At 63.2% G+C, this 355,995-nt stretch carries 313 protein-coding genes, 3 tRNA genes, 1 other RNA gene, 4 pseudogenes and 1 riboswitch; of the genes and pseudogenes, 173 read left to right on the forward strand and 148 right to left on the reverse strand.

What is annotated here, in order from left to right:
• Window positions 1-980: 980 nt before the first annotated feature.
• From FQ705_RS29340 to pyrF, 11 genes are all read left to right on the forward strand, one after another.
• Entirely contained in the window at window positions 981-1,982 is a 1,002-nt protein-coding gene (locus FQ705_RS29340; RefSeq protein ID WP_144147655.1) for an IclR family transcriptional regulator, read from the forward strand.
• A complete protein-coding gene (locus FQ705_RS29345) occupies window positions 1,979-3,034 on the forward strand; it encodes a 2-dehydro-3-deoxygalactonokinase (RefSeq protein WP_144147658.1) in 1,056 nt (351 codons plus the stop codon). The genes FQ705_RS29340 and FQ705_RS29345 overlap by 4 nt, the downstream gene beginning before the upstream one ends.
• A gap of 33 nt (window positions 3,035-3,067) precedes the next feature.
• Complete coding sequence (locus tag FQ705_RS29350; protein WP_144147661.1) at window positions 3,068-3,748, forward strand: 2-dehydro-3-deoxy-6-phosphogalactonate aldolase; 681 nt, start codon at window positions 3,068-3,070, stop codon at window positions 3,746-3,748.
• Window positions 3,745-4,521 (forward strand): SDR family oxidoreductase, encoded by a 777-nt coding sequence (locus tag FQ705_RS29355; RefSeq protein ID WP_144147664.1) that lies wholly within the window; start codon window positions 3,745-3,747, stop codon window positions 4,519-4,521. The genes FQ705_RS29350 and FQ705_RS29355 overlap by 4 nt, the downstream gene beginning before the upstream one ends.
• Window positions 4,522-4,743: 222 nt before the next feature.
• Complete coding sequence (locus FQ705_RS29360; protein WP_144147667.1) at window positions 4,744-5,742, forward strand: arabinose ABC transporter substrate-binding protein; 999 nt, start codon at window positions 4,744-4,746, stop codon at window positions 5,740-5,742.
• Window positions 5,743-5,955: 213 nt separating this feature from the next.
• Window positions 5,956-7,494 carry an L-arabinose ABC transporter ATP-binding protein AraG gene (araG, locus tag FQ705_RS29365; RefSeq protein WP_144147670.1) on the forward strand — a complete coding sequence of 513 codons (1,539 nt, stop codon included), beginning with the start codon at window positions 5,956-5,958 and terminating at the stop codon, window positions 7,492-7,494.
• Window positions 7,495-7,548: 54 nt separating this feature from the next.
• Entirely contained in the window at window positions 7,549-8,565 is a 1,017-nt protein-coding gene (gene araH / locus FQ705_RS29370; RefSeq protein WP_144147672.1) for an L-arabinose ABC transporter permease AraH, read from the forward strand.
• Between the two features lie 50 nt (window positions 8,566-8,615).
• Window positions 8,616-9,416, forward strand: a complete 801-nt coding sequence (locus FQ705_RS29375; RefSeq protein WP_144147675.1) for an SDR family NAD(P)-dependent oxidoreductase — start codon at window positions 8,616-8,618, stop codon at window positions 9,414-9,416.
• Entirely contained in the window at window positions 9,413-10,315 is a 903-nt protein-coding gene (locus tag FQ705_RS29380; protein ID WP_144147677.1) for an SMP-30/gluconolactonase/LRE family protein, read from the forward strand. Before FQ705_RS29375 ends, FQ705_RS29380 begins: the two co-directional genes overlap by 4 nt.
• Window positions 10,316-10,517: 202 nt before the next feature.
• Entirely contained in the window at window positions 10,518-11,579 is a 1,062-nt protein-coding gene (locus FQ705_RS29385) for an aldose 1-epimerase (protein WP_144147680.1), read from the forward strand.
• A gap of 79 nt (window positions 11,580-11,658) precedes the next feature.
• Complete coding sequence (pyrF, locus tag FQ705_RS29390; RefSeq protein WP_144147682.1) at window positions 11,659-12,474, forward strand: orotidine-5'-phosphate decarboxylase; 816 nt, start codon at window positions 11,659-11,661, stop codon at window positions 12,472-12,474.
• A 94-nt stretch (window positions 12,475-12,568) separates the two neighbouring features.
• Here the strand turns inward: pyrF and FQ705_RS29395 are convergent, their stop codons facing one another.
• From FQ705_RS29395 to thiL, 4 genes are all read right to left on the reverse strand, one after another.
• Window positions 12,569-13,111 carry a cupin domain-containing protein gene (locus tag FQ705_RS29395; protein ID WP_144147685.1) on the reverse strand — a complete coding sequence of 181 codons (543 nt, stop codon included), beginning with the start codon at window positions 13,109-13,111 and terminating at the stop codon, window positions 12,569-12,571.
• Between the two features lie 24 nt (window positions 13,112-13,135).
• Window positions 13,136-13,636 (reverse strand): CinA family protein, encoded by a 501-nt coding sequence (locus FQ705_RS29400; RefSeq protein WP_144147688.1) that lies wholly within the window; start codon window positions 13,634-13,636, stop codon window positions 13,136-13,138.
• A gap of 66 nt (window positions 13,637-13,702) precedes the next feature.
• Window positions 13,703-14,284 (reverse strand): phosphatidylglycerophosphatase A, encoded by a 582-nt coding sequence (locus FQ705_RS29405; protein ID WP_186308066.1) that lies wholly within the window; start codon window positions 14,282-14,284, stop codon window positions 13,703-13,705.
• Window positions 14,274-15,272: a thiamine-phosphate kinase gene (gene thiL / locus FQ705_RS29410; RefSeq protein ID WP_144147691.1), complete on the reverse strand. Its 999-nt coding sequence runs from the start codon at window positions 15,270-15,272 to the stop codon at window positions 14,274-14,276. Before thiL ends, FQ705_RS29405 begins: the two co-directional genes overlap by 11 nt.
• A gap of 207 nt (window positions 15,273-15,479) precedes the next feature.
• Here thiL and FQ705_RS29415 point away from each other — a divergent pair, with 207 nt between their 5' ends.
• The 3 genes from FQ705_RS29415 to FQ705_RS29425 all read left to right on the forward strand — a co-directional run bounded on the left by FQ705_RS29415 (window position 15,480) and on the right by FQ705_RS29425 (window position 19,180).
• Window positions 15,480-17,819, forward strand: coding sequence for an NADP-dependent malic enzyme (locus FQ705_RS29415; RefSeq protein WP_144147694.1), 2,340 nt, complete (start codon window positions 15,480-15,482; stop codon window positions 17,817-17,819).
• Between the two features lie 379 nt (window positions 17,820-18,198).
• Window positions 18,199-18,603 (forward strand): ribonuclease, encoded by a 405-nt coding sequence (locus FQ705_RS29420; RefSeq protein WP_144147697.1) that lies wholly within the window; start codon window positions 18,199-18,201, stop codon window positions 18,601-18,603.
• Between the two features lie 16 nt (window positions 18,604-18,619).
• Complete coding sequence (locus FQ705_RS29425; protein WP_144147700.1) at window positions 18,620-19,180, forward strand: barstar family protein; 561 nt, start codon at window positions 18,620-18,622, stop codon at window positions 19,178-19,180.
• A 96-nt stretch (window positions 19,181-19,276) separates the two neighbouring features.
• Here the strand turns inward: FQ705_RS29425 and FQ705_RS29430 are convergent, their stop codons facing one another.
• The 3 genes from FQ705_RS29430 to speE form a co-directional block, all read right to left on the reverse strand.
• A complete protein-coding gene (locus FQ705_RS29430) occupies window positions 19,277-20,017 on the reverse strand; it encodes a 16S rRNA (uracil(1498)-N(3))-methyltransferase (RefSeq protein ID WP_144147703.1) in 741 nt (246 codons plus the stop codon).
• A gap of 19 nt (window positions 20,018-20,036) precedes the next feature.
• Window positions 20,037-20,450 carry a VOC family protein gene (locus tag FQ705_RS29435; RefSeq protein WP_144147706.1) on the reverse strand — a complete coding sequence of 138 codons (414 nt, stop codon included), beginning with the start codon at window positions 20,448-20,450 and terminating at the stop codon, window positions 20,037-20,039.
• 114 nt (window positions 20,451-20,564) lie between these two features.
• Window positions 20,565-21,437: a polyamine aminopropyltransferase gene (gene speE / locus FQ705_RS29440; protein WP_144147709.1), complete on the reverse strand. Its 873-nt coding sequence runs from the start codon at window positions 21,435-21,437 to the stop codon at window positions 20,565-20,567.
• Window positions 21,438-21,714: 277 nt separating this feature from the next.
• Between speE and tkt the strand changes: the two genes are divergently transcribed.
• Window positions 21,715-23,736 (forward strand): transketolase, encoded by a 2,022-nt coding sequence (gene tkt / locus FQ705_RS29445; RefSeq protein WP_144147712.1) that lies wholly within the window; start codon window positions 21,715-21,717, stop codon window positions 23,734-23,736.
• A 96-nt stretch (window positions 23,737-23,832) separates the two neighbouring features.
• Window positions 23,833-24,843 (forward strand): type I glyceraldehyde-3-phosphate dehydrogenase, encoded by a 1,011-nt coding sequence (gene gap / locus FQ705_RS29450; RefSeq protein WP_144147715.1) that lies wholly within the window; start codon window positions 23,833-23,835, stop codon window positions 24,841-24,843.
• 90 nt (window positions 24,844-24,933) lie between these two features.
• On the opposite strand, the gene FQ705_RS29455 is transcribed toward gap, so the two are convergent.
• Complete coding sequence (locus FQ705_RS29455) at window positions 24,934-25,626, reverse strand: FadR/GntR family transcriptional regulator (RefSeq protein WP_144147718.1); 693 nt, start codon at window positions 25,624-25,626, stop codon at window positions 24,934-24,936.
• Between the two features lie 227 nt (window positions 25,627-25,853).
• On the opposite strand from FQ705_RS29455, the gene FQ705_RS29460 reads away from it, so the two are divergent.
• The 3 genes from FQ705_RS29460 to FQ705_RS29470 all read left to right on the forward strand — a co-directional run bounded on the left by FQ705_RS29460 (window position 25,854) and on the right by FQ705_RS29470 (window position 28,896).
• The gene (locus tag FQ705_RS29460; RefSeq protein WP_144147721.1) at window positions 25,854-27,182 is read left to right on the forward strand and encodes a C4-dicarboxylate transporter DctA; all 1,329 of its coding nucleotides are present in this window, start codon (window positions 25,854-25,856) and stop codon (window positions 27,180-27,182) included.
• A 177-nt stretch (window positions 27,183-27,359) separates the two neighbouring features.
• Window positions 27,360-28,370 carry an allantoicase gene (gene alc / locus FQ705_RS29465; RefSeq protein WP_144147724.1) on the forward strand — a complete coding sequence of 337 codons (1,011 nt, stop codon included), beginning with the start codon at window positions 27,360-27,362 and terminating at the stop codon, window positions 28,368-28,370.
• Between the two features lie 13 nt (window positions 28,371-28,383).
• Entirely contained in the window at window positions 28,384-28,896 is a 513-nt protein-coding gene (locus FQ705_RS29470; protein ID WP_144147727.1) for an ureidoglycolate lyase, read from the forward strand.
• A 161-nt stretch (window positions 28,897-29,057) separates the two neighbouring features.
• Here FQ705_RS29470 and fur read toward each other — a convergent pair whose 3' ends face one another.
• Complete coding sequence (gene fur, locus FQ705_RS29475; protein WP_095418232.1) at window positions 29,058-29,486, reverse strand: ferric iron uptake transcriptional regulator; 429 nt, start codon at window positions 29,484-29,486, stop codon at window positions 29,058-29,060.
• A gap of 158 nt (window positions 29,487-29,644) precedes the next feature.
• On the opposite strand from fur, the gene FQ705_RS29480 reads away from it, so the two are divergent.
• From FQ705_RS29480 to FQ705_RS29495, 4 genes are all read left to right on the forward strand, one after another.
• Window positions 29,645-30,475, forward strand: coding sequence for an outer membrane protein assembly factor BamE (locus FQ705_RS29480; RefSeq protein WP_144148316.1), 831 nt, complete (start codon window positions 29,645-29,647; stop codon window positions 30,473-30,475).
• A 164-nt stretch (window positions 30,476-30,639) separates the two neighbouring features.
• A complete protein-coding gene (gene dapB, locus FQ705_RS29485; protein ID WP_144147732.1) occupies window positions 30,640-31,437 on the forward strand; it encodes a 4-hydroxy-tetrahydrodipicolinate reductase in 798 nt (265 codons plus the stop codon).
• 74 nt (window positions 31,438-31,511) lie between these two features.
• Window positions 31,512-32,222 (forward strand): MotA/TolQ/ExbB proton channel family protein, encoded by a 711-nt coding sequence (locus FQ705_RS29490; protein WP_144147734.1) that lies wholly within the window; start codon window positions 31,512-31,514, stop codon window positions 32,220-32,222.
• 42 nt (window positions 32,223-32,264) lie between these two features.
• Complete coding sequence (locus FQ705_RS29495; protein WP_144147737.1) at window positions 32,265-32,714, forward strand: ExbD/TolR family protein; 450 nt, start codon at window positions 32,265-32,267, stop codon at window positions 32,712-32,714.
• A gap of 134 nt (window positions 32,715-32,848) precedes the next feature.
• Here the strand turns inward: FQ705_RS29495 and FQ705_RS29500 are convergent, their stop codons facing one another.
• Entirely contained in the window at window positions 32,849-35,212 is a 2,364-nt protein-coding gene (locus FQ705_RS29500; RefSeq protein WP_409934752.1) for a YadA family autotransporter adhesin, read from the reverse strand.
• A gap of 300 nt (window positions 35,213-35,512) precedes the next feature.
• Window positions 35,513-35,848, reverse strand: a pseudogene (locus FQ705_RS35030) (ESPR domain-containing protein); the annotation flags it as partial.
• A gap of 328 nt (window positions 35,849-36,176) precedes the next feature.
• Here FQ705_RS35030 and leuS point away from each other — a divergent pair.
• From leuS to FQ705_RS29525, 5 genes are all read left to right on the forward strand, one after another.
• Window positions 36,177-38,768 (forward strand): leucine--tRNA ligase, encoded by a 2,592-nt coding sequence (leuS, locus tag FQ705_RS29505; protein ID WP_144147743.1) that lies wholly within the window; start codon window positions 36,177-36,179, stop codon window positions 38,766-38,768.
• A gap of 91 nt (window positions 38,769-38,859) precedes the next feature.
• Window positions 38,860-39,411: an LPS assembly lipoprotein LptE gene (gene lptE, locus FQ705_RS29510; RefSeq protein ID WP_144147746.1), complete on the forward strand. Its 552-nt coding sequence runs from the start codon at window positions 38,860-38,862 to the stop codon at window positions 39,409-39,411.
• A 36-nt stretch (window positions 39,412-39,447) separates the two neighbouring features.
• A complete protein-coding gene (gene holA / locus FQ705_RS29515) occupies window positions 39,448-40,566 on the forward strand; it encodes a DNA polymerase III subunit delta (protein ID WP_144147749.1) in 1,119 nt (372 codons plus the stop codon).
• A 233-nt stretch (window positions 40,567-40,799) separates the two neighbouring features.
• A complete protein-coding gene (locus FQ705_RS29520; protein WP_144147752.1) occupies window positions 40,800-42,071 on the forward strand; it encodes a glutamate-5-semialdehyde dehydrogenase in 1,272 nt (423 codons plus the stop codon).
• Window positions 42,072-42,199: 128 nt separating this feature from the next.
• The gene (locus FQ705_RS29525; protein WP_144147755.1) at window positions 42,200-42,616 is read left to right on the forward strand and encodes a CopD family protein; all 417 of its coding nucleotides are present in this window, start codon (window positions 42,200-42,202) and stop codon (window positions 42,614-42,616) included.
• Between the two features lie 46 nt (window positions 42,617-42,662).
• On the opposite strand, the gene FQ705_RS29530 is transcribed toward FQ705_RS29525, so the two are convergent.
• Window positions 42,663-43,103 (reverse strand): nuclear transport factor 2 family protein, encoded by a 441-nt coding sequence (locus FQ705_RS29530; RefSeq protein ID WP_144147759.1) that lies wholly within the window; start codon window positions 43,101-43,103, stop codon window positions 42,663-42,665.
• 168 nt (window positions 43,104-43,271) lie between these two features.
• Window positions 43,272-43,697 carry a nuclear transport factor 2 family protein gene (locus FQ705_RS29535; protein WP_144147762.1) on the reverse strand — a complete coding sequence of 142 codons (426 nt, stop codon included), beginning with the start codon at window positions 43,695-43,697 and terminating at the stop codon, window positions 43,272-43,274.
• A 688-nt stretch (window positions 43,698-44,385) separates the two neighbouring features.
• On the opposite strand from FQ705_RS29535, the pseudogene FQ705_RS29540 reads away from it, so the two are divergent.
• The 3 genes and pseudogenes from FQ705_RS29540 to FQ705_RS29550 form a co-directional block, all read left to right on the forward strand.
• Window positions 44,386-45,357, forward strand: a pseudogene (locus FQ705_RS29540) (ESPR-type extended signal peptide-containing protein); the annotation flags it as partial.
• 437 nt (window positions 45,358-45,794) lie between these two features.
• On the forward strand, window positions 45,795-55,697 hold the full coding sequence (locus FQ705_RS29545) for a YadA-like family protein (RefSeq protein ID WP_144147768.1): 9,903 nt from the start codon (window positions 45,795-45,797) through the stop codon (window positions 55,695-55,697).
• A gap of 140 nt (window positions 55,698-55,837) precedes the next feature.
• A complete protein-coding gene (locus FQ705_RS29550) occupies window positions 55,838-56,548 on the forward strand; it encodes an OmpA family protein (RefSeq protein ID WP_260854664.1) in 711 nt (236 codons plus the stop codon).
• A 70-nt stretch (window positions 56,549-56,618) separates the two neighbouring features.
• On the opposite strand, the gene FQ705_RS29555 is transcribed toward FQ705_RS29550, so the two are convergent.
• Complete coding sequence (locus FQ705_RS29555; protein WP_144147773.1) at window positions 56,619-57,464, reverse strand: MurR/RpiR family transcriptional regulator; 846 nt, start codon at window positions 57,462-57,464, stop codon at window positions 56,619-56,621.
• Window positions 57,465-57,757: 293 nt separating this feature from the next.
• Here FQ705_RS29555 and edd point away from each other — a divergent pair, with 293 nt between their 5' ends.
• The 6 genes from edd (at window position 57,758) to FQ705_RS29585 (ending at window position 66,563) form a co-directional block, all read left to right on the forward strand.
• Window positions 57,758-59,689, forward strand: a complete 1,932-nt coding sequence (gene edd, locus FQ705_RS29560; protein ID WP_144147776.1) for a phosphogluconate dehydratase — start codon at window positions 57,758-57,760, stop codon at window positions 59,687-59,689.
• Between the two features lie 2 nt (window positions 59,690-59,691).
• The gene (eda, locus tag FQ705_RS29565) at window positions 59,692-60,333 is read left to right on the forward strand and encodes a bifunctional 4-hydroxy-2-oxoglutarate aldolase/2-dehydro-3-deoxy-phosphogluconate aldolase (RefSeq protein WP_144147779.1); all 642 of its coding nucleotides are present in this window, start codon (window positions 59,692-59,694) and stop codon (window positions 60,331-60,333) included.
• A 257-nt stretch (window positions 60,334-60,590) separates the two neighbouring features.
• The gene (locus tag FQ705_RS29570; RefSeq protein WP_144147781.1) at window positions 60,591-61,988 is read left to right on the forward strand and encodes a GntP family permease; all 1,398 of its coding nucleotides are present in this window, start codon (window positions 60,591-60,593) and stop codon (window positions 61,986-61,988) included.
• Window positions 61,989-61,998: 10 nt separating this feature from the next.
• Complete coding sequence (locus tag FQ705_RS29575) at window positions 61,999-62,493, forward strand: gluconokinase (protein ID WP_144147784.1); 495 nt, start codon at window positions 61,999-62,001, stop codon at window positions 62,491-62,493.
• A 341-nt stretch (window positions 62,494-62,834) separates the two neighbouring features.
• Complete coding sequence (locus tag FQ705_RS29580) at window positions 62,835-64,631, forward strand: ShlB/FhaC/HecB family hemolysin secretion/activation protein (protein WP_144147786.1); 1,797 nt, start codon at window positions 62,835-62,837, stop codon at window positions 64,629-64,631.
• 18 nt (window positions 64,632-64,649) lie between these two features.
• Complete coding sequence (locus tag FQ705_RS29585; RefSeq protein WP_144147789.1) at window positions 64,650-66,563, forward strand: filamentous hemagglutinin N-terminal domain-containing protein; 1,914 nt, start codon at window positions 64,650-64,652, stop codon at window positions 66,561-66,563.
• A 105-nt stretch (window positions 66,564-66,668) separates the two neighbouring features.
• On the opposite strand, the gene purB is transcribed toward FQ705_RS29585, so the two are convergent.
• Complete coding sequence (gene purB / locus FQ705_RS29590) at window positions 66,669-68,057, reverse strand: adenylosuccinate lyase (protein WP_144147792.1); 1,389 nt, start codon at window positions 68,055-68,057, stop codon at window positions 66,669-66,671.
• Window positions 68,058-68,216: 159 nt separating this feature from the next.
• Between purB and FQ705_RS29595 the strand changes: the two genes are divergently transcribed.
• The 6 genes from FQ705_RS29595 (at window position 68,217) to FQ705_RS29620 (ending at window position 74,002) form a co-directional block, all read left to right on the forward strand.
• Complete coding sequence (locus FQ705_RS29595) at window positions 68,217-69,173, forward strand: LysR family transcriptional regulator (protein WP_144147795.1); 957 nt, start codon at window positions 68,217-68,219, stop codon at window positions 69,171-69,173.
• A gap of 138 nt (window positions 69,174-69,311) precedes the next feature.
• The gene (locus tag FQ705_RS29600) at window positions 69,312-70,625 is read left to right on the forward strand and encodes a Glu/Leu/Phe/Val family dehydrogenase (RefSeq protein WP_144147798.1); all 1,314 of its coding nucleotides are present in this window, start codon (window positions 69,312-69,314) and stop codon (window positions 70,623-70,625) included.
• Window positions 70,626-70,886: 261 nt separating this feature from the next.
• Window positions 70,887-71,780 carry a glutamate/aspartate ABC transporter substrate-binding protein gene (locus tag FQ705_RS29605; protein ID WP_144147801.1) on the forward strand — a complete coding sequence of 298 codons (894 nt, stop codon included), beginning with the start codon at window positions 70,887-70,889 and terminating at the stop codon, window positions 71,778-71,780.
• A gap of 82 nt (window positions 71,781-71,862) precedes the next feature.
• Window positions 71,863-72,603 (forward strand): amino acid ABC transporter permease, encoded by a 741-nt coding sequence (locus FQ705_RS29610; protein ID WP_144147804.1) that lies wholly within the window; start codon window positions 71,863-71,865, stop codon window positions 72,601-72,603.
• Window positions 72,603-73,280: a glutamate/aspartate ABC transporter permease GltK gene (gene gltK, locus FQ705_RS29615; protein WP_144147807.1), complete on the forward strand. Its 678-nt coding sequence runs from the start codon at window positions 72,603-72,605 to the stop codon at window positions 73,278-73,280. Before FQ705_RS29610 ends, gltK begins: the two co-directional genes overlap by 1 nt.
• Window positions 73,277-74,002, forward strand: coding sequence for an amino acid ABC transporter ATP-binding protein (locus tag FQ705_RS29620; RefSeq protein WP_144147810.1), 726 nt, complete (start codon window positions 73,277-73,279; stop codon window positions 74,000-74,002). Before gltK ends, FQ705_RS29620 begins: the two co-directional genes overlap by 4 nt.
• Before the next feature lie 175 nt (window positions 74,003-74,177).
• Here FQ705_RS29620 and FQ705_RS29625 read toward each other — a convergent pair whose 3' ends face one another.
• The gene (locus tag FQ705_RS29625) at window positions 74,178-75,113 is read right to left on the reverse strand and encodes a class II glutamine amidotransferase (RefSeq protein ID WP_144147813.1); all 936 of its coding nucleotides are present in this window, start codon (window positions 75,111-75,113) and stop codon (window positions 74,178-74,180) included.
• Window positions 75,114-75,280: 167 nt separating this feature from the next.
• Between FQ705_RS29625 and pyrC the strand changes: the two genes are divergently transcribed.
• The 3 genes from pyrC (at window position 75,281) to rnpB (ending at window position 77,711) form a co-directional block, all read left to right on the forward strand.
• Complete coding sequence (gene pyrC, locus FQ705_RS29630; RefSeq protein WP_144147816.1) at window positions 75,281-76,342, forward strand: dihydroorotase; 1,062 nt, start codon at window positions 75,281-75,283, stop codon at window positions 76,340-76,342.
• A gap of 20 nt (window positions 76,343-76,362) precedes the next feature.
• Entirely contained in the window at window positions 76,363-77,190 is an 828-nt protein-coding gene (locus FQ705_RS29635; protein ID WP_144147819.1) for a DUF3025 domain-containing protein, read from the forward strand.
• A 107-nt stretch (window positions 77,191-77,297) separates the two neighbouring features.
• Window positions 77,298-77,711, forward strand: an RNA gene (gene rnpB, locus FQ705_RS29640) — RNase P RNA component class A.
• Between the two features lie 80 nt (window positions 77,712-77,791).
• Here rnpB and FQ705_RS29645 read toward each other — a convergent pair.
• Window positions 77,792-78,214 (reverse strand): OsmC family protein, encoded by a 423-nt coding sequence (locus tag FQ705_RS29645; protein WP_074282226.1) that lies wholly within the window; start codon window positions 78,212-78,214, stop codon window positions 77,792-77,794.
• A 661-nt stretch (window positions 78,215-78,875) separates the two neighbouring features.
• Between FQ705_RS29645 and rplM the strand changes: the two genes are divergently transcribed.
• The 3 genes from rplM to erpA all read left to right on the forward strand — a co-directional run bounded on the left by rplM (window position 78,876) and on the right by erpA (window position 80,344).
• Window positions 78,876-79,304 (forward strand): 50S ribosomal protein L13, encoded by a 429-nt coding sequence (rplM, locus tag FQ705_RS29650; RefSeq protein WP_144148318.1) that lies wholly within the window; start codon window positions 78,876-78,878, stop codon window positions 79,302-79,304.
• Between the two features lie 11 nt (window positions 79,305-79,315).
• Complete coding sequence (rpsI, locus tag FQ705_RS29655) at window positions 79,316-79,708, forward strand: 30S ribosomal protein S9 (protein ID WP_007180423.1); 393 nt, start codon at window positions 79,316-79,318, stop codon at window positions 79,706-79,708.
• Between the two features lie 270 nt (window positions 79,709-79,978).
• Window positions 79,979-80,344 (forward strand): iron-sulfur cluster insertion protein ErpA, encoded by a 366-nt coding sequence (gene erpA, locus FQ705_RS29660; protein WP_029968241.1) that lies wholly within the window; start codon window positions 79,979-79,981, stop codon window positions 80,342-80,344.
• Between the two features lie 97 nt (window positions 80,345-80,441).
• Here the strand turns inward: erpA and FQ705_RS29665 are convergent, their stop codons facing one another.
• Window positions 80,442-81,572: an anhydro-N-acetylmuramic acid kinase gene (locus tag FQ705_RS29665; protein WP_144147822.1), complete on the reverse strand. Its 1,131-nt coding sequence runs from the start codon at window positions 81,570-81,572 to the stop codon at window positions 80,442-80,444.
• Between the two features lie 250 nt (window positions 81,573-81,822).
• On the opposite strand from FQ705_RS29665, the gene tyrS reads away from it, so the two are divergent.
• The 3 genes from tyrS to FQ705_RS29680 all read left to right on the forward strand — a co-directional run bounded on the left by tyrS (window position 81,823) and on the right by FQ705_RS29680 (window position 84,356).
• Complete coding sequence (gene tyrS, locus FQ705_RS29670) at window positions 81,823-83,073, forward strand: tyrosine--tRNA ligase (protein WP_144147827.1); 1,251 nt, start codon at window positions 81,823-81,825, stop codon at window positions 83,071-83,073.
• A 31-nt stretch (window positions 83,074-83,104) separates the two neighbouring features.
• Window positions 83,105-83,563: a D-aminoacyl-tRNA deacylase gene (dtd, locus tag FQ705_RS29675; RefSeq protein ID WP_144147830.1), complete on the forward strand. Its 459-nt coding sequence runs from the start codon at window positions 83,105-83,107 to the stop codon at window positions 83,561-83,563.
• 118 nt (window positions 83,564-83,681) lie between these two features.
• The gene (locus FQ705_RS29680; protein WP_144147833.1) at window positions 83,682-84,356 is read left to right on the forward strand and encodes a histidine phosphatase family protein; all 675 of its coding nucleotides are present in this window, start codon (window positions 83,682-83,684) and stop codon (window positions 84,354-84,356) included.
• Window positions 84,357-84,499: 143 nt separating this feature from the next.
• Here the strand turns inward: FQ705_RS29680 and FQ705_RS29685 are convergent, their stop codons facing one another.
• From FQ705_RS29685 to ruvC, 4 genes are all read right to left on the reverse strand, one after another.
• On the reverse strand, window positions 84,500-85,441 hold the full coding sequence (locus FQ705_RS29685; protein WP_186308068.1) for an oxygenase MpaB family protein: 942 nt from the start codon (window positions 85,439-85,441) through the stop codon (window positions 84,500-84,502).
• Window positions 85,442-85,484: 43 nt separating this feature from the next.
• Complete coding sequence (ruvB, locus tag FQ705_RS29690; RefSeq protein ID WP_144147836.1) at window positions 85,485-86,549, reverse strand: Holliday junction branch migration DNA helicase RuvB; 1,065 nt, start codon at window positions 86,547-86,549, stop codon at window positions 85,485-85,487.
• Window positions 86,550-86,669: 120 nt separating this feature from the next.
• A complete protein-coding gene (ruvA, locus tag FQ705_RS29695; protein WP_144147839.1) occupies window positions 86,670-87,251 on the reverse strand; it encodes a Holliday junction branch migration protein RuvA in 582 nt (193 codons plus the stop codon).
• A gap of 93 nt (window positions 87,252-87,344) precedes the next feature.
• On the reverse strand, window positions 87,345-87,887 hold the full coding sequence (ruvC, locus tag FQ705_RS29700; RefSeq protein WP_144147842.1) for a crossover junction endodeoxyribonuclease RuvC: 543 nt from the start codon (window positions 87,885-87,887) through the stop codon (window positions 87,345-87,347).
• A gap of 129 nt (window positions 87,888-88,016) precedes the next feature.
• Between ruvC and FQ705_RS29705 the strand changes: the two genes are divergently transcribed.
• Window positions 88,017-88,256: a hypothetical protein gene (locus tag FQ705_RS29705; RefSeq protein ID WP_144147845.1), complete on the forward strand. Its 240-nt coding sequence runs from the start codon at window positions 88,017-88,019 to the stop codon at window positions 88,254-88,256.
• A 129-nt stretch (window positions 88,257-88,385) separates the two neighbouring features.
• On the opposite strand, the gene purH is transcribed toward FQ705_RS29705, so the two are convergent.
• The 5 genes from purH to FQ705_RS29730 form a co-directional block, all read right to left on the reverse strand.
• Complete coding sequence (gene purH / locus FQ705_RS29710) at window positions 88,386-89,951, reverse strand: bifunctional phosphoribosylaminoimidazolecarboxamide formyltransferase/IMP cyclohydrolase (protein ID WP_144147848.1); 1,566 nt, start codon at window positions 89,949-89,951, stop codon at window positions 88,386-88,388.
• A 57-nt stretch (window positions 89,952-90,008) separates the two neighbouring features.
• Window positions 90,009-90,242 (reverse strand): Fis family transcriptional regulator, encoded by a 234-nt coding sequence (locus FQ705_RS29715; RefSeq protein WP_007180440.1) that lies wholly within the window; start codon window positions 90,240-90,242, stop codon window positions 90,009-90,011.
• Window positions 90,239-91,303 carry a tRNA dihydrouridine synthase DusB gene (dusB, locus tag FQ705_RS29720; RefSeq protein ID WP_144147851.1) on the reverse strand — a complete coding sequence of 355 codons (1,065 nt, stop codon included), beginning with the start codon at window positions 91,301-91,303 and terminating at the stop codon, window positions 90,239-90,241. The genes FQ705_RS29715 and dusB overlap by 4 nt, the downstream gene beginning before the upstream one ends.
• A gap of 184 nt (window positions 91,304-91,487) precedes the next feature.
• Entirely contained in the window at window positions 91,488-92,726 is a 1,239-nt protein-coding gene (locus tag FQ705_RS29725; RefSeq protein WP_144147854.1) for a UbiH/UbiF/VisC/COQ6 family ubiquinone biosynthesis hydroxylase, read from the reverse strand.
• A 21-nt stretch (window positions 92,727-92,747) separates the two neighbouring features.
• Complete coding sequence (locus FQ705_RS29730) at window positions 92,748-94,154, reverse strand: aminopeptidase P N-terminal domain-containing protein (RefSeq protein ID WP_144147857.1); 1,407 nt, start codon at window positions 94,152-94,154, stop codon at window positions 92,748-92,750.
• A gap of 187 nt (window positions 94,155-94,341) precedes the next feature.
• Here FQ705_RS29730 and FQ705_RS29735 point away from each other — a divergent pair, with 187 nt between their 5' ends.
• A complete protein-coding gene (locus FQ705_RS29735) occupies window positions 94,342-94,962 on the forward strand; it encodes a glutathione S-transferase N-terminal domain-containing protein (RefSeq protein ID WP_144147860.1) in 621 nt (206 codons plus the stop codon).
• An 88-nt stretch (window positions 94,963-95,050) separates the two neighbouring features.
• On the opposite strand, the gene lnt is transcribed toward FQ705_RS29735, so the two are convergent.
• The 7 genes from lnt to FQ705_RS29770 form a co-directional block, all read right to left on the reverse strand.
• Window positions 95,051-96,736 carry an apolipoprotein N-acyltransferase gene (gene lnt / locus FQ705_RS29740; protein ID WP_144147863.1) on the reverse strand — a complete coding sequence of 562 codons (1,686 nt, stop codon included), beginning with the start codon at window positions 96,734-96,736 and terminating at the stop codon, window positions 95,051-95,053.
• A gap of 72 nt (window positions 96,737-96,808) precedes the next feature.
• On the reverse strand, window positions 96,809-97,702 hold the full coding sequence (locus tag FQ705_RS29745) for an HlyC/CorC family transporter (RefSeq protein WP_144147866.1): 894 nt from the start codon (window positions 97,700-97,702) through the stop codon (window positions 96,809-96,811).
• 232 nt (window positions 97,703-97,934) lie between these two features.
• Window positions 97,935-98,600: a gamma-glutamylcyclotransferase gene (locus tag FQ705_RS29750; RefSeq protein WP_144147869.1), complete on the reverse strand. Its 666-nt coding sequence runs from the start codon at window positions 98,598-98,600 to the stop codon at window positions 97,935-97,937.
• 16 nt (window positions 98,601-98,616) lie between these two features.
• On the reverse strand, window positions 98,617-99,078 hold the full coding sequence (gene ybeY / locus FQ705_RS29755) for an rRNA maturation RNase YbeY (protein WP_144147872.1): 462 nt from the start codon (window positions 99,076-99,078) through the stop codon (window positions 98,617-98,619).
• A 51-nt stretch (window positions 99,079-99,129) separates the two neighbouring features.
• Window positions 99,130-100,209, reverse strand: coding sequence for a PhoH family protein (locus tag FQ705_RS29760; protein ID WP_144147875.1), 1,080 nt, complete (start codon window positions 100,207-100,209; stop codon window positions 99,130-99,132).
• Between the two features lie 46 nt (window positions 100,210-100,255).
• A complete protein-coding gene (gene miaB / locus FQ705_RS29765) occupies window positions 100,256-101,626 on the reverse strand; it encodes a tRNA (N6-isopentenyl adenosine(37)-C2)-methylthiotransferase MiaB (RefSeq protein WP_144147878.1) in 1,371 nt (456 codons plus the stop codon).
• Between the two features lie 108 nt (window positions 101,627-101,734).
• Entirely contained in the window at window positions 101,735-102,718 is a 984-nt protein-coding gene (locus tag FQ705_RS29770) for a LysR family transcriptional regulator (RefSeq protein ID WP_144147881.1), read from the reverse strand.
• 123 nt (window positions 102,719-102,841) lie between these two features.
• On the opposite strand from FQ705_RS29770, the gene FQ705_RS29775 reads away from it, so the two are divergent.
• From FQ705_RS29775 to ribB, 4 genes are all read left to right on the forward strand, one after another.
• A complete protein-coding gene (locus tag FQ705_RS29775) occupies window positions 102,842-103,240 on the forward strand; it encodes a VOC family protein (protein ID WP_144147884.1) in 399 nt (132 codons plus the stop codon).
• Window positions 103,241-103,255: 15 nt separating this feature from the next.
• A complete protein-coding gene (locus FQ705_RS29780; RefSeq protein ID WP_144147886.1) occupies window positions 103,256-104,443 on the forward strand; it encodes an MFS transporter in 1,188 nt (395 codons plus the stop codon).
• 175 nt (window positions 104,444-104,618) lie between these two features.
• Window positions 104,619-105,335, forward strand: coding sequence for a helix-turn-helix domain-containing protein (locus tag FQ705_RS29785; protein ID WP_144147888.1), 717 nt, complete (start codon window positions 104,619-104,621; stop codon window positions 105,333-105,335).
• Window positions 105,336-105,454: 119 nt separating this feature from the next.
• A riboswitch (FMN riboswitch) is annotated at window positions 105,455-105,638 on the forward strand.
• A 146-nt stretch (window positions 105,639-105,784) separates the two neighbouring features.
• Window positions 105,785-106,504 carry a 3,4-dihydroxy-2-butanone-4-phosphate synthase gene (ribB, locus tag FQ705_RS29790; protein ID WP_186308069.1) on the forward strand — a complete coding sequence of 240 codons (720 nt, stop codon included), beginning with the start codon at window positions 105,785-105,787 and terminating at the stop codon, window positions 106,502-106,504.
• A 98-nt stretch (window positions 106,505-106,602) separates the two neighbouring features.
• Here ribB and FQ705_RS29795 read toward each other — a convergent pair whose 3' ends face one another.
• The 4 genes from FQ705_RS29795 to glpD all read right to left on the reverse strand — a co-directional run bounded on the left by FQ705_RS29795 (window position 106,603) and on the right by glpD (window position 111,414).
• The gene (locus tag FQ705_RS29795; RefSeq protein ID WP_144147892.1) at window positions 106,603-107,289 is read right to left on the reverse strand and encodes an HAD family hydrolase; all 687 of its coding nucleotides are present in this window, start codon (window positions 107,287-107,289) and stop codon (window positions 106,603-106,605) included.
• A 97-nt stretch (window positions 107,290-107,386) separates the two neighbouring features.
• Window positions 107,387-108,100 carry an MIP/aquaporin family protein gene (locus FQ705_RS29800; protein WP_144147894.1) on the reverse strand — a complete coding sequence of 238 codons (714 nt, stop codon included), beginning with the start codon at window positions 108,098-108,100 and terminating at the stop codon, window positions 107,387-107,389.
• Between the two features lie 88 nt (window positions 108,101-108,188).
• Window positions 108,189-109,688: a glycerol kinase GlpK gene (glpK, locus tag FQ705_RS29805; RefSeq protein WP_144147896.1), complete on the reverse strand. Its 1,500-nt coding sequence runs from the start codon at window positions 109,686-109,688 to the stop codon at window positions 108,189-108,191.
• A gap of 196 nt (window positions 109,689-109,884) precedes the next feature.
• Window positions 109,885-111,414, reverse strand: coding sequence for a glycerol-3-phosphate dehydrogenase (gene glpD, locus FQ705_RS29810; RefSeq protein WP_144147898.1), 1,530 nt, complete (start codon window positions 111,412-111,414; stop codon window positions 109,885-109,887).
• A 216-nt stretch (window positions 111,415-111,630) separates the two neighbouring features.
• Between glpD and FQ705_RS29815 the strand changes: the two genes are divergently transcribed.
• Window positions 111,631-112,005, forward strand: coding sequence for a hypothetical protein (locus tag FQ705_RS29815; RefSeq protein WP_144147900.1), 375 nt, complete (start codon window positions 111,631-111,633; stop codon window positions 112,003-112,005).
• Window positions 112,006-112,011: 6 nt separating this feature from the next.
• On the opposite strand, the gene FQ705_RS29820 is transcribed toward FQ705_RS29815, so the two are convergent.
• The 3 genes from FQ705_RS29820 to FQ705_RS29830 form a co-directional block, all read right to left on the reverse strand.
• Window positions 112,012-112,650, reverse strand: a complete 639-nt coding sequence (locus FQ705_RS29820; protein WP_144147902.1) for a TetR/AcrR family transcriptional regulator — start codon at window positions 112,648-112,650, stop codon at window positions 112,012-112,014.
• Between the two features lie 189 nt (window positions 112,651-112,839).
• The gene (locus FQ705_RS29825; RefSeq protein WP_186308071.1) at window positions 112,840-113,037 is read right to left on the reverse strand and encodes a hypothetical protein; all 198 of its coding nucleotides are present in this window, start codon (window positions 113,035-113,037) and stop codon (window positions 112,840-112,842) included.
• Between the two features lie 322 nt (window positions 113,038-113,359).
• Window positions 113,360-114,139, reverse strand: a complete 780-nt coding sequence (locus tag FQ705_RS29830; RefSeq protein ID WP_144147907.1) for a DeoR/GlpR family DNA-binding transcription regulator — start codon at window positions 114,137-114,139, stop codon at window positions 113,360-113,362.
• A gap of 328 nt (window positions 114,140-114,467) precedes the next feature.
• On the opposite strand from FQ705_RS29830, the gene ggt reads away from it, so the two are divergent.
• From ggt to FQ705_RS29850, 4 genes are all read left to right on the forward strand, one after another.
• Entirely contained in the window at window positions 114,468-116,105 is a 1,638-nt protein-coding gene (gene ggt / locus FQ705_RS29835) for a gamma-glutamyltransferase (RefSeq protein WP_144147909.1), read from the forward strand.
• A 148-nt stretch (window positions 116,106-116,253) separates the two neighbouring features.
• Window positions 116,254-117,624, forward strand: coding sequence for an MFS transporter (locus FQ705_RS29840; RefSeq protein WP_144147910.1), 1,371 nt, complete (start codon window positions 116,254-116,256; stop codon window positions 117,622-117,624).
• Between the two features lie 345 nt (window positions 117,625-117,969).
• The gene (locus tag FQ705_RS29845) at window positions 117,970-118,797 is read left to right on the forward strand and encodes a ferritin-like domain-containing protein (RefSeq protein WP_144147928.1); all 828 of its coding nucleotides are present in this window, start codon (window positions 117,970-117,972) and stop codon (window positions 118,795-118,797) included.
• A gap of 109 nt (window positions 118,798-118,906) precedes the next feature.
• On the forward strand, window positions 118,907-119,431 hold the full coding sequence (locus FQ705_RS29850) for a hypothetical protein (RefSeq protein WP_144147930.1): 525 nt from the start codon (window positions 118,907-118,909) through the stop codon (window positions 119,429-119,431).
• A gap of 112 nt (window positions 119,432-119,543) precedes the next feature.
• Here FQ705_RS29850 and FQ705_RS29855 read toward each other — a convergent pair whose 3' ends face one another.
• From FQ705_RS29855 to FQ705_RS29870, 4 genes are all read right to left on the reverse strand, one after another.
• Window positions 119,544-121,118: a DEAD/DEAH box helicase gene (locus FQ705_RS29855; protein ID WP_144147932.1), complete on the reverse strand. Its 1,575-nt coding sequence runs from the start codon at window positions 121,116-121,118 to the stop codon at window positions 119,544-119,546.
• Between the two features lie 213 nt (window positions 121,119-121,331).
• Window positions 121,332-121,952 carry a PAQR family membrane homeostasis protein TrhA gene (gene trhA / locus FQ705_RS29860; RefSeq protein ID WP_144147934.1) on the reverse strand — a complete coding sequence of 207 codons (621 nt, stop codon included), beginning with the start codon at window positions 121,950-121,952 and terminating at the stop codon, window positions 121,332-121,334.
• A 120-nt stretch (window positions 121,953-122,072) separates the two neighbouring features.
• Window positions 122,073-123,371, reverse strand: a complete 1,299-nt coding sequence (locus tag FQ705_RS29865; RefSeq protein WP_144147936.1) for a c-type cytochrome — start codon at window positions 123,369-123,371, stop codon at window positions 122,073-122,075.
• Between the two features lie 21 nt (window positions 123,372-123,392).
• On the reverse strand, window positions 123,393-124,124 hold the full coding sequence (locus FQ705_RS29870) for a c-type cytochrome (protein ID WP_144147938.1): 732 nt from the start codon (window positions 124,122-124,124) through the stop codon (window positions 123,393-123,395).
• 376 nt (window positions 124,125-124,500) lie between these two features.
• Here FQ705_RS29870 and copC point away from each other — a divergent pair, with 376 nt between their 5' ends.
• Window positions 124,501-124,878: a copper homeostasis periplasmic binding protein CopC gene (gene copC, locus FQ705_RS29875; RefSeq protein ID WP_144147940.1), complete on the forward strand. Its 378-nt coding sequence runs from the start codon at window positions 124,501-124,503 to the stop codon at window positions 124,876-124,878.
• Window positions 124,875-125,807, forward strand: coding sequence for a CopD family protein (locus FQ705_RS29880; RefSeq protein WP_144147942.1), 933 nt, complete (start codon window positions 124,875-124,877; stop codon window positions 125,805-125,807). Before copC ends, FQ705_RS29880 begins: the two co-directional genes overlap by 4 nt.
• Before the next feature lie 169 nt (window positions 125,808-125,976).
• Here the strand turns inward: FQ705_RS29880 and FQ705_RS29885 are convergent, their stop codons facing one another.
• From FQ705_RS29885 to dgoD, 4 genes are all read right to left on the reverse strand, one after another.
• A complete protein-coding gene (locus FQ705_RS29885; RefSeq protein ID WP_144147944.1) occupies window positions 125,977-126,216 on the reverse strand; it encodes a YodC family protein in 240 nt (79 codons plus the stop codon).
• 14 nt (window positions 126,217-126,230) lie between these two features.
• Window positions 126,231-126,533 (reverse strand): hypothetical protein, encoded by a 303-nt coding sequence (locus FQ705_RS29890; RefSeq protein WP_144147946.1) that lies wholly within the window; start codon window positions 126,531-126,533, stop codon window positions 126,231-126,233.
• A gap of 269 nt (window positions 126,534-126,802) precedes the next feature.
• Complete coding sequence (locus FQ705_RS29895; protein ID WP_144147948.1) at window positions 126,803-128,092, reverse strand: MFS transporter; 1,290 nt, start codon at window positions 128,090-128,092, stop codon at window positions 126,803-126,805.
• A 141-nt stretch (window positions 128,093-128,233) separates the two neighbouring features.
• Complete coding sequence (dgoD, locus tag FQ705_RS29900; protein ID WP_144147950.1) at window positions 128,234-129,382, reverse strand: galactonate dehydratase; 1,149 nt, start codon at window positions 129,380-129,382, stop codon at window positions 128,234-128,236.
• 121 nt (window positions 129,383-129,503) lie between these two features.
• On the opposite strand from dgoD, the gene FQ705_RS29905 reads away from it, so the two are divergent.
• Window positions 129,504-130,253 carry a FadR/GntR family transcriptional regulator gene (locus FQ705_RS29905; protein ID WP_260854665.1) on the forward strand — a complete coding sequence of 250 codons (750 nt, stop codon included), beginning with the start codon at window positions 129,504-129,506 and terminating at the stop codon, window positions 130,251-130,253.
• Between the two features lie 39 nt (window positions 130,254-130,292).
• On the opposite strand, the gene FQ705_RS29910 is transcribed toward FQ705_RS29905, so the two are convergent.
• On the reverse strand, window positions 130,293-131,831 hold the full coding sequence (locus tag FQ705_RS29910; protein ID WP_144147952.1) for a DHA2 family efflux MFS transporter permease subunit: 1,539 nt from the start codon (window positions 131,829-131,831) through the stop codon (window positions 130,293-130,295).
• Window positions 131,832-131,977: 146 nt separating this feature from the next.
• On the opposite strand from FQ705_RS29910, the gene FQ705_RS29915 reads away from it, so the two are divergent.
• The 5 genes from FQ705_RS29915 to FQ705_RS29935 all read left to right on the forward strand — a co-directional run bounded on the left by FQ705_RS29915 (window position 131,978) and on the right by FQ705_RS29935 (window position 138,264).
• Window positions 131,978-132,421, forward strand: a complete 444-nt coding sequence (locus tag FQ705_RS29915; RefSeq protein ID WP_144147954.1) for a MarR family winged helix-turn-helix transcriptional regulator — start codon at window positions 131,978-131,980, stop codon at window positions 132,419-132,421.
• A gap of 97 nt (window positions 132,422-132,518) precedes the next feature.
• On the forward strand, window positions 132,519-133,382 hold the full coding sequence (locus tag FQ705_RS29920; RefSeq protein ID WP_144147956.1) for a LysR substrate-binding domain-containing protein: 864 nt from the start codon (window positions 132,519-132,521) through the stop codon (window positions 133,380-133,382).
• A 170-nt stretch (window positions 133,383-133,552) separates the two neighbouring features.
• Complete coding sequence (locus tag FQ705_RS29925) at window positions 133,553-135,682, forward strand: LamG-like jellyroll fold domain-containing protein (RefSeq protein WP_144147958.1); 2,130 nt, start codon at window positions 133,553-133,555, stop codon at window positions 135,680-135,682.
• A 13-nt stretch (window positions 135,683-135,695) separates the two neighbouring features.
• Window positions 135,696-136,076, forward strand: a complete 381-nt coding sequence (locus tag FQ705_RS34715; RefSeq protein ID WP_260854666.1) for a hypothetical protein — start codon at window positions 135,696-135,698, stop codon at window positions 136,074-136,076.
• Between the two features lie 55 nt (window positions 136,077-136,131).
• Complete coding sequence (locus FQ705_RS29935) at window positions 136,132-138,264, forward strand: phosphocholine-specific phospholipase C (protein ID WP_144147960.1); 2,133 nt, start codon at window positions 136,132-136,134, stop codon at window positions 138,262-138,264.
• A gap of 189 nt (window positions 138,265-138,453) precedes the next feature.
• On the opposite strand, the gene FQ705_RS29940 is transcribed toward FQ705_RS29935, so the two are convergent.
• The 6 genes from FQ705_RS29940 to FQ705_RS29965 all read right to left on the reverse strand — a co-directional run bounded on the left by FQ705_RS29940 (window position 138,454) and on the right by FQ705_RS29965 (window position 145,598).
• On the reverse strand, window positions 138,454-138,807 hold the full coding sequence (locus FQ705_RS29940; protein WP_144147962.1) for a hypothetical protein: 354 nt from the start codon (window positions 138,805-138,807) through the stop codon (window positions 138,454-138,456).
• A 131-nt stretch (window positions 138,808-138,938) separates the two neighbouring features.
• On the reverse strand, window positions 138,939-141,020 hold the full coding sequence (locus FQ705_RS29945; RefSeq protein ID WP_222105684.1) for a PAS domain-containing sensor histidine kinase: 2,082 nt from the start codon (window positions 141,018-141,020) through the stop codon (window positions 138,939-138,941).
• Window positions 141,021-141,223: 203 nt separating this feature from the next.
• Window positions 141,224-141,300: transfer RNA gene (locus tag FQ705_RS29950), tRNA-Met, on the reverse strand.
• 86 nt (window positions 141,301-141,386) lie between these two features.
• A complete protein-coding gene (locus FQ705_RS29955; protein WP_144147966.1) occupies window positions 141,387-143,045 on the reverse strand; it encodes an MFS transporter in 1,659 nt (552 codons plus the stop codon).
• 228 nt (window positions 143,046-143,273) lie between these two features.
• Window positions 143,274-144,812: a sensor histidine kinase gene (locus tag FQ705_RS29960; protein WP_144147968.1), complete on the reverse strand. Its 1,539-nt coding sequence runs from the start codon at window positions 144,810-144,812 to the stop codon at window positions 143,274-143,276.
• Window positions 144,813-144,821: 9 nt separating this feature from the next.
• Entirely contained in the window at window positions 144,822-145,598 is a 777-nt protein-coding gene (locus FQ705_RS29965) for a response regulator transcription factor (RefSeq protein ID WP_144147970.1), read from the reverse strand.
• 231 nt (window positions 145,599-145,829) lie between these two features.
• On the opposite strand from FQ705_RS29965, the gene recA reads away from it, so the two are divergent.
• The 8 genes from recA (at window position 145,830) to FQ705_RS30005 (ending at window position 154,262) form a co-directional block, all read left to right on the forward strand.
• Window positions 145,830-146,906, forward strand: a complete 1,077-nt coding sequence (gene recA, locus FQ705_RS29970) for a recombinase RecA (RefSeq protein ID WP_144147972.1) — start codon at window positions 145,830-145,832, stop codon at window positions 146,904-146,906.
• Between the two features lie 6 nt (window positions 146,907-146,912).
• Complete coding sequence (gene recX / locus FQ705_RS29975) at window positions 146,913-147,617, forward strand: recombination regulator RecX (protein WP_144147974.1); 705 nt, start codon at window positions 146,913-146,915, stop codon at window positions 147,615-147,617.
• Between the two features lie 176 nt (window positions 147,618-147,793).
• The gene (locus FQ705_RS29980; RefSeq protein WP_144147976.1) at window positions 147,794-148,534 is read left to right on the forward strand and encodes a DUF2889 domain-containing protein; all 741 of its coding nucleotides are present in this window, start codon (window positions 147,794-147,796) and stop codon (window positions 148,532-148,534) included.
• Window positions 148,531-149,700 carry an ADP-forming succinate--CoA ligase subunit beta gene (gene sucC / locus FQ705_RS29985; RefSeq protein ID WP_144147977.1) on the forward strand — a complete coding sequence of 390 codons (1,170 nt, stop codon included), beginning with the start codon at window positions 148,531-148,533 and terminating at the stop codon, window positions 149,698-149,700. Before FQ705_RS29980 ends, sucC begins: the two co-directional genes overlap by 4 nt.
• 146 nt (window positions 149,701-149,846) lie before the next feature.
• Window positions 149,847-150,728: a succinate--CoA ligase subunit alpha gene (gene sucD, locus FQ705_RS29990; RefSeq protein WP_144147979.1), complete on the forward strand. Its 882-nt coding sequence runs from the start codon at window positions 149,847-149,849 to the stop codon at window positions 150,726-150,728.
• A gap of 144 nt (window positions 150,729-150,872) precedes the next feature.
• Window positions 150,873-151,577, forward strand: coding sequence for a TerC family protein (locus tag FQ705_RS29995; protein ID WP_144147981.1), 705 nt, complete (start codon window positions 150,873-150,875; stop codon window positions 151,575-151,577).
• A 139-nt stretch (window positions 151,578-151,716) separates the two neighbouring features.
• Window positions 151,717-152,340, forward strand: a complete 624-nt coding sequence (locus tag FQ705_RS30000; protein ID WP_144147983.1) for a pilin — start codon at window positions 151,717-151,719, stop codon at window positions 152,338-152,340.
• 137 nt (window positions 152,341-152,477) lie between these two features.
• On the forward strand, window positions 152,478-154,262 hold the full coding sequence (locus FQ705_RS30005; RefSeq protein ID WP_144147985.1) for a PglL family O-oligosaccharyltransferase: 1,785 nt from the start codon (window positions 152,478-152,480) through the stop codon (window positions 154,260-154,262).
• Window positions 154,263-154,320: 58 nt separating this feature from the next.
• Here FQ705_RS30005 and moaC read toward each other — a convergent pair whose 3' ends face one another.
• On the reverse strand, window positions 154,321-154,797 hold the full coding sequence (gene moaC / locus FQ705_RS30010; RefSeq protein ID WP_144147987.1) for a cyclic pyranopterin monophosphate synthase MoaC: 477 nt from the start codon (window positions 154,795-154,797) through the stop codon (window positions 154,321-154,323).
• Window positions 154,798-154,918: 121 nt separating this feature from the next.
• Between moaC and FQ705_RS30015 the strand changes: the two genes are divergently transcribed.
• A complete protein-coding gene (locus FQ705_RS30015) occupies window positions 154,919-156,628 on the forward strand; it encodes a M48 family metalloprotease (RefSeq protein ID WP_144147989.1) in 1,710 nt (569 codons plus the stop codon).
• 61 nt (window positions 156,629-156,689) lie between these two features.
• Here FQ705_RS30015 and FQ705_RS30020 read toward each other — a convergent pair whose 3' ends face one another.
• From FQ705_RS30020 to FQ705_RS30045, 6 genes are all read right to left on the reverse strand, one after another.
• Entirely contained in the window at window positions 156,690-157,265 is a 576-nt protein-coding gene (locus FQ705_RS30020) for a DUF2946 family protein (protein WP_144147991.1), read from the reverse strand.
• Window positions 157,258-158,382 carry a hydrolase gene (locus FQ705_RS30025; RefSeq protein WP_409934750.1) on the reverse strand — a complete coding sequence of 375 codons (1,125 nt, stop codon included), beginning with the start codon at window positions 158,380-158,382 and terminating at the stop codon, window positions 157,258-157,260. The genes FQ705_RS30020 and FQ705_RS30025 overlap by 8 nt, the downstream gene beginning before the upstream one ends.
• A gap of 39 nt (window positions 158,383-158,421) precedes the next feature.
• Complete coding sequence (locus FQ705_RS30030) at window positions 158,422-158,868, reverse strand: nuclear transport factor 2 family protein (protein ID WP_144147993.1); 447 nt, start codon at window positions 158,866-158,868, stop codon at window positions 158,422-158,424.
• A gap of 168 nt (window positions 158,869-159,036) precedes the next feature.
• Entirely contained in the window at window positions 159,037-160,062 is a 1,026-nt protein-coding gene (gene waaF / locus FQ705_RS30035; protein ID WP_144147995.1) for a lipopolysaccharide heptosyltransferase II, read from the reverse strand.
• Window positions 160,063-160,279: 217 nt separating this feature from the next.
• Window positions 160,280-160,474, reverse strand: coding sequence for a zinc-finger domain-containing protein (locus FQ705_RS30040; protein WP_144147997.1), 195 nt, complete (start codon window positions 160,472-160,474; stop codon window positions 160,280-160,282).
• A 76-nt stretch (window positions 160,475-160,550) separates the two neighbouring features.
• A complete protein-coding gene (locus FQ705_RS30045) occupies window positions 160,551-161,474 on the reverse strand; it encodes a branched-chain amino acid transaminase (RefSeq protein WP_144147999.1) in 924 nt (307 codons plus the stop codon).
• A gap of 257 nt (window positions 161,475-161,731) precedes the next feature.
• Here FQ705_RS30045 and FQ705_RS30050 point away from each other — a divergent pair, with 257 nt between their 5' ends.
• From FQ705_RS30050 to FQ705_RS30090, 9 genes are all read left to right on the forward strand, one after another.
• Window positions 161,732-162,478 (forward strand): AzlC family ABC transporter permease, encoded by a 747-nt coding sequence (locus tag FQ705_RS30050; RefSeq protein ID WP_144148001.1) that lies wholly within the window; start codon window positions 161,732-161,734, stop codon window positions 162,476-162,478.
• Window positions 162,475-162,798 carry an AzlD domain-containing protein gene (locus FQ705_RS30055; RefSeq protein ID WP_144148003.1) on the forward strand — a complete coding sequence of 108 codons (324 nt, stop codon included), beginning with the start codon at window positions 162,475-162,477 and terminating at the stop codon, window positions 162,796-162,798. Before FQ705_RS30050 ends, FQ705_RS30055 begins: the two co-directional genes overlap by 4 nt.
• A gap of 270 nt (window positions 162,799-163,068) precedes the next feature.
• A complete protein-coding gene (locus FQ705_RS30060) occupies window positions 163,069-164,262 on the forward strand; it encodes a phosphoglycerate kinase (RefSeq protein WP_144148005.1) in 1,194 nt (397 codons plus the stop codon).
• A 457-nt stretch (window positions 164,263-164,719) separates the two neighbouring features.
• Window positions 164,720-166,156, forward strand: a complete 1,437-nt coding sequence (gene pyk, locus FQ705_RS30065; protein WP_144148328.1) for a pyruvate kinase — start codon at window positions 164,720-164,722, stop codon at window positions 166,154-166,156.
• Between the two features lie 214 nt (window positions 166,157-166,370).
• Window positions 166,371-167,435: a class II fructose-bisphosphate aldolase gene (fba, locus tag FQ705_RS30070; RefSeq protein WP_144148007.1), complete on the forward strand. Its 1,065-nt coding sequence runs from the start codon at window positions 166,371-166,373 to the stop codon at window positions 167,433-167,435.
• Window positions 167,436-167,579: 144 nt separating this feature from the next.
• Window positions 167,580-168,470, forward strand: a complete 891-nt coding sequence (locus tag FQ705_RS30075; protein WP_144148009.1) for a phosphoribosylaminoimidazolesuccinocarboxamide synthase — start codon at window positions 167,580-167,582, stop codon at window positions 168,468-168,470.
• A gap of 51 nt (window positions 168,471-168,521) precedes the next feature.
• On the forward strand, window positions 168,522-169,040 hold the full coding sequence (purE, locus tag FQ705_RS30080; protein ID WP_144148011.1) for a 5-(carboxyamino)imidazole ribonucleotide mutase: 519 nt from the start codon (window positions 168,522-168,524) through the stop codon (window positions 169,038-169,040).
• Between the two features lie 158 nt (window positions 169,041-169,198).
• On the forward strand, window positions 169,199-170,395 hold the full coding sequence (locus tag FQ705_RS30085; protein WP_144148013.1) for a 5-(carboxyamino)imidazole ribonucleotide synthase: 1,197 nt from the start codon (window positions 169,199-169,201) through the stop codon (window positions 170,393-170,395).
• Window positions 170,396-170,404: 9 nt separating this feature from the next.
• On the forward strand, window positions 170,405-171,454 hold the full coding sequence (locus FQ705_RS30090) for an L-threonylcarbamoyladenylate synthase (protein WP_144148015.1): 1,050 nt from the start codon (window positions 170,405-170,407) through the stop codon (window positions 171,452-171,454).
• A gap of 89 nt (window positions 171,455-171,543) precedes the next feature.
• Here the strand turns inward: FQ705_RS30090 and FQ705_RS30095 are convergent, their stop codons facing one another.
• From FQ705_RS30095 to dacB, 3 genes are all read right to left on the reverse strand, one after another.
• Complete coding sequence (locus FQ705_RS30095) at window positions 171,544-172,791, reverse strand: SGNH/GDSL hydrolase family protein (protein WP_144148017.1); 1,248 nt, start codon at window positions 172,789-172,791, stop codon at window positions 171,544-171,546.
• 94 nt (window positions 172,792-172,885) lie between these two features.
• The gene (locus FQ705_RS30100; RefSeq protein ID WP_260854667.1) at window positions 172,886-173,824 is read right to left on the reverse strand and encodes a sterol desaturase family protein; all 939 of its coding nucleotides are present in this window, start codon (window positions 173,822-173,824) and stop codon (window positions 172,886-172,888) included.
• Window positions 173,825-174,018: 194 nt separating this feature from the next.
• The gene (gene dacB, locus FQ705_RS30105; RefSeq protein ID WP_144148021.1) at window positions 174,019-175,701 is read right to left on the reverse strand and encodes a D-alanyl-D-alanine carboxypeptidase/D-alanyl-D-alanine-endopeptidase; all 1,683 of its coding nucleotides are present in this window, start codon (window positions 175,699-175,701) and stop codon (window positions 174,019-174,021) included.
• Window positions 175,702-175,960: 259 nt separating this feature from the next.
• On the opposite strand from dacB, the gene FQ705_RS30110 reads away from it, so the two are divergent.
• The 6 genes from FQ705_RS30110 (at window position 175,961) to FQ705_RS30135 (ending at window position 181,767) form a co-directional block, all read left to right on the forward strand.
• Window positions 175,961-176,623, forward strand: coding sequence for a response regulator (locus FQ705_RS30110; protein ID WP_116139256.1), 663 nt, complete (start codon window positions 175,961-175,963; stop codon window positions 176,621-176,623).
• A gap of 4 nt (window positions 176,624-176,627) precedes the next feature.
• Complete coding sequence (locus FQ705_RS30115; protein WP_144148023.1) at window positions 176,628-177,929, forward strand: ATP-binding protein; 1,302 nt, start codon at window positions 176,628-176,630, stop codon at window positions 177,927-177,929.
• Window positions 177,930-178,086: 157 nt separating this feature from the next.
• A complete protein-coding gene (locus FQ705_RS30120) occupies window positions 178,087-179,607 on the forward strand; it encodes a DegQ family serine endoprotease (RefSeq protein ID WP_144148025.1) in 1,521 nt (506 codons plus the stop codon).
• Between the two features lie 297 nt (window positions 179,608-179,904).
• Window positions 179,905-180,402 (forward strand): carboxypeptidase regulatory-like domain-containing protein, encoded by a 498-nt coding sequence (locus FQ705_RS30125; RefSeq protein WP_144148027.1) that lies wholly within the window; start codon window positions 179,905-179,907, stop codon window positions 180,400-180,402.
• A gap of 177 nt (window positions 180,403-180,579) precedes the next feature.
• Entirely contained in the window at window positions 180,580-180,972 is a 393-nt protein-coding gene (locus tag FQ705_RS30130) for a DUF427 domain-containing protein (protein WP_144148029.1), read from the forward strand.
• Window positions 180,973-181,005: 33 nt separating this feature from the next.
• A complete protein-coding gene (locus FQ705_RS30135; protein WP_144148030.1) occupies window positions 181,006-181,767 on the forward strand; it encodes a CoxG family protein in 762 nt (253 codons plus the stop codon).
• A 136-nt stretch (window positions 181,768-181,903) separates the two neighbouring features.
• Here FQ705_RS30135 and FQ705_RS30140 read toward each other — a convergent pair whose 3' ends face one another.
• The gene (locus FQ705_RS30140; RefSeq protein WP_144148032.1) at window positions 181,904-182,887 is read right to left on the reverse strand and encodes a helix-turn-helix domain-containing protein; all 984 of its coding nucleotides are present in this window, start codon (window positions 182,885-182,887) and stop codon (window positions 181,904-181,906) included.
• Window positions 182,888-183,066: 179 nt separating this feature from the next.
• On the opposite strand from FQ705_RS30140, the gene FQ705_RS30145 reads away from it, so the two are divergent.
• The gene (locus FQ705_RS30145; RefSeq protein ID WP_144148034.1) at window positions 183,067-183,708 is read left to right on the forward strand and encodes a cysteine hydrolase family protein; all 642 of its coding nucleotides are present in this window, start codon (window positions 183,067-183,069) and stop codon (window positions 183,706-183,708) included.
• A 90-nt stretch (window positions 183,709-183,798) separates the two neighbouring features.
• On the opposite strand, the gene FQ705_RS30150 is transcribed toward FQ705_RS30145, so the two are convergent.
• Complete coding sequence (locus tag FQ705_RS30150; protein ID WP_144148036.1) at window positions 183,799-184,446, reverse strand: TetR family transcriptional regulator; 648 nt, start codon at window positions 184,444-184,446, stop codon at window positions 183,799-183,801.
• Between the two features lie 427 nt (window positions 184,447-184,873).
• Here FQ705_RS30150 and FQ705_RS30155 point away from each other — a divergent pair, with 427 nt between their 5' ends.
• The 3 genes from FQ705_RS30155 to FQ705_RS30165 are packed head-to-tail and all read left to right on the forward strand — an operon-like array spanning window position 184,874 to window position 190,865.
• Window positions 184,874-186,106 (forward strand): efflux RND transporter periplasmic adaptor subunit, encoded by a 1,233-nt coding sequence (locus tag FQ705_RS30155; RefSeq protein WP_144148038.1) that lies wholly within the window; start codon window positions 184,874-184,876, stop codon window positions 186,104-186,106.
• 18 nt (window positions 186,107-186,124) lie between these two features.
• Complete coding sequence (locus FQ705_RS30160) at window positions 186,125-189,334, forward strand: efflux RND transporter permease subunit (RefSeq protein ID WP_144148040.1); 3,210 nt, start codon at window positions 186,125-186,127, stop codon at window positions 189,332-189,334.
• Between the two features lies 1 nt (window position 189,335).
• Entirely contained in the window at window positions 189,336-190,865 is a 1,530-nt protein-coding gene (locus tag FQ705_RS30165) for an efflux transporter outer membrane subunit (RefSeq protein WP_144148042.1), read from the forward strand.
• Window positions 190,866-191,003: 138 nt separating this feature from the next.
• On the opposite strand, the gene FQ705_RS30170 is transcribed toward FQ705_RS30165, so the two are convergent.
• Window positions 191,004-192,413 carry a nucleobase:cation symporter-2 family protein gene (locus FQ705_RS30170; protein WP_144148044.1) on the reverse strand — a complete coding sequence of 470 codons (1,410 nt, stop codon included), beginning with the start codon at window positions 192,411-192,413 and terminating at the stop codon, window positions 191,004-191,006.
• Window positions 192,414-192,839: 426 nt separating this feature from the next.
• Here FQ705_RS30170 and FQ705_RS30180 point away from each other — a divergent pair, with 426 nt between their 5' ends.
• The 3 genes from FQ705_RS30180 (at window position 192,840) to fghA (ending at window position 196,509) form a co-directional block, all read left to right on the forward strand.
• A complete protein-coding gene (locus tag FQ705_RS30180) occupies window positions 192,840-194,282 on the forward strand; it encodes a xylulokinase (protein ID WP_144148046.1) in 1,443 nt (480 codons plus the stop codon).
• A 244-nt stretch (window positions 194,283-194,526) separates the two neighbouring features.
• Window positions 194,527-195,633 (forward strand): S-(hydroxymethyl)glutathione dehydrogenase/class III alcohol dehydrogenase, encoded by a 1,107-nt coding sequence (locus tag FQ705_RS30185; RefSeq protein WP_042321278.1) that lies wholly within the window; start codon window positions 194,527-194,529, stop codon window positions 195,631-195,633.
• 24 nt (window positions 195,634-195,657) lie between these two features.
• Complete coding sequence (fghA, locus tag FQ705_RS30190; RefSeq protein WP_144148048.1) at window positions 195,658-196,509, forward strand: S-formylglutathione hydrolase; 852 nt, start codon at window positions 195,658-195,660, stop codon at window positions 196,507-196,509.
• Between the two features lie 76 nt (window positions 196,510-196,585).
• On the opposite strand, the gene FQ705_RS30195 is transcribed toward fghA, so the two are convergent.
• The 4 genes from FQ705_RS30195 to FQ705_RS30210 form a co-directional block, all read right to left on the reverse strand.
• A complete protein-coding gene (locus tag FQ705_RS30195; RefSeq protein ID WP_144148050.1) occupies window positions 196,586-197,368 on the reverse strand; it encodes a metal ABC transporter permease in 783 nt (260 codons plus the stop codon).
• Window positions 197,361-198,314 (reverse strand): ABC transporter ATP-binding protein, encoded by a 954-nt coding sequence (locus FQ705_RS30200; RefSeq protein ID WP_144148051.1) that lies wholly within the window; start codon window positions 198,312-198,314, stop codon window positions 197,361-197,363. Before FQ705_RS30200 ends, FQ705_RS30195 begins: the two co-directional genes overlap by 8 nt.
• A complete protein-coding gene (locus tag FQ705_RS30205) occupies window positions 198,311-199,285 on the reverse strand; it encodes a metal ABC transporter solute-binding protein (protein WP_144148053.1) in 975 nt (324 codons plus the stop codon). The genes FQ705_RS30200 and FQ705_RS30205 overlap by 4 nt, the downstream gene beginning before the upstream one ends.
• 73 nt (window positions 199,286-199,358) lie before the next feature.
• Entirely contained in the window at window positions 199,359-199,838 is a 480-nt protein-coding gene (locus FQ705_RS30210; RefSeq protein ID WP_144148056.1) for a Fur family transcriptional regulator, read from the reverse strand.
• A gap of 289 nt (window positions 199,839-200,127) precedes the next feature.
• Here FQ705_RS30210 and FQ705_RS30215 point away from each other — a divergent pair, with 289 nt between their 5' ends.
• The 8 genes from FQ705_RS30215 to FQ705_RS30245 all read left to right on the forward strand — a co-directional run bounded on the left by FQ705_RS30215 (window position 200,128) and on the right by FQ705_RS30245 (window position 206,622).
• Window positions 200,128-200,910, forward strand: coding sequence for an L-iditol 2-dehydrogenase (locus tag FQ705_RS30215; protein ID WP_144148058.1), 783 nt, complete (start codon window positions 200,128-200,130; stop codon window positions 200,908-200,910).
• An 85-nt stretch (window positions 200,911-200,995) separates the two neighbouring features.
• On the forward strand, window positions 200,996-202,318 hold the full coding sequence (locus FQ705_RS30220; RefSeq protein WP_144148060.1) for an ABC transporter substrate-binding protein: 1,323 nt from the start codon (window positions 200,996-200,998) through the stop codon (window positions 202,316-202,318).
• 12 nt (window positions 202,319-202,330) lie between these two features.
• Window positions 202,331-202,483 carry a hypothetical protein gene (locus tag FQ705_RS34235; RefSeq protein WP_186308073.1) on the forward strand — a complete coding sequence of 51 codons (153 nt, stop codon included), beginning with the start codon at window positions 202,331-202,333 and terminating at the stop codon, window positions 202,481-202,483.
• A gap of 37 nt (window positions 202,484-202,520) precedes the next feature.
• Window positions 202,521-203,456, forward strand: coding sequence for a carbohydrate ABC transporter permease (locus FQ705_RS30225; protein WP_144148062.1), 936 nt, complete (start codon window positions 202,521-202,523; stop codon window positions 203,454-203,456).
• 38 nt (window positions 203,457-203,494) lie between these two features.
• Entirely contained in the window at window positions 203,495-204,328 is an 834-nt protein-coding gene (locus FQ705_RS30230) for a carbohydrate ABC transporter permease (RefSeq protein ID WP_260854670.1), read from the forward strand.
• The gene (locus FQ705_RS30235; protein WP_144148066.1) at window positions 204,325-205,035 is read left to right on the forward strand and encodes an HAD family hydrolase; all 711 of its coding nucleotides are present in this window, start codon (window positions 204,325-204,327) and stop codon (window positions 205,033-205,035) included. The genes FQ705_RS30230 and FQ705_RS30235 overlap by 4 nt, the downstream gene beginning before the upstream one ends.
• 110 nt (window positions 205,036-205,145) lie before the next feature.
• Entirely contained in the window at window positions 205,146-206,255 is a 1,110-nt protein-coding gene (locus FQ705_RS30240; RefSeq protein WP_144148068.1) for an ABC transporter ATP-binding protein, read from the forward strand.
• 70 nt (window positions 206,256-206,325) lie between these two features.
• Complete coding sequence (locus FQ705_RS30245; protein ID WP_144148069.1) at window positions 206,326-206,622, forward strand: DUF1330 domain-containing protein; 297 nt, start codon at window positions 206,326-206,328, stop codon at window positions 206,620-206,622.
• A 12-nt stretch (window positions 206,623-206,634) separates the two neighbouring features.
• On the opposite strand, the gene FQ705_RS30250 is transcribed toward FQ705_RS30245, so the two are convergent.
• The 3 genes from FQ705_RS30250 to dalD all read right to left on the reverse strand — a co-directional run bounded on the left by FQ705_RS30250 (window position 206,635) and on the right by dalD (window position 210,673).
• Window positions 206,635-207,582 (reverse strand): sugar-binding transcriptional regulator, encoded by a 948-nt coding sequence (locus FQ705_RS30250; RefSeq protein WP_144148071.1) that lies wholly within the window; start codon window positions 207,580-207,582, stop codon window positions 206,635-206,637.
• 78 nt (window positions 207,583-207,660) lie between these two features.
• Window positions 207,661-209,142, reverse strand: coding sequence for a xylulokinase (gene xylB, locus FQ705_RS30255; protein WP_144148073.1), 1,482 nt, complete (start codon window positions 209,140-209,142; stop codon window positions 207,661-207,663).
• 118 nt (window positions 209,143-209,260) lie between these two features.
• Complete coding sequence (gene dalD / locus FQ705_RS30260; protein ID WP_144148075.1) at window positions 209,261-210,673, reverse strand: D-arabinitol 4-dehydrogenase; 1,413 nt, start codon at window positions 210,671-210,673, stop codon at window positions 209,261-209,263.
• Between the two features lie 383 nt (window positions 210,674-211,056).
• On the opposite strand from dalD, the gene FQ705_RS30265 reads away from it, so the two are divergent.
• Window positions 211,057-212,037 carry an AraC family transcriptional regulator gene (locus tag FQ705_RS30265; protein ID WP_144148077.1) on the forward strand — a complete coding sequence of 327 codons (981 nt, stop codon included), beginning with the start codon at window positions 211,057-211,059 and terminating at the stop codon, window positions 212,035-212,037.
• Window positions 212,038-212,052: 15 nt separating this feature from the next.
• Here the strand turns inward: FQ705_RS30265 and FQ705_RS30270 are convergent, their stop codons facing one another.
• Window positions 212,053-212,754, reverse strand: coding sequence for a response regulator (locus FQ705_RS30270; RefSeq protein ID WP_144148079.1), 702 nt, complete (start codon window positions 212,752-212,754; stop codon window positions 212,053-212,055).
• A 288-nt stretch (window positions 212,755-213,042) separates the two neighbouring features.
• Here FQ705_RS30270 and FQ705_RS30275 point away from each other — a divergent pair, with 288 nt between their 5' ends.
• The gene (locus FQ705_RS30275; RefSeq protein ID WP_144148081.1) at window positions 213,043-213,747 is read left to right on the forward strand and encodes a lytic polysaccharide monooxygenase; all 705 of its coding nucleotides are present in this window, start codon (window positions 213,043-213,045) and stop codon (window positions 213,745-213,747) included.
• 481 nt (window positions 213,748-214,228) lie between these two features.
• Complete coding sequence (locus FQ705_RS30280; protein WP_186308075.1) at window positions 214,229-216,094, forward strand: hypothetical protein; 1,866 nt, start codon at window positions 214,229-214,231, stop codon at window positions 216,092-216,094.
• A gap of 47 nt (window positions 216,095-216,141) precedes the next feature.
• Here FQ705_RS30280 and kynA read toward each other — a convergent pair whose 3' ends face one another.
• The 3 genes from kynA to kynB are packed head-to-tail and all read right to left on the reverse strand — an operon-like array spanning window position 216,142 to window position 219,044.
• Complete coding sequence (kynA, locus tag FQ705_RS30285) at window positions 216,142-217,089, reverse strand: tryptophan 2,3-dioxygenase (RefSeq protein ID WP_144148085.1); 948 nt, start codon at window positions 217,087-217,089, stop codon at window positions 216,142-216,144.
• A 12-nt stretch (window positions 217,090-217,101) separates the two neighbouring features.
• Window positions 217,102-218,352, reverse strand: coding sequence for a kynureninase (gene kynU / locus FQ705_RS30290; RefSeq protein WP_144148087.1), 1,251 nt, complete (start codon window positions 218,350-218,352; stop codon window positions 217,102-217,104).
• Between the two features lie 53 nt (window positions 218,353-218,405).
• Window positions 218,406-219,044 carry an arylformamidase gene (gene kynB, locus FQ705_RS30295; protein WP_144148089.1) on the reverse strand — a complete coding sequence of 213 codons (639 nt, stop codon included), beginning with the start codon at window positions 219,042-219,044 and terminating at the stop codon, window positions 218,406-218,408.
• 130 nt (window positions 219,045-219,174) lie between these two features.
• Here kynB and FQ705_RS30300 point away from each other — a divergent pair, with 130 nt between their 5' ends.
• A complete protein-coding gene (locus FQ705_RS30300) occupies window positions 219,175-219,690 on the forward strand; it encodes an Lrp/AsnC family transcriptional regulator (RefSeq protein ID WP_144148091.1) in 516 nt (171 codons plus the stop codon).
• A 41-nt stretch (window positions 219,691-219,731) separates the two neighbouring features.
• Here FQ705_RS30300 and FQ705_RS30305 read toward each other — a convergent pair whose 3' ends face one another.
• Window positions 219,732-220,241, reverse strand: a complete 510-nt coding sequence (locus FQ705_RS30305) for a flavin reductase family protein (protein ID WP_144148093.1) — start codon at window positions 220,239-220,241, stop codon at window positions 219,732-219,734.
• A gap of 253 nt (window positions 220,242-220,494) precedes the next feature.
• On the opposite strand from FQ705_RS30305, the gene msrA reads away from it, so the two are divergent.
• Entirely contained in the window at window positions 220,495-221,037 is a 543-nt protein-coding gene (gene msrA, locus FQ705_RS30310) for a peptide-methionine (S)-S-oxide reductase MsrA (RefSeq protein WP_144148095.1), read from the forward strand.
• Window positions 221,038-221,089: 52 nt separating this feature from the next.
• On the opposite strand, the gene FQ705_RS30315 is transcribed toward msrA, so the two are convergent.
• The 3 genes from FQ705_RS30315 to pdxH all read right to left on the reverse strand — a co-directional run bounded on the left by FQ705_RS30315 (window position 221,090) and on the right by pdxH (window position 224,355).
• Complete coding sequence (locus FQ705_RS30315; RefSeq protein WP_144148097.1) at window positions 221,090-222,286, reverse strand: DUF72 domain-containing protein; 1,197 nt, start codon at window positions 222,284-222,286, stop codon at window positions 221,090-221,092.
• A 71-nt stretch (window positions 222,287-222,357) separates the two neighbouring features.
• Window positions 222,358-223,572 (reverse strand): SAM-dependent methyltransferase, encoded by a 1,215-nt coding sequence (locus FQ705_RS30320; protein WP_144148099.1) that lies wholly within the window; start codon window positions 223,570-223,572, stop codon window positions 222,358-222,360.
• A 141-nt stretch (window positions 223,573-223,713) separates the two neighbouring features.
• Entirely contained in the window at window positions 223,714-224,355 is a 642-nt protein-coding gene (pdxH, locus tag FQ705_RS30325) for a pyridoxamine 5'-phosphate oxidase (RefSeq protein ID WP_144148101.1), read from the reverse strand.
• Window positions 224,356-224,583: 228 nt separating this feature from the next.
• Here pdxH and tcdA point away from each other — a divergent pair, with 228 nt between their 5' ends.
• A complete protein-coding gene (gene tcdA / locus FQ705_RS30330) occupies window positions 224,584-225,429 on the forward strand; it encodes a tRNA cyclic N6-threonylcarbamoyladenosine(37) synthase TcdA (protein ID WP_144148103.1) in 846 nt (281 codons plus the stop codon).
• A gap of 52 nt (window positions 225,430-225,481) precedes the next feature.
• Here the strand turns inward: tcdA and trxA are convergent, their stop codons facing one another.
• Together trxA and FQ705_RS30340 are read right to left on the reverse strand one after the other, a co-directional pair.
• Entirely contained in the window at window positions 225,482-226,330 is an 849-nt protein-coding gene (gene trxA / locus FQ705_RS30335) for a thioredoxin (RefSeq protein ID WP_144148105.1), read from the reverse strand.
• Window positions 226,331-226,458: 128 nt separating this feature from the next.
• On the reverse strand, window positions 226,459-227,334 hold the full coding sequence (locus FQ705_RS30340) for a pirin family protein (RefSeq protein WP_144148107.1): 876 nt from the start codon (window positions 227,332-227,334) through the stop codon (window positions 226,459-226,461).
• A 180-nt stretch (window positions 227,335-227,514) separates the two neighbouring features.
• Between FQ705_RS30340 and FQ705_RS30345 the strand changes: the two genes are divergently transcribed.
• The gene (locus FQ705_RS30345; protein ID WP_144148109.1) at window positions 227,515-228,405 is read left to right on the forward strand and encodes an EamA family transporter; all 891 of its coding nucleotides are present in this window, start codon (window positions 227,515-227,517) and stop codon (window positions 228,403-228,405) included.
• 86 nt (window positions 228,406-228,491) lie between these two features.
• Here the strand turns inward: FQ705_RS30345 and FQ705_RS30350 are convergent, their stop codons facing one another.
• Together FQ705_RS30350 and tsaE are read right to left on the reverse strand one after the other, a co-directional pair.
• Window positions 228,492-230,081, reverse strand: coding sequence for an N-acetylmuramoyl-L-alanine amidase (locus FQ705_RS30350; RefSeq protein ID WP_144148111.1), 1,590 nt, complete (start codon window positions 230,079-230,081; stop codon window positions 228,492-228,494).
• On the reverse strand, window positions 230,063-230,623 hold the full coding sequence (tsaE, locus tag FQ705_RS30355) for a tRNA (adenosine(37)-N6)-threonylcarbamoyltransferase complex ATPase subunit type 1 TsaE (RefSeq protein ID WP_144148113.1): 561 nt from the start codon (window positions 230,621-230,623) through the stop codon (window positions 230,063-230,065). Before tsaE ends, FQ705_RS30350 begins: the two co-directional genes overlap by 19 nt.
• A 17-nt stretch (window positions 230,624-230,640) precedes the next feature.
• Here tsaE and queG point away from each other — a divergent pair, with 17 nt between their 5' ends.
• From queG to xerD, 3 genes are all read left to right on the forward strand, one after another.
• Window positions 230,641-231,879, forward strand: a complete 1,239-nt coding sequence (gene queG / locus FQ705_RS30360; RefSeq protein WP_144148115.1) for a tRNA epoxyqueuosine(34) reductase QueG — start codon at window positions 230,641-230,643, stop codon at window positions 231,877-231,879.
• 89 nt (window positions 231,880-231,968) lie between these two features.
• The gene (locus tag FQ705_RS30365) at window positions 231,969-232,439 is read left to right on the forward strand and encodes a methylated-DNA--[protein]-cysteine S-methyltransferase (protein ID WP_144148117.1); all 471 of its coding nucleotides are present in this window, start codon (window positions 231,969-231,971) and stop codon (window positions 232,437-232,439) included.
• Complete coding sequence (gene xerD, locus FQ705_RS30370; protein WP_144148119.1) at window positions 232,436-233,374, forward strand: site-specific tyrosine recombinase XerD; 939 nt, start codon at window positions 232,436-232,438, stop codon at window positions 233,372-233,374. Before FQ705_RS30365 ends, xerD begins: the two co-directional genes overlap by 4 nt.
• A gap of 24 nt (window positions 233,375-233,398) precedes the next feature.
• Here the strand turns inward: xerD and FQ705_RS30375 are convergent, their stop codons facing one another.
• A complete protein-coding gene (locus tag FQ705_RS30375; protein WP_144148121.1) occupies window positions 233,399-234,961 on the reverse strand; it encodes a class I adenylate-forming enzyme family protein in 1,563 nt (520 codons plus the stop codon).
• Between the two features lie 136 nt (window positions 234,962-235,097).
• Between FQ705_RS30375 and ybaK the strand changes: the two genes are divergently transcribed.
• The gene (ybaK, locus tag FQ705_RS30380; protein WP_144148123.1) at window positions 235,098-235,589 is read left to right on the forward strand and encodes a Cys-tRNA(Pro) deacylase; all 492 of its coding nucleotides are present in this window, start codon (window positions 235,098-235,100) and stop codon (window positions 235,587-235,589) included.
• A gap of 126 nt (window positions 235,590-235,715) precedes the next feature.
• Window positions 235,716-236,360, forward strand: coding sequence for a glycerol-3-phosphate 1-O-acyltransferase PlsY (plsY, locus tag FQ705_RS30385; protein ID WP_144148125.1), 645 nt, complete (start codon window positions 235,716-235,718; stop codon window positions 236,358-236,360).
• Between the two features lie 155 nt (window positions 236,361-236,515).
• On the opposite strand, the gene FQ705_RS30390 is transcribed toward plsY, so the two are convergent.
• Window positions 236,516-237,001 (reverse strand): YajQ family cyclic di-GMP-binding protein, encoded by a 486-nt coding sequence (locus FQ705_RS30390; RefSeq protein WP_144148127.1) that lies wholly within the window; start codon window positions 236,999-237,001, stop codon window positions 236,516-236,518.
• 197 nt (window positions 237,002-237,198) lie between these two features.
• On the opposite strand from FQ705_RS30390, the gene murB reads away from it, so the two are divergent.
• Window positions 237,199-238,263: a UDP-N-acetylmuramate dehydrogenase gene (gene murB, locus FQ705_RS30395; protein ID WP_144148129.1), complete on the forward strand. Its 1,065-nt coding sequence runs from the start codon at window positions 237,199-237,201 to the stop codon at window positions 238,261-238,263.
• Window positions 238,264-238,405: 142 nt separating this feature from the next.
• Here the strand turns inward: murB and FQ705_RS30400 are convergent, their stop codons facing one another.
• Both FQ705_RS30400 and argF read right to left on the reverse strand, forming a co-directional pair.
• Entirely contained in the window at window positions 238,406-239,632 is a 1,227-nt protein-coding gene (locus FQ705_RS30400; protein ID WP_144148131.1) for an argininosuccinate synthase, read from the reverse strand.
• A gap of 237 nt (window positions 239,633-239,869) precedes the next feature.
• A complete protein-coding gene (argF, locus tag FQ705_RS30405) occupies window positions 239,870-240,799 on the reverse strand; it encodes an ornithine carbamoyltransferase (RefSeq protein ID WP_144148133.1) in 930 nt (309 codons plus the stop codon).
• Between the two features lie 432 nt (window positions 240,800-241,231).
• On the opposite strand from argF, the gene FQ705_RS30410 reads away from it, so the two are divergent.
• On the forward strand, window positions 241,232-241,576 hold the full coding sequence (locus FQ705_RS30410; protein ID WP_144148135.1) for a DUF3579 domain-containing protein: 345 nt from the start codon (window positions 241,232-241,234) through the stop codon (window positions 241,574-241,576).
• A 177-nt stretch (window positions 241,577-241,753) separates the two neighbouring features.
• Here FQ705_RS30410 and rpsT read toward each other — a convergent pair whose 3' ends face one another.
• Window positions 241,754-242,032 (reverse strand): 30S ribosomal protein S20, encoded by a 279-nt coding sequence (gene rpsT / locus FQ705_RS30415; RefSeq protein ID WP_144148137.1) that lies wholly within the window; start codon window positions 242,030-242,032, stop codon window positions 241,754-241,756.
• A gap of 477 nt (window positions 242,033-242,509) precedes the next feature.
• Between rpsT and murJ the strand changes: the two genes are divergently transcribed.
• Both murJ and FQ705_RS30425 read left to right on the forward strand, forming a co-directional pair.
• Window positions 242,510-244,060 carry a murein biosynthesis integral membrane protein MurJ gene (murJ, locus tag FQ705_RS30420; protein ID WP_144148139.1) on the forward strand — a complete coding sequence of 517 codons (1,551 nt, stop codon included), beginning with the start codon at window positions 242,510-242,512 and terminating at the stop codon, window positions 244,058-244,060.
• A 5-nt stretch (window positions 244,061-244,065) separates the two neighbouring features.
• A complete protein-coding gene (locus tag FQ705_RS30425) occupies window positions 244,066-244,908 on the forward strand; it encodes a SirB1 family protein (RefSeq protein WP_144148141.1) in 843 nt (280 codons plus the stop codon).
• 112 nt (window positions 244,909-245,020) lie between these two features.
• Here FQ705_RS30425 and FQ705_RS30430 read toward each other — a convergent pair whose 3' ends face one another.
• The 5 genes from FQ705_RS30430 to lpxK form a co-directional block, all read right to left on the reverse strand.
• Window positions 245,021-245,779: a 3-hydroxyacyl-CoA dehydrogenase gene (locus FQ705_RS30430; RefSeq protein WP_144148143.1), complete on the reverse strand. Its 759-nt coding sequence runs from the start codon at window positions 245,777-245,779 to the stop codon at window positions 245,021-245,023.
• Window positions 245,780-246,042: 263 nt separating this feature from the next.
• The gene (gene adk, locus FQ705_RS30435) at window positions 246,043-246,708 is read right to left on the reverse strand and encodes an adenylate kinase (RefSeq protein WP_144148145.1); all 666 of its coding nucleotides are present in this window, start codon (window positions 246,706-246,708) and stop codon (window positions 246,043-246,045) included.
• A gap of 214 nt (window positions 246,709-246,922) precedes the next feature.
• Window positions 246,923-247,720: a 3-deoxy-manno-octulosonate cytidylyltransferase gene (gene kdsB, locus FQ705_RS30440; protein ID WP_144148147.1), complete on the reverse strand. Its 798-nt coding sequence runs from the start codon at window positions 247,718-247,720 to the stop codon at window positions 246,923-246,925.
• Between the two features lie 237 nt (window positions 247,721-247,957).
• Window positions 247,958-248,161 carry a Trm112 family protein gene (locus FQ705_RS30445; protein ID WP_006050060.1) on the reverse strand — a complete coding sequence of 68 codons (204 nt, stop codon included), beginning with the start codon at window positions 248,159-248,161 and terminating at the stop codon, window positions 247,958-247,960.
• Entirely contained in the window at window positions 248,142-249,158 is a 1,017-nt protein-coding gene (lpxK, locus tag FQ705_RS30450; RefSeq protein ID WP_144148149.1) for a tetraacyldisaccharide 4'-kinase, read from the reverse strand. Before lpxK ends, FQ705_RS30445 begins: the two co-directional genes overlap by 20 nt.
• Window positions 249,159-249,780: 622 nt before the next feature.
• Between lpxK and xseA the strand changes: the two genes are divergently transcribed.
• The 3 genes from xseA (at window position 249,781) to FQ705_RS30465 (ending at window position 255,004) form a co-directional block, all read left to right on the forward strand.
• The gene (gene xseA / locus FQ705_RS30455; RefSeq protein ID WP_144148151.1) at window positions 249,781-251,160 is read left to right on the forward strand and encodes an exodeoxyribonuclease VII large subunit; all 1,380 of its coding nucleotides are present in this window, start codon (window positions 249,781-249,783) and stop codon (window positions 251,158-251,160) included.
• A 220-nt stretch (window positions 251,161-251,380) separates the two neighbouring features.
• Complete coding sequence (gene sodB / locus FQ705_RS30460) at window positions 251,381-251,959, forward strand: superoxide dismutase [Fe] (protein WP_144148153.1); 579 nt, start codon at window positions 251,381-251,383, stop codon at window positions 251,957-251,959.
• Between the two features lie 564 nt (window positions 251,960-252,523).
• Complete coding sequence (locus FQ705_RS30465) at window positions 252,524-255,004, forward strand: tetratricopeptide repeat protein (protein WP_144148155.1); 2,481 nt, start codon at window positions 252,524-252,526, stop codon at window positions 255,002-255,004.
• 137 nt (window positions 255,005-255,141) lie between these two features.
• Here FQ705_RS30465 and FQ705_RS30470 read toward each other — a convergent pair whose 3' ends face one another.
• Window positions 255,142-255,405 (reverse strand): hypothetical protein, encoded by a 264-nt coding sequence (locus FQ705_RS30470; RefSeq protein ID WP_144148157.1) that lies wholly within the window; start codon window positions 255,403-255,405, stop codon window positions 255,142-255,144.
• Window positions 255,406-255,726: 321 nt separating this feature from the next.
• On the opposite strand from FQ705_RS30470, the gene FQ705_RS30475 reads away from it, so the two are divergent.
• Together FQ705_RS30475 and FQ705_RS30480 are read left to right on the forward strand one after the other, a co-directional pair.
• A complete protein-coding gene (locus tag FQ705_RS30475) occupies window positions 255,727-256,299 on the forward strand; it encodes a glycine zipper family protein (protein ID WP_144148159.1) in 573 nt (190 codons plus the stop codon).
• Between the two features lie 284 nt (window positions 256,300-256,583).
• Window positions 256,584-258,347, forward strand: coding sequence for a PQQ-binding-like beta-propeller repeat protein (locus FQ705_RS30480; protein WP_144148161.1), 1,764 nt, complete (start codon window positions 256,584-256,586; stop codon window positions 258,345-258,347).
• A gap of 228 nt (window positions 258,348-258,575) precedes the next feature.
• Here FQ705_RS30480 and FQ705_RS30485 read toward each other — a convergent pair whose 3' ends face one another.
• Window positions 258,576-260,084, reverse strand: coding sequence for an NYN domain-containing protein (locus FQ705_RS30485; RefSeq protein WP_144148163.1), 1,509 nt, complete (start codon window positions 260,082-260,084; stop codon window positions 258,576-258,578).
• Between the two features lie 199 nt (window positions 260,085-260,283).
• Window positions 260,284-260,931 carry an ATP-dependent Clp endopeptidase proteolytic subunit ClpP gene (clpP, locus tag FQ705_RS30490; RefSeq protein WP_144148165.1) on the reverse strand — a complete coding sequence of 216 codons (648 nt, stop codon included), beginning with the start codon at window positions 260,929-260,931 and terminating at the stop codon, window positions 260,284-260,286.
• 272 nt (window positions 260,932-261,203) lie between these two features.
• On the opposite strand from clpP, the gene FQ705_RS30495 reads away from it, so the two are divergent.
• Window positions 261,204-262,199, forward strand: a complete 996-nt coding sequence (locus FQ705_RS30495) for a sigma-70 family RNA polymerase sigma factor (protein WP_144148167.1) — start codon at window positions 261,204-261,206, stop codon at window positions 262,197-262,199.
• Here FQ705_RS30495 and FQ705_RS30500 read toward each other — a convergent pair.
• The 3 genes from FQ705_RS30500 to FQ705_RS30510 form a co-directional block, all read right to left on the reverse strand.
• Window positions 262,155-263,429 carry an EAL domain-containing protein gene (locus FQ705_RS30500; protein WP_144148330.1) on the reverse strand — a complete coding sequence of 425 codons (1,275 nt, stop codon included), beginning with the start codon at window positions 263,427-263,429 and terminating at the stop codon, window positions 262,155-262,157. The two genes, FQ705_RS30495 and FQ705_RS30500, sit on opposite strands and share 45 nt — an antisense overlap.
• Window positions 263,430-263,668: 239 nt before the next feature.
• Window positions 263,669-265,129: a multidrug transporter subunit MdtD gene (gene mdtD / locus FQ705_RS30505; RefSeq protein WP_144148169.1), complete on the reverse strand. Its 1,461-nt coding sequence runs from the start codon at window positions 265,127-265,129 to the stop codon at window positions 263,669-263,671.
• 170 nt (window positions 265,130-265,299) lie between these two features.
• On the reverse strand, window positions 265,300-266,718 hold the full coding sequence (locus FQ705_RS30510; RefSeq protein ID WP_144148171.1) for a PLP-dependent aminotransferase family protein: 1,419 nt from the start codon (window positions 266,716-266,718) through the stop codon (window positions 265,300-265,302).
• A gap of 159 nt (window positions 266,719-266,877) precedes the next feature.
• Between FQ705_RS30510 and FQ705_RS30515 the strand changes: the two genes are divergently transcribed.
• Window positions 266,878-267,183 (forward strand): DUF2917 domain-containing protein, encoded by a 306-nt coding sequence (locus FQ705_RS30515; protein WP_144148173.1) that lies wholly within the window; start codon window positions 266,878-266,880, stop codon window positions 267,181-267,183.
• Window positions 267,184-267,203: 20 nt separating this feature from the next.
• Here FQ705_RS30515 and FQ705_RS30520 read toward each other — a convergent pair whose 3' ends face one another.
• Complete coding sequence (locus FQ705_RS30520; RefSeq protein ID WP_144148175.1) at window positions 267,204-268,445, reverse strand: citrate/2-methylcitrate synthase; 1,242 nt, start codon at window positions 268,443-268,445, stop codon at window positions 267,204-267,206.
• Window positions 268,446-268,561: 116 nt separating this feature from the next.
• Here FQ705_RS30520 and FQ705_RS30525 point away from each other — a divergent pair, with 116 nt between their 5' ends.
• Window positions 268,562-269,953 carry a CoA transferase gene (locus tag FQ705_RS30525; protein WP_144148177.1) on the forward strand — a complete coding sequence of 464 codons (1,392 nt, stop codon included), beginning with the start codon at window positions 268,562-268,564 and terminating at the stop codon, window positions 269,951-269,953.
• Between the two features lie 35 nt (window positions 269,954-269,988).
• Here FQ705_RS30525 and FQ705_RS30530 read toward each other — a convergent pair whose 3' ends face one another.
• Complete coding sequence (locus FQ705_RS30530) at window positions 269,989-270,735, reverse strand: GntR family transcriptional regulator (RefSeq protein ID WP_144148179.1); 747 nt, start codon at window positions 270,733-270,735, stop codon at window positions 269,989-269,991.
• A gap of 209 nt (window positions 270,736-270,944) precedes the next feature.
• Between FQ705_RS30530 and FQ705_RS30535 the strand changes: the two genes are divergently transcribed.
• Window positions 270,945-271,790: an aldo/keto reductase gene (locus tag FQ705_RS30535; protein WP_144148181.1), complete on the forward strand. Its 846-nt coding sequence runs from the start codon at window positions 270,945-270,947 to the stop codon at window positions 271,788-271,790.
• An 18-nt stretch (window positions 271,791-271,808) separates the two neighbouring features.
• Here the strand turns inward: FQ705_RS30535 and FQ705_RS30540 are convergent, their stop codons facing one another.
• The 12 genes from FQ705_RS30540 to FQ705_RS30595 all read right to left on the reverse strand — a co-directional run bounded on the left by FQ705_RS30540 (window position 271,809) and on the right by FQ705_RS30595 (window position 285,564).
• Window positions 271,809-272,300 (reverse strand): hypothetical protein, encoded by a 492-nt coding sequence (locus FQ705_RS30540; RefSeq protein ID WP_144148183.1) that lies wholly within the window; start codon window positions 272,298-272,300, stop codon window positions 271,809-271,811.
• Between the two features lie 210 nt (window positions 272,301-272,510).
• Window positions 272,511-273,359: a hypothetical protein gene (locus tag FQ705_RS30545; RefSeq protein ID WP_144148185.1), complete on the reverse strand. Its 849-nt coding sequence runs from the start codon at window positions 273,357-273,359 to the stop codon at window positions 272,511-272,513.
• A 316-nt stretch (window positions 273,360-273,675) separates the two neighbouring features.
• Entirely contained in the window at window positions 273,676-275,787 is a 2,112-nt protein-coding gene (locus FQ705_RS30550) for an ABC transporter ATP-binding protein (RefSeq protein WP_144148187.1), read from the reverse strand.
• Window positions 275,784-276,662 (reverse strand): ABC transporter permease, encoded by an 879-nt coding sequence (locus FQ705_RS30555; RefSeq protein ID WP_144148189.1) that lies wholly within the window; start codon window positions 276,660-276,662, stop codon window positions 275,784-275,786. Before FQ705_RS30555 ends, FQ705_RS30550 begins: the two co-directional genes overlap by 4 nt.
• Window positions 276,659-277,669: an ABC transporter permease gene (locus tag FQ705_RS30560; RefSeq protein WP_144148192.1), complete on the reverse strand. Its 1,011-nt coding sequence runs from the start codon at window positions 277,667-277,669 to the stop codon at window positions 276,659-276,661. Before FQ705_RS30560 ends, FQ705_RS30555 begins: the two co-directional genes overlap by 4 nt.
• A gap of 30 nt (window positions 277,670-277,699) precedes the next feature.
• Window positions 277,700-279,364, reverse strand: a complete 1,665-nt coding sequence (locus tag FQ705_RS30565) for an ABC transporter substrate-binding protein (protein WP_144148194.1) — start codon at window positions 279,362-279,364, stop codon at window positions 277,700-277,702.
• A gap of 153 nt (window positions 279,365-279,517) precedes the next feature.
• Window positions 279,518-280,540 (reverse strand): HoxN/HupN/NixA family nickel/cobalt transporter, encoded by a 1,023-nt coding sequence (locus FQ705_RS30570; protein WP_144148196.1) that lies wholly within the window; start codon window positions 280,538-280,540, stop codon window positions 279,518-279,520.
• A 19-nt stretch (window positions 280,541-280,559) separates the two neighbouring features.
• Window positions 280,560-281,075 carry a cupin domain-containing protein gene (locus FQ705_RS30575; RefSeq protein ID WP_144148198.1) on the reverse strand — a complete coding sequence of 172 codons (516 nt, stop codon included), beginning with the start codon at window positions 281,073-281,075 and terminating at the stop codon, window positions 280,560-280,562.
• Window positions 281,076-281,274: 199 nt separating this feature from the next.
• Window positions 281,275-283,380 (reverse strand): elongation factor G, encoded by a 2,106-nt coding sequence (fusA, locus tag FQ705_RS30580; RefSeq protein WP_144148200.1) that lies wholly within the window; start codon window positions 283,378-283,380, stop codon window positions 281,275-281,277.
• A gap of 320 nt (window positions 283,381-283,700) precedes the next feature.
• Window positions 283,701-284,207 (reverse strand): DUF192 domain-containing protein, encoded by a 507-nt coding sequence (locus FQ705_RS30585; protein WP_144148202.1) that lies wholly within the window; start codon window positions 284,205-284,207, stop codon window positions 283,701-283,703.
• A gap of 145 nt (window positions 284,208-284,352) precedes the next feature.
• The gene (locus tag FQ705_RS30590) at window positions 284,353-284,550 is read right to left on the reverse strand and encodes a hypothetical protein (RefSeq protein WP_144148204.1); all 198 of its coding nucleotides are present in this window, start codon (window positions 284,548-284,550) and stop codon (window positions 284,353-284,355) included.
• A gap of 444 nt (window positions 284,551-284,994) precedes the next feature.
• Entirely contained in the window at window positions 284,995-285,564 is a 570-nt protein-coding gene (locus tag FQ705_RS30595) for a pseudouridine synthase (protein ID WP_144148206.1), read from the reverse strand.
• Window positions 285,565-285,914: 350 nt separating this feature from the next.
• Between FQ705_RS30595 and icd the strand changes: the two genes are divergently transcribed.
• On the forward strand, window positions 285,915-287,171 hold the full coding sequence (gene icd, locus FQ705_RS30600; protein WP_144148208.1) for an NADP-dependent isocitrate dehydrogenase: 1,257 nt from the start codon (window positions 285,915-285,917) through the stop codon (window positions 287,169-287,171).
• A gap of 212 nt (window positions 287,172-287,383) precedes the next feature.
• Here the strand turns inward: icd and FQ705_RS30605 are convergent, their stop codons facing one another.
• Entirely contained in the window at window positions 287,384-287,590 is a 207-nt protein-coding gene (locus FQ705_RS30605) for a cold-shock protein (protein ID WP_007180614.1), read from the reverse strand.
• A 550-nt stretch (window positions 287,591-288,140) separates the two neighbouring features.
• Between FQ705_RS30605 and clpS the strand changes: the two genes are divergently transcribed.
• On the forward strand, window positions 288,141-288,455 hold the full coding sequence (clpS, locus tag FQ705_RS30610) for an ATP-dependent Clp protease adapter ClpS (protein WP_074765375.1): 315 nt from the start codon (window positions 288,141-288,143) through the stop codon (window positions 288,453-288,455).
• A complete protein-coding gene (gene clpA / locus FQ705_RS30615) occupies window positions 288,452-290,749 on the forward strand; it encodes an ATP-dependent Clp protease ATP-binding subunit ClpA (RefSeq protein WP_144148211.1) in 2,298 nt (765 codons plus the stop codon). The genes clpS and clpA overlap by 4 nt, the downstream gene beginning before the upstream one ends.
• A gap of 125 nt (window positions 290,750-290,874) precedes the next feature.
• Here the strand turns inward: clpA and dut are convergent, their stop codons facing one another.
• From dut to FQ705_RS30645, 6 genes are all read right to left on the reverse strand, one after another.
• Window positions 290,875-291,321 carry a dUTP diphosphatase gene (gene dut, locus FQ705_RS30620; RefSeq protein WP_144148213.1) on the reverse strand — a complete coding sequence of 149 codons (447 nt, stop codon included), beginning with the start codon at window positions 291,319-291,321 and terminating at the stop codon, window positions 290,875-290,877.
• Between the two features lie 26 nt (window positions 291,322-291,347).
• The gene (locus FQ705_RS30625; protein WP_144148215.1) at window positions 291,348-292,352 is read right to left on the reverse strand and encodes an LLM class flavin-dependent oxidoreductase; all 1,005 of its coding nucleotides are present in this window, start codon (window positions 292,350-292,352) and stop codon (window positions 291,348-291,350) included.
• An 81-nt stretch (window positions 292,353-292,433) separates the two neighbouring features.
• Entirely contained in the window at window positions 292,434-293,648 is a 1,215-nt protein-coding gene (gene coaBC / locus FQ705_RS30630) for a bifunctional phosphopantothenoylcysteine decarboxylase/phosphopantothenate--cysteine ligase CoaBC (RefSeq protein WP_144148217.1), read from the reverse strand.
• A 102-nt stretch (window positions 293,649-293,750) separates the two neighbouring features.
• Window positions 293,751-294,269: a signal peptidase II gene (gene lspA, locus FQ705_RS30635; protein ID WP_144148219.1), complete on the reverse strand. Its 519-nt coding sequence runs from the start codon at window positions 294,267-294,269 to the stop codon at window positions 293,751-293,753.
• Window positions 294,269-297,106: an isoleucine--tRNA ligase gene (ileS, locus tag FQ705_RS30640; protein ID WP_144148221.1), complete on the reverse strand. Its 2,838-nt coding sequence runs from the start codon at window positions 297,104-297,106 to the stop codon at window positions 294,269-294,271. Before ileS ends, lspA begins: the two co-directional genes overlap by 1 nt.
• A 166-nt stretch (window positions 297,107-297,272) precedes the next feature.
• A complete protein-coding gene (locus tag FQ705_RS30645) occupies window positions 297,273-298,268 on the reverse strand; it encodes a bifunctional riboflavin kinase/FAD synthetase (protein WP_144148332.1) in 996 nt (331 codons plus the stop codon).
• A gap of 116 nt (window positions 298,269-298,384) precedes the next feature.
• Here FQ705_RS30645 and purN point away from each other — a divergent pair, with 116 nt between their 5' ends.
• From purN to nadC, 6 genes are all read left to right on the forward strand, one after another.
• On the forward strand, window positions 298,385-299,038 hold the full coding sequence (gene purN, locus FQ705_RS30650) for a phosphoribosylglycinamide formyltransferase (RefSeq protein ID WP_144148223.1): 654 nt from the start codon (window positions 298,385-298,387) through the stop codon (window positions 299,036-299,038).
• Entirely contained in the window at window positions 299,035-300,294 is a 1,260-nt protein-coding gene (locus FQ705_RS30655; RefSeq protein ID WP_144148225.1) for an RsmB/NOP family class I SAM-dependent RNA methyltransferase, read from the forward strand. Before purN ends, FQ705_RS30655 begins: the two co-directional genes overlap by 4 nt.
• 78 nt (window positions 300,295-300,372) lie before the next feature.
• Window positions 300,373-301,728, forward strand: coding sequence for a mechanosensitive ion channel family protein (locus FQ705_RS30660; protein ID WP_144148227.1), 1,356 nt, complete (start codon window positions 300,373-300,375; stop codon window positions 301,726-301,728).
• A 202-nt stretch (window positions 301,729-301,930) separates the two neighbouring features.
• Window positions 301,931-303,127: a fatty acid desaturase gene (locus tag FQ705_RS30665; RefSeq protein ID WP_144148229.1), complete on the forward strand. Its 1,197-nt coding sequence runs from the start codon at window positions 301,931-301,933 to the stop codon at window positions 303,125-303,127.
• 130 nt (window positions 303,128-303,257) lie between these two features.
• Window positions 303,258-304,397, forward strand: a complete 1,140-nt coding sequence (nadA, locus tag FQ705_RS30670) for a quinolinate synthase NadA (protein WP_144148231.1) — start codon at window positions 303,258-303,260, stop codon at window positions 304,395-304,397.
• On the forward strand, window positions 304,397-305,296 hold the full coding sequence (gene nadC, locus FQ705_RS30675; RefSeq protein ID WP_144148233.1) for a carboxylating nicotinate-nucleotide diphosphorylase: 900 nt from the start codon (window positions 304,397-304,399) through the stop codon (window positions 305,294-305,296). The genes nadA and nadC overlap by 1 nt, the downstream gene beginning before the upstream one ends.
• Window positions 305,297-305,388: 92 nt before the next feature.
• Here nadC and nadB read toward each other — a convergent pair whose 3' ends face one another.
• The 4 genes from nadB to radC all read right to left on the reverse strand — a co-directional run bounded on the left by nadB (window position 305,389) and on the right by radC (window position 308,668).
• On the reverse strand, window positions 305,389-306,987 hold the full coding sequence (gene nadB / locus FQ705_RS30680; RefSeq protein WP_144148235.1) for an L-aspartate oxidase: 1,599 nt from the start codon (window positions 306,985-306,987) through the stop codon (window positions 305,389-305,391).
• A 265-nt stretch (window positions 306,988-307,252) separates the two neighbouring features.
• Window positions 307,253-307,420 (reverse strand): 50S ribosomal protein L33, encoded by a 168-nt coding sequence (gene rpmG, locus FQ705_RS30685; RefSeq protein WP_006050116.1) that lies wholly within the window; start codon window positions 307,418-307,420, stop codon window positions 307,253-307,255.
• Window positions 307,421-307,430: 10 nt separating this feature from the next.
• Window positions 307,431-307,664 carry a 50S ribosomal protein L28 gene (rpmB, locus tag FQ705_RS30690; RefSeq protein ID WP_035548063.1) on the reverse strand — a complete coding sequence of 78 codons (234 nt, stop codon included), beginning with the start codon at window positions 307,662-307,664 and terminating at the stop codon, window positions 307,431-307,433.
• Window positions 307,665-307,903: 239 nt separating this feature from the next.
• Entirely contained in the window at window positions 307,904-308,668 is a 765-nt protein-coding gene (radC, locus tag FQ705_RS30695) for a RadC family protein (RefSeq protein ID WP_144148334.1), read from the reverse strand.
• Window positions 308,669-308,868: 200 nt separating this feature from the next.
• On the opposite strand from radC, the gene FQ705_RS30700 reads away from it, so the two are divergent.
• From FQ705_RS30700 to FQ705_RS30730, 7 genes are all read left to right on the forward strand, one after another.
• Complete coding sequence (locus tag FQ705_RS30700) at window positions 308,869-309,324, forward strand: peptidylprolyl isomerase (protein ID WP_144148237.1); 456 nt, start codon at window positions 308,869-308,871, stop codon at window positions 309,322-309,324.
• 2 nt (window positions 309,325-309,326) lie between these two features.
• Window positions 309,327-310,286 carry a 4-hydroxy-3-methylbut-2-enyl diphosphate reductase gene (gene ispH / locus FQ705_RS30705; RefSeq protein ID WP_144148239.1) on the forward strand — a complete coding sequence of 320 codons (960 nt, stop codon included), beginning with the start codon at window positions 309,327-309,329 and terminating at the stop codon, window positions 310,284-310,286.
• A gap of 540 nt (window positions 310,287-310,826) precedes the next feature.
• Entirely contained in the window at window positions 310,827-312,029 is a 1,203-nt protein-coding gene (locus tag FQ705_RS30710; protein WP_144148241.1) for a branched-chain amino acid ABC transporter substrate-binding protein, read from the forward strand.
• 229 nt (window positions 312,030-312,258) lie between these two features.
• The gene (locus FQ705_RS30715) at window positions 312,259-313,209 is read left to right on the forward strand and encodes a branched-chain amino acid ABC transporter permease (RefSeq protein ID WP_144148243.1); all 951 of its coding nucleotides are present in this window, start codon (window positions 312,259-312,261) and stop codon (window positions 313,207-313,209) included.
• An 18-nt stretch (window positions 313,210-313,227) separates the two neighbouring features.
• Complete coding sequence (locus FQ705_RS30720) at window positions 313,228-314,397, forward strand: branched-chain amino acid ABC transporter permease (protein ID WP_144148245.1); 1,170 nt, start codon at window positions 313,228-313,230, stop codon at window positions 314,395-314,397.
• 18 nt (window positions 314,398-314,415) lie between these two features.
• On the forward strand, window positions 314,416-315,189 hold the full coding sequence (locus tag FQ705_RS30725; RefSeq protein WP_144148247.1) for an ABC transporter ATP-binding protein: 774 nt from the start codon (window positions 314,416-314,418) through the stop codon (window positions 315,187-315,189).
• 17 nt (window positions 315,190-315,206) lie between these two features.
• On the forward strand, window positions 315,207-315,911 hold the full coding sequence (locus FQ705_RS30730; protein ID WP_144148336.1) for an ABC transporter ATP-binding protein: 705 nt from the start codon (window positions 315,207-315,209) through the stop codon (window positions 315,909-315,911).
• 71 nt (window positions 315,912-315,982) lie between these two features.
• Here the strand turns inward: FQ705_RS30730 and FQ705_RS30735 are convergent, their stop codons facing one another.
• Both FQ705_RS30735 and FQ705_RS30740 read right to left on the reverse strand, forming a co-directional pair.
• Window positions 315,983-316,453 (reverse strand): GNAT family acetyltransferase, encoded by a 471-nt coding sequence (locus tag FQ705_RS30735; RefSeq protein ID WP_144148249.1) that lies wholly within the window; start codon window positions 316,451-316,453, stop codon window positions 315,983-315,985.
• Between the two features lie 30 nt (window positions 316,454-316,483).
• Complete coding sequence (locus FQ705_RS30740; RefSeq protein ID WP_144148251.1) at window positions 316,484-317,668, reverse strand: acetylornithine transaminase; 1,185 nt, start codon at window positions 317,666-317,668, stop codon at window positions 316,484-316,486.
• Between the two features lie 249 nt (window positions 317,669-317,917).
• Between FQ705_RS30740 and FQ705_RS34240 the strand changes: the two genes are divergently transcribed.
• Window positions 317,918-318,055, forward strand: coding sequence for a hypothetical protein (locus tag FQ705_RS34240; RefSeq protein ID WP_186308079.1), 138 nt, complete (start codon window positions 317,918-317,920; stop codon window positions 318,053-318,055).
• Here the strand turns inward: FQ705_RS34240 and FQ705_RS30745 are convergent.
• Window positions 318,052-319,083 carry a CDP-6-deoxy-delta-3,4-glucoseen reductase gene (locus FQ705_RS30745; RefSeq protein WP_144148253.1) on the reverse strand — a complete coding sequence of 344 codons (1,032 nt, stop codon included), beginning with the start codon at window positions 319,081-319,083 and terminating at the stop codon, window positions 318,052-318,054. The two genes, FQ705_RS34240 and FQ705_RS30745, sit on opposite strands and share 4 nt — an antisense overlap.
• A gap of 95 nt (window positions 319,084-319,178) precedes the next feature.
• On the opposite strand from FQ705_RS30745, the gene FQ705_RS30750 reads away from it, so the two are divergent.
• Window positions 319,179-320,204: an NAD-binding protein gene (locus FQ705_RS30750; protein ID WP_144148255.1), complete on the forward strand. Its 1,026-nt coding sequence runs from the start codon at window positions 319,179-319,181 to the stop codon at window positions 320,202-320,204.
• Between the two features lie 109 nt (window positions 320,205-320,313).
• On the opposite strand, the gene FQ705_RS30755 is transcribed toward FQ705_RS30750, so the two are convergent.
• Both FQ705_RS30755 and FQ705_RS30760 read right to left on the reverse strand, forming a co-directional pair.
• Entirely contained in the window at window positions 320,314-320,502 is a 189-nt protein-coding gene (locus tag FQ705_RS30755; protein ID WP_144148257.1) for a hypothetical protein, read from the reverse strand.
• A gap of 167 nt (window positions 320,503-320,669) precedes the next feature.
• Window positions 320,670-321,380: a pseudouridine synthase gene (locus FQ705_RS30760; protein WP_144148259.1), complete on the reverse strand. Its 711-nt coding sequence runs from the start codon at window positions 321,378-321,380 to the stop codon at window positions 320,670-320,672.
• Window positions 321,381-321,748: 368 nt separating this feature from the next.
• Here FQ705_RS30760 and FQ705_RS30765 point away from each other — a divergent pair, with 368 nt between their 5' ends.
• The 8 genes from FQ705_RS30765 (at window position 321,749) to FQ705_RS30800 (ending at window position 331,238) form a co-directional block, all read left to right on the forward strand.
• Window positions 321,749-322,723 carry a MurR/RpiR family transcriptional regulator gene (locus tag FQ705_RS30765; protein WP_144148261.1) on the forward strand — a complete coding sequence of 325 codons (975 nt, stop codon included), beginning with the start codon at window positions 321,749-321,751 and terminating at the stop codon, window positions 322,721-322,723.
• Window positions 322,720-323,715: an isoaspartyl peptidase/L-asparaginase family protein gene (locus FQ705_RS30770; protein WP_144148263.1), complete on the forward strand. Its 996-nt coding sequence runs from the start codon at window positions 322,720-322,722 to the stop codon at window positions 323,713-323,715. Before FQ705_RS30765 ends, FQ705_RS30770 begins: the two co-directional genes overlap by 4 nt.
• Window positions 323,716-323,784: 69 nt before the next feature.
• Window positions 323,785-325,707, forward strand: coding sequence for a dipeptide ABC transporter ATP-binding protein (locus FQ705_RS30775; RefSeq protein ID WP_144148265.1), 1,923 nt, complete (start codon window positions 323,785-323,787; stop codon window positions 325,705-325,707).
• A gap of 95 nt (window positions 325,708-325,802) precedes the next feature.
• Window positions 325,803-327,365 carry a glutathione ABC transporter substrate-binding protein GsiB gene (gene gsiB, locus FQ705_RS30780; RefSeq protein WP_144148267.1) on the forward strand — a complete coding sequence of 521 codons (1,563 nt, stop codon included), beginning with the start codon at window positions 325,803-325,805 and terminating at the stop codon, window positions 327,363-327,365.
• Window positions 327,366-327,489: 124 nt separating this feature from the next.
• Window positions 327,490-328,410, forward strand: coding sequence for a glutathione ABC transporter permease GsiC (gene gsiC / locus FQ705_RS30785; RefSeq protein WP_144148269.1), 921 nt, complete (start codon window positions 327,490-327,492; stop codon window positions 328,408-328,410).
• A gap of 7 nt (window positions 328,411-328,417) precedes the next feature.
• Window positions 328,418-329,323 carry a glutathione ABC transporter permease GsiD gene (gsiD, locus tag FQ705_RS30790; protein ID WP_144148271.1) on the forward strand — a complete coding sequence of 302 codons (906 nt, stop codon included), beginning with the start codon at window positions 328,418-328,420 and terminating at the stop codon, window positions 329,321-329,323.
• Between the two features lie 2 nt (window positions 329,324-329,325).
• Window positions 329,326-330,405 carry a P1 family peptidase gene (locus FQ705_RS30795; RefSeq protein ID WP_409934751.1) on the forward strand — a complete coding sequence of 360 codons (1,080 nt, stop codon included), beginning with the start codon at window positions 329,326-329,328 and terminating at the stop codon, window positions 330,403-330,405.
• Window positions 330,405-331,238, forward strand: a complete 834-nt coding sequence (locus FQ705_RS30800) for a M55 family metallopeptidase (RefSeq protein WP_144148275.1) — start codon at window positions 330,405-330,407, stop codon at window positions 331,236-331,238. Before FQ705_RS30795 ends, FQ705_RS30800 begins: the two co-directional genes overlap by 1 nt.
• 74 nt (window positions 331,239-331,312) lie before the next feature.
• On the opposite strand, the gene FQ705_RS30805 is transcribed toward FQ705_RS30800, so the two are convergent.
• On the reverse strand, window positions 331,313-332,311 hold the full coding sequence (locus tag FQ705_RS30805) for an alpha/beta fold hydrolase (protein WP_144148277.1): 999 nt from the start codon (window positions 332,309-332,311) through the stop codon (window positions 331,313-331,315).
• A 211-nt stretch (window positions 332,312-332,522) separates the two neighbouring features.
• Here FQ705_RS30805 and FQ705_RS30810 point away from each other — a divergent pair, with 211 nt between their 5' ends.
• Entirely contained in the window at window positions 332,523-333,908 is a 1,386-nt protein-coding gene (locus FQ705_RS30810) for an amino acid permease (RefSeq protein ID WP_144148278.1), read from the forward strand.
• A 194-nt stretch (window positions 333,909-334,102) separates the two neighbouring features.
• Here the strand turns inward: FQ705_RS30810 and FQ705_RS30815 are convergent.
• Both FQ705_RS30815 and hemN read right to left on the reverse strand, forming a co-directional pair.
• Window positions 334,103-334,187 (reverse strand) — tRNA-Leu (locus FQ705_RS30815).
• 106 nt (window positions 334,188-334,293) lie between these two features.
• On the reverse strand, window positions 334,294-335,679 hold the full coding sequence (gene hemN, locus FQ705_RS30820; protein ID WP_144148280.1) for an oxygen-independent coproporphyrinogen III oxidase: 1,386 nt from the start codon (window positions 335,677-335,679) through the stop codon (window positions 334,294-334,296).
• A 223-nt stretch (window positions 335,680-335,902) separates the two neighbouring features.
• Between hemN and FQ705_RS30825 the strand changes: the two genes are divergently transcribed.
• The 3 genes from FQ705_RS30825 to FQ705_RS30835 all read left to right on the forward strand — a co-directional run bounded on the left by FQ705_RS30825 (window position 335,903) and on the right by FQ705_RS30835 (window position 337,876).
• The gene (locus FQ705_RS30825) at window positions 335,903-336,220 is read left to right on the forward strand and encodes a YkgJ family cysteine cluster protein (protein ID WP_260854668.1); all 318 of its coding nucleotides are present in this window, start codon (window positions 335,903-335,905) and stop codon (window positions 336,218-336,220) included.
• Between the two features lie 145 nt (window positions 336,221-336,365).
• On the forward strand, window positions 336,366-336,959 hold the full coding sequence (locus tag FQ705_RS30830; RefSeq protein ID WP_144148282.1) for a DUF1439 domain-containing protein: 594 nt from the start codon (window positions 336,366-336,368) through the stop codon (window positions 336,957-336,959).
• A gap of 80 nt (window positions 336,960-337,039) precedes the next feature.
• The gene (locus FQ705_RS30835; protein WP_144148284.1) at window positions 337,040-337,876 is read left to right on the forward strand and encodes an undecaprenyl-diphosphate phosphatase; all 837 of its coding nucleotides are present in this window, start codon (window positions 337,040-337,042) and stop codon (window positions 337,874-337,876) included.
• Window positions 337,877-337,984: 108 nt separating this feature from the next.
• Here FQ705_RS30835 and trmB read toward each other — a convergent pair whose 3' ends face one another.
• Entirely contained in the window at window positions 337,985-338,770 is a 786-nt protein-coding gene (gene trmB, locus FQ705_RS30840; protein ID WP_144148286.1) for a tRNA (guanosine(46)-N7)-methyltransferase TrmB, read from the reverse strand.
• 630 nt (window positions 338,771-339,400) lie between these two features.
• On the opposite strand from trmB, the gene FQ705_RS30845 reads away from it, so the two are divergent.
• Entirely contained in the window at window positions 339,401-340,804 is a 1,404-nt protein-coding gene (locus FQ705_RS30845; RefSeq protein WP_260854672.1) for an NAD(P)/FAD-dependent oxidoreductase, read from the forward strand.
• Window positions 340,805-340,814: 10 nt separating this feature from the next.
• Here the strand turns inward: FQ705_RS30845 and FQ705_RS30850 are convergent.
• The 4 genes from FQ705_RS30850 to FQ705_RS30865 form a co-directional block, all read right to left on the reverse strand.
• Window positions 340,815-340,888 (reverse strand) — tRNA-Gly (locus tag FQ705_RS30850).
• Between the two features lie 84 nt (window positions 340,889-340,972).
• Window positions 340,973-341,536 (reverse strand): YggT family protein, encoded by a 564-nt coding sequence (locus tag FQ705_RS30855; protein ID WP_144148289.1) that lies wholly within the window; start codon window positions 341,534-341,536, stop codon window positions 340,973-340,975.
• A 222-nt stretch (window positions 341,537-341,758) separates the two neighbouring features.
• The gene (locus tag FQ705_RS30860; RefSeq protein ID WP_144148291.1) at window positions 341,759-342,079 is read right to left on the reverse strand and encodes an EthD family reductase; all 321 of its coding nucleotides are present in this window, start codon (window positions 342,077-342,079) and stop codon (window positions 341,759-341,761) included.
• A 77-nt stretch (window positions 342,080-342,156) separates the two neighbouring features.
• Window positions 342,157-343,092 (reverse strand): Rossmann-like and DUF2520 domain-containing protein, encoded by a 936-nt coding sequence (locus tag FQ705_RS30865; protein WP_144148293.1) that lies wholly within the window; start codon window positions 343,090-343,092, stop codon window positions 342,157-342,159.
• A gap of 240 nt (window positions 343,093-343,332) precedes the next feature.
• Here FQ705_RS30865 and FQ705_RS34245 point away from each other — a divergent pair, with 240 nt between their 5' ends.
• The 3 genes from FQ705_RS34245 (at window position 343,333) to FQ705_RS30875 (ending at window position 345,409) form a co-directional block, all read left to right on the forward strand.
• The gene (locus FQ705_RS34245; protein WP_186308081.1) at window positions 343,333-343,494 is read left to right on the forward strand and encodes a hypothetical protein; all 162 of its coding nucleotides are present in this window, start codon (window positions 343,333-343,335) and stop codon (window positions 343,492-343,494) included.
• A gap of 383 nt (window positions 343,495-343,877) precedes the next feature.
• Window positions 343,878-344,189 carry a hypothetical protein gene (locus tag FQ705_RS30870; protein WP_144148295.1) on the forward strand — a complete coding sequence of 104 codons (312 nt, stop codon included), beginning with the start codon at window positions 343,878-343,880 and terminating at the stop codon, window positions 344,187-344,189.
• 254 nt (window positions 344,190-344,443) lie between these two features.
• Entirely contained in the window at window positions 344,444-345,409 is a 966-nt protein-coding gene (locus tag FQ705_RS30875; RefSeq protein WP_144148297.1) for a threo-3-hydroxy-L-aspartate ammonia-lyase, read from the forward strand.
• Between the two features lie 59 nt (window positions 345,410-345,468).
• On the opposite strand, the gene FQ705_RS30880 is transcribed toward FQ705_RS30875, so the two are convergent.
• Both FQ705_RS30880 and FQ705_RS30885 read right to left on the reverse strand, forming a co-directional pair.
• Window positions 345,469-346,146, reverse strand: coding sequence for a LysE family translocator (locus tag FQ705_RS30880; RefSeq protein ID WP_144148299.1), 678 nt, complete (start codon window positions 346,144-346,146; stop codon window positions 345,469-345,471).
• A gap of 52 nt (window positions 346,147-346,198) precedes the next feature.
• A complete protein-coding gene (locus FQ705_RS30885) occupies window positions 346,199-347,767 on the reverse strand; it encodes a UbiD family decarboxylase (RefSeq protein WP_144148300.1) in 1,569 nt (522 codons plus the stop codon).
• Window positions 347,768-348,374: 607 nt separating this feature from the next.
• Here FQ705_RS30885 and FQ705_RS30890 point away from each other — a divergent pair.
• Complete coding sequence (locus FQ705_RS30890; protein WP_144148302.1) at window positions 348,375-349,562, forward strand: lytic transglycosylase domain-containing protein; 1,188 nt, start codon at window positions 348,375-348,377, stop codon at window positions 349,560-349,562.
• Between the two features lie 104 nt (window positions 349,563-349,666).
• Here FQ705_RS30890 and FQ705_RS30895 read toward each other — a convergent pair whose 3' ends face one another.
• The 4 genes from FQ705_RS30895 to ribBA form a co-directional block, all read right to left on the reverse strand.
• Window positions 349,667-350,863, reverse strand: coding sequence for a pyridoxal phosphate-dependent aminotransferase (locus tag FQ705_RS30895; RefSeq protein WP_144148304.1), 1,197 nt, complete (start codon window positions 350,861-350,863; stop codon window positions 349,667-349,669).
• A gap of 202 nt (window positions 350,864-351,065) precedes the next feature.
• Complete coding sequence (gene nusB, locus FQ705_RS30900) at window positions 351,066-351,500, reverse strand: transcription antitermination factor NusB (protein ID WP_144148306.1); 435 nt, start codon at window positions 351,498-351,500, stop codon at window positions 351,066-351,068.
• Window positions 351,497-352,003 carry a 6,7-dimethyl-8-ribityllumazine synthase gene (gene ribH, locus FQ705_RS30905; RefSeq protein ID WP_144148308.1) on the reverse strand — a complete coding sequence of 169 codons (507 nt, stop codon included), beginning with the start codon at window positions 352,001-352,003 and terminating at the stop codon, window positions 351,497-351,499. The genes nusB and ribH overlap by 4 nt, the downstream gene beginning before the upstream one ends.
• Window positions 352,004-352,052: 49 nt before the next feature.
• Complete coding sequence (gene ribBA / locus FQ705_RS30910; RefSeq protein ID WP_144148310.1) at window positions 352,053-353,186, reverse strand: bifunctional 3,4-dihydroxy-2-butanone-4-phosphate synthase/GTP cyclohydrolase II; 1,134 nt, start codon at window positions 353,184-353,186, stop codon at window positions 352,053-352,055.
• A gap of 1,111 nt (window positions 353,187-354,297) precedes the next feature.
• Between ribBA and FQ705_RS30915 the strand changes: the two are divergent.
• The 3 genes and pseudogenes from FQ705_RS30915 to FQ705_RS30925 all read left to right on the forward strand — a co-directional run.
• A pseudogene (locus FQ705_RS30915) lies at window positions 354,298-355,493 on the forward strand (IS3 family transposase).
• Window positions 355,494-355,530: 37 nt separating this feature from the next.
• Window positions 355,531-355,818, forward strand: a complete 288-nt coding sequence (locus tag FQ705_RS30920) for a hypothetical protein (protein WP_144148312.1) — start codon at window positions 355,531-355,533, stop codon at window positions 355,816-355,818.
• Window positions 355,819-355,821: 3 nt separating this feature from the next.
• Window positions 355,822-355,995 (forward strand): annotated as a pseudogene (locus tag FQ705_RS30925) (IS5/IS1182 family transposase); the annotation flags it as partial.

Here is a 355,995-nt window from a genome sequence, read left to right on the forward strand (position 1 = left end):
ACAAATTCCAGACGTAGGTTCACGGTATCTCTCGGGTTCCATGACATGGCCAGCTCCGGAAAAAACGTTTCCGAAGTGTTACCCATGTCCCGATACACCTGTTACCTATGTCCCAGTTCCATACACCGCCGCAAAGAAAGTAAGCAAAGAAAGCGGGCTCACACCGCCAGCCCATAAGCGGGTCCCCCGCACAGCCACGATAGTGGCTCATCTGGAATCCGTGCCCTCGCGCACTCCGCGCTCGTGGCACAGCAGTCATTCTTCCGGCGGCGCTGCGCGCGCCCCCCCGCCAGTTCTCAAACAGTCGGTTGTCCGGCGTCTCGCCGAGGCGAAGCCGACGTCCCCACATGCAAAACTCAACCGCTGTTTTTCGACCGACCGCTCCGCCGCGCGTAGCGCGAGGCGGGATGGATGACGGCTTTGTCACCGACGTCGAATGTGCGAGAACACGGATTCCAGATGCACCACTGTCTCTTCCGAGCCAGGGGGCCCGCTTCCTGGCTGGCGGTGTGAGCCCGCTTTCTTTGCTTACTTTCTTTGCGGCGGCAAAGAAAGTGAGTGCCCCCCCGCACAGGGGGAACGCTAATGGACCACCGTGACCTCAAGGAAAGGCCAAAGCCTGCCTGCAACCACCCATCTGCACCCGCATCAACAAAAAATCCCATTATATGAATCCAGCACTCACATATTGGAGATTTACAAAAAACCACCCTACAATCCAACCCAACACGCAACGCGTCTCAGAAAAAAGCCCCAACAAAGGCCACCCTGAAGACCCCAAAGCGACAGCAAGAAAAAAACCGGAGACAAGCCAAACCATGCCAGAAGCCCAACGGCAGCAAGCCCGCGCCACCGCGAGCACCCGCACGAGCGACGGCCAAAGCCAACGCCAAGGCAAGCAAAGCCAACGCCCGAGCCAGCAAGGCCCCCTCTCCGGCCCCGCGCTGTAAGCGCAAAAAACCACCGAACAGCGAATCGCCATGAACAAAGCGATGCCTACTCACGCCGCGAGCGCGTCCGAAGCCGACCTGACGTCGGCCGCCGACCACGCCAACGGTGCCGCCCCGCGCCCAGCGGCCGCATCGACTGCATCGATCGCATCCAAGGCATCTAAAGCGCCGCGCGTCAGCGCCCAGCCCGCCATGCCCGATGGAATCGCCGTCCCCAGCACGCTGCTCGACATCACCCCGCAGCAGGCCGGCACGCAAACGCTCCTGCGCGGTCTGGCGATCCTCGAGGCGGCCGCCGCCGGCGTGCGCGATCTGCGCACCTTCGGCGCCGCGCTCGGCACGACCCGCAGCACCACGCATCGCCTGGTCAGCAGCCTCGTCCAGGCGCGCTATCTGCGCCAGGTTCAGGGCGGCTATCTGCTCGGCCCGAAGCTGATCGAACTCGGCACCATCGCGCTTGAGCAGATGCCACTCACCGCGGTCGCGCGTCAGCACCTCGAATCGCTTGCCGAGCAGACCCTCGATACGATTCACCTCGGCGTGCGCGATGGTGACGACGTCCTCTACATCGACAAGATCCCCGGTACACGTGGCCTCGAAATGCGTTCGCGCGTCGGCCACCGCATGCCGCTGGCGTCGACGGGAATCGGCAAGGCGATGATGCTCGACCTCACGCCGGATGTCTGGCAATCGCTGTTCGACGCGTCGCGTCGCGCGCTCGCCGGTGTCACCTTCAAACCGGACAACCGCCCGGACGCGCAGACCTTCATGCAGCGCATGACCAACTACGCCGCCGGCGGCTACACCTTCGACCTCGAAGAAAACGAGGCTTCGATCCGTTGCGTCGCGGCGCCCGTGCGCGATGCGTCGGGCGCGGTGGTCGCGGCGCTGTCGGTGGCGAGCACGATTCCCTATATGTCCCTCGAGCGCATGGATGAACTGATTCCGATCGTGCAGCGCGAAGCGCGCGCGATCTCGGAAGAATTGGGCTGGCGCGCCCCTCAACCCGCAACCCGCAGGATCAAACGATGACGCAAGCGGGTTCTCCCACTTCGGCCAGCAGCCAGTTCGCAGCAGGCGCAGCCGAAGCCCATTCCGCGCAAGCGGCATTGATCGCGCTCGACTGGGGCACGACCTCGCTGCGTGCCTACCTGTTCGACGCAGACGGCCAGGTGCTGGACACGCGCGCTTCGACGGCGGGCATCATGAATTTGCCGCGCCCCGCCGACCAGGGCGGTTTCGACGCGGCTTTCGAAGAGACGTGCGGCGCGTGGCTGAACGACACACCCGGCTTGCCAGTGATCGCAGCCGGCATGGTCGGCAGCGCGCAAGGCTGGATCGAAGCCCCTTACGTCGATGCCCCGGCGAATGCCGATGCGCTGGTCGCCGGCATCGTCCGTGTCGACACGGCGAGCGGCGTGACGCTGCACATCGTGCCGGGGGTCCTGCAACGCGGCGACCTGCCCAACGTGATGCGCGGTGAAGAGACGCAGATTTTCGGCGCGCTCGGCGAAGACGTGACTGCAGCGGACAGCGGCAAGCGCGCGCTGATCGGCTTGCCCGGCACGCACGCCAAATGGGCGGCGGTGCAAGCGGGACGCATCGAGCGTTTTCATACCTTCATGACCGGCGAGGTATTCGCGGCATTGCGCGAACACACGATTCTCGGTCGCACGATGATCACGCCGGATCGTCCGGATGGCGAAGCCTTCCTGCGGGGCGTGAAGATCGCGCGAGATAGAGGCCAGGCCGGCGTGCTCGCCACCATCTTCAGTTCGCGCACGCTCGGCCTGACCGGCCAACTGACGCGCGAGCAGCAGCCCGATTATCTGTCCGGTCTGCTGATCGGCCATGAACTGGCGGGCCTCGAAGCCGTGCTCGCGCAACAGCAGAACTCGCTTGCCGGACAGAGCCTGCGCCTGATCGGCAATGAAGCGCTGTGCGAGCGTTACCGCGTCGCGCTCGCGCAATTCGGCTGCACCCAGGCGGAACTGGTCAAGCACGCCACCGAACGCGGTCTTTGGCGCGTCGCCTCGCAGGCGGGGCTCGTCAATCCGGCCGCACAAGCGGCCCGCGCGGGCTAACCGGCGCCGCCGCTCACGAAACAAGGAACCGACATGCAACCTCACATCAATCTGCCCGCACCGTATATGCCGCACGCTGGTCTGATCGCAGCGTTCGAGGCGTGTCCGCTGATCGCCATCATGCGCGGCGTCACGCCGGCTGACGCGGCCGACCATGGCCAGGCGTTGTACGAAGCCGGCTTTCGCATCATCGAAGTGCCGCTGAATTCGCCGCAACCGTTCGATAGCATCACCGCGATCCGCAAGGCTTTGCCGGGCGACGCGCTGGTCGGCGCGGGCACGGTGCTGCATGCGAGCTTCGTGAATGAAGTGAAGTCGGCCGGCGGCGAGCTGATCGTGATGCCGCACAGCGACCCGGAAGTCATTGCCGCTGCCAAAGCGCTGGGCATGGCCTGCGCGCCTGGCGTCGCGACGCCGACGGAAGCCTTCATCGCGTTGAAGAACGGCGCCGACGTGCTGAAGATGTTCCCCGCCGAGCAACTCGGTTGCCAGGTGGTGAAAGCATGGCGCGCGGTGATCGCGGCGCAGGTGCCGCTCGTCCCGGTCGGCGGCATCACGCCGGACAACATGGGACCTTTCCTGAGCGCGGGCGCGAACGGCTTCGGCTTGGGTTCGGCGCTGTACAAGCCGGGTCAGAGCGCAGCCGTCACGGCGTCGCACGCGAAGGCGTACGTCAACGGTTTGCGTATCGCGCGCGCAGGTGCGAAGAAATGAATCGGCTCGCCGGCAAAGCGGCCTTGATCACGGGCGCCGGGCGCGGCATCGGCGCCGCGATCGCGCTGGCGTTCGCACGCGAAGGCGCGGCGGTCGTGCTGGCGGAGCTGGACATCGACACCGCGCAGCAGACAGCGGAGCGCATCGAGTCGCAAACCGGCGCGCGCGTGCTGGCGGTGCGCACGGACGTGACGCAGTCGGCGTCGGTGCAGCAGGCGGTGAGCGAAGCGCACCAGGCGTTCGGCACGCTCGACGTGCTGGTGAACAACGCCGGCATCAACGTGTTCTGCGATCCGCTGACCATGAGCGACGACGACTGGCGGCGCTGCTTCGCGGTCGATCTCGACGGCGTGTGGAACGGTTGTCGCGCGGTGTTGCCGGGCATGGTCGAACGTGGCGCGGGCAGCATCATCAATATCGCGTCGACGCATTCGTTCAAGATCATTCCGGGCTGTTTCCCGTACCCGGTGGCCAAGCACGGTGTGATCGGCCTGACGCGCGCGCTCGGCATCGAATACGCGCCGCGCAATGTGCGCGTCAACGCGATCGCGCCGGGTTATATCGAAACGCAGCTGACGCACGACTGGTGGAACGAACAGGCCGATCCAGCCGCCGCGCAGCAGGCGACGCTGGATCTGCAGCCGATGAAACGCATCGGTCGGCCGGAAGAAGTGGCGATGACGGCGGTGTTTCTGGCTTCAGACGAGGCCCCGTTCATCAACGCGAGTTGCATCACCGTGGATGGCGGCCGCTCGGCGTTGTACCACGACTGAAAACACAGTGAACGCAACGCCAGGCGACACGGCGAGCAGCGAAAGTAGCAAAAGAACCGCAGCAAAAGAACCGCAGCAAAAAAGCCGCGAACGAGCAGCAAAAAAGCAGCAAGCAAAGCAGCAAAGTTTTACCGGACGACGCGCTGGCCGCGTGTGTCACACCCGGTACAAGAAGACGCGGCCGATACCTTCTCGTTATCAATTAGTCAGGAGACACGCATCATGAAACGTAGAATTTTCCTCACGCTGGCAGCAGCGGCGACGGGTGTGCTCTTCAACGCACCGGTCGCTCAAGCCGCCGACCCGGTCAAGATCGGCTTCCTCGTGAAGCAGCCGGAAGAACCGTGGTTCCAGGACGAATGGAAGTTCGCCGAAATGGCCGCCAAGGAAAAGGGCTTTACGCTGGTGAAAATCGGCGCACCGTCCGGCGAGAAGGTGATGAGCGCAATCGACAACCTGTCGGCACAGAAGGCGCAAGGCTTCGTGATCTGCACGCCCGACGTCAAGCTCGGACCGGGCATCGTCGCGAAGGCGAAGGCCGACGGCCTGAAGATGATGACGGTCGACGACCGTCTGGTCGACGGTTCGGGCAAGCCGATCGCTTCGGTGCCGCATATGGGCATCTCGGCGTACAACATCGGCAAGCAGGTTGGCGATGGCCTGGCAGCGGAAATCAAGAAGCGCGGCTGGGACATGAAGGATGTCGGCGCGATCGACGTGACCTACGAACAGTTGCCGACGGCGCATGACCGCACCAGCGGCGCCACCGACGCACTGGTTGCAGCCGGCTTCCCGAAGGCGAACATCGTGATGGCGCCGCAAGCGAAGACCGACACGGAAAACGCCTTCAACGCCGCCAACATCGCGCTGACGAAGAACCCGCAGTACAAGCACTGGGTCGCTTACGCGCTGAACGACGAAGGCGTGCTCGGCGCAGTGCGCGCAGCGGAAGGCCGCGGCTTCAAGGCGGACAACATGATCGGTATCGGCATTGGCGGTTCGGAATCGGCGATGAACGAGTTCAAGAAGCCGACCCCGACGGGCTTCTACGGCACGGTCATCATCAGCCCGAAGCGCCATGGCGAAGAAACCTCGACGCTGATGTACGACTGGATCACGCAAGGCAAGGAACCGCCGATGCTCACGCTGACGACCGGCATGCTGGCCACGCGTGACAACGTCGCTGACGTGCGCGAAAAGATGGGCCTCGCGTCGAAGTAAGACGGTGTAGTAGCGCAGTACCCATGCAGTGAACTGCCGGTGCGTCGTTTCTCCAAGGATTGGGCGCGCCGGCAGCAGTAGTACAGGATGAGTAGTTGAGACAAGCCATGCCTTTTGCCCTCGAAGAATGACGAGACGCGCTGGGGCAGGGCTCACATGAATGGGACTTGAGTCAGCGTTAAAACGCCAGCTCAGGTCGACATAGGAGGCGAAGTGTCAGCGACGCTACGTTTTGACAATATCGGCAAAGTCTTTCCAGGCGTGCGCGCGCTCGACGGTGTGTCCTTCGACGTCAACGTCGGCCAGGTGCACGGCCTGATGGGCGAAAACGGCGCGGGGAAATCGACCCTGCTGAAGATTCTCGGCGGTGAATATCAGCCCGACTCGGGCCGCGTAATGATCGACGGTAACGAAGTGCGCTTCACGAGCGCCGCGTCGTCGATTGCGGCCGGGATCGCGGTGATTCACCAGGAACTGCAATACGTGCCCGATCTGACGGTCACGGAAAACCTGCTGCTCGGCCAGTTGCCCAACTCGCTGGGCTGGGTCAACAAGCGCGAGGCCAAGCGCTTCGTGCACGAACGTCTCGAAGCGATGGGCGTCTCGCTCGATCCGAACGCAAAGCTGCGCAAGCTCTCGATCGCGCAACGGCAGATGGTCGAAATCTGCAAGGCGCTGATGCGCAACGCGCGCGTGATCGCACTCGACGAACCGACCAGCTCGCTGTCGCACAGCGAGACGGAAGTGCTGTTCAAGCTGGTGCGCGATCTGCGCGCCGACAACCGCGCGATGATCTACATCTCGCACCGCATGGACGAGATTTACGAACTGTGCGACGCCTGCACGATCTTCCGCGACGGCCGCAAGATCGCCTCGCATCCGACGCTCGAAGGCGTGTCGCGCGACACCATCGTCAGCGAGATGGTGGGGCGTGAGATTTCGGATATCTACAACTATTCGGCGCGGCCGCTCGGTGACGTGCGCTTCTCGGCGAAAGCGATCGAAGGCCATGCGCTCGCGCAACCGGCCAGCTTCGAAGTACGGCGCGGCGAGATTCTCGGCTTCTTCGGTCTGGTCGGTGCGGGCCGCAGCGAATTGATGCACCTGGTGTACGGCGCCGATCGACGCAAGGGCGGCGAGTTGATGCTGGACGGCAAGCCGATCAAGGTGCGCAGCGCGGGCGAAGCGATCCGCCACGGCATCGTGCTGTGCCCGGAAGACCGCAAGGAAGAGGGCATCGTCGCGATGGCGAGCGTGTCGGAGAACATCAACATCAGTTGCCGCCGTCACTATCTGCGCGCGGGGATGTTCCTCGATCGCAAGAAGGAAGCGGAAACCGCCGACCGTTTCATCAAGCTGTTGAAGATCAAGACGCCGAACCGTCGCCAGAAGATTCGCTTCCTCTCGGGCGGCAATCAGCAGAAGGCGATTTTGTCGCGCTGGTTGGCGGAGCCGGATCTGAAAGTGGTGATTCTCGACGAGCCGACTCGCGGGATCGACGTCGGCGCGAAACATGAAATCTATAACGTGATCTATCAGCTTGCCGAACGCGGCTGCGCGATCGTGATGATTTCGTCGGAGTTGCCGGAAGTGCTCGGCGTGTCCGACCGGATTGTCGTGATGCGCCAGGGCCGGATTTCCGGCGAGCTGGCGCGTAAGGATGCATCGGAACAATCGGTGTTGAGCCTCGCACTGCCGCAAAGCTCGACCGCCTTGCCCGGAACGGAAACCGCTGCCCAACAGGCGGCCTGAACATCATTCGGACACCAGTCCGGCAACCCGTGGGGAACGGGAGGAGTATTCAACATGCAAGCTAGAGAAAACCTCGCGCAACAGGCCGCCAAAGGCGCCGCCGATGCGTTGATTCCGCAGTCCAACGACAAGACGAAGTGGTGGCAACAGATCACGGAGTACAGCCTGATCGTGATCTTCGTCGTGATGTTCGTCACGATGTCGCTGACTGTCGACCACTTCTTCTCGATCGAGAACATGCTTGGCCTCGCGCTGTCGATCTCGCAGATCGGCATGGTCTCGTGCACGATGATGTTCTGCCTCGCCTCGCGCGACTTCGACTTGTCGGTCGGCTCGACGGTCGCGTTCGCCGGCGTGCTGTGCGCAATGGTGCTCAACGCCACGGGTAACACCTTCATCGCCATCATCGCGGCGGTGGCGGCGGGCAGCGTGATTGGTTTCATCAACGGCGCGGTGATCGCGTATCTGCGCATCAACGCGCTGATCACGACGCTGGCGACGATGGAAATCGTTCGCGGCTTCGGCTTTATCGTCTCGCACGGTCAAGCGGTGGGCGTGTCGTCGGATACGTTTATCGCGCTGGGCGGCTTGAGCTTCTTCGGCGTGTCGCTGCCGATCTGGGTCACGCTGCTGTGCTTCATCGTGTTTGGTGTGATGCTCAACAAGACCGTGTACGGCCGCAATACGCTGGCGATCGGCGGCAATCCGGAAGCGTCGCGTCTGGCCGGTATCAACGTGGAACGCACGCGGGTCTACATCTTCCTGGTTCAGGGCGCCGTGACCGCGCTGGCCGGGGTGATTCTGGCCTCGCGTATCACCTCGGGTCAGCCGAATGCCGCGGAAGGTTTCGAGCTGAACGTGATTTCGGCGTGCGTGCTTGGCGGTGTGTCGCTGCTCGGCGGACGCGCGACGATTTCCGGCGTCGTGATCGGTGTGCTGATCATGGGCACGGTCGAGAACGTGATGAACCTGATGAACATCGACGCGTTCTATCAGTACCTCGTGCGTGGCGCGATCCTGCTCGCCGCCGTGCTGCTCGACCAGTTGAAGAACCGCGGTTCGCGCGACTAACCCGCGCGTAACGCCGCGCTTTACTCACCCGCTTTAAAAGGAATCGAACGATGTCGTCTCCGGCCAATGCAAACGCCCGTCTCGCGGATACCGCGTTCGCGCGCTATCCGAGTCTCGTCGACCGCACGGTCCTGATCACGGGCGGCGCGACCGGCATCGGCGCATCGTTCGTCGAGCATTTCGCGGCGCAAGGCGCGCGTGTCGCGTTCTTCGATATCGACGCGAGCGCCGGTGAAGCGCTCGCCGACGAACTCGGCGATTCGAAGCACAAGCCGCTTTTTCTGACGTGCGATCTGACCGACGTCGACGCGTTGCAAAAAGCCATCGCCGACGTGAAGGCCGCACTCGGCCCGATCCAGGTGCTGGTGAACAACGCGGCGAACGACAAGCGTCACACGATTGGCGAAGTGACGCGCGAATCGTTCGATGCGGGCATCGCCGTGAACATCCGTCATCAATTCTTCGCTGCGCAAGCGGTGATGGAAGACATGAAGGCGGCGCACAGCGGCTCGATCATCAACCTCGGCTCGATTAGCTGGATGCTGAAAAACGGCGGCTATCCGGTCTACGTGATGTCGAAGTCGGCGGTGCAAGGTTTGACGAACGGGCTCGCGCGCGACCTCGGGCACTTCAACATCCGCGTGAATACGCTGGTGCCGGGCTGGGTGATGACGGACAAGCAGAAGCGTTTGTGGCTCGACGACGCGGGCCGTCGTTCGATCAAGGAAGGGCAGTGCATCGACGCGGAGCTGGAACCCGCCGACCTCGCCCGCATGGCACTGTTTCTCGCCGCCGACGACAGCAGGATGATCACCGCCCAGGACATCATCGTCGACGGAGGCTGGGCGTGAGTGCGAGTCCGCGCGCGCAACATGCGGCGCTACTGCTCGATACGAAATGCACGCTCGGCGAAGGCGCGACCTGGTGCGCGGCGACAGGCCGCTTCTACTGGACCGATATCCAGAACGCGCGGTTGTGGCGTTATGGCCCGAGCGACGGGCGCAGCACGTTCTGGCGCATGCCCGAGCGGCTTGCCACCTTCGCATTGTGTGCGAATCCGCATTACCTGTTGCTCGGCCTCGCCACGCATCTCGCGTTTTTCGACCTGGCCACTGGTGAGATCCGGCGGATCGTCGACGTCGAACCCGGTATGAATACGCGCGTGAACGACGGTCGTTGTGACCGTCAAGGTCGCTTCGTATTCGGGACCAAGGACGAAAGCTCACCGGTGAAGCCGGTCGGCGGGTTTTATCGTCTGAATCATGATTTGTCGCTGGAGCGTTTGCCGCTGCCGGCGCCGGCTATTTCGAACAGCATCGCGTTCAGTCCCGATGGCGCGACGATGTACTACTGCGATTCGCCGACCCGCGACATCCGCGTGTGTGACTACCGGCCCGACGGCAGCATCGCCAACGACCGCCTGTTCACGACGCTGACAGATGCAACGGGCGAGCCCGACGGCTCGACCGTCGACCGTGACGGCGGGCTGTGGAACGCGCAATGGGGCGGCCGACGCGTGGTGCGGTATGGCCCCGATGGCGTGGAAACGGCGCGTGTCGAGGTGCCGACCGCACAGCCCAGCTGCGTCGCATTCGGCGGCGCGCAATTGGGGACGCTGTACATCACCAGCGCGCGCACCGACCTCGACGCGGCCGCGCTCGCCGACGATACGCGCGCGGGCGGCGTGTTCATCGCCACGCCGGGATACCGTGGTTTGCCCGAACCCGTGTTCCAAGGCGCGCCCGTATAGCGCAGAATGACGCAGCCCCGTTCTCCGTGCAGCGGAGAACGGCGGCGACTCCGAACGTGAATCAGCAGGTGATGTCGCAATTCCAGTGGCAGCAGATCGGCAGCATGCAGTTCGGACCCAGAGGCGGCCATGTCAAGAAAGTCGCCCTACAGCACCCGTCAGTAATGACGGCAACGTCCCAAGCCTCTCGATGGAGCCAGATATGACTGTTGCGAATCTCGTTTCCGCCTCTCCCCAAACTTCACAGAGCCGACGCTCGCGACTTGCGGCGGCGGCCAATCCGGTGCTGCCGGGCCCGAGCACGTCGGCGGTGGCGGTCGGCGAAACCAGCGGCGGCGACGTCGCGTGTATCACGCTGGCCAACACGCAATTGCGCCTCGACGTCGCGCCGACGCTCGGCGGCGGCGTCACCCGTTTCGACTACCGCAACGACGGCGCGCTCACGCCGATCTTCCGCCGCTGCCGTCATGTCGCGGCCGACACGCAACCGAACCAGCTCGCTTGTTATCCCTTGTTGCCGTATTCGAATCGGATTGGCGGCGGCCATTTCAATGTATCGGGACGGCGTGTCGACGTACCGTGCAATCGCGCCGACGAACCGCTGCCGATTCACGGCGACGGCTGGCAATCCGCCTGGCAGGTGGCCGACTCGGACCGTGAAAACGTGCGCCTGACGCTCGACCGGCGCGATGGCAAACCGTACGCCTATCGCGCGACGCAAACCTATACGCTGGACGGCCCCACGCTCGTCGTCGCGCTCGACATCGAGAACACGGGCCGCGAAGCGCTGCCTTTCGGCTTGGGCGTGCATCCGTTTTTCGTGCGCGATGCCGACACTGAACTCTCGGCTGCCGCCGGCGGCCTGTGGCTTTCCGGTGACGACTGGCTGCCGGTGCGTCATGTGCCGGCGCCGCCGGCGTGGCAATTCGGCGTGGCGTATCCGTTGCCGGACACCCTCGTCAATCACGCTTTTACCGGCTGGAGCGGGCAGGCGGCGGTAGTGTGGCCGAAGCGCCGCCTGTCGCTGAATATCGCCGCGGACACCGATTACTACGTGCTGTACACGCCGCCTGGTGAAGACTTCTTCTGCTTCGAACCGGTGGATCATCCGATCAACGCGATGAATCTGGCCGGCGGCGCGGGCGAAAACGGCATGACCTTGCTGGGGCGCGGCGAGCGCCTGACGCGCACCTTCCGCTTCACCGTCGAGCGCACCGGTTTGCGTTCGATGCCGGGCGCGCGCGGTTCGAAGCGGCGCCAGTAGCGAGGCTGGCGCGGCCTGTCGTGCAGGACGGGTAAAATACGCGCCACTTTCCGATTACCGGCTCGCCGCGAGACCCACCATGTCCAATTTCATCCAGACACTCAACGACGCCTGGCAGCGCACCAACTCGCTGCTGTGCGTCGGCCTCGACCCCGAGCCCAGCAAATTCCCGGGCGCGCTCGCGGGCCGTCCCGAAGCGATTTTCGATTTTTGCCGCACCATCGTCGACGCGACCGCGCCGTACGCGTCGTCGTTCAAGCCGCAGATCGCCTACTTCGCGGCGCACCGCGCGGAAGATCAGCTGGAGCAGTTGATCGCGCACATTCACGCGCATCATCCGGGGCTGCCGGTGATTCTGGATGCGAAGCGCGGCGACATCGGCAGTACCGCCGAGCAATACGCACGCGAGGCGTTCGAGCGCTACCAGGCCGATTCGGTGACGGTGAATCCGTATATGGGTTTCGATTCGATCCAGCCGTATCTGGAGCACGAAGGTAAGGGCGTGATCGTGCTGTGCCGTACGTCGAATCCGGGTGGCTCGGATCTGCAGTTCCTGGAAACCGCTGGGCGTCCGTTGTATCAGGTCGTCGCGCAACTGGCGGCGGATAAGTGGAATGCGAGCGGCCAACTGGCGTTGGTGGTCGGCGCGACGTTCCCGAAGGAAATCGAAGCGGTGCGGGGGATCGTCGGCGATATGCCGTTGCTGATTCCGGGCATCGGCGCGCAAGGCGGCGACGTACAGGCGACCGTCAACGCGGGTCGTACCGCGAATGGTACGGGTATGTTGATCAACTCGTCGCGCGCGATCATCTACGCAGGTAAGGATGATGATTTCGCGGAAGCCGCGGCGAAGGCCGCGATGGAAACGCGAGACCGGATCAACGCGTTTCGCTGAGGATTGGCGGCTGTCGATCAGCCGCGTAGTGATGAGCGGCCGGAGCGGGCCTGTCGAGCCGCAGCCAGGTTAGCCGGCAGGGCCCAGAGCCAGGCTAGCCAGCAGGGCCCAACCGCGTGATGAACGCCGCATGCAGCGGATGTTGCGCCTCCAGCGCACCGACATCCGCTAATTCAAACTCGCTGAATTCGAAGCCCGGTGCGACGGTGCAGCCTACCAGCGCAAACGTCGCCGGATCGGCGCACTCCGCTGCAAACCACCAACCCGCCGGCACTACCGCTTGAAAGACCGCGTCGGGATGCGTCAGCGCATTGCCCAGCTTGTGCGTGATCAGCGTCCCGCTTTCGTCGAGCACATGCACGTTCAGCGGTTCGCCTGCGTAAAAATGCCAGACCTCGTCGGACTGGATTCGGTGCCATGCCGAATGCGCGCCATCGCACAGCAGGTAATAGATCGCCGTCGATGCCGAACGCGTTTGCGCTAAGCCATCGGCGCGCGTGACACGCTGTTCCGACCGGTACGTCTCGTTGAAAAATCCGCCTTCGGGATGCGGCTTCAGATCGAAGCGGCGGATCAGTTCGTCCCGGGCTGCGGTCGCGGTTCCGCTTGATGTTGAAGTAACGAGCGAATCAGGCATCGGCGTGCGGCCCTCGAATGGAAATCAGTGTTCACGCTCATCGAGCAGGGCGAGCACGCCGCGCAACGCGTGCGCCGCCGCCTGCGCGCGGATTTTCTCGCGATCGCCCTTGAATACCTTCGTTTCGACCGACGTATGCAACCGGTTGCTCCAGCCGAACGACACCATGCCGACCGGTTTCGTTTCGGTGCCGCCGCCCGGACCGGCGACGCCGGTGATCGACAGCGACACCTGCGCGCGGCTGTTGCGCAGCGCGCCTTCGGCCATCGCACGCGCCACCTGTTCGCTGACCGCGCCGTGCTTCTCGATCAGATCGGCCGGCACGCCGATCATCTCGCTCTTTGCCTGATTCGAATACGTGACGAAGCCGCGTTCGAACCAGCCGCTGCTGCCGGAGATATCGGTGATCGCGGTGGCCACCATGCCGCCCGTGCAGGACTCGGCGGTGACGAGCATCAGACGTTCGTCGCGCAGGCGGTTGCTCACGCGAATCGCGAGCTGATGAACCACGGTATCGGTAGGCATGGCGTCAATCCGGAAAACGGTGGCCGGCAGGGAAGTCCCGGCGGCGCGGCGGCCACCGGGCAGCGATTAAACCGACATGCGCCAGAGCGCAATGACGAGCAGCGTGAAAAACGCGGCGACCAGGTCATCGAACATGATGCCAAAGCCACCTTTCAGACGGCGGTCGAAATAACCGATGGGCGGCGGTTTCACCATGTCGAAGAAGCGGAACACGATGAACGCCCAAAACTGGCCGGTCAGCGTGACCGGCGTGACCATCACCAGCACGAGCCAGAATGCGACGATTTCGTCCCACACGACCGGCGAGGGATCGTCGGTGCCGAGTTTCTTCGCGGTAAAGCCGCAAATCGCAATGCCGCCGACAAAGCCCACGGCGATCAGCAAGCCCCATTCGATCACGGTCAGATACCGGCTCAGCACCGCGAACGACGCCCACGCGAACAGCGTGCCCATGGTGCCGGGCGCAACCGGCGACAAGCCGCTGCCGAAACCCAGCGACAGAATGTGCAGCGGATGCGACAGCATGAAACGCGCGGTTGCGCGGCGCGGCTGGGAGCGTGGTGGGCGCGGATCGGGGGCTTGTGGCGCCAGGGGCGGCTCGCCGCGGATGAGATCGTCGGCCGGGCCGAGCGGAGGATCAGTCTGCATGGAAGTGGTCGAAGCCTTGCAACGTCAGGATGAGCGGCGCGCCGGCGGCGTCGCGCCAGCCGATCGCCGGGCGGTCGGCCGCCGTTTGAAGTGCGCTTATTGTACCGATGCGGGTGACCGGTACATTCACCTCGCGACCGGCTTTTTCGACGGCGGCGCGGGCCGTGGCGGGCGCTGTGAAGCAGAGCTCGTAGTCGTCGCCGCCGGCCAGCGTGCAGCGTTGCTGAATGTCGGGCGACAGACGGCGTAACGCGGCGGAACGTGGAATCGCGTCGATATCGACAGTGGCTTGCATCGTCGAGCGCTCGAGAATGTGCAGCAGGTCGCCGGCGAGGCCGTCCGACAGATCGAGCGCCGCGTGGGCGATGCCGCGCAGCGCGAGTCCGAGCGCTACACGCGGTTCCGGCCGTTCGAGGGCGCGGCGAAACGTCGCAGTGTCGGCGGCATCGGCCGACCACTCGGCGCGCTGGAGGCCAAGGCCCGCGCGTGCATCGCCGAGCGTGCCGGAAATCCAGATATCGTCGCCTGGCTGGGCGGCGTCGCGCCGCAACGCCGCGCGCGGCGGCACGCTGCCGAATACCGTAATGCACAGATTCAACGGGCCGCCCGTCGTATCGCCGCCGATCAGCTCGCATCCATGGCGCTCGGCCAGCGCGAAAAGTCCGTTGCTGAAGGCGGCAAGCCAGGCTTCGTCGGCTTTGGGCAGGGAGAAGGCCAGCGTGAATGCCTGCGGCTGGGCGCCCATTGCAGCGAGGTCCGACAGGTTGACCGCGAGCGCCTTATGACCCAGCGCTTCAGGATCGACATCCGCGAAGAAGTGGCGGCCTTCTACCAGCATATCCGTCGATATCGCCAGCATTTCGCCCGCTCGCGGCGCGAGCAATGCGCAATCGTCACCGATGCCGAGCGCGCCGTTTGCGGCATCGGAGGATTGCGCCGACGCGCGGCGGGCAAAGAAGCGGTCGATCAGCGAGAACTCGGAGAGCATGGTGGCGATGGGTCAGCGGATAAGTGCCGCGAACTGCGGCTAACGGCGCGCATTGTACAAAGTTGCCGGCGGCACTTTCCTCGATCCGCCAATGATCCGGTTTCGGGCCGCGTACGCGCCGAAGCACGTCCCGTCAGCCTTTCACTCTGTTTCAGTCGCGGCAGTTGTACCCGTATTGAAGGAATAAGGTCAGCAATTGGGGCTACAATGCCGTCGAACATCTATTCTAATCCGCACTTCGAAGCCCGCCTTATGTCGACTCCCGTCAATAGCAAACTCCGCGAAGCCGCCCTCGATTATCACGAGTTCCCCACCCCGGGGAAAATCGCGATCGCTCCCACCAAGCAGATGATCAACCAGCGCGACCTCGCGTTGGCGTACTCGCCTGGCGTTGCGTTCGCGTGTGAGGAAATCGTCGAAAACCCGCTCAACGCCGCGCGTTTCACCGCTCGCAGCAACCTGGTGGGCGTGGTCACGAACGGCACCGCGGTGCTGGGTCTGGGCAACATCGGGCCGCTCGCCTCGAAGCCGGTCATGGAAGGCAAGGCCGTCCTGTTCAAGAAGTTCGCCGGCATCGACGTGTTCGATATCGAGTTGAACGAGTCCGATCCGCACAAGCTGGTCGAGGTGATCTGCGCGCTCGAACCGACTTTTGGCGGCATCAACCTGGAAGACATCAAGGCGCCGGATTGCTTCATCGTCGAACGCGAATGCCGCAAGCGCATGAAGATTCCGGTGTTCCACGACGACCAGCACGGCACGGCCATCGTCGTCGCAGCGGCGATCACCAATGGTCTGAAAGTGGTCGGCAAGGACATCAAGAACGTCAAGCTGGTGTCGTCGGGGGCGGGCGCTGCGGCGCTGGCCTGTCTGGACCTGCTGGTCGACATCGGCCTGCCGCTTGAAAACATCACCGTGACCGATCTGGCCGGCGTGGTCTACAAAGGCCGCGTCGAACTGATGGACCCGGACAAGGAGCGCTTCGCGCGTGAAACCGATGCTCGCACGCTCGCTGAAGCGATCGGTGGTGCGGATATTTTCCTGGGTCTGTCGGCTGGCGGGGTGCTCAAGCAGGACATGGTCAAGCAGATGGCCGACAAGCCGCTGATTCTCGCGCTTGCCAATCCGACGCCGGAAATCCTGCCGGAACTGGCGCTGGAAGTGCGTCCGGACGCCGTGTTGTGCACGGGCCGCACCGACTATCCGAACCAGGTGAACAACGTGCTGGTGTTCCCGTTCCTGTTCCGCGGCGCGCTGGATGCGGGCGCGACGACGGTCACGCGGGAAATGGAAATCGCGGCGGTCAACGCGATCGCCGAACTGGCGCGCCAGGAACAGAGCGACATCGTCGCTACGGCGTATGGCATTCAGGATCTGTCGTTCGGTCCGGAATACCTGATTCCGAAGCCGTTCGACCCGCGTTTGATCGTCAAGGTCGCGCCGGCCGTGGCGAAGGCCGCGATGGATTCGGGCGTCGCCGAGCGTCCGATCGAAGACATGGACGCGTACGAACAGCATCTGCAGCAGTTCGTGTATCACAGCGGCACGACCATGAAGCCGATCTTCCAGGTGGCGCGTAGCATCGAGCCGGAAAAGAAGCGCATCGTGTTCGCGGAAGGCGAAGAAGAGCGCGTGCTGCGCGCGATGCAGATCATCGTCGACGAAAAGCTGGCCAAGCCGATCCTGATCGGCCGTCCGGCCGTGATCGAACAGCGCATTGCGCGTTACGGTCTGCGTCTGGTCTCGGGGCAGGACTACACGGTCGTGAACACCGACCACGACGAGCGCTACCGCGATTTCTGGCAGGAATACTACAAGATGATGTCCCGCAAGGGCATCACGCCGCAAATGGCGAAGCTGGAGATGCGCCGCCGCACCACGCTGATCGGCGCGATGCTGGTGAAGAAGGGCGAAGCCGACGGCATGATCTGCGGCACGGTCAGCACCACGCATCGCCACCTGCACTTCATCGATCAGGTGATCGGCAAGAAGGCAGGCTGCAACGTCTACGCGGCGATGAATGGCCTCGTGTTGCCGAATCGCCAGATTTTCCTGGTCGACACGCACGTGAACGTCGATCCGACGCCGGAGCAGCTGGCCGAAATTACGATCATGGCGGCGGAAGAAGTGCGCCGTTTCGGCATCGAGCCGAAGGTCGCCTTGCTGTCGCACTCGAACTTCGGTTCGAGCAACGCGCCGACGGCGCAGAAGATGCGCGACACGCTGGAACTGCTGCGTCAGCGCGCGCCGGATCTGCAAGTCGACGGCGAAATGCACGGCGACGTCGCACTCGACGCGAATCTGCGCCGCGAAGTGCTGCCCGACTCGACGCTCGAAGGCGATGCGAACCTGCTGGTCCTGCCGAACATCGACGCGGCCAACATCTCGTACAACCTGCTGAAGACCGCTGCGGGCAACAACATCGCGATCGGCCCGATGCTGCTTGGCGCAGCTCAGCCGGTGCACGTGCTGACTGCGTCGGCGACGGTGCGCCGGATCGTCAACATGACCGCCCTGCTGGTGGCGGACGTGATCGCCGCCCGCTAAAGCCCGCTTCGGGTGACGTGCGGCGGCGCATCGAGCGTGCGCCGGGCGAAAAAAAAGGCGTGCCCGCAACGGGCACGCCTGCGGGTGGACAGGGGATTGCCACCCTAAAGATTGCATCGGCACGCACTCTACTTTCAAGACTTCAGCGACCTCACGCCCGTGCGCTTGTTTGGTCTTTCGTAAGCTTGATTGGGATAATTTTAGCTCGACTAAGCGATATATTCTGTCAAAAGTCGTCAAAGCCGCTGCTGGGGCCCTTTTCGGTCCGATCGGAGGGCTGGGGACGCCCGGAGAACGTTGATTCTCAACGCTAATAGCGATACCCTTACGACTTTCATGGTCGTCAAACTCGTGATCTAACAGCGGGGAACCCTGATACATGGCACGCAAGTGGCTGCGCTTGAAAGGCGTGCTGATCGGTGCTTTGACGCTGTGCGCAGTCTCCGGCTCCGTGCCTGGCGCGTTTGCGCGCGACTCCACGGTAGACGTGCCGGTGCAGGGCACGATCGCGTTGCCGACGTTGCCACGCGAAGCGGTCAATACATTGAACTTGATTGCCGCCGGCGGGCCTTACCCGTATGAGAAGGACGGCGTCGTATTCGGCAATCGCGAACGGTTGCTGCCGCCGCATCGGCGCGGCTACTACCACGAATACACCGTTCCCACGCCTCGCTCACGTAATCGCGGGGCGCGTCGCATCGTCTGCGGTGGTCCGCTACAGCGAACCGACAATTGTTATTACTCGGACGACCACTACACCAGTTTTAATCGTATTGTTGAATGACATCGGGATGAACGGCATGAGCGACAACGTCTACGCGCACGACTCCGGAGTCGCGACGGATCTTTTCGCGGCCGGCGACGGCAATTTGTTCCAACGCGTCATGCAGATGCGCGCCGGCGATCAGGGCCGCGAGAACCAGAGCGAAGCAGGCACTGTGGTTTCATCGAACGAGGAGCCCATGAGTCTTTTCAAGACCGTACGACCGAACATCGTACAGTCGATCCGCGCGTTTCGCGTGCAGGATCTAGCTGACGAAGCCAACCAACTCGGCCAGCATTTTCTGTATGCGTACTGTGCGAACGCTCAGTCCAAGCAGGAAGTGCTCGAGACGATCGCCACCTCGTTCCTGTTTCCGAAGCATTTCGGCAAAAATTACGACGCGCTTTACGATTGTCTGACCGATCTGGTTCATAAAGCTGGCGCGCAGCCCGGTTTCGTGATCGTGCTGGAACAATTGCCGGTCGCGCAGAAATTCGATAAGGAAGGGCGCGAAACGCTGCTCGACGTGTTCCGCGAAGCCGCCGAGTTCTGGGCCGAGCGCAAGGTCGCGTTCCGGGTGTTTTACTCGTTCGCCTGATCCGTTTGCCCAATGCAGCGCTTGCTGCAGCATGAAAAAGCCCGCCGATCGGCGGGCTTTTTCTTTGGATGACCGATTTGGCAGCCGATGCCTGCTTTACCAGGCGCCCCAGCGAGCAGCCAGCGCCGACAGCACCGCGATGCCCGCAGTTTCGGTGCGCAAGACACGCGGCCCGAGGCCGACTGCGGTGAAACCGTGATCGGTCGCCGCGGCTTCTTCGGCGGCGGAAAAGCCACCTTCCGGGCCGACCAGCACCGTCACGCGGCCTTGCGGCGGATTGGCCGGCAGGGCCGAAAAGCTGATGCTCGCGCGCGGCGACAGCAAAATCCGCAACTCGCCTTCTTCCGGCGCGCGCGGGAGGGCGCCGAGCCAGGTGGCGATTTCGCGCACCGGCATGACTTCGGGCAAGCGATTACGCCCGCACTGTTCGCACGATGCCCGAACAATCCCCTGCCAATGCGCATGCCGCCGTAGCGCTCGCTCGCCGCTCAGTCGCACGACGCTGCGCGTAGTGGTCAGCGGCACGAAGCAGGACGCGCCGAGTTCGACGGCCTTTTCGATCAGCCAGTCCATCTTGTCGCCGCCCGCAATGCCTTGCGCAAGCGTGAGCTGATACGGCGCTTCGACTTCGATGTCACGGAATTCGCGGATTTTGACTTGCGCCGAACGGCGTTCGACTTCGACGAGTTCGGCGCTGTATTCGCCGCCTTCGCCATTGAACAGCACGATCGAATCGCCCGGCTGCAGACGCAGCACGAGAATGTGGCGTACGACGTCATCGGGAAGCTGCATGATGTCGTCGGGTTGGAGCGGCGTACCGACGAAGAAGCGAGGCATCAGAAAAATACTCATTGGTTCAGGAAAGGTGGCGAGCGAGCGCCCAACGGTAGCCGTCCAGATCTTCGACCTGGGCGAACCGGTCGCCCCAGAACTGATCTTGTGGCTCGCTCAGCGATTTTGCCCCGGCGGCGAGCGCCCGGGTATAAACCGCGTCGACATCGTCGACATAGACATAGAACGATTGAGGCGCAATCGCGCCCGCGCTTTTCGGTGTTTTCGCCGCCGAGCCGAACGCGCCTTCCGGCGCGAACATCACGATCAACTGGCCCTGATAGATCATCTCGACATGCATGACGACACCGTCGTCCTGGACACTGTCGCGCACCGCGAAGCCGAAAGCCGCTTCGAAGAACGCGCTCGTGGCACGGGCGTCGCGCACCGTCAGATAAGGGGTCAACCAGGGCACACCGGCTGGGCGGGAGGCGGTCATGGGATTCTCCGGATCTTTGAGGTGGGCAGGATGCGTGCTGCGAGTCCAGCCGGACGGTCGTCTATCGATATGCCGATAGCGCGGTCCGACCGAACCGTGCATTGTGCCCACGCGTTAGCGGGATAGCTTTAAGAATTGACTTAGTTTATCGCGCACTGACGGGGATGCCGAGAGCAGTGCGGCGTGCATCGCCGGATCGTAGTGTTTCAGCGAATGGATTCGACGCGCGGCCAGGCGCTCGGCGAGCGTGGTTTCAGAAAGCGCAGCGGGGTCGAGCGTGTCGCTGGCGGTCGCCATCATCCAGAGCGAGCCGTACAGCGGCACGAACGCACTGATCGTGCGGACGATGGCGAACGCCTCGCGCAAGTCGTCGAGCAGGCCGGCGACGCGTTGCGCGTGGAAATGGGGCGAGCCGAGATGCACGGAGAGTGCGGCGAGCGGACTCATCACGCGTTTGAGCTGGGCGTAGAAGGACGGCGTGTAAAAACTCGCGGCGGGCGAGTCGGGCGGCGTGAGGTCGAATACCACCAGATCGAACTGCCCTGGCGCGGCCGCTGCCACGTAATGCGCGGCGTCACCGATGACGAGTTCGACGCGCGGGTCGTCTAAAGCACCGCCGTGGACCTCGGGCAAATGCTCGCGCGTCAGCCGGACGACCTGTTCATCGAGTTCCGCCACCACGATCCGCGCAATGTCGGGATGTTTGAGCAATTGCCGCGCGGCGCCGCCGTCCCCGCCGCCCAGCACCAGTGCCGCTCGCGGCGACGGATGCGTCAGCGCGGCCGGATGCACCATGCATTCGTGATAGATGAACTCGTCGCCGGTGGACGTCATCGGGCGTCCGTCGAGCGTGAAGAGGCGGCCGAGCTGCGGCGTGTCCCAGACCTCGATCCGCTGATAAGGCGAATCGACGAGCGCGAGCCGCTGCGCCTGCGGAAATCCGTAGACGGCGTCGAGGCTCGGGTGGAACAACAGCGGTGCACTCACGACAGGCGGGCTCCGGCTGGAGCGTGGTGGTTCAGGTTGCTCAATTGTAAAGGCCGAAGCGCGGCGCGGTCCGGCGGCCCGCTCGCGTCGCAGGACGACGCGCCTTTCCGAACCGGCCCCGCCATCAACGTCTGCTAGAATGTCACGCTTTCAGCCTTGTCCGTTTGCTCTGCCCGTTTCGCGTCTGCTGGCGCCGCATCGTGCGCCGGGGCAAGTGGCCGCCGAGCATCCGGGACTCAAGCGCACTCCGCTTTCTGACTCTGTCTTCGGACTCGACATGACGACCCCGTCTCCCGCACCCACCTCCCTGATGGCCAACGCAATCCGTGCGCTGGCCATGGACGCCGTTCAAAAAGCAAATTCCGGCCACCCCGGCATGCCGATGGGCATGGCCGAAATCGGCGTGGCTTTGTGGTCGCGTCATCTGCGCCACAACCCGAAGAATCCGCAATGGTTCGATCGCGACCGTTTTGTGCTGTCGAACGGTCACGGCTCGATGCTGCTGTACTCGCTGCTGCATCTCACCGGCTACGATCTGCCGATCGAAGAGCTGAAGAACTTCCGCCAGATGCATTCGAAGACGCCGGGTCACCCGGAATACGGCATCACGCCGGGCGTCGAAACAACCACCGGGCCGCTCGGCCAGGGTCTGGCAAACGCGGTCGGCATGGCGCTCGCCGAGTCGCTGCTCGCGACCGAATTCAACAAGCCTGACGCATCGATCGTCGACCACCACACGTACGTGTTCGTCGGCGACGGTTGCCTGATGGAAGGCATCTCGCACGAAGCCTGCTCGCTCGCCGGCGTGCTGAAGCTGAACAAGCTGATCGCGTTCTACGACGACAACGGCATCTCGATCGACGGCGAAGTGGTCAACTGGTTCCACGACGATACGCCCAAGCGCTTCGAAGCCTATGGCTGGAACGTGGTCCCGAACGTGGTCGGCCACGACGTCGACGCAGTCGATGCGGCGATCAAGCAAGCCAAGCTGTCCGACAAGCCGACGCTGATCTGCTGCAAGACCGTGATCGGCGAAGGCGCGCCGACCAAGGCCGGCAGCCACGATTCGCACGGCGCGCCGCTCGGCGACAAGGAAATCGCGGCAACGCGCGAAGCGATCGGCTGGAAGTGGGAGCCGTTCGTCATTCCGCAGGAAGTCTATGCAGCGTGGGACGCGAAGGAAGCGGGCGCGCGCATCGAATCGGATTGGGACAAGTCGTTCGCCGCCTACCAGGCCAAGTACCCGACGGAAGCCGCCGAGTTCACGCGCCGCATGGCCAAGCAATTGCCGGCCGACTGGGCAGAGAAGGCGCAGGCGATCATCGCCGGCGCGAACGAACGCGCGGAAACCATCGCGACGCGTAAGGCTTCGCAACAGGCTATCGAAGGTTTGTCGACCGTGCTGCCGGAACTGCTCGGCGGCTCCGCCGACCTGACCGGTTCGAACCTGACCAACTGGAAGGCCGCCAAGCCCGTGCGGGTGAACGCTGAAGGCAAGGCCGCCGGCAACTACGTCAACTACGGCGTGCGCGAATTCGGCATGAGCGCCGCGATCAACGGCGTCGCGCTGCATGGCGGCTTCAAGGCCTTCGGCGGCACGTTCCTGACGTTCTCGGACTACAGCCGCAACGCGCTGCGCGTCGCCGCGCTGATGCACGCACCGTCGATCTTCGTGTTCACGCACGACTCGATCGGTCTCGGCGAAGACGGTCCGACCCATCAGTCGATCGAACAGGTATCGAGCCTGCGTCTGATCCCGAATCTGCAAGTGTGGCGCCCGGCCGATACGGTGGAAACGGCGGTGTCCTGGACCCACGCGGTCGAGCATCACGGTCCGTCGGTCCTGATCTTCAGCCGTCAGAACCTGCTGTTCTCGGAGCGCACGGACGCGCAGATCGCCAACATCGCGAAGGGCGGTTACGTGCTGCGCGACTGGAACGACGAGATCCCCGCGCGCAAGATCATCCTGATCGCCACGGGTTCGGAAGTCGAACTGGCGCTCAACGCAGTCGAGCCGCTGGCACGCGAAGGCATTGGCGCCCGCGTCGTGTCGATGCCGTCCACCACGGTGTTCGACAAGCAGGACGCCGAGTACCGCGAGCGCGTGTTGCCGCAGGGCGTGCGCCGCGTTGCGATCGAAGCGGGCGTGACGGATTTCTGGCGCAAGTACGTGGGTCTGGAAGGCGGCGTGGTCGGGATCGACACGTTTGGCGAATCGGCCCCGGCTGGCGTGTTGTTCAAGCATTTCGGCTTCACCGTCGAGCACGTGGTAGAGACGGCCAAAGCCGCACTCGGCTGATCCTGGTCAGGCGTTGCCGGTCCGCGTGCGAACGCACGGCAACGTCGTCAGTCAGACGGATAGAGACGTATTTTTTTAGCCATCAGGAGATAGACCATGACGATTCGCGTCGCAATCAACGGCTACGGCCGGATCGGCCGCAACACGCTGCGCGCCTTCTATGAAAACGGCAAGAAGCACGATATCGAAATCGTCGCCATCAACGATCTCGGCGATGCCAAGACCAATGCTCACCTGACGCAGTACGACACCGCGCACGGCAAGTTCCCGGGCGAAGTGTCGGTAGATGGCGACTACCTGGTCGTCAACGGCGACAAGATTCGCGTGCTCGCGAACCGCAACCCGGCTGAACTGCCGTGGGGCGAGCTGAACGTCGACGTCGTGCTGGAATGCACGGGCTTTTTCACGACCAAGGAAAAGGCGAGCGCGCACATCAAGGGTGGCGCGAAGAAGGTCATCATCTCGGCGCCGGGCGGTAAGGATGTCGACGCGACGATCGTCTACGGCGTGAACCATCACGTGCTGAAGGCATCGGACACGGTGATCTCGAACGCATCGTGCACGACCAACTGCCTGGCACCGCTCGTCAAGCCGCTGAACGACAAGATCGGCCTCGTGAACGGCCTGATGACGACGATCCACGCGTACACGAACGACCAGGTTCTGACGGACGTGTACCACGAAGACCTGCGCCGCGCGCGCTCGGCGACGCACAGCCAGATCCCGACCAAGACCGGCGCTGCGTCGGCGGTCGGCCTGGTGCTGCCGGAACTGAACGGCAAGCTGGACGGCTACGCGATTCGCGTCCCGACGATCAACGTGTCGGTGGTCGACCTGTCGTTCATCGCCGCGCGCGACACGACGGTCGAAGAAGTCAACGCGATCATGAAGGAAGCGTCGGAAGGCTCGCTGAAGGGCATCCTCGGTTACAACGAGGCACCGCTGGTGTCGATCGACTTCAACCACAACCCGGCTTCGTCGACGTTCGACTCGACGCTGACCAAGGTGTCGGGCCGTCTGGTGAAGGTGTCGAGCTGGTACGACAACGAGTGGGGCTTCTCGAACCGCATGCTGGACACGGCCGTGGCATTGGCCAACGCGAAGTAAGGTATTGCGCTTCGTGTCTTGCCTCGCAACGCCGGCTTCGAGCCGGTGGCGGGGGCAAAGGCAAAAAAGCCGCTCTTCGGAGCGGCTTTTTTATGCTTGCGGCGTCGGGAAATAAACGCCGGCGCGCTGCGCGGCGTTGGAGATGTGCGTCTCGATCGCCTTGCCAGCTGCCGATGAGTCGCGTGCCTTCAGGGCGTCCAGGATCGCGCGATGCTCCGTGTACGTGGACAGCACCAACTCGCGCCGGTAAAACGGCATGCGCTGACTTTCCTTCATGACCTCCGCGCTGCTGCTCAGGATCGACTCGATTGCCGCGTTGCCGGCAATGCTCACGATCCGCATGTGGAAGTCGTAGTCGAGGCGAGCGGCTTCGTCGAGTTCGTCGCAGGCGAGCGCCGTTTGCATAGCCGTGATGTTCTCTTCGAACCAGGCGAGGTCGGAATCGCTCACCGCCAACGCCGCCATGCGCGCGATAAAGCCTTCCAGCGCGAAGCGCATCTGATACGTGTCGGGCAGCGACGATTGCTCCGCGAAGCGCCACGGTTGCGCGCTTGCCGCTTGCGCACTTTCCACATAAACGCCTTTGCCGGGGCGAATCAGCAGTAGACCGAGCGCTTCCAGCGTGGAGAGTGCCTCGCGCAACGACGCGCGGCTGATAGACAGTTCTTCCGAGAGCTGACGCTGCGCCGGCAACAGGCTACCCACCGGATAGACGCCCGCCTCGATCCGCTCGCGGATGATCGCGATGGCGGCGTCGGTCACGGTATGCGGGACGTTTTTCATTGTGGCTCACTTGAAGGTCCGGTCTGACCAGCATTCTAATACGCGGTCCGAACTGTCGTGCAGCTTGCTATTTACCGCCATTGATCCGATCTGAAACAGCGGGAAAAACAACGGGTAAACACTGTTCTATGAATCCTTGACGTCAGTATATCGGCTTCCTACTATTCTCCATAACAGCACTGGTCGGACCAGTCTGAACAGATGTTTTTAGAAACCAGGAGGAAGCCGTGTTGAAATTTTTCAATTCGCTGTTTGGCCGGGTCGTCATAGCGTTGGTGGCGGGCATCGTGATCGGCGCGATATTTCCGCATTTCGCCCAATCGCTGCGCCCGCTCGGCGACGGCTTTCTCAAGCTGATCAAAATGGTGATCGGCCCGATTGTGTTCTGTGTCGTGGTGAGCGGCATGGCGCACGCCGGCGATCTGCGCAAAGTGGGACGCGTCGGTTTGAAGGCGGTGGTCTATTTCGAGGCGATGACGACCATCGCGCTCGTGATCGGCGCTGTGCTGGCATACGCCACGCGGCCGGGCGTCGGCATGAACATCGACCTGCATTCGCTCGATCCCGCCTCGCTCGCGACATATACCGAAAACGCCAAGAGCCTGAAGGACACGGCGGGCTTTCTGCTGAAGATCATCCCCGACACGGCGATCAACGCGTTCGCGACCGGCGACATCCTGCAAATCCTTGTGTTCTCGGTGTTGTTCGGCTCGGCGCTGTCCTTGCTCGGCAAGAAGGCCGAGCGCGTAAGCAGTTTGATCGACGAACTGTCGCAAGTGTTTTTTCGTGTGATGGGTTTCATCATCAAGTTGGCGCCGCTCGGCGTGCTCGGCGCGATCGCGTTCACCACCGGCACGTACGGCGTCGAGTCGCTCAAGCAACTCGGCATGCTGGTACTCGTGTTCTACGCGAGCTGCATCGTGTTCGTGGTGGTCGTGCTGGGCGTCGTCATGCGGCTTGCCGGCTTCAGCATCTTCAAGCTGATTCGCTATCTGCGCGAGGAACTGTCGATCGTGCTCGGCACCGCTTCGTCCGATGCCGTGCTGCCGCAGATCATGCGCAAGCTCGAATGGATGGGCGTGAAGGATTCGACCGTCGGCCTCGTCATTCCGACCGGTTACTCCTTCAATCTCGATGGCTTTTCGATCTATCTCACGCTTGCGGTGATTTTCATCGCGCAGGCCACCAATACGCCGCTGTCGCTGCATGACCTGATCGTGGTGGTGCTGGTGTCGCTGGTGACGTCGAAGGGCGCGCACGGCATTCCAGGCTCGGCGATCGTGATTCTGGCCGCCACCCTGTCCGCGATTCCGGCGATTCCCGTGCTTGGCCTCGTGCTGATCCTGCCGGTCGACTGGTTCGTCGGCATTGCGCGCGCGTTGACTAACCTGATCGGCAATTGCGTGGCGACGGTGGTGGTCGCCGTGTGGGAAAACGATATCGACCGGGCGCGTGCGCATCGCGTGCTGAATCGCGATGCGGCGCTGCGTTTCGTGCCGGCCGGCGAGGACTCGAATAGGGAACCGGCTGCTGGGAGCCATGCCCCGGCTGTTTGATAAACGGCGATTCACGGCGATGGTCTCGGCGCGCTTCGCGCCAGACCGAGCGCTACTGACCGACCCGCGCCCGTCGAACCGGCGCCCCATGATTGCGCGCCAACGGCGCGCGTTCCCTGTGCCGGCGGATCGCATGAACCGCCGGCCCTTCAACCTCTTCGCTGCCTGACCGAGACTATGGCCAATCCGATCGTCGACCCAAACGCTCCCGTTTTCACGCGTCGTTACATGAATCTCGCCGATCCGCGTCTGGGCGCAAAAGCGCTCTATGCCAGCGACGAATTCTTCGCGCCGAAGGAACGCATGCTGGAACCGCAACCGGCGGTGTTCATCCCCGGCAAATACGACGACCACGGTAAGTGGATGGACGGTTGGGAAACCCGTCGCAAGCGCACCACCGGCCACGACTCTTGCGTGATCCGGCTGGCGCGGCCAGGCGTCGTGTACGGCGTCGATCTGGATACGAGTCATTTCACCGGCAATTTTCCGCCGGCGGCATCGATCGATGCCTGTTACGTGGACGGCGACGTACCGCCCGACAACGCCGACTGGCAAACGCTGGTGCCGGCCACCACGCTGCAGGGCAACCAGCATCACTACGTCGGCGTGAACGACGCGCGCGCCTTCACGCACCTGCGCGTGAACCTGTTCCCCGACGGCGGTCTCGCGCGCCTGCGTGTGTACGGCCAGCCGAAACGCGACTGGGAGCGCGTCGAGCGCGGCACGCTGCTCGATCTCGCCGCTATTGAAAACGGTGCGTATCTGGTTGCCGCGAACAACCAGCATTTCGGACCCGCCTCGCAGATGCTGATGCCAGACCGCGGCGTCGACATGGGCGACGGCTGGGAAACGCGCCGCCGCCGTGAACCGGGCAACGACTGGGCGATCGTCGCGCTCGCGCGGCCGGGCGTGATCCGCAAAATCGAAGTGGACACGGCGCACTTCAAGGGCAATTTCCCCGACCGCTGCTCGCTGCAAGCCGCCTCGGTGACGGGTGGCACGGACGATTCGCTCGTCACGCAGGCGATGTTCTGGCCGCTGCTGCTCGACGAGCAGAAACTGCAAATGGATCACGTGCACGCGTTCACGGACGGCGTCGCATCGCTCGGCCCGGTGACGCATGTGCGTTTCAATATCTTTCCCGACGGCGGCGTGTCGCGCCTGCGTTTGTGGGGCGAACTCGCCTGACGGAGTGGCGTCGGTGAAGACATTGCAGATAGAACGTCTGACGCGAGCGGCGTTCGCGCCGTTCGGCGACGTGATCGAGCTCGACGGTGCGCGCCATTTCCCGATCAACGGCGGCACGACCGAGCGCTTTCACGACCTCGCGACGGTCGATGTGGCGGAGCAGAGTGGCCGTCCGTTGATCAACCTGTTTCGTGCGCAACCGCGTGCATGGCCGGTCGAACTCGCGCTGATGGAGCGGCATCCGCTCGGCAGTCAGGCTTTCATTCCCTTAACCGCGTGCCGTTATCTGGTGGTGGTCGCGCCGGCCGGCGACTTCGACCCGGCGGCCATGCGCGCCTTCTGGACCGAGACGTGGCAAGGGGTGAACTATGCGAAGGGCGTCTGGCATCATCCGCTGCTGGCGCTCGATCAGGTGTGCGATTTCATCGTGGTGGACCGCGGCGGCGCGCAACCCAATTGCGATGAATTGCCATTGACCGAAGCCTGGCGGCTTGCTGTCGAACCGCTGGCCGAACTGACGGAGTAGGCGCGAGGCAGAAGCGCGGCAACCTCGCCGCAACAGCATGGCAACCGCGCGGCATCCTCCCCGCAACCTCGCCGCAAACGCCAAAAGGCCCGGTCGATTCGCATCGGCCGGGCCTTTTCCTGCCTACCTGGCCGCGCACCCCGGCGCGGCCAGACATCGCGTCAATGCTTGCGATGCGGGCAATTTTCCTTGATGCAGGCACCGTACAGCGCGAGCGCGTGTTCCTGCAGCTTGAAGCCGCGTTCCTTCGCAATGGACTGCTGACGGCTTTCGATTTCCGAGTCGAAAAATTCTTCGACGAGCCCGCAATCGAGGCACACGAGGTGGTCGTGGTGCGACCCTTCGTTCAGTTCGAACACCGCTTTACCCGACTCGAAGTTGCTGCGCGACAGCAGGCCGGCCTGCTCGAACTGCGTCAGCACGCGATACACGGTTGCCAGGCCGATATCGAGTTCTTCGTGCAACAGGTTGCGGTACACATCTTCGGCCGTCAGGTGACGCACCGGGCTGTGCTGGAAAATCTCAAGGATTTTGAGGCGCGGAAGGGTCGCCTTGAGCCCGATATTCTTGAGATCGGTTGGATTGGTCATGACAAGGGATCCCTAGAGTACAATGCTGGGCTCTCATAGTAATGTGTTTTTGCCGTTCTGGTCATCTTCGATGGAATGAAACTCGCGCGGCTCGTCAACGGGCCCGCACGGTGAGTGAAATGATTTCAAAATCTCAATTGATCTACCGGGGGAGCCGCATGCGGGGTACCTTGATCGCTGTTGCGACTGTCGCGGTTCTTGCCGGATGTTCCACTTACGACAGCCTGACACAGCGCGTTGCCCAAAGCATCACGCCGTACCGGATTACGGTGGTGCAAGGCAATTTCGTCTCAGCGGAGGCCGCTGCGCAAATGCAGGTCGGCATGACGCGGGCGCAAGTGAAGCAGTTGCTGGGCACACCGCTTCTGACCGACATGTTCCATGCGGACCGCTGGGACTACGTGTTCTATTTCAAGCGCGGCTCGACTAGCGTCGTGCAGCAGCGCGATTTCGTGGTGATGTTCACGGGCGACCTTGTCGCGAGCTGGACGGGCGGTGCCGACTTGCCGTCCAACCTGGAGTTGCTGGCAGAAATCGACGGCGACAAGCTGGGCAAGAAGAAGGCCGCGGCGTTGCTGTCGGCGAGCAGCGCGAGTGCTGCGAGCGCGCCGGCTGCTGCCGCATCGGCCACGCAGGCCGCCGCAGCACCCGCAGCCGCAAGCGCGGCCGCCGTGCCGTCGACGGACGCCAACGCAGAAGCGGCGCAAGCCGCCAACCGCGCGACCAATGCGGTGCCTTCGTCCACCGGTTCGCGGCCGAGCGTGCCGTCGGCGCCGACCGCCAATGGCGGTGGCATTCCCTCGCAAGGCCCGACCTCGGCGGGGCAGCCGCAGTTCCAGTTCCATCGTCCGCCGCCGCCGCAAAATCCGAATACGGACAACAGCAATCCGGTCGGCCCGACGGGTCCGCAGAGCAGCAACGGCGGCCCGACGCATAACGCGCCGCTGACTTCGTCGTCGTCCTCGTCGACTTCGGGAACGGGCGGCTAATCGCGCTGTCCGTGTATTAAGACGTGTCGTCGCGCGGGCTTGCCAGCCTTGCGCGGCGCGCGTCGGATTCTCCGCTTTTCCGTCATGTGCGGCGCACGGGTGTGCTGCCCGCCGCCGCTTTTACCCGCTTCAGCCGGGTTGTGCCTTCTCGAACCCTCGTAGCCATGAAAATTGCCATTGCTGGCGCATCGGGCCGTATGGGCCGCATGCTCATCGAAACCGTCCTTAACGATGCTGACGCCACGCTGTCCGGCGCGCTCGACCGTGCGGGCTCCCCGCAACTCGGTCAGGATGCCGGCGCGTTTCTCGGCAAACAGACGGGCGTCCTGCTTACCGACGACGTCGAACGTGTGTTCGCCGAATCCGACTATCTGATCGACTTCACGCGCCCCGAGGGCACGCTGATGCATCTGGAAGCGGCGCAGCGTCACAACGTGAAAATGGTGATCGGCACGACCGGCTTCGACAACGAACAGAAGGCGCTGCTGCGCGCCGCGGCGGACAAGGTCGCTATCATGTTCTCGTCGAACATGAGCGTCGGCGTGAATGTCACGCTGAAGCTGCTGGAGTACGCGGCCAGGCATTTCGCGAACGGCTACGACATCGAAATCATCGAGGCGCATCACCGTCACAAGGTCGATGCGCCGTCCGGCACGGCATTGACGATGGGCGAGGTGATCGCTCACGCGCTCGGCCGCAATCTCGACGACTGCGCGGTCTATAGCCGCGAAGGCGTCACCGGCGAGCGTGATCCGTCCACGATCGGGTTTTCGGCGATTCGCGGTGGCGACATCGTCGGCGATCACACGGTGATGTTCGCGGGGATCGGCGAGCGTATCGAAATCACGCACAAATCGGCGAGCCGTCTGTCGTATGCGCAAGGCGCGCTTCGTGCTGTGCGTTTCCTCGAAGGCCACCCAACCGGTTTCTTCGACATGCAGGACGTGCTCGGCCTGCGTTGAGCCAGTCTCGAGCGCTAGCTGCGGCGGCACGCCCTAGTTAGCGCCCCTGAAACCATTACTCGCGGCGAGGTCAGATGGCAGGCGGCAGCGGCATCATCCATTACCTGGAAACCAGTGACGCGATCACGCACGGCGTCGCCTATGTGCTGCTGGCCATGTCGATTGCGAGCTGGTGCTTTCTGATCGTCAAAAGCTGGATGCTGACGCGCGCGAAGCGGCAGGCCGCGCGCGCGCTCACGCAGTTCTGGCAGGCGCCGACGTTGTCCGAAGGCGTCGCGACTTTGCGGCGCGTCGATCGCGAGCGCGTCTTTCTGCCGCTCGCCGAAGCGGCGCTGCACGCTGCCGAAGTCGAGATTCCGGGCGCGTTGCTGGCGCGCGTCGAGCGTAGTGAGCGGGTTTTGCGCGCGCTGCGGCAAGCGCTGAACGCGTCGCAGCGACGGCTCGAATTCGGCCAGGTGCTGCTGGCGTCGGTGGGCAGTACGGCGCCGTTCGTCGGCTTGCTCGGTACCGTTTGGGGCATTTATCACGCGCTCGGCAGCATTGCCGCGAGCGGGCAGGCGCAGATCGAGAACGTCGCGGGGCCGGTCGGCGAGGCGCTCATCATGACCGCCTTTGGCCTCGTGGTCGCGATTCCAGCGGTGCTCGCGTACAACGTGCTCGGCCGACTCGTGCGGCAGCTATCGGAAGAACTCGACGGTTTTGCGCACGATCTGCACGCTTATGTGTGCGCACCGGCGGATCAGCCGCAGGCTGCCGCGCGGCACCAGCAGGCTTCGACCCACTAAACGCGCATCGCGCGGGCCGGCAGACGGAGAGACGGAGGCGACATGGCATTCGGCGGACTCGAGAAAAAGCAGGCGGCCGCACCGATGGCCGAGATCAACATGACGCCATTGATCGACGTGATGCTGGTGCTGCTGGTGATTTTCATCATCACCGCACCTTTGTTCAGCCACGCGATCCGGCTCGATTTGCCGAAAGTGGCGTCGGCGCCAGCGCGCCAGACGCCGCAAACCGTCGCTCTTTCCATCGATGCGGCCGGCAAGCTTTACTGGAACAACGACGCGGTCACGTTCGACCAATTGCGCGCGCGACTTGCGCAGGCGGGTAAGGAGTCGGATCAGGCGGAAATCCATTTGCGGGCGGCGCGCGACACGCGCTACGACGTGATCGCACAGGTGATGAGCGCCGCGCAGCAGGCGGGCGTCGAGCGCTTGGGGTTCGTGACGGACCAGCCGCAGCAAGGCGCTTCGGGGGCTGCGCGGACGACGCCTTAGCCGTTTGCCCGCTGTGTCTGCCTGACGGAAAAAAAGCGCGGCGAGATGTCTCCAGCCCGTCGCGCTCGCACCTCATCTCGCGTTATCACAACAAAACCAGCGAAACTCCTGGCGAGCTCCGCCGCCTTCGTCGATCAGAACTCGTAGCCGACTTGTGCACGGACACCCATGTCGCCCGTCGAAGTCGTCGAGACCGCACCATTGACCAGCCACTTGCTGTTACGCGAGCGGTAGGTTGCACCGACACCCAACGCCGCGCCGCTCTTGTACGAACCCGCGCCGGCGGCCACCACCGTTTTGCCGGGAGCTGACGGCGTCATGTTTGGCATCGCCATGGCTGCTGCAACGCCGGCGTAGGCGTTCTTCGCGACTTCGTTGACCGAATGCTGGACCGTGTTGATCTGCTGATCGGTATAGGCCTTGGCCGACATGCCGGCCGGAAGGTTGCCGACCGCGCTCGTCAACGCGTCGTTCATCTGGCCGAGGTTGACTGCATCGGTTGCTTGCGTGCCGGCGGCGACGTTGGTGATCTGGCGCTCCTGGCCCGAGGAGCCCATCGATACCGAGTTGTCACGCTCGGCCATCGAATTCGCACCGATCGCAACCGAGTTGTCGCCCGTTGCCTTGGCGTGATGACCCATTGCCGAGCTGTTGTTGCCCGATGCGAGCGAATCGGCGCCGGTTGCGGTGCTGTTGCTGCCTGAGGCGGACGAGTTTGCGCCCGCTGCCGTGCTGTTGTCTCCTGAGGCCATTGAGTTTGTGCCGTTGGCGGTGCTGTTGTTGCCCGAGGCGGTCGAATTCGAGCCGCTTGCGGTGCTATCCGTGCCGGAAGCCATGGAGTTTGCGCCGGTCGCGGTGCTGCTATCGCCTGAAGCGATCGAATTCGTGCCCGACGCGGTGCTGTTATCACCCGACGCGGTGCCGTTGCTGGCGCCGCTGACTTCGATGTTCGCGACCCGGCCGTCGATGGTGGTCATCTGGGTGTTGATGCTGGCAATTTGCTGTTGCAGGTTGTCTTGCATGGCGAACAGCTGGCTGCCGTTGATCGCGTCTACGCTCGAACCGTTCACTGCACCGTTGGCGACGCCCGTCAGGACGCGTGGGCCCTGCGTGCCGCTGAAGTCCACCAGTTGACCTGCGGCGCCTGCCCCGACCGTAATGAAACCGTTGGACGCATTCTGCTGAACCAGTCCGAGGCCCCCAGTGCTGACCTGCGTGCTGATGTTGCTGATCTGCGTCGAGAGGCTGGCGATCGCGTCGCCGGTGTTGTGCACGGTCTGACCGTCGATCAGGTAGCTCGGCGCGGAAATCGAGCCGTCAGCGTTGACGCTCGAACCGCCACCGATCGCGTCGGCAACCGAAGCGCTTACGCCGTAGAGTTGCGAGCCATTGAGCGCGTCCTTGCTGGATGCGCCGACGGCGCCAGCTGCGACACCGGTGAGAACGCGAGCGCCGGCCGTGCCGGTGAAGTCGACGGTTGCGCCGCCGAGCCTTTGGGCCACGGTGATGTTGGCGGTCGCAGCGTCTTGCTGGACGAGGCCGACGTCGCCGGAGTTCAACTGTTGGGTCAGGTTGGTGACGCTGGTTTCCACGGTAGCGACGCGACCGTCCAGATGGTTGACGTTGGTGTTCAGGTTCGAAATGTCGGATGCGCTTTGCGTGAGGCGCGTGTCGAGGCTGGTGATGGCGGATTCGCCTGCGAGGATGCGGTCGTTTGTGGCGGAGAGTTGGGAGCCGTTGACGGCGTCGGTGCTTGTTGCGTTCACCGAGCCCGCCTTCACGTTCGTGATGGTCGTGCCTGCTGCGCCGCCTGCCAGCGTTACCTTGTCTTTGGTCGTGCTGTCGTAGGCGACAAAGGCGTTCGTCACGTTGCCAGAAGTGTCGGTGCTCAGGCCCGCTGCCTTCAGCTGTGCCACGTTCACTGCATCCGTGTTGGCCGTGCCTGCTGCCACGTTCACCAGCTTCTTGCCCTTCACGTCCGCGTTGCCGCCTTGCGCCGCGCTGAACTGCACCGCGTTGCCGGCTGCCACCGCTGCCGCGTCCGCCGTCGTCTGCGCCGTCGATGCGGCCGTCTTCGCTGCGTCCGCCGTGCCTTGGGCCGTTGTCACGTTGGCGTTGGTTGTGAACAGCTGCGATCCGTTGACTGCGTCCATGCTCGATGCCGACAGCGTACCCGCCTTCACGTTCGTGATGGTCGTGCCTGCTGCGCCGCCTGCCAGCGTTACCTTGTCTTTGGTCGTGCTGTCATACGCCACGAACGCGTTCGTCACGTTGCCCGACGTATCCGTCGTCAAGCCAGCATTCTTCAACTGCTTGACGTTCACCGCGTCCGTGTCCTGCGTGCCCGCCGCCACATTTACAATCTGCCGCTGCAACGTCGAACTACCAACTGATACTGCGTTCCCACGGTCTGCGACTGAATATGCGCCGAGCGCCACACTGGAGCCGCCAACCGCGCTCGCCGAGGTGCCGAGTGCCAAGCTATCGTAGGCCGCCACGCTCGCCCCCATACCTAACGCGACGGCTCGTCGCGGAGCGCCAGACGCGTTTGCCCCAGCGCCTATCGCGATATTGGTGAAGTTTGCATTTGCACCGTCGCCGATCGCAATCGATCCGCCTCCGGATGATGTACTGTTTGCGCCAACCGCGACGCCGTTCGCCCCCCCTGCGGTCTGCACTTGCGAGCCAGTACCTGAAGCGAAACTATTCGCCCCAATTGCAACTGCAGTAGAGTCGCTAACGCTACCGCCATCAAGGGCGCCTGCCCTCGCTTCCATTACGTTGCCAGCCCCCGCCACCAATATTGCGACCACGAGCGCTTTGCTGCTCTTACTCTTCCTCCCCCTCGCCACTTCCGGCGCGGCCACATAGGTTTCAGAAACTGCATTCCAAATGCTTTTAAACGACTTGTTCATGATTTGATCCTGATAGCGAAATTTCTGTGCAGTGCGCCGTCTGCGACGAAAAATGGCGGGGGGTGCACTTTGCAACCGCCCTTCAAAGTGAGTGTGTTCAGCAACACTCAGCGCGACAGAAACAAGTCTATGGATCGCCCCTTTAGGAGCACATCGGAGGATTCTGAAAGTATCTCGATAAACGGGAGGGCCAAGTGTGGAAGGGCTTAAGAGCCACATTGGATATATCAAAAACGGATTTCTGCCACCGCAATAGCTTCCACGCCCCGTCAGCCCAAAGAGTAGGGCTCGACAGACCGCTTAGACCCCTCCTTTGGCCACATCGGCTTTGGACGAGACGCAGCGACACCGAAACAGCGACCCGGCAACGCCCCTGCCGCCGTATCGCCACCCGATCGACCTCGCCACCGTCCTAGGCGGCGCCACCCCCGTCCGCGGACGGTATAATCAGCCCTTTCCCCCGCAGAAGGGGAAACGAAGCCATTTCATCCAGCAGAGCACCAGGCGGCAGGTGCGAAAGCACCGAACCCAGCGATCCCATCACACCATGCACGAAAAATACGTTCCCTCCGACGTCGAATCCGCCGCGCAAGGGCAATGGCGCGCCAGCGACGCGTACAAGTCGACGGAAACCACCGACAAGCCCAAGTTCTATTGCGTCTCGATGCTGCCGTACCCGTCGGGCAAGCTGCACATGGGCCACGTGCGCAACTACACGATCAACGACGTGATGTACCGCTATCTGCGGATGAACGGCTACAACGTGCTGATGCCGATGGGTTGGGACGCGTTCGGCATGCCGGCGGAAAACGCCGCGATGGCCAACAACGTGCCGCCCGCGAAGTGGACCTACGACAACATCGCTTACATGAAGAAGCAGATGCAGTCGATGGGCCTCGCGATCGACTGGTCGCGCGAAATCGCGACCTGCAGCCCGGACTACTACAAGTGGAACCAGTGGCTGTTCCTGAAGATGCTCGAAAAGGGCATCGCGTACAAGAAAACCGGCACCGTCAACTGGGACCCGATCGATCAGACCGTGCTCGCCAACGAGCAGGTGATCGACGGCCGTGGCTGGCGCTCGGGCGCGCTGGTCGAAAAGCGCGAAATCCCGATGTACTACATGCGCATCACGCAGTACGCCGATGAACTGCTGAACGACCTCGAAGGCCTCGGCTGGCCCGAGCGCGTCAAGATCATGCAGCAGAACTGGATCGGCAAGAGCTTCGGCGTGAACTTCGGTTTCCCGTACGAAATCGACGGCGAGCAGAAGCTGCTGCGCGTGTTCACCACGCGCGCCGACACGATCATGGGCGTGACCTTCTGCGCAATCGCCGCCGAGCATCCGCTCGCCACGCGTCTCGCGCAAGACAAGCCGGAACTGCAGGCCTTCATCGAAGAATGCAAGCGCGGCGGCGTCGCTGAAGCCGATGTCGCGACGATGGAAAAGAAGGGCATGGGCACCGGCTTCACCGTCACGCATCCGTTGACGCAGGAGCAGGTCGAAGTGTGGATCGGCAACTACGTGCTGATGAGCTACGGCGAAGGCGCCGTGATGGGCGTGCCGGCGCACGACGAGCGTGACTTCGCGTTCGTGAAGAAATACGGCTTGCCGATCAAGCAGGTGGTGGCGGTCGAAGGCAAGGAATTCTCGACTGAAGCCTGGCAAGAATGGTACGGCGAGAAGACCGGCACGCTGATCAACAGCGGCAAGTACGATGGCCTCGGCTACGAACAGGCGGTCGATCAGATCGCCGCCGACCTGAAAGAACTCGGCCTCGGCGACAAGCAGATCACGTGGCGCCTGCGTGACTGGGGCGTGTCGCGTCAGCGTTACTGGGGCACGCCGATTCCGATCATCCACTGCCCGACTTGCGGCGACGTGCCGGTGCCGGAAAAAGATCTGCCGGTGGTGCTGCCGGAAGACCTCGTGCCGGACGGCACGGGCAATCCGCTCGCCAAGTCCGAAGCGTTCGTGAACTGTGCCTGCCCGACCTGCGGCGGCGCGGCAAAGCGCGAAACCGACACGATGGACACTTTCGTCGATTCGTCGTGGTACTTCTACCGCTACGCGTCGCCGGATGCGAAGACCATGGTCGACGAGCGCACCGACTACTGGGCGCCGATGGATCAGTACATCGGCGGGATCGAGCACGCGATTCTTCACCTCTTGTACTCGCGTTTCTGGGCCAAGGTGATGCGTGATCTGGGCCTCGTGAATTTCGGCGAGCCGGCCAAGAACCTGCTCACGCAGGGCATGGTGCTCAACGAGACGTACTACCGCGAAAGCGATGCAGGCAAGAAGACCTGGTACAACCCGTCCGACGTCACCGTGTCGTTCGACGACAAGGGCCGTCCGGTCGGCGCGATCCTGAATACCGACGGCCAGCCGGTGGTGCTCGGCGGCGTCGAGAAAATGTCGAAGTCGAAGAACAACGGCGTCGACCCGCAATTGCTGATCGATCAGCACGGCGCGGACACGGCGCGTCTGTTCGTGATGTTCGCCGCACCGCCCGAGCAGTCGCTCGAATGGTCCGGTTCGGGCGTGGAAGGCGCGAGCCGCTTCCTGCGTCGCGTGTGGAATTTCAGCCAGGCGAACGAAGCCGCGTTGCGCTCGACAGGCAAGCTCGACGCTGCGCAATTCGGCGAGGCCGACAAGGTGCTGCGCCGCGAAATCTACAGCGTGCTGAAGCAGGCTGACTTCGACTATCAGCGTCTGCAGTACAACACGGTGGTGTCGGCGGCGATGAAGATGCTCAACGCGCTCGACAGCGCGAAGGGCGCGCAGCCGGCCGTGCTGCGCGAAACGTACAGCGTGATGCTGCGCGTGCTGTACCCGGTGGTGCCGCATCTGACGTTCCAGTTGTGGGAAGAACTCGGTTACGCCGTCGAATCCGGCTCGCTCCTCGATGCTGCCTGGCCGAAGGTCGACGAGCAGGCGCTGGAACAGGCCGAGATCGAGCTCGTGCTGCAGGTGAACGGCAAGGTGCGCGGCGCGATCACGGTGGCGAAAGATGCGTCGCGTGAATCGATCGAACAGCTTGCGGCCGCTCACGAGATGGTCGCGAAGTTCAGCGAAGGCAAGGCACCGAAGAAGATCGTCGTGGTGCCGGGCCGCCTCGTGAACGTGGTCGTTTGACCGGCCACGAGACAATGTCAGCAGACGGGTTCGGTCGCGTACGGCCAAGCCCGCCTTTCGCTGCGGAATCTACTGCGAACCAGGAGCCAATGTGACTCGCAGATCGTTATTGACGCTGGTCTTGAGCGTGCTGATGTTGTCCGCTTGCGGCTTCCAGCTGCGCGGCCAGCAGGACTACGCATTCAAACGCCTCTATATTTCCGGCGGTTCCCCGGCGGCAAACGCGCGTCTGACGCGTCTCGTGCAAGGCGGCAGCGACACGGTAATCGTCAGTTCGCAGTCGAATGCCGACGCGACGCTGCAGATTTCTGAAGGCCGCGGCCTGAGCACGTTGACGCTGAATTCGCTGGGTGTCGTCGAGGAATACCAGATGAACCTGTCGATGAACTACTCGCTGACGGCCAAGGACGGCACCGTGCTGATCCCGCCGAGCGCCATCGCCCTGAACCGCGCGATGACGTATAGCGACCAGTACTCGCAGGCGAAATTCTCCGAAGCCGACATCCTGTTCAACGACATGGAAAACGACGCGATCGATCAACTCACGCGCCGTCTGTCGATTGTGCGCTCGATGCATCCCGCGCCGGGTCAGGGCGCGCCGGCGATCTGGCCGCGTGCGCCGTTGCCGCCGCCGCCGCTGTGATCGGCGTGCTTCGTTCAACTTCGTCGATCGGTAGCCATGCAACTGCGACTTGACGCGCTCGAAGCGCATCTCGCCAAGGGACTCGCCGGACTGTACGTCGTGTACGGCGACGAGCATCTGCTCGCGCAGGAAGCGTGCGACCGCATTCGGGCGACCGCGCGTGCGGCTGGTTTCACCGATCGTTCGGTGTTCACCGTCGAGCGCGGGTTCGACTGGAGTTCGCTGCTCGGTGCGAGCCAGTCGATGTCGCTGTTCGGCGACCGTCAACTGGTCGAGTTGCGCATTCCCTCCGGCAAGCCCGGCAAGGAAGGCGCCGAGACGCTGAAAGCGCTCGCCGCCGCCGTCAATGACGACGTGCTGACCATGGTCACTTTGCCGCGGCTCGATGCGGCCACGCAGAAGTCGGCGTGGTTCACGGCGTTGTCCGACGCGGGTGTCGCGTTGAAGATCGATCCGGTGGAGCGTGCACAGTTGCCGAACTGGGTCGGTCAGCGGCTGGCGGCGCAAGGTCAACGCGTGGCTGCCGGCGAAGAAGGGCGGCGCGCACTGGCGTTTATCGCCGAGCGCGTGGAAGGCAATCTGCTCGCCGCGCATCAGGAGATTCAGAAGCTCGGGCTGTTGTATCCCGCTGGTTCGTTGAGCTTCGAACAGGTTCAGGACGCCGTGCTCAACGTCGCTCGTTACGATGTTTTCAAACTCAACGAAGCCATGCTCGCGGGCGATGTCGGTCGTTTGTCACGCATGCTGGACGGCTTGCGCGGTGAGGGCGAGGCGTCGGTGCTGGTGCTGTGGGCGGTCGTCGAAGAAGTGCGCACGCTGTTGCGGATCAAGCGCGGCGTCGCGGCTGGAAAGCAACTTGCGATGCTGGTGCGCGAGAACCGCGTGTGGGGTCCGCGTGAACGGTTGATTGGACCGGCGTTGTCGCGTGTTACGGAAGGCGCGTTGGAAAAGGCGCTGGCGTTGGCGGCGAAGCTCGATCGGCAGGTGAAGGGCTTGTCGGGCGGAACGCCGGGCAATCATCGCAACGATCCGCCGCCTGATCCGTGGGACGGCCTTTTCGAACTGGCGATGACGGTGGCGTCGCCGAAAACGGCACCGGTGCCGCCCCCACGACCTCGACCGGGACCAGCTGCGCCCGTGCGCCGGCCAGTTTGATCGGCTTGCGGCAGGCGCTTGGGGGCGGCTCGAGTCGACCCTTGGGTGCTTGCCCTACGCAGCGCCGGAATCATCGTCAGGCGTTCGCGCAATGCGCACCGGCGACTCGATTGCCCGGATCTCACCGACCGGCGGCGCAAGCAAAGCACCCCGACCCGACTTACAATCGCTTGATATTTCGCTAATCTGCCTGTCCGCCGCACCGTGGCGTGCGCGGCACCACGAGAATCACCATGGATATCGACCAGTACATGACCGACCTCGGCCGCCGCGCCCGTCACGCTTCGCGTGCGATGGCCCGGGCGTCGACGGCGGCGAAGAACGCGGCGCTGGCAGCCGTGGCCCACGCGATCGAACGCGATGCCGCGATGCTGAAAGAAGCCAATGCGCGCGATGTCGCGAAGGCGCGTGACAAAGGGCATGACGCGGCATTTATCGACCGTCTCACGCTGTCGGATAAAGCGCTGAAGACGATGGTCGAAGGATTGCGGCAAGTTGCCGCGCTGGCCGATCCGATTGGCGAGATCAGCAATCTGAAGTTTCGGCCGAGTGGCATTCAGGTCGGGCAGATGCGCGTGCCGCTGGGCGTGATCGGGATCATCTACGAATCGCGTCCTAACGTGACGATCGATGCCGCTGCGCTGTGTTTGAAGTCCGGCAACGCGACGATTCTGCGCGGTGGCTCCGAGGCGCTCGAATGCAATACGGCGTTGGCAAAGCTCATCGGCGAGGGGCTCGAAGCGGCCGGTCTGCCGCAAGACGCCGTGCAAGTGGTCGGCACGGCCGATCGCGCTGCGGTCGGCAAGCTGATCACGATGACCGAATACGTCGACGTGATCGTGCCGCGCGGCGGCAAGAGCCTGATCGCGCGTTTGATCGAAGAAGGCCGTGTGCCGATGATCAAACACCTCGACGGTATCTGCCATGTGTATGTCGACGATCGCGCGGATATCGCGAAGGCGCTGACCGTCTGCGATAACGCGAAGACGCACCGCTACGGCACTTGCAACACGATGGAAACGCTGCTGGTCGCGCGTAGGATTGCGGCTGAAGTGCTGCCGGCGCTGGGCAAGCTGTATCGCGACAAGGACGTCGAGTTGCGCGTGGATGCGACGTCGCGGGCGGTGCTGTCGGACGCGGGCGTGAGTCCGCTCGTCGACGCTACCGAAGAAGACTGGCGCACCGAATATCTCGCGCCGGTGTTGGCGATCAAGGTGGTCGACAACCTCGACGCGGCGATCGAGCACATCAACGAATACAGCTCGCGTCACACCGATGCGATCGTCACTGAAGATCACGATCGCGCCATGCGCTTCCTGCGTGAAGTGGATTCGGCGAGTGTGATGGTGAATGCATCGACGCGTTTCGCCGATGGTTTCGAGTTCGGTCTGGGCGCGGAAATCGGCATTTCGAACGACAAGCTGCACGCGCGCGGACCGGTCGGGCTGGACGGGCTGACTTCGCTGAAATACGTCGTGCTGGGTCACGGCGAAGGTCGTCAATAAGCGGCTTGATGTCTTTGCCGCGAGCAATGCTTCGAAACGCGGCTGCGCAATGCAGCCGCGCTCGCACTGACCGCCGCTTTCGTCTGATCCGCGCACACTAACGAACCCCACAACAACAGGTGCCCCCGATGCTTTGGGTCAAAACGTTTCACATCGTCCTGGTTGCTTCCTGGTTCGCCGGCCTGTTTTATTTGCCGCGCATCTTCGTCAATCTGGCGATGGAAACGGAGCCTGCGGCGACGGCGCGTTTGTTGACGATGGCACGCAAGCTGTTTCGCTTCATGACTTTCATCGCGGTGCCGGCTTTGGCGTGCGGTCTGTGGTTGTGGCTCGTGATCGGAATTGGCAGCGGGCAGGGATGGATTCACGCCAAGGTCGGCGTGGTGGTGCTGCTGGTGATTTATCACGGGTACTGCGGCGTGCTGCTGCGGACTTTCGAGCGCGGCGAGAATCGTCGCTCGGATAAGTGGTATCGGATGTTCAATGAATTGCCCGTTCTGGGCATGCTGGCCGCGGTCGCGCTGGTGGTGATCAAGCCGTTCTGAGGTCTTGCGAGCAATGGCGCGTCGCGCTGCGATGCGCCATGTGCTGCTAGACGTCGTGGACCGAGCCGAGCGTCGTGTGAGATGACGCGACACGCCATGTGTCGCCGCGTCGCACGTACAGGTTGGTGAAGGCGTAATCGATCGTCTTCAAACCCGACGCCGGCGTGTAGTGGTTGACGCCGGTCACCATCGCGACATTTCCCAATACACGTACTTTCAGGTTGCCGAGCGTTTGCACGGAACCGGGCGGCAGCGCGGGCGCGAAGAGCACGTCGGCTTTGCTGCGGCGCGCGCCGTTGGGCATCGTTTCGATAAACGAGTTGTCGAGCAGTTCGTCGAGCGTGACGCGGTCACCGTGGGCGACCGCGTCGACCCACATCTGTTCGATCGAGACGAGGGTGGCTTCGACTTGGACTTCAGTGTGCAGGCCGACGGCGAGTACGCAGGTTGAGAGGCCCATGGTGGCCAGGAAGGCTAAGCGTTTCATGATCGTTTCCTCATTGGATGGATTGATGGCTTGTGCGGATGCGCGAGCAAGAATCCTGTGGAGATGAGGCTCTGATATGTCGCGCGCGCGGCACGGGGTTTGGCCCGTGCGCTTCGGTGTCTTGCATGGCGGTGAGGCTTTCTTTTTAGCCTCGTATGACGACGCCCGTTACTTGCGGGTCATTTGTGCTGAAACGGCACGCCAGCTGTTTTCTCTGCGGACGAAGACGTCGGTGAACGAGTAGTCGCTTGGCTGGGCGTTTGCGCCGGGATTGAAGTGGTTGATGCCGGTGACGATGGCTGTGTCGCCGTTTACGCGGACTTCGAGGTTCATCAGGGTCTGCGTCGAGCCCGGCGGAGGGGGCGGCGCAAGAAGGACGTCGCTCTTGCTGCGGCGTGCGCCGCTTGGCGTGGTGTCGATGAAGGAATCGTCGAGGATTTTGTCGAGCGTGACGCGATCGGTGTTCGATGAGGCTGTAATCCAGGTTTGTTCGATTGTCTTCAGGGCGCCTTCGTCGTGGTCGGCGGCTTGTGCCGGGAATACTGCTGAAAGTGCTAACGAAGCGACTGCAACAAGTCGGAGGACGTGTTTCATGGCGATTCCTTTGGTAGGTTATTGACGTGCTTATACGTGGTTTCGGTTTTAATTCGGTTTGGTTGGGATGGAGTAAACGGGTTTTTGGAATTGGTTTGGAGAATAATTTGGATAATGTTCGTGGTTAATTAAGTGCCGTTCGAATATAAATAATTTTAAGAGCATTTTTCCGAATTTGACTTGGGAAAAGTCTTATTTTTCGGCGGGCGAGATTAGGAGTATTCCTAAAATGGTGAAGCACGCTTAGGCCAGCTCTTCGCTTGCCGTTCGTCGACAGAACCTTCGGTGGAGGCGACGCGTCCTTTCTTACTTTTTTGACCATGCAAAGCATAGGCTGCGAAGCTCACGCATCCGTGCTTTTGTATCTGCCCTGCTTGATCTGTGATGGTTGACCGGCTGCGCCTGTAGCCGTCGAGTCTCGGTGATTTTGCCAGATCTAAGAAATCGACTGACCCGAAGCGGGCGATTTCAGTGGAATCCGGTCTTCTTTAAGAATCCTCCTATTAAGCCGCGATGCGTACAAATCTATATTCGGATTATCAGCCGAAGGGTTAATGAGATAGTTCGGAAGTTCTCATTCGTACGACCACTCTTTTCATTCCTTCGGTAACCGACTGACACGCGTACAGCGCCCATCTGGCCCGACGCGGAACAGAACCAGTTATCACACTTTCAATAGGATGAAATCGTGAACAAGTCGTATAAAACCATTTGGAATGAAACTACAGGGACGTATGTGGCCGCGCCGGAAGTGGCGAAGGGGCGGGGGAAGAAGAATAAGAGCAGCAAAGCGCTCGTGGTCGCAATATTGGTGGCGGGTGCTGGCAACGTAATGGAAGCGAGGGCAGGCGCCCTTGATGGCGGTAGCGTTAGCGACCCTACTGCAGTTGCAATTGGGGCGAAAAGTTACGCTTCAGGTACTAGCTCGCAATTGCAGACCGCAGGGGGGGCGAACGGCGTCGCCATTGGCGCAAACAGTACATCATCCGGAGGCGGATCGATTGCGATCGGCGACGGTGCAAATGCAAACTTTACCAATATCGCGATAGGCGCTGGGGCAAACGCGTCGGGCGATCCGCGACGAGCCGTCGCGTTAGGTATGGGGGCGAGCGTGGCGGGCTACGATAGCTTGGCACTCGGCACCTCGGCGAGCGCGGTTGGCGGCTCCAGTGTGGCGCTCGGCGCATATTCAGTCGCAGACCGTGGGAACGCAGTATCAGTTGGTAGTTCGACGTTGCAGCGGCAGATTGTAAATGTGGCGGCGGGCACGCAGGACACGGACGCGGTGAACGTCAAGCAGTTGAAGAACGCAGGCCTGACGACGGATACGTCGGGCAACGTGACGAACGCGTTCGTGGCCTACGACAGCACGACCAAAGACAAGGTAACGCTGGCAGGCGGCGCAGCAGGCACGACCATCACGAATGTGAAGGCGGGTACGCTGTCGGCCGCGAGCACGGACGCAGTCAACGGTTCCCAACTGTTCACGACCAACGCCAACGTGACAAACCTGAGCACAACGGTCAGCAATATCACGAACGGCAACGCCGGCATCAAGTATTTCCACGTTAACTCAAGCGGTGCTGATTCATCGGCAACCGGTCTCAATGCACTCGCTATCGGTGTAGGAACTCAGGCGTCGCTCCAAAGCGGCATTGCTATCGGTTCGTCGGTTAGCGGCGTGAACACGCTTGCGTCGGCTGCGTTTGCCACGGCGTTAGGCGCTTCTGCACAAGCGAAGGCGTTTGAGTCGCAGGCTTTTGGGGTGTCTGCGACTGCGTTGAACTCGCAGGATATATCGTTGGGTACAGCCAGCGCGGCGCGCGGGACAGGCGACGGCGCAATTTGCGACTCGACCAACCCTACTAACTGCTCCGATTTCAGCGCGGTCGATCCTTTCAATCTAAGACTACCGCATACGGTGCGGCACTTGCAGTTGGGTCGTCAGCCAAGGCGGATGGTGCTGCCGCAACTGCGATCGGTAATCATGCTTCTGCAACTGGAATCAATACCCTTGCGATTGGAACCCAAGCGTCATCGACTGCCACGGGAAGTGTTGCCCTAGGTGCCGGTTCGGTTGCTGACCGAGCAAACTCGTTGTCTGTCGGTTCTTCGACGGCGCAGCGCCAGCTGGTGAACTTGGCAGCGGGCACGCAGGACACGGACGCGGTGAACGTCAAGCAGTTGAAGAATGCTGGCCTGAGCACGGACACGTCAGGCAACGTGACGAACGCGTTCGTGGCGTACGACAGCACGACGAAGGACAAGGTCACGCTGGCAGGTGGCGCAGCAGGCACGACCATCACGAACGTGAAGGCGGGTACGCTGTCGGCATCGAGCACCGACGCAGTCAACGGTTCCCAACTGTTCACGACCAACGCCAACGTGACAACCGCCCAAGGCGCGGCAGACGCAGCGAAGACTGCCGCATCGACGGCGCAGACGACGGCGGACGCGGCAGCGGTGGCAGCCGGCAACGCGGTGCAGTTCAGCGCGGCGCAAGGCGGCAACGCGGACGTGAAGGGCAAGAAGCTGGTGAACGTGGCAGCAGGCACGGCCAACACGGATGCAGTGAACGTGGCACAGCTGAAGGCAGCGGGCCTGAGCACCGACACCTCGGGCAACGTAACAAACGCATTCGTGGCGTACGACAGCACGACCAAAGACAAGGTAACGCTGGCAGGCGGCGCAGCGGGCACGACCATCACGAACGTGAAGGCGGGCACGCTGTCGGCATCGAGCACCGATGCAATCAACGGTTCACAGCTGTTCGCAACGAACAGCAACGTGACGAACCTGAGCACGACGGTCAACAATATCGCCGGTGGCGGCGGCGTCAAATATTTCCACGTCAATTCAACGGGTAACGACTCGAGCGCGAGCGGAATCGACTCGATCGCTATCGGTTCGGCCGCGAAGACCAGTAGCACGTACGTCGGCGACATTGCGATCGGTATGAACAGCAGCGCGGCTTCCGGTTCGTCGATTGCGTTGGGCAAAGATGCTTACGCAGTATCAAGCGGCGGCATGGGTATGGCCCTCGGTGCAGGTAGCACATCGTCGGGTAAGAGCGCCGTTGCGGTTGGCGGAGGGGCCCTTGCATCGGGCGTCAGTTCTGCGGCGATGGGCGCAGGTGCCGTCGCTTCGGGTGGTAATTCCGCAGCGATCGGCTTGAACGCGCTCGCGTCTGGTAATGAAGCTGTAGCGCTTGGTCATCTTGCGTCTGCATCGACGTGGGGCGCAGTGGCGCTGGGCGACAAGACAGCGGTGACGGGCACCTACTCTACCGCAGTAGGTAATCTGGCGAGCGCTACGGGCTCCAGTTCGGTAGCGCTGGGCAATGGTTCGCTGGCGGATCGCGATAATACGGTCTCGGTTGGCAGCGCGACCACACAGCGCCAGATCGTGAACGTGGCGGCGGGCACGCAGGACACGGATGCGGTGAACGTCAAGCAGTTGAAGAATGCCGGCCTGACGACAGATACGTCAGGCAACGTGACGAACGCGTTCGTGGCGTACGACAGCACGACGAAGGACAAGGTAACGCTGGCAGGCGGCGCAGCAGGCACGACCATCACTAACGTGAAGGCGGGCACGCTGTCGGCATCGAGCACCGACGCAGTCAACGGTTCCCAACTGTTCACGACCAACGCCAACGTGACAACCGCCCAAGGCACGGCAGACGCAGCGAAGACGGCGGCATCGACGGCGCAGACGACGGCGGACGCGGCAGCGGTGGCAGCCGGCAACGCGGTGCAGTTCAGCGCGGCGCAAGGCGGCAACGCCGATGTGAAGGGCAAGAAGCTGGTGAACGTGGCAGCAGGCACGGCCAGCACGGACGCAGTGAACGTGGCACAGCTGAAGGCAGCGGGCCTGAGCACGGACACCTCGGGCAACGTAACAAACGCATTCGTCGCGTACGACAGCACGACGAAAGACAAGGTAACACTGGCAGGCGGCGCAGCAGGCACGACCATCACGAACGTGAAGGCAGCCACGCTGTCGGCATCGAGCACTGACGCAGTCAACGGTTCCCAACTGTTCGCAACCAACGAAAAGGTCGAGCAGAACGCCGAAGACATCGCCCAAAACACCAGCGACATCGCAAAGAACGCCGACGACATCGCTCAAAACACCAGCGATATCACCACCATCAACAACACCATTAAAAATGGCGTCGGCCTGGTCCAGCAAGACCCGACCACCAAAGAAATCACCGTCGCGAAAAACACCGACGGCACCGTAGTAAACGTCGCCGGCACCGCGGGCAATCGCACCATCACTGGCCTCAACGCAGGCCTTAATGACTCGGACGCGTTGGCAGTTTCGCAACTGAAGTCCGCGGGCTTCTCGCTCGACGCAACCGGCGCCGTGACCAACCAGGCGGTTACTTACGCCGCAGGATCGCTCGCATCCGGTTCGCCTGCAATCAAACTCGACGCCGGCCAAGGCGATAGCGAGTATTTCGTCGACGGCGACCGTCGCAAGGGTCTGCTGCCGAAGGGCACGGTCATCAGCAACGTCGCGAGCGGCGTGCAGGATACCGATGCGGCTAACGTCGGCCAGATCTACGACATCGTCAACCAGCTCGGTTCGGGCGGCGACGGCCTGCAGGCAACGCTGCTCAAGGGCGGCATGCTGAAGGCGAGCGCCGGCGGTTCCGGCGTCGACACGACGGGTCTGACCACGTCGTACAAGACAGCAGCGTATTACTCGCAGGTCGCGGGTATGGGCGACAGCATCGGCTCGACCCCGCCGTCGGACGTGGCGCGCGCTGAAGGTGCGGCATCGATCGCGATTGGTTCGAACGCATACGGCAAGGGCTCGAAGTCGACGGCAGTTGGCGTGCAGTCTTACGCATCGGGTACTGACTCGGTCGCATTGGGCTCGGGTTCGGTGGCGAACCTCGACAACACGATCTCCGTCGGCAGCGACGGCACCGGTTCGTACACGGCATATGACGCCAAGGGCAAGGCGTACACGATCCAGAATCAGGCGAACACGCGTCGTCTGGTGAACATGGCCGCGGGTCAGAATGACACGGACGCAGTGAACGTTTCGCAACTCAAGGGCGTGACGACCGCGCTCGGCGGTGGTTCGAGTGTGAACGCGGACGGTTCGGTGAAGGCGCCGACCTACACGGTCAACGGTGCGGATTACAACAACGTCGGCGAAGCGATCGCAGCGGCCGCTTCGACCGGCGGTGGCACGGATCCGAACGCGGTAGCCTATGACGGCGAATCGAAGGACGTGGTCACGCTCGGCGGCGCAGAAGGCACGGCAATCAAGAACGTGAAGGCAGGCGAACTGTCGGCTGACAGCATGGACGCGGTGAATGGTTCGCAACTGTTCGCCACGAACGCAAACGTCGATCAGAACACGGCTGACATCGCGAAGAACGTAGGTGACATCGCAGCGAACACGTCGGACATCACCAAGAACACCGGCGACATCGCAGCTAACACGTCGGACATCGCCAAAAACACCGGCGACATCACCGACCTCAACACGACGGTGACGAACCTGAGCGGCGAGATGGGCGATGCGGTCAAGTACGACGCGTCGACACATGATGTGGTCACGCTCGGCGGCGCCGAAGGCACAACGCTGAAAAACGTGAAGGCAGGCGAACTGTCGGCTGACAGCATGGACGCAGTGAACGGTTCGCAACTGTTCGCGACGAACACGAAGGTCGATCAGAACACCTCGGACATCGCCAAAAACACCGGCGACATCTCGAACGTGGACGCACGTGTAACCAACGTCGAAGGCTCGGTGACGGGCATCACCAACCAGATCAGCAACGGTGAAATCGGCCTCGTCCAGCAGGACGCGACGACGAAGACGATTACGGTGGCGAAGGATCTGGACGGCACGATGATGAACGTGGCGGGTACGGCGGGTGACCGCACGATCAGCGGCGTGAAGGCAGCGACGCTGTCCGCCGACAGCAACGAAGCGGTGAACGGTTCGCAACTGTTCGCCACGAACGCAAACGTCGATCAGAACACGGCTGACATCGCAGCGAATACGTCGGACATTACCAAGAACACCGGCGACATCGCAGCCAACGCCTCGGACATCGCCAAAAACACCGGCGACATCACCAACCTCAACACGACGGTGACGAACCTGAGTGGCGAGATGGGCGATGCGGTCAAGTACGACGCGTCGGCACACGATGTGGTCACGCTCGGCGGCGTCGAAGGTACGACGCTGAAAAACGTGAAGGCAGGCGAACTGTCGGCTGACAGCATGGACGCAGTGAACGGTTCGCAACTGTTCGCGACGAACTCGAAGGTTGACCAGAACACGTCGGACATCACCAGGAACACCGGCGACATCGCAGCCAACACCTCGGACATCGCCAAGAACACCGGCGACATCACCAACCTCAACACGACGGTAACAAACCTGAGCGGCGAGATGGGCGATGCGGTCAAGTACGACGCGTCGGCACATGATGTGGTCACGCTCGGCGGCGTCGAAGGTACGACGCTGAAAAACGTGAAGGCAGGCGAACTGTCGGCTGACAGCATGGACGCAGTGAACGGTTCGCAACTGTTCGCGACGAACTCGAAAGTCGACCAGAACACCTCAGACATCGCCAAAAACACCGGCGACATCTCGAACGTGGACGCACGTGTAACCAACGTCGAAGGCTCGGTGACGGACATCACCAACCAGATCAGCAACGGTGAAATCGGCCTCGTCCAGCAGGACGCGACGACGAAGACGATTACGGTGGCGAAGGATCTGGACGGCACGATGATGAACGTGGCGGGTACGGCGGGTGACCGCACGATCAGCGGCGTGAAGGCAGCGACGCTGTCCGCCGACAGCAACGAAGCGGTGAACGGTTCGCAACTGTTCGCCACGAACGCAAACGTCGATCAGAACACGGCTGACATCGCGAAGAACGCAGGTGACATCGCAGCGAACACGTCGGACATCACCAAGAACACCGGCGACATCGCAGCCAACGCCTCGGACATCGCCAAGAACACCGGCGACATCACCACCCTCAACACGACGGTGACGAACCTGAGCGGCGAGATGAGCGATGCAGTCAAGTACGACTCGGCAGCACACGACAAGGTGACGCTGGACGGCGCGAACGGCACGACGATCGCCAACGTGAAGGCGGGTGTAGCCGACACGGACGCAGTCAACGTCGCGCAGTTGAAGACCGTGGATGCGCGAATCGATACGATCGATCAGAACATGGGCAACATCGGCAACATGGTTGCTTACGACGACGCATCGAAGGGTGCAATCACGCTCGGCGGCACCGAAGGTACCGCGCTGAAGAACGTGAAGGCAGGCGAACTGTCGGCCGACAGCATGGACGCAGTGAACGGTTCGCAACTGTTCGCGACGAACACGAAGGTCGACCAGAACACCTCGGACATCGCGAAAAACGCAGGCGACATCACCAACCTCAATACGACGGTGACCAGCCTGAGTGGCGAGATGGGCGACTTCGTGAAGTACGACTCGTCGGCGCACGATGCAGTCACGCTCGGCGGTGAAGCCGGCACGACCATCAGCAACGTGAAGGCAGGCGTCGCTGACATGGACGCGGTGAACGTCGCGCAATTGAAGGCGGCTGGATTGAACACCGATGCATCGGGCAACGTGACCAACGCGTTCGTCGCTTACGACGATATCTCGAAGGGTAAGGTCACGCTCGAAGGCGCCAACGGCACGACCATCACGAACGTGAAGGCCGGCGCGCTGACCGCCAAGAGCACGGACGCAGTGAACGGTTCGCAGTTGTACACAACCAATCAGGCGATCGGCCAGAACACCACCGACATCGCGTCGCTGAGCGGCAAGATGGCGGACGTGGTCAAGTACGACAGCTCGGTGCACGACAAGGTCACCCTGGCTGGCACGGCAGGCACGACCATCACGAACCTGAAGGCGGCCGCGCTGTCGTCGACCAGCAAGGACGCGGTCAACGGTTCGCAGTTGTACGCAACCAACCAGACCGTGACGCAGAACACCGGCGACATCACCAAGGTCAACGCGCGTGTCACGAATCTCGACAACGCAATGAACGACGTCGTGAAGTACGACACGTCGGCTCACGATCTGGTGACGCTCGGCGGCACGACCGGTACGACGATCACCAACGTCAAGGCTGGCGAGTTGTCGGAAACGAGCACGGATGCGGTCAACGGTTCGCAACTGTTCGCGACGAACAGCAAGCTCGACCAGAACGCGGCTGACATCGCGCAGAACGCCGACGACATCGCAAAGAGCGCCGACGACATCGCGAAGAACACCGGCGACATCACCAACCTCAACACGACGGTGACGAACCTGAGTGGCGAGATGGGCGACTTCGTGAAGTACGACTCGTCGGCGCATGATTCGGTGACTTTCGACGGCAAGGACGGCACGACGCTGTCGAACGTCAAGGCGGGTCTCGCGGACACGGACGCAATGAACGTTGCGCAACTCAAGTCGGCAGGCTTCTCGCTCGACGACAAGGGCATGGTCCAGAACAAGGCCGTGACCTACGACGTTGGTTCGATCGAAGCGGGTGCCCCGTCGATCACGCTGAGCGCCGGTGAAGGTGACAGCAAGTACTTCGTCGACGGCGACCGCCGTAAGGGTCTGCTGCCGAAGGGTACGGTCATCAGCAACGTCGCGAACGGCGTGCAGGATACCGATGCGGCTAACGTCGGTCAGGTCTATGACATCATGAACCAGACCAGCGACAACAGCGTTCAGGCTACGCGCATGCTGAAGGCAAGCGCAGGCGGCTCGGGCATCGACACGACGGGATTGACCACCGCATATAAGACCGCGGCGTACTACTCGCAAGTCGCGGGTATGGGCGACAGCACGGGTTCGACCGCGCCGTCGGACGTGTCGCGCGCTGAAGGTGCCGCATCCATCGCGATCGGTTCGAACGCGTATGGCAAGGGTTCGAAGTCGGCGGCAGTTGGCGTGCAGTCGTACGCATCGGGTACGGATTCGGTGGCGCTGGGCTCGGGTTCGGTGGCGAATCTGGACAACACCATTTCGGTGGGCAGCGACGGTACGGGTTCGTACACGGCATACGACGCCAAGGGTAAGGCGTACACCATCGAGAATCAGGCGAACACGCGTCGTCTGGTGAACATGGCGGCTGGTCAGAGCGACACCGATGCAGTCAACGTGTCGCAACTGAAGGGCGTGACGGCTGCGCTCGGCGGTGGTTCGAGTGTGAACGCGGACGGTTCGGTGAAGGCGCCGACCTACACGGTCAACGGCACGACTTACGGTAACGTCGGCGACGCCATCGCGGCGGCAGCATCGACTGGTGGTAGCGGCGGTGATACCGATCCGAACGCAGTGGCCTATGACGACGCATCGAAGGGTCTGGTGACGCTCAAGGGCGCAGAAGGCACGACGATCGCCAACGTGAAGGCCGGCGAGCTGTCGGCGGCAAGCACGGACGCAGTGAACGGTTCGCAGCTGTTCGCCACGAACGGCAAGGTCGACCAGAACGCGGCGGACATCGCGGCCAACACGTCGGACATCGCCAAAAACACTGGCGACATCGCGGCCAACACCTCGGACATCGCCAAAAACACCGGCGACATCTCCAACGTCGACGCCCGTGTCACCAACGTCGAAGGCTCGGTGACCAACATCACCAACCAGCTGAACAACGGCGAAGTCGGCCTCGTCCAGCAAGATGCAGCGACGAAGACGATCACCGTGGCCAAGGATCTGGACGGCACGATGATGAACGTGGCAGGTACGGCGGGCGACCGCACGATCAGCGGCGTGAAGGCAGCGACGCTGTCGGCGACCAGCACGGAAGCAGTGAACGGCTCGCAGCTGTTCGCTACCAACGCGAAGGTCGACCAGAGCGCGGCAGACATCACGAAGAACACCGGCGACATCGCGGCTAACACCTCGGACATCGCGCAGAACACGAGCGACGTTGCGAAGAACACCTCGGATATCGCAGCCAACACGTCGGACATCGCGAAGAACACGGGTGACATCACCACGATCAACACGCAGATTTCGACGATGACCGGTGAAATGGCTGACGCGGTGAAGTACGACTCGGCAGCTCACGACGCCGTGACGCTGGGCGGCACGAACGGCACGACCATCAGCAACGTGAAGGCCGGTGTGGCCGACATGGACGCAGTGAACGTCGCGCAGTTGAAGGCCGCTGGCCTGAACACCGACGCTTCGGGCAACGTGACCAACGCGTTTGTCGCCTACGACGACGCAACGAAGGGCAAGGTCACGCTCGGCGGCGGCAACCTGGGTACGACGATCGCGAACGTGAAGATCGCTACGCTGTCGGCAACCAGCACGGACGCAGTGAACGGCTCGCAACTGTTCGCCACGAACACGAATGTCGATCAGAACACTGCAGACATCGCGGCCAACACGTCGGATATCGCCAAAAACACCGGCGACATCACGAATCTGGACCAGCGTGTGACGACCAACGAAGGCAACATCACGAATCTGGATCAGCGCGTGACAGATAACTCGGCGTCCATCAGCAGCATCGATGGCCGCGTGACCAACGTTGAAGGCTCGGTGACCAACATCACCAACCAGATCAACAACGGTGAAATCGGTCTCGTGCAGCAGGACAAGGATTCGCACGACCTGACGGTTGCCAAGGGTCTGGACGGCACGCATGTCGACTTCACGGGTACCGCCGGTGTGCGTGAGTTGATCGGTGTGGCGAACGGCACGACCGACGCGTCGGCAGTCAACCTGAGCCAGCTCAAGCCGGCAGTCGATGCACTGGGCGGCGATGCCAAGGTCAACGCCGACGGTTCGGTCACCGGTCCGACGTACCACGTGCAGGGCGGTACGCAGAGCACGGTGGGCGGTGCGCTCGATACGCTCGACGCCAACCTGTCCTCGCTGCAATCGCAGATGGGCAGCGCAGGTGTCGGCATGGTGACGCAAGACGCGGTGTCGCATGACATTCTCGTCGCGGCGAACACCAACGGCACGCGGGTCAACATGGCCGGCACCGCGGGCAACCGCGTGGTGACGGGCGTGGCGGCCGGTGCGGTCAACGCGTCGAGCGTCGATGCTGTCAACGGTTCGCAGCTGTATGCGACCGCGGCCAGCACGGCGGCGGCTCTGGGTGGCGGCTCGACCGTCAACGCCGATGGCACGATCACCGCTCCGACGTACACCGTCGGCGGCACGACCGTGAACAACATGGGCGACGCGATCAGCAACATCGATAACCGTACGACGCAAAACTCGTCGGAGATCGCCAGCATGCAGACGACGATCAACAACTTCGGTGGATCGGTGACGAACGCGGTGCAGTACGACTCGTCCGTGCACGACAAGATCACCCTGGGCGGCTCGACCGATGCAGCGAAGGTGAAGCTGACCAACCTGCAGGACGCGGATCTGTCCGCAACCAGCACCGACGCAGTCACCGGCTCGCAGTTGTGGAACACCAACCAGCAGGTTGCGGATCTGAACCAGCAGGTGAAGAACCAGGCGTCGAGCGGCAGCGGCAACATCGCGATCAACACGGACGGTGGTGCGGCTTCGGCATCGGGTGACAACTCGATGGCGATGGGCGGTGGTGCACAGGCAAGCGGTGCGAACTCGGTGGCAATCGGTAGCGGCTCCGTCGCGGATCAGGACAACACCGTGTCGATCGGCTCGGAAGGCAACGAACGTCGTCTCACGAACGTCGCGGACGGCAAGGCCGGCACCGACGCAGTGAACATGCGTCAGTTCCAGTCGGGCATGACCGAGTTGTCGCGTAACGCTTACAGCGGTGTCGCGGCAGCCACGGCGTTGACCATGATTCCGGATGTCGACCTGGGCAAGACCATTGCCGTCGGTGTCGGCACGGCGAACTACAAGGGCTATCAAGCTACGGCGCTCGGCGCATCGGCTCGTATCACGCAGAATCTGAAGGTGAAGATTGGCGCGGGTATCAGCTCCGGTGGCACGACGGTCGGTGCGGGTGCGTCCTACCAGTGGTAAGCGGCTTGACGGACGGGGCGTGAGTCTGGTCCGTCAACTGAATCTGTTCTGACTTATCTGAAAGCGGGCCCTTGTCGGCAGACCTTGCCGCAAGGGCCGCACTTCACTCGAATCAATTCCCGACAATGAACCTGACCCTGATGAGATATCTTCGCGCGCCGCTGTTGGGCGCGTTTGTGGGCTTCCTCGCTGCGTGTACCACGCAGTCGGGCCCGACCTACACGCTTCGCGCAGTTAGCGTGCCGAATCAAACCTCGTCCGTTTACCGCGTGAGTTGCGATGGACTCTTCGAAAGCTCGAAAAGCTGCGTGCGAGTAGCCGAGGAAACCTGTAAAGCGCAGCCCGTCACGTGGCTTGAATCGATCGACCGTGTGAGCGGTTCGGCGCCGATGAAAGACCCGCGCGAGTTGACCTTCATGTGCGGTCAATCCGTTGCGCAGCAACCCGCGCAGCAACCCGTTTCCCAGCCGGCTCAGCAGCCGCAAGCGCGCCAGGCTGTCCCGCAACGTCAAGTGTTGCTGCAAGGCGATGCGAACTTCGCCACCGACAGCGCAACGCTGAGTCCGTCTGCGAAGACCAGCCTCGACCGCTTCCTCAATGCGAACCAGAGCGTTGTTCTTCGTCGCGTAACGGTGATGGGTTATACCGACAACACCGGTTCCGACGACCATAACCTGAAGCTGTCACAAGCTCGCGCGCAAACCGTCGCACAGTACTTGCGCGACGGCGGCCTGCGCGCCGGGCAATTTATCGCGCAAGGTCAAGGCAGCGCCGATCCGGTCGCGTCCAACGCGAGCGCGGAAGGCCGCGCACGTAATCGCCGAGTCGAAGCGCGGGTGCTGGCTGAATAACCTGCAACGCGTCGTTCTAATTGTTTGACCCGAGGCCTGCCATCGCGCAGGCCTTTTTATCTGGGCTCACTCAACCCGCGTCGTCCGTCCGCAGTCGACCGATCACGCCCTTCGCCTGACCCAACCTCTCCACCAACTCGGGCCCACGCTTGAGCGCCACGCCCACCGCCAGAATGTCGCCGATCGCCAGATGCGACATGCGCGACGTCATCGGCGAAAACACATCGGTCTCTTCCACCACGTTCGAGAACAGGCAAATCGTCGCGACACGCGCGAGCGGCGAACTGCCATGCGTAATCGCAATCACTTTGGCGCCGCGTGCAAGCGCTGATCGAGCCGCTTCGATGATGTCGCGCGTACGTCCGGTATTGGACACCGCCACCACCACATCGCCGGGCTCCAGCAGCGCCGCCGACATGCAATACGTATGCGGATCGGAATACGCGACGCTCGGCATGCCAAGCCGGAAAAACTTGTGCTGGATATCCTGCGCGGCGATGCCCGAGCCGCCCGCCCCATAAAACTCGATGCGCGCCGCATTCGCCAGCAGCTCGACGGCCGCTTCGACGCTATCCGGCGACAGGTTGTTGCGCACTTCGATCAGCGTGCCGATGGTACGGTCGAACACCTTCGCGATGAGTCCGGGCGCGCCTTCATCGGGCCGCACGTCGCGATAGACGGTGGGCACCCCCGACGCAATCCCCTGCGCGAGGCGGATCTTGAACTCGCGAAACCCCGAAAAGCCGAGCGCATGGCAAAACCGCGCGATGGTCGGTTGACTCACGCCCGCGCGGGCGGCCACTTCCGTCATCGACAGATCGAGTACCTCACGCGGCGCTTCGATTATGTAATCGGCCAGCTTGCGCTCGGACGGACGCAACTGGTCGCGCATTTCTTCCACTTGAGACAGCATCATCGGAAAACTCGCACTATGCTGAAGAATGCGTGGACTATATCTGATCGTTAAAGAAGGTACAAAAACTACATTTTACGCCTAGGTGTAATCCCTAATTCAAAGACTAAATTCGGCAGATGGCCGCCGGATAAGCCGATTCGGCGACCCGGGCGTGCCGCGCTGCAACAAGGAACGTCATTGCGATCGTGTAGTTTTTCTACTAACATTGCGTCAGTCGCCTCATCCGACACACCCCTGCGATACCTACCTGGCCACGCGCCTGCGCGCGAAAAGCCAGCGACGAAGGAGCTCCGATGGTTTCCCCGCATTCGCAATTATTGAAGGTCACGCAACGCGTGGTCGAACGCAGCAAGCCCAGCCGCGAGGCCTACCTGGCCCGCATCCAGCAGGCTCAAGGCCAGTTTCCGGCGCGCGGCGCGCTGTCCTGCGCCAACCTGGCGCACGGCTTCGCCGGCCTAGAAGGCAACGACAAACTCGTCATCAAGCAGATCCGCGAGCCGAACATCGGTATCGTCTCCTCGTACAACGAGATGCTATCGGCCCACGCGCCGTACAAAAACTACCCGGACATCATCAAGCAGGCCGCGCGTGAAAACGGCGGCGTGGCGCAATTCGCGGGCGGCGTGCCGGCCATGTGCGACGGCATCACGCAAGGCAACGCGGGCATGGAACTGTCGTTGTTCTCGCGCGAAGTCATCGCGATGAGCACGGCGGTCGCGCTCACGCACAACATGTTCGACGCGGCGCTGTGCCTGGGCATCTGCGACAAGATCGTGCCGGGTCTGCTGATCGGTGCGCTGCAATTCGGCCATCTGCCGACCATCTTCGTGCCGGCCGGCCCGATGGGCAGCGGCCTGTCGAACGACGACAAAGCCAAGACGCGGCAACTCTTCGCGACCGGCAAATGCGGCCGCGACGCGCTGCTCGAAGCGGAAGCCGCCGCATACCACAGCCACGGCACCTGCACCTTCTACGGCACTGCCAACAGCAATCAGATGCTGATGGAGATCATGGGCCTGCATCTGCCGAGTTCGGCTTTCGTGCACCCGCATACGCCGCTGCGCGACGCATTGACCGCGCAAGCCGCGCGCCGCGTGCTCGACCTGACCGTGGATCGCGGCAACTACATGCCGATCGGCCACATCGTCGACGAGAAGGCGATCGTCAACGGCATCGTCGCGTTGCTGGCGACCGGCGGCTCGACCAATCACACGCTGCACCTGGTGGCGATTGCTCGCGCGGCGGGCATCGTGATCGACTGGGACGACTTCGACACGCTGTCGCAAGCCGTGCCGCTGCTGGCCAAGATCTATCCGAACGGCAAGGCGGACGTGAATCACTTCCACGCCGCCGGCGGCGTCGCGTTCCTGGTGCGCAATCTGCTGGAAGGCGGCTTGCTGCACGAAGACGTGAACACAGTGGCGGGCAAGGGCCTGCATCACTACACGGAAGAGCCGAAGCTGATCGACGGCAAGCTGCAATGGGTGCCGGGCACTGCAACGAGCGAAGACACGTCCGTGCTGCGCGACATCAAGGAGCCGTTCCAGGCGGACGGCGGTTTGCGTCTGATGCAGGGCAAGCTGGGCCGTGGCGTGATCAAGATCTCGGCAGTGGCGTCGCAGCATCGCAAGGTGAAGGCGCCGGCGATCGTGTTCGATTCGCAGGAAGCCGTGCAGGCCGCCTTCGACAAGGGTGAACTGACGCGCGACTTCGTCGCCGTGGTGCGCTTCCAGGGCGCGCGGGCAAACGGCATGCCCGAACTGCATCGTTTGACGCCGCTGCTCGGTGTGTTGCAGGATCAAGGTTTCCACGTTGCGCTCGTCACCGACGGTCGTATGTCGGGTGCATCGGGCAAGGTGCCGGCGGTGATCCATGTGTCGCCGGAAGCGCTGTTGCAAGGGCCGATCGGCAAGGTGCGCAGCGGCGATATGCTGGTGATCGACGCCGAAGCCGGCGTGCTTGACATCGAGATCGACGCGGCTGAATGGGATGCGCGACCGAATGCCGTGCCGCAGCATCAGGCAGAAAACGAAGTCGGCTTTGGCCGCGAACTGTTCGGTGTGTTTCGCGCAGCGGCCGCGCCGGCAGAGCAGGGCGCCTCGGTGTTCGGCGCGATGGTGGGCGAACAGACGGCGCAGCATGGCCACGAGGCCAGGGCACATACCGGCCAACACACTGATCAACACGCCAGCGCCAGCGCGGCGCTGCAGAAACAAGGAGTCTGACTATGACGGCGAAAACAGTAAGCGAAATCGTGCGCCTCGGCCCGGTGATCCCGGTGCTCGCATTCGACTCGGCTGAGCAGGGCAAACACGTGTCGCGCGCGCTGCATGCGGGTGGCGTCAAGGTGCTGGAAATTACGTTGCGCACCGCAGCAGGACTGGAAGCGATCGAGCGCGCCAGCAATCTGGCGGACGACATCGTGGTCGGTGTCGGCACGATTACGAAGCCCGAGCACTGCGCGCAGGCGAAGAAAGCGGGCGCGCAGTTCGGCGTTTCGCCGGGCCTCACGAAAGACATGCACAAGGCCGCGCAGGACGCCGGCTTGCCGTTGCTGCCGGGCGTGATGACGCCGAGCGACATCATCGCCGCACTCGAACTCGGCTACGAGATCGTGAAGTTTTTCCCGGCGCAGCAAGCCGGTGGCGTGCCGATGCTGCAAGCGTTCCATGGTCCGTTTCCGACGCTGAAGTTCTGCCCGACCGGCGGCATCACCGCTGAAACGGCCACGCATTTCCTGTCGCTGCCGAACGTGGTGTGCGTCGGCGGATCGTGGCTCACGCCGAAATCCGCGCTGGCCGCGCAGAACTGGGACGAAGTCACGCGTCTCGCGCGTGCCGCCAGCCAGTTGGCCGCCCCGGCTCATTAAGTTGCGACACCACGTACGTTAGCCTTCAGATAACACGGGCCGACGCACAGGAGCCTCGTCGAATCAGCCGCTCTGGCTGTTCCGGCGAGGCTCATTTTGTATCCGCGTGGCGGATTGGCGCGCGCATAAAGTCAACAGACAGTAAAATTCCAGCGTCCGCGCGGTTAGCCCGGTTTCAGGCACCGCACGGGTTGCCGTGAGACAAGGTGCCGACCGTTTTCGCATCTGGAATCTAATAACGCAAAAGGAGGAGCTTCATGGAAGCTGTCCACGGCAGCATGCTGCTGGTCTATGGCGTGATCGCCATCGCATTGCTGATCCTGCTGATCACGCGCTACAAGGTTTATCCGTTCCTCGTTCTCATCATCGTGTCGCTGCTACTGGGTCTCGCATCCGGCATGCCGATGGCGACCATCGTCAAATCGTTCGAAACCGGTAACGGCAACACGCTGGGGCACATTGCCATCGTGGTCGGCCTCGGCACCATGCTCGGCAAGATGATGGCCGAGTCGGGCGGCGCCGAGCGCATCGCCACCACGCTGATCGACCGGTTCGGCGAGAAGAACATTCATTGGGCGATGATGGTCGTGGCGATCATCGTGGGCTTGCCGGTGTTCTTCGAAGTCGGCTTCGTGCTGCTGATTCCGATCGCCTTCAACGTCGCCAAACGCACCAATAAATCGCTGCTGCTGGTCGGCCTGCCGATGGTCGCGGGTCTGTCCGTCGTGCACGGTCTGATTCCGCCGCATCCGGCCGCGATGCTCGCCGTGCAGGCCTATCACGCCGACATCGGCAAGACGATTGCGTATGGCCTGATCGTCGGCATTCCGACGGCGATTGTTGCCGGTCCGCTGTTTGCGTTGACGATCAGCCGCTACATCAAGCTGCCGAAGGACAACGCCCTGGCGTCGCAATTCCTCGGCGCAGGTGACGGCAAGGACGCGGACCCCAAAAACGGCGTGCAAAACACGGCGCCCAGGCGCGAACTGCCGAGCTTCGGCATTACGCTCTTCACGGTGCTGTTGCCGGTGATCCTGATGCTGATCGGCAGTTGGGCCGATCTCGTCACGTCGCCTAAGACATTGCCGAACGATCTGCTGCATTTCGTCGGCAACTCGGACGTCGCGCTACTGATCGCGGTGCTGGTGAGCTTCTGGACTTTCGGTGCAAGCCGCGGTTTCAATCGCGAGCAGATCCAGAAATTTTGCGGCGAATGTCTCGCGCCGATCGCGGGCATTACGCTGATCGTCGGCGCAGGCGGCGGATTTGGCCGCGTGCTGATGGATAGCGGGATTTCGAAGGAAATCGTCAACGCGGCGACGTCGGCGCATCTTTCACCGCTGCTGTTCGGCTGGATGGTCGCGGCTCTAATCCGTCTCGCGACGGGTTCGGCTACGGTCGCCATGACCACGGCTTGTGGCATCGTCGCGCCGATCGCGGCGGCGGGCGCGGTGCAGGTCCAGCCGGAGTTGCTGGTGCTCGCCACGGGCGCGGGCTCGCTGATTTTCTCGCACGTGAATGACGGCGGTTTCTGGCTGATCAAGGAGTACTTCGGGATGACGGTGGGGCAGACCTTCAAGACATGGTCGCTCCTCGAAACCATCATCTCGCTGATGGCTTTGGGTTTGACCTTCGCACTCGCGGCGGTCGTGTAAGGAGTTTTTGATGATTCTGATCGCAATGGGCGTGTCGGGCGCCGGCAAGACACGCATCGGCGAAATGCTGGCGGAACGCCTGCACTGCGCCTTCACCGACGGCGACGCATTTCACAGCGCCGCCAACAAAGAGAAAATGCACCACGGCATTCCGCTGACGGACGAAGACCGTTGGCCGTGGCTGCAAACCATCCGCGTGGCGATCGTGGAAAAGCAGACAGCGGGCGAGACGGCGGTGTTCACGTGCTCGTCGCTGAAGCGTTCGTATCGCGACGTGCTGCGAGACGGCGACCGGGACGTGTGCTTCGTTTATCTGAAGGGCACACGCGAGGTGCTGGAAGAGCGCTTGACCACGCGCACCGGTCATTTCTTCGATCCGTCGCTGCTGCAAAGCCAGCTCGATACGCTCGAAGAGCCGGGTTCGGATGAAGCGATCACGGTGAGTATCGAGTTGACGCCGGAAGAGATCGTCGAGGAAGTGTTGAAGCAGGTTAAGGAGCGCTAAAACCTCGATAGTCGTTAGTTCGTTTCACTTCCAGATAGCTGAACCGTTGTCGTTGTCAGTCCGGCTCGCTCCCAGTAGCGAGGCGGACTATCCCGTGTTTTACCGCTCGTCAGAAATCGGACCACCGGCTTGCACAGCCGGCTCGGTTCAACGATCGCACGATCGCACCGTTCCCCTCTCGCTCCTCGCATCAACGCGGTTCGTCACTCACATCTGCTTAAGAATCGCTCCCGCGATTAAGACGGTTCTGAATTTCATAAGCCTTTTCAAACCTTACAGTTCGTCGCTGAGTTTGCGCCGTCCGGCGCAGCATTTTGATTCGTGGACGAGATGTGCAGGTTGTGAAGAATTCCCCCCAATCTATCGCTTCGACCGGCCAGCCGCGCTGCGCGCGGCCAACCGGTGCAATCGGTGCGCGTGCGGCATTACGTGGCGCTCAGACGCTGACGTCGATGGCCTATGCGAGCGCGTTGCTCGCCAGTACGGCCGGCTCGGCTCTGGCATTCGAGCCGGTTGACCCGGCCAGTCGCGCGATCCTGGACCAACAGCAGAAATCGCTGCTCGATCAGGCGCGCGAACAACGCGAAGGTCTGAGTGCACGTGAGCCTGATGCATCGGCCAGGGCGCCACGGACCTCGGCTGCGCAAACGCAGGACGCGCTCGACGGTCAAGCCTGTATGCCGGTCGAGCGTGTCGGCTTCGCCGGCGCCGCGTTGCTGCCAGAGGGACTGAAACAGCAGATTGCAGCCGACGCAAGCGGTCGTTGCCTCGATAACGCCGCGCTCGCACGCATCCTCGATAAGGTCAACGACTGGTACGTCGACCACGGTTACGTTACGAGCCATGCATGGCTGCCGAAACGCGAAAGCGGTAGCCGCGTGCTGGTGGTCGAGGCTGCCGAAGGGCGGCTGTCGCGCGTCTATTTTGCAGACGGCGACGGCGCGACCCGTGCCGACAGCGCGGCACGCACGGCGTTTGCCGGCACGGCCGGCGAGCCGTTGAACTTGCGCGATGTCGAGCAAGGCGTGGATCAGATCGACCGGCTGGTGCCCGGCGGCGTGAAGGCGGCGGTGCGCGCTGCGCCGCAGGCAGGGTATTCGGATGTCGTGCTTGCCGGGCAACCAATCCGTGCATTCAACTTCGCCGTGAGCGCGGATAACAGCGGTCAGCGCTCAACCGGCCGCGACATGCTTGGCGCGGGCGTCACGATCAACAATGTAGTCGGTCTCGCCGAACAGGTCGGTGCGTCGGTATCCAGTACGCCGGCGCTGCACGGCGATCGCTTTCGGCGGACGTATAACGCCTTCGCCACGCTGCCCCTGGGCTACTGGACCTTTAGCTACGCGGCTGCGGCCGGCAGTTACGCGGTGCCGGTAAACGCGCTGGGCGTCACCATGCGCTATCACGGTAGCAGTTTGCAGAACCGTTTCACGATCGCGCGCACGCTAGAGCGCGACGCGTCACGCAAAGTGGACGCGTTCGTATCGTTGTCCAATTACGTCGGCAAGACGTACCTCGAAGCGTTCCAGCTTCAGAACGGTTCCGAGCGCACCAGCACTGCGCAGGCCGGGATCAACTTTGCAACGCGCGTCGGACGCAGGAGCTATTTCACGTTCAGCCCGGCGGTGACCCAGGGACTGCCGTTCGCGACGCGCGACATGAGCGAGGGCGGCGGTCCGTCGTCCGGTTTCACGAAGCTGTCGGCAAGTGCCAGTTTCTACACGCAGGCCACGCAAACCGTGGCGCTGTTGTCGTCAGCCTACGTCCAGGTAGCGCCCAAGGCCATCTACAGCAGCGAGCGGGTGCTGGTGGGCAGCGACACCTCGGTGCGCGGCTTTCGCGATCAGTATCTGTACGGCAACACCGGCGCGTATTTGCGCAACGAGGTGAACTGGACGGTACCTCTACCGGCGCTCGGCACACGCGTGACGATGATGGCCGGCGTCGACGCCGGGCGCGTCGTGCCGGTCGCGGGCGAACCCAACTCAGGCGGCAACGTGGTCGGTGCGGCTATCGGCGCATCCGCGTCGTGGAAAGGCGTTGCCGCGTCCTTTTCGGTCGGCACGCCGCTGTTTGCTCCCAAGCGGCTCAATGCCGATCCGATTGTCCTCAACCTTCGGTTGAGTTCTTCTTTCTAACCACAAGGTTATTTCCAGATGAAGCAATATCGTCTCCGCATGACGAGCCTCGCCGTGCTCGCAACACTCGGCGCAACCGGCAGTGCGATGGCTGCGGGCATCGTCGCCTCGGGCGGTCAGACTCAGGTCGGCACGCCGGGCAATACGCCGGTTGTGAATATCGCCGGCGCCGATGCGGCGGGAATTTCGCACAACACGTTCAGCAGCTTCGACGTGGACAGGAACGGCGTGGTCTTCAATAACCTGACCGCAGCGGGCGTGAGCCAGCTCGCCGGTCAACTCGCCGCCAACGCGAACCTGAATGGCACCGCCGCGAAGGTGATCGTTGCCGACGTCAATTCGGCGACGGCCTCGAAGCTGAATGGCGCGATGGAAGTGGCGGGCGCACCCGCGCATCTGATGATTGCGAACGCGGCGGGCATTTCGGTGAATGGCGCCACGACCATCAACGCACCGGTGCTGACGTTGGCGGCCGCGAACTTCAACCCGAGCGCGGCCAGCCCGCTGGGCGTGATGGTCGACACGAGCCGCGCGACGCCGGCCACGATCGATATCAACGGCGACGGTCTGGATGTCGGCGCGGGTCAGTTGAACCTGCTGTCGCGCGCAACCTTGGTGAACGCCGCGGTGAAGGGCTGGACGATCAACTCGCAGAACGGCACGCAGTTCGACGGCGACGCGAGCGGCAACTTCACCGGCAAGCTGACGGCAAACGCGCCGCATGCACCGGCCGTTGCGCTGGATGTCTCGGAACTGGGCGGCATGTATGCGAACAAGATTGTGCTCGAGGGTTCGGAGCATGGTCTGGGGGTCAATAGCGCAGGCATTATTCAGGCCGGTAAAGGTGGTCTGGCGATCCAGATGTATGGCAATCCGGGCACCGTGAACATGACTGGGGGCTTCATTGGAGGCGCTGGTGCAAGCTACCGGGTGGATTCGGCGGAAATGGCGAATACGCCGGATTCGCTGCGCCCGGAACAGTATCGTGGCCTCGACGAAGCGCAGATCTTTGCCCTCGAGAAACAGGAGTCAGAGGCGCTTGCGGCCAAGTCGAATGCCCGCGCCGGCTACTCGCCCGCCGCCGACGCCGGGCTGAGCGACAGCGAGAAGGTCAAGCTCGTGGCCGATATGGCTGCGCAGGCGCAGCAGCAATTGGCCGATATGCATCAACCGGCGGCTGGCCATCCGAATTCGGGCCCCGACGCGGATGAGCAAGCCGCACGCGAGGCACAAATGGACGCCGACCGCAAAGCGGCTGACGCCGCCTACGTGGCCGATCTGGAGCGTAAAGCCCAGGAGCAGGCCGCGCGCGACGCGCAGTTGGAAATCGATCGCCAGGCTTGGGAGGCCGAGCAGCAACGCACCGCTCAGGAGAAAGCTGCAGCGCAAGCTCAGGCGGAAGCCGCCTATCAGGCCTGGTTGGTTGAGGGGCAACATAAAGCCGAAGAGCAGGCGGCGAGTGAGAAAGCCGACCGGGAAGCGCAGCAAGCCGCACAGCAGGCCGAGCAGGAGCGAGTTGCGCAAGAGCAGGCTGCCCGCCAGGCACAGATGCAAGCCGATGCCAACGCCGCCGCAGCCGACATGCAACGCGTTGCTAGCGAGCGCACCGCGCATGTGACGCAAATGGACGCCGCATTCAGGGCGCTCAACGAAGAGCAGCAACGCCAGGCGGTCGAGCGTGCCGCGCGTCAGGCCAACGGTATCCCGGACGAGGCAGCATGGATCGCGGACCAGCAAGCCACGGCTGCAGGTATCGCGAAAATCCAGCAATTGGAAGCGCAGTATCGGGCTGCCTATAACGTTGTCCTCGATGACCGCAACGCCGTTGCGCAAGGTTTCGTTCCGACGTCGATTGCGTCGCAAGACGTCCAGCGGATCAGCTATGCGGCCCAGGCTCAACCCGCCACGCTGTCGGTGCGTTACGGGTATTGAGGTGATGCGCGATAGGGCGCATAGCAGTTGAACGTGCCCCGTACGCAAAGCAACAAAAAAGGGCTCGCGCAAGCGAGCCCTTTTCCGTTCTACAACCGCTCAGCCTCAAGCAATCCGCTTGGCCAACTCCACCGCCTTACCAATATACGAACCCGGCGTCATCTCCAGCAAACGGTCTTTCGCGTCTTGCGGAATCGCCAGACCGTTCACGAACGTCTGCAGCGCCTCACGCGTAATGCCCTTGCCGCGCGTCAGTTCCTTCAACTGCTCGTACGGGTTCTCGATGCCGTAACGGCGCATCACCGTTTGCACCGGTTCGGCCAGCACTTCCCAGCAGTTGTCGAGGTCTTCGTTCAGACGCTGCGCATTCACTTCGAGCTTATCCAGACCACGGATCAGCGAGTCGTACGCAAGCAGCGAGTAACCGAACGCGACGCCGATATTGCGCAGCACCGTCGAGTCGGTCAGGTCACGCTGCCAGCGCGACACCGGCAACTTCTCCGACAGATGACGCAGCGTTGCGTTGGCGAGCCCCAGATTGCCTTCCGAGTTTTCGAAGTCGATCGGGTTGACCTTGTGCGGCATCGTCGACGAACCGATTTCGCCGGCCTTCGTGCGCTGCTTGAAGTAACCCACCGAGATGTAGCCCCACACGTCGCGATCCAGATCCAGCAGGATCGTGTTGGCGCGCGCCACGGCGTCGAACAGTTCGGCCATGTAGTCGTGCGGTTCGATCTGGATCGTGTACGGATTGAACGACAGCTTCAGGCGTTGCTCGACCACTTCGCGCGAGAATGCTTCCCAGTCGAATTCCGGATACGCCGACAAATGCGCATTGAAGTTGCCGACCGCGCCGTTCATCTTGCCGAGCAGTTCGACCTTCGCGATCCGCTCGATAGCGCGTTCCAGACGCGCGGCGACGTTGGCGAGTTCCTTGCCGAGTGTGGTCGGACTGGCCGGCTGGCCGTGCGTGCGCGACAGCATCGGCTGGGTCGCGTGCTCGTGAGCCAGCTTGACCAGGCGCTGGTGCACCGAACGCAGCGCCGGCAGGATCACGTGTTCACGGGCGCCAGCCAGCATCAGACCGTGCGACGTGTTGTTGATGTCTTCCGAGGTGCAGGCGAAGTGGATGAACTCGCTCGCGCGCTCCAGTTCTTCCTGACCCTTCACCGATTCCTTCAGCCAGTACTCGACCGCTTTCACGTCGTGATTCGTCACGCGTTCGATGTCCTTGATGCGTGCGGCGTCGTGCGCGGTGAAGCGCTCGGCCAGTTGCAGCAGGAATTGTTCGGACGCTTCGGAAAAACGCGGCACTTCGGCGAAACCGGCGCGCGACAGAGCGATCAGCCAATGGATTTCAACCGTCACGCGATTGCGCATGAAAGCGGCTTCCGAGAGCCAGTCGCGCAGGGCTTCGGTTTTGGCGGCGTAGCGGCCGTCGAGCGGGGACAGCGCGTTCAGGGCGAAGAGGGTGTCGGGGCGGGTGTCGGACATGATGGGGACGTGACGCAAGGGTGAAAACGCGGAGGAAACTGCCGGAACCTCGAATTTTACCACCGGACGCCGTTTGGCCCGATTTCACCCGGCGCTCGCCCGACTCTCCACACCCACTAGAATGCTGAGTTCCTCTCACCCGTCGGCAGCAGGCCCCGCATGGAACTGAAATGGCTCGAAGACTTCGTTTCGCTCGCGGAAACGCGTAGTTTCAGCCGCTCGGCGGAATTGCGCCACGTGACGCAGCCGGCGTTTTCGCGGCGGATTCAGGCGCTCGAGGCCTGGCTCGGCACGGAACTGATCGACCGCTCGGTGTATCCGACGCGGCTCACGGCGGCCGGCCAGGTGTTCAACGAGCAGGCGCTGGCGATGCTGTCGCAGTTCCACGAGGCCCGCGCGCTGCTGCGTGGTCACACGGCGACGCCGCAGGCGACGATCGAATTCGCGGTGCCGCACACGCTGTCGCTGACGTACTTCCCGCGCTGGCTACAACGCATCGAAGCGCAGATGGGTCCGATCCATACCCGGCTGCGCGCGCTGAACGTGCACGACGCGGCGCTCGCGCTGGTGGAGGGCGGCTGCGATCTGATGATGGGCTATCACCATCCCAGCCACCCGGTTGCGCTCGATCCGGGCCGCTACGACATGCTGACGCTCGGCAACGAGCCGATCAGCCCGTTCTCGGCGCCGGGCCGCGCCGGCCGCGCACGTCATACGTTGCCGGGCACGATCGGGACGCCTACGCCCTATCTTTCGTACACGCCCAACGCTTATCTGGGCCGCATGACCGAGGTGATCCTCGCCAACGCGCCGGAGCGTCTCTATCTGGACCGGCTCTACGAAACCGACATGGCCGAAGGACTCAAGGCGATGGCGCTGGCCGGCCACGGCATCGCCTTCCTGCCGCACAGCGCCGTGGAAGAGCCGGTCGCCGACGGCAAGCTGATCCGCCTTGATCGCGCCTCGCGCGGCACGCCCGAAGGGCAGCTCACGCTCACCATGGAGATTCGCCTCTACCGCGACAAGCTCGCGGCCAAGAGCGACGATGCACGGCAGGTTCTCGTGCGGCAGTTGTGGGACGTGGTCTCGGAAGAACTGGCTCAGGGCACGGCCTGAAATCCTGTCTCGCGTCGACACGAAACTGCGGCTTCTTGATGGTTATGCAAAAAAAACATAATCGGATAATGAAACGGCATTGGATTTCAAAACGGCGTTTTTCGACAATGTTGCTATTCGATCAACGCCGGAGCGTTCATGTCTTCCCAGCAGCAAGTCGCACAATCCGCATCAACGTTGCAGTCGGTTCCCTCCTATCTGAATAGCGAAGACCTCGGCCCGTGGGGTAACTACCTGCGCCAGGTCGACCGCGTCGCGCCGTACCTCGGCTCGCTGTCCCGCTGGCTCGAAACCCTGAAGCGCCCGAAGCGCATTCTGATCGTCGACGTGCCTATCGAACTCGATAACGGCACGGTCGCGCACTTCGAAGGCTATCGCGTGCAGCACAACGTGTCGCGCGGTCCGGGCAAGGGCGGTGTGCGTTACCACCAGGACGTGACGTTGTCGGAAGTGATGGCGCTGTCCGCGTGGATGTCGGTGAAGAACGCTGCAGTGAACGTGCCGTACGGCGGCGCGAAGGGCGGTATCCGCGTCGATCCGCGCACGCTGTCGCGTGGCGAACTGGAGCGCATGACGCGCCGCTACACGAGTGAAATCGGCATCATCATCGGACCGAATACCGATATCCCCGCGCCGGACGTGAACACGAACGAGCAGATCATGGCGTGGATGATGGACACGTACTCGATGAACCAGGGCCAAACGGCCACGGGCGTCGTGACCGGCAAGCCGATCACGCTCGGCGGTTCGCTGGGCCGTCGTGAAGCGACCGGCCGTGGCGTGTTCGTGGTGGCCTCCGAAGCCGCGCGCCGTATCGGCGTCGAGATCGAAGGCGCACGTATCGCGGTGCAGGGCTTCGGCAACGTGGGCGGTATTGCCGCACGTCTGTTCCAGGAAGCGGGCTCGAAGCTGGTCGCGGTGCAGGATCACACGGGCGCGATCTACAAGTCGACCGGTATCGACGCCGGCGCCTTGCTCGAGTACGTCGCGAAGAACGGCGGCGTGGGTGGTTTCCCTGAAGCCGACTCCATCACCGGCGAGGAATTCTGGACGGTCGAATCGGACATCCTGATTCCGGCCGCGCTGGAAAACCAGATCACCGAAAAGAACGCTTCGAAGATCAAGACGAAGATCGTCGTGGAAGGCGCCAACGGCCCGACCACCACGGCAGCGGACGACATCCTGCACGACCGCGGCATCCTCGTGATTCCGGACGTGGTGGCCAACGCCGGCGGCGTGACCGTGTCGTACTTCGAATGGGTGCAGGACTTTTCGAGCTTCTTCTGGACCGAAGACGAGATCAACCAGCGTCTGGAGCGCGTCATGCGCGAAGCGTTTGCCGCTGTGTGGCAAGTGTCGAGCGAGCAGAAAGTTTCCGTGCGGACGGCAGCGTTTATCGTCGCCTGTAAGCGGATTCTCGAAGCGCGCGAACTGCGCGGTCTGTATCCCTGATTCATCTGTTTGAAACAGCAGGGCGGTGTTCGATTGCCCTGCTTCAGCACTTGCTTGAGCGCTGTTCACAAGACGGCGTGCTGGACCCGGCGGGCGACATCGTATCGATGTCGCCCGCCTTTGCATGCGCGCGACGTTCGGCCGCCCGGTAAATGTGTGGTGAAACTGTCGCGGCGTGCACGCAACAACATGGTTTATAGCGATACTTTCAAAATAATTACTTTGCTAAACTGGCGCCGGTTCTTGCCAAGGAGATCACACATGAAGATTAAAAAAGCTGCGCTGCTGCTCGCGACTCTCGGACTGTTTACGGTTGGCGCGCACGCGCAAGACGCAGGTACGCTGAAAAAGATCAAGGACACGGGCGTCATTTCGCTGGGTCATCGCGAATCGTCGATTCCGTTTTCGTATTACGACGACAAGCAGAACGTTATCGGCTACTCGCAGGAATTCGCCCTGAAAGTGGTGGAGGCGGTGAAGCAGAAGCTGAACATGCCGAATCTGAAGGTAAAGCTCACGCCGGTCACGTCGCAAAACCGTATTCCGCTGGTGCAGAACGGTACCGTCGACATGGAATGCGGCTCGACCACCAACAATGCTGAACGTCAGCAACAGGCTGCTTTCTCGAACACGATCTTCGTGATCGGTACGCGCCTGATGACCAAGAAAGACTCCGGCATCAAGGATTGGGCCGACCTGAAGGGCAAGACGGTCGTCACCACCGCCGGCACCACCTCCGAGCGCCTGCTTCGCAAGATGAATCAGGACAAGAGCATGGGCATGAACATCATCAGCGCGAAGGACCACGGCGAGTCGTTCCTGACGCTCTCCACCGGCCGCGCCGCTGCCTTCATGATGGACGACGCGCTGCTCGCGGGCGAACGCGCCAAGTCGAACAACCCGACCGACTTCGTGATCGTCGGTGCGCCGCAATCGCATGAAGCGTACGGCTGCATGATTCGCAAGAACGATCCGGAATTCAAGAAGGTCGTAGACGACGCCATCGCCAAGGTCGAAACCTCGGGCGAAGCCGACGCGATCTACAAGAAGTGGTTCGAATCGCCGATTCCGCCGAAGGGCCTGAACCTGAACTTCCCGGAAAGCGACGACATGAAGACGCTCTTCAAGAGCCCGAATGACAAGGCAATCGATTAAACCTTAGCTGTTTTTTTGAAACGCTGAACGAAACGGAAGGGGCCGCGCGCTTCTTCCGTTTCTTTTTGCTGGAGTCTTGGTCATGTCATATCACTGGAACTGGGGCATTCTGCTGAGTCCGGTCTCCACCGGCGAGCCGACCACCTATCTGGGCTGGCTGCTGTCGGGCTTCTGGGTGACGATTACCGTGTCGTTGTCAGCATGGGTGATCGCGCTGATCGTCGGTTCGCTGTTCGGTGTTCTGCGTACGGTGCCGAATAAATGGGCGTCGGGCGCCGGCACGCTTTACGTCGCGATTTTCCGCAATATTCCGCTGATCGTGCAGTTCTTCATCTGGTATCTGGTGATACCGGAGTTGTTGCCCGCATCGATCGGCAACTGGTTCAAGCAACTGCCGCCGGGCGCGCAGTTCTTTTCGTCGTCGATCATCTGTCTCGGGCTGTTCACCGCCGCGCGCGTGTGCGAGCAGGTGCGCTCGGGCATCAACGCATTGCCGACGGGGCAGCGCGCCGCGGGTCTGGCGATGGGCTTCACGCAATGGCAGACGTATCGCTATGTGCTGCTGCCGGTCGCGTACCGGATCATCGTGCCGCCGCTCACGTCCGAGTTTCTGAATATCTTCAAGAACTCGGCCGTTGCGTCGACGATCGGCCTGCTCGATCTGTCCGCGCAGGCGCGCCAACTGGTCGACTACACGTCGCAAACGTATGAGTCGTTCATCGCCGTCACGCTGGCGTACATGCTGATCAACCTGGTCGTAATGCAGCTGATGCGCTGGGTCGAAGCCAAGAGCCGGTTGCCCGGCTACATCGGAGGCAAGTGATGCATCATTTCGACTGGAGCGGTATTCCGGGCGCACTGCCTACGCTGTGGACCGGCGCCATCGTCACCTTCCAGATCACGCTGATCGCGATCGTGTTCGGCATTGTCTGGGGCACCATTCTCGCGATGCTGCGGCTATCGTCGTTCAAGCCTTTCGAGTGGTTCGCGAAAGCCTACGTGACGCTTTTCCGCTCGATCCCGCTGGTCATGGTCCTGTTGTGGTTCTTCCTGATCGTGCCGCAGGTGCTGCAGAACGTGCTCGGTTTGTCGCCGGATATCGACATTCGTCTCGCGTCGGCGATGGTCGCGTTCTCGCTGTTCGAGGCCGCGTACTATTCGGAAATCATCCGCGCCGGTATTCAGGCCGTACCGCGCGGGCAAGTGAACGCGTCGTTCGCGCTCGGCATGACGTACGCGCAGTCCATGCGTCTCGTGGTGCTGCCGCAGGCGTTTCGCGCGATGGTGCCGCTGCTGCTCACGCAGGGCATCGTGCTGTTTCAGGATACGTCGCTCGTCTACGTGATCAGCCTCGCCGACTTCTTCCGCACCGCCACGAATATTGGCGACCGTGACGGTACGAATGTCGAAATGGTACTGTTCGCGGGCGCGTGTTATTTCGTGGTCTGCGTGATCGCGTCGAGCCTCGTCAAAGGTCTTCAGAAAAAGGTCGCAAGATGATCTCTATTAAGAATGTTTCGAAGTGGTACGGTCAGTTTCAAGTGCTGACCGACTGCACGACGGAAGTCAAAAAAGGTGAAGTGGTGGTGGTGTGCGGGCCGTCGGGTTCGGGCAAATCCACGCTGATCAAAACCGTCAACGGTCTCGAGCCGTTCCAGAAGGGCGAGATCATCATCAACGGTCAATCGCTGACCGACAAGAAAACCAATCTGTCGAAGCTGCGTTCGAAGGTCGGCATGGTGTTCCAGCATTTCGAACTGTTCCCGCATCTGTCGATCGTCGAGAACCTGACGCTCGCGCAGATCAAGGTGCTCGGCCGCTCGAAAGACGAAGCCACCGCGAAGGGGCACAAGCTGCTCGATCGCGTGGGCTTGCGCGCCCATGCGGACAAATTTCCGGGGCAGTTGTCGGGCGGTCAGCAGCAGCGCGTGGCGATTGCGCGCGCGTTGTCGATGGACCCGATCGCCATGTTATTCGATGAGCCGACTTCAGCGCTCGATCCGGAAATGATCAACGAAGTGCTCGACGTGATGGTCGAACTCGCGCAGGAAGGCATGACCATGATGTGCGTCACGCACGAAATGGGCTTCGCGAAGAAGGTCGCGCACCGCGTGATCTTCATGGACAAGGGCTTGATCGTGGAAGACGACCGCAAGGAAGACTTCTTCGCCAATCCGAAGTCGGATCGCGCGAAGGATTTTCTGGCGAAGATCCTGCACTGAACGGGGTTGCCGGGCTGCGTGGTCTGCCCGGCTCGATGTGGTGCAAAAAAAGCCGCTCGATGGAGCGGCTTTTTTGTTGCTGACGAGGCGAACCCGGCGAGGTTTGCGAAGTCTGGGCGGTGCGACTGACGCGCCCTGGTGCACGAGGCGAAGTCGGCTCGTTGCGAGCTGCAGGTCAGGATTCGAACGCAGCGGCGTCGTCGGCGGCTTCGAGATCGACTTCGGCCGCGGTTTCAACTTCGACTTCGGACGAAGCCGCAATCGTCGTGGCCGACGCCGACGCATCCAGCGCGGGGTTGCGCAGCTTTTCGAGCACCGACGGCGGCACCGGCACGTTGACACGGCCGATCACTTCGCCATGCTGGAACATCATCAGATCGCCCGGTTCGAAGGCGGTCCAGATTTCATTGTCGGTCAGCGGTTTGGTCGCGATCACCGCGACGCGATCTTCCGGCGTGGTGTATTTGGCGAAGTCGATCGACACGTCCGCATCGACCAGATGCGCGGTGGAAAACGGCCAACGCCGCACGATGTAGTGCAGATGCGTCGAGCAATGCGCAAACAGCGCCTGGCCATTCGACATCAGAAAATTGAACACGCCGAATTGCGTGATTTCACGCGTGAGCGTTTCGAGCGCGGCGAACAGCTCGTCGAGCGGCGGTTGCTGCACGCCGGGAAACGCTTTGCGCAAACCTTCGAGCAGCGCGCAGAACGCGAGCTCGCTATCGGTCGTGCCGACCGGCTGATACACGCCCGAGAGCACCGGCGAATAATCTTTCAGATCGCCGTTGTGCGCGAAGATCCAGTGACGCCCCCACAGTTCGCGCATGAACGGATGGCAGTTTTCCAGCAGGATGTGCCCTTGCGTCGCCTTACGGATATGCGCGATCGTGTTCTTCGATTTGATCGGATAGCGCTTGACCATTTCGGCGATCGGCGAGGTAGCCGACGATTGATGGTCGATGAACAGGCGGCAGGCTTTATCTTCGAAGAAGGCGATGCCCCAGCCGTCGGCATGGTGGTCGGTGACGCCGCCGCGCGCTGCGAAGCCGGTGAACGAGAAGGTGACGTCCGTCGGCGCGGCGCAGTTCATTCCAAGAAGTTGGCACATGTTGCGGGTAAGCCTGTGAACGGGGCGAGCCGTTACAATGATGATTTTCCAAGCATATCACCGAGCCAGAAGCGCCAAATAGCAAAATTGACGTGTGTTTAGGCCGCAACATGGCGGTTTGAACGCATCGATTGGCTTTTGTCGACGAATCTCGTTCCCCACTCGCCATGACCGCATCCAACGCTTCTATCGATTCCATCACGCTCGCCCGTCCGGACGACTGGCACCTGCACGTTCGCGACGGCGCCATGCTGGCCGCCGTCCTGCCGGACACCGCGCGCCAGTTCGGCCGCGCGATCATCATGCCGAATCTGAAGCCGCCGGTCACGACGACCGAAATGGCCGCGGCGTATCGCGAGCGGATCATCGCCGCCATTCCGGCCGGCGCGAAGTTCGAACCGCTGATGACGCTGTACCTCACCGACAACACGCCGCCCGACGAAATCCGCCGCGCGCGCGAAAGCGGCTTCGTGCATGGCGTGAAGCTGTATCCGGCGGGCGCGACGACCAACTCGGACGCGGGCGTGACCGACATCATGAAGTGCGCGAAAACGCTCGAAGTGATGCAGGAAGTCGGCATGCCGCTGCTCATTCATGGCGAGGTGACGGATTCGTCGATCGATCTGTTCGATCGTGAGAAGGTGTTCATCGATCGTGTGATGACGCCTTTGCGCGCAGCGTTTCCAGCGCTGAAGGTGGTGTTCGAACACATCACCACGAAAGACGCGGTCGACTATATCCGCGAAGCGGGCGTGGCGCCGGGCCTGCTGGGCGCGACGATCACCGCGCACCATCTGCTGTACAACCGCAACGCAATTTTCCAGGGCGGCATTCGTCCGCATTACTACTGTTTGCCGGTGTTGAAGCGCGAGACGCATCGCGTGGCGCTGGTCGAAGCAGCGACCTCGGGCAATTCGCGTTTCTTCCTCGGCACCGATAGCGCGCCGCATCCGAAGGGTTTGAAGGAGCACGCGTGCGGCTGCGCGGGTTGCTACACGGCGTTGCACGCGCTCGAGTTGTACACGGAAGCATTCGACAAAGCCAACGCGCTCGACAAACTCGAAGGCTTCGCGAGTTTCTTCGGCGCCGATTTTTACGGTCTGCCGCGCAACGTTGAGAAGGTCACGCTGCGTCGCGAAGAATGGGTGCTGCCCGCCGAGTTGCCGGTTGGCGATACGCCAGTCGTGCCGCTGCGCGGCGGCGAGTCGATTGGCTGGCGACTCGTCTGACGCTGTCGGGTTTGTCTTCGATGCAGGTGATCGACTTGCTGCGCCCGGGTTTCGCCGATATCGACTGGTCGAAGCCCTGGTTCGCGCAGTTTGCCGCTCGTGGCGAGCGCTGGCAGCAAGCCGCGCTGACGAGTTACGCGGCGTTGCTGGCGGAAATGAATGCCGACGCGGCCGACATGCGGCAGACCACCGGACGTGGCCAACGCCTCGCGTTCATCGCGCAGGACGATTTGCCGGCCGGCGCAGCCTATGAGGCGCATATCGCGGCGACCGGCGGCGTGCCGACGCGCCACAATCTGCACGACTTCTTCAATGGCTCGATGTGGTTTGCGTTTCCGCGGATCAAGGCGGCGTTGAATACGCGCCAGTCTTCCGCAATCGACGTGTTCGGCGTCGGCCCAACTCGCGGCGGTGTGCGCGATACGCTAACGCTGTTCGACGAAAACGCGTTGCTGTTCGCTTGCGCCGATCCGGCTTTGAGTTCGGCGCTGCGTGGCTTCGACTGGCAGACGCTGCTGGTGGCGAGGCGCGACGCGTGGGGTACGAGTTGCGAAGTGCGCTGCTTCGGCCACGCACTGCTCGAGAAACTGATCGTGCCGTTCAAGGCCTGCACCGGGCATGCGTGGATCGTCGACGTGCCGCCGGCCTACTTTGGATGGGATGCGCCAACGCGAGACGCATGGCTGGACGAATCCGTCAGCACGGCGTTGCTGAACACCGAAGCGCTGACGAGCCGCCTGTTCGCGCCGTTGCCGGTGCTGGGCATTCCGGGTTGGTGGCCGGAGAACGAATCGCCCGCCTTTTACGACGACGTTTCCGTGTTTCGCACCGGGCGGCGCGCGCGCTGAGTGCACTCGGGCGGGCATCGGATACGGCGCTGCTTTCCCTGGTCGTTTGGCTAATTCCGCGGCTTGGCCGGGTTGTCGCTCCCGCAGATGTTAAAATGCGGCCCAGCAAAGCAGGCCAGGCAGTCGCGGCCTTGGCGGCTTCGGCCAAAGAGGGCGAGGAAAGTCCGGACTCCACAGGGCAGGGTGATGGCTAACGGCCATCCGTGGTGACACGCGGAACAGGGCAACAGAAAGCAAACCGCCGATGGCCCGGCGCAAGTCGGGATCAGGTAAGGGTGAAACGGTGCGGTAAGAGCGCACCGCGGCTGCTGCAAGGCAGACCGGCACGGTAACCTCCACCCGGAGCAATTCCAAGTAGGCAGGCTAGCATCTTCGAGATGCAGGACGGGGCCCCCGTCACGTCTGCGGGTAGGAAGCTTGAGCGCGTCAGTAATGGCGCGTCTAGAGGAATGACTGCTACGCGCGTCACGTTTTCGGACGTGGCGGGTGCACAGAATCCGGCTTATCGGCCTGCTTTGCCACTCGATATAAAAAAATGCCGGCGTCCGTGAGGACGTCGGCATTTTTCTTTGCTGCGCGCTAACTCCGTTGCGAAGATTCTTCAGCCCGCGACGATCTCGAACGAGTGCGTCAATTCAGCGGTTTTCGCGATCATGATCGACGCCGAGCAGTACTTGTCGTGCGACAGGTTGATCGCGCGCTCCACGGTGGCCGGGTTCAGATTCTTGCCGGTCACGGTGAAGTGGAAGTGAATTTTGGTGAACACCTTCGGATCTTCGCTGGCGCGCTCGGCCTTCAGCGTCACCGAGCAACCGGCGATTTCCTGACGGCTCTTCTTCAGGATCATCACGACGTCGTAGGCAGTGCAGCCGCCCGTGCCGAGCAGAACCATTTCCATCGGACGCGGCGCGAGATTGCGGCCGCCGCCTTCGGGCGCGCCGTCCATCGTCACCAGATGGCCGCTGCCCGTTTCGGCTGCGAACGCCATGCCGTCTTGCCCCATCCAGCTTACTTTGCATTCCATGCTGTACTCCACCGCGCTTCTGTATCGAGACGGGCATTGTAGCCCGGCGTCTTCGCGTTCGCCCGAGGCGACGTCGGGCGGGAATTATGCGTTTTGGTGCCTTGCGTGTTGCGCTGCGGCATGTTCGGCCAATTCGGGAATGTCCGGATGAGTTTAGGGGTTTTACTCTAGACGCCGTCTGCAACGAATCGAGCCAAAAAAGCTGTTTGCGGTTGATTTAAAAGGGAATTCGCGATCTGCGACCTGCTCGATGAGTCTTTCGCATTATGAAATCTCATTTCGCAATGCAAATGTTCTTGCGTCGCACAAGGTCGACTCATATAATTGCTTCTGTCTCCTCCACCTCCTCCTTTGGTGGATTAAACCCGAACCACTAGTTCGGGTTTTTTTTCGCCCATCGTCCTGATGTCGATGGCGCGTCACTTGCGTTTTACGTGTGTGCAGAGCTCCCAGAAAGACGCTTTCTCGCGTTGTAGCCGTCGCCGTTTGCGTACCCGTTCCAGTACGTTTTGACTTGACGTCCCAAATTCCTTTATAATTCAGGGCTTTTCCGCATCCGCGCCCGCGGAGGAAGAACCAGGGAGAGCCTGCACGCGCCTCGATGCGCACACTACAAGCAGGAAAAAATACATTGGGCGCAGCATTTTTTTTTGGATCGATCATGAAGACGTTTTCCGCAAAAGCCCATGAGGTTACGCGTGAATGGTACGTGATTGACGCGACGGATAAGGTTCTCGGGCGTGTCGCCAGCGAAGTGGCACACCGTCTTCGCGGCAAGCACAAGCCTGAATTCACTCCGCACGTCGACACCGGTGATTTCATCATCGTTATCAACGCCGGCAAGCTTCGCGTCACGGGCAACAAGGCTACTGACAAGAAGTACTATCGCCACTCGGGTTACCCGGGCGGTATCTATGAAACGACGTTCAGCAAGATGCAGGAACGCTTCCCGGGCCGCGCGCTCGAAAAAGCGGTCAAGGGCATGCTGCCGAAGGGCCCGTTGGGCTACGCGATGATCAAGAAGCTCAAGGTCTACGCTGAAGCAACGCATCCGCATTCGGCGCAACAGCCGAAAGCGCTCGAGATCTAAGGGGAGCCCACATGATCGGTAACTGGAATTACGGCACGGGCCGCCGCAAGAGCGCCGTCGCACGCGTCTTCATCAAGGCAGGCAAGGGCGAGATCATTGTGAACGGCAAGCCTATCGCCGATTACTTCTCGCGCGAAACGTCGTTGATGATCGTGCGTCAACCGCTGGAACTCACGAACCACGGCGTCACGTTCGACATCAAAGTCAACGTGAACGGTGGCGGTGAAACGGGTCAAGCCGGTGCGGTTCGCCACGGCATCACCCGCGCGCTGATGGACTATGACGCAACGCTGAAGCCGGAACTGTCGAAGGCTGGCTTCGTGACGCGTGATGCACGTGAAGTCGAGCGTAAGAAGGTCGGCTTCCACAAGGCACGTCGCCGGAAGCAATTCTCGAAGCGTTAATCGCTTTGGGTGCGATCCAGCTTTCGGGCTGGAACGCTGCAAAAGCCGCCAACGCTTTCGCGAAGGCGGCTTTTTTTATGGTTTTGCGGCTCCGCAAGGTAGTCACGAACTGCGTTGCCGACCTAGGGCTTCGACCCGCTCAGGTAAGCTGGTAGCCGCAACTCGGCGTTGTTGATTGATTACCAACAAGAACCCATTGATTTTGTGGGCATCAGCACGATATTGAGATCAGCCCTACAATAGCGGTTAGAAGCTTTTTGGAGAGTTCGAATGAACGCAGTCACCGATACACCCGTGACCGAGATGCCCGCCCCCTTCGTTTTTACCGACGCAGCGGCTGACAAGGTCAAGCAACTGATCGAAGAAGAAGGCAATGCGGACCTCAAACTGCGCGTTTTCGTGCAGGGCGGCGGCTGCTCGGGCTTTCAGTACGGTTTTACGTTCGACGAAGCCGTCAACGAAGACGACACCGTCATGAACAAGAGCGGCGTCCAGCTGCTGATCGATTCGATGAGCTACCAGTACCTGGTCGGCGCTGAGATCGACTACAAGGACGACATCAACGGCGCGCAGTTCGTCATCAAGAACCCGAATGCATCCACCACGTGTGGTTGCGGCTCGTCGTTCTCGGTCTGATCGCCGGTTAGCAAAGGTTGAAAAAAAACGGGGCTTCGGCCCCGTTTTTTATTGCCTGCGCTGTATTCTCCGCACGAAATCAGCGCTTACGCGCCATTCAACGCGGATAGATCGCTCCGAGCACACGTTCGGCAGCCGCACCGGTGACCGCAGGCAGGTTGCCCGGCAGCCTCGCTACGCAGCGCATCGCCAACCAGGCGAACGCCAATGGCTCGACCTGGCTCGGCGGCACGCCTAGCGCGTCGGTCGTCATCACGGGTACGCCGCTGACGCCGCTGTCCTCCAGCGCCTGCTGCAGCGCCTTCAGAATCTCCGGGTTGCGTGCGCCGCCGCCGCACACATACACCGCTCTGGCGTCCGATGCATGCCGTTCGATCTCGCGCGCTACCGTCACCGCCGTCAGTGCGACGAGCGTCGCCTGGACGTCGGCGGGGGAGAGCGCGGCGAACGGCTGGAGCTTCGCATCGAGCCATTGCCCATTGAACAGATCGCGGCCGGTGCTTTTCGGCGGTTGTTGAGTGAAAAACGGCTCGTCCAGCAACGCGTTCAGCAGCGTGCGGTCCACCTGGCCGCCGGCCGCGAAATGACCGTTTTCGTCGAAAGGCTTGCCGAGATGGCGCTGCGCCCACTCGTCGAGCAACGCGTTAGCCGGTCCACAGTCGAAACCGCGCACGCTGCCCGTGGCGTTCAGGATCGTGATGTTGCTGATGCCGCCAAGATTGCACACCACCCGGGTTTCGTCCTTCGCGCCGAACACCGTGGCGTGGAACGCGGGCACCAGCGGCGCGCCTTGACCGCCGGCCGCGACGTCGCGGCTGCGGAAATCGGCGACCACGTCGATGTGCATCATCTCCGCGAGCAGGGCGGGGTTGTTGATCTGCCGCGTATAACCCTTTTCCGGCCGATGTCGCACGGTTTGCCCATGCACGCCGATCGCGCGGACTTCCGCGGCAGGGACGCGGCTCTCGCGCAGCAATTCGTGGCAGCAGACGGTATAGCGGGTGGCGAGTGCATTGGCGGCCAGCGCCTCGCGCTCGATCTCGTTGTCGCCCGGTTGCTGTAGTGCGAACAGCGCGTCGCGCAGGCCCTCCGCGAAGCCGACGAATGCCTCAGCCAGTACTTCGGGCGGCTTGCCCTTGGCAAACCTGACGGCGACGCCGTCCACGCCGTCCATGCTCGTGCCCGACATCAATCCAAAATAGACGCCGTCTGCGGGGTCTTGCGCCACGTTGCTGCTCCTCTCGAGGGTTCGTTGCGAACCGTTGTAGCAGATTTTCGAGCGAATCGCGGCCGAATATAAAGCGCCGCGATGCCGGCAACGAGGTCGCCCTCGCGCAAATCGTGCGTCAGCAGGTGGCCAGTTCGCAGCACCGTTCGCAGAAATCGTGCACCCGTAGCGGCTTTGCGGCCGCGTCAGTGGGCTCGGCGGCGCGCATCTATGGGACAATCTCTTTTTTTCGCGACTTCAAGTTTCCAGCATGAGCACCGAGTCCACCAAGCCTAACGCCGCTGCCGCCCTCCCGATCACCGACGAGGTTCGCCACGCGCTCGACATCACCAAACGCGGTGTCGACGAACTGCTGATCGAAGACGAATTCGCGCAAAAACTCGCGAAGAGCGCAGCGACCGGCAAGCCGCTGCGTATCAAGCTCGGTCTCGATCCGACCGCGCCGGACATCCACATCGGCCATACGGTCGTGTTGAACAAGATGCGCCAGTTGCAGGATCTCGGTCACACCGTGATTTTCCTGATCGGCGATTTCACCTCGCTGATCGGCGACCCGTCGGGGCGTAACGCCACGCGTCCGCCGCTCACGCGCGAGCAGATCGAGTCGAACGCCAAGACGTATTTCGATCAGGCCGCGCTCGTGCTCGACCGCGACAAGACCGAGATCCGCTACAACAGCGAATGGTCGATGCCGCTCGGCGCCGACGGCATGATCAAGCTCGCCTCGCGCTACACCGTGGCGCGCATTCTCGAGCGCGAAGATTTCACCAGGCGTTTCCAGGGCGGCGTGCCGATTTCGATCCACGAACTCCTGTATCCGTTGATGCAAGGCTACGACTCGGTGGCGCTCAATGCCGATCTCGAACTCGGCGGCACGGACCAGAAGTTCAACCTGCTGGTGGGCCGCGAGTTGCAGAAGCAGTACGGCCAGGAGCAGCAGTGCATCTTGACGATGCCGCTGCTCGAAGGTCTCGACGGCGTCGAGAAGATGTCGAAGTCGAAGCACAACTACATCGGCATCAGCGAAAAGCCGACCGACATGTTCGGCAAGCTGATGAGCATTTCCGACGTGCTGATGTGGCGTTACTTCGAGTTGCTGTCGTTCCGTCCGATGGACGAGATCGCCGGCTTCAGGAAAGAGATCGAAGCGGGCCGCAATCCGCGCGATTTCAAAGTGATGCTGGGTCAGGAAATCGTCGCGCGATTCCACTCGCAAGCGGATGCCGAGCGCGCGCTGGAAGACTTCAACCACCGCGCCAAGGGCGGTGTGCCGGACGATATTCCGACCGTCACGCTCGCGGGCGCACCGCTCGCGATCGGCCAGTTGCTCAAGCAGGCCAACCTCGTGCCGTCGACCAGCGAAGCGTCGCGCAACATCGAGCAGGGCGGCGTGAAGATCGATGGCGCGACGGTGTCCGACAAGGGCCTGAAGATCGAAGCCGGCGAATACGTCGTGCAGGTCGGCAAGCGCCGTTTTGCGCGCGTCACGCTGACCGCGTGATGCGCTGCACGTTGCATCCGGCGTTCAGCCGATGATCGCGCTGATCCAGCGTGTACGGCACGCGCAAGTGCGCGTGGCCGACCGCGTGACCGGCGCGATCGAAGCGGGTCTGCTTGCGCTCGTTTGCGCTGAGCGTGGCGACACCGAGGCCGCCGCCGACCGGCTGCTGGCCAAGGTGCTCGGCTACCGCGTCTTCAGCGACGCGGCCGGCAAGATGAACCTCTCCGTGCAGAATCTCGATGGCGCCGGACGCGCAGGCGGTTTGCTGCTCGTCTCGCAGTTCACGCTGGCCGCGGATACGAATAGCGGTTTGCGTCCGAGTTTTACGCCAGCAGCGCCGCCCGATGAAGGCAGGCGTCTATTCGACTACTTCGTGTCGGCGGCTCGCGGAAAGCATCCCATTGTCGAAACCGGCGAGTTCGGTGCCGACATGCAGGTCTCGCTCGTCAACGACGGTCCCGTCACGTTCTGGTTGCAGACGAACGCCTGAGTTTCAGCTGCAATCTTCTTCGTTGCCATGCGCGTCCCCGCGCGCACATCTACCCACCAGCCGCTTTTTGCGACAATAGCGGCTCGGCACAACCGGCGACTGGCGCCCACTCCATTCCATGACCACGCAGATTCTGTTTATCCGCCACGGCGAAACCGACTGGAACCGCATCAAGCGCATTCAAGGCCACATCGATATTCCACTTGCGACGACCGGACTCGAGCAGGCGCAACGCCTCGCCCGCCGCATGGCCGACGAAGCGAAGCAGGGCGCGCGCCTCGATGCCATTTATTCGAGCGATTTGCAACGCGCGCAGCAAACCGCCCAGCCGATCGCCGATGCGCTCGGCTTGCCGTTGCAACTCCGCGAAGGTCTGCGCGAGCGCTCCTACGGGGCGTTCCAGGGCCACGACAGCGATGAAATCGCGCTGCGTTTTCCCGATGAATACGCGCACTGGCAAACCCGCGATCCGGGCTTCGCACCGCCGGATGGCGAGTCGCAACGCGCGCTTTACCATCGCGTGCTGCATGCGATCGAGCCGCTCGTCGCCGCACATCCCGGTGGACGTATCGCGTGCGTCGCGCATGGCGGCGTGCTCGACTGCGTGCGGCGCTTTGCCTGCGATCTCCCGCTCGATGCGCCGCGCAACTACCCGTTGCTGAACACGAGCGTGAACGTAGTGGATTTCGACAATGGCCGCGCGAGCGTAGTGTCGTGGGCTGACGTGTCGCATCTCGAGGCGCCGAGCGACGACGATAGTTTCAAGAGGAGCGTGCCGGAGCCGGGCCGTTGATCGGTGTGCCGCGGTTGGTCGCGGTCAGTTTCGGCTACTGATATCGGGGCAGTCGCGTTTGCACGCCGTTGGTCTCGTGCTTTCTGCGTTACACGACACGGCTAACGAACGGCGGTGCCGAAGAGCGCCGTCGTGTGCGTGCGTTACTCCGGTTTGCCCGCAGTGGCGACACGGCGACGTGCCCGCTTGGACACGCCATTCACCAACGCCCAACGGATGACTGGCGCCACCAGCCGCACACCGGGTCTTGCGACCGCGCGGCGCAACACAGCGTAGCGCTCGAATCCCAGCATCCCCTGCGCCCAGTCCGGCAGAAGATCGACGCCCGCGTTGAGCATCAGCATGCCGGCGGGCCGCATTGCGACGCTCGGCGCCGGCGCATTCATCAGAATCCTCACGACTTCACGCGTACGCTCGCTGGCCACGAGCTCGGGCTGCATGGCACGGAGATAGGCGTCGATCTCGTCGCACGAACGCGGAATATTCGCCGCCCCCAGCATCTGGGCGATGCGCGCGGTTTCCGCGAAGTATTGGTCTTGCGCGGCCACGGGCAGCAACGGATTCACGTACCGCAAGTGCGCGGTCATGAAACTCGACACCTCGGCAACGTGTACCCAGGTCAGTAGCGCAGGGTCGCTCGCACGATACGGGCGGCCATCCGGCCCGACACCGGTCACGCCCAGGTGAATCCGTTTGACGCGTTCCACCAGCGTCAGCGCGTCTTGCCGGCTGCCATAGGTCGTGCCGGCGATAAAGGTCGCCGTGCGGCGCAGGCGCCCGAGAATATCGGTGCGAAAGGTGGAGTGGTCCCACACGCCGGCCAGTGCCAACGGATGCAAGGCCTGAAGCAGGAGAGCGCTGATGCCGCCGGTCATCATCGAGGTGAAATCGGCGTGGACTTTCCAGCACATGGAGTCGGGGCCGAACAGTCCGGGGTCGCCCGGCGGGGACGAATAATCGAGCATCGGCCCGCTACCGCTGGTCAGATGCGTGACACCGGCGGCCAGCTTCGCGCGGAGTCTGCCCGTGAGCATTTGCGAGAGGCCGCCGCGCGACCATCTGGGCTGCCTGGCCTGGTCGGACATGCCTAAATCGACCTCGCGCTCAAGGGACGGCTCATGGCGCGGCTCAGGATGCGGCCGAGTTCCACAGACCGGGCAGCACGCTCGACGAATCCGGCACGGCGAGACCGAAATGCCGATAGGTGAGTTGCGTGGCGACGCGGCCACGCGGCGTGCGCTGCAGGAAGCCCTGCTGGATCAGATACGGCTCGAGCACGTCTTCGATCGTGTCGCGTTCCTCGCCGATGGCCGCCGCCAGATTGTCGACACCGACCGGGCCGCCGTCGAACTTGTAGAGGATCGCTTCGAGCAACTTGCGGTCCATCAGATCGAAGCCCACTGCGTCTACATCGAGCATTTTGAGCGCGGCATCGGCCACTTCCGCGGTGATGTTGCCGTCGGCTTTCACTTCCGCGAAATCGCGTACGCGACGCAGCAGCCGGTTGGCGATACGCGGCGTGCCGCGGGCGCGCTTGGCGATCTCGAACGCGCCGTCCGGATGAATCTGCGCATGAAGCAGCGACGCCGAACGCGTGACGATGCGCGCCAGCTCCTCGGCGTTGTAAAACTCCAGCCGTGCCACGATCCCGAAGCGGTCGCGCAGCGGATTGGTCAGCATGCCCGCACGAGTGGTCGCGCCGACCAGCGTGAACGGCTGCAGGTCCAGCTTGACGCTGCGCGCAGCCGGTCCTTCGCCGATCATGATGTCGATCTGATAGTCCTCCAACGCCGGGTACAGAATTTCCTCGACGACCGGCGAAAGCCGGTGGATTTCGTCGATGAACAGGACGTCGTTGGCTTCGAGATTGGTGAGCAGCGCGGCGAGGTCGCCCGCGCGTTCGAGCACCGGCCCGGAGGTTTGCCGCAGATTGACACCCATTTCCCGCGCGATGATGTGCGCGAGCGTGGTCTTGCCAAGACCCGGCGGCCCGAACAGCAGCACATGATCGAGCGATTCGGAGCGACGCTTGGCGGCCTCGATGAAAATTTCCAGCTGGCCGCGCACTTTTTCCTGCCCGACATATTCTTCGAGCTGGCGCGGGCGCAACGCGCGCTCGAACGCTTCTTCGTTCGGCGAGACGGGCGTGGGCGCGATGATGCGCTCGGCGGCGAGTTTGTCGGTTTCGATCATGAGGTCATTGTACCGCGCCAGGGTCGTGGCGAAACTCGGCCGAATGGCCAGGGTGTGCGGCTTGCCGGCGTGTGCGAAGCTTCACACATCGCATGCAAGGCAAACCCCGAGGCATCCATTTCAGCCCTTAGACAGCGCCTTCAACGCGAGCTTGATGCCCTCGGAAACGCCGGTGCCGGCCGGCACGTTCTTGACGGCCGCCAACGCTTCTTTTTCGGAGTAACCCAATGCGAGCAGTGCGTTCAGGATATCGGAGGCGTGGTCGGAGGCCGATGCCGCGCCCGCCATCGCGCCCAGGTCGGCGCCCAGCTTGCCCTTCAGTTCGAGGAGCAGCCGCTCCGCCGTCTTCTTGCCGATGCCCGGCACGCGCGTGAGGCGCGCGGCGTCCTGCATCGTCACGGTTTGCGACAGTTCGTGCACGCTCATGCCCGACAGCACCGCGAGCGCCATGCGTGCGCCGATGCCCGAGATCTTGAGCAACTCGCGGAAGGTCGCGCGTTCGTCGGTGGTGCCGAAGCCGTAGAGAAGATGCGCGTCTTCACGCACGATCATCTGCGTGAGGAGCACGACGCGTTCACCGGTCGAAGGCAGGTTGTAGAACGTGCTCATCGGCACATCGACTTCGTAGCCGACGCCGTTGCAGTCGATGAGCAGATGCGGCGGGTTTTTTTCCAGCAGAACGCCGGCAATGCGACCGATCATGGCGAATTCAATCTCGAGAGAAAGGGCGAGTGTAGCGCAGCGCCGCAGTGGCGAGTGACGCTCGAACGTGACCTGTATTGCGTGATACGCGGACTAGCCGACCAGACGTCCACGCCTCACGCGCAAACCCTTCTTCGCCAGCGCCGGCGCAATGCCGCCCAGCGTGCTCAGCGTCGCGCCGCTGTGCGCGTGGCAGATCGCCATGCCGAGCGCGTCGGCGGCGTCGGTGCCGGGTACGCCGGAGAGGTTGAGCAGCCGTACCACCATCTGCTGCATCTGCTCCTTGGTCGCGCGGCCGTAGCCCACCACGGCCTGCTTCAACTGCAACGCCGTGTATTCCGCGACCGGCACACCGCCCGCCACCAGCCCGCAGATCGCCGCGCCGCGTGCCTGGCCGAGCAGCAAGGTGGACTGCGGGTTGACGTTGACGAAGACCTTTTCGATCGCCGACTGATCTGGCGAATGCTGGCGGATCAGCGTGGAGATGCCTTCGAAGATGGTGCCGAGACGCGACGGCAAATCGGCGTCCGCGGTTTTGATGACGCCGCTCGCCACGTAGCTGAGCGTGTGGCCGGTCTGGTCGATCACGCCGAAGCCGGTCACGCGCAGGCCGGGGTCGATGCCGAGAATTCTCATGAGGTGCCGCACAGGCGGTAGAAATCAGGTGCTTGCGATACTACAACACGCGCGCCGCATGGCGGTCGGCGTGTGGGGGTGTCGGCGGAATAAAAACTGCTGCGTGGTTCGCTGAGGAGGCAATCGCAGATGGAGCGCTATCGGAACATCAGCGGCGACTCGGGCGTCGAGGCTTATGAAATCGGCGACGACTTCGTCAAGCTTCGTTTCAGGACGGGCGGCGTGTATTGGTACACGGAGGCGAGCGTCGGCGCTCGCCACCTGGCCGCGCTCAAGCGTCTTGCGCGACGAGGGCAGGGCCTCAGCACGTACATCAGCCAACACACGGAAGTGAGCGCAGGTTACGCGAGGAAAGACTCGGAAGACTGAGTGGCGGCGCGTGGAGGCGCCCGACAAAAGAAAACGGCCCGGCGGAAATTCCACCGGGCCGTCTCATACAAATACTGCGTCGGCAGCGAGCCGCTTCGCCACGAAGACGAAGCTACCGCTTAGCGCGCCTCAATGCCGGAAGTGACGCACACCCGTCAGCACCATCGCGATGTTGTGCTCATCCGCTGCGCTGACCACTTCGTCGTCGCGCATCGAGCCGCCCGGCTGAATCACGCAGGTCGCGCCTGCCGCCACCACCACGTCGAGGCCGTCGCGGAACGGGAAGAAGGCATCCGACGCCACCGCCGAACCCGTCAGCGTCAAACCGGCGTTCTGCGCCTTGATGCTCGCGATGCGCGCCGAGTCCACGCGGCTCATCTGGCCCGCACCGACGCCGAGCGTCATGCCGTTGCCGCAGAACACGATCGCGTTCGATTTCACGTACTTCGCCACGCGCCATGCGAACAGCAGATCGTCCATTTCCTTCGGCGTCGGGTGGCGCTTCGTGACCACGCGTAATTCGCGCGGCTGCACATTCTTCGAGTCGAGCGATTGCACCAGCAGCCCGCCGCCGACACGCTTCAGATCGAACGCGTTATGGCCTTCACCCAACGCGATTTCCAGCAGACGCACGTTCTGCTTTGCCGCGAACACCTGGCGCGCCGCTGCACTGAACGACGGCGCGATCAGCACTTCGACGAACTGCTTGGCCACGGCTTGCGCCGCCGCTTCGTCCACTTCGCGATTGAAGGCGATGATGCCGCCAAACGCGGAAGTCGGATCGGTCTGGAATGCCTTCGCATACGCTTCGTTGGCGTCCGCGCCAATCGCCACGCCGCACGGATTCGCATGCTTCACGATCACGCAGGCCGGCACGTCGAACGTCTTCACGCATTCCCACGCTGCATCGGAATCGGCGATGTTGTTGTACGACAGTTCCTTGCCCTGCAACTGGTTGTAGTTCGCCAGTGCGCCGGCCGGCACCACGAGGTCACGGTAGAACGCCGCGCTCTGATGCGGGTTTTCGCCGTAACGCAGGTCCTGCACCTTGTCGAACGCGAGGTTGAACGTTGCCGGGTAAGCGTTGCGCGACGCGTGCTTCAGTTCGTCGGTCAGGCTCGTCAGATAGTTCGTGATCGCGCCGTCGTACTGCGCGGTGTGCGCGAACACCTTGGTGGCCAGACGGAAATTCGTCTTGTACGACACCGCGTTGCTGTTCGCGCGCATTTCATCGAGCACGACCGTGTAATCCGCCGGATCGACCACCACCGTGACGTCGCGATGATTCTTCGCGGCCGAACGCAGCATCGTCGGGCCGCCGATGTCGATGTTCTCGATCGCGTCTTCCAGCGAGCATTCTTCTTTCGACACGGTCTGCACGAACGGGTACAGATTGACGACCAGCAGGTCGATGGTCGGAATGTCGTGCTTCTCAAGCGCGGCCATGTGTTCCGGCAGATCGCGGCGCGCCAGAATGCCGCCGTGCACCTTCGGATGCAGCGTTTTCACGCGCCCGTCCAGCATTTCCGGGAAGCCCGTGTAATCGGCAACCTCAGTGACGGAGAGACCCGCGTCCGCGAGCAGTTTCGCGGTGCCGCCGGTCGACAGGATCTTGACGCCGAGGTCGGACAGCGACTTGGCGAAGTCGACGATGCCGGACTTGTCGGAAACGGAGATGAGCGCTTGCTTGATCATGATGAAGACGAAAAGCCGAAGGGAAACGTGGCAGGGGCGCCAAGAAACTACAACGGGCTACAACAAACCGTGCTGTTGCAGCTTCTTGCGCAGCGTATTGCGGTTGATGCCGAGATACTCGGCGGCCAGCGACTGGTTGCCGCCAGCCTGCTCGAGCACCACTTCGAGCAGGGGTTTTTCTACGCATGAAATAACCATGTCGTAGACATCATGCGGATTGGAGCCGTCGAGATCCTGGAAATACATACCCAGGCTGTCGCGGACAGATTGTTCGATATTGTTCTTGCTCATGCTGCTAGTCGGTCGGTTTGGTCCGGCTCGCCGTTCTTGTTGAGCGTTTCGTCGACGTAGACGAGGCGGTCGGAGATCGCCTTTTGTGCGTCGAAGAACTCGTTGACGGCGAGGAGTTGTTCGCGCGTGGTGTCCAGCGTATTCATGCGATGCCGGAACACGTTGGCGCCAGAAAGGCCGCGAGTGTACCAGCCGATGTGTTTGCGCGCAGTGCGCACACCGGTGAATTCGCCGTAGAACTCGTAGTGGTCTTCGAGATGCTCGTTCATCACCTGCTGGATTTCGTCGATGCGCGGCGGCGGCAGCAACTCACCCGTTTGCAGGAAATACTCGATCTCGCGGAACAGCCACGGACGACCCTGCGCGGCACGGCCGATCATGATGGCGTCGGCGCCGGTCGCAGCCAGCACCGCGCGCGCTTTGTGCGGCGAGGTAATGTCGCCATTGGCGACCACCGGAATGCGCACGGCGGCTTTCACGGCAGCGATCGTCTCGTATTCGGCGTCGCCGTGATACAGATCGGCGCGCGTGCGGCCGTGCACGGTGAGCATGGCAATGCCCGCGTTTTCAGCGAGATGCGCGACGCTCAACGCATTCCTGTTGTCGCGGTTCCAGCCGGTACGGATTTTCAGCGTGACGGGCACCGCGTCGGGGCCGATGCCCACGGCGCCCACCACCGCCTCGACAATGCGTTGCACCAGCGGCTCGTTCTGCAGCAGCGCCGAACCGGCCGCCACGTTGCACACTTTCTTGGCCGGGCAACCCATGTTGATGTCGATGATCTGCGCGCCGTTCGCCACGTTGTAGCGGGCCGCTTCGGCCATCATGACCGGATCGGCGCCGGCGATCTGCACGGAGATCGGTTCGACCTCGCCCGTGTGATTGGCGCGGCGCATGGTCTTCTCGCTTTTCCACAACTGCGCGTTCGACGCCACCATTTCCGACACCGCATAGCCCGCGCCCAGCCGTTTGCAGAGCTGGCGGAAGGGCCGGTCGGTGACGCCGGCCATAGGCGCGACGAACAGGTTGTTACGCAGATTGTGGGGGCCGAGAGTGGGCATGACGTGGACGCGCGCGCAGCCGATTGGTCAATTTCTGTCAATCGGAGCATTCGCGAAATGCGAGGGAAAACCGCCATTTTAGCGTTAACAGATAGCCGACACCCGACATGTGTCTGTCGTAACCCATTAAATCTTCTATGAAAGTGCGCCGATTCATAGAACTCGCACCACTCGGGCGATCTGCCTAACGACGCTGTCCGAACATCATCTGACGTGCCAAGGCGGTCTTGACCGGCGGCACGAACTCCAGCGCGGTGAGCGCAAGGCCGCGCACGATGGCGAGCGGCGCGAAGTCGACGGTGAACAGACGTGCAAGCGTGTCGGTGGCGCCGATCGTCAGGCGACGATCGAGCGCGCGGCGTTGTGCGAAGGCGGCCAGCGCGAGCGGCGTCGGGCCTTCGGCGGAGAGGGCGTCGGCGAGAGAGTGCGCGTCGCGCAAGCCGAGGTTCAGCCCTTGGCCCGCCACCGGATGCAGCGTCTGCGCCGCATTGCCGATCGCGACGATGCGGCCGTTCACGAGCGTCTCCACCGCATTCAGCCCCAGCGGGAACGACGCTCGCCCCGAGATGCGCGTGAAGCGGCCCATGCGGTCGCCAAATGCCGCGCCGAGTTCGCGCAGGAAATCGTCGTCGGAAAGTTGCGCGCGGCGCGCGGCTTCCTCGGGCGCGCAGCACCAGACCAGCGCGTACTCCGCGCCGCGTACGCCGCCCATCGGCAACAGGGCGATCGGGCCTTGCGACGTGAAGCGCTCCCAGGCCACGTGCGGGCGCGGCGCGGAGACGGTGACCGTGCCGACCAGCGCGGTTTGTCCGTAGTCGCGGGTGCCGTTTTCCGCCGGGTCTTTGTCCGCTTTCTTACCTTGCTTCTGATCGCCGAACAGCCCACCCTCGGCATTCACCAGAATCCGCGTGCGCAGAGTGCGCGTGACGCCCGCGGTTTCGATCGGCAGCGTGACGCCGTCGGGTTCCTGAGTGGGCGCCGCCGCCGAAGTCGAGTGGAACCGGTGCACCTTGCTGCCGTGGACCGCCTCGGCCAGTCCGTGCACGATCGAGCCGTAGCGCAGCACGTAACCCAGCGCCGGCAAACCGTGCTCAGCGTGATCGATCAGCGTGCGGCCAAAGTGACCGCGCTGCGAAACATGAATGCGCTGGATCGCGGTGGCCTCGGCGGGCCAGCGCAGCGGCTCCAGAATCATCCGGCTGCCGTGCGAGACGGCGATCGCGCGCGGATCGGCGATCGAGTCTTCCGGCTCGCGCGCGTCGACCAGCGCGATCTTCAGCGCCTCGGTCGCGCTGCGGCGCGCGAGCCAGCCGGCGAGCGCCAGCCCGACCGGCCCGGCGCCGACGATCGTCACGTCGAAATCGACGGGCTGGGCGTGCGAGGCGTGCTTCAGAATCACCGTCGACGGGGAAACATCGTTCATTGCGGGTTAAGTCCTTGCGGGTTACTTCCGTGATGCGTGGGCCGCGCGGGCTTCCTGCATCAGCGCTTCGATTTCGTCGGCGGCCACCGGCACGTCGCGCGTCATCAGCTCGCAGCCGCCGGGCGTGACGATCGCGTCGTCCTCGATACGGATGCCGATGTTCCAGTAGCGCTCGGGCACGCCGTCGGTCGGACGGATGTAGAGACCCGGCTCGATGGTCAGCGTCATCGACGCCTGCAGCGTGCGCCACGGCAGCGCGCCGGCTTCGTCGCGCGGCGCGCCGCGTTCGCGGTAGTCGCCGACGTCGTGCACGTCCATGCCGAGCCAGTGACCCGTGCGGTGCATATAGAAAGGCGCGTAGGCGCGCTCGGCAATCACATCGTCGACCGAGGCGAACTTGCTCCGGTCGACGATGCCCGTGTCGAGCAAGCCTTGCGACAGCACGCGCACGGCGGCCTGATGCGGATCGTCGAAGGTGGCGCCAGCGCGGGTCGCCGCGACGGCGGCCTGCTGCGCGGCCAGCACGATGTCGTACAGCTCGCGTTGCGGCGGCGTGAAGCGGCCGCTGGCCGGGAACGTGCGGGTGATGTCGGACGCATAACCGTCGAGCTCGCAGGCCGCGTCGATCAGGATCAGGTCGCCGTCCTGCACGATCGCGTTGCCCGCCGGGTAATGCAGCACGCAGGCGTTGGCGCCCGTGGCGACGATCGACGTGTAGGCCGGCGCCTGCGCGCCATACTTGCGGAACGTGTAGAGCAGTTCGGCTTCGAGTTCGTACTCGCGCACGCCGGGATGACAAGCGGCCATGGCGCGGCGGTGTGCCTCGGCGGAGATCTGCCCGGCGCGGCGCATGATGGCGAGTTCGTGGTCGTCCTTGACGAGCCGCATCTCGTCGAGCAACGGGATCAGGTCGCCGGCGGCGGTGGGCGCGGCGACGCCGCCACGGCTCTGCGCGCGCACCGTGTCGAGCCAGCCGCGCACCTGCTCGTCGAGCTGGGCCGAGCTGCCGAGCGCGTAGTGCAGCGAGGGCTTGTCGGCGAGCAGCTTCGGCAATTGTGCGTCGACCTCGTCGATGGGAAACGCGGCGTCGAAACCGAACCTCGCGCGTGCGCCGTCCGGCCCGAAACGGAAGCCTTCCCACGTTTCGCGCTCGACGTTCTTCGCGCGGCAGAACAGCACCGAGGCCGGTTCGCCGGGCGCGGCGCTTGCGTCGAGCACCAGCAAGGCCTCCGGCTCGGTGAAGCCGGTCAGATAGTAGAAGTAGCTGTCGTGCCGGTAGGGATAATCGGCGTCCCGGTTGCGCACCGCTTCAGGCGCGGTGGGGACAATCGCGACGCCGCCGCCCGCGGCGCGCAGCGCGGCGAGTACGCGCTCGCGGCGCGTGCGGTAGACGTCGATGGCGAGGGTAGGTTCGGTCGGCTGGTTCATCGTGCGATTGTAGCGCCCAACGCAAAGCGCCATTTTGCCCCGATCCGGCGAACAAGGTGACGAGCGGGCAAGGGCGGTCATGTTGCAATCCATCCACAGCGAGTCTCCATGCGGCTCTCGAGCGGACGCCATGCACTCGCGAACGGGGCGGACCACTTATACTTTCGCCGGATTCAGGAAAAGGCAGATGGTCATGATGAAACTCATCGGTTCGCTCGCCAGCCCCTACGTGCGTAAAGCGCGGATCGTGCTGGCCGACAAGAGGATCGACTACGAGCTGGTGCCCGAAAATGTTTGGGCGCCGGATACCCAGATTCACACCTTCAATCCGCTCGGCAAGGTGCCGTGTCTCGTGATGGAAGACGGCGAAGCGGTGTTCGACTCGCGCGTGATCTGTGAGTACGTGGATACGCTCTCGCCGGTCGGCAAGCTGATTCCGCAGTCGGGCCGCGAGCGGGTCGAGGTGCGTTGCTGGGAAGCGCTCGCCGATGGCGTGCTGGACGCAGCCGTGCTGATTCGGCTCGAAAGCACCCAGCGCTCGCCCGAGCAACGCGTGGACGCGTGGGTCGCGCGGCAGCAACTCAAGATCGACGAAGCGTTGGTGGCGATGGCGCAGGGACTGGGCAGCAAGCCATGGTGCGCGGGTAATCACTACACGCTCGCGGATATCGCCGTGGGCTGCGCGCTCGGCTATCTGGATTTCCGCTCGCCCGAATTGAACTGGCGCGAGGCGCATCCGAATCTGGACAAGCATTTCCAGAAGCTGTCGCTGCGTCAGTCGTTCATCGACACGGCGCCCGCGAACTGAGTCGACGCAAACGCCGGGTAAAAAATGCGCCTGCTATGTCAGGCGCATTTTTTTATCTATCGAAACCTGCCACTGACGGCACGGACGCTTACTTTGCGCCGTTGCGCCGCCGCGTGATGCCCGGCCCGAACGCGAATCCAAAAGCCAGCAGCAGCGCTGAAATCGCCAGCACGGTGTTGTTGCCGCTCGTCACGTAGGGCGTGCTGCCGGCGGTGCCTTGCACCGTGACGTCGAGCGAGCCGATCGTATAGGGCTTCAGGCGGCCGAGCACCTTGCCGTTCGCGTCGATGGCGGCGGTCATGCCGGTGTTGGTCGCGCGCAGCATCGGCCGGCCGGTTTCGAGCGAGCGCATGCGCGCGATCTGCAGATGCTGGTCGAGCGCGATCGTGTCGCCGAACCAGGCCAGGTTGGTCGAATTGACCAGCACGCCGGCAGGCGTATCGCTTTCGCGAATGGTCCGTGCAATCTCTTCGCCGAAAATGTCTTCGTAGCAGATGTCCACGGCCACCGGCTGGTTGTGCACCATGAACGGCTTCTGCACGGGCGGCCCGCGGAAGAAGTCGCCCAGCGGAATGCTCATCAGATTGACGAACCAGTGGAAGCCCCACGGCACGAACTCGCCGAACGGCACGAGGTGGTGTTTGTCGTAGCGGTACACGTCGCGCGAGCCGGGTGTGACGCCGAACAGGCTGTTCGTGTAGTCGATCACCTGGCCTTCGGGGGTGATCGTGCCGCCGATCGCGCCGAACAGGATCGCGCTGCCGGTCGAGTCCGCGAAGTTGCGCACCGCCGAGGCAAACGGCGCGGGCAACTGCTGCGCGAGCACGGGAATCGCGGTTTCCGGCGTGACGATCAGATCGGCCGGCTTCGAGGTAATCATCTGCTGATACTGGTCGATCGCGGCACGCATGCCGGATTCCTCGAACTTCATTTCCTGTTTGACGTTGCCTTGTAGCAGACGCACCGTGAGCGGCGCATTGGCCGGCACGGTCCATTGCACGAGCGGCAGCAACAGCCCGGCTGCGATCAGCGCGACAGCGAATGCGCCGGGCACGGCGATGCGCGCGCCACGCGGTCGTTCGCCGGCATTTGCCGGTTCACGCGACGACAGCAGCGGCAACAGCGCCTGCACGATCAGCGCCGCAGCGAGCGCGAGCGCCCAGCCGACGCCGTACACGCCCGCCACCGGCGCGAAGCCGGCGAACGGGCCGTCCACTTGCGCGTAACCGCTGGCGAGCCACGGAAAACCCGTGAACACCGTGCCGCGCAACCATTCGCCGATCGCCCAGGCGCTCGCAAAAGCGAGCGCACCGTGCCACGTCGGCGAGAACGGCGCGCGCTCGTCGGAAGCGCCGTTGCGCGCGTGACCCGCGCAGAACGACCAGACGCCGGCAGCCAGTGCGGGATACACCGCCAGATACAGCGAGAACAGCACTACCGCCGCGCCTGCGAGCGGCGCGGCCATGCCGCCGTAGTAATGCATGCTGACGTACAGCCACCACACGCCGCTGACGAAGTTGCCGAAGCCGAAAGCGCCGCCCGTCAGCGCGGCGCTTTTCCAGCCGGTGCTGCGCGTGAGCCACGCAAAGAAGAACACGAAGATCGCGAGTTCGAGCCAGCCGCCATGCGGCGTGGGCGCGAACGAGAGCGTGTTGGCCGCGCCGGCAATCAGGGCGACGAGGTAATGCCAGCGGGGCAAGGTGCGGCTGCGCGAGCCTTCTGCGGCAGAAGCACTCACGCCGCGGCGCGAACGGGAGGAAATCGGGTCGGCCATTGTTGCGCGGTCGGCGTGAGGAGTTGATGAAGCGAGGAAAGAACCAGCGACGATCCCTGGCAAATAGCCGGATCAGGTCTGCACGTGCTGTGCTTCGCGCTCGCGCTGACCAGCCAGCGGATCGCGGCGCACCAGCAGCATGTGAATCTGGCGGGCGTCGCCGCGCAGAATCTCGAAGATCAGATCGTCGAGACGGACCTTTTCGCCGCGATGCGGCACCCGTCCGAAATGATGCGTGACGAGTCCGCCGATCGTGTCGACTTCGTCGTCCGGGTAGTGCGTGCCGAAGGCTTCGTTGAACTGCTCGATCTCGGTCAGCGCGCGCACGCGGAAACGGCCGTCCGGCGAGGCGATGATGTTGCCGCTTTCCTCGTCGAAATCGTATTCGTCTTCAATGTCGCCGACGATCTGTTCCAGCACGTCTTCGATCGTGATCAGACCGGCCACGCCGCCGTATTCGTCGACCACCACCGCGAGGTGATTGCGATTCACGCGGAAGTCGTGCAGCAGCACATTCAGACGCTTCGATTCGGGGATGAACACGGCGGGCCGCAGCATGCCGCGCACGTCGAATTCTTCTTCGGCGTAGTAGCGCAGCAGGTCTTTGGCGAGCAGCACGCCGATGATGTTGTCGCGATTGCCTTCGAACACCGGGTAGCGCGAGTGCGCTTTTTCCAGCACGTAGGGAATGAATTCGGCGGGACTGTCCGCGATGTTGATCGCGTCCATTTGCGCGCGCGGCACCATGATGTCGCGGGCACTGAGTTCGGACACCTGGAACACGCCTTCGATCATCGACAGCGAGTCGGCGTCGATCAGGTTGCGCTCGTGCGCGTCCTGCAGGATTTCCAGAAGCTCGGCGCGCGAGTCGGGCTCGGGCGAGATAAAGTCGGTCAGACGCTCGAGGAGGGAGCGCTTTTCTTGCGGTTTGTCGATTTGGCGTCGACTGGGATACGTTTCGTTCATGGTAGTGCGCCCGGCGAGACTGGGCGCGCTGTTGCAGAGCATTAAGGATACACCAGGCACATGGCAGGACCGTGTCCCGCCGGGCTGGGCGATGGGTGAAGCAGGGGTCAAACGGCTCTGCCGCGCGGGCAAAGCGTGGGTCAATCCTAACTGATTACGCGGCGAAGCGGGCTGTGAAGCAAAAAAGCCTGGTGACGGCTCATTCGCGGCGGCGTAGGGTCGACAAGCCCGCTTACTCGCAGCCTTGCGCGCGGCACCGTTCGAGCAGCGCTTCCAGCGCGCGGTCCGGCATGCCGCTTTCGCGCAGCGCATGCACGGTGCGGCTGACGTAGTCGAGCGTCGTGCCGTAACGGCCGCTCGCACAGCCGAACACCGCCTTGACGATGTCGTCGCGCAACTTGCCGGTGTAGCTGGGCACGTCGCGGCGCATCACGAAGGCTAGCGCATCGACGCGCCGGCCGTCGGCGAGCACGCAGGGCAGCCACGCCGGACGATACGAGCCCATCGCCATTTCACGGCGCCAGAGCGCTTCGAGATGCGGCATCGCACCTTCGGCCGACATGCGGAAGGCGATGCCGGTGCACGAGCCGCCGCGATCGAGCGCGAGCACGAGCCCCGGCTGTTCGGGCGTACCGCGATTCACGCGCGACCACAGATACAGCCCGCGGTGGTAACCATGCACTTTGGAGCGGGTCGCTTCGACGGTCGGCAGACCGGGGTTCCAGATCAGCGAACCATAGCCGAATAGCCACAGGTCGCTCTTGCGGTCCCAGTCGCGCAACGTGCAATCGAGCGACGCCCGCAGTTCCTCGTCCGTCAACAGCCGCGAATCGCCGAGCGCCGGCGGATAATCGGGGCAGGGCGGGCGGGAATTGGCTGCGGGGGAAGAGGTGCTCACGGGAATCGGCCGGCGACTATTGGTAAGGATCGGGAAAGCCGAGCTTGCCGAGGATTTCCGTTTCGATCGCTTCCATTTCCTCGGCTTCTTCCTCGACTTCGTGGTCGTAGCCCTGGGCGTGGAGCGTGCCGTGCACCAGCAGATGCGCGTAATGCGCAAGGAGCGGTTTGCCCTGCTCGGCGGCTTCCTTCTCGACCACCGGGCAGCACAGGATCAGATCGCCCGTGACCGGATCGTCTTCCGATTCGGCGTAGGCGAAGGTCAGCACGTTGGTCGAATAATCCTTGCCGCGGTAAGTGCGGTTCAGCGTGCGGCCTTCTTCGGCATCGACGAAACGCACGGTCAGCTCACCGTCCGCAAACAACGCCGCCTTGATCCAGCCGGCCACCGTGGCGCGCGGCAGCAGCGCCTTGTGTTCCGCAAAGGCCTTGGCAGCGGGGAATTGCAGATTCAACGTCAGTTTCGGGGCGCGGCTCATGCGGTTTCGTCGTGTTGCGTTCGTTGCGTGTGGTGCACGGGATGCCTGCGCTCAGCGTGAATCCGCCGGACCGGCGGTTTTCTGCGAATGCGCATCGTACGCCTCCACAATTCGCGCGACCAGCGGATGCCGCACCACGTCCGCGCTCGTAAAGCGCGTGAGCGCAATGCCGCGCACGTCCGTGAGCACCTGCTGCGCCTCGATCAGCCCGCTCTTGTGGCCGCGCGGCAAGTCGACCTGAGTCGTGTCGCCGGTGACCACCGCTTTCGAGCCGAAGCCGATCCGCGTGAGGAACATCTTCATCTGTTCGGGCGTGGTGTTCTGCGCTTCGTCGAGGATGATGAACGCGTGGTTCAGCGTGCGCCCGCGCATGTACGCGAGCGGCGCGATTTCGATCATCTGCCGCTCGAACATCTTGGCGGTTTTGTCGAAGCCGAGCAGGTCGTACAGCGCGTCGTACAAAGGCCGCAGATACGGATCGACCTTCTGCGCCAGATCGCCCGGCAGAAAGCCGAGGCGTTCGCCGGCTTCGACTGCCGGGCGCGTCAGCACGATGCGTTTGACCTGATCGCGCTCCAGCGCATCCACGGCGCAGGCCACCGCCAGGTACGTCTTACCGGTGCCGGCCGGACCGATGCCGAAGGTCACGTCGTGCGAGACGATCTGTTTCAGATACTCACGCTGCGCCGGCGTGCGGCCGCGCAGATCGGCGCGCCGCGTGTACAGTTTCGGGCCGAGCTCGTCGAGGTCTTCCGCGCCGGTGTCGGCGGGCTGGTCGAACGGATGATCGGGATTGCCCGGGAACCGCGGGTCGGCTGCTTCGTCGCCCGCGCCGTTACCGAGGCCGTTCGGCCGATGCCGCGCCGGGTGACGCACTTCGACGAGCGCGAGCTGGATGTCGTCCATCGACAGCGGAGCGCGCGCCTTGTCGTAGAAGTTTTCGAGTGCGGTGAGCGCGAGTTTCGCGCCACGCCCGCGAATCGTGATGCGGTGGCCGCGGCGCTGCAGCGTCACGTCGAGCGCCTGCTCGATCTGCCGCAGATTTTCGTCGAGCGGTCCGCAGAGGTTGGCGAGCCGCGCGTTGTCGTCGTGCGGAGCGGTGAATTCCAGGTGCTGCTGAGCGGTCTTCAAGGCGGTGGGTCGATCCTGTCGGTTTCGAGGCGCGGGTTGGCGTCGCTTAATGGGTGTTGGCGGCGTCGTCATGCACCAGCACGAGCTCGCCACGTAGCGAATGTGGGTACGCATGGACGATTTTCACGTCCACCATCTGGCCGATCAGGCGCGCGTGCGAGGCGACCGGCACCGGGAAATTCACCACCCGGTTGTTCTGCGTGCGGCCCGCGAGTTCGTTCGGGTCCTTGCGCGCCGGGCGCTCGACCAGAATGCGCTCGACCTTGCCGACCATCGAATCGCTGATGCGCTGCACGTTTTCTTCGATGGTGGCCTGCAGATGTTGCAGCCGTTTGAGCTTCACTTCGCGCGGCGTGTCGTCGTGCAGATTCGCGGCCGGCGTGCCGGGACGCGGGCTGTAGATGAACGAGAAGCTGGTGTCGTACTGCATCTCGTGCACGAGCGCCATCATCTTGTCGAAGTCTTCTTCGGTCTCGCCGGGGAAGCCGACGATCATGTCGGTGGACAGCGACAGGTCCGGACGGATCGCGCGCAGCTTGCGGATCACCGACTTGTATTCGAGCACCGTGTAGCCGCGCTTCATCGCCATCAGGATACGGTCCGAGCCGTGCTGTACCGGCAGATGCAGATGGCTGACGAGCTTCGGCACCTTGGCGTAGGTGTCGATCAGGCGCTGCGTGAATTCCTTCGGATGCGAGGTGGTGTAGCGAATCCGTTCGATGCCCGGAATATCCGCGACGTACTCGATCAACTGAGCGAAGTCGACGATATCGGTCGAGCCGAGCGTGATGCCCGCACGATAAGCGTTCACGTTCTGGCCGAGCAACGTGACTTCACGCACGCCCTGGTCGGCGAGTCCGGCGATTTCGGTGAGCACGTCGTCCATCGGGCGCGACACTTCCTCGCCCCGTGTGTACGGCACGACGCAGTAGCTGCAGTATTTGCTGCAGCCTTCCATGATCGACACGAACGCGCTCGGACCGTCGACGCGCGCCGGCGGCAGGTGGTCGAACTTTTCGATTTCCGGAAACGAGATGTCCACCTGCGCGCGGCCGCTTTCGCGGCGCTTGTCGATCATTTGCGGCAGACGGTGCAGCGTTTGCGGACCGAACACCAGATCGACGTACGGCGCGCGCGCCACGATCGCCGCGCCTTCCTGGCTCGCCACGCAGCCGCCCACGCCGATGATCAGATTCGGATTCGCTTCCTTCAGCTCGCGCACGCGGCCGAGGTCGGAGAAGACCTTTTCCTGGGCTTTTTCGCGCACCGAACAGGTGTTGAACAGAATGACGTCCGCGTCTTCCGGCGTGTCGGTCTTGACGAGTCCTTCGGCCGCGCCGAGTACGTCGACCATCTTGTCGGAGTCGTACTCGTTCATCTGGCAGCCAAAGGTCTTTACATAAACTTTCTTGGTCATCGAATTTCGCCGGTCGCAGTGGTTAACCTGGGGGCGTCTTTAAAAGGTGAAGTGGGGCGCAACGTGCGGGCGAGGGCCGCGAGGCAAAAACGGCTGCGTAACTCGATATTATAGCCCTTCACCGGAGACGGCTTCAGCGCCCGCGGCGCGGCGCGGCCGCTCCGGCGGCAAGCCCAGCAGGCCTTCCAGTTCGTCCGATACCTGCGCGAAGCGCTCGCTCAGGAAGTCCAGCAGCACGCGCACGCGCGGCGCCATGAAGCGGTTGCGGTGGTACAGCGCGTGCAGCGGCGCGTCCGGATAGCGCCATTCGGGCAGCAGAATCTTCAGACCGTCGGAGCGTAAATCCGCTTCCACGTCCCACATCGATTTGATCGCAATGCCGTAGCCGCGCAGCGCCCATTCGCGGGCCACGGCGCCGTCGTTGGTTTCGCGGGCTGTTTCGAACGGCACGCTGTAGTGCTGCACTTCGTCGCCGCGCGTGAAGCGCCACTCGTTTGCCATCCCGGATGCGGTGCCCAGCACGATGCAGTCGAAATTGGCCAGGTCTTGCGGGTCTTTCGGCTCGCCCTTGCGCGCGATGTATTCCGGCGACGCGCACAGCACCCGTCGATTCGGCGCCAGCTTGCGAGCCACCAGCGAACTGTCCTGCGGCACGCCGAAGCGGATCGCCAGATCGATGTCCTCCTGCACGAGATTGGCGAGCGAGTCCGACAACGTCAACGCGAAAGTCACGTCCGGATACAGCAGATTGAACTCGTCGAGCCAGTGCATCAGCAGATTGCGGCCGAAATCCGAGGTCGCCGACACGCGCACCTTGCCGCGTACCACGCCCTGGCCGGCCTGCAGGGCGGCTTCGGCGTCGTCCAGCGATTGCAGCGCCTGGCGGCAGCAGTTCAGGTACAGACGGCCTTCGTCGGTGAGCCGCAACTGACGGGTGGTGCGCTCGAACAGGCGCGCCTTCAGACCCGCTTCGAGCTTGGCGAGGCGCGCACTCGCGGCGGCCGGCGTCAAACCCATCTTGCGGCCCGCCGCCGACAGGCTGCCTTGCTGCGCCGCTTCGACGAAGAGGCGGATGTCACCGAGGTTGTCCATTGCGTGGCTTTCAAAAGAATTTTGAAAATGCTTCAAATGCTACGCCCATTCTCAAAACAACGCTCAGCGCCGACAATCACATCCTCGAAAACCCTAATGCCTTGCGCAGAGCCGCCTAACATCATGCAACTCGATCACGCGACGATCGTCACCGCTGAGCTCGACACCGCGCGACGTTTTTTCGTCGACGTCGTCGGATTGGTCGAGGGCGCGCGTCCGCCGTTTTCGGTCGATGGCTACTGGTTGTATGCGAACGGCCGTCCCGTGATCCACCTGATCGAGGCGACCGTGCCGGCCGAGGTGGGGCGGGCGGCGCCGCGTATCGACCACATTGCCTTCCGTCTGGAGAGCGCCGCCGAATGGCAGGCGCTGCTCGCGCGGTTGCACGCGGCCGACGTCGAATACCAGACCGCGCAAGTCCCGCCGAGGTGGCCGCAACAAGCCGAGGTGCAGGCGTTCGTGGCGCTTGCACCAGGCGTCGTCGTCGAATTCGTGACGGCGCTGCATCACACTCATTTCTAGGATCTGGAGAAAAAAATGCCCATTCCATTACTGGCGCTAGCGATTAGCGCATTCGCGATCGGTACGACCGAATTCGTCATCATGGGCCTGCTGCCCGAAGTCGCGCACGATCTGGCCGTGTCGATTCCGTCGGCGGGCTTGCTGGTGAGCGGTTATGCGCTCGGCGTCGCGGTCGGCGCGCCGCTGTTGGCGGTGGTGACCAGCAAGATGCCGCGCAAGCTCGCGTTGCAGCTGCTGATGGGTGTGTTCATCGTCGGCAATACGCTGTGTGCGATTGCGTCGAGCTATTCCGTGCTGATGATCGCGCGGGTGGTGACGTCGTTCGCGCATGGGTCGTTCTTCGGCATCGGCGCCGTGGTGGCGGCTTCGCTCGTACCGTCCGAAAAACGCGCCAGTGCGATTGCGCTGATGTTCACCGGCCTGACGCTCGCGAACGTGCTCGGCGTGCCGTTCGGTACTTTCGTCGGGCAGGAGTTCGGCTGGCGCGCGGCGTTCTGGATCGTCAGTGCGTTTGGCGTGCTGTCGCTGCTGGGCGTCACGGCGCTGGTGCCGAATCGCCACGATTCCGGTCCGGTCGGCCTCGGCCATGAAGTACGCGTGCTGAAAGACCCGCAAGTCTGGACCGCGCTCGCGATGACGGTGCTCGGCTTCGGCGGCGTGTTCGTCGTGTTCACGTATATCGCGCCGATTCTGGAGCAGGTAAGCGGTTTCTCGCCGCGCGGCGTGACGCTGATTCTGGTGCTGTTCGGCGTGGGTCTGACGATCGGCAACACCGTGGGTGGCAAACTCGCGGACCGCGCGCTGATGCCCTCGCTGATGGGCATTCTGGTCGCGCTGGCCGTGGTGATGGCGATCTTCGCGCACACCAGTCACTCGCAGGTGGCGGCGGCGATCACGATTTTCGTGTGGGGCATCGCGGCGTTCGCGACGGTGCCGCCGTTGCAGATGCGCGTGGTCGAGAAAGCCGCAGCCGCGCCGAATCTGGCTTCGACGCTCAACATTGGCGCGTTCAACGTCGGCAATGCGGGCGGCGCGTGGCTGGGCGGTCTGGTGATCAATCACGGCTACGCGCTCGATACCCTGCCGTGGGTTGCCGCCGCGGTCAGCGTGGTGGCCTTGCTGCTGACGTGGTTCGCGTCCCGCAGGGATGCGCCGCGCGCGCCGGGTAGCGTGCAACGCGTGGGTGCGCAGGAAGGCGTCTGACGTGCGCGGCGGCCGTCTGCCTCCATATGAAAAATTCGCACAAGCTTTGCGAGAATCGTCCTCCGCAATGCTGATAACAGTGTGAAGATAACTTCGTTGGGCGCGGCCGGACGCGATGCTATCTTGCTTCCACTAACCGCTTGCCCGCCTTCCGGCGGCGCTCCTGGAGGCAATCATGCATTCCCCGCTTGCGCTGGTTCGCGACGCCACGGCCGATGCCGGGACGGCGCCGCGTGTCGCAGAACCCTTCGATGCACTCGAACATCTGGTCGGCGTGAATCTCGCCCGTCTGCGCGCCGAGCGGCAATTGTCGCTCGATGCTTTGGCCCGCGCTTCCGGCGTTTCGCGTGCGATGCTCGCGCAGATCGAATCGGCGCGTAGCGTGCCGTCCATCAAGGTGCTGTGCAAGGTGGCGGCGGCGTTGAAGGTGTCGGTGGCGGCGTTTTTGCGGCGTCATGCGACCAATGGTTTCGAACACTTGCCGGCGGAGCGTTCGTCGCGCGTCGTCAGTTCGAATGGGCGTTACTCGGCGCGGCCGCTGTATCCCGACGCCGAGCCGGGCGCCATCGAGTTTCACGAATTGCGGATCGCGGCCTTGCACACCGAAGCCGGTACGCGCCGCGCGCCGGGCACGACGGTGAATCTGGTAGTCAGCGAAGGCACGCTCGAAGTCAGCGTGCACGACCAGCGTCAACTGCTCGCCACGGGCGACGCCATCGTGTTCGACGCCGACCAGCCGCATAGTTTGCGCAATCCCGGCGACACCGAAGCGCGTGCGTTTCGCGTGACCTTGAAGGCAGAGACGCCGCCGCGCTGGGACGTGCCCGCGCTCAACGAAACCGCGGAGCGCGAGACGCTGCGTGAAGCGCCGCGCGAGCCCGCGCCGGTTTGAAGATTGATCCACAGACGGGCGCGTTTCAGGTTTAGAGACGCCGGTCTGAACCGCAGGCGTCGCGCTGCAGATTCGGCGCGACTGTTGTATGCTTTGCCGGCCGGTCAATCCGGCAATCAGTGCGTCTTCAGGGCGGGGCGAAATTCCCCACCGGCGGTATGCCGGCAACGCGAAAGCGTGAGCCGGTGAGCCCGCGAGCGCCCGTGTCGTGCGGTCTTTCGAGTTCGAAAGGTCGAAGCGGGGTCAGCAGATCTGGTGAGAAGCCAGAGCCGACGGTTAGAGTCCGGATGGAAGAAGATGTGCAGATAGTCATGTTCGTTTCCGTAGCGCCGCGGCTTGTCCCAGCGGTGCGCGAGCGTCGCTTTGCGCGGCGTTCAGCGGCGCGTCTTTGTCTGTTTGCAATGCCCTGAAACGTTTTTCGCCCAACTTTTGCGATGAGCGTTTCAACTATGTCCTTTGCTACTTTTCCTGCTCCGTCGACGATTGCAGACGATGCCGTCCTCGACCTTCCGCTGCTCGCCACCGAAGCCGTTCCGCCGCGTATCGCCGCCGCCTTGCAGGCGATGCGCGATGGCCGCGCCGTCGTCCTGCAAGACGACCACGACCGCGAGAACGAAGCCGATCTGATCGTCTCGGCCGAGCGTCTTTCCGTTGAAACCATGGCCTTGCTGATCCGCGAATGCAGCGGCATCGTCTGTCTGTGCCTCGCCGACGAGAAGGTTCGTGCGCTCGAATTGCCGCCGATGGTGCTCAGCAACGAGAGCCGATACGGCACCGCGTTCACGGTGTCGATCGAAGCACGTGAGGGCGTCACCACCGGCGTGTCCGCGCTCGATCGTGTGACGACGATTCGCGCGGCCATCGCCGACAAGGCCAAGCCGACCGACATCGTCAGCCCGGGACACGTGTTCCCGCTGCGCGCGACGCCCGGTGGCGTGCTGGCGCGCCGTGGCCACACCGAAGGCACCGTCGACCTGGCGATTCTCGCGGGTCTGCAGCCGGCCGGCGTGCTGTGCGAACTGATGAACGCCGACGGTACGATGACGCGCGGCGCGGATGTCGAGCGCTTCGCTGCGCAACACAATCTGCCGATACTGACGATCGCCGAACTGGTGGAGTTCCGTCAGGCGCTGGCGCAGGCGCGCGAATGCGTGGCGGCCGAGGCCTGATCGACGCGTCACGCCGTTAGAGCGGCTGCGAAGCGCAAAGGCCGACTGTGAAAACATTCACAGTCGGCCTTTTTTCATTGCAGCAGCTTGTCAGGCGACTACGACTGCACGTCGCCGAACTCGCCGCGTACACCCGCTTCGACCAGCGCAGGCAATTCGTCCATATGCTTCATGATCCGCGTCATGCCCATGTTGCGCAGCGCGTCCGCGTAACCCTCGGGGATATGGCTCGCGCCGACGAACGCGATCGTCTTCATACCGGCTGCGCGCGCCGCATTCAGGCCCGCGATGCTGTCTTCCACCACGATGCAGCGCGCCGGGTCCACGCCGAGTGACTTCGCCGCGAACAGATACACGTCCGGATAAGGCTTCGGCCGCTCCACCTGTTCGGCGCTGAAAATCCGCTCGCCGAAAATCTGCTGCAGACCCGCGCGGCGCACCGACGCATTGACCCGCGCCGTACGGCTGTTCGACACCACCGCCGCGGGCAGCGTCACGCGTTGCAAGGCTTCGCGCACGCCGTTGATCGGGCTGAGCGAGGCCGCGAGTTCGAGCTCGACATTGTGTTCGATGGTGTCGAAGAAATTCGCCGGCAAGGTGATGTCGAAAGACTTCTCGATGCCTTCGAGAAAGCGCGAGGTCTGCTGACCGAACGCCGTTTTGACGACCGGCTCGAAGTCGAGGCCGGGGAAAGTCGCGCTCAGGGTTTCGAGCATCACGCGGTCAGCGATGATTTCGCTGTCGACGAGCACGCCGTCGCAGTCACAGATGAGGTGGTCGATCATGCCTTGGAACGGAAAGCGGAGCGCGCATGAGCCAGCGAGTTGCAAGCTCGTGCGCGCAGATTGAAAGCATCATGATACGTGCTTTGCGGCCCGCCTTTCAGTGCGCGTGCAAAACCAGAAACAGACCTGCCGCCGCCGCGCCGCCGAGCAGCGGACCGAGGACCGGAATCCACGAATACTTCCAGTCGCTGTCGCGCTTGCCGGGAATCGGCAGCAGCGCATGCACCAGACGCGGCGAGAGATCGCGCGCCGGGCTCATCGCGTAACCGGTCGGGCCGCCGAGCGAGATGCCGATGCCGAGCACCAGCAGGCCGACCGGCAGCGCATCGAGCGCGCCCAGTCCGACTTGCGGCGAAGCCAGATACAACACGCCGAGAATCAGCACGAAAGTGGCGATCATTTCCGTGAACAGATTGTGCGGCACGCTGCGAATCGCGGGCGACGTGCAGAACACGCCGAGCTTCACGTCCGCGTCGCCTTCTTTCGCGAAGTGCTGGCGATAGGCCATCCACACCAGCAGGGCGCCCGCCATGCCGCCGAGCATTTGTGCCGCGACGTAGCCCGGCACTTTCGCCCAGGCGAATTTGCCGGCGAGTGCGAGACTGATCGTCACGACCGGATTCAGGTGTGCACCGCTGAACGATGCGGTGACGTAGACCGCGATGAACACCGCCATCGCCCAGCCCATCACGATGACGATCAGGTCCGCGCCCTTGCCTTTGGTCCGTGCGAGCAGAACGTTGGCCACGGCGCCGTCGCCGAGCAGCACCACGAGGGCGGTGCCGATGAATTCCGCAATGTAAGGAGACATTGTTGGGTATCCGAAATATAGTTATTGGGGAAGCCGCGTGAACAGCGGCTTCGTTTTATATCGAAAGTTGATTGACGCAGACTGACGCTCAGGGCGTATCGGCCCAGGCTTTGGCGGCGCGGATCGCGCGTTGCCAGCCGTCGAGGCATCCCTTCACGTCGGCATGCGGCAGCGCGGGCGTGAAGCGGCGGTCGAGCTTCCACTGGCTTTGCAGTTCGTCGACGTCTTTCCAGTAGCCGACAGCCAGGCCGGCCAGATAGGCCGCGCCCAGCGCGGTGGTTTCCGCGACCTTCGGGCGCACGGCATCCACGCCGAGAATGTCGGCCTGGAATTGCATCAGCAGATTGTTCGCGCAGGCGCCGCCGTCCACGCGCAATTCGCCGATGCGAATGCCGGAGTCGGCTTCCATCGCCTTGAGCACATCCAGCGATTGATAGGCGATCGAGTCGAGCGCCGCGCGGGCGATATGCGCCGAACTCGTGCCGCGCGTCACGCCGAACAGCGTGCCACGCGCACGCGCATTCCAGTGCGGCGCACCGAGGCCGGCGAAGGCGGGCACCAGATACACGCCGTCGGAATGCGACACGCTGCGCGCCAGGGTTTCGATTTCAGCCGCATTCTTGATGATGCCGAGTCCATCGCGCAGCCACTGCACCACCGCGCCGCCGATGAAAATGCTGCCTTCGAGCGCGTAGTTGATCTGGTCGCCGATCTGCCAGGCGATCGTGGTGACGAGGTTGTTCTTCGATTCGATCGGCTTGTCGCCGGTGTTCATCACGAGGAAGCAGCCCGTGCCGTAGGTGTTCTTCACCATGCCCGATTCCGTGCACATCTGGCCGAACAGGGCGGCGTGCTGGTCGCCGGCAATGCCCGCGAGCGGAATCTTCGAGGCGAATACGGTGGTCTTGGTCGGCCCATACACTTCCGACGAAGCCCGTACTTCCGGCAGCATGTTGCGCGGAATGTCGAGCGCTTCGAGCAGTTCGTCGTCCCACTTCAGCGTGTGGATGTTGAACAGCATGGTGCGCGACGCATTGGTCACGTCGGTGACGTGCAGGCCGCCCTTGGTGAAATTCCACACCAGCCAGCTGTCCACCGTGCCGAAGGCGAGACGTCCTTGCCTGGCCTTTTCGCGCGCGCCTTCGACGTTGTCGAGAATCCAGCGGATCTTGGTCGCCGAGAAATACGAGTCGATCGGCAGACCGGTTTTCGCGCGCACTTTTTCTTCGAGACCCTGCTCCTTGAGCTGGTCGCAGAAGTCGGCGGTGCGGCGGTCCTGCCAGACGATCGCGTTATAGATCGGGTGACCGGTTTCGCGATCCCACACGATGGTGGTCTCGCGTTGATTGGTGATGCCGATCGCGGCAATCGAGGTGCCGTTCATGCCGGCACGCGTCACGGCCTCGGCGGCGACGCCCGCCTGCGTCGACCAGATTTCCTGCGGGTCGTGTTCGACCCAGCCCGGACGCGGATAGATCTGCTGGAATTCCTTCTGAGCGGTCGACACGACGTTGCCGAGCCGGTCGAACAGCATCGCGCGCGAGCTGGTGGTGCCTTGGTCAAGCGCGAGGATGTACTGATCCTGCATTGTCTCTTCTCCATGTGTTTTATGAATCGCCGGACGGCTGACCGGCGACGGGAACGGCTTGTTGTTTTAAGCGGGCAGCAACAGCGAGTGATGATGCGTCCCAGCCTGATCCAGCCGAGCGGTGAAACGATCAGGTTGACGGGGGTGGCGCGGCAACCGGTGTGCCGCGCACGCTAGCGGCTCGCCGGCCGCGCGCTCATGCGCTTTGCCGGACGACGTCGCGTGCAAACCAGGCGTCGATCTCGCGCGTGATGGAGTCGAGCGTGCCGGGTTCGACATGCAAGCCGAGTTTCGAGCGGCGCCAGAGCACATCTTGCGCGCTGCGCGCCCATTCCGTGTCGCGCAGATAAGCCAGTTCGGCTTCGTAAAGACCCGGCGCGAAAGCGTGGCCGAGATCCGCGGTCGAACGTGCGGCGCCGAGCACGTGCTTCACGCGCGTGCCGTAGGCGCGGGCGAGGCGGTGCGCCAGATCGGCCGGCAACCACGGGTACTGTTGCTTGAGTCCGGTCAGGAAACGGTTGAAGTTGGCGTTCGGGATATCGCCACCCGGCAACGGCGCGCCGGCGGTCCATGCGGACGCGTCGTTATGCAGCGCACGCGTCAGCTTGTCGACGGCTTCTTCCGCGAGCTTGCGGAAGGTGGTGATCTTGCCGCCGAACACGGAGAGCAGAGGCGCTTCGCCAGCGGGGGCGTCGAGTTCGAGCGAGTAATCGCGCGTGACGGCCGAGGGATTGTCCGCGCCTTCTTCCTCGAGCAGCGGACGCACGCCCGAATAGGTCCAGCGCACGTCGGCGGGCGAGATCTTCTGCTTGAAGTAGCGGTTGATGGAGTCGCACAGGTACTGCGTTTCTTCAGCGGTGATTGCGACTTTGGCCGGGTCGCCGCGGTATTCGATATCCGTGGTGCCGATCAGCGTGTAATCGTGTTCGTACGGGATCGCGAAGATGATCCGCTTGTCCGGATTCTGGAAGATGTACGCGTGATCGTGTTCGAACAGGCGCCGTGTGACGATGTGGCTGCCTTTCACGAGCCGCACGCTATGCGACGCCGCGCGGCCCAGCGCGCCTTGCAGCAGTTCGCCGACCCACGGGCCCGCGGCGTTGGCGATCGCGGCGGCGCGCACGTCGAGGATCGTGCCATCGGCGCGCTTGAGTTGCGCGCGCCATTCGCCGCCCGCGCGTACCGCGCTCAGCAGCCTGGTGCGGGTGAGAATTTTCGCGCCGTGTTCCCCGGCGTCCAGCGCGTTCAGCACGACCAGACGCGCGTCGTTGACCCAGCCGTCCGAGTACACGAAACCGCGTTTGATCGAATCGACGAGCGGCGCGCCCGCCGGATGGTTGCGCATGACGATGCCGCGCGAGCCCGGCAGCATGTCGCGTTTGGCCAGATGGTCGTACAGGAACAGGCCGGCGCGAATCATCCACGCCGGGCGCAGATCGGGCATGTGCGGCATCACGAAGCGCAGCGGCCACATGATGTGCGGCGCGGCGCGCAGCAGCGTTTCACGTTCCTGCAGCGCTTTGCGCACCAGACCGAACTCGCGGTATTCCAGGTAGCGCAGGCCGCCGTGAATCAGCTTGGTGCTCGCCGACGAGGTATGCGCCGCCAGATCGTCCTGTTCGCACAGCAGCACCGACAGGCCGCGGCCCGCCGCATCGCGTGCGATGCCTGCGCCGTTGATCCCGCCGCCCACCACGAGCAAATCGTACTTCGAGCCTTGCGTCACCGGCTGTGTCCCCTGGATCGAATCGAATCGAGAAAGCGGTTGAATGTCCTATCGAACCGATAGTGTTCGTTTGCGAACTTTAATGAACATATTCGAAAAAGTAAAGTTCGGTTCGTTTGGGCAATCCTCTAACGCACTCGATCAAATGGCCTGCGAGGTGGCGCAACGCACGGTCACGGACGATACTCACGGCAGCAGCCATTTCGAGGTGAATTCATGCGTGGAATTTTGATGATCGGCGCCGTGACGCTGCTCGCGGGATGCGTCGGCTCGCCGAGCCTGACCGGTACGATGGGCGCGCCGTCGTTCGCGTCCTTGCAGCAGATGTGCAGCACGCAGGCAGTCGATTACGGCAGCGATGCCGAGGGCGTTTATGCGACGCTGTTCGACGCCTATGTGGCGAGCCGGCGCGGCAAGCTGTCGAAGGACGATTACTGCGCGTTCCAGACGTCGATCGCGCAGCGCTATACCGCTCAGGGCGTGAGCGGCGATCCGCAAGTGCGTAATCAGTGGGTCGCGTACTTCATCGATCAGCGGGCGAAGGCGATCAGCTGGCGCGCGGCCGTCGATCCGACCTTGCGGGCCGGCTAGGACAGGCTAACCGACGCGCTCGGCAGGCGATGCCAGCGCGCCGCGCCACAACATGCGGCGAATCTGGGCGAACACGGCCTCGCGTGTCGGCGTGCTGTCTGCGGCGGTCTGCTGCGCCTGTGGCATGGGCAACTGGTTTGCGAGCGCCAGCATGGTAAAGCCGTGCAGACTCGCCCAATACGCGTAGCCGATCAAGCGCGGATCGCCCTCCAGAATGCCGGCCGCGACGAGCCTCTCGAAGTGCTCGGCGAGCATGCGCCACGCACGTTGCGACGCGGCGGCGAGTTCGGGGTACGCGCCGTCCTGTTGAGTCAGATCGAACATCAGCCGATACGCGTGTGGCTCGTCGAGGGCGAACGCTACGTACGCGTCGCTCAACACGGCGCGATCGGTTTCGGCTAAATCGTTCACGGCGGCTTCGAGCCGCGCCGCGAAACGATTGAATGCCGCGGCGCGTACCATCGCGAGAATGTCGTCCTTGTCGCGGAAGTAGCGGTATGGCGTCATCGCGCTGCAGCCCAGTTCCTTTGCCAACTCCCGCATCGTCACGCCTTGCGCGCCGCGCGTTGCGAACGCGTTTTCGGCCACACGCCGCATGGTTTCGCGGAATTGCTGGATGTCGTCGGCAGAGAGGATTTTGGGCATGCGCGAGGGCTAAAAGTCCGTCGCGTTAATTTACTGCGTAAATGACTCGGGCACAACGAAGCAGGACCGGATCACCGTCCTGATTCGATACGGGAGGAATGCGAGGCGGCCTCCGGGAGGCGGTCCTCGTCATACAGATGAATGATCGGGCCGACGCGGCCCGATCCTGGCAACCGGATTGCAACGACACTAGGAAAGACGTTTGATGGCCCGCAATGCGTTGTCGCCGGTTTCGGTCACGCGCCATTGTTCATTGCCCGACGCGAGCCGTTCGAGTTGCACCAACTGGCGTTCCAGCAGGGCGTCGAGTTCTTCGCGCTCCATGTCGACTTGATTCGGAGCGTCCTTGACGAGTAACAACGTGGCGAATTCATGCGGACTCAGCATCGTTCTCTCCATGTCAAGCAAACGCGGACAGCCTTGCCGGCAACTGGCCCAAAGCCAGTGAAAGTCCGCTAGAGGATCAGGCGGGGAATACGGCTCACACGACAGGTTCCTGCAACCGGCACTACGCGCAATGCGGAACGGACGCCGGGGAACTGGAGTGTAGTCAACCGCACGTTAAACACCAAATGGGCCCCAGTAAATTTTCCCTTTGACAAATCGGCCCCGGAGAGGCGGTTTGGAGTCGCGGCCAGATCCTTGATTTCACTCGAAGTTTTGCGTGCGGTGCAGCATGGCTCAGCGCGGCTCGACGAAGTTCGGGCGTTTATTCGGCGACATACACCTGGCAGTTGGCGGCGGTGAGCGTCTCGGTCATTTCAGCGGGCGGAGCGACATCGGTAAAGAGCGCGTCGATCTGATCGAGATGGCCCTGGCGAACCAGCGCCGGGCGGCCGAATTTCGAACTGTCGGCGGCAAGAAACACGGTCCGCGCGTGCTCGATGATCGCCTCGGCCACGCGCACTTCGCGCGTGTCGAAGTCGCGCAGCGTGCCGTCCGTTTCGATCGCCGACGTGCCGATGATCGCGAAGTCCACCTTGAACTGACGGATGAAATCGATCGCCAGTTCGCCGACGATGCCTTTGTCCCACGGCCGCACGATGCCGCCTGTCACCAGCACCTCGCAATCCGGATAGCCGCTCATCATGCTGGCGACGTTCAGATTGTTGGTGATGACGCGCAATCCGCGATGCCGGTTGAGCGCGCGGGCGACTTCCTCGGTGGTCGTGCCGAGGTTGATGAACAGCGACGCCTGATCGGGGATGTGAGTGGCCACTAGCGCCGCGATGCGCCGTTTCTCGTCATGGAACATACGCTGACGCGCCGTGTACGAGACGTTTTCGGAGCTGGTCGGCAGACTGGCGCCGCCGTGATAGCGGCGCAGCAGGTTCATGTCGGCGAGCCAGTTGACGTCGCGGCGGATGGTCTGCGGCGTCACCTCGAAGTGGGCCGCGAGGTCGTCCACGGTCACGAAGCCGTCGCGTTGCACCCACTCGAGCAATTCCTGTTGCCGGGCGTTGAGAGTCAGGCGGGGGTCTCGGGTCATGGGTCTCGGGTGGTGGGTTTTTATCGGCGCCGGCCGCCATGGGCGCGCCGGGTTGAGGCAGCGAGCACGCAAGGCCTGGGCAAGGTGAGCGTATTGTAAGACCATCGCGTGTCGGGTCCGCCAACTCGCGCGACTTGCATACGATTCAGGACGACCGTGCTTCGATCTATTCAGGTGCGTCGCGCATTTATTCATTTAATAAATGAATTTGTTTTTTGGGCCGGATCACGATGCAATCCCGGGTTCCGCGATTGACATTCGTCTTACCCGTTTCCTATGGTTTCCGGCAGCTTCCGCCCGCCGGGCCGCGCTTTCGAGAGTGTTCGACATGACTGGCTTCAACTGGCAAAACCCCTATCCGACGCCGCGTCTTCCTGTATTCGCGCGCAATATCGTCTCGACCTCGCATCCGCTGGCCGCGCAAGCCGGCCTGCGCATGTTGTGGAAGGGCGGCAATGCCGTCGACGCGGCGATCGCGGCGGCGGCCGCCATCACGGTCGTGGAGCCGGTGTCGTGCGGCTTGGGCGGCGACGCTTTCGCACTGGTGTGGGACGGCAGGAAGCTGCACGGTTTGAACGCGTCGGGCGTGTCGCCGGCGGCGTGGAATGTGGATTACTTCAAGCGCAAGTACGGCGAGGAAAACGGCATCGCGAAGCAGCCCAAGCGCGGCTGGGATGCGGTGACGGTGCCCGGCGTGATTGCCGGTTGGGAAGCGTTGCATCAGAAATTCGGCACGCTGCCGTTCGCCGATCTGATGGAACCGGCGATCGAAATCGCCGAGCGCGGTCACGCGGTGGCGAGCATCGTCGCCTATAAGTGGGCGGCCGCCGTCCCCGAGTTGAAAGACCTGCCGGGCTTCGCGCAAACCTTCATGCCGCGCGGCCGCGCGCCCGAAGTGAGCGAACTGGTGCGCTTTCCGGGTCACGCGAAGACGCTGCGCAAGCTCGCCGAGCAAGGCCCGCGTGCGTATTACGAAGGCGAGATCGCCGAGCAGATCGCCGCGTTTGCGCGCGAGGGCGGCGGCGCGCTGACGGCGGAAGACCTGCGCAACTATCGCGCGGATTGGGTCGAGCCGATCGGCAAGGATTATCGCGGCTACACCGTCCACGAAATTCCGCCGAACGGGCAGGGCATCGCGGCGCTGATCGCGTTGGGCATCCTCGAAAAATTCGACGTGAAGGAACTGACCGTCGACAACGTCGAGTCGCAGCACCTGCAGATCGAGGCGATGAAGCTGGCGTTCGCCGATGTCTACCAATACGTGGCCGATCCTCGGTCGATGGACGTCACGCCCGAGCAGATGCTCGACGACGCCTACCTCACGTCGCGCGCCAGGCTGATCGATCATAAGCGCGCCACGCAGTTCGACTTCGGCATGCCGAAGGCCGGCGGCACGATCTACATGTCGGTGGCGGACGAGCGCGGCATGATGGTCAGCTTCATCCAGTCGAATTACATGGGCTTCGGCTCGGGCATCGTGGTGCCGGACAGCGGCATCGCCATGCAGAACCGCGGCTGCGGCTTCTCGATGGACCCGAAATCGCCGAACGTGGTGGAAGGCGGCAAGCGGCCGTTCCACACCATCATTCCGTCGTTCCTCACGCAGCAGGTGAACGGCCAGCAGGAAGCGGTGATGAGCTTCGGCGTGATGGGCGGCGACATGCAGCCGCAAGGGCATCTGCAATCCATCGTACGGATGCTCGACTACGGTCAGCAGCCGCAGGCGGCATGCGACGCACCGCGCTGGAAGGTCAATCGCGACTTCACCATCGACATCGAATCGACGCTCGATCCGAAGACCGCCGAAGCCCTGCAGAAGCTCGGCCACACGATCAAGTCGGTGGACGATCCGTATATGGACTTCGGCTCGGGCCAGTACATCTGGAAGCTCGATCGCAACGATCCGGAGCGCGGCTACGTGGCGGCAAGCGACAGCCGCCGCGACGGGCTGGCCGCCGGTTTCTAAGCCCGCATCGACAAGGCGCCGCTTCAATGCGGCGCCTGGTTGCTTTTTGCGCGCGATGGATTGGCGCATTTCCCCGCGCGCTACGGTCTCCATCGACGCCGCAGCAACCCACACAAGTATCAGCACTTCGAGCAAGGCAGGAGACATCATGCAGACCCCCGCGTCGCCCTCGGCGATCGCTTCCCCTCATTCCCCGGCCGCGCCGCTTTCCAAAGCGATGGTGCGGCGGATCGTGTTTTCGTCGTCGGTCGGCAATGCGCTCGAGTGGTTCGATTTCCTGGTCTACGGCTACTTCGCGAGCATCATCGCCAAACAGTTTTTCCCGATGCAGGACGAGTGGCTCTCGACGCTGCTCGCCATCGCCACCTTCGGCATCTCGTTCCTGATGCGTCCGCTCGGCGCGATCGTGCTGGGCGTCTATGGCGATCGTCAAGGCCGCAAGGCCGCGTTGACACTCGCCATCGCGCTGATGATGGTCGGCACCTTCACGATGGCCGTGATGCCGCCGTATGTGTCGATCGGTCTCGCCGCGCCCGTGCTGATCCTCGTCGCGCGTCTCGTGCAGGGCTTTGCGGTGGGCGGCGAGTTCGGCAGCGCGACGGCCTTCATGGTCGAACATAGCGCGTCGCGTCGCGGCTATTACGCAAGCTGGCAGTTCGCGAGTCAGGGGCTCGCCGCGATCACCGCGGCCGCTTTCGGCTCGCTCCTGACTGCGTGGATGCCGCCCGAGCAGCTCAATAGCTGGGGCTGGCGCCTGCCGTTCGTGTTCGGCTTGCTGGTCGGGCCGGTGGGGTTCTATATCCGCTCACATCTGGACGAAACGCCGGAATTCCTCGCGCTGCGCGAGGCGCGCGAAACGGCGGCGCGAGACCAGCAGGCGGCCGGCGACGAGCAGCAGGACGCTTCGTTTGCCAGCCAATGGGTCAACCTGCTGCTCGCGGTCGGCATCGTTGCGCAGTCCACGGTCGGCGTGTATGTGCTGCAGCTTTACATGCCGATGTATGCGGTCAAACAGTTGCATATGCCGGCGGCGGCGGCATTCGGCGTGGTGGTGCTCAACGGCGGGTTGCAGTTCCTGTTGTCGCCGGTCATGGGCGCGTTGTCCGATCGCATCGGACGGATTCGCATCATGCTGACCACGTCGATTCTGATGGGCGTGTTGATCTATCCGATGTTCGCGTTGCTGCAGTCGCATCCGACCGTCGGCTGGCTGTTGTTGTTGCAAGGCACGGCCGGAATTTTCAAGGCCGCTTACTCCGGACCCATGCCTGCGCTGATGTCCGAGATCTTCCCGACGCGCGTTCGCTCGACCGGTCTTTCGATCGCTTACAGCATCGGCGTGACGATCTTCGGCGGCTTTGCGCCGACGATTGTCGAGACCTTCATTCACCTGACCGGCGACAAGCTCGCGCCGAGTTACTACGTGCTGATCGCCGCCGTGCTGTCGGGTCTGTCGCTGATCGTCGTGGCCGCGCGCATGCGTCGCGTCCGGCCGACGCAAGGCGTTCAGCCTGCCTGAAGCCGCCGTGCCCAGGCTTGATAAGTGCGGCCGGCGGCCTTGCCGGATCGGCCTCACACAAGCGCTCCAGTCGTTGAAGCCAGCTCGTCGAGCTGGCTTTTTTTATGGCGTGCGCCGCGCGTATTCGTCGGACCGAAGGGTTCGACTAGGTGCGAATTGGAACTGAGACGCTGCGGCATGGTCTGTGCTGGGTTATCTGCAGAGTTGTGAAACTGCGGCTAAGATGCAAAGTACAAGGGGTTAACTCTAATCAAGGTGCTGTATCTGACACGGCGTACCGCCCGGCGATAACGGGCGGTCGCGAGCTTGCTCCACGAGTCGATACAGCTTTCGGAGCAAGACACGATGCATACCGAGTTGAACCATGTCATGCCCTGGCGGATCGAGGATATCGACCTCACCCGCATTGACCGGCAAAAGGCCGTCGCCAACGAAGATCTGCTGCTCCTCTTGTGCGCGGCTTCGTTTATCGAAAGCGGCACCGATCTTTACACCAGTAACCTCAGCACGTTTTTCGACGGCGATCCAGAAGTGTCGGCGTGGCTCAACGGCGAATGGGAACCGGAAGAAATGCAGCACGGCCGGGCGCTCAAGACGTATATCGCTTACGTATGGCCCGAGTTCGACTGGGACACTGCGTTCAGCAACTTCATGGAAGAGTATTCGCTGACCTGTTCGGTGGAAGATTTCGAAAAGACCCGCGCGCTGGAAATGGTGGCGCGCTGCGTGGTGGAAACGGGTACGGCCACGTTGTATCGCGCGATCGGCGAGTGCTCGGACGAACCGGTACTCAAGCAGATCACCGACAACATCCGCACCGACGAAGTCCGTCACTACAAGCACTTTTTCAAGTTCTTCAAGAAGTACAACAAGATCGAAGGCAACGGCCGTCTTGCCGTGCTCGGCGCATTGATGCGTCGTGTCATGGAGATCAAGAACGAAGACTCGGAGATTGCGTTGCGCCACGTGTTCGCGATTCGTTATCCGGAGCGCGTGCATGACTCGGCCTATAACCGCGAACGCGCGGCGCGTATCAATGCGTTGGTGCGGCGCAATCTGTCGGCCGACATGTGCGTGAAGATGCTGCTCAAGCCGCTCGACTTGCCGGCGCGGATTCAGCCTGGCGTGCATTACCCGCTCGCCAAGATCACGCAGCACGTGTTCTTCCGGTAGATCGGCGGTATGACGCGATGACCGTGACTGGCCCGCAGAGGTAGGCATGCGGGCCATTTGCTTTTCAAGGCATGATGGCCACTTGCTGACTCGTTATCGGACCGATGCCATGAGCGATTCCCCCGCACCCGAACGTCCGCTCGAACAGATCGTGTTCGACGAGTGGCCCGATGCCGTGCGCGCGCTGTTCGACGGCACGTCGCTCGCGAGCAAGGCGCGCTTCACCGCGTCGCTGCTGACGGTCGATACGAACGGCCATGTGCGTACGTCATTGCTGGGCGTCGGCGAGTTGTATGCGCCCGATTCGCGCACGCTATGCCTCGCGTTATGGCCGCAAGCGCGGGCGGCGCGTGCTGTCGCGCGCGAGGGGCGAGCGGCGCTGACCTTTGTCTGTGAGGCGGCGTTCTATCAGGTGCAGTTGCGCGTCGCTCCACTCGCAAGCGCGGCGGGCGATGACAGCGGGCTGGTCTATCTGGTCGGATCGATCGACACCGCAGAAGCGCAGAGCGTGCGTTATGCGCGTCTGACAAGCGGCGTGACGTTTGAACTGGAAGAGGAGAGAGAGACGGTGCTCGACCGCTGGGAACGGCAGATCGAGCACCTGAAGCAAGCTGCTGCTTCGGCTAGCCGCTAGCCCTTCAGCGAAGAAGGGCGCCGCTAGCGAGACGATAAGACTTAAGACTCAGCGGCGTTCGCGCTGGACGTCGCGCGAGACACCGTGTTGCTTCAGGCAGGCTACGTGGCGATTAACGTCCGCGTTGACCGGTGCGCGTGGGTTGACCACCGCGCGGTCCGTCGTTACGCGGCTTCGCAGCGCCGCCGCCCAGCAACGCACCCGGATTGCCGCCTTGCGGCCGGGCGCCCTGCGGCTTGCGCGGCGCATGCTGCGCACCGCTGCCTTCGTGCGCAACAGCGCGCGGCTGGCCATCCTGACGTTGGCCGTCACGGCGCGGCTGCCCACCGTTGCCGGCCGGCTTCGTGCCTTGCGGCTTCGGCTGCTGCTGACCGTTCGCCGCACGTTGCGGCTGTCGCTGAGGCTGTCGTTGCGCGGGCTTCGCGGAAGCCGCGCCATCACGCTTCGGCGCGCCCTGACCTTGACGCGGCGAACGTCCGCCGCCGCCACCGCCGCCGCCGCCACCTTGGCCGCGACGCAGAATCGGCTCAGGCTTGGCCGTCGGGTCCGGCTCGAAACCGGCGATCACTTCCTGCGGCACCTGACGCTTGATCAGCTTCTCGATGTCCTTCAGCAACTGCAGTTCGTCGACGCACACCAGCGACACCGCTTCGCCCGTCGCGCCAGCACGACCCGTGCGGCCGATGCGGTGCACGTAGTCTTCCGGCACGTTCGGCAGATCGTAGTTGACTACGTGCGGCAGTTGATCGATATCGATACCGCGTGCGGCGATGTCGGTCGCGACCAGCACCTGCAGCGTGCCGTCCTTGAACTCGGCCAGCGCGCGCGTGCGGGCCGACTGGCTCTTGTTGCCGTGAATCGCCAGCGCGCTGATGTCGTCTTTGGTCAACTGCTCGGCCAGACGATTCGCGCCGTGCTTGGTACGCGTGAACACCAGCACCTGGAACCAGTTGTGTTCCTTGATCAGGTGCGTGAGCAGTTCGCGTTTCTTGTCGCGATCCACCGGGTGAATCTTTTGCGCGACGCTTTCCGCCGTGGTGTTGCGACGCGCCACTTCGATCAGCGCCGGCGAGTCGAGCAGGTTGTCAGCGAGCGTTTTGATCTCGTCCGAGAACGTGGCCGAGAACAGCAGGTTCTGACGCTTCGGCGGCAGCTTGGCGAGCACGCGCTTGATGTCGTGGATGAAGCCCATGTCGAGCATCCGGTCGGCTTCGTCGAGTACGAGAATCTCGAGATGCGACAGATCGATGGTCTTCTGCTGCATGTGGTCGAGCAAACGACCCGGCGTCGCGACGACGATATCCACGCCGCTGCGCAACGCGCCGATTTGCGGATTAATGCCGACGCCGCCGAACATCACCGTCGACTTCAGCTTCAGATACTTACCGTAGGCACGCACGCTTTCTTCGACCTGCGCGGCCAGCTCACGCGTCGGCGTGAGGATCAGCGCGCGCACGGCGCGCTTGCCCGAACCCGTGGTGACGGCGGGCATGGAATTCAGACGTTGCAGGATCGGCAACGTGAAACCGGCGGTCTTGCCGGTGCCCGTCTGCGCGCCGGCCAGCAGGTCGCCGCCGTTGAGCACGGCGGGAATCGCCTGCGTCTGGATCGGAGTCGGGGTGGTGTAACCGAGTTCGTGTACAGCGCGGACCAACGGTTCGGACAAGCCGAGGGAATCAAAAGACATAAAAGCTCTTTGCAATGCAGTTTCGCGAGCGGCAACCATGGGCTGAGCAGGCATGAATGCGGCATGAACACGCCCGCATGGCGTGCTCGAGGCCCAAGCCTGGTTCCATTCGCAGAGAAATCGGCGGCACGCGGGACACGCATGCCGAATGCTTCAACGCGCTATCAAGACACGTTGACTGGCCTTAAGTTGCATTTCGCCGCCGTGGGCGTGTCACGCGACGTAGCGCGCAACACTGACGAATTGACACAGACTGCCCGCCAGTACGAACAGGTGCCAGATACCATGTCCGTGCCGGATGCGCTCGTCGTTGATGAAGAAGTAGATGCCGGCGCTGTAGATGATCCCGCCGGCCACGAGCCAGGCGGTTCCCGCTGCTGGTAAAGCTTGCACCAGCGGGCGGACGGCAACGAGCGCGAGCCATCCCATCAGGACATACAGCACCATCGAAACGCTGCGGGTGCGTCGCCCGAGCGTCAGTTCCTGCACGATGCCGAGAGCGGCAAGCCCCCAGCTTACGCCGAATAGCGACCAGCCCCACGGTCCGCGCAACGTAACAAGTGTGAACGGAGTGTAACTGCCGGCGATCAGCAGGTAGATCGCCGAATGGTCGCATTTTTGCAGAACCGCTTTGACACGCGGGTTGCGCACGCTGTGGTAAAGCGTCGAGATAGCATACAGCACGAACAGCATCGCACCGTAAACGCTGAAACTGACCACCTTGTACGCGTCGCCGTCGAGCGCGCCCATCGTCACGAGCGCAGCCAGACCTACCACCGACAGCACGGCGCCGACGAGGTGGGTCACGCTGTTGAAACGCTCACCGACATGCACGGCTCATTCCTCCTACGCGGTTTCATCGGACCAAAAGAGCCCACATGATACCGGTCCTGCAAAAACGAAGGGCGCGGCCGCGTAATCCGCAGGCCGCGCCCCAGGTGCTACGAACGCTGCCTAGTCGAGCGGCGCTGAACGCAGATCGGACACTTGCTGCGGCGACACCGCCGTGCCGTGGTTGCCCCACGACATCCGGATGTACGTCACGACAGCGGCCACTTCCGTGTTCGACAGCGCCTGCGCGAACGGCGGCATGCCGTACGGATGCGGGTTGCCATCCGTGCTCGGCGGATAACCGCCGTTCAGCACCATACGGATCGGGTTGACCGCCGACGGCATCTGGATCGACTGGTTATTCGCCAGCGGCGGGAACGACGGCGGCATGCCGAGGCCGTTTGTCGCGTGACACTTCGCGCAGTTGTCACCGTAGATCTTCTGACCTTGCTTCAACAGTTCGCCGCCGAACTTTTCCGACGTTTCCAGTTGCAGCGCTTCCGGTGCTTCGCTCTTTTGCGGAATCGTCTTCAGATACGTGGCCATCGCGTTGATGTCCGTGTCCGACATGTACTGCAGGCTGTTGTGAACCACTTCAGCCATCGGACCGAACACGGCGCCGCGGTTCGACACGCCGTTCTTCAGCAGATCGGCGATGTCTTTGGTTTCCCAGTCGCCGAGGCCGGCTTCCTTGTTCGACGTCAGCGACGGCGCATACCAGTTCTGCAGCGGGATCAGGCCGCCGGCGAACGCCGCCGAGCTGACCGGGCCGCCCATTGCGTTGATCGAGGTGTGGCACATGCCGCAGTGGCCGAGGCCTTCGATCAGGTAAGCACCGCGGTTCCATTCGACCGATTTGGTCGGGTCCGCCTTGTACTCGCCTTCACGGAAAAACAGCGTGCGCCAGCCGATCAGCATATTGCGCTGGTTGAACGGGAATTTCAGTTCGTGCGGACGGCTCGCCACGTTGACCGGCGCGACCGAGCGTAGGTACGCGTAGATCGCGTCCGAGTCGGCGCGCGTGACCTTCGTGTAGCTGGTGAACGGGAAGCCCGGATACAGCAGGCTGCCGTCTTTCGACCGACCGGTATGCATGGCGCGGTAGAAGTCGTCCTGCGTCCATTTGCCGATGCCGTACTGGTCGTCAGGCGTGATGTTCGGCGTGAACATCGTGCCGAACGGCGTGGCCATCGGCAGGCCGCCGGCGAACTGCTTGCCGCCGCGCACCGTGTGGCAGGCGATACAGTCGCCGGCCCGGGCGAGATACTCGCCCTTCTTGATCAGGTCGGCCTGGTCGGCGGGTGTGGCCGCCATTGCCGAGCCGTTGTGCAGGTTGTCGCCGCCCGACCACAGGACGGGAACGAGTGCGGCAGCCGCGACGATGACGACTGCCGAGAGGGCGAACAAAGACTTGCGTTTCATTTGAGTGTCTCTCCCGGTGCCTTATTGCGGTTCGCTGCCGCAGGCAAGCGGAGTCTTCATCGAGCGGGCCGGAGCCGGCACGGGGTTTTGTGGAGCCTTCTGCGTGGCGAGCCACGAAGCGACGGCGTTCACATCTTCGTCGGTCAGGCGTGTGGCGATGGTGTGCATGCAATCAGGCGCGATCGCATGACGCGAACCCGAGCGCCATGCGCCGAGCTGCGCGCTGATGTAGTCGGAATGCAGCCCCACCAGACCCGGGATCGCCGGTTCCATACCCGTCAGGGCCTTGCCGTGGCATGCCGCGCAAGCCGGAATCTGTTTGCCCGCGTCGCCGTTCAGCACGATCTGCTGGCCGCGATCGAGCGTGGTCTGCGACACGGTCGGCTTGGCCGGTGCCGGATAGGGCGGCCGCTGTTGCGAGAAATACGTGGCGATCTGATGAAGGTAGTCGTCGGAGAGATACGTGACGAGGTAGTTCATGGGCGGGTACTTGCGGCGCCCTTCGCGGAAGTTCTGTAGCTGGTTGTACAGATAGTCGGCAGGCTTGCCCGCCAGACGCGGGAAGTAGTCGTTGTCCGTACCCTGGCCGTGGGAGCCGTGACAGGCCGTGCAGCCTTGCACGCGGGCTTCCATCGTGTCGGGCGCTTTCGGCTGGGTCTGCGCTTTCGCAGCGCTATAAACGCCTGCGGCGCCAATCAGGAGAACGGCTAGCAGCGGGCGGAAAATGCGTCTTGAAGACACGCGTAACTCCATCAAATTCGGGGGACCTGACCGAACTTCGAGCGGTTCGGTGTGAAGGGCAGCCGGCGCCGCGGCGACGCGGAATTCTATCATCGAAGGGTAATGATGACTATTTGCCACATTAGAGAAGCTTCCTGGTGTAACAGCCATGCGACAGTTTGACGCGGATCGCGTTTCAATTGACATGCCTGCTATCCCGAATTGTCTTCCCGATCAACGCACTAAGCCGGTCTCCGGCCATCGGCTCCACAAAGCGGGTTGAACCGAAGCCCGTGTCGACCATCGAAGCGTACACTTCCGGGCTCGCCGGTGCGCTGCGGGGTGTTTTTGCCTCTGCGCGCCGGGTTGCACGCCCATCGTTTTCCTGTTCATCCGCTATCGGTCTTACATGACGCTATTCCATTTTTCCCGTCCGGCGCTGCGCGCGTTGGTGCTCGGCGCTGCGACGCTGCTGGCGACCTCCACCGCGTTCGCCCATGCGCATCTGATATCGAGCGAGCCGGCTGCGAACGCCGAAGTCGCCGCGCCCGCCGAAGTGACGATCCATTTCACCGAGCCGCTCGAGCCGGCTTTCAGCAAGATCACGCTGGCCGACGTGGCCGGTAAGGCCGACGTGCCAGCTGTCTCGCAGGTCGATCAGAACGACGCCAAGGTCATGCGCCTGCCGCTGCCGCAGTTGAACGCGGGCCGCTATGCGGTGCATTGGACCGCGGTGGCCACGGACGGCCACCGCACCCAGGGCGACTTCGCGTTCAACGTCAAATGAGCTTCGACGGACTCTGGATCGGGCAGGTCGCCATGGCCGCGCTCATGAACGTCGCGTTTGCGTTTGCCGTCGGATCGGCGCTGCTCGGTGCGTGGCTCGCCAACGACGCCCAGCAGAAAATTTCGCCGGCGCGCCCCGCCTGGTTGCGTGCGCAACGCGCCATGCTGACGGCCACCGTCGTGCTGGTGCTCGCGGACCTCGGCTGGCTGCTGTACCAGGCGGCGTCGATGGGCGGCGTCGCCTTGCCGGCCGCGATCGGCCTGGTGCCGACCGTGCTCACGCAAACCCACGTCGGCTACGGCTGGAGCGTGGCGTTTGCCGGCGCGCTGGTGTTGCTCGGCACGGCCATGACCGCCTCGACGGGCATGCTGCGCAATGCGCTGCTGTGGCTGGCGGTGATCGCCGTTGCCGCCGGCAAGGCGTCGCTCGGTCATGCCGCCGATGCCGGCGTGGCCTCGGCCGCGATCGGCATGCAAACGTTGCACGTGCTCGTCACGAGCGTGTGGGGCGGTCTGGCGATGGCGGCGGGCCTTTCGGTGCTACCGGCGCTCGGCACTTCGACCGCGCGCGGCATGTTGATCCGCACGGCGACGCAGGTGTCCAACGTGTCGGTGGTGGCGGTCGGGCTGGTGCTGCTGTCGGGCATCTTCAATGCCGTGCGCGGCTCGGGCGGCTCGTTCGAGGCGATCCAGTCGAGTACGTGGGGCCACGTGCTGATGCTCAAGCTCGCACTCGTCGCGATGGCGCTCGTGCTCGGCGGACTGAACCGCGTGTCGGCGCTGCCGCGCCTGCGCCGCACGGCTTCGACGGTGGACGCGCATACCTTCGTCAACGTGATCTATCTCGAAGCGCTGGCGATGATCGGCGTGTTCGTCGCGGCGGCCGCGCTGTCGCATAGCGTGCCGGCGTTTGCGGCACTGGGCGGCTGAAGCCGAAGCCGAAGCCGAAGCCGAAGCCGAAGCCGAAGCCGAAGCGGGCGGTCCGCGTTGCCTTATCTCTGCAACACCACGTCCGCTTCATAAAAAAACGCCGCACAGCAAAAGCGTGCGGCGCAAACACACGGTCGCCTGGCGGTGGCCAGCAATCCGTTACTGCTCTTCAGGCGGCAAGCGCGTGGCTTGCCCGCTCCAGGGTCTCCTCCGGAAACATCTCCTGCTGTAATTCGCCTGCGTCGCTGATCCACTGACAGATCAGCCAGTTGCCCGGCGCGAACAGCACTGGTCCGCTCCAGCTTGCCGTCATTGGGCGTCCGCCGGATTTAAGCCGCAGCACTTCGCCTGCGCGAAACGCCACTTTCGGCACCCGCGTCGGCCGTACCAGACGTTTGATCAATCGCATGGCCGGGCCGTCGCTTATTCGAAGCCGAGCCGGTGCCCGAGAATCGGCGCACAGAAGAGGGCAATCGCGCAGCCTGCAGCCTTGCCTTCGAGTTCGGCGCCAGCGGCACGCGAGCCGTACATATGCGTCAGCAGATCGAACAGTTGCGGCAGGCAGTACACCACGGCCGCAGCGATGAAGCATTTCTCGATCACCGAGATGCGCCAGCCGCGTTCGAACGCCAGGAACGCGCCGACGATGCGCAGCACGCCGAATGCCACCAGCGCGCCGACGGCGGCCTGTTCGCGAATCAAATAGTCAGGAAGGAATTCGCCCATGATGTTCCCCGATGCTCGTGTTGTTTCCATCATTTGAGCAAGGAGTGGGCCAAGTGTATGTCTGGTGCCGAACAAACGGCGTGAGAGCCTTTCTGGGAAAGGCTTTGGGCTAAATATCGAGGCATCCAGAAAGGGCCGGAAAACGGCTGTTCGAGGCCGTTTGGTCCGGAGTGTTACGTTACTGCGACGGCCTGCGCGTCACGTCCCCGTAACGCGCAGGGCGCGTCTCATCGACGGGACCTCATCGACGGGACGTGGTGCGGTCGGTTCTAGCGAATCCGCTCGATCTTGCCCACGAGGAACAGATAGGACAGCGCGCCCACCACCCCCACCGCACTCATGAACACCAGCGCCGGACGGAAGTCGTTATTCCTGACGATCAGCCCGATCACCACCGGCACGCAGATCGACGACAGGTTGCCCATCAGGTTGAACATGCCGCCGGTGAGGCCGAGCAATTCCTTCTTCGCCATCGACGACACCAGCACCCACGTGATCGACGAAAAGCCGCTACCGAAGAACGCGATCGCCATGAACAGGATCACCATGGCAGGCGTCTCGACATAGTTCGCGCCGACGATCGCCGTGGACAACAGCAGGCCCGTCACGATCGGCACCTTGCGCGCGACGGTGGCCGATACGCCGCGCCGGATCATCCAGTCCGACAGCAAGCCCGACGCGAGGATTCCGACGAACGCCGCCAGAAACGGCACGGCCGCCATGAAGCCGGCCTTCAGGAAGTCCATGTGCCGGTATTTCACGAGGTAGGTCGGGAACCAGGTGAGGAAGAACCACAGTGTCGAAGTGACCGCGATCTGCCCGATATACACGCCCCAGAGCTTGCGGTTTCCGAGCACCGCGCGCCAGTCGGCGGCGGTGTAGCGGGTGCGGGCGCGGCGATTGTCGGCCAGATCGATCAGTCCGCCGCCCGCACGGATCGTCTCGAGCTCGGCTTCGTTGACGTCGCCCGCCTCGGACGGCTCCCGATACACCGTGTACCAGACGAGCCCCCAGCCGATGCCGATCGCGCCGGTCAGAAAGAACACGCCTTGCCAGCCGAAGTGCTGTTGCGTGAGCACCAGGACCGGCGTCAGGAACGCGAGCCCGACGTACTGGCCGGACGTATAGCTGGCGATCGCGCGAGCCCTTTCGTTATCGGGAAACCACGTCGTGACGACGCGGTTGAGCGTCGGATAGGCGGGCGCTTCGAGTGCGCCGAGCAGCACACGCAGCGACAGCAGCACGGCGAACGCGCTGGCGAAGCCTTGCAGAATGGTCGCCAGCGACCACAGTCCGATGACCAGCGCCAGCAACAAACGCGGCCGCGTGCGGTCCACCAGCATGCCGCCGGGAATCTGCAGCAACGCATAGGACCAGCCGAACGCGGAAAACACCAGGCCCATTTCGGCCGGATCGAGTTGCAGGTCCTGCGCGATCGCGGTGGCGGCGATCGACAGATTGCTGCGGTCCAGATACGTGATGACCACGGTGATGAACAGCATGGCGAGCAGGCGGTGGCGCTTGCCGGTCGCTCGCGACTGGATGTGGGTTGTCTCCATCGAGGTGGTCCTCTGGTTGGTTCTTCTACCGGCGCCACGGGCCGTTGAAATACAGAAACGAAGGCACGCACACGCACACGCAAACTCGCTGCGGGCGCGCAAAACAAAAACGCCGCCCGCAGGCGGCGTTCGTTCATGCAATTACCATTCCGCGACGCTGCCGTCCTCGTGACGCCAGACCGGATTGCGCCAGCGGTGACCGACCTTCGCCATCTCGCGCACCTTCTCCTCGTTGACCTCGATGCCGAGACCCGGGCCTTGCGGAATCGACACGAAGCCGTCTTCGTATTTGAAGACTTCCGGGTTCTTGATGTAGTCGAGCAGGTCGTTGCCCTGGTTGTAGTGAATCCCCAGGCTCTGTTCCTGGATGAACGCGTTGTAGCTCACCGCGTCGATCTGCAGGCAGGTTGCCAGCGCGATCGGTCCGAGCGGGCAGTGCAGCGCGAGCGCGACGTCGTAGGCTTCGGCCATCGACGCGATCTTGCGGCATTCGGTAATCCCGCCTGCATGCGACGCGTCCGGCTGAATGATGTCGACGTAGCCGCCCGACAGGATGTGCTTGAAGTCCCAGCGTGAATACAGACGCTCGCCCAGGGCGATCGGCGTATTGGTCTGGTTGACGATGTCGCGCAGCGCCTCGGCGTTTTCCGACAACACCGGCTCTTCGATGAAGAGCAGCTTGTACGGGTCGAGTTCCTTCGCCAGCACCTTTGCCATCGGCTTATGCACGCGGCCGTGGAAGTCCACGCCGATGCCGATGTTCGGGCCGACCGCCTCGCGCACCGCCGCGACGTTGTTGATGACGCCTTGCACCTTGTCGAAGGTGTCGATGATCTGCAGCTCTTCCGAGCCGTTCATCTTGATCGCCTTGAAACCGCGCTCGACCACGGCGCGCGCGTTGTTGGCGACGTCGCTCGGGCGGTCGCCGCCGATCCACGAATACACCTTGATCTTGTCGCGCACCTGGCCGCCCAGCAGCGCATGAATCGGCACGCCGTGATGCTTGCCCTTGATGTCCCACAACGCCTGGTCGACGCCGGCGATCGCGCTCATCGTGATCGGGCCACCGCGGTAGAAGCCCGCGCGGTACATCACCTGCCAATGGTCTTCGATCAGCAGCGGGTCCTTGCCGATCAGGTAATCGGACAGCTCTTCCACCGCCGCGGCCACCGTGTGCGCGCGGCCTTCGACCACCGGCTCGCCCCAGCCGACGATGCCTTCGTCGGTTTCGATCTTCAGGAAGCACCAGCGCGGCGGAACGATAAAGGTTTCGAGCTTGGTGATTTTCATGGTGTGCGTCTCCTTGGCTTCGGTGCCGGCGAAATAATCGAGGATTCACATGCTACAACAAAAGCGCCTTTAAGTACTATTAATAGTACTATTGGCCAAATGGTGATTCAGACAACCTGCGATGCCGGATAATCGCGCTCGTTCCGGCCCCGTTCCGATATCAAAAGCGCCGCAAGGCCGCTGGGAGAAAGTTATTCAGCACGATCTGCATGGGCGCGTCGCCCATCTGCTCGCGACCGCGATCCTGCGCGGCGACTACGCGCCCGAGTCGATCCTGCCGCGCGAAGCGGAGTTGATGGACACGTTCGGCGTGAGCCGCACGGTGTTGCGCGAAGCGCTGCGCACCTTGACCTCGAAAGGGCTGATCGAGTCGCGGCCGCGCGTCGGCACGCGTGTACGGCCGAGAACCGCGTGGAATCTGCTGGATGTGGATGTGCTCGACTGGTACTCACGCGTCGCCGAGCCGATGGCGTTCGCGCTCAAGCTGCAGGAAATGCGCGAGATGATCGAGCCGTACGCGGCCGGATTGGCGGCGGCTTCGCACACGACCGAGACGTTCGACGCTCTAGCCACGGCTCACGCCGCGATGGTGGCGGCGCGCAATGTCGACGAATGGGTGCGGGCCGATCTGCAGTTTCATGTGAGCGTGCTGAGCGCTTGCAGTAACGAATTGCTGATTCCTCTCGGCACGCTGATCGAGCGTACGCTCGAAGCGCAATTGCGCCTGAATGCGAAACGCGCGGACGTTTTCAACGCGTCGCTGGGCGAGCATACGGCGGTGTTCGAAGCGATTCGCGACCGCGACGCCGACGCGGCGCGCGCGGGCATGGCCGGTCTGCTGGGCGTGACGCGCGGACGGATCGAAGGCTAGCCGGTGCGGCGGTTCGGCGCCGCGCCGGACGCCGTCCTTTCAATCCATCGCCGCATGCGCCACCGATGCATCCGGCGCGTTGTGCGTCGGTCGGATCAGCAACAGCAGCGGAATCACCAGCAGCGTCGCCATGAACATCAGTTTGAAGTCGTTCAGGTAGGCGATCATCGACGCCTGCTGCGTGATCGACACGTTCAGCGCCGCCATGTCGTAAGTCGAGCCGCTGCTCAGCATCGGCTGGATCGCCGGATTGAAGGGCGTGACGTTCGCCGCGAGGTCCGCGTGTGAAACCTGTGTGTTGCGCGTCATCAGCGTCTGTACGATCGAAATGCCGATACTGCTGCCGATGTTGCGCATCAGGCTATAGGTCGCGGTGCCGTCGGCGCGCAATTCGGGGGTGAGCGTGGAGAAGGTCAGCGCGCTCAACGGCACGAATACGAGGCCCAGCCCGAAGCCCTGGATCACGCCCGGCCACACGATGTCCGATGCCGACAGCACCATCGTGTATTGCATCATCTGCCAGAGCGCGAACGCTGAAATCAGGAAGCCGGCAAGCAGCAGCAGCCGCGCATCGATGCGCTTCAACAGGCGCCCGGCAATTAGCATCGCGATCATGGTGCCCGCGCCGCTCGGGGCGGTGACTAAACCCGTGGTCGCAACCGGATAGTTCATCAGGTTTTGCAGCATCGGCGGCAGCAGTGCGCGTGTCGCATACATCACCGCGCCGATCACGAAGATGAAGAACGTGCCGGTGGCGAAGTTCGGGTCTTTCAGCAACTCGTATTTGAAGAACGATTTCTTGCCGACCGTGGCCGTATGCACGAGAAAGAACGCGAAGCTGATCGCCGCGATCAGCGCTTCGATGACGATTTCGTGCGAGCCGAACCAGTCGAGTTGTTCGCCGCGATCGAGCATCGCCTGCAAGCCGCCGATCGCCAGACCCAGCGTGGCGAAGCCGAATGCATCGAACTTCGCGTCGTGTTTGGGTTCATGCGACGGCAGGAAGGTCGCCACGCCGAACAGCGCAAACGCGCCGATCGGCACGTTGATGAAAAACACCCAGCGCCAGTTGTAGCTATCGGTTAGCCAGCCGCCGAGCGTCGGTCCGAGAATCGGCCCGACCATCACGCCCATGCCCCACACCGCCATCGCTTGCCCCTGCTTTTCGCGCGGGTTGATGTCGAGCAGGATGGACTGCGACAGCGGCACCAGCGAGGCGCCGAAAACTCCTTGCAGCAAACGCGAAGCGACGATCTGCGTGAGCGTCTCCGACAAACCGCACAGCGCCGACGACACCGTGAAGCCGCCGATCGCCACGATCAGCAGGCGCTTCACGCTCAGCCGGTCGGACAGCCAGCCGGTGAGCGGCGTGGCAATCGCGGCGGCGACGATGTACGAGGTCAGTACCCACGTGATTTCGTCCTGCGACGCCGACAGCGTGCCTTGCATATGCGGCAGCGCCACGTTGGCGATCGTGCTGTCGAGCGTCTGGATCAGCGTCGCCAGCATGATCGAGACCGTGATCATCGGCCGGTTGAGGGGCGCGGCGGCGGTTGCCGGCGGGGAAACGGAGGACATGAGTGGACGGGGCCGTGAATATACTAAGCATGCTTAGTATATCGGGTGCGGTCGCCGGCGCCATCCGGAATTATGCGGAGCCTGAATTACAGGCTTCTCCTGTCATGTCTGACGCTGAAAAGCCGCGCGCTTCGTATAATTCGCGCATGAAAACCCAACTCGAAGAGCGCTTCGGCTTTCTGATTTCCGACGTCGGCCGCCTGACGGGCAAGCGTTTCGACGATCTCGCGAAGTCGTCGGTCGATCTGACGCGCGCGCAATGCCGGGCGCTCGCCTATCTGGCCCACTACGGCGACACCAATCAGGCGCGCCTCGCCGACCTGCTCGAGGTCGCGCCGATTTCCGCCGGGCGTTTGCTGGATCGCATGGAAGAGGGCGGCTGGATCGAGCGCACGGCAAACCCAGAGGACCGGCGCGAGCGCCTGGTGCGCATGACGCCGAAGGCGGAGCGCACGCTCGGCAAGGCGCGCAAGGTGGGCGACGAAGTCGCGCTCGAGGCGCTGAACGGTTTCTCCGACGACGATGCGCAACAGTTGATCAAGCTGCTGCAGCGAGTGCGCGCAAATCTGAGCCAACTGGTGGACCGCTGACGCCATCGCCCACGCTTCGGCTTACAAAAGCAAAAGCTGTTTGTAACGAAATTGCCACGTCGCGGTAATAAATTGGAAGTTTTCCTCGTGCCCTTCCATGCTCGCTCCGCTCCTGGTCGCCTTTTACGAAACCGTCCGGCAGGGTAGCGTCACCGCCGCCGCAAAGCGTCTCGAAGTCAGTCAGCCGACCATCACGGCGCGCATCCAGCAACTCGAAAAGCAGTACGGCGTCGAGCTGTTTCACCGGCGCGGCAGCCGCTTCGACCTGACCGATGCGGGCGCGGCGCTCATGCCGCTGATCGACCGCATGCAGCAAACCGAAAGCGACATCGATTTCACGTTGCGCAACGAACGCGAACTGGCGGCCGGCAATCTGCGGGTCGGCGCGACCGGACCGTATTACATCCTGCCGGCCATCGCGGCGTTTCACCGGCAGTTTCCGGCGGTCAGGATTCACGTCGAGATCGGCAATTCGCAGCAGATTCTCGATGCCTTGCTCGACTTCCGTGTCGATCTGGCGGTGTCGTCGCAGCGCGTGGACGATCCGCGCCTGGCACGCCGTACGATCGCCGACGATCCGCTGGTCGTCGTCGCGCATTGCCAGCATCCGCTGGCCGCGCAAAAGGTGGTGCATCTGGCCGATGTCGCCGCCCATACACTGCTGCTGCGCGAGCCCGGTTCGCGCACGCGCGAGGCGACGGAGACCGCGCTCAGGCACATCGGCGCCGAACCCGCGATGCTGATCGAAATCGGCAGCCGCGAGGCAATCTACGAAGCGATCCGTCACAACATGGGTTGCACGCTGATGCCGCTGGGCGAGGCGCCGGCGCATCCGGATCTGCGGCAACTGCCGCTCGCCGCCGACGCGCCGATCCTGCAGGAATATCTCTACCACCTGCAGGCGCGCGCCGGTTCGCGTTTGATCACCTCGTTCATGGCCAACCTCGACGTGCCTGCCTAGTTGACTTCAACGGCGCGCTCGCACGCACCGGCAAATACCGCCCCTAAAAATGCTGATGCCGGTATCGGCCAGCTTGCGCAGAACGACACACCTGCGTCGCCCGCAGTCCCTATCGTTGCATCGATTCGCCGGGTGGTCCGGCGCACATCGGCATCGGAGAGGGGACACGCATGAGACGGCACAGCATCGTGCAATGGGCATGTGGACTGGCGCTGCTCAGCGCGCTCGGCGCGACGGCGGCCTTGAGCGGCTGCGGCGGCGGATCGCAATCGAACGGCAACGGCGCGGGCGGTGCGGCCGACACGCAAGGCGGCACGCCGGCCAGCACGCCGGCGGCGGTCACTACGCCCGCAACCAGAAAAATGTTGCTGGTCGAATTGGACGGCGTGACTTACAACGCGTTGAGCGCGGGCATCGCCGGCGGCAAATTGCCGAATCTCGCCAGGCTGAGCGCGGCGCCTGCGTATAGCGGCGGCGTCAACGGCACCCTGTCGCAGCAACCGAATCTCGATACGCCGGGTTGGGCGAGCATCCTGACGGGCACCTGGGCCGACCGTCACCAGATCAACTCCGACGCGCCGAATCAGGCGTCGCACAGCAGCACCGTGTTCCAGATGCTCAAGACCGCGGGCTTCGGCACGATGGGCGCGGCCGTCGACTCGAACGGCCTCGCTGCCTTGCTGACGCCGGATCAGAACGCCGGCAACCTCGACACGCTGGTCAACTGCGCATCGGTCGATGCCTGCGTCACGCAGAACGGCGTAAGCATGATCGACAACGGCTATTCGCTGGTGGTCACGCAGTATCACTCGGCACAGGACGCGGCGCTCAACGCCGGGTTGTCGTCGACGAACTATGCGAGCACGCTGACGCAGTTGGATAGCGCGCTCGGCACGCTGGTTGCGGAAACTGCCAAACGCACCACCGGCAACAACGAAAACTGGCTGGTCGTGGTGACGAGCAGTCATGGCCTGAACGCAGCCGGCGGCACCGACGGCTTGCCCTTGCCGCTCGAATCGACCAGTTTCATCGCGCTGAATCAGACGCCGAATGCGCGTCTGGGCAACACCGCCGCGCCCACTACTATGGCCGCGCTCTACACCCGCGCCAGCATCGCCGATATCACGCCGACGCTGCTTGCCTACCAGGGTGCGCTGCCGGCCGCCGCGTCGTATGCGCTCGACGGCGGCCAGCTGATCGGCGCGGCGCCGGTGTCGCAACTGCTCGGCACGACCGGCAGCGACAACGCCAGCCTCGTGCTCTCGTGGACTGCGCCGTCCAGCGGCGCGATCAGCGTGTTGCGCAACGGCACGCTGATCGCGAGCCTGCCGGCCGGCACGTCGACCTATACCGACAGCCAGCTTGGCCTGACGGCCACGGGCGTCTATTCGTTCAACTACACCGTGGCGGCAGGCAGCGCGCCGCTCGCGACGATCACGCAGGTCGTCTACGTGCAACCGCCGCCGCCTCCGCCGCCCCCGCCGCCGCCTCCGCCGCCCCCGCCGCCGCTCGCCACCACACTGACCACCGGCCTGAGCAGCTACTACCCGTTCGGCGCATTGCCGCCGGTCGACCGCCTGAGCGCCAGCACGATGGGCCCCTGGGCCACCGACGCCGACGGCGGCTCGCTGGTCACCGATCCGTTCGGCGGCAAGGGCTTGCAGATCGACACGCATACGGTCGACAGCAATGGTTTCGACGGCTACAAGCTCGCGCAGACCAACGACGTCACCACGCACGCGCAGTTCACCATCGGCTTCTGGTTCTACACGTCATGCGCGAATCTGACCGGCAACGGCACGCCGATCTTCTCGAACAAGAACTACTACTCGGGCGGCAATGCCGGCATCGCGATCGGCCTGTTCCCGGGATCGAGCGCGAGTTGCAACATCCGCTTCAATCTCGGCGACGGCAGCACGCGCAACGACATCAACAGCCTGAACGTCAGTGCGAACAAGTGGACCTATCTCGCGCTCTCCATCGATACGGCAGCGAAGAAGATCAACGCGTACGTGTTCGATCCGGTGCTCGGCGAGCAGAAGGTGCTGGGCCAGACCTTGAGCGTGAACATCGCCAAGTTGCCGGGTCTGGGCGTGTTCGGTCTGAACGAGGACGGCACCGGCCACTACTACATGAACGCCTGTAGCGACACGCCGCCGTACACCGTCGGCCAGTGCGCCGCGACGCCTCCCGATGTGCAGGCGTTCAGCGACCTCGCGCTGTGGACCCGCATCGTCACCGAGGCGGAGTTGCAGACGGTGTTCGGCTCGGGGCAGCCGCTGTCCACGCTCACTCACTAACCGGAGTCCCGCGATGAACCCGACACGTTCTTTCCCGAACGCGCAGCCGATGCCGATGCGCGAACCGAGCGAACCCCATGAACCACGCGCGCCGCACGGCGGGCACGGCGGCCGCGAATCGCCCGCAGCCAGCTCGCGCAACGGGCTGCGGCGCACGCATGGCCTGCTGGCGACAGCCGCCGTGTGCGTGCTGAGTTGCGTCGCACTGGCCGGCTGTGACGGCGGCTCGGGCGGCGGCAACAGCACCACGACCGCGAACAACGCGGCGGCCGGCGCGGGCGGCGCGAGTGCGGCGGTGCCGATCGTCGCCGCGCCTGCCTCCGGTGCATGCGCCGCAGCGGGCGCGAGCGCCGCGCAGCCGTTGCAGAACACGCAACTCGTCTGCGCGCCGTGACGCGTCCCGACGTGACGAACACCGCACCGATTTTGACGACTCCAACACGCCCAACATGACCTCACTGGACCGCCGTACTTTCCTGCGCAGCGCCGCGGGCGCTGCCGCGCTCGGCCTGTTTCCGCCCGCGATTCGCCGGGCGCTCGCGATTCCCGCGAACAACACCACCGGCACGATCAACGACGTTCAGCACGTCGTCATTTTCATGCAGGAGAACCGTTCGTTCGACCATTACTTCGGCACGCTGCCGGGCGTGCGCGGCTTTAGCGACCGCTTCACGATTCCGCAGCCCGGCGGCACCACCGTGTTCCAGCAAAGCGACGGCACGCGCACGGTGCTGCCGTTCTATCTCGACAGCACGAAAGGCAACGCGCTGCTGGCCGGCGGCCCGCACTCGTGGAGCGATGCGCATCAGGCCTGGGACAGCGGACGCATGACGCAATGGCCGAAAGCGAAGGGCGATGTGTCGATGGGTTATCTGAACCAGTCCGACCTGCCGTTTCACGTCGCGCTGGCGAATGCGTTCACGATCTGCGACGCGTACCACTGTTCGCTGCATGGCGGCACTAACTCGAACCGCATTTTCCTGTGGACGGGTACCAACGGCGCGAGCGCGGGCTCCAACCCGGTGGTCAACAACGACGGCTGGGACGGCCTCGGCGCTTCCGCCACCGGCCTCACGTGGACGACGTATCCCGAACGTCTGCAGGCCGCGGGCGTGAGCTGGAAGGTCTACCAGAACATGCCGGACAACTACACCGACAACTCGCTCGCCGGCTTCGCGACTTATCGCAAGGTCAACGAGACGCTGCCGGGTTCGCCGCTGCTGCCGTACACGCAATCGCTCGAAGCGGTGGCGCCGCTCTACAAAGGCATCGGCAACACCATGCCCGACGGCGGCTTCCTGCAAGCGCTGAAAGACGACATCGCCGCGGGACAGATGCCGCAGGTGAGCTGGATCGTCTCGCCGCAGGCGTACTGCGAGCATCCGGGCGCGTCGACACCGGGGCAGGGCGGCTACTACCTGTCGTTGCTGCTGGACACGCTGACCGCAAACCCGGACGTGTGGAGCAAGACCGTGCTGTTTGTCAATTACGACGAGAACGATTGCTTCTTCGACCACATGCCGCCGCCCGACGCGCCCACCAAAAATGCGGACGGCAGCTTCGCCGGCAAATCCACCGTGGATGCGCAGTACGAATACTTCACGAAGACCAACCCGCCGGGCGACTCGTCGCCGACCGTGCCGGACGGCCAGACCTTCGGGCCGGGGCCGCGTGTGCCGATGTTCGTCGTGTCGCCGTGGAGCACCGGCGGCTGGGTCAACTCGCAGGTGTTCGACCATACGTCGGTGCTGCGCTTTCTCGAGCAGCGTTTCGGCGTGACCGAAACCAATATCAGCCCGTGGCGGCGCGCGGTGTGCGGCGATCTCACGTCGGCCTTCAATTTCCGCAATCCGAACGACGCGCCGGTGGCCGCGTTGCCCGCGCCGACCAAAGCCCAGGCGGATGCGCAGAACGTGCAGCAAAGCGCGCTCGGCGCGGTGCCGGTGCCGTCGGCGGCCAGCCAGCAGATGCCGCAGCAGGTGCTGATGTCGCGGCCGTCGCGTGCATTGCCTTATCTGCTGCATGTGAGCGCCAATGCCGACGCGCAGGACGGCCTGATCTGGCTCGTCTTCAGCAATACCGGCACGGTCGGCGCGGTGTTCCATGTGTACGACCAGTTGCATCTCGATCGCGTGCCGCGCCGCTACACCGTCGAAGCCGGCAAGGAAGTGTCGGATTCGTGGAGCGCGCTCGCCGACGACCTGGGCAACTACAGCCTCTGGGTGCTCGGGCCGAACGGTTTTCATCGCGCGTTCCAGGGCAACGTGGCGAGCGTGAAGACGGGGCCGAATCCGGAGGTGCGAGTCTGCTATGACGTCGTCAACAACGCTGTCTATCTGACCATCATGAACACGGGCAATGCCGCCGCCAGCGTGACGGTCACCTCGAACGCATATCGCAGCGACGGCCCGTGGACCTACGCGGTGCCGGCGGGGATGCAGGTCGAGCCGTACTGGTCGGTCGCCGCTGCCGGCGGCTGGTATGACTTCACGCTGACCATGACGGGCGGCTTCACGCGGCGCTTCGCCGGCCGTGTCGAAACCGGCAAGGACAGCGTCAGCGATCCGGCGATGGGTGTCTAGCCAGCCCGGCTGATCGAAGCAGGATCGAAGCAGCAGCAACGCGCGAATAGCGCGAGGAGTGGCACTTCAGGGAGTCGGCGTGGGCTGACTCCTTTTTTTTATCGCTGGCGCGGATTGACAAAGGCGTGGCGCCCCGCGCTTCGGGCGATCGCGTTTTCCCGCCTGTCAGCGAGGCGCGGCAGCCAGCGACTACTTCGACTCGGGAGTCGCCACCGTGCCGGACGGCGGCACCAGTTCGAAGCAGGCCGGCGCAGCGATAGGCGTCTTCGACCTGGCGTCCGGCTGCTGCGGGTCGATGCATTTGAACGCGCTCTGGTCGCGCTGGACGAAAATCGTGTCGGCCGGCCCCGCCGCGCCGTGCGCACCGTTCACGACGGCGACGATCTTGTAGCCATCCTGCAGCAAGGTGGACAGGGTAGTGGGCGTGGTGCGCCACTGACTGTCGGGCGGCGTCTGGGCCTGCGCGGTGAGCGCGGCGGTCGCGCCCAGAAAGGCCGTCGAAGCGAGGGCCGCAAACAGCGCGGGAGTGCGGAATGTCGTCAAAAAACCTCCTTGAAGTGACGATGCCGGGCGAGCCGGAAAGCCGGTGGCCGTCCAGTGTGGCCCATGTCGCAGGCTTGCCTTTCAAGACCGCTCGCCGCGTGCAGAAGTTCACGGCGGCAGGTTTTTTCCACTCATCGTTCGACCGGTACTTCCGACAACACCTTGCGTACGAGTTGCGCCAGCGTATCCGGCTGATACGGTTTGTGCAGCAAGGTTACGTCGGGCGCGAGAATACCGTTGCGGGAGATGATGTCGCGCGTGTGCCCGGAGGTGAACAGCACGCGAATCGCGGGACTCTGTTCGCGTGCCCAGACGGCAAGATCGGCGCTCTTGACGGTCCCCGGCATCACCACATCCGAGAAGATCAGGTCGACGGCCGCTCCGCTCCTGAGAACCTGCAACGCGCTATCGCCGTCCGAGGCTTCGAGCACGAGGTAGCCGAGTTCCTGAAGCAATTCGACCGAGGTCTTGCGGACGTCCGCGTCGTCCTCTACCACCAGAATCGTCTCGTGGCCGCCGACGTGCACGGTGTGGGCGCTGCCGGCGGAGGTCGCTTCCCTGCCGTCGCTGCGCGGGAAGTGCATGCGAACCGTCGTGCCGAGGCCCACCGCGCTGACGATCTCGAGATGACCCCCGCTCTGTCGGACGAAGCCGAACACCATGCTCAAGCCGAGACCGGTCCCGCGTCCGTATTCCTTGGTCGTGAAAAACGGCTCGCAGGCGCGTTCGAGCACGTCGGCCGACATGCCGGTGCCGTCGTCCTGTACGGAAATGCGCAGGTAATCGCCGGGTGCCAGGCCGGCGCCGGCGACATCGACCGCGCCGAGCACCACATTTTCGGCGACGACGTGCAGTTTGCCGTCGCCGCTCATTGCGTCGCGCGAGTTGATGGCCAGATTCAGCACGGCATTTTCCAGCTGGTTCTGGTCGACCTGGATCAGCCACGGATTGGCTGGCAGCGACATCTGGACCGAGATGGTTTCGCCCAGTGCACGTTGCAGAAGATCGGCGAGCCCGTCGAAAATCCGCCGCGGATTCATGACCGTGGGCGACAGCGGTTGCTTGCGCGCGAACGCCAGCAACTGCGAAGAAAGTTTCGCGCCGCGCTGCACGGCAGCCGTAGCGGCGACGACGCGCTTCTGAATGTTGTCGTTGCCGGGTTCCTGGAGGGCGAGCAATTGCAGGTTGCCGGAGATGATCTGCAACACGTTGTTGAAGTCGTGCGCCACGCCGCCGGTGAGCGCGCCGATGGCCTCCATCTTTTGCGATTGGCGCAGCTGCTCTTCGGCGGCGATACGGGCGGCCACGGCGTCGGCCACGCGCTGTTCGAGATTGCGGGTCAACTGCACGAGCGCCTCTTCCGCGACCTTGCGTTCGTGGATATCCACCAGCACGCCTGGAAACCGGTACGGCTCGCCGTTTTCGTCGAGGTCGCAACGGCCGCTGGCGAGAATCCAGCGGTATTCGCCGTCCTCCGGATGCCGGATTCGATATTCGGTGTTGTACGGCACGCCCTCGGCGACGGTCTTCGCGATGCGTTTGTTGACGCGGTCCAGGTCGTCGGGATGGATGATCCTCGTCGCGACTTCGATGGGCAGGCCGCGTTCGGACAGGGTGACGGGGTAAGAGAAAGTTCGCGCGAAGCGCTCGTCGCCCGACACCAGGTTTGCCTTGATGTCCCACACGAACGAGCCGAGCATCGCGCCGGAATTGAGTGCGAGTTGCAGTCGTTCATTGGCGGCGCGAAAGTCCGCTTCGGCCTGCTGCTTGCGCCGTTCCACGGTGACCCGCGCCGTGGTCTCGATCACGATGGCGATGACGCCCGCGGGCGAGCCGTCGTCCTCCACGACCGGGCTGTAATAGAGGTCCATCCAGACGTCTTCGGGCTCGCCGGTTCGAAACAGGACGAGCTCCTTGTCGCGGAACGACAGGGTGCCGCCCGCGAGACACGTGTCGACGACCTGCCGGTTGAACGAGGCCACTTCGGGCCAGCCTTCTTCGACGGGCGAGCCGAGCAGAGCGGGATGGCGGCCGCCGGCGAACACGGAATAGGCGTCGTTATAGACCATATGGCCGGCGCGTCCCCACAGCATGACGAGCGGCACCGGCGAGGCGAGCAGCATCTGAACGGCGGCCCGCAAGCTGTTCGACCATGCAGGCAGTGGCCCTAACGAGGTGGACGACCAGTCGAACTCGCGAACACGATTGGCCATCTCGCCGCGCCATCCGGCGCATCCGTAGTCATCGTTCAAGACCTGCATGCTCGCTGCCTTTCAGAATTGTGCTCAGCCAGTGTGATGCGCGGCTCGAAGGGCGTCAATTGGGCGAAGGCGGAGGTTGAGTGCGGAGGGGAGGTGACGCTTGCGGAAACAAAAAAGCCGCTGAACCTTGCGGATCAGCGGCTTTTTCTTGCAACTGGTGGCGAATCAGGGACTCGAACCCCGGACCTGCGGATTATGATTCCGTCGCTCTAACCAACTGAGCTAATTCGCCGAAAGAAGCGAGATTATGCGGATAGCGCCGGAGGCTGTCAACCCCCGGCGCGCAACTTTTTTAAGTTGCCGCGGGCATCAGGCGTGTCAGTCCTGCGCGTAGATGTCCGAGTCCTTGGTCTCCTTGACGAACAGCATGCCGATCACGAAGGTCGCAACTGCGATCACGATCGGATACCACAACCCCGAGTAAATGTTGCCCTTCGCCGCGACGATCGCGAAGGCCGTCGCCGGAAGGAAGCCGCCGAACCAGCCATTGCCGATGTGATACGGCAGCGACATCGAGGTGTAGCGGATGCGCGTCGGGAACATCTCCACCAGCATCGCCGCGATCGGACCGTAGACCATCGTCACGTAGATCATGAGGATCGTCAGGATCACCACGCTCATCGGCCAGTTGATCTGCGAAGGATCGGCCTTCGGCGGATAACCCGCGGACTTCAGCGTGCCGGCCAGCGTTTTGTCGAATGCCTTGCCTTGATCCTTGGCGTCGGCGGCCTTGCCGTCATACGTGTTGACCACCGTGTCGCCGACCTTGATCTCCGCCAGCGTGCCCGCCGGTGCCGCCACGTTTTCGTAGTTCAAGCCGGCCTTCGAGAGCGCGCTCTTGGCAATGTCGCACGAACTCGTGAACTTCGACGTGCCCACCGGGTTGAACTGGAACGAGCATTCGTCCGGGTTTGCGACCACGACGATCGGCGCCCGTGCGCTAGCGGCTTCCAGCGCCGGATTGGTGTAGTGCGTGAGCGCCTTGAAGAGCGGGAAGTACGTGCACGCGGCGATCAGCAGGCCGGCCATGATGATCGGCTTGCGGCCGATGCGATCCGACAGCGAGCCGAAGAAAATGAAGAACGGCGTGCCGATCAGCAGCGCGATCGCAATCATGATGTTGGCACTGCTGCCGTCCACCTTGACCGTCTGCGTCAGGAAGAACAGCGAGTAGAACTGCCCCGTGTACCAGACCACGGCCTGGCCGGCGGTGAGGCCGATCAGCGCAAGAATCACGATCTTCAGGTTCTTCCATTGGCCGAACGCTTCCGTCAGCGGCTGCTTGGACGTTTTGCCCTCGGCCTTGATGCGCTCGAACACCGGCGACTCGTGCAGCTGCATGCGAATCCACACCGACACGGCCAGCAGGATGATCGACGCGACGAACGGTACGCGCCAGCCCCAGGCGGCAAACGCGTCTTCGCCGATCGCGGTGCGCACGCCCAGAATCACCAGCAAGGACAGGAACAGGCCGAGCGTGGCCGTCGCCTGAATCCACGAGGTGTAGAAGCCGCGCCGTCCCGCTGGCGCGTGTTCCGCCACGTAGGTCGCGGCGCCGCCGTACTCGCCGCCGAGCGCGAGGCCCTGGAGCATGCGCATCGCGATGAAGATCACCGGCGACGCGAAGCCGATCGACGCATACCCCGGCAGGAAGCCGACCAGGAAGGTCGAGAGACCCATGATCAGGATCGTGATCAGGAACGTGTATTTACGCCCGACCATGTCGCCCAGTCGCCCGAACACGATCGCGCCGAACGGCCGCACCGCGAAACCCGCGGCGAAGCCCAGCAACGTGAACACGAAGGCGGCGGTCGGATTGACGCCGGAGAAGAAGCTTTTGCTGATGAAGGCCGCGAGCGAGCCGGCCAGGAAGAAGTCGTACCACTCGAAAACCGTACCCAGCGACGACGCGAAGATCACCCGCTTCTCATCGTTCGTCATCGGCACGTGCGAGATTTGCCCGCCAACGGTAGCCATATGTCGTCTCCAATATTGATATGCACGCGGTCCGCCGGTGAAGGCGTTCCCGTGAAACCGATTATTGGAGTGGAAACTTACGGCGTACTGACGTGGCGGGGGCAGAATTCCGTATTGCCCGCACGGCGTGTTTTTTGTCAAAAGACGTTAAGTTGCTGGCAAAGTCAGCTCAAAATTAGCTAATCCGTCTTGATATAACGGTTTGAATTTCGCGTCCCTGGAGCAGCGTTAGGGTAAGTCCCGCCCCGTTACATGCGCGTGCAAACTGACACGCACGAGGGTTCCCGCCAGCCGCGGCGAGCTTTGATAGACGTTGTCGTCGATGGCCAACTCGCCGCCGTGCATGGTGGCGATCTCGCGGACGATCGCGAGCCCGAGGCCGCTGCCGTCGCCCTCGCGGCCGAGAATCCGGTAAAAGCGCTCAACCACCCGCGAGCGCTCGGTGACCGGAATGCCCAAGCCGGTGTCCTCGACTTCAAGAAGCACGCGGCGAGCGATCGGGTCGTGCCGCACCCTGACCGTGATGCGCCCGCCCGGCGGCGTGTAGCGGATCGCGTTGTCGATCAGATTCGACAGCATTTCGCGCAGCATGACGGGATTGCCATCTACCTCGATGGGCATGTCCGGCGCCTCGTAGCCCAGATCCATCTGCTTGGCGAGCGCGGCCTGAACCCAGTCGCGCACGGCGTCGCGCGCCAGCGCGGTGACTTCGACGGGCGTGAAAACTTGCCCCGACATGCGGTTTTCGGCACGCGCCAAAGCCAGCAACTGTGTGACGAGTCGCGCGGCGTGCTCCGAACTGGTGGCGATCTGCTCCAGCGAGCGATGCACTTCCGCGGACGCGTCCTGACGCAGCGCCAGTTCAGCCTGCATGCGCAAGCCGGCGAGCGGTGTCTTCATCTGATGCGCGGCGTCGGCGATAAAGCGCTTCTGTAGTTCCATGTTCTGTTCGAGACGCGTCAGCAGATCGTTGAACGAGGTCACCAGCGGCTCGATTTCCGGTGGTGCGCGGCGGGCTTCGAGGGGCGACAGATCGTCCGGGCGACGTGCGCGGATATGCGCCTGCAGCGCGTGCAGCGGCGCGAGGCCGCGCGACAGCCCGAACCACACCAGCAGGATCGCGAGCGGCAGGATCACGAACTGCGGCAGGATCACGCCTTTGATGATGTCGTTGGCCAGCTGGCTGCGCTTGTCGAGCGTTTCGGCGACCTGCACCAGCACCGGTTGCGCGCCGGGCGTCTGCGGAAACTCGACGGTCGTGTAGGCGACGCGGATGTCGTTGCCGCGCAGCACGTCGTCGCGGAATTCGACGAGGCCGGGCTGCGGACGGTCTTCCTCGTGCGGTAAAGGCATGTCGCGCTCGCCACCGACCAGCTCGCCGCGCGTGCCGAGCACCTGGAAGAAAACGCTGTCGACGTTGTCGGCGCGCAGGAAATCGCGCGTGGAGTCCGGCAGCGACAATTCCGCCACGCCGTTCACCGGATGGATCTGGCGGGCGAGCACGTAGGCGTCGGTTTCGAGCGCCCGGTCGAAGGGACCGTTCGCGATGGATTTGGCGACCAGATAAGTCACCGCGAGGCTCATCGGCCAAAGCAGCAGCAGTGGCGCCAGCATCCAGTCGAGAATTTCGCCGAACAGCGAGCGCGGACGCGCTTCGGCGGCCGCTTCGGATTCGTCGGGCGGGGCGAAGGGGTTGGCGTAACGCTCGTCGCGCGCCTCGTCGAGGTCCGTCGCGGGCGCCGTAGCGCGGTCTGCGCGCGCGGACATGGAGGTTGCCTACTTATAGTGATGGCTCGCCGGCATCGTGCCGGCTGGCGGCACCGAGGGCGGGTCGGGTTCGGCGGGGGCCGCTGCGGCGATCGCGCCGGCGTTCACGCTCGAAGGCGAGGCCGCTTTCTCGAGACAATAGCCGAGCCCGCGCACAGTGATGATGCGCACGCCGCTCGGTTCGATCTTCTTGCGCAGACGGTGCACGTACACCTCGATCGCGTTGTTGCTGACTTCCTCGCCCCATTCGCACAGGTGGTCGACCAGCTGTTCCTTCGACACCAACCGGCCGATCCGCTGCAGCAGCACTTCGAGCAAACCGAGTTCGCGTGCCGACAGGTCGATCACCTGCTCGTTGACATAGGCGATCCGGCCGACCTGATCGAACGACAGCGAGCCATGCCGCACGACCGTCGGCCCACCGCCCGCGCCACGCCGGGTCAGCGCCCGCACGCGCGCTTCGAGTTCGTTTAGCGCAAAGGGTTTGGCCATGTAATCGTCGGCACCGAGGTCGAGTCCCTTGACGCGTTGGTCGACGCTGTCGGCGGCGGTGAGGATCAGGACCGGCAGGTTCGAATTGCGGGCGCGCAGGCGGCGCAGCACCTCGAGACCGGACATGCGCGGCAGGCCCAGATCGAGGATCAGCAGGTCGAAAGTCTGCATGGAGAGGGCGGTGTCGGCCTCGACGCCGTTCTTCACGTGATCGACGGCATAGGCCGATTGGCGGAGTGATCGAACCAGACCGTCCGCGAGTATGCTGTCGTCTTCGGCAATCAGAATTCGCATGGTGCGCCAGCCTGGCCTTGCCGGCACCGTGGGTGTCCCCCGGCGCACAGCGGTCTCCGAAATTAATTGTGGGTAGTTGGGCAGCGCGACGGTAAAAATGCGCGTTCGCATGAGAATCGCGCTTGCCAAAACTACTGTTTTTTTATACAGTGTCTGGGTTTCGTGTGCTGTCCTTCAAAAGTGGGCTGCACATCTGCCTCAGACGCCGTTCATCATAGCAAAGGACGATTCATGGAAGAAAGCAAGAAAGGCTCGGCTGGACTGACTGCTGAAAAGAGCAAGGCACTGGCTGCCGCACTCGCGCAGATCGAAAAACAGTTCGGCAAAGGGTCGGTCATGCGGCTCGGCGCGGGTGAGGCAATTGAAGACATCCAGGTGGTCTCCACCGGATCGCTCGGTCTCGACATCGCCTTGGGCGTCGGCGGTCTGCCGCGTGGCCGTGTGGTCGAAATTTATGGCCCGGAATCGTCGGGTAAAACCACGCTGACGCTGCAAGTCATCGCCGAAATGCAGAAGATCGGCGGTACGGCGGCGTTTATCGACGCGGAACACGCGCTGGACATCCAGTACGCGGGCAAGCTCGGTGTCAACGTGAGCGACCTGCTGGTTTCGCAGCCGGACACCGGCGAACAGGCGCTCGAAATCGCTGACGCGCTGGTGCGTTCGGGCTCGATCGACATGATCGTGATCGACTCGGTCGCGGCCCTCGTGCCGAAGGCTGAAATCGAAGGCGAAATGGGCGACTCGCTGCCGGGTCTGCAAGCGCGTCTCATGTCGCAAGCGCTGCGCAAGCTCACCGGCACGATCAAGCGCACGAACTGCCTGGTGATCTTCATCAACCAGATCCGCATGAAGATCGGCGTGATGTTCGGCAACCCGGAAACCACCACGGGTGGTAATGCGCTGAAGTTCTACGCATCGGTGCGTCTGGACATTCGCCGTATCGGTTCGATCAAGAAGAACGACGAAGTGATCGGCAACGAAACGCGCGTAAAGGTCGTCAAGAACAAGGTGGCGCCACCGTTCCGCGAAGCGATTTTCGACATTCTTTACGGCGAAGGCATTTCGCGTCAGGGCGAAATCATCGACCTGGGCGTAGCGGCCAAGATCGTCGACAAGGCCGGTGCGTGGTACAGCTACAGCGGCGAACGTATCGGTCAGGGCAAGGACAACGCGCGTGAATTCCTGCGCGAAAATCCTGAGATCGCTCGTGATATCGAAAACCGTATCCGTGAATCGCTGGGCGTAAATGCCATGGCCGACGCGGTAGCCGGCGCAGGCGCTGAAGTCGCAGACGAAGAAGAGTAAGCCTCAGTGATACGCAAGGGCCGGTCGTTGTCCCATGCTGGACGCCAGGCGGACGGCCCGCGCAATGAAGAAGACGATTCGTTCGACCCGTTCGAATCGTTCGAAGCACACGATCGCGCTGCGGGCAAAAGCCCGCAGCGCGCTCAGTTTGAATCCTCCCCGTCAGCCGATTCGGACCCTTCCGAAACCACCTACACTCGCTCGCGCCGCGCACCGGGCGAAGCGAAGCCAGAAGACGAAGCCAAAAAGTCCAACCGTCCCGCGCGTTCGCTAAAAGGCCGCGCGCTTGGCTATCTGTCCCGCCGTGAATACAGTCGCTCTGAACTCGCGCGCAAGCTCAAGCCGTTTGTCGAAGAAACCGATTCGCTCGAACCCCTGCTCGACAATCTGGAAGCCGAAAACTGGCTCTCGAATTCCCGTTTTGCTGAAAGTCTGATCCATCGGCGTGCGTCGCGACTGGGCGCGAGCCGGATTGTCGGTGAGTTGAAGCAGCACGCGGTCGATCCGACGCTCGTCGAAGAAGCCAAGGCGCAATTGCGCGAAACCGAACTCGCCCGCGCGCAGGCCGTGTGGCGCAAGAAGTTCGGTGAGCTTCCCGAGACACCCGCCGAGCGGGCCAAACAGGCCCGCTTTCTGGCATCGCGTGGATTCTCCGGCGCCACGATCGGCAAAATCCTCAAAGGGATTGACGAAGAGTGGAGCGGCGATTAGCCACGTTGCTTTTCGACCCACTCTTTGGGCCAGGCCGTGAGCCTCCCACTGCCTAACTTCGAGACAGGCCCGCGGCCGCGGAGCCGCACGCCGTCTGGCTCTGCGCATTCCGACCTGTCCCAAATACCCAGTATGCTAAAATTATTGGGTTTTCCAATCCGGCCTTTCCTTCCCGCATGCCGCTCTCCCAGCCCGTGTCCCGTCAGTTGCGCCATCGTCGCGCAATCCGAGCGGAAGCTTATGAGCGAGCCGATGGCCTGTGGGATGTGGAAGCGTGCTTGACCGACGAAAAACCACGCGATGTGGCGCTTGCGTCGGGCGTCCGGCCCAATGGTCAGCCGATCCATGAACTCTGGCTTCGTATCACCATCGATCGCAAGCTCAACGTCGTCGACGCCGAGGCGTCGTCCGACTGGGTGCCCTATCCTGGTTTGTGCCAAGTCAGCAATCCCGCCTACCGTGCCCTCATCGGGCTCAATCTCCGCCAGAACTTCCGTCGCGATGCAGCCCGTTTACTCGGCGGCACGGCGGGTTGCACGCATCTCACCGAGTTGTGCGCGATCCTGCCGACCGCCGCGATTCAGGCCTTCGCCGGCGAGGTGTGGAAGACCGGTGACAGCACACCGGGCGAGAGCGCGAGTTCAGGAGACGAACCGCCTGACAGCACAGGCGAGCATTCCAACGACAAACCGCCATTCCAGTTGGGACGCTGCCATGCGCTGCGTTTCGACGGCGAGGCGGTGCAGCAGTTTTATCCGCGCTGGTATGGCCGCGCTCCGCGCACAGCGGATCACGCGGCATCGTCAGGCGACGGGGCAGTCCGCCAGACAGGTAAGGGCGGCAACGCGTCCGGCATGAACGACGGCAGCGGAAACGATGTTCAATCCAACTCTCAGACTGAAGGGAATCACGCATGAAGATTCACGAGTACCAGGGTAAGGAAATCCTGCGGAAATTCGGCGTCGCGGTACCGCGCGGCAAGCCGGTCTTCTCGGTGGATGATGCGGTCAAGGCCGCGGAAGAGCTCGGCGGCCCGGTATGGGTCGTGAAGGCTCAGATCCATGCGGGTGGCCGTGGCAAGGGCGGTGGCGTGAAGGTCGCCAAGTCGCTGGAACAGGTTCGTGAGTTCTCGAACCAGATCCTCGGCATGCAGCTCGTCACGCACCAGACCGGTCCGGAAGGCCAGAAGGTGAATCGTCTGCTGATCGAAGAAGGCGCTGACATCAAGAAGGAACTGTATGTCGGCCTCGTGATCGATCGCGTTACGCAGAAGATCGTCGTGATGGCATCGAGCGAAGGCGGCATGGACGTCGAAGAAGTTGCGGAAAAGACGCCCGAGCTGATCCACAAGATCGCAGTCGACCCGGCAACCGGCCTGAAAGACGCCGAAGCCGACGAACTGGCTACGAAGATCGGCGTGCCCGCCGCTTCGCTGCCGCAAGCTCGTTCGATCCTGCAAGGCCTGTACAAGGCATTCTGGGAAACCGACGCGTCGCTGGCCGAAATCAACCCGCTGATCCTGACCGGCGACGGCAAGGTCATCGCGTTGGACGCCAAGTTCAACTTCGATTCGAACGCACTGTTCCGTCACCCGGAAATCGTCGCGTATCGCGATATCGACGAAGAAGATCCGGCTGAAGTCGAAGCGTCGAAGTTCGACCTCGCCTACATCTCGCTCGACGGCAACATCGGCTGCCTCGTGAACGGCGCTGGCCTTGCCATGGCAACGATGGACACCATCAAGCTGTTCGGCGGCGAACCGGCGAACTTCCTGGACGTGGGCGGTGGCGCCACGACCGAGAAGGTCACGGAAGCGTTCAAGATCATGCTGAAGAACCCGAACCTGACCGCGATTCTGGTCAACATCTTCGGTGGCATCATGCGCTGCGACGTGATCGCGGAAGGCGTGATCGCGGCGTCGAAGGCCGTGTCGCTGAAGGTACCGCTCGTGGTCCGCATGAAGGGCACGAACGAAGACCTGGGCAAGAAGATGCTTGCTGAATCCGGCCTGCCGATCATCGCGGCGGACAGCATGGAAGAAGCGGCTCAGAAGGTCGTCGCGGCTGCTGCGGGTAAGGCGTAAGCCAGATCACAGCGGTTGCCAGGCTGCTGTTGCCGGGCTTTTTCCAGAATTAACCAGGATTACGAATGGCGGCGCGTGAGCGGCGCGGGCGGTGAACATCCCGCCGCGCCGCGACAGCGCGACGCCAAACGAACAGAGGTCAATACATGTCGATTCTGATTAACAAAGACACTAAGGTCATCACGCAGGGCATCACCGGCAAGACCGGTCAGTTCCATACGCGTGCTTGCCGTGAATATGCAAACGGTCGCGAAGCGTACGTTGCGGGCGTGAACCCGAAGCGCGCAGGCGAAGACTTCGAAGGCATTCCTATCTACGCAAGCGTCGCTGAAGCGAAGGCTGAAACGGGCGCGACCGTGTCGGTGATTTACGTGCCGCCGGCAGGCGCTGCTGCTGCGATCTGGGAAGCAGTCGAAGCCGACCTGGATCTCGCTATCTGTATCACGGAAGGTATTCCTGTCCGTGACATGATCGAGCTCAAGGCACGCATGCGCGCGAAGAACAGCAAGACGCTGCTGCTCGGACCGAACTGCCCCGGCACGATCACGCCGGACGAACTGAAGATCGGCATCATGCCGGGTCACATCCACCGCAAGGGCCGCATCGGCGTCGTGTCGCGTTCGGGCACGCTGACGTACGAAGCAGTCGGTCAATTGACGGCAATCGGCCTCGGCCAATCGTCGGCAGTCGGTATCGGCGGCGACCCGATCAACGGTCTGAAGCACATCGACGTGATGAAGATGTTCAACGACGATCCGGAAACGGACGCCGTCATCATGATCGGCGAGATCGGTGGTCCGGACGAAGCGAATGCCGCTGAGTGGATCAAGGACAACATGAAGAAGCCGGTGGTTGGCTTCATCGCCGGCGTGACGGCGCCTCCGGGCAAGCGCATGGGCCATGCTGGCGCGCTGATCTCGGGCGGTGCGGATACGGCTGAAGCCAAGCTGGAAATCATGGACGCTTGCGGTATCACGGTCACGAAGAACCCGTCGGAAATGGCGCGTCTTCTGAAGGCGATGCTGTAAATCGAAATAGGCGCGCAGTCGCGGCGCCTTTTTTGATACGCTTACGAAATCCTTTCGTGAGCGTGCGGTTCTAAAAAAGCGGGGGAGTGCAAACTCCTCCGCTTTTTTTATTGGCCGAGGCTCAGTTTTTTCTGGTCTTCCACCATGCTCGAGTTTTTTGCCACGCTCCATTGGGGCGCTGTGATTCAGATCATCGTCATCGACATTCTGTTGGGTGGCGATAACGCCGTCGTGATCGCGCTGGCCTGCCGCAATTTGCCGCCGTCGCAGCGTACCAAAGGCGTGTTGTGGGGTACGGCGGGCGCAATCGTGCTGCGAGTGGCACTGATTGCGTTTGCGGTCGCGCTGCTCGACGTGCCCTTGCTGAAGTTCGCGGGCGGCTTGCTGCTGCTGTGGATCGGCGTGCGTTTGATGGCGCCCGCGCACGATGCGCACGAGAACGTCAAACCGGCCGACAAGCTGCTCTCGGCGATCAAGACGATCATCATCGCGGATGCGGTGATGAGCCTCGACAACGTGATCGCGATCGCGGGCGCGGCGGAGTCGGCCGATCCCGAACATCGCCTCGCGCTGGTGATTTTCGGTCTGGTGGTGAGCATTCCGTTGATCGTGTGGGGCAGCCAGCTGGTGCTCAAGCTGCTGGATCGTTTTCCGATCGTCATCACACTCGGCGCCGCGTTGCTGGGCTGGATCGCGGGCGGACTGATCGTGAACGACCCGGCGGGCGACCGTTGGGCAATTCTCGATACGCCGGCGGCTGAATACGGCTTGAGCGTCGCGGGTGCGCTGTTCGTGGTGATCCTCGGTTATCTGCTCAAACGCCGGAACGCCAGGCGCGCGGCGGCGTGATTCCAGACCTCGTATCGAGCTACGGCGTTACGCAGCGTTAGCCGTTTGGCTGACTGTTTGACGCGCGCATCGCTGGCTACGATGGAGACGCCTGTTCCCGATCCGTGGGGCAGGCGTTTTTCGTTTGAGGAGTCTGCCGATGATCGTTACCTTGCCGTATTCCCCCTATTCGCAGTCCACACTGGCGCGGCGTTCCACGTACTGGCGAGCGCGGTGGTCCGCGCGCCTCTCGCGAGCCTGCCGTCGCATCGGACTCGGCTTTACGCTGATCGAACTGATGATCGTGCTGGCGATCGTCGGCGTGATCGCGGCCTATGCGATTCCCGCGTATCAGGACTATCTGGCGCGCAGCCGTGTCGGTGAGGGGCTGTCGCTCGCCGCTTCCGCGCGGCTTGCCGTTGCCGAAAATGCCGCGAGCGGCAACGCGTTCAGCGGCGGTTACGCGTCGCCGCCCGCTACCCGCAATGTCGACTCCATCCGGGTCGACGACGACACTGGTCAGATCACCGTTGCTTACTCCACGCGAGTCGCGCCGGCTGGTTCCAACACGCTCACGCTCGTGCCGTCCGTTCCTGACAATGTGGATGCACCGACCGCGCGGGTCGCATTGAGCAAAGCTTCGGTGCAGGCCGGCGCACTGACCTGGGAGTGTTTCGCCGGCGGCAAAACGTCGTCGTCGCTGCCTGCGCCGGGCGGCGGTCCATCACCTGTGGATGCGCCCAGCCTGGCGTCGAATCTCGCCCCGCCGGAGTGTCGCTCGTGACCTACAGTGTGAGCGGACGGATGGCTCGTCGCTTTGAGCTAAAAGGCTGATTTTCGGGATATTTCGGCCGGCCCGGCGCACAGCAGAGGGATTTTTTTGTATAGTGCGCCGGTTGCTGACGCCCACCCGGTTACTCGATGCCCACCCCATTTGCGCGCTACCTGTCTCTCATTCTGTTGGCTCTTTCGTTGGTGCTGCCTTATGCAGTGGTCAACCATACGTATCCGATTCCGACTTTTTACGCAGAATTCACCGCGCTCGCCCTGTATTTGCTGACTGGCGCAGGTGTCGTTCTGCTGATCGCCACTTCGAAGCCGCGCATCGGCTTCGCCTCGCCGGTCGTCGCGCTGGTGCCTTTGCTGTTCGGGCTGCTGCTGGTGACGCAATCGGTGGTGTTGCCGGTCACGCAACCTTCGATGAACTGGCTCGGCGGCGGCTTTCTGCTGGCGGCGTTCATGGCCGCCCACGCGGGCTATGGCTTCACGCGCGCCAGGCTCAATGAGACGGCTTTGCGCTGGGTGGCGGGGGCGCTGATTGTCGGCGGGTTGTTTGCGGTGTTCTGTCAGGTGATCCAGCTGTTTCACCTCGAGGCGCGCGTGTCGCCGTTTGTCGTCGCCTATAACGTGACCGTCGAGCGCCGGCCGTTCGGCAACATGGCGCAGGCGAATCACCTTGCCACCTATATCGCGTTCGCGATGGCAGGCGCGCTTTACCTCGTGCAAACGCGCCGGGTTGCCGTGAGCATCTGGCTGCTGGTGTCGACGATTTTCGCGGCCGGCCTCGCGTTGACGGTGTCGCGCGGTCCCTGGCTGCAGATGGGCGTGATCGTGGTGGCGGGTTTCTGGATGGCGTTCGCGCAGACGCGCAGCCAGGCGGCGTTGCGCCGGAGCAATCGCGAATGGTTGATTCCGATCGTGCTGGCGGTGCTGTTCTTCGTGGTCAACGCGCTGATCCGTTGGGCCAACGTGCATTACAACCTCGAACTCGGCCAATCCGCGGCTGAACGCTTCAAGGATGCTGGCCAGATTGCCCCGCGCCTTGCGTTGTGGAAATACGGCTGGACGATGTTCAGGACGCACCCGCTGCTGGGTGTAGGCTGGGGCGAGTTTCCGAGCTACCAGTACGAGTTTGCGAAGACCCTCGGCGGCGTGGAAATCGCCAATAATTCGCACGATATCTTTATCGACCTGCTCGCGAAGACCGGCCTGATCGGCCTCGCCATCGTGCTGTTCGGCTTGATCAGCTGGCTCGTGCGCGTGGTACGCGCACCGCAAGATTCGGCGCGCGTGTTCGGCATCGCGCTGATCGGTGTACTGGTGATGCACGCGCTGGTCGAATATCCGCAGCAGTACATGTTCTTCCTGTTGCCGGCGATGTTCGTGCTCGGCTTGCTGGAAACGAGGCCATTGCGTTTCGTGCCTGCGGGCCTGTCGTTCGGCGCATTTGCGGTGGTGGTGTTCGGCGGCCTGGCGGCGCTGTATCCGGTATATCGCGATTACGCGCGCGCCGAGGTCCTGTACTACGGCTCGCGTCCGGCCGAACAGTACCGCGCGGATCCGTCGTTCCTGTTCCAGGCTTGGGGCGAGTACGGTCTCGCTACGCTTTTGCCGATGAATTCGATGGACCTGTCGCATAAGCTCGCGATGCACCGCAAAGCGATGGCGCTACTGCCCGGCGAGACGGTCCTGCGTCGTTATGCGGTGCTGCAGGCCTTGAGCGGCGACACGGCGGGGGCGTTCGACACGGTCGACCGCCTGAAGATTTTTGCCGAGGAACTGCATGACTGGCCGTCGCAGTTGGGTTATCTGTACGGGCTATGCGATGAGCAGAAGTCGCTGGGCGGTTTCAAGGCGGAACTGGTCAAGCGCTTCGGCTTGCCGCCGGGCGACGTGAATCAGGATGATGACAGCGACGACGATTGAGGCGTCGGCGAGGTAACGCCCCGGCGCGGGGCGTTACCGTCAAACGCGCGGGTTGATCTCAACCCGCCACCCAATCCCCCGACTTCCCGCCGTGCTTCTCCAGCACCTTCACATCGGTGATCGTCATGCCCCGATCCACCGCCTTGCACATGTCGTACACGGTCAGCAGTCCCACCTGCACGGCCGTCAGCGCCTCCATCTCCACCCCCGTTCGTCCGAGCGTTTCCACCTGAACCGTGCAATGCACGCCGGGTAGCGTTTCGTCGAGTTCAAAGTCGACCTTGACGCGCGTGAGCGCCAACGGATGACAAAGCGGAATCAGATCGGCAGTACGCTTCGAACCCTGAATCGCCGCGATGCGCGCGATCCCGATCACGTCGCCTTTGCTGGCGTTGCCGTCGCGGATCAGCGCGAAGGTTGCCGGCAGCATGCGGATCGAACCACGCGCAACAGCAATGCGCTTTGTCTCCTCCTTACCGCCGACGTCCACCATATGCGCTTGTCCGGCGGAATCGAAATGAGTCAGTTCGGGCATGGTCGGGCTCCTTCAAAGGGCGCCTATCATAGCAGTGAGGGGCTGATTACAATTGCCCTATGCCCGCTATCTTAGTCCGAGCGCCGGGCGCCGCTTTTCGACTCCGTCACATCGACCCGCCATGCGCGCGAAACGGTTTCTTTCTGCGTTGTTGTCTGTCGCGCTCGCGGCGCCGCCGGGCGCGTTCGCCCAATCGCATGGCGCGACGACGCTTGCGCTGAACACCCAGTCCACAGAACCGCCGCTGGTGAGCGGACCCACCGAATCCTATACCGACCCGATCGTGCCGCCCGACGTCGCGCAGGGCGTGTTCGGCGTCTACGGCGGTGCGCAGAGCCGCTTTTCGGGCAACGTCGGCGCGAACTCCAGCTGGCGCGCGCCGATCGTCGCCCAACAATTACCCGACCTCGGCAACGGCGGTTCCGAATCGCTGACGCCGCAAGCCGAACGCCAGCTCGGCGAACGCGTGATGCGCGAAATCCGCCGCGACCCCGACTATCGCGACGACTGGCTGGTGCGCGACTACCTCAACTCGGTCGCCGCGAAACTCTCCGCTGCGGCTAACGCGCTGTACATCGGCGGCTATCGTCCGGACTTCGATCTGTTCGCGGTGCGCGATTCGCAGATCAACGCCTTCTCCTTGCCGGGCGGCTTCATCGGCGTGAATACCGGTTTGATCGTGACTACGCAGACCGAATCCGAACTCGCGTCCGTCCTCGGCCACGAAATGGGCCACGTCCTGCAACGGCATATTTCGCGGATGATCACGACCGGCGAGCACGGCACCTACGCCGCCCTCGCGGCCATGCTGTTCGGCGTGCTGGCGGGCGTGCTTGCACACAGTGGCGATCTGGGCAGCGCCATTGCGATCGGCGGGCAGGCCTACGCGGTCGACAACCAGTTGCGTTTCTCGCGTTCCGCCGAGCACGAGGCGGACCGCGTCGGCTTTCTGCTGCTGGCCGGCGCCGGCTACGACCCTTACGCCATGACGACGTTCTTCGGCCGTCTGGATCGCGCGGCGATGAGCGACACGGGCATCCCGGCCTACGCGCGCACGCATCCGCTGACCGGCGAGCGGATTGCCGACATGGCAGACCGGGCGCGTCGTGCGCCCTATCGGCAGCCACATCAGGCGCCCGAATATGGGTTCGTGCGGGCTCGCTCGCGTTTGCTGCAGGACCAGTCGCGCAACGAGTATGCGGACGACGTGTCGCGCCTGCGCTCCGAGATCGAGGACCGGACCGCGGTGAATGTCGCGGCGAACTGGTACGGCATCGCCTACGGTCAGATGCTGCTCGAAAAATACGACGACGCCACGGCATCGCTTGCGTCCGCACGGGCGGTCTTCGTCTCGGGTGAGCAGAAGGAAGGCGAGGGCGCGCGCAGTTCGCCGAGCCTCGACGTGCTCGCCGCGGACATCGCGCGCCGCGCCGGCCGCGACGACGAAGCCGCGCGTCTCGCCGCGTTGGCGCAACAGCGCTGGCCGCAGTCGAACGCCGCGATCGACATGCATATCCGCACCTTGTTGACCTTGAAGCGTTTTACCGAGGCACAGCAACTCGCGCAGAAGGAGACCCGCGCCGAGCCGAATCAGCCGGCGTGGTGGCTCTATCTCGCGCAAGCGAGCGCGGGCAGCGGCGATGCACTGACGCAGCATCGCGCAATGGCGGAAAAGTTTGCGCTGGATGGAGCGTGGCCGTCGGCGATCCGGCAACTGAAAGACGCTCGCGATCTGAAGACGATCGGCTACTACGATCTCGCGACCGTCGATGCAAGGCTGCACGAGATGGAAAGCCGCTACAAGGAAGAGCGGCTCGACGAGAAGAGTTAGGGCCTTTGCTTGCGACGGGCGGTCAGGTCGCGATGAAAGCCGTGACCGTGTCGCTGGCGACTCAGAGGTTCGCCGCGGGACTCGCCACGAAGCCAAATCGCGCGGCGACGTCACCATGCTGTATCGGCTGCAACGGCAACACCGCCTGCCGATTCCAGCGAAACTCGCCGCTCATCGAATCGTCCGCGAGCGTCGCGTGATCGGAGAAGATCTCCAGATCGTGATCGTGCAGCACGGCGACGCGAGGCCGTGTCGAATCGTCGACGAACAGAATCCCGCCTGCGTCGTCGACGAACGCCGCAGTGGGCTCGAAAGCGCCGCCCGCCTGATCTTTCAACGCGAGTGCGCCCTCATCGCCATCCGCCGACAAACGCACGACCCACGGCGTGTAACCCAACTCGACATAGACCCGCTGCGGTCCGTTCTGAAAGAACCACTGACCGCGCTCATCGGCGTCGTAATTCCGGTTGATGAAGCCGAGCAAGGCTTCATGCCGGATCGGCGTGCCGGCCGAACCGCTGGCCTGCGCGGCTTCGTCGCGCATGCGCCAGTTGCCGCGCCGGTCCAGCATCAGCCAGCCGGTGCAACTCGGCACGTTCGGCCACTTGGCGAGCGCTTGCCTGACGATGTCATCCATGATCGACGTGCCGCTCCAGGTAGCCGAACACGCGCCGCGACAGCCAGTCGATGCGGCCCGGGAACGGCCCCGTCATAAAGCCGGCATGGCCGCCGTGCCGGGGTTGGTCGAGTTCCACCGCCGCCGAGACCTCATGCCGCGAGGGCAGCGCCTCAGCCGGCAGGAACGGATCGTTGCGCGCATTCAGCACCAGCGTCGGCACCTGAATGTGCGGTAGCAGCGGGCGCGTGGTCGCGCTGCTCCAGTAGTCGTCGGTATCGCGAAAGCCGTGCAGCGGCGCGGTCACGACGTTGTCGAACTCGTACATGGTGCGGCTCGCGAGCATCGCGTCGCGGTCGAACAGGCCCGGGAACTGGACCAGCTTCTGCTCGGCCTTCTGCTTGAGCGTCTTGAGGAAACTGCGGGTGTAGACCATGTTGAAGCCTTGCGACAACGCGCGTCCGCCGGCGTGCACGTCGATCGGCGCGGAAATCGCGGCGGCCGCGGTGATCACCGAGGCGGCTTCCTCGCGCCGCTCGCCGAGCCAGCGCAGCAGCACATTGCCGCCGAGCGACACGCCCGCGGCCACCACCGGCCCGCGATGCGCGGCGCGGATGCGGCGCAGCACCCAGTCGACTTCGTTGCTGTCGGCGAGATGGTAGAAGCGCGGCATACGGTTCAGCGTTCCGCTGCAACTGCGAAAGTGCGGGACGACGCCGTGCCAGCCGTACTCGCGCGCTGCGGCCATCAAGGTTGCGGCGTAGTGCGAGGTGGAACTGCCTTCGAGGCCGTGGAACAGCACGAGCAGCGGGGCATGGTCGGCGGGCGTTTGCGTTTGACTTGCGGTGGGAGCGGCAGCGTCGTCGTGCAGGACCCAATCGAGATCGATGAAGTCGCCGTCCGGCGTATCCCAGCGTTCGCGTCGGAACGCCACCGAAGGACGGCGCGCGAACAAGGACGGAACGATGGTCTGCACATGCCGGTTCGGCAGCCAGAGCGGCGCGCGATAGAGCATCTCGACGGTCGCTTCGACGGCAGCCGCGGCGCGTCCCGCGACCGACGAGACGAGGTTGTCGTGCGGGTCCGCTGAATGGGTTTCATTCGGATCGGGCGACTGACTGCGGGGCGTGCTGCTCATACCGTGATCGAAGCTAAAAAATGAAACGCAAAGCCTGCGTTAATGCAGCGACCCCTGGCCGTGGCGCATCTTGGTGGCGAACTGGCTGGCGGCCTCGTTGGGCATCGGGCTCGCGTGAATGTGGGCGATGCGCCACTCGCCGCGCTCATGGACCATGACGTACGTCGTGAACACCATGTTGGGCAGGGCTTTCGGATCGGCCGGACGGTGCGCTTCGGCAATCGCATAGACCACGGTGCCGAGGCTGTCGTAGACGCGGATGTCGAGCGGCTCGATCGAAACGGGCGCGGTTTCGAGCTGGATCTGCAGGCCGGCACGAATGCTGTCGAGGCCGTGCAGGTGGGAGCCGTCGGCGCAGATGCAGCTGACGAACTCTTCATCGATCCACAGACCCATCAAGCTGTCGATATTCACCTCGGCGATGGCCTGATAGTAGGCGTTGAGGGTATCGGCGGCGGCTTCGAAGATATGGGCAAAACGTGGCATGGCTCGTCAGTCTCTTGTGCGCGGCGCGCGGTTGCGTGGCGGCGGTCAGCGGGACAGTCCGGAGCACCGGACAATCGACCCCGAGCGCGAGAATGCTCGCGCCGCGAGGCGCGAACATGACGCGACGCGTTCGGGAGCGTGCGGTGTTGCGTGCAAGTATCAGCCGGTTCAGCGTTGCGCCAGCAACATGCCGCGCAAATCGCCGAAAACCTGTTCGGCGCTCAACTGCTTCAGGCAGTTCAGATGACCGAGCGGACACTCGCGCTCAAAACAGGGGCTGCATTCGAGATGAAGCCATTGTACCTTCGCAAGCTCGGACAAGGGCGGCGTGTGGCGCGGATCGGTCGAACCGTACACGGCCACCAGCGGCCGGCGCAAGGCGGCGGCCACATGCATCAGGCCGGAATCGTTGGTGACCACGGCATTGGCCCGCGAGATCAGCGCGCATGCCTCGCCCAGCGCGGTTTGCCCGCACAGGTTGCGCACGTTCGGCGCCCGCTCGGCGATCGCCTGGGCGAGCGGCGCGTCTTTCGGCGAACCGAGTGCGACGATCTGCGTGTACGGGAACGACTGGCCGACCATTTGCGCGAGCGCCGCGAAGTGCTCCGGCGGCCAGCGCTTGGCCGGGCCGTATTCGGCGCCCGGACAGAACACCAGCAGCGGCACGCGCGTATCCAGATTGAAGCGGGCCGAGACTCGCGACGCTTCGTTCAGGTCGGCGTCCAGACGCGGCATCGGCAGGTCGTCGGGCAGCTTGGCGCCGGGTGCGTAGGCGAGGGCAGCGTATTGGCCGACCATCGGCGGACGCTCGTCCTTGCGCGGATTCGCGTGGCGCACGTTCAACAGGCCGTAGCGGCTTTCGCCGGTGTAGCCGATGCGTAGCGGAATGCCCGCCATCCAGGGAATCAGCGCCGATTTGAGCGAGTTCGGCAGCACGTAGGCCGCGTCGTAGCCGACATCGCGCAGATCGCTCGCCAACTGCCAGCGGCGCAGCATCTGCAGCTTGCCGTGCGCGAGGTCGGTGGCGTAGACGTCGCGGATTTCCGGCATGCGTTCGAGAACGGGCGCGACCCAGGAGGGCGCGACCGCGTCGATGACGATGCGCGGATGCAATTTCACGAGGCGCGCAAACAGCGGCTGCGCCATCAATGCGTCACCGATCCAGTTCGGTGCGATAACCAACGCGCGACGCATCAGAGTGGGTGTCCGGTGTCGAAACGAAGCGCCGCGCGCGCAAGGCGCGTGGCGTTCGGGTAAGTCAATGGGAAAAGGAACGGGCCGCGGCTCGCGTAGCGCGGTTCCGGCTGCGCCGGACCCGCCACGTCAGCGGCCATGCTATGCCACGCCGGCCTTCGGGGCCGGCCGGCCGCAAAGACGCCGCCGCAAGCGGTCAATGCTCGGTGCGCCGCAATCAGTGACCTTTGACCACTTCGCCGTCGCGCAGCTTGTAACGCGTGCTGCAGTAGGGGCAACGCGCTTCGCCGTGCGTGACGTCGATGAAGACGCGCGGATGCGCGCTCCAGCGCGGCATGGCCGGGTTCGGGCAGTACGCCGGGAGGTCTTTTGCCGACAGTTCGACCAGCGGCATTTCCTTGATATCGCTCATGAGGGCTTTCTCTTTGTATGCAGGGTGCGTGCAGGGCGGCGATCCGGTTTTAGCAGTCCGGCCGCCGCCGCGTGCGTTAAATCTTGGTGAGCCAGTGGGCGTATTTCTCGCTCTTGCCGTTCACGACGTCGAAGAAGGCCGATTGCAGCTTCTCGGTGATCGGGCCGCGCGCGCCGGCGCCGATCGTGCGGTTGTCGAGTTCGCGGATCGGTGTGACTTCGGCGGCGGTGCCGGTGAAGAAGGCTTCGTCGCAGGTGTAGACCTCGTCGCGCGTGATGCGCTTTTCGATCACCGGGATGCCCATGTCGCGCGCCAGCGTGATGACGGTGTCGCGCGTGATGCCGTCGAGGCACGACGCCAGATCCGGCGTGTACAGCTTGCCGTTGTTGACGAGGAAGAAGTTCTCGCCCGAGCCTTCCGACACGTAGCCGTCGACGTCGAGCAGCAGCGCTTCGTCGTAGCCGTCGGTGATCGCTTCCTGATTGGCGAGGATCGAGTTGACGTACCAGCCCGACGCCTTGGCGCGGACCATCGACACGTTCACGTGATGGCGCGTGAACGACGACGTTTTCACGCGGATGCCCTTGGCGAGCCCGTCTTCACCGAGGTAAGCGCCCCACGGCCACGCAGCGATCGCCACGTGGATGGTGTTGCCCTTGGCCGACACGCCGAGCTTTTCCGAGCCGACCCAGATGATCGGGCGCAGATAGCAGGACTCGAGCTTGTTCTCGCGGACCACCTCGCATTGCGCGGCGGCGAGGGTCTCGTGGTCGAACGGCACGTCCATCTGGAAAATCTTGGCGGAGTTCAGCAGACGTTTGGTGTGATCCTGCAGACGGAAAATCGCCGTACCGCCGTCGGCCGTCCTGTAGGCGCGCACGCCTTCGAAAACGCCCATGCCGTAGTGCAGCGTGTGGGTAAGGACGTGGATCGTGGCGTCGCGCCAGTCGATGAGCTTGCCATCCTTCCAGATCTTGCCGTCGCGGTCGGCCATTGACATACGATTCTCCAGCAGGTGCGTTGGTGAGTGCGCCCAATCCCGCGCGGTACGCCCAGTCTGTCTTGGCGTTTCCCGCGAGGTGGTGCGAAGCGCGTCATTTTACCGTCTTTTGCACAAGGAACGGGCATTTGGGCGCACGCTGGGCGCTATAATTCGGCGCACGCATAATTCAAATCCGGATGCGCCAGCGGGTGCTTGACGACCTGGCGCCGACTTCCCTTCGTTGCGGCGCTGCCTGCGTCCGCGCGCTTCGCCTGATGCTCGCTCGCCTGTCAGATATCGATCGCCGTGCCTTCCGAGAGGGGGCGCGCGACTACTCGCCGACGCTGATGGCGATTTTCTCCTGGGGTCTCGTCACCGGCATCGCCATGAGCAAGTCCGTGCTCACGCTGCCGCAGGCGCTCACCATGTCGGTCCTGTGCTACGCCGGTTCGTCGCAACTGGCGGTGCTGCCGCTGCTCGCCGCCAAACTGCCGGTGTGGACCGTGTTGCTGACGGCAGCGATGGTCAACACGCGTTTTGTGATCTTCAGCGTCGGCCTCGCGCCGCATTTCTCCTATTTGCCGATGTGGCGGCGCATCGTGCTCGGCTACTTCAACGGCGACGTGATCTATCTGCTGTTCCAGAAGAAGAGCTTTCCACCCGGCTATCAGCCCGGCAAGGAGGCTTACTACTGGGGCATGGCGTTGTTCAGCTGGCTGTCGTGGCAGGTGTCGTCGATTGCGGGGATTCTGCTGGCGAGTCTGATTCCCGATAACTGGGGCCTCGCGCTGGCGGGCACCCTGGCGCTCCTGCCGATCATGGTGTCGGCGATTGCGAATCGTTCGACGCTGGTGGCCGTCAGCATTGCCGGCGTCGTCTCGCTGCTCGCGTTCGATCTGCCGTACCGGCTCGCGTTGCCGCTCGCGGTGATCGCAGCAATCGTGGCCGGCAGCGCCGCCGATCTGATGGTCGAGCGCGCCGACTTGCGCCGCATCCGCAGCAATGCCGGAGACTCCCGATGACCTCCACGCAGATCTGGCTCGCCATATTCGGCATGACCTTCGTCACTGCGGTAACGCGCGCGATGTTTCTGATCGGCGGCGAGCGGACCGTGTTGCCGGCGCGCATCCAGCGCATGTTGCGTTACGCGCCGGCTGCGGCGTTGGCGGCGGTCGTCCTGCCGGACGTGCTGGCGACGCCCGACGGTTTGTCGTTCGCGCCGTCGAACCACGAGTTCTACGCGACGCTCGCCGGTCTCGCGTGGTTTTTGTGGCGACGCACCATGCTCGGCACGATTGTCGTCGGGATGGTCGTGTTCACTTTAATGCGCCTCTTCATGTGATTGATAAGGCGGCGAATATTGCGTTGCAGCATGCGCGGCGCATCCTTCAAATACGGGACATTCGCTGGGTGGCGGGTCAGAAGGCAGTGTGGATCAGTTAAAATGTTTGTTTCCGGGATAACCCGCGCTGCTGTCGGGCGCGTAAGCCGCGGTCATGCCGCCGGCGCCCGATTCTGTGGAACCGCTGCCGTGCCGAAGCGCTGGAGTTCACCGCGCTAACGCCAGCGCGTGTCGTCCGCCACCGCCTTCTCAACTCGCACACACACGCCCATGAACAAGGTATTGCGTCTCTCCGATCTGATCGCCGAAGGCAAGCTATCCGGCAAACGCGTGTTCATCCGCGCCGATCTGAACGTGCCGCAGGACGATCAAGGCAACATCACCGAAGACACCCGCATTCGCGCCTCCGTGCCGGCCATCCAGGCTGCGCTCGACGCGGGCGCCGCCGTGATGGTCACGTCGCATCTGGGCCGTCCGACCGAAGGCGATTTCAAGCCGGAAGACTCGCTCGCGCCGGTCGCCAAACGTCTGGCCGAGTTGCTCGGCCGCGACGTGCCGCTGGTCGCGAACTGGGTTGAAAACGGCGTGAACGTGGCGCCGGGTCAACTCGTCCTGCTGGAAAACTGCCGCGTCAACAAGGGCGAAAAGAAGGATTCCGACGAGCTTGCGCAGAAAATGGCGAAGCTCTGCGACGTCTACGTGAACGACGCATTCGGCACCGCGCACCGCGCCGAAGCGACCACCCACGGCATCGCCAGATACGCGCCGATCGCCTGCGCCGGCCCGCTGCTCGCCGCTGAACTCGAAGCGCTCGGCAAGGCGCTCGGTGCGCCGAAGCGTCCGCTGGTGGCGATCGTCGCCGGCTCGAAGGTGTCGACCAAGCTGACCATTCTGAAATCGCTCGCCGACAAGGTCGATCAACTGATCGTGGGCGGCGGCATCGCCAATACGTTCATGCTGGCCGCTGGCCTGAAGATCGGCAAGTCGCTCGCCGAAGCCGATCTGGTGAACGACGCCAAAGCCATCATCGACGCCGCGAAAGCTCGCGGCGCCTCGGTGCCGATCCCGACCGACGTGGTCACCGCGAAAGAGTTTTCACCGACCGCTAAAGCCGTGGTGAAGCAGGTCGCCGATGTCGAAGACGACGACATGATTCTCGACATCGGACCGGACACCGCCAAGGTGCTCGCCGCGCAACTCGAAAAGGCCGGCACGATCGTGTGGAATGGCCCGGTCGGCGTGTTCGAATTCGACCAGTTCGGCAACGGCACCAGGACGCTGGCGGATGCGATCGCCAAGTCGTCGGCGTTCTCGATTGCAGGCGGCGGCGATACGCTCGCGGCGATCGCCAAGTACGGCATCCACGACAAGGTCAGTTATATCTCGACGGGCGGCGGCGCCTTCCTCGAGTTCCTCGAGGGCAAGACACTGCCCGCCGTCGAAGTCCTGGAATCGCGGGCTTAATGTGACGACGCGCTCCCCCATGACAAAGTCTGCAAAAGCTCGTAGCGGCAAGTCGCCGCGTAACACCGAAGCAGCCACGGCGGGGGAGCGCGCAGTGCGCTCCGCGGCCACCGAGGCCGCGGCGAATCCTGCTGCGGCGGATCTCGATACACAGCAACAAGACACGCAGCAACAAGCATCCGGCGCGCCCGTCGCGCTCGCGGAGTTGACCACTGCCGGCGAGGCCGCAGCCTTGTCCGAAGGACAAGCCGCTCAGACCCCGGCAGAACTCCCCGACGACGAGCCCACGCTCGCCGCACCGCCGGCACCGCGCGTGCTGGTCTCGAATACCGCTTCATCCAATAAAGCGACGCTGGTTTCAACCGGCGCGCAACCCCCGGCAACATCTTTCGGTGCGCAGCCTCCGCATCCGACTCGCAGCGCTTTTCCCAGCGATCCCATCCAGACGAGGAGACTCATGCATCGCGCCACCAAGATTGTCGCCACCATCGGACCGGCTTCCAGTACGCCGGAAATCCTGCTGCAAATGATTCAGGCAGGATTGGACGTGGTGCGGCTCAATTTTTCGCACGGCACTGCCGACGACCACCGCCAGCGCGCCGAATTCGTGCGCGAGGCGGCCCGCCAGGCCGGCCGCGAAGTTGCCATCATGGCTGACCTGCAAGGCCCGAAGATTCGGGTTGGTAAATTTGAAAACGGCAAGATCATGCTGGTCGCCGGCGAGCCGTTCGTGCTCGACGCCGACTGCGAACTCGGCAACGAGCAGCGCGCCGGTCTCGACTACAAAGACCTGCCGCGCGACCTGAAACCGGGCGACGTGCTGTTGCTGAACGACGGCCTGATCGTGCTGAACGTCGCACGGGTGATCGGCAGCGAGATCCACACGATCGTCAAGATCGGCGGCGAGCTGTCGAACAACAAGGGTATCAACCGCCAGGGCGGCGGTCTGTCGGCGCCTGCGCTGACCGCGAAAGACATGGAAGACATCCGCACGGCCATGTCGCTCGGCGTGGACTATGTCGCGGTCTCGTTCCCGAAGAACGCCACCGACATGGAAATGGCGCGTCAGCTGGCGAACATCGCCGGCGCACCGTTCGGCATCAAGCCGAAGATGATCGCCAAGATCGAGCGCGCGGAAGCGATTCCGGCGCTGCAAGGCATCCTCGACGCGTCGGACGGCATCATGGTCGCGCGTGGCGATCTGGCCGTGGAAGTGGGCAATGCCGCTGTCCCCGCGCTGCAAAAGCGGATGATACGCATGGCCCGCGAGTCGAACAAGTTCGTGATCACCGCGACCCAGATGATGGAGTCGATGATCCACGCGCCGGTGCCGACCCGCGCCGAAGTGTCGGACGTCGCCAATGCGGTGCTCGACGGCACGGACGCGGTCATGCTGTCGGCGGAATCGGCGGCGGGCAAGTACCCGGTGCAGACCATCGAGACCATGGCGGCGATCTGTATCGAAGCCGAGAAGTCGGAACAGTCGGAACTCGACAAAGACTTCCTCGACCGCACGTTCACGCGTATCGATCAATCCATCGCAATGGGCGCGCTGTTCACGGCGTTCCACCTCGGCGCGAAGGCGATCGTGGCCTTGACCGAGTCCGGTTCGACCGCGCTGTGGATGTCGCGTCACTGGACCCACGTGCCGATTTTCGCGCTCACACCGCGGGTCGGCAGCGAACGGGCGATGGCGCTGTACCGCAACGTGACCTCGCTGCATCTGGACACCAACACCGACCGCGACACCGCGTTGCAACAGGCGTTGGAAACCGTGGTGAGCAAAGGCTACGCGTCGCACGGCGACATGGTCGTGCTGACCGTCGGCGAGCCGATGGGCCAGGCGGGCGGCACGAACACGCTGAAGATCGTGCGAGTCGGCGAACCGTATTGATGCAGCACCCTGCTCGATCGGCACAGGTTTGATTGAGCGAAGCAGACCGGCATACCCGCGAGAGGCGGCGCACCGGCTTTGATTGCGTGTGAGGGCGTCGAGGAACGCCCCGCGCTTTAAGGCCGATGCGTACGGGTATGCGGTTTGCTCCGCGAGATCGCCAAAAAAAGATGCCGACGGCACAAGAATTCGTTTCAATCTATGGAGTTACAGCATGCCTCTCGTATCAATGCGTCAACTGCTGGACCATGCCGCCGAAAACGGCTATGGCCTTCCGGCATTCAACGTGAACAATCTGGAGCAGGTGCAGGCCATCATGGCGGCGGCCGACAAGGTCAACGCGCCGGTCATCATGCAGGCGTCGGCGGGTGCGCGTAAGTACGCGGGCGAGCCGTTCCTGCGTCATCTGATCGAAGCGGCGGTCGAGTCGTATCCGCATATTCCGGTCGTGATGCATCAGGACCACGGGCAGTCGCCGGCAGTTTGCATGGCGGCGATCCGCAGCGGTTTCACCAGCGTGATGATGGACGGCTCGCTGGAAGCCGACGGCAAGTCGGTTGCTTCGTACGAGTACAACGTCGAAGTGTCGCGCCGCGTGGTCGACGCTGCGCACTCGATCGGCATTACGGTGGAAGCGGAACTGGGCGTGCTCGGTTCGCTGGAAACCATGATGGGCGACAAGGAAGACGGCCACGGCGCGGACGGCAAGATGACCCGCGAACAGTTGCTGACCGACCCGGAGCAGGCCGCCGACTTCGTCAAGCTGACGCAGTGCGACGCGTTGGCGATCGCGATCGGAACTTCGCACGGTGCGTACAAATTCAGCAAGAAGCCGACTGGCGATATCCTGTCGATTCAGCGCATCAAGGAAATTCACCGCCGCATTCCGAACACCCACCTGGTGATGCACGGTTCGTCGTCGGTGCCGCAGGAATTGCTGGCTGAAATCCGCGAATTCGGCGGCGACATGAAGGAAACCTACGGCGTGCCGGTCGAGGAAATCCAGGAAGGCATCAAGCACGGCGTGCGCAAGGTCAACATCGACACCGACCTGCGTCTGGCGATCACCGGCGCGATTCGCCGTTACATGGCGACCAATCCGGGCAAGTTCGACCCGCGCGACTACCTGAAGCCGGCGCGCGAAGCGACGATGAAGATCTGTCTCGAGCGTTACATGCAATTTGGCTGCGAAGGCCAGGCTGGCAAGATCAAGCCGGTTTCGCTTGATAAAATCGCGGAGAAGTACAAATCGGGCGAACTCTCGCAGCTCGTCCGCTAAGCTAGTATCGGAGTCGACGCGAGGCTCCGCGCCTGGCCGTTTGGCCAGGTTGCCGTTAGACCGCCGTTCCCGCATCATCCGGGGAACGGCGTTTCCCTTTTGTTCCGGTCATACTTTTTGCCTCACTTTTAGCGAACCACGACGATGTCTACCCTCTACGAATCCACGCTCCGCTCGCTGCCGCTGCTCGGCCGCGGTAAAGTCCGCGACAACTATGCGGTGGGCAACGACCAGTTGCTGATTGTCACGACCGACCGTCTGTCGGCGTTCGACGTCATCATGGGCGAGCCGATTCCGAATAAGGGACGCGTGCTCAACGAAATGGCGAACTTCTGGTTCGAGAAGCTGAAGCACGTGGTGCCGAACCACCTCACGGGCGTGGCGCCCGAATCCGTGGTGGCGGCCGACGAAGTCGAGCAGGTCAAGGGTCGTGCAGTCGTGGTCAAGCGCCTCGAGCCGATTCTGGTGGAAGCGGTGGTGCGCGGCTACCTCGCCGGCAGCGGCTGGAAAGACTACCAGGCCACCGGTTCGGTGTGCGGCGTGGAACTGCCGCCGGGTCTGCAAAACGCGCAGAAACTGCCGGAGCCGATCTTCACGCCGGCCGCCAAGGCCGAAATGGGTCATCACGACGAAAACATCACGTACGACGACATGGAGCGCCGCATCGGCACCGAACTGTCGGCCACGATCCGCGACATCTCGATCAAGTTGTACAAGGAAGCGGCGGATTACGCGGCCACCCGCGGCATCATCATCGCGGATACGAAATTCGAATTCGGTCTGGACGACCACGGCAAGCTGTATCTGATGGACGAGGCGCTGACTGCCGACTCGTCGCGCTTCTGGCCGGCCGACCAGTATCAGGTCGGCACCAACCCGCCGTCGTTCGACAAGCAGTTCGTGCGCGACTGGCTCGAAACCCAATCGTGGAAGAAGGAACCGCCGGCACCCAAACTGCCGGACGACGTGGTCACGAAGACGGGCGAGAAGTATCAGGAAGCGCTCGAACGTCTGACCGGCCAGAAGCTCGCCTGATTACGCGCACCTGTTGCATCGGTACTGTTCAAGCCAAAAGGAAGCCGTAAGATGAGTGAAGCTCAAACCGCCCATACGCATGGCGCGCCGGTTGTCGGCGTGCTGATGGGCTCCAGTTCCGACTGGGAAGTCATGAAAAACGCCGTGGCGATTCTGCAGGAATTCGGCGTGCCGTACGAAGCGAAGGTCGTTTCCGCGCACCGTATGCCCGACGAAATGTTCGCCTATGCTGAAAGCGCGCGCGAGCGCGGCATTCGCGCGATCATCGCGGGTGCGGGCGGCGCGGCGCATCTGCCGGGCATGCTGGCCGCCAAGACCACGGTGCCGGTGCTCGGCGTGCCGGTGGCGAGCAAGTACCTGAAGGGCGTCGATTCGCTGCATTCGATCGTGCAGATGCCCAAGGGCGTGCCGGTCGCCACGTTTGCCGTTGGCGAAGCGGGCGCGGCGAATGCGGCGCTGTTCGCGGTGTCGATTCTGAGCGGCACCAGCACCGAATATGCGGAAAAACTGGCGGCGTTCCGCGTGCGCCAGAACGAAGCGGCTCACGCCATGGTATTGCCGGCGCTGTAAGCATCGCCAGGCTTGATTGTATAAAGACGTCCCCTGTGTCGACCGGAGTTAGCGCTCCAGCGCTTATTCCGGTCCCCATGCAAGATGTTGCTGTCCGACCCCCGGCCGGAGCCTGCCCGCTGTATGGCATGGCGACCCGGCCGCGACCGACCACTAAGATGAACCCAGACAACACACCGGTTTCACCGATTCTGCCCGGCGCATGGCTTGGCATGGTCGGTGGCGGCCAGCTCGGCCGCATGTTCTGCTTTGCCGCTCAGGCCATGGGCTACCGCGTCGCGGTCCTCGACCCCGACGAAAGCAGTCCGGCGGGCGCAGTGGCCGATCGCCATCTGCGCGCGGCTTACGACGACGAAGCGTCGCTGACCGAACTCGCGCGCCTGTGCGCGGCGGTGTCGACCGAATTCGAGAACGTGCCGGCTGCGAGCCTCGATTTTCTGGCCAGGACCACCTTCGTCAGTCCGGCCGGCCGTTGCGTCGCCGTGGCGCAGGACCGCATTGCCGAGAAGCGCTTTATCGCCTCGTCGGGCGTCACGGTCGCGCCGCACGTGGTGATCGAATCGTCGAGCGCGCTCGCCGCCCTCGACGACGCCAAACTCGAAGCCGTGCTGCCCGGCATTCTCAAAACGGCCCGCATGGGCTACGACGGCAAAGGCCAGATCCGCGTGCGCAACGCCGAGGAAGTGCGCGAGGCGCATGCTTCGCTCGCCGGCGTGCCGTGCGTGCTGGAAAAGCGTTTGCCGCTGAAGTTCGAGGTGTCCGCGTTGATCGCGCGCGCGGCGAGCGGGGCGTCGGTGGTGTATCCGCTGGCGCAGAACACGCATCGCGACGGCGTGCTGTCGCACACCATCGTCCCGGCGCCGGACGCAAGCCCGACACTCGTTGAGCAGGCCCAACAGGCCGCGCTGCAAATCGCCGACAAGCTCGGCTACGTGGGCGTGCTGTGCGTCGAGTTTTTCATTCTCGAAGACGGCTCGCTGGTAGCCAATGAAATGGCGCCGCGTCCGCACAACTCCGGTCACTACACCGTGGACGCCTGCGCGACCAGCCAGTTCGAACAGCAGGTGCGTGCGATGACCGGCATGCCGCTCGGCGACACGCGCCAGCATTCGCCGGCGGTGATGCTGAACATCCTCGGCGACGTGTGGTTCCCGGACGGTCCGAAGCGCGCGGCGGTCACGCCGCCGTGGCACGAAGTCGCCGCGATGCCGGCGGCACGTCTGCATCTGTACGGCAAGGAAGAGGCGCGCTGCGGCCGCAAGATGGGCCACATCAACTTCACGGCGGCCACGCTCGAAGAAGCTCGCACGGCGGGGCGCGATTGCGCGCGGCTGCTGCATATCATCACGAGCTGACGCACGCTTATGCCGGATCAACAGAAACCCGTCGAAGGCGCCGCGAGCGCATTGCCGGTGAGCACCGAGCAGATTCAGCACGCCGCGGCCTTGCTCGATGCGGGTGATCTGGTCGCGTTTCCCACGGAGACGGTCTACGGTCTCGGCGGCGACGCCGAAAACCCGGACGCCGTCGCGCGCATTTATGCAGCGAAGGGCCGGCCCGCGAATCATCCGGTGATCGTGCATCTGGCGCCGCACGGCGATCCGAACTACTGGGTCGAGCATCTGCCCGCCGAGGCGCAGCGTTTGATCGACGCTTTCTGGCCGGGCCCGCTTACGTTGATTCTGAAGCGTGCCGCGCGGATTCCGGCAGCGGTGAGCGGTGGTCAGGATTCGGTCGGATTGCGTTGCCCGTCGCATCCCGTTGCGCAAGCTTTGCTGGAAGCGTTCAGCGCGCTGCGTGGCGGGCATGGTGGTGTGGCGGCGCCATCGGCAAACCGGTTTGGGCATGTGAGTCCGACCACGGCGCAGCATGTGCGCGAGGAGTTCGGTAGCGCAATCCATGTACTCGATGGCGGCGCGTCGGATGTCGGCATTGAATCGACGATTCTGGATTTGTCGCGCGGCTTTCCGGCGCTGTTGCGTCCCGGTCGCGTGACGCCGCAAGACATCGCCGATGTACTCGGCGAAGCGCCGCGTTTGCCCGATGGTTCGGATGCCAGCGCGCCGCGTGCTTCGGGTACGTTGAAAGCGCACTATGCGCCGCGCACGCCGTTGGCTTTGCTGCCGTTCGCCGCACTGGAGCCGTTGCTGGCGGCGCGTGAGCCTGGCGAACGTGTGGCCTTGGTGGCGCGGGCATCGCGTGCCGGGCGTTGGGCCGAAGCGGAGGGCGTGCATTTCATCGCGGCGCCTGAAGATCCCCATGTCTATGCGCGTGAATTGTACGGGTTGCTCAGAGCGCTCGATCGCGCGAACGTCACGCGGATTCTGATCGAGAAGCTACCGGATTCGATCGAATGGATCGCGGTGAACGATCGGTTGGGGCGGGCGGCGGCGGCCTTCGAAGCGCAGGGATAAAGTGAAAGGCCCGACTGAACTCAGCCGGGCCTTTCACTTTCATCACCGCAGAAGAAAAACGGCGGATTTTCGGATCCGCCGTTTTTTTATTACTTGCCCAACCCCGTTGCCGCGATCTGCTGCTGCACGTACTGCGCGAACAAGGCGTGCAGATGCGTGCTCGGGTGAACCGTGTCCGCAAACATGTAGGTCTGGTCAGCGCCAGCCACCGTGTAAGTCTGCGGCGAGCAGAACAGCGACGAGGCGAATTGCGAGCCGTACTCCGCCGGCGTCAAGCCGTTCGTTGCGCTCGGATTAGCGGTAGCGTACGCGGTTGCGTTGGCCGCCATCGACGTCAGGTTACACGCCGTGCCGGTGTTGGACACCGTGAAGCCGAGCGCCTGATAGTTCGGCAACTGTTGATCCAGCCACGTGAACGCGTCGGCCACGATGACCTTGCCGTTACCCAGCAGGCCGAGAGCCGTCAGGTTCTGGACCAGCAGATAGTTATACGCTGCGGTAATCCCAGTCAGCAGTGCTGCCGAGCCAGGCGTGCTCGCGTTGGCCGCCACGCCGAGCGGCGTATTGCCGATGTCGGGCACCGTCGAAATCACCACGTGGGTCGCGCCCGAATTGACGATGGTCTGGACTTGCGCGGCGAGCTGCGTAGCCGCCTGCGCGATCTGCGGGTCGGCCAGCTGCTGCAGGTAGCCGACGATGAATGCCACCTGGCCTGCCTGCGAGTTCGGCAGTTTGCCTGCTTGCACGAGCAGCGGGTATTGCGTCTGCAACGCGGCGCCGAGCGCCGTCAAATTGGCCGTGGTCGAGAATTGGAAAATATCGTTCGCACCGCCGTTGACCAGCACGAGCTGGTTCGCGTTGAAGCTCGTATGCGCGCCCAGGTAGTTAGTGACCTGCGTCACCACCGGCACGGTCGTCGCGGCCATGTTGTTGGGCGCCCAGCCTTCGCCTTGCGCATTGACGACGTCCGAGCCGCCTTGCGCGTAACCGAGGCCGCCCGTTGCCACCAGCGGTTGACCGAAACCGCCCAGATACGCCGCCGTCAACGTCCCGCCGTAATATTCCGCGACCTTCTGCGTCCAAACCTCACCCGGGTTCGTCGTGAAGCGGCCGCCACCGAAGCTCGCCTGAATCACCGGCGCGTACGTGCCGACGTCCGAGAGGCTGTCGCCGAACGACACGACCTGCAATTTGACGCCGCCCGCCGGCGTGCTGCTGGCATTGTTGTTATCGCTGCTGCCACCGCCGCACGCTGCGAGCAGGGCAAAAGCGGCGCTGGCCATGGCGATCTGCGTGACGCGCAACCACTGTTTTTTTCTCAATGCTGTTTGCTTCATGTTGACTACATCTCCTCGTATATGTGGCCGATATGCCATGTATTGCAGGCAGCGCCCGCCGCGTCGGCGGCGTGACGACAGCTTACAGAATCGTCTACGGTCTGCGTGGTGTTTGAAACGCAGCCGTGTGAGTGTCATTCTCGCTTGCTTCGACGTCCGACTCCAGTGAAGCGGCTGACCGATGCGCATGATAATGCGCGGCCCACGCGGGCGGCGCAAAGAGCGCGCGCAGCTTGTTGCGACCACCGCGCACGCTCGCAAAGTCGCGCATCATCGACGCCCATTCGTGAAACGTCGCCTTCAACGGGTTGTAAGTATGAAGCGGCTCGACGATGCCGTACACCGGCGCGTCGCGCGGATCTTCATCGACGTAGCTGCCGAACAGGCGATCCCAGATCGACAGTACGCCCGCGTAGTTTCGATCGATATAGCGGTCGTTGCGGGCATGGTGCACGCGATGCATCGACGGCGTATTGAACACGTATTCGAGCCAGCCGAGCTTGCCGATTGCCTGCGTATGAACGAAGAACTGGAAGCCCAGGTTGATCAGCACGATGGCGACGATCTGCGTGGGCGCAAAGCCGAGCACCGCGAGCGGAATCCAGAACACCCACATGCCCGCGATGGGATACATCAGGCTCTGGCGAAACGCGGTCGAGAAATTCATGCGTTCCGACGAGTGATGCACGACATGCGCCGCCCACAACCAGCGCACCCGGTGGCTGCAGCGGTGAAACACGTAATAGAGCAGGTCCTGGGCGACGAACAGCACCACGAACGAGACCCACGTAGCGGGCCAGGTATGAACGCGGTAGTGCTCGTAGAAAAAAGCGTAGACGGGGATGATGGCGAGCCACGCGAGCTTGTCGGCGGCCTGTTGCATCAGTGCGAGCGCGGCGTTGCAGAGCGTGTCGCGCCAACTGTAGAGTTGCGCGCCCGGGCGTGTGCGCCGCAGGTGCCACGCCTCCCAGCCGATGCATGCGAGAAAGACTGGCGCCATGGCGAGCAGCAGCAATTCGGCATCGAATTGCATGGTGTCTTCCTCCCTGGTCCCTGGCCGCCGCGCTGTGCGCAGTCGGCGTTGTCGTTATTGTTCGAGTGTGCCGCGCGGCCCCAGTGGCGACGCGGCTTGTGCGTCACGCAAGGCGTTTCACGCACGACTCAAACACTGCTCGACAGCGTACACGGTTAGGACCGCGCCGCGCATGGCTTCGCTAGAAGAAAACCTCAGTGGGCTTCGCGCTTGTGCGGGTTTTTCCTGGGCTTGCTGGCACGCGGTTCGACGACCGGGTCCGAAACCTTCGTGAAGCCCTGGGAAGGACCCTGATACACCCACTCGAGCAGTGCATCGTGCGCAGCGCGTGCGGCTTCCGAATGCGGATCGTTGATGAGGCTGACCACCACGTAACTATTGCCGTCGGCCGAGGCCACGTAGCCCGCGATCGCGCGTACGTCGCGCAACGTGCCGGTCTTGATGTGCGCATTGCCGCCCGCGCCCTGGTTGGTCAGGCGGTTGCGCATGGTGCCGTCGACGCCCGCGATCGGCAGCGACTCCACGAATACCTGCGCGACCGGACTCGCGTTGGCCCGCTGCAGCAGCTCGGCGAGCGAGAGTGCGGTGACGTGCTCGTTGCGCGATAAACCCGAGCCGTTGTCGAGCGTCAGGTCCTGCATGTCGATGCTGTCGCGACGCAAAAATTCCTGGATCGCGCGCGCCGCCTTGGCGGGTGTGGCGGGCGCTTTTTCTTCGGTCGCGCCGATGGTCAGGAACAGGTTGCGCGCCATCGTGTTGTTGCTGAACTTGTTGATGTCCCGAACGATGTCGGAGAGCATCGGCCCCTCGTGTGTCGCCACGAGTTTCGCGCCGACCGGCACCGCCCCTTCGCGGGTCACGCCGCTGAACGTGCCGCCGGTTTGCTGCCACAGTGCGAGGAAACCGCCAGCGAAGAACGCCGAGTGATCGAGCACGGCGACGTTGATCGTGCGCGGGCCGCAACGCACCGAGTATTCGCCGCTGAACGAGGCGACGACCGTGCCGTTCGGTTGCGGCGTGACACTCGGCGAGACGGTGGCGGCGTCGCCTCGACACGGGCCGTTGACCGCGTGCATCTGATTGTCGATCTGCAATTGCGCGAGTGCGGGCAGCACGTCGATGGCGACCGTGCCGTCGGGCGACGGCGTCAGCGTGAACGACAGCGATTTGAACGCATACAGGAGGGGATCGGGGCCGACGTTGTACGGCGCGGTGGTGTCGTCGTCGAACGGCGGCAGGTCGCGCGTGGACGCGTCGAAGTAGCGCTTGTCGAGCACCAGCGCGCCGTCGATACCGTTGATGCCCGCCTTGTGGATTTTCTGCACGAGGTCGATCAGTTCTTCCGGCACGAGCTTCGGGTCGCCGGTGCCCTGAATGTAGAGATTGCCATGCAGCACGCCGCTGGCATCGACCGTGCCGTCCGCGTAGGCGTTGGTGCGCCAGCGGTAGTCGGGGCCGAGAATCGACAGGCCGGAGTAAGTGGTGACGAGCTTCATCGTGGACGCCGGCATCATTGGCTTGCCGGCGTTCAGGGCGAGAAGCGGCGTACGGTCGCCGACTTTTTCCACCACCACGCTGATCGACGTGAGCGGTACGTGGGCGCGCTGCAAGCCGAGCATCACCGACTGCGGCAAGACGGTCGTGACATTCACGCTCGGTCGTGTGGCCTTGATGCGCGCTTGCGCGGCAAGCGGCAACGAAGCGCCGCCGCTCAGCACCGCGCAGGCGACGAGCCAGGCGGCCGGCCGCTTCGCGAGGCGCCGGGGCAGGGACTCGACAAAGGCAGAAGCAGCAGAGGGGAAGGCGGAGGAGAAGCGCGAACGCAGCGCGAAATGTTGCATGCGGCGTGCGAAAGAAGGCAGGAAAGCGTGCGTCATGGACGGGCAAAAAAGCAAAATGTCGGGGCGTGGGGCACGCGGCAAATCAGGGCTGCGATCGGTGTTGCACTCGGTGCTGCAATCAGGGTTGCATCGAGGCTGATGCGTAGCGCGTCGGCACGATGTCGGCGCCGCGCGATGCAAAGCGCCCATTGTAGAGACATGCCGTGAGACTGCGGTGAAAAAAGCGCCACAGGGGCGTCGACAGTGAGCGGACGCTAGAATGCGGCATCGACAAACGTTTCGGGACGTATCAATCATGCGCATCTTGCTAGTCGAAGACGACCGGATGATCGCCGAGGGCGTGCGCAAGGCGCTGCGCGGCGAAGGCTTCGCGGTCGACTGGGTGGAAGACGGCGAGGCGGCGCTCAGCGCGGCGGGCAGTCAACCTTACGATCTGGTCCTGCTGGACCTCGGCTTGCCCAAGCGCGACGGCCTCGACGTGCTGCGCACGCTGCGCTCGCGCGGCCACGCGCTGCCGGTGCTGATCGTCACTGCGCGCGACGCCGTGGCCGATCGCGTCAAAGGCCTCGACGCCGGCGCCGACGATTACCTCGTCAAACCTTTCGATCTCGACGAACTCGGCGCCCGCATGCGCGCGCTGATCCGGCGGCAATCCGGCCGCAGCGATTCGACGATCCGTCACGGCAATCTGACGCTCGATCCCGCCTCGCATCAGGTTACGCTCGACGGCGCGCCGGTCGCCTTGTCCGCGCGCGAATTCGCGCTGCTGGAGGCGTTGCTCGCGCGGCCGGGCGCCGTGCTCTCGAAGAGTCAACTCGAAGAAAAAATGTACGGCTGGGGCGAAGAGATCGGCAGCAATACGGTCGAGGTCTACATTCATGCGCTGCGCAAGAAGCTCGGCGCGGAGTTGATCCGCAACGTGCGTGGACTGGGCTACATGATCGCGAAGGACGCCTGAGCCGATGCGTTCGATTCGCCGTCAATTGCTGTTCTGGCTGCTCGCGCTGGTGTTGCTCGGCGTCGGCATTGCGGGTTGGCTGATCTACCGGCAGGCGCTCGCCGAAGCCAACGAACTGTTCGATTACCAGCTCGAGCAGATTGCCGCGGCGTTGCCGTCGGAACCGTTCTCGCAAGTGCTCGGATCGCGCGACACCGGCGACGAAGGCATCGTGCTGCAAATCTGGAATCGCAATGGCGTGCTGATGTATTACTCGCGTCCGCGTGCGCCGCTCGCGCCGCGCGCCGAACTCGGCTTTTCCACCGAGCATACGGATCGCGGCGACTGGCGCGTGTATGGCGCGATCGTCGGCGATAACGTGGTGCAGCTGGCGCAGCCGGTGTCGGTGCGCAACCGTCTCGCGGCGAGCGTCGCACTCCGCACACTGTGGCCGTTGATCGTGCTGCTGCCGCTGCTGGGCGCGGCGGTGTGGGTGATCGTCGGGCGCGGCCTGAAGCCGCTGCGGCGTGTGACCACCGCGCTCGACGCGCGGCATCCCGAGGCGCTCGATCCGTTGCCGGATCAGCGTCTACCGCTCGAAGTGCAACCGCTCGTGCGGGCCTTGAACGGTCTGCTCGAACGGCTTGCCACGGCCTTGGATATTCAGAAGGCATTTGTCGCCGATGCCGCGCACGAATTGCGCACGCCGCTGGCGGCCGTGCAGATTCAATCGCAGCTGGTGGCGCGCGCCAAAGACGACGCCACGCGCACCGAAGCACTCGCCGACCTGCAAGCGGGCGTGACGCGCGCCACGCGTCTGGCCGAGCAATTGCTCGCGCTCGCGCGCTCCGAGCCGGACGGCCTCGCCGCCACCAACGCGATCGATCTGCGCGCGTTGCTGCAGGACTGCGTGGCGGCTTACGCGCCGCTCGCGCTGAATCGCGGCGTCGATCTCGGTATCGATGCGAGCGAGAGCGCCACGGTGATCGGCGACGCCGACGCCCTGCGTGTGATGTTCAACAATCTGGTGGACAACGCAACCAAGTACACGCCGCGCGGCGGCCGGGTCGACGTCGGTCTGCACGTGGAAACGGGGCATCCGGTGGTGCGCATCGCCGACAGCGGACCGGGCATCGATCCTGGCGAACGCGATCGCGTGTTCGACCGTTTTTACCGCGTCGGCGCGGGCGCGAACCGCGTGCGCACCGACGTGGCGGGCAGCGGCCTCGGGCTTGCGATCGTGCGCCGCATCGCCACGCAACATCACGCGGCGGTGTCGCTCGACGAATCGCCGTCGGGCGGCTTGCAGGTCACCGTCCGTTTCTGAATCGGCTCGAAAGTGGCTTAAACGTGGCTTAAACCTGGCTTAAGCAGGCCGCAAAACATGACTTGAAGCGATCCGTCACTGCTTAAGACTCTTTTAAGCGATGCCCCGTACGCTTCGAGTCATCCAGTAGCCTCTTTCTCCCAGTCAGGAGTACACGATGAACGCGAAAACCTTGTCCCGCAGCGCGGTCGCTGTAGCTGTCGCCGTAGCGCTTTCCGCCGGCTATGTGGCGGGGCATCGCGATGTCCCCGCGCCGCAGGTGATCGCACCGGCGCAGGCCGCGATGATGCCCGCCGAAGCCGCCGCCAAAACCGGCATTCCCGATTTCTCTGGTCTCGTCGAAACTTATGGGCCGGCAGTCGTCAACATCAGCGCGAAGCATGTCGTGAAGCAGACGGCGTTGCGCAGCAACGGCGGTAACGGCGGCAATGGCAACGGCAATCAGTTGCCGATCGATCCGAGCGATCCGTTCTACCAGTTCTACAAGCACTTCTTCGGCGGCATGCCGGGCGCACAAGGCGGCGACGGCGGCGATGCGCCGGATCAGCCGAGCGCGAGCCTGGGCTCGGGCTTCATCGTCAGCAACGACGGCTATATCCTGACTAACGCGCACGTGGTGGACGGCGCGAACGTCGTCACCGTGAAGCTCACCGACAAGCGCGAATTCAAGGCCAAGGTGGTCGGCGCCGACAAGCAATCCGACGTTGCCGTGCTGAAGATCGACGCGAGCAATCTGCCGACCGTGAAGATCGGCGACCCGCGTCAGAGCAAGGTCGGTCAGTGGGTGGTCGCGATCGGCTCGCCATACGGTTTCGACAACACGGTGACCTCGGGGATCATCAGCGCGAAGTCGCGCTCGTTGCCGAACGAAAACTACACGCCGTTCATCCAGACCGATGTACCGGTGAACCCCGGCAACTCGGGCGGCCCGCTGTTCAATCTGCAAGGCGAAGTGATCGGCATCAACTCGATGATCTACTCGCAGACGGGCGGCTTCCAGGGCTTGTCGTTCGCGATCCCGATCAATGAAGCGATCAAGGTCAAGGACGACATCGTCAAGACCGGTCACGTGAGCCGCGGCCGGCTCGGCGTCGCCGTGCAGGGCCTGAACCAGACGCTGGCCGATTCGTTCGGCATGCAGAAGCCGCAAGGCGCGCTGGTCAGCTCGGTCGATCCGGGCGGCCCGGCCGCCAAGGCCGGTTTGCAGCCGGGCGACGTGATTCTGTCGGTGAACGGCGAGCCGGTCAGCGACTCGTCCGATCTGCCGGCGCAGGTCGCGGGCCTCGCACCGGGCAGCTCGGCGACAGTGCAGGTGTGGCGCGACAAGGCCACCAAGGATCTGAAGGTGACGATCGGTTCGCTGTCGGACGCGAAGGTCGCCTCCGACAAGGTCGATCAGCCGGCCCAACTGCAAGGTCGTCTCGGCGTCGCGGTGCGTCCGCTGACGCCGGAAGAGAAGAGCGGCGCCTCGGTCTCGCACGGTTTGCTGGTGCAGCAGTCGGGCGGCGCGGCAGAAAACGCCGGCATTCAGCCGGGCGACGTGATTCTCGCGGTCAACGGCCGGCCGGTCACGAGTGTCGATCAGTTGAAGCAGATGATCGCCGGCGCCGGCAACAGCATCGCCTTGCTGATCCAGCGCGACAACGCTCAGATCTTCGTGCCGGTCGATCTGGGCTGACGTCTGCGGACGAAGGCCGGTCCGCCAGTTTGACCGGCCTGTCGCCCGCCTCTGCTGGCCATTGAAGTAACGCGTGCCGGTCCTTGCATTTACTGCCTGCGGACCGGCATTTTTTTATCTGCAGCGAGGCGCCGGCGAGGCGCAGCAGATGGACGCTCTGCGCCGCACGGCGTGGCGCAGCAGCGGTTTCCCCGCGACGTGATCTGCCCCTTGGCACGCAGGTTGCGTCTGCCTTGATCCGGGCCGGTCGAGGGACACGGCCATGAAGCGACAAGGACCTCAACAAGGAGCGAACCGATGAAAACCCAACGCAAGCAGCGAAGGATCGTAGCCGCCGCGCTCAGCGCAGCGCTCACGCTCGGTCTGGCGAGCGGCGCATATGCGCAGCAGGCAAGCGACACGACCGGCGGCACGACCTCCGATCAAACCAGCGCGGGCAACGCGAATGGCGGTGGCCTGCCGCAAATCCAGCAGCAGGGCGACGTCTCGTATGTCTCGGGCGGCGTCGGCCAGGACGAATCGAAAGCGCTGCAGCATGCGCAAGGTCAGTGGCCGCTGTCGTTGCGCTTCACGGGTCCCGGCTCCGACTTCCTCGCCGACGTCCACGTGCGGGTGGTCGATGCGCACAATGGCGATGTGCTGACAGCGACCTCACGCGGGCCTTACATGCTGGTCAAATTGCGCCCGGGCCGCTACACGGTGCATGCGCAATATAAGGATCACGACCAGTCGAAGGCCGTGACGATCCCGGCCAAGGGCAGCGCCAAGGCCGCGTTCTACTGGACCACCCAATAAGTACGGCGATGCGCCGCGCCACGCCGCGCGCCTGCAGGTAGGCCGCGCAATCGGCTGGAGTTTGGCCGATAATGAAGCCACGGGCGCGCCCCGTGGCTTTACTGTTTGCGCCGCACGAACGAATACACGACCGCAAGACCGACCGCAACCGCTTGCAACCGACAACGGAGCCGAGACATGAGCGATGCCCCGACACCTCACGCCCACCCCGGCACGGGTGCGGGCGGGCATACCATTGCGATCAGCGGCAACCATCACCGGGTGCGCGTGATCCACGGCGGCGTGACGATGGCCGATACCCAGGCGGGCCTCACGCTCACTGAAACCGGCCTGCCCGACGTGTTCTATTTCCCCCGCGCGGACGTGAACATGGCACGGCTCGAACGCTCCACGCATACCTCGCACTGTCCGTTCAAGGGCGACGCCTCGTACTTCCATCTGCGCACCGAAGACGGGTTGGTTGAAAACGCCGTCTGGAGTTACGAGACGCCGCTTGAGCAGGCGAGTCGGATCAAAGGGTATCTCGCGTTTTACGCATCGCGCGTCGACCGCATCGATCAGACGTCCTGATCCCGCGGCCGCGCGTTCATCGGGGAGGCTGACATGGAGTTGAACGACGCGTTACGGATTCCGCTCGGCGTCCCCATCGTCTGGGACGCGTTGCAGGACCTCGCGCTCCTGCGAGCCAGCCTCGACAACTGCGAGTCGTTCACGCGCTTTCCTCACGGCGAATATGCGCTGAGCCTGACCGTGCCGCTGGGTCCACTGCGCGCGCGTTACGAGGCGCGCGCTCATGTGGCGGGCCAGGATTCCGGCCCGGCGGATGCCGAGCGCCGCACCATCAACTTCAAGGCCCGTGCCGAAGGCGTCGGCGCGCTGCGCGGACAGATCGAAGTGCGTTTGCGCGCGGACGACGGCGCGCACGGCGGGAACCGGGAACGCGGCACACGCATCGATTACACGATCTGGGCCACCGCGTCCGGGCCGCTCGCCGAACTGCCAACCCGCCAACTCGAGAACGCGCTCCATCAGTTGGCCGACGATTTCTTCGCCGAGTTCGATGCCGTGGTGCGCGCCAAGTATGGTCAGGGACCGAACCGCGCGCGCGGTTCGGCGGTGCGTCGGCAGCATGTTTTTTTGAGGCCGATCGCGCTCGGTGGAATCGCGCGGCGCACTCGCGGCGATCACGGCAATGGGCTCGGCGGACGCGCTGCAGGCGCGTCGCAGGGCGGCTCGCATGGCATCTCGCACGGGGCCTCCCATCCTGAACCGAGTCCGCATGCGGTGCCCTATTGGGCCTGGGCCGCGATGATTTTCGTGGTGGCGCTGTTGCTGTATGTCGCGCGTTGGATCAGCGAACATTGAGCGTGTGATCTGTCGCGCCGGCACGACTACGATTTCCTGGTAACGAGCTACGAAAGGTCGGTGGCGTGAAGGTCGGTGCGACGATGCTTGCCCCGCCGGCCCAGCCTTGGCTCGTCTCCATCGTTGTAACGCCCGCTCACACCCCGCGAAACTCCCTGCGCCACGCCGACGGCGACGTGCGGAACGCCTCGGTGAAATGCTGTCTGAGCGAGGCCGTCGAGCCGAAACCCGCGATCCCCGCAATCGCTTCCACCGACTCGTCACTGCTCTCCAACAGCTGCTGCACACGAGCAAGCCGTTGCGCCAGCAGCCATGCGCCGACGGTCGTTCCCGTCGCCAACCGAAAGCGTCGTGTGAACGTGCGGCGGCTCATCAGCGCACGCCCGGCCAGCGAGTCGAGCGTGTGCGGCGCAGCCAGATTGCCGCTGACCCAGTCGAGCAGGCCGGAGAGCCGGTCGCCGCGAAGGTTCGGCGGCATCGGCTGCTGAATGTACTGCGCCTGGCCGCCCTGCCGATGTGGCGACACCACCAGCCTGCGCGCCACGTAATTCGCCGCTTCCGCGCCGCACATCTTGCGCAGTACGTGCAGACAACAGTCGAGGCCGGCCGCTGTACCGGCCGACGTCAGCACGTTGCCGTCGTCGACGTACAGCACGTCGGGATCGAGTCGTACGCGCGGATACCGGCGGGCGAAGTCGTCGGCCCATGCCCAGTGAGTCGAAGCGGGCCGGTCGTCGAGAAGACCCGCCGCAGCCAGCACGAATGCGCCGAGACACAGCCCGACCAGTTGCGCTCCCCGTGCGTGGGCGGCGCGGAGCGCAGCCAGCAACGCGGCGGGCGGCGGCTCGTCCGGATCGCGCCAGGTCGGCACGATGATCGTGTCGGCGTCGCCCAGCGCTTCGAGCCCATGCGTGACGGCGATCGAGAAGCCGGCGGTGGTGGTAAGCGGGCCCGGTTCGGCGGCGCAGACCCGAAAGTCGAAATCCGGCAGACCGCCGCCGGCGCGATCCTCGCCGAAAACCACACACGGCACCGACAGATGAAACGGACTGATGCGGTCGAACGCAACGACCGCGACGACGTGGCGCGGTATCGCGCCCGAGTGAGCGGATGTGGCCATGAGTGATCCCGTGAATACAGCGATGGCCCGATTCTAGCGAAGATTGTCATTCGGGTCGCTGTCGCGAAAACGGCGGCGGACTAACAATGCAGTCATCGGCGCGGCTCCCGCCGCGCCCCGGTTCAGGCCAAGATGCCTTCGCGCGTGGCCCATCATCTTTATCGATAAGGAGTCTTGCTATGACCAGCCCGCGCCGTGCGCTGATCGTCATCGACGTGCAGAACGAATATGTCACCGGCGATCTGCCGATCGAATATCCGGACGTGCATACCTCGCTCGCCAACGTGGGCCGCGCGATGGACGCCGCCCAGGCCGCCGGCTTGCCGGTCGTCGTCGTGCAGAACTTCGCGCCGGCCAGCTCGCCGCTGTTCGCGCGCGGCAGCGTGGGGGCGGAGTTTCATCCGGTGGTGGCGTCGCGCCCCCATGATCACTATATAGAGAAGGCATTGCCGAGCGCCTTCACCGGCACTGACCTCGCCGACTGGCTCGCCGCCAGGCAGATCGACACGCTGACGGTGATCGGCTACATGACGCACAACTGCGACGCGTCGACCATCAATCATGCGGTGCATGCCGGGCTGGCCGTCGAGTTCCTGCACGACGCGACGGGCTCGGTGCCCTACGATAACAGCGCGGGCATTGCCAGCGCGCAGGATATCCATCGCGTATTCAGCGTGGTGCTGCAGTCGCGTTTCGCGGCGGTGGCGAGTACGGAAGAATGGCTGGCGGCCGTGAAAAGCGGAACGCCGCTCGAGCGCGGCAATATCTATACGTCGAACCAGCAGGCGCGCGCCAACCGGACGGCGGTGCAAGCGGGCTGAGGGCAGGGTGAAGCACGGCGGTCGGTTGGGGCGCGGGGCGCCCGCGCCGTGTGAGCCCGGACGAAGCGCACGGCTCTGGCGACTGACCCGCTACGCGGCCGGCACGCCCTTGCGCAGCGCGAGACTCAGCCGCAACGAATCGAACAGGGCTTCGACCATCTGCGTGGCATGCGCGGCGAAATCGGTCGCATCAGGTAGAAACAGCATGTCGCGCAACGATCCGCTGACGAACGCATGAACCATCGCGGCCGCGATCCGCGTATCCAGATCGACGGGCATCTGCCCCTTGGAAATTGCATTGCGCAGGCCGCTTTCGATTTTCAGCAGCCCTTCGCGCATATTGGCCTGATAGCGGACCATCACCGGGCCCATTTCTTCGACCAGCTCACATTTGAGAAACAGGATGTCGAACACGCGCCGACGGCGCGGATCGTTCGCGGTGTCGCGCAGGCAGACCATGCAGATTTCCATCAGACGCCCAAGCGGGTCGGGCTCGTTGGGATCTTGCGAGGCGGCTTTGAGTTCGTCCAGCGGCAGTAGCACGCGATCGAACATTTCGGTAAACAGGTCGCTTTTGTGGGCGAAATGCCAGTAAATCGCGCCGCGCGTGACGCCCGCGGCCTGCGCGATGTCGGCTAGCGACGTACGCGATACGCCTTTCTCGAAGAAGACCCGTTCGGCTGCGTCGAGAATACTGGTGCGCGTCTCCTGCGCCTCTTCTTTGGTTCTTCTGACCATACCGGTATCACTTGCCTGATTGTTGGGGGAGTTCCCAAGGCGTTTTAAGTACGCTTGATGACAATCCGTCTGAAGTTAAGCAATTTGCGGAGTGTTCTTGCAGGCCCCCCGCCTGCAAGAGAAGTAAATGCACTTTTACATGCATTCGTGAATGTATCTATAATAGCATCCCACGATCGGATAGCCCAAGCCGTGACGACCGGTTAATATCCGTCACTGTTGCCTTTCAAAACGCTCTCGCGCCGCGCCCCAACGGGCGGCGCCGTGCGGCATTTCCGGAATGGCGCATTTCGCTCAGGGTGCCCTGCAGGTTTCGCTCGCATCGTGGGCTATCGGTCAAGCGTCGCAAGACGCATGTGTGCGCTGTCGTCCCCGGGGTAGGGATGCGCGCACTTTTTCATTCTCAGTCTTAGACAGAGGTCGCTCCATGCGCGTCGAACGGGTTCCATTCCGCTTAATCAGTGCCGCGACGGCTGCCGTTTTGCTGGCAGCGTGCGGACCAAAACAATCTGCCCCGCCGCAACAGACGCCCGAAGTCGGCGTCGTCACCGTTCAACCGACGGCTGTGCCCGTCGTCACCGAATTGCCGGGCCGCACCAGTGCCTTCCTCGTCGCGCAAGTGCGCGCGCGGGTCGACGGCATCGTGCTGCGCCGCGAATTCACGGAAGGCGGCGAGGTCAAGGCCGGTCAGCGTCTGTACAAGATCGACCCGGCGCCGTACATCGCCACCTTGAACAACGCCAAGGCCACGCTGGCCAAGGCGCAGGCCAACCTCGTGTCGACCACCGCGCAGGCCAACCGCTACAAGGTACTGGTCGCGGCCAACGCGGTCAGCAAGCAGGACTACGACAACGCCGTCGCCTCCGAAGGCCAGGCTGCGGCCGACGTCGCCGCCGGCAAGGCCGCCGTCGACACGGCGCAGATCAACCTCGGCTATACCGATGTCGTCTCGCCGGTGAGCGGTCAGGTCGGTGTGTCGCAGGTCACGCCGGGCGCGTATGTGCAGGCGAGCGCCGCCACGCTGATGGCGACCGTCCAGCAACTCGACCCGGTCTACGTGGACCTGGTGCAATCGAGCCTCGACGGTCTGAAGCTGCGTCGTCAGGTGCAGGAAGGCCGTCTGAAGACGAGCGGCCCGGACGCCGCCAAGGTCTCGCTGATCCTTGAAGACGGCCGTCAGTACTCGGAGAAGGGCAAGCTGCAGTTCACCGACGTCACGGTCGACCAGGGCACCGGCTCGGTCACGGTGCGCGCGCTCTTCAAGAACGCCGACAAGGTGCTGCTGCCGGGTATGTTCGTGCGCGCCCGCATCGAAGAAGGCGTGAACAACGGCGCGCTGGTGGTGCCGCAAGTCGGCGTCACGCATGACCAGAAGGGTCAGCCCACGGCACTGGTGGTCGGCGACGACAACAAGGTCGTGTTGCGTCAGCTCGTCACCTCGGGCACGTACGGTTCGAACTGGGTGGTGGAAAGCGGCATCAAGGCCGGCGACCGCGTGATCGTCCAGGGCACCGACAAGGCGAAGCCGGGCATGCAGGTCAAGACCGTCGCCGCGCAACTTCCCGCCACACCCGCTTCCGACGCCTCCGCTCAGGGTGCGCCGGCCGCCAGCGGTGCTGCGCAGACGGCTCAACCCGCTTCTGCTGCATCGGGCGCGTAATAACAGGGAGCCTGTTTCATGGCAAAGTTCTTTATCGATCGCCCAATTTTTGCGTGGGTGATCGCCATTATTCTGATGCTCGCCGGTATCGCCTCGGTCTTCACCTTGCCGATCGCGCAATACCCGACCATCGCGCCGCCGGCCGTGCAGATCAGCGCAACGTACCCGGGCGCCTCGGCGAAGACGGTGGAAAACACCGTCACGCAGGTCATCGAGCAGCAGATGAGTGGTCTCGACCACTTGCTGTATCTGTCGTCCACTTCGGACGACTCGGGTACGGCCACCATCACGCTGACGTTCGCAGCCGGCACCAATCCTGACATCGCGCAGGTGCAGGTGCAGAACAAGCTGCAGCTCGCCACGCCGTTGCTGCCGCAAGCCGTGCAGCAGTTGGGCACCAAGGTCACGAAGTCGAGCAGCAGCTTCTTGCTGGTGATGGCGTTCGTGTCCGAAGACGGCAGCATGAACAAGTACGACCTGGCGAACTACGTCGCGTCGAACATCGAAGATCCGGTCAGCCGGATCGACGGGGTGGGCACGGTGACGCTGTTCGGCTCGCAGTACGCGATGCGCATCTGGCTCGACGCGAACAAGCTGACCAACTTCGGCCTGACGCCGGTCGACGTGCAAACCGCGTTGACCAACCAGAACGTGCAGGTCGCGGGCGGTTCGCTCGGCGGCACGCCGTCGGTGCCGGGTCAGGTGTTGCAGGCAACCATCACGGAAGCCACGCTACTCAATACGCCTGAACAGTTCGGCAACGTGCTGCTGAAGGTGAACCCGGACGGCTCGCAAGTCCGGATCAAGGACGTGGGGCGTGTCGAGCTCGGCGGCGAAAACTACAACTTCGACACCAAGTACAACGGTCAGCCGACGGCAGGCTTCGGGATTCAGCTCGCAACCGGCGCCAACGCGCTGGCCACCGCGAAGGCGGTCCGCGAGAAGGTCGCTGAGTTGTCCAAGTACTTCCCGCATGGTCTGGTGGTGCAGTATCCGTACGACACCACGCCGTTCGTGCGCCTGTCGATCGAAGAAGTGGTCAAGACGCTGCTCGAAGGTATCGTGCTGGTGTTCCTGGTCATGTACCTGTTCCTGCAGAACCTGCGCGCCACGCTGATCCCGACGATCGCCGTGCCGGTGGTGCTGCTGGGCACGTTCGCGGTGATGGGCCTGGTGGGCTTCTCGATCAACACGCTGTCGATGTTCGGGCTCGTGCTGGCGATCGGCTTGCTGGTGGACGATGCGATCGTGGTGGTGGAAAACGTCGAGCGGGTGATGCAGGAGGAGGGTTTATCGCCTCGAGACGCGACCCGCAAGGCGATGGATCAGATTACCGGCGCGCTGGTTGGCGTGGCGCTCGTGCTGTCGGCGGTGTTCGTGCCGGTGGCGTTCTCGGGCGGTTCGGTCGGCGCGATTTACCGGCAGTTCTCGTTGACGATCGTGGCGGCGATGGTGCTGTCCGTGCTGGTCGCGTTGATCCTGACGCCGGCTTTGTGCGCGACGATCCTCAAGCCGATCGAAAAGGGTCATCAGGAAAAAACCACCGGCTTCTTCGGCTGGTTCAACCGTACCTTCAACAAGAGCCGCGACAAGTATCACTCGGGTGTGCATCACGTGATCAAGCGCTCGGGCCGTTGGCTCATCATCTATATGGTGGTGATCTTCGCGGTCGGTCTGCTGTTCGTGAAACTGCCGAAGTCGTTCCTGCCTGACGAAGACCAGGGCACGATGTTCGTGCTGGTGCAAACGCCGTCGGGTTCGACTCAGGAAACCACGGCGCGCGCGCTGAAGGACGTCTCCGACTACCTGCTCAACGGCGAGAAGGCCATCGTCGAATCGACCTTCACGGTGAACGGCTTCAGCTTCGCGGGTCGCGGCCAGAACGCGGGTCTCGTGTTCGTGCGGATGAAGGACTACTCGCAGCGTCAGCATTCCGACCAGAAGGTGCAGGCGCTCGTGGGCCGGCTCTTCATGCACTTCGGCAGCTACAAGAACGCGCTGGTGTATCCGGTGAATCCGCCGTCGATTCCTGAACTCGGCACGGCCGCGGGCTTCGACTTCGAACTGCAGGATCGCGCGGGCGTCGGCCATGAAAAGCTGATGGAAGCACGCAACATGCTGCTGGGCATGGCGTCGAAAGATCCGACGCTGGCTCAGGTGCGTCCGAACGGGCTGAACGATACGCCGCAGTTCAAGGTGAACATCGATCACGAGAAGGCTTCGGCTCAGGGCGTGGCGCTGTCGGCGATCGACCAGACGTTCTCGATCGCGTGGGCGTCGCAGTACGTGAACAACTTCCTCGACACCGATGGCCGGATCAAGAAGGTGTACCTGCAGGGCGACGCACCGTTCCGCATGAAGCCGGAAGACCTGAACGTCTGGTACGTGCGCAACACCGCGGGCAACATGGTGCCGTTCTCATCGTTCGCGAGCGGCGATTGGACCTACGGTTCGCCGAAGCTCGAGCGCTACAACGGTATTTCCGCAGTGGAAATCCAGGGCGCGGCCGCACCGGGCAAGTCGACCGGCCAGGCCATGACGGCGATGGAAGCACTCGTGTCGAAATTGCCGGCGGGTGTGGGCTACGAATGGACGGGTCTGTCGCTGCAGGAACGCCAGTCGGGTTCGCAGGCGCCGATTCTGTACGGCATCTCGATCCTCGTCGTGTTCCTGTGTCTCGCGGCGCTGTACGAAAGCTGGTCGATCCCGTTCTCGGTGATCATGGTGGTGCCGCTCGGCGTGATCGGCGCACTACTGGCCGCAACGCTGCGTGGGCTCGAGAACGACGTGTTCTTCCAGGTGGGTCTGTTGACCACGGTGGGGCTGTCGGCGAAGAACGCGATTCTGATCGTGGAATTCGCCCGCGAGCTGCAGCAGGGTGAGGGGATGGGCCCGGTCGAGGCGGCGCTGGAAGCGGCGCGTCTGCGATTGCGCCCGATTCTGATGACCTCGCTCGCCTTCATTCTCGGCGTGATGCCGCTCGCGATCAGTAACGGCGCGGGCTCGGCGAGTCAGCACGCAATCGGTACGGGCGTGATCGGCGGGATGTTGACGGCGACCTTCCTCGCGATTTTCATGATCCCGATGTTCTTCGTGGTGATTCGCGCGAAGTTCGGCGGCGAGACGGAAGATCCGGATGCGGCGTTCGAACATTCCAACCAGCTCCATCCGCACGATCCGCAAGGTGGTGCGTCGGGCGATAACGGCTCGGGCAAGGACGGACATTGAGATGCAAAAACACTCTCTAATTGCAGTGGCGGTCGCGTTGTTCGCCGCGGGTTGCACGATGGCGCCGAAGTACCAGCGCCCCGCGGAACCCGTCACGGCGACCTTCCCGACCGGCGGCGTGTACGACACGCAGCCGGGCGCGACCCAGCCGGACAAGGCCGGCGCGCGCAGCGCGAACGGCCAGGCCGCGGCGGATATCGGCTGGCGCGATTTCTTCGTCGATCCGCGCATGCAGCAGTTGATCGAAATCGCGTTGAAGAACAACCGCGATCTGCGCGTGTCGGTGCTGAACATGCAGGCGTCGCAGGCGCAGTTCCGGATCGTTCGCGCCGGTCTGCTGCCCACGCTCGACGCTGCGGGTTCGCAAAGCAAGTCGCGTACGCCGAAAGATCTGACGTCGACCGGTGTGACAATTTCCAACTCGTACTCGGTCGGTTTGAACGCATCGTGGGAAATCGACTTCTTCGGGCGCATCCAAAGCCTGAAGGACCAGGCGTTGGCGCAGTACCTGGCCACGACGCAGGCGCGTAAGGCGGCGGAAATCGCGCTGGTCTCGCAGGTGGCGAATCAGTACCTCACGGTGCTCGAACTCGACGACCTGCTGAAGGTCACGCAGAACACGCTGAAGACCGCGCAGGAGTCGTATCGGATCACCAAGCTGCAGTTCGACAACGGCACGGGTACGGAACTCGATTTGCGCCAGTCCGAGACGGTGGTCGAGACGGCCAACGCCAACCTGCAGGCGCAGGAGCGTTTGCGTGCCCAGGCTGAGAATGCGCTGGTGCTGCTGGTCGGCGAGCCGTTGCCGGCCGACATGCCGCCGGGTCTGACCTTGAACGACCAGAATCTCCTCACGGATATTCCGGCCGGTTTGCCGTCCGATCTGCTCACGCGTCGTCCGGACATCATCGAGGCCGAGGAGAATCTGCTCGCGGCCAACGCGAATATCGGCGCGGCGCGCGCAGCGTTCTTCCCGAAGGTCTCGCTGACCGGCAGTTTCGGTACGCTGTCGCCATCGCTCGGTGGTTTGTTCAAGCCGGGTTCGGCGGCGTGGAGCTTTGCGCCGTCGATCACGTTGCCGATCTTCGAAGGCGGCCAGAATATCGCCAACCTCGACCTCGCCAACATCCAGAAGAAAGTCCAGATCGCCACGTATGAAAAGGCGATCCAGACGGCCTTCCGCGAAGTGGCGGACGGACTGGCGGCACGCGGCACGTACGACCAGCAGATTCAGGCGCTCGAACGCAATACGTTTGCTGAGCAGCGTCGACTGGATCTGTCGAATCTGCGTTATACCAACGGTGTCGACAGCTATCTGTCGGTGCTGACCGCGCAGACCGATCTGTATTCGTCGCAGCAGTCGCTGATTACGGCGCGTATGGAACGTCTGCAGAACCTGGTGACGTTGTACCAGGCGCTCGGCGGCGGCTGGATCGAGAAGGACGGCGATCAGCCGCGTCCGGCGGATGCTCCGGTGGACTACGGTTCGGCGAGCGCGCCGGTGGCGGCTTCGGCGGCTACGGCGGGTTGATGAAAACGTAGATGAGCTTGTAGAAGAAAAAACGCCACGGCATGCCGTGGCGTTTTTGTTTGTGTGCTGCGGGTAGGGCAGGCTGCTTGTTCAGTCACTCAGCCCGTAACACGGCACAACGTTCAGAATCGCAGACGCTCAGTGCAGATCCGCCGCACGCAGCATCTCGTCACGCTTCGGCTCGTTGCCGCCGCGTCCGTCGAAATCGTGGCCAGCTTTACGAATTTCGCACTGCGCCTTCTTTTCGCTCTTTACGCCGTTGAAGATCAGATTCAGCACGACCGCCGAGACGGAAGCCAGCAGAATCCCGCTATGCAGCAGCGGCGTGAGGGCAGGCGGCAGCTTCGAGAAAAAGTGCGGCGACACCACCGGCACCAGACCCAGACCGACGCTCACCGCGACGATGAACAGGTTGTGCTGGTTCTTCACGAAGTCGACCCGCGACAGCACCTTCATGCCGTTCGCCGCGACCATGCCGAACATCACGATGCCCGCACCGCCGAGCACGAAAGCCGGCACCGAAGCGACCACTTGCGCCATCTTCGGGAACAGCCCCAGCAGCACCAGAATCACGCCGCCCATTGCGCAGACGAAGCGGCTCTTCACGCCCGTCACGCCGATCAGGCCGACGTTCTGCGAGAACGAGGTATGCGGAAACGAGTTGAAGATGCCGCCGATCAACGTGCCCAGACCGTCGACGCGCAGACCGCGCACCAGCGCTTTCTGATCGACTGGGCGATCCACCATGTCGCCGACCGCGAGGAACATGCCGGTCGATTCGATGAAGGTGACGAACATCACGGTGATCATCGTCGCGATCGACAGCGGATCGAAATGCGGCAGGCCGAAGTGGAACGGCATCACGAAGCCGACCCACGGTGCGTGCGTGACGCCGTCCATGTTGACGCGGCCGAGCGCCAGCGCGATCACGAAGCCCGCGACGATGCCGAGCAGCACCGAGATGTTGGCGAGGAAGCCCTTGGCGAACTTGTTGATGAGCAGAATCAGCATCAGCACGATGAACGACAGGCCGAGATAGACCGGATTGCCGTAGTCGGGATTGCCGACGCCGCCGGCCGCCCAGTTGATGCCGACTTCCATCAGCGACAGACCGATCACCGAGATCACCACGCCGATCACGACCGGCGGGAAGAAGCGCAGCAATTTGCCGACTGCGGGCGCAAGCAGAATACCGACCACCCCGGCCGCGATGGTCGAGCCGAAGATGTCGAGAATGCCGAGCGAAGGATTGGTGCCGATCGCGACCATCGGACCGACGGCCGCGAACGTGCAGCCCATGATGACCGGCAGACGAATGCCGAAGATCCACAAGCCGAGCGTCTGGATCAAGGTGGCGATGCCGCAGGAAAACAGATCGGCGCTGATGAGGAAAGCGATCTGGTCTTTCGGCAACTTGAGTGCCGCGCCAATGATCAGCGGCACTGCGACTGCACCGGCGTACATCACCAAAACGTGCTGAACGCCGAGGGTAAGCAACTGGCCTGCGGGCAGTCGCTCGTCGCACGGGTGAACCGTGTTCGATTGCATATCGTCTGTCTCCACCATCTGGGTTTTGGAATGACTCCAAGGTATCGGGGACGAAATAGTGGAACAAGACCACTGGGGCCTATTCCGGCATTCCCGGCAACGATATGCACGAGGGCCGTTTGAAAGGCAGATTAAAGCGGTGCGCCGGGTCCACCGGCGGTCAGCCCTTTGTAGCGGCGATGCGCGGTCACGCGTTGCAAGGGCCAGGGTCGACGCGATATGTGTGAGAATCAATGAGGTGTATCTCACTCGACGCATAGTCCTGTTTTGGCGCAACGCGCGGCGTGGCGGGGTTAACCCGCGAATCGACTGATTTGGTCGTGTTCGCACGCGTTGTCGGACTCGCGCTTCGGTGGGGCAAAACTAGGCTTCCCGAGCGCTTTCCGAGTACCCACCTTCCTGCACTTTTTTGACGCTCTATCGCCCATGAGTTTTCTCGGCATCGACCTCGGCACCGGTTCCCTCAAAGTAGCAATCGTCGACACGAACGGCCACGAGCAAGCGGTGGCGAGCGTCGCGTATGCCATCGAAACACCGCAGCCAGGCTGGGCCGAAACATCGGTACAGACATGGTGGCGCGCGTTGTGCGAAGCGGCGGCGCGTTTGCCTGAAGGACTGCGTCGCGAAGTCGAAGCGATCGGCTTCTCCGGCCAGATGCATGGCGTGGTGCTGATCGACGAGGCGGGCGAGGCCGTGCGTCCCGCGATGCTGTGGCCCGACACGCGCGCACTGGCCTTGCTCGATCAATGGCCCGAGCCGCAGCCGAATCCGGTGGCGCCCGGCATGGCGGGTCCGCTGCTGCGCTGGATCGTATTGCATGAGCCGCAAACCGCGCGTCGCACGCGTTGGGCGTTGCAGCCGAAGGACTGGCTGCGCGTCGCGTTGGGCGGCGCGGTTGCCACCGATCCCTCCGACGCCTGCGCGACTGCGCTCGCCGATCCCGCCGGCGTGTGGGACACGGCGCTGCTGAAGCGGCTCGACATTCCGACGGATTGGTTCGCACCGTTGGCGCCGTCGTATGCGGCGGGTGGCGTGTTGTCGGAGGAAGCGGGACAGGCGCTCGGCTTGCGCGCCGGCATCGTGCTCGCGACCGGCGCCGCCGACACGCCCTGCGCGGCGCTAGGCAGCGGCCTCGCGCGCGAGGGCGACGCCTTGCTCACCACCGGCACCGGTGGACAGATCATCGTGCTCTCCAGGCAGGAACCCGCAGCCGTCAGGGGCCTGCATCGATATCGTGCGGCGAGCGATCACTGGTATCGGATGGCGGCGATGCAGAACGTGGGCATCGCGCTGGAGCGCGTGCGCGGATGGCTGTCGTATGAATGGACGGAGGCTTATCGCGATGCGTTCGCCGAATCCGACGACACCGCCAGCGCGCCCGACCTCACGTTTCTCCCTTACCTCACCGGCGAACGCACGCCCTGGCTCAATCCCTCCGCACGTGGCGGCTGGCTCGGACTCGCGCTCGACCACACGCGCGGCTCGATGATGCGCGCGGCATTCGAAGGCGTTGCGTTCTCGCTGCGCGCCGGGCTCGACGCGATTCGCGCGAGCGGCGCAACGGTGACGAGGCTGAAGCTGGCGGGCGGCGGTTCCGTCGATGCACGCTGGCGTCAATTGCTGGCCGATGCGCTCGACGTCGAACTCCACGCGGTCGATTGCCCCAACGCCGCGCCGCGTGGCGCGGCGATCCTCGGCGGTCTCGCGAGCGGGCATTGGCATGCGGGCGACCTTCCCACACTCGCGCCGGGTGCGACGCGAGTCGCGGCTGCGCAAGGCGACACAGCGCTCGCTGAACGGTATGCACGCTTTCTCGATCTGTACGCGAGGGTGGAACCGTGGTTTAACCGCACGCCGCCCGGTAAGTAACGCGATGTCCGGTATGGACAATGCCGTGACGCGCTTTGCAATACCATGACGGTTTTCGCGCGCTAACGTATAGCTCGGCCCATTGCGCCGAGCCGAATGTGGCAACGCCGATTTTCGACGCGGCACGCGCAGCGCCGTCGCCTCGAAAACAAAGATGCAATCAGACCCGACACACGCGCGTCGCCGCTAACTCTTTCGCGACGCGCCACGCATCAACCGATTCACACGAACAGGAGCAATCACGATGAAAACCAAAGCAGCTATCGCATGGAAAGCAGGCGCCCCGTTGACGATCGAGGAAGTCGATCTGGAAGGCCCGCGCGCCGGTGAAGTCCTGATCGAGGTGAAGGCCACGGGCATTTGTCACACCGATTACTACACGCTCTCGGGCGCGGACCCGGAAGGGATTTTTCCGGCGATTCTGGGTCATGAAGGTGCAGGCGTGATCGTCGATACGGGGCCGGGCGTCGGCACGTTGAAGAAAGGCGATCACGTGATTCCGCTCTACACGCCCGAATGCCGTCAGTGCAAGTTCTGCCTGTCGCGCAAGACGAATCTGTGTCAGGCGATCCGCTCGACGCAAGGCAAGGGCCTGATGCCCGATGCCACCTCGCGCTTCTCGCTCGACGGCAAGCCGCTGTTTCACTACATGGGCACGTCCACGTTTTCGAACTACATCGTCGTGCCGGAAATCGCGGTGGCGAAGGTGCGTGAAGACGCGCCGTTCGACAAGATCTGCTACATCGGTTGCGGCGTGACGACGGGCGTCGGCGCGGTGGTGTATTCGGCGAAGGTCGAAGCGGGTGCGAACGTGGTCGTGTTCGGGCTCGGCGGCATCGGCCTCAACGTGATTCAAGGCGCGAAGATGGTCGGCGCGGACAAGATCATCGGCGTCGATCTCAATCCGGGTCGCGTCGAGCTGGCGAAGAAATTCGGCATGACGCACTTCATCAACCCGAACGAAGTCGAGAACGTGGTCGATCACATCGTGCAACTCACCGATGGCGGCGCGGACTATTCGTTCGAATGCATCGGCAACACGAAGGTGATGCGTCAGGCGCTCGAATGCACGCACAAGGGCTGGGGCCAGTCGTTCATCATCGGCGTGGCGGCGGCGGGCGAGGAAATCAGCACGCGCCCGTTCCAGCTGGTGACGGGCCGCGAGTGGAAGGGCTCGGCCTTCGGCGGCGCGCGCGGGCGCACGGACGTGCCGAAGATCGTCGACTGGTACATGGAAGGCAAGATCAACATCGACGATCTGATCACGCACCGTCTGCCGCTCGAACGCATCAACGAGGGCTTCGATCTGATGAAGAAGGGCGAGTCGATCCGCTCGGTCGTGCTCTACTAACGCGGCAGCCAAAGGAGCATCGTGATGCTTGAACTTCTGTCGTCGCACGCCTGTCATGGCGGCGAGCAGCGCATCTATCGGCACGACTCGCAGACCATCGGTCTGCCGATGCGCTTCTCGGTGTACCTGCCGCCGCAGGCGTTGCAGGCCAATGCAAACGTGCCCGCGCTGTTCTACCTCGCGGGCCTCACCTGCACGGAAGAAACTTTTCCGATCAAGGCAGGCGCGCAGCGCTTCGCGGCGCAACATGGCATAGCGTTGATCTCGCCGGATACGAGTCCGCGCGGCGCGGGCGTGCCGGGGGAAAGCGCGGCGTGGGACTTCGGTGTGGGCGCGGGTTTTTACGTCGACGCGACCCAGCAGCCGTGGGCCACGCATTACCGCATGTACTCATACGTGCGGGACGAACTGCGCGAAACGGTGCTCGCGAATCTGCCCGTGGATGGCGCGCGTCTGGGCATCTTCGGGCATTCGATGGGCGGCCACGGCGCGTTGATGCTGGCGCTGCGCAATCCGGAAATCTATCGCTCGGTGTCGGCGTTCGCGCCGATTGCCGCGCCGACGCGTTGCCCGTGGGGCGAAAAAGCGTTGGGTGGCTATCTGGGCGATGACCGCGAGGCGTGGAAACAGTACGACGCGAGCGAACTGGTGGCGCAGGCGTCGCACAAGTTCGCGGCGGGGATTCTGGTCGATCAGGGACTCGCGGATCAGTTCCTGGCAGAGCAGTTGAATCCGGATCTGTTCGAAGCCGCGTGCCAGGCGGCGGGGCAGCCGCTGACGTTACGGCGTCACGCCGGCTACGATCACGGCTACTACTTCATCTCGACGTTCGTCGAGGACCATCTCGCGCATCACGCGAAGGTGTTGCTCGGCTGAAGCCGGACCGCACGACGGTGAGGATGATGATGACGGCGGCGCGGGTTGGCGCGGCCGTCGTCATTCCGACTTCGGCTCAATGCCGTTTCAACAGACTCCCGCCATACACGATTGCCGACAGCACGGTAATCCAGAAACTCGTCGGCCAATCGGTGTAGAACGCGAGCGTCAGTCCCAGCCACGCTTGCAGCAGCGCAAACACAGCGGCCAGCACGAGGCCGGTCGACAGCCGCGTCGTCATGTTCTGTGCGGCGGCGGCCGGCCCGACCATCAACGTGAACACCAGCAAGACCCCGACGATCTGCGTACAGGCCGCGACAGCCAGCGCAGCGATGGCGAGAAACAGCACCGACACGAGGCGCAGCGATACGCCTTTGGCTTCGGCCAATTCGGGCTGCAACGAAGCGAACAGCAGGGGGCGCATGATTGCCGCGAGCGCGAGCAAACTGATCACGCCCAACGCTGCCAGCACGCCGAGCGTCGATGCGTTCACGCCGAGTACGTTACCGAACAGCAGCGCGGTGACTTGCGTGGCGTACGCCGTGAAGAAGTGCAGAAACAGCAGACCAAAACCGAGCGACAGCGACAGGATCACGCCGATCGCCACATCGCGTCCGGCGAGCCGCTCGCCGAGCGCGCCCATGCCGACGCCCGCCGCGAGCGTAAAGCCGATCATCCCCCAGATCGGCGAGATGCCGATCAGCACCGCACCCGTCGCGCCGGTGAAGCCGACGTGCGAGAGCGCGTGGCCCGCGAAGGTCTGTCCGCGCATCACCAGAAAGTAGCCCACCACGCCCGCCAGCACCGCGACGATCCCCGACGCCGCGAATGCGTTCACCATGAAATCGTATTCAAACATCGTGCGTGTGTCCGTCGCGTGAGTCGTGCTGATGGGAGTGGCCGTGCGAGTGGCCATGGGAATGCGAATGCGCGTGGCCGTGACCGCCGTTCTCGTCGTGTTCGTGCTCGTGATCGTGCTTCTCGACTTCGACATCGCCCGACATCACGAAGATGCGGCCGTTCACGCGCATTACGTCGATCGGCGAACCGTAGAGGCGCGACAGGACGGGGCGCGTAATCACTTCGTCGACCGTGCCGAGGGCCGCCACGCCGCTGCCGAGATACAGCACGCGGTCGAGCGAGTTCAGCAGCGGATTCAGTTCATGCGCCGAGAACAGTACGGCAATGCCGAGTTCGCGTTGCACGCGCCGCACCAGTTCGACCACGCTCTTCTGATGATGCGGATCGAGGCTGATGAGCGGCTCATCCAGCAACAGCAGTTTCGGGTTGCCGAGCAGACACTGCGCGAGCAGCAAGCGCTGACGCTCGCCACCGGACAACTCCGATAAAGGCCGTTCAGCCAGCTTGCGGCCGCCCACCAGATCCAGCACGCGCTCGACATCGGCGCGGGTTTTGGCGTCCGCGTGGGGCAGGCCCCAGCGGTGGCCGTCGGCCGCCATCGCGACGAAATCGCGGCCACGTACGCGCCGGCCGGCGAGTGCGCTGCGCGTCTGCGGCATATAGCCGATCGATGCATTGCCGCGTTCGACCGGCTGCCCCAGCACGCGAATCGCGCCGCTCGACGCCGGCACGAGGCCGAGCACCGCGCGCATCAGCGTGGTCTTGCCCGCGCCGTTCGGCCCGAGCACGCCGATGAATTCGCCCTGGTTCACCACGAAGCCGGTGTCGCGCAGGATCGTGCGGCCGCCGAGTTCGAGCGTGACCTGCTCGAGTTCGAGCACGGCCGCATTCGACGGGGCGCTCACGGGCGTCATGGCTGGCGCGCTGTGGCCAGTCAGCGTCATGGTGTCTTTCCTTTGGCGCCGGAAGCCGCTGCCGCGTTCGCGCCGCCCGCATCGCCCGAGGAAGCCAGCGCCGTGCTCAAGGCGTCGAGCTGCGTCAGCATCCACGTCTGGTAGGTCTTGCCGGCCGGTTCGGTTTCGGTGACGCTCATGGTCGGCACCTTCGATTGCTGCGCGAGCTTCAACATGCGTTTGGTCAGGGCCTCGGTTGCCTGGCTGTTATAGATCAGAACACGGACGCGCTTCTCGCGCAGATCGCGTTCGAACGCGGCGATATCGGTCGCGCTGGCTTCGGTGTCGTTCATCGTGGCGAGCTGGAAGCGCAGATTGCGCATGCTCAGGCCCACCGCGTCCGACATATAGCCGAACACCGGTTCGGTCGCCGTGACCGGCACGCCCGCGTAGCGGCCATGCAGGTCGGCGACCCTGGCGTCGATCGGCTTGAGCGAATCGAGAAACTTCGCGAGGTTCGCATCGTACGCCGACTTGTGCGCCGGGTCAGCCGCCACGAGCGCGGCGCTGACCGCGCGCGCCACCTTGGGCATGGTCGCCGGGTCGTACCAGAGATGCGGATTATCGCCGCCTTTCTTGCCAGTCAGCTCGGCGGCGACGATCGTCGTGCGGTTGGTGCCCTTCGACGCAGCCAGCAGTTTCGCCATCCACGGATCGTAGTCGGCGCCGTTATAGACCACAAGGCTCGCGTGCTGCAAGGCGCGTGCGGTCTTCGGACTGGCTTCGAACAGATGCGGGTCCTGGTCCGGGTTGCTGAGAATGCTCGTCACGTCGACACGATCGCCGCCCAGTTGCTGCACCACGTCGCCGTAGAAATTCTCGGCGGCGACCACCGGGATTTTCGCGTCGGCGGCGAGCGCGTCGTGACTGAACGCGAGCACGGCCGCGGCGCCGATGGCCACGTACCTCGACAGCTTCAGCGCACGCTGCGCCCCGTTCAACATCGAGCCGAGTTTCTTCATCGTTGTGTCCTGCTGCGTGAGGGTTGAGTGAGTCACTGCCGTTAGGAACCGCTGTATCCGTTTGACGCGAGCCTCATGCCGATGCGCCCGCAGGCCGCGCCGCACGGGCGCAAAGAGCGCACAAGCCGCTGAGCTCGACCACCTGGCGATGCACCTCGAAGCCATGCGCCGGCTCGCTATGCGAGAGCTGCTCGGCGAGTTCGTCGCCGGGAATCTCGACGGTCGCGCCGCAGCCGTCGCACATCAGAAACTGGCTGCGATGCGGCACACCGATCTCGCAGCAAGCCACGAACGCATTCTTCGATTCGATCCGATGGACGAAGCCGTGCGCCACCAGAAAGTCCAACGCACGGTAGATGGTGGTGGGCGGCATGCGGCCGCGCTGCGGCGCAAGCGCGTCCAGCAGCTCGTAAGCGCCGACCGGCCGCTCGCTGGCAAGGACCGCCTCATACACCTGACGACGCAGCGGTGTCAGCGCGATGCCATGCAAGGCGGCGTGCGCCTCGGCGTGGGCGAGCCGCACGGCGTGCTGTTCTGCAATCGATGAAGCCATGGGGCGAACCTCGGGATCGGGCGAGGTCGCAATGATATAACGTATCTCAATTTTTTGTCAGCGGCTTGCGCAGAAAGAGATTGGGCGGCCTGCGATTTCTCGTATTAGTGTTGTGCGAGGCACGCGAAGCAACGTCAGGAACCTGCCGCGCTGCACCATCGAAATCTGTCGGAGCGCCTTGACATGACCCGGTCCATATCCGATCATTCGATCACTAACAGAGCAATTGTTCGCGCAACGAGCGTTCGCTCACCGCGCCTCAAGATGCGAAACAAACCGGAGACAGGCAGTGGCGGCACGATTGCAAGACAAGGTGGCCATTCTGACGGGTGCAGCAAGCGGGATCGGTGAAGCCGTGGCCCGCCGTTATCTCGACGAAGGCGCGCGCTGCGTGCTGGTCGACGTGAAGCCCGCGGACAGTTTCGGCGACGCACTGCGCGCCACTTATGGCGAGCGCATCCTCACCGTCGGCGCCGACGTCACCCGCCGCGACGACATTCAACGCATCGTGGCCAGCGCGCTGGAGCGCTTCGGCCAGATCGACATCCTGTTCAACAACGCGGCGCTCTTCGATATGCGCCCGATCCTCGACGAATCCTGGGACGTGTTCGACCGCCTCTTCGCGGTCAACGTGAAGGGCATGTTCTTCCTGATGCAGGCCGTCGCCCAGCAGATGGTCGAGCAGGGCCACGGCGGCAAGATCGTCAATATGTCGTCGCAAGCCGGGCGGCGCGGCGAGGCGCTGGTGTCGCACTACTGCGCGACCAAGGCCGCCGTGCTCAGCTACACGCAATCCGCCGCACTCGCTCTCGCGCCGCACAAGATCAATGTGAACGGCATTGCGCCGGGTGTCGTCGATACGCCGATGTGGAAGGAAGTCGACGCGCTCTTCGCCCGTTATGAAAATCGGCCGCTCGGCGAGAAGAAGCGCCTGGTGGGTGAAGCGGTGCCGCTCGGCCGCATGGGTGTGCCGGAGGACCTGACCGGCGCCGCCCTGTTTCTCGCGTCGGCGGATGCCGACTACATTACCGCGCAAACGCTGAACGTCGACGGCGGCAACTGGATGAGTTGAAGCAGGCACGTGCGCGCGCGTGATCCATGGTCATTCCCGTAGAACAAACGCAGCACCACATAACGTACGAGAAAGGAGACAACACATGAAACCAGTCCTCAAATCCGCGCTGAAGGCGGCTAGCGCCGGTGCTATCGCGTGCTTTGCGATGCACGCATCGGCCGCGACGGTCACGATCGCCACGTTGAACAATCCGGACATGATCGAGTTGAAGAAACTCTCGCCTGAATTCGAAAAGGCCAATCCGGACATCAAGCTGAACTGGGTGATTCTCGAAGAAAACGTGCTGCGTCAGCGCGCCACCACCGACATCACGACCGGCAGCGGCCAGTTCGACGTGATGACGATCGGCGCCTATGAAACGCCGCAATGGGGTAAGCGCGGCTGGCTCACGCCGCTCACGAATCTGCCCGCCGATTACGATCTGAACGACGTCGTGAAGACGGCCCGCGACGGCCTCTCGAGCGGCGGCCAGTTGTACGCGCTGCCGTTCTACGTCGAAAGCTCGATGACGTATTACCGCAAGGATCTGTTCGCGGCCAAGGGCCTGAAGATGCCGGATCAGCCGACCTACGACCAGATCCAGCAATTCGCCGACAAGCTCACCGACAAGGCCAACGGCATGTACGGCATCTGTCTGCGCGGCAAGGCCGGTTGGGGTGAAAACATGGCGTTCGCGACGACGGTCGTGAACACCTTCGGCGGCCGCTGGTTCGATGAAAAGTGGAATGCGCAACTGACCTCGCCGGAATGGAAGAAGGCGATCACGTTCTACGTCGATCTGCTGAAGAAAGACGGCCCCCCGGGAGCGAGTTCGAACGGCTTCAACGAAAACCTGACGCTGATGTCCTCGGGCAAGTGCGCGATGTGGATCGATGCAACCGTGGCCGCCGGCATGCTGTACAACAAGCAGCAATCGCAGATCGCCGACAAGGTCGGCTTCGCCGCTGCACCGACGGCCGTGACGCCGAAGGGCTCGCACTGGTTGTGGGCGTGGGCGCTGGCGATTCCGAAGTCGTCGAAGCAGACTGATGCCGCCAAGAAGTTCATTGCGTGGGCGACGTCGAAGCAGTACATCGAACTGGTCGCGAAGGACGAAGGCTGGGCCTCGGTGCCGCCGGGAACGCGTCAATCCACTTATGCGCGCCCCGAGTACAAGCAGGCCGCTCCGTTCGGCGACTTCGTGCTGAAGGCGATCGAAACGGCTGACCCGGATCATCCGACGCTCAAGCCGGTGCCGTACACCGGTGTGCAGTTCGTCGGCATCCCCGAGTTCCAGTCGTTCGGTACCGTGGTCGGTCAGAGCATTTCCGGCGCAATCGCCGGACAGATGACAGTCGACCAGGCGCTGGCCGCCGGCAATGCGACCGCGAATCGCGCAGTGCAGCAGGCTGGCTATCAGAAGTAACCGCGGTGACGCGTGAAAGTCACGCGTCACCAGGCCACACGCATCAAGTGGCACGCGCCGGCTGACGCCCGTCAGCCGGCTCACGCAGCACAGCGGGCCGTCCCCGCCGCGCGCGCCGCGACATCGCAGGATGTGGCGGCAGCCATGCGGGTCGAGGCGGCGTAGGCGGTTGGCCCGCGCATTACCGAACAGGTGGTCCACCATGCGTCCTCTGCGCCTACCTCTCATGCATGCCCAGCCCCAGACCGAAAAAGAACGCGAAGTTCGTAAAGCCAATTCCGCCCGCTGGCTAGTTTCGCCGTCGGTCGCGGTCCTCGTGTTGTGGATGGCGATTCCGCTCGCGATGACGATCTGGTTTTCGTTCTCGCGCTACAACCTGTTGAATCCGGACCTCAAAGGTTTCGCCGGTCTCGACAACTACAAATACCTCGCGACCGATCCGTCATTCGGCCCCTCGATCGGCCACACCCTCGAACTGATCATCTCGGTGCTGGTGATTACCGTGGTCGGCGGCGTGCTGATGTCGATCCTGTTCGACCGCAAGTTCTACGGTCAGGGCATTGCGCGGTTGCTTGCCATCGCCCCGTTCTTCGTGATGCCGACCGTCAGCGCGCTGATCTGGAAGAACATGATCCTGCACCCGGTGTACGGTCTGATCGCACAGGGTATGCGCGCCATGGGCATGACGCCGATCGACTGGTTCGCTGAATATCCGCTGACCGCCGTGATCATGATCGTCGCGTGGCAGTGGTTGCCGTTTGCGTTCCTGATTCTGTTCACCGCGATCCAGTCGCTCGATCAGGAGCAGAAAGAGGCGGCGCGTATCGATGGCGCAGGGCCGTTCTCGATGTTCTTCTACATCACGCTGCCTCACCTGAAACGGGCGATCGCGGTGGTGGTGATGATGGAAACGATTTTCCTGCTGTCGATCTTCGCCGAAATCTATACGACCACCGGCGGCGGTCCCGGCACGGCGACCACCAACCTGTCGTACCTGATCTATTCGCTCGGCCTGCAACAGTTCGACGTCGGTCTCGCTTCGGCGGGCGGCATTCTCGCTGTGGTGCTGGCTAACGTCGTGTCGTTCTTCCTCGTGCGGATGCTCGCGAAGAACCTGAAAGGGGAGTACGAAAAATGAGCCACGTTGCCTCCACTCCGGCGTCCACCTCGACGCCCATGACCGTACCGGCGAAGTCGCCGTTTGCCGCAATCCGCCGTGGCATTCCTGGCGTGATTGCCTGGCTCGTCGCGTTGCTGCTGTTTTTCCCGATCTTCTGGATGACGATCACCGCGTTCAAGACGGAGCAGCAGGCTTACGCGTCGTCGCTGTTTTTCGTGCCGACGCTGGATAGCTTCCGCGAGGTGTTCGCACGCAGCAATTACTTTTCGTTCGCGTGGAATTCGGTGCTGATTTCGGCGGGTGTCACGGTGCTGTGCCTGATTCTCGCCGTGCCGGCCGCCTACGCGATGGCGTTTTTCCCGACGCGCCGCACGCAGAAAGTGCTGCTGTGGATGCTGTCGACCAAGATGATGCCGTCGGTCGGCGTGCTGGTGCCGATCTATCTGCTGTGGAAGAACACCGGCCTGCTCGATACGGTATCGGGTCTGGTGATCGTCTACACGCTCATCAATTTGCCGATCGCGGTGTGGATGTCGTTCACGTACTTCGCCGAAATTCCGCGCGACATTCTCGAAGCCGGGCGGATCGACGGCGCCAAGACCTGGCAGGAAATCGTCTATCTGCTGATGCCGATGTCGCTGCCGGGGCTCGCCTCCACGGCGCTGCTGCTGGTGATCCTGTCATGGAACGAAGCGTTCTGGAGTATCAACCTGTCGAGTTCGAATGCGGCGCCGCTGACCGTCTTCATTGCCTCGTATTCGAGTCCTGAGGGCTTGTTCTGGGCCAAGCTGTCGGCGGCTTCGCTGCTGGCCGTGGCGCCGATCCTGATCGTCGGCTGGCTGTCGCAGAAGCAACTGGTGCGCGGCCTCACGTTCGGGGCGGTGAAATGACCGCAGCGACCGCGGTAACGATAGCCAGCAATCGTGCGCTGATCTGCGACTGCGACGGTGTGCTGATCGACAGTGAAGCCGTGGCGGCGCGCATGCTGGTGCACGAACTCGAAGCGCGTTGGCCAGGCGTCGACGTCGAGCCGGTGGTGCTGCCGCTGCTCGGCTTACGCATCGAGGCCGTATTGCAGGGTACGGCGACGCAACTCGGCAAAAGCCTGAGCGTCGCCGACATCGATGCGATTCGTCGCGCGGTGGAAGCCGCGGCCATGCAAGCCCCGGCGGTGGACGGCATCGAAGCGGCGCTTGCTCAGGTGCCGCTCATCAAGGCGTGCGCGAGCAACAGCTTCCGTCCGTATGTCGAATCCGTACTGACGCGCACTGGCCTCGTGAAGTTTTTCGGTGACCGCCTGTTCTGCGCCGACACGGTGCCGAATCCGAAGCCCGCGCCCGATGTCTATCTGGCGGCCGCCGCGAGTTTAGGCCTCGCGCCCGCCGCGTGCCTCGTGGTGGAAGACAGTGTGACGGGCGTGACGGCGGCGACGGCGGCAGGCATGACCGTGCTCGGCTTCATCGGCGGCGGCCATGCGAGCAATGCGCAAATCGACAAGTTGCACGCGGTCGGCGCGCGTCACGTATTCGACGACATGCAGCAGTTGCCCGATCTGGTCGCGCAATGGACGCTCAGCGCGACGGCGGCGGCGCCCTGAGTGCGGCCACTCTGGCGCGGCGACCCGGACCGCAGGGACAACCGGTAGGCAACATTGAGTAACCAGCAAGCAATGCACGAGCAACACACAGCATTACACGGAGACACATCATGGCAAGCGTAACTCTGCGCAACATCAGAAAAGCTTACGACGACAACGAAGTGATGCGCGACATCAACCTCGACATCGCGGACGGCGAGTTCGTCGTGTTCGTGGGCCCGAGCGGTTGCGGCAAATCCACGCTGATGCGCATGATCGCCGGCCTGGAAGACATCACCAGCGGCGACCTGACCATCGACGGCATGCGCGTGAACGACGTGGCACCCGCCAAGCGCGGCATCGCGATGGTGTTCCAGTCGTACGCGCTGTATCCGCACATGACGCTCTACGACAACATGGCATTCGGCCTGAAACTCGCCGGCACCAAGAAACCGGAGATCGACGCGGCGGTGCGCAATGCAGCCAAGATTCTGCACATCGACCATCTGCTCGATCGCAAGCCGAAACAACTGTCGGGCGGCCAGCGTCAGCGGGTGGCGATCGGCCGCGCGATCACGCGCAAGCCGAAGGTGTTCCTGTTCGACGAACCCCTGTCGAACCTCGACGCCGCGCTGCGCGTGAAAATGCGCCTCGAATTCGCGCGTCTGCACGATGAACTGAAGACCACGATGATCTACGTGACGCACGATCAGGTCGAAGCGATGACGCTGGCGGACAAGATCGTGGTGTTGTCGGCGGGCAATCTGGAGCAGGTCGGCAGCCCGACCATGCTGTATCACGCGCCGGCCAACCGGTTCGTCGCGGGCTTCATCGGCTCGCCGAAAATGAACTTCATGGAAGGCGTGGTGCAGTCGGTCACGCACGACGGCGTGACGGTGCGCTATGAAACCGGCGAGACGCAGCGCGTGGCGGTGGAGCCGGGCGCGGTCAAGCAGGGCGACAAGGTGACAGTCGGCATCCGCCCGGAGCACCTGCATGTCGGCACGACCGACGACGGCATCTCGGCCCGCACGATGGCCCTCGAATCGCTCGGCGACGCGGCCTATCTGTATGCAGAATCGAGTGTCTCGCCGGACGGCCTGATCGCGCGAATTCCGCCGCTCGAACGCCATACCAAGGGCGAAATGCAGAAGCTCGGCGCCACCCCCGAGCATTGCCATCTGTTCGACAGCGCAGGGAAAGCATTCCAGCGTAAGATCGTCGAAGTGCTGGCCGCGTGATGAGTTGGGAAAGCGGCGGGCGCGCCGCTTTCCTCGTAGTTTTCCTCATCGTCACGCTCTGGAAACGCTCATGCCCGCCTACGTCGTCATCACGCGCGAGAAAACGCACGACTCCGCCAAACTCGAAGAATACAAACAGGTTGCCCCTGCAACGTTCGAACAGCATCCCGTGATGCTGCTCGCGAGCCACGGTCGCAGGGAAGTGGTGGAAGGTCCCGGGATCGAGGATATTCTGATCCTCGAATTCACCAGCTACGATGAAGCCGTGGCGTGGTATCGCAGTCCGGCGTATCAGGCCGTCAGCGAGACGCGCCGGGAGGGCGCGGATTACCGCATCATCATCACGGAAGGTTTGCCGATGGTGTAGCGCGTCCGGCGCTCAGGCTTCGAGCGCGGCGCGGGCGCACAACTCGTCGGTCACCAGTCCCGACAGCCAGCCGCCTTTGAGCACCGCGATCAATGCCTCGCGCTTGCGCTCGCCGCCGGCGAAGCCGATGGTCGGGCGCCGCGGCGGCGAATCGAGTGCGATGCTCGTCACGCGGCGGCCAGTCGGCGATTCGACGTGCGCGCCGGCGGCATCGATCGGCAGTCCCAGCATTTCGGCCACCGCGCCGTTCTGCATCAATTCCTTCACTTCCGCCGACGTAATGAAGCCGTCTTCGTGCAGCGGGCATTTCGGCCCGATATTGCCGATCCCGACAAAGGCGACATCGGCGTCCGCCGACAGCGACTCGACGATCCGGTACAGCCGGTGATTGCACCACTGCGCGCGCTCGGCTTCGCTATCGGCGAGCAAAGGCGCGGGCAGCAGAAAATGCTTGCCGCCGGTCTTCTCGGAGATGTGCAGCGCGACGTCGTAGCGGTTCGAGGAGCCGTCCTGGGCGATCGCCCCGACCATCGAGACCAAGCGGTGCTGCGGACGCTCCAGTTGCGCGATCTGATCGACCGCGGCTTTCAGCGTACGGCCGCTGCTGACGGCGACCACCATCGGTTTTTCTTCGCCGAGATAGCGCTCCATCACCTGCGCGCCGGCCACTGCCAGTTTGCGGTCCACTTCTTCGGAGGTATCGCTGTCGATCGGCACGACCTCGCACATGCTCAGGCCGTAGCGTTTCGACAGTTGATCGGCGAGCGAGAGGCAGTCGGCGAGTTGATGATCCACGCGCACGCGAATCAGATTCTTTTCGACCGCGAAGGCGACCAGCCGCTGCGCGACCGGCCGCGACACCTGCAGCTTTTCGGCGATCTCGTTCTGGGTATTGCCTGCAACGTAGTAGAGCCACGCGGCGCGGGTAGCAAGATCTAATTTTTCTGTGGACTTGGGCACGGTGACGGTTCGCTTGAAGTGCGCCGATGATAGCAGCCGGTTTTCCTGTCTCGACGGAAGCCGGCTGCGGATGGCCGGTCAGGCAAGCGGTTGCCGCGCGGGGTCGAACAACGGCCGCACGTGGCGATACAGCGAGCGATAGGCTTCGAGCCGCGCGCGCAGTTCGGCATGGCGGCGCGGGTTCGGCGTGAACTCTTTTTCGATCGGCGGTTTGGACAGCACCGTGGCCGGGTCGCCGCCGGCGGCTAGCCAGCCGAGCCGCGCCGCGCCGAGCGCCGCGCCGGTTTCGCCGCCGCCGTGCTTGCGGGTGGCGGTATCGAGCGCGTCGGCGAGCAGTTGCGCCCAGTAGTCGCTACGGGCGCCGCCGCCCAGCAGCGACAACGCCTTCGCTTCGGTACCGGCGGCGCGCAGGGCGTCGAGACCGTCCGTCAGCGCCAGCGTCACGCCTTCGAGCACGGCGTAGCCGAGCAGCGCGCGGTCGGTCGCGTGATTCATGCCGAAGAACACACCTTGCGCATACGGGTCGTTGTGCGGCGTGCGTTCACCCGACAGATACGGCAGGAAGAGCGGCGCGGTGTTCAGTGCATCGGCGGGCAGGGCTTCGATTTCGGCGAGCAAAGTGGGCTCGTCGGTGGAGGTGAGCTTGCAGACCCAGCGCAAACAGCTGGCCGCCGACAACACCACGCTCATCTGATGCCAGCGATCGGGAATCGCGTGACAGAACGCATGCACGGCGGAAGCCGGATTCGGCCGGAAACTGTCGCCGACCACGCACAGCACGCCGGACGTGCCGAGCGAGACGAAACCGTCGCCCGGTTGCGTCGCGCCGATGCCGATCGCGCTGGTGGCGTTGTCGCCGCCACCGGCCGCGACGATCACGCCGTCCTGCAAGCCGAATTCACGCGCGACGTCGGGCAGCAGCGTGCCGGACGGCGCGCTGCCTTCGCACAGACCCGGCATCTGTGCCCGTGTCATGTTGCAGGCCGCGAGCAACGAATCCGACCAGTCGCGTTTGGCGACGTCGAGCCACAGCGTGCCGGCCGCATCCGAGGGGTCGGATACCTTGCCGCCGGTCAGTTGCAGCCGCAGGTAATCCTTCGGCAACAGCACACAGGCCGTCTGCGCAAAAATCTCCGGCTCATGGCGCGCGACCCACAGCAGTTTCGGCGCGGTGAAACCGGGCATGGCGAGATTGCCGGCGACGCTGTGCAAGTCCGGCGCGCGCTCGGTCAACTCGGCGCATTCCTTGTCGCTGCGCATGTCGTTCCACAGGATCGCGGGCCGCAGCACGCGATCCTGCGCGTCGAGCAGCACGGCGCCGTGCATCTGCCCCGACAGGCCGATGCCGCGAATCTGCGCGAATTCGTCGGGATACTTCGCGCGCAAGGCGGCGAGCGCCGTGCGCGTGCCGGCCCACCAGTCTTCGGGATTCTGCTCGGCCCAGCGCTGATGCGGACGCGAAACGGTAAACGGGGAGCCAGCGGTGCCGATCACGCGTCCATCGGAGGCGAGCAGCAGAACTTTTACTTCGGACGTGCCGAGGTCGATGCCGAGATACATGGGCGCGGAACCTTCGTCGTTGGAGATGCGCTACTTTAGCCGCACAGGGCGCGCGCTGCCATGCGCATTAAGCCTGGCACCGCAGCGGTCGAAAAGCGCGAGGGCAAGGGATCAGGGGTTAAACCGCGCCGCGTCTGGCGAGCCAGACATCGACGCGAGCGAGTGCGCCCGCCAGCGCCGATTCCAGTTCCGGCGTCTGAGCCATGCTGCCCCACAGCAGACGGTCCGCCGCGAACGCCTTCAAAGGATCGGGTGCTTCGAAATAGGCGCGCGCGACGCGTTCGTCCATCACGCCGTCCTGATACGCGTACGGCAACGTGCCCGCATGCCAGCGTTCGAGGAAGCGGAAGAACAGCGCAGGCAGCATGGCGGTGGCCGCCGGCACGACGCCGCGCTCGAAACACTCGGACAGCGTCGGCGCGATGAAGCCCGGCAGCTTGGAGAAACCGTCGGCCGCGACGCGCTGGTTGGTGTCCTGGATATACGGATTGCTGAAACGTTCGAGCACCACGTCGCGATACCGTTCGAGATCGAGCGGACTCGGCGTGAGACAGGGGATCACGTCTTCGCTGACATAGTCGAAGGCGAACTTCTGGATGTCCGCGTCGAGCGTGCCTTCGTGGATGTAGTTGAGCCCGACCAGCGTGCCCGCCCACGCGATGCAGCTATGCGTCGCGTTGAGGATGCGGATCTTGGCTTCCTCGTAGGGCATCACCGAGTCCACCAGTTCCGCGCCGACCTTCTCCCAGGCGGGGCGACCCGCGATGAAGTTGTCTTCGATCACCCATTGGATGAACGCTTCGCCCATCACCGGGCAGGCGTCGTCGACGCCGGTCGCGGCCTTCACGCGTTCGCGCACGTCCGGCGTGGGACGCGGCGTGATGCGGTCGACCATCGAACTCGGCGCGGCGGTGTTGTCGTCGAACCATTGCGCGAGTTCGTTCGCGCCGCGTCGTTCGAGAAACTCGCTCATGCCGGCGTGGAAACGTTCGCCGTTGCTACGCAGGTTGTCGCAGGTTTGCAGCGTGACGGGGCCCGCGCCGCGTTTCATGCGGGCATCGAGAATCGCTGCGAGCGCGCCGTAAATGGTGGTGTGGCCGCCATCCAGGTCGGCGGCGAGATCGGGGTTGGCGGTATCGAGTTCGTCTTCTTCGTCGAGGTAATAACCGCCCTCGGTCACGGTGAAGGCGATGATCTTGCAGGCCGGATCGGCGCCGGCTTCGATCAAGCCGTCGAGGCTTTCGGTCCACGGCACCACGCGCTCGATCGAGCGGATCGTCTCGTACGCGCGCTCGCCTTGGGGCGTGACGGTTTCGAGCGTGTACACGCCGTTTTGCGCGGCGAGCGCGTCGAGCACGGCGTTCATGTCGCTGCGAATGTTGCCGACCGTGAGCGACCAGTGCGGCTCGCCGGCTACCTTGCCTTCATTCAATCGATGGAGATACCACGCCTGATGCGCGCGGTGAAACGATCCCGCGCCGATGTGCAGGATCACGTGTGCGGCCGTGCCGCTGCCTTGCCCGCTGTTCATGTGCGTCTCCTGAATGTCCTTGGCTCGCACGGCGCGATGCGTGCGTTTTTTCTTGAGTGGAGCATTTGCTCTGCGTGTGAGCGAATGATCGTACCCGGCGAAACGAAAGTCAAGGCGAGGCGCCAGGCTTTTCGTGGCGCAGCGCGGCGTGGCGGGGCTTGTGGAGTGCTCGATAGCGCATCGGCGCACGACTGCAAGGGCGTTGTCGTGCGTATTGCATTGCGTCAAAATTGACCCGGAATCGGCCAGGATCGGTACGAATGCAAAAAAGTATCAGTCGGTGGTCTCATTTTTAGTGGCGTAGCGCGCTATTGAGGGCTACGTTTCGCTATACAAGACAAAGGTCTGCGGCACGCGCGACGCGCCGCTTCAGGAGGCAGACAGTGCAACCCGATCTCGAACTCGTGGCCGTGCGCCGCGACGAATCGTTCAAAGTATGGTCGCACGGCTATCCGTACCGCACGGTGCGTTGGCACTTTCACCCCGAATACGAGATTCACCTGATCATGGCGACGACCGGCAAGATGTTCGTCGGCGACCACATCAGCAGTTTCGCGCCGGGCAATCTGGTCCTGATCGGCCCGAACCTGCCGCACAACTGGGTGAGCGAAGTGCCGGACGGCGACGTCATCGCACAGCGCAATCTGGTCGTGCAATTCGGGCAGGAATTCGTGTCGAGCTGTGTCGAAAGTTTTCCGGAGTGGCGGCAGGTCGAGGCGCTGCTCGCGGACTCGCGGCGCGGTGTCTCGTTCGGTGCGCAAACCAGCGCGGCACTGCAGCCGTTGTTTCTCGAACTGTTGACGGCGCGCGGACTGCGCCGGCTGGTGCTGTTCATGTCGATGCTCGAACTGCTGCTGAACGCGGAAGATCGCGAGATGCTGGCGAGTCCGGCGTATCAGGTCGATCCGACCGGCTTCGCGTCGACTCGCATCAATCACGTGCTCTCGTATATCGGCAAAAATCTCTCATGTGAATTGCGCGAATCGGATCTCGCGCAACTCGCCGGGCAGAGCGTGAGTGCGTTTTCGCGGTATTTCCGCCGGCACACCGGGCTGCCGTTCGTGCAGTACGTGAACCGGATGCGGATCAATCTCGCCTGTCAGTTGCTGACCGACGATGCCTTGAGCGTGACGGACATCTGTTTCAAGGCAGGCTTTAATAACCTGTCGAATTTCAACCGGCAGTTTCTGGCGGTGAAGGGGATGGCGCCTTCCAGGTTCCGGCGATATCAGCAGTTGAACGATGCGAGTCGCGATGTATCGGAGGAGGCCGCCGCGCGCGGAACGGGCATCGAAGATGCGCCGGCGATCGTGATGGCGGCGGGAGCCTCGCGTAGTGGTGTCGTGACATCGCCGGTGGCGTAGCGCCACTTCGGTCCGCTATACCGGTGCGGGGCGCGCTGCGTCGCCAGTCGGGACGTCGTGTCCGCTCAAGTACTGAAACAGCGCGCTGTCCGTCGTAATGCCCAGGCGGGCCATGCCCGAGCGCTTGTGGCGGCTGATTGTCTTCGGGCTGCGCTGCAGGCGATCGGACACGTCGGCCGCCGACAATCCCGATGCCAGCAGTCGCAGCACTTCGGCTTCGCGCGGCGACAGCCGCACCGTCGCGTTGATCCCCATCGCTTCACTAGCGCTCAGGCTGCCACGCATCCATGGCGAGAGATGGCGACGGCCGCTCGCGGCCGCGTGAATCGCAAGCGGCAGGGCTTCTGGCGAATCTGCCTTGCTCACCAGTCCCGCTACGCCGGTGCGCCAGATCGCGCGACATACGCCGACATTGCTCACGCTCGTCAGGACGATCACGCGTAGCGGGGTAAACGCGCGACGCAGATAACTGAGCAGGCGCATGCCGTCACCGTACCGCTGACCCGGCATCACGTATTCCATCACCAGCACGTCGCACGCCGTCTCGCTCAGCACTTCGATCAACGCATCCGAAGTCGATGCCACGCGAATCACGGTTCCGATGCGCAACTGCGCGATCAATCCTGCGGTACCGAGCACGAATAACGGTTGGTCATCGGCCAGCACGATTTGCAGCTTGTCCAGTTGCACGTCTTCCCCCGCTTCGCTCGATGTCATGGCTCAGGTTGTTCCTGGCGGAACGTGAGCGTCCATCATGCAACGGGTATCGGCGCAGGTTGAATGCCGAACGCCGCATGCGACCTTTCGCCGAATCGGTATGCAGCGTGTCGTGCGCAGACCGGCATGCGGCGAGGTCGCATCGTCCAGATTTGAGACGTTTCTCACACGCCAGTTTCGACGGCCACGTTACCTTGGCCTCGCAGCAACTTCGGTGTGGAACCCTTCTCTTCGTTGCGCTTCGGACCGCGTTGCGCGCCGTGCGAGGAATGTCATGGAGATTCGCTTATGAACGGACGTACGTATCGCAGATTCGACCCGCGCCATCTGGCGTTCGGGCTCACCGCTCTGGTTGGCGCAACACTGGTCCAGGCACACGGGCGTGTAACCGAGCCTGCCTCCCGTATCGTGTTGTGCACGCTACAACACAATGCGAATTGCCCTGTTGAAGCCTGGCAAGCGAATGCAATGGAGAACGGCAAGTTCTTCCCTGCCACACAGGCAGGACTCGCCGATACCGTCGCGCCCGACGATGTGCGTAACCAACTGCCGCCGAAGGATGGCGCGATTGCCGGAGGGAGCGTCAACGGCGACCTTCCGGTGTTGAACGAGCAGTCGCCGACTCGCTGGACCAAGATCCCATTGCAAGCCAACGCGGTGCAGACGTTCAAATGGGAATATGCGGCCGTGCATGCGACGCGGCGCTGGAATTACTTCATCACCCGCGCCGACTGGGACCCGGCAACACCGCTGACGCGCGCGCAGTTCGAGGCGCAACCCTTCTGCATGGTGCAGAACGCTGGGCAGCCCTATTGGCAGGCCGATCTTCAGCCGCCTCAGCCGACCGTTCATCAATGCCGGTTGCCGGATCGCACCGGCTATCAGGTCATTCTCGCGGTGTGGGAAGTGGCCGATTCGCCGCGGGCCTTCTACCAGGTGGTCGACACGTACTTCAACGACCCGAAGGGCAGTCCGGTCATGACGCCGTTCTAAGGTCTGGCGAACGGCTCACCCGATATCTATCTATCACCTTGGACACCGCTGAATCGGTTGTGATGAGAACGTCCGCGCATTCATGCGGACGTTCTCAACCACGAGGCAAGGTGAGGGTATGTCCACTTCAGTCAGCAGTACGAGTTCCAGTGCTCAGTCCAGTAACGTCGAATTGCCGTCGACGCAGGTTGTCGATCCTGCAATGCTCTCTTCGGCGGAAGCGCAGCGTTTGATCGACCGTCACGGAAGCGGCAATGGTCTTCCTGGGGACAGCGCGAATGCTCAGGCGCTAGGGAATCTTCAGGCTAACAACTTGCGCGGTAGTCCGCCGGATGATATGAGGTTTCAGACTCAGCAAACGCTGTTGCGGCAGAAGATCGAAGCGTTGCCGCAGAACGAGCGGGACTGGTTCAGCGGTATGCAGGCGCAGGGCATCAATGCGTATGAGTCGGCGACGTCGTCAGTCGATCGGCAGAAAGCCGTGCAGGCCATGGACCAGACTTTGGGCCGGCCAGTCGATGCCGCCTACAGCAAGGTCGTGGCCGACCCCATGCAGCGGATGCAACTGGAATTCGGGCAGCCGTTCGGTGCGCAATACCTGGGGCAGACGGGGCAGCGTCAGACAGCGGCGCTCGAGGGCCTGCGCAGCCGTTTCAACGACGCCACGACGCCTCAGGAGCGCGAGACATTGTTCGGTCAAGCGGTCACGATCCGTCACGGCATGCAGCAGCAGATCCAGGCTCGTCTCGGGCAGGCCATGTCGCAGACCAGTCAGCAGTGGGCCGCGGCAGACAAGGCGGTGTACGCCGCGCTCGATTCCGCCAGGAGCATGCAAAGCTCGAATACTGGCGCATCCGACAATACGATAGCGTTCTCGCGGCTGAGTGCATTCGCTCACCAGACCTTCACCTCGGAGCGCAACGCGCAGGCGTTCCAGCATCTGGCGCAGCAGCATCCCGACAGCTTCAGGGACCTGAGGAACTGGTTCGACGACGCCTCGGCGAAAACCGAATCGGCGCGCTCGGCGATCCAGAGCGATCCGTTGCGGCGGTCGCCCGATCTGCCGTCTGCGCTTGCGGACTTCACGAATCCGAAGACCGACGACCTGCACAGAGGCAACTATGGGGTGGAGCTGCTGGATCGCTATCGGGAGATGAGTCGGCGTGTCGTGGCGGGCGAGCAGATGGCTCACGCGGCCAGTCAGGGTGGCCCGATCAAGGCGGAATATCTGGATGCGCATACCCCACCCAAACCTTTATGGCAGCAACAGACGGAAGACGTGCTGGGGCGGCTCGTCATCGGCATGATTCCTGGGGTGAATCTGCTCACGGACTACATCGTGCCGGCGAAGTCGCTGTCACCGGACGTGAGAAAGGGCATCGATATCATGTCGGGTGTGTTGGGGGGCGCGCTGGGAGAAGTCAGGAAGCCGGGACTGGAGACGGACGCGCTGGGCGAATTGAAGCTTCCGCACGGCCGGTCGATCACCCAGGGCGGCGGTGCAAGTGCAAGGTTGGCCGGTCGTGAAGGCGAAGGCGCGGTGGTCGTACGCACGAAAGGTGTCGCGGTTGCAGCGAAGACACGACTCGATTTGCCCGAGTCGTATGCATCCACACCTGGCGGCAAGCTACATGCCGATCCGGCGCACCCGGATGTGCAGATCGATGAGAAGGGCCAGCGCTACATCGGCGACGGAAAACATAACTATGCGATCCGCTACGATCGCGACCATCAGACCGAGCGCGTCTATCAGCCGGACAATCCGACGAAGCCGGGTATTCCAGTCAGGCGGAATAAAGAAGGTGAATTCGAACGCCACGACGAGGTCGGTCTCAAAGGCGGCTCGCCGGGGCGCGCATTTCAAACCAGGCTGGATCAGGCGCAAGGACGACTGGAGCGCGCGCGGGCCGACCGGCAACGAGCGGAGACTGAGCTTACCGCGATCCGTGGCGAAATCCGGGCTTCCCAGAATCCGCGCGAGGACCTGCTCGCCCGGCAAAGACAGGCCCAACAGGATCGGGATTCCGCGAAGATGACGATAGCGATTGAGGAGGGGACGGTCGCGTCGGTGCGACGGGAAGCGGAGTATCACCGGCAGACGACGCAAAACGAGCTATCGCGGTTGCTAAGTCACCGCGAGGATGGCAGAAACCTCGAACGGACGACGCAGTACGAGATCAACGTGCTCGAAACCACGATGCGCATCAGTCGCAATCCGGCTGCGGACACGCAGCGAACACTTCACAAGCTAAACGACGATCTGCGTCGAATACAAACCGCGAATCGTACGTTGGACCAACGGATACTGGATACCAACCGGGAGTTGGGCGAGATACCCAGGGCCTAGCGAACTGGCCGGAACGGCGGGTCTGGCAGTGCCGTTCCGGCAAAAAGCTACAGCATCGTCCGCACATGCCAAAGCTCGGGAAACAGAACCACATCGAGCATCTTGCGAAGATAAGTCGCACCGCTGGTGCCGCCCGTGCCTTGCTTGAAGCCAATGATCCGCTCGACGGTAGTCACGTGCCGGAAGCGCCATTGCCGGAAGGCATCTTCGAGATCGACCAGTTCTTCGGCCATCTCGTACAACTCCCAGTGCTGCGAAGGATTTCGATACACCTCCAGCCAGGCGGCTTCGACGGAAGCATCGTGCGTGGTCGGCTGAGTCCAGTCCCGCGCGAGCCGGGAGGCTGAAATCTCGAACCCGCGCCGTGACAGCAAGCTCACCACTTCGTCATAAAAAGACGGCGCCTCGAGCGACGCTTTCACTTCGGCCAACACCTCCGGCCGATGCGCATGCGGCTTGAGCATCTGCTCGTTCTTGTTGCCGAGCACGAACTCGATCTGCCGATACTGGTACGACTGAAATCCCGAGGAACTCCCCAGATAAGGCCGCATTGCGGTGTATTCCGACGGCGTCATCGTGGCGAGAACACTCCACGCCTGCACCAGTTGCTCCATGATCCGCGACACGCGCGCCAACATCTTGAACGCCGGCGGCAACTCGTCGCGATGCACGGCCTGCAATGCCGCCTGCAATTCGTATAGCGCGAGCTTCATCCACAGTTCGCTCGTCTGGTGCTGGATGATGAACAGCATCTCGTTGTGATCCGGCGACAGCGGATGCTGCGCGTCGAGCACCGTACCGAGCGACAGATAATCGCCGTAGCTCATCGATTCGGAAAAATCGAGCTGTGCCTCGTGCCAGCCGTCGCCCGACGTCGCGGACGAATCGGATGCGGACGTCGCAGCGACAGGTGCGGCACCGTTGCCGTATCCAAACGGACATCCCTGCGCCGGTTTTTCTTCCGGCAGTCCCGGCGTTTGCATGTGATCGTTCATGGCGCGCGCTCCTCAGGTCACCGCGCCGCGTGCGGCGAATTCAGGCGCTTTCCAGGTCTCGCGGACGAGCACCTCGCGCAGCGTCTCGACGGCGTCCCACACGTCGACGAAACGCGTGTAAAGCGGCGTAAAGCCGAATCGCAAAACGCGCGGCTCGCGGTAATCGCCGATCACGCCTCGAGCGATCAATGCCTGCATCACCTCATAGCCATGCGGATGCTCGAAGCTCGCATGTGAACCGCGTTGCGCGTGGTCACGCGGCGTCACGAGGGTCAGCGGGAACTCGCGGCAACGTGCTTCGACCAGTTCGATGAACAGGTCGGTCAACGCCAGCGATTTTTTGCGGATCGCCTGCATGTCGGTTTGCAGGAACACGTCGAGCCCACATTCGACGAGCGACATCGACACCATCGGCTGCGTGCCGCACAGGAAGCGACCGATGCCGTCATCCGGTTGATAGGTCGGGTCCATCCTGAACGGCGCGCGATGTCCCCACCAGCCCGACAGCGGCTGCGCGAAATCGTTTTGATTGCGTTTGGGCACCCACACGAACGCGGGCGAACCCGGGCCGCCGTTCAGGTATTTGTACGTGCAACCCACGGCGTAATCCGCGCCGACGCCGTTCAGATCGACCGGCACCGCGCCGGCCGAATGCGCGAGATCCCACAGCGCGAGCGCGCCCTTGTCGTGGATCAGCTTCGTCAGCGCGGCCATGTCGTGCATGTAGCCGGTGCGGTAGTTCACATGCGTGATCATGGCGATCGCGGTGTCGTCGCCGATCGCTGCGGGCAACTCGGCAGGATCGTCGACGAGACGCAGTTCATAGCCACGGTCCAGTTGCTCGATCAGTCCTTGCGCGATGTACAGATCGGTCGGGAAATTCGAGCGCTCGGAGACGATCACGCGACGCTTCGGATCGCGCGAATTGGCCACGCGCACCGCCGCCGACAGCAGCTTGAACAGGTTGATCGAAATCGTATCGGTCACCACGACTTCGTTTTCCGCCGCGCCGATCAGCGGGGCGAGCTTGTTGCCCAGGCGGCGCGGCAATTCGAACCAGCCGGCATTGTTCCAGCTGCGGATCAGGCCTTCGCCCCATTCGGCGGCGATCACGGTCTGCGCGCGTTGCGCGGCGGCGGCCGGCGGCACGCCGAGCGAATTGCCGTCCAGATAGATGGTGCCCGGCGACAGCGCGAACTGGTCGCGCAGCAGCGCCAATGGGTCGGCGCTGTCGAGCGCGAGTGCTTCGTCACGGTGGTTCATGGTGGTTCCGTCGGTCAAATCAGTCGAATCAAAAAGGGCGCAGCGGGGCGCGTTTAGCGGGAGCCGGGCAGCGCGCGCAAGACCGCGCGCACGGGACTCGCGTCGAGCGTGGTGAGCTTGAGCGGCAGCGCGATCAGTTCGTAGTCGCCGGGCGCAACGGCATCCAGCACGATGCCTTCGAGAATCGCCATGTGATGCGCGCGGATCCGGTGGTGCGCGTCCATCGTTTTCGATTCCTGCGGATCGAGCGAGGGCGTATCGATGCCGATCAGCTTCACGCCTTTGCTCGCCAGCAGGTCGATCGTCTCGGGAGCCACCGCGCAAAACGCGCTGTCCCACTGGGCGGCCGGCGCGGTTTTGTAAGTACGTAGTAAGACTCGCGCCGGCAGATTATCGAGCGAGCCGTCCAGGTGTTGTGGCGTGACAACAGGCGCGGCGCCGATGCAATGAATCACCCGGCATATCCCGAGGTAGGCATCCAGCGCCACTTCGCCGATTGCCGCGCCCTCGGCGTCGTAATGCAGCGGTGCGTCGGTGTGCGCGCCGGTGTGCGGCGAGAGCGTCAGCCGTGCGACGTTGACGGGCGAGCCCGCCTCCATGCGCCATACGCGCTCGATTCCGACCGGCGTATCGCCGGGCCAGACCGGCGTGGCGGTATCGACGGCGGGGGTGATGTCCCAGAGTGTTTGCATGTCTCCATCGGCGGATAGTGTCTATCCGGGAATGATAGGTGGCTTGCCGCGAAATGTGATTGCGAAAAAATCTCCTTCCACGCGCTGTCTTGGAACATAATTTGAGTCAAATGGGAAAGGGAGACCGAATATGAACGCGATCTCGCTCGACGCCACCGATTGCCGTATTTTGACGGTGCTTCAGCAGGAAGGACGGATCAGCAATCTGGACCTCGCGGAGCGCATCTCGCTCTCGCCATCGGCCTGTTTACGACGCCTGCGTCTGCTCGAGGAGCAGGGCGTCATCGAGCACTACCGCGCGTGTCTGAACCGCGAAGTGCTGGGTTTCGAACTGGAAGCGTTCGTGCAGGTGTCCATGCGCAACGACCAGGAGAACTGGCACGAGCGCTTCGCCGAGGCCGTGCGCGACTGGCCGGAGGTGGTCGGCGCGTTCGTGGTGACCGGCGAGACCCATTACCTGCTGCGGGTGCTCGCGCACAATCTCAAACACTATTCGGATTTCGTGCTGCAGCGTCTCTACAAGGCGCCGGGCGTGATGGATATCCGTTCGAATATCGTGCTGCAGACGCTAAAGGAAGATTCGGGCGTGCCGGTCTCGCTCGTGACCAGAAGCGGCGGCCACGGCGCGACGCACAACGATCATTGAGCGCGGGTGAGGGGACGCCGGACTGAGTGCCGGCGCCGCTTTTACAGCGACGTGAGCCCGTGAAAGAGGCCGCTCTGGAAAACCAGCGGCGACATCTCGGCGGCATTCTCATGCACGCCGCAGCGTTCCACTTCGCCGACGAAAATCACGTGGTCGCCTTCTTCGTAGCGGCTGCGGTTATGGCATTCGAACCAGGCAAGCGCGCCGTCGAGCACCGGCATGCCGGTGTCGCCCTCCGCATGCGACACGCCTTCGAAGCGGTCGCCCTTCACCGTCGCAAAGCGTTTGCACAGATCGAGCTGCGACGCCGCCAGCACATTGACCACGTAATGACTGTTCGCCCGGAACGCCGTCATCGAGGCCGAGCGCGTGGCGAGACTCCACAGCACGAGCGGCGGATTCAGCGAAACCGAATTAAACGAGCTGGCCGTGATGCCGATCAACTGGCCGGATGCCGCGCGCGTGGTAATAACAGTTACGCCGGTAGCGAATTGTCCGAGCGCCTGTTTAAAGGCGTTCTGGTCGAAGTTGGGCGGGCTGGCGTGTTTCATCGGGAGCACGCCCCGTGAGCCGGTTGGGTGAACCGTCGGCTGGACCCGTCGTGCGCGTGGCTGGAAACAAATGATTCGAAAGTCATAGTGAAAATCGTCGATTAGCCCCAATTTTAACTGCAATCGCGGCGCATGGCCGTGACCTCTGCCAGTCGGAAGGAAACCGCCGGGTTGGAGTGTCCGGCGATGGCATGAGCGTTGCGAGGAATCGAAGCCGGCATCGGCCGACTTTCAGTCTCAAGGAGCGAGCAGCATGAGTCAGACAGGCGAAGTCGCCACCCTCGGTGGCGGGTGTTTCTGGTGCCTCGAAGCGGTGTATCTGGGCGTCGACGGCGTGAACTCAGTGGAGTCGGGCTATGCGGGCGGCCAGACACAGCGTCCGACCTACGAGCAGGTGTGCGACGGCGAGACCGGCCACGCCGAAGTCGTGAACGTCGACTTCGATCCGGCGAAGATCAGCTATCGCGAGATTCTCGATATTTTCTTCGCGATCCACGATCCGACGCAGTTGAACCGGCAAGGCAACGATGTCGGCACGCAGTATAGATCGGTGATTTTCACGCATTCCGAAGCGCAGCGAGAAACCGCGCTGCTGGCTATCCGCGACGTAGGCAACGGCGTTTACGACAGCCAGATCGTCACGCAGGTGCTACCGCTCGACGGTAACTATTGGCCGGCCGAGGCCTACCACCAGAACTATTTTGCGCAGCATCCGAATCAGGGCTACTGCTCGGTCGTGGTGGCGCCGAAGGTCGCGAAGTTTCGTCAGAAGTTTGCGCATCGGATCAAGGCGTGACGAGATGCCGGGCGCGGCGGGGGCGTTGAGCTGGATTGCTCTCGACGTCTGACTACAGTGGCGCTTCGCCAGCGTGGCCGTCCTCGCCGGTCCCGTGTTCATGCTCTTGCTCATGAGCGAGGCGTGCATACGCTTCGATGATCGCCCGCGCCAGTTCCACACAGCTTAATGGCGCCGATCCTTCCGCCTTGTTGTTGATCGCGATCACCACGGGCTGGCCGGCCAGCGCATATCGCGCAGCCAGCTCGGCTAGCGAAGCGCGGGTTGGCGGGTCCTGGTCCACGAGCTGATTGAACGGCTCGTATTTCGCCTTCGCCTGTTCGTATTTGAAGCCGCCGTGCAAACTCCAGCGCACGATCAGCGGACCGGCCGGCTCGCCGTCGAGCAGCGCGAGCGCCGCCGCCTGGCGCAGCGGGTCGGGCATGCGCGCGTGAATTCCCACGCAATAACGCACGCCCGCCGTCTTCAGCGTGCGAATGAAGCGCGGCGTGAGCAGACTGCCGTCGCGGATCTCAATGGCGTAGCAGGGGCCTTCTGGCAACTCGGGTAGCGCCGCGAAAAATTCCGCCAGCCGTTCGATGAACGCCGCCGGCTGCGCGAGCATCTGGTCCGGCAGCGGCGAAATCTGGAACACCAGCGCGCCGGCCTTCGTGCCGAGTCCTTCGAGGCAAGGCGTGACGAAATCGTCGATCGCCATTTGCGCGTTCAGAAAACACGGGTTCAGCGAAACCGGCTCGCCGCGTTCGGCGCGCACGGTGGCGTCGGTGATCGTCATCGGCGCTTTGACGATGAAGCGGAAGTGCTCCGGCACCTGCTGCGCGTAGCGCAGGTAGTCGGTGATCGTAAGCGCCTGATAAAACGAGCGGTCGATGCTAACCGTCTTCAGCAAGGGATGCGCGCCGTAGGCCGTGAGACCTTCGCGCGAGAGTTTGCTGTTGCTGTATTCGTCGCCGTAGACGATGCCGTTCCAGCCGGGAAACGACCATGTCGACGTGCCGAGGTGGATCTGCGGCGGCAGTTCGGCGGCGAGCGCCAGCAGTTCAGGTGAGGGTGGCGCGGCGAGAATGTCGCGGCTGCGGCGTTTTCTGGGCGCTTCGGTGTCGGCGGGAGGAGCCGCTGCTACCGCCTTTTCCGCCGTTGTCACCGCGGCCATCGGCATCCCGAACAGATCGAACTGCACGGCTTCGCCTTCAGCGCCGACCTCGCCGCTCACCGGCTGTTCAACTTCACTCGTCCCGCTCTGGTCCATCGGTGTTCGGCCTGCTGTTCAAAGGTTGCGCCGCGTTCGTCCGCTCGTGCACGGCGCTGCGGCGCAACGTATCACAGCGGTTTGTCGTACATATAGCGGCGCGACCACGGCAGGGTTTTCGCGCTGCGACCGGCTTTGCGGCACACCACCTGGTAGATCGAGACGTCGTCCGTTTCGAACGCATACGCACAACCGGCGAGGTACACGCGCCAGATGCGGAATTTTTCGTCGTCGACCAGCTTGCGGGCTTCGTCCGCGCGGGCCTCGAAATTTTCCGCCCACAGATCCAACGTGTGCGCATAGTGACGGCGCAGGCTTTCGACGTCAACCGCTTCGAGCCCGCCACGCTGCATCGCTTCGAGCGCGAGGCCGATGTGCGGCAGCTCGCCGTCCGGGAACACATAGCGGTCGATGAACTCGCCGCCGCCCAATGCGGTTTCGCCGCTGTCCGAGTCGCTCGACGTAATGCCGTGGTTCATCGCGACGCCGTCGTCCACCAGCAGATCGTGGATTTTTTCGAAATAGCCCGGCAGATTCTTGCGGCCCACGTGTTCGAACATGCCGACACTCGTGATGCGATCGAATTGCCCTTGCACGTCGCGGTAATCCTGCAGACGAATCTCGATCTGGCCTTCGAGGCCGGCCGCTTTCACCCGCGCGGTGGCGAGATCGAACTGGTTCTGCGAGAGCGTCACGCCCACGCACTTCGCGCCGAATTTCTGCGCCGCGCGCAGCACGAGCGCACCCCAGCCGCAACCGATGTCGAGCAGGCGCTGGCCGGGCTGCAACTGGATCTTCGTGAGGATGTGGTCGATCTTCTTGATCTGCGCGGTGGCGAGATCTTCGTCGCCGTTCTCGAAGTAGGCGCACGAGTACACCATGTTCTCGTCGAGCCAGAGCTTGTAGAACTCGTTCGAGACATCGTAGTGATACTGGATCGCCTTCTTGTCCGACGCCTTCGAATGATTGAAGTAGCGTCGCACGCGCGCCAGCTTGCTCGCGCTCGTGACCGTGTTGCGCGCCAGCTGGTAGCCGATATTGATGATGTCCGACAGCTTGCCCTCGATGTCGATCTTGCCCTTCACGTAGGCCTCGCCGAGATTGTCGAGGCTCGGTTCGAGCAGATAGGGCAGCGCCGTGGCGCTTTTGACATGGAGCGTGACCTGAGGCGCGGCGAACTGCCCGAAGTCATGTTGCTGACCGTCCCACAGCACGAGCCGTGCGGGCAAGTCAGCCTTGGTCTTTACCTCTTCCACCCACTGCGCCAGCTTCTTCTCCCAGAACATGTGATCTCTCCGTGTCCGTTGAATTAGAGCAAAGCTTGTGTGGATCGCGGCCCGGCGCGGCGCAACTCCTATGCCGCGAGACGCGATCCAGCCGTCGCGCGCCGCTGCATTGGCAACGCGCTGGCGGCGTTGTATTGCGGTTCAAGGCGACAGACGGGAGATTTGCCAGTCGCTGTTTTCGCTTGAACGCGTGTAGAGCAGACGGTCGTGCAGACGCGACGGCCGGCCCTGCCAGAATTCGATTGCTTCAGGTACCAAACGATAGCCGCCCCAGTGCGGGGGACGCGGTGGTTGGTCGCCGTATTGCAGGCTGATTTCGCGTTCGCGTGTTTCGAGCTGCGAGCGGCTTTCAATTGGCTGACTTTGATTGGATGCCCAGGCGCCGATGCGCGAGCCGAGCGGCCGCGAGGCGAAGTAGGCATCGCTTTCTTCGGCACTCGTTTTGACGATGCGCCCCTCGACGCGCACCTGGCGCTCGAGTTCGATCCAGTAAAACAGCAGGCTGGCGTAAGGATTAGCGCCCAGTTCACGGCCTTTGCGGCTTTCGTAATTGGTGAAGAACACAAAGCCGCGCTCGTCGACGCCTTTGATCAGGACGATGCGCGCCGACGGCCGGCCGCGCGTGTCGACCGTGGCCAGCGTCATGGTATTCGGCTCGGGCAGCTGGGCGTCGACCGCCTGTTGAAACCACGCTTCGAACTGACGAAACGGGTCACGGTCGACATCGGCCATGTCCAGAGAACCCAGCGAATAGTTTTTTCGAAGTTCGGCGAGTGCAGTCATGTTCTTATGCGAGCGCTACAGTCCGGCCAGTATAGCTAAGGCATGAATTTTTTGCCTGCAGCAAGGTCAAGGCCAGGCGCCGTTCGGGGCGCTTGTTGTCGAATTCGGACCGGCTGCCCGGCAACCTTTGTGGCGATGTGGATTAACGCGTTCAGGCAAAATACGGGCAACGCATCCTCCGCGCGCTGCAATTTTCTGTTCCGCCTGTTTTCAACGAGCCCTGCCATCATGTCCAGCACCACCGCGCAATCCGATCTTACTACCAGCCTCGATGGGAGTGATACCGCCGATCGCGCGCGGCGCTTCGGCGGAGTCGCCCGGCTGTATGGCGCGCCTGCGCTGGCTGCATTCGAAGGCGCGCATGTCGCGGTGATCGGTATCGGCGGGGTGGGCTCGTGGGTGGCCGAGGCGCTTGCGCGCAGCGCGGTCGGCACGCTCACGCTGATCGATCTCGACAACGTCGCCGAGAGCAATACGAACCGGCAGATTCACGCGCTCGACGGCAACTATGGCAAGCCGAAGGTCGAAGCGATGGCCGAGCGCATCGCCGCGATCAATCCGTATTGCGACGTGCGGCTGATCGAAGACTTCGTCGAGCCGGACAATTTCGCGGTGACGCTCGGCGGCGGCTTCGATTATGTGATCGATGCGATCGACAGCGTGCGCACCAAGACCGCGTTGATCGCGTGGTGCGTGGCAAAGAAACAGCCCTTGATCACGGTGGGCGGCGCGGGAGGTCAGCTCGACCCGACGCGTATTCGCATCGACGATCTCGCGCTGACGATTCAGGACCCGTTGCTGTCGAAGGTGCGCGGGCAGTTGCGCAAATTGCACGGCTTTCCGCGTGGTCCGAAAGCCAGATTCAAGGTAAGCGCGGTGTATTCCGACGAGCCGCTGATTTACCCGGAAGCCGCTGCACAGGACATCGACGCAGCAGGTGAAGACGTCACGTCGCCGTCGGCGCCCGCGGGGCCGGTCGGTTTGAACTGCGCGGGGTTTGGTTCGAGCGTGTGCGTGACGGCAAGCTTTGGCTTTGCCGCAGCCGCGCATGTGCTGCGGGCGCTGGCGAAGTAATCGGGCAGTGTGGCCGCCGCGCACGCAGCGGCCACACCTCACGAGACGCGGTTTAGAACAGCGACGCGCTCAACTTACGCCGCCATTGCGACACCAGTTCCGGCTGATGGGCGGCGAGATCGAACACCGACAACATCGTCTTGCGGCCGATATCCTCGCGGAAGCTGCGATCGCGTTGCACGATCGTGAGCAGTTGCTCCAGCGCGCCCTCGTATTTGCGGCGAGCAATGAACGCGCTGGCCAGATCGAAACGCGCTTCGAGGTCTTCCGGATTCGCGGCAACCCTGGCTTCGAGCGCGTCCGTAGGCGGTAGATCCGCAGCCGCATCCACGGCGTCGAGCCGTGTCTTGATCGCGTTGAAGCGGGCGTCGATCCCTTGCGTGGTTTTCGGCGACAACAAATCGACTTCGTTGCGGGCTTCGTCGATACGATTGTCTTCGAGCAGCATCTCGATGCGGTCCATCCGGGCTTCGTCGAAGCCCGGGTCGTAGGCGAGAGCGGCCTGCAGCGCGTCGTACGCGTCGTCGCGTCGGCCCTCGGCCAGCGCGGTGTGCGCTTCGAGACGCGCGGCGTCGGCACCTTGCGGCACGAGTCGCTCGATGAACTCGCGCAACTGACCTTCAGGCAGCACGCCGATGAACTGGTCGACCGGCCGGCCGTCGGCAAAAGCGATGACGTGCGGAATGCTGCGCACCTGGAAGTGCCCGGCGAGCTCCTGATTCTCGTCTACGTTCACCTTCACCAGCTTCCATTTGCCGGCGGCTTCGGCTTCGAGCTTTTCCAGCATCGGACCGAGCGTCTTGCATGGGCCGCACCAGGGCGCCCAGAAATCGACCAGCACGGGGGCCAGTGTCGACGCCGCGATGACGTCCTGTTCGAAAGTGGCCAGAGTGGTGTCCATTGCGTCCTCGTCGATAAAAACGGTTTGCCGACTATATGGGGCCGAAGAGCAGCGATTCAATGCGGCTCAAGCGCACGTGCGGCGCGCCGCGGGTTCTCGTGCTTCCGTGCCTTCCTGATTCTTCGAGCTTATTTCCTTTGCGGCAGCGGAATCCATTCGGATTCGCCCGGTACTTTGCCCATTTCCTGGTGGGTCCAGGCAAGCTTGGCGGCTTCGATCTTCTCGCGCGAACTGGCGACGAAATTCCACTCGATAAAGCGCTCGCCGTCCAGCTTCTCGCCGCCGAGCAACATCGCGCGCGCGCCGTTGGTGCTCGCGAGCGTTACCGTTTCGTCGAGTGCCAGCACGGCCATCTGTCCGACTTCGAGCGGTGTGCCGTCGATTTCCAGATCGCCGTCCACCAGATACACGCCGCGCTCCTCGTGTTCCGGTTCGAGCGCGAAGGCGCCGCCGGGCGCGAATTCCGCAGCCACATACAGCGTGCCCGAGAAGGTCACGACCGGCGAGGTTTCGCCGAAGGCCGTGCCCGCGATCACGCGCAGCGTCACGCCATTGCGCTCCACGACCGGCAGCGTTTGCGCCGCGTGATGGGCGAACGACGGTTCGATGTCTTCGTCGTCGAGCGGCAGTGCGACCCAGGTTTGAATGCCGTGCATGGTCAGCCCGCTCGCGCGGTCTTCGTCGGGCGTGCGTTCCGAGTGGACGATGCCGCGCCCCGCGGTCATCCAGTTGACGTCGCCGGGGACGATTTTCTGCGCCGAACCGATGCTGTCGCGATGCATCACCGAGCCTTCGAACAGGTAGGTCACCGTGGCAAGGCCGATATGCGGATGGGGGCGCACATCGAGGCCGATGCCCGGTTCCAGCGTGGCAGGGCCCATGTGATCGAAGAAGATGAACGGTCCGATCAGGCGCGCGGCCATGGCGGGCAGCACGCGTCGCACCGTCAGACTGCCGACGTCGCGCAAATGCGGTTTGAGGACTGCTTTGATCGAAGAAGACATGGGACGGCTCGACTGGAATAGTGGGTAGGGATTTGGCTGAATGGACGATTCTACTGCGGAGGGCGTGATGGCGACGGCTCGGCGTCCGCCCGCACGCCAGGATTGCGTAGCGCGTACGCGCCGCTTGCCGTACGGCCCTCCGTTAAACTGCCGGCTTGAATAATCAATCGGAGACACGGGATGTCCCCCAAGGATTTGCTGCTCGCGCTGATTGTGGTCCTGGCTTGGGGCGTCAATTTCGTCGTGATCAAAGTGGGTTTGCATGGCGTGCCGCCCATGCTGCTCGGCGCGTTGCGCTTCGGGCTCGCCGCCGTGCCGGCGGTGTTTTTCGTCAAGCGGCCTGATTTGCCGTGGCGCTGGCTGCTCGCGTACGGCGCGACGATTTCATTCGGCCAGTTCGTGTTTCTGTTCTCGGCGATGTCGGTCGGCATGCCTGCGGGGCTCGCGTCGCTGGTGCTGCAGGCGCAGGCGTTTTTCACGCTGATCCTGGCGGCCGCGTTTTTGCACGAGCGGTTTCGCTTGCCGAATGTCGTGGGCCTGCTGATCGCCGCATGCGGTCTCGCGGTGATCGGCCTGCAAGGCGGTCACGCGATGACGCTTGCCGGTTTCGTCCTCACGTTGTGCGCGGCGTGTTCATGGGCGCTGGGCAATATCGTTACGAAGAAGATCGGCAAGGTGGGTAAGGTCGATCTGGTTGGACTGGTGGTGTGGGGCAGTCTGATTCCGCCGCTGCCGTTTCTGGCGTTGTCGTTTGCGTTCGAGGGGCCGCAGCGGATCGTCGCAGCACTCGCCGGCATCAGTGTGACGTCGATTCTTGCGATCGTGTATCTGGCCTTTATCGCGACGTTGATCGGCTACGGGCTGTGGAGTCGTCTGCTGTCGCGCTATCCCGCGAGCCAGGTCGCGCCCTTTTCGTTGCTGGTGCCGATCATCGGGCTGGCGTCCGCATCGCTGTTTCTCGACGAACGTTTGTCCGGGGCGCAGGTCGTCGGTGCGTTGCTGGTGATGGCGGGTCTTGCCGTGAATGTGTTCGGCGGCTGGCTCGTGCAGCGCTTGTCACCGGCGCGCTAGGTGATGGGCGCCGGGCGCTGAACCGGGATAAAAAACGGCCGCGTCGAGCGGCCGTTCCCGTTTGCGTCGCGTGACACGTCCACGCGTCACGTCATGCGGTTTTTTGCCAACGGCGGGTTTGCCGCGAAATAGCGTTTGATGCCGTTCATGATCGCGTCGGCCATCTTGTCGCGATAGGCGTCGTCGTTCAGGTGGCGCTCTTCGTCCGGGTTGCTGATGAAGGCGGTCTCCACCAGGATCGACGGAATGTCCGGCGCCTTCAGCACGGCAAACCCGGCCTGTTCGACCGAGCCCTTGTGCAGCTTGTTGATGCCGCCGATTTCCTTCAGCACGAAATTGCCGTAGCGCATCGAATCGCGAATCTGCGCGGTGGTCGACATATCGAACAGCGCACGGTTGACCGTGGCATCGGCGGATTTGATGTTGATGCCGCCGATCTGATCCGACGAGTTTTCCTTGTTCGCCATCCAGCGCGCCGCGGCGCTGGTCGCGCCGTGCTCGGACAGTGCGAACACCGACGAGCCCTTGGCGTCGGGCGTGGTGAAGGCGTCCGCGTGGATCGATACGAACAGGTCCGCGCCGACGCGCCGCGCCTTCTGCACGCGCACGTTCAGCGGCACGAAGAAGTCGGCGTCGCGCGTCATCATGGCGCGCATGTTCGGCTGCGCGTCGATCTTCACGCGCAGCTTCTTGGCGATGTCGAGTGCGACGTGCTTCTCGTACGTGCCCGAGGCGCCAATCGCGCCAGGGTCTTCGCCGCCGTGACCCGGATCGATCGCGACAGTCAGCAGGCGCACCGTGTTGCTCTTGCCGGACTTGGGCGTGCTGAACGCGTAGGTGTCGTCGCCGTCGTCGTCGCCACCGAGATTGCTGCCGCTGGTGCCGGGACTGCCGCCCTTGTTGCGTGCGATCGCGGTGGGCGGCGCCACGGGCGTAGGCGGTGTGGTCTGCCTGCCGATGACCGGCGGGGCCGGCGTAGGTGCGACATGCACTGGCGGGCGTGGCACTCCGCTCGACGAACCGCCGCCACCGCCGCCGTTCTGCGCATAGCGCTCGAAGAACGCCTCGCTATTGTCGGCGCTCGGCGGCGTGGTGCCGGGGCCGCTCAAAGTGGCCGGCGGCGCGTTGTTCTCGTTGAGCGTCTGCTGCTTGTGCTCGGTCTGCGCGAGCAGGTCCATCAGCGGATCGGGCGCGACGGCCGGATACAGATCGAACACCAGCCGGTACTTGTACGCGCCGACCGGCGGCAGCGTGAACACCTGGGGCTTCACCGAGCCCTTCAGGTCGAACACCATCCGCACCACGTGCGGCTGATACTGCCCGACCCGCACCGACGAAATCTGCGGATCGTTCGGCGTGATCTTCGAGACCAGATCCTTGAGCGCCTGATCGAGATCGAGGCCGCTCAGGTCGACCACCAACCGGTCCGGTCCCTGCAACAGTTGCTGGGCGTTTTGCAGCGGCTGATCGGATTCGATCGTGACTCGCGTGTAGTCGCGTGCCGGCCAGACCCGCACGCCGAGCACCGAGCTGGCCCACGCGAGACGCGGCGCGACCAGCCCGAGCACCAGCGTGGACGCGCCTGCGCGCAGAATCTGCCGACGCCGCCAGTTGTGCGTGGCGGTAGCCGCCGATTCGATCGAGCGGAACGGTTTGATCAACATCTTTCGAGACATGCCTTTCCTGATTCGCTGTATGCCCGTGCGACGAGTACGCGGCCGTCGCCCTCGTGGTCCAGGTCGAGCGAGAAGACGAGATCCGGCACGCCTAGCAGACGCCCCGCGCGTTGCGGCCATTCGACGAGGCAGACGGCGCCGCTGTCGAAGTACTCGCGAAAGCCTGCATCGGCCCATTCGGCCGGATCGGTGAATCTGTACAGATCGAAGTGATAGAGCGCGAGTTCCCCGGCGGGGCGTTCGAGCACGTACGGTTCGACCAGTGTGTAAGTGGGACTGCGTACGCGGCCAGCGTGGCCGAGGCCGCGCAGGGTGGCGCGCACGAGGGTGGTTTTGCCGGCGCCGAGATCGCCGACGAGTTGAACCTGCAGTCCGTGAAACGCATTGCCGTCGGCGCCCAGTGCCGTTTCGCGCACGCTTTCGATCGCTTGCGCGAAGCGCTCGCCGAACGCGTGAGTGGCGGCCTCGTCCGCGAGCGCGAAAGTGCGTTCGAGCAGGAGATTGGCGGGCGGAGGAATTGCGTGATCGGGATTGACAGGCATTCTCGTAAAATGGCGTGATGAACCGAAGTCCGGAGTCCCCTGTTTCCAGCACGCCTGCGTCCAACGACGCACCGCGTGCCGAGCGTGCTTTCGATGAAGCGGCGCTGAAAGCGCTCGCGCTGAACATTAAAACGTGGGGCCGTGAACTGGGTTTCGGGGCGATCGGTATCAGCGACACCGATCTCTCCGCTGCCGAAGCGCCGCTTGCAGCCTGGCTGGAAGCGGGGTGCCACGGCGAGATGGATTATATGGCGAAACACGGCATGAAACGCGCGCGGCCCGCCGAGCTTGTGGCCGGCACGCGACGTGTGATTACGGCGCGCATCGCCTATTTGCCCGCGGAAACACTGCACGCAAAGGCCGACGCAAGCGCTCGCCACGAAGGCCCGCTCACGCAGGACTGGCGCGCAGCCGAGCGTGAGCGGCTCACCGATCCCGTGGCGGCGGTCGTGTCGATCTATGCGCGCGGTCGCGATTATCACAAGGTGATGCGTAATCGTTTGCAACATCTCGCCGAGAAAATCGAGGCGGAAATCGGCGCGTTCGGCTACCGCGTATTTACCGATTCGGCGCCGGTACTGGAAGTAGAACTTGCGCAGAAGGCGGGCATCGGCTGGCGCGGCAAGCATACGTTGCTGCTGCAGCGCGATGCCGGCTCGCTGTTTTTTCTCGGTGAAATCTACGTCGATGTACCGCTGCCGACCGATGCCGAAATCACGCCCGACACCGCGCCGGAAACGCCCGGTGCGAATTGCGGCAGCTGCACGCGCTGCATCGGCGCCTGTCCGACCGGCGCGATCGTGGCACCGTATAAGGTCGACGCGCGTCTGTGCATTTCGTATCTCACCATCGAACTGAAAGGCAGTATTCCCCTGGCAATGCGGCCGCTGATCGGCAATCGTGTGTATGGCTGCGACGATTGTCAGTTGGCGTGTCCATGGAACAAGTTTGCACAGGCCGCGCCGGTCGCCGATTTCGATGTACGGCATGGGCTCGATCGCGCGTCGCTCGTGGAACTGTTTGCGTGGAGCGCGGCGGAGTTCGATACGCGCATGCAGGGCAGTGCGATTCGACGGATCGGCTACGAAAGCTGGCTGCGCAATCTCGCGGTGGGAATGGGTAACGCGCTGCGCGCGGCTTCGACGAGCCTGAGTGCGCAAGCGCGTGAGGACATCGTGCACGCATTGAGGTTGCGGGCGGACGACGCGTCGGCGGTCGTGCGCGAGCATGTGGAATGGGCGTTGGAAGCGGCGTAAAGTAGCGGCAATTCGCGGGCTTAAGGGCTTAAGGGCTGGAGGCTGAAGCGCTGAAGCCGGGCCGCCGTGACAGTCAGGAGCAGGCAAGCATGTTCAACGCAGTGATCGATGCGCCGTTCGGCAAAGTCGGCATACGTCTCGAAGGCGAGGCGGTGCGTGAGATCGTCTATCTGCCGGAGTCGATTGCGAACATCGCGCCGGATACGCCGTTGGCCAAACAGGCTGCGGAGCAGATCGGGCGATATTTCGAGCAAGCGTCGGCGCGGTTCGAATTGCCGCTGGCTGAAGTCGGCACCGCATTTCAGCGACGCGTCTGGCAGGCCATCAGCGACATCCCGCCGGGCATCGTGCTGACTTACGGCCAATTGGCGAAGCAGATCGGCAGCGTGCCGCGCGCGGTTGGCCAGGCTTGCGGCTCGAATTATTTTCCGATCGTGATTCCGTGTCACCGGGTGGTCGGCTCGGGCGACATCGGCGGCTTCGCGCATCATGCCGGCGACGGTTTCTTTCGCAACGTCAAGCGCTGGCTTCTCAAGCATGAAGGCATTCCCTACGCATGAGCGATACCCTGGCTGACGGCGCGAGCGTCGTCGCATCTCCTCTTTTTCTCGCAAGCTCGGCCTCGATCGACGCGTTCTGCGACGCGCTCTGGCTTGAGCACGGCCTGTCGCGCAACACGCTCGACGCGTACCGCCGCGACTTGCGGTTGTTCTGCGAATGGCTCGCACACAGCCGTAACAGTTCACTCGATACCGCGAGCGAAGTCGATCTGAACGCCTATAGCGCGGCGCGTCAGAAAGACAAATCGACCTCGGCGAACCGGCGGCTTTCGGTGTTTCGCCGCTATTACGCGTGGGCGGTGCGTGAGCATCGAGCGCAGGTCGATCCGACGCTACGTATCCGTTCGGCCAAACAGCCACCACGGTTTCCCTCGACGCTCAGCGAAGCGCAAGTCGAAGCACTGCTCGGCGCGCCCGATATCGCCACGCCGCTAGGTTTGCGCGACCGCACGATGCTCGAGTTGATGTACGCCAGCGGCTTACGCGTGACGGAACTCGTCACGCTGAAGACGGTGGAGGTGGGCCTGAACGAAGGCGTGGTGCGCGTAATGGGCAAAGGCTCGAAAGAGCGTCTGATTCCATTCGGCGAAGAGGCGCATGGCTGGATCGAACGCTATTTGCGCGAAGCGCGCCCGGCGTTGCTTGGCGCTCGCGCAACCGACGCGCTGTTCGTAACCAGCCGCGCGGAGGGTATGACGCGCCAGCAGTTCTGGAACATCATCAAACGTCACGCGCAGGCTGCGGAAGTGCACGCGCCGTTGTCGCCGCACACGTTGCGGCACGCGTTCGCGACGCATCTGCTGAATCACGGCGCCGATCTGCGCGTCGTGCAACTGCTGCTCGGTCACACCGATATCTCGACCACGCAGATTTATACGCACGTGGCCCGCGAGCGCCTGAAGTCGCTGCATGCGCAGCATCATCCGCGAGGGTGATGCGCGCATTTTGTTGCGCCCGTTCTACATCAACTCGCGTAGCCGGTGCTTGAGGATCTTGCCGGTGGATGCAGCGGGCAGGGCGGCTAAAATTTTCACTTCGGCGGGCCGCTTGTACGGCGCAAGACGCTCGCCACACCACCCGATCAACTCGGCGGGCGTCACCGTGGCGCCCGCCGTCAATTCGACGAACGCGACGACTTCTTCGTTGCCTTCAACCGCGCGACCGATCACCGCCGACTGTACGACTTGTGGATGCGCGTTCAACACATGCTCAACCTCGGCCGGGTACACATTGAAGCCCGAGCGAATGATCAGTTCCTTGCTGCGCCCGACGATATGCAAGGCGCCATCCGCATCCTGTCGCGCGAGGTCGCCGGTTTTGAGCCAGCCGTCGTCGGTGACTGCCGCGCGCGTTTGCTCGGGACTGCGGTAGTAGCCGAGCATCACATTCGGGCCGCGCACCCACAATTCGCCGATCTCGCCGGGCGCTGCATCGACGCCGTCCAGTCCGACGAAACGCACCTCGACACCCGGAATCACTTCGCCGACCGAGCAGTCACTGCGCGGCGCGTCGAGCATGGTGTGCGAGACGGTCGGGCTGCTTTCGGTCATGCCGTAGCCGTTGTGCAGCGCGAGGCCGTAAATGGCTTCGACGTGGGCCTTCAACGCGGCGTCGAGCGGCGAGCCGCCCGAATACGCGAAGCGCAGATGTGGCGCAGACCACGCGTGGCCGTGCGTCTGCAGATGTTCCAGCAGTTTGGCGTGCATGGCCGGCACGCCCTGAAAAATCGACACGCGCTCGTCGGCAAGGGCGCGGCGCACGGCTTCCGGTGCGAAGCGCGGCGCGAGTCGCAGCGTGGCGCCCGCATGCAGGCTGCCGAGGCAAACGGACGCGAAGCCGTACACGTGCGAGATGGGCAGGACGGCGTACACGACGTCGTCCGGACCGACCTTGCGTAAGCGACTCGAGACCGCGGCGATGAAGAGCAGATTGCGATGCGACAGCATCACGCCCTTCGGTGCGCCGGTAGTGCCGGTGGTGTAGATCAGCGCGGCGCACTGGCGCTCGTTGGCGGCTTCGATCGGCTCCGGCTTCGCAGTGTCGTCCACCGTGTACGACCACGCGCCGATATCCGGTGTGAACGACGGGGCGGTCTTCGCCTGGTGCCGCTGTGCATGCTGTTGAGCGTCGACGGAGCTTTCCACCGCGTAGGCGACCACGCGCGGTTGCGCGTGCGCGCGGATCGAATCGAGTTCGCCCGCGGACAGACGCGCGTTCGACACCAGCGCCCACGCGTCGAGCTTCGCCGTGGCGAACAGCAGCACGATCTGCGCGACGCTGTTCTCCGCGACGATCATCACGCGATCGCCGCCGCGCACGCCCCATTCGCGCAGCAGTTCGGCGGCGGCATCGACGGCTTGCAGCAACTGCGCGCTATTCAGGCGGCGCGCATCTTCGATCAATGCGATGTGCCCGGGATCGCGCGCGGCAGCGAGCGCCGGAATTTCGGCGATGCGCGCGGGCAGTGCAGCCAGCAACGCGGGGATATCGATCGTAGAACGGATGGATGAATCGAGGCTCAACGCAGTCTCCTGTAACTCGGTGCCCGGCGTGCGATGCGCCGGCAGATTTGCGAACGATCGTGCCACAATCGCCGGACCCGCACAATTGGCCGTTCGGCAAATAGCCGTTGTGCAAACTCGCCATTACAATGCGCCGATGAGCAAATCCCGACACGTTTCCGAAACGCCCGCCACGCAGTTCCTGCGTCGGCATGGCGTGACTTTCGGTGAACATCCTTATGAGTATGTCGAACATGGCGGCACCGGTGAATCGGCGCGCCAGCTCGGCGTCGACGAACATCATGTCGTGAAGACGCTCGTGATGGAAGACGAACACGCCAAGCCCTTGATCGTCCTGATGCACGGCGACCGCACGGTCAGTACCAAGAATCTCGCGCGGCAGATCGGTGCGAAACGCGTCGAGCCTTGCAAGCCCGAGGTGGCGAACCGGCACTCGGGCTACCTGATCGGCGGCACGTCGCCGTTCGGCACGCGCAAGCCGATGCCGGTGTACGTCGAATCGACCATTCTCGAGATGGACAAGATCTGGCTGAACGGCGGACGGCGAGGTTTTCTGGTGAGTATCGAACCGAAGGTGCTGACCGATCTGCTGGCGGCGAAAGCGGTGCAGTGCGCGAGCGTCGATTGACGTTTGTCTGAATGTTTTCCGGGCAGGCGGGTTCGGTAGAATGTGCGCCGCTTCGTTTCGAGTTGCGCGCCCTGTTGCGGTTGGGGTATCGATTTTCAGACCGCCGATCCTTATAAGAGTCCCTTGATGCAAAACCTGATCGTTGCTGTCGTTGCCTACCTGATCGGTTCGGTGTCGTTTGCCGTGATCGTGAGCGCCGCGATGGGGCTGGACGACCCGCGCTCGTACGGCTCGGGCAACCCGGGTGCCACCAATGTGCTGCGTAGCGGCAGCAAAAAGGCCGCGATTCTCACGCTGATCGGCGACGCCTTGAAAGGCTGGCTGCCGGTGTGGTTCGTCGTGCATTTCGGCGCGCGGTTCGGGCTCGACGATACGTCGGTGGCGATTGCGTCGATCACCGTGTTTCTCGGCCACCTGTATCCGGTCTTTTTCCGCTTCAAGGGCGGCAAGGGCGTGGCAACCGCGGCAGGTGTGCTGCTCGCGATCAATCCGATTCTCGGCATTGCGACCTTGCTGACATGGCTGATCGTGGCGTTCTTCACGCGCTATTCGTCGCTGGCGGCATTGGCCGCGGCGGTGTTCGCGCCGCTGTTCGATGGTTTCCTGTTCGGACCGCACATCATCGCGCTGGCCATCGTGGCGATGAGTTCGCTGCTGGTGTGGCGCCATCGCGGCAATATCGCCAAGCTGATGCGCGGGCAGGAAAGCCGTATCGGCGATAAGAAGAAGGCGGATGCCGCTGCGAGTTCGGCGGCGGGGAACGATCTTTGACGGCTTGAAGCCCGGTTGCGCGCTTCGGGCTGTGATTGGCCGAGGTAGCGCTTGAGCAGATCGCGGATTTGCCGTTGCACGCGTGCAACCGGCCCGGCGGCTATCTCACGGCCAGTCGCCCGCGTGATGCAGGCACCCGTTCGGGTGCCTGATGCTTAATCGCGGAAATTGTTGAAGTCGAGCGGCGTGTCCGTCACGTCTTTGCGCAGCAGGGCGATCACGCTTTGCAGATCGTCGCGCTTGCCGCCGGTGATGCGCACCGCGTCGCCCTGAATGCTCGCCTGGACCTTGATCTTGCTGTCCTTCACGAGGCGCACGATCTTTTTCGACAGATCGCCGGACACACCCTTCTTGATCTTGATGACCTGCTTGACCTTGTCGCCGCCGATCTTCTCGGTCTTGCCGTAGTCGAGGAAACGCACGTCCACGTTGCGCTTGGCCATTTTCGAGAGCAGCACGTCGGTCACCTGGCCGAGCTTGAAGTCGTCGTCCGCGTAGGCGGTGATTTCGTTTTCCTTGTGTTCGACGCGCGCGTCCGACCCTTTGAAGTCGAAGCGGGTTGAGATTTCCTTATTGGACTGTTCGATCGCGTTCTTGACTTCGATCATGTTCGCTTCGCAGACGACGTCAAACGATGGCATTGCATTCTCCCAATAGTGCTGCGGTGCGCAAAGCGGCCGGTCGGCTGCTCGCGGGGCACTCGCTATAATCACGGACCGGACGTCATTTTACCGACGCCACTCCCTTTTGCCCAAGGCCACCGCGCATTGTCGCCCGGCCGGGGCCCGAAGCCGTTTTCACCGGCGCTTCCGTTCGCCGTTTCATTGCGCTCATTCCGATGTCCCAACCCGATCCCGCCGGCTTCATCGCTGGCTATCCGCTGAAGACGCACAACACTTTCGGCTTCGATGTGCGCGCGCAGTTCGCGTGCCGCATCGAGCACGAAGCGCAATTGATGGCCGCCGTGCGCGATCCGCGCGCCGCGGGTCTGCCGCGTCTCGTGCTGGGCGGCGGCAGCAATGTCGTGCTAACTGGCGATTTCGACGGTCTGGTCTTGCTGGTAGCGATGAAAGGCCGCCGCATCGTGCGCGAGGACGACGAAGCATGGTACGTCGAAGCCGCCGGCGGCGAGACGTGGCACGAGTTCGTCGCGTGGACGTTGACGCAGGGGCTGGCGGGGTTGGAGAACCTCGCGCTGATTCCGGGTACGGTCGGCGCGGCGCCGATCCAGAACATCGGCGCTTATGGACTGGAGATGTGCGAGCGTTTCGCGTCGCTGCGGGCGGTGGAGCTGGCGACGGGCAATGTCGTCGAACTGGATGCGCAGGCGTGTCAGTTCGGCTATCGGGACAGTTTCTTCAAGCGAGAAGGGCGCGACCGGTTCGTGATCACGTCGGTGACGTTTCGTTTGCCGAAGGCCTGGCAGCCGCGCGCGGGGTATGCGGACCTGGCGCGGGTGCTGGCGGCAAAGACTCACGCCGCTGCTGAGGCCGACAGTGATGCCGATGCGCAGCCCACCGCGCAGGCCATCTTCGACGCCGTGGTGGCCGTGCGGCGCGCCAAGCTGCCCGATCCGCTCGAACTCGGCAATGCTGGGAGTTTCTTCAAGAATCCGGTGGTCGAGGCGGGGCAGTTCGAGGCGCTGAAGAGTAGGGAGCCGGATCTCGTGTCTTACCCGCAGCCGGACGGGCGAGTGAAACTGGCGGCTGGCTGGTTGATCGACCAATGCGGCTGGAAAGGCCGCGCGATGGGTGCCGCGGCCGTCCATGAGCGCCAGGCCTTGGTGCTGGTGAATCGCGGCGGCGCGAGCGGCGCGGAGGTGCTGGCGTTGGCGAAAGCGGTGCAGCGCGACGTGCTGGAACGCTTCGGCGTGGAACTGGAGGCGGAGCCGGTGTGTTTATGACGGCCTGATCCGGTTTGGCATCGCGGATATACGGCCGATGAAAAAAGGCGCCGGGAGTTGCCTCCCGGCGCCTTTTTTTGCGTCTTCGATTCGGTTCAGGCTGCAGCTTGCGACGCGTCGACTTTCACCGAACCGCCCGCCATCAGCCGCGTTGACGACGTGCGTTTTCCGCAATCCGCATGCGCAACGCGTTCAGCTTGATAAAGCCGCCGGCGTCGGCCTGGTTGTAAGCGCCGCCGTCGTCGTCGAACGTTGCGATGGCCTTGTCGAACAGCGTTTCCTTCGAATCGCGAGCGACCACCGACACGCTGCCCTTGTACAGCTTCACACGGACCCAGCCGTTGACCTTCTCCTGCGTATGGTCGATCAGCACCTGGATCGCGCGACGCTCCGGGCTCCACCAGTAGCCGTTATAAATCAGCGATGCGTAACGAGCCATCAGGTCGTCTTTCAGGTGGGCCACTTCACGGTCGAGCGTGATCGACTCGATGCCACGGTGCGCCTTCAGCATGATCGTGCCGCCCGGCGTTTCATAGCAGCCGCGCGACTTCATGCCGACGTAGCGGTTTTCCACCAGATCCAGACGGCCGATGCCGTGCTTGCCACCCAGACTGTTCAGTTCGGTCAGCATTTCAGCCGGCGACAGACGCTTGCCGTTGATCGCGACCGGGTCGCCGTGCTCGTACTCGATGTCGATGTATTCAGCCTGGTCCGGCGCCTGTTCCGGCGACACGGTCCAGCGCCACATGTCGGGTTCGGCTTCCGCTTTCGGATCTTCCAGGTGACGGCCTTCGAACGAGATGTGCAGCAGGTTCGCGTCCATCGAATACGGCGCGCCGCCTTGCTTGTGCTTCATTTCGATCGGAATACCGGCTTTTTCCGCGTACGCGAGCAGTTTTTCGCGCGACAGCAGATCCCATTCGCGCCACGGTGCGATCACCTTGATGCCGGGTTCGAGCGCGTAGTAACCGAGTTCGAAGCGAACCTGGTCGTTGCCCTTGCCGGTTGCGCCGTGCGAGACCGCTTGCGCGCCGGTGGCGCGGGCGATTTCGATCTGACGTTTGGCGATCAGCGGACGCGCGATCGACGTGCCGAGCAGATACTCGCCTTCGTAGATCGTGTTGGCGCGGAACATCGGGAACACGTAGTCGCGCACGAATTCTTCGCGCAGGTCTTCGATAAAGATGTTGTCCTGCTTGATGCCGAGTTGCAGGGCTTTCTTGCGCGCCGGTTCCAGCTCTTCGCCTTGGCCGATGTCGGCCGTGAACGTGACGACTTCGGCGTCGTAGTTGTCCTGCAACCACTTCAGGATGACGGAGGTGTCGAGGCCGCCCGAATAGGCGAGCACGACTTTCTTGATATCGCTCATGGTGAACTCGTAGCTGGAGAAAGCGGGAAAACAAGGCGCCCCGGCAGTTCCGGAGCGCGGAAAACCACTATTTTGACACTAAACCGCCAAACGCCCGCGTTTTTGGGGCGTTGCGGCGTACGGCCGGGCTCTCGTGAAGCCCTGAAATTCGGCCGGATGTGTGGCGCGGATCTGGCGGCCTTGCCTCGTGTACAAGGCCCCGTCGCGCTGCACGCAGATGCTGCGATTACGGCTCGCTTAATGGTTCAGCTTGCCGAGCAGCAGGTATTCCATCAAAGCCTTTTGCACGTGCAGACGGTTTTCCGCCTCGTCCCACACGACGCTCTGCGGGCCGTCGATCACTTCCGCGCTGACTTCTTCGCCGCGGTGGGCGGGCAGGCAGTGCATGAAGAGCGCGTCCGGATTGGCGAGCGCCATCATCTCGGCGTCGACGCACCAGTCGGCGAAGGCTTTCTTGCGCGCTTCGTTCTCGGCCTCGAAGCCCATGCTGGTCCAGACGTCGGTGGTGACCAGATCGGCGCCCGTGCAGGCTTCGTTCGGGTTGTCGAATTCTTCGTAGAACGGGGCGCTGTCGGCGGCGACCATCGCGTGGTCGAGCTTGTAGCCCGGCGGCGTGGACAGGCGCAACTTGAAGCCGAGAATCTGTGCCGCTTCGATCCACGTGTACAGCATGTTATTGGCGTCGCCGACCCACGCGACCGTCTTGCCGCGAATCGGACCGCGATGCTCGAAGAACGTGAAGATGTCGGCCAGCACCTGGCAGGGGTGGTACTCGTTGGTCAACCCATTGATCACCGGCACACGCGAGTTTTCGGCGAAACGCTCGAGAATGTCCTGGCCGAACGTGCGGATCATGATGATGTCGACCATGCGCGAGATCACTTGCGCAGCGTCTTCGATCGGTTCACCACGGCCCAGTTGCGTGTCGCGCGTGCTCATGAAGACGGCGTGGCCGCCGAGCTGGAAAATTCCGGCTTCGAACGACAGACGCGTGCGCGTCGAATTTTTTTCGAAGATCATCGCCAGCGTGCGATCGTGCAGCGGGTGATAGGTCTCGTAGTTCTTGAATTTGCGTTTCAGAATGCGCGCACGTTCCAGCACGTACTCGTAGTCTTCCAGCGAGAAATCTTTGAACTGCAGGTAGTGGCGAATTTTCTTGGCGGTCATGAAACAAATACGGCGGTCTCACCCGGCAGGATTGCCGGACGGCGCCGCCGTCGTTTGTGGTAACTCAATGCAGCATAAAGGATTTCGCCTCGTTTGACGAGTCGGCTAAAAGGCCGGGAAAGCTGCTTGAAAGCGTCGTGCAAGCGTCTGTGAGGGCTTGTGTGCGCTGCGGAAAAAGGTCCGCTGCGCTATAATCTACCGGTTATCCCAAAGCCCAGCAGGCCGGTATTTCGCCTGCGGGACACGGCTCGCGCGGTCGGAAAGCCTGCTCGCGGTTCGCCGTCATGACAAGCGCCAAGGCGGCTTAGCCAGCCCTTCGCGGTTTCTGGTGGCGCGGCTCGCCAACGCGGCGAGTACGGCGGTTCAGGCATGAAGACCACTTGCCGTCCGCTTTGCCGTCATTCCGCTGGGCAGTCACACAGGTATTCCTACATGGCCGAAGAAGCTCCAACCGAATTTTTCATTCAGGGCATCACGTCGAAGGGAAAGCGATTCCGGCCGAGCGACTGGTCGGAGCGGCTCGCAGGCGTGATGGCATGTTTCGGTCCCGGGTCGAAGAAGGGGCCGAACGCCTATATGCAGTACTCGGTGTATGTCCGACCGACCATGATCGGCGACCTCAAGTGTGTGATTCTCGATTCGCGTTTGCGTGACATCGAACCGATGGCCTTCGACTTCGTGCTCAACTTCGCGAAAGACAACGACCTCGTCGTGACCGAGGCGTGTGAGTTGCAACTCGAGCACGCTACGCCGATAGCCAAGCGGCACGTGATTTAGGCCTGATCGGGGAAACCGGATCGGCAAAAGCAAAAACCCGCGTGTAGCGGGTTTTTTTGTGTCCGGCGCGGTGAGTTTCAACGCAACCTGCCTGGCCCCAAGCAAAAAAGCCCACCGAGGCGGGCTTTTCTGTGCAGCGGAAACAGGAGGTAGCCCACCGAAGCGGGCTGACCGGAATTACTGCGCTGCGGACGCTTGCAGACCCTTGATGGCTGCAGCGAGACGGCTCTTATGGCGAGCAGCCTTGTTCTTGTGAACGATTTTCTTGTCGGCGATGATGTCGATGGTCTTCGACGATGCCGAGAAGATTTCTGCGGCCTTAGCCTTGTCGCCGGCGTCGATCGCCTTGCGGACAGCCTTGATAGCCGTGCGGAACTTCGAGCGCAGTGCCGAGTTGTGCGAGTTAGCTTTGGCGGCCTGGCGGGCGCGCTTGCGTGCTTGTGCGGTATTAGCCATGACGGTTCCTTATCCTGTTCCTGTTTCCAGTACCCGACCTTCAAGTGGTGAGGTGCTGCTTTTAGATCGAACTCTTGGAAGCGATTGCCCAAGAGCGCAAAAAGTGTCGAAAAAATCGATCGAACTACGCGAAGGCGGGCTTGAGTTTTCGGGGTATTCGAGGGTTTTGGCGGCGGGCATGGTGCCTGCCTGATCCCCGTCCGAAAATTGAGCGAGCTTCGAAACCGGCGATTATAGCAACAAAATCAGGCACGTGGCAACGGGAATGCGCTTTTGCGGCGTGAAGCCCCGCCGTGTAAAGTCTGGCGCGGGGCCCGGCACGCGGCTGGCGAGAAGGCGGCGGAGCGGCTCAACCCGCCGACAATCCACAAAAAACACGCCAATCGACCGGGTCGAGCGAACGTCTTGCCGGTAAATCGGTCGGATTCGCGTTCAGGCTCGTCGTCCGCACTTGCGGCACCCTATAATAAGCGCCCCATGAATCTATTCCGAGCCCTGCTGACGGTCAGCGGCTTCACGCTGCTGTCGCGCGTGACCGGACTGGCCCGCGAAACGCTGATCGCTCGTGCGTTCGGTGCCAGTCAATTCACTGACGCGTTCTACGTCGCCTTCCGTATCCCGAACCTGCTGCGGCGTATCTCCGCCGAGGGCGCGTTTTCGCAAGCTTTCGTGCCGATCCTCGCCGAGTTCAAGAACCAGCAGGGTCACGACGCCACCAAGGCGCTGGTCGATGCCACCTCGACGGTGCTCGCCTGGGCGCTGGCGGTCCTCTCGCTGCTCGGCGTGGTGTTCGCCTCGGGCGTGGTGTTCATCGTCGCGTCGGGGCTGGCGCATGAGGGCCAGGCCTACACGCTCGCCGTCACGATGACGCGCATCATGTTCCCGTACATCATTTTCATTTCGCTGACGTCGCTCGCGTCCGGCGTGCTGAATACGTACAAGAACTTTTCGTTGCCAGCCTTTGCGCCGGTTCTGCTGAATGTCGCGTTCATCGTCGCGGCCGTGTTCGTCGCGCCGCGCATGCACACGCCGGTCTACGCACTCGCGTGGGCGGTGATCGCCGGCGGGGTGCTGCAGTTCATCGTGCAACTGCCGGGGCTGAAGAAGATCGACATGATCCCGCGCATCGGCCTGAATCCGGTGAAGGCGCTCGCGCATCGCGGCGTCAAGCGGGTGCTGTCGAAGATGGTGCCCGCCATGTTCGCGGTCTCGGTCGCGCAGATCAGCCTGATCATCAACACGAATATTGCCTCGCGTATCGGCCCGGGCGCCGTCTCGTGGATCAACTACGCCGACCGGCTGATGGAGTTTCCGACCGCGCTGCTGGGCGTCGCGCTCGGCACGATCCTGTTGCCGAGCCTCTCGAAGGCGCACGTCGACGCCGATCCGCACGAGTATTCGTCGTTGCTCGACTGGGGTTTGCGCGTCACCTTCCTGCTGGCCGCGCCGAGCGCCGTGGCGCTGTTTTTCTTCGCCGAACCGCTGACCGCCGTGCTGTTCCATTACGGCAAGTTCGACGGCAACTCGGTCGTGATGGTGAGCCGCGCGCTGTCGGCGTACGGCGTCGGCCTCATCGGCCTGATTCTCATCAAGATTCTCGCGCCCGGCTTCTACGCGAAGCAGGACATCAAGACGCCGGTGAAGATCGGCATCGGCGTGCTGATCGTCACGCAATTGAGCAACTACGTGTTCGTGCCGATCTTCGCGCACGCGGGCCTGACGCTCAGCGTCGGCCTCGGTGCTTGCGTGAACGCACTGTTCCTGTTCCTTGGCTTGCGCAAACGCGGCATCTATATGCCCTCGAGCGGCTGGCTCAAATTCTTCGTGCAATTGCTCGGCGCGTGCCTCGTGCTGGCCGGCGCGATGCATTGGCTCGCCATCAGCTTCGACTGGATTGCCATGCATGACCGGCCGGTCGACCGCATGGCATTGCTGGCTGCGTGCCTCGTTCTGTTCGCCGCGCTATATTTCGGTATGCTTTGGCTGATGGGCTTCAAGTACGCGTATTTCAAAAGGCGAGTGAAGTGATCACGATGACGCGAGTTCTCGACTATTTCAGCACGCTGGTCGCGGAAGACGACAGCCTGCCGCTGACCGAGGCGGCGCTCTCGCTCGCGCAGGACGCCTATCCCGATCTCGATCTGCAAGGCACTCTGGCCGAGATCGATGAACTGGTGGTGCGTCTGCAGCGCCGCATGCCGGACGACGCCGACATCCGCCAGAAGGTCGGCATTCTCAACCGGTTCTTCTTCCGCGAATTGGGTTTCGCCAGCAATCTCAACGATTATTACGACCCCGACAACAGTCATCTGAACGCGGTACTCAAGCGTCGCCGCGGCGTTCCGATTTCGTTGGCGGTGCTGTATCTGGAGATGGCCGAGCAGATCGGCGTGCCGGCGCGCGGCGTGTCGTTTCCCGGGCATTTTCTGCTGCGCGTGACCACGCCCGACGGCGACGTGATGCTCGATCCGACCAGCGGACATTCGCTCTCCGAATCGGAGATGGTCGAGATGCTGGAGCCGTATGTGGCGTCGGCGGGCGAGTCGGTGAGCCGGGCGTTGCGCATGCTGCTGCAGCCGGCTACGCGGCGCGAGATCATCGCCCGCATGCTGCGTAATCTGAAGTCCACGTATCTTCAGACGGAGCGTTGGCAGCGCCTGCTGGCGGTGCAGCAACGGCTCGTGATTCTGCTGCCGGGAAGTATCGAAGAAGTGCGCGATCGCGGCTTCGCGTATGCGCGACTCGACTATCTGCGGCCCGCGCTGGAAGACCTCGAGCACTATCTAGGCGACCGGCCCGACGCGGAGGACGCCACGGTAGTGGAATCGCAGTTGCACGAGTTGCGGCAACGCACGCAGCACGACGATCGCGACTGAGCGCTCAAGTCTCCCGCGTTATCGCTCAGATCAAACAAAACGCCTGCACATGAATCATGTGCAGGCGTTTTTCTTTGGCGCGGCTGCATAAAGTAGTGCGCGACGGGCATGCTTACTTCGGCTGCATGCGGATCGCGCCGTCCAGACGAATCACTTCGCCGTTGAGCATCGGGTTGTCGAAAATCTGCTTCGCCAGCATCGCATATTCCACCGGCTTGCCCAGGCGCGAAGGGAACGGCACCATCGCGCCGAGGGCGTCCTGCACTTCCTGCGGCATGCCGAGCAGCATCGGTGTTTCGAAGATGCCCGGGGCGATCGTCATCACGCGAATCGCGTTGCGCGACAGGTCGCGTGCGATCGGCAGCGTCATGCCGACCACGCCGCCTTTGGACGCCGCGTATGCCGCCTGGCCGATCTGGCCGTCGTAAGCTGCTACCGACGCCGTGTTGATAATCACGCCGCGCTCGCCATTCGCATTCGGCTCGTTCTTCGACATGGCTGCGGCGGCGAGCCGGATCATGTTGAAGGTGCCGATGAGGTTGATCGAGATGGTGCGTGCGAATGCGTCTAGCGGATGCGGGCCGTCTTTGCCGACGGTCTTTACCGCTGGCGCGACGCCCGCGCAATTGACGAGGCCGCGCAACGTGCCGAGCTTCGTGGCAGCCTCGACGGCTTGCGTGGCGTCGTCTTCGCGACTCACGTCGCACTTGACGAAGACGCCGCCGAGTTCGTTGGCGAGCGCCTCGCCGGCATCCTGATTCAGATCGGCGAGCACCACCTTGCCGCCGTTCTCGACTAACAGGCGCGCCGTGGCAGCGCCGAGACCCGATGCACCGCCGGTGATCAGGAATACGTTGTCGCGAATCTCCATGTCTTCTCCTTTGCTACGGTTGTTCAGTTGTGTCGAGATCGAATATCTTTTCGATGGTCGATTGTAACGATTATGCTGCAGCGCGGAAAGCGAAGCAGGGTAGGCCACCCGATGCAGCGTCGAAGCCGTACGGATGGCTAATTAAAACCACTGCGCTACGCCTTGGAAGCGCGCGTGACATGGGCCGCTGAGCCCGCCAAAATGAAAAAAACCCGCCGGACAGGGCGGGTTTTTCGCAGAACAAAACACAGAACGACGCGCGATTACTTCAGCGCATCGAACGCGCGCGCGCGAATTTCGTCGACGCTGCCGAGGCCCGAAATACGCCGATACTGCGGCGCTTTCAGCGGGGTTGAGGCGTCGCCGTCTTTCGCCCAGGTGTTGTAATAGGCGATCAGCGGCTTGGTTTGCGCTTCGTACACTTCCAGACGCTTCTTGACCGTTTCTTCCTTGTCGTCGTCGCGCTGGATCAGCGGCTCGCCGGTCACGTCGTCCACGCCTTCCACCTTCGGCGGATTGAACTTCACGTGGTACGTGCGGCCCGACGCGGCGTGCGAACGGCGACCGCTCATGCGCACGATGATCTCGTCGAACGGCACGTCGATTTCCAGCACGTAGTCGATCGCGACGCCGGCCAGCTTCATCGCTTCGGCTTGCGGAATGGTGCGCGGAAAACCGTCGAACAGATAGCCGTTCGCGCAATCTGCCTGCTGCAGACGTTCTTTCACCAGATTGATGATCAGCTCGTCTGTCACCAGTTCGCCGGCATCCATGAAGCGCTTGGCTTCGATGCCGAGCGGCGTGCCTGCCTTGACGGCCGCGCGCAGCATGTCACCCGTGGAAATTTGCGGAATGCCGAACTTTTCCTTGATGAAGTTTGCCTGAGTGCCCTTACCCGCGCCGGGCGCACCCAAAAGGATCAAACGCATGTGATATCTCCAGATCTATGTGAATTCTTTGATGACGCTGCAGCCTTCCCACGATTTGCCGAGGGCCCCGCGTCGGCTGCCATTCGCGGCTCGCGCTGCTCGTCGAACACGACGGCGCTGCAAGCTGCCAAACGGCGCGACCGGGAAAAACCCTGGCTCTCGCTGGTAGCGGGAGGCGCGCACAACCGTCCGATTATGCCATGGGTTTTTACGCTCAAGACCCGAATAAAGCCTGTACCCGCGCGAGGTCGGCGGGGGTGTCGACACCTGGAAGCGGCGCATTATCCGTCACGCGCACGGCGATCCGCTCGCCGTGCCACATCGCCCGCAATTGCTCGAGTGCCTCGACCTGTTCGATCGGCGAGATCGCCAGCGTGGGGTACGTGCGCAGGAATTGAGCGCGATAGGCGTACAGACCGATATGCCGGTAAACCACGGCGGGTGCGGGCGGCACAGGCATGGCCGCGACGTTCGGCCAGTGCGGCTGATAGGCGTCGCGAGCCCAGGGAATCGGCGCACGCGAGAAGTACAGCGCCACGCCGCGTGCGTCGAGTACGACCTTGACGACATTCGGATTGAAAATCTCGGCGGGATCGGTGATCGGGTGAGCGGCGGTGGCGATCGCGCAGCCTTCGCTGGCCGCCAGGTGCGACGCAACGCCGCAGACGAGCGCCGGATCGATCAGCGGCTCATCCCCCTGCACGTTGACCACGATGGTGTCGTCGCTCCAGCCGAAGTGCGCCGCGACTTCCGCGAGACGGTCGGTGCCCGACGGATGGTCGGCGCGCGTCAACACGGCTTCGAAGCCATGGTCGCGGGCGGCGTCGAGCACGGATTGCGCGTCCGAGGCGATCAGCACCTGCTGCGCGCCGGATTCGCGGGCGCGTTCGGCGACCCGCACCACCATCGGTTTGCCGCCGATGTCGGCGAGCGGCTTGTTGGGCAGGCGCGTCGAAGCGAGGCGGGCCGGCACGACGGCGATGAACGGGGGAGTGGAGTTGGCTTGGGTCATCGGGAGGGCGGACAGCGATGGAACCGAAGGAAAACGTCAGCGCGGGTAGCGCGGACGCAGACGGGAAAGACAACCGGGACGCACAGCGAAGGCAAGGAACGCAGCATCGCCACGTTCGTCGTGTTCACGGTCGACGCGGTTCGCGGCAGATGTCGTTCGAAACCGGTGCGAACGGAAACGCGCACCGGTCGAGCGACGCACGCTGAATTCGCGCGTGCCCACTGCAGCCGGCCGTATTCAGGCGACGGAGCCCGGATTCAGATCGACCGGCGTGCCTTCGACCGTCTGACGCGCTTCGTCGACCAGCATCACGGGAATGCCGTCGCGGATCGGGTAGGCGAGCTTGTCCGCGTTGCAGATCAGCTCCTGCGCCGAACGGTCGTAGCTGAGCGGGCCCTTGCAGATCGGGCAGACGAGAATTTCAAGCAGGCGAGCGTCCACGGACTGTCTCCACAACTAATGCAATGAGGCGATGATCGAGCGCGGCTTCAACGGGGACGACCCAGATGCGCGCATCGTGCCAGGCCCCCAATTTTACCGCATCCTTTTCCGTTATCAGGATGGCGTCGGCATCCGCATCGGTGAAAGGATTGCGCTCGAATGCGTAGTGATCCGGCAGCGCGCGCGTGGCAGGCGTGATGCCGGCGGCGCGCAGCGTGGCGAAAAAGCGCTCGGGTGCGCCAATGCCGGCGGCGGCCAGCACGCGTTCGCCACTGAATTGCGCGAGCGGGCGGCGCAGCGCCGGATTGTCCAGGTGCCAGGCATCGGCGGGTGCGAGTTGCAGCGCGAACGTGTTCGGCCATGCGGGCAAGCTGCGCGCGTACGGATCGTTGACCAGCGTCGCATCGCGACGGCGCGACAGAGGTTCGCGCAGCGGACCGGCCGGCAGCAGAAAACCGTTGCCGCCCAGACGATGATCGAACACGACCAGTTCCGCGTCGCGCTCGAGGCGGTAATGCTGCAAGCCGTCGTCGCTCACGATCACGTCGACTTCGGGGTGCGCTGCGCACAGCGCCTGCGCGGCAGCCACGCGGTCGGGACAGACCCACACCGGCGCGCCGGTGCGGCGTGCGATCAGCAAGGGCTCGTCGCCGCCGACACTCGCAGCCGACCCGGCCGTGACCAGCGTCGGCGTCTTCACGCGCGCACCGTAGCCACGCGACACCACGCCTGGCGTGAAACCCGCGACGCGCAAGGCTTCGACCAGCGCGATTACGGTCGGCGTCTTGCCGGTGCCGCCGACGGTGACGTTGCCGACCACCACCACCGGCACGCCAATGCGCACCGACTTCAACCAGCCGAACGAGAAAGCGGCGCGGCGCGCGGCGGCGATCGCGCCGAACACGCAGGCGAAAGGCGTCAGCGCCCACGCGAGCGGGCCGCGCTGCTGCCATTCGCGGGTGAGGCGTGCTTCGAGACGGTTGTTGAGGTCGCTCATGGGCGAATCGCCTGGACGAGCGGCGCGCCGTTCGTCGCAAGGGGCCGGGACGGCGGCGTGAAGGCGCTAGGCGCAATACGCGGGGCAAGCATCAACGCGGTTCTCCGGACAAGTCGAAAAAGAGGCGAAACGTGACGCAACGGCAGGGACAGCGGCGCAAGCGCAAGCAGCGACCATGTGCGTCGGCGGCGTCGAACCGGTTCGCGCAGTGTGCCGCAATGGCGGCTTCTGCGGGGTGCCGGCATGCCGTCGAACCCGCCACTCTAGCGCGCGGGCGTCCCGCCGGGCAAGTCGTCGTGCGGCCGCCCCGAGCGCCGATCTCTCCTTGCGCGAGCTCCGCAGCCTGTGGATAACTTTGTGGAGAACCTGCCATCCAATCGCCGGAGAAGGCCGTTCGGAGCGCCCGGTATCGGCAATCATTCTCTTTAACGAGATGTAAAGTCTATATAAATCAATGAGATGCTTCGAATTCATGCGGCTCGCCGAGCGGTCTGGCGGGAATCGTCTGGCGCCTCCCGCCATGTGGACACTTTTAACAATTGGGCGCGCCAGGAGCCGTCGCGCTGGACGCGGATGGCCGCACGGTCTATCGTCTGTCCGGCCAGTCACAGATATTCCTCGCATGAATCCCGAAAGCCCGTTTTCTTCGTCCGCCGCGCCCGGCGGTGAGGTCGTCGTTCCCGTGTCCGCGCTCAATCGTGCGATCGGCACGATGCTCGAACGCTCGTTTCCGCTCGTCTGGGTCGCCGGCGAAGTGTCGAACTTCACGCGCGCCGCGAGCGGCCACTGGTACTTCTCGATCAAGGACGCCCAGGCGCAAATGCGCTGCGTGATGTTCCGTGGCCGTGCGCAATACGCCGAATTCACGCCGCGCGAGGGCGACCGCATCGAAGTGCGCGCGCTGGTGACGATGTACGAGCCGCGCGGCGAATTGCAACTGAACGTGGAAGCCGTGCGACGCACGGGGCAGGGGCGTCTGTACGAAGCCTTTCTCAAGCTCAAGGCGCAACTGGAAGCCGAGGGCCTCTTCGCCGCCGAGCGCAAGCGCGCCTTGCCGTCGCATCCGCGTGCCATCGGCATCGTCACGTCGTTGCAGGCCGCCGCCTTGCGCGACGTGCTGACGACGCTGTCACGCCGTGCGCCGCATATTCCGGTGATCGTCTATCCCGCGCCGGTGCAGGGCGCGGGCGTCAGCGGCAAACTCGCGGCGATGGTCGACGCCGCCAACGCGCGACGCGAAGTCGACGTGCTGATCGTCTGCCGCGGCGGTGGATCGATTGAAGATTTGTGGGCGTTCAACGAAGAAGTGCTGGCGCGCGCGATCGCCGAAAGCGCTATTCCCGTAGTAAGTGGCGTCGGTCACGAAACCGATTTCACGATCGCCGATTTTGCCGCCGACGTGCGCGCACCGACACCCACCGGCGCCGCGGAACTCGTCAGCCCGCAACGCGTGCTGCTGCTGCGCGAACTGGATCAACGGCACGCCACGCTCGCGCGGGGCTTTGGCCGCATGATGGAGCGGCGCGCCCAGCAACTCGACTGGCTCGCGCGCCGGTTGGTGTCACCGGCCGAACGACTGGCGCGGCAACGCATCCATCTGCAGCAACTGAGCGTGCGGCTGGCGTCGGCAGGCGCGCGGCCAGTGCGTGATGCACGAGCGCGTTTTTCGCTGCTGCAGATGCGCTGGCAGCGCTGGCGTCCCGATCTCGCCGCGCAGCAGGCGAAGCTCGGCCATCTCGCGCAACGCCTCGACGCCGCATTGTTACGCCAGCATGAACGTCAGAGCGCACGAATCACCACGCTGGCCGCACGTCTCGAAGTGCTGAGCCCGCAGCGCACGCTCGAGCGGGGCTATGCCGCCGTGCTCGACGCGCAGAGCGGCCGCGCGGTGCGCGCGCCGTCGTCGCTGAAACCGGGGCGGCGCCTCACGGTGCATCTCGCCGAAGGGGCCGCGGACATCGCGCTCGCCGATGTCCAACCGCGTTTGACCGACGGTTTCTGACACGTCGCCCGCGCTGCGCACGGCCGTACTTTTGACGGCCGCGCGTATCGGGCACGCGACGTGCGCGCGCATGAATTGCGCGCTTTGTCCTGCATGTTCGCCGATGCCTGGCATAAAGTCCGGTCGTTTGCGGGGTTATTCCAACTCGCCTACAATCGAGTGCTCAAAAGCGTTATCCGCAGAACTCCCCCACAACAGATACAGATAGAAGGAATGCACCATGGAACATACGCTCCCGCCGCTGCCGTTCGCCAGAAACGCTCTCGTTCCGAACATGTCGGAAGAGACGCTGGACTACCACTACGGCAAGCATCACCAGACCTATGTGACCAACCTGAACAATCTGATCAAGGGCACCGAGTTCGAGAACCTGTCGCTCGAAGAGATCGTCAAGAAAGCATCGGGCGGCGTGTTCAACAACGCGGCTCAGGTGTGGAATCACACGTTCTTCTGGAACAGCCTGTCGCCGCAAGGTGGCGGTGCGCCGACCGGCGCACTGGCTGACGCGATCAACGCCAAGTGGGGTTCGTTCGACAAGTTCAAGGAAGAATTCGCCAAGACCGCAGTCGGCACGTTCGGCTCGGGCTGGGCATGGCTCGTGAAGAAGGCCGACGGTTCGCTCGACCTGGTCTCGACGAGCAACGCTGCCACGCCGCTCACCACGGACGCGAAGGCACTGTTGACCATCGACGTGTGGGAACACGCTTACTACATCGACTACCGCAATGCGCGTCCGAAGTTCGTGGAAGCGTACTGGAACATCGCCAACTGGGAATTCGCAGCGAAGAACTTCGCCTGAGATTGCCGGTTGTCGCGTGAACCCGGCGGCGGTGTCCGGTCGGGTTTGCGATGAATCAGAAAGCCCTCCTGCGCGAGGGCTTTCTGTTTTTTCGGGGCGTAGTTTTGCGCCTCTGTTACTTACGGGTTACTAAGTATTTCTTCCACCTGGCAAGCTTCGTCAGCTTTTCGCATCATGAATGCGGCCTTGTCGAAAGCTCGGCGTTTCACCATCGAAAGCTTTATTACCTCCGACGCCTCGCCATGACTGGCGCTCGCGCCCGGCTGGCAGGCCGGCGGCGCGCGCGCAGGCCGCCTTGCGATTGCCAGCGATCTTCCCACGACGCATCACCGTTGCCTGCCGTCATCGGCTCTGGACAGTGCCCACAATCCGTTGCTGCATGTTGCGGTGGGAGATAACTGGTAAACATCGGTAAGCCCTGGCTCGCTATCGTTCAGGAGCGTTCATCCATTTCGCGCGGCCGTTGCCTTGTCACGTCACGCGCGGAGCATCGCAGGGGTGCGATGCGGACAGCTGTCCGGGCGACGCGCAATCGACAAAAAAAGCGCTACGCCCGGGGGCACGATGGACAGCAAGCAGATTCTGGAACTCGCGACAGCACACCATATCGCGGGCGAGTTCGGTCCCGCGCGTGAGCTATACGAAAACGCGCTGGCCATCGAGCCTGCCGACGCCAATGTCATGTTTCGCCTCGGCGTGCTCGACATGCAATGCGGTGCCAACGATCGCGCGCTCGATTGGCTCGATCGGGCGCTGAACCAGATTCCCGACAATCCGCGTTATCACTTCGTTCGCGCTCAGGTGCTCGCGGCCGCGCATCGTTTTGCGGAGGCGATTCTGGCCTATCGTCAAACGCTGGCGCTCGAAGCCGCATCCGCCGACGTTCTGTTCGCGCTAGCTGCGGCGCAGCAATCGACCGCCGACTACCGCGCGGCAATCGACACCTACACAGCCGTGCTTGCGCTCGATCCGGCTCATGCCGACGCGCTCAACAATCTCGGCAATTGTCATCGCCAGAACGGCGACACGGAGCGAGCGGAAGCCGCCTATCGTCGCGCAATCGACGTGCAGCCGGGGGACGCCAATGCGCTCACCAACCTCGGCACGCTGCTCGAATCGCTTGGCCGTCTGGATGAAGCGCTCGTGCTACTCGAAGCGGCGGTGGCGGCGGCGCCGGACGCGCCATGTGGTCTCGTCAATCTCGGCGTTGCGTTACATCAGCGCGGCGATTGCTCGCGCGCGGCCGCGCGACTGACGCGTGCGCTCGAACTGGACCCCGCGTTTCCCGAGGCCGCGTATAACCTCGCCAATTCGCTCCATGCGCTCGGCAGGCGCGACGAAGCCGTGAGCCACTATCGGCAGGCAATCGCGCAGTCGCCGGCCCATGCCGATGCCTACAACAATCTGGGCGTCGCGTATCAGGAAGCAGGGTTGCGTGAGGAAGCCGCGCACGCGTTCGACGCGGCGATCCGCCTGCGTCCGGGTTTTGTGGCCGCGCTCAACAACGCCGCGACCCTGATGCGCAAGCATGGCCGTTTGGCCAAGGCGGAGGCGTATCTTCGCGAAGCGCTCGCCGTCGAGCCGCATCATTCGGTGACGCATAACAATCTCGGCAATGTGCGGAAAGACCAGGGGCACCTCGCGGACGGCATCGACTGCTTTCGCCGTGCGCTCACCTGCGATCCCGGCAACGTCGTCGCGCACAGCAACCTCGCTTATGCGCTGACGTTTCAGGCGGAGCACGCGCAGCCCTTGCTGCATGAATGCCGTCGCTGGTCGGCGCGCCATGAAGCGCCGCATCGCGGTGCGCACCGGCCGCATTCGAACGATCCGGTCGCGACGCGCCGTTTGCGGATCGGCTATGTGTCGCCGGATTTCCGCGACCATTGCCAGACGCTGTTCACGCTGCCGCTGCTGTCGCATCACGATCACGATCGCTTCGAGATTTTCTGCTATTCGAGCGTCGCGCGGCCTGACGATCTGACGCAACGCGTCGCCGCTTGTGCCGACGTGTGGCGCGACGTGCGCAGCCTCGACGACGAACGGCTTGCGCTGCTGATCCGCGACGATGCGATCGATATTCTGATCGACCTGACCATGCATATGGCGGATGGCCGTCCGCTGCTGTTCGCGCGCAAGCCCGCGCCGGTGCAGATCGCGTGGCTCGCCTATCCGGGGACGACGGGTATCGGCGCGATCGATTACCGGCTGACCGATCCCTGGCTCGATCCCGCCGGCACCGATGCAATGTACAGCGAACGTTCGATCCGTCTGCCGGATTCCTTCTGGTGCTACGACCCGCTGACCGGTACGCCAGCCGTGAACGCGTTGCCGGCGCTGACCAACGGCTATCCGACCTTCGGCTGCCTGAACAATCCCTGCAAGCTGAGCGACGCGACTTTCGGTATGTGGGGCAAGGTGATGCGCGAAATCGGCGACGCCCGTTTGCTGCTGATGGCGCCCGAGGGCGCGGCGCGCGACAGCTTGCTCGAACGGCTGGGGCAACAGGGTATCGCCGCCGGGCGGATCGCCTTTACGCCGTTTCGTCCGCGTGCGGACTATCTGCGCACGTATCACGAGATCGACGTCGGACTCGACACGTTTCCGTACAACGGCCATACGACGAGCCTCGACTCCTACTGGATGGGTGTGCCGGTCGTGACGCGGGTCGGCAATACGGCCGTGGGGCGTGCCGGACTGAGTCAGTCGGCCAATCTGAATCTGCGCGAACTCGTCGCCGATAACGACGCGCAGTTCGTCGACATTGCCGTCGAGCTCGTACGCGATCTGCCGCGCCTCGCGCGCCTGCGCGGCGAGTTGCGAAGCCGTCTCACCGCCTCGCCGTTGATGGACGGTGCGCGCTTCGCGCGGCATATCGAAGTGGCGTATCGCAATGCATGGCAAGCGTGGTGCGAGCGGTCGAGCCGTGCCGCGCGCGGCAAGCTCGAGCGTGATAGCGGTGTGGAACCCTGTGCTGATTCTGGCGTTGATTCTGGCGTTGATCCGCGGCTGTTCCCGTCTGCCGGGCTCGACCGTTCTTATTGATCTGCGACGGGTTGGGACCGGCTTTCGGCGACGAGTTTTGTCACAGTTCGTAACAGCGTGGCGGCCATTGACGGCTTCATTGAGTGGGCTTTAGCCTGCGCGTCGCTATGCGGCCTCGTCTGTCGATTCAGCTGCGTCTAGCTGCCGCCGTCGTTTCCCGAATCGCTCGATGCCTGCCGACGTTTGTGACCGCGACCGCCGCCACTCGGTGTTACCGCGCTTGCCGGCGCGACGGGCGGCGGGTGGTTGATGTACTGGAAGTTCTGCGCGATGGACGCGCTGGGAAACGACGTGGTCGGCTGGACCAGCACCGAGCTCGGCATAGCCGGGTTCGACTGGGCGAACACCGGCGACAGGCCGGCTGCGCAAGCCACGCCCATTGCGAAAACAAGCCGGTTCATCGTGACATCCTTGAATTTTCGTTGACGGGGAACTGCCGGGGCGCAGCTGCCGATATCTCCCGCTGGACGGTGCGATTCGAGCGGAGGCCAGTTTAGGCCGCCGTCGCTGAAATCAGGTTGCGGCCGCGCTTACAAGCGTTACGCGATATGTCTTCGTGCCGCGCATCGGGGCGTTGGCCAGCCTCGCTGACCGTGCTTCGCGCCTTGCGCCGGCGTCGCGCGGATGTAAGCGAAAAACTTTCTGTAACGATCCCGTAACCAGGAGATGGCGCGAATAGCCTAACGTTTGAATTCCACAGGCTCTGAACCGCACCAACCAACATGATCTCCAGCACTAAATCGATGGGTATCGCGCTACCGGCCGCCTTGTTGGCGCTTGCGCTCGGCGGCTGCGCGGTGATGCCGCCGAGCGGTCCGAGCGTGGTCGCATTGCCGAAGAGCGGCGAGCCGCTCGGCCAGTTCCAGCAGGACGACTACGCATGCCGCGATTATGCGAACCGTTCCACCGACCCCAACGGCGCCGCTCAGGCGGCTACGGCCAACGGCGTCAACAGTGCGGCGATCGGCACGCTCGGCGGCGCGGCAGTCGGCGCACTGATCGGTGCAGCGGCCGGCAACCCCGGCGCAGGCGCGGCGATCGGCGCGGGCAGCGGGCTGTTGATCGGCGGCGCGAACGGCGCCAACGGCGCGCAATATTCCGCCGCCGGGATGCAGGCACGTTACGACGCGGCTTACGCCCAGTGCATGACGTCCAAGGGCAATACGATTTCGCAGCCGCAACCGGCTTATGCCCCGCAGCCGGTCTATGTCCAGCCGCAACCTTACTACTACGCGCCGCCGCCACGGTACTATGCGCCGCCGCCGGCCGTGTACGCCCCGTATCCGTACTACTGATCCCGGTAACCGGCGCCCTGTCTGGTCGACACACATCGATTCCGCGCGGGGGCGGGCCGGTTTTTTGCTGTAAAGCTTTTGTCACGTATGGCGGAAAGGCGCGAAAGGATGGCGGCAATGCCGCCATTAAACCGCGTACGTTTGAAAGGAGTTGGATGATTACCAGTTACCTGGTGGTCCTGTGTAGTCGTCATCATCCATTCCATTCCGGCCAGCACGCAAGGTTGTCGACTCCGCCCTAGCGGCATGCGGAGCGGGCCGAATATCGCGCGAACGAGGCGAATATGCGGCGACTGCAAACCGGCACGTTTAATCCGAATGTCTGGTCCCGTGTGCGCGCCTGGTTAGCGATGGTGTTTATCGCCGGCTGCTTTATCTCGTGCGGCGGCGGTGGCTCGGGCGGCACGTCCGGCACGGCGTCGGGTTCGGCTGCCGGCGGCGGCAGCACTGGCAGCGGCACCGGCAGCGGCACATCGACCGGCGGCGGGACCACGACCGGCACCGGCTCTACCGGAACCGGCAGCACGACCACGACGACGACCGCCTTCGCCACCGACGTGCTGATGCACCACAACGACCTCGCCCGTACCGGGCAGATGCTCGCCGAGACTAACCTCACCCTGAGCAACGTCAACTCCACCAGCTTTGGCAAAGTCGCGTTTCTTGCTGCGGATGGCAAGGTGGATGCGCAACCGCTCTTCGTCACCAGTCTTTCGATAGGCGGGACGACGCACGACGTGGTGTATGTCGCCACCGAGCACGACAGCGTGTACGCCTATGACGCCACCACGTTCGCGCAATTGTGGAAAGTATCGCTGGTCGGCAACGGCGAGACGTCGAGCGACAATTTCAGCTGCCAGGATTTCACGCCGGAAATCGGCGTTACGTCGACACCGGTGATCGATCGCAACCGCGGTGCAAACGGCGTGCTATACGCTGTGGCGATGACGAAGGACGCCAGCGGCACTTACCATCACCGCCTCCATGCGCTCGACCTGACGACGGGTGCGGAAGTGCTGGGCGGTCCCACCGAGATCGCGGCCACGTATCCGGGCAATGGCGCGGGCAGCGTCAATGGCGTGATTGCTTTTAACCCGGCGGAACATACCGAGCGCGCAGCGCTGACGCTGGTGGGCGGCAACATCTATATGGGTTGGACCGCGCATTGCATGGCTGGCGCTTACACCGGCTGGCTGATGGCCTATAGCGCTGACACGCTGAAGCAGACCAGTGTGCTCAACATCACGCCGAACGGCAGCCAGGGCTCGATCTGGATGGCGGGGTCGGGCATGTCGTCGGACGGCACCTCGCTCTATCTCGCCGACGGCAATGGCACTTTCGGCACGACGCTCAACGCGCAGGGCTTTCCTGTGGATGGCGACTACGGCAACTCGATGATGAAGCTGTCGTTAGGAAACCTGCAGGTCACCGACTACTTCGCGATGAACAACGTCGTCGCAGAGGCCAATGCCGACAACGATTTCGGCTCAGGCGGCGTGCTGGTGCTGCCGGATCAGACGACCGCGAGTGGAGTCGTCAAGCATCTGGCGGTGGCGGCGGGTAAGGACAACAATATTTATGTCGTCGATCGCGATGCCATGGGCAAGTTCAGCCCGACCGCCAACAATATCTGGCAGGAGTTGATCGGCACGCTGGCGGGCGGCATCTGGGGCTCGCCGGCCTACTACAACGGCGTCGTCTATTACGGCGGCTGGAACGACAACCTGAAGGCGCTGCCGATCACGAACGCATTCCTCGCGACGACCGCCGCGTCCAAGAGTGCGATCACGTTTGCCTATCCCGGCGCGACGCCAGCCGTGTCGGCGAACGGCTCGGGGAATGGCATTGTCTGGGTGGCGGAAAACGGCACGACGGGCGCGTTGCATGCCTACGATGCCGGCAATCTCGCGCACGAGTTGTACAACAGCAATCAGGCAGGGTCGCGCGATCAGTGGGGCGCGGGCAACAAGTTCATCACACCGATGATCGCGCGCGGCAAGGTGTTTGTGGGCGCGACCAATGGGGTGGCGGTGTTTGGGTTGTTTTAGGTGGTGATGGTGGCGAAAGCGATGGCGATGGCGATGGCGATCGCGGTTCGGGACGCTTCGTTAAAAAAAGCCCCTGTTCGTTGCGAACAGGGGCTTTTGTTTGCCGGGCGTGTGCTCAGTGGCTTGGTGTTGATGCTGTAGGCGCGACACACGCACCCGCAAGTGACACTGTGCGGCGGCGCGGCGCGGCGCGGCGCACCGCACCACACCGCTCGATTACGCCGCTTGTTATTCCGCGTCGCTCGTCGCGGCTGTTTTTCGCGGACGGCGGCTGCGTGCCGCGGTCTTGCGGGCGGCTTTTTTCGCCGGTGCGGGTGTTTCTTCCGCGGTGGCCGTTGAAGTCGATGCGGCGGGGTCAGCAGGCGCTGCGATTTGCGGCATCTCTTCGATGCTTCGCGGCGTAGTCTTCTTTGCTTTCTTCGCCGCGGTTTTGCGCGGAGCGCGCTCCTTGCGGCGCTTGGGTTGCGGCGTGCCGAGGTCCGGTTCGTCGGCGCTATTGGCTGGCTCGGATTCAGCGGCCGAGGTTGCCCAGCCCGCTGCGGGGGTTTCCGCATCGCCTGCTGAGGTCTCCCATGCGATCTCGGAAGATTGCGCCTCTGCGAGAGAAACCTCCGTCTGCTCGAAAGTGGGCTCAGCGTTCCTGGACACTCGCGCGCGCCGGCCGCTCTCGGCGCGCGATTGCGCGCTATCGTGCTCCCCGGCTTGACGCTCCTCATGAACGATTTCCTGCTGGCCACGGCCCGTTTTACGATTGCCACGGCCGCGACGACGCGATTCGTGCTTGCCGCCCGACTCCGCGGCCACGGCTTCGGCGACCTGCGCTTCGTACAGCTGTTCCGCCGACTCACCCGCTTCCGACGCTTCCGACGCCTCAGTCGAGTTTTCGCCAAGACCATGTGCCGCCGTGCTGCGATACACGTATGCGCCCGACTTTTCGTCGCGACCGAATTCAAGCAGGCCGCGCGCATGCGCCTCTTCCAGCAAATTGCCGAAGGCGCGGAAACCGTAGTAGGTCTCGTTGAAATCCGGTTTGCGGCGCTTGATGGCGTTCTTCAGCACGGACGCCCAGATCTTGCCGCTGTCGCCGCGTTCGGAAGCGAGTGCGTCGAATGTTTGCACCGCGATCTCGACCGCCTTGGTGCGGCGTTTTTCGAGGTCTTCCTTGTTGCGGCTTTTCTCCTCGTCGGGGCTGCGTTTGGTCGCCGGTTGGGCGGCCTGCTGCGGCCGTGACGACTCCCGCTTGGCAACCGCTCGCTGGCTTTCGCGCACGAGGTCGTCGTAAAAGAAAAACTCGTCGCAGTTCGCAATGAGCAAATCGGACGTGGATTGCTGCACGCCGACGCCGATCACCTGCTTCGCGTTCTCGCGCAGCTTCGAGACCAGCGGTGAAAAGTCCGAGTCGCCGCTGATGATGACGAACGTATTGACATGCGATTTCGTGTAGCAAAGGTCGAGCGCATCGACGACGAGCCGGATATCGGCGGAATTCTTGCCCGATTGGCGCACGTGCGGAATTTCGATCAATTCGAAATTGGCCTCATGCATCGCGCCTTTGAAACTCTTGTAGCGATCCCAGTCGCAGTATGCTTTCTTCACGACAATGCTGCCCTTGAGCAGCAGGCGTTCGAGCACCAGCTTGATATCGAACTTGTCGTACTTCGCGTCGCGCACGCCGAGCGCGACGTTTTCGAAGTCGCAGAATAGCGCCATGCTGACGGTTTCGTTGGATGACGCCATGAATATCTCCATTGAAGCGATCGTCGAATTCGACGAATCGCGACCATGATAGCGATTCCAGCGAAGGTGATCAGCTTTTGTGTTCCCGACGCAGCGCGCCGCTTGCCTCGTGAGCCTTCTGCGCCTTGTGCCTCGGGTTTGCGCGTTCCGCTTCGTGACTGCGTCCGTGCTCGTGCCCGCGCACCTTGCAGCAGCCGCGCTACAGGTTCTGGGGGGATGTCGATCCGCCGAGCGCCGCACGCGTCTCCAACACCTCGTCGACGAGGCCATACGCCTTCGCCCCTTGTGCCGACATGAAGTTGTCGCGATCGGTATCCCGCTCGATTTCCTCGATGCTGCGCCCGCTACGTTCGGCCATCATGGCGTTCAGGCGCTGACGTAGATAGATCACCTCCCTGGCCTGGATCTCGACGTCCGCCGCCGTACCCTGGCTGCCGCCCGACGGCTGATGAATCATGATGCGCGCGTTGGGCAACGCGTACCGCTTGCCGCGTTGGCCCGCGGTCAGCAGGAAAGTGCCCATGCTCGCGGCAAAGCCGGTGCACAAGGTGGAAACCTCCGGCTTGATGAATTGCATGGTGTCGTAAATTGCGAGGCCGTCGTACACGGAGCCGCCGGGCGAATTGATGTAAAAAGAAATATCCTTGTCGGGATTCTCCGATTCAAGAAAGAGCAGTTGCGCGACGATCAGACTCGCCGACTGTTCGTTCACGGGTCCAACCAGAAACACGATGCGCTCGCGCAGCAGACGGGAATAGATGTCATACGCGCGTTCACCGCGACCGGACTGTTCGATCACGGTGGGCACGAGGCCTAGGCCGGTGACGCCTGGATAACTGAATTGCATAAGAACCTCGTTTTTGAGCGGCGCGAGCCCGTAACCAGTAAGCAGGCGGCCGGCGTCCGGTAGGAGGCAGCGCGCCACTGATTCGTCGAACCGGGCGCTCCATGCGCCGGTTGTTGCTCATATGACGCGACGGAGGCCGGCGACGTGACAGGAATATTTTTGTGTTCTGCTGTCACATTGGCGGCAGCCGGAACGTCATGCTGGAAAAGGACGCCGATTGCAGCGCGCAGGCGCCGCGCGCACTTCACCATGCATCATCTGGAGGTCTACGCATGACGGAACAAGTAACTGACAAGGCATCCAGTTTCCAGGCGGCCCGCGCGCGCTTGCTCGCGCTGGCGTACCGCATGCTCGGCAGCCGCGCGGAGGCAGAAGACGTGGTGCAGGACGTTTGGCTCAAGTGGTATCTCGCCGACACGCAAGAGGTGCAGACGCCGGCCGCCTGGCTCACCACGATCACCACGCGGTTGGCGATCGACCGCTTGCGGCATGTGCAGCGCGAGCGCGCCTCGCAGGCTGCCGGCTGGTTGCCGGAGCCTTGGCTCGACGAAGTGGCGCCATCGGCGGAGGAGTTGGCCTTACGGTCGGCGGAGATGTCCTACGGTGTGATGCTGCTGCTCGAGCGGTTGAAGCCCGACGAACGCGCGGCGTTCGTCCTGCATGAAGCCTTCGATTGCGACTACGCCGAGATCGCAAAGATTCTTGAACGCACGCCGGCTGCGTGCCGACAGATCGTCCATCGCGCTACGCAGCGATTGCAGCGCGCCGGTGAACCCTTGGAGCGTCCCGATCCCGTCGTGCACGGAAAGATGGTGGAACGCCTGCGGGCAGCGCTGGAAACTCAGGATCGGGTGGGATTGTTGCGACTCTTCAGCGAGACACCGGAAGTCGTCAGCGACGCCTCCGTGGCTGCGCCGGTTGCTGCCGTGTGTGCTGAAGCTCCGGCGGTGGCCGGGTGGAGAGACACCGTCACATCGCTCGCGCAGCACGCCAACCAGGCCGAAATGGTGTCCGTGGCAGGCGCCCAGTGCATCGCCTTGCTCTTCGGGGGCGACATCGTCGGCATGCTGGATGTCACGACAAACGGTGTGCCGGACGGCTCGACGAAGATAGTCGCGTTGCGCATCGTGACGAGTGCGGAGCGCTTGCGGGCGACCAACCGTCTACTGGGCCGCACGGCGGTCAACGACCTGCTCGCGCGGATCCAGCAGCGTCCGCAGCCCTCAATTGCGATGAGCCGCGATTTCCCAGTTGATGTCTACGCATAGCACTTGCGTGCCGTTTGGCGTGTGGGCCGCGATGGAGGCCGTCACACACAGGTGCGCTTCGTTGATTGACAGATAGGGCGGGGTGAGGTGCACCTGGCCTGGCGTACGCATCGCCTGAATGAAGTACGGCCGGCGCTCCCAGCTTGCGCCTTCCGAATGCAGCAGCGGCCGGAAGCGCTTGGCGCGTTGCGAGGCGCGTCCGGGTGGCAGTACGTTGTCGCCGATCTGCCGGCCCGAACCATCGAGCACAAAGCAGCGAGCGGTTTCGCCGAGCGTGAGCAGCGGCGCGGTGGCCTGAGAAACCGACTCCCCGGCCACCAGTTGAGCGGCCGCCGTCTCCAGCGCCTTGACGTAAGGGGCGAGTCGCGTGGCTTGAGCACGCTCGCGCTCTGCCACGCGTTCGCGCAGCGCCGCAGAGAGCGAGTCCATCAGGCCGGCCGCGGCCTGCGGCTTGACAGGCTCGACACTCGGACCCGCAAAAAAAGCGCCCTGCACGAAGTCCACGTTGCATTCCAGGGCGATGAGCGCGTCCCGTTCGGTGCTGAGACCGCCCATCAGCACCAGTTGCCCGGATTCGTGCAGCAACGAAACGAGGCCCGGCAGCACGCGCTCGATATGCGAGTGCTCACTGGCTTGCGCGAGGATGCAGCGGTCCAGCGTGACGATATCCGGCCGTAGGTTCCACACGCGGTCGATGTTCGAATGCTTCGCGCCGAAGCCGTCGAGCGCGATCAGGAAACCGGATTTGCGCAGTGCGTCGATGATCTCCGCGAAGCGCGTGGTCTCGCCGCCGGCCTGCTCGGACACTTCCAGCACCACACGTTGCGGAGGCAAGCCGAGCGCCTTGAGGCCGGCGAGGAGCGCGTCGCCATAACTGGTGTCCATCAGCGCGGCGGGGTGCAGGCTAAGGAAAAGCCATTCGTCGTGGCTGTCGAAGGCGTTGAAATTGCCGAGATGCAGCGATTCGGCGAGCCGCCCGAGTTCCAGCAGGTCACCGCGCCGGGCGGCCTGGGTGAACACTTCGTGCGACGGCACCTGCAGCGCATGTTCGTCGTGTGCACGCAGCGACGCGTGATAACCGATCGCGCGTCGGTGCGATACCGAGAAAACGGGCTGGAACACGCTGAAAACGGTGTAGCCGCCGTACAGGACAGTGCGCCGGGAGCCTTCGTCGCCGGCCATCGGCCGCGGCGGCTGGAAGCCGGGAGGATCGAGTTCGATCATGCTCATCATGTCAGTCGTGTGGAGGTGGCGGCGCGCTTGCAGCTTGTCACGAGTCCGCACGCCAAAGTGTGAGTTTACAGGATAGGCGAGCAAGAACTATGCGCGTGCGGAAACACAGCGTCTCTGCCCGGCAATCGCGTGCAGATAAGACGATTGTGCGCCCGTGGGAGCGCGAGCGTGACGATGCGCACTTCGCTGGTGCGGCGCGCGCCCCGTTGCGGGTCGGCGGCGGCGCGCCGGGAGTGTCAGGTGCGCTCGGAAGGGTCAGTCTTTTTCGCGGGCGTGCGGATGTCGGGCGAGAGCTGCGCGAAGATCCAGGCCGAGCCCGCCGTGATGATGCCGACGCACAGGAAGGTCGCGTGAAAGGCGGGTAGCGAGTTGGCCGCGGTTACGCGTGGCAGCAGGCCGGTGAAGGTGGCGAGTAACGCACCGGCCACGGTCACGCCGAGGCTCATGGACAACATCTGCACGAGCGAAAAGAGGCTATTGCCGCTGCTCGCGCCGCCGGTGCCCAGGTCCTTGAGCGTCAGCGTGTTCATCGCGGTGAACTGCATCGAGTTGACGCCGCCGAAGAAGGCCAGTTGCACGAGTCGCAGCCAGAGCGGCTGACCCGCATTGGTGAGCGCGAAGCTCGCCATTGTCAGGCCGACCAGAACGGTGTTGATCAACAGCACGCGTCGATAGCTGTACTTGACGATCAGTGTAGTCACGAGACGCTTGGAGGCCATACCCGCGGCGGCCACCGGCAGCATCATCATGCCGGCTTCGAAGGCGCTATAGCCAAGACTCACCTGCAGGAGCAGGGGAATCAGGTAGGGCATCGCGCCGCTGCCGATCCGGGCGAACAGGTTGCCGAGCAGACCAACGCTGAAGGTGTGAATCTTGAAGAGATCGAGCGAGAAAATCGGCGCGGGCTCGCGCACCGCATGTAAGCCGTAGGCGACGAAACACGCCAGGCTCAGGATCAGCAGCACGAGTACCGTGGCGTGCTGGATGCCGAACTCGTTACGGCCGTCGAGCGCGAACGAGATCGCCACCATGCCGACCACGAGCAGCAGGTAACCCTTCATATCGAACTTGCCGACATGCTCGTTGCGACTGTCCGGCATGAAGATGAAGGTGGCGATGCAGCCCACGATGCCCACCGGCACGTTGATCAGAAAGATCCAGTGCCACGAGGCGATTTTCACGAGCCAGCCGCCGAGCGTCGGGCCGATCAGCGGGCCGATCAACCCGGGAATGGCCACGAACGAAAGTGCCGGCAGATAGCGCTCTGCCGGAAAGGTGCGTAGCACCGAGAGCCGTCCGACGGGCAGCAGCATGGCGCCGCCCACGCCTTGCACGATACGGAAGATCACCAGTTGATTGAGCGTATGCGCGTTCGCGCAGAGCAACGAACCGACCGCGAATACGAGAATCGCGCTGAAGAAGACGAGCCGTGTGCCGAGCTTGTCGGCGAGCCAGCCGGACACGGGGATCATGATCGCCATGGTCAGCGAGTACGCGATCACCACCGATTGCATGCGCAGCGGCAATTCGCCGAGGCTCGTCGCCATCGCGGGGAGCGCTGTGTTGACGATGGTCGAGTCGAGCGTCTGCATGAAGAAGCCGGTGGCGACCAACCACAGCAGGACCGTGAGCGAGCGGGCCGTCGGCGCCGCAGCGGGACTGGAAGGGGAGGCGGGCGGGACGGGCGGTGTGGGCATGAAGGGCGGCTGGTGCGCTGGAGGAGCAGGAGCGAGCCGAGACTCGCAGCGGGGACCCGCTATTCTAGGGAAAAGCGCGCGGCGACGCAGCGCCGAAGTCGCGTGGGGGCAGGTTGCATAGCAGGCTCGCGGCACCCCGCATGCTCAGAACACCTCTGCGCTCGATACATTCATCGCGTCGTGGGCAATTCCACCGCGGCACGGAAGAACGCCTGCGCGCGCGGCTCGTTGCCGAATGCCACGTGAATCCGCGTCCATGGGCTCACCTCCCGGTTCGGGCGGAAATAATTGCCCGGCGCCACCGTCACGCCCAACGGCGTGCCGCACTCCACCAGCCGCTGGGCGTCCGCGACGTGCGGCACGCGCGCCCACACGAATTTGCCGCCCACTGGCTTATCAAATAGCTCCCAACCGGCGTCTTCGAGCGTCTGGACGGTCGAGCCGAGCGCCTCGCGCATGCGGCGGCGCAGGCGCTCCAGATATTTACGGTACGCGCCGCGTTCCAGCATCGACACGGCGACAGCCTCGGCAAAGCGTGAGCCGCCGATACTCGTCAGCATCTTGATGTCCACCAGATCCTTGATGATCGCGTGGCTCGCCACGATGCAGCCGATGCGCAGCGAGGAAGACAAGGTCTTCGACAGGCCGCCGATATAGATCACATGTTCGAGCTGGTCGAGCGTGGCGAGGCGGTCCGTGAGATCGGTTTGTAAATCGGTGTAGATGTCATCTTCGATGATCGAAAAGCCGTGTTCCCGCGCCAGTTGCAGGAGGCGGAACGCCACCGGCGGCGCGACCGTCGTGCCGGTCGGATTGTGAAACACGGTATTGATGAACAACAGCTTGGGCCGATGCAGTTTCAGTTGCGCCTGCATGACCTCCAGATCGGGACCCGAGCGCGTGCGCGGAATGCCGATCAGGGTCACGCCGTGCAGTTTCAACAAACCGTACAAATTGTAGTAGCCGGGGTCTTCGACAAAAACCGTGTCACCGGCCTTGAGCATGTAGCGCACCAGCAGATCGAAGGCCTGGCTCGCACCGTTGGTGATCAGGATTTGCGATGTGTCCGCCTGAATCCCCAACTGGCCGACACGGGCTTGCAGATGCTCGCGCAGAGTCAGGTTGCCGAGTGGCGTGGCGTAGTCGACCATGCTGGCCGGGTCCGTGCGCGAGACGTGGCGAATGGCCTGCGCGATGCCGTCCATGTCGCGCCACGATTCCGGGATGAAGCCGCTGCCGAGCTTGAGCGTTTCGCCCGGATGATTGAATTGCTGGAGCACGTGGTCCGATTCGTCTTCGGCGCGGCGCAGGTCCGTGGAGCCCTGGCACTGCATGCCCGACGGTTGCCGGTCGGCGACGTAGAAGCCCGAACCGTGTCGCGAGTCGACGTAGCCGAGCGAGACCAGCCGGTCATAAGCCTCGATCACGGGAAAGCGGCTCACCCCGTAGTCGGCGGCGAACTGCCGAATCGACGGCAGCTTCGAGCCTGGATGCGCCGTGCGGGTGCGGATCCATTGCGTCACGCCTGTGACGATCTGTTCGGTCAGCGGCACGCCGTTGTCCCGGTCAAGCTGGATTTCGAGTTTCACGGGGGATCGTCGTCCTTCATCGGACCAGGCAAGACATGCCAACTGTCCGGTTTTTCAACTGAACAGTTCCGACGAAAGTGTTCGGAACTGTGCATGGGTATTCGATCATCGCACATCAATAATCGGTACAACAGAAAAGTACTTTGAAGGAGAAACGCGATGCGTGAAGTCCGAATTTTCGAATTGGAACATGGCGAGCCCGCTTCGGCCTGGCGTGTCGCGCGGCCGACGATTTTCAAGGTGGTCTCGGGTGAAATCTGGCTGACGGTCGAAGGCGACAGCGAAGATCATTGGCTGGCTACCGGCGAATCGATCGAGTTGCCGCGCCGCGCGGTGGCATGGATCAGCGCCGGCCACGCCGGCGCGCGTTTCGCGATGGCAAGCGGATCGGAGCGCGCCTCCGTGCGTCCGATCGCGGGGCTGTCCGTGCTGAATTGGCTGCCACGTTGGCTAGGTGCAGTCTGACAGGTCGACGACGCCGGACCTCAATCCCGAGCCTCGTCTTCATACTCTCCGATGTATCGCGCGCGTGGCCGGATCAGGCGGCCATCGCGCGTCTGTTCCATCGCATGCGCAATCCAGCCGACCACCCGACCCACCGCGAACAGCGTGAAAGCGGCGCCGGCCGGCAGCCCGAGCACCCGCTCGATGGCGGCAAGCGCGAAGTCCACATTCGGTTCGGCGCCGGTCGTATCGTGCACCGTGCGCGCCAGCCTCATCACATCGGCCAGCGGCGAGCGGGCCGGCGCGCAATCGGCCAGCATCGCCAGTAATACACGCGCACGCGGGTCGCCCTCTGGATAGAGCGGATGGCCAAACCCCGACACGACTGGCCCATGCGCGCCATGTTCGTGTCGTGCAAGGCGATTCGCCAGATAGCGATCGAGGTCCGGCGCGCGCGATGCTTCTTCCAGCAACGCGGCAATGCGCACGGTTTCGCCACCGTGACGCGGGCCCGCCAACGCGGCGAGTCCACCGGTCACCGCGCCGAACAAATGCGTGCCGGTCGACGTGATGCAGCGCACCGTGAAGGTCGACGCATTCAGTTCGTGATCCGCGCAAGCCACCAATGCCGCTCGCAACAGTCCCGCCTGCTGGCGGTTGCGCACGTTCCAGGCCGAAGCCAGTTGCCGATGCAGCGGTTCGTTCGATGGCGCCGCCGAGATCATCGCGGCCGCCAGCAAGCGCATGACGGCGCACGCGGTATCGAGTTGCGCGTCGCGCCCGAGCGCCCACACGCGCGGCATCTGTGCCGCCGCGGCCGGCAGCAGCACCAGCGCGCGATCGAGCGGCGTGCTGTCGCTCCACAGCTTGAGCCATGCGGCCCATTGCGCGGTGGCGAACGGCACAGCCGGCGCCTCGGCGATCCGCCGTTCGCTGCATTCCCACAGCAAGGCCGCGACGTCTTCGAGCGAGGCCGTCCGCGCGAGCGTCGTTGCATCGTGACCGCGATAGAGCAGACGGCCGTTCGCCACCAGCGTGATCGACGATTCGAGCACCGGCACACCCCAGTCCAGCACCTTCTGCGCAACCTTGCCCGCGCGCTTGCCGTCTTCCTTGCGGCGTGCAAGGCGGCGTACCTCGGCGGCGTCGTAGAGCCGGTGCTTACCCTGCGAGTCCGGCGCCGAACTCAACATGCCGCGGCTCACATAGGCATACAACGTGGCCACGCTGATGCCGAGCGCAGCGGCGGCTTCAGGGGCGGTGAGGGAGTGGGCGGCAGGCATGGAATCGAGTGGAAACCGAATAAATCAATATATATTGATTATCATAATCAAGGTTGATTCATGCAAGGTGAAATCCTAGACTCGGAACACTTTCTTCCTGCTGGGGTGTGGACGCCATGACGCCTGAACTCGCTCTCAAACACATCTGGACGCTGGCCGGATGCGACCCAGGCGCCTTGCGATCCGTCTCATTGGACGGCGACGATCCGGGGTTGCCCTCGGTGTTTCGGGTCGGCTCGCTGGCGTCGGCGACCATCGCCGCAACCGGCCTCGCCGCCGTCGAATACGGGCGCTTGCGTAGCGGGCATCGTCAGCAGGTGACGGTGGAGATGCGGCGCGCGCTGGCATCGTTTCGCAGCGAACGCTATCTGCGTATCGACGACGGTCCACCGCCCGCCTTGCGCGATCCCGTGATGGGTTTCTACGCAACCCGTGATGGCCGTTGGATTCAGCTGCACACGAATTTCCCGCATCACCTCCAGGGCGTGTTGAACGTGCTCGGCTGCGCCAACGATCGTGACTCGGTGGCCGCGGCGATTCGCAACTGGGACGGCGCGACGCTCGATCAGACGCTCGCCGACGCAGGCCTGTGCGCCGCACTGATTCGTACGCCCGACGAGTGGGCCGCGCTGGAGCAGGCGCACGCGATCGCCGCACTGCCGCTGTTCGAGATCGAGCGGATCGGCGACGCGCCTCCCGAGCCGCCGCGCACCGCCGCCGGAGACCGGCCGCTGTCCGGCGTCAGAGTGCTCGATTTGTCGCGCATCATCGCGGGACCGGTGGCGGGGCGGGCACTCGCTCAGCATGGCGCGGACGTGTTGATGGTCAACGGTCCGCACCTGCCCAACATCGCACCGCTGGTGATCGACAACGGGCGCGGCAAGCGCTCGGCAGTGATCGATCTACGCGATGCAACGGGTCGCGAGACCTTGCATGGACTCGTCGGCGGCGCGGATGTGTTTTTGCAGGCATACCGTCCAGGCGCATTGGCGTCGCGGGGATTCGGTCCCGAAGAACTGGCGCGCGTGCGGCCGGGGATCGTGTATGTCTCGGTGTCCGCTTATGGACACGAGGGACCGTGGGCGCAACGGCGCGGCTTCGACAGCCTCGTGCAGTCGGCGAGTGGCATCGCCTTCACCGAACGGCAGGCGGCGGGGTGGGACGAGCCTAAACATCTGCCCTGCCAGGCGCTGGACCACGCGACCGGCTATCTGGCCGCGTTTGGCGCCATGACGGCATTGGCGCGGCGCGCGACCGAGGGCGGCAGCTGGCATGTCAGGGTGTCGCTCGTGCAAACCGGGAGATGGCTGCAGTCATTTGGCTTGCTCCCCGATGGCTGGAAAGCGCCCGATGTCACGCTCGACGATGTGCGCGACTGCCTCGCGACCACGCAGTCCGAATTCGGCAGCATTCTCGCGGTGCAGCCTGCGGAGCAATTGAACGAGACGCCCGCATTCTTTGCGCTACCGCCCGCGCGCATAGGCGCGCACGAAGCGCAGTGGGCGTGACGGATCGCGCAGTCCCGTCACGCCGGCGAAACAACTTACTTGCGTAACTCCGCCACGAAATCGTAATAGTCGTTACGGCAATACGTGTCGGTCAATTCGATCGCCCGCTGGTCGGCGGTGTAGCCCACGCGGGTGATCAGCAGCAGCGCTTCGTTGGGCGCGATGCTCATTTGCTGCGCGATCTCTTCACTCGCGTTGACCGCGCGAAAATGCTGCAGTGCGCGGACGATCGTCAAGCCGCGCGTCTCCAGATACGTATAGAGCGAATCGCCGATTGCCGCCGGATCGGGAATCACCGCCGACGGAAACGTGGAGTTCTCCACTGCCATCACGATGCCGTCGGCGAGCCGCAAACGCCGCAGCCGGGTCACCGCCGCAGCCGGCGACAAGCCGAGCTGGATCACCTCGTCGCGATTGGCCGGCAGGATTTCGCGCGACAACCATTTCGAACTCGGAGTGAAACCGCGTCGCCGCAGCATTTCGCTGAAGCTGGACAGGCGCGACAGCGGATCTTCATAGCGCGGCGTGATGAAGCTGCCGGCGCCCTGAGTGCGCCGGATCAAGCCCTGTTCGACCAGCAAGGCAATCGCCTTGCGTGAAGTAATGCGCGACACGCCGAGCGCTTCGGACAGCACGCGCTCCGAAGGCAGCGCTTCGCCGGCGTTCCAGCGGTTTTCGTGGATGGCGGTGCCGAGCTTGCGAGCAAGTTGCAGATATAGCGGCGTGTCGTTTTCCGGGTCCGGGCGCAGGTCGCGCCAGCGGTCTTCCGAGGCAGAGGTCATGGGGCTCACGCAAGAAGGGCAAGCGGCAATTCTATGACATCGGCGCGCCGGGTTATAGCGGGCTTTTGCCTGATGGCCGATCGGATGCTCGTTGAACGGCTAAACTCGTCGGGATGGTTGTCCTGGCCGGCGCCGTAGCGGCGCCCATCATCGAGTCACTTATCGAGCCACTTATCGAGCCACTTATCGCGCCACTTCGAGGAGTCAGCATGACGAGCGAGATTGCCAGCGTCAGCCTGCCGGACGGCGAACGCATTCCAAAACTGGGCCAGGGCACGTGGGAAATGGGCGAAGTGCCGACACGTCGCGCGGCCGAAATCGAGGCGCTACGCCATGGCGTCGAACTGGGCATGATGCTCATCGACACGGCGGAAATGTATGGCGACGGCGCGACCGAGTCGTTGCTCGGCGACGCGTTGAGCGGCCTGCGCGATCAGGTGTTTCTCGTGAGCAAGGTGTATCCGCACAATGCCAGCCGACGTGGCGTGATCGCGGCCTGCGAGCAAAGTCTCAAGCGTTTGAAAACGGATCGGCTCGATCTGTATCTGCTGCACTGGCGCGGCTCGGTGCCGCTCGCGGAAACCGTCGAGGCTTTCGAGGCCCTGCGCCGTGCCGGCAAGATCCGCCATTGGGGCGTCAGCAACTTCGACACCGAAGACATGGAAGAACTCGTGGCGACGCCCGGCGGCGAGGCGTGCGCGACCAATCAGATTCTCTACAACGTGGCGCGGCGCGGGCCGGAATTCGACCTGCTGCCGTGGCTCGCCGCGCGCAACCTGCCGGCGATGGCGTACAGTCCCGTCGACCACGCCCGCCTGCCGAAACGCTCGCCGCTCGACGAGATCGCCGACGCTCGCGGCGTCTCGGTGTTTCAGGTGGCGCTGGCGTGGGTGCTGCGCGCGCCCGGCGTGTTCGCGATTCCAAAAGCAGCGCGTGTCGAACACGTACGCGACAACTATCTCGCCTCGCAATTGCAATTGAGCGCGGCAGAAGTTGCCGCGCTCGACGCTTACTTCAAACCGCCGCGCAGCAAACGGCCACTCGAAATGTTGTAAGCGCGTCGGCGCCAACGGTCAATTGCAGTTGTGATGCATGTGCACGGAACCCAGCACCGCGACTTCGGCAGGGGTGTGCTTGAGCGAGTCTTCGTTGACCTGAGCGGCGTCCTTGACGAATTCGTCGACGATCGACGAGACCTGGGTATCGCGCAGACACAGCGACACGCGCTGCGTTTCATTGGCGGGCAGGGAGGCGCGCTGGCTGAGGAACAGCACGCCGTATTGATAACCGTGGATGATGCCGCGGATCGCCCCGACGCATTGGCCTTGGGCGACGTTGTCGCTTTTCTGCCTGCAGGTCTGCGCGAGCGAATAGGCGGAGAACGTGGGATCGACCGCCGGTGCGCCTTGCGAGAGGGTGGGCGAGAGCGGCTGTGTCGCTGGAGTCCCTTGAGCCGGAGTTGGCGCCGGGGTTTGCGCATGAGCGAGCGATGCGAGGCCCAGCGCGGCGATCATCAACAGGCCGGAGGCCGCGCGTGCTGCAAAAGGGGGGACGTTTCGTTGCATGTCGTGGTGTCCTCATATCGAGCGTTGAATTGATATGAGGCCATCGCGCCGGTTTGGTTCCGGTCACCTGATGCGACCGGCCTCGGGCGGTGACGCTCGACCGGGGGATCGAGACATCACCGCCGATGCCGGCGGGTCGTGGACCGCGTGCGCAGCATGTCGTTTGCGGGGGTAGGGCGCGGGGGCCCCCTACCTGGGAACGGGCCAATGCTAGTGCCCGTTTCCTCCGCCATTGCCATTGCCGCCACCGCCGCCGCCACCCTTGCCACCGTGACCGCCGCCGAAGCCTCCGCCAAAGCCTCCGAAGCCGCCACCGAAGCCACCGCCAAAACCGCCACCAAAGCCACCGCCTTTACCACCGGATGGGCCGCCGCTGGAGCCTCCACAGCCGCAACCGCTGCTCCCGCCGCTGCCGCTGCTTCCGCCTCCGCTGCTGCTTCCTCCGCTACTTCCACCACCGCTGCTTCCGCCGCCGCTGCTGCCACCGCCGCTGCTTCCACCGCCGCTGCTTCCACCGCCGCTGCTTCCGCCGCCACTACTTCCACCGCCATTGCTCTTGCCGCCGCCCGAGCTCGATCCGCCGCTGCCGCTACCGCTGCCCGAGCCCGCTGCGCCCGCTGCGCCGGCCGCGCCGCCGGCATTACCGTTCGACCCGCCGGCGCTGTTGCCCGAACTCGCCGCGCCGCTATTGCCGTTGCCGCTACCGCCGCCGGTCTGATGGCAATCGCTGAAGGCGCCCCCGCCGCAATCGCGCGGACGGAACAGAGCGGCAGCGTCGTCGGCGGCGCTGGTGTCGCCGGGCGCGGCCGCAGCTGCGATCCCACTCGAGCCTGCCGCGGTCGCCGAGTCGTTCTGCGCGACTTGCGCGACAGGTTCCGCATGCGTCAGCGTACGTACCTCACTGGCGGCGAGCGGCGCATCGGCGGCTATGATCCATCGAGGAATCACATCATTCGATGCCGGGTAGGCTGCGCCCGTCGCCAAGGTCACGACTGCCGCGACGACCGCGGTACTCCGTAGTACCCCGAAGTAGTATCGATTGACTATTGTGTTTTTCATCACATCTCTCCCGAGGGAACGCCGGCACCTCGTAGCCGCCATCTCTCACGCTGATTCTGTGACGACCGGTCCTGTCTTGCTGCAGTCCCTCGTCGCTCCCCGAGTCTGTTACCGTCGCCGGTCCGCTTCCTTCGTTGTGCTGGTCGAGCCGGATTGGCCCCGACTGTCTGGACCATACTTAGCGATATCCGTGCCATTGCTCGCAAACCCTTGCGGCAACAGGCATCGAATGAGCGTGTGCGATGCAGACGGTCAAAAAACGCATGAAAACGTTTCGACGATGAAACGCGGCGCCGCCAGCGCGTCGGAAGTCGCGTTATTCGTTGCGCGCTTCGCTGCGCGAAACCGACTGCAACACGCGCAGTTCGTCGACAGGAATGTGGCAGCGAATTCGATGCGCAGATGGCGAGCCGGTCTTGCCGGCGTCTGCATCGAGGAAGGGCGGGTCCTGCTGTTCGCAGATCGCCCCGAGCTTGCGCGGGCAGCGCGTGTGAAAGACGCAGCCCGACGGCTGCAATGCGGCGCCCGGCAGTTCGCCGGACAGACGGATGCGGGCCGGCTCGTTGCTGCCGTCGAGTGTCGGCATGGAAGAGAGCAGCGCCTCGGTATACGGATGCCGCGGCCCGTCGAACACGGCGGCGGCTGGTCCGACTTCCAGCAGCCTGCCGAGATACAGCACGGCGATGCGATCCGCCAGATACCGCACCACGTTCAGGTCGTGCGAGATAAAAACGTAACTCACGCCGCGTTCGCGCTGCAGATCGGCAAGCAGGTTGAGAATCGCCGCCTGCACGGACACGTCGAGCGCGGACGTCGGCTCATCGCAAACCACCACGCGCGGATCACCCGCAAACGCGCGGGCAATCGCCACACGCTGTTTGAGCCCACCCGATAGTTGCCGTGTGCGCGAGCCGAGATATCGCTCCGGCAAACGCACGGCGGCGGTCAAGGTGGCGAGCCGTTCGTCGATGGCAACGCCCCGCAACGGCGTCAGGCGCGACAGCGCACGCCCGATCAGGCGTTTGACCGAATGCGCGCGATTGAGCGCCGAGTCCGGATTCTGGAACACGATCTGCAGCGACTTGACCTGCTCGTCGTTGCGTCGCGTGACGCGTGCAGCCAGCGGCGCCCCGTCGAGTTCGAGCGTGCTGCCCGCGTCCGGCGCGAGCAGGCCGAGCATCAGCTTGGCAAGGGTGGTCTTGCCGCTGCCCGATTCGCCGACGAGTCCAAGCGTTTCGCCGCTGGCAAGCTCGATCGAGACGTCGTCGACGGCGCGCAATGGTGTGCCGGAGACGTGAAACGTCTTCGAGAGTTGCGCCGCGCGCAGCACGATTGTTCGAGATGCACCGTTGCGACCTGCGGGCACGGCCTCGGCGCTCGCACGCGGCAATTCAATCGCCCGTTCGTGATAGTGGCAGCGGGCCATCTGATCGCCGTGCGCCGCGCTCACGCGATAAGGCGGGGGCGCTTCGCGGCGGCAGCGATCGTCGGCGAGACGGCAGCGCTCGGCATAGATACAGCCTTGCGTGACCGAGCCCGGCGGCGGCAGACTGCCGGCGATCGTATCGAGCCGCCCGGTCGCCTTGTTGCGGGCCACCGTGGGCAGGCAACGCAACAAGCCGACCGTGTACGGATGACGTGGCCGCGCAAACACGTCCTGCGTCGCGCCTTCTTCGACGAGCTTGCCCGCGTACAACACGCCGACGCGTTCGCACATGCGCCCGATCACCGCGAGGTTGTGACTGATGAACAGCACTGCCGTGCCGAACTCCTGACGCAACTGCGCGATGAGGTCGAGCACTTCCGCTTCGACGGTGGCGTCGAGGCCGGTGGTCGGCTCGTCGAGAATCAGCAGCGCGGGGTTCGAGGCGAGCGCCATCGCGATCACCACGCGTTGCTGCATGCCGCCCGACAACTCATGCGGATAGCTGTCCATCACGCGCTCAGGTGCCGCGATGCGCACGCGTTCGAGCATCTCGCGCGTGCGCACGAGCGCTTCGCCATGCGCCATACCGGTCGCTTCGAACGCTTCGGAGACTTGCCGTGCGATGGTGAGCGACGGATTCAGCGCGCGCCCCGGGTCCTGATAGACCATCGACATCTCGTTGGCGCGCAGGCTGCGCAATGCGTCGGCGTCGAGCTTCTGCACGTCTTCGCCGGCGACGAGAATCTTGCCGGCCTTGATCTTGCCGTTGCGCGGCAGATAGCGCACGGCGGCCATCGCCACGGTCGATTTTCCGCAGCCCGATTCGCCGACGAGACCGTACGCTTCGCCGCGCCGTATGCGAAACGACACGTCCTGCAGCACTTCACGATCGCGGCCGCGCATCCGGTACGTGACGCTCAGACCGACGACGGTCAGTGCATCGGTGCGGTCGCTCTTCGAGACATCGAAGGCGGGGAACGAGGCGGGCGGCGTGGCGTTCATCGGTCGAGCACGCCTTGTACGCTATCGGCGATCAGATTCACGCCCACGACGAGCGAGGCGATCGCACCGGCTGCGAACACCACGGTCCACCATGCACCGCCCGCCATCAGCGTGTACGACTCGGAGAGCGCGAGCCCCCAGTCGGCAGAGGGCGGCTGAATGCCGAAGCCGAGAAACGACAGCGTGGCGACTGCAAAGATCGCATAGCCGAGCCGCACAGTCGCCTCGACGATGATCGGCGGCAGCACGTTGGGCAGGATCTCGGCAAACATGATGTAGGGCGCGTGTTCGCCTCGCAGTTGCGCGGCGGCGACGTAGTCGAGATGACGCTCGGCAAATACGGCGGCGCGGACGGTGCGCGCGGTGATCGGCGTGAAGGTGATGCCGATCACGAGAATCACCGTCAGATTCGATGCGCCGACTGCGGCCAGTGCAAGCAGCGCGACGATCACGAGCGGCAAGGCGAGCACGGCGTCGATCGCGCGGCCGACCACGTTGTCGACCCAGCCTTCGAAGTAACCGACGATCAAACCCAGCGCGGTGCCCGCCAGCGTGCCGAGCAGCGTGGCGAGCGGCGCGATGGTCAGGATGTCGCGCGCGCCGACGATCACGCGCGAGAACACGTCACGGCCGAGCTGATCGGTGCCGAACCAGTGGGTGGCGTCGGGCGGCGTCAGCGAGTTGAGCGGATCGGAGGCATACGGATCGAGGCGCACGATCCATTGGCCCGCGAGCGCACAAACGATCCACCAGCCGACGATCACGACGCCCACCACGAAGGTCGGCGAACGCAGCAGCACCCGCAACCGGTCGAAACGCGGCTCGCGCGGCGCGGTTTGAGTGGGCGGCACGGCGGGCGGAGTGACGGTGCTCATTCGGCGCTCCTCACCCGCAAGCGCGGATTGAGCAGAACATGCAGCGCATCGGCGACGAGGTTGGCGACGGTATAGACCACGCCGATCGTCAGCACACCGGCTTCGAGCATCGGAAAGTCCTTCGCCTTGGCGGCGTTGTAGATCAGCGAGCCGATGCCCTGATAGTGGAACAGCGTCTCGACCACCACGAGGCCGCCGATCATATAACCGAGCTGCGTCGCCGCGACGGTGATGGTCGGCAGCAAGGCATTGCGCAATACGTGCCGCCAGATTACGACGCGCCGCGGCAGTCCTTTGAGAATCGCGGTGCGGGTGTAGTCGGCGTCGAGCGCTTCGACGGTGCCGGCGCGTGCCATGCGCGCGATGTAGCCGAAGAACACCAGCACCAGCGGGAGGATCGGCAGGATCAGGTGGCGCAATTGTTCGAGCACGCTCGCCTCAGGTGCATACGACGCCTCGATCGGCAGCCAGCGCAGCCATACGCCAAACACCAGAATCAGCACGATCGACGAGACGAATTCCGGCACCACGGTCGCGGACAAACCGGCAATGCTGATCGTGCGATCGAGCCAGCGTCCCGCGTGCATCGCCGACCATACGCCGCCCGCAATGCCGAGCGGCACGACCACGATGAACGCGAGCAAGCCGAGTTTCGCGGAATGCGCGAGCGCGTCGGCGATAAAAGGCCCGACGGGTTCGCGATATGCATACGAGAGCCCCATGTCGCCGCGCACGAAATGCGCGATCCAGTCGACGTACTGCGTCATCAGCGGACGATCCGCGCCGAGCTGATGATTGAGCGCCGCGACCGCGCGCGCATCGGCAAGCGGCCCCAGCACCGCGCGGCCGATATCGCCAGGCAGCAACTGGCCGCCCGCGAACACGATCACCGACAATAGCCAAAGCGTGATCAGCGAGAGGCCGACGCGGGTGGCCAGAAAGCGCACCACGCGAGCCGCATTGCCGCGCGAAACCGGGGCGACGGGAGAGGGCGCGTGGGTCGACATCGTGAGCTCCTGCCGTGAACGTGTCGACGCTTACGCGCTCAACACCGCACGGTCGAAGTAGAGTTGCGCGAGCGCGGTGAAGCGCACGCCGTTCACGCCCTTGCGCATGGCGATCAGTTGATCGTAGAAGAACGGAATGATGATCGGCGTTTCGTCGAGCAGTAGCGTCTGGATCTGTCCGGAGATTTTCTTTTGCGAGCCGAGATCGATCGCGGCCACGAATTGCGCGACCAGTCGATCGTATTGCGGATTCCTGAAGTGCGCGGCGTTCCACGTGCCAGTGCTGACGAGCGGCGCATTCAGAAACACGTTCGGCACGCCGCGATGACCGTAGTCGGTGATGCCGAGCGGCGAATCGAGCCAGTCCGATTTGCCGGGCGTGCCCGCGCCGTAATAGAGCGACTGGCTTTCCACCTTCAGATTGATGCGCACGCCGATCGCCTTCGCCGCGTTCTGCACGACCACCGCGAGGTCGGGAATCTCCATGTATTTTTCGGTGGTGAGCGTGACGTCGAAGCCGTTCGGCACGCCGGCTTGCGCCAGCAACTGTTTCGCTTTGGCGACATCGAGCTTGCGCTGCGGGATGCCCGCATCCGACGACGGAAACACCGGCGCGAACGGACTGTCGTTGCCCAGTTGCGCACGTCCCTTGAAGAGACCGCGCACCAGCACGTCGCGATCGATCGACAAGGCCAGCGCCTGGCGCACGCGCTTGTCCTTGAAGAGCGGATTGTCGTTGCGCATATGAATCTGCCGATGCGCGCTCGATTTCACGCCCACCGCCTTGAAGTCCGGATTGTTCAGGATGCCGGCGCCGCCCTGCACGGTGAAGGTGCCCATCACATCGGCCTGATGGCCTTGCAAGGCAAGCAGCTGGGCCTGCTCGTCGGCGTAGAACGAGAACTGTACGCGCTGCGGTAACGCTTTCTCGCCCCAGTAGTCGGGATTGCGCACGAACGATGCGCCGACCTTCGGCTGATACTTTTCGAGCTTGAACGGACCCGTGCCGATGAACGATTTTTCATAGCCGCCCGCGTAGTTCGCGGGCAGGATCACGCCGTTGTAGTTATCCGATGAAACGTAGTACGGGAAGTTGCCGTTCGGTGCATCCAGATGGAAGGCGACCGTATGGTCGTCGACCACTTTCGCGCCGCCCTTGGACAACACGCCCTTGAGCACCGAGAGCGCCGCCGAGCCGCTCGCCGGATCGGCGAGGCGGTCGAAGGTGGCGACCACGTCTTTGGCGCTGAAGCTCTGACCGTCGTGGAACTTGACGTTCTCGCGCAGCTTGAAGGTCCACACGTCGCCTTTATCGTTCGGTTTCCACGAGAGGGCGAGTGCGGGCTTCAGCACGAGTTTTTCGCCGTCGTCGTCGATCAGGAATTCGCCGGTCTGGTTCAGCAGGGCGAGGCTCGCTGCATCGGTCACGGTGAGCGGATCAACCGCTCCGGCCGGTGTCAGATGGGCGACGCGGATCGTCTGATTCGACGCGGCAGCCGTGCCTTGCGCTCGCGCACGCGGCGCGTTCAGCACGCCCGCGCCGGCTAGCGACAAACCGATCACGCTGGCATAGCGCAGCAAGTCGCGGCGCGTGATGCGGCCGGCGGCGCATTCGTCGAGAGCGTGGTTGCCGTAGGCGTCGGCGGTGAGGCGGGCTGCGTCGAGCGCGAGGAGTCGGTCCGCGGGAGTCTTCATCGATGGAGTGTCCAGTCCGTTCTGTTGCCGGTTCTGAAAGGCCGCGCTGATGCGCGGCGGGCTACGTTAATGCGGCATGACCACGCCGCGAGGCGCTGGCCGTGCCAAGCGGGCTCAGTGTAAGCGATTGCTCGCGGATTCGGGGGCGCTGCCTCACTCCGCAATAACGGTGCCCGGGCGACGCCAGCGGTGAAACAGCACCGAGCCGATCCAGCATGCCATGAAGGCCGCGATGATGCCGTAGCCGAGCGCGCCGAAATGGTCGTTCACGCTGCCGATCGCGTCCCAGACGCCGCCGTTCAGACCGAGCTTGTCCGACAGCAGTCCGAGTGCTTCCACGCCGCCGATCGCAATCGCCACCAGCGCCGAGACGAAGGTGATGCTCGCGTTGTAGTAGAGCTTGCGTTTGGGGTCGTCCATGGCCCAGCCGTAGGCGTGGACCATCAGCACGTTATCGGTCGAATCGACCAGCGTCATGCCCGCCGTAAAGAGCGCCGGAAACACCAGAATCGAATACAGCGGCAGACCCTTGCCGGCTTCGGACGCGGCGATGGCGAGCAGGCCGATCTCGGTCGCGGTATCGAAGCCGAGACCGAACAGCACGCCGACCGGGTACATGTGCCAGCTTTTCGTGACGAGCCGGAACAGCGGGCGCAACGCGCGTGAGAAGAGACCCGCTGGCGCGATCGATTCCGGCGCTGGAACAGGCAAATCGCCGTCGCGTTGTACGTGACGATAACGCCGCCAGACATCGTGCAAGATCATGAGGTTCACGCACGCCAGCACCAGCAGGAAGGTCGCGGAGACCAGCGTGCCGATCGTGCCGCCCACCGCCTTGAAGGTCTCGAAGCGTCCATGCAGCGAATGCGCGGTCCACGCAATGCCGACCGTCGCGAGGATCACGATCGTGGAGTGGCCGAGCGAGAACGACAGGCCCACGCCGAGCGGGCGCTTGCCGGCCTGCATCAGCTTGCGCGTGACGGTGTCGATCGCGGCGATGTGATCGGCGTCGACCGCATGGCGCAGGCCGAAGCCATACGCGAGCAAAGCGGTGCCGAGCAGCAACGGGTAATGGCGAAATGCGATCAGCGCCCACGCCCACGCGCCGAGGTTGGCGGCGATCAGAACGGCGTACAGCGTGAGCAGGCGAGGGCGCAGCGAGGCAGTCGGCGTCATGAGTCGCGTGGCAAAGAAGTTAGTGGTCGTGCGGATGCTTGTGAATCGGGTCGACCCAGAATACGGTTTCGGGGGCTTCCACGGCGTCGATGTTCAGGTTGACCACCACCGCCTCGTTGTCGCTGCGTACCAGCACGCATTCGAGCGGATCGTCGGTGCTCGCGTTGATTTCCTGATGCGGCACATACGGCGGCACGAAGATGAAGTCGCCGGGGCCGGCTTCCGCGGTGAACTCGAGATGCTCGCCCCAACGCATGCGCGCCTGGCCGCGCACCACGTAGATCACGCTTTCGAGCGCGCCGTGATGATGTGCGCCGGTCTTCGCATTCGGATGGATCGTCACGGTGCCGGCCCAGATCTTCTGCGCGCCGACCCGTGCCGCATTGATCGCGGCGGCGCGGTTCATGCCGGGCGTTTGCGCGGTGTTGCTGTCGAGCTGGTCGCCCTTGATGACCTTCACGCCGTGTTCGCGCCAATCCACCGGACCAGCCGGCGGCACGTCCTTGTAATGCGGGTGTTCGTGATCGTGGCTCATCGTGTGTCTCCTCGTGGGCGCAAGTCCCGGCGATCGGTGCGGCGCCTGCTGGCATTTTTGCACGTTCAAAAACGTCTGTGTGAACCGGCTGTGCAAGCCGTGCCGGCAAAAAAAAAGCCCGTCCACCACGGACGGGCTCTGAGCGTCAGCCTGAAACGTGCGCTATCGGTTAGACATGACGCACGGCTCGACGCAGTGCTTACTTATGCTTCGCGTTGATCACCGCTTCGGCGACGTTGTTCGGCGTTTCCGCGTAGTGCTTGAACTCCATCGTGTACGTAGCGCGACCTTGTGTCGCCGAGCGCAGCGAGGTCGAATAGCCGAACATCTCCGCGAGCGGGACTTCGGCGCGCACCAGCTTGCCGCCACCGCCGGCGATGTCTTCCATACCCTGCACGAGACCGCGACGGCTCGACAGATCGCCCATCACGTTGCCCATGAAGTCTTCCGGCGTTTCGACTTCGACGGCCATCATCGGTTCGAGCAGCACCGGTTTGGCTTTACGCATCGCTTCCTTGAAGGCCATCGAGCCGGCCATACGGAACGCGTTTTCGTTCGAGTCGACGTCGTGGTACGAACCGAAGGTCAGCGTGACCTTCACGTCGACCACCGGATAGCCCGCCAGCACGCCGGCCTTCAACGTTTCCTGAATGCCCTTGTCCACCGCCGGAATGTACTCGCGCGGAATCACGCCGCCCTTGATGGCGTCGACGAATTCGTAGCCCTTGCCTTGCGGCGCCGGCTCCAGCGTGACGACTGCGTGGCCGTACTGGCCGCGACCGCCCGATTGCTTGACGAACTTGCCTTCGACGTCTTCGACCTTGTTGCGCACCGTTTCGCGATACGCGACCTGCGGCTTGCCGACCGTGGCTTCGACGCCGAACTCGCGCTTCATCCGGTCGACCAGAATTTCCAGGTGCAGCTCGCCCATCCCGGAGATGATCGTCTGGCCGGATTCTTCGTCGGTCTGCACGCGGAACGACGGGTCTTCCTGCGCCAGGCGGTTCAGGGCGATGCCCATCTTTTCCTGGTCGACCTTGGTCTTCGGCTCGACGGCCTGCGAGATCACCGGCTCCGGGAAGATCATCTTTTCGAGGATGATCACGTTGTTCGGATCGCACAGCGTGTCGCCGGTCGTCGCTTCTTTCAGGCCGACGGCGGCGGCGATGTCGCCCGCGTAAACCTCTTTGATTTCCTTGCGCTCGTTGGCGTGCATCTGCAGGATCCGGCCAAGGCGTTCCTTCTTTTCCTTGATCGCGTTGTAGACCGTGTCGCCCGAATTCACCACGCCCGAATAGACGCGGAAGAAAATCAGCTGGCCGACGAACGGGTCGGTCATGATCTTGAAGGCGAGCGCGGAGAACGGATCGGTGTCGGTCGGATGACGCTCGATCTCCTTGTCGTTCTCGTCGTGACCGGTAATCGCGGGCACATCCACCGGCGACGGCAGATAGTCGATCACCGCGTCGAGCATGGCTTGCACGCCTTTGTTCTTGAACGCGCTGCCGCACAGCATCGGCACGATTTCATTGGCGATACAGCGCGTACGAATACCGTGCTTGATTTCCTCTTCGGTCAGCGTCTCGCCGCCGAGGTATTTTTCAAGCAGTTCTTCATTCGCTTCGGCGGCGGCCTCGACCATCTTGTCGTGCCATTCCTTCGCCGTGTCCGCGAGTTCCGCCGGGATATCGCGGTACTCGAACTTGATGCCCTGGTTCTCTTCTTCCCAGTAGATCGCCTTCATCTTGACCAGATCGACCACACCCTGGAAATGATCTTCCGCGCCGACCGGAATCTGGATCGGCACCGCGACACCCTTCAGACGATCGCCGATCTGACGCTGCACGCGGAAGAAGTCCGCGCCCACGCGGTCCATCTTGTTGACGAACGCGATGCGCGGCACCTTGTACTTGTTCGCCTGGCGCCACACGGTTTCCGATTGCGGCTGCACACCGCCGACCGAGTCGTACACCATGCACGCGCCGTCGAGCACACGCATCGAGCGCTCCACTTCAATCGTGAAGTCGACGTGTCCCGGTGTGTCGATGATGTTGATGCGGTGTTCGGGATAATTGCCGGCCATGCCCTTCCAGAAAGCGGTGGTGGCCGCCGACGTGATGGTGATGCCGCGCTCCTGCTCCTGCTCCATCCAGTCCATCGTTGCCGCGCCGTCGTGAACCTCGCCGATCTTGTGGGTCACGCCTGTGTAGAACAGGATGCGTTCAGTGGTGGTGGTTTTGCCGGCGTCGATGTGAGCGCTGATGCCGATATTCCGGTAGCGCTCGATGGGAGTCTTGCGGGGCACGTGAACCTCCTTGGAATGGCGCGCCTGAAACGCTTGCCGGGCGGCAGTCTGTGCTGCCCGGGGAGCTGGAGTGCTGCTTTACTAAGATTACTAGGATAGCGCGTCGGCCCGGCTTTTGCAGGAATCTTGCCCGCCGGGCGCGAGGGCCGGCGGGCGGGACGTCGGCCGCCAGAAGCGCGCGTGTGGCAACGATATGGGGACGCGCGTCCATTAAAAAAGCCGGCGCCTCGTAAAAGGCGCCGGCTTTCTGAAAAGCGGCGGGATGGTGCGGCTTGCTGCGCGTGTTGGTCGCAGGCTTCTTGCGCGTGCTGACGAACGGTTTATTGCGCAGCCGGCAAGCCCTGGATCTTCATGCCCGGTTTGATGCCTTTCGACGTGAACCAGCCTTTGCTCATTTCCAATGCATACACGCCGTTGTTCTTCGGGCAGTGATTGTTGGTGGTCTCGGCGTCCATCTCGTCGACGTCGGTGACCGTGCCGTCGGCGCGCATGAAAGCGATCGACAGCGGGATCAACGTGTTCTTCATCCAGAAGCAATGCACGGCGTTCTCGTTGAAGACGAACAGCATGCCTTCGTTCGGCGCGAGAGTGGTGCGATACATCAGACCTTGCTCGCGGTCCGCATCGTTCGAGGCGACGGCGGCATCGATCACGAACATGCCCGCGGTCAGCTTGGCGCGCGGGAATTCGCTGGGCTGCTTGGCGCCCGGCGGCATCTGCTGCGCCTGAGCCGGCGCGGCGGTAGTGGCGACGAACGACAACGCAGCGAGCGGCAGGGCAACGGCAACAGCGAAACGCGCAATCAACGAGCGCATGGGAAATCGCACGGCATGACTCCTTGCTGGAAATTAACCCGCGAATGTTACGCGAGCGCGTCAAAAACAAAAAGGCAGATCGCCTTGCGGTGATCTGCCTTTCAACGCCGTAAGAACGGCAATGAAGCTATTCGTTCTTGACTGCGTTTTTACAAACTTACTCCGAAGCTGCCGAAGCGGCTGCTGCAGCAGCTGCCTTCTTGTGCGACTTCTTGTGCGTTGCCTTCTTCGTGGTCTTCTTTGCCGACGAAGCTGCTGCTGCCGGAGCTGCCGAAGCTGCCACCGGTGCCGATGCTTGTGCGAATGCTGCCGTTGCGAAGAGGCCAGCGACCAGAGCGGCGATCAGTTTGTTCATTTTGTAAATCCTCAGCTTTAGTAAATTAACCAAATGACCCGGTTATATGAGAGTCATGTCGGTAAACGTGCCATCCACCTTTCGGTTGACAGCCGCATCGAACAATTTTTTCGAGGCGTCTGCTTAGCGCTCAGACTCCCTGCACTAACCACGAGAACGGCTTGCGCAAAGGCCCTTAAGGCTGAATGCCGGACAGCTTTGGGCGGCATCTGCGTCGAATAACGCGTGAGCTCGTGCACCGGTTGACGTAATTTTTCTGGAAAATTTATATGAGGTTGAGCTAAAGCAAATCGCTTCGTACGTGATTCTCGGACTCACACTTGTTTCACGCTTTTTCGACGGAAGTTTCACGCGCTATTTTGTTTGCGGATACAACGAGTTAGTCTGTTTATCCACAGTTTGAAAAGCAGCTTGAATACGTGCGTGAATGCGTGTGCGGGTGGTTCAGGCGATGCCTTCCCAGGGGGCTTTCAGCGGCAACTCGACGGTTTGGCCCGGTTCGAGGCCAAGAGAAAAAACGTCGAGTGCGCCGATGCCGACACGCACGAGGCGCAGGGTGGGAAAACCCACCGCCGCGGTCATGCGACGTACCTGGCGGTTCTTGCCTTCGGTGATCGACAGTTCGATCCACGTGGTGGGTATCGCCGAGCGCACGCGGATCGGTGGCGTGCGGGCCCATAGGGTGTCGGTCGGTTCGACATACCCGGCGCGGCAGGGGCGTGTCACGTAGTCGCCGAGATCGACGCCACGGGCGAGGTGCTTCAGCGCGGCCTCGTCGACGGCGCCTTCCACCTGGGCCCAATAGCGTTTGACGAGCTTGTGACGGGGTTCGGCGATGCGCGCCTGCAAGGCGCCGTCGTCGGTGAGCAGCAGCAGGCCTTCGCTGTCGGAATCGAGCCGGCCCGCCGGATAGACGCCGGGCACCTTCACCCAGTCGGCGAGCGAGGCACGCGTCTCGTGCGGCGAGAACTGGCAGATGGTGCCGAAGGGCTTGTTGAGGGCGAGGAGGCGCATAGGGAGGTGATTGAAAGTCGCATGCTTCCGGATGCGGTGCCTAGGCGCCGCCGGTCGCCTTGGGGCGGCGGCCGTCCGGTTGTCGAAGGCCGCATCATAAAGCATGCTGCGTCAGCTTAAATTGTATGTCTTATATAAGATATAAGACTGGCTAGCTTGCTGCGCGACCTTTCGTCCATGTTGGAAAACCCCGAGCCGACGCGGCCATGTTGCGAGCCCCACGTGGGCTAGAATAGCGCGCATACCGCTTGCAGGCGTCCGGCATTGCGCGCGAGCCAGCGCATCCACGAGCGCACCCATTTTCGCAGTCTCCCACCAGCTTTCAGCACAGCTTCTACTGGAGTCCGATCATGCCGTATCAGCACATCCTGGTTCCGACGGACGGTGACAAGATCACCGTCAACGCCGATTTCTCGCTCAACGTTTCCGACCAGCCCATCATTCCATTTATCGAAGGCGACGGTACGGGCGTCGATATCACGCCGGTCATGATCAAGGTGGTGGATGCGGCGGTCGAGAAAGCATACGGCGGCAAGAAGAAGATTCACTGGATGGAAATCTACGCCGGCGAGAAGTCGACCAAGGTGTATGGCCCGGACGTGTGGCTGCCGGAAGAGACGCTGCAGGTGCTCAAGGAATACGTCGTGTCGATCAAGGGCCCGCTTACCACGCCGGTGGGCGGCGGCATCCGCTCGCTGAACGTCGCGCTGCGCCAGGAGCTGGATCTGTATGTGTGTCTGCGGCCGGTGCAGTATTTCAAGGGCGTGCCGTCACCGGTGCGCGAGCCTGAAAAAACCAACATGGTGATCTTCCGCGAGAACTCGGAAGACATCTACGCGGGTATCGAATGGCCGGCGGAATCGGAAGAGGCGAAAAAGGTCATCAAGTTTCTGACCGAAGAGATGGGCGTAAAGAAGATCCGTTTTCCGGCGACGTCGGGGATCGGCGTCAAGCCGGTGTCGCGTGAAGGTACGGAGCGTCTCGTGCGCAAGGCGATCCAGTATGCGATCGACAACGACCGCCGCTCGGTGACGCTGGTGCACAAGGGCAACATCATGAAGTTCACCGAAGGCGCGTTCCGCGACTACGGTTATGCGCTGGCGCAGAAGGAATTCGCGGCGGAACTGATCGACGGCGGCCCGTGGATGAAGATCAAGAATCCGAAGACTGGCGGCGACGTCGTGCTGAAAGACGTGATCGCCGACGCTTTCCTGCAGCAGATCTTGCTGCGCCCGGCCGAGTACGATGTGATCGCCACGCTGAACCTGAATGGTGATTACGTCTCGGACGCACTGGCGGCGCAGGTTGGCGGCATCGGTATTGCACCGGGTGCGAATTTGTCGGACTCCGTCGCGATGTTCGAAGCCACGCACGGCACCGCGCCGAAATACGCCGGCAAGGACTACGTGAATCCGGGCTCGGAAATCCTCTCCGCGGAAATGATGCTGCGCCACCTCGGCTGGTTCGAAGCGGCGGACCTCATCATTCACGCGATGGAAAAGTCCATTCTGCAAAAGCGCGTGACCTACGATTTCGCGCGACTGATGGAAGGCGCGACGCAGGTGTCGTGTTCGGGGTTTGGGCAGGTGTTGATCGAGAATATGTAGGCGGCGTGTTGCGCACAGGTTTATCCGGCGCGCATCTGCTAATCACCCCGGCGTCGCGAGGCGGTCGGGGTTTTTTTCGGCCGCAGTAAAAAGAATAAAGCCGACTTTGCCCGTTATTTGGGATGCCTTGCTTTCTATATGGAATAGAAACCCGGCCCAAAAAAAAGAAACCCGGCATAAGCCGGGTTCCAAAGGACGGGTAACGAACCGTATCAGGCGGGTGCCTGGATGTTCGATGCCTGTTTGCCTTTCGGGCCTTGCACGACCTCGAAGGTTACCTTTTGGCCTTCCTTGAGGGTTTTGAACCCATTCATCTGGATGGCCGAGAAGTGTGCAAACAGATCCTCACCACCTTCGTCAGGCGTGATGAATCCGAAACCTTTTGCGTCATTGAACCATTTGACCGTACCAGTTGCCATTCAAACTTCCCCTGTAACTCATGTCACTACCACGAGCCCTCGAAAAGCTCGGCGGCCACGCGATGCAGCCGCTCCCTCCTCACAAGCTCACCATCGGCATTTTTTCGAATTATGGCTCAATGAAAAAAGTGCCAGCTTGATTGTTGAGGCTCTTTATTCGAGTGTCAAGAAAATTTTGAGATGCCCGTCGTCGCGTTGCAAACAGGCGCTTTCCAGGGTTTTTCCTTCTTTCGTTATGTGCGGTTGCGCAAGCGTGGCGTCTTGAAAAGTCGCATAATCGACTCACATGCTGATCTGCGGGTCGCCCACCGCCAGTCGGTGCAGAGGGAGCCTCTCAGCCAGCTATGGCAGGTTGTGCGATACTCGATCCGACTGCGGTGCAACACAGCCGCATAGCATCACAGGATAGGGGCCGGCTCCGCAATCGGCTCGTCGAATTAACGCATGTCGGCAGGGTAATCGCCCAGCAGGCAGTGCGAACGGGCTCATCGGCCGGTCGGCCGGGTTTTGACAGGATTGCGGGCCTGTCCTAGTTGTTTAGAATGGGTGTATGGCGATTATCCCGGACAAGCAGGACGGCACCGTACTGGAGCGGCAGGAGAAAAAACTCAAGCCGCCGGCCATGTACAAAGTGGTGCTGCTGAATGACGACTTCACGCCAATGGAATTTGTCGTGATGATCGTGCAGGAATACTTCAATAAAGATCGTGAAACCGCAACACAGGTTATGTTGAAGGTGCATCGCGAGGGCAGGGGAGTTTGTGGGGTCTATACGCGGGACATCGCGTCGACCAAAGTCGAGCAAGTCGTTACCCACGCACGGCAGGCCGGGCATCCGCTGCAGTGTGTGATGGAGGAAGCATGATTGCCCAGGAACTGGAAGTCAGCCTGCACATGGCGTTCATGGAAGCACGCCAGGCGCGGCACGAATTCATAACGGTCGAACATCTTTTGCTCGCACTGTTGGACAATCCAACAGCGGCGGAGGTGTTGCGCGCATGCGCGGCCAATATCGAGGATCTGCGCCAGAACCTGCGCAACTTCATTCATGACAACACGCCGACCGTGCCTGGCACGGACGACGTCGACACGCAGCCCACGCTGGGTTTCCAGCGGGTGATCCAGCGCGCGATCATGCATGTTCAGTCCACCTCGAATGGCAAGAAGGAAGTGACCGGCGCGAATGTGCTGGTCGCGATCTTCGGCGAGAAGGATTCGCACGCGGTGTACTACCTGCAACAGCAGGGCGTGACGCGTCTGGACGTGGTCAATTTCATCTCGCACGGCATCGCCAAGACGAGCAGCACGGACGCCGCGAAAGCGAGCGACGCGAATGCCGAGTCCGACGAAGCCGCCGCGCAGAAGGAAACGCCGCTCGCCCAGTTCACGGCGAACCTGAACCAGATGGCGAAAGACGGCCGCATCGATCCGCTGATCGGGCGCGAGTCAGAAGTCGAGCGCGTGGTTCAGGTGCTGTGCCGTCGACGCAAGAATAATCCGCTGCTAGTGGGTGAGGCCGGCGTCGGCAAGACCGCGATTGCGGAAGGTCTCGCCTGGCGCATCACGCGCGGCGAAGTGCCGGACATTCTCGCGGATGCGCAGGTGTATTCGCTCGACATGGGCGCGCTGCTCGCCGGCACCAAGTATCGCGGCGACTTCGAACAGCGGCTGAAGACGGTCCTCAAGGAATTGAAGGAACGTCCGCACGCGATCCTGTTCATCGACGAAATTCATACGCTGATCGGCGCAGGCGCTGCGTCGGGCGGCACGCTGGACGCGTCGAATCTGCTGAAGCCGGCGTTGTCGTCGGGCACGCTCAAGTGCATCGGCGCGACCACCTTCACGGAATATCGCGGCATCTTCGAAAAAGACGCGGCATTGTCGCGTCGTTTCCAGAAGGTCGACGTGACCGAGCCGACCGTCGAGCAGACGGTGGCGATCCTGCGCGGCCTGAAGTCGCGCTTCGAAGAGCACCACGGCGTGAAATATTCGTCGGGCGCGCTGTCGGCGGCGGCTGAGTTGTCGGCACGCTTCATCACGGATCGTCATCTGCCGGACAAGGCGATCGACGTGATCGACGAAGCGGGCGCAGCACAACGCATCCTGCCGAAGTCGAAGCAGAAGAAGACCATCGGCAAGAACGAGATCGAAGAAATCATCTCGAAGATCGCCCGCGTCCCGCCGCAAAGCGTGTCGCAAGACGATCGCAGCAAGCTGCAAACGCTGGATCGCGATCTGAAGAGCGTGGTGTTCGGGCAAGACCCGGCTATCGACGCGCTGTCGGCCGCGATCAAGATGGCGCGTGCAGGTCTTGGCAAGCTGGACAAGCCGATCGGTGCGTTCCTGTTCTCCGGTCCGACGGGTGTCGGCAAGACCGAAGTGGCGAAGCAACTGGCGTTCACGCTGGGTATCGAGCTGATCCGCTTCGACATGTCGGAATACATGGAACGTCATGCGGTCAGCCGTTTGATCGGTGCGCCGCCGGGCTATGTCGGGTTCGACCAGGGCGGTCTGCTGACCGAAGCTGTCACGAAGAAGCCGCATTGCGTGCTGCTGCTCGACGAAATCGAGAAGGCGCATCCGGATATTTACAACGTGCTGCTGCAGGTCATGGACCACGGCACGCTGACGGACAACAACGGCCGCAAGGCGGATTTCCGCAACGTCATCATCATCATGACGACGAATGCGGGCGCCGAGGCAATGGGCAAGTCGGTGATCGGCTTCACGAATCGTCGGGAAACCGGCGACGAAATGGTCGACATCAAGCGCATGTTCACGCCGGAGTTCCGTAACCGTCTGGACGCGACGATCAGCTTCCGCTCGCTCGATGAAGAAATCATCATGCGCGTGGTCGACAAGTTCCTGATGCAGCTGGAAGATCAGTTGCACGAGAAGAAGGTCGACGCGCTCTTCACCGACGCGCTGCGCAAGCATCTCGCCAAGCACGGTTTCGATCCGTTGATGGGCGCGCGGCCGATGCAGCGTCTGATCCAGGACACGATCCGTCGTGCCTTGGCCGACGAGCTGCTGTTCGGCAAGCTGATGAGCGGCGGCCGTGTGACGGTCGACGTCGATGCGGAAGACAAGGTGCAGTTGACCTTCGACGAGCATCCGGCGCCGCGCAATCCGAATCCGGAAGCGGTGGAAGTCGAGTAAGGCTGAGTTGTTATCCAAAGCAAAAACGGCGCGGGTTAAAACCCGCGCCGTTTTTCTTTTTGCGCCCGGCGTCGCCTCTAGCTGCGCGCCGCTTGACGACACGCGGGTTGAAGCAGCGGCACCTGTCAGTGCTTGCCCGTGCTCCCAAAACCACCCGCACCGCGCTCGCTGCTTTCGAAGTCGTCGACGATATTGAACTCGGCCTGCACGACCGGCACGATCACCAGTTGCGCGAGGCGCTCCATCGGGTTCAGCACGAAGGCCGTCTCGCCGCGATTCCATGTCGAGATCATCAGCTGACCTTGATAATCCGAATCGATCAAACCGACCAGATTACCCAACACGATGCCATGCTTATGGCCGAGGCCCGAACGCGGCAGGATCAATGCCGCATAGCCCGGATCGGCGACGTGAATCGCGAGACCCGTCGGCACCAGCGCCGTCTGGCCGGGTTCGAGCGTCAACGGTTCGTCGAGGCAGGCACGCAGATCGAGGCCCGCGCTGCCGGTGGTGGCGTAGGCTGGCAGTTGGTCGCGCATTCGCGCATCGAGAATCTTCAGGTCGAGTTTCATGCAGGTTTGAAAGAGTGGGTAAGCGCCTAGCGTTCGAGCTGGAACGCATCGGCAAGGAGTTCATAGGAGCGCAGCCGGGCGCGATAGCTGCCCGATACGGTGAGCACGATCAGTTCGTCGGCCTGAAACTGCTCCTGCAATTCATGCAGGCGCCCGGTGACGGTTTCCGGCGTGCCGATGATACTGCGCGGCTTTTCGCGCGAGATCACCAGTCGCTCGCGCTCGCCGTATTCCTGGGCGACGCCTTGTTCAATCGTCGGAATCGGTTCATTCAGGCCATACGCCATTTGTACACGGCGCAGGTCGACGGCCTTTTCCAGATCCGCGGCTTCCTGTTCGGTATCGGCGCAGATCACGAAGACAGCGGCGGCGAGATAGGGCTGTTGTAGTTCCTGGCTGGCTGTGAAGCGATCACGATACGCGTGCGCCACTTGATGCCCGAAATGCGCATTGATGAAGTGCGCGAACGCAAACCGAATCCCGAGTTGCGCGGCCAGCAGTCCGCCGAATTCGCTGGAGCCGAGCATCCACAATTGCGGACGCGTGTCGATTTGCGGCTGCAGCAGCACGCCGTGCGCGACGTGATCCTCGGGCAAGGTGCCATGCATGAGGCCAAGCAGATCGGCGACCTGCTGCGGAAAAATATCGCCGCGATTGTAGTCGCCGGCCGCGACCGCTTGCGCCGTGCGCATGTCGCCGCCCGGCGCTCGTCCCACGCCGAGGTCGATGCGGTTCGGGAACAGTGCTTCGAGCATCATGAATTGCTCGGCGACTTTGAACGGGCTGTAGTACGGCAGCATCACACCGCCCGAGCCCAATCGAATGCGCCGGGTGACGCTGCCCAGACGCGCCAGCATGACCTCGGGACACGGGTTCGACACGCCTCGCAAGCCGTGATGTTCGGCGCACCAGTAGCGCGTATAGCCGAGATCGTCGGCGAGTTGCGCGAGTTCGACGGTGGCGGCGATCGCGTCCGCCACGGAGTGCCCGGCGATCACGGGCGTTTGATCGAGCACGGAAAGTCGCGTCATGTCAGTACTGCTCCAGAAAACTCGGGTGCGCCCGGGCTGCGCGCGGCGGCGTCAATCAACCACGCCGTCGCGAGCGGCCGTTCAGCGAATCAGACTCGTGTCAGGCAAACGCCTGGCGATTTCGGCGATCAGCGTGCGCGCGAGCGTCTGCTTGTCGGCGCGTGGCAACTTGGTGGCGCCGGCCGCTTCGAACAGAACGACTTCGTTGTCATCCATGCCGAAGGTGAGCGGGCCGAGATTGCCGATCAGCAGCGGCACGTTCTTACGCACGCGCTTCTCTTCGCCGTGCACATCGAGGTCGCCGCTTTCCGCCGCGAAACCGACCGCGAACGGCGGATGCGGCAGCTTCGCCACCGCGGCCAGAATGTCCGGATTCTCGACGAAGTCGAAGCTCGGCAAGGCGTGGTCGGCGGTCTTCTTGATCTTGTGCTCGCTGACGTGGTCGACACGCCAGTCGGCTACCGCCGCCACCCCGATGAAGATGTCGCTATCGGCGACCGCGCGCATCACGGCGTCATGCATCTGCTGCGCGGTTTGCACGTCCTCGCGGAACACGCCCCACGGTGTGGGCAGCGCGACGGGACCGGCGACGAGATGGACCTCGGCGCCAGCCTGCTGCGCCGCACGGGCAAGCGCGAAACCCATCTTCCCGCTCGAGCGATTGGTGATGCCGCGTACGGGATCGAGCGGTTCGAAGGTCGGGCCGGCGGTCAGCAACACGCGGCGGCCGGACAGAATCTTGGGTGCGAAGAACGACGCGATCGCCTCATAAGTCGCGGCCGCTTCGAGCATGCGCCCGTCACCGATTTCGCCGCAGGCTTGCGGGCCGGAATCCGGGCCCAGCAGTTCGACGCCGTCCGCACGCAGTTGCGTCACGTTGCGCTGCGTCGCCGGGTTCTGCCACATCTGGCGGTTCATCGCCGGGACGACCAGCAGCGGGCAATCGCGCGCGACGCAGAGCGTCGAGAGCAGATCGTCGGCCATGCCGTGAGCGAGTTTGGCGAGGAAGTCGGTGGAGGCGGGCGCGATCACGATCGCATCGGCTTCACGCGACAGATCGATGTGCGCCATGTTGTTCGGCACGCGCCCATCCCATTGGCTCGTGTAGACCGGACGGCCTGACAGCGCCTGCATCGTGACAGGGGTGATGAACTGCGTGGCCGCTTCGGTCATGACGACCTGCACGGTCGCGCCGGCCTTGGCCAGCAGACGCGTGAGCTCGGCGATCTTGTAGCAGGCGATCCCGCCCGTCATGCCGAGGACTAGGTGTTTTCCTGCGAGTTCTGCGTTTGCCAACGAAGCCTCCGACAAAGCGTGGTGGCAAGCGGCGCGGCGAGGCGTTGGATGCCCGCCGCCACCGCGCCTTTCAAGCGTGACGTCAGTGCGACGTCAGCGGCCTTAACGCGAGCCGCGTACGCGCCGCAATTCGTCCAGCACGAGCAGCACTGCGCCGACGGTGATCGCGCTGTCGGCGAGATTGAACGCCGGCCAGTGGTACGTGCGCACGTGGAAATCGAGGAAGTCGATCACGTGGCCGTATGCGAGCCGGTCGATCACATTGCCGAGCGCGCCGCCGAGAATCAGCGAGAGCGCCGTGCAAAACATCTTCTGCCCGCCGTGACGCTTGAGCAGGTAGCAGATCACGAGCGCCGCGACCACGCCGAGCGCGGTGAACGCCCAACGTTGCCAGCCGCCCGCCATGGCGAGGAAGCTGAACGCCGCGCCACGGTTGTACACGACGATCAGGTTGAAAAACGACGTGACCTCGTGCGCGATGCCGTAGGCGAACACCTTCTGCACCGCGATCTTGGTCAACTGATCGAACAGGATGACGATCAGCGCGACGCCGAGCCAGGGGGCCAGCGAACCGCTTACAACCGGTGTTTTCGACGAGGTCTTCGACATGGTTCTCGCCATTATGCCGCGCTCCTGGTTTCACCGTTACCGAACAGATTGCTGAAGCAGCGGCCGCACAGCGTGGGGTGATCGGCGTGAGCGCCGACGTCCGCGCGGTAGTGCCAGCAGCGCTCGCATTTCAGATACTTCGAGGCGATCACTTCGACACCTTCTTCGGCTTCGCTGTCGACCTTCACGACGCTCGCTGCCGACGTGATCAGCACGAACTTCAGGTCGTCGGCGAGGCTCGTGAGCGCGTCGTAACGCGCCCCGGCCGCACGGATTTCGACTTCCGCCTGCAACGACGAGCCGATCAGGTTGGCGACGCGCGCTTCTTCCAGCGCCTTGGTCACGTCGCTGCGCGCGGCGCGCAGGAGCGTCCACTTGTCGAGCAGGCCGCCTGCGTCCGGCACCGCCGGGAACGCGTGATACGTCTCGGTGAAAATCGTCTCGCTGTTCGGCTTGAACACCTTCCACGCTTCTTCTGCGGTGAACGACAGAAACGGCGCCATCAGACGCAGCAGGCCGTGCGCGATGTGATACAGCGCGGTCTGGGCCGAACGGCGGGCGACGGAGTCCGCAGCGGTCGTGTACAGACGGTCTTTCAACACGTCGAGATAGAAGCCGCCGAGGTCTTCCGAGCAGAACGTCTGCAGCTTGGCGACCACCGGGTGGAACTCGTACTTGTCGTAGTGCGAGAGGATGTCGCTTTGCAGATTCGCCGACAACGCCACCGCATAGCGATCGATCTCGAGCCAGTCTTCGACCGGGCGCGCGTGCTTCTCGTAGTCGAAGTCCGAAAGGTTCGCGAGCAGGAAGCGCAGCGTGTTGCGGATACGGCGATAGCCTTCCGTCACGCGCTTCAGGATTTCTTCCGAGATCGCCAGTTCGCCCGAGTAATCGGTCGACGCAATCCACAGGCGGATGATTTCCGCGCCGAGGCGGTTCGCCACCTCATGCGGATCGATACCGTTGCCGAGCGACTTGCTCATCTTGCGGCCTTCGCCGTCGACCGTGAAGCCGTGCGTGAGCAGCGCGTTGTACGGCGGACGGCCATCGAGCATCGAGGCGGTCAGCAGCGACGAATGGAACCAGCCGCGGTGTTGATCCGAGCCTTCCAGATACAGATCGGCCGGGAATTGCAGTTCGTCTTTGTGCGAGCCGCGCAGCACGTGCCAGTGCGTGGTGCCCGAATCGAACCAGACGTCCAGCGTGTCGCGATTCTTTTCGTACAGGTTGGCTTCGTCACCCAGCAGTTCGCGCGGGTCGAGCGTTTGCCAGGCTTCGATGCCGGCCTTCTCGACACGTTGCGCGACTTCTTCGAGCAACTCGGGCGTGCGCGGATGCAGCGCGCCGGTTTCCTTGTGCACGAAGAAAGCCATCGGCACGCCCCATTGGCGTTGACGCGAGAGCGTCCAGTCCGGGCGATTGGCGATCATGCTGAACAGACGCTGCTTGCCCCACGCGGGATAGAAGGCGGTGTTCTCGATGCCTTCGAGCGCGGTTTCGCGCAGTGTCTTGTCGGTGTCGTTCGGCTTCACGTCCATGCCGGCAAACCATTGCGAGGTCGCGCGGTAGATGATCGGCGTCTTGTGGCGCCAGCAGTGCATGTAGCTGTGCGTGTACTTCTCAGTGCGCATCAGCGTACCGGCGGCTTGCAGCGCTTCGATGATCTGCGGATTGGCCGCCCAGATGGACAGGCCGCCGAACAGCGCGAGCGACTCGATATAGCGGCCGTCGCCCATCACCGGATTGATGATGTCGGAGTCGGACATGCCGTGCGCCTTGCACGACACGAAGTCTTCCACGCCATAAGCCGGCGACGAGTGCACCACACCCGTACCCGTTTCGGTCGTCACGTAGTCGCCGAGATAGGCGGGTGCCGTGCGCTTGTAGCTCGGATGCGCGGACGCGAGCGGATGGTTGAAGCGCAGATTGACGAGCTTCTCGCCCGGCGTGGTGGCGATGATCGTGCCTTCCAGGCCGTATTGCTTGAGACATGCTTCAACGCGCTCTTCGGCGAGGATCAGCAAGCCGCGCGGCGTATCGACCAGCGCGTAGACGATTTCCGGATGCAGGTTCAGCGCCTGGTTGGCGGGGATGGTCCACGGCGTGGTGGTCCAGATCACGATGCCGCCTTCCTCGCGCGGCAACGCGGCGAGACCGAACGCTTGCGCGGTCTTCTCCGGCTCGGCGAAGGTGAACAGCACGTCGATGGTCGGGTCGGTCTTGTCCTTGTATTCGACTTCCGCTTCGGCGAGCGCCGAGCCGCAATCGAAACACCAGTTGACCGGCTTCAGACCGCGGAACACGTAGCCTTTTTCCATGATCTTCGCGAGCGCGCGGATTTCGCCGGCTTCGTTCGTGAAGTTCATGGTCTTGTACGGATTGTCCCAATCGCCGAGTACGCCCAGACGCCGGAAGCCGAGCTTCTGCTTCTCGATCTGTTCGGTCGCGTAGGCGCGCGCCTTCTGCATCACTTCGGCGGCCGGCAGCGATTTGCCGAACTGCTTTTCGATCTGGATTTCGATCGGCATGCCGTGGCAGTCCCAGCCCGGCACGTAGACCGCGTCGAAGCCCGCCAGATTGCGCGCCTTGACGATCATGTCCTTGAGAATCTTGTTCACCGCGTGGCCGAGGTGGATGTCACCGTTCGCATACGGCGGGCCGTCGTGCAGGATGAACTTCTTGCGGCCCTTGCTGGCGGCGCGGATCTTTTCGTAGATCTTGTCTTCCTGCCACTCCTTGACCCATTGCGGCTCGCGCCTGGGCAGGTCGCCGCGCATCGGGAACGGCGTGTCGAGCAGGTTGACCGGGTAGCGTGACTGCGGTTTCGAATCGGCTTTCTTGTTGCTCATGATGTGGTCGCGGTGAATTCTTTCTATGCGCGGCGTGGCGCGGGTTGCGCACGTTGCGCGTGAGCGTGGGGCGCGCCCGGCAGGCATGTCGCGTGATCCACGGACGCCCTTCGATGCGCGCAGCGCGGGTCCGTGCGGCGCTCAGCGCGCGCACGGACCACGGCGGCTATCTAATTCGGTCGGTGGCCGAGGTGGCGAAGCCGGTTGAGCGGCTGCCCGGCGTGTCGGCGCCAACGGCCGCGAACCAGGCGCGGGTGTTGGTCACGTCGCGCGCGATGGCGGCGGTCAGCGTTTCGAGGTCGACGTACTTTTCCTCGTCGCGCAGCTTCTTCAGGAATTCGACGCGCACGAGTTTGCCATACGCGTCGCCGTGCCAGTCGAGCAGGTGCACTTCGAGCAGCACGCGGCCGGAATCGTCGACGGTGGGGCGCAAACCGAGGCTTGCAACGCCCGGCAGCGGCTCGTCCGCTACGCCGTGCACGCGCACCACGAAAATGCCCGACAGCGCCGGCCGCTTGTGAGCGATCGCCAGATTGAGCGTGGGAAAGCCGAGATCGCGGCCGAGCTTCATGCCGTGCACGACGTGGCCGCTGATCAGATAATCGCGGCCCAACGCGGAACGTGCCGAATCGAGGTCGCCTGCCACCAGTGCGGCGCGCACGCCGGAGCTGGAAATGCGCGCGCCCGATGGGTCGGCGACCGTGGCCATCTGCTCGACTTCGAAACCGTGCTGTTGACCGGCTGCCTTGAGCGAATCGAAATCGCCCGCCCGTTTCGCGCCATAGCGGAAGTCGTCGCCGATCATCACCCAGCGCGCATGCAGCCCGTTGACGATGATGCGTTCCACGAACGCATCCGGCGACTGGCTGGCGAAGGTCTGGTTGAAATGCTCGACCACCACCCGATCGACGCCGTTGGTGCGCAGCGCCTCGAGCTTGTCGCGCAACATCGCGATGCGCGGCGGCGCACCGGCCGGATTGAAGAACTCGCGCGGGTGCGGCTCGAAGGTCATCACGCAGACGGGCAGGCCGCGCGCATCGGCGGCTTCGCGCACGCGCGCGAGCAAAGCCTGATGGCCGCGGTGGACACCGTCGAAGTTGCCGATGGTCAGTGCGCAGGGCGCACGGCTTTCAGCATTGGGAAGACCGCGGAAGACTCTCACGATAGCGGGTTGGAGTAGGGCGGCCGGGGTGCCGCAAAACAAACGATTATAAACGCTCGGCGCGGCAGACGGCGGCGCGTCGCGGTTTCAGGGTCTCCGAATGATAAAATCCGCGGATGAAAAAACTCGTCATCCTGATTTCGGGGCGGGGAAGCAACATGGAAGCCATCGTCCGGGCCTGCTCGAACGAGGCTTGGGCCGCGCAAGTCGCCGCTGTGATTGCCAACCGTCCGGACGCCGCGGGCCTTGCGTTCGCGGCGTCGCACGGCATTGCCACGGCGGTGGTCGACCATCGCCAGTATCCCGGGCGCGACAGCTTCGACGCGGCGCTGGCTCGGCAAATCGACAGTTTCGCGCCGGATCTGGTGGTACTCGCTGGATTCATGCGGGTGCTGACAGCCGGTTTCGTCGACCATTACGCTGGACGCATGTTAAATGTGCATCCGTCGCTGCTGCCGAGCTTCCCGGGCCTGAAAACCCATCAACAGGCGCTCGACGCCGGCGTGCGGCTGCACGGCGCGTCGGTGCATTTTGTCACGTCGCAGCTGGATCACGGGCCGATCGTCGCGCAGGCGGCGGTTCCCGTAGTAGCAGGCGACACCCCCGCCACGCTCGCCGAACGCGTGCTGGCAACCGAACATATTATTTATCCACGCGCGGTGCGCTGGTTCGTCGAAGGGCGTCTTGCTCTCGACGGCTTGCGTGTCACGCTTACGCCGTCAGAGCCGCAATGGCTCTTTGCCGGTCACACCGCCGGAGAGGGCGCATGAGATTGCATGGTTTTTTGATTGGACAAACCGAGACTTTGCTGGCTGAAGTCCTGAAACTCACCGGTCCGGCCGACGCCACCACGAGCCGCTTTTTCCGCGCCCATCCGAAGCTCGGGCACGGCGAGCGCGGCGTGATCGCCGAGGCCGTGTTCGCGGTTCTGCGTCGCCGCATGGAATTCGCTCACCTGGCCGAAAGCGGCGCCGGTAGCCCGGCGCGACGCATGGCGCTGCTGGGCCTGATGCAGACGGCGGGGCGTACCGCGCTCAAGCCATTCGTGTCGGAAACGGAGTTGAGCTGGCTCGAACATGTGTCGAAGATCGACCCGGAAACCCTGCCGCTGCGGATTCGCCTGAATCTGCCCGACTGGATCTACCAGTCGCTGGCCAAGCGTTTCGAACCCGCCGAGCTGGCGCAACTGGCCGCCGCGCTGAACTATCCGGCGCCGCTGGATTTGCGCTCGAACCCGATCAAGGCGAGCCGCGACGACGTGCTGAACGCGCTGTCGAAGGCGGGCATCGAGGGCGGCGCGACGCCGTTCGCGCCGTTCGGCGTGCGGGTGGTCGGCAAGCCGCCGCTCACCAAGCTCGACGCGTTCCAGCACGGCTGGGTCGAAGTGCAGGACGAAGGCAGCCAGCTGCTGTGCTCGCTGGTCGCGCCCAAGCGCGGCGAGATGATCGTCGACTTCTGCGCGGGCGCGGGCGGCAAGACGCTGGCGCTGGGCGCGGCAATGCGCTCCACCGGCCGGCTGTACGCTTTCGATATCTCCGAGCGTCGTCTGGCCAAGCTCAAGCCGCGCCTTGCGCGCAGCGGGCTGTCGAACGTGAATCCGGTGCTGATCGATAGCGAACACGACGCCAAGATCAAACGCCTCGCGGGCAAGATCGACCGTGTGCTGGTCGACGCGCCGTGCAGCGGCTTGGGCACGTTGCGCCGTAATCCGGACCTGAAGTGGCGTCAGTCGCCGGATTCGGTGGCCGAGCTGGCACCGAAGCAGGCGTCGATTCTCGCCAGCGCTTCGCGTCTGGTGAAGAAGGGCGGCCGTCTCGTCTACGCGACCTGCTCGATTCTCGAAGAGGAAAACGAAGCGGTCGTGCAGCAGTTCCTCGCCGATCATCCGGACTTTGCGCTGGTACCCGCACGCGACGTGCTGGCCGAACAGCGTATCGACCTGGAAATGGGCGACTATCTTTCGCTGTGGCCGCACCGCCACGCAACCGACGGTTTCTTCGCCGCCGTGCTGGAACGCCAGAGCTAACAAGCCGCACAGGCTTTTTGCCGGCGCAGGGTGGGTCCGCATCATGACCCGCTGTGCGCCGGCGATTTCGGCGACATCATGCAAAACCGTATCTTTTCTCACGTGTTCGGCGATCTTGCGCGCGACTTCGGCCAGCCGGTCATGCTCTGGCAGGTCGGCGTTCTGCTCGGCACGCTCCTGATCGCGTGGCTGGTCGCGCGCGTGTTGCGCCGCGCGCTGGATCTGCGCCGCCAGACGCGTTATCAGACGCTGCGTTTCGGTGCCGAAAGCCTGGATCGCGCATTCTTTCCGCTGATCGGTGCGGTGCTCGTGTGGCTCGCGCGCACGATCACCGCGCCGTTCATGCACACGGCGCTACTCGATCTCGCGCTGGTGCCGCTGTTCGGTATCGGCTTGATTTACATCGTATTTTTCTTCGCGCGACGGGTGTTTAGCCACGACGGCGAAACCCATCCGATGCTGTTCCTGGTGGAAAAGGCCGTCTCGCTGGTCGTGTGGATCGGCATGGTGCTTACCGTCATGGGCATCCAGGACGACGTGATCGGCTGGATGGGCAGCGTGCACTTCCGCGTCGCCAATGCCCATATGACGCTGCTGTCGCTCGTCACCGGGCTGCTGTGGGTGTGCGTGACGATGATCGTCGCGATGTGGCTCGGCTCCGCGTTCGAAGACCGCCTGATGCGCGCGACCACGCTCGACGCCAATCTGAAGGTGGTCGTGGCGCGCGTCGGCCGGGCGGCGTTCGTGCTGGCGGCGATTTTGATCAGTCTCTCGCTGGTCGGCATCGACATCACCGTGCTGGGCGTGTTCGGCGGCGCGCTGGGTGTCGGGCTCGGCTTCGGTTTGCAGAAGATCGCCAGCAACTATGTGTCGGGCTTCATTATCCTGATCGACCGTTCGCTGCGGATCGGCGACACGATCAACGTGAGCGGCCTGCAGGGCATGGTCACGCAGATTCGTACCCGCTATACCGTGGTGCGCGGGCTGGACGGCATCGAGACGCTGATCCCGAACGAGAAGCTGATTACGGACGTGGTGCAGAACCAGTCGTCCTATCTGACTCGCGGCTACGCCAAAGTGGCGGTGCAGGTCGCTTACACGTCGGACGTGGAGCGCGCCATGGCGCTGCTGGCCGAGGCCGCCATGGGCGTGCCTCGCGTGCTGCAGGAGCCGGCGCCTACGCCCTATCTGGCGAGCTTTGGCGCCGACGGCATCAATCTGGAACTGGGCTTCTGGATCGATGAGGCCGCGACGGGAACCTCGGGCGTGCGCTCAGCAGTCAATCGCAATATCTGGCGATTGTTTTCCGAACATGGCATCTCGATTCCGTTTGCTCAGCGCGAAGTGCGGATCGTAGGCAACATCAGCGACGCGATGCCGCATCCGGTAACAATGACCGCGCCCGCGGCGAATCAGGCGGACAACGCCCGCTGACGGGCACTTTCGGAATCCGGAAGAGTCTCATAGGGCTCATCGGCAGTCTCACTTTGCTGATGCCGAACAAAAAATTCCTATTTGTTACAAACACTTGGAACGCTTCAAGTAGAATGTCGTCCAATCCAGCTGTATGCTTTCACTTTCTTGACACGCGTATTTTGCGCGTGCCTCGTGTCTCTCGTTCCACAGGTAAATTGCCTTGTTGAATTCTTTGCTCGACTTCCTTGCCCACGGTCTGTTGCACTTCTCGTGGTGGCAACTCGTGGTGTACACGCTGATCGCGACGCACATTACGATCATCGGCGTGACGGTCTATCTGCATCGCTGCCAGGCGCACCGCGCGCTGGAGCTGCATCCGATCGTCAGTCATTTTTTCCGTTTCTGGCTGTGGATGACCACCGGCATGCTGACCGGCCAGTGGGCTGCGATTCACCGTAAGCACCACGCCAAGTGCGAGACCGAAGAAGATCCGCACAGCCCGCAGACGCGCGGCATCTGGAAGGTGCTGCTCGAAGGTGCCGAGTTGTATCGCACTGAAGCGAAAAACGAAGAAACCATGCGCAAGTTCAGTCACGGCACGCCGAACGACTGGATGGAGCGCAACGTCTACACGAAGTACCCGATTCTCGGCGTGAGCCTGATGATGGTGCTGAACGTGGCGCTGTTCGGCGTCGTCGGTCTGACGATCTGGGCCATCCAGATGGTGTGGATCCCGTTCTGGGCGGCCGGTGTGGTCAACGGTCTCGCGCACTTCTGGGGCTACCGCAACTTCAATTCGTCGGACGCCAGCACGAACATCTTCCCGTGGGGCATCATCATCGGCGGTGAAGAGTTGCACAACAATCATCACACGTATGCGACGTCGGCCAAGCTGTCGAACAAGTGGTACGAGTTCGATATCGGCTGGATGTACATCCGCATCATGTCGGCGTTCCGTTTGGCCAAGGTGAAGAAGGTTGCGCCTACGCCGCGTCTGACCACCGGCAAGCTGGTGCTCGATCAGGACACGCTGCAAGCCGTGCTCGCCAACCGCTACGAAGTGATGGCGCGCTACGGCAAGGCGCTCAAGCGCGCGTATCGTCAGGAGCTGGCGCATCTGAAGGAAGTCGGCGCGCGTGAAAAGTATCAGGTGATGCGTGGCGCGCGCAGCTGGTTTCACAAGGAAGAAGCAGGCCTCGATGAACCGCAGAAGCGTCAGCTGCCGCAGATTTTCGCGAACAGCCAGAAACTGAAGACCTACATCGACATGCGCAACGAACTCGCGTCGATGTGGGAGCGCTCGAACGCATCGCGCGACCAGTTGCTGATCCAGTTGCAGGACTGGTGCCACCGCGCCGAGCAGAGCGGCATCAAGGCGCTGCAGGAATTTGCGCTGCGACTGCGTCGATATGCCTGATAGCGAAATCCATTAAAATCTCGTTACGTCACAAAACCCCGCGTTGGCGGGGTTTTGCTTTTTGGGCCGCGGAAATTGCAGTAACACGCAATTGACAGTCCGCAGCGGCAGAGCGAGGGCAGAGGAGATCATGGATCAGCAGGCGATCAGGACCGTCGAATACGACCGGCCACATGCGCAGGGTATGACCTGCGGGATCGGGCAGGCGTGGGCGAAGGTGCCCGACGAGCCGTCGAAAGAAGAGAAAGTGGCGCTCAAGGCACGCATTCGCGCGTTGCTCGAGCGGGAGAAGGCGGTGCTCGTCGCGCACTATTATGTCGACGCGGAATTGCAGGAACTGGCCGACGAGACGGGCGGATGCGTCGCCGACTCGCTCGAGATGGCGCGCTTCGGCCGCGATCACGAGGCGCAAACGCTGGTCGTAGCGGGTGTGCGTTTCATGGGCGAGACGTCGAAAATTCTGAGTCCGGACAAACGCATTCTGATGCCGGATCTCGACGCAACCTGTTCGCTCGATCTCGGCTGTCCCGTCGACGAATTTTCGGCCTTCTGCGACGCCCATCCCGACCGCACGGTAGTCGTCTATGCGAACACCAGCGCGGCGGTCAAAGCGCGCGCGGACTGGATGGTGACGTCGTCGATCGGATTGGAAATCGTTGCCGATCTGCACGCGCGCGGCGAAAAGATCATCTGGGCACCGGACCGCCACCTTGGCAGCTACATTCAGAACAAGACCGGTGCGGACATGCTGTTGTGGCAGGGCTCGTGTCTCGTGCACGACGAATTCAAAGCCATCGAACTCGATCTGCTGCGCGCTGAATATCCGGGCGCGAAGGTGCTCGTGCATCCGGAGTCGCCGGCGAATGTCGTGGCGCTGGCGGACGTGGTCGGCTCGACCACCCAGTTGATCGACGCCGCGCAAAAACTCGACGCAACGCATTTCATCGTCGCAACCGATCTCGGCATTCTGCACAAGATGCAACTCGCCGCGCCCGGCAAGACGCTGATAGCGGCGCCGACGGCGGGCAACAGTGCAACCTGCAAGAGCTGCGCGCATTGTCCGTGGATGGCGATGAATGGCCTCGCTAACCTCGCTGAGGTACTCGAGCGAGGCCACAACGAAATTTTCGTCGACCGTGCGCTTGGCGAGCGGGCGCGTCTGCCGATCGACCGCATGCTCGACTTTGCTGCGCGTCACAAGAAGCGTGTGCAGGCTAGCGGCGACCTTGCGCGCGACGCGCAACTGTATTCAAACGTGGGGGCGGCGTAATGGGGGCAATGGAGCGCAATCAGGTCGACGCGGTGTCTCCGCTGTTCGACGAAATTTACGCGCAATACGGCGCGGCATTCGACGCCGCCTTAGCGCGCAACGTTGTCGACGCGCTGGCGGAGGATATCGGTACAGGCGACCAGACCGGCCGCCTCGTGCCCGTCGACGACGTGCGCGAAGCGCGCATCATCGTGCGCGAGGATGCAGTGTTGTGCGGCGTGCCCTGGTTCAACGCGGTGATGAAGCAGGTCGATCCACGCATCGAGGTGACGTGGCGGTACCGCGAGGGCGACCGGATGACCGCGAACACGCCGGTGTGCGACATGCGTGGTCCGGTTCGCGCGCTGCTGACGGCGGAGCGCAACGCGTTGAACTTTCTGCAACTGCTCTCTGGCGTGGCGAGTGCAACGCGTCGATATGTCGATGCCGTCGCGCATACGCAAACGCGAGTCCTCGATACACGCAAGACTTTGCCGGGCTTGCGGCTCGCGCAAAAATACGCGGTGCGCGTCGGTGGCGGCGTGAATCAACGGCTCGCGCTGTACGACGGCATTCTGATCAAGGAAAACCACATCGCGGCAGCGGGTGGCGTCGGCGCAGCGATGGATGCTGCGCTTGAGTTGAATGCGGGTGTGTCGATCCAGATCGAAGTCGAGACGCTTGAGCAGTTGGGCATTGCCTTGGCGCACGGCGCGCAATCCATCCTGCTGGACAATTTTTCGTTCGATGCAATGCGCGAAGCGGTGCGGATGACGGCGGGTCGTGCAGTGCTCGAAGTATCCGGCGGCGTCAATTTCGATACGGTTCGCACGATCGCAGAGACCGGCGTGGACCGCGTATCGATCGGTGCGCTGACCAAAGACGTGCGCGCAACCGATTACTCGATGCGGATTGTCTAGGGCAAGCAGGCGAACCGCTCGTAGTGGATAGAAAGCCATCGTCGGAGCAATTCGGCGATGGCTTTTTCACTTCGATCTGAACTCGGGTTCGATCACACGTTGCGATTGCGCACGTTCTCTGGCGAGAGGACGGTCGGCAGCGCTTTGGGCAAGGTTGCCGGCCAATCGCGGCTAAAGTGCAGGCCACGGCTTTCACGCCGTGATCGCGCACCTTCGACAATCAACGAAGCAACATCGACCAGGTTGCGCAACTCGAGCAGATCGCGGCTCACCTTGAAGTTTGCGTAGTACTCGTGGATTTCGTCGCGCAACAGGGCGAGCCGATGCTTGGCGCGCGCCAGCCGCTTGTCCGTGCGCACGATGCCGACGTAGTTCCACATCAGCCGGCGCAGCTCATCCCAATTGTGCGCAACCACCACTTCTTCGTCCGGATCGGAGACGCGACTCTCGTCCCAGTCAGGCAGCGGCGCGTGAACGGCGGCGCTGAAGCCTTCTTCCTCGATGGCTTGCGCAGCGGAGCGTCCGATCACGAGGCATTCGAGCAGCGAGTTGCTGGCTAGCCGGTTAGCACCGTGCAGGCCTGTACACGACGTCTCGCCGACCGCATAGAGCCCGGCCAGATCGGTGCGTCCTGCCAGATCCGTCACGACACCGCCGCATGTGTAGTGCGCCGCCGGCACGACCGGAATCCCTTCCTTCGTAATGTCGATGCCGAACTCCATGCAGCGGGCCAGGATGGTCGGAAAGTGTTCGCGTAGGAACTCAGGCGATTGATGGCTGATGTCGAGGTACACGCAATCGATACCGCGCTTCTTGATTTCAAAGTCGATCGCCCGCGCGACGATGTCGCGCGGCGCGAGTTCGGCGCGCTCGTCGTGCTTCGGCATGAAGCGCGTCCCGTCCGGCAGTCTCAGGATGCCGCCTTCACCGCGCACGGCTTCCGAGATCAGGAACGACTTGGCGTACGGATGGAAAAGACAGGTCGGATGGAACTGGATGAATTCCATGTTCGATACGCGGCAGCCGGCGCGCCATGCCATTGCAATGCCATCGCCGGTCGCTGTGTCGGGGTTGGTGGTGTACAGATACACCTTGCCGGCGCCGCCGGTGGCGAGCACGGTATGCGGCGCTTCGATTGTCACGGTGCGGCCGCTTGGCAGATCGAGCGCGTAAAGACCGTGACAACGGCGGCCGGGCAAACCAAGCCGGTCGGACGTGATCAGGTCGATCGCGTAGTGATCTTCGAGCAGGGTGATATTCGGGTGGCTGCGCACGCGCTCGCTGAGCGTGGCGACCACGGCGTGCCCTGTAGCGTCAGCCGCATGGATGATCCGTCGATGACTGTGGCCGCCTTCGCGCGTCAAATGGAAACCGAGTTCGGCGGCGTCGTCTTTGGTGAACGGCACGCCTTGCTCGATCAGCCATTCGATCGCGGCGCGCCCATGTTCGACGATGAAGCGTGTGGCCGCTTCGTCGCACAGACCGCCTCCGGCGATCAGCGTATCGCGCACGTGATTTTCGATGCTGTCCGCGGAGTCAAGCACGGCCGCGATACCGCCTTGCGCCCAATCGCTCGCACCTTCGGTCATCGATCGCTTGGCGACCACTGCAACACGCCGCGTCTCGGCGAGATTAAGCGCAACGCTCAATCCAGCCAGGCCGCTACCGACAATCGCCACATCGAATTCCATTGCCACCATCTCCGCTTTCGTTTTTGCCGTGACGACGAGCTATCGCGGCTCGTCGCTAAAACGAGAAAGCATACGCGTCGTGACGGATGAGGGAAAGCTGGCCAAACGGTATAAGTCTGTTGACTGCGATGAGCGGGGGAAATCTAAGGAGGCATTCCGCGCGCAGGGTGGCGCGCGATAAAAAACCAAAGCGCAAACAAAAAAGCCTCGCACGAATGCGAGGCTTTTTTGCATGTCTTTGCCTTCGTCAGGCAGGAGCCAAGATTTACTTAATCTTGGTTTCCTTGTAGTCAACGTGCTTACGGACGACCGGATCAAACTTCTTGATCAGCATCTTTTCCGGCATGTTGCGTTTGTTCTTCGTGGTCGTGTAGAAGTGACCCGTGCCTGCGGTCGATTCCAACTTGATCTTGTCGCGTGCGCCTTTCGCCATGATTTACTCCTTAGGCTTGGCCGCGTGCGCGCAGATCTGCGAGCACAGCGTCAATACCGTTCTTGTCGATCAGGCGAAGGCCGGCGTTCGAGACGCGCAGACGCACCCAACGGTTTTCGCTTTCCACCCAAATACGGCGGTTTTGCAGGTTCGGAAGGAACCGGCGCTTGGTTTTGTTGTTCGCGTGGGAAACGTTGTTGCCGCTCATCGGCGCTTTCCCAGTTACTTGGCATACGCGTGCCATGAGAGCACTCCTAATACGCTAATTCTGAGTTCGAACGCCGTGAAAGTTTCCCGAGAAGAGCCGCGCTTGAGTCGTGAAACTGAAGTCGCTAGGTCCTTGCCGGAACGCCTTAATGGCTTCGGAACAGGGGGTTGGAAATAGGCAAACCGGAATTATAGCGGAAAAAAAGCCGCAAAATCAAACCTTATTTGCGATGGCGAACATGGGGTAGCGCCGTCGCGACCCAGGTTTAGGCCCTCTCAAGGCCAACCGGCGCGGGCAAAGGAGTAAACCTGATCGGCCCCGATCACCAGGTGATCGACGAGTTGTACGTCGATCAGCGCGAGCGTATCGCGCAGCGTTCTCGTGAGACGGCAGTCGCTGGCACTCGGCTCCACGACGCCAGACGGATGATTGTGCGCGACGATCAGGCTGGCGGCATTCAGACTCAGTGCGCGCCGCGCAATCTCGCGCGGATAGACGGCCATGCGCGTCAACGTCCCCGCTGCGCTGTCCTCGCAGTGTATCAAGCGATGCCGCGCGTCGAGGTAAAGCGACACAAATACCTCCTGCGGGCGACTGCCGATCCGCAGGCGCAGATAATTCTCCACCGCGTCTGGCGAATTCATCAGCGGACGCTCACGCAGCTTCGCGATCAGCGAGCGCCTCGCCATTTCCATGATGGCGAGCAGTTGGGTTTTCTTGGCAGGACCGATGCCGTGCAGGCCCTCGAAGTCGCTGTAGGACGCATCGAGCATGGCGCGCAGCGAGCCGAAGCGCTCCAGCAGGGCGGTCGCGACGGTGAACACGTCACGGCCGGGTAGTCCCGAGCCGAGCACCAGCACGATCATCTCGGTATCCGACAATACGCTGGGCCCCAGTTCGATCAGGCGCTCGCGCGGCATATCCCGCTTGAGCCATTTGCCGCGAACGAGTCGCGGGCGCGGTCGTTTGACGCGTACGGGCGTCTGGCGGGAGACGGTTTCCAGCGGCGTTGGGTCAGTCATCGGGGCGTAATCTGCCATATATATAGGGGTACTCCGCTGTGGATTGGGGGTGGCGCGGCGCGGGCGGTCGTCGCGCCGCGCGCACGACAGACCCAAGCCGCCGTCCGTTATGTGGCTTACAATAGGCGCTTTGCGCACGGCATGCCGACGGTTTGCCACACGCGTCGACTGCGCCCGCGGCGCACGCGTGGAGCGCGCTTCGACTGAGCGAGCACTGCATGAGCATCATCGACATTTCCGAAGTGAAACCCGGTTCCCATGTGACGCTTCACTACCGGCTTTCCCTTGCCGATGGCGCCGAAGTCATCAATACCTTCAACGACAAGCCGGCCACGCTGCTGCTTGGAGCCGGTCAACTCGCGCCGCCGCTGGAAGACATTTTGCTGGGTTTGAAGGTCGGGCACCATTCGACCTTTCAGCTACCCGCGGGTCAGGCGTTCGGTCCGCGCAACCCGGAGCTGATCCAGCGCGTGTCGCTGGCCACGCTGCGTGAAAACAGTATGATCGGTGAGGATTTTTCGCCGGGCGATCTGGTCGAATTCAACGCGCCGGGTGGCGGTCGCTACGCCGGCGTCCTGAAGGAAGTTGGCGAAACCTCTGCGCTGTTCGATTTCAATCACCCGCTTGCCGGCCAGGCGCTGGCGTTCGAAGTGAAAATCATCGGAATCTTGTAAACATGAGCATCACGGAAACGACTCTTGCCGAAACCGAGATCCTGCTCGCGCAACCGCGCGGCTTCTGTGCGGGCGTAGACCGGGCCATCGAGATCGTCGAGCGAGCCATCAAACTGCATGGTTCGCCGATCTACGTGCGCCACGAAATCGTCCATAACGCCTATGTCGTCGAAGATTTGCGCAAGAAGGGCGCGATCTTCATCGAGCGGCTGGAAGAAGTGCCGTCGGGTAATACGGTCATTTTCAGCGCGCACGGCGTCTCGAAAGCGGTGCGCTCGGAAGCCGAGTCGCGCGGCCTGCGGGTGTACGACGCCACTTGTCCGCTCGTCACCAAAGTGCATATCGAAGTCGCGAAGATGCGTCAGGACGGCTTCGACATCGTCATGATCGGCCACAAGGGTCACCCGGAAGTCGAAGGGACCATGGGGCAGGCCGGCGAGGGCATGCATCTGGTCGAGGACATCGAAGACGTGCAGGCCTTGCAGCTGGACGACCCGGAGCGCATTGCGTTCGTCACGCAAACCACGCTGTCGGTCGACGATGCCGCTGAAATCATCGGTGCGCTGAAGGCCAAATATCCGTCCATCCGCGAGCCGAAGAAGCAGGACATCTGCTACGCCACGCAAAACCGGCAGGACGCGGTGAAGTTCATGGCGCCGCAGTGCGATGTCGTGATCGTGGTCGGCAGCCCGAATAGCTCGAACTCGAACCGGTTGCGCGAATTGGCTGAAAAGCTCGGCGTGCCCGCCTATATGGTGGACTCGCCCGACCAGATCGACCCGGTTTGGGTCGAAGGCAAGCGCCGCATCGGCGTCACGGCTGGCGCGTCCGCGCCGGAAGTGCTGGCGCAAGCCGTGATCGCGCGTTTGCGCGAGCTGGGTGTACGCAACGTGCGCGCGCTCGAAGGCATCGAGGAAAACATCGCGTTTCCTCTGCCGCGCGGATTGGGTCTGCCAGCCTGACAATTAGCTGACGGCTGAAAGAAAAGCGCACCCCCGGGTGCGCTTTTTTTATGTCTCGCGACTGGCAAAGTCATTTTATTAAAAGTGCCAGATCATGTGGCGCAGCAATTTTAAGTGGCCTGCCCCACAAATTTCTTCTAAATGTGATCGGTCTTTTTATCGTCCGGCAGGTGATCGAGCCCCGTTTTAAAAAGAGTATTCAGCTTGCGGCGATTTTTGACGCACTAAGATAGTGCGTAAGCATCGTTGTTATTCAGAACGTAATACTTAAGGCGAAGCACGGTGTAATCGGGGCTTGAGCCAATTCCCTGCAACAGTTGATGCCATTGGGTCCAGCGCTGGTGCAACTGATGCACGGAAAAAAAGCGCAACCCGGTTGCGCCCATTGCCGATTTTGAGTCTCAAAATAAGGTTGCAATGCAGGAAAACCCTGCCGGTTCAACAATATTGCCCGTCGCAAAATTGGAGTTACAATGCGCGCGTTCTCAAGGCCTCAGGGTCCCGGACAATAGATTTTGCAAGGCGCGGGAGACCTATTTAATGCGAGTCAAGTTTGCTTACGCCGTGTCCATCGCGGCCGCGGTTGCGATGCTGACCGCGTGCGGCAAGAAACAGGATGGCGAGGCGGGAGCAGGTGCATCGGCGGCCACGGCGGCAGCGGCACCGGCGAGTGAAGCGGCGACTGTCGTGAAGATCGGTCATGCGGCCCCGTTGACGGGCAGCATCGCCCATCTGGGCAAGGACAACGAAAACGGCGCGCGTCTGGCGGTCGAAGAAATCAACGCGCAGGGTTTGACGATCGACGGCCACAAGATCCAGTTGGAGCTCGACGCGCAAGACGATGCAGCGGACCCGAAAACGGGCACGGCCGTCGCGCAAAAGCTGGTCGACGATCACGTGGTCGCGGTAGTGGGTCACCTGAATTCGGGGGTGTCGATTCCGGCTTCGAAGATTTATAGCGATGCGAACATCGTGCAGATCTCGCCGTCGTCGACCAATCCGGCGTACACGCAGCAGGGTTTCAAGACGACCTACCGGGTCGTCGCCACCGACGCGCAACAAGGGCCGGCGCTCGCCAATTACGCCACGAAGGCGTTGGGCGCCAAACGCATCGCGATAGTGGACGATGCAACCGCCTACGGTAAGGGGCTCGCGGACGAATTCGCGAAGACCGTGGAGGCGAACGGAGCAAAAGTCGTCGCGCGGGAAGCGACGAACGACCGGGCCACGGATTTTCGGGCCATCCTCACGAAGATCAAGAGTGTTCAGCCGGACGTGATCATGTTCGGCGGCATGGACGCGACGGGCGGGCCGTTTACGAAGCAGGCGGCGGCGCTCGGTATCAGGGCAAAAATCCTTGGCGGCGACGGTGTGTGTACCGACAAGGTGGGTGAGCTGGCGGGAACCGCCGTGCAAAACCTGGTCTGTTCGGAGGCGGGACTCGCGCTTTCGAAAATGGACAAGGGAGCGGACTTCGAGAAGAAGTACGTAGACCGCTTCCACACGCCGGTGCAGATTTACGCGCCGTTCACGTACGACGCTGTGTACGTGATTGTCGATGCAATGAAGCGCGCTAATTCGATCGAGGCGCCCAAGGTGCTGGCTGCGATGCCGTCTACCGATTACAACGGGGTAATCGGTCACATCGCGTTCGACGACAAGGGTGATTTGAAAGAGAGCGCCATTACGCTTTACGACTTCAAGGACGGCAAGAAAGCGGTCCTCGACGTCGTGAAGATGTGATGACGGAACGTTCAGCCTGACGGCACCGACACCACCCAACGGTGCCGTTTTTGCATCCGCTCAAGGCGAGCTTGCGACCGCGACCCGGTCGTCAGGGCAAACCGGCGGCGGATAACCCTTACCGGTCTTTTACATCAGTACCCGCAGTGCCGTTGAGATTCCGTACCGCATCACCGCCCACCGGCTGATGAAGAACGAGAATCCAGTCGCACGGGCTAAGGAGCATTAAATGGATATCTTCATCCAGCAGGTCCTCAACGGGCTGGTGCTTGGCAGCGTTTACGCCATCATCGCACTGGGCTATACGATGGTTTACGGCATTCTGGGCATCATCAACTTCGCTCACGGCGATGTGTTGATGGTGGGCGCGATGGTTGCGCTCTCAGCCATCGGCGTGCTGCAGAACCACTTCCCCGGTCTCGGCAACGTGCCGACGCTCATCATTGCGCTGATCATCGCGGCGATCGTCTGCGCGGCAGTCGGCTACACGATCGAACGCGTGGCTTACCGGCCGTTGCGTAAAGCGCCGCGTCTCGCCCCGCTGATCACCGCGATCGGCGTGTCGATCCTGCTGCAGACGCTGGCCATGATGATCTGGTCGCGTAACCCGCTGCCGTTCCCGCAGTTGTTGCCGACCGATCCGCTGAACGTGATCAAGGCCACGGACACGACGCCTGGCGCCGTGATCTCGATGACTGAAATCGTGATCATCGTGGTGGCGTTCCTCGTGATGGGCGGCCTGCTGCTGCTCGTGCACAAGACCAAGCTCGGCCGCGCGATGCGGGCGATCGCCGAGAATCCGGGCAACGCGTCGCTGATGGGCGTGAACCCGAACTTCGTGATCTCGGCCACCTTCATGATCGGCTCGGCGCTCGCCGCTCTGGCCGGCGTGATGATCGCCTCGGAATACGGCAACGCACACTTCTATATGGGCTTCATCCCCGGCCTGAAGGCCTTTACCGCAGCGGTGCTCGGCGGTATCGGCAATCTCGGCGGCGCGATGGTGGGCGGCGTGCTGCTCGGCCTGATCGAACAGCTGGGTGCCGGCTACATCGGCAACCTCACGGGTGGTGTGTTCGGCAGTAATTATCAGGACGTGTTTGCCTTCATCGTGCTGATCATTGTGCTGGTGTTCCGTCCGTCGGGCCTGCTCGGCGAACGCGTTGCAGATCGCGCCTGATCCAGGGAGAAAATAAACATGACCTCAATTCAACCGATCGAGCCGTCCACGACGCTCATCCCTGAAAAGAACCGCACCAAAACGCTGACCATCGGCATCATCACCGCGCTCTTCGTGATCGCGGCACCGATGATCATCGGCACGGCCGGTGGCAACTACTGGGTCCGCGTGCTCGACTTCGCGATGCTGTACGTGATGCTCGCGCTCGGCCTCAACGTGGTGGTCGGCTTCGCCGGCCTGCTGGATTTGGGCTACATCGCGTTCTACGCGGTCGGCGCCTATACGTCCGCGTTGCTGAGTTCGCCGCATCTGTCGTCGCAATTCGAGTGGATCGCGCATCTTGCGCCGAACGGGCTGCACGTGCCGTTCCTCATCATCGTGCCGTGCGCGATGGCGGTCGCCGCGTTCTTCGGCGTGATCCTCGGCGCACCGACGCTGCGTCTGCGTGGCGACTACCTCGCCATCGTGACGTTGGGCTTCGGGGAAATCGTGCGGATCTTCCTGAACAACCTCGACCGTCCGGTGAACATCACCAACGGCCCGAAGGGGATCACGGCGATCGACCCGGTGCATTTCGGCGACTTCAGCCTCGCGCAGACGCACACGCTGTTCGGCTTCCAGTTTCCGACGGTCTACTCGTACTACTACCTGTTCGTGGTCGGCGCGCTGGTGGTGATCTGGGTGTGTACGCGCTTGCAGCACTCGCGCATCGGCCGTGCATGGGCCGCGATCCGCGAAGATGAAATCGCCGCCAAGGCGATGGGTATCAACACCCGTAACGTGAAGCTGCTGGCGTTCGCGATGGGCGCGTCGTTCGGCGGCCTGTCGGGCGCGATGTTCGGTTCGTTCCAGGGCTTCGTCTCGCCGGAATCGTTCACGCTGCCGGAATCGATCGTCGTGCTGGCCTGCGTGGTGCTGGGCGGTATGGGCCACATCCCGGGCGTGATTCTCGGCGCCGTGCTGCTCGCCGTGCTGCCGGAATTCCTGCGCTCCACGATGGGTCCGCTGCAGAACATGCTCTTCGGTCACGAAATCGTCGACACGGAAGTGATCCGTCAGCTGGTCTACGCACTCGCGATGGTGCTGATCATGCTGTACCGCTCGGAAGGCTTGTGGCCCTCGCCCAAGCACGAAGACAAGATTGCGAAACTGTCGAAGCGTAACGGCAAGAAGCCGGTGCGCGCGTAAATCACCGAGGACACAAAAATGAGCGACAACATTCGACTGTCGGTGAAAGGCGTCAACAAGCGCTTTGGCGGCTTGCAAGCTTTGTCCGACGTCGGGCTTGAGATCAAGTCCGGCCAGATTTACGGTTTGATCGGCCCGAACGGCGCCGGCAAGACCACCTTCTTCAATGTGATCACGGGCCTGTACACGCCGGATTCGGGCGACTTCAAGCTCGACGGCGAGAACTACACGCCGACTGCGGTGTATCAGGTGGCGAAGGCCGGTATCGCACGTACGTTCCAGAACATTCGTCTGTTCGGCGGCATGACCGCGCTGGAAAACGTGATGGTCGGCCGTCACGTGCGGACCAAACACGGCCTGATCGGCGCGGTGTTCCAGACGCCGTCCGAGCGCAAGGAAGAGCGCGAAATCAAGGAGCGTGCGATCGAACTGCTGGAGTACGTCGGCATTGCGCAGTACGCGGACTACACGTCGCGCAATCTCTCGTACGGCCACCAGCGTCGTCTGGAAATTGCCCGTGCGCTGGCCACCGATCCGAAGCTGCTCGCGCTCGACGAACCGGCCGCCGGCATGAACGCGACGGAAAAGGTCGAGCTGACTAAACTGCTCGACAAGATCCGCAGCGACGGCAAGACGATTCTGCTGATCGAGCACGACGTGAAACTCGTGATGGGTCTGTGCAACCAGATGACGGTGCTCGACTACGGCAAGGTGATTGCGCAAGGTCTGCCGCAAGACGTGCAGAAGGATCCGAAGGTGATCGAAGCTTATCTGGGTGCGGGAGTCCACTGATGTCCACAACGCAAGCAATGTTGAAAATCAAGGGCCTTCAGGTCAATTACGGCGGCATCCAGGCAGTCAAGGGCATCGACCTCGAAGTCGCGCAGGGCGAACTGGTCACGCTGATCGGTGCGAACGGCGCGGGCAAGACCACGACGATGAAGGCGATCACGGGCCTCAAGCCCTACACGATCGGCGACATCGAGTACATGGGCGAGTCGATCAAGGGCGTGCCGCCCCATCTGTTGCTGAAGAAAGGTCTGGCGATGGTGCCGGAAGGCCGCGGTATCTTCGCGCGCATGTCGATCATCGAAAACATGCAGATGGGTGCGTATCTGCGTACGGATACCGACGGCATCAAGTCGGACGTCGATCGCATGTTCGGCTTCTTCCCGCGTCTGAAGGAACGTGCCACGCAATATGCGGGCACGCTCTCGGGCGGCGAACAGCAGATGCTGGCGATGGCGCGCGCGATCATCTCGCGTCCCAAGCTGTTGCTGCTGGACGAACCGTCGATGGGTCTGTCGCCGATCATGGTCGAGAAGATCTTCGAAGTGGTGCGCGCAATTTCGGCTGAAGGCATGACCGTGCTGCTGGTCGAGCAGAACGCGCGCCTGGCGTTGCAAGCAGCGAATCGCGGCTACGTGATGGACTCGGGTCTGGTCACGATGTCCGGCGATGCGAAGACGATGCTGGATGATCCGAAGGTGCGGGCGGCTTATCTGGGTGAATAAACCTGGTTAGCCGAACGACAAAAAAAGGCCGCATGCCAATGCGGCCTTTTTCTATTCAAACGCGCGACGGCTCAGGCAGCCGCCACCGGGTCCGCCAGTTCTCCCAGACGCTTGCCCAAACTGACCACCGCATCGGCGCGATAACCGAGCGCTTCGTAAAACGCGCGGATATCGGTCTTGGCGGACAACACCTGCAGGTTCAGCTTCGGGCAGCCGCGTTCGGTCAACGCCTGTTCGACATGCGCGACGAGCCGCGTGCCGATCCCATGACGACGCACCGCCGTATCCACCGCGAGCGAGTACAGCCAGCCCCGGTGCCCGTCGTAGCCGCCCATCACCGTGCCGACGATGCGCCCGTCGAGCGTTGCGACAAAGAACAGTTCGGGCTGCGTCGTCAGCTTGTTGGCGATCGACAGATGCGGGTTACGCTGCGGCCTCGTGAGATCCCGGTACTCGGGGAAGGCGTCTTGCCACAGCGCGACCACGGCATCGGTGTCGCGCGCGTCGAAGCGGCGGATCGATAGCGTGGTGCTCGTCGTCATAATCGGGTTCCTGTCTGGGTTGGCGTCGGATTAGAGCGTGTCGAGAATCGAACGCAGCATCGCCATCATCTGGTCGATTTCTTCGTTCGTCACGTTCAGCGCCGGCATGAAGCGCAACAGGTTCGGACGCGCCGCGTTCAGCAGCAGGCCGTCGGGCTGCATGTCACGTGCTTTCTCGACGATCTGGTTGCCGATGTCCTTGCCGAGCAGCAGCGCCCGCAGCAGGCCTTCACCGCGCTCGCCCTCGAAACCGCGCTCTTCCGACAACTCCAGCAGCTTTGCGCGCAGATAGTCGCCGCGTGCGCGCACGCCTTCGAGGAAGCCCGGCGCGGTCAGTTGCGAGATCACCGAGTAGCCGACTGCGGTCATCAACGGATTGCCGTTGTAGGTGCCGCCCTGGTCTCCGGCTTCGAATACGGCCACGTCCGCTTTTGCGAGCAGGGCCGCGAGCGGCACGCCGCCGCCGATGCCCTTGCCGAGCGTCATGATGTCCGGCTCGACGCCCGACAGCTCGTACGCGAACAGCGTGCCGGCACGGCCGCAGCCGCTTTGCACTTCATCGACGATCAGCAGCAGGTTGTGCTTTTTCGTCAGATCGCGCAGTTGCTGCATGAATTCGCGCGTGGCCGGAATCACGCCGCCTTCGCCCTGAATCGGTTCGAGCATCACGGCGACGGTCTTCGCGTTGATCAGCTTTTCCACTGATGCGATGTCGTTCAGATCCGCCTTCGGAAAGCCCGGCACTTGCGGCGCGTAGATCGTGTCCCAGCCCGGCTTGCCGCTGGCCGACATGGTGGCGATCGTCCGGCCGTGGAAGCTGTGGTCGAACGTGATGATTTCGAACGCGCCGTCCTTGTGCTTCTTGCCCCACTTGCGCGCGAGCTTGATCGCGCCTTCGTTGGCTTCCGCGCCGCTGTTGGCGAAGAACACCTTGTCGAAGCAGCTGTGCTGCGTGAGCAGACCCGCGAGTTGCGCCATGGGCTGGTTGTAGAAGGCCGGCGACGGGTTGATCAGCAGCCTGGATTGCGTGTTCAGCGCTTCGATCATGCCGTCGTTGCAATGACCGAGGCTGTTGACCGCCCACCCCTGGATGAAGTCCAGATAGCGCTTGCCGTTATTGTCGTAGAGCCACGAGCCCTTGCCGTGCGTGAAAACGATTTCGGGCCGGTTCGTGATGTACATCAGCGACTCGATCGGGTACTCAGTGAAATTCATGACGGCAGGCTCCAGACAACGGGTGAGGGTGGGCGAGAAGTGGCCAGACAAGAAACAACGGCCGGAAAAACAAAAAAGCCACGGCATGCCGTGGCTTTCATGATTCGAACTGCTTGCACCTTGGTGTGGCGCGAATCCGTGACGAAGCCAGCGGCGTCCCTAAGGGAGCGGCGAGCGGCGGCGTCGGAGTTCGGATTGGATGCGGTTCATGCGCGAAAGAATACGACAAGGAAAGCGCTGGTGTAAACCATGAATTTGCACAAATGTGTGCTGCACGACGTCAGGATGAGTTTGACAGCGTGCCTGTTTCAGTTTCATGAACGGCGCGATCGTTACTCGATTGCGTCGTTCGCGCCTTTGCAACTCGATATTGAACTGCGCTTTTAAACCGCGTTCACCAGATCCGCTGCGCTCGTAAACGAGTCCGCATAAAACTCGTCTTCCGGCAGACCGTGATGCTGCGTGAAATCGCGCTGCGCCGATTCGACCATCACCGGCGCGCCGCACGCATACACCTGATACGCCGACAGATCCGGCAGGTCCTCGATCACCGCGCGATGCACGAAGCCGACGCGGCCCGTCCACGCATCGTTCGCGTCCGGTTCCGACAGCACCGGCACGAACTTGAAGTTCGGAATCTCACGCGCCCACTGCTCGGCCAGTTCGAGCAAATACAGGTCTTTCTTACGACGCGCGCCCCAGTAAAGCGTCATCGGCCGATTCAGGTTCTTGAACACTGCGTGCTCGACGATCGCCTTGAGCGGCGCGAAGCCCGTGCCCGAGGCCAGCAGCACGATCGGCTTGTCCGAGTCTTCACGCAGGAAGAACGTGCCGAGCGGCGCTTCGAAGCGCAGGATGTCGCGCTCGTTCATCGCGCCGAACACGTGGTCGGTGAATGCGCCGCCGGGCATATGGCGAATATGCAGCTCGATCGGGCCTTCCGCGTGCGGTGCGCTCGCCATCGAATAGCTGCGACGCTTGCCGTCCTTCAGAATGAATTCGAGGTACTGGCCGGCCAGATATTGCAGGCGTTCGTTGGCGGGCAGTTGCAGCTTGAGCACGACGACGTCGTCGGCCTTGCGCTCGATCGCGTTCACGCGGCACGGCAGCTTCTTGACCTGCACGTCGCCGACGCCGGCCACTTCGCGGACATCGACTTCGAGATCGGTGCACGCGGTCGCGCAGCAAAGCAGCGCCATGCCGCGCGTCTTTTCGTCGTTCGACAAAGCCGACGACGAATGCGCGCGCTGCTCGATCTCGCCGCTGATCACCGTGCCCTTGCATGAACCGCAAGCGCCGTTCTTGCAGCCATACGGCAGGCCGATGCCTTGGCGCAAGGCGGCGCTCAGCACCGGTTCGTCCTGTTCTACCTGAAACTGCCGGCCGCTTTGCCGGAGCGTGACGTTAAAAGCCATAGAGTGTTCGAAATCGAAAAATCGGTAATCGTTATCGGATCCGCGGCAGCCACTGCGCGGTACCTGCCGTGCTTGACGGCTACAATGCGTCCACCATGAAAGCGACACGAAATCTACGCCGGCCGCGGGTGTTAATCGTTGGTTGCGGCGATGTCGGCATGCGCTGCGTGCCCTTGCTGCGACAACGTGCACATGTCTTCGCGCTGACCAGTCAGGCGGACCGCTGCGCCGAATTGCGCGCTGCGGGCGCTACGCCGCTGGTCGGCGATCTCGATGCGCGCCGCAGCCTGAAACGGCTCGCGGGCCTCGCGCCGACCGTGCTGCACCTCGCGCCACCGCAAAAAACCGGCGACGACGACCGGCGCACCCGTGCCTTGCTCGCCACGCTCGGCGCACCGCGCGCTGCGCGGCTGCGCGCCGCACGTGGCGCTGTGGCGCCGATGGGGCGGCTGCGCCGCGTTCGTGCCTCGTGGGCGGAATCTGAGACAGCCGATATTGTACCCGACGGGGTACCCCGGACCGCGGGTACGCGCACGCCGGTTCGGCTCGTCTATGCCAGCACGACAGGCGTCTACGGCGACTGCGGCGGCGCGTGGATCGACGAGACGCGCGTCACGCAGCCGGCCAATGCGCGCGCGAAGCGCCGGGTGTCGGCCGAGCGCCAGTTACGGCGCGCGAATGCGCGTGGCGTGGTCGCGGCCAGCATCGCACGCATTCCGGGCATTTACGCCGGCAATCGCCTGCCACTCGCACGGCTCGAAAAAGGCACGCCGGCCCTGACCGATGCCGACGACGTCTACACCAACCATATCCACGCCGATGATCTCGCGGCGATTCTCGTCCGTCTGGTCGCCCGTGGTCGACCGGCGCGCGTGATCCACGCGTCCGACGATTCGTCGCTGAAGATGGGCGAGTACTTCGATGAGGTGGCGGATGCCTTCGGGCTGCCGCGTCCGCCGCGCATCACGCGCGAGCAGGCCGAACAGCAGATCGAGCCGACCTTGCTGTCGTTCATGCGGGAGTCCCGGCGGCTCGTAAACCGGCGCCTGAAAGAGGAGTTGCGCGTGCGTCTGCGCTACCCGAGCGTGGCGGACTTTCTGCGCGACGGCGTGAAGACTTAAGGGCCTGGCCCAAAACCGCAGCAAAACATCGCCCGCGCCAGGCGCTGCCCGGCGACATCCCACGCGCGTCGTGCCGGGCTTAGGCCTCGGCGTCGCGCGACCCGACTGCCTACGTCAACGCCGGCAATGCTTCTAGCAGCAGAAAGCACAGCATCGCGCCGATCAGTGCGCCGATCAGGTTCGGATGATAGTCGTGTCGCAACCGCATCGTGACCAGCAATCCGCCGATCAGGACGAGTCCGAGGCATAGAAAAACAATCATCACGTTCGAAATATGAATCGTGTCGTGGATGACCATGGCGCCCCTCCTTGAACCCTTTGTAGTCTTTGTTTAAACGAGTATAGGGCGGGGTGTAAGGAAGATCATGCTGCGACGCAGCGCGCCGATGGCCACGCCAGGCCGCCGTGTGCGGTGGCGCACAAGCTTTTGCTGCTGCATCAAGGCTTTAAAGGGGCACTACCGGTTTACCCGCTCCGTAAAGATCCGAGGTCGCTTTCGTCGAGCCATTGCCACGCGCCGGGGGCCAGCGCCGCGGGCAGGCTCAGGCCGCCGATCCGTTCGCGATGCAATCCCTCGCAGCGGTTGCCGGCCGCCGCGATCATCCGCTTGACCTGGTGGTATTTGCCTTCCATGACCGTGAGCGCGAGCGTGTGGTCGTCGCGCGCCTGAGCGTCGACTGCGGCGATCGGTTTGGGCTCGCCGTGCAGCAGCACGCCGTCGCGCAGCGCGTTCAGTTGCGCATCATCCAGCGCGTGGCGTGTGGTCGCCACGTACACCTTCGGCACCTTGCGTTTCGGCGAGGTGAACAGGTGCACGAACTTGCCGTCGTCGGAGAGCAGCAGTAAGCCCGTGGTGTCCTGGTCGAGGCGGCCCACGCACTGCACGCCGCGCTCGGCGAATTGCGGCGGCAACAGGCTGAACACGCTCAGATGATGCTGCGGGTCGCGCGAACATTCGTAGCCGGCCGGCTTGTTCAGCAGCAGATAGGCATGCTCGCGATACGGCCAGTCGATGCCGTCCACGCTGAAGCGCAACGTGTTGTCGCGAGTGGGGAAGTCGGCGTCGGGATCGGTGCACAGCGTGCCGCCGAGGCTCACGCGCGCGTCCCTGATCAGGGCGCGGCATTGACGGCGCGAGCCGAAACCTTGAGTGAAGAGGATGCTTTCGAGATTCATGGCGAGCGAAGAATAACACCGCAAGCTACGGCGCGCGGCCGGTTGGCACGCTGCCCGGCGCGGAGATCAGCGAACGCTGTGGGGCATGGCGCGTGTCTCGTTGCCGCGGCTGCCGCTTTTCTCAAGCAGGCGTTGATGATCTTCGCGGCGCCGGCCGCGCGCCTGACGGACAGCCCCGAGGAGAGCGCGGCGGCTGGTTGAAAATGAATTTTCATTGCGCAGCGGGCGCCGCGTGCGTGAATCGCGCTGCCTGCTGCGCACCGACCCGGAAAAACCCTCGGAAATGAAAATGAATTTTTTTCGGCGAGATTTCTATGTAAATATACTTTCATTCATTTAGATTACGGTCGCGTCAGCGACACGCTCGCATGATCCATCAACCGCCTGTTGCTTCCAGTGCTGCCGAGCAGGCAATCGCCACGCGTATCGCGGCGGCAATGCCGACCCTCACGCCGATTCACCGGCGCATGGGCGACTATGTGCTGGCCAATCTGTTTCGCGCGGCGACCATGCGGATCGACGAACTCGCGAGCGTGGTCGGTGCGTCGGTGGCGACGGCGAACCGCTTTGCCCGCGCCTTGGGTTTCGACGGCTATCCGCAGTTCCGCGAGGCGCTCGTGCGCGGCTTCGAAGCGACGCTCGCGCCGGTCGAGCGCTTGCGCAGCGCGCAGGAATCGCTCGCGGCCGGCGACGACGTCGTCGACGCCTCGCTCGAACAGGCCGCCAACAATCTCCACGCCACCCGCACGGCGATCGACAACGCCGCTGCCGAAGCCGCCGTCGAAGCGATCATCGCCGCGCGCCGCGTGTTCGTGCTCGGCTACGGCGCGAGCGCTTTTCTCGCGGGCCTGATGGAACACGGCCTGATGCCGTATCACGACAACGTCCAGTCGCTCGCGTTGATGGGCGGCCCGTCCCATGCCGCGCGGCGTCTGTTTGCCTGCAACGGGGGCGACCTCGTGATCGGCATCGCGTTTCCGCGTTATGTCGAAGACACCATCGAACTCGCTCGCCGCGCGGCGAGCCGGGGCGCTCGCGTGCTCGCCCTGACCGACAGCCCGCGCTCGCCGCTCGCGCAATTTGCCGATCTCTCGCTCTATATCCGCGCCGACCGGCGGCTCGCGGCCAATGCCGATTCCGCCGTGCTGGCCGTGATCGAGGCGCTGTGCGACGCGATCGCGTATCGCACGAAACGCTCGGTGAAGGCCGCCGCCGAAGTCAGCGAATTCGTCTTGCCCTGGCTCGTCGCGGGCCAGAGCGGAAGCGACCCCACCAACGAAAAGCCGGTGCGCGCCAGCCGAACGGCGCGCGCGACTCAAGCCAAACCAAAAGCCAAACGATGAATTCCAACGCAGTCATTGCCATTCACGGCGGGGCAGGGACGATCCTGCGCGCGTCGATGTCGGCCAGCGCCGAAGCCGACTACCACGCCGCCTTGCATGCCGTGCTGAGCGCCGGCCAACGCATCCTCGCCGACGGCGGCAGCGCGCTCGACGCCGTCAGCGAAGCCGTGCGGCTGCTCGAAGAATGTCCGCTCTTCAACGCGGGTCACGGGGCGGTCTACACCGCAGCCGGTACGCACGAACTCGACGCGGCGATCATGGACGGCAGCACCCTCGAAGCCGGCGCGATCTGCTGCGTGAAGCGCGTGCGCAATCCGATTCTGGCGGCGCGTCGCGTGCTGGAGCGCAGCGAACATGTGCTCTTCACCGGCGAAGGCGCGGAAGCATTCGCCGCCGCACAAGGGCTCGAATTCGTCGAGCCCGAGTATTTCCATACCGAGGCGCGACATCGCCAATGGCTGCTCGCGCGCGATCAGCAACGCGCCGTGCTCGATCACGACGGCGCGACGCTCGCTGCCGCGTCGTCTTCGAACCGTGACGACGACCCCACACCGCACGAGCCCATCGATCCGAACCGCAAGTTCGGCACCGTCGGCGCGGTCGCGCTCGATCAGCACGGCCACGTGGCGGCGGCGACCTCCACGGGCGGCGTCACCAACAAGCAGGTCGGCCGCGTCGGCGATACGCCGCTGATCGGCGCGGGCTGCTATGCGGACGACGCTACCTGCGCGGTCTCGACCACCGGCTCCGGCGAAATGTTCATGCGCATGGTCGCGGCCTACGACGTCGCGGCGCAAATGGCCTATCGCAACGTCTCGCTGCAGGAAGCGGCCGAGGACGTCGTGATGAAGCGTCTGCCGAAGATCGACGGACGCGGCGGTCTGATCGCCGTCGACGCACGCGGCAACGTCACGCTGCCCTTCAATACCGAGGGCATGTACCGTGGTTTTGCACGGGTTGGGGAAACGCCGGTGACGGCGATCTATCGTTAGTCACGAGTGCGTTCGACCGGATCCGGTTTGAATCCTGGTAGCGCCACGTTCGAAATCAAAGGAACCACCGTGCCGACTTCATCGCACACTGCCCGTCCGCTCAATGAAACCTTGCCGCCGCAATGTGTGCTCGCGGTCGATGATCTGTCGGTCGCGTTTCGCAGTGGAGAGCGAACCGTCAACGCAGTGCGCAATCTGTCGTTCACGGTCGAGCGCGGCGAGACGCTGGCGATCGTCGGTGAATCGGGTTCCGGTAAATCGGTGACTTCGCTTGCGTTGATGCGGCTGATCGAGCACGGCGGTGGGCGCCTGGCCGGCGGCAGCATCGCGTTCCGGCGTCGCGACGGCAAGGTGCTCGATCTTGCGAAAGCGTCGTCCGGCACGATGCGCTCGATTCGCGGCGCCGATATCGCGATGATCTTCCAGGAGCCGATGACGTCGCTCAATCCCGTGTTCACGGTCGGCGATCAGATCAGCGAAGCGATCGCCTTGCATCAGGGCAAGAGCCGTTCCGCCGCGCATGCCGAAACGCTGCGCCTGCTCGAACTCGTGCGCATTCCCGAGGCGCGGCGCGTGGCGGCGCGTTATCCGCATCAACTGTCGGGCGGCATGCGTCAACGCGTGATGATCGCGATGGCGCTTTCGTGCAAACCCGCCTTGCTGATCGCCGACGAGCCGACCACCGCGCTCGACGTGACGATCCAGGCGCAGATCCTGCAACTGATTCGCGGCTTGCAGGACGAGATGAACATGGGCGTGATCTTCATCACGCACGACATGGGCGTGGTCGCCGAAGTGGCCGACCGCGTGCTGGTGATGTATCGCGGCGAGAAGGTGGAAGAGGGAACCTCCGACGCAATTTTCGCCGCGCCGGCGCATCCTTATACGAAGGCACTGCTGGCTGCCGTGCCGCGATTGGGTGCGATGCAGGGCACGGACCGGCCGGCCAGGTTTCCGATTCTCACGGTCGAGCAGGCGAGTTTGAGCGGCACCGACGATGCCGTGCTTCCCGCTGCCGCCGTCGCGCAAGAAGCGCAGCCGCCGGTGCAGGACAGCACGCCGCCGATTCTGCGCGTGCGCGATCTGGTCACGCGTTTTCCGGTGAAGAGCGGCGTGTTCGGCCGCGTGACGGGGCGCGTCCATGCGGTCGAAAAAGTCAGCTTCGATTTGCGGCCCGGTGAAACGCTCGCGCTGGTCGGCGAGTCGGGTTGCGGCAAATCCACCACGGGTCGTTCGTTGCTGCGCCTCGTCGAAAGTCAAAGCGGCTCGATCGAATTCGACGGCAAGGAAATCAGTTCGCTGACCGGCCCTGCCTTGCAGGCGCTGCGCCGCGATATCCAGTTCATTTTCCAGGACCCGTTCGCGTCGCTGAATCCGCGTTTGACGGTGGGCTTCTCGATCATGGAGCCGTTGCTCGTGCACGGCGTCGCGCAAGGTGCCCAAGCGCAGGCGCGCGTGGCGTGGCTGCTGGACAAAGTCGGTCTGCCGCCCGAAGCCGCACGCCGCTATCCGCACGAATTCTCGGGCGGTCAACGTCAACGCATCGCAATCGCGCGTGCGCTTGCCCTGAATCCCAAGGTGGTGATCGCCGACGAATCAGTGTCCGCGCTCGACGTCTCCGTGCAGGCGCAGATCGTCAACCTGATGCTCGATCTGCAACGCGAACTCGGCGTTGCGTATCTGTTCATTTCGCACGACATGGCGGTGGTCGAGCGCGTCAGCCATCGCGTCGCCGTGATGTACCTCGGCCAGATCGTCGAGATCGGGCCGCGCCGCGCGGTGTTCGAAGCGCCGCAGCATCCGTACACGAAGAAGCTGATGGGCGCGGTGCCGGTTGCCGATCCCGCGCGCCGGCACGCCAAACGCATGCTCGCCGCCGACGAGATTCCCAGCCCGATTCGCGCGCTACACGACGAGCCGGTGGTGGCGCCGCTGGTAGCGGTCGGGCCGGATCACTTCGTCGCGCGACACAGCATCGGCGGGGCTTACTGACACGGCTTACCGGACCCCGCAACAAAGCCAAGCAAACAAGACTTTCTCTCGCAGCCAACCAACCTGTTTCCATTTTGCAGCCTGGAGCCAACCTCATGAACCTGCTGGTCCCGTCTTCTTCGTTTCGTTTGCGCACGCTGATCAGCGGCGGCGCGGTGATGTTCGCGATGCTCGCCGGCAACGCGGCGCACGCCGACACCACGGCCGTGATGGCCGTCGCCTCGACCTTCACGACGCTCGATCCGTACGATGCCAACGACACGCTCTCGCAGGCCGTCGCCAAATCGTTCTATCAAGGCCTGTTCGGTTTCGACAAGGACATGAAGCTGGTCAACGTGCTCGCCGATAGCTACGAAGCGAGCCCGGATGCAAAGGTTTATACGTTCAGGCTGCGCCACGGCGTGAAGTTCCAGGACGGCACCGACTTCAACGCCGCAGCGGTGAAAGCAAACTTCGACCGCGTGACCGATCCGGCGAACAAGCTCAAGCGCTACAACATGTTCAACCGCATCGAGAAGACCGAAGTGGTCGACCCGTACACGGTGAAGATCACGCTGAAGGCGCCGTTCTCGGCATTCGTCAACGTGCTGGCGCATCCGTCGGCGGTGATGATCTCGCCGGACGCGCTGAAGAAGTACGGCAAGGACATCGCCTTCCATCCGGTCGGTACGGGTCCGTTCGAACTGGTGAAATGGGACCCGGCGGGCGATCTGACGGTCAAGAAATTCGCCGGCTACTGGAAGAAGGGCTACCCGAAGGTCGATGCGATCGACTGGAAGCCGGTGGTCGACAACAACACGCGCGCCGCGCTGATGCGAACCGGCGAAGCGGATTTCGCCTTTCAGGTGCCGTTCGAACAGGCTGCGCAATTGCAGGCGAGCCCGAAGGTGGACCTGATCGCCTCGCCGTCGATCATTCAGCGCTATATCAGCCTGAACATGAACCAGAAGCCGTTCGACAACCCGAAGGTGCGTGAAGCGCTGAACTACGCGATCAACAAGGACGCATTGACCAAGGTCGCGTTCGCCGGTTATGCGACGCCCGCCGACGGCGTGGTGCCGCAAGGCGTCGACTACGCGGTCAAGCTCGGGCCGTGGCCGTACGATCCGGCCAAGGCGCGCGAGTTGCTGAAAGAAGCCGGCTATCCGAACGGTTTCGAAACCACGCTGTGGTCCGCGTATAACTACTCGACCGCGCAGAAGGTGATCCAGTTCGTGCAGCAGCAACTCGCGCAGGTCGGTATCAAGGCGCAGGTCGAAGCGCTCGAAGCCGGTCAGCGTGTCGCCAAGGTGGAAAGCGCGCAGGACGCCGCCACCGCGCCGGTGCGCATGTACTACGCGGGCTGGTCGTCGTCGACGGGTGAAGCCGACTGGGCGATCACGCCGCTGCTCGGCTCGGTGTCGTTCCCGCCGAAGATGGTCAACACCGCGTACTACAGGAACGACGCCGTGGACAACGATCTGAAGCAGGCGCTCGAAACCACCGACCGTACGCAGAAGGCCGCGCTCTACGCCGACGCGCAAAAGCGCATCTGGGCCGACGCGCCGTGGATCTTCCTCGTCAAGGAAAAGGTCGTGTACGCGCGTAGCAAGCGACTGTCGGGTGCGTATGTGGCGCCGGACGGCTCGTTCAATTTCGACGAGATCGCGATCAGGTGATGCACCGGCCGTGCGGACCGGCGGTTTCCTTCGGGGACTCGCCGGACTGCATGGCGATTGTTTTCGCGCTTGCTCTTGCGCCGAACGCGCGCTTCGTTGCCGCCTCATTGCCGGATTGGGTTTCATGCTGAACTTCCTCGTCAAACGTCTCTTTGGCCTGCTGCCGACGCTTTTCATCGTCGCCGTGCTGGTGTTTCTGTTCGTGCATCTGCTGCCGGGCGATCCGGCGCGGCTCGCCGCCGGTCCCGAAGCGGACGAGGCCACCGTTGCGCTGGTACGCGCCGATCTCGGTCTCGACAAGTCGATGCCGCAGCAATTCGCCAGCTTCTTCGTGAAGATCGCGCACGGCGATTTCGGCATTTCCACGCGCAGCAAGCGGCCGGTCAGCGAGGAAATCGGCGAGCGCTTCATGCCGACATTGCTGCTGACGCTGGCCAGCATGGTGTGGGCGGTGGTGCTCGGGATGGGCATCGGCATCGTCTCGGCGGTGTGGCGCAATCGCTGGCCCGACCGGCTCGGCATGACGCTCGCCGTGTCCGGCATTTCGTTTCCGGCCTTCGCGCTCGGCATGCTGCTGATGGAAATTTTTTCGGTGAAGCTCGGCTGGCTGCCGATCGTCGGCGACGGGTCGTGGAAGAGCTATGTGCTGCCTTCGCTCACGCTCGGCGCGGCCGTCGCGGCGGTGATGGCGCGCTTCACGCGGGCCTCGTTCGTCGAAGTGATGAACGAAGACTTCGTGCGCACCGCGCGTGCCAAAGGTGTGCCCGAGCCTCTGGTGATCGTCAAACACTGCCTGCGCAATGCCATGATTCCCGTCATCACGATGATGGGTCTGCAATTCGGTTTTCTGCTGGGCGGCTCGATCGTGGTCGAAGTGGTGTTCAACTGGCCAGGCCTCGGACGCCTGCTGGTCGACGCCGTGTCGATGCGCGATTACCCCGTGATTCAGGCCGAAGTGCTGTTGTTCTCGTTCGAATTCATCGTCATCAATCTGGTCGTGGACGTGTTGTACGCCGTGATCAACCCGACCATCCGTTTCAAGTGAGGCCCGCATGAGCACGTCCGCTACCGAGCCGGGCACGGCCAGAATCGTCGCGACCGAAAGCGCGATCCGCACGCCGTGGAGCGAATTCTGGCGCAAGTTCCGCAAGCAGCAGGTGGCGCTCGGCGCCGGCATTTTCGTGCTGCTGCTGATCGTGGTCGCGATTGCCGCGCCGCATATCGTGCCGTACGACCCGGAGAATTTCTTCGACTACGACGCGTTGAACGCAGGTCCTTCGGCGGCGCATTGGTTTGGCGTCGATTCACTGGGCCGCGATATTTTCAGCCGCATTCTGGCGGGTTCGCGCATTTCGCTCGAAGCAGGCTTTCTCTCCGTGGCGATCGGCGCGCTGATCGGCACGTTTTTCGGCTTGCTGGCGGGTTACTACGAAGGCTGGTGGGATCGCATCACGATGCGCGTGGCGGACGTGCTGTTCGCTTTCCCGGGCATTCTGCTTGCCATCGGCGTGGTGGCGATTCTCGGCAACGGCATGATCAACGTGATCTGCGCGGTGGCGATCTTCAGTATTCCGGCCTTCGCGCGACTCGTACGCGGCAATACGCTGATGCTGAAACAGCTTACGTATATCGAAGCGGCGCGCAGTATCGGGGCGTCGGACTGGACGATCATCGTGCGGCATATTTTGCCGGGGACGATTTCGTCGATCGTGGTGTACTTCACGATGCGGATCGGCACGTCGATCATCACGGCCGCGAGTCTGTCGTTTCTCGGACTCGGCGCACAACCGCCGACCCCGGAGTGGGGCGCAATGCTCAACGAAGCGCGCGCCGACATGGTCACCGCACCGCATATCGCGCTGTTTCCGAGCCTCGCCATTTTCCTGACGGTGCTGGCGTTCAACCTGCTCGGCGACGGTCTGCGCGACGCGCTCGATCCGAAGCTCGACCGGGCATGAACGTGACAGCGCTTCATGACGCGCCGCATATCGGCGTCTTGCCGCGTGGTCCGCTCGGCACGATCGCCGACGTAGACGGCGTGAGCGTAGGCCATTGCACGCTCGATGACGGCGCACGGCAAACCGGCGTGACGGTGATTCGTCCGCACGCCGGCGATCCGTTTCTCGACAAGGTGCCCGCGGCCGTTTCGGTGATCAACGGGTTCGGCAAAAGCATTGGGCTCGTGCAGGTCGACGAACTCGGCACACTGGAAACGCCGATTGCAATGACCAACACGTTCGGCGTCGGCGCGCTCGCGCAGGCGCAGATTCGTGCGGCGATTCGCGCCAATCCGCAGATCGGGCGTGAATGGTCGACGGTGAATCCGTTGGTGTTCGAATGCAATGACGGCTATCTGAACGATATTCAGGCGATGGCGATCGGCGAACAGCATTTCAGTGATGCCTACGCTGCCGCGAATGCGAACGTCGCGAGCGGTTCGGTTGGCGCAGGGCGGGGCATGTCGTGCTTCGATCTGAAGGGTGGGATTGGCAATGCGTCGCGCGTGATCGAGGTCGCGGGGCGCAGCTATACCGTCGGCGCGCTGGTGCTGGCGAACTTCGGCCGTCTGCCGATGCTGACTGTCGACGGTACGCCGCTCGGGCGCTTGCTTGCCGAACGCGCTAAAGCTGCTACGACGGCGCAAGCCGGAACGGCGGCGACACCGGAGCAAGGCTCGATCATCATGATCGTTGCCACCGACGCGCCGCTCGATGCGCGTCAACTCAAGCGTTTGTCGCTGCGTGCGGCGGCGGGTCTGGCGCGCACCGGCGCTGTGTACGGCCACGGCAGCGGCGATATCGCACTCGCATTCTCGACGGCCTACACCGTGCCGCATCAGGCGGACTTCATCACGCTGCCGCCGTTGCTCGCCGATGAGCGCCTCGACCCACTCTTTCGCGCTTGTGCGGACAGCGTCGAACAGGCCATTCTCGACGCCTTGTGGAGCGCGCAATCCGTGACGGGCCGCGACGGTCATCGACGTCTTTCGCTGCGCGACAGCGTCCCCGATCTTGTTCACCTACTCGAGCCTATCCGCTGATGAAAGTCCTTGTTTCCGCTGACATCGAAGGTGTGGCCGGCGTGTTTCACCCCGAACAAACGCGCGCCGGCAACGGCGAATACGAAGCCGCTCGCCGCTGGATGACGCTCGAAGCGAACGCCGCGATCGAAGGCGCGTTCGACGGCGGCGCCACCGAAGTGTGGGTCAACGATTCGCACGGCGGCTTTCGCAATCTCTTGCCCGACCTGCTCGATCCGCGTGCCCGGGTCGTGCTCGGCAAACCGCGCACACTCGGCATGATGGCCGGACTCGAATACGGCGCGGCGCTGGTGTTCATGATCGGCTATCACGCGATGTCGCAAACGCGCGGCATCCTCGCGCATACGATCAACAGCTTTGCGTTTGCGCGCGTCGCGCTGAATGGCGTGGAGGTTGGCGAAGCGGGGGTGTATGGCGCGCTCGCCGAAGAATATGGCGCGCGGGTGGCGCTTCTATCCGGCGACGACGTCTTCGCCGAGGAAACCGCACCACGTTTTCCCGGCGCTCGTTTTGTCGTCACCAAGCAGGCGACGGGGCACGCCAGCGGTGTGACGCAGTCGCTTGCGAATACGCGTCAGGCGCTTGCGACGGCCGCGCGTGAAGTCGTAGCGCAGCATCTCGCCGAAGGACGTGCACCGCAAGCCGCACGTCGCGAACCAGGCGCCGTCGAATGCGAGCTGCGGGTGCAGACCAGCGCGCTGGCCGATCTGTTCTGCCAATGGCCGACCCTCACGCGCCTCGATGCGGTGACGCTGCGCTTCGAGGCGGCATCGGCGGAACATGCAGTGCGGATGCTGAACTGTCTGTCGGCGATGTCGTTCATGCTGCGCTGAAATGCTGTGAGCTCGACGGGTGCATAGGCGCGACACCGCTCGCGCGCCCTCGCGCCGGTTCGCGCCGATTCGCACTATTGCTGCCGGCTCAATTCGCGCGCCGCATGATCGATGACTTCGGCGATCGCGGCCGCGTGGGACACCGGCGCCAGGTGGCTCGATGCGATCGGCGTGACCTTCGCATTCATGCGCTCGGCCATGGACCGTTGGAGGTCCGGTGAGACCGCCTGGTCCCTGGTGGTCAGCACGTACCAGGTCGGCTTTTCCCGCCACGCAACGTGGCTCACTTTCTCGCCGAACGCTTTCTTCGCGATCGGCTGCTGGGCGGAGGCGAGCACGCGCGTCAGGTTCTCGGGTACATCCGCAGCGAAATCGGCATGATATTTTGTCCGATCGAGCCAGAGGAAGCCGCCTGGGTCTTCGATCATGCTTTGGCCTGCAGGCATCGGCGCACCTTGCTTGAGCAGATCCATCGCCGATTCGTGCAGGTCAGGCGCGATCGCCGCGACGTAGACCAGACCCGCGACGTTCGGCGCATTCGCGCCAGCCTCGGTGATCACGACGCCGCCCCACGAGTGTCCCACCAGCATGGTCGGACCGTCCTGCCGCGCGAGCACGCGACGCGTCGCGGCGACATCGTCGGCGAGCGAGGTGAGCGGGTTTTGCACCGAACTCACGTGATAGCCCTTGCGCTGCAATTGTGCGACCACGCCATTCCAACTCGAACCGTCGACGAACGCGCCGTGCACCAGCACGACATTGCGTACCGGGCCGCTCATGGGAACGGGAGGCAAGGGCGCAGGTATGGTCGCCGACGAGACGGGCCTCGGCAATGCCGCCGCGGGCGCCATCTGGGCGGGCGCGGGCGCTTGAGCAGGCGCCGCGACCGGCGCCGGTGCTTCGGGGGCGCTGGACTCCATGCCGGGCATGTCCGGCATCTGGGTCGGTTCGTCCGCAGGCGCGGCGGTCGGCGCCATTTGCGTCGGAGCAGGAGCCGGAGTTTGGGCGAGGGCGGCGGCCCCCGCCAGGCAGAGACACCAAACAGCGGCGCAAAACAGACGTTTGGGCGACATGTTGAATCTCCGAAGGCTGAAACCTCGACTAGGGCAACATACAGAAGCCCCCTGCCAGTGACAATCACAATCCATGCCGTTAAGTGCGGCGCAGAACCAAGCGCGGGTTGCTCCCAGTACTTAGCTTTTTTCGGCCACGGTAAAATTACCGGTTCTGCCGGACCGGCACGCAAGCCCGGTCGGCGATCGAGATCCACACTGAGGCGTAATTTTGGATAGTGCACAACAGCAGGACGGCCTGAAGCGCGGGCTGAAGAATCGACATATTCAGTTGATCGCGCTCGGCGGCGCAATCGGCACGGGTCTCTTTCTCGGGTCCGCCAGCGTGCTACAGGCCGCCGGCCCGTCGATGATTCTCGGCTACGCGATCGGCGGCATCATTGCGTTCATGATCATGCGTCAGCTGGGCGAGATGGTCGCGCAGGAACCGGTGGCCGGCTCGTTCAGCCACTTTGCGTACAAGTACTGGGGCGATTTCCCCGGCTTTCTGTCGGGCTGGAATTACTGGGTGCTGTACGTGCTCGTGAGCATGGCGGAACTCACCGCGGTCGGCACGTATGTTCACTACTGGTGGCCCGGTGTGCCCGCGTGGGTGTCGGCGCTGGTGTGTTTCGTGGGCATCAACGCGATCAATCTGGCTAACGTCAAAGCGTACGGCGAAACGGAATTCTGGTTTGCCATCATCAAGGTCGTGGCGGTGATCGGCATGATCCTGTTCGGCGGCTATCTGCTGATCAGCGGTCACGGTGGGCCGCAAGCTTCGATCACCAATCTATGGAGTCACGGCGGCTTTTTCCCGCACGGTTTTCATGGCCTCTTCATGATGCTCGCGGTCATCATGTTCTCGTTCGGCGGTCTGGAGTTGATCGGCATTACGGCCGCCGAAGCCGACGAGCCGCAGAAGAGCATTCCCAAGGCCGTGAATCAGGTGATCTACCGGATTCTGATTTTCTACATCTTCTCGCTGGTGGTGCTGCTTTCGCTGTATCCGTGGAATGAAGTCGCGGCCGGCGGCAGCCCGTTCGTGATGATCTTCTCGCAGATCGGTTCGACGCTGACCGCGAATGTGCTCAACGTGGTGGTGCTGACGGCGGCGCTGTCGGTCTACAACAGCGGTGTGTATGCGAATAGCCGCATGCTGTACGGTCTCGCGGAGCAGGGCAATGCGCCGCGCGCGCTGATGAAGGTCGATCGGCGCGGCGTGCCGTATATGGCGATCGGGCTGTCGGCGCTGGCGACGTTCACGTGCGTGATCATCAACTATCTGATCCCGGCTGAAGCGCTCGGTCTGCTGATGTCGTTGGTGGTGGCGGCGCTGGTGCTGAACTGGGCGCTGATCAGCCTGACGCATTTGAAGTCGCGCAAAGCGATGGTTGCCGCGGGTGAAAAACTCGTCTTCAGGTCGTTCTGGTTTCCGGTCAGCAACTGGATCTGTCTCGCCTTCATGGCGCTGATCCTCGTGATTCTGGCGCTGACGCCGGGCCTGTCGGTATCGGTTTGGCTCGTGCCGGTTTGGCTAGTCGTGATGTGGGCCGGCTATGCATTCAAACGCCGGCGCGCGGCGCCACACGGCGGTGCGGGAATCGCCGGGCGATAACTCTGCTGGGAGTCGCTGCACAGGTGGCGTGAGTGCGATTGTTGCGCTCACGCTATTCGAGTTGGTGTGAGTCCGGTTTATCCCGGTCGAGTTTGCGCGTGCCGTTTCAGGCAAGCCAGAAACAACAAACCCCGCAGGCAGCAAACGCTGGCGGGGTTCGGGGCAAAGCAAAACAACCGGTCAATCAAACTCTTTGGTGCCCAGGGCCGGAATCGAACCGGCACGCCTTGCGGCGGGGGATTTTGAGTCCCCTGCGTCTACCAATTTCACCACCTGGGCAGGTCTTCGAGCGTACGCGTCATCAGTCGGCGCGCAGCGAAGACGCAGATTATGGCCGAAAATCGGACGACGGGCAAGCCACTTGCTTTCGATCGCGCCAAGACCGTCAAACCGTGCGGGAAAATCGCTCGAGTGTCTGCTGGCCGAGATAACGGTCGAACACGATCGCGATATTGCGCACGAGCATGCGTCCAGCGGTTCGCACTTCAAGCTTGTCGGGGCTGATCGTGACGAGCCCATCCAGTTCGAAGGCACGCAAGCGCTCCAACTCGGGCTCAAAGGTATTGGCGAAGCGAATCCCGTAAGCGGCTTCGAATTCATCGAAGCGCAATTCCAGGTTGCACATCAACTGCGTGATCACGTCGCGGCGCAAACGGTCGTCGGTGGTGAGGCGCACGCCGCGCGTGATCGCGAGGCGGCCTGCGCCGATTGCGGCGACGTAGCCGGCCAGGTCCTTGGCGTTTTGCGCGTACACGTCGCCGACCTTGCCGATCGACGACGCACCGAAGCCAATCAGATCGCACTCCGCGCGCGTGCTGTAGCCCTGGAAATTGCGATGCAGCGTGCGCTGTGCTTGCGCCCGGGCGAGTTCGTCGGTGGGCAGCGCGAAATGATCCATGCCGATGTAGACATAGCCCGCGCCGGTCAGCCGTTCGACCACCCGTTGCAGAATCGCGAGCCGCGTCTCGGTTGACGGCAACGCGGTCGGGTCCATCTGACGCTGCATCTTGAAGCGTTGCGGCATATGCGCATACGCGAACACGGAAAGACGGTCGGGTGCGAGTTCGAGCATCGTGTCGAGCGTGCGGCTGAAGCTTTCCACCGTCTGATGCGGCAGTCCGTAAATCAGATCGACGCCGATCGAGTGATAACCGGTGTCGCGCGCGGCCTGCATCACCGAGGCGGTCATGTCGAACGGCTGAACGCGGTTGATGGCCTGCTGCACCACCGGATCGAAATCCTGCACGCCGAGGCTGAGCCGGTTGAAGCCCAATTGACGCAGATGCGCGATGGTGTCGGGCGAGGCTTCGCGCGGATCGACTTCGATAGAATATTCGCTGTCGGCGTCGGCCAGTAAGGTGAAATGTTCGCGCGCGGCGGCCATCAATTCGGATAGCTCGTCATGCGACAGGAACGTGGGTGTGCCGCCGCCCAGATGCAATTGCGACACCGGGCGATGCGTGTCGAAGCAGGCCGCCTGCAAGGCCATCTCGCGCTTCATCTGGTCGAGGTAGGGGCGCGCATGAGCACGGTTTTTCGTGGCGACCTTGTTGCAGCCGCAATAGAAGCACACGGTGTCGCAAAACGGAATGTGGAAGTACAGCGAGAGGTCCGTCGTCGACGCGCCGGGATCGGCGGCGGCGCGCAGATAGTCAGCGGGATCGAAGTCGTCGCGGAACTGCAAGGCGGTGGGATAGGACGTATACCGGGGACCATTTGCGCTGTATTTGGCGAGCAGGTCTGGGCGGAACAGCACGGCGTCGGTGGTCATGAGGGCTCTTCTGGATGGACGGCCACCGAGGAAGAGGCGAGCGCCGGCGCAGTTGCGGGACCGGGTCGAACCGCGCGGTTATCCTCTTGAGCATGGCCTTTGGGATCCATTGAGTTTACGTGAGCGGTCCCCGCAAGGATTGCGTAAAAAGGTCGCACGGAATGCGGTGGCACAATGCGGGTCTGGTATTTCAGTTGCCCGTTGTCGAGTTCAGGAAAAAGTCGTGATCGATGTATCGAAGAGCGTTGTAAAGCGCGAGTCTCCGTTTCAGGTGGCCGGTCATGCGTGCCGCCCGGATTGCGGCGCGTGCTGTATTGCGCCGTCGATTTCAAGCCCCATTCCCGGCATGCCGAACGGCAAGCCGGCCGGCGTGCGCTGCGTACAACTCGGCGACGATCTGCGCTGCGCGATCTTCGGTCAGCCGGAGCGGCCGGCGTGCTGTTCCGGTCTGCAACCGCAGATGGAAATGTGCGGCGCGAACCGCGTCGAAGCGTTGGCGTGGTTGACACAGCTCGAGGCGCAAACCCAACCTCGACCTTAGCCCGCAGGCACTGCTGCTTCATCGCGTGTAGCAACGCTGTGCCGCGCGACGTGAGCGCCCGGCCATGCCGAGGCGAGCACGAGACGAGAGTGACGCGAGAACGCCGCGACCCGATGCCCGAACTGGTTTTCACAGGAGATTTCGCATGACTCGACCCGCTGCGCCGCCCCGGCGCCGCTTCCTGCTTGCCGCGCTGACAAGTTGTAGCGCGCTGGGCATCACCGTCTCGCTGGCGGCGTGCGCAACGCCGACTTTCCCGTTCATTCCCTCGCACTACACCTTCTCGCAGCAGCAGGTGCAGGGCGCGGTGCAGCGCAAATTCCCGTATCAACGCACGGTGTCGCAAGTGTTCGATGTCGCGTTGACCAACCCGGTAGTCGGCTTCCTGCCGGACGCGAACCGCGTTTCGATCAAGCTCGACGCGCGTTTCGCCAGTCCGTTCATGCCGCAACCGGTCGATGGGGTCTTCACGCTTTCGAGCGAACTGGCTTACGACGCGGCCAGTAAATCGGTCGTGCTCAAGTCGCCGAACGTCGACAACGTCAGTGTGAGCGGGCAGGCGCAGGCCTACACGCAGCAGATCAATGCTGCGGCAGCGGTGCTCGCCACGCAGTTGCTGACCAACTATCCGATCTACACCTTCAAGCCCGAACAATTGCAATTTGCCGGCGTGAATTACGAACCTGGTACAATCACAATCCTTACAAACGGCATACGCGTGCAAATCGTCGAAAAGTGACGCAGCGCGCGGCCGATAGGGCCGCGCGTCACCGTGCTGGCCTTGATCGTTCCGACCAATGACAGCGATGAGGGGCACGGATGGACTGGCTAATGGCTTGCAAGGCGCTGATTCTGGGCGTCGTCGAAGGATTGACGGAGTTTTTGCCGGTGTCGAGCACCGGGCATCTGATCGTCGCGGGCAGTCTGCTGAATTTCACTGACGAACACGCGAAAACCTTCGACGTCGTGATCCAGTTGGGCGCGATTCTGGCCGTATGCTGGGAATTCCGGCGCCGCATCGGCAACGTGGTGACGGGCCTGCCAAGCCGTCCGGATGCGCGCCGTTTCACCCTGAACGTGATCATCGCGACGATTCCCGCGATCGTTCTCGGGTTGCTGTTCGAAAAGGCGATCAAGGCGGCGCTGTTTTCGCCGGTGCCGGTCGCGTTCGCGCTCGTGGCGGGCGGCGTCGTGATCCTGTGGGCCGAAGCGCGGCAGCGCGCACGTGGCGAGCAGGCGGCGCGCGTGCAGAGCGTGGACGACCTGAGCCCGCTCGATGCGCTCAAAGTCGGCCTCGCGCAATGCTGTGCGCTGATTCCGGGCATGTCGCGCTCGGGCTCGACGATCATCGGTGGAATGCTGTTCGGGCTCGACCGGCGTGTCGCTACTGAGTTTTCCTTCTTTCTCGCGATTCCGATCATTTTCGGCGCGACGGCCTACGAGCTTTACAAAGGCTGGCACCTGCTTTCCGTCGATGCTCTCGGCAGCTTCCTGCTCGGCTTTATTGCTGCGTTCGTCAGCGCGTTTGCGTGTGTGCGCTGGCTGCTGCGATACATCGCGGCGCACGATTTCACGGCGTTCGCGTGGTATCGCATTGGCTTCGGGCTGTTGATCCTGCTGGTGGGTTACAGCGGCGCGTTGAGCTGGACGGATTGAGGTTTTCCTTCAGCTTCGTCGGGATCGTTCAGGCAACGAAAAAGGTCCGCCAATTCATATTGGCGGACCTTTTTCGTTAGCGATGCGCGAGTGCTCGCGGGCGCGCTGTTACGCCGCGCCGCGTTTGCGGAACACCAGATCCCACACGCCGTGTCCGAGCCGCAAGCCACGCCGCTCGAACTTCGTCACCGGACGATATTCCGGGCGCGGCGCGTAGCCGTCGGCGGTGTTTTCCAATGCGGGGTCGGCGCCTAGCACCTCGAGCATCTGCTCGGCGTAGTTCTGCCAGTCGGTCGCGCAATGCAGATACGCGCCCGGCTTCAGGCGCGAGACCAGCAGCGCGACGAACTTGGGCTGGATCAGCCGGCGTTTATGGTGGCGCGCCTTGTGCCACGGGTCCGGGAAGAAGATGTGGACGCCGTCGAGGCTGTCCGGCGCGATCATCTGTTCGAGCACTTCGACCGCGTCGTGCTGAATGATGCGGATGTTCGACAGATTCTGCTCGCCCATCAGCTTCAGCAAGGCGCCGACGCCGGGTTCGTGGACTTCCACGCCGAGGAAGTCGTCGTCCGGACGATGCGAGGCGATTTCCGCCGTGGTCGCACCCATTCCGAAGCCGATTTCCAGCACACGCGGCGCCTCGCGGCCAAAGACGTCGCCCCAGTTGGGTTGCTGCGGCGTGTAAGGCACCACGAAGCGCGGCCCGAGTTCATCCATGGCGCGTCGTTGACCCGTCGACACGCGGCCGGCACGCGTGACAAAGCTGCGGATGCGGCGCAGATGCAGTGCTTCTTCTTGCGGCGCGTCGCGGGAGGCGGTGGGGTCGGCGGCTTCGCTGGCAGGAGGCGTCGGGAGTTCGTCCGGCAGGCCGGCGTCGTTTGGATCGTGGGTCATGGTCGATGCTGCTACAAGGGTGAGGGCTGCGCCGCCGCAAGGTGGGCAGCCGGGTGCGTCCGATTGCGCGCGTGCGGATGGACTAACGCACACGCGGTGTCACGCCGGCACACCGCCACTACAAAAAAGCCGCCTTCAGGGAGGCGGCTCGTGCTGGATTCTGCTGGAGGCTCAAGCAGTGGGTGGAGCGGGCGTTGCAAGAGCGCGTAAGGTAGCACAACCCGAAAGGGTGCGTCCAGACGGCGCATGGTTTGATGTCGACGGCAAGATTACATTTGCTTAACGACGTTTGCGGTTCTTGAGACTCCATGGTGCGGCAGGCCCCCGGCGATTGATTCGGCCAGTCGGGCGGCTGGAATGCACGGTCGGACCGGCATGTCGGATAGGTGGTCAGGACGGCGGGAATCTTTGCGCGGCAAGGCCGCGAAACCCTTTCGCTCCGGCTTCCCCCGTTGCTTCCAGATCGTCGGATCTGGTGGACCAAGGAGTGTCGACATGACGTTAAACAGGCGCGAATTCCTGCTCAAAGCGGCCGCGTTATCGGGCGCGGGTGCGCTCTTCATGATGCCGCCTGATCTGCGCGCGCTCGCTTCAACCGGGGCGGCCGGCACGACGGGGCGCGCCGGCGGGATGGCACGGCCGGTCATCCTGCCGGATGCACGCAAGGTGGACAGCCGGCTCGGCATCGACAGTTGCATCTGGAACTGGCGCAGTGACGCAGACCCCAATGGCGCCAGGCCGGCCAACTACTACGAAGCATCGCTGTCCGAGTGGCCGTCCTTCGCCAGCTTGCCGGGCGATCTGACGTGCGATGTCGTGGTTGTCGGCGGAGGACTGTTGGGGGCGTCGACTGCACTGCATCTTGCCGAGGCTGGCGTGGACGTGGTGCTGGTCGAGAAGGACAACCTCGGCTCGGCCGCGTCAGGCCGCAATGGCGGTCAAATGACGCCCGGTCTCGCGCGCTGGAAGGCGTCCGCCGTTGCCGAGAGCCTTCCTCCGGATGAAGCAAAGCGGCTGTGGCGTTTTGTTTCGGTCGAAGCGATGGAACTTGTCGACCAGATCGCAGCGCGATATGACCTCGATTGCGATCGTAAGCGCGGTCACGTGACCGCGGCCATTCTCTCTGCCCATATGGGCGCGCTGGTCGCGGATGCCGATGCGCGCCGTGCGCTCGGTGATGGCAATGTGAGCATCGTCGGGCCGAACGAACTGCAAGAGTACGTGCGATCGGACAACTATCGCGGTGGCGCAATCGATGCGATTGGCGGCCAGATTCATCCGCTTGCGTTACTGCGCGGCCTTGCTTTCGGACTGGTCGAACTTGGCGGCCGCGTGTACGAGGGCACGGAGGTGATGTCGGTTAAAGAAGCCGTCGACACTACCGTGGTGACCACGCCGTTTGGCCGGATCAAAGCGCGTCGGGCGGTCGTGCTGGCGGTTCATGCCTCTACCTTCAGATTTGTTCCGGGTCACTCCACGACGCTGCCGTTCTTCACCTATGTCGGCGTGACACCGCCGCTGCCAACGGACTTGCGCGACCTGATGCCTGCCGATTTGCCGGTCTACGACACCCAGTTGCAGATCGACTACTATCGCGCGGTGCGCAACAACCGGTTGCTGTTTGGCGGCGAAGGCACGGGCAGCTCCTGGTCTGTCAAGGAGGTCAACCGGTATCTGCGCAAGCGGATCAACGCGGTGTTCCCGCAACTGGCCAATCCGGAGCTCGAATACGCGTGGGGCGGCGTCTGCGATATGACATTGCACGGGGCGGCGGACTGTCGCCGCAGCGGCGGCAAAGTCCCCGTTTATATGGTGCATGGCTGGAGCGGTCACGGCGTAGCGCAGACAGTGCGCATCGGCAAGGCGATCAGCGACGATGTGACCGGCCGCAATGACGATTTTGGCATGCTCACGCACATCGATCACGCGGAATTGCCGCTGGGCCGACATCTTGCGCCGGTCGCGATACCGCTGATGAAGAGCGCCCTGGGGGTGATGAGCGTGTTGAAGCCGGGGAGCTTGATCTCGTTCTGAGATGATTGACTGGAGCGGGCGATGGGAATCGAACCCACGGCTCTAGCTTGGGAAGCTAGGGTATTACCATTATACGACGCCCGCAGAGCGCATGATTTTACTCGGGAAAGGGCGGTTAGCGCAAATAGCGGCGCTGTCCGCCCAGTCCGGATAACGGCTAAACGGCCGTCAAATCACGAAATAAGTCAGCTGAACGGCCGCGCGCGTCACCACCATCAGCAGGACCTGCACGATCACGAACAGCAGAATCGGCGAAAGGTCGATGCCGCCCAGTTGCGGCACCACGCGGCGCAGCGGATTCAGAAACGGGGCGGTCAACTGATACAGAATCGGCATGGCCGGCGAGCGCGGATTGAGCCACGACAGCAGCGCCATCAGGATCGTCATCCAGATAATCAGATTCAGCGCCCACTTGATGAGCGTGAGCACCGCGACGATCAGCAGCGTCGGCACCAGCGTGAGCGGATCGGCGCCGGTCAGCACTACCATCAGCACCACGTACACGATCGCCGCAAGCAGCGCCGCGACGAGACTTGCCCAGTCGATATTGCGCGTGCTCGGCAGGATGCGCCGCAGCGGCAGCACGATCCAGTTGGTGGCTTGCAGCACGGCGTTGGTCACCGGGTTGTACGGCGGCATGCGCACGACTTGCAGCCATGCGCGCAGCAGCAGCGCCGCGCCGAAGAGCGTGAAGATCGTATTGAGCAGAAAACGGGCGATATCGCCAAACATCTCGTGTCCTTATCCTGGTGGCAGCCGTCGAGCGGCCGCGGGGCCGGCGCGATTCTATAGACGCGCCAGCGGTTCATTCACTCGCCCTGCGCGGCCTGGCGCAGGAGAGCAGAGCACACATCGCCTGGAGCGCTTGCGCGCTTTGGCGGCTGCGCGGCGAGGGGTGTCGGTTGCGGCCGTCACTGAATGAGACGCCGCTTCGCGAACCTCGTCCGCTCGGCATCACACGGAAATCTTGATCTCGCTGATCAGAAACGTGCCGTTGCCGCCGTCGGTGTAGTTGGGGATGTCGGCGGTCAATTGCTCCGAAGCCGATTTGAAGACTTTATAGAAGTCCTCCATGCCATCGAACAGGAAGTGCCCGGCGGCGACGTACGGCGGCGGCGTTCCCGGCGGCCCGGCATTGATGCCGACGTCCACGGACCAGCCTTTCAGCGACGGTCCGAACAGCTTCGCCGCGAGCGGCATATGCGTGACGCAGTAATAGTCCACGTCGAAGTGGCCGTTTTCCCGATACGGATAGAGGATGCTGACCTTGATCATTGTGTGTTCTCGTCTGTTGGTCCCGAAGCGCGGCACTGGCGGATTGCGCGCGGCGCCGGACGTCACATTATCACGGCTTACTTGACGCTTGCACCTGCTGCGGCCTGATTCAGCGACCGGCTGAGCGAATCTTCCACGGCCGCCGAGATCGCGTCGATTGCGGCGGGCGGATTCGCGCGGCGTTCAGCCAGCTCGACGGCACGCCGCGACAACAAGCCGTAAAGCGCGGCATGGTCGCCGCCGAGGCTCTCGAGCAGCGCCAACTGTTTTTGCACCACGCCGGTGTCGCCGCGCGACACGGGGCCGGCGAGCGCGTTGGGCAGGCCCTTGTCGCGGGCGGTTTCGATCGTGCCGGCCAGCATGGGCAGCAGGGCGCGCAAGGCGTCGTCCTCCGCGAAACCGAGCGTGCGCCACAGCGCGACGCACTCGGCGAGACTGCACAGCGCAAAGCTGGCGGCATAGTGCGCGGCGGCGTGATAGAGCATCCGGCCGCCCGGCGGGATCGTCAAAGGATGGCAACGCAGCGCGACGGCCAGGGCAGTCAGCGCTTCTTTCAACGCGCCCTCGGCCTCGATCGTCACCGAGCAGCCGGCGATGCGCTCGCTATCTGCGAGCTCGCCGCTAAACAGGTACAGTGGATGAAACCCGCCGATCGACGCGCCTTGAGCGCGCGCCGGCGCCAGCAGTTCGACTGGTGAAGCGCCGCTGCAGTGAACCAGCGCCTTGCCGGGTGCGCCAGCAGCGGCGGCGTCGAACCGCAGAGTGTGCGCTGACGAACCGATGCTGTCGTCGGGAACGGCTAAAAAGACGATATCGGCGGCGTCGACCACCTGTTGTGGGGTGTCGAACGCCGTGCAATGCTCGATTTGACTGGCCAGCCGGACGGCGGAGTTCGCCGAGCGGCTCGCCACCGCCGTGACCGGGTAGGCGGCGCGTGAAAAGCTCAGCGCGAGACAACGCGCGAGCCGGCCCGCACCGATAAAGCCGAGGCGTGGCAGGGAGGACTGGGACATGGGTGCCTGCTCCAGGCGGAACATTTGAACGGGAAGGTTGAAGTATCGCGCATCCATCGCGCCCTCGGCGTTGAGGCGTAGACCTTCCCTGATCAGTTTGCGCACGATATGGCGCGTAGGGCCGGTCATCCGGCGGCGCGTGCCCTGCGGGCTCGAAAACTGCTCACAATTTCTCTATGAGCCGGTTTGGCAGTTGTTGTCTGGGTATTTCGTCTCGCAGTCCGATTCGGGAGGTACACGATGAATATTTTTTCTTACCGAAAGCACTTGCGGTTCCTGACGCACGCACAGCGCCGTCGCTGGTGGGACCAGAAGAAGCGCCTGAAACCGCGTGTGCGGATCAGTGGTGCCTACGTTCCACCCAGTGTGTCCCGCGAATTTGCCTATGTGAAGGTCGGTTGATCTAACGGTCCTCGCAGGTAAGGAAATGCCCGGTCTCTTTGGCCGGGCATTTTTCATTGGAGCGTCCGTTTGATCTTGGGGTATCGCGTCAGGATTGAAGCGAATTTGTAATCAAACATTACTAAAACGCGAACGCTCGCGTGCGTCATGCCGCGATTGCGTAAGTTGCCGGGGCTTTTCAGGCGCGTAATCCCTGAGTTTTCAGCACATTGCGTGTCGGCCATTCGGCGCGGCGCGCCATTCGAAATTTCGCTCTATTGCAGCCAATTGCAATTTGCAACAAATGCCCACAGTTATGAACGTCCTTTTTCGATACATTGAATTCATGGCATGCAAGGCATGCGAAGTCGGCGACCTAAGTGGGCCGCGCCAGGAGAATAAAAGTGAAAAAGATCGTTCCGTTTGTCGTTGCCGCCGCGCTCGGCGTGGGGCTTGCCACTAGTGCAGAGGCGCACGTGTCTGTCGGTATCGGCATTGGGGTGCCGATTGCACCGGCATATCCGGTCTACGCCGCGCCTCCGCCGGTGTATTACGCGCCGCCGCCTCCGCCGGTTGTCTATGCTCCGCCGCCGGCAGTCGTAGTGGGCGGTTATTACGGCGGCTATGGCCGTCCTTATTATCATCACGGCTATTACCGCGGGTATTACGGGCATGGCTATTATGGCCACGGCGGCCGCGGTTACTACGGCCGCTAATTCGCGGCTGACAATGGACATTTCGATTGACGGCGTAACTCCGGCTTGATTGGCGGGTTACGCCGTTTTTGTTTGTCGGACGCGCATGGATGAATGAAGCGCCGTCTGCTGTTCGTACAAAAAACGGTGAGCTCGATCCGGCCGGGGCTGCGCCACGGTGTTCCGTGCGCGCGGTCAGCGCCTGGCCGTCGTTCCAAAGCGCGAGCGAAGCTGGGAGAATGGTGGTTTGTCCATCGCTCTGGAGAGTTTCGCCGATGCAAGCGCTTCCCGCTCCCACTTTCGACGACGTACTCGACGCCGCAGCGCGTCTCGAGGGCGTCGCTCACCGCACTCCCGTGCTGAGCTCGAGCACGTTCAACGAGCGTACCGGCGCGTCGGTGTTTTTCAAGTGTGAAAACTTCCAGCGCATGGGCGCATTCAAGTTTCGCGGTGCCTATAACGCGATTTCGCACTTCGACGCGGCGCAACGCAAAGCCGGTGTGCTGACATACTCGTCGGGCAACCATGCGCAAGCGATTGCGTTGTCGGCGCGCCTCGCCGGCATCCACGCGACCATCATCATGCCGCACGACGCACCCGCGGCCAAAGTCGCGGCGACCAAAGGCTACGGCGGCGAAGTGATCACGTATGACCGCTACACCGAGAATCGCGAAGAGATCGGCCGGCGGCTCGCTGACGAGCGCGGCATGACGCTGATTCCGCCGTACGACCATCCGCATGTGATCGCGGGGCAGGGCACGGCGGTGAAAGAGTTGATCGACGAAACCGGTCCGCTCGACATGCTGTTCGTGTGTCTGGGCGGCGGCGGATTGATCGGCGGCAGCGCTTTGTCGGCGGCGGCCCTGAGTCCCGCCTGCACGGTCATCGGGATCGAGCCGCAAGCGGGCAACGACGGCCAGCAGTCGCTCGCGCGCGGCGAGATCGTGCATATCGAGACACCGCGTACGATCGCCGATGGCGCTGCTTCCACGCACCTCGGCGACTACACGTTCGCGATCATTCGCCAACTGGTGGCGCGCATCGAAACCGTTACCGACGAACAATTGATCGAAACGATGCGCTTTTTCGCGCAGCGCATGAAGATCGTGGTCGAGCCGACCGGTTGCCTCGCCGCAGCCGCGGTGCTCAACGGTATCGTGCCGGTGAAGGGCAAGCGCGTCGGCGTGGTGGTGAGCGGCGGCAACGTCGATCTGGAAAAGCTCGCGCAGTATCTCGCCTGATACGGTCTGCGCGCGTCGGCAGCAATAAGAACGGCTCGCTTAAGCGAGCCGTTTTCATATCAGCTCACCGCCTGCGCGGTTTGCACGATCAGATCCCGATATCCGTTGACGATCACGCTATACGAGAAGTACGCGAACAGCAGCGCCGACAACACGTGGCAGGCACGTAGCAAACCGGTGCCGGCGCGTTTGCGTCCGTGACTGCCGAGGCCGCAGATGAAGATCGTCCAGCACAGGCCGCCGAGAAAAAAGCCGCCGAGGAAGACGGGCGCGGTCGTCGCACTGGTGGCACCGGCCTTCGCAATCAGCGCACCGCCGACGGCCGCGAACCACAGAATCGCCGAGGGCGACGACACGGCCAGCAGCACGCCGCGCAAAAACCCACGCCACGCCGACAGATGCCGCGCATTGGCCTCCGCTTCGCCGGCCACCGCGGGTGCCGACGCAGGGAACATGGCTTCTCGCGCCATCTTCCACGTGAGGAACAGCAGAATGGCCGCGCCACCGATCCACACCACCCAGCGCACCGATTCGAATTGCAGCAGCGCGGCCATACCCGCGAGCGCAAGTGCCGCGTAGATCAGGTCGCCGACACACGAACCCAGGCCCAGCCAGAACCCCGGCTTGAATCCATGCGAAAGCGTCAGCGAAATGATCGCGACGTTCACGAGACCAATATCCAGACACAGCGACAACGACAGAAAAAATCCATCCGACATCATTGAAAAAGCATGCATCCCTGCAACGGCTCCATCAGTTTTGTTATTCAGACCTGGTGTACGTGGTGCCTTACAGACCCAACTCGTTCCACATGGAGTCAATGCGTTGTTTGACCGCCTTGTCCATCACGATCGGCTGGCCCCATTCGCGATCGGTTTCGCCGGGCCATTTGTTGGTTGCGTCGAGTCCCATCTTGGAGCCGAGTCCGGCCACCGGCGAGGCGAAATCGAGGTAGTCGATCGGCGTGCGATCGACCAGCACGGTGTCGCGCGCGGGATCGATGCGCGTGGTGATCGCCCAGATCACCTCTTTCCAGTCGCGAATGTTCACGTCTTCATCCACCACGACGATGAATTTCGTGTACATGAACTGCCGCAGGAAACTCCACACGCCGAACATCACGCGTTTGGCGTGGCCCGGATAGCTCTTCTTCATCTGCACGATGGCCATGCGGTAGCTGCAGCCTTCGGGTGGCAGATAGAAGTCGGTGATTTCGGTGAACTGCTTCTGTAACAGCGGCACGAACACTTCGTTGAGCGCGACGCCGAGCACGGCGGGCTCGTCGGGCGGTTTGCCGGTGTACGTGGAGTGGTAGATCGCGTCGCGCCGCATCGTGATGCGTTCGACCGTGAAGACGGGGAACCACTCCTGCTCGTTGTAGTAGCCGGTATGGTCGCCGTACGGACCTTCCAGCGCGTGTTCATAGGCCGCGGACGCGCCTCTGACGGGGCGCGGCGGCGCGCCTGCCGGAGCAGGCGAGGGCGTGCCTTCCTGCGGATAGATGAAGCCTTCGAGCACGATTTCCGCGCGCGCCGGCACCTGCAAGCCGTCGACGCCCGGCGTGATGCACTTCGCGAGTTCAGTGCGGCCGCCACGCAGCAGGCCGGCGAACTGGTATTCCGAGAGCGTGTCGGGCACCGGCGTGACCGCGCCGAGAATCGTGGCCGGATCGGCACCGAGCACGACGGCGACCGGATATGGTTTGCCCGGATTCTGCAGCGCGAATTCGCGGAAATCGAGCGCGCCGCCGCGATGCGCGAGCCATCGCATGATGAGTTTGTTACGTCCGATCAATTGCTGGCGATATATACCTAAATTTTGTCGGCTCTTATTCGGGCCTTTCGTGACGGTCAGGCCCCATGTGATCAAGGGCCCGGCGTCGCCCGGCCAGCAGGTCTGAATCGGCAGCCTCGCGAGGTCGACATCGTTGCCCTCCCAGACGATTTCCTGGCAGGGCGGCGAGCTCACTGTTTTGGGCGCCATGTCCCACACTGCCTTCGCGAGCGTGAGCAGTTTGCCTGCGTCTTTCAAGCCCTTGGGTGGCTCCGGCTCCTTCAATGCAGAGAGCAGGCGACCGACGTCACGCAGCGACTCGAGCGCTGCCCCGTCGCCGTCACCAGCTTGCGCCTCGACGCCCATGCCGAGCGCGACCCGCCGCGGCGTGCCGAACAGGTTCCCGAGCACCGGGAACGCGTGCTGCTGCTTGCTCTCGAACAACAAGGCCGGTCCGCCCGCGCGCAACACGCGATCGCATACTTCGGTCATTTCCAGGACAGGCGAGACGTTTTGTGAGATGCGGCGCAGTTCACCCATCGTCTCGAGACGGCCGACGAAATCGCGTAGGTCTTTGTATTTCATCTGGTGCGGTTCGGTGCCGCGCGAGCGGCGAAAAAGGGGGGCGGCGCCGAGCCGGGCGGCACCAAAAAGATTGTCGATTTTACCTGCGTTGGATGGCGTACGTAGATCAGCCGAACGGCCAGCGCTAGAGGATGCATTTGAGATAGCTCAAGAAGCGCGTGGCGCGCGGTTCTTAACGGACTGAACACCGTTCATTATTACAATTAGTTATACTTTTGCGATTCTATAGTGTTGACGATCTATAAAACCCTGCATAGAATCCGTCCACATTGGTTGCAGGGCGTGAACCTTTTTACCACTGCCCCCGGTCCCTTTAGACGCAACGCGTCACCGTTTACCGAACCCCTGCACGGTATTCGACGGTCTTACCGAAGTCCCTACCAGCGCCTACCGACGCTGGTTTTTCGCGTGGGAGCCACCGCCCGCATGTTTTTTTGGCATGCCGTGGCCGTATTTCAGGATGGCTCCCCACAGACGGTTTTTGCCGTTTCCCGACGTCGCTGCTGCCCTTACCAGACAGAGCACGCGATGTCTTGACTCTGCGAATGTGCTGTATCGCCAGGTTTTGCCGGCGGAGTTCGCGGATCATGCAACATGGGAGATCTGAATGAACGCCTGGTTATCGTGGCGTCCCGATGAGCGTATTGCGCAGTTTGTGCGTGGTGTGCTGCGTCGCGGGACGCGAATGAGTCATCATCTGTTTAGTATTGTCGGTGGAATCGCCGTGGTGCTGGCAGTCGTACTGTGGCTGATGCCGGCCCTGCGCGGCACGCTGGCGGCGCGGTTGATGCCGGTCATTTCGGCCGCCGTACAAGCGGGCCCGGCCCGACTGCTGCAGGGCAATCCGCTGCCGTCCTTCGGACCGCCCGCAAGCTCGCCGTCCGACGACTCGCTGTCGGTCAGTACCAGCAGTACCAACACCAACGCCACAGAAAGCGCGACCACCGGTAGCGCTGGCGTGTCGGCGACCAACACCAGCTTCGACGGTGCCTTCGACGGCTCCGGCTCCACTGGGATGGGCATCGCGGCCCTCAACGGCCTCGACCCGCGCACCATGCAAAGCGTCAGCGCGCTGGCACGTCTGATTCCGGCCCAGCGCGTCTCGGCCGATGCGCGCGACGATCGCGTGCTGGTTTCGACCCGCGAGCAGGATCTGGTGGCGTCATACCTCGCCCGCCGTTATCGCGTCGCACAGGAGCCCGTTGGCGAGCTCGTGAAGGCTGCGTTCGACACCGGCCGCGAAGTCGGCCTCGATCCGTTGCTGCTGCTGTCGGTGATGGCGATCGAGTCGGGTTTCAATCCGTACGCCGAGAGCGGCGTGGGCGCACAAGGCCTGATGCAGGTCATGTCCAAGGTTCACTCGGACAAATTCCAGTACTTCGGCGGTGAGAGCGCCGCGCTGGAACCGGTCGCGAACATCAAGGTGGGCGCACTGGTGCTGAAGGATTGCATCGCACGCGGCGGTTCGCTGCCGGGTGGCTTGCGGCTTTACGTTGGCTCGAGCACGCCGGACGACGGTGGCTACGGCGCCAAGGTGATGGCCGAGCGTGGCCGTCTGCGCGACGTGGCGCGTGGCCGCAAGGTGCCGATCAACGCACCGCAGGCACCGGTTCTGACGGCGTCGACCAATACGGCGGCGGCAAGTGCGTCCAGCAACGGCAAGCGCGTGCAGATGACGCTCGACGGCGGTCATCCGCTGAGCGCGGCGCCGGTCAAGGCGTCGGGCTCCGAACAGGACGACGCCAGTTCCAACGCGACCAAGCATGTGGCGTCGGCTTCGGAATTGGGCGCTTGAGTTCGTTGGCGCCGTAGTTTCTGCGGTGGTGTGGCGAGACCAGCCGCAACCAGGCGTAAAAAAGGACACCCTCGGGTGTCCTTTTTTACGTCTGCGGTGCTCGTTCAACCTCGTCCAAAAAGCCGCGCCAGTCGCTCGACCGCTTCTTCGAGCTTCGGATAGGCAGTCGCGTACGAGAGGCGAATGTATTCCTTAGGCGCATGCGTGCCGAAGTCCATACCCGGCACCAGTACGACGCCCGCGTCATGGAGCATCGCCTTGGTGAGCGCGGCGCTGTCGCCGGCTGCCGGATGGGCGACCGAGCGGCAATCCGCGTACACATAGAATGCGCCGTCGGGCATCACCGGTACCGAGAAGCCGAGCGACTCCAGCGCGGGCGCGATGAAGTCGCGGCGGCGTTTGAACTCCAGACGCCGGGCTTCGTAGATCGCGATCGTGTCCGGTTCGAAGCAGGCGAGGGCGGCATGCTGAGCCAGCGCCGACGCGCAGATGAAGAGGTTCTGCGCGAGCTTCTCGAACGCGCCGACCATGGCGGGCGGCACCACGAGCCAGCCCAAACGCCAGCCGGTCATGTTGAAGTACTTCGAGAAGCTGTTGACGGTGATCACGTCGTCGCCGAACGAGAGCGCCGAGACGGGCTTCGCGTCGTAGCTCAGCCCCTGGTAGATTTCGTCGACGATGGTAAAGCCGCCACGCGAGCGCACTGCTTTGACGATGCGTTCGAGCTCGGCCGGCTCGATCGACGTGCCGGTCGGGTTCGACGGCGAGGCCAGCAGCACGCCGCGCGTGCGCTCGTTCCACAGGCGTTCGACATCGGCGACGGTCAGCTGGAAGCGCTCGGCGGGGCCACTCGGCACCATCACCGGTTTGCCTTCGGCGGCGATCACGAAATGCCGGTTGCACGGGTAGCACGGATCGGGCATCAGGACTTCGTCGTCGCGATCGACCAGCGCCGCACAAGCAAGCAGCAGGGCGGCGGAAGCGCCGGCGGTGACGACGATTCGCGCCGGATCGACGCTGACGCCATAGAACTCGGCGTAATGCGCCGAGATCGCTTCACGCAGCGCGTGCAGGCCCAATGCGCTGGTGTATTGCGTGACGCCGCGGCGCAGCGCGCTCGCGGCGGCCTCGATGACCGGCTCGGGTGCGGTGAAATCGGGCTCGCCGATTCCCATATGAATGATGTCGCGTCCGTCGCGCTCGAGGAGCGCGGCCTCCTTGGCCAATTCCATCACGTAAAAAGGCTGGATGGCGTCGACGCGGGCAGCGAGCCGCACCAAGGGTTCGGTCACGGAGTTCATACAATCAAATCCAGTTCAGAAGCAAAAGCACAAAGGCCAGAGTGCAGAAACAAAGCGGGACGCCTGCTTCGCGCGATCCTGCATGCGCGACACAAGCGTCCACCAACGGTGCGATGACACGCAATACTCGAAGCTAATGACGCGCGGCGCACAGCGCGGTCGCGCCTGCCGGCACGCCACACCAGCGCGACGCGCCTGACGCTCAGGACTTGCGCGCCGCCTGCGTTTCGGCCGCGCGCAATTGCGCCGACAGCTTGTCCAGCACGCCGTTCACGTACTTGTAGCCGTCCGCACCGCCAAACGTCTTGGCCAGCTCGACCGCTTCGTTGATGACCACGCGATACGGAATGTCGACGTGATTCTTCAACTCGAACGCGGCCACCAGCAACACAGCGCGTTCGACCGGCGAAAGCTGCTCGATCGGTCGATCGAGACACGGTGCGATATCGGCGGACAACGCCTCCGAATCGCGGATCACGCCGTGCAGGATCGCGTCCAGATGTTCGTGGTCGGCCTTGTCGAAGCCTTGCGCGCCGCGCAATTGCGCGTCGATTTCACCGCCGGGCGAGCCCGACAGCAGCCACTGGTAAAGCCCCTGCGTGGCCAGTTCGCGGGAGCGTCGGCGTGCGCTCTTCATGCCTCTTCCTCTTCTTCGTCTTCTTCTTCGTCGTCGCCGCCGAGTTGTTCGAGCGCGACCGACAGGTTGGCCATTTCGACGGCCACGCGTGCTGCGTCACGGCCCTTTTCGGTCATGCGGGCGACGGCTTGTTCGTCGTTCTCCGTGGTAAGCACGGCGTTCGCGACCGGAATGCCGAAATCGAGGCCGACACGCGTGATGCCCGCGCCGCTTTCGTTCGACACCAGTTCGAAGTGATACGTCTCGCCGCGAACCACGGCGCCGAGTGCGATCAGCGCGTCGAATTGCGCGCTTTCCGCCAGCTTTTGCAGCGCCAGCGGAATTTCCAGTGCGCCCGGCACGGTGACGAGCAGCACGTCTTCGCCGGTCACGCCGAGGCGTTCGAGTTCTTCGATGCAGGAGTCCGCGAGGCCGTTGCAGACGGGTTCGTTAAAGCGCGCCTGGACGATGCCGATGCGCAGTCCGTCGCCGTCGAGATTCGGTTGGTATTGTCCGATTTCCATATGAATTCCGTAGTGTTTTGAGTGGGCGCTAAGCGCGTAAATGGTCGGATCAGCCTTGCGGAGCCTGTGCCTTGCCGCCCGGCATCGGCACGAAGCCTGTGACTTCGAGACCGTAGCCCGACATGCTGCCCAGCTTGCGCGGGTTCGACAGCACCTGCATCTTGCCGACACCGAGTTCACGCAAAATCTGCGCGCCGATGCCGTAGGTCTTGAAGTCGACCGGGCGTCGCTTGAGCGCCTCGGCTTTTTCCTTCGAGTCGAACGCCTTGAAGACGTCGATCAGATGGTCTTTCGAGTCGCCGCAGTTCAGCAGCACGATTACGCCGCAGTCGCGTGCGGCGATCTCTTTCATGGCTGCGTCCAGCGTCCACGAGTGGGTGGATTCGCCGACTTCGAGCAGATCCAGCACCGACAGCGGTTCGTGCACGCGCACCAGCGTGTCCTGATCCGTGCACGGCGTGCCGCGCACCAGCGCGATATGCGGCTGGCCGCTCGGCTGGTCGAGATACATGACCGCGCGGAACGCGCCGTGCGCCGTTTGCATGGTGCGCTCGCAAATCCGCTCGACGATCGACTCGGTACGGCTGCGATAGTGGATCAGATCCGCGATCGTGCCGATCTTCAGGCCGTGCTCGTCGGCGAACGTCAGCAGGTCGGGCAGGCGCGCCATCGTGCCGTCGTCGTTGATGACTTCGCAGATCACCGCAGCCGGCGTGAGGCCTGCCAGCGCGGTGAAGTCGCAACCCGCCTCGGTGTGGCCGGCGCGCACCAGCACGCCGCCCGGCTGGGCCATGATCGGGAACACGTGACCAGGCTGCACGATGTGATCGGCTTTAGCGTCCGGCGCGACCGCCGCGGCGATAGTGCGGGAGCGGTCGGCGGCCGAAATGCCGGTGGTCACGCCTTCGGCGGCTTCGATACTGACCGTGAACGCCGTGCCGTACTGCGTGCCGTTGCGGTAGGTCATGAGCGGCAGGTTCAGCAGCTTGCAGCGTTCCTGCGTGAGCGTCAGGCAGATCAGCCCACGGCCATAGCGGGCCATGAAATTGATCGCTTCCGGCGTGACGAATTCGGCGGCGATGACAAGGTCGCCCTCGTTTTCGCGGTCTTCTTCGTCGACGAGGATCACCATCCGGCCGGCTTTCAGTTCGGCGATGATCTCTTGAGTGGAGGCGAGCGTCATGGTGGCGAGATTTTCGGGAAAGCGCGTATTTTACGCCACGCGCGGTTCCAAGTCGCCTGCGCCGGACGGTATAGGCCATTTGGCCGACTGGTAATGGGTCGGCCGCCGTTGTTATGCTTGTCGAAACCTTGGCGCATGAGCCGACGCGCCGCTGCCGGGAGAGCCAGGGCCCTCGCTTATTTCAAGGTTGATTCGCGTCCTGCGAGGTCGACAGCATCCGCTCCACGTACCGCGCAATTATGTTGAGTCTGGCCGAAAAGCCTTGACCAGTATAGCGACGGCACTAAACGGTCCTCACTATACCGTCAGAAACACCGTCGCTTGCTGCGGGTTGATGCGAGACGTCTGTAGACAGTCGCGAAAGAAGGGGACTACCGTGTCTTATGAAGCGGCAGCGGTCAATGTCGATCCCGGACCGTCATTTCGCACATAGTCGCGCTGGCGGCAGCTTTCGAGTGCGGATTCAACCGATCAGTGAGCTTTTCTCGTTATGCGTTCTGCGCCCCTGATGGGTGTCCCATATGCGAAGCACGGCAATACATCAACTAATTCGGGTCCACGGAAGCCGACCTTGCGCCAAGGTTGGCGGCAAACTCTGCTGCGCAACGGTTAGTTAGCTGGCACTTGTTAACTGGTCTCCACGGTCCAGCAGGCGGCTCGCGGTCTAAGGTCGTGACCACCACATCGCCATAAGAACAGCTGCTTTTAACCCCGGGAAACGGAAGTTGTTCCCATTCCTTCGCGCGGCAATTGATTGCCCAGAGTTTGCCGAAATACGACGCATGGAGACAATGCAAGCGTTGCGGCTACGCAATTCGACTATCCGGGCGATGGCGGGTTAGACGATAACTTGTATGGGTAGTACGGTCGCGTTGTCTGCGACGATCACGAACGCCTTTCTATCAGCGATTACCATCACTCTTCTATTTTTGATCGGAGAAATATCGTTTTAACGCCTTTGACGACTTCCTTTGCTACTGATTTGCTGACTGGCGAGTTGTTGTGAACGGCGTCATTGCTGGAACGGCCCCGTCGAAAACCGGACACGAGGTAACGCCTAAAATTCAAGGTAGTCTTCCGCCTATGTTGAAGCCTAGATCCAATGTAGAACCTGTTTGAGGTTCTGATCCAGCCGGAACAGCGCCAGCGCCGCTCTGTCGAGGAGAAACTCGCGATCGTGCGTGAGACTTTCGACCCCTGAGCGAGCGTTTCCGGGGGCGCCCGTCGCCATCAGGTGAATGCGAACCAGGTATTCGCCTGGCGCAAGCGGTATCAGGATGGCAGCCTGTCAGCCGTGATTGCTGGCGAACAGGTGGTGCCAGCCTCCGACCTGGTCGAAGCGATGAAGCAGATTCGCGAACTCCAGCGGCTGCTGGGCAAGAAGACCATGGAAGTGGAAATTCTCCGCGAAGCAGTGGAGTACGGGCGGGCAAAAAAAGTGATTGCGCGCTCACCATTGCTGCCGTGGGACGACCGATGAAGACGGTCTGTGAAGTCCTGGGTGTGTCGCGCTCTAATCTTGCGGTCAAATCGAAGCGCCCCACCGAGTGGGTCGACCAGCGCAAGACGCCAGCCCCGGACGACATGCCACTGGTGACCGAGCTTCGGGGGCTGGTCGCCGAACTCCCCACCTACGGCTACCGGTGTGTGTGGGCGCTGCTGCGGCGAAGCCGGGACGCGCTGGCCCAACCTCGCGTTAGTGCAAAGCGGGTTTATCGGGTCATGCGTACCCACGGACTGCTACTCGAGCGCCGGCCTTGTCATGCCCAGTCCGCACGCCGGCACGACGGCAAGGTCGCGGTGGAGCGAAGCAATGCGACGACTTCGAATTCCGTTGTGACGATCGTGCGCCATTGCGCGTCGTCTTTGCATTGGACTGCTGCGACCGCGAGGCCATGAGCTGGGTGGCGAGCACGGGCGGCTACACCGGTGACATGGTGCGCGACGTGATGCTTCAGGCCGTCGAGAACCGCTTCCACTGAGCGCTGAAAACCGACAGTGAAATCGAGTGGCTTAGCGATAACGGTTCCTGCTACATTGCCGACGAGACGCTGACGTTCTCGCGGGCAATCGGCCTGAGGCCCGTCACGACACCCGTCAGAAGTCCGCAGAGCAACGGGATGGCCGAGAGCTTCGTCAAAACGATGAAGCGCGATTATGTCTCGTGGGATGCCCAAGCCTGATGCCAGAACGGCGCTGCAAAACCTGGCCATCGCGTTCGACCACTACAACGAATCGCATCATCACAGCGCTCTGAAATACCGCTCGCCACGCGAGTTTCGGCAGCAAGCAAATTCACTAACCTAAGCGTGACCGTGTGTCCGGTTAAGCAGGAGCAAGTCCAGTGACGTTGCCTGACGCATACGTGCCTTTCGATACTGCAAAGATTGATGTTTGGGACTGGTCACCGGTAGACATCAAAGAGGAAGCACAGGGCGCAACTCGGGAAGCTGACTTGATCCAGTACAAGGTCATTGAGGACCTGAAAGCCGCGACTCTGTACGACGTCATCTACGACGACGGGTTAGGTGAGTCCGCAGACGTCGTCGGTATCAAGGTGACGGAAGAGGACTCAGAGTGTGTGAAAACGCATGGATCGTCTAAACTGAATCAACGCACTGAGACCGGGTGACTCATGAAGCGATTCGTTGAAGGCGATGACCGCAAGCAGGTCGCACTACTCCCCGAATGCGTCGATGACTACATCGGACAGGACAACCCGGTCAGAGTCATAGACGCCTTCGTCGACGAACTTGATCTTGCAGAACTCGGTTTCGAAGGTACCGCACCGGCGATCACGGGTCGTCCG

The sequence above is a fragment of the Paraburkholderia sp. BCC1884 genome (genome assembly GCF_900996225.1).
Taxonomy (GTDB): domain Bacteria; phylum Pseudomonadota; class Gammaproteobacteria; order Burkholderiales; family Burkholderiaceae; genus Paraburkholderia.

What these genes read in the sequence shown, in the direction of transcription:
- waaF (WP_144147995.1), bottom strand. Translation starts at nt 160,062, where the DNA reads ATGCGTCGCGCGTTGGTTATCGCACCGAACTGGATCGGTGACGCATTG.
- lnt (WP_144147863.1), bottom strand. Translation starts at nt 96,736, where the DNA reads ATGGCCGACCCGATTTCCTCCCGTTCGCGCCGCGGCGTGAGTGCTTCT.
- dalD (WP_144148075.1), bottom strand. Translation starts at nt 210,673, where the DNA reads ATGAACAGCGGGCAAGGCAGCGGCACGGCCGCACACGTGATCCTGCAC.
- purE (WP_144148011.1), top strand. Translation starts at nt 168,522, where the DNA reads ATGAGTGAAGCTCAAACCGCCCATACGCATGGCGCGCCGGTTGTCGGC.
- FQ705_RS30520 (WP_144148175.1), bottom strand. Translation starts at nt 268,445, where the DNA reads ATGCCTGCCGCCCACTCCCTCACCGCCCCTGAAGCCGCCGCTGCGCTC.
- FQ705_RS30800 (WP_144148275.1), top strand. Translation starts at nt 330,405, where the DNA reads ATGAAAGTCCTTGTTTCCGCTGACATCGAAGGTGTGGCCGGCGTGTTT.
- ileS (WP_144148221.1), bottom strand. Translation starts at nt 297,106, where the DNA reads ATGAGCAACAAGAAAGCCGATTCGAAACCGCAGTCACGCTACCCGGTC.
- FQ705_RS29480 (WP_144148316.1), top strand. Translation starts at nt 29,645, where the DNA reads ATGCGGGGTACCTTGATCGCTGTTGCGACTGTCGCGGTTCTTGCCGGA.
- dapB (WP_144147732.1), top strand. Translation starts at nt 30,640, where the DNA reads ATGAAAATTGCCATTGCTGGCGCATCGGGCCGTATGGGCCGCATGCTC.
- FQ705_RS29785 (WP_144147888.1), top strand. Translation starts at nt 104,619, where the DNA reads ATGCATTCCCCGCTTGCGCTGGTTCGCGACGCCACGGCCGATGCCGGG.
- ggt (WP_144147909.1), top strand. Translation starts at nt 114,468, where the DNA reads ATGACTGGCTTCAACTGGCAAAACCCCTATCCGACGCCGCGTCTTCCT.
- FQ705_RS29555 (WP_144147773.1), bottom strand. Translation starts at nt 57,464, where the DNA reads ATGATGCTGTCTCAAGTGGAAGAAATGCGCGACCAGTTGCGTCCGTCC.
- FQ705_RS30115 (WP_144148023.1), top strand. Translation starts at nt 176,628, where the DNA reads ATGCGTTCGATTCGCCGTCAATTGCTGTTCTGGCTGCTCGCGCTGGTG.
- FQ705_RS29340 (WP_144147655.1), top strand. Translation starts at nt 981, where the DNA reads ATGAACAAAGCGATGCCTACTCACGCCGCGAGCGCGTCCGAAGCCGAC.
- FQ705_RS30135 (WP_144148030.1), top strand. Translation starts at nt 181,006, where the DNA reads ATGGAGTTGAACGACGCGTTACGGATTCCGCTCGGCGTCCCCATCGTC.
- FQ705_RS30500 (WP_144148330.1), bottom strand. Translation starts at nt 263,429, where the DNA reads ATGAGCATGATCGAACTCGATCCTCCCGGCTTCCAGCCGCCGCGGCCG.
- plsY (WP_144148125.1), top strand. Translation starts at nt 235,716, where the DNA reads ATGCAAAACCTGATCGTTGCTGTCGTTGCCTACCTGATCGGTTCGGTG.
- FQ705_RS30195 (WP_144148050.1), bottom strand. Translation starts at nt 197,368, where the DNA reads ATGTTTGAATACGATTTCATGGTGAACGCATTCGCGGCGTCGGGGATC.
- FQ705_RS29430 (WP_144147703.1), bottom strand. Translation starts at nt 20,017, where the DNA reads ATGCCTCGCTTCTTCGTCGGTACGCCGCTCCAACCCGACGACATCATG.
- ispH (WP_144148239.1), top strand. Translation starts at nt 309,327, where the DNA reads ATGAGCATCACGGAAACGACTCTTGCCGAAACCGAGATCCTGCTCGCG.
- FQ705_RS30835 (WP_144148284.1), top strand. Translation starts at nt 337,040, where the DNA reads ATGGACTGGCTAATGGCTTGCAAGGCGCTGATTCTGGGCGTCGTCGAA.
- FQ705_RS30120 (WP_144148025.1), top strand. Translation starts at nt 178,087, where the DNA reads ATGAACGCGAAAACCTTGTCCCGCAGCGCGGTCGCTGTAGCTGTCGCC.
- FQ705_RS30220 (WP_144148060.1), top strand. Translation starts at nt 200,996, where the DNA reads ATGAAACCAGTCCTCAAATCCGCGCTGAAGGCGGCTAGCGCCGGTGCT.
- FQ705_RS30075 (WP_144148009.1), top strand. Translation starts at nt 167,580, where the DNA reads ATGTCTACCCTCTACGAATCCACGCTCCGCTCGCTGCCGCTGCTCGGC.
- FQ705_RS29915 (WP_144147954.1), top strand. Translation starts at nt 131,978, where the DNA reads ATGAAAACCCAACTCGAAGAGCGCTTCGGCTTTCTGATTTCCGACGTC.
- pyk (WP_144148328.1), top strand. Translation starts at nt 164,720, where the DNA reads ATGCATCGCGCCACCAAGATTGTCGCCACCATCGGACCGGCTTCCAGT.
- FQ705_RS30710 (WP_144148241.1), top strand. Translation starts at nt 310,827, where the DNA reads ATGCGAGTCAAGTTTGCTTACGCCGTGTCCATCGCGGCCGCGGTTGCG.
- FQ705_RS30180 (WP_144148046.1), top strand. Translation starts at nt 192,840, where the DNA reads ATGAGTTTTCTCGGCATCGACCTCGGCACCGGTTCCCTCAAAGTAGCA.
- FQ705_RS30590 (WP_144148204.1), bottom strand. Translation starts at nt 284,550, where the DNA reads ATGAACAAACTGATCGCCGCTCTGGTCGCTGGCCTCTTCGCAACGGCA.
- moaC (WP_144147987.1), bottom strand. Translation starts at nt 154,797, where the DNA reads ATGCCCGAACTGACTCATTTCGATTCCGCCGGACAAGCGCATATGGTG.
- murJ (WP_144148139.1), top strand. Translation starts at nt 242,510, where the DNA reads ATGAATCTATTCCGAGCCCTGCTGACGGTCAGCGGCTTCACGCTGCTG.
- FQ705_RS30855 (WP_144148289.1), bottom strand. Translation starts at nt 341,536, where the DNA reads ATGTTTGGCGATATCGCCCGTTTTCTGCTCAATACGATCTTCACGCTC.
- FQ705_RS29585 (WP_144147789.1), top strand. Translation starts at nt 64,650, where the DNA reads ATGAAGCAATATCGTCTCCGCATGACGAGCCTCGCCGTGCTCGCAACA.
- FQ705_RS29360 (WP_144147667.1), top strand. Translation starts at nt 4,744, where the DNA reads ATGAAACGTAGAATTTTCCTCACGCTGGCAGCAGCGGCGACGGGTGTG.
- FQ705_RS30350 (WP_144148111.1), bottom strand. Translation starts at nt 230,081, where the DNA reads ATGTCTCGAAAGATGTTGATCAAACCGTTCCGCTCGATCGAATCGGCG.
- FQ705_RS30085 (WP_144148013.1), top strand. Translation starts at nt 169,199, where the DNA reads ATGAACCCAGACAACACACCGGTTTCACCGATTCTGCCCGGCGCATGG.
- FQ705_RS30400 (WP_144148131.1), bottom strand. Translation starts at nt 239,632, where the DNA reads ATGAGCGATATCAAGAAAGTCGTGCTCGCCTATTCGGGCGGCCTCGAC.
- FQ705_RS29845 (WP_144147928.1), top strand. Translation starts at nt 117,970, where the DNA reads ATGCATACCGAGTTGAACCATGTCATGCCCTGGCGGATCGAGGATATC.
- FQ705_RS30145 (WP_144148034.1), top strand. Translation starts at nt 183,067, where the DNA reads ATGACCAGCCCGCGCCGTGCGCTGATCGTCATCGACGTGCAGAACGAA.
- FQ705_RS30550 (WP_144148187.1), bottom strand. Translation starts at nt 275,787, where the DNA reads ATGAACGCCACGCCGCCCGCCTCGTTCCCCGCCTTCGATGTCTCGAAG.
- FQ705_RS29995 (WP_144147981.1), top strand. Translation starts at nt 150,873, where the DNA reads ATGCTCGAGTTTTTTGCCACGCTCCATTGGGGCGCTGTGATTCAGATC.
- FQ705_RS30725 (WP_144148247.1), top strand. Translation starts at nt 314,416, where the DNA reads ATGAGCGACAACATTCGACTGTCGGTGAAAGGCGTCAACAAGCGCTTT.
- FQ705_RS29455 (WP_144147718.1), bottom strand. Translation starts at nt 25,626, where the DNA reads ATGAAAAACGTCCCGCATACCGTGACCGACGCCGCCATCGCGATCATC.
- purB (WP_144147792.1), bottom strand. Translation starts at nt 68,057, where the DNA reads ATGTCCGACACCCGCCCCGACACCCTCTTCGCCCTGAACGCGCTGTCC.
- FQ705_RS34245 (WP_186308081.1), top strand. Translation starts at nt 343,333, where the DNA reads ATGAATATTTTTTCTTACCGAAAGCACTTGCGGTTCCTGACGCACGCA.
- FQ705_RS29865 (WP_144147936.1), bottom strand. Translation starts at nt 123,371, where the DNA reads ATGAAACGCAAGTCTTTGTTCGCCCTCTCGGCAGTCGTCATCGTCGCG.
- alc (WP_144147724.1), top strand. Translation starts at nt 27,360, where the DNA reads ATGGCCAATCCGATCGTCGACCCAAACGCTCCCGTTTTCACGCGTCGT.
- erpA (WP_029968241.1), top strand. Translation starts at nt 79,979, where the DNA reads ATGAACGCAGTCACCGATACACCCGTGACCGAGATGCCCGCCCCCTTC.
- FQ705_RS30660 (WP_144148227.1), top strand. Translation starts at nt 300,373, where the DNA reads ATGCAAAACCGTATCTTTTCTCACGTGTTCGGCGATCTTGCGCGCGAC.
- FQ705_RS30890 (WP_144148302.1), top strand. Translation starts at nt 348,375, where the DNA reads ATGAACGCCTGGTTATCGTGGCGTCCCGATGAGCGTATTGCGCAGTTT.
- FQ705_RS29855 (WP_144147932.1), bottom strand. Translation starts at nt 121,118, where the DNA reads ATGTCTTTTGATTCCCTCGGCTTGTCCGAACCGTTGGTCCGCGCTGTA.
- rplM (WP_144148318.1), top strand. Translation starts at nt 78,876, where the DNA reads ATGAAGACGTTTTCCGCAAAAGCCCATGAGGTTACGCGTGAATGGTAC.
- kynA (WP_144148085.1), bottom strand. Translation starts at nt 217,089, where the DNA reads ATGAACGATCACATGCAAACGCCGGGACTGCCGGAAGAAAAACCGGCG.
- FQ705_RS29830 (WP_144147907.1), bottom strand. Translation starts at nt 114,139, where the DNA reads ATGACCCGAGACCCCCGCCTGACTCTCAACGCCCGGCAACAGGAATTG.
- FQ705_RS30540 (WP_144148183.1), bottom strand. Translation starts at nt 272,300, where the DNA reads ATGCAACGAAACGTCCCCCCTTTTGCAGCACGCGCGGCCTCCGGCCTG.
- FQ705_RS29525 (WP_144147755.1), top strand. Translation starts at nt 42,200, where the DNA reads ATGCTTTGGGTCAAAACGTTTCACATCGTCCTGGTTGCTTCCTGGTTC.
- FQ705_RS29575 (WP_144147784.1), top strand. Translation starts at nt 61,999, where the DNA reads ATGATTCTGATCGCAATGGGCGTGTCGGGCGCCGGCAAGACACGCATC.
- FQ705_RS29415 (WP_144147694.1), top strand. Translation starts at nt 15,480, where the DNA reads ATGCCGTCGAACATCTATTCTAATCCGCACTTCGAAGCCCGCCTTATG.
- FQ705_RS29775 (WP_144147884.1), top strand. Translation starts at nt 102,842, where the DNA reads ATGCAACTCGATCACGCGACGATCGTCACCGCTGAGCTCGACACCGCG.
- FQ705_RS29735 (WP_144147860.1), top strand. Translation starts at nt 94,342, where the DNA reads ATGGTCATGATGAAACTCATCGGTTCGCTCGCCAGCCCCTACGTGCGT.
- FQ705_RS30805 (WP_144148277.1), bottom strand. Translation starts at nt 332,311, where the DNA reads ATGTCGCCCAAACGTCTGTTTTGCGCCGCTGTTTGGTGTCTCTGCCTG.
- FQ705_RS30845 (WP_260854672.1), top strand. Translation starts at nt 339,401, where the DNA reads ATGGCACGGCCGGTCATCCTGCCGGATGCACGCAAGGTGGACAGCCGG.
- FQ705_RS29405 (WP_186308066.1), bottom strand. Translation starts at nt 14,284, where the DNA reads ATGCAGACTGATCCTCCGCTCGGCCCGGCCGACGATCTCATCCGCGGC.
- FQ705_RS30875 (WP_144148297.1), top strand. Translation starts at nt 344,444, where the DNA reads ATGCAAGCGCTTCCCGCTCCCACTTTCGACGACGTACTCGACGCCGCA.
- FQ705_RS30885 (WP_144148300.1), bottom strand. Translation starts at nt 347,767, where the DNA reads ATGAAATACAAAGACCTACGCGATTTCGTCGGCCGTCTCGAGACGATG.
- FQ705_RS30655 (WP_144148225.1), top strand. Translation starts at nt 299,035, where the DNA reads ATGAGATTGCATGGTTTTTTGATTGGACAAACCGAGACTTTGCTGGCT.
- FQ705_RS30860 (WP_144148291.1), bottom strand. Translation starts at nt 342,079, where the DNA reads ATGATCAAGGTCAGCATCCTCTATCCGTATCGGGAAAACGGCCACTTC.
- FQ705_RS30015 (WP_144147989.1), top strand. Translation starts at nt 154,919, where the DNA reads ATGCGCGCGAAACGGTTTCTTTCTGCGTTGTTGTCTGTCGCGCTCGCG.
- kynU (WP_144148087.1), bottom strand. Translation starts at nt 218,352, where the DNA reads ATGAACCACCGTGACGAAGCACTCGCGCTCGACAGCGCCGACCCATTG.
- FQ705_RS30040 (WP_144147997.1), bottom strand. Translation starts at nt 160,474, where the DNA reads ATGAGCGATATCAAGGAAATGCCGCTGGTCGAACTGTCGGCAAAAGAC.
- FQ705_RS29355 (WP_144147664.1), top strand. Translation starts at nt 3,745, where the DNA reads ATGAATCGGCTCGCCGGCAAAGCGGCCTTGATCACGGGCGCCGGGCGC.
- trxA (WP_144148105.1), bottom strand. Translation starts at nt 226,330, where the DNA reads ATGGACACCACTCTGGCCACTTTCGAACAGGACGTCATCGCGGCGTCG.
- gap (WP_144147715.1), top strand. Translation starts at nt 23,833, where the DNA reads ATGACGATTCGCGTCGCAATCAACGGCTACGGCCGGATCGGCCGCAAC.
- FQ705_RS29435 (WP_144147706.1), bottom strand. Translation starts at nt 20,450, where the DNA reads ATGACCGCCTCCCGCCCAGCCGGTGTGCCCTGGTTGACCCCTTATCTG.
- FQ705_RS30530 (WP_144148179.1), bottom strand. Translation starts at nt 270,735, where the DNA reads ATGACCTCTGCCTCGGAAGACCGCTGGCGCGACCTGCGCCCGGACCCG.
- FQ705_RS29925 (WP_144147958.1), top strand. Translation starts at nt 133,553, where the DNA reads ATGAGACGGCACAGCATCGTGCAATGGGCATGTGGACTGGCGCTGCTC.
- FQ705_RS29530 (WP_144147759.1), bottom strand. Translation starts at nt 43,103, where the DNA reads ATGAAACGCTTAGCCTTCCTGGCCACCATGGGCCTCTCAACCTGCGTA.
- FQ705_RS30735 (WP_144148249.1), bottom strand. Translation starts at nt 316,453, where the DNA reads ATGACGACGAGCACCACGCTATCGATCCGCCGCTTCGACGCGCGCGAC.
- FQ705_RS30025 (WP_409934750.1), bottom strand. Translation starts at nt 158,382, where the DNA reads ATGAGCAGCACGCCCCGCAGTCAGTCGCCCGATCCGAATGAAACCCAT.
- gsiC (WP_144148269.1), top strand. Translation starts at nt 327,490, where the DNA reads ATGCTGAACTTCCTCGTCAAACGTCTCTTTGGCCTGCTGCCGACGCTT.
- gsiB (WP_144148267.1), top strand. Translation starts at nt 325,803, where the DNA reads ATGAACCTGCTGGTCCCGTCTTCTTCGTTTCGTTTGCGCACGCTGATC.
- FQ705_RS30525 (WP_144148177.1), top strand. Translation starts at nt 268,562, where the DNA reads ATGACGCCTGAACTCGCTCTCAAACACATCTGGACGCTGGCCGGATGC.
- FQ705_RS29890 (WP_144147946.1), bottom strand. Translation starts at nt 126,533, where the DNA reads ATGGGCGAATTCCTTCCTGACTATTTGATTCGCGAACAGGCCGCCGTC.
- FQ705_RS29935 (WP_144147960.1), top strand. Translation starts at nt 136,132, where the DNA reads ATGACCTCACTGGACCGCCGTACTTTCCTGCGCAGCGCCGCGGGCGCT.
- tcdA (WP_144148103.1), top strand. Translation starts at nt 224,584, where the DNA reads ATGTCCAGCACCACCGCGCAATCCGATCTTACTACCAGCCTCGATGGG.
- FQ705_RS30770 (WP_144148263.1), top strand. Translation starts at nt 322,720, where the DNA reads ATGAATTCCAACGCAGTCATTGCCATTCACGGCGGGGCAGGGACGATC.
- gsiD (WP_144148271.1), top strand. Translation starts at nt 328,418, where the DNA reads ATGAGCACGTCCGCTACCGAGCCGGGCACGGCCAGAATCGTCGCGACC.
- FQ705_RS30535 (WP_144148181.1), top strand. Translation starts at nt 270,945, where the DNA reads ATGACGAGCGAGATTGCCAGCGTCAGCCTGCCGGACGGCGAACGCATT.
- msrA (WP_144148095.1), top strand. Translation starts at nt 220,495, where the DNA reads ATGAGTCAGACAGGCGAAGTCGCCACCCTCGGTGGCGGGTGTTTCTGG.
- kdsB (WP_144148147.1), bottom strand. Translation starts at nt 247,720, where the DNA reads ATGACCCAAGCCAACTCCACTCCCCCGTTCATCGCCGTCGTGCCGGCC.
- FQ705_RS29345 (WP_144147658.1), top strand. Translation starts at nt 1,979, where the DNA reads ATGACGCAAGCGGGTTCTCCCACTTCGGCCAGCAGCCAGTTCGCAGCA.
- purH (WP_144147848.1), bottom strand. Translation starts at nt 89,951, where the DNA reads ATGATCAAGCAAGCGCTCATCTCCGTTTCCGACAAGTCCGGCATCGTC.
- FQ705_RS29850 (WP_144147930.1), top strand. Translation starts at nt 118,907, where the DNA reads ATGAGCGATTCCCCCGCACCCGAACGTCCGCTCGAACAGATCGTGTTC.
- fba (WP_144148007.1), top strand. Translation starts at nt 166,371, where the DNA reads ATGCCTCTCGTATCAATGCGTCAACTGCTGGACCATGCCGCCGAAAAC.
- FQ705_RS29595 (WP_144147795.1), top strand. Translation starts at nt 68,217, where the DNA reads ATGGAACTGAAATGGCTCGAAGACTTCGTTTCGCTCGCGGAAACGCGT.
- FQ705_RS29625 (WP_144147813.1), bottom strand. Translation starts at nt 75,113, where the DNA reads ATGTGCCAACTTCTTGGAATGAACTGCGCCGCGCCGACGGACGTCACC.
- recA (WP_144147972.1), top strand. Translation starts at nt 145,830, where the DNA reads ATGGAAGAAAGCAAGAAAGGCTCGGCTGGACTGACTGCTGAAAAGAGC.
- FQ705_RS30165 (WP_144148042.1), top strand. Translation starts at nt 189,336, where the DNA reads ATGCAAAAACACTCTCTAATTGCAGTGGCGGTCGCGTTGTTCGCCGCG.
- rpsI (WP_007180423.1), top strand. Translation starts at nt 79,316, where the DNA reads ATGATCGGTAACTGGAATTACGGCACGGGCCGCCGCAAGAGCGCCGTC.
- FQ705_RS30760 (WP_144148259.1), bottom strand. Translation starts at nt 321,380, where the DNA reads ATGAATCTCGAAAGCATCCTCTTCACTCAAGGTTTCGGCTCGCGCCGT.
- nadA (WP_144148231.1), top strand. Translation starts at nt 303,258, where the DNA reads ATGGATCAGCAGGCGATCAGGACCGTCGAATACGACCGGCCACATGCG.
- nadB (WP_144148235.1), bottom strand. Translation starts at nt 306,987, where the DNA reads ATGGAATTCGATGTGGCGATTGTCGGTAGCGGCCTGGCTGGATTGAGC.
- FQ705_RS30750 (WP_144148255.1), top strand. Translation starts at nt 319,179, where the DNA reads ATGAAAGCGACACGAAATCTACGCCGGCCGCGGGTGTTAATCGTTGGT.
- FQ705_RS30110 (WP_116139256.1), top strand. Translation starts at nt 175,961, where the DNA reads ATGCGCATCTTGCTAGTCGAAGACGACCGGATGATCGCCGAGGGCGTG.
- FQ705_RS29385 (WP_144147680.1), top strand. Translation starts at nt 10,518, where the DNA reads ATGACTGTTGCGAATCTCGTTTCCGCCTCTCCCCAAACTTCACAGAGC.
- FQ705_RS29770 (WP_144147881.1), bottom strand. Translation starts at nt 102,718, where the DNA reads ATGGACAACCTCGGTGACATCCGCCTCTTCGTCGAAGCGGCGCAGCAA.
- FQ705_RS29600 (WP_144147798.1), top strand. Translation starts at nt 69,312, where the DNA reads ATGTCTTCCCAGCAGCAAGTCGCACAATCCGCATCAACGTTGCAGTCG.
- FQ705_RS30125 (WP_144148027.1), top strand. Translation starts at nt 179,905, where the DNA reads ATGAAAACCCAACGCAAGCAGCGAAGGATCGTAGCCGCCGCGCTCAGC.
- FQ705_RS30140 (WP_144148032.1), bottom strand. Translation starts at nt 182,887, where the DNA reads ATGGCCACATCCGCTCACTCGGGCGCGATACCGCGCCACGTCGTCGCG.
- FQ705_RS30345 (WP_144148109.1), top strand. Translation starts at nt 227,515, where the DNA reads ATGTCCCCCAAGGATTTGCTGCTCGCGCTGATTGTGGTCCTGGCTTGG.
- FQ705_RS30715 (WP_144148243.1), top strand. Translation starts at nt 312,259, where the DNA reads ATGGATATCTTCATCCAGCAGGTCCTCAACGGGCTGGTGCTTGGCAGC.
- FQ705_RS29420 (WP_144147697.1), top strand. Translation starts at nt 18,199, where the DNA reads ATGGCACGCAAGTGGCTGCGCTTGAAAGGCGTGCTGATCGGTGCTTTG.
- holA (WP_144147749.1), top strand. Translation starts at nt 39,448, where the DNA reads ATGCAACTGCGACTTGACGCGCTCGAAGCGCATCTCGCCAAGGGACTC.
- FQ705_RS29795 (WP_144147892.1), bottom strand. Translation starts at nt 107,289, where the DNA reads ATGATCGACCACCTCATCTGTGACTGCGACGGCGTGCTCGTCGACAGC.
- trmB (WP_144148286.1), bottom strand. Translation starts at nt 338,770, where the DNA reads ATGACCCACGATCCAAACGACGCCGGCCTGCCGGACGAACTCCCGACG.
- FQ705_RS30740 (WP_144148251.1), bottom strand. Translation starts at nt 317,668, where the DNA reads ATGAATTTCACTGAGTACCCGATCGAGTCGCTGATGTACATCACGAAC.
- icd (WP_144148208.1), top strand. Translation starts at nt 285,915, where the DNA reads ATGCCGTATCAGCACATCCTGGTTCCGACGGACGGTGACAAGATCACC.
- FQ705_RS30225 (WP_144148062.1), top strand. Translation starts at nt 202,521, where the DNA reads ATGCGTCCTCTGCGCCTACCTCTCATGCATGCCCAGCCCCAGACCGAA.
- tkt (WP_144147712.1), top strand. Translation starts at nt 21,715, where the DNA reads ATGACGACCCCGTCTCCCGCACCCACCTCCCTGATGGCCAACGCAATC.
- FQ705_RS30045 (WP_144147999.1), bottom strand. Translation starts at nt 161,474, where the DNA reads ATGTCAATGGCCGACCGCGACGGCAAGATCTGGAAGGATGGCAAGCTC.
- FQ705_RS29905 (WP_260854665.1), top strand. Translation starts at nt 129,504, where the DNA reads ATGCCGGATAATCGCGCTCGTTCCGGCCCCGTTCCGATATCAAAAGCG.
- rpmB (WP_035548063.1), bottom strand. Translation starts at nt 307,664, where the DNA reads ATGGCACGCGTATGCCAAGTAACTGGGAAAGCGCCGATGAGCGGCAAC.
- FQ705_RS29825 (WP_186308071.1), bottom strand. Translation starts at nt 113,037, where the DNA reads ATGCTGAGTCCGCATGAATTCGCCACGTTGTTACTCGTCAAGGACGCT.
- FQ705_RS30050 (WP_144148001.1), top strand. Translation starts at nt 161,732, where the DNA reads ATGCTCGCTCGCCTGTCAGATATCGATCGCCGTGCCTTCCGAGAGGGG.
- lpxK (WP_144148149.1), bottom strand. Translation starts at nt 249,158, where the DNA reads ATGAGCGACCTCAACAACCGTCTCGAAGCACGCCTCACCCGCGAATGG.
- FQ705_RS29520 (WP_144147752.1), top strand. Translation starts at nt 40,800, where the DNA reads ATGGATATCGACCAGTACATGACCGACCTCGGCCGCCGCGCCCGTCAC.
- dtd (WP_144147830.1), top strand. Translation starts at nt 83,105, where the DNA reads ATGATCGCGCTGATCCAGCGTGTACGGCACGCGCAAGTGCGCGTGGCC.
- FQ705_RS29395 (WP_144147685.1), bottom strand. Translation starts at nt 13,111, where the DNA reads ATGCCTGATTCGCTCGTTACTTCAACATCAAGCGGAACCGCGACCGCA.
- FQ705_RS30305 (WP_144148093.1), bottom strand. Translation starts at nt 220,241, where the DNA reads ATGAAACACGCCAGCCCGCCCAACTTCGACCAGAACGCCTTTAAACAG.
- FQ705_RS29425 (WP_144147700.1), top strand. Translation starts at nt 18,620, where the DNA reads ATGAGCGACAACGTCTACGCGCACGACTCCGGAGTCGCGACGGATCTT.
- FQ705_RS29375 (WP_144147675.1), top strand. Translation starts at nt 8,616, where the DNA reads ATGTCGTCTCCGGCCAATGCAAACGCCCGTCTCGCGGATACCGCGTTC.
- FQ705_RS29945 (WP_222105684.1), bottom strand. Translation starts at nt 141,020, where the DNA reads ATGGCCAATCGTGTTCGCGAGTTCGACTGGTCGTCCACCTCGTTAGGG.
- FQ705_RS30185 (WP_042321278.1), top strand. Translation starts at nt 194,527, where the DNA reads ATGAAAACCAAAGCAGCTATCGCATGGAAAGCAGGCGCCCCGTTGACG.
- ruvA (WP_144147839.1), bottom strand. Translation starts at nt 87,251, where the DNA reads ATGATCGGTCGCATTGCCGGCGTTCTGCTGGAAAAAAACCCGCCGCAT.
- copC (WP_144147940.1), top strand. Translation starts at nt 124,501, where the DNA reads ATGACGCTATTCCATTTTTCCCGTCCGGCGCTGCGCGCGTTGGTGCTC.
- FQ705_RS29645 (WP_074282226.1), bottom strand. Translation starts at nt 78,214, where the DNA reads ATGGAATGCAAAGTAAGCTGGATGGGGCAAGACGGCATGGCGTTCGCA.
- FQ705_RS30245 (WP_144148069.1), top strand. Translation starts at nt 206,326, where the DNA reads ATGCCCGCCTACGTCGTCATCACGCGCGAGAAAACGCACGACTCCGCC.
- lspA (WP_144148219.1), bottom strand. Translation starts at nt 294,269, where the DNA reads ATGGCGAGAACCATGTCGAAGACCTCGTCGAAAACACCGGTTGTAAGC.
- gltK (WP_144147807.1), top strand. Translation starts at nt 72,603, where the DNA reads ATGCATCATTTCGACTGGAGCGGTATTCCGGGCGCACTGCCTACGCTG.
- FQ705_RS29880 (WP_144147942.1), top strand. Translation starts at nt 124,875, where the DNA reads ATGAGCTTCGACGGACTCTGGATCGGGCAGGTCGCCATGGCCGCGCTC.
- dusB (WP_144147851.1), bottom strand. Translation starts at nt 91,303, where the DNA reads ATGCCCACTCTCGGCCCCCACAATCTGCGTAACAACCTGTTCGTCGCG.
- ybeY (WP_144147872.1), bottom strand. Translation starts at nt 99,078, where the DNA reads ATGAGCCGCGCCCCGAAACTGACGTTGAATCTGCAATTCCCCGCTGCC.
- leuS (WP_144147743.1), top strand. Translation starts at nt 36,177, where the DNA reads ATGCACGAAAAATACGTTCCCTCCGACGTCGAATCCGCCGCGCAAGGG.
- FQ705_RS29960 (WP_144147968.1), bottom strand. Translation starts at nt 144,812, where the DNA reads ATGTCCGCGCGCGCAGACCGCGCTACGGCGCCCGCGACGGACCTCGAC.
- FQ705_RS30545 (WP_144148185.1), bottom strand. Translation starts at nt 273,359, where the DNA reads ATGAAAAACACAATAGTCAATCGATACTACTTCGGGGTACTACGGAGT.
- xseA (WP_144148151.1), top strand. Translation starts at nt 249,781, where the DNA reads ATGAATCCCGAAAGCCCGTTTTCTTCGTCCGCCGCGCCCGGCGGTGAG.
- rpsT (WP_144148137.1), bottom strand. Translation starts at nt 242,032, where the DNA reads ATGGCTAATACCGCACAAGCACGCAAGCGCGCCCGCCAGGCCGCCAAA.
- xerD (WP_144148119.1), top strand. Translation starts at nt 232,436, where the DNA reads ATGAGCGATACCCTGGCTGACGGCGCGAGCGTCGTCGCATCTCCTCTT.
- FQ705_RS29680 (WP_144147833.1), top strand. Translation starts at nt 83,682, where the DNA reads ATGACCACGCAGATTCTGTTTATCCGCCACGGCGAAACCGACTGGAAC.
- queG (WP_144148115.1), top strand. Translation starts at nt 230,641, where the DNA reads ATGAACCGAAGTCCGGAGTCCCCTGTTTCCAGCACGCCTGCGTCCAAC.
- thiL (WP_144147691.1), bottom strand. Translation starts at nt 15,272, where the DNA reads ATGCTCTCCGAGTTCTCGCTGATCGACCGCTTCTTTGCCCGCCGCGCG.
- FQ705_RS30240 (WP_144148068.1), top strand. Translation starts at nt 205,146, where the DNA reads ATGGCAAGCGTAACTCTGCGCAACATCAGAAAAGCTTACGACGACAAC.
- FQ705_RS29820 (WP_144147902.1), bottom strand. Translation starts at nt 112,650, where the DNA reads ATGCCCAAAATCCTCTCTGCCGACGACATCCAGCAATTCCGCGAAACC.
- tsaE (WP_144148113.1), bottom strand. Translation starts at nt 230,623, where the DNA reads ATGCCTGTCAATCCCGATCACGCAATTCCTCCGCCCGCCAATCTCCTG.
- sucC (WP_144147977.1), top strand. Translation starts at nt 148,531, where the DNA reads ATGAAGATTCACGAGTACCAGGGTAAGGAAATCCTGCGGAAATTCGGC.
- tyrS (WP_144147827.1), top strand. Translation starts at nt 81,823, where the DNA reads ATGAGCACCGAGTCCACCAAGCCTAACGCCGCTGCCGCCCTCCCGATC.
- FQ705_RS30020 (WP_144147991.1), bottom strand. Translation starts at nt 157,265, where the DNA reads ATGGATGACATCGTCAGGCAAGCGCTCGCCAAGTGGCCGAACGTGCCG.
- FQ705_RS29980 (WP_144147976.1), top strand. Translation starts at nt 147,794, where the DNA reads ATGCCGCTCTCCCAGCCCGTGTCCCGTCAGTTGCGCCATCGTCGCGCA.
- FQ705_RS29535 (WP_144147762.1), bottom strand. Translation starts at nt 43,697, where the DNA reads ATGAAACACGTCCTCCGACTTGTTGCAGTCGCTTCGTTAGCACTTTCA.
- purN (WP_144148223.1), top strand. Translation starts at nt 298,385, where the DNA reads ATGAAAAAACTCGTCATCCTGATTTCGGGGCGGGGAAGCAACATGGAA.
- FQ705_RS30170 (WP_144148044.1), bottom strand. Translation starts at nt 192,413, where the DNA reads ATGCAATCGAACACGGTTCACCCGTGCGACGAGCGACTGCCCGCAGGC.
- FQ705_RS29730 (WP_144147857.1), bottom strand. Translation starts at nt 94,154, where the DNA reads ATGAACCAGCCGACCGAACCTACCCTCGCCATCGACGTCTACCGCACG.
- FQ705_RS29610 (WP_144147804.1), top strand. Translation starts at nt 71,863, where the DNA reads ATGTCATATCACTGGAACTGGGGCATTCTGCTGAGTCCGGTCTCCACC.
- FQ705_RS30700 (WP_144148237.1), top strand. Translation starts at nt 308,869, where the DNA reads ATGAGCATCATCGACATTTCCGAAGTGAAACCCGGTTCCCATGTGACG.
- FQ705_RS30365 (WP_144148117.1), top strand. Translation starts at nt 231,969, where the DNA reads ATGTTCAACGCAGTGATCGATGCGCCGTTCGGCAAAGTCGGCATACGT.
- FQ705_RS29780 (WP_144147886.1), top strand. Translation starts at nt 103,256, where the DNA reads ATGCCCATTCCATTACTGGCGCTAGCGATTAGCGCATTCGCGATCGGT.
- adk (WP_144148145.1), bottom strand. Translation starts at nt 246,708, where the DNA reads ATGCGTTTGATCCTTTTGGGTGCGCCCGGCGCGGGTAAGGGCACTCAG.
- clpA (WP_144148211.1), top strand. Translation starts at nt 288,452, where the DNA reads ATGATTGCCCAGGAACTGGAAGTCAGCCTGCACATGGCGTTCATGGAA.
- FQ705_RS30895 (WP_144148304.1), bottom strand. Translation starts at nt 350,863, where the DNA reads ATGAACTCCGTGACCGAACCCTTGGTGCGGCTCGCTGCCCGCGTCGAC.
- FQ705_RS30315 (WP_144148097.1), bottom strand. Translation starts at nt 222,286, where the DNA reads ATGGACCAGAGCGGGACGAGTGAAGTTGAACAGCCGGTGAGCGGCGAG.
- murB (WP_144148129.1), top strand. Translation starts at nt 237,199, where the DNA reads ATGTCCCAACCCGATCCCGCCGGCTTCATCGCTGGCTATCCGCTGAAG.
- FQ705_RS29685 (WP_186308068.1), bottom strand. Translation starts at nt 85,441, where the DNA reads ATGTCCGACCAGGCCAGGCAGCCCAGATGGTCGCGCGGCGGCCTCTCG.
- FQ705_RS30425 (WP_144148141.1), top strand. Translation starts at nt 244,066, where the DNA reads ATGACGCGAGTTCTCGACTATTTCAGCACGCTGGTCGCGGAAGACGAC.
- clpS (WP_074765375.1), top strand. Translation starts at nt 288,141, where the DNA reads ATGGCGATTATCCCGGACAAGCAGGACGGCACCGTACTGGAGCGGCAG.
- ruvB (WP_144147836.1), bottom strand. Translation starts at nt 86,549, where the DNA reads ATGATCGAAACCGACAAACTCGCCGCCGAGCGCATCATCGCGCCCACG.
- radC (WP_144148334.1), bottom strand. Translation starts at nt 308,668, where the DNA reads ATGGCAGATTACGCCCCGATGACTGACCCAACGCCGCTGGAAACCGTC.
- FQ705_RS30275 (WP_144148081.1), top strand. Translation starts at nt 213,043, where the DNA reads ATGAACGGACGTACGTATCGCAGATTCGACCCGCGCCATCTGGCGTTC.
- fghA (WP_144148048.1), top strand. Translation starts at nt 195,658, where the DNA reads ATGCTTGAACTTCTGTCGTCGCACGCCTGTCATGGCGGCGAGCAGCGC.
- dacB (WP_144148021.1), bottom strand. Translation starts at nt 175,701, where the DNA reads ATGACGCACGCTTTCCTGCCTTCTTTCGCACGCCGCATGCAACATTTC.
- FQ705_RS30830 (WP_144148282.1), top strand. Translation starts at nt 336,366, where the DNA reads ATGACTCGACCCGCTGCGCCGCCCCGGCGCCGCTTCCTGCTTGCCGCG.
- FQ705_RS30605 (WP_007180614.1), bottom strand. Translation starts at nt 287,590, where the DNA reads ATGGCAACTGGTACGGTCAAATGGTTCAATGACGCAAAAGGTTTCGGA.
- hemN (WP_144148280.1), bottom strand. Translation starts at nt 335,679, where the DNA reads ATGACCACCGACGCCGTGCTGTTCCGCCCAGACCTGCTCGCCAAATAC.
- FQ705_RS30095 (WP_144148017.1), bottom strand. Translation starts at nt 172,791, where the DNA reads ATGAAGCAAACAGCATTGAGAAAAAAACAGTGGTTGCGCGTCACGCAG.
- FQ705_RS30270 (WP_144148079.1), bottom strand. Translation starts at nt 212,754, where the DNA reads ATGACATCGAGCGAAGCGGGGGAAGACGTGCAACTGGACAAGCTGCAA.
- FQ705_RS30485 (WP_144148163.1), bottom strand. Translation starts at nt 260,084, where the DNA reads ATGGCGTCATCCAACGAAACCGTCAGCATGGCGCTATTCTGCGACTTC.
- FQ705_RS30000 (WP_144147983.1), top strand. Translation starts at nt 151,717, where the DNA reads ATGATCGTTACCTTGCCGTATTCCCCCTATTCGCAGTCCACACTGGCG.
- ybaK (WP_144148123.1), top strand. Translation starts at nt 235,098, where the DNA reads ATGAGCAAATCCCGACACGTTTCCGAAACGCCCGCCACGCAGTTCCTG.
- FQ705_RS30160 (WP_144148040.1), top strand. Translation starts at nt 186,125, where the DNA reads ATGGCAAAGTTCTTTATCGATCGCCCAATTTTTGCGTGGGTGATCGCC.
- FQ705_RS30560 (WP_144148192.1), bottom strand. Translation starts at nt 277,669, where the DNA reads ATGTCGACCCACGCGCCCTCTCCCGTCGCCCCGGTTTCGCGCGGCAAT.
- FQ705_RS30865 (WP_144148293.1), bottom strand. Translation starts at nt 343,092, where the DNA reads ATGTCCCAGTCCTCCCTGCCACGCCTCGGCTTTATCGGTGCGGGCCGG.
- miaB (WP_144147878.1), bottom strand. Translation starts at nt 101,626, where the DNA reads ATGACCAAGAAAGTTTATGTAAAGACCTTTGGCTGCCAGATGAACGAG.
- eda (WP_144147779.1), top strand. Translation starts at nt 59,692, where the DNA reads ATGACGGCGAAAACAGTAAGCGAAATCGTGCGCCTCGGCCCGGTGATC.
- argF (WP_144148133.1), bottom strand. Translation starts at nt 240,799, where the DNA reads ATGACCGCCAAGAAAATTCGCCACTACCTGCAGTTCAAAGATTTCTCG.
- FQ705_RS29635 (WP_144147819.1), top strand. Translation starts at nt 76,363, where the DNA reads ATGCAGGTGATCGACTTGCTGCGCCCGGGTTTCGCCGATATCGACTGG.
- FQ705_RS30465 (WP_144148155.1), top strand. Translation starts at nt 252,524, where the DNA reads ATGGACAGCAAGCAGATTCTGGAACTCGCGACAGCACACCATATCGCG.
- FQ705_RS30055 (WP_144148003.1), top strand. Translation starts at nt 162,475, where the DNA reads ATGACCTCCACGCAGATCTGGCTCGCCATATTCGGCATGACCTTCGTC.
- ribBA (WP_144148310.1), bottom strand. Translation starts at nt 353,186, where the DNA reads ATGACGCTCGCCTCCACTCAAGAGATCATCGCCGAACTGAAAGCCGGC.
- FQ705_RS30730 (WP_144148336.1), top strand. Translation starts at nt 315,207, where the DNA reads ATGTTGAAAATCAAGGGCCTTCAGGTCAATTACGGCGGCATCCAGGCA.
- pyrF (WP_144147682.1), top strand. Translation starts at nt 11,659, where the DNA reads ATGTCCAATTTCATCCAGACACTCAACGACGCCTGGCAGCGCACCAAC.
- FQ705_RS29910 (WP_144147952.1), bottom strand. Translation starts at nt 131,831, where the DNA reads ATGTCCTCCGTTTCCCCGCCGGCAACCGCCGCCGCGCCCCTCAACCGG.
- FQ705_RS30570 (WP_144148196.1), bottom strand. Translation starts at nt 280,540, where the DNA reads ATGACGCCGACTGCCTCGCTGCGCCCTCGCCTGCTCACGCTGTACGCC.
- FQ705_RS30595 (WP_144148206.1), bottom strand. Translation starts at nt 285,564, where the DNA reads ATGCGCCTCCTCGCCCTCAACAAGCCCTTCGGCACCATCTGCCAGTTC.
- FQ705_RS29705 (WP_144147845.1), top strand. Translation starts at nt 88,017, where the DNA reads ATGGAGCGCTATCGGAACATCAGCGGCGACTCGGGCGTCGAGGCTTAT.
- FQ705_RS29725 (WP_144147854.1), bottom strand. Translation starts at nt 92,726, where the DNA reads ATGAACGATGTTTCCCCGTCGACGGTGATTCTGAAGCACGCCTCGCAC.
- FQ705_RS30880 (WP_144148299.1), bottom strand. Translation starts at nt 346,146, where the DNA reads ATGCATGCTTTTTCAATGATGTCGGATGGATTTTTTCTGTCGTTGTCG.
- FQ705_RS30755 (WP_144148257.1), bottom strand. Translation starts at nt 320,502, where the DNA reads ATGGTCATCCACGACACGATTCATATTTCGAACGTGATGATTGTTTTT.
- FQ705_RS29885 (WP_144147944.1), bottom strand. Translation starts at nt 126,216, where the DNA reads ATGCGATTGATCAAACGTCTGGTACGGCCGACGCGGGTGCCGAAAGTG.
- sucD (WP_144147979.1), top strand. Translation starts at nt 149,847, where the DNA reads ATGTCGATTCTGATTAACAAAGACACTAAGGTCATCACGCAGGGCATC.
- glpK (WP_144147896.1), bottom strand. Translation starts at nt 109,688, where the DNA reads ATGCAGGATCAGTACATCCTCGCGCTTGACCAAGGCACCACCAGCTCG.
- FQ705_RS30300 (WP_144148091.1), top strand. Translation starts at nt 219,175, where the DNA reads ATGAACGCGATCTCGCTCGACGCCACCGATTGCCGTATTTTGACGGTG.
- FQ705_RS29350 (WP_144147661.1), top strand. Translation starts at nt 3,068, where the DNA reads ATGCAACCTCACATCAATCTGCCCGCACCGTATATGCCGCACGCTGGT.
- FQ705_RS30565 (WP_144148194.1), bottom strand. Translation starts at nt 279,364, where the DNA reads ATGAAGACTCCCGCGGACCGACTCCTCGCGCTCGACGCAGCCCGCCTC.
- nusB (WP_144148306.1), bottom strand. Translation starts at nt 351,500, where the DNA reads ATGAAGAGCGCACGCCGACGCTCCCGCGAACTGGCCACGCAGGGGCTT.
- FQ705_RS29840 (WP_144147910.1), top strand. Translation starts at nt 116,254, where the DNA reads ATGCAGACCCCCGCGTCGCCCTCGGCGATCGCTTCCCCTCATTCCCCG.
- araH (WP_144147672.1), top strand. Translation starts at nt 7,549, where the DNA reads ATGCAAGCTAGAGAAAACCTCGCGCAACAGGCCGCCAAAGGCGCCGCC.
- nadC (WP_144148233.1), top strand. Translation starts at nt 304,397, where the DNA reads ATGGGGGCAATGGAGCGCAATCAGGTCGACGCGGTGTCTCCGCTGTTC.
- FQ705_RS30200 (WP_144148051.1), bottom strand. Translation starts at nt 198,314, where the DNA reads ATGACGCTGACTGGCCACAGCGCGCCAGCCATGACGCCCGTGAGCGCC.
- FQ705_RS30230 (WP_260854670.1), top strand. Translation starts at nt 203,495, where the DNA reads ATGACCGTACCGGCGAAGTCGCCGTTTGCCGCAATCCGCCGTGGCATT.
- FQ705_RS34240 (WP_186308079.1), top strand. Translation starts at nt 317,918, where the DNA reads ATGAATTTGCACAAATGTGTGCTGCACGACGTCAGGATGAGTTTGACA.
- FQ705_RS29895 (WP_144147948.1), bottom strand. Translation starts at nt 128,092, where the DNA reads ATGGAGACAACCCACATCCAGTCGCGAGCGACCGGCAAGCGCCACCGC.
- FQ705_RS29870 (WP_144147938.1), bottom strand. Translation starts at nt 124,124, where the DNA reads ATGGAGTTACGCGTGTCTTCAAGACGCATTTTCCGCCCGCTGCTAGCC.
- FQ705_RS29490 (WP_144147734.1), top strand. Translation starts at nt 31,512, where the DNA reads ATGGCAGGCGGCAGCGGCATCATCCATTACCTGGAAACCAGTGACGCG.
- FQ705_RS30720 (WP_144148245.1), top strand. Translation starts at nt 313,228, where the DNA reads ATGACCTCAATTCAACCGATCGAGCCGTCCACGACGCTCATCCCTGAA.
- FQ705_RS29955 (WP_144147966.1), bottom strand. Translation starts at nt 143,045, where the DNA reads ATGGCTACCGTTGGCGGGCAAATCTCGCACGTGCCGATGACGAACGAT.
- FQ705_RS30205 (WP_144148053.1), bottom strand. Translation starts at nt 199,285, where the DNA reads ATGAAGAAACTCGGCTCGATGTTGAACGGGGCGCAGCGTGCGCTGAAG.
- pyrC (WP_144147816.1), top strand. Translation starts at nt 75,281, where the DNA reads ATGACCGCATCCAACGCTTCTATCGATTCCATCACGCTCGCCCGTCCG.
- FQ705_RS29495 (WP_144147737.1), top strand. Translation starts at nt 32,265, where the DNA reads ATGGCATTCGGCGGACTCGAGAAAAAGCAGGCGGCCGCACCGATGGCC.
- FQ705_RS30745 (WP_144148253.1), bottom strand. Translation starts at nt 319,083, where the DNA reads ATGGCTTTTAACGTCACGCTCCGGCAAAGCGGCCGGCAGTTTCAGGTA.
- FQ705_RS29620 (WP_144147810.1), top strand. Translation starts at nt 73,277, where the DNA reads ATGATCTCTATTAAGAATGTTTCGAAGTGGTACGGTCAGTTTCAAGTG.
- ruvC (WP_144147842.1), bottom strand. Translation starts at nt 87,887, where the DNA reads ATGAGAATTCTCGGCATCGACCCCGGCCTGCGCGTGACCGGCTTCGGC.
- FQ705_RS30575 (WP_144148198.1), bottom strand. Translation starts at nt 281,075, where the DNA reads ATGAGCCACGATCACGAACACCCGCATTACAAGGACGTGCCGCCGGCT.
- FQ705_RS30470 (WP_144148157.1), bottom strand. Translation starts at nt 255,405, where the DNA reads ATGAACCGGCTTGTTTTCGCAATGGGCGTGGCTTGCGCAGCCGGCCTG.
- FQ705_RS30320 (WP_144148099.1), bottom strand. Translation starts at nt 223,572, where the DNA reads ATGTTCTGGGAGAAGAAGCTGGCGCAGTGGGTGGAAGAGGTAAAGACC.
- clpP (WP_144148165.1), bottom strand. Translation starts at nt 260,931, where the DNA reads ATGCAATTCAGTTATCCAGGCGTCACCGGCCTAGGCCTCGTGCCCACC.
- mdtD (WP_144148169.1), bottom strand. Translation starts at nt 265,129, where the DNA reads ATGCCCACACCGCCCGTCCCGCCCGCCTCCCCTTCCAGTCCCGCTGCG.
- FQ705_RS30130 (WP_144148029.1), top strand. Translation starts at nt 180,580, where the DNA reads ATGAGCGATGCCCCGACACCTCACGCCCACCCCGGCACGGGTGCGGGC.
- FQ705_RS30480 (WP_144148161.1), top strand. Translation starts at nt 256,584, where the DNA reads ATGCGGCGACTGCAAACCGGCACGTTTAATCCGAATGTCTGGTCCCGT.
- FQ705_RS30060 (WP_144148005.1), top strand. Translation starts at nt 163,069, where the DNA reads ATGAACAAGGTATTGCGTCTCTCCGATCTGATCGCCGAAGGCAAGCTA.
- FQ705_RS30340 (WP_144148107.1), bottom strand. Translation starts at nt 227,334, where the DNA reads ATGTCTTCTTCGATCAAAGCAGTCCTCAAACCGCATTTGCGCGACGTC.
- FQ705_RS30155 (WP_144148038.1), top strand. Translation starts at nt 184,874, where the DNA reads ATGCGCGTCGAACGGGTTCCATTCCGCTTAATCAGTGCCGCGACGGCT.
- fur (WP_095418232.1), bottom strand. Translation starts at nt 29,486, where the DNA reads ATGACCAATCCAACCGATCTCAAGAATATCGGGCTCAAGGCGACCCTT.
- FQ705_RS29965 (WP_144147970.1), bottom strand. Translation starts at nt 145,598, where the DNA reads ATGCGAATTCTGATTGCCGAAGACGACAGCATACTCGCGGACGGTCTG.
- FQ705_RS29400 (WP_144147688.1), bottom strand. Translation starts at nt 13,636, where the DNA reads ATGCCTACCGATACCGTGGTTCATCAGCTCGCGATTCGCGTGAGCAAC.
- FQ705_RS30030 (WP_144147993.1), bottom strand. Translation starts at nt 158,868, where the DNA reads ATGCCACGTTTTGCCCATATCTTCGAAGCCGCCGCCGATACCCTCAAC.
- FQ705_RS30410 (WP_144148135.1), top strand. Translation starts at nt 241,232, where the DNA reads ATGGCCGAAGAAGCTCCAACCGAATTTTTCATTCAGGGCATCACGTCG.
- pdxH (WP_144148101.1), bottom strand. Translation starts at nt 224,355, where the DNA reads ATGACTGCACTCGCCGAACTTCGAAAAAACTATTCGCTGGGTTCTCTG.
- ribH (WP_144148308.1), bottom strand. Translation starts at nt 352,003, where the DNA reads ATGGAAATCGGACAATACCAACCGAATCTCGACGGCGACGGACTGCGC.
- FQ705_RS30765 (WP_144148261.1), top strand. Translation starts at nt 321,749, where the DNA reads ATGATCCATCAACCGCCTGTTGCTTCCAGTGCTGCCGAGCAGGCAATC.
- ribB (WP_186308069.1), top strand. Translation starts at nt 105,785, where the DNA reads ATGTCCTTTGCTACTTTTCCTGCTCCGTCGACGATTGCAGACGATGCC.
- edd (WP_144147776.1), top strand. Translation starts at nt 57,758, where the DNA reads ATGGTTTCCCCGCATTCGCAATTATTGAAGGTCACGCAACGCGTGGTC.
- dut (WP_144148213.1), bottom strand. Translation starts at nt 291,321, where the DNA reads ATGAAACTCGACCTGAAGATTCTCGATGCGCGAATGCGCGACCAACTG.
- FQ705_RS30390 (WP_144148127.1), bottom strand. Translation starts at nt 237,001, where the DNA reads ATGCCATCGTTTGACGTCGTCTGCGAAGCGAACATGATCGAAGTCAAG.
- FQ705_RS30100 (WP_260854667.1), bottom strand. Translation starts at nt 173,824, where the DNA reads ATGCAATTCGATGCCGAATTGCTGCTGCTCGCCATGGCGCCAGTCTTT.
- rpmG (WP_006050116.1), bottom strand. Translation starts at nt 307,420, where the DNA reads ATGGCGAAAGGCGCACGCGACAAGATCAAGTTGGAATCGACCGCAGGC.
- FQ705_RS34715 (WP_260854666.1), top strand. Translation starts at nt 135,696, where the DNA reads ATGAACCCGACACGTTCTTTCCCGAACGCGCAGCCGATGCCGATGCGC.
- FQ705_RS29570 (WP_144147781.1), top strand. Translation starts at nt 60,591, where the DNA reads ATGGAAGCTGTCCACGGCAGCATGCTGCTGGTCTATGGCGTGATCGCC.
- dgoD (WP_144147950.1), bottom strand. Translation starts at nt 129,382, where the DNA reads ATGAAAATCACCAAGCTCGAAACCTTTATCGTTCCGCCGCGCTGGTGC.
- FQ705_RS30430 (WP_144148143.1), bottom strand. Translation starts at nt 245,779, where the DNA reads ATGGAGATTCGCGACAACGTATTCCTGATCACCGGCGGTGCATCGGGT.
- FQ705_RS30235 (WP_144148066.1), top strand. Translation starts at nt 204,325, where the DNA reads ATGACCGCAGCGACCGCGGTAACGATAGCCAGCAATCGTGCGCTGATC.
- xylB (WP_144148073.1), bottom strand. Translation starts at nt 209,142, where the DNA reads ATGTATCTCGGCATCGACCTCGGCACGTCCGAAGTAAAAGTTCTGCTG.
- FQ705_RS29550 (WP_260854664.1), top strand. Translation starts at nt 55,838, where the DNA reads ATGAGATATCTTCGCGCGCCGCTGTTGGGCGCGTTTGTGGGCTTCCTC.
- kynB (WP_144148089.1), bottom strand. Translation starts at nt 219,044, where the DNA reads ATGCAAACACTCTGGGACATCACCCCCGCCGTCGATACCGCCACGCCG.
- FQ705_RS29800 (WP_144147894.1), bottom strand. Translation starts at nt 108,100, where the DNA reads ATGTCTCCTTACATTGCGGAATTCATCGGCACCGCCCTCGTGGTGCTG.
- FQ705_RS30475 (WP_144148159.1), top strand. Translation starts at nt 255,727, where the DNA reads ATGATCTCCAGCACTAAATCGATGGGTATCGCGCTACCGGCCGCCTTG.
- FQ705_RS30090 (WP_144148015.1), top strand. Translation starts at nt 170,405, where the DNA reads ATGCCGGATCAACAGAAACCCGTCGAAGGCGCCGCGAGCGCATTGCCG.
- FQ705_RS30495 (WP_144148167.1), top strand. Translation starts at nt 261,204, where the DNA reads ATGACGGAACAAGTAACTGACAAGGCATCCAGTTTCCAGGCGGCCCGC.
- FQ705_RS30555 (WP_144148189.1), bottom strand. Translation starts at nt 276,662, where the DNA reads ATGAGCACCGTCACTCCGCCCGCCGTGCCGCCCACTCAAACCGCGCCG.
- FQ705_RS30210 (WP_144148056.1), bottom strand. Translation starts at nt 199,838, where the DNA reads ATGGCTTCATCGATTGCAGAACAGCACGCCGTGCGGCTCGCCCACGCC.
- FQ705_RS29745 (WP_144147866.1), bottom strand. Translation starts at nt 97,702, where the DNA reads ATGAACGAAACGTATCCCAGTCGACGCCAAATCGACAAACCGCAAGAA.
- FQ705_RS30515 (WP_144148173.1), top strand. Translation starts at nt 266,878, where the DNA reads ATGCGTGAAGTCCGAATTTTCGAATTGGAACATGGCGAGCCCGCTTCG.
- FQ705_RS30150 (WP_144148036.1), bottom strand. Translation starts at nt 184,446, where the DNA reads ATGGTCAGAAGAACCAAAGAAGAGGCGCAGGAGACGCGCACCAGTATT.
- FQ705_RS30625 (WP_144148215.1), bottom strand. Translation starts at nt 292,352, where the DNA reads ATGACGCGACTTTCCGTGCTCGATCAAACGCCCGTGATCGCCGGGCAC.
- FQ705_RS29605 (WP_144147801.1), top strand. Translation starts at nt 70,887, where the DNA reads ATGAAGATTAAAAAAGCTGCGCTGCTGCTCGCGACTCTCGGACTGTTT.
- FQ705_RS29715 (WP_007180440.1), bottom strand. Translation starts at nt 90,242, where the DNA reads ATGAGCAAGAACAATATCGAACAATCTGTCCGCGACAGCCTGGGTATG.
- FQ705_RS29920 (WP_144147956.1), top strand. Translation starts at nt 132,519, where the DNA reads ATGCTCGCTCCGCTCCTGGTCGCCTTTTACGAAACCGTCCGGCAGGGT.
- FQ705_RS29815 (WP_144147900.1), top strand. Translation starts at nt 111,631, where the DNA reads ATGCGTGGAATTTTGATGATCGGCGCCGTGACGCTGCTCGCGGGATGC.
- sodB (WP_144148153.1), top strand. Translation starts at nt 251,381, where the DNA reads ATGGAACATACGCTCCCGCCGCTGCCGTTCGCCAGAAACGCTCTCGTT.
- FQ705_RS30005 (WP_144147985.1), top strand. Translation starts at nt 152,478, where the DNA reads ATGCCCACCCCATTTGCGCGCTACCTGTCTCTCATTCTGTTGGCTCTT.